Annotated in this window: 417 protein-coding genes, 16 pseudogenes, 2 riboswitches and 2 other annotated features (2 of these 437 cut by a window edge); of the genes and pseudogenes, 334 read left to right on the top strand and 99 right to left on the bottom strand. The window is 54.3% G+C overall.

Annotated elements, in window-relative coordinates:
• The 4 genes from L6439_RS15975 to L6439_RS15960 form a co-directional block, all read left to right on the top strand.
• On the top strand, positions 1–334 hold the 3' portion of the coding sequence (locus L6439_RS15975) for a 3-hydroxyacyl-CoA dehydrogenase family protein (protein ID WP_168181348.1). Its footprint begins 539 nt before the window's first position; only the last 334 of its 873 coding nucleotides appear in the window; its start codon lies beyond the left edge, outside the window; the stop codon is at positions 332–334.
• Positions 331–1,542, top strand: a complete 1,212-nt coding sequence (locus tag L6439_RS15970) for an acetate kinase (RefSeq protein ID WP_168181349.1) — start codon at positions 331–333, stop codon at positions 1,540–1,542. Before L6439_RS15975 ends, L6439_RS15970 begins: the two co-directional genes overlap by 4 nt.
• A 14-nt stretch (positions 1,543–1,556) precedes the next feature.
• Complete coding sequence (gene asnS / locus L6439_RS15965) at positions 1,557–2,852, top strand: asparagine--tRNA ligase (RefSeq protein ID WP_168181350.1); 1,296 nt, start codon at positions 1,557–1,559, stop codon at positions 2,850–2,852.
• Positions 2,853–3,053: 201 nt separating this feature from the next.
• Positions 3,054–3,755, top strand: a complete 702-nt coding sequence (locus L6439_RS15960; protein ID WP_168181351.1) for a DnaD domain-containing protein — start codon at positions 3,054–3,056, stop codon at positions 3,753–3,755.
• A gap of 103 nt (positions 3,756–3,858) precedes the next feature.
• On the opposite strand, the gene L6439_RS15955 is transcribed toward L6439_RS15960, so the two are convergent.
• Entirely contained in the window at positions 3,859–4,737 is an 879-nt protein-coding gene (locus L6439_RS15955; RefSeq protein ID WP_237096929.1) for an alpha/beta fold hydrolase, read from the bottom strand.
• Between the two features lie 2 nt (positions 4,738–4,739).
• Positions 4,740–5,552 carry a TetR/AcrR family transcriptional regulator gene (locus tag L6439_RS15950; protein ID WP_213468251.1) on the bottom strand — a complete coding sequence of 271 codons (813 nt, stop codon included), beginning with the start codon at positions 5,550–5,552 and terminating at the stop codon, positions 4,740–4,742.
• Between the two features lie 56 nt (positions 5,553–5,608).
• Here L6439_RS15950 and L6439_RS15945 point away from each other — a divergent pair, with 56 nt between their 5' ends.
• Positions 5,609–5,938 (top strand): hypothetical protein, encoded by a 330-nt coding sequence (locus tag L6439_RS15945; RefSeq protein WP_213468252.1) that lies wholly within the window; start codon positions 5,609–5,611, stop codon positions 5,936–5,938.
• On the opposite strand, the gene mtnB is transcribed toward L6439_RS15945, so the two are convergent.
• Genes mtnB through proB form a run of 6 tightly spaced genes read right to left on the bottom strand, consistent with a single transcriptional unit; the run spans position 5,933 to position 11,747 of the window.
• Positions 5,933–6,577, bottom strand: coding sequence for a methylthioribulose 1-phosphate dehydratase (mtnB, locus tag L6439_RS15940; RefSeq protein WP_213468253.1), 645 nt, complete (start codon positions 6,575–6,577; stop codon positions 5,933–5,935). The two genes, L6439_RS15945 and mtnB, sit on opposite strands and share 6 nt — an antisense overlap.
• The gene (locus L6439_RS15935) at positions 6,574–7,239 is read right to left on the bottom strand and encodes a 2-hydroxy-3-keto-5-methylthiopentenyl-1-phosphate phosphatase (protein ID WP_213468254.1); all 666 of its coding nucleotides are present in this window, start codon (positions 7,237–7,239) and stop codon (positions 6,574–6,576) included. The genes mtnB and L6439_RS15935 overlap by 4 nt, the downstream gene beginning before the upstream one ends.
• Positions 7,236–8,453: a 2,3-diketo-5-methylthiopentyl-1-phosphate enolase gene (locus L6439_RS15930; protein WP_213468255.1), complete on the bottom strand. Its 1,218-nt coding sequence runs from the start codon at positions 8,451–8,453 to the stop codon at positions 7,236–7,238. Before L6439_RS15930 ends, L6439_RS15935 begins: the two co-directional genes overlap by 4 nt.
• Positions 8,450–9,331, bottom strand: a complete 882-nt coding sequence (gene proC, locus L6439_RS15925; protein WP_213468256.1) for a pyrroline-5-carboxylate reductase — start codon at positions 9,329–9,331, stop codon at positions 8,450–8,452. Before proC ends, L6439_RS15930 begins: the two co-directional genes overlap by 4 nt.
• 44 nt (positions 9,332–9,375) lie before the next feature.
• Complete coding sequence (locus L6439_RS15920; protein ID WP_213468257.1) at positions 9,376–10,623, bottom strand: glutamate-5-semialdehyde dehydrogenase; 1,248 nt, start codon at positions 10,621–10,623, stop codon at positions 9,376–9,378.
• A 38-nt stretch (positions 10,624–10,661) separates the two neighbouring features.
• A complete protein-coding gene (proB, locus tag L6439_RS15915; protein WP_420540597.1) occupies positions 10,662–11,747 on the bottom strand; it encodes a glutamate 5-kinase in 1,086 nt (361 codons plus the stop codon).
• A 121-nt stretch (positions 11,748–11,868) separates the two neighbouring features.
• On the opposite strand from proB, the gene L6439_RS15910 reads away from it, so the two are divergent.
• Positions 11,869–12,018 carry a hypothetical protein gene (locus L6439_RS15910; protein WP_168181361.1) on the top strand — a complete coding sequence of 50 codons (150 nt, stop codon included), beginning with the start codon at positions 11,869–11,871 and terminating at the stop codon, positions 12,016–12,018.
• 246 nt (positions 12,019–12,264) lie between these two features.
• Here L6439_RS15910 and L6439_RS15905 read toward each other — a convergent pair whose 3' ends face one another.
• Positions 12,265–13,455 (bottom strand): pyridoxal phosphate-dependent aminotransferase, encoded by a 1,191-nt coding sequence (locus L6439_RS15905; protein ID WP_213468259.1) that lies wholly within the window; start codon positions 13,453–13,455, stop codon positions 12,265–12,267.
• Positions 13,456–13,573: 118 nt separating this feature from the next.
• The gene (locus tag L6439_RS15900; RefSeq protein ID WP_213468260.1) at positions 13,574–14,074 is read right to left on the bottom strand and encodes a type IV secretion system protein VirB6; all 501 of its coding nucleotides are present in this window, start codon (positions 14,072–14,074) and stop codon (positions 13,574–13,576) included.
• Positions 14,075–14,244: 170 nt separating this feature from the next.
• Between L6439_RS15900 and L6439_RS15895 the strand changes: the two genes are divergently transcribed.
• The 3 genes and pseudogenes from L6439_RS15895 to L6439_RS29355 all read left to right on the top strand — a co-directional run.
• On the top strand, positions 14,245–15,099 hold the full coding sequence (locus tag L6439_RS15895; RefSeq protein WP_213468427.1) for a carbon-nitrogen family hydrolase: 855 nt from the start codon (positions 14,245–14,247) through the stop codon (positions 15,097–15,099).
• Positions 15,096–15,992, top strand: coding sequence for a glycoside hydrolase family 3 N-terminal domain-containing protein (locus L6439_RS29360; RefSeq protein WP_269155946.1), 897 nt, complete (start codon positions 15,096–15,098; stop codon positions 15,990–15,992). The genes L6439_RS15895 and L6439_RS29360 overlap by 4 nt, the downstream gene beginning before the upstream one ends.
• Positions 15,917–16,300, top strand: a pseudogene (locus L6439_RS29355) (glycoside hydrolase family 3 N-terminal domain-containing protein); the annotation flags it as partial. The gene L6439_RS29360 and the pseudogene L6439_RS29355, both read left to right, overlap by 76 nt.
• Here L6439_RS29355 and L6439_RS29350 read toward each other — a convergent pair.
• Positions 16,195–16,563: a hypothetical protein gene (locus L6439_RS29350; protein ID WP_269155945.1), complete on the bottom strand. Its 369-nt coding sequence runs from the start codon at positions 16,561–16,563 to the stop codon at positions 16,195–16,197. The pseudogene L6439_RS29355 and the gene L6439_RS29350 overlap by 106 nt on opposite strands.
• A gap of 457 nt (positions 16,564–17,020) precedes the next feature.
• Complete coding sequence (locus tag L6439_RS15885) at positions 17,021–17,950, bottom strand: LysR family transcriptional regulator (RefSeq protein WP_168181365.1); 930 nt, start codon at positions 17,948–17,950, stop codon at positions 17,021–17,023.
• 163 nt (positions 17,951–18,113) lie between these two features.
• Between L6439_RS15885 and leuC the strand changes: the two genes are divergently transcribed.
• The 3 genes from leuC (at position 18,114) to L6439_RS15870 (ending at position 20,919) form a co-directional block, all read left to right on the top strand.
• A complete protein-coding gene (gene leuC, locus L6439_RS15880; RefSeq protein WP_213468261.1) occupies positions 18,114–19,538 on the top strand; it encodes a 3-isopropylmalate dehydratase large subunit in 1,425 nt (474 codons plus the stop codon).
• Positions 19,539–19,551: 13 nt separating this feature from the next.
• Positions 19,552–20,163 carry a 3-isopropylmalate dehydratase small subunit gene (gene leuD / locus L6439_RS15875; RefSeq protein ID WP_168181367.1) on the top strand — a complete coding sequence of 204 codons (612 nt, stop codon included), beginning with the start codon at positions 19,552–19,554 and terminating at the stop codon, positions 20,161–20,163.
• Positions 20,164–20,334: 171 nt separating this feature from the next.
• The gene (locus tag L6439_RS15870; RefSeq protein WP_168181368.1) at positions 20,335–20,919 is read left to right on the top strand and encodes a TetR/AcrR family transcriptional regulator; all 585 of its coding nucleotides are present in this window, start codon (positions 20,335–20,337) and stop codon (positions 20,917–20,919) included.
• 25 nt (positions 20,920–20,944) lie between these two features.
• Here L6439_RS15870 and L6439_RS15865 read toward each other — a convergent pair whose 3' ends face one another.
• The 3 genes from L6439_RS15865 to L6439_RS15855 form a co-directional block, all read right to left on the bottom strand.
• Entirely contained in the window at positions 20,945–21,241 is a 297-nt protein-coding gene (locus L6439_RS15865) for a DUF5316 domain-containing protein (RefSeq protein ID WP_168181369.1), read from the bottom strand.
• A gap of 133 nt (positions 21,242–21,374) precedes the next feature.
• On the bottom strand, positions 21,375–23,024 hold the full coding sequence (locus L6439_RS15860) for an MDR family MFS transporter (RefSeq protein ID WP_213468262.1): 1,650 nt from the start codon (positions 23,022–23,024) through the stop codon (positions 21,375–21,377).
• A gap of 24 nt (positions 23,025–23,048) precedes the next feature.
• A complete protein-coding gene (locus tag L6439_RS15855; protein ID WP_168181371.1) occupies positions 23,049–23,501 on the bottom strand; it encodes a MarR family winged helix-turn-helix transcriptional regulator in 453 nt (150 codons plus the stop codon).
• A 303-nt stretch (positions 23,502–23,804) separates the two neighbouring features.
• On the opposite strand from L6439_RS15855, the gene L6439_RS15850 reads away from it, so the two are divergent.
• The 13 genes from L6439_RS15850 (at position 23,805) to gyrA (ending at position 45,992) form a co-directional block, all read left to right on the top strand.
• Positions 23,805–25,280, top strand: coding sequence for an N-acetylmuramoyl-L-alanine amidase family protein (locus L6439_RS15850; protein ID WP_213468263.1), 1,476 nt, complete (start codon positions 23,805–23,807; stop codon positions 25,278–25,280).
• A gap of 64 nt (positions 25,281–25,344) precedes the next feature.
• Complete coding sequence (locus L6439_RS15845) at positions 25,345–25,950, top strand: GerMN domain-containing protein (RefSeq protein WP_168181373.1); 606 nt, start codon at positions 25,345–25,347, stop codon at positions 25,948–25,950.
• Between the two features lie 101 nt (positions 25,951–26,051).
• Positions 26,052–28,814, top strand: a complete 2,763-nt coding sequence (locus L6439_RS15840; RefSeq protein WP_213468264.1) for an S-layer homology domain-containing protein — start codon at positions 26,052–26,054, stop codon at positions 28,812–28,814.
• 128 nt (positions 28,815–28,942) lie between these two features.
• Positions 28,943–29,563 carry an endonuclease III gene (nth, locus tag L6439_RS15835; protein ID WP_237096928.1) on the top strand — a complete coding sequence of 207 codons (621 nt, stop codon included), beginning with the start codon at positions 28,943–28,945 and terminating at the stop codon, positions 29,561–29,563.
• A gap of 25 nt (positions 29,564–29,588) precedes the next feature.
• A complete protein-coding gene (locus L6439_RS15830; protein ID WP_168181376.1) occupies positions 29,589–29,846 on the top strand; it encodes an NAD/NADP transhydrogenase alpha subunit in 258 nt (85 codons plus the stop codon).
• A 96-nt stretch (positions 29,847–29,942) separates the two neighbouring features.
• Positions 29,943–33,632, top strand: a complete 3,690-nt coding sequence (locus L6439_RS15825) for a dynamin family protein (protein WP_213468265.1) — start codon at positions 29,943–29,945, stop codon at positions 33,630–33,632.
• Positions 33,633–33,984: 352 nt separating this feature from the next.
• Positions 33,985–35,757: an ABC transporter ATP-binding protein gene (locus tag L6439_RS15820; RefSeq protein ID WP_213468266.1), complete on the top strand. Its 1,773-nt coding sequence runs from the start codon at positions 33,985–33,987 to the stop codon at positions 35,755–35,757.
• Complete coding sequence (locus tag L6439_RS15815; RefSeq protein ID WP_213468267.1) at positions 35,754–37,616, top strand: ABC transporter ATP-binding protein; 1,863 nt, start codon at positions 35,754–35,756, stop codon at positions 37,614–37,616. Before L6439_RS15820 ends, L6439_RS15815 begins: the two co-directional genes overlap by 4 nt.
• A 949-nt stretch (positions 37,617–38,565) precedes the next feature.
• On the top strand, positions 38,566–39,381 hold the full coding sequence (locus L6439_RS15810) for a GDSL-type esterase/lipase family protein (RefSeq protein ID WP_168179348.1): 816 nt from the start codon (positions 38,566–38,568) through the stop codon (positions 39,379–39,381).
• 24 nt (positions 39,382–39,405) lie between these two features.
• Positions 39,406–40,371: an ABC transporter ATP-binding protein gene (locus tag L6439_RS15805; protein ID WP_168179349.1), complete on the top strand. Its 966-nt coding sequence runs from the start codon at positions 39,406–39,408 to the stop codon at positions 40,369–40,371.
• Positions 40,364–41,353 carry an ABC transporter permease gene (locus L6439_RS15800; RefSeq protein WP_213468268.1) on the top strand — a complete coding sequence of 330 codons (990 nt, stop codon included), beginning with the start codon at positions 40,364–40,366 and terminating at the stop codon, positions 41,351–41,353. The genes L6439_RS15805 and L6439_RS15800 overlap by 8 nt, the downstream gene beginning before the upstream one ends.
• A 184-nt stretch (positions 41,354–41,537) precedes the next feature.
• Positions 41,538–43,529, top strand: a complete 1,992-nt coding sequence (parE, locus tag L6439_RS15795) for a DNA topoisomerase IV subunit B (protein ID WP_168179351.1) — start codon at positions 41,538–41,540, stop codon at positions 43,527–43,529.
• Positions 43,530–43,544: 15 nt separating this feature from the next.
• A complete protein-coding gene (gyrA, locus tag L6439_RS15790; RefSeq protein WP_213468269.1) occupies positions 43,545–45,992 on the top strand; it encodes a DNA gyrase subunit A in 2,448 nt (815 codons plus the stop codon).
• On the opposite strand, the gene L6439_RS15785 is transcribed toward gyrA, so the two are convergent.
• Positions 45,989–46,159, bottom strand: coding sequence for a hypothetical protein (locus L6439_RS15785; protein WP_168179346.1), 171 nt, complete (start codon positions 46,157–46,159; stop codon positions 45,989–45,991). The genes gyrA and L6439_RS15785 overlap by 4 nt on opposite strands.
• 245 nt (positions 46,160–46,404) lie before the next feature.
• Between L6439_RS15785 and L6439_RS15780 the strand changes: the two genes are divergently transcribed.
• Positions 46,405–46,863, top strand: a complete 459-nt coding sequence (locus L6439_RS15780) for a MarR family winged helix-turn-helix transcriptional regulator (RefSeq protein ID WP_168179353.1) — start codon at positions 46,405–46,407, stop codon at positions 46,861–46,863.
• A 26-nt stretch (positions 46,864–46,889) separates the two neighbouring features.
• On the opposite strand, the gene L6439_RS15775 is transcribed toward L6439_RS15780, so the two are convergent.
• From L6439_RS15775 to L6439_RS15745, 7 genes are all read right to left on the bottom strand, one after another.
• Positions 46,890–48,206 (bottom strand): CapA family protein, encoded by a 1,317-nt coding sequence (locus tag L6439_RS15775; RefSeq protein ID WP_213468270.1) that lies wholly within the window; start codon positions 48,204–48,206, stop codon positions 46,890–46,892.
• Between the two features lie 36 nt (positions 48,207–48,242).
• Positions 48,243–48,941 carry an RluA family pseudouridine synthase gene (locus L6439_RS15770; protein ID WP_213468271.1) on the bottom strand — a complete coding sequence of 233 codons (699 nt, stop codon included), beginning with the start codon at positions 48,939–48,941 and terminating at the stop codon, positions 48,243–48,245.
• On the bottom strand, positions 48,938–49,801 hold the full coding sequence (locus L6439_RS15765; RefSeq protein ID WP_168179356.1) for a class I SAM-dependent methyltransferase: 864 nt from the start codon (positions 49,799–49,801) through the stop codon (positions 48,938–48,940). Before L6439_RS15765 ends, L6439_RS15770 begins: the two co-directional genes overlap by 4 nt.
• Before the next feature lie 134 nt (positions 49,802–49,935).
• Positions 49,936–50,637 (bottom strand): response regulator transcription factor, encoded by a 702-nt coding sequence (locus L6439_RS15760; protein ID WP_168179357.1) that lies wholly within the window; start codon positions 50,635–50,637, stop codon positions 49,936–49,938.
• A gap of 237 nt (positions 50,638–50,874) precedes the next feature.
• Positions 50,875–51,108, bottom strand: a complete 234-nt coding sequence (locus L6439_RS15755) for a 3-dehydroquinate dehydratase (RefSeq protein WP_168179358.1) — start codon at positions 51,106–51,108, stop codon at positions 50,875–50,877.
• Between the two features lie 264 nt (positions 51,109–51,372).
• Positions 51,373–51,663, bottom strand: a complete 291-nt coding sequence (locus L6439_RS15750) for a YxcD family protein (RefSeq protein WP_168179359.1) — start codon at positions 51,661–51,663, stop codon at positions 51,373–51,375.
• Positions 51,664–52,101, bottom strand: coding sequence for a hypothetical protein (locus L6439_RS15745; protein ID WP_168179360.1), 438 nt, complete (start codon positions 52,099–52,101; stop codon positions 51,664–51,666).
• A 205-nt stretch (positions 52,102–52,306) separates the two neighbouring features.
• On the opposite strand from L6439_RS15745, the gene L6439_RS15740 reads away from it, so the two are divergent.
• On the top strand, positions 52,307–52,852 hold the full coding sequence (locus L6439_RS15740; RefSeq protein ID WP_213468272.1) for a DUF309 domain-containing protein: 546 nt from the start codon (positions 52,307–52,309) through the stop codon (positions 52,850–52,852).
• Between the two features lie 46 nt (positions 52,853–52,898).
• Here the strand turns inward: L6439_RS15740 and L6439_RS15735 are convergent, their stop codons facing one another.
• Positions 52,899–53,441 carry a PadR family transcriptional regulator gene (locus L6439_RS15735; RefSeq protein ID WP_168179362.1) on the bottom strand — a complete coding sequence of 181 codons (543 nt, stop codon included), beginning with the start codon at positions 53,439–53,441 and terminating at the stop codon, positions 52,899–52,901.
• Between the two features lie 173 nt (positions 53,442–53,614).
• On the opposite strand from L6439_RS15735, the gene L6439_RS15730 reads away from it, so the two are divergent.
• Positions 53,615–54,589, top strand: coding sequence for a CobW family GTP-binding protein (locus tag L6439_RS15730; RefSeq protein WP_213468273.1), 975 nt, complete (start codon positions 53,615–53,617; stop codon positions 54,587–54,589).
• Positions 54,590–54,647: 58 nt separating this feature from the next.
• Here L6439_RS15730 and L6439_RS15725 read toward each other — a convergent pair whose 3' ends face one another.
• Positions 54,648–55,280, bottom strand: coding sequence for a beta-class carbonic anhydrase (locus L6439_RS15725; RefSeq protein WP_168179364.1), 633 nt, complete (start codon positions 55,278–55,280; stop codon positions 54,648–54,650).
• Positions 55,281–55,282: 2 nt separating this feature from the next.
• Positions 55,283–55,654, bottom strand: a complete 372-nt coding sequence (locus L6439_RS15720) for an iron-sulfur cluster biosynthesis family protein (protein ID WP_168179365.1) — start codon at positions 55,652–55,654, stop codon at positions 55,283–55,285.
• A gap of 144 nt (positions 55,655–55,798) precedes the next feature.
• Here L6439_RS15720 and L6439_RS15715 point away from each other — a divergent pair, with 144 nt between their 5' ends.
• From L6439_RS15715 to L6439_RS15690, 6 genes are all read left to right on the top strand, one after another.
• On the top strand, positions 55,799–57,316 hold the full coding sequence (locus L6439_RS15715; RefSeq protein WP_213468274.1) for a carboxypeptidase M32: 1,518 nt from the start codon (positions 55,799–55,801) through the stop codon (positions 57,314–57,316).
• A 214-nt stretch (positions 57,317–57,530) separates the two neighbouring features.
• On the top strand, positions 57,531–58,538 hold the full coding sequence (locus tag L6439_RS15710) for an ABC transporter substrate-binding protein (RefSeq protein ID WP_168179367.1): 1,008 nt from the start codon (positions 57,531–57,533) through the stop codon (positions 58,536–58,538).
• Between the two features lie 30 nt (positions 58,539–58,568).
• Positions 58,569–59,366 carry an ABC transporter ATP-binding protein gene (locus L6439_RS15705; protein WP_213468275.1) on the top strand — a complete coding sequence of 266 codons (798 nt, stop codon included), beginning with the start codon at positions 58,569–58,571 and terminating at the stop codon, positions 59,364–59,366.
• The gene (locus tag L6439_RS15700) at positions 59,350–60,189 is read left to right on the top strand and encodes an ABC transporter permease (protein WP_213468276.1); all 840 of its coding nucleotides are present in this window, start codon (positions 59,350–59,352) and stop codon (positions 60,187–60,189) included. Before L6439_RS15705 ends, L6439_RS15700 begins: the two co-directional genes overlap by 17 nt.
• Before the next feature lie 169 nt (positions 60,190–60,358).
• Complete coding sequence (locus L6439_RS15695; RefSeq protein ID WP_168179369.1) at positions 60,359–61,345, top strand: aromatic acid exporter family protein; 987 nt, start codon at positions 60,359–60,361, stop codon at positions 61,343–61,345.
• Between the two features lie 394 nt (positions 61,346–61,739).
• Entirely contained in the window at positions 61,740–62,300 is a 561-nt protein-coding gene (locus tag L6439_RS15690; protein WP_213468277.1) for an outer spore coat protein CotE, read from the top strand.
• A 164-nt stretch (positions 62,301–62,464) separates the two neighbouring features.
• Here L6439_RS15690 and L6439_RS15685 read toward each other — a convergent pair whose 3' ends face one another.
• Complete coding sequence (locus L6439_RS15685; protein ID WP_237096500.1) at positions 62,465–62,719, bottom strand: hypothetical protein; 255 nt, start codon at positions 62,717–62,719, stop codon at positions 62,465–62,467.
• Between the two features lie 117 nt (positions 62,720–62,836).
• On the opposite strand from L6439_RS15685, the gene L6439_RS15680 reads away from it, so the two are divergent.
• The 13 genes from L6439_RS15680 to glnA all read left to right on the top strand — a co-directional run bounded on the left by L6439_RS15680 (position 62,837) and on the right by glnA (position 80,310).
• On the top strand, positions 62,837–64,060 hold the full coding sequence (locus L6439_RS15680; RefSeq protein ID WP_237096499.1) for a putative amidoligase domain-containing protein: 1,224 nt from the start codon (positions 62,837–62,839) through the stop codon (positions 64,058–64,060).
• Positions 64,061–64,121: 61 nt separating this feature from the next.
• Positions 64,122–66,920, top strand: a complete 2,799-nt coding sequence (mutS, locus tag L6439_RS15675; RefSeq protein WP_213468279.1) for a DNA mismatch repair protein MutS — start codon at positions 64,122–64,124, stop codon at positions 66,918–66,920.
• A 13-nt stretch (positions 66,921–66,933) separates the two neighbouring features.
• Positions 66,934–69,096 carry a DNA mismatch repair endonuclease MutL gene (gene mutL / locus L6439_RS15670; RefSeq protein WP_213468280.1) on the top strand — a complete coding sequence of 721 codons (2,163 nt, stop codon included), beginning with the start codon at positions 66,934–66,936 and terminating at the stop codon, positions 69,094–69,096.
• A gap of 56 nt (positions 69,097–69,152) precedes the next feature.
• Positions 69,153–69,947 (top strand): class I SAM-dependent methyltransferase, encoded by a 795-nt coding sequence (locus tag L6439_RS15665; RefSeq protein WP_213468281.1) that lies wholly within the window; start codon positions 69,153–69,155, stop codon positions 69,945–69,947.
• Between the two features lie 13 nt (positions 69,948–69,960).
• Positions 69,961–70,878, top strand: a complete 918-nt coding sequence (gene miaA, locus L6439_RS15660; protein WP_213468428.1) for a tRNA (adenosine(37)-N6)-dimethylallyltransferase MiaA — start codon at positions 69,961–69,963, stop codon at positions 70,876–70,878.
• 49 nt (positions 70,879–70,927) lie between these two features.
• Positions 70,928–71,170, top strand: coding sequence for an RNA chaperone Hfq (gene hfq, locus L6439_RS15655; protein ID WP_040730128.1), 243 nt, complete (start codon positions 70,928–70,930; stop codon positions 71,168–71,170).
• 192 nt (positions 71,171–71,362) lie between these two features.
• Positions 71,363–73,972: a transglycosylase domain-containing protein gene (locus L6439_RS15650; protein ID WP_213468282.1), complete on the top strand. Its 2,610-nt coding sequence runs from the start codon at positions 71,363–71,365 to the stop codon at positions 73,970–73,972.
• A 77-nt stretch (positions 73,973–74,049) separates the two neighbouring features.
• Positions 74,050–74,685 carry a YdcF family protein gene (locus L6439_RS15645; protein WP_168181174.1) on the top strand — a complete coding sequence of 212 codons (636 nt, stop codon included), beginning with the start codon at positions 74,050–74,052 and terminating at the stop codon, positions 74,683–74,685.
• A 101-nt stretch (positions 74,686–74,786) separates the two neighbouring features.
• Positions 74,787–75,770 carry an AAA family ATPase gene (locus L6439_RS15640; RefSeq protein WP_213468283.1) on the top strand — a complete coding sequence of 328 codons (984 nt, stop codon included), beginning with the start codon at positions 74,787–74,789 and terminating at the stop codon, positions 75,768–75,770.
• A 61-nt stretch (positions 75,771–75,831) separates the two neighbouring features.
• On the top strand, positions 75,832–77,115 hold the full coding sequence (hflX, locus tag L6439_RS15635; RefSeq protein WP_213468284.1) for a GTPase HflX: 1,284 nt from the start codon (positions 75,832–75,834) through the stop codon (positions 77,113–77,115).
• A gap of 57 nt (positions 77,116–77,172) precedes the next feature.
• A complete protein-coding gene (locus L6439_RS15630; RefSeq protein WP_213468285.1) occupies positions 77,173–78,432 on the top strand; it encodes a methionine gamma-lyase family protein in 1,260 nt (419 codons plus the stop codon).
• Between the two features lie 96 nt (positions 78,433–78,528).
• Positions 78,529–78,939, top strand: a complete 411-nt coding sequence (locus tag L6439_RS15625) for a MerR family transcriptional regulator (protein ID WP_168181170.1) — start codon at positions 78,529–78,531, stop codon at positions 78,937–78,939.
• A 42-nt stretch (positions 78,940–78,981) separates the two neighbouring features.
• Positions 78,982–80,310 (top strand): type I glutamate--ammonia ligase, encoded by a 1,329-nt coding sequence (gene glnA, locus L6439_RS15620; protein WP_168181169.1) that lies wholly within the window; start codon positions 78,982–78,984, stop codon positions 80,308–80,310.
• A gap of 192 nt (positions 80,311–80,502) precedes the next feature.
• Here the strand turns inward: glnA and L6439_RS15615 are convergent, their stop codons facing one another.
• The 3 genes and pseudogenes from L6439_RS15615 to L6439_RS15605 all read right to left on the bottom strand — a co-directional run.
• Positions 80,503–80,949 (bottom strand): hypothetical protein, encoded by a 447-nt coding sequence (locus tag L6439_RS15615; RefSeq protein WP_213468286.1) that lies wholly within the window; start codon positions 80,947–80,949, stop codon positions 80,503–80,505.
• 133 nt (positions 80,950–81,082) lie between these two features.
• On the bottom strand, positions 81,083–81,721 hold the full coding sequence (locus L6439_RS15610; RefSeq protein ID WP_213468429.1) for an O-methyltransferase: 639 nt from the start codon (positions 81,719–81,721) through the stop codon (positions 81,083–81,085).
• Positions 81,681–81,917 (bottom strand): annotated as a pseudogene (locus tag L6439_RS15605) (hypothetical protein); the annotation flags it as partial. The pseudogene L6439_RS15605 and the gene L6439_RS15610, both read right to left, overlap by 41 nt.
• A gap of 261 nt (positions 81,918–82,178) precedes the next feature.
• On the opposite strand from L6439_RS15605, the gene L6439_RS15600 reads away from it, so the two are divergent.
• From L6439_RS15600 to L6439_RS15590, 5 genes are all read left to right on the top strand, one after another.
• Positions 82,179–82,385, top strand: coding sequence for a hypothetical protein (locus L6439_RS15600; protein WP_213468287.1), 207 nt, complete (start codon positions 82,179–82,181; stop codon positions 82,383–82,385).
• A complete protein-coding gene (locus L6439_RS29725; RefSeq protein WP_213468288.1) occupies positions 82,382–82,666 on the top strand; it encodes a transposase in 285 nt (94 codons plus the stop codon). The genes L6439_RS15600 and L6439_RS29725 overlap by 4 nt, the downstream gene beginning before the upstream one ends.
• A gap of 48 nt (positions 82,667–82,714) precedes the next feature.
• A complete protein-coding gene (locus tag L6439_RS29720; RefSeq protein WP_213468289.1) occupies positions 82,715–83,122 on the top strand; it encodes a transposase in 408 nt (135 codons plus the stop codon).
• Positions 83,123–83,914: 792 nt separating this feature from the next.
• The gene (locus L6439_RS15595; protein WP_234399621.1) at positions 83,915–84,019 is read left to right on the top strand and encodes a sporulation protein YjcZ; all 105 of its coding nucleotides are present in this window, start codon (positions 83,915–83,917) and stop codon (positions 84,017–84,019) included.
• 195 nt (positions 84,020–84,214) lie between these two features.
• Positions 84,215–84,502, top strand: coding sequence for a hypothetical protein (locus tag L6439_RS15590; RefSeq protein ID WP_237096497.1), 288 nt, complete (start codon positions 84,215–84,217; stop codon positions 84,500–84,502).
• Between the two features lie 49 nt (positions 84,503–84,551).
• Here L6439_RS15590 and L6439_RS15585 read toward each other — a convergent pair whose 3' ends face one another.
• Together L6439_RS15585 and lexA are read right to left on the bottom strand one after the other, a co-directional pair.
• Positions 84,552–85,424 carry an SDR family oxidoreductase gene (locus L6439_RS15585; RefSeq protein WP_213468290.1) on the bottom strand — a complete coding sequence of 291 codons (873 nt, stop codon included), beginning with the start codon at positions 85,422–85,424 and terminating at the stop codon, positions 84,552–84,554.
• Between the two features lie 174 nt (positions 85,425–85,598).
• A complete protein-coding gene (gene lexA / locus L6439_RS15580) occupies positions 85,599–86,225 on the bottom strand; it encodes a transcriptional repressor LexA (protein ID WP_168181167.1) in 627 nt (208 codons plus the stop codon).
• A 249-nt stretch (positions 86,226–86,474) separates the two neighbouring features.
• On the opposite strand from lexA, the gene L6439_RS15575 reads away from it, so the two are divergent.
• From L6439_RS15575 to L6439_RS15555, 5 genes are all read left to right on the top strand, one after another.
• Complete coding sequence (locus tag L6439_RS15575) at positions 86,475–86,855, top strand: LysM peptidoglycan-binding domain-containing protein (RefSeq protein WP_213468291.1); 381 nt, start codon at positions 86,475–86,477, stop codon at positions 86,853–86,855.
• Between the two features lie 165 nt (positions 86,856–87,020).
• Positions 87,021–87,236 carry a DUF896 domain-containing protein gene (locus tag L6439_RS15570; protein ID WP_168181165.1) on the top strand — a complete coding sequence of 72 codons (216 nt, stop codon included), beginning with the start codon at positions 87,021–87,023 and terminating at the stop codon, positions 87,234–87,236.
• A gap of 29 nt (positions 87,237–87,265) precedes the next feature.
• Positions 87,266–87,850: a methyltransferase gene (locus tag L6439_RS15565; protein ID WP_213468292.1), complete on the top strand. Its 585-nt coding sequence runs from the start codon at positions 87,266–87,268 to the stop codon at positions 87,848–87,850.
• Positions 87,851–87,881: 31 nt separating this feature from the next.
• Complete coding sequence (locus L6439_RS15560) at positions 87,882–88,691, top strand: HAD family hydrolase (RefSeq protein ID WP_168181163.1); 810 nt, start codon at positions 87,882–87,884, stop codon at positions 88,689–88,691.
• A 224-nt stretch (positions 88,692–88,915) separates the two neighbouring features.
• On the top strand, positions 88,916–89,368 hold the full coding sequence (locus L6439_RS15555; RefSeq protein WP_213468293.1) for a FixH family protein: 453 nt from the start codon (positions 88,916–88,918) through the stop codon (positions 89,366–89,368).
• Between the two features lie 50 nt (positions 89,369–89,418).
• On the opposite strand, the gene L6439_RS15550 is transcribed toward L6439_RS15555, so the two are convergent.
• Positions 89,419–89,961, bottom strand: coding sequence for a 1,2-dihydroxy-3-keto-5-methylthiopentene dioxygenase (locus L6439_RS15550; RefSeq protein ID WP_168181161.1), 543 nt, complete (start codon positions 89,959–89,961; stop codon positions 89,419–89,421).
• Positions 89,962–90,124: 163 nt separating this feature from the next.
• Between L6439_RS15550 and metH the strand changes: the two genes are divergently transcribed.
• The 21 genes from metH (at position 90,125) to chrA (ending at position 113,688) form a co-directional block, all read left to right on the top strand.
• Positions 90,125–93,562, top strand: coding sequence for a methionine synthase (gene metH / locus L6439_RS15545; protein WP_213468294.1), 3,438 nt, complete (start codon positions 90,125–90,127; stop codon positions 93,560–93,562).
• A gap of 197 nt (positions 93,563–93,759) precedes the next feature.
• Positions 93,760–94,695 carry a ribonuclease Z gene (gene rnz / locus L6439_RS15540; protein ID WP_213468295.1) on the top strand — a complete coding sequence of 312 codons (936 nt, stop codon included), beginning with the start codon at positions 93,760–93,762 and terminating at the stop codon, positions 94,693–94,695.
• Positions 94,696–94,836: 141 nt separating this feature from the next.
• Positions 94,837–96,099, top strand: coding sequence for a Gfo/Idh/MocA family protein (locus L6439_RS15535; RefSeq protein WP_306434345.1), 1,263 nt, complete (start codon positions 94,837–94,839; stop codon positions 96,097–96,099).
• A gap of 45 nt (positions 96,100–96,144) precedes the next feature.
• Positions 96,145–96,975, top strand: coding sequence for a TIGR01457 family HAD-type hydrolase (locus L6439_RS15530; RefSeq protein WP_168181158.1), 831 nt, complete (start codon positions 96,145–96,147; stop codon positions 96,973–96,975).
• 47 nt (positions 96,976–97,022) lie between these two features.
• A complete protein-coding gene (locus tag L6439_RS15525) occupies positions 97,023–97,868 on the top strand; it encodes a DNA-formamidopyrimidine glycosylase family protein (protein ID WP_213468296.1) in 846 nt (281 codons plus the stop codon).
• Positions 97,869–97,896: 28 nt separating this feature from the next.
• Complete coding sequence (locus L6439_RS15520; RefSeq protein ID WP_237096496.1) at positions 97,897–98,808, top strand: deoxyribonuclease IV; 912 nt, start codon at positions 97,897–97,899, stop codon at positions 98,806–98,808.
• Entirely contained in the window at positions 98,805–99,146 is a 342-nt protein-coding gene (locus L6439_RS15515; RefSeq protein WP_168181155.1) for a cyclic-phosphate processing receiver domain-containing protein, read from the top strand. Before L6439_RS15520 ends, L6439_RS15515 begins: the two co-directional genes overlap by 4 nt.
• Positions 99,143–99,490, top strand: a complete 348-nt coding sequence (locus L6439_RS15510) for a thioredoxin family protein (protein ID WP_172878943.1) — start codon at positions 99,143–99,145, stop codon at positions 99,488–99,490. The genes L6439_RS15515 and L6439_RS15510 overlap by 4 nt, the downstream gene beginning before the upstream one ends.
• Positions 99,487–100,251 carry an ABC transporter ATP-binding protein gene (locus L6439_RS15505; protein WP_213468298.1) on the top strand — a complete coding sequence of 255 codons (765 nt, stop codon included), beginning with the start codon at positions 99,487–99,489 and terminating at the stop codon, positions 100,249–100,251. Before L6439_RS15510 ends, L6439_RS15505 begins: the two co-directional genes overlap by 4 nt.
• 81 nt (positions 100,252–100,332) lie before the next feature.
• Positions 100,333–101,421: an SAM-dependent methyltransferase gene (locus L6439_RS15500; protein WP_213468299.1), complete on the top strand. Its 1,089-nt coding sequence runs from the start codon at positions 100,333–100,335 to the stop codon at positions 101,419–101,421.
• Between the two features lie 167 nt (positions 101,422–101,588).
• On the top strand, positions 101,589–103,163 hold the full coding sequence (locus L6439_RS15495) for a serine/threonine protein kinase (RefSeq protein ID WP_237096495.1): 1,575 nt from the start codon (positions 101,589–101,591) through the stop codon (positions 103,161–103,163).
• Positions 103,160–104,353, top strand: a complete 1,194-nt coding sequence (locus L6439_RS15490) for an SAF domain-containing protein (protein ID WP_237096494.1) — start codon at positions 103,160–103,162, stop codon at positions 104,351–104,353. The genes L6439_RS15495 and L6439_RS15490 overlap by 4 nt, the downstream gene beginning before the upstream one ends.
• 30 nt (positions 104,354–104,383) lie before the next feature.
• Positions 104,384–105,097 (top strand): carbon monoxide dehydrogenase maturation protein, encoded by a 714-nt coding sequence (locus L6439_RS15485; protein WP_213468301.1) that lies wholly within the window; start codon positions 104,384–104,386, stop codon positions 105,095–105,097.
• 7 nt (positions 105,098–105,104) lie between these two features.
• Positions 105,105–105,911, top strand: a complete 807-nt coding sequence (locus L6439_RS15480) for an ABC transporter permease (RefSeq protein WP_237096493.1) — start codon at positions 105,105–105,107, stop codon at positions 105,909–105,911.
• Between the two features lie 4 nt (positions 105,912–105,915).
• Positions 105,916–107,802 carry an ATPase, T2SS/T4P/T4SS family gene (locus L6439_RS15475; RefSeq protein ID WP_213468302.1) on the top strand — a complete coding sequence of 629 codons (1,887 nt, stop codon included), beginning with the start codon at positions 105,916–105,918 and terminating at the stop codon, positions 107,800–107,802.
• Positions 107,792–109,807 carry a GTPase SAR1 gene (locus tag L6439_RS15470; protein WP_213468303.1) on the top strand — a complete coding sequence of 672 codons (2,016 nt, stop codon included), beginning with the start codon at positions 107,792–107,794 and terminating at the stop codon, positions 109,805–109,807. The genes L6439_RS15475 and L6439_RS15470 overlap by 11 nt, the downstream gene beginning before the upstream one ends.
• 91 nt (positions 109,808–109,898) lie before the next feature.
• Positions 109,899–110,372 (top strand): ABC transporter permease, encoded by a 474-nt coding sequence (locus tag L6439_RS15465; RefSeq protein ID WP_213468304.1) that lies wholly within the window; start codon positions 109,899–109,901, stop codon positions 110,370–110,372.
• Positions 110,373–110,388: 16 nt separating this feature from the next.
• The gene (locus tag L6439_RS15460; protein WP_168181147.1) at positions 110,389–110,766 is read left to right on the top strand and encodes an enoyl-CoA hydratase; all 378 of its coding nucleotides are present in this window, start codon (positions 110,389–110,391) and stop codon (positions 110,764–110,766) included.
• A gap of 15 nt (positions 110,767–110,781) precedes the next feature.
• Entirely contained in the window at positions 110,782–111,336 is a 555-nt protein-coding gene (locus tag L6439_RS15455; protein ID WP_168181146.1) for a hypothetical protein, read from the top strand.
• Positions 111,323–112,330: a hypothetical protein gene (locus tag L6439_RS15450; protein ID WP_213468305.1), complete on the top strand. Its 1,008-nt coding sequence runs from the start codon at positions 111,323–111,325 to the stop codon at positions 112,328–112,330. Before L6439_RS15455 ends, L6439_RS15450 begins: the two co-directional genes overlap by 14 nt.
• Positions 112,331–112,488: 158 nt before the next feature.
• Complete coding sequence (gene chrA / locus L6439_RS15445) at positions 112,489–113,688, top strand: chromate efflux transporter (RefSeq protein WP_213468306.1); 1,200 nt, start codon at positions 112,489–112,491, stop codon at positions 113,686–113,688.
• 138 nt (positions 113,689–113,826) lie between these two features.
• Here the strand turns inward: chrA and L6439_RS15440 are convergent, their stop codons facing one another.
• Positions 113,827–114,489, bottom strand: coding sequence for a thiamine diphosphokinase (locus L6439_RS15440; protein WP_213468307.1), 663 nt, complete (start codon positions 114,487–114,489; stop codon positions 113,827–113,829).
• Positions 114,490–114,694: 205 nt separating this feature from the next.
• On the opposite strand from L6439_RS15440, the gene L6439_RS15435 reads away from it, so the two are divergent.
• Positions 114,695–115,192 carry a low molecular weight protein-tyrosine-phosphatase gene (locus L6439_RS15435; RefSeq protein WP_168182898.1) on the top strand — a complete coding sequence of 166 codons (498 nt, stop codon included), beginning with the start codon at positions 114,695–114,697 and terminating at the stop codon, positions 115,190–115,192.
• Positions 115,193–115,258: 66 nt separating this feature from the next.
• On the opposite strand, the gene L6439_RS15430 is transcribed toward L6439_RS15435, so the two are convergent.
• Positions 115,259–115,987 (bottom strand): alpha/beta hydrolase, encoded by a 729-nt coding sequence (locus tag L6439_RS15430; RefSeq protein ID WP_213468308.1) that lies wholly within the window; start codon positions 115,985–115,987, stop codon positions 115,259–115,261.
• A 318-nt stretch (positions 115,988–116,305) separates the two neighbouring features.
• Between L6439_RS15430 and pdhA the strand changes: the two genes are divergently transcribed.
• The 8 genes from pdhA (at position 116,306) to hutI (ending at position 126,940) form a co-directional block, all read left to right on the top strand.
• The gene (gene pdhA, locus L6439_RS15425) at positions 116,306–117,373 is read left to right on the top strand and encodes a pyruvate dehydrogenase (acetyl-transferring) E1 component subunit alpha (protein ID WP_168182900.1); all 1,068 of its coding nucleotides are present in this window, start codon (positions 116,306–116,308) and stop codon (positions 117,371–117,373) included.
• Between the two features lie 127 nt (positions 117,374–117,500).
• Positions 117,501–118,478 carry an alpha-ketoacid dehydrogenase subunit beta gene (locus L6439_RS15420; RefSeq protein WP_168182901.1) on the top strand — a complete coding sequence of 326 codons (978 nt, stop codon included), beginning with the start codon at positions 117,501–117,503 and terminating at the stop codon, positions 118,476–118,478.
• Between the two features lie 35 nt (positions 118,479–118,513).
• Positions 118,514–119,779 carry a dihydrolipoamide acetyltransferase family protein gene (locus L6439_RS15415; RefSeq protein WP_168182902.1) on the top strand — a complete coding sequence of 422 codons (1,266 nt, stop codon included), beginning with the start codon at positions 118,514–118,516 and terminating at the stop codon, positions 119,777–119,779.
• 6 nt (positions 119,780–119,785) lie between these two features.
• Positions 119,786–121,204: a dihydrolipoyl dehydrogenase gene (gene lpdA / locus L6439_RS15410; protein WP_168182903.1), complete on the top strand. Its 1,419-nt coding sequence runs from the start codon at positions 119,786–119,788 to the stop codon at positions 121,202–121,204.
• A 439-nt stretch (positions 121,205–121,643) separates the two neighbouring features.
• Positions 121,644–123,197 carry a histidine ammonia-lyase gene (gene hutH / locus L6439_RS15405; protein ID WP_213468309.1) on the top strand — a complete coding sequence of 518 codons (1,554 nt, stop codon included), beginning with the start codon at positions 121,644–121,646 and terminating at the stop codon, positions 123,195–123,197.
• 117 nt (positions 123,198–123,314) lie between these two features.
• Entirely contained in the window at positions 123,315–123,791 is a 477-nt protein-coding gene (gene hutP, locus L6439_RS15400; protein WP_374043126.1) for a histidine utilization transcription antiterminator HutP, read from the top strand.
• A gap of 155 nt (positions 123,792–123,946) precedes the next feature.
• On the top strand, positions 123,947–125,611 hold the full coding sequence (hutU, locus tag L6439_RS15395; RefSeq protein ID WP_213468310.1) for a urocanate hydratase: 1,665 nt from the start codon (positions 123,947–123,949) through the stop codon (positions 125,609–125,611).
• A 54-nt stretch (positions 125,612–125,665) separates the two neighbouring features.
• Positions 125,666–126,940, top strand: a complete 1,275-nt coding sequence (hutI, locus tag L6439_RS15390; protein ID WP_213468311.1) for an imidazolonepropionase — start codon at positions 125,666–125,668, stop codon at positions 126,938–126,940.
• Here the strand turns inward: hutI and L6439_RS15385 are convergent.
• On the bottom strand, positions 126,927–128,459 hold the full coding sequence (locus L6439_RS15385; protein ID WP_213468433.1) for an NAD(P)H-hydrate dehydratase: 1,533 nt from the start codon (positions 128,457–128,459) through the stop codon (positions 126,927–126,929). The two genes, hutI and L6439_RS15385, sit on opposite strands and share 14 nt — an antisense overlap.
• Before the next feature lie 211 nt (positions 128,460–128,670).
• On the opposite strand from L6439_RS15385, the gene thyA reads away from it, so the two are divergent.
• The 4 genes from thyA to L6439_RS15365 all read left to right on the top strand — a co-directional run bounded on the left by thyA (position 128,671) and on the right by L6439_RS15365 (position 134,138).
• A complete protein-coding gene (gene thyA, locus L6439_RS15380) occupies positions 128,671–129,465 on the top strand; it encodes a thymidylate synthase (RefSeq protein WP_168180609.1) in 795 nt (264 codons plus the stop codon).
• Positions 129,466–129,569: 104 nt separating this feature from the next.
• Positions 129,570–130,058 carry a dihydrofolate reductase gene (locus L6439_RS15375; protein ID WP_168180610.1) on the top strand — a complete coding sequence of 163 codons (489 nt, stop codon included), beginning with the start codon at positions 129,570–129,572 and terminating at the stop codon, positions 130,056–130,058.
• Positions 130,059–130,270: 212 nt separating this feature from the next.
• Complete coding sequence (locus L6439_RS15370) at positions 130,271–131,764, top strand: glutamate synthase subunit beta (RefSeq protein WP_168180611.1); 1,494 nt, start codon at positions 130,271–130,273, stop codon at positions 131,762–131,764.
• Positions 131,765–131,852: 88 nt separating this feature from the next.
• The gene (locus L6439_RS15365) at positions 131,853–134,138 is read left to right on the top strand and encodes a DNA topoisomerase 3 (RefSeq protein WP_213468312.1); all 2,286 of its coding nucleotides are present in this window, start codon (positions 131,853–131,855) and stop codon (positions 134,136–134,138) included.
• A 117-nt stretch (positions 134,139–134,255) separates the two neighbouring features.
• On the opposite strand, the gene L6439_RS15360 is transcribed toward L6439_RS15365, so the two are convergent.
• Positions 134,256–135,005 (bottom strand): HAD family hydrolase, encoded by a 750-nt coding sequence (locus L6439_RS15360; protein WP_213468313.1) that lies wholly within the window; start codon positions 135,003–135,005, stop codon positions 134,256–134,258.
• Positions 135,006–135,070: 65 nt separating this feature from the next.
• Complete coding sequence (locus L6439_RS15355) at positions 135,071–135,982, bottom strand: ArsR/SmtB family transcription factor (protein ID WP_168180614.1); 912 nt, start codon at positions 135,980–135,982, stop codon at positions 135,071–135,073.
• 204 nt (positions 135,983–136,186) lie between these two features.
• On the opposite strand from L6439_RS15355, the gene L6439_RS15350 reads away from it, so the two are divergent.
• The 11 genes from L6439_RS15350 to L6439_RS15300 all read left to right on the top strand — a co-directional run bounded on the left by L6439_RS15350 (position 136,187) and on the right by L6439_RS15300 (position 149,454).
• Positions 136,187–137,332, top strand: a complete 1,146-nt coding sequence (locus L6439_RS15350) for an MFS transporter (RefSeq protein WP_168180615.1) — start codon at positions 136,187–136,189, stop codon at positions 137,330–137,332.
• A gap of 115 nt (positions 137,333–137,447) precedes the next feature.
• Entirely contained in the window at positions 137,448–138,176 is a 729-nt protein-coding gene (locus L6439_RS15345) for a phosphonate ABC transporter ATP-binding protein (RefSeq protein WP_168180616.1), read from the top strand.
• Positions 138,177–138,268: 92 nt separating this feature from the next.
• Entirely contained in the window at positions 138,269–138,907 is a 639-nt protein-coding gene (locus L6439_RS15340; RefSeq protein ID WP_213468314.1) for a DUF3298 and DUF4163 domain-containing protein, read from the top strand.
• 127 nt (positions 138,908–139,034) lie between these two features.
• Positions 139,035–140,324: a hypothetical protein gene (locus L6439_RS15335; RefSeq protein ID WP_237096492.1), complete on the top strand. Its 1,290-nt coding sequence runs from the start codon at positions 139,035–139,037 to the stop codon at positions 140,322–140,324.
• A 19-nt stretch (positions 140,325–140,343) separates the two neighbouring features.
• Positions 140,344–141,045, top strand: coding sequence for a response regulator transcription factor (locus L6439_RS15330; RefSeq protein WP_213468315.1), 702 nt, complete (start codon positions 140,344–140,346; stop codon positions 141,043–141,045).
• 26 nt (positions 141,046–141,071) lie between these two features.
• On the top strand, positions 141,072–142,466 hold the full coding sequence (locus L6439_RS15325; RefSeq protein ID WP_237096491.1) for a sensor histidine kinase: 1,395 nt from the start codon (positions 141,072–141,074) through the stop codon (positions 142,464–142,466).
• Positions 142,467–142,716: 250 nt separating this feature from the next.
• Positions 142,717–144,576 (top strand): HAMP domain-containing sensor histidine kinase, encoded by a 1,860-nt coding sequence (locus L6439_RS15320; RefSeq protein ID WP_213468316.1) that lies wholly within the window; start codon positions 142,717–142,719, stop codon positions 144,574–144,576.
• Positions 144,577–145,088: 512 nt separating this feature from the next.
• A complete protein-coding gene (locus L6439_RS15315) occupies positions 145,089–145,868 on the top strand; it encodes a transporter substrate-binding domain-containing protein (protein ID WP_213468434.1) in 780 nt (259 codons plus the stop codon).
• Positions 145,869–145,961: 93 nt separating this feature from the next.
• Entirely contained in the window at positions 145,962–146,627 is a 666-nt protein-coding gene (locus L6439_RS15310) for an amino acid ABC transporter permease (protein ID WP_168180621.1), read from the top strand.
• On the top strand, positions 146,611–147,333 hold the full coding sequence (locus tag L6439_RS15305; protein ID WP_168180622.1) for an amino acid ABC transporter ATP-binding protein: 723 nt from the start codon (positions 146,611–146,613) through the stop codon (positions 147,331–147,333). Before L6439_RS15310 ends, L6439_RS15305 begins: the two co-directional genes overlap by 17 nt.
• 1,169 nt (positions 147,334–148,502) lie before the next feature.
• Positions 148,503–148,678: riboswitch (cyclic di-AMP (ydaO/yuaA leader) on the top strand.
• A gap of 8 nt (positions 148,679–148,686) precedes the next feature.
• Complete coding sequence (locus L6439_RS15300) at positions 148,687–149,454, top strand: 3D domain-containing protein (RefSeq protein ID WP_213468317.1); 768 nt, start codon at positions 148,687–148,689, stop codon at positions 149,452–149,454.
• Between the two features lie 65 nt (positions 149,455–149,519).
• Here the strand turns inward: L6439_RS15300 and L6439_RS15295 are convergent, their stop codons facing one another.
• Complete coding sequence (locus tag L6439_RS15295; RefSeq protein ID WP_213468318.1) at positions 149,520–150,620, bottom strand: polysaccharide deacetylase family protein; 1,101 nt, start codon at positions 150,618–150,620, stop codon at positions 149,520–149,522.
• Positions 150,621–150,765: 145 nt separating this feature from the next.
• Between L6439_RS15295 and L6439_RS15290 the strand changes: the two genes are divergently transcribed.
• From L6439_RS15290 to L6439_RS15260, 7 genes are all read left to right on the top strand, one after another.
• The gene (locus L6439_RS15290; protein WP_168180625.1) at positions 150,766–151,467 is read left to right on the top strand and encodes a dihydroorotate dehydrogenase electron transfer subunit; all 702 of its coding nucleotides are present in this window, start codon (positions 150,766–150,768) and stop codon (positions 151,465–151,467) included.
• Complete coding sequence (locus tag L6439_RS15285) at positions 151,448–152,380, top strand: dihydroorotate dehydrogenase (RefSeq protein ID WP_213468319.1); 933 nt, start codon at positions 151,448–151,450, stop codon at positions 152,378–152,380. Before L6439_RS15290 ends, L6439_RS15285 begins: the two co-directional genes overlap by 20 nt.
• Positions 152,377–152,739 carry a prenylated flavin chaperone LpdD gene (lpdD, locus tag L6439_RS15280; protein WP_237096490.1) on the top strand — a complete coding sequence of 121 codons (363 nt, stop codon included), beginning with the start codon at positions 152,377–152,379 and terminating at the stop codon, positions 152,737–152,739. Before L6439_RS15285 ends, lpdD begins: the two co-directional genes overlap by 4 nt.
• Before the next feature lie 231 nt (positions 152,740–152,970).
• Positions 152,971–153,645: a PspA/IM30 family protein gene (locus tag L6439_RS15275; RefSeq protein ID WP_168180628.1), complete on the top strand. Its 675-nt coding sequence runs from the start codon at positions 152,971–152,973 to the stop codon at positions 153,643–153,645.
• An 89-nt stretch (positions 153,646–153,734) separates the two neighbouring features.
• Complete coding sequence (locus tag L6439_RS15270) at positions 153,735–154,139, top strand: DUF350 domain-containing protein (RefSeq protein WP_213468321.1); 405 nt, start codon at positions 153,735–153,737, stop codon at positions 154,137–154,139.
• Between the two features lie 31 nt (positions 154,140–154,170).
• Complete coding sequence (locus tag L6439_RS15265; protein ID WP_172878940.1) at positions 154,171–154,677, top strand: DUF4178 domain-containing protein; 507 nt, start codon at positions 154,171–154,173, stop codon at positions 154,675–154,677.
• 11 nt (positions 154,678–154,688) lie between these two features.
• A complete protein-coding gene (locus L6439_RS15260) occupies positions 154,689–155,438 on the top strand; it encodes a DUF4247 domain-containing protein (RefSeq protein ID WP_168180630.1) in 750 nt (249 codons plus the stop codon).
• Positions 155,439–155,532: 94 nt separating this feature from the next.
• Here L6439_RS15260 and xerS read toward each other — a convergent pair whose 3' ends face one another.
• The gene (gene xerS / locus L6439_RS15255; protein WP_213468435.1) at positions 155,533–156,615 is read right to left on the bottom strand and encodes a tyrosine recombinase XerS; all 1,083 of its coding nucleotides are present in this window, start codon (positions 156,613–156,615) and stop codon (positions 155,533–155,535) included.
• Between the two features lie 194 nt (positions 156,616–156,809).
• Here xerS and L6439_RS15250 point away from each other — a divergent pair, with 194 nt between their 5' ends.
• The 10 genes from L6439_RS15250 to L6439_RS15210 all read left to right on the top strand — a co-directional run bounded on the left by L6439_RS15250 (position 156,810) and on the right by L6439_RS15210 (position 167,569).
• Positions 156,810–158,186, top strand: a complete 1,377-nt coding sequence (locus tag L6439_RS15250; RefSeq protein WP_213468322.1) for an MATE family efflux transporter — start codon at positions 156,810–156,812, stop codon at positions 158,184–158,186.
• Between the two features lie 55 nt (positions 158,187–158,241).
• On the top strand, positions 158,242–159,408 hold the full coding sequence (locus L6439_RS15245; protein WP_213468323.1) for a MalY/PatB family protein: 1,167 nt from the start codon (positions 158,242–158,244) through the stop codon (positions 159,406–159,408).
• A gap of 528 nt (positions 159,409–159,936) precedes the next feature.
• A complete protein-coding gene (gene gnd, locus L6439_RS15240; RefSeq protein ID WP_213468324.1) occupies positions 159,937–160,836 on the top strand; it encodes a phosphogluconate dehydrogenase (NAD(+)-dependent, decarboxylating) in 900 nt (299 codons plus the stop codon).
• A 118-nt stretch (positions 160,837–160,954) separates the two neighbouring features.
• Complete coding sequence (locus L6439_RS15235) at positions 160,955–161,629, top strand: GntR family transcriptional regulator (RefSeq protein ID WP_168180634.1); 675 nt, start codon at positions 160,955–160,957, stop codon at positions 161,627–161,629.
• Positions 161,630–161,739: 110 nt separating this feature from the next.
• Complete coding sequence (locus L6439_RS15230; protein WP_213468325.1) at positions 161,740–163,101, top strand: GntP family permease; 1,362 nt, start codon at positions 161,740–161,742, stop codon at positions 163,099–163,101.
• Between the two features lie 34 nt (positions 163,102–163,135).
• Complete coding sequence (gene gntK / locus L6439_RS15225; RefSeq protein ID WP_213468326.1) at positions 163,136–164,683, top strand: gluconokinase; 1,548 nt, start codon at positions 163,136–163,138, stop codon at positions 164,681–164,683.
• A gap of 1,006 nt (positions 164,684–165,689) precedes the next feature.
• The gene (locus tag L6439_RS29345; RefSeq protein WP_269155944.1) at positions 165,690–165,815 is read left to right on the top strand and encodes a hypothetical protein; all 126 of its coding nucleotides are present in this window, start codon (positions 165,690–165,692) and stop codon (positions 165,813–165,815) included.
• Between the two features lie 76 nt (positions 165,816–165,891).
• Positions 165,892–166,305 (top strand): hypothetical protein, encoded by a 414-nt coding sequence (locus tag L6439_RS15220; RefSeq protein WP_168180638.1) that lies wholly within the window; start codon positions 165,892–165,894, stop codon positions 166,303–166,305.
• A 57-nt stretch (positions 166,306–166,362) separates the two neighbouring features.
• Complete coding sequence (pgsA, locus tag L6439_RS15215) at positions 166,363–166,956, top strand: CDP-diacylglycerol--glycerol-3-phosphate 3-phosphatidyltransferase (RefSeq protein WP_168180639.1); 594 nt, start codon at positions 166,363–166,365, stop codon at positions 166,954–166,956.
• 103 nt (positions 166,957–167,059) lie between these two features.
• Positions 167,060–167,569 carry a hypothetical protein gene (locus tag L6439_RS15210; protein WP_213468327.1) on the top strand — a complete coding sequence of 170 codons (510 nt, stop codon included), beginning with the start codon at positions 167,060–167,062 and terminating at the stop codon, positions 167,567–167,569.
• Between the two features lie 92 nt (positions 167,570–167,661).
• Here L6439_RS15210 and L6439_RS15205 read toward each other — a convergent pair whose 3' ends face one another.
• Entirely contained in the window at positions 167,662–168,333 is a 672-nt protein-coding gene (locus L6439_RS15205) for a DUF4097 family beta strand repeat-containing protein (protein WP_237096489.1), read from the bottom strand.
• A 160-nt stretch (positions 168,334–168,493) separates the two neighbouring features.
• Between L6439_RS15205 and L6439_RS15200 the strand changes: the two genes are divergently transcribed.
• From L6439_RS15200 to L6439_RS15170, 7 genes are all read left to right on the top strand, one after another.
• Complete coding sequence (locus tag L6439_RS15200; RefSeq protein WP_168180641.1) at positions 168,494–169,507, top strand: S66 family peptidase; 1,014 nt, start codon at positions 168,494–168,496, stop codon at positions 169,505–169,507.
• A gap of 69 nt (positions 169,508–169,576) precedes the next feature.
• Positions 169,577–169,807, top strand: a complete 231-nt coding sequence (locus tag L6439_RS15195; protein ID WP_168180642.1) for a hypothetical protein — start codon at positions 169,577–169,579, stop codon at positions 169,805–169,807.
• On the top strand, positions 169,792–171,282 hold the full coding sequence (locus L6439_RS15190) for a sensor histidine kinase (RefSeq protein ID WP_237096488.1): 1,491 nt from the start codon (positions 169,792–169,794) through the stop codon (positions 171,280–171,282). The genes L6439_RS15195 and L6439_RS15190 overlap by 16 nt, the downstream gene beginning before the upstream one ends.
• Positions 171,269–171,904 carry a response regulator transcription factor gene (locus L6439_RS15185; RefSeq protein WP_168180643.1) on the top strand — a complete coding sequence of 212 codons (636 nt, stop codon included), beginning with the start codon at positions 171,269–171,271 and terminating at the stop codon, positions 171,902–171,904. Before L6439_RS15190 ends, L6439_RS15185 begins: the two co-directional genes overlap by 14 nt.
• Positions 171,905–172,064: 160 nt before the next feature.
• Positions 172,065–172,313, top strand: a complete 249-nt coding sequence (locus L6439_RS15180; protein ID WP_168180644.1) for a DCC1-like thiol-disulfide oxidoreductase family protein — start codon at positions 172,065–172,067, stop codon at positions 172,311–172,313.
• Complete coding sequence (locus L6439_RS15175) at positions 172,282–173,229, top strand: DoxX-like family protein (RefSeq protein ID WP_213468438.1); 948 nt, start codon at positions 172,282–172,284, stop codon at positions 173,227–173,229. The genes L6439_RS15180 and L6439_RS15175 overlap by 32 nt, the downstream gene beginning before the upstream one ends.
• Positions 173,210–173,890, top strand: a complete 681-nt coding sequence (locus tag L6439_RS15170; protein WP_213468328.1) for a DUF4166 domain-containing protein — start codon at positions 173,210–173,212, stop codon at positions 173,888–173,890. Before L6439_RS15175 ends, L6439_RS15170 begins: the two co-directional genes overlap by 20 nt.
• Before the next feature lie 178 nt (positions 173,891–174,068).
• Here L6439_RS15170 and aspS read toward each other — a convergent pair whose 3' ends face one another.
• Positions 174,069–175,382, bottom strand: coding sequence for an aspartate--tRNA(Asn) ligase (aspS, locus tag L6439_RS15165; RefSeq protein ID WP_168180646.1), 1,314 nt, complete (start codon positions 175,380–175,382; stop codon positions 174,069–174,071).
• 115 nt (positions 175,383–175,497) lie between these two features.
• Positions 175,498–175,718, bottom strand: a binding site (T-box leader).
• A gap of 329 nt (positions 175,719–176,047) precedes the next feature.
• On the opposite strand from aspS, the gene L6439_RS15160 reads away from it, so the two are divergent.
• The 4 genes from L6439_RS15160 (at position 176,048) to L6439_RS15145 (ending at position 179,646) form a co-directional block, all read left to right on the top strand.
• On the top strand, positions 176,048–177,181 hold the full coding sequence (locus L6439_RS15160) for an alpha/beta fold hydrolase (RefSeq protein ID WP_213468329.1): 1,134 nt from the start codon (positions 176,048–176,050) through the stop codon (positions 177,179–177,181).
• Positions 177,182–177,263: 82 nt separating this feature from the next.
• On the top strand, positions 177,264–178,031 hold the full coding sequence (locus L6439_RS15155) for an RNA polymerase sigma factor (RefSeq protein ID WP_168180648.1): 768 nt from the start codon (positions 177,264–177,266) through the stop codon (positions 178,029–178,031).
• A gap of 23 nt (positions 178,032–178,054) precedes the next feature.
• A complete protein-coding gene (locus L6439_RS15150) occupies positions 178,055–179,053 on the top strand; it encodes a hypothetical protein (protein WP_237096487.1) in 999 nt (332 codons plus the stop codon).
• Between the two features lie 29 nt (positions 179,054–179,082).
• Complete coding sequence (locus L6439_RS15145) at positions 179,083–179,646, top strand: GyrI-like domain-containing protein (protein ID WP_213468331.1); 564 nt, start codon at positions 179,083–179,085, stop codon at positions 179,644–179,646.
• Positions 179,647–179,853: 207 nt separating this feature from the next.
• On the opposite strand, the gene L6439_RS15140 is transcribed toward L6439_RS15145, so the two are convergent.
• Complete coding sequence (locus L6439_RS15140) at positions 179,854–180,312, bottom strand: aminoacyl-tRNA deacylase (RefSeq protein WP_168180651.1); 459 nt, start codon at positions 180,310–180,312, stop codon at positions 179,854–179,856.
• Positions 180,313–180,511: 199 nt separating this feature from the next.
• Here L6439_RS15140 and L6439_RS15135 point away from each other — a divergent pair, with 199 nt between their 5' ends.
• The 3 genes from L6439_RS15135 (at position 180,512) to L6439_RS15125 (ending at position 181,659) form a co-directional block, all read left to right on the top strand.
• Entirely contained in the window at positions 180,512–180,814 is a 303-nt protein-coding gene (locus L6439_RS15135) for a rhodanese-like domain-containing protein (RefSeq protein ID WP_168180652.1), read from the top strand.
• Positions 180,815–180,846: 32 nt separating this feature from the next.
• On the top strand, positions 180,847–181,074 hold the full coding sequence (locus L6439_RS15130) for a sulfurtransferase TusA family protein (protein ID WP_168180653.1): 228 nt from the start codon (positions 180,847–180,849) through the stop codon (positions 181,072–181,074).
• Positions 181,075–181,224: 150 nt separating this feature from the next.
• Positions 181,225–181,659, top strand: a complete 435-nt coding sequence (locus L6439_RS15125; RefSeq protein WP_237096926.1) for a DsrE/DsrF/DrsH-like family protein — start codon at positions 181,225–181,227, stop codon at positions 181,657–181,659.
• A gap of 157 nt (positions 181,660–181,816) precedes the next feature.
• Here the strand turns inward: L6439_RS15125 and L6439_RS15120 are convergent, their stop codons facing one another.
• The 3 genes from L6439_RS15120 to L6439_RS15110 are packed head-to-tail and all read right to left on the bottom strand — an operon-like array spanning position 181,817 to position 186,687.
• Positions 181,817–183,649, bottom strand: coding sequence for an ABC transporter substrate-binding protein (locus L6439_RS15120; RefSeq protein WP_213468333.1), 1,833 nt, complete (start codon positions 183,647–183,649; stop codon positions 181,817–181,819).
• Between the two features lie 34 nt (positions 183,650–183,683).
• The gene (locus tag L6439_RS15115) at positions 183,684–185,192 is read right to left on the bottom strand and encodes an ABC transporter permease (protein ID WP_213468334.1); all 1,509 of its coding nucleotides are present in this window, start codon (positions 185,190–185,192) and stop codon (positions 183,684–183,686) included.
• A gap of 52 nt (positions 185,193–185,244) precedes the next feature.
• Positions 185,245–186,687 (bottom strand): ABC transporter permease, encoded by a 1,443-nt coding sequence (locus tag L6439_RS15110; protein ID WP_213468335.1) that lies wholly within the window; start codon positions 186,685–186,687, stop codon positions 185,245–185,247.
• A 146-nt stretch (positions 186,688–186,833) separates the two neighbouring features.
• Between L6439_RS15110 and L6439_RS29340 the strand changes: the two genes are divergently transcribed.
• From L6439_RS29340 to L6439_RS15065, 8 genes are all read left to right on the top strand, one after another.
• Positions 186,834–188,579 carry an ABC transporter ATP-binding protein gene (locus L6439_RS29340; RefSeq protein WP_213468336.1) on the top strand — a complete coding sequence of 582 codons (1,746 nt, stop codon included), beginning with the start codon at positions 186,834–186,836 and terminating at the stop codon, positions 188,577–188,579.
• A 203-nt stretch (positions 188,580–188,782) separates the two neighbouring features.
• A complete protein-coding gene (locus L6439_RS15095; RefSeq protein ID WP_213468337.1) occupies positions 188,783–190,141 on the top strand; it encodes a sugar phosphate nucleotidyltransferase in 1,359 nt (452 codons plus the stop codon).
• 27 nt (positions 190,142–190,168) lie between these two features.
• Positions 190,169–192,247, top strand: a complete 2,079-nt coding sequence (locus tag L6439_RS15090) for a cyclic di-GMP-binding domain-containing protein, MshE-related (RefSeq protein ID WP_213468338.1) — start codon at positions 190,169–190,171, stop codon at positions 192,245–192,247.
• Positions 192,248–193,897 (top strand): hypothetical protein, encoded by a 1,650-nt coding sequence (locus tag L6439_RS15085; protein ID WP_213468339.1) that lies wholly within the window; start codon positions 192,248–192,250, stop codon positions 193,895–193,897. It abuts the gene before it with no gap.
• On the top strand, positions 193,894–194,871 hold the full coding sequence (locus L6439_RS15080; RefSeq protein WP_213468340.1) for a glycosyltransferase family 2 protein: 978 nt from the start codon (positions 193,894–193,896) through the stop codon (positions 194,869–194,871). The genes L6439_RS15085 and L6439_RS15080 overlap by 4 nt, the downstream gene beginning before the upstream one ends.
• Positions 194,856–195,248, top strand: a complete 393-nt coding sequence (locus L6439_RS15075; protein WP_237096486.1) for a GtrA family protein — start codon at positions 194,856–194,858, stop codon at positions 195,246–195,248. The genes L6439_RS15080 and L6439_RS15075 overlap by 16 nt, the downstream gene beginning before the upstream one ends.
• A gap of 5 nt (positions 195,249–195,253) precedes the next feature.
• Positions 195,254–195,904, top strand: coding sequence for a GGDEF domain-containing protein (locus L6439_RS15070; RefSeq protein WP_168180663.1), 651 nt, complete (start codon positions 195,254–195,256; stop codon positions 195,902–195,904).
• Positions 195,905–196,501: 597 nt separating this feature from the next.
• A complete protein-coding gene (locus L6439_RS15065; RefSeq protein WP_213468341.1) occupies positions 196,502–200,728 on the top strand; it encodes an SdrD B-like domain-containing protein in 4,227 nt (1,408 codons plus the stop codon).
• Between the two features lie 49 nt (positions 200,729–200,777).
• On the opposite strand, the gene L6439_RS15060 is transcribed toward L6439_RS15065, so the two are convergent.
• Both L6439_RS15060 and L6439_RS15055 read right to left on the bottom strand, forming a co-directional pair.
• Positions 200,778–201,857, bottom strand: coding sequence for a CAP domain-containing protein (locus L6439_RS15060; protein ID WP_237096485.1), 1,080 nt, complete (start codon positions 201,855–201,857; stop codon positions 200,778–200,780).
• 127 nt (positions 201,858–201,984) lie between these two features.
• Positions 201,985–202,074: riboswitch (cyclic di-GMP riboswitch) on the bottom strand.
• A gap of 119 nt (positions 202,075–202,193) precedes the next feature.
• The gene (locus tag L6439_RS15055) at positions 202,194–204,065 is read right to left on the bottom strand and encodes an SLC13 family permease (RefSeq protein WP_213468342.1); all 1,872 of its coding nucleotides are present in this window, start codon (positions 204,063–204,065) and stop codon (positions 202,194–202,196) included.
• A gap of 411 nt (positions 204,066–204,476) precedes the next feature.
• On the opposite strand from L6439_RS15055, the gene L6439_RS15050 reads away from it, so the two are divergent.
• The 6 genes from L6439_RS15050 to L6439_RS15025 all read left to right on the top strand — a co-directional run bounded on the left by L6439_RS15050 (position 204,477) and on the right by L6439_RS15025 (position 212,227).
• Positions 204,477–204,803 (top strand): aspartyl-phosphate phosphatase Spo0E family protein, encoded by a 327-nt coding sequence (locus L6439_RS15050; protein ID WP_213468343.1) that lies wholly within the window; start codon positions 204,477–204,479, stop codon positions 204,801–204,803.
• 161 nt (positions 204,804–204,964) lie between these two features.
• A complete protein-coding gene (locus tag L6439_RS15045; protein ID WP_213468441.1) occupies positions 204,965–205,642 on the top strand; it encodes a metallophosphoesterase family protein in 678 nt (225 codons plus the stop codon).
• A gap of 108 nt (positions 205,643–205,750) precedes the next feature.
• Positions 205,751–207,523 carry a Rieske (2Fe-2S) protein gene (locus tag L6439_RS15040; protein ID WP_213468344.1) on the top strand — a complete coding sequence of 591 codons (1,773 nt, stop codon included), beginning with the start codon at positions 205,751–205,753 and terminating at the stop codon, positions 207,521–207,523.
• A 326-nt stretch (positions 207,524–207,849) separates the two neighbouring features.
• Positions 207,850–208,260, top strand: coding sequence for a DMT family transporter (locus tag L6439_RS15035; RefSeq protein WP_213468345.1), 411 nt, complete (start codon positions 207,850–207,852; stop codon positions 208,258–208,260).
• A 367-nt stretch (positions 208,261–208,627) separates the two neighbouring features.
• Entirely contained in the window at positions 208,628–209,227 is a 600-nt protein-coding gene (locus L6439_RS15030; protein ID WP_213468346.1) for a short chain dehydrogenase, read from the top strand.
• A 201-nt stretch (positions 209,228–209,428) separates the two neighbouring features.
• Complete coding sequence (locus L6439_RS15025) at positions 209,429–212,227, top strand: S-layer homology domain-containing protein (protein ID WP_213468347.1); 2,799 nt, start codon at positions 209,429–209,431, stop codon at positions 212,225–212,227.
• 94 nt (positions 212,228–212,321) lie between these two features.
• Here the strand turns inward: L6439_RS15025 and L6439_RS15020 are convergent, their stop codons facing one another.
• On the bottom strand, positions 212,322–213,671 hold the full coding sequence (locus L6439_RS15020; RefSeq protein WP_168180673.1) for a lytic polysaccharide monooxygenase: 1,350 nt from the start codon (positions 213,669–213,671) through the stop codon (positions 212,322–212,324).
• A gap of 550 nt (positions 213,672–214,221) precedes the next feature.
• Between L6439_RS15020 and L6439_RS15015 the strand changes: the two genes are divergently transcribed.
• From L6439_RS15015 to L6439_RS14975, 9 genes and pseudogenes are all read left to right on the top strand, one after another.
• Positions 214,222–214,842 carry a hypothetical protein gene (locus L6439_RS15015; RefSeq protein WP_213468348.1) on the top strand — a complete coding sequence of 207 codons (621 nt, stop codon included), beginning with the start codon at positions 214,222–214,224 and terminating at the stop codon, positions 214,840–214,842.
• Positions 214,829–215,706: pseudogene (locus tag L6439_RS15010) on the top strand (ABC transporter substrate-binding protein); the annotation flags it as partial. The gene L6439_RS15015 and the pseudogene L6439_RS15010, both read left to right, overlap by 14 nt.
• 105 nt (positions 215,707–215,811) lie before the next feature.
• Positions 215,812–217,431 (top strand): helix-turn-helix domain-containing protein, encoded by a 1,620-nt coding sequence (locus tag L6439_RS15005; RefSeq protein ID WP_213468349.1) that lies wholly within the window; start codon positions 215,812–215,814, stop codon positions 217,429–217,431.
• A 313-nt stretch (positions 217,432–217,744) separates the two neighbouring features.
• Entirely contained in the window at positions 217,745–218,341 is a 597-nt protein-coding gene (locus L6439_RS15000; protein WP_213468350.1) for an AAA family ATPase, read from the top strand.
• Positions 218,342–218,602: 261 nt separating this feature from the next.
• The gene (locus L6439_RS14995; protein WP_213468351.1) at positions 218,603–219,766 is read left to right on the top strand and encodes an alpha-hydroxy-acid oxidizing protein; all 1,164 of its coding nucleotides are present in this window, start codon (positions 218,603–218,605) and stop codon (positions 219,764–219,766) included.
• A gap of 45 nt (positions 219,767–219,811) precedes the next feature.
• On the top strand, positions 219,812–220,402 hold the full coding sequence (locus tag L6439_RS14990; RefSeq protein WP_213468352.1) for a DUF421 domain-containing protein: 591 nt from the start codon (positions 219,812–219,814) through the stop codon (positions 220,400–220,402).
• Positions 220,403–220,747: 345 nt separating this feature from the next.
• Complete coding sequence (locus L6439_RS14985; protein WP_237096484.1) at positions 220,748–221,434, top strand: SRPBCC family protein; 687 nt, start codon at positions 220,748–220,750, stop codon at positions 221,432–221,434.
• A 445-nt stretch (positions 221,435–221,879) separates the two neighbouring features.
• Positions 221,880–222,497, top strand: coding sequence for an NUDIX domain-containing protein (locus L6439_RS14980; RefSeq protein ID WP_213468353.1), 618 nt, complete (start codon positions 221,880–221,882; stop codon positions 222,495–222,497).
• Positions 222,498–222,894: 397 nt separating this feature from the next.
• Positions 222,895–223,335, top strand: a complete 441-nt coding sequence (locus L6439_RS14975) for a hypothetical protein (protein ID WP_213468354.1) — start codon at positions 222,895–222,897, stop codon at positions 223,333–223,335.
• Positions 223,336–223,396: 61 nt separating this feature from the next.
• On the opposite strand, the gene L6439_RS14970 is transcribed toward L6439_RS14975, so the two are convergent.
• The 3 genes from L6439_RS14970 to L6439_RS14960 form a co-directional block, all read right to left on the bottom strand.
• Positions 223,397–223,873 (bottom strand): double zinc ribbon domain-containing protein, encoded by a 477-nt coding sequence (locus L6439_RS14970; RefSeq protein ID WP_213468442.1) that lies wholly within the window; start codon positions 223,871–223,873, stop codon positions 223,397–223,399.
• Positions 223,874–224,122: 249 nt separating this feature from the next.
• Complete coding sequence (locus L6439_RS14965; protein WP_168180054.1) at positions 224,123–227,215, bottom strand: efflux RND transporter permease subunit; 3,093 nt, start codon at positions 227,213–227,215, stop codon at positions 224,123–224,125.
• A gap of 1 nt (position 227,216) precedes the next feature.
• Complete coding sequence (locus L6439_RS14960) at positions 227,217–228,257, bottom strand: efflux RND transporter periplasmic adaptor subunit (protein WP_168180055.1); 1,041 nt, start codon at positions 228,255–228,257, stop codon at positions 227,217–227,219.
• 214 nt (positions 228,258–228,471) lie between these two features.
• Here L6439_RS14960 and L6439_RS14955 point away from each other — a divergent pair.
• The 7 genes and pseudogenes from L6439_RS14955 to L6439_RS14925 form a co-directional block, all read left to right on the top strand.
• Positions 228,472–229,237, top strand: a pseudogene (locus tag L6439_RS14955) (alpha-L-fucosidase); the annotation flags it as partial.
• Positions 229,238–229,415: 178 nt separating this feature from the next.
• Positions 229,416–231,377, top strand: coding sequence for an ATP-dependent DNA helicase (locus L6439_RS14950; RefSeq protein WP_213468443.1), 1,962 nt, complete (start codon positions 229,416–229,418; stop codon positions 231,375–231,377).
• A gap of 194 nt (positions 231,378–231,571) precedes the next feature.
• Entirely contained in the window at positions 231,572–232,615 is a 1,044-nt protein-coding gene (locus tag L6439_RS14945) for a YkvI family membrane protein (RefSeq protein WP_213468444.1), read from the top strand.
• A 173-nt stretch (positions 232,616–232,788) separates the two neighbouring features.
• Positions 232,789–233,355, top strand: a complete 567-nt coding sequence (locus L6439_RS14940; protein ID WP_168180057.1) for a TetR/AcrR family transcriptional regulator — start codon at positions 232,789–232,791, stop codon at positions 233,353–233,355.
• Positions 233,356–233,431: 76 nt separating this feature from the next.
• Complete coding sequence (locus tag L6439_RS14935; RefSeq protein ID WP_213468355.1) at positions 233,432–236,617, top strand: bifunctional cytochrome P450/NADPH--P450 reductase; 3,186 nt, start codon at positions 233,432–233,434, stop codon at positions 236,615–236,617.
• Positions 236,618–236,850: 233 nt separating this feature from the next.
• The gene (locus L6439_RS14930; protein WP_213468356.1) at positions 236,851–237,384 is read left to right on the top strand and encodes a dihydrofolate reductase family protein; all 534 of its coding nucleotides are present in this window, start codon (positions 236,851–236,853) and stop codon (positions 237,382–237,384) included.
• Between the two features lie 213 nt (positions 237,385–237,597).
• A complete protein-coding gene (locus tag L6439_RS14925) occupies positions 237,598–237,849 on the top strand; it encodes a hypothetical protein (protein WP_213468357.1) in 252 nt (83 codons plus the stop codon).
• A 677-nt stretch (positions 237,850–238,526) separates the two neighbouring features.
• Here L6439_RS14925 and L6439_RS14920 read toward each other — a convergent pair.
• The 3 genes and pseudogenes from L6439_RS14920 to L6439_RS14905 all read right to left on the bottom strand — a co-directional run bounded on the left by L6439_RS14920 (position 238,527) and on the right by L6439_RS14905 (position 241,745).
• Positions 238,527–240,200, bottom strand: a complete 1,674-nt coding sequence (locus tag L6439_RS14920; RefSeq protein WP_237096924.1) for an alkaline phosphatase — start codon at positions 240,198–240,200, stop codon at positions 238,527–238,529.
• A 182-nt stretch (positions 240,201–240,382) separates the two neighbouring features.
• A pseudogene (locus L6439_RS29890) lies at positions 240,383–241,461 on the bottom strand (ISNCY family transposase); the annotation flags it as partial.
• Positions 241,462–241,517: 56 nt separating this feature from the next.
• Positions 241,518–241,745: a helix-turn-helix domain-containing protein gene (locus tag L6439_RS14905; RefSeq protein WP_213468359.1), complete on the bottom strand. Its 228-nt coding sequence runs from the start codon at positions 241,743–241,745 to the stop codon at positions 241,518–241,520.
• A gap of 446 nt (positions 241,746–242,191) precedes the next feature.
• On the opposite strand from L6439_RS14905, the gene L6439_RS29715 reads away from it, so the two are divergent.
• The 11 genes and pseudogenes from L6439_RS29715 (at position 242,192) to L6439_RS14855 (ending at position 267,270) form a co-directional block, all read left to right on the top strand.
• The gene (locus L6439_RS29715) at positions 242,192–242,392 is read left to right on the top strand and encodes a hypothetical protein (protein WP_420540565.1); all 201 of its coding nucleotides are present in this window, start codon (positions 242,192–242,194) and stop codon (positions 242,390–242,392) included.
• Between the two features lie 1,282 nt (positions 242,393–243,674).
• Positions 243,675–244,817, top strand: a pseudogene (locus L6439_RS29710) (ISL3 family transposase).
• Positions 244,818–245,008: 191 nt separating this feature from the next.
• Positions 245,009–246,472, top strand: coding sequence for a class I adenylate-forming enzyme family protein (locus L6439_RS14895; protein WP_213468360.1), 1,464 nt, complete (start codon positions 245,009–245,011; stop codon positions 246,470–246,472).
• 90 nt (positions 246,473–246,562) lie between these two features.
• Positions 246,563–248,218 (top strand): HAL/PAL/TAL family ammonia-lyase, encoded by a 1,656-nt coding sequence (locus tag L6439_RS14890; protein WP_420540564.1) that lies wholly within the window; start codon positions 246,563–246,565, stop codon positions 248,216–248,218.
• Positions 248,219–248,230: 12 nt separating this feature from the next.
• Positions 248,231–248,476 carry an acyl carrier protein gene (locus L6439_RS14885; protein ID WP_168180064.1) on the top strand — a complete coding sequence of 82 codons (246 nt, stop codon included), beginning with the start codon at positions 248,231–248,233 and terminating at the stop codon, positions 248,474–248,476.
• Positions 248,477–248,510: 34 nt separating this feature from the next.
• The gene (locus L6439_RS14880; protein WP_213468362.1) at positions 248,511–249,242 is read left to right on the top strand and encodes an SDR family NAD(P)-dependent oxidoreductase; all 732 of its coding nucleotides are present in this window, start codon (positions 248,511–248,513) and stop codon (positions 249,240–249,242) included.
• A 37-nt stretch (positions 249,243–249,279) separates the two neighbouring features.
• Complete coding sequence (locus L6439_RS14875; protein WP_168180066.1) at positions 249,280–249,522, top strand: acyl carrier protein; 243 nt, start codon at positions 249,280–249,282, stop codon at positions 249,520–249,522.
• 21 nt (positions 249,523–249,543) lie between these two features.
• Positions 249,544–250,770 carry a beta-ketoacyl-[acyl-carrier-protein] synthase family protein gene (locus L6439_RS14870; protein WP_168180067.1) on the top strand — a complete coding sequence of 409 codons (1,227 nt, stop codon included), beginning with the start codon at positions 249,544–249,546 and terminating at the stop codon, positions 250,768–250,770.
• A complete protein-coding gene (locus L6439_RS14865; protein ID WP_213468363.1) occupies positions 250,757–251,923 on the top strand; it encodes a beta-ketoacyl synthase N-terminal-like domain-containing protein in 1,167 nt (388 codons plus the stop codon). Before L6439_RS14870 ends, L6439_RS14865 begins: the two co-directional genes overlap by 14 nt.
• Positions 251,924–251,937: 14 nt before the next feature.
• The gene (locus L6439_RS14860) at positions 251,938–256,398 is read left to right on the top strand and encodes a non-ribosomal peptide synthetase (RefSeq protein WP_213468364.1); all 4,461 of its coding nucleotides are present in this window, start codon (positions 251,938–251,940) and stop codon (positions 256,396–256,398) included.
• Between the two features lie 30 nt (positions 256,399–256,428).
• Entirely contained in the window at positions 256,429–267,270 is a 10,842-nt protein-coding gene (locus tag L6439_RS14855) for a non-ribosomal peptide synthetase (RefSeq protein WP_213468365.1), read from the top strand.
• Between the two features lie 299 nt (positions 267,271–267,569).
• Here L6439_RS14855 and L6439_RS29885 read toward each other — a convergent pair.
• A pseudogene (locus L6439_RS29885) lies at positions 267,570–268,052 on the bottom strand (helix-turn-helix domain-containing protein); the annotation flags it as partial.
• 139 nt (positions 268,053–268,191) lie between these two features.
• Positions 268,192–268,416: a binding site (T-box leader), on the top strand.
• A gap of 88 nt (positions 268,417–268,504) precedes the next feature.
• Between L6439_RS29885 and tyrS the strand changes: the two are divergent.
• Together tyrS and L6439_RS14840 are read left to right on the top strand one after the other, a co-directional pair.
• The gene (gene tyrS, locus L6439_RS14845; protein WP_168182590.1) at positions 268,505–269,764 is read left to right on the top strand and encodes a tyrosine--tRNA ligase; all 1,260 of its coding nucleotides are present in this window, start codon (positions 268,505–268,507) and stop codon (positions 269,762–269,764) included.
• Positions 269,765–270,302: 538 nt separating this feature from the next.
• On the top strand, positions 270,303–271,253 hold the full coding sequence (locus tag L6439_RS14840; protein WP_168182586.1) for a GNAT family N-acetyltransferase: 951 nt from the start codon (positions 270,303–270,305) through the stop codon (positions 271,251–271,253).
• Between the two features lie 91 nt (positions 271,254–271,344).
• Here L6439_RS14840 and L6439_RS14835 read toward each other — a convergent pair whose 3' ends face one another.
• The gene (locus L6439_RS14835) at positions 271,345–271,962 is read right to left on the bottom strand and encodes a histidine phosphatase family protein (protein WP_213468366.1); all 618 of its coding nucleotides are present in this window, start codon (positions 271,960–271,962) and stop codon (positions 271,345–271,347) included.
• 119 nt (positions 271,963–272,081) lie between these two features.
• Between L6439_RS14835 and L6439_RS14830 the strand changes: the two genes are divergently transcribed.
• Both L6439_RS14830 and L6439_RS14825 read left to right on the top strand, forming a co-directional pair.
• Positions 272,082–272,993, top strand: coding sequence for a LysR family transcriptional regulator (locus L6439_RS14830; protein ID WP_213468367.1), 912 nt, complete (start codon positions 272,082–272,084; stop codon positions 272,991–272,993).
• Between the two features lie 24 nt (positions 272,994–273,017).
• Positions 273,018–273,643, top strand: a pseudogene (locus tag L6439_RS14825) (LysE family translocator).
• A 5-nt stretch (positions 273,644–273,648) separates the two neighbouring features.
• Here the strand turns inward: L6439_RS14825 and L6439_RS14820 are convergent.
• A complete protein-coding gene (locus L6439_RS14820; RefSeq protein WP_420540596.1) occupies positions 273,649–274,140 on the bottom strand; it encodes a GlcG/HbpS family heme-binding protein in 492 nt (163 codons plus the stop codon).
• A 177-nt stretch (positions 274,141–274,317) separates the two neighbouring features.
• Positions 274,318–274,986, bottom strand: coding sequence for a DJ-1/PfpI family protein (locus tag L6439_RS14815; protein WP_168182582.1), 669 nt, complete (start codon positions 274,984–274,986; stop codon positions 274,318–274,320).
• 144 nt (positions 274,987–275,130) lie between these two features.
• Here L6439_RS14815 and L6439_RS14810 point away from each other — a divergent pair, with 144 nt between their 5' ends.
• From L6439_RS14810 to L6439_RS14790, 5 genes and pseudogenes are all read left to right on the top strand, one after another.
• Entirely contained in the window at positions 275,131–276,021 is an 891-nt protein-coding gene (locus L6439_RS14810; RefSeq protein ID WP_213468369.1) for a LysR family transcriptional regulator, read from the top strand.
• 462 nt (positions 276,022–276,483) lie between these two features.
• Positions 276,484–277,560, top strand: coding sequence for a bifunctional 3-deoxy-7-phosphoheptulonate synthase/chorismate mutase (locus L6439_RS14805; RefSeq protein WP_213468370.1), 1,077 nt, complete (start codon positions 276,484–276,486; stop codon positions 277,558–277,560).
• A 32-nt stretch (positions 277,561–277,592) separates the two neighbouring features.
• Positions 277,593–278,509 (top strand): annotated as a pseudogene (locus tag L6439_RS14800) (COX15/CtaA family protein).
• Between the two features lie 213 nt (positions 278,510–278,722).
• Positions 278,723–279,001: pseudogene (locus tag L6439_RS14795) on the top strand (cytochrome ubiquinol oxidase subunit II); the annotation flags it as partial.
• Positions 279,002–279,306: 305 nt separating this feature from the next.
• Positions 279,307–279,943 (top strand): annotated as a pseudogene (locus L6439_RS14790) (NAD(P)-dependent malic enzyme); the annotation flags it as partial.
• Positions 279,944–280,012: 69 nt separating this feature from the next.
• Here the strand turns inward: L6439_RS14790 and pdxR are convergent.
• Entirely contained in the window at positions 280,013–281,449 is a 1,437-nt protein-coding gene (gene pdxR, locus L6439_RS14785; protein WP_213468445.1) for a MocR-like pyridoxine biosynthesis transcription factor PdxR, read from the bottom strand.
• Positions 281,450–281,722: 273 nt separating this feature from the next.
• Here pdxR and L6439_RS14780 point away from each other — a divergent pair, with 273 nt between their 5' ends.
• From L6439_RS14780 to L6439_RS14760, 6 genes are all read left to right on the top strand, one after another.
• Positions 281,723–282,280 carry a GNAT family N-acetyltransferase gene (locus tag L6439_RS14780; protein WP_213468371.1) on the top strand — a complete coding sequence of 186 codons (558 nt, stop codon included), beginning with the start codon at positions 281,723–281,725 and terminating at the stop codon, positions 282,278–282,280.
• Complete coding sequence (locus tag L6439_RS14775; RefSeq protein ID WP_237096476.1) at positions 282,264–282,425, top strand: hypothetical protein; 162 nt, start codon at positions 282,264–282,266, stop codon at positions 282,423–282,425. The genes L6439_RS14780 and L6439_RS14775 overlap by 17 nt, the downstream gene beginning before the upstream one ends.
• A gap of 321 nt (positions 282,426–282,746) precedes the next feature.
• Complete coding sequence (locus L6439_RS29880; RefSeq protein WP_475718275.1) at positions 282,747–282,959, top strand: four-helix bundle copper-binding protein; 213 nt, start codon at positions 282,747–282,749, stop codon at positions 282,957–282,959.
• 276 nt (positions 282,960–283,235) lie between these two features.
• The gene (locus L6439_RS14770; protein WP_213468372.1) at positions 283,236–284,273 is read left to right on the top strand and encodes a UDP-N-acetylmuramate dehydrogenase; all 1,038 of its coding nucleotides are present in this window, start codon (positions 283,236–283,238) and stop codon (positions 284,271–284,273) included.
• 73 nt (positions 284,274–284,346) lie between these two features.
• Positions 284,347–285,636 (top strand): amidohydrolase, encoded by a 1,290-nt coding sequence (locus L6439_RS14765; protein ID WP_213468373.1) that lies wholly within the window; start codon positions 284,347–284,349, stop codon positions 285,634–285,636.
• Positions 285,637–285,879: 243 nt separating this feature from the next.
• Complete coding sequence (locus L6439_RS14760) at positions 285,880–286,875, top strand: helix-turn-helix transcriptional regulator (RefSeq protein WP_213468374.1); 996 nt, start codon at positions 285,880–285,882, stop codon at positions 286,873–286,875.
• A gap of 45 nt (positions 286,876–286,920) precedes the next feature.
• Here the strand turns inward: L6439_RS14760 and L6439_RS14755 are convergent, their stop codons facing one another.
• Complete coding sequence (locus L6439_RS14755) at positions 286,921–287,610, bottom strand: DUF421 domain-containing protein (RefSeq protein ID WP_168182565.1); 690 nt, start codon at positions 287,608–287,610, stop codon at positions 286,921–286,923.
• Positions 287,611–287,668: 58 nt separating this feature from the next.
• Between L6439_RS14755 and L6439_RS14750 the strand changes: the two genes are divergently transcribed.
• The 21 genes and pseudogenes from L6439_RS14750 (at position 287,669) to L6439_RS14655 (ending at position 302,815) form a co-directional block, all read left to right on the top strand.
• A complete protein-coding gene (locus L6439_RS14750) occupies positions 287,669–287,818 on the top strand; it encodes a hypothetical protein (protein ID WP_213468375.1) in 150 nt (49 codons plus the stop codon).
• 51 nt (positions 287,819–287,869) lie between these two features.
• Positions 287,870–288,235 carry a hypothetical protein gene (locus L6439_RS14745; RefSeq protein ID WP_168182566.1) on the top strand — a complete coding sequence of 122 codons (366 nt, stop codon included), beginning with the start codon at positions 287,870–287,872 and terminating at the stop codon, positions 288,233–288,235.
• Positions 288,236–288,470: 235 nt separating this feature from the next.
• Positions 288,471–288,671, top strand: a pseudogene (locus tag L6439_RS14740) (FAD-dependent thymidylate synthase); the annotation flags it as partial.
• A complete protein-coding gene (locus L6439_RS14735; protein ID WP_420540563.1) occupies positions 288,652–288,861 on the top strand; it encodes an amidohydrolase family protein in 210 nt (69 codons plus the stop codon). The pseudogene L6439_RS14740 and the gene L6439_RS14735, both read left to right, overlap by 20 nt.
• A 119-nt stretch (positions 288,862–288,980) precedes the next feature.
• Positions 288,981–289,331, top strand: coding sequence for a VOC family protein (locus tag L6439_RS14730; protein WP_213468376.1), 351 nt, complete (start codon positions 288,981–288,983; stop codon positions 289,329–289,331).
• 124 nt (positions 289,332–289,455) lie between these two features.
• On the top strand, positions 289,456–289,887 hold the full coding sequence (locus tag L6439_RS14725; protein ID WP_213468377.1) for an NUDIX hydrolase: 432 nt from the start codon (positions 289,456–289,458) through the stop codon (positions 289,885–289,887).
• A 308-nt stretch (positions 289,888–290,195) separates the two neighbouring features.
• Positions 290,196–290,732, top strand: a complete 537-nt coding sequence (locus L6439_RS14720; RefSeq protein WP_237096923.1) for a GNAT family N-acetyltransferase — start codon at positions 290,196–290,198, stop codon at positions 290,730–290,732.
• A 399-nt stretch (positions 290,733–291,131) separates the two neighbouring features.
• Positions 291,132–292,700: a catalase gene (locus L6439_RS14715; protein WP_168182576.1), complete on the top strand. Its 1,569-nt coding sequence runs from the start codon at positions 291,132–291,134 to the stop codon at positions 292,698–292,700.
• A gap of 571 nt (positions 292,701–293,271) precedes the next feature.
• The gene (locus L6439_RS14710) at positions 293,272–294,627 is read left to right on the top strand and encodes a TrkH family potassium uptake protein (RefSeq protein WP_168182570.1); all 1,356 of its coding nucleotides are present in this window, start codon (positions 293,272–293,274) and stop codon (positions 294,625–294,627) included.
• Positions 294,628–294,801: 174 nt separating this feature from the next.
• The gene (locus L6439_RS14705) at positions 294,802–295,320 is read left to right on the top strand and encodes an NUDIX hydrolase (protein WP_237096474.1); all 519 of its coding nucleotides are present in this window, start codon (positions 294,802–294,804) and stop codon (positions 295,318–295,320) included.
• A 228-nt stretch (positions 295,321–295,548) separates the two neighbouring features.
• The gene (locus L6439_RS14700) at positions 295,549–296,052 is read left to right on the top strand and encodes a MarR family transcriptional regulator (protein ID WP_168182572.1); all 504 of its coding nucleotides are present in this window, start codon (positions 295,549–295,551) and stop codon (positions 296,050–296,052) included.
• 19 nt (positions 296,053–296,071) lie between these two features.
• Entirely contained in the window at positions 296,072–296,527 is a 456-nt protein-coding gene (locus L6439_RS14695) for a CBS domain-containing protein (protein ID WP_168182573.1), read from the top strand.
• Positions 296,528–296,684: 157 nt separating this feature from the next.
• A complete protein-coding gene (locus L6439_RS14690; protein WP_168182574.1) occupies positions 296,685–297,344 on the top strand; it encodes a VOC family protein in 660 nt (219 codons plus the stop codon).
• Between the two features lie 876 nt (positions 297,345–298,220).
• Positions 298,221–298,820, top strand: coding sequence for a hypothetical protein (locus L6439_RS14685; RefSeq protein ID WP_213468378.1), 600 nt, complete (start codon positions 298,221–298,223; stop codon positions 298,818–298,820).
• Positions 298,739–299,080 carry a CPBP family intramembrane glutamic endopeptidase gene (locus L6439_RS29705; RefSeq protein ID WP_366926009.1) on the top strand — a complete coding sequence of 114 codons (342 nt, stop codon included), beginning with the start codon at positions 298,739–298,741 and terminating at the stop codon, positions 299,078–299,080. The genes L6439_RS14685 and L6439_RS29705 overlap by 82 nt, the downstream gene beginning before the upstream one ends.
• Positions 299,081–299,288: 208 nt before the next feature.
• Positions 299,289–299,741, top strand: a complete 453-nt coding sequence (locus L6439_RS14680; RefSeq protein ID WP_213468380.1) for a helix-hairpin-helix domain-containing protein — start codon at positions 299,289–299,291, stop codon at positions 299,739–299,741.
• Positions 299,742–299,747: 6 nt separating this feature from the next.
• Entirely contained in the window at positions 299,748–300,128 is a 381-nt protein-coding gene (locus tag L6439_RS14675) for a VOC family protein (protein WP_213468381.1), read from the top strand.
• 61 nt (positions 300,129–300,189) lie between these two features.
• Positions 300,190–300,678, top strand: a complete 489-nt coding sequence (locus L6439_RS14670) for a GNAT family N-acetyltransferase (RefSeq protein WP_168182879.1) — start codon at positions 300,190–300,192, stop codon at positions 300,676–300,678.
• Positions 300,679–300,680: 2 nt separating this feature from the next.
• The gene (locus L6439_RS14665) at positions 300,681–301,049 is read left to right on the top strand and encodes a hypothetical protein (protein WP_210429663.1); all 369 of its coding nucleotides are present in this window, start codon (positions 300,681–300,683) and stop codon (positions 301,047–301,049) included.
• Between the two features lie 7 nt (positions 301,050–301,056).
• On the top strand, positions 301,057–301,671 hold the full coding sequence (locus L6439_RS14660) for a dienelactone hydrolase family protein (RefSeq protein ID WP_237096473.1): 615 nt from the start codon (positions 301,057–301,059) through the stop codon (positions 301,669–301,671).
• A gap of 115 nt (positions 301,672–301,786) precedes the next feature.
• Entirely contained in the window at positions 301,787–302,815 is a 1,029-nt protein-coding gene (locus L6439_RS14655) for a Gfo/Idh/MocA family protein (protein WP_213468383.1), read from the top strand.
• A gap of 69 nt (positions 302,816–302,884) precedes the next feature.
• On the opposite strand, the gene L6439_RS14650 is transcribed toward L6439_RS14655, so the two are convergent.
• Entirely contained in the window at positions 302,885–303,466 is a 582-nt protein-coding gene (locus L6439_RS14650) for a manganese efflux pump (RefSeq protein ID WP_168182882.1), read from the bottom strand.
• 423 nt (positions 303,467–303,889) lie between these two features.
• On the opposite strand from L6439_RS14650, the gene L6439_RS14645 reads away from it, so the two are divergent.
• From L6439_RS14645 to L6439_RS14635, 3 genes are read left to right on the top strand one after another with little or no spacing between them, the layout of a single operon-like run.
• Complete coding sequence (locus L6439_RS14645) at positions 303,890–304,027, top strand: hypothetical protein (protein ID WP_168182883.1); 138 nt, start codon at positions 303,890–303,892, stop codon at positions 304,025–304,027.
• 49 nt (positions 304,028–304,076) lie between these two features.
• Complete coding sequence (locus L6439_RS14640) at positions 304,077–304,418, top strand: hypothetical protein (RefSeq protein WP_168182884.1); 342 nt, start codon at positions 304,077–304,079, stop codon at positions 304,416–304,418.
• A gap of 26 nt (positions 304,419–304,444) precedes the next feature.
• Positions 304,445–305,014, top strand: a complete 570-nt coding sequence (locus L6439_RS14635; protein WP_168182885.1) for a YdcF family protein — start codon at positions 304,445–304,447, stop codon at positions 305,012–305,014.
• A 20-nt stretch (positions 305,015–305,034) separates the two neighbouring features.
• Here L6439_RS14635 and L6439_RS14630 read toward each other — a convergent pair whose 3' ends face one another.
• A complete protein-coding gene (locus tag L6439_RS14630; protein WP_168182886.1) occupies positions 305,035–305,529 on the bottom strand; it encodes a nitroreductase in 495 nt (164 codons plus the stop codon).
• Positions 305,530–305,764: 235 nt separating this feature from the next.
• Between L6439_RS14630 and L6439_RS14625 the strand changes: the two genes are divergently transcribed.
• The 4 genes from L6439_RS14625 (at position 305,765) to L6439_RS14610 (ending at position 311,399) form a co-directional block, all read left to right on the top strand.
• Complete coding sequence (locus L6439_RS14625; RefSeq protein ID WP_168182887.1) at positions 305,765–306,379, top strand: superoxide dismutase; 615 nt, start codon at positions 305,765–305,767, stop codon at positions 306,377–306,379.
• Between the two features lie 25 nt (positions 306,380–306,404).
• Entirely contained in the window at positions 306,405–307,058 is a 654-nt protein-coding gene (locus L6439_RS14620; protein WP_168182888.1) for a helix-turn-helix transcriptional regulator, read from the top strand.
• A gap of 677 nt (positions 307,059–307,735) precedes the next feature.
• On the top strand, positions 307,736–310,807 hold the full coding sequence (locus L6439_RS14615) for an ATP-binding protein (protein ID WP_213468384.1): 3,072 nt from the start codon (positions 307,736–307,738) through the stop codon (positions 310,805–310,807).
• Positions 310,808–310,988: 181 nt separating this feature from the next.
• Positions 310,989–311,399: a DUF6508 domain-containing protein gene (locus L6439_RS14610; protein WP_213468385.1), complete on the top strand. Its 411-nt coding sequence runs from the start codon at positions 310,989–310,991 to the stop codon at positions 311,397–311,399.
• Positions 311,400–311,714: 315 nt separating this feature from the next.
• Here the strand turns inward: L6439_RS14610 and L6439_RS14605 are convergent, their stop codons facing one another.
• Complete coding sequence (locus L6439_RS14605; RefSeq protein ID WP_168182891.1) at positions 311,715–312,473, bottom strand: class I SAM-dependent methyltransferase; 759 nt, start codon at positions 312,471–312,473, stop codon at positions 311,715–311,717.
• A 732-nt stretch (positions 312,474–313,205) separates the two neighbouring features.
• A pseudogene (qoxD, locus tag L6439_RS14600) lies at positions 313,206–313,447 on the bottom strand (cytochrome aa3 quinol oxidase subunit IV).
• Between the two features lie 204 nt (positions 313,448–313,651).
• On the opposite strand from qoxD, the gene L6439_RS14595 reads away from it, so the two are divergent.
• The 5 genes from L6439_RS14595 to L6439_RS14575 all read left to right on the top strand — a co-directional run bounded on the left by L6439_RS14595 (position 313,652) and on the right by L6439_RS14575 (position 320,418).
• Positions 313,652–314,767 carry a saccharopine dehydrogenase family protein gene (locus L6439_RS14595; protein ID WP_213468387.1) on the top strand — a complete coding sequence of 372 codons (1,116 nt, stop codon included), beginning with the start codon at positions 313,652–313,654 and terminating at the stop codon, positions 314,765–314,767.
• Positions 314,764–316,191: an MFS transporter gene (locus L6439_RS14590; RefSeq protein WP_237096472.1), complete on the top strand. Its 1,428-nt coding sequence runs from the start codon at positions 314,764–314,766 to the stop codon at positions 316,189–316,191. Before L6439_RS14595 ends, L6439_RS14590 begins: the two co-directional genes overlap by 4 nt.
• 519 nt (positions 316,192–316,710) lie before the next feature.
• Complete coding sequence (locus tag L6439_RS14585) at positions 316,711–318,438, top strand: proline--tRNA ligase (RefSeq protein WP_213468388.1); 1,728 nt, start codon at positions 316,711–316,713, stop codon at positions 318,436–318,438.
• A gap of 648 nt (positions 318,439–319,086) precedes the next feature.
• Positions 319,087–319,638, top strand: coding sequence for a hypothetical protein (locus L6439_RS14580; protein WP_168182894.1), 552 nt, complete (start codon positions 319,087–319,089; stop codon positions 319,636–319,638).
• 288 nt (positions 319,639–319,926) lie between these two features.
• Entirely contained in the window at positions 319,927–320,418 is a 492-nt protein-coding gene (locus L6439_RS14575) for a GNAT family N-acetyltransferase (RefSeq protein ID WP_213468389.1), read from the top strand.
• Between the two features lie 74 nt (positions 320,419–320,492).
• Here the strand turns inward: L6439_RS14575 and L6439_RS14570 are convergent, their stop codons facing one another.
• Complete coding sequence (locus L6439_RS14570; RefSeq protein ID WP_213468390.1) at positions 320,493–321,425, bottom strand: hypothetical protein; 933 nt, start codon at positions 321,423–321,425, stop codon at positions 320,493–320,495.
• On the bottom strand, positions 321,415–321,987 hold the full coding sequence (locus L6439_RS14565) for an RNA polymerase sigma factor (protein ID WP_168181380.1): 573 nt from the start codon (positions 321,985–321,987) through the stop codon (positions 321,415–321,417). The genes L6439_RS14570 and L6439_RS14565 overlap by 11 nt, the downstream gene beginning before the upstream one ends.
• 192 nt (positions 321,988–322,179) lie before the next feature.
• Here L6439_RS14565 and L6439_RS14560 point away from each other — a divergent pair, with 192 nt between their 5' ends.
• The 14 genes and pseudogenes from L6439_RS14560 (at position 322,180) to L6439_RS14495 (ending at position 334,383) form a co-directional block, all read left to right on the top strand.
• Positions 322,180–322,689, top strand: coding sequence for a GNAT family N-acetyltransferase (locus L6439_RS14560; protein WP_168181381.1), 510 nt, complete (start codon positions 322,180–322,182; stop codon positions 322,687–322,689).
• A gap of 46 nt (positions 322,690–322,735) precedes the next feature.
• Entirely contained in the window at positions 322,736–323,098 is a 363-nt protein-coding gene (locus L6439_RS14555) for a VOC family protein (RefSeq protein ID WP_168181382.1), read from the top strand.
• Between the two features lie 24 nt (positions 323,099–323,122).
• Entirely contained in the window at positions 323,123–323,587 is a 465-nt protein-coding gene (locus L6439_RS14550; protein WP_168181383.1) for an aminoacyl-tRNA deacylase, read from the top strand.
• A 232-nt stretch (positions 323,588–323,819) separates the two neighbouring features.
• A complete protein-coding gene (locus L6439_RS14545) occupies positions 323,820–324,578 on the top strand; it encodes a YfjL-like protein (RefSeq protein WP_213468391.1) in 759 nt (252 codons plus the stop codon).
• A gap of 24 nt (positions 324,579–324,602) precedes the next feature.
• A complete protein-coding gene (locus L6439_RS14540) occupies positions 324,603–325,235 on the top strand; it encodes a GNAT family N-acetyltransferase (protein WP_213468392.1) in 633 nt (210 codons plus the stop codon).
• Between the two features lie 691 nt (positions 325,236–325,926).
• On the top strand, positions 325,927–326,460 hold the full coding sequence (locus L6439_RS14535) for an RNA polymerase sigma factor (protein ID WP_168181386.1): 534 nt from the start codon (positions 325,927–325,929) through the stop codon (positions 326,458–326,460).
• A gap of 28 nt (positions 326,461–326,488) precedes the next feature.
• Positions 326,489–326,767, top strand: a pseudogene (locus L6439_RS14530) (transposase); the annotation flags it as partial.
• Positions 326,725–327,234, top strand: coding sequence for a transposase (locus L6439_RS14525; RefSeq protein WP_237096922.1), 510 nt, complete (start codon positions 326,725–326,727; stop codon positions 327,232–327,234). The pseudogene L6439_RS14530 and the gene L6439_RS14525, both read left to right, overlap by 43 nt.
• 525 nt (positions 327,235–327,759) lie before the next feature.
• Positions 327,760–328,815, top strand: a complete 1,056-nt coding sequence (locus L6439_RS14520; protein ID WP_213468393.1) for a phosphatidylinositol-specific phospholipase C — start codon at positions 327,760–327,762, stop codon at positions 328,813–328,815.
• 182 nt (positions 328,816–328,997) lie between these two features.
• Entirely contained in the window at positions 328,998–330,329 is a 1,332-nt protein-coding gene (locus L6439_RS14515) for an efflux RND transporter periplasmic adaptor subunit (protein ID WP_213468394.1), read from the top strand.
• Positions 330,329–331,024, top strand: a complete 696-nt coding sequence (locus tag L6439_RS14510) for an ABC transporter ATP-binding protein (protein WP_213468395.1) — start codon at positions 330,329–330,331, stop codon at positions 331,022–331,024. The genes L6439_RS14515 and L6439_RS14510 overlap by 1 nt, the downstream gene beginning before the upstream one ends.
• On the top strand, positions 331,021–332,193 hold the full coding sequence (locus L6439_RS14505) for an ABC transporter permease (protein ID WP_213468396.1): 1,173 nt from the start codon (positions 331,021–331,023) through the stop codon (positions 332,191–332,193). Before L6439_RS14510 ends, L6439_RS14505 begins: the two co-directional genes overlap by 4 nt.
• A 43-nt stretch (positions 332,194–332,236) precedes the next feature.
• Positions 332,237–332,926, top strand: a complete 690-nt coding sequence (locus L6439_RS14500) for a response regulator transcription factor (protein ID WP_168181391.1) — start codon at positions 332,237–332,239, stop codon at positions 332,924–332,926.
• Positions 332,923–334,383, top strand: a complete 1,461-nt coding sequence (locus tag L6439_RS14495) for a sensor histidine kinase (protein ID WP_213468397.1) — start codon at positions 332,923–332,925, stop codon at positions 334,381–334,383. Before L6439_RS14500 ends, L6439_RS14495 begins: the two co-directional genes overlap by 4 nt.
• A 279-nt stretch (positions 334,384–334,662) precedes the next feature.
• Here L6439_RS14495 and L6439_RS14490 read toward each other — a convergent pair whose 3' ends face one another.
• Positions 334,663–335,289, bottom strand: coding sequence for a hypothetical protein (locus L6439_RS14490; protein ID WP_213468398.1), 627 nt, complete (start codon positions 335,287–335,289; stop codon positions 334,663–334,665).
• Between the two features lie 365 nt (positions 335,290–335,654).
• Between L6439_RS14490 and L6439_RS14485 the strand changes: the two genes are divergently transcribed.
• The 3 genes from L6439_RS14485 to L6439_RS14475 all read left to right on the top strand — a co-directional run bounded on the left by L6439_RS14485 (position 335,655) and on the right by L6439_RS14475 (position 337,718).
• On the top strand, positions 335,655–336,401 hold the full coding sequence (locus L6439_RS14485; protein ID WP_168182944.1) for a MerR family transcriptional regulator: 747 nt from the start codon (positions 335,655–335,657) through the stop codon (positions 336,399–336,401).
• 159 nt (positions 336,402–336,560) lie between these two features.
• A complete protein-coding gene (locus tag L6439_RS14480; protein WP_168182943.1) occupies positions 336,561–337,145 on the top strand; it encodes a nucleoside/nucleotide kinase family protein in 585 nt (194 codons plus the stop codon).
• A 96-nt stretch (positions 337,146–337,241) separates the two neighbouring features.
• A complete protein-coding gene (locus tag L6439_RS14475; protein WP_213468399.1) occupies positions 337,242–337,718 on the top strand; it encodes an SgcJ/EcaC family oxidoreductase in 477 nt (158 codons plus the stop codon).
• A gap of 357 nt (positions 337,719–338,075) precedes the next feature.
• On the opposite strand, the gene L6439_RS14470 is transcribed toward L6439_RS14475, so the two are convergent.
• Positions 338,076–339,140, bottom strand: coding sequence for a carbohydrate deacetylase (locus L6439_RS14470; protein ID WP_213468400.1), 1,065 nt, complete (start codon positions 339,138–339,140; stop codon positions 338,076–338,078).
• Positions 339,141–339,342: 202 nt separating this feature from the next.
• On the opposite strand from L6439_RS14470, the gene L6439_RS14465 reads away from it, so the two are divergent.
• From L6439_RS14465 to L6439_RS14455, 3 genes are all read left to right on the top strand, one after another.
• Positions 339,343–340,125 (top strand): alpha/beta fold hydrolase, encoded by a 783-nt coding sequence (locus tag L6439_RS14465; protein ID WP_168182940.1) that lies wholly within the window; start codon positions 339,343–339,345, stop codon positions 340,123–340,125.
• A gap of 45 nt (positions 340,126–340,170) precedes the next feature.
• Positions 340,171–340,866 carry a Crp/Fnr family transcriptional regulator gene (locus tag L6439_RS14460; protein ID WP_213468401.1) on the top strand — a complete coding sequence of 232 codons (696 nt, stop codon included), beginning with the start codon at positions 340,171–340,173 and terminating at the stop codon, positions 340,864–340,866.
• A gap of 94 nt (positions 340,867–340,960) precedes the next feature.
• The gene (locus tag L6439_RS14455; RefSeq protein ID WP_213468402.1) at positions 340,961–341,806 is read left to right on the top strand and encodes a DNA alkylation repair protein; all 846 of its coding nucleotides are present in this window, start codon (positions 340,961–340,963) and stop codon (positions 341,804–341,806) included.
• Positions 341,807–341,913: 107 nt separating this feature from the next.
• On the opposite strand, the gene L6439_RS14450 is transcribed toward L6439_RS14455, so the two are convergent.
• Complete coding sequence (locus L6439_RS14450; protein ID WP_213468403.1) at positions 341,914–342,498, bottom strand: putative ABC transporter permease; 585 nt, start codon at positions 342,496–342,498, stop codon at positions 341,914–341,916.
• A gap of 181 nt (positions 342,499–342,679) precedes the next feature.
• Here L6439_RS14450 and L6439_RS14445 point away from each other — a divergent pair, with 181 nt between their 5' ends.
• From L6439_RS14445 to L6439_RS14395, 11 genes are all read left to right on the top strand, one after another.
• Complete coding sequence (locus tag L6439_RS14445; RefSeq protein ID WP_168182938.1) at positions 342,680–343,048, top strand: YybH family protein; 369 nt, start codon at positions 342,680–342,682, stop codon at positions 343,046–343,048.
• Entirely contained in the window at positions 343,045–343,464 is a 420-nt protein-coding gene (locus L6439_RS14440; protein WP_168182937.1) for a hypothetical protein, read from the top strand. The genes L6439_RS14445 and L6439_RS14440 overlap by 4 nt, the downstream gene beginning before the upstream one ends.
• A 155-nt stretch (positions 343,465–343,619) precedes the next feature.
• Positions 343,620–345,389: a sensor histidine kinase gene (locus L6439_RS14435; RefSeq protein WP_213468404.1), complete on the top strand. Its 1,770-nt coding sequence runs from the start codon at positions 343,620–343,622 to the stop codon at positions 345,387–345,389.
• Positions 345,364–346,674, top strand: coding sequence for a response regulator transcription factor (locus L6439_RS14430; protein WP_213468405.1), 1,311 nt, complete (start codon positions 345,364–345,366; stop codon positions 346,672–346,674). Before L6439_RS14435 ends, L6439_RS14430 begins: the two co-directional genes overlap by 26 nt.
• A gap of 105 nt (positions 346,675–346,779) precedes the next feature.
• On the top strand, positions 346,780–348,459 hold the full coding sequence (locus L6439_RS14425) for an extracellular solute-binding protein (RefSeq protein WP_213468406.1): 1,680 nt from the start codon (positions 346,780–346,782) through the stop codon (positions 348,457–348,459).
• A 70-nt stretch (positions 348,460–348,529) separates the two neighbouring features.
• A complete protein-coding gene (locus L6439_RS14420; RefSeq protein ID WP_237096471.1) occupies positions 348,530–349,462 on the top strand; it encodes an ABC transporter permease in 933 nt (310 codons plus the stop codon).
• Positions 349,463–349,480: 18 nt separating this feature from the next.
• The gene (locus tag L6439_RS14415; RefSeq protein WP_168182933.1) at positions 349,481–350,365 is read left to right on the top strand and encodes a carbohydrate ABC transporter permease; all 885 of its coding nucleotides are present in this window, start codon (positions 349,481–349,483) and stop codon (positions 350,363–350,365) included.
• A 51-nt stretch (positions 350,366–350,416) separates the two neighbouring features.
• Positions 350,417–351,688 (top strand): Gfo/Idh/MocA family protein, encoded by a 1,272-nt coding sequence (locus L6439_RS14410; RefSeq protein WP_168182932.1) that lies wholly within the window; start codon positions 350,417–350,419, stop codon positions 351,686–351,688.
• 1,045 nt (positions 351,689–352,733) lie between these two features.
• On the top strand, positions 352,734–353,303 hold the full coding sequence (locus L6439_RS14405; protein WP_213468407.1) for a GNAT family N-acetyltransferase: 570 nt from the start codon (positions 352,734–352,736) through the stop codon (positions 353,301–353,303).
• 46 nt (positions 353,304–353,349) lie between these two features.
• The gene (locus L6439_RS14400) at positions 353,350–353,901 is read left to right on the top strand and encodes a cysteine peptidase family C39 domain-containing protein (protein ID WP_168182930.1); all 552 of its coding nucleotides are present in this window, start codon (positions 353,350–353,352) and stop codon (positions 353,899–353,901) included.
• Between the two features lie 677 nt (positions 353,902–354,578).
• On the top strand, positions 354,579–354,794 hold the full coding sequence (locus L6439_RS14395; protein WP_168182929.1) for a sulfurtransferase TusA family protein: 216 nt from the start codon (positions 354,579–354,581) through the stop codon (positions 354,792–354,794).
• 358 nt (positions 354,795–355,152) lie between these two features.
• Here the strand turns inward: L6439_RS14395 and L6439_RS14390 are convergent, their stop codons facing one another.
• Entirely contained in the window at positions 355,153–356,088 is a 936-nt protein-coding gene (locus L6439_RS14390; protein ID WP_168183109.1) for a tyrosine-type recombinase/integrase, read from the bottom strand.
• A gap of 135 nt (positions 356,089–356,223) precedes the next feature.
• Between L6439_RS14390 and secA the strand changes: the two genes are divergently transcribed.
• Together secA and L6439_RS14380 are read left to right on the top strand one after the other, a co-directional pair.
• On the top strand, positions 356,224–358,587 hold the full coding sequence (gene secA / locus L6439_RS14385; protein ID WP_213468408.1) for a preprotein translocase subunit SecA: 2,364 nt from the start codon (positions 356,224–356,226) through the stop codon (positions 358,585–358,587).
• A gap of 89 nt (positions 358,588–358,676) precedes the next feature.
• On the top strand, positions 358,677–359,015 hold the full coding sequence (locus L6439_RS14380) for a hypothetical protein (RefSeq protein WP_213468409.1): 339 nt from the start codon (positions 358,677–358,679) through the stop codon (positions 359,013–359,015).
• 147 nt (positions 359,016–359,162) lie between these two features.
• Here the strand turns inward: L6439_RS14380 and L6439_RS14375 are convergent, their stop codons facing one another.
• Together L6439_RS14375 and L6439_RS14370 are read right to left on the bottom strand one after the other, a co-directional pair.
• Complete coding sequence (locus tag L6439_RS14375; protein WP_213471782.1) at positions 359,163–360,515, bottom strand: transposase; 1,353 nt, start codon at positions 360,513–360,515, stop codon at positions 359,163–359,165.
• Positions 360,516–360,641: 126 nt separating this feature from the next.
• Positions 360,642–362,549, bottom strand: coding sequence for a hypothetical protein (locus tag L6439_RS14370; protein ID WP_237096877.1), 1,908 nt, complete (start codon positions 362,547–362,549; stop codon positions 360,642–360,644).
• On the opposite strand from L6439_RS14370, the gene L6439_RS14365 reads away from it, so the two are divergent.
• From L6439_RS14365 to L6439_RS14355, 3 genes are all read left to right on the top strand, one after another.
• Positions 362,541–362,816 carry a hypothetical protein gene (locus tag L6439_RS14365; RefSeq protein WP_213469291.1) on the top strand — a complete coding sequence of 92 codons (276 nt, stop codon included), beginning with the start codon at positions 362,541–362,543 and terminating at the stop codon, positions 362,814–362,816. The genes L6439_RS14370 and L6439_RS14365 overlap by 9 nt on opposite strands.
• Positions 362,817–362,900: 84 nt before the next feature.
• The gene (locus L6439_RS14360) at positions 362,901–364,295 is read left to right on the top strand and encodes an S-layer homology domain-containing protein (RefSeq protein ID WP_213469292.1); all 1,395 of its coding nucleotides are present in this window, start codon (positions 362,901–362,903) and stop codon (positions 364,293–364,295) included.
• Positions 364,296–364,443: 148 nt separating this feature from the next.
• Positions 364,444–366,147: a hypothetical protein gene (locus L6439_RS14355; protein WP_237096876.1), complete on the top strand. Its 1,704-nt coding sequence runs from the start codon at positions 364,444–364,446 to the stop codon at positions 366,145–366,147.
• A gap of 65 nt (positions 366,148–366,212) precedes the next feature.
• Here the strand turns inward: L6439_RS14355 and L6439_RS14350 are convergent, their stop codons facing one another.
• Positions 366,213–367,097 (bottom strand): LysR family transcriptional regulator, encoded by an 885-nt coding sequence (locus L6439_RS14350; RefSeq protein ID WP_168180321.1) that lies wholly within the window; start codon positions 367,095–367,097, stop codon positions 366,213–366,215.
• 170 nt (positions 367,098–367,267) lie between these two features.
• Between L6439_RS14350 and L6439_RS14345 the strand changes: the two genes are divergently transcribed.
• The 7 genes from L6439_RS14345 (at position 367,268) to L6439_RS14315 (ending at position 372,015) form a co-directional block, all read left to right on the top strand.
• Positions 367,268–367,957: a YeeE/YedE thiosulfate transporter family protein gene (locus L6439_RS14345; protein WP_237096875.1), complete on the top strand. Its 690-nt coding sequence runs from the start codon at positions 367,268–367,270 to the stop codon at positions 367,955–367,957.
• A gap of 74 nt (positions 367,958–368,031) precedes the next feature.
• A complete protein-coding gene (locus tag L6439_RS14340; protein WP_168180323.1) occupies positions 368,032–368,259 on the top strand; it encodes a sulfurtransferase TusA family protein in 228 nt (75 codons plus the stop codon).
• A gap of 34 nt (positions 368,260–368,293) precedes the next feature.
• The gene (locus tag L6439_RS14335) at positions 368,294–368,842 is read left to right on the top strand and encodes a YeeE/YedE thiosulfate transporter family protein (protein ID WP_172879143.1); all 549 of its coding nucleotides are present in this window, start codon (positions 368,294–368,296) and stop codon (positions 368,840–368,842) included.
• Positions 368,843–368,914: 72 nt separating this feature from the next.
• Positions 368,915–370,138 (top strand): FAD-dependent oxidoreductase, encoded by a 1,224-nt coding sequence (locus L6439_RS14330; RefSeq protein WP_168180324.1) that lies wholly within the window; start codon positions 368,915–368,917, stop codon positions 370,136–370,138.
• A gap of 107 nt (positions 370,139–370,245) precedes the next feature.
• Positions 370,246–371,028, top strand: coding sequence for a MerR family transcriptional regulator (locus tag L6439_RS14325; protein WP_168180325.1), 783 nt, complete (start codon positions 370,246–370,248; stop codon positions 371,026–371,028).
• Positions 371,025–371,696 (top strand): DMT family transporter, encoded by a 672-nt coding sequence (locus L6439_RS14320; RefSeq protein WP_168180326.1) that lies wholly within the window; start codon positions 371,025–371,027, stop codon positions 371,694–371,696. The genes L6439_RS14325 and L6439_RS14320 overlap by 4 nt, the downstream gene beginning before the upstream one ends.
• Before the next feature lie 4 nt (positions 371,697–371,700).
• The gene (locus L6439_RS14315) at positions 371,701–372,015 is read left to right on the top strand and encodes a DMT family transporter (RefSeq protein ID WP_168180327.1); all 315 of its coding nucleotides are present in this window, start codon (positions 371,701–371,703) and stop codon (positions 372,013–372,015) included.
• Positions 372,016–372,076: 61 nt separating this feature from the next.
• On the opposite strand, the gene erm is transcribed toward L6439_RS14315, so the two are convergent.
• On the bottom strand, positions 372,077–372,931 hold the full coding sequence (gene erm, locus L6439_RS14310) for a 23S ribosomal RNA methyltransferase Erm (protein ID WP_213469294.1): 855 nt from the start codon (positions 372,929–372,931) through the stop codon (positions 372,077–372,079).
• A gap of 753 nt (positions 372,932–373,684) precedes the next feature.
• On the opposite strand from erm, the gene L6439_RS14305 reads away from it, so the two are divergent.
• The 4 genes from L6439_RS14305 (at position 373,685) to L6439_RS14290 (ending at position 376,006) form a co-directional block, all read left to right on the top strand.
• Positions 373,685–373,831 carry a hypothetical protein gene (locus L6439_RS14305; protein WP_168180329.1) on the top strand — a complete coding sequence of 49 codons (147 nt, stop codon included), beginning with the start codon at positions 373,685–373,687 and terminating at the stop codon, positions 373,829–373,831.
• A 59-nt stretch (positions 373,832–373,890) separates the two neighbouring features.
• Positions 373,891–374,418, top strand: a complete 528-nt coding sequence (locus L6439_RS14300) for a GNAT family N-acetyltransferase (RefSeq protein ID WP_168180330.1) — start codon at positions 373,891–373,893, stop codon at positions 374,416–374,418.
• 244 nt (positions 374,419–374,662) lie between these two features.
• Positions 374,663–375,316, top strand: a complete 654-nt coding sequence (locus L6439_RS14295) for a hypothetical protein (RefSeq protein WP_213469295.1) — start codon at positions 374,663–374,665, stop codon at positions 375,314–375,316.
• Positions 375,317–375,355: 39 nt separating this feature from the next.
• On the top strand, positions 375,356–376,006 hold the full coding sequence (locus tag L6439_RS14290) for a Type 1 glutamine amidotransferase-like domain-containing protein (protein WP_213469296.1): 651 nt from the start codon (positions 375,356–375,358) through the stop codon (positions 376,004–376,006).
• Between the two features lie 63 nt (positions 376,007–376,069).
• On the opposite strand, the gene L6439_RS14285 is transcribed toward L6439_RS14290, so the two are convergent.
• The gene (locus L6439_RS14285) at positions 376,070–376,387 is read right to left on the bottom strand and encodes an AzlD domain-containing protein (protein WP_168180333.1); all 318 of its coding nucleotides are present in this window, start codon (positions 376,385–376,387) and stop codon (positions 376,070–376,072) included.
• A complete protein-coding gene (locus tag L6439_RS14280; RefSeq protein ID WP_237096874.1) occupies positions 376,384–377,052 on the bottom strand; it encodes an AzlC family ABC transporter permease in 669 nt (222 codons plus the stop codon). Before L6439_RS14280 ends, L6439_RS14285 begins: the two co-directional genes overlap by 4 nt.
• Positions 377,053–377,243: 191 nt before the next feature.
• On the opposite strand from L6439_RS14280, the gene L6439_RS14275 reads away from it, so the two are divergent.
• The 3 genes from L6439_RS14275 (at position 377,244) to L6439_RS14265 (ending at position 379,117) form a co-directional block, all read left to right on the top strand.
• A complete protein-coding gene (locus tag L6439_RS14275; RefSeq protein WP_197257548.1) occupies positions 377,244–377,822 on the top strand; it encodes a helix-turn-helix domain-containing protein in 579 nt (192 codons plus the stop codon).
• Between the two features lie 77 nt (positions 377,823–377,899).
• Positions 377,900–378,061 carry an HAD hydrolase-like protein gene (locus L6439_RS29700; protein ID WP_249723378.1) on the top strand — a complete coding sequence of 54 codons (162 nt, stop codon included), beginning with the start codon at positions 377,900–377,902 and terminating at the stop codon, positions 378,059–378,061.
• Between the two features lie 276 nt (positions 378,062–378,337).
• Positions 378,338–379,117: a class I SAM-dependent methyltransferase gene (locus L6439_RS14265; RefSeq protein ID WP_213469298.1), complete on the top strand. Its 780-nt coding sequence runs from the start codon at positions 378,338–378,340 to the stop codon at positions 379,115–379,117.
• A 73-nt stretch (positions 379,118–379,190) separates the two neighbouring features.
• On the opposite strand, the gene L6439_RS14260 is transcribed toward L6439_RS14265, so the two are convergent.
• A complete protein-coding gene (locus L6439_RS14260; RefSeq protein ID WP_168180337.1) occupies positions 379,191–379,421 on the bottom strand; it encodes a hypothetical protein in 231 nt (76 codons plus the stop codon).
• A 265-nt stretch (positions 379,422–379,686) separates the two neighbouring features.
• Between L6439_RS14260 and L6439_RS14255 the strand changes: the two genes are divergently transcribed.
• From L6439_RS14255 to L6439_RS14150, 23 genes and pseudogenes are all read left to right on the top strand, one after another.
• The gene (locus L6439_RS14255; RefSeq protein WP_213469299.1) at positions 379,687–381,147 is read left to right on the top strand and encodes a GNAT family N-acetyltransferase; all 1,461 of its coding nucleotides are present in this window, start codon (positions 379,687–379,689) and stop codon (positions 381,145–381,147) included.
• Positions 381,148–381,215: 68 nt separating this feature from the next.
• Complete coding sequence (locus L6439_RS14250) at positions 381,216–381,800, top strand: RNA polymerase sigma factor (protein WP_213469300.1); 585 nt, start codon at positions 381,216–381,218, stop codon at positions 381,798–381,800.
• Complete coding sequence (locus L6439_RS14245; RefSeq protein ID WP_168180340.1) at positions 381,758–382,813, top strand: hypothetical protein; 1,056 nt, start codon at positions 381,758–381,760, stop codon at positions 382,811–382,813. The genes L6439_RS14250 and L6439_RS14245 overlap by 43 nt, the downstream gene beginning before the upstream one ends.
• Positions 382,814–383,361: 548 nt before the next feature.
• Positions 383,362–384,162 carry a hypothetical protein gene (locus L6439_RS14240; protein ID WP_213469301.1) on the top strand — a complete coding sequence of 267 codons (801 nt, stop codon included), beginning with the start codon at positions 383,362–383,364 and terminating at the stop codon, positions 384,160–384,162.
• Between the two features lie 87 nt (positions 384,163–384,249).
• On the top strand, positions 384,250–385,653 hold the full coding sequence (locus L6439_RS14235; RefSeq protein WP_306434354.1) for an extracellular solute-binding protein: 1,404 nt from the start codon (positions 384,250–384,252) through the stop codon (positions 385,651–385,653).
• A 42-nt stretch (positions 385,654–385,695) separates the two neighbouring features.
• Positions 385,696–385,833 (top strand): hypothetical protein, encoded by a 138-nt coding sequence (locus L6439_RS14230; RefSeq protein WP_168180343.1) that lies wholly within the window; start codon positions 385,696–385,698, stop codon positions 385,831–385,833.
• A gap of 78 nt (positions 385,834–385,911) precedes the next feature.
• Positions 385,912–386,946 (top strand): hypothetical protein, encoded by a 1,035-nt coding sequence (locus L6439_RS14225; RefSeq protein ID WP_213469302.1) that lies wholly within the window; start codon positions 385,912–385,914, stop codon positions 386,944–386,946.
• A gap of 126 nt (positions 386,947–387,072) precedes the next feature.
• Positions 387,073–387,894, top strand: a complete 822-nt coding sequence (locus L6439_RS14220; protein ID WP_213469303.1) for a DUF4367 domain-containing protein — start codon at positions 387,073–387,075, stop codon at positions 387,892–387,894.
• Between the two features lie 142 nt (positions 387,895–388,036).
• A complete protein-coding gene (locus tag L6439_RS14215; protein ID WP_213469304.1) occupies positions 388,037–388,210 on the top strand; it encodes a hypothetical protein in 174 nt (57 codons plus the stop codon).
• A 293-nt stretch (positions 388,211–388,503) separates the two neighbouring features.
• A complete protein-coding gene (locus tag L6439_RS14210; protein WP_213469305.1) occupies positions 388,504–388,647 on the top strand; it encodes a hypothetical protein in 144 nt (47 codons plus the stop codon).
• A 93-nt stretch (positions 388,648–388,740) separates the two neighbouring features.
• Positions 388,741–389,004 (top strand): hypothetical protein, encoded by a 264-nt coding sequence (locus L6439_RS14205; RefSeq protein ID WP_213469306.1) that lies wholly within the window; start codon positions 388,741–388,743, stop codon positions 389,002–389,004.
• 88 nt (positions 389,005–389,092) lie between these two features.
• A complete protein-coding gene (gene murC, locus L6439_RS14200) occupies positions 389,093–390,385 on the top strand; it encodes a UDP-N-acetylmuramate--L-alanine ligase (RefSeq protein WP_213469307.1) in 1,293 nt (430 codons plus the stop codon).
• A gap of 62 nt (positions 390,386–390,447) precedes the next feature.
• The gene (locus L6439_RS14195) at positions 390,448–390,858 is read left to right on the top strand and encodes an immunity 22 family protein (RefSeq protein ID WP_213469308.1); all 411 of its coding nucleotides are present in this window, start codon (positions 390,448–390,450) and stop codon (positions 390,856–390,858) included.
• Between the two features lie 199 nt (positions 390,859–391,057).
• Positions 391,058–391,879 carry an arylamine N-acetyltransferase gene (locus L6439_RS14190; RefSeq protein ID WP_213469309.1) on the top strand — a complete coding sequence of 274 codons (822 nt, stop codon included), beginning with the start codon at positions 391,058–391,060 and terminating at the stop codon, positions 391,877–391,879.
• 34 nt (positions 391,880–391,913) lie between these two features.
• Positions 391,914–392,309 (top strand): DUF6886 family protein, encoded by a 396-nt coding sequence (locus tag L6439_RS14185; RefSeq protein ID WP_331253389.1) that lies wholly within the window; start codon positions 391,914–391,916, stop codon positions 392,307–392,309.
• A gap of 184 nt (positions 392,310–392,493) precedes the next feature.
• Positions 392,494–392,781 (top strand): DUF5316 family protein, encoded by a 288-nt coding sequence (locus tag L6439_RS14180; RefSeq protein WP_213469311.1) that lies wholly within the window; start codon positions 392,494–392,496, stop codon positions 392,779–392,781.
• A gap of 396 nt (positions 392,782–393,177) precedes the next feature.
• Entirely contained in the window at positions 393,178–393,489 is a 312-nt protein-coding gene (locus L6439_RS14175) for a hypothetical protein (RefSeq protein WP_213469312.1), read from the top strand.
• Between the two features lie 17 nt (positions 393,490–393,506).
• Positions 393,507–394,557, top strand: a pseudogene (gene hisC, locus L6439_RS14170) (histidinol-phosphate transaminase).
• A 144-nt stretch (positions 394,558–394,701) separates the two neighbouring features.
• Complete coding sequence (locus L6439_RS14165) at positions 394,702–395,169, top strand: NUDIX domain-containing protein (protein ID WP_213469313.1); 468 nt, start codon at positions 394,702–394,704, stop codon at positions 395,167–395,169.
• A gap of 197 nt (positions 395,170–395,366) precedes the next feature.
• Positions 395,367–395,492 (top strand): hypothetical protein, encoded by a 126-nt coding sequence (locus L6439_RS29335; RefSeq protein WP_269155989.1) that lies wholly within the window; start codon positions 395,367–395,369, stop codon positions 395,490–395,492.
• On the top strand, positions 395,464–396,153 hold the full coding sequence (locus L6439_RS14160) for a response regulator transcription factor (RefSeq protein WP_168180353.1): 690 nt from the start codon (positions 395,464–395,466) through the stop codon (positions 396,151–396,153). The genes L6439_RS29335 and L6439_RS14160 overlap by 29 nt, the downstream gene beginning before the upstream one ends.
• Positions 396,143–397,213 (top strand): sensor histidine kinase, encoded by a 1,071-nt coding sequence (locus L6439_RS14155; RefSeq protein WP_213469314.1) that lies wholly within the window; start codon positions 396,143–396,145, stop codon positions 397,211–397,213. The genes L6439_RS14160 and L6439_RS14155 overlap by 11 nt, the downstream gene beginning before the upstream one ends.
• A 266-nt stretch (positions 397,214–397,479) precedes the next feature.
• Entirely contained in the window at positions 397,480–398,559 is a 1,080-nt protein-coding gene (locus tag L6439_RS14150) for an undecaprenyldiphospho-muramoylpentapeptide beta-N-acetylglucosaminyltransferase (protein WP_213469315.1), read from the top strand.
• A gap of 104 nt (positions 398,560–398,663) precedes the next feature.
• Here L6439_RS14150 and L6439_RS14145 read toward each other — a convergent pair whose 3' ends face one another.
• The 3 genes from L6439_RS14145 to L6439_RS14135 form a co-directional block, all read right to left on the bottom strand.
• On the bottom strand, positions 398,664–399,176 hold the full coding sequence (locus L6439_RS14145) for a DUF1572 family protein (RefSeq protein ID WP_168180356.1): 513 nt from the start codon (positions 399,174–399,176) through the stop codon (positions 398,664–398,666).
• A gap of 107 nt (positions 399,177–399,283) precedes the next feature.
• Complete coding sequence (locus L6439_RS14140; protein WP_213469316.1) at positions 399,284–400,246, bottom strand: helix-turn-helix transcriptional regulator; 963 nt, start codon at positions 400,244–400,246, stop codon at positions 399,284–399,286.
• A gap of 206 nt (positions 400,247–400,452) precedes the next feature.
• Positions 400,453–402,528: a class I SAM-dependent methyltransferase gene (locus L6439_RS14135; RefSeq protein WP_213469317.1), complete on the bottom strand. Its 2,076-nt coding sequence runs from the start codon at positions 402,526–402,528 to the stop codon at positions 400,453–400,455.
• Between the two features lie 172 nt (positions 402,529–402,700).
• On the opposite strand from L6439_RS14135, the gene L6439_RS14130 reads away from it, so the two are divergent.
• The 6 genes from L6439_RS14130 (at position 402,701) to L6439_RS14105 (ending at position 410,366) form a co-directional block, all read left to right on the top strand.
• Complete coding sequence (locus tag L6439_RS14130; RefSeq protein ID WP_213469318.1) at positions 402,701–405,013, top strand: helix-turn-helix domain-containing protein; 2,313 nt, start codon at positions 402,701–402,703, stop codon at positions 405,011–405,013.
• 151 nt (positions 405,014–405,164) lie between these two features.
• Positions 405,165–406,205, top strand: a complete 1,041-nt coding sequence (locus L6439_RS14125; RefSeq protein WP_237096872.1) for an extracellular solute-binding protein — start codon at positions 405,165–405,167, stop codon at positions 406,203–406,205.
• 669 nt (positions 406,206–406,874) lie between these two features.
• Complete coding sequence (locus tag L6439_RS14120) at positions 406,875–407,360, top strand: tetratricopeptide repeat protein (RefSeq protein ID WP_213469319.1); 486 nt, start codon at positions 406,875–406,877, stop codon at positions 407,358–407,360.
• Between the two features lie 154 nt (positions 407,361–407,514).
• Positions 407,515–408,609, top strand: a complete 1,095-nt coding sequence (locus tag L6439_RS14115) for a serine hydrolase domain-containing protein (protein ID WP_213469320.1) — start codon at positions 407,515–407,517, stop codon at positions 408,607–408,609.
• A gap of 32 nt (positions 408,610–408,641) precedes the next feature.
• The gene (locus L6439_RS14110; protein ID WP_213469321.1) at positions 408,642–409,661 is read left to right on the top strand and encodes a Gfo/Idh/MocA family protein; all 1,020 of its coding nucleotides are present in this window, start codon (positions 408,642–408,644) and stop codon (positions 409,659–409,661) included.
• Positions 409,662–409,712: 51 nt separating this feature from the next.
• Positions 409,713–410,366 (top strand): HD domain-containing protein, encoded by a 654-nt coding sequence (locus L6439_RS14105; protein ID WP_168180362.1) that lies wholly within the window; start codon positions 409,713–409,715, stop codon positions 410,364–410,366.
• A 169-nt stretch (positions 410,367–410,535) separates the two neighbouring features.
• Here the strand turns inward: L6439_RS14105 and L6439_RS14100 are convergent, their stop codons facing one another.
• The 6 genes from L6439_RS14100 to L6439_RS14075 form a co-directional block, all read right to left on the bottom strand.
• Entirely contained in the window at positions 410,536–411,123 is a 588-nt protein-coding gene (locus tag L6439_RS14100; protein WP_213469322.1) for a uracil-DNA glycosylase, read from the bottom strand.
• Positions 411,120–411,905: a DUF72 domain-containing protein gene (locus L6439_RS14095; protein ID WP_168180364.1), complete on the bottom strand. Its 786-nt coding sequence runs from the start codon at positions 411,903–411,905 to the stop codon at positions 411,120–411,122. Before L6439_RS14095 ends, L6439_RS14100 begins: the two co-directional genes overlap by 4 nt.
• A gap of 2 nt (positions 411,906–411,907) precedes the next feature.
• Entirely contained in the window at positions 411,908–415,039 is a 3,132-nt protein-coding gene (locus L6439_RS14090; protein ID WP_213469323.1) for a DNA polymerase III subunit alpha, read from the bottom strand.
• 69 nt (positions 415,040–415,108) lie between these two features.
• The gene (locus tag L6439_RS14085; protein WP_213469324.1) at positions 415,109–415,906 is read right to left on the bottom strand and encodes a cytochrome c oxidase assembly protein; all 798 of its coding nucleotides are present in this window, start codon (positions 415,904–415,906) and stop codon (positions 415,109–415,111) included.
• A 15-nt stretch (positions 415,907–415,921) separates the two neighbouring features.
• Entirely contained in the window at positions 415,922–416,401 is a 480-nt protein-coding gene (locus L6439_RS14080) for a DUF2243 domain-containing protein (RefSeq protein ID WP_168180406.1), read from the bottom strand.
• A 245-nt stretch (positions 416,402–416,646) separates the two neighbouring features.
• Entirely contained in the window at positions 416,647–416,982 is a 336-nt protein-coding gene (locus L6439_RS14075; RefSeq protein ID WP_168180367.1) for a hypothetical protein, read from the bottom strand.
• A gap of 453 nt (positions 416,983–417,435) precedes the next feature.
• On the opposite strand from L6439_RS14075, the gene L6439_RS14070 reads away from it, so the two are divergent.
• A complete protein-coding gene (locus tag L6439_RS14070) occupies positions 417,436–418,116 on the top strand; it encodes a formyltransferase family protein (protein ID WP_168180368.1) in 681 nt (226 codons plus the stop codon).
• 412 nt (positions 418,117–418,528) lie between these two features.
• Positions 418,529–418,804 carry a phosphotransferase gene (locus L6439_RS29695; RefSeq protein WP_369009958.1) on the top strand — a complete coding sequence of 92 codons (276 nt, stop codon included), beginning with the start codon at positions 418,529–418,531 and terminating at the stop codon, positions 418,802–418,804.
• Between the two features lie 248 nt (positions 418,805–419,052).
• Here the strand turns inward: L6439_RS29695 and L6439_RS14065 are convergent, their stop codons facing one another.
• From L6439_RS14065 to L6439_RS14055, 3 genes are read right to left on the bottom strand one after another with little or no spacing between them, the layout of a single operon-like run.
• Positions 419,053–419,613: a DedA family protein gene (locus L6439_RS14065; RefSeq protein ID WP_237096921.1), complete on the bottom strand. Its 561-nt coding sequence runs from the start codon at positions 419,611–419,613 to the stop codon at positions 419,053–419,055.
• On the bottom strand, positions 419,559–419,972 hold the full coding sequence (locus L6439_RS14060; RefSeq protein ID WP_237096871.1) for a hypothetical protein: 414 nt from the start codon (positions 419,970–419,972) through the stop codon (positions 419,559–419,561). Before L6439_RS14060 ends, L6439_RS14065 begins: the two co-directional genes overlap by 55 nt.
• A complete protein-coding gene (locus L6439_RS14055) occupies positions 419,969–420,619 on the bottom strand; it encodes a phosphatase PAP2 family protein (RefSeq protein WP_168180371.1) in 651 nt (216 codons plus the stop codon). Before L6439_RS14055 ends, L6439_RS14060 begins: the two co-directional genes overlap by 4 nt.
• A gap of 328 nt (positions 420,620–420,947) precedes the next feature.
• On the opposite strand from L6439_RS14055, the gene L6439_RS14050 reads away from it, so the two are divergent.
• Complete coding sequence (locus tag L6439_RS14050) at positions 420,948–421,427, top strand: hypothetical protein (RefSeq protein WP_213469326.1); 480 nt, start codon at positions 420,948–420,950, stop codon at positions 421,425–421,427.
• Between the two features lie 78 nt (positions 421,428–421,505).
• On the opposite strand, the gene L6439_RS14045 is transcribed toward L6439_RS14050, so the two are convergent.
• Complete coding sequence (locus L6439_RS14045; RefSeq protein WP_168180373.1) at positions 421,506–422,042, bottom strand: superoxide dismutase family protein; 537 nt, start codon at positions 422,040–422,042, stop codon at positions 421,506–421,508.
• Positions 422,043–422,323: 281 nt separating this feature from the next.
• Here L6439_RS14045 and L6439_RS14040 point away from each other — a divergent pair, with 281 nt between their 5' ends.
• From L6439_RS14040 to L6439_RS13995, 10 genes are all read left to right on the top strand, one after another.
• Positions 422,324–423,307, top strand: a complete 984-nt coding sequence (locus L6439_RS14040) for a tyrosine-type recombinase/integrase (protein WP_168180374.1) — start codon at positions 422,324–422,326, stop codon at positions 423,305–423,307.
• An 81-nt stretch (positions 423,308–423,388) separates the two neighbouring features.
• Positions 423,389–425,968, top strand: a complete 2,580-nt coding sequence (locus tag L6439_RS14035; protein WP_213469327.1) for a flippase-like domain-containing protein — start codon at positions 423,389–423,391, stop codon at positions 425,966–425,968.
• A gap of 173 nt (positions 425,969–426,141) precedes the next feature.
• Positions 426,142–426,516, top strand: a complete 375-nt coding sequence (locus L6439_RS14030) for a CidA/LrgA family protein (protein WP_213469328.1) — start codon at positions 426,142–426,144, stop codon at positions 426,514–426,516.
• Positions 426,513–427,202 carry an LrgB family protein gene (locus L6439_RS14025; protein ID WP_168180377.1) on the top strand — a complete coding sequence of 230 codons (690 nt, stop codon included), beginning with the start codon at positions 426,513–426,515 and terminating at the stop codon, positions 427,200–427,202. Before L6439_RS14030 ends, L6439_RS14025 begins: the two co-directional genes overlap by 4 nt.
• A gap of 90 nt (positions 427,203–427,292) precedes the next feature.
• Positions 427,293–427,745, top strand: coding sequence for a hypothetical protein (locus tag L6439_RS14020; protein WP_213469329.1), 453 nt, complete (start codon positions 427,293–427,295; stop codon positions 427,743–427,745).
• 60 nt (positions 427,746–427,805) lie between these two features.
• Entirely contained in the window at positions 427,806–427,943 is a 138-nt protein-coding gene (locus L6439_RS14015; RefSeq protein ID WP_168180379.1) for a hypothetical protein, read from the top strand.
• Between the two features lie 613 nt (positions 427,944–428,556).
• Positions 428,557–429,696: a hypothetical protein gene (locus tag L6439_RS14010; protein ID WP_213469330.1), complete on the top strand. Its 1,140-nt coding sequence runs from the start codon at positions 428,557–428,559 to the stop codon at positions 429,694–429,696.
• A gap of 306 nt (positions 429,697–430,002) precedes the next feature.
• Positions 430,003–430,407 carry a VOC family protein gene (locus tag L6439_RS14005; RefSeq protein WP_213469331.1) on the top strand — a complete coding sequence of 135 codons (405 nt, stop codon included), beginning with the start codon at positions 430,003–430,005 and terminating at the stop codon, positions 430,405–430,407.
• A 120-nt stretch (positions 430,408–430,527) separates the two neighbouring features.
• Positions 430,528–430,728 (top strand): hypothetical protein, encoded by a 201-nt coding sequence (locus L6439_RS14000; RefSeq protein ID WP_237096870.1) that lies wholly within the window; start codon positions 430,528–430,530, stop codon positions 430,726–430,728.
• 223 nt (positions 430,729–430,951) lie between these two features.
• Positions 430,952–431,365 carry a thiol-disulfide oxidoreductase DCC family protein gene (locus L6439_RS13995; RefSeq protein ID WP_213469332.1) on the top strand — a complete coding sequence of 138 codons (414 nt, stop codon included), beginning with the start codon at positions 430,952–430,954 and terminating at the stop codon, positions 431,363–431,365.
• A 147-nt stretch (positions 431,366–431,512) separates the two neighbouring features.
• On the opposite strand, the gene L6439_RS13990 is transcribed toward L6439_RS13995, so the two are convergent.
• Positions 431,513–431,935 (bottom strand): AbrB/MazE/SpoVT family DNA-binding domain-containing protein, encoded by a 423-nt coding sequence (locus L6439_RS13990; RefSeq protein ID WP_168180384.1) that lies wholly within the window; start codon positions 431,933–431,935, stop codon positions 431,513–431,515.
• 331 nt (positions 431,936–432,266) lie between these two features.
• Between L6439_RS13990 and L6439_RS13985 the strand changes: the two genes are divergently transcribed.
• On the top strand, positions 432,267–432,611 hold the full coding sequence (locus L6439_RS13985; RefSeq protein WP_331253388.1) for a VOC family protein: 345 nt from the start codon (positions 432,267–432,269) through the stop codon (positions 432,609–432,611).
• Between the two features lie 296 nt (positions 432,612–432,907).
• Here L6439_RS13985 and L6439_RS13980 read toward each other — a convergent pair whose 3' ends face one another.
• Complete coding sequence (locus tag L6439_RS13980) at positions 432,908–434,008, bottom strand: nitric oxide synthase oxygenase (RefSeq protein ID WP_168180385.1); 1,101 nt, start codon at positions 434,006–434,008, stop codon at positions 432,908–432,910.
• A gap of 303 nt (positions 434,009–434,311) precedes the next feature.
• Here L6439_RS13980 and L6439_RS13975 point away from each other — a divergent pair, with 303 nt between their 5' ends.
• From L6439_RS13975 to L6439_RS13965, 3 genes are read left to right on the top strand one after another with little or no spacing between them, the layout of a single operon-like run.
• Positions 434,312–435,310 (top strand): helix-turn-helix transcriptional regulator, encoded by a 999-nt coding sequence (locus L6439_RS13975; protein WP_213469333.1) that lies wholly within the window; start codon positions 434,312–434,314, stop codon positions 435,308–435,310.
• Entirely contained in the window at positions 435,307–435,984 is a 678-nt protein-coding gene (locus L6439_RS13970; RefSeq protein WP_213469334.1) for an AlkZ-related protein, read from the top strand. Before L6439_RS13975 ends, L6439_RS13970 begins: the two co-directional genes overlap by 4 nt.
• A 42-nt stretch (positions 435,985–436,026) precedes the next feature.
• Positions 436,027–436,923 carry a hypothetical protein gene (locus tag L6439_RS13965; protein WP_168180388.1) on the top strand — a complete coding sequence of 299 codons (897 nt, stop codon included), beginning with the start codon at positions 436,027–436,029 and terminating at the stop codon, positions 436,921–436,923.
• Positions 436,924–436,967: 44 nt separating this feature from the next.
• On the opposite strand, the gene L6439_RS13960 is transcribed toward L6439_RS13965, so the two are convergent.
• Positions 436,968–438,716 (bottom strand): alpha-L-fucosidase, encoded by a 1,749-nt coding sequence (locus L6439_RS13960; RefSeq protein WP_213469335.1) that lies wholly within the window; start codon positions 438,714–438,716, stop codon positions 436,968–436,970.
• Between the two features lie 360 nt (positions 438,717–439,076).
• On the bottom strand, positions 439,077–439,694 hold the full coding sequence (locus L6439_RS13955; protein WP_168180408.1) for a LysE/ArgO family amino acid transporter: 618 nt from the start codon (positions 439,692–439,694) through the stop codon (positions 439,077–439,079).
• Positions 439,695–439,875: 181 nt separating this feature from the next.
• On the opposite strand from L6439_RS13955, the gene L6439_RS13950 reads away from it, so the two are divergent.
• The 5 genes from L6439_RS13950 (at position 439,876) to L6439_RS13930 (ending at position 443,882) form a co-directional block, all read left to right on the top strand.
• Positions 439,876–441,333, top strand: coding sequence for an aminotransferase-like domain-containing protein (locus L6439_RS13950; RefSeq protein ID WP_213469336.1), 1,458 nt, complete (start codon positions 439,876–439,878; stop codon positions 441,331–441,333).
• Between the two features lie 242 nt (positions 441,334–441,575).
• Entirely contained in the window at positions 441,576–441,905 is a 330-nt protein-coding gene (locus L6439_RS13945) for a YbjQ family protein (RefSeq protein ID WP_168180391.1), read from the top strand.
• Complete coding sequence (locus L6439_RS13940) at positions 441,899–442,150, top strand: hypothetical protein (RefSeq protein ID WP_168180392.1); 252 nt, start codon at positions 441,899–441,901, stop codon at positions 442,148–442,150. Before L6439_RS13945 ends, L6439_RS13940 begins: the two co-directional genes overlap by 7 nt.
• A gap of 155 nt (positions 442,151–442,305) precedes the next feature.
• Entirely contained in the window at positions 442,306–442,911 is a 606-nt protein-coding gene (locus L6439_RS13935) for a 50S ribosomal protein L25 (protein WP_168180393.1), read from the top strand.
• A 176-nt stretch (positions 442,912–443,087) separates the two neighbouring features.
• A complete protein-coding gene (locus L6439_RS13930) occupies positions 443,088–443,882 on the top strand; it encodes a M15 family metallopeptidase (protein WP_237096869.1) in 795 nt (264 codons plus the stop codon).
• Between the two features lie 120 nt (positions 443,883–444,002).
• Here L6439_RS13930 and L6439_RS13925 read toward each other — a convergent pair whose 3' ends face one another.
• Entirely contained in the window at positions 444,003–445,223 is a 1,221-nt protein-coding gene (locus L6439_RS13925) for a GNAT family N-acetyltransferase (RefSeq protein ID WP_213469337.1), read from the bottom strand.
• A 442-nt stretch (positions 445,224–445,665) separates the two neighbouring features.
• Between L6439_RS13925 and L6439_RS13920 the strand changes: the two genes are divergently transcribed.
• From L6439_RS13920 to L6439_RS29330, 6 genes are all read left to right on the top strand, one after another.
• A complete protein-coding gene (locus L6439_RS13920) occupies positions 445,666–445,956 on the top strand; it encodes a TFIIB-type zinc ribbon-containing protein (protein ID WP_168180396.1) in 291 nt (96 codons plus the stop codon).
• Between the two features lie 276 nt (positions 445,957–446,232).
• Complete coding sequence (locus tag L6439_RS13915) at positions 446,233–447,063, top strand: VanW family protein (RefSeq protein ID WP_168180397.1); 831 nt, start codon at positions 446,233–446,235, stop codon at positions 447,061–447,063.
• Positions 447,064–447,155: 92 nt separating this feature from the next.
• Complete coding sequence (locus tag L6439_RS13910; RefSeq protein ID WP_213469338.1) at positions 447,156–448,799, top strand: GAF domain-containing sensor histidine kinase; 1,644 nt, start codon at positions 447,156–447,158, stop codon at positions 448,797–448,799.
• Positions 448,796–449,449 (top strand): response regulator, encoded by a 654-nt coding sequence (locus tag L6439_RS13905; RefSeq protein ID WP_237096868.1) that lies wholly within the window; start codon positions 448,796–448,798, stop codon positions 449,447–449,449. The genes L6439_RS13910 and L6439_RS13905 overlap by 4 nt, the downstream gene beginning before the upstream one ends.
• A gap of 152 nt (positions 449,450–449,601) precedes the next feature.
• Positions 449,602–450,228 (top strand): FMN-dependent NADH-azoreductase, encoded by a 627-nt coding sequence (locus L6439_RS13900; protein ID WP_168180400.1) that lies wholly within the window; start codon positions 449,602–449,604, stop codon positions 450,226–450,228.
• 17 nt (positions 450,229–450,245) lie between these two features.
• Entirely contained in the window at positions 450,246–450,377 is a 132-nt protein-coding gene (locus tag L6439_RS29330; RefSeq protein ID WP_269155988.1) for a hypothetical protein, read from the top strand.
• Positions 450,378–450,437: 60 nt separating this feature from the next.
• Here the strand turns inward: L6439_RS29330 and L6439_RS13895 are convergent, their stop codons facing one another.
• Positions 450,438–452,036 (bottom strand): M2 family metallopeptidase, encoded by a 1,599-nt coding sequence (locus tag L6439_RS13895; protein WP_168180401.1) that lies wholly within the window; start codon positions 452,034–452,036, stop codon positions 450,438–450,440.
• Positions 452,037–452,323: 287 nt separating this feature from the next.
• Between L6439_RS13895 and L6439_RS13890 the strand changes: the two are divergent.
• The 4 genes and pseudogenes from L6439_RS13890 to L6439_RS13875 all read left to right on the top strand — a co-directional run bounded on the left by L6439_RS13890 (position 452,324) and on the right by L6439_RS13875 (position 458,684).
• Positions 452,324–452,801: pseudogene (locus tag L6439_RS13890) on the top strand (DUF6530 family protein).
• Position 452,802: 1 nt separating this feature from the next.
• Entirely contained in the window at positions 452,803–454,011 is a 1,209-nt protein-coding gene (locus L6439_RS13885; protein WP_213469339.1) for an MFS transporter, read from the top strand.
• Between the two features lie 1,104 nt (positions 454,012–455,115).
• The gene (gene uvrA / locus L6439_RS13880) at positions 455,116–457,626 is read left to right on the top strand and encodes an excinuclease ABC subunit UvrA (protein WP_213469340.1); all 2,511 of its coding nucleotides are present in this window, start codon (positions 455,116–455,118) and stop codon (positions 457,624–457,626) included.
• A gap of 230 nt (positions 457,627–457,856) precedes the next feature.
• A complete protein-coding gene (locus tag L6439_RS13875; protein ID WP_213469341.1) occupies positions 457,857–458,684 on the top strand; it encodes an aminoglycoside adenylyltransferase domain-containing protein in 828 nt (275 codons plus the stop codon).
• A gap of 122 nt (positions 458,685–458,806) precedes the next feature.
• Here the strand turns inward: L6439_RS13875 and L6439_RS13870 are convergent, their stop codons facing one another.
• The gene (locus tag L6439_RS13870) at positions 458,807–460,120 is read right to left on the bottom strand and encodes a sensor histidine kinase (protein WP_168182212.1); all 1,314 of its coding nucleotides are present in this window, start codon (positions 460,118–460,120) and stop codon (positions 458,807–458,809) included.
• Positions 460,117–460,803 carry a response regulator transcription factor gene (locus L6439_RS13865; RefSeq protein WP_168182211.1) on the bottom strand — a complete coding sequence of 229 codons (687 nt, stop codon included), beginning with the start codon at positions 460,801–460,803 and terminating at the stop codon, positions 460,117–460,119. The genes L6439_RS13870 and L6439_RS13865 overlap by 4 nt, the downstream gene beginning before the upstream one ends.
• A 485-nt stretch (positions 460,804–461,288) precedes the next feature.
• Between L6439_RS13865 and L6439_RS13860 the strand changes: the two genes are divergently transcribed.
• Positions 461,289–461,373, top strand: the start of a protein-coding gene (locus L6439_RS13860; RefSeq protein ID WP_168182210.1) for a YqaA family protein. It continues 527 nt past the right edge of the window; only the first 85 of its 612 coding nucleotides appear in the window; it begins with the start codon at positions 461,289–461,291; the stop codon falls past the right edge of the window.

Raw genomic sequence — 461,373 nt, 5'->3', positions numbered from 1 at the left:
CATGGTCTATGAATCCCCGGGATTCGTGACGACGCGCGTGAGCTGCATTCTCATCAACGAGGCTCTTCATGTGCTGCAGGAAGGGGTCGCTTCGGCGGAAGATATCGACAACGCGATGCGTATCGGATACAATTTCCAATATGGGCCTTTGGAAATGGCGGACCGCTTCGGTCTGGATTCGGTATTGGCGGCCTTGGAACGCATGTTCCGCGAGTTCGGCGATATCAAATATCGTCCGTCCGTATTGTTGAAAAAGATGGTGCGAGCCGGCCACCTTGGTGTGAAGACGGGCGTCGGATTTTTCAAGTATGATAAGGATGGGGATCGACTATGAAAATACTTGTAATCAACGCGGGAAGCTCCTCGCTTAAATACCAACTGTACGATATGACGGACGAGTCGGTGTTGGCCGCAGGCCGGGTAGAGCGCATCGGGATGGATTCTTCCATCCTCGTGCATGAGCCGCACCATACGGAAGAGATCACGGAAGTCAGCGAGATTCTGGACCATACGACGGCCATCCGCAAAGTCTTGGACAAGCTGACCGACGCCGAAGTCGGCGTTCTGAAGTCGACCGGCGAGATCGATGCGGTCGGCCATCGCGTCGTGCACGGGGGCGAATCGTTCAAAAACTCGGTATTGGTCGATTCCGAGGTCAAAGCCGAGATTCGCCGCTTGTTCGATCTGGCGCCGCTGCATAATCCCGCCCATATGATGGGGATCAAGGCCGTGGAGGCGAATATGCCGAACGTGCCGCAATCCGTTGTGTTCGATACGGCTTTCCACCAGACGATGCCTGAGAAAGCATATATGTACGCCATTCCAAAAGTGCTGTACAAAAAGCACAAAATCCGCCGCTACGGCTTCCACGGCACATCGCATGATTATGTCAGCAAGCGCGCGGCCGAACTGATGGAGCGCCCGATCGAAGAGCTGAAAATCATCACGTGCCATATCGGGAACGGGGCCAGCCTGACGGCGGTCGACGGAGGCATCTCGGTCGATACGTCGATGGGGATGACGCCGCTTGAAGGTCTGATGATGGGTACGCGCAGCGGCGACCTAGACCCTGCGGTCGTTCCGTTCACGATGATGAAGGAAGACCTGACGGTCAATGAAGTCAATTCGATGCTGAACAAGCACAGCGGGCTGCTCGCAATCTCCGGCGTATCCAGCGATATGCGCGAGATTACGGACGGAATGGAAGCTGGCGAACCGAACTCGACGCTGGCGTTCGAAATGTACACATACCGCATGCGCAAGTATATCGGGGCCTATGCGGCCGCGATGGACGGCGTCGATGCGATCGTGTTTACCGCCGGCGTAGGCGAGAACTCGGTCGTTATCCGCCAGCATGTCTGCGAGAAGCTGACGTTCCTCGGCGTAGAGCTTGATCGGGAACTGAACAAGGTGCGTTCGAAGGAACCGCGCCGCATCTCGACGCCGGCTTCGAAGGTGGACGTATTCGTCATTCCGACCAATGAAGAGCTGATGATTGCCCGCGATACGTATCGATTGGTTCAACAATCCAAACAATCGTAAGGGAGAGACGAATGATGGCGACCACATGTGTCATCCGTGAAGTCAACCGCCATGTGGGCGAAGAAGTCCGCATCGGCGGCTGGCTGCATAACAAACGTTCCAGCGGCAAGATTCAATTTCTGCAGCTGCGGGACGGCACCGGGTTCATCCAAGGTGTCGTCGTGAAGAGCGAAGTGCCGGAAGAGGTATGGGAAGCGGCCAAGAGCTTGACGCAGGAGAGCTCTTTATATTTTACAGGGATCGTACGGGAAGAGCCGCGCTCCAAATCCGGCTATGAAATGACGGTAACCGGAGTCGAGATCATCCAATTGACGCAGGACTATCCGATTACGCCGAAGGAGCATGGGGTCGACTTCCTGATGGATCACCGCCATCTGTGGCTGCGGGCGCCAAGACAGCGCGCCATCCTGACGATTCGCGCCGAGATTATTCGCGCGGTGCAGCAATTTTTCGACGAGCATGGCTTTACGCTGGTCGATCCTCCGATCCTGACGCCTTCCTCTTGCGAAGGCACGACGGAGCTGTTCCATACGAAATATTTCGAAGAAGACGCGTTCCTGACCCAGAGCGGTCAGCTCTATATGGAAGCTGCCGCGATGGCGCTGAACAAGGTGTACTCCTTCGGACCGACCTTCCGCGCCGAGAAATCGAAAACCCGGCGCCACCTGATCGAGTTCTGGATGATCGAGCCGGAGATGGCCTTCGTGGATCATGAAGAGAATCTGCGGGTGCAGGAGCAATTCGTAGCTCATATCGTGCAGTCCGTGCTGAAGAACTGCCGCGCCGAGCTCGATACGCTCGGACGTGATGTCTCGAAGCTAGAGAAGGTGACAGCTCCGTTCCCGCGCATCACGTATGACGAAGCGATTCAATTTTTGCAGGAGCAAGGCCATGACATTCCGTGGGGCGAAGACTTCGGTGCGCCGCATGAGACGGCGATCGCGGAGAAATACGAGACGCCGGTGTTCATTACTCATTACCCGACCTCGATCAAGGCGTTCTATATGAAGCCGGATCCGAACCGTCCGGAAGTCGTGCTCTGCGCCGACATGATCGCGCCGGAAGGCTATGGCGAGATTATCGGCGGCTCGCAGCGGATCGACGATCCGGAGCTCATGAAGGAGCGCTTCCGCGAGCATGAACTGTCCGATGAAGCGTATCAGTGGTATCTTGACTTGAGAAAATACGGTTCCGTGCCTCATTCCGGCTTCGGTCTAGGACTGGAGCGCACGGTGGCGTGGATTTGCGGGCTTGAGCATGTTCGGGAGACAATTCCGTTCCCGCGCCTGTTGTACCGTCTTTATCCATAGAGGCCTGAACCATGGCCAGCTCCCCGTGTGCCGGGATGCGCGGCCTGATAGCTAGCACATGATCCCGTATCGCTTCGGTGATACGGGATTACTCTTAGATAAGTTCATGAATTTTTTGGAAACATTATCAATGTAAGCCTTACCAAATGCGTTCGTTTGTGCGACAATAAGGAGAGTATGTTGGGAAGAGGAGGTACCTTGGTGAGTGTAGACGGATTCCGGACCTTCGCCAAAGGGTTGGCGCTAGGCCTGCAATCGGGCAGCATTAGCGTGCCGTATCATTTGCTGCGTTATTACAAGCAATGGAAGTTGAGCGATTCGGATGTGATGCTGCTCATTCACCTCATCGGCTTCAAGCAGCAGGAGATGAAGGAGTTCCCGACAATCGACGAACTGCAGGAACGAATGGGAGCAGCTCCTGATGCGGTTATCAAATCGCTGCAGAAGCTGATGAAAGAAGGTTTTTTGAGCATAGACGACAACATCGATCCGGCGACGGATGTTCAGTATGAGCAGTACAATTTGAGCGGATTATGGGAAAAGCTCGCCTTGGCCGCCGCGGAGGAAATACGGGCGGAGCGGCAGCGGCTGCGGGCGGCGGCACCGCTGTCGGATGCGGAGCCGCCGAATCTGTTCAATATATTCGAGAAGGAATTCGGACGGCCTCTCTCCCCGATGGAGTGCGAGACGATCGCCGGCTGGATTGACGAAGACCGCTATCCGGAAGAGCTGATACTGCTGGCGCTGAAGGAAGCGGTATTCGCCGGCAAAGTGTATTTCCGCTACATCGATCGGATTTTGCTCGAGTGGAGCCGCAACCGCGTCCGCACCATCGAAGATGCCAAGGCGTACACGCAGCGGTTCCGTTCCAGCGGGAAGGTGCGCATCCCTTCCGACAGTTGACCATGAACCGCAGCCAAGAGCAGCTTCACCCGAACCCCCGGCGCCAATGAGGAAGACTCGTTGGCGCCGGGGGTATTGATGTTGGGGAAAGCCGCAGCCCAGGCTAGCGATGGCCGATGTCAATCCGCTCCTCCAGCAGCGCGAGCGCTTCCGCGACCGCTTCAGGATGGGTCACCGGCAGCATATGGTGCGCGCCGCGCACGGTCAGGAGCGCCGAGTGCGGGATGTCGCGGTGCAAGCGCAGCGACTGCAGCTCCGGCCGGTACGGCTCCTTGTCTCCGACCGCGATGACGGTCGGAACGGTCAGGGCCGGATACCGGGAAGACAGGTCCTCGGCAGTCTGCGAAAAGGAAAAGACATCCTCGCGATTGGCGCGAATCTGTGACGGACGGCACCACAGATCGTACGCGCGTTCCATATAGGCGGCGGGAACCGGCGCAGGCGCGAAGGCTCCCTTCGCCGACAGGGCCGCGAGGGGACGGGAGAGAGGCATCAGCAGCCCGCGCATAAGGATATCGCCTATGACGAGGGAGCGGATTCCCCGGTACAGAAGCGCGTCAAGCCGGCCGGCCGGATAGGCCTTCCCGCCATAGGCTGCCGGGGCGAGAAGCACGATGCCAGCCGCTTCGCCGGGATGGTTCAAGGCATAGGCAAGCGTCATCAGACCGCTCCAGGAATGGCCTACGATGATTGGCTTCTCCGCCCGCAGCGCTGTCAGCACCTGATGAAGCCATTCCGATTGCCGTGCCGGCGTCATCGCCACGCCGGGCTCCCGTTGGCTGTAACCGTAGCCCGGGCGATCCAGCGCGATGACATCGTAACGCCCGCGCAGGAGCGGAACGACAGCGTCGTAATCATGGAGCGACAATATGCCGCCGTGAAGCAGGACGACGGGGCGGCCGCTCCCTTCCCTCCGGTAGTGCACCTGCATGCCATTTATATTCATGATGTCATAAATCGGGGCTGACCGATACACTGTCATCGTCACGCCTTTGCACCTCCCTGCGCCGTTCCTGGTCCGCCGATGCCGTGCCACAATATCCGGACCATGTCCGGTACGACTCGGTCAAAATCAATTCGCTTCGGATCGATAATCCAGGAGATCATCAGGCCGTGGATGAGTGACTGAAGAAGAATCGCGAGCTTGTCTGCCGGGGCATCGGAGGCGATGATTCCGCCCTCTTGAAGCTGCTCGATATGGGCTTGGGCCAGATCCCAGATTCGCGTATATGCGGCTTGCAGGCGCCGCTTCACTTCAGGATCTCGCGACGCGGTCAGGAATTCAAAGAACAGGTACGCGGAACCGGTGCCGCTTTCCTGGGCGGGAAAGCGGGACCGGAGCATCCGGGCAGCCGCATCCGCCGGATCGCAGGCGGTGTCCGTCAATTGCCGGGCTTCGCGCGGAAGAAGCGCTTGCATCCGTTCCAGCTCGGCTTGGAGCAAGCCGAAGAACAGATCCTGCTTGCTGCTGAAATGCCAATAGACAGCCCCCTTCGTCAAGCCTGCCTCCGCCGCGATGATGTCGAGATTCGCGTTGGCATAGCCGTGCCCGGCAAAGATGTGCCGGGCGCTGTCCAGAATCCGCTGCCGCGTCTCCGGCTTCGTCCGCTCCGCATGCCTCGTTCCAGCATCCTCCGTCAGGAGCTCCATCATCTTCCGCTTGTCGCCCAAATGTCTGCGCACCGTCGTCCAATGGACACCGGCAGCCGCGGCAATATCCGCATACGTCAGCCGCTCGGCAGATCGTTCCGCAGCCAGTTTTCGCGCTGTTCGCACGATATGATCGTAAGAGCTCATAGGGATCGCGTCCTTTCCAGAGAATATAACAACAACATACTCATGGGTATGTTAATATGATACATAATGAGAGAAGAAAAGTAAACCAGGGTAAGGAAAACGCGAGCCGAAATAAAATACGTTTACCGCATTTATCATTTTGGTCTATGCGCTATGGGCACAGGAGAGGAGGCTTTGATGAGAGGGGGATAGCAGAGCGGCAAGATGATCGCAAGATTCCGTTCACGGACCTGACCGAAGGGGAGAATGGTGCAAAGGACCATGCAACCGTCCGCCAACGCGTGATCGGCATCTCATGCGGAGATCTTCCGCAGCGGCATCCGGATAAAGAGACGATCGCTTTGAAAGAGCCGTCTTGCAAAGCGATCGCAGGTGAAGCGCTATAATCCCACTGCTTTCATTCGATACACATGCTCGAACAGAAACTCGAACGCCTCGAGATGGCGCTTCGCCTCGAAGCAGTTGGCTCCCCAGGCGTAAATGCCGTGGTTGCGCAGCACGATGCCCGGAATCGCCGGATTGAGCTTGGCCGTAATGCAGGGGACGATGCTCGGAATATGAGCGTAGTTCGGAACGACCGGGATGTCGATTCGCGCATTTTCCTCCCAGATGTTGAACGCTTTGATAAGCTCCACGCCTTGAACGGGAATATACCCTTCCTCCCCATACATCTCGGACACGATATTGTTAAAAACCGTATGAATGTGAAAAATGGCGCCTGCCCCGGTTAACCGGTAAATCTCGCAATGGATAAGCGTCTCCGCGCTTGGGCGCCGCCGGGTCGCCTCACACGGCTGTCCGGCTTCATCCACGAACAGGAAGTCCTCTGGCGTATGTACGGACTTATCCATGCCGCTGGCCGTAATCGCGAAGTGAAAACGCCCTTCCTCCATATCCCCTGTGCGGACGGACAGATTTCCGCTCGTCCCGGGAAACCAATGACGCGCGGCGAATTGCTCCTTGATGCTGCGCAGCTCGGCAAGGGCGTGCTGTTTTTCCTCCATTGTTAACCGGATATCTATCATGAAGCCGAACCTCCCAGATGCTCGATAATATCATAAAACGTCTCGAACGGCGCATAAGGAAGATGCAGCTCTTCGCATTTGCTGATAAGCTGGGCCCGCGCATAGACGAACTCGACCAGCTTCGCTGCCGCGAAGTCCGTCACGCTGTCCCCGATAACGATCCGCTCATATTGTTCCTGCGGAAAGCGGCGGACGATGGTCGCCTTGCACATTCCGCACTGGTTCCGGCATGGCTCCCGGCAAGGATGAGGCCAGGTGATCCGAATCGATTCTCCGCTGAAGTCGCTGCCGTTGCAATAAATATGACTGGAAGGAATGCCGAACGGCTCAAGGAGCGGGTAGACGAAGAAATCGATGCCGCCGCTCGTGACGTACAGCTCGATTTCGCTGTCCCGGCAGAAGCGGACGAATTCCTCGAATCCCGGCCGGATCACGGCTTGTCCGAGAGCGAACCGGATGACTTCATCCCGCATCGACGACGGCAGCAGAGCGAACATTTGCCCGACGCCTTCGGAAATGGAAATTCGCTCCTCCAACACATCCTGGACAATTGGTTCCCAGCCCGGGGGGTTGAAGTGGCGGATAATGGCGATAATGTTGTCGTTTACGGTAATCGTGCCGTCAAAATCGCAGAAAATGATCCGTCGGCGGCTCTGGTTCACTGCTTCACCCCCCAAGCTTGAATCGCGGCCCGCAGCTCTTCCTGATCAGACGCGCGGCTCTCCAGGGTGTTCCCTTGCATGACGGCGTCAATCGCTTGCATGAATGCGCGCCCTCCGGCAGCGGTCCCGAGCGGATGCCCATGGATGCCTCCGCCTGCATTGACGACCACATCGGTGCCGAAGTCGCGAATGATAAGCGGCACGATGCCTGGGTGGATGCCTGCGGACGGAACCGGGAAGCTGCGCTGAAGCGCCAAATCTTGCCGGGTGAGCGCATCGCGGATGGCGAAAGTCTCCTCGGCCGGCATCGTAACGGAGGCGTATGGCGACGGAAACAGCACCAGATCCGCTCCGGCGAGCCGCATTAGCTTGCCGAGCAGGAGTTGGGCCGCGATGCCATGATGCGGCGATGGATACATGCTGCCCGCCATCGCCGGATGGGCGGCGATCGGCACGGATATATCCGGATCCGAGCTGAGGGCGTGCAGCACATCGAAGCCATAGGCCAGTACATTGAACAGGAAGGCGTTGGCTCCGGCTTCGATGGCGCGAAGCGCCTGATCGCGCAGCTTGAACGTCGGGCCGGTCAGATTGACCGCATACAGCAGCTTCCGGCCGGTCTGCTGGCCGACGGCATCGGCCGTCTCGATGCAGGCCTTGACCCGGCGCTCGATGGGCGTGAGCGGATTTTCAAACAGGATCTCGTCGTCTTTAATAATATTGACTCCGCCCAGCGCCTGCTGCCGGAATTGTTCCGCAAGAGCGGGCAGATCATAGCCGATGACCGATTTGAAAATGCTCATAAGAAGCGGCCGATCATGCACATCGACCAGCTTCCGGATCCCGTCGAGGCCGAACTTCGGTCCGGGGAACGCGTGCTTGAACGCATCGGACCATTCGATGTCCATCAGCTTGATGCGTCCATCCATGGACAGCTTGCCGAACAGCGTCACGAGCAAGGCAGGCAGATCCCGGCTGTAATTGACGTCGGGATAGGCGATTGTAATATCCGCATACCGCTCGCCCGGAATGTCGGATTCGACCGGCACGACAGAGAGGACTTGTCCCAGATGCTTGGCCATATCGGCTTTTTGCGCTTCCGGCAGCTCGGTCCAGCTGCCGACCGTCATGCCGACGGCGATGCTTTCCGCCTTGCTGGCGAAATCGGCCCGATCGTCATAAATGCGATACGTGGCGGTGCAATGTGCTTTCAAAATGTCTCCCTCCCAATTTGTTCTCCCATCTCTTGCGCGCGGGACTCCGCGCGGTGTATGGCGGAACGAAGCGCCTGCCGGAATTGGTGCTTCTCCAGCGTCTCGATCGCTGCAGCGGTCGTCCCTCCGGGAGAGGTCACCTTGCGCCGCAGCTCAGCCGGCTCTTCTCCGGTCAGGCGGACCATCTCGGCCGCGCCCCGGACGGTCTGCACGGTCAACTCGCGCGCTTGCTCCTCGGATAGCCCGCCGTCAACGCCCGCCGCGATCATCGCTTCCATTAAATAGTATACATAGGCCGGTCCGCTTCCGGATAGCCCGGTAATGATATTCATATCATGCTCGGCCACCACGGTGGCATAGCCTATGGCCTGCAGCAGATGGAGCGCGGCTTCTTGATGTTCCGCGGACGTCTCATCCGACCAGCAGACACCGGTCGCGCCGAGACCGATCGAGCTGGATGTATTCGGCATCGTACGCACGACGGGAATCGGCCCTGCGATGCGCTGCATCGTGGCGATCGGGAGTCCGGCGACGACGGAGAGCAGGAGGGCGCCCGGCCGGAGGCAGGTCTTCAGCTCGGCGAGCGCGCCCGCGGCATCTTTTGGCTTGACGGCGAGCAGGACGATATCGGCCGCCCGCAGAATACCCGTTTTGCCCAGCGGGGAGTTATCGGCAGCGACGCCGTAGCGCCGCCGCAGCTCCTCCAGCCGATCGGTATTGCTCCGGTTCACGACCGCGATCCGGTCCGGCGCAATCAGCCGCTTCTCCGTCAGGCCGCGAATAATCGCTTCCGCCATGGAACCGGCTCCGTAAATGCCGATGCGAAGCGAGCGGAACGAGTCGGTTATTTGTGTATGTCTATTTTCCATCAGTATCATTCCTCTCTCTTCCTATCCCTATCGATTCGCAATGTTTGTCTCTTTTAAGAGCGAATTTGTCCTGTTCCGTAGATCCGGTACTTGCTAGAGGTGAGTGCCGGCAATCCCATCGGACCGCGGGCATGCAGCTTCTGGGTGCTGATGCCGATCTCGGCGCCGAAGCCGAATTCGAATCCGTCGGTGAAGCGGGTCGATGCGTTATGATAGACGGCCGCAGCGTCCACCTCCTGCAGGAATCGCTCGGCCTGCTTAGCATTTTCCGTGACGATGCACTCGGAATGCATCGTGCCGTATCGCGCAATATGCTCCAGCGCGGCATCGAGGGAATCAACGATACGCACATTGAGGATGTAATCGTTGTATTCAGTCGCATAATCCGCTTCGGCGGCTGACTTCACCGATGGATCCAGGGCTTGCGTGCGCTCGCAGCCCCGCAGCTCTACATCCCGGGCGCGCATCTGGTCCAGTAGCGCACGCAGATGGCGCTCCGCATACGCCTGATGCACGAGCAGCGTCTCCATGGCGTTGCATACGGATGGACGCTGAGCCTTCGCATTGACGGCAATCGCTTCGGCCATCTCCGTACGGGCCGACTCATCGATGTACGTATGGCAGATGCCGGCACCCGTCTCGATTACCGGCACGGTGGCATTTTGCACAACATTCTGAATCAGCGAAGCGCCCCCGCGCGGGATGACGACGTCGAGCAGTCCGTTCAATTTCAGCATCTCATCTACCGAGGATCGGTCCGGACTCTCGATCAATTGCAGCGCATCCGCCGGCAGCGCCGTCGCGGCCAGCGCCTCGTGCAGGACGGCGACGATGCGCTTGTTCGATTCCATCGCGGCCGAGCCGCCCCGCAGGACCACCGCGTTCCCGGTCTTCAGACAAAGACCGGCCGCATCGACCGTGACATTCGGTCGCGCTTCATAGATCATGCCGATGACGCCGAGCGGGACCCGTATTTTCTCAATCCGGAGGCCATTCGGACGGGTAAACGTCTCCAGCACGTCGCCCACAGGATCGGGCAGGGCGGCAATCTGGCGCAGACCTTCCGCCATCGCTTCGATCCGGTCGCTGTTCAGCGCCAGCCGATCGAGCAGGGAAGGGGAGGTGCCTTGCTGCCGGCCGTTCTCCACGTCCTTCGCATTGGCTTCGATAATGGAGCGCTCTTGCTCCCGCAGCTTATCCGCCATTTGCAGCAGCGCGGCATTTTTCTCCTCCGTGGTCAGCCGGTTCATGATCTGGGCCGCTTGCTTCGCCAGACCGGCTTTGTTACGCACTTCACTCATCGTAGTTCCTCCTTATCAAAATCAGCTTTGCCGGAACATCAGGAACGCAACGTAACCCATTCGTCGCGGTGAATGACCTCGATCCGGTGCACCTCCATGCGCTTCATCACTTCATCGCTTGACCAGCCGGCCGCCGTCCGCAGCTGATCGGAATCGTAATTGACGATGCCTCTGCCGATTAGCCGCTCATCGGGGCCGGTGACTTCGACGACGTCTCCGGAATGGAATTCGCCCTCGATTGAACGAACGCCGGCGGGCAGCAGGCTGGACCCTCTGGCCAGCAGCGCCTCCTCCGCCCCGGCATCGACGCCGATGCGGCCATGCGCCGTCGAATGGAAGCCGAGCCACTGCTTCTTCATCGGCAGCGCGTGGAAATGGGTGTCGAAATAAGTTCCCTTTCCGTCACCGTCCACCGCGCGCGGAAGATCGCCCGGTTCATTCACCTTGCCGACGAAGGCGGGGACGCCCCCGCGCATGGCGATGCGCGCCGCGTCCAGCTTGGAGCGCATGCCGCCCGTGCCAACGGAAGAGCCGGCCCCTCCGGCATACGCGTACAGATCCTCATTAATTTCCTCGACCCGGTCGAAGCGGGTCGCTCCGGGATTGGTCCGCGGGTCGGCGGTATACAAGCCGTCCGTGTCGGTGACGATGATGAGCCGGTCCGCGTGAACCAGATTGGCGACGAGCGCGGAGAGCGTGTCGTTATCGCCGAATTTGAGTTCCTCGACCGACACGGTATCATTCTCATTAATAATCGGGACAACATCCCGGGCCAGCAATTCCTGGAGCGTCATATACGCATTATGCCCCCGGCGGCGGTTCGCGAAGTCGGAACGGGTGAGCAAAATTTGTGCCGCAGGCACTCCATGCATCTGCAGCTCCTCTTGGTATGCCTGCATCAGCAGAGCTTGCCCGACCGCAGCGGCCGCCTGCTTCTCATGAAGCTGCTTGGGCCGCTCCCGGTAGCCGATATGCCGGAAGCCGGCCGCCACCGCTCCGGAGGTGACCAGCACCACCTGAGCGCCGCGTTGGCGCATGGCAATGATCTCTTGGACGTAGAAGGAGACCCGATCGCGATCGAGGCCGCCATTGTCCGACGTAAGGGAACTGCTTCCGATTTTCATTACGATGCGTTGCAATTCAATCACTTCCTGCCGTTATACTGCGTGCTTTATGCTTTTGCTGCGGAATAAAAAAAACTTCCGTCCTATAAAGGACGAAAGTCGATCTTCCGCGGTACCACCTTTGTTGAAGACGGATGTGTCTCCTGCGGCTGACAGCCAGCGCAGCCAGACGCTGCCGCTGCTCAATGGCCTTCCGCGGGATTCCTCCGCTTCCTGCTTCCTGCCGATAACGGGGCTGCCGTTCAGCTTCGCGACGCATCGCTTACGCTGACCGCTCAAGGATAGGTTCCGCAACGGTCAACGGCGGTGCTTGCAGCCGGGGCATCCGCTCTCTGGGCATGACTTGGTTACGTACTGGTCCTGTCATCGCGTTCCATGTATCCGGCGCCTGCCGTCCATGCGGCGGCGCGGTTACCCTTAGAATACCATGCGATTCCGAGACGTGTAAAGCGGGGGATAGCACCGGAATGTCACCGCCGGGCGGAGTCGTGTCCACCACATGAGTTCGGAAGCCGTCTCAGCCGCCGAACAGACCAAGCGATCCGATGCGCTCTGCCGCCTCGATCAGCCGTTCCTCCGGCGCCAGCAGGCCGAGCCGGACATAGCCTTCGCCGTGCCCGCCGAAGCCGATCCCCGGCGCTGTGACGACATTCGCCTGCTCCAGCAGCAGATCGGCGAACGATGCCGACGTAAATCCGGCAGGCACCGGGAGCCAACAGAAAAAGGAGCCGGCTGGCGGCTGCGCGATCCAGCCGATGCGGTGCAGCTCCGCGTAGAGCGCATTGCGCCGCGCTTCATAGGCAGCGCACAGTTCCCTGACGCAGTCCTGCGGTCCGGTCAGTGCGGCTGCCGCCGCGGCCTGCACCGCGCCGAACAGGCTGACGTACATATGGTCCTGCATCAGATTGATGAGCCGGATGATCTCGGCGTTGCCCACGGCGAAAGCGACGCGCCAGCCGGCCATATTGTAGGTTTTGGACATCGTATAGAATTCGACACCGACATCCTTCGCTCCCGGCACTTCCAGGAAGCTGATCGGCCGGCGGCCGCCGAAGCCGATCGCGCCATAGGCGAAATCGCTCGCCACGATAATCCCGTTCCGCTCGGCGAAGCGAATCGTCTCTTCGTAGAACGGGCGATCCGCGACAGCGGATGTCGGGTTGTTCGGGTAATTGAGGAACATCAGCTTCGCCCGTTCCAGACCGGCGGCGTCAACCCGCTCATAGTCCGGCAAATACCCGTTCTCCTCAAGCAGCGGCATCATAACCATCTCGGCGCCGGCCAAGGCTACGCCGGACCAGTAATCCGGATAGCCGGGATCCGGAACAAGACATACGTCGCCCGGGTTGAGCAGAATTTGGCTGATTTCCACGAGCCCGGTCTTGCCGCCGAACAGAACGGCGACCTCGGAATCCGGGTCCAGGTCGACGCCGTAATCGGCCAAGTACCGCTCGGCGACCGCCTCCTTGAGGAAGCGGTAGCCCTGGAACGGGGGATAGCGATGATATAACGGATTGGCGGCCGCTTCCTGCAGGGCGGCGACGATATGCGAAGCCGTCGGCAGATCGGGATTGCCTTGCCCGAGATTAATCACGTCATGACCGGCGGCGATTCTCGCTTGAGCCCGCGCTACCAGAGCGGCGAAGAACTGCTTCGGCAGACCGTTCATCCGGTCGGCCGGCACGATTGCAGGTATATTAGACTTCATCGGAATTCACTCCAGACACATATATCGCCAAGCGCGAAGATTAACGATAATTTAGCATGTTTTGCCGGAAGTGTATACCTCTTTTTGATCGAAGAACAGGAATCGGCCGTCCCGGGGGTCAATTGCTGGATGGCGTCACTTGCCGCGGGGACGCCGGGGCAAGCAGTTTCTGCATGAACGGCTTCACGTTGGCCGAGATGCGCAGCAGGAACGGCTTGCGCTGCTCGGAGAAGACAAGAAGCAGCGGGTCCTTGTCCGGGCAATAGATTAAGAAAATATCTTTCGTCTTCAGTTCAGCGGACGCAAGCTTGATCGCAACGGGCGCTTCGAGCGGGATCCGGACGATATATCCGCAGCGGCTGTCGATGGTTAACTGGGGAGCGGGCCCCGTAACCGACTGGAGCCATTCCCGGGCGGCCGCCTGATGTTCTTCCTGGTTCGGAATCGTCTTAATAATGCGTTCCTGCTGCATGTCGAACAGCTGGACTGGAGGAACCTTCGTTGACGGGGCGGTGTTCCCGGTCTCGAATTGGGCAGGAAATGCGCCGGTGACGCCGGCCCAAGCGAACGCCCCGATCAGGAGCGCGGCCGCCGCGGCTTGAAGTGCTTGTCTTATCATAAGGAAAACTCCTTTCTTTTTGATGCCATAATCGGGTAGTTCGGAAAGTCCTGTGTGAACACGAACTTATAGACCTTCTATAGTGTGTCCGGCTTGACTCCATTCCATGAAAAGGTATCATGAAGGAAAGTGTGGAAAAACAGGTCAGAGCGAAGGAGCGTGTCAATCGAATGAAGCCGGATGAATGGAGAATATGCCTCATTCAAATGGATGTCAGCATCGGAGAGCCGGAGCGCAACGCGGATCGCGTAAAGCGCCGCATCGAGCAAGTGATGAACCGTTCGGGCGGCCCGCCTGACGTCATCGTCCTCCCGGAGATGTGGAATACCGGCTATGCGTTGGAAAAGCTCGATCAATTGGCCGATCCGGGAGGGGAAGCGGCGCGGGAGCTCCTGTCGGCATTATCGGCCCGGCATGAAGTGAATATTATCGGCGGATCCGTGTCGGTGCGCGAAGGAAGCCGCTTCTATAACCGGCTGTATGTAACGGACCGCCAGGGCCGGGTTGCGGCTCACTACGACAAGACTCATCTGTTCCGCTTGATGGATGAGCATTCGTATCTGACTGCGGGAGACATGCCGGGCCGCTTTGAATTGGACGGCGTGGCGTGCGGCGCCATCATTTGCTATGATCTGCGCTTCCCCGAGCTGGCGCGCACGTTGGCTCTCGATGGCGCGGAGGTGCTGTTCGTGCCCGCCCAGTGGCCGCATCCGCGGCTTCACCATTGGCGCACGCTGCTGACGGCCCGGGCGATCGAGAATCAGATGTTCGTCGCCGCCTGCAATCGGGTGGGCGCGAGCACAGGAGCGGACGGAACCGAATCCGCCTTCTTCGGCCATTCGGTCGTGCTTGATCCTTGGGGAGAGACCATCGCGGGAGCGGGAGAAGAAGAGACGGATATTTACGCGGATATCCCGCTGTCATCCGTCCAGGATGTTCGCCGCCGCATACCGGTATTCGCGGATCGGCGTGAAGCCTTATACCGCGGAAGCGGGCAGCCCGTGTCCGCCGAGGAGCGGACATGAGCACGCCCCCGCGCTCAAGCCGGCATGGCGGGAAGCGCCAGGGCGGGGCCCGGCGGACGCTCATCATCCTGGCCTCGGCGCTGCTTGCGGCCGCCGTCGGGATCGGAGCCTGGATCGCCCTTCAGCCTCAGGCAGGAACGGCGGGAGGGCCCGATACAGGTTCCGGCGGCCCTTCGTCTCCGGGGGGGAAGGGAGGAGGGAACGATGGAGCAGCCGCCCGACAGGAGAAGGAGAGGGAGCAGGAGAAGGCATTCATTGAACAGACGCTGTCTGGCATGTCGCTCGATGAGCGGATTAGCCAAATGCTGATGGTGGATTTGGAGGCGGTCGAACGGGAAGCCGGCAGCGTCCAACTGGAGGAAGCGGTGCGGCAGCTCCGGCCTGGCGGGATCATTCTCTTCCGCCCCGATATGCCGGACATCTCCACGGTACTGGCGCTGAACCGCCGCTTGCAGCAGACGGCCGCCATCCCGCTATGGATCAGCACCGATCAGGAAGGCGGCATCGTCACGCGGCTGCCCTTCGCCTCCCCATTGAACGGGAATATGGCAATCGGCGCGACGGGGCGTGCGGAAGCGGCCGCGGAGACCGGGTCGACTCTCGGCGAGATGCTCGCCAAGCTGGACATCAATCTCGACTTCGCGCCGGTCGCCGACATCAACAGCAATCCGGACAATCCGGTCATTGGCCTCCGCTCATTCGGATCGGATCCGGAGCAGGTTGCGGACTTCGTCACCTCGTTCATCGGCGGCATGCATTCCGCCGGGCTGCCTGCGGTAGCCAAGCATTTCCCCGGCCACGAGCGACCGATTCGCATATCGGGCTGCCGAAGCTCGATTACGGTCTCTCTCGCTTCGAGTCCGTCGAATGGGTGCCGTTCCGGGCCGCGATAGCGGGAGGCGTCGATGCCATTATGAGCGCGCATATTCAAGTACCGCAGCTGGAAGCGGCGGCAGCCGTCTCGAAGCTGGATGGGAAGCCGATTACGCTTCCGGCGACTTTGTCGCCGCGCATCTTGACCGGCGTGCTCCGCGAACAGCTTGGGTTCCAGGGGGTCATCGTAACGGATGCGCTCAATATGAAGGCCATCGCCGATCACTTCGGGAGCGAGGAAGCGGCGGTCATGGCGGTAAAGGCAGGGGCGGACATGCTTCTGATGCCGCCGGAGCCGGCCGCGGCGGTGGACGCGATACACCGGGCGGTGGACGCCGGCGAGCTTGAGCCTGCCCGGATTGACGACAGCGTCCGCCGAATATTGCGAATGAAGCGGAAGTACGGCCTGCTTCCCGACACCGCCTCCCCGCCCGGCGCGCTGGAGGACGCAATCCAGGAGGCCGAGGCGTATTTCCAATCCGGCTCGGCGGAAGAGACGGCCGATCGCATCGCGTCCGAAGCGGCAACCGTGTGGGGGACGGCAGTGAAGAAGAATTTGCCGCTGCTTCGCGGAGACGGCCGCCGCATCATCCTTATCGGAGATAACCGGACGGCGCTGGAACGCGTTCAGCGCGAGATCGTAGCAGCCGCTTCCTCCATGTCAGGGGGCAGCATCCGGGTTGACGCACGGGCGCCGGCGGACGCTCCATCGCCGCGGCAATGGCCGGACGGGGCGATCGCGGTCTGGGTGGCGCAGGACCTGCATCATGATCGGGACAGCGCGGAGAAGGCAAGCAGCTGGTTCCAGGCCGCTGGGGAGCACGGCATTGCGGCCGCCGTACTGTCCGTCGGAACTCCGTACGATATGACCGAACTGCCGGATATCCCGCTCGGGATCGCCGTCTACGGGACGACGCCCAGCAATCTCCGCGCCGGCGTCCAGGCGCTGTTCTCCGCCGAACCGCCCTCAGGCAAGCTGCCGGTCGCGCTGCCACAGACAGACATACAGCCCCGAACCGTCACTAGCGGTCTCGGGGCTGTTCTTCATTTACCGCGCTTCGGAACGGCTGCCGAACCGTTCGGCCACCGCCGTCTTCAAGGTCTGCATGAAGGCCGATGCCGCATGCGACATATAGCGCCCTTCGCGATAGGCGATGACAAGGGTGCGGGCGGGACGTCCGGCCAGCGGCAGGTAGGCGGGGACGAATTCGATCCGCGGCGCCCGCGCGATGAAGGCGGGGACGAGCGCGACGCCCATTCCGGCGGCGACCAGCGATTGCACGGTCTCGATATTGCTGCTCTCGAATACGGCATTCGGCCGGAATCCGGCCTGCTCGCACAGATCCATCGTCAGCTGCCGGAAGCCCTGTCCCCGCTTCAACAGGATGAACGGCTCATCCTGCAGGGAAGCGAGCGGAACGGCGTCGGCGGGAGCTCCGCTCTTGGGCAGAAGGGGATGATCGTTCGGGACGGCAAGCAGAATCTCCTCGTCGACGAGCGGCTCGCAGGTGAGGGCCGGATCGGTCAACGGCAGCGAGAGCAGGCAAAGATCGTTTTTTCCTTGAGCCGTCATCCGCTCCAGGTTGGAGGTCGATGTATCCTCCACGAGCACGAGCTCGATATCCGGGTAGATGGAATGGAACGAAGGAAGGACGTGAGGGAGCAGGTGCGAGCCCGTAATCGGCATCGTCCCGATGACGACCTTGCCTTTTTTCGTCTGGCTGATATCGGCCATTTCGCTTTTTAATTGCTCCATCGCGTCCCATATTTTCTGAGCGCGATCGACGAAAATCTCGCCGGCATGCGTTAGCTCGACCGAATTGGTCGTGCGGCGGAACAGCAGCACGCCGATTTCCTTCTCCAGCTTGGACAGCTGCTGGCTAAGCGAGGGCTGGGCGATATGCAGCTTCTCGGCTGCCCGCGAGAAATTGCGCTCCTGGGCAATCTGAACCGCATATTGTAGTTGCCGGAATTCCATAGTGCGTCCTCCTAAGGTATGAGTATAGATCATTTGATGATGGAGAGAAGGGTTATAGGTTGAACCTATCATTATTATAGATATTATATCTTGGATCAATGAAGATGCAAATGCTATATTCATTCTAACAGTAAAGCGCAATATGCGGAGAGGTGAAGAACGAATGGCTGCTAAGAAAACGATGTATGAAAAAATTTGGGATGATCACGTTATCGTTCAAGAGGAAGGAAAACCGGGGATTTTGTACATTGATCTGCACCTCGTGCATGAAGTGACATCCCCGCAGGCGTTCGAAGGGCTGCGCCTGAGCGGCCGCAAGGTGCGCAGACCGGAATTGACGTTCGCTACGATGGATCACAATGTGCCGACGAAAGATCGCTTCAATATTACCGACCCGATCTCGAAGCAGCAGATCGATACGCTGTCCAAAAACTGCGCGGAGTTCGGGGTGACGTTGTTCGATCTGAACAGTATCGATCAAGGGGTCGTGCACGTCATGGGCCCTGAGCTCGGTCTGACCCATCCGGGGAAGACCATTGTATGCGGAGACAGCCATACGTCGACCCATGGGGCGTTCGGAGCGCTTGCCTTCGGTATCGGGACAAGCGAGGTCGAGCATGTGCTGGCTACCCAATGTCTGCAGCAAGCCAAATCGAAGACGATGGAAGTGCGCTTCGTCGGCAAGCGGAAGCCGGGCGTCACCGCCAAGGACATGATTCTCGGCTTCATCGCCCAATACGGAACGGACTTCGCGACCGGATATGTCATCGAATATACGGGCGAAGCGATTCGCGAGCTGACGATGGAAGAGCGGATGACGGTCTGCAACATGTCGATTGAAGCGGGGGCGCGTGCCGGACTCATCGCGCCGGACGAGACGACCTTCGAGTATTTGCGCGGACGCCAGTATGTTCCTCAGGGCGCGGCCTTCGAGAAGGCGATCGAACGCTGGAAGCAGCTTGCCACCGATGAAGGCGCCGCCTATGACATGATCGTGGAAGTCGATATGGACCGTCTCATTCCGCAGGTCACCTGGGGCACGAGCCCGGGCATGGGAACGGATATTACGGCCGCGGTGCCGAATCCGGCAGATTTCAAGACCGAGAATGAGCGCAAGGCCGCGGAGAAGGCGCTTGAATATATGGGGCTTGCGCCGGGAACGCCGATGACGGAGATTCACATCGATTATGTATTTATCGGATCTTGCACGAACGGACGGATTGAAGACTTGCGGGCGGCCGCGGAAGTGGCCAGAGGACATAAAGTGAGCGACAAGGTCACCGCAATCGTGGTGCCTGGATCGGGCCGCGTCAAATTGCAGGCCGAGCGCGAAGGGCTGGATGCCGTGTTCAAGGAAGCGGGCTTCGAATGGCGCGATGCCGGGTGCAGCATGTGCCTCGCGATGAATCCGGACGTCCTGCAGCCGGGACAGCGCTGCGCATCGACCTCGAACCGGAACTTCGAAGGACGCCAGGGCCGCGGTGGACGGACTCACCTCGTCTCGCCGGCGATGGCTGCGGCCGCTGCCATCAAGGGGCACTTCGTCGATGTGCGCAATTGGGAATTTAAATCGGAAGTATTGAACTAGGAGGGAACGGACGATGCAACCATTTACAACGATGACGGGATTGGTGGCGCCGGTGGATCGGGTGAACGTAGATACGGACGCCATCATTCCGAAGCAATTTTTGAAGCGTATCGAGCGCAGCGGATTCGGGCAGTTTTTGTTTTACGAATGGCGGTTTGACGAGGAAGGGAAGGAGATTCCTTCCTTCTCCCTCAATCAGCCGCAATACAGCGGAGCGTCCGTGCTGCTGTCGCGGGCCAATTTTGGCTGCGGCTCCTCGCGCGAGCACGCGCCTTGGGCGATACTTGATTATGGCTTCCGCTGTGTGATTGCGCCTTCCTTTGCGGATATTTTCTATAATAACTGCTTCAAGAACGGCATTCTGCCTATCAAGCTGTCGGAGGAGCAGGTGGAGGACCTGTTCCGGCGGACGGCGGGCCGCGAAGGCTACAAGCTTCACATTGACCTGGAGAACAAGCGGTTAACCGATGATTACGGCTTGTCCTGCTCATTCGACCTGGATGAGCACCGCCGCCAATTTTTGCTTCAGGGGCTTGATGATATCGGGTTGACTCTCCAGCATGAAGATGCGATTGCCGCTTATGAGGCGAAGCATGCGGAGCGTCTGGCGTCTTCCGCGTCCTGACAACTGAATCTCCCAAGCAATTAGACTCCCTCCTGTGAAGAATCTTCTTCGCAGAGGGAGTTTTAGCCGTTATCGCGGCTTGACTCTCCATGGAGCGTGGCATATACTCGGCATGATAATGCGCAAGATCCGAAAAAGGGCTTACCTTGTTGCTCAAGAGGGGGAAATTCCATGAGAGAGCGGCTGATGCAAGCTGCCCTGGACTTGATGTCGGTACAGGGACTCAAATTTACGATGAGCGATCTGGCCAGGGAGATGGGGATAAGCAAGCGAACCATTTATGAGCATTTCGCCTCGAAGGAAGAATTGATCGGCTCGATCGTCGACCAATCGATCGGTGAAGTTATTCTGCTTGAAAAAGGGATTTACGAGAATCCCGACTGGAGCAGTCTGGAGAAACTGAAGCGGGTGCTCTCCATCGTGCCGAGCGGGCTGAAGCTGAGCGATCAGCGGCTGCTGGCGGAGATGAAGCGGTTTGCTCCTAATGAATGGAGTAAAATCAACAATTATTTGCAGGAAGAATGCGGCTGGTCTACCGTGAGCCAGATTATTGAAGAAGGCATTGCCGCCGGGGAAATACGGCCTGTCCATGTGCCGAGCGTCGTGCAGATGATGATCGGAGCTTCGGCCGCCTTGTTCGATCCGGAATTTCTGATGCGCTCGTCCTGTACGCTGCAGCAAGCCGTAGAATTGATGGCAGAGACGATGACGCAGGGACTGGCGGCATCGGCCAGCGATGCAGAGACGCCCGCCTGAATGGCAAAATGGCGGGAAATGCCGGTTAACGATATACGAAGATGTATAGGAGAAGCGAAGCAAGCACGCTTGGCAGACCGAGCAAGAGCAGCGTAGCGCTGAAGCTTGTCTGCCGGCGCGTATCATCCTCCGAGTTCAGTGCATAATTGAATTGCCAATGTCTATGATCCCGGAACGTGCCGGACAGCAAGCCGGCGAATGCCCATAGTCCGAGCCCGACGAAGCCGTTGATGAGGAACATGTGGTACAGATTGCTCGTAACCATCGCGTAGATTCCCGTAACTCCTATGATGATCAATCCCCATAGGATGCGGATGTACATAGATAGCGCCCCCTTTACTAATTATTCCATCGGCATCTATTATACGATGATATGGCTAATAATGGAATGGATTGATTGCAAATAACCGCCTTATCCGAAAGGGTAAGGCGGTTCGTTCGTTTTGATGCGCATATCATGATTTGGAATTGACAATGACTTGCTGTCTGGCTTCTCCTGCATGGTCCCCTTGCTTCGCCTTGACATCCTTCGCCGAGCGAAGCGGGATTTCCTTCAGGAAGAAGGTCAGGACCACGGCTACGGCCGTGACGATAGCGCCAGTCAGGAAGGTGCTGGTCACGCCGTAGCTGAGCGCTTCGCGCACCATATGAACGAGATTGTCGACCATCGTCTGCAGTTCGGGCGGAAGCTGGTTCATGATGCCTTCCAGCTTCGGCTGATCGAGCAGCGTCTGCGGGTTCATCACTTCCTTGATCGATTCCGCGTATTTCGGATCGATCTGCATCTGGCCGCCGGAAGCGCCGGATGCCGCGCCGAGCTCGGTCATTTTGCTGGTCATATGCGAGCTCATGACCGTTCCCATTACGGCGATGCCGATCGTTCCGCCCAAAGAACGGAACAGCTGCGACGATGCGGTCGCGACGCCGAGCTGCTGCGGCTCAACCGCATTCTGAATCGTCAGAGAGAAGACGGGCATGCTGATCCCGAGCCCGAGGCCGACGATGCACATATAGATAACGGTAATATAAATCGCCGTCTCCGGAGTCATGAAGTGCAGCAGCACCATGCCGAAGGTCATAATGAGCAGGCCGGCGATGGCCATCTTTTTATATTTTCCGGTCTTCGAGATGAACTGGCCGATAAATGCCGTGCACAAAATCATGACCACGGACATCGGCATCGTGACATAACCCGAATAGGTCGGGGAGATGCCCTTAACCCCTTGCACAAAGAACGGAACATAAATGATGGCCCCCATCATGCCGGCATTCAATACGAATCCGGCCAGGTTCGACACGGTGACGATGCCATTGCGGAACAGCGACAACGGCAGCACCGGAGATTTGACCTTCATTTCCACCAGAATGAATATAATGAGGGAAACGATTGTTGCCGAGAACAACCCGATGATTTGCCATGAACCCCAAGGGTATTTGCCCGCGCCGTCTCCCGCCCAGGAGAAGGCGAGCAGCAGGGGCACAATCGTAGTCGTCAGGAACACAGAGCCCCAATAATCGATCTTCTCCCCTTCTTTGCGCTCCACTTTCGGGAACAGGGCGATAATCATGAAGAAGGCGATAATGCCCAGCGGAAGGAACATCCAGAAGACCCATCTCCAATCCAGGTGATCGACCAGATAACCCCCCAGCGGCGGTCCCAAAACGCTGGACAAGCCGAACACGCCGCTCATGACGCCCATCCATTTCGCCCGCTCCCGCGGAGCGTATAGATCGCCGACCGCCGTAAATGCGGTAGACATAATGATGCCGGCGCCCATCCCCTGGATGCCGCGGAAGGCAATCAATTGAAAAATGTCGGCGGAGAAGCCGCTCAGGAAGGCGCCCAGCATGAACAGCGCGATACCTGCCAGGATAAAGGGCTTGCGTCCGTAAATGTCGGACAATTTGCCGACCAGCACGGTAGCGACCGTCGAGGTCAGCAGATAGATCGTAATCGCCCATGTATAATAGTCCATCCCGCCGAGCTTTGCGATAATGCGCGGCATGGCGACCCCGATGATCGTCTGATTGATGGCCGAGAAGAACATGGCTGCCATAATCGCGATCATGATTGTTAGTTTTCGTTTTTCCGATAAATGTTCCATAAATCCACTCCTTGTCTTACTCCCTTACTCTTCCATCATTTCTAGCTCATATTTGTCCAGGTTCTCCAGCAGCTTCTCATAGGTACGGTTGAGATGCTGCAGGTCGTCTGGCGGCAAGTTATTGAACAGATAACGGATGATCTCCAGCCGCTCCCGGTGAAGCTCTCGCATCACATCCATGCCTTTGTCGGTAATCTCCAGGAAGACGACTCTGCGATCCTCCTCGTCGCGCTTCCGCTGGGCATAACCGTTCGCGATCAGCTTATCGGAAATGCTGGTGACGCCGCCCGGCGTAATGCCGATCGACTCCGCCAGGCCGGACACCTTCTGCGGTCCTTCGGTCGCCAGCTTCACGAGGATATAAGTCTGTGAATCCGACAAGCGATCGTGGAACTTCTTCTTCCGCAGGCACTGAATCTTGCGGGATACCCGCCAGAACAGCCGCTCGAACTGAATGAGATCCTCATCTCCCGCCATTATTCAACCTCCTTTAGTTGCTATAATTTATACAAATTATAATGTATACAAGTTAAATAGTTTACCAACTAAAATAAAAAGTAATTCATAGTATATTCCTCTGTTTACATAGCGTCAACCTTTTTTTAAAAGTTTTTCTTGCCATGGCCTTCCAGTTCCATTACCTTAATAAGTAAAGGCAAAATATGCCCGAAAAATGTTGAAAACACGCAACTTTTGTTCATGTTTTCCGTCTAATATATCGTCCGGTCTGAACACATAGACAAATAGGCCGGAACAATATGAAAGGATGTAGAGGTGAAGATGAAAAAAGGAAAAAAATTTGGTGTAGCTCTGATGCTCATGTGGTTGTTCATGCTGTTTCCTCAATTGGGACAAGCCGCTCCGACAGGAGCCTTGTACCTGGATGGCAATTCCATTTCATTGCCGGAAAAGATTACGTTAGTTCATTCGGTCACTATGATTCCGGTTCGCGTCGTGTCGGAACAGTTAGGGTATAAGGTCGATTGGGACCCGAAGGCGAAGACGGTAGCCATATATAATGACAGCAAACGATTGACTATGGCCGTCGATCAGAAGACGGCAACGGTAGATGACAAGGAAGTCAAGCTGGACGTAGCGCCGATGCTTCAAAAGGGCACCACACTTGTGCCGCTGAGGTTCATTGGCGAGAATATGGGATTGACGGTAGATTGGGACAAGGAGACCAAGTCTGTCTATCTGTTCACGGCTGACGAGTCCTCCGAAGCCGTCCCGCCAACGCCGGGTACCCCGAGCGGCGAGGACGCCAATGGGAGCGGATCGAATTCGGAAGACGGAAATTCCGATGGGAGCGTTGGCGGTGTAGTCGACCCTGATGCCCTAATCACAGGTTTTTCATTCATTGATAACAAGTTACATATCGCTGCTTCCAGCAATGTCCTTCCGAGCATTATGACGATGGACTCCCCGGATCGGGTCGTTATCGACTTCCCGAAGGCCGTATTTTCCGAGGAATTTTTTGAGAAATTCCGTTTCGACGCCGGCAGTCAAGGGGAAATGGAAATTACGGACTACCCTGACGTACAGCGAATCCGCTTTGCGATGTTCAGCGACAACCCGAATACGGTCCGCTTCGTCATTGACTTGGACACCCCGTACCACGGGAAGATTACCTATAATGAATCGGGACTGACGACGGTCGAGCTTGTTCCGGGCAAAGACACCTCTCAACCGAAGCCTCCGATTAAGACGGACGGCAAGTATACGGTCGTTATCGACGCCGGACACGGCGATCACGATTCCGGGGCGGTCAGCGTGAAAAAACGGTACGAAAAGGACTTCAATCTGTCGCTTGCTCTGAAGGTTGGCGAGATTTTGAGTCAAGACGACCGGTTCAACACGGTGCTGTCACGCGAGGATGACACGTTCCTGGAGTTAAGTGAACGAGCGCAGCTGGCGAACAGTATGAATGCCGATCTGTTCGTGTCGATTCATGCGAACAGCGTAGACAATATGCCTCACGTGTCGGGCACGGAGACCTATTACTGGCGGGCGGAGAGCAAGGCGTTCGCCGAGGCGATGCACAAGCAGCTGATGGAAGGAACGCAATTCAAAGACCGCGGTGTCCGCAAGGCGAATCATCATGTTACGAGAGAGACGAAAATGCCGGCCATTTTGCTTGAAATCGGGTTTTTGACCAATGCCGCCGAAGAAGCCCAGCTTTTTGACGAACAGTTCCAACAGCGCGTCGCAGAGCATATCGTCAAGGGGATTCTTGACTATTTGGGCTTGTCCTGAGGATGAAAAGCGCAACTTTTCGCTTCGCATTGCGTCAGGTACGGTGTAAAGGAGGTCATTACTGATGAAAAATAAAAAGTGGTGGGGATTAGCAGCAATCGTCCTGTCGATCTCTTTGGTTGCCGCTTGCGGCGCCAAGCCGACGACGAATGCCGGTCAGCCGGAGGTTCCTCCGTCCGAGACGAAGACGGAAAACGGGGCCGTTCAAGAGCAGACCCCCTCGGAATCGAATCAGGGCGAACCGAATAAGGAAGAGCCTGCGAACCAAGAGCCGGAGAAGCAGGAGCTGTCGATTACGGCTTATGTGTCCGATAGCGATCTGATGGAATTGAAATCGTACTCCGCCAAGATTCAATTTGCGGATGACGAAGAGAAATATAGAGAAGCGCTGAAGGCGCTCCAGACGTCTGACAACCCGGAAGACAATCCGCTATGGAAAAAAATCGAATTCAAGTCGGTGAAGCTGAGCGACGGCACATTGACCGTTGATATTCATATTCCGGAAGATGCCCGTCTCGGCGCCGGCGGCGAGTCGTTCGCTATCGAAGCGTTGACGAAGACACTGTTCCAGTTCGACGAGATCAAAGCGATTGATTTGCTCGTAGACGGCCAAGCCGAGGAGAGCATGATGGGGCATGTCACCCTGGAGCATCCGATTCGCCGGCAATAATACGAACTTTTTGGGAACAGGGGCAGGAATTGCCCCTGTTCTTGTCGAAGTGGAACTACTTATAGCATTTTTTATGGATTATTTGGGGAAGGGGATTACATATGCAATCGAATGATACACAACCAAAGCGCAAGTTCCGTACGCTTGGCAGCGCGCTGCTGGCCGTCTCGCTCACGCTCACTTCCGTGCCAATGGCCGTTATGGCGGCAGAGTCCGGGCAGGAGGCGCAGAAACCGTCTGCATCCGCGGGAGTCAGCCCGATGTTCAGCGATGTTAATCTGGGATTCTGGGCTGAGAAGCATATACATAAGCTTGCAGCCTTGGATATTTTGAAAGGCAACAACGGCAAATTCCGTCCGAATGACGACGTTACCCAGCAAGAGGCAATCACGATGGCGATCCGTTTTATGGGTCTGCAGGGAGAACTGAATTCATCCGATTCGGTTGCTTTGCCAGCCGATTTCAAGGTGGGCGAAATTTTCAAGCCGTATGTCGTGCTGGCTTTCCAGAAGGGGCTTATCGACAAGAACGAGGAGATGGCCAATCCGGATCCAAAGAATAGCTGGGGCGAGAAGAAGGCGACTCGCGAATGGATTACGAAAATCCTCGTTCGCGCCGTCGGGAAGGAAGCGGACGCCAAGCAGGCGAAAAACAAGCAGACCTCTTTCGCGGATAACAGCAAAATCACCCCGTCCGCACTCGGGTATGTCAATACGGCCGTCGATTTGAAGCTGGCAGCCGGTCTGAACGGCAACAAATTCGACCCGCAGGGCAAGGTGACGCGCGCGCAGCTTGCGACCTTTTTCAGCCGCGGGGAGAAGATAGCGGACGTCAAGCGCGCCAATGAATCGGTTGGGTATATTATGGCGCTCACGGATAAGGAAATCCGCTTGTACGGAGAGGACGGCCAGGCTTCGGCGTTCCGACTTGACGACAAGACGCTGTATTACCAGGCCGATTCGGACAAAGCGATCAAGGCATCCGATCTTGCGCTGTACACGAAGGTGCGCGTCCTTGGCAGCGGCGGGGCCGGCGCTTTCGTCGAGCTGCTGGACAATACGCCGCAGGTGGAAACCTCTCAGGCGACGCTGAAATATGCCGTCGGCTCGGAGAACAAGCTGTATGTGAAGCGTGACGGCACAGCGGATTTGAGTGAGATTTTCTATGATTCGTCGACAGTCCTGAAAGACGCAAGCGGGAATTCGATCCAGGCTTCGCAGCTGACGGAGGACAGCGTGCTGGAGATTAAACGGGAAACCTTCTCCTCCGATCGCAAAGTGATCGAGATTCAAGTGAAGTCCGGCCCTGTAAACAAATCGGATAAAGGCACAGTTGTGGCCGTTGACGCGACTAACCGCTCCATTACGATTAAGCCGGAGAGCGGAAGCGAGGAGACCTTCACCGTTGCCGAGGACGCGGTTGTGCGCTACAAGGATCAACTGATGAACGGCATCAAAGATTTGAAGCCGGATTCGACCATCTCCTATGTCGTCAAGAACAGTATCGTGCAGTCGATTGAACTGACTCAATTGACGGAGATGACGGTGACGGGCCGCCTGTACGAGAAGGGGGCCGCGAAGACGAGCTTGACGATCCGCAAGGAGAATGACAAGCTGGAAGCGAAGATGCTTGCGCCGAACGTGGAGATCATTATGGAAGGCATCAAGGTTCCGACATTCGATGATCTGGTTGCCGGAGAATTCGGCGATCGGGTAGAGCTGACGTTGAACAGCGATGATCTGGTCACGAAGATCAAAGTGCTCGATCGGAAGCTGGAGACGCTGATCGGGGTAACGGTTATCAACTATGACCGAACGAACAATCTGTTGACCGTCATGGACGCGAACAAAGTGCCTTACGCCTTGAAATTGACCAACGAGACGCGCTTCGAGCGCAACGGCGATAGCGTGTACATCGATGATATCGTAAGCGACCTGCGGGAGGGCAAGAAGAAAGCGAATATTCAGCATACCGCCAACCAAGCGCTGCTGGTTCAATTCGTCAACAGGTTCGAAGGCACGTTCATTTCAGTAAGCAGCACCGCCAAGACAGTGACTGTGAAGCTGGATAACGGCGTTCCCGTGACGCTCCCTTATAAAAGCAGCACTTTGTATGTGGAGAGATTCGATAAGTCGAGCGCGACGGTGGCCGATCTCCGCAGCGGCGATTATATCGTTGCCTACTTGACGGACGATCAGACAACCGTCAACTCTCTGGCGCTGCGCACCATCGAGCAGTTCGAGGTTGAATCCGTCGATACGTCGCGGAACCGCATCCGTCTGCGCACGTCCGGCTCGAAGGTAGAGGAGTTCAGCGTTGGCAGCACGTCCTTCTATGATCTGGAAGGCAAGAGAATCAAGCTGGCCGATATCAAGCCGAACGAATATCTCAATGTGGTGATGGACGGCCGCAACTTTGTCGAAGCCAGCAAGGTGCAAGTGACCTATGGACGCATCGAATCGATTGACGCCTCTACCGGGGTGATGCAGGTTCGTGATAATCAGGGCAGCGCATCCGTACATCAGCTCGGCAAAAATCCGGTTGTTCAAGTGGATGATTCTTCTTCCACAAGCAGCATCAATGCGCTCAAAACCGGCGATCGGGTCTTTGTGCGCAAGAACGCCGACGGCCTGACCACCATCAATCTGATCACCGGCACGAAGCGGAGCTACTGGAAAGTAAGCGGAGATCAGCTTTACGTCAAGCGTTCGCTTGCGGAGAACAACTATATCTTCAACATGGAGCCAAATGTGTATGTTCATTCCAAAGGCGACAAAATTTCACTGTCCACGATTAAGGAAGACACTGAAATTATGGTCTATCTCGTGAAAAACAAGGTTGTTGAAATCGAAAGATTGTCTTAAAATACAGTAGGGTTGTAATAGACCGTCTCATTCCCGCACAGGGATGAGACGGTTTTTACCTGAGGAATGGAGGGAGCGAATTGGCAACCAGTGCACGAGTACGCCGAATATTGGATACGATCGCCAGCATGTATCCGGATGCGCATTGCGAGTTGATCCACTCCAATCCGTTCGAATTGACGATTGCCGTCCTGTTGTCGGCCCAATGCACGGACGAGACCGTCAATAAGGTAACCGCGGACTTGTTCCGGAAGTATAAGCGCCCCGAGGATTATTTGGCGGTGCCTCTGGAGGAGCTGCAGCAGGACATCCGGCGCATCGGGCTCTACCGGAACAAGGCAAGCAATATCCAGAAGCTGTGCCGCATGCTGCTCGACAAGTATGACGGCGAGGTGCCGCGGGAGCATGCCCAATTGACCGAGCTTCCCGGCGTCGGGCGCAAGACGGCGAACGTCGTCGTCTCCAATGCGTTCGGCGTGCCCGCGATCGCGGTCGATACGCATGTGGAGCGGGTAGCCAAGCGCTTGAAGCTGGCCGATGAACAGGACAGCGTACTGGAAGTGGAGAAGAAGCTGATGCGCAAAGTTCCGCGGGACGAATGGACGCTTACGCATCATCGGCTTATATTTTTTGGACGTTATCATTGCAAAGCGCAGTCGCCCCGGTGCGAGATCTGTCCTCTCATCGATTGCTGCCGCGTGGGAAAAGCACGTATGAAAGCGACCAAACCAAGAAAGACTGGAAAATAAAAGAACGTGAATAGGAGCGGTCGCGATGAAATGCATTTCTGTCTATACGAATGATTTTGAGCAGTTTTCCGATATCTATGAGGCCATCATTCAGACTCCGCCGCAGGAGGATGAAGAGAAGGAAGTGGAAGGCGTCACGATATACGGAGCTGGCGAGGTGCCTGCGCAATATGTGGATCGCATGCGCCAGAAGCGGGGGGTCGTCGTGATGAAGGTGAAGGATTTGGGCATCACGATATTGCAGCACGGCGAGCAATTTGAAATTATCCTCCCGGAACAATAAAATATGGTAAACTAGAAACCGAGTCTAAGGCGGATGCCGCCCAGGCTCGGTTTTCATTATGTCATGCCTTATTTTCCTAGACCGGAGGACATGTAGATGCTGGACTTGAATGCAAAGCAAACGGCCGCAGCAACGACAGCAGGACTTAGCTCCATGGAAGCGTGGCTCGAACATACGGCGGAACGGTTCCGCGAGACAGGAGATTCCGCCCGGAGCCGGCAAATGCTTGATTTGCTCGGCAAATGGCGGGACGGCACTATCATTTTGGCGTTCTGCGGGCATTTTTCCGCCGGCAAATCGACGGTTATCAATCGGCTGTGCGGAGCGGAGCTGCTGCCGTCCAGTCCGATTCCGACGAGCGCGAACGTGGTGACCGTCCGCTATGGCAAGCGGCGGGCCGACATTGTGCGCAGAGACGGGGAACAATCGATCGTCGTCTCCGTGCCGGTTGAACAACTGGCGGAGGTATGCCGCGACGGAGAGAACGTGGAACGGGTCTATCTGTACAATGAAGCCGAGTGGCTGAAGCCCGGGGCGGCTCTGCTCGATACGCCCGGAGTCGATTCGGCCGATCCGGCCCATCGGGAAGCGACGGAAGCGGCCATGCACTTGGCTGATGTCGTATTCTATGTGACCGATTACAATCATGTTCAATCCGAATATAATTTTGCGTTCGCGAAGGAAGTGGCCGATGCCGGCAAGCCGCTCATCTGGATCGTGAACCAGATAGACAAGCACCGCGAGCGCGAGATCGCGTTCGACACTTACCGGGATGACGTGAAGCGGGCGTTGGATGCCTGGCAGCTCAAGCCGGCTGCCATCTTCTATGTCAGCTTGAAGGAGCCGGATCACCCGCTTAATGAATGGACGGCATTGGAGCGATACATGCTCCGCATCGTTGAAGACAAGGAGGAGTTGATCCGGTTCGGCGTGGAGCGGGCCGCGAGGGAACTGGCCGTCTCGCATATCGCGATGCGTATCAGGCCGATCGAGCAGGCGCGGCAGGCATGGATGGAAGCGCTGGGCGGCACGGAAGCGGCACAGGCGCTGAAGGAGCGCTGGGAGGCGCGGCAGGCAGCCGTGCGCGCCGCAGAGGCCGAAGCGCAATCCGTGTCTTCGGCCTTCCAGGAGGCGCTGCAGAAGCTGCTGCGCGATGCGAACATTACGCCGGCGGCGACACGCGACCTGGCTCAATCGTATTTGGAGGCGCGCATGCCCGGCTTCCGTGTCGGGCTGTTCTTCTCCGCCGCGAAGACCGAGCAGGAGCGCGAGCGGCGCCTCGCCGCCTTCGCGGACGCTTGGCGGGAAGGAATCCGCGCCAATGTGGAGGTCCATGTGCTGCGCATGATCCGGGATGCGGCTCGCGCCGCCGGCTTGGACGAGGGGAAGGCGGCCGCGGAGATGGAAGCGGCGCTGCCGGCGCTGGATGGCCCGTGGCTGGCGCAAGCGGTTCAGCCCGGGGCAGGGGCCCCGTCGGAGTATACGCTCAATTATTGCCGCGCGCTCGCCGACGATGCGCGCTCGCTGATACGCCGCGCCGTCCTGGCTCAGGCGGAGCCGTACCTCGCTGCGCAGCGGGCCCGGCTGGAGCGGGAAGCGGAGGCGGAGCGGGTGCAGGCCGGCGAGTTGAGCGCCGAGCTGGCGGAAGATATGCGGCTGGCCGGGCAGGAGCAGGCGCTCGCGGAAGAGCGCGCCGCGCTGCTCGCCTCGTGGGAGTCTGTCCGTTCCATTGAAGCGGACGACCCGCAGCGCTTGCTGCCGCCGGTGGAGCGGCTGCAGACGCGCCGTCCGCCGGCGGAGTCCTCCGCGGCGGCGGAGGCGGCGCCGCCCGCGCTGCGCAGGCCGAAGCCGGCCGCAGCGGAAGCGCCAGCGGGCGCGGCTGTGCAAGCCGCCGGGGCGCGCCGGCTGCTGCGCGATGCGGCGCATCGGCTGACCCGGGCCGCGCAGGCGCTGGAGCCGCTGCCGGCGTTGCGCCCGCTCGCGCAAGGGCTGCGCGACAAGGCCGCCCGGCTTGAGGCGAACCGGTTCACGGTCGCCTTGTTCGGGGCGTTCAGCGCCGGGAAATCGTCGTTCGCCAACGCCCTGATGGGCCAGGACGCGCTTCCGGTGTCGCCGAATCCGACGACGGCTGCGATCAATACAATCGCGGCGCCGGCCGGAGAGCATCCGCATGGCACGGCGCGCATTACGATGAAGAGCGCGGCGAAGCTGCTCGATGATGTCCGCTTCGCACTGGAGAGCATGGGGGAGCGCGAGGCTGCCGCCATGGAAATGGATGAGGCGCTCAAGGCGCTGGAACGGCATTCGCCGGAGACGCTGCATCCGACCGGGCGTCCGCATTACAGCTTCATTCAGGCGGTCAAGCGCGGATATGACGACGCGCGCCCGCATCTCGGAGCGGCGCTTGATGTCGGCTGGGAGGAATACCGCGCCTATGTCAAGGATGAATGGAAATCCGCTTTCGTCGAGCGGATCGATCTGTATCTGGACAGCCCGCTTACCCGGGAAGGGTTCGTGCTCGTCGATACGCCGGGCGCTGACTCCATCAATGCCCGTCATACCGGCGTGTCCTTCAATTATATGAAAAATGCGGATATCATCCTGTTCGTGACCTATTACAACCATGCCTTTTCCCAAGCGGATCGCCAGTTCCTGACCCAACTCGGCCGGGTGAAAGACGCTTTCGAGCTGGATAAAATGTTCTTCCTCGTCAATGCTTCGGATCTGGCTGCATCCGAGGAGGAGTTGGATGGAGTGGTAAGCTACGTCTCGGATCGGCTGACGGAATTCGGCATCCGCCGTCCGCGCTTGTTCCCGGTCTCGAGCCTGCGGGGACTGGAAGCTCGGCTCTCGGGCAATCCGGAAGAATGGCAGGCTTCCGGCCTTGCCGCTTTCGAAGAGCAGTTCCTCCGCTTCGCCTCGGATGATCTGGCCGGCCTGAGCGCGGAAGTATCCCGCCAGGAGCTGCGCAGAGTGTTGTCGCAGCTGCAGGCGATGTGGGACGCCGCGCATGCGGACGCATCGGAGCGGGCGCGCCAGGCGGAGCATATCCGGCTGGCTGCCGCCGAATGCGAGGCGCGCGTCCGCGAATGGCTGCATGCCGACGAGCGCGCCCGGCTGGAGCAGGAAGCCGACGAGCTGTTGTACCACGTTCGGCAGCGGATGCTATACCGGTTCAACGACAGCTTCGCGTACGCGTTCAATCCGGCCTCCCTGCGGCAGGACGCCCGCGGCGGCGATGCGGCGCTGGAACGGTGCTATCGCGAATGGCTGCGCCTGTTCCGTAAGGAGCTGTCCAACGAGCTGTATGCGACATCCCTCCGCTTGGAGCAGGCGGCGAAGCGAATCATACAGAATCAGCGCGCGCGTCTCACCGAGTATTGCGAGCAGCATCTTCCAGGCTTCGCCTTGGCGGCGGAACCGCTGGAATCATGGCCGACTCCGGAGGTACAGGAGCCAGCCGAGCCGGCGGATGCATCGGTCCGTTGGCTGCGCTCTTATTTCCGCAGCGCCAAAGCGTTCTTCGAAGGAGGCGGACGCGAGGAGCTGCGGCGGGCGCTTGAAGAAAAAGCATCGCAAGCGATTCAAAGGACGGTACGCGACCATCGCGACGCCTTCGCGGAGCATGCGCTGCAGCAGATGGACCAGACCGTCCGGCAGCTGCGCGGGCAATGGGAGGCTGCGCTTCGCACCCATGCCGAGCGTCTGGACGAGGCATCGCGGACAGATTATGACGCGGAGCCGCTGCGCGAAGCGATCGAAGCGGTGCGGAGCACGTTGAGCTGAGATGAGTTGAACGGGTTTCTATATCAAAAAGGCATCAATTCGAAGATAACGCTTACCACGTATGAACGGGGTAAGCGTTATTGCGTCTATTGCGGCTAGGATCGAAGGAAATCCGATGATTTAAAAGAGATCATCGGATTCGTTCTCTGAATTCTCGAAATAGGAAGTCATACCCGGAATTATGAGCGAATTGCCGTTTTGCCGTTGAATGGGGCCGATGATAAACTGCAATACATCTAATGAGTGCGCGTTCAAAATATGTGCCTTCCGGTTCGTTCCGGTGTGCCGCATCGGCGGGGACAGATCATTTGAGCAGCCACGACGAAAGACAGTTATGGGGAGGAGAAGTCCGATGAACGTCTTCAAACAGCTCGGCTCGTTCTACTGGCCCAAACGAGGCCTGCTGTTCGCATCGGTGTTTTGCTTGATTGTTGCGACGGCGCTCGGATTGGTTTATCCCAATCTGCTGCGCATCCTTATCGACGACGTGATAGCAAAAAAGCGGTTCGAATCGGTGCCTTGGCTGGCAATAACGGTCGTTGTCGTTGTCAGTATCAAAGGCACTTTGCAATTTTTGCACGGATTTTTTGGCGGACGCCTGGGAAATCATGTGGCCTATGAAATGAGGGGCGCCTGCTACCGCAAGCTGCAATTTTTATCATTCCGGTATTATGACAAAGCAAGAACAGGCGACCTGATGTCTCGCTTGACGGCTGATTTGGAAGCGATTCGCAACTTCATCGGGTTCGGGTTCGCCCAGATCCTGAACATGGTGCTCATGGTCGTATTCGGCGCCGCGATGATGTTCTCGATCGATTGGGGGTTAACGCTAACTACCCTTGTCTCCATTCCGCTGCTCGTTTTTGTCGCCTTCCGCTTCGAATCGAAGATTCATCCGGCATTTCGGGAAATGCGAATTGCGTTCAGCCAATTGACGACGGCGGTTCAGGAGAACATTACCGGCGTGCGCACCGTCAAATCATTCGCCCGGGAGAGCCATGAAGTCGACAAGTTCTCCGATCGGAACGAAGCGTACAAGGCCAACCAAATCTATGCATCGACCTTGTGGGGGCGCTATTTTCCGTTAATGGAAATGCTGGCCTGCTTCTGTATCGTCCTCCTCATCGCGGTTGGGGGAACGAAGGTCATAAACGGCTCAATGTCTCTGGGCGAACTGGTATCCTTCTTCAGCATGATCTGGTACATTATCGGGCCAATGTGGGGCGTTGGCTTCCACATCAACAACTATACGCAGTCGAAGGCGTCCGGAGAACGGGTGCTGGAGCTGCTGGACACGCCGATCGACGTTCAGAACCGGAAGGATGCGATTGTGCTCGATGACAGCCAAGTCAGAGGCCACGTCCAGTTCAACGACGTAACCTTCCGCTATGAAGGCGATGTCGACGCCATCCGCAAGGTGACAATCGATGCGGAGCCCGGCAAGGTCATCGGCCTGCTTGGCGGAACCGGCTCCGGGAAGACGACGATTATCCAACTGCTGATGCGGGCGTATGACGTGAAGCAGGGCAGCATTATGTTGGATGGACAGGACATCCGCAACCTGGATATCCAGAGTCTGCGGAGCCAGATGGCGACCGTCTTCCAGGAGACGTTCCTGTTCTCTTCTTCCATTTATAATAATATTGCTTATGGGCGTGATGACGTAACGATGGAAGATGTCATTCGGGTAGCCAAGCTGTCCAAGGCGCATGACTTCATCACGGAGCTTCCGCTTGGCTACGATACCATTGTCGGAGAGCGCGGACTCGGGCTCTCCGGAGGTCAGAAGCAGCGCATCGCGCTCGCTCGCGCATTGCTGAAGGATCCGAAGATTCTTATTCTCGATGATGCGACCAGCGCCGTAGATATGGAGACCGAGCATGAGATTCAGGCCGGCTTCCAGGAAGTAATGAAAGGGCGTACGGTCTTCATCATTGCGCACCGCATTTCGTCTCTGCGTCATGCGGATGAGATTATTGTCCTGGACAAGGGCGAGATAATTCAACGAGGCACGCATGATGAATTGATTCAGGTGCCGGGCACATATCAGGATATTTACCGGATTCAATATGCAGACCAGCTGCAGGGCGCTGCGGCAGGCATGAGAGAGCAGGTGAGAGCATGAGCGCGATGAATGATGCGGCTGCCGCCGGCCGGAAGGGGCGGGACAATTCGCCGGATCCGTCACAGACACGCTCCCGGTTCGTCTACCAGGATGACGAGATCATTGAAAAACCGTTCAACTGGGCCCAGATGCGCCGCTTGCTCGTCTATATGAAGCCCTACCGCAAGCAGCTGCTCCCTGTCCTTATCGTCATGATGGTATTGGGCACCATTACGAAGCTGGCAATCCCGTTCCTTATCAGCTATGCGATTGACCATGCGATACAGCCGGCGGTCGGGGATCCGTCGACACGGCTGCTCTATATTATCGCCGGAACGGTATTTGGCCTGTACCTTGTGCAGTGGGCGGCCAACGCGTTCCGCATCAAGTTCATGAACGTGATCGGTCAGCGGATCATTTACGATCTCCGGGCGGACCTGTTCAAGCACATTCAGAAGCTGTCTTTTCATTTCTATGACAAGCGTCCGGCGGGTTCCGTGCTTGTGCGGATTACCAACGATGTCAACTCGCTGCAGGATCTGTTCACGAACGGCGCTGTCAATACGCTCGTTGACTGCCTGCAGCTGCTCGGGATCATTATCATTTTGCTGTTCCTGAACGTGCAGTTGGCGGTAGCGGTCATGATTACCGTGCCGATTATGTTCCTGATCTCGACCAAGCTGCGCAAAAAGATCCGTTTTGCCTGGCAGGATGTGCGCATCAAGCAGTCGCGCATCAACTCTCATTTGAACGAAGCGATTCAAGGGATCCGGGTAACGCAGGCTTATGCGCAAGAGCAAGCAAACATGGAATATTTCGAGCACATGAACCAAGTCAACAAAAAATCATGGGATCGGGCGTCCGCCATGAACCAGACGTTCGGCCCGGTCATCGAGATTACGAGCGCTGCCGGGGCGTTTATCCTCTTCATGCTCGGTTCGCATCTCGTGCAGACCGAGGCGATTACGGTCGGCGTTTTGTTCGCCTTTGCGCAGTATATCGGGAACTTCTGGGAACCGATCAACCGGCTAGGCCAGATGTATTCGCAAATGCTGATTGCAATGGCTTCGTCGGAGCGCATCTTCGAATTCATGGATGAGCGCCCGACCATCGCGGAGAAGGAGCTTGCGCGCACGATGCCGGAAGTGCGCGGCGACGTGAGCTTCGAAAACATCGTGTTCGAATACGAGAAAGGCCGCCCGGCGCTGCGCAACATCTCCCTGTCCGCCCAGGCAGGGGAATCGATTGCCCTCGTCGGCCATACCGGATCCGGGAAAAGCACCATCATCAGCCTGCTCAGCCGGTTCTACGATCCGACGGAAGGCCGCGTGCTCGTTGACGGCATCGATATTCGGGATGTGACGCTGGAAAGTCTCCGCTCCCAGATTGGCATCGTGCTGCAGGATACATTTATCTTCTCGGGGACGATTCGCGACAACATCCGCTTCGGGCGGCTCGATGCGACAGATGCGGAAGTCGAGGCAGCCGCCAAGGCGGTATTCGCGCATGACTTCATCGTCCACCTGAAGGACGGGTATGATACCGAGGTGCAGGAGCGGGGCAATCTGCTCTCCATGGGACAGCGGCAATTGCTTTCGTTCGCCCGGGCGCTGCTGGCGAATCCGCGCATTCTCATTCTGGACGAGGCGACGGCGAGCATTGACACCGAGACCGAGCTGAAAATTCAGGAGGCGCTGAAAACGCTGCTGCAGGGCCGGACTTCATTCATCATTGCCCACAGGCTGTCAACCATTCGCCACTGCGATAACATCATCGTCTTGGATCATGGGGTGATTCAAGAGCAGGGCACGCATCAAGAGCTGATGGCGAAGCAAGGAACTTACTATGGCCTTGTCGCCGCCCAATACAAATATATGTAAGCGGAATGAAGATGGCTCCATTCGTTCGGGATCGACCTGAACCGCGCACTGCGGATCGGGGAGGTTCCGCGAGTGGAGCTTTTTTGGTGCGACATCGGAGAAGGGGAGCTATGAGCCGCTTACAAGCACTCTCCCCTCCATTCAGGAGGCAGGTGATTGCGTCTGTCTTACCCCCTTATACATACTCTCCCTATCGCTCAGAATGCCGGCTATCACACGGTATTTTATTCCCATGATCAATATTGCTGTCTATGATTACGCCAGTCGAGAAAAAGTAGTGGTGCAGAGTGGAAGGGTTCATAATTCTTCATTAAGACACTGAAGCATCCCAACCATGGAGATGGAGACGACTACCATGCGCTGCCTGATTAAAAGGGAGAGTACGCAAAGGACATGCAGGCGGCATATCGGGGCGTGCCTGAACAAAAGGGATAAGGCCAATAGCGGGCCGAGTAGCGTGACGCGAAGGCAGCGCGGGTCCGCGGATCAAAGAGGTAGAACGGCCTGATTAGAAGGGAGAGCGCATCAAGGAGAACAAAGTGGCCCGACTGAAGGGACAGCGCATCAAGGAGAACAAAGTGGCCTGAGCGCGCAAATGGAAGACAACCTCTCCTGACGAGACGGGAGAGGTTGCAAAAGAGAATGGACCAGTTTGACTGCGAAATGAACCTGACGGAAAGGGAGAATGATGAAAAGAGCAGTCAAAGGCTGGGAGAATGAGAATGCCGGCCGCTCACTTGCTGCGGCTTGGGAGTCAATGAACGAGCCCGCTTGTCCCAGAGGGTTTTTTTATTGCGGAGCGGGGGGGCTCGTTTGCAAAACGGTACGCGAACAGGTATTCTAATAAAATAAGTATGTATTGTCAGTCGCATGGCAGTATACGTAACGAGTCGGCCATTTGCAGAGGATGTTCCGGTTGCTCGGGCAATGATGTTGAGGGAGGATGGCTATGCATCGCAGACCGATCTCGCAATTATGGAGCTGGATTGTTATATTCGGATGTTTGTCTACGGTTCTGCTCGTCATCGGTTTTGGCTTCGGGGTAGCGGATATTTTGCGGCCGGCGTCCGTTCCGTTCACGGATAAGCCGGAGATGAAGCTGCCTCCGGTGGAGGAGACGAGCCGTTCGAAGGAGCTATTGATTGCGTCGCTCGGCGATTCGCTGACGAGAGGAACCGGTGACGGCACAGGCGAGGGCTATGTGCGCCGGACGGTGTCATTGCTGAAGGAAGATACCGATAAGCCGGTCACGCTGCTTAATAATATGGGGATCAACGGCTTGAGGGCGGAGCAGCTAGCCGAACGCGTTGAGCAGGAGAGCATCGGCTATGTGCTGAAGAAGGCGAATGTTATTCTGCTGACGATTGGAGGCAATGATTTGTTCCAGAGCGCGCAGAGCGAGCAAATGAGTCCATCCGCTTTGGATGAGCGCGCGCTGCTGGCGAAGACCGAGAAGGGGACGGCCGATCTGAAGCGCGTTTTGGAAGGCATCCGCCGTTGGAATCAGGATGCGCTGATCGTCTATGTCGGGCTCTACAATCCGTTCGCGGATCTGAAGGAAATGAAGCAGATCGGAAATACGGTCGTTCAGAAATGGAACGATGAGGCGTTCCGCATCATCAATCAGGACGGGAATATGCTGCTCGTCCCGACGTTTGACTTGTTCCAGCAAAATATCGGAAGTTATTTGTCTTCGGATCATTTTCACCCGAACGGGGAAGGCTACCAGGCGATCGCGGAGCGCATCGTCCAGAGCATCCGGTAAGGAGCGCGTGAGAGGAGGAAGCTTATGAGCATGGATTCATCCATCGTACTGTCGGTGCAGCAAGTCGTCAAGCGAATCGGCCGCAAGTCCATCATTAACGATGTCACTTTCGACGTGCGGGCAGGGGAAATCTTCGGCTTTCTCGGCCCGAACGGGTCGGGCAAGACGACGACTATCCGCATGCTGGTCGATCTCATTAAGCCGACAACCGGGCGCATTCAAGTGTGCGGATTCGATGTGAATCGCGAGCCGGAGCGGGCCTTGCGCTATGTTGGCTCGATTGTCGAGAACCCGGAGATGTATAACTTTTTGACCGGGTGGGAAAATTTAGAACATTTCGCCCGCATGATGCCGGAGCTGGGACCCGAACGAATTCAGGAGGTCGTCGACATCGTCGGCCTGTCGAACCGGATCCATGACCGGGTCAAGACTTATTCTCTCGGCATGCGGCAGCGTCTCGGCATCGCGCAGGCGCTGCTCGGGCGGCCGAAGCTGCTTATTCTGGATGAGCCGACGAACGGGCTGGATCCGCTCGGCATCAAGGAGCTTCGCGCCTTTATTCGCGAGTTGGCCGACAGCGGCATGGCGGTGTTCGTCTCCAGCCATTTGCTGAGCGAGATTCAGTTGATGTGCGATCGCGTCGCGATAATTAGCCGCGGGAGAGTGCTGGCTGTCGATGATGTCGAGCGGCTGCTGACCGGAAGAAATCAATTCGTCATCTGGCAGGCGCAGCCGGCCGCCAAGGCGAGGGAGATTCTGGAGCGCAGCGGAGCGGTCCGGTTCTACAGCCGGGAAGAGGGCGTTATCGACGCCGCGGCGCTTGTCGGGCTGCCGGAGGACGCGATATTGACGGAGACGGCTCCGGATCGGATTGCGGGGCTGAACCGAAGCTTGCTGGATGCGGGTATCGAAGTCGAAGGAATCCAACGCATCATGCCGACCCTGGAACAGCTATTTTTGGAGATAACGGAGGGGGAGCGCATTGAGTAGCCTGTTGCCTTTGGTTCAGAACGAGACGATCAAAGTGTTGAGGAAGAACCGCTTCTATGTCATCCTGCTTATCCTCCTCATCATTATTCCGGTCTTCACTTATGCGCAAATGAAAATCGCGGAAAACAACCGCGAAAAATTCCAGCAAGACTGGCGTCTTGAGCTGCAGCAGCGGATTACGGACATCCAGAACTCGCTCGGCAGCGACCGGGTGCCGGAGGAATGGAAGAAGTACCGGCGCATCGTCCTGCAGCAGCTTCAATATAATCTCGATCACAATATCAATCCGAGCGACCCGAACGGGGTTACCTTTACCCGTACCTTTTTGGACAATGCCGTCACGCTGTTCATTCCGTTGCTTGTCATGGCGATCGCGAGCGACATCGTGTCCTCCGAACGTTCGACGGGCACGATCAAGATGCTGCTCACCCGGCCGATCCGGCGCTGGAAGGTGCTGCTCAGCAAATGGATCGTGCTCATGATGTTCACCGGCATCATCGTATTGTTGACCGCGCTGCTGTCCTATCTTATCTCCGGGCTCATCTTCGGTTACGGCGGCTGGACCTATCCGATTTTCACCGGTTTTTCTTTAAGCGGAACGGATGTCAATTTCGAGGCGGTGCATACGGTGCCTTCCTGGCTCTATATGTTGATGCAGCTCGGACTGGTCTGGTTCTCGAGCATTGTCGTCGCAGCGCTCGGCTTCATGATTTCAGTGCTTGTCCGCAGCACGGCAGCCAGCATCGTGACGCTGATGGCCACCTTGATCGCCGGATCGATTCTATATAATATGGCCTCTTCCTGGCCGACAGCGAAATATTTATTCATGATTAACTTGAAGCTGACGGATTATTTGGCGGGAACCCCGGCTCCCGTGGAAGGGATGACGCTGCCTTTCTCCCTCGCCGTATTAACGGTATGGGGAGCCGCCGGATTGATTGTCGCATTCCGCGTCTTTACGAAACAGGATATATTGAATTAGAATATACAAGTACTTGTTTTCCTTGTTCGTATAGATTTTCGGACAAACTTATCAAGAATGCGAAACATCTGTTTGCATCCGGACGATATACATGGTGGGAGTGTTCTCCTGTCCTACGGATGCGACAGATTTTCTTTTGATTATGACAGATACATTTGAATGAAGGATTGAAGGAGGAGCTGGAATGGTCGAGCAAATCGATTTGTTCAAACAGCTGCCGGGCAACGAGGGAGCATCGGAGAACCGGAACGGGGACTATGGAGCGGACGATATACAGGTCCTGGAAGGGCTTGTCGCGGTTCGCAAGCGGCCGGGCATGTACATAGGCAGTACGAGTTCCTCGGGTCTGCATCATCTGGTATGGGAGATTGTGGACAATGCCGTGGACGAGCATTTGGCCAAGTTCTGTTCTCAGATCGATGTAACGATTCATAAGGACCAGTCGGTGACGGTACGCGACAACGGGCGCGGCATCCCGACAGGCATGCATAAGACGGGCGTGCCGACGCCGCAGGTCGTCTATACGGTGCTGCACGCAGGGGGCAAGTTCGGCGGCGCAGGGTATAAGAAGTCAGGCGGCTTGCACGGAGTCGGCGCTTCGGTAACGAACGCGCTCTCGGAGTGGCTCGAGGTGGAGATTTTCCGGGATGGGCATATTCATAGACAGCGCTTCGAATCGTGGACGGAGGAGAACGGGACGGAGCATGTCGGGGAGCCGGTGACCGGTCTCGAGATTATCGGCAATACGAACAAGACCGGCACGAAGGTAACCTTTAAGCCGGATGCCAAAGTGTTCCATGGGAACATTCATTTGAGCTACGACAATCTGGCCGAGCGGCTGCAGGAGATCGCCTTCCTTAACTCAGGCCTAAAGGTCACGCTGAAGGACGAGCGCACCGGCAAGGAGGATACCTTCTACTATGAAGGCGGGGCAAGCGAATTTGTCCGCTTTTTAAATGAAGGCAAAAATGTGCTGAGTGAAGTCGTTCATTTCGCGGCAGAGAAGGACGATACGGAAGTGGAGGTCGCACTTCAGTATAATGACGGCTATACGGAGACGATCGCTTCGTTCGTCAACTCGATTCCGACGCGCGGCGGGGGCACGCACGAGACGGGCTTCAAGACCGCTTACACGCGCGTGATGAATGAATATGCGCGCAAGAACAGCCTTCTCAAGGAGAAGGATAAAAATCTCGACGGCAACGACCTGCGCGAAGGCATGATGGCGGTCATCAACGTGAAAATGTCGGATGTCGAATTCGTCGGACAGACGAAGGATCAACTGGGCAGCGCGTCTGCGCGGAGCGCGGTCGATACGGTCGTGTCCGAGCATATGAGCATCTTCCTGGAGGAAAATCCGCAGGTAGCCCAGATGCTTGTCAAAAAGGCCATCCAGGCCTCCAAGGCGCGCGAGGCGGCCCGCAAGGCGAGAGAAGATGTGCGCAGCGGCAAGAAGCGGAGCGAAAGCTCGAACCTGAACGGGAAGCTGACGCCGGCCCAATCGAAGGATTATACGCGCAATGAGCTCTTCATCGTCGAAGGGGACTCGGCGGGCGGATCGGCGAAGCAGGGCAGGGATTCGCGCTTCCAGGCGATTTTGCCGCTGAAGGGCAAGCCGTTGAATCCGGAAAAAGCCAAACTGGCCGACATTTTGAAGAATGACGAGTACCGCACGATCATTCACGCGATCGGAGCGGGCATCGGCACGGAATTCGAGGCGGAAGAGAGCAACTATGCCAAGATCATCATCATGACCGATGCCGATACCGACGGCGCGCATATTCAGGTGCTGCTGCTGACGTTCTTCTACCGCTATATGAAGCCGCTGATCGATCAAGGCAAGGTGTATATAGCACAGCCGCCTTTATATAAAATTACGCATAAAAAGGGCAAGCATGTGTCGGTACGCTACGCCTGGTCCGATGAACAGCTAAGCAACTATATGAAGCAGTACGGATCGAGCGCCGAGATTCAGCGGTACAAGGGGCTCGGGGAAATGAATCCGGACCAGCTCTGGGAGACGACGATGGATCCGGAGACCCGCACGCTGCTGCAGGTTCGCATCGAGGATGCGGCCAAGGCGGAGCGCAGAGTGTCGACGCTGATGGGCGACAAGGTGGAGCCGCGCAAGCGCTGGATCGTGGAGAATGTGGATTTTGCGGAGTTCGAGGAATAGAAAGGTGAGAAACTGATGAGCGTATCGGAACAATTCAAACCAGCGTTTCTGGAAGATGTTGTCGGCGACCGGTTCGGCCGGTACTCCAAATATATTATCCAGGATCGTGCGATTCCCGATGTCAGGGACGGCCTCAAGCCGGTCCAGCGCCGCATTCTGTATGCGATGTATGAATCCGGCAATACCCCGGACAAGCCGTACCGCAAGTCGGCGAAGACCGTCGGGGACGTCATGGGGAACTACCATCCGCACGGGGATGCGTCAATTTATGACGGCATGGTGCGCATGGCCCAGCCTTGGAAGATGGGACATGTGCTCGTAGACGGGCACGGCAACTGGGGCTCGCAGGATGACGATCCGGCAGCGGCGATGCGGTATACGGAAGCGCGGCTGTCTTCGATAGCGATGGAGCTGCTGAGAGATATTGAGAAGGATACGGTCCAATTCCGTCCGAATTTCGATAATACGGATAAGGAGCCCTCCGTTCTGCCCGCACGCTTTCCGAATCTGCTTGTGAACGGGGTCAGCGGGATTTCTTCCGGCTTCGCCACCGAGATTCCTACCCACAATTTGCGCGAGATCATCGATGCTTGCACCGCGCTGATCGACAAGCCGGGGATGGAGTTGGACGATCTGATGCAGATCGTGCATGGGCCCGATTTCCCGACGGGCGGGATTATTATGGGGGAAGACGGCATTCGCGATGCGTATCGGACCGGACGGGGCCGGATTTACATTCGGGCGAAGACGGAAATCGAGGATATCCGCGGCGGCAAGCAGCAGATCGTCATTACCGAGATTCCGTATCAAGTCGTTAAAGCGCGGCTCGTCACCTCCATGGAGAACATCCGGCTGGAGAAGAAGGTGGACGGCATTGCGGAGGTTCGGGACGAGAGCGGCCGGGACGGCCTGCGTATCGTCGTCGAGCTGAAGAAGGATGCGGATGCGAACGGAATTCTGAATTATTTGCTGAAAAAGACGGATCTCCAGATCGTCTACAACTTCAATATGGTCGCGATCGTGAACAAGGCGCCGCAGCAGCTCGGCCTCAAGCCGATGCTGGAGCAGTACATCAGCCATCAGAAGGAAGTCGTTACGAATCGCACCCGTTACGATCTGAACAAACTGGAGGACCGGGCCCATGTCCTGGAAGGCTTGGTCAAAGCATTGGATATTTTGGACGATGTCATCGCGACGATCAAGGGCTCCAAGAACCGTCAGGATGCGCAAGCCAATCTGATGGACAAGTACGGCTTCACGGAGCGGCAAGCCGATGCCATCCTGACGCTGCAATTATACCGTCTGACCAATCTGGAGCTGACGGCCCTGACGAAGGAACTGGACGACATCCAGAAAAAAATTACGGAGTTCCGCGCGATACTGGACAATGAGCGCAAGCTGCTCTCCGTGATTAAGAAGGAACTGAACGAGATTCGCAATAAGTACGGCATCGACAGACGGTCGGTCATTCAGGGAGAGGTCGAGGAGATCAAGGTCAACCTGGAAGTGATCGTCAATGCCGAGGATGTCATCGTGACCTTATCGAACGAAGGCTACATCAAACGGACGAGTCTGCTCTCGTTCACCCGTTCGGGCGGGGAGTGGGAAGGCTCCGGCGTGAAGGAAGGCGACTATATCCGCCAAGTGTTCGAGGTCAATACGCTGGATCGGCTGCTGCTGTTCACGCAGCGGGGGCAATATTTCTCCCTGCCGGTTCATCTGCTGCCCGAATTCAAATGGAAGGACAACGGCACGGCGATCGTGAATGTGATTCCGATCGGGAAGGAAGATCGGATCGTGAGCGTGATTCCGGTCAAATCGTTCGCCGACGAGCACTCCTCCCTGCTGTTCGTCACCAAGCGGGGCCAGGTGAAGCGCACCTTGCTCAAGGAGTACGAGACGAACCGTTCCGGGGCGATCGCGGCCTGCAAGGTCGCCAAGTCCGATGAAGTGATGACGGTGCTGCCAAGCGACGGTTCGCACGATCTCATGCTTGTCACGAAGCTGGGGATGTCCATCCGCTTCGCCGAAGAAGAGGTAAGCCTGATGGGACGGGCCGCCGGCGGCGTGCGCGGCATTCAACTGAAGGAAGACGATGATGTCGCTGCGGCGCTTCAAGTCATGGGAGACGAAGGAGAAATTACGGTCATATCGGATCTCGGATGGGGCAAGCGTTCGCTGCTGCTCGACTATCCGACTCAAGGACGCGGCGGCAAAGGGATCGCTACCTTCGAGTTCAAAGAGGGGAAGCGGGTGAAACCGAATGGAACCCGCCTGATCGGCGCCTTCTTCAGCAAGACCGCCTATCCGATTACGTTTATTACCGATGCGGGACATGCCCATACGCTGCTGACCGAACAAGCGCCATTGATGGACCGGAAGGCGCAAGGCCGCTCCCTCGTGCCTATGGACAAAGGGGAAGAAATTACAGCGGCGGTCGTGATCGTCCCGCGGGGCGATTAATCATACGGCTTGTGCGGAGGATGCAGATCATCATGCATTCGGATTATCCATTCTAACAGGACCCGCAGGGGCACCGGTTCATCGAGCCGGTCGACCCACTGCGGGTCTTGCTGCAGGAACCCGGCCTTCACGGCCTTATGGATAAGCTCGTCATCGGTGAACTTCATCAGCATTCCTCCTCGCTATTCGGTATGGAAATCAATCGGGACATTCGCCTATGTCTTATCGTATGCGCACCAGGCCCGCGGCGTGCAAATCCGGCCCGGAGCCGAGGCGGGAGAGGGGAACAAAGTACGAGAGCGCGGCAGACATGATGACCGCGCGTGGATCATGTGGTATAATTTACTTGTTTTTGGGAATCGGATATTGGCGTAATTGAACTCGGCACGGAGAAAAGGGGGAAGCAGCGGACATGCATGCAACCGAATTTGCCAAGCTATGGTCGAAGTTGTCGAAGGATTACAAGGGGGTAATGGATGAAGCTCTGGCGCCTAGTCTGACCGAAAGCCAGCTCGTCGTTCTTGAGCTCGTGGCGGAGTACGGCAAGGTGAAGCCTTCCGATCTGCTGCCTCATCTGGCGACGACTCCGGCAGCGATTACGACATTGCTCGATCGGATGGAGAAGAACGCGCTCATTATGCGTGAACGCGACTCGGCCGATCGGCGAATCGTGTGGATTCAGGCTACCCCGTTCGGAGAACAAGAGATGCGGCGCGGCATCGAGATTCGGGAATCGTATTGGAATGATACGCTGCATCGCATCTCCACCCATAATCAGCAGCTGCTCATTCTGCTGCTGGGCAAGCTGGCGAACAAGCCGGCCGCCCCTGCGCCCGATGCAGAGGCGGTCGCGGCCGGGACGAAGCGTTAATCCTCGTGATGCCGGGGCCGTTCTCGTTAGCGGGCCGGCAGTGCCTGAAGCAGCACCGGCACTTCGGACATGGAGGCGATGTGGCTGGCCGCCCGCTGCTTCATGTTGGACATCTGCTCCCGCTGCTGCTTGGTGAACCGTGTATCCTTCTTATCCTTCAAGACCGGGGATAGAGGAATGACGCTATATTTGCGTTTTTCATGCGGCCCATGAATGTGCACCCAAGTGGGCTCCGCCGAAATATCCTTCAGCTCGATCGTCCCTTCCGGCATCTGCTTTTCGATCGTGACGCCGAAGATGACACCGACATCTGTGCCGTCTCCTCGTTGATTCGATATAAAGTTACCCAATGAATAAATAATAAGTCCATCCCGCGTCTGGCCGTCTTTCTCCTTGACGGTCAAGCGCTCATAAGGCTGCAGCACATGCGGGTGCGAGCCAAGAATGACATCCGCTCCGGCTTGGACGAGCTTGCGCGCCAGCCGGATCTGTTCCTTGTTCGGCTTCGGCTCGTACTCGGTTCCGAAATGCAGGGCGATGACCACGACATCGGCTCCCGCCGAGCGGGTCTTCCGAATATCCTCGATCATGCGCTTTTCGTCAATAAGGGAGACGAGGTAGGGCTTATCCTTGGGAAGCGGGATTCCGTTCGTCCCGTATGTATAAGCGAGAATCCCCATCGATATCCCGTTCTTCTCCAACAATGTCGGCTGTTTGGATTCCCACAGGGAAGCCGAGATGCCCTTCGTGACGAATCCGCGATCCTGCAGCACTTCTCTCGTTCGCAGCGCCCCGCGCTCGCGCCGGTCCAATGTATGATTGTTCGCGGCGGTGACGATGTTGAAGCCGGCGTCCTTCAATGCGTCGGCCAGCTCCGGCGGCGCATTGAACATCGGGTAGCCCGTATACACCTTCTCGCCCCCAAGCAAAGGGGTCTCCAGATTCGCCCAGCACCAGTCGGCTTCATGCAAAATCGGCTTCACGTTCGCGAAGAACCCGCGGAAATCATACTTGCCGGTCTTCGGATTCAAATAAGCCGGGAACTGCGGCGAATGCATCATAATATCGCCCACGGCCAGAAGCCTGCCGCTCAGCGTATACGGTTCGGCTTCAGCAGGGGGCTCTTCGGCTTCCGCTGCGGCGTCAGTCTCGTCTGTCGATGCCGGCACCGCCTCCCCGGCAGTGTCCGGGGCCGCCTGTTGCTCCTCTCCCGCCTCCAGCGCGGCTGCCTGCCCCTGATGCGCATGAGGCTTGGGGGCGAGGGATCCGCAGGCCGTCAGCAGCAGAATGACCAGCATGGCGCAAATGAATCTCTTGCCGTCTATCCATCGATACTTGTTCAACGTGTGCAACTCCCTTCCCTTGAGACGAAGGCGGCATCAGCCAAGGATGCTGTCCTTCCATATGGTCCAAGGGTATTCATGAGGCGGGGCGGAATAGAACTCCATCTCCATCTTCGTAACTGGATGGGGGAAGGTCAACCGCCGCGACCAGAGCGCAAGCTGCTGGCCCGGCCGATTCAACTCGGCCCCGTATTTCTGATCTCCGTACAGCGGGCAGCCCAATTCCTTCATCTGGACGCGAATCTGATGGGGTCTCCCGGTGTGCAGCGCAATCCGCACAAGCGACATGCCTTCGGCGCTCCCGAGCACGTCATAGTCGAGCACCGCTTCCTTGCCTCCCGCCGTTCCGGCAGGGACGACGCGGACCGTATTGGTCCGGGCATCCTTGAGCAGCGTATGCTTCAGGGTGCCGTGCGGAGAGGCGGGAACGCCATGCACGACGGCGATATATTCCTTGCCCAGCTCCCGCTTGCGGACCGTATCCGACAGCCGCGAGGCCGACTTCGAGGTCTTCGCAAACACCATCGCGCCGCCGACGGGGCGATCCAGCCGGTGAACGAGGCCAAGGTATACATTGCCCGGCTTGTTATGGCGTATCTTCAAATCCTGCTTAATCGCCGTAAGCATATCCATATCCCCCGTATCATCGGCCTGAGACAGCAGGTTCGGCGGCTTGACGGCGACGATCACATGGTTGTCTTCATGCAGGATGTCTATGTTCGGCACGGGAGTCATGCCTCCCAGCGTCCCAGGATGCCGCATGGAAGCACCAGTCCCGATTGCGTGATCGGCAGTCCGATCTCGCCGCTCGTAATTTTTCCTCCATACCGCTTCTTCATCGTCATGCTGAGCAAATTGCTCAGCACGGAGGGGGAGAGCCCGGTCGTATAGGAGTTGATAAGCAGGAACAGCGGGTTGTCCGACATGATTTTCAAGCAGGAGGCGAGGAACGGGTACAAGCTCTGCTCCAGCTTCCACGTTTCGCCGCCGGGACCTCTGCCATAGGATGGAGGGTCCATGATAATGGCGTCGTACTTATTGCCGCGGCGCTCCTCGCGCTGCACGAATTTGAACACATCATCCGTTATGAAGCGAACCGGCCGGGAACCGAGGCCGGACAACTGCACATTTTCTTTGGCCCACTGCACCATCCCTTTGGCCGCGTCCACATGGCATACTTCCGCGCCCGCATAAGCGCATGCGACGGTTGCTCCGCCCGTATAGGCGAACAGATTCAGCACTTTGATCGGGCGGTTCGCCTGCGATATTTTCTCCATCATCCAGGCCCAGTTCACCGCTTGCTCCGGAAAAAGCCCGGTATGCTTGAAGTTGGTCGGACGGATATGGAACTTCAAGTCTCGGTACTGTATCGACCAGCGTTCCGGAACCGGCTTCTTCATCTCCCAGCTGCCGCCTCCCGAAGAGCTGCGGTGGTAGTGGCCGTGAACCTGGTGCCAATGCTTCGTCTCCCGGTCGATAGGCCATATAATTTGCGGATCCGGGCGGCGCAGGATGACATCGCCCCAGCGTTCCAATTTCTCGCCGCTCCCGGTATCGATGACTTCGTAATCTTGCCAATCTTTTGCCATATACATATCGTGCACTACTTCCTTTCTGACTTCAGTCACTAAGCGTTATTGTACTATAACCGAACGGCGGGCGCCAGAAAATCCGCATGCAAACATGCCCGCATGGCATCATTGGCTTCATACGGGCAGTCGCGCCGGTCTTACTCATATTGAAACTTGTAGCCTACGCCTCGAACGGTGACGATATAACGGGGGTGGGCGGGATCGCGCTCGATTTTTTTCCTCAGATTGCTAATGTGCACCATCAGCGTGCGCGTGTCGCCGAAGCTCTCGGAATTCCATATATGCTGATACAGCTGTTCGAGCTTGAATACTTTGTTCGGGGATTTGGCGAGATAGGTCAACAGATCGAATTCCTTCGCAGACAGCGAGACGGTCCTGCCGCCGACCTTCACGTCGTGGCTGAGCAGATTGATCTCTAGTTCGCCATATTGCAAGTGGTGAGCAGATGGTGCAGGCAGGATCGAATAGGACTGCTGCGTTCTGCGCAAGTGAGCCTTGACTCTGGCCACCAGCTGGCCGGGGCTGAACGGCTTCGTGATATAATCATCGCCGCCTACAGTCAGACCCATAATAATATCCATGTCCTCGCTTTTGCAGCTGATAAACAGGATCGGGACGGAGGATGTTTTGCGTATTTCCTTGCACACTTCGTAGCCATCCAGCGACTTCAGCAAAATATCGAGAATGATGAGATCCGGATTGGTCTCCTTGACCATGTGCAAGGCAGAATATCCGTTATCCGCCACGAAGACCTGATACCCTTCACGCCTCAAATACAACGAGATAAGCTCGGTGATTTCCCATTCGTCATCAACGATTAATATCCGTACGTCCTTCATTACCGGTCATCCCCTCCGCTCTTCTTCCCATTATAGCGAATGTTGTCAGATGATGACAATCTATACCTGGGTTTTCATAGGAGGAAGTGAATGAGAGTGGCCTCTTGCACGCGCCCCAAGCAGGATAGGGGCGTTCCGACATAAAACGGCGCCTGTCCGATGTAAGGACAGACGCCGCGTTCAGGTTCAGGCGAAGTTCCCTATTCGATTCGAGGCGGAGGACATGTCCAAGCCGACTCAATACAGTGACAGCGCGAGCGAGTCCATCTCCCGCTTGGAGTGCAGGATCGCCTCCGACCCGATGATCTCGATGCTGATCAAGGATTCGAGGCAGGTCTTGATGGCTTTCTTGCCTGTACGCACCTTCGTGTTCAATGCTTCCATTAGCAGCGTGAATGTATTTTTGTGCGATATATTTGTGCAAAACACGGGAATTTTACGCTCCTGAAAATCGATATAGACAGTTTTCATAGTAACGGACCTCCTTCAACTTCTGATTATTTCCGTTATAGTCATTCTACGAAAGGAACATTAAATGAACATTAAAATCATAAGACAATGTTGTTACAAATCGAAAAAAAATGTTACGCAAGGCATGAAATGGAGGCAGAAAATAATGAAAAAAAACGGCGAAACGTGAAAAACGTATTCGTTTTTCTGTCTGCCGCCTGCATGTATGAATGTGATGCCAGGGCAGGGAAGGCAAGCTCGGGCTGCCCTCCCTGTCCGCAACAATTATAGGCTGGTATCGACTTGAGCCCAGATCTCATCATCTACTTCCAGGCGAATCTGGTGCCGGAAGGCACGCTGCCCGTATTCCTTGTAGACGTATTGCTCGATCGCTTCCAGCAGGTTCGTCTCGACCAAGTATTGATGCCGGCCGTTCACCCACACCTCGGCGGTGAATCCGTGTTCCTCATCCCAACAGAGCTCGACTTCAATATCCGTCGGTTGAACCTGTCTGCGCATCGCCAGGTGCAAGCACACGGCATTCACGATCTCATCCATGCTGATGCGAAGCTGCATTTAGTCCCACCGCCCGCTTTCCGGCCGCGGCGGCTTGCGCCGATCCTTGAATTTGCGGAAGACCATGACGACGAGCATGAACAGGGCGAAGAGCGCCATGAGATTCACCAGCAATCCCAAAATTTCTCCGAAGAAGCCCATGTTGCCGAACAATCCTCCGAACAGCATACCGGCCAATCCGCCGATCATCAGGCCCTTCATGAAGCTGCCGCCGCTGAAAAATCCTCGGTTCGCGGTCGTATTCGTGCCGGTTGTCTTGGTATTGCCGGTCGAGTCCGAACGATTCACCTGGTTGTTCGTCTCCGCCTTCTTCGGAGCGGGTTGATACTTCTTCACGCCCGAACGGAATGATCCCCCCCGCTTGGCATCCACCAGCGATGGCGTTGTCACCGCAAACACGAGCAGGAACGCCATCATCACGATAATCCATTTACGCATGAACTGCCTCCTCCAGTAGAATAGATGTATCCGATACTAATACGGGCCGTCCCGAAAGAGGTTTCAAAAAAATATTGAACTTGCTACAATGAAATTGTCTGTGCTGCAAATCATAAAAAAACGGACGGTTGAGGTGGATTTGTTACGGTTTACCATCCGCGCTTCGCGGGATTGCCGAATCCGGATAGATGAGAGGGGGAGCCGAATGGAGTATCCGACCGCGTACATCGAATATATGCTGGAATTCCACGGCACAAGGGATTGGTTCGAATGCCACGAGATTATGGAGGAACAATGGAAGGCGGAGTCATCGGCCGAACGCAAAGTCTGGTGGCTGACGCTCGTCCAGATCGCGGTCGGCTTGTACCATGAGCGCAGAGGCAATCTGGCGGGGGCCGGCAAAATGCTGCGCAGCGCGCTGGCCCACGCTCCATCGGTTGCATGGGCGGAGCTGGGGATCAATGGGAAGGAGCTTGTCTCTCAATTGACGGAGCGGGTGGAGGCATATCGTCATGGGGGTCTTCGGGACAGGACATATGCCGAGTGGAACTTCCCCCTTGCCGATCCCGGGCTGGCGGCTCTCTGCGAGGCCCGTTGTCTCGCCCGGGGCTGGCCGTGGTGCAGCACGGGCAGCGAGCAAGACGAGAGCATTCTTCACCGCCATAAGCTGAGGGACCGCGAGCCGGTCATGGAAGCGCGAAGGGAAGCCCAGCGCCTGAAGGGGCGGAACCGGAAGCAGGGGCATACGTAAGCTCCCGTTCCGCCGGGAGAGGCGCCTCAGTCCGCATCCGTTCCATTCAGGAGGTCGAGTCTTCTTCCTCCAGCATGCGGACGACCCAGCGGCACCATTCGATCTGGGCCGTCGCGAGCGAGATCGCGCGGTGCAGCAAAATGTAGCTTCCGAACTTTTTGGAGCGGACATGGCGTTCGTCCTCGGGTATGCGCTGCAGCAGCTTTTCATGGTATGCGATCTTCGTCTCCAGCTGCTTCTTGCGCGTCAAGAACAACGGGATGGCGAGTTCGCGGTCAATCATCCAGATGCACTTGGCCTTCAGGCTGAGCTCGTCGCGGGACAACTGCTCCGCCGGCGGCTCGCCCAACCAGTCCAATACCGCCTGCTTCCCCTGTTCCGTCAGCGAATAGACCTTCTTATCCGGCTTGTCCTTCTGTTCAATGCGCACATATTGCACGTAACCTTCCCGCTCCAGCTTGGCCAGCAGCGGGTAGATCTGGCTGTGCTTCGCCTGCCAGAACGGCTGGATGCGAAGCATCAGATCATAACCGGAGCAAGACTCGCTTGCAAGAAGTCCGAGTAGTCCGTAAGATAATGTATTAAGCACGGGGGTAACCTCCAATACAGGAATGGGTCTGCATCCCGCCTCCGGGCGGATTCGCACAGACCATTTCATATTCCATTATATGTAATTGATTACATAGATGCAAGCTTTATCGTCATCAACCCGCAATGCGGTTGCTGCGAGTTCAGGCAAGTGGAAATGGGGTAGAGTACGTAATGACGAACAAAATATCAGACAACAGGCCAAAAATTCCCGTCGTCATCCTGGCCGGCTTCCTCGGAAGCGGCAAGACGACGCTCCTTCAGCAATGGCTGCAGTGGAGCCTTGAGGCCGGCATGAAGCCCGCGGTCGTCATGAACGAGGTGGGCGAGGTGAATCTTGACGGGAAGCTGCTGCCCGAGGATGTGGCTATGACGGAACTGCTGAACGGATGCATCTGCTGCTCCATGCGGGGCGACTTCAGCCTCAAGCTGTACGAGCTGGTTCAGTCCGAACGTCCCGACATCATCTATGTGGAATGCACCGGCATCGCCCAGCCGATGGAGCTGGTCGACTCGATTACGGAGATATCGCTTTACTCCGGTGTCGTATTGAATCATATTGTGACCTTGGCCGATGCAGCTCATCTGGCCGCGCTCCTGGAAGGGGACACGCCGAACCGGAAGCTGATGAATCTGCTGCAGGAGCAAGTCCGGGCGGCTCAGCTTATCCTCGTGAACAAGGCCGACCGGGTGAATGAGGCGCAGCTGGAAGCGGTGCAGCGCCATCTTCGCACGTGGAATGCCGAGGCCGGCTTGCTCGTCACCGAGCGGGCAGCCATCGACCGTTCGCGTTGGCTGGACGCGATTCGGACGGGCGCTTCTCCCGCCGGGCAAGAGCGGAAGCCTGGCTGCGCTTCAGGGCCTCACGCGCACGACAAGGTTACCGTATGGACGCGCGCCATTCCGCGAGCGGTCGATAGCGAGCGGTTCGAGCGGTGGCTGCTCGGACAGCCCTCGAACGTATACCGGGCGAAGGGAATCGTCACCTTCACCGATACGACGAAGCGCTATATGTTCCAGTACGCCTACCGGGCGACCGAGTTCGTCCCTATTACGCCGCAGGGCGAAGTGGAGGATGTCATCGTCATGATCGGCGAGCAGATGGATGTCGCCGAGCTGGAGCGTTCCTTCCGCGTTATATGCCAATAACCACGAAAGCTCCTGGCGCAGAACCGAATGTTCTGTGCCAGGAGCTTTCGCCGTTAGATCAACGGGTGGCCGAAGGGGTATGCGTCTCTTTGTCCGCCAGTCCCGGATCGGATTGGAGATCCTCCAGGTAACGGTATCCGTCCGCTATCCATTCCAGCGCGCCGGTATCCGGATGTATAACCATGCCATGCACCGGGATATCGTTCGGCAGCAGCGGGTGCTTGCGCAAAATGCGCACGCTGTTCAGCACGCCTTCGTGGACGTCGTCGAAGCCGCGCAGCCAATGGTGCAGCTTGATGCCCGAATTGGTGAGCGTGTCCAGGACGACATCCTGAACTCCTCTTGCCTTCGCCTTCTCGATAATACCCTCGGAATTGAGCCCGGTCATGCCGCATCCATAATGGCCGACGACGACGACTTCGTTCGCTCCCAGCTCATAGATGGCGACGAGCACGCTGCGCACAACGCTGCCGAACGGCTGAGAAATAATGGCGCCCGCGTTTTTAATGATTTTGGCGTCTCCGTTGCGCAGATTCATCGCCCGGGGGAGCAGCTCGACGAGCCGGGTGTCCATGCAGGTGATAATGGCCATCTTTTTGTCCGGGAACTTGTTCGTCAAAAATTGCTCGTACTCCCGCTTGTCCACGAATTCCTTGTTGAATTCCAAAATGGATTCCATGTTGTTCTTCATCGTTATTCCTCCTCAGAAGCTGCCTCGGAAGCCTGGCGGCGATCCGAACAGACGACATGTGTCGAATAAATCTGCTGCGGACTGCTGAGCACGAAGGAGCCGGGAACCGCGCCGGCATCGAGCTTCATGCGCTCTTCATAAAACACGGTCTGGTGGCGGTCGATCAGCATGGGCAGGCTTGCGTTGTTCGGCAGTTCCTCGTCAAAGGCGCTCCGTTCCTTGACCAGCCATAGGGCGGGAACCCCGTTCACCGCGCACCCGCATCCGTCTGTATCATAGATGAGCTTGACATATCCTGCTTCGCCGGACGGCCCGTCCAGCTTCCGTCTCAACGCTTCGGCCGCTACCGGCGTGACTTCGATGCTGACTGACATTCTCTCAACTCCTCTCCAGAGCCTCAGCGCGACTGCCGCTTTTGAAAGTTGATTATATCCTGAACACCACGTATCATCAAGAGGTGAGCGAACACGGACATCAGGATCGCCCGAAGATTCAAGAAAAATGAGGTGAGTTCTCGTATGAGCACAAATGAACAGCCGGTATTGCAGAAATTTCGCGATATGTTGACGAAAATGAAAAGTTATGAGGAAGCGCTGGGCCTGATGCAATGGGATCTGCGGACAGGCGCCCCGCGCAAAGGGGCGGAGCAGCGGGCCCATGCCATCGGTTCGCTGTCGGCGGACCTGTTCTCGCTGTCCGTCTCTCCGGAGATGGGGCAATGTCTGGACGAATTGGAGCAGCCCGGCGTATTCGATTCGCTGAGTCAAGCGGATCGCAAAATGGTGAAGGACGCCCGCAAGGAATATAACCGCAGCCGGCTGATCCCGCCGAAGCTTCATCAAGAGTATGTCGTGCTGACCTCTCATGCCGAGACGCTGTGGGAGGACGCGAAGAAGAACGGAGATTACGAGTCGTTCAAGCCGTACTTGCGGGACATCGTGGCGAAGACGCAGCAATTCATCGATTACTGGGGCGTGCGGGATACGCGCTATGATACGCTGTTGGACGCTTATGAGCCGGACATGACCGTCGCGAAGCTCGACTCGATATTCGGGCAGCTCCGCGATCAACTCGTACCGCTCGTGCAGTCGGTCCAGGCCTCGGGCAACCAGCCGCCGGCCGAATTCCTGTACCAGGAATTCCCGATTGAAGGGCAAAAGGCAGTCAGCCAATTCCTGCTGAAGGAGATTGGCTACGATTTCGACGCCGGCCGTCTCGACGAGAGCGTTCATCCGTTCGCGATCGGGCTTAACCCGGGCGATGTGCGGATTACGACGCATTACAAGACGCATGATATGGCGGACGCCATCTTCAGCTCGCTTCACGAAGGCGGTCATGCGCTGTACGAGCAAAATATTAGCGCCAAATATGCGGGCACTCCGCTTGCGTCCGGCACCTCGATGGGGATCCATGAATCCCAGTCGCGCTTCTGGGAGAACCTGATCGGACGGAGCCGCTCCTTCTGGTCGAGATATTACGGACAGGTGCAGCAAGCCTTCCCGTCCCAGCTCGGAAAGGTGACCGGCGAGATGGTGTACCGGGCGGTGAACCGGGTGGAGCCGTCGCTGATACGCATTGAAGCGGACGAGGTCACCTATAACCTACATATCATAATCCGCTATGAAATCGAGAAGATGCTGTTCAATGAAGGCTTGTCCGTGGACGATCTTCCGGATGTATGGAACGAAAAATATGAGTCCTATCTCGGCGTCCGTCCGAAGCATGCGGGAGAAGGCGTGCTTCAGGATGTCCATTGGTCGGGCGGCGGCTTCGGCTACTTCCCGTCTTACTCGCTCGGCAATATGTATGCGGCTCAGTTCATGCATGCGCTGCGTCAGGGCATGCCGGACGTGGATAACCGTATCGCCCGCGGCGAGCTGCTGGCGATTAAGGAGTGGCTTACCGAGCGGATATATCAGCATGGCAAGCTGCTTACGCCTGCCGAAATTGTGATGCAGGTGACGGGGGAAATGCTGAACCCGCAATACTTGGTCGATTACTTGACCGCCAAAATGAAGGATGTCTACAGCCTGTAAACGCGTATAAAGATGAATCGAGGAGAAGCCGCGTCGCCCCGGAAGGGAAGGATGCGGCTTCTTCGCGCTGTGCGAATAACCATTTTTTCGCCGCCTGCATACGATGCAATATCCGTGAACATGATCTCCAGGGCCGGGCCGGCGCGGCTGGAAGGACAGCGGGAGCAGGAGCGGAGCAACGGTTTTTATTTTTCCCGCAGAGGAGGGTTATTCGATGAAGCGTAGACGGTTAGGCTTCACCGTGCTCGCCGTGCTGCTGCTGTGCTCGGCAGTGCTGGGGGCGTGCGGAGACAAAGGCGCCCAAGTGAAGGTGAAGGTCGGGGAAGTGACCCGGTCGATCTTTTATGCGCCCGAGTATGTCGCGATAGGCAAAGGGTTTTTCGAGGAAGAGGGATTGGAGGTGGAGCTCCAGACGACGTTCGGCGGGGACAAGACGATGACGGCGCTGCTCTCCGGGGCGATCGATGTCGCGCTGGTCGGCTCGGAGACGTCGGTCTATGTCGCGCAGCAGGGATCGGAGGATCCGGTCATCAACTTCGCGCAGCTTACCCAGACGGACGGCACCTTCCTGATGGCTCGCCAGTCCGACGGCGCATTCGCTTGGGATGATCTGAAGGGCAAGGTATTTCTAGGACAGCGTAAAGGCGGGATGCCGCAAATGGCCGGCGAGTTCACGCTGAAAAAGCACGGCATCGATCCGCACGGCGATCTGGAGTTGATTCAAAATATTGATTTTGCCAATGTCGCTTCCGCATTCGCTTCGGGCACGGGCGAGTACGTGCAGCTGTTCGAGCCGCAGGCGTCCATTTTCGAGAAGGAAGGCAAAGGGGCGGTCGTCGCTTCGTTCGGCGTGGAGAGCGGATTGCTCCCGTATACGGTCTTCATGGCGAAGCAAAGCTACCTGACGAAGAACAAGGAAACGGTTCAGAAGTTCACCAACGCGGTCTATAAGGCGCAAAAGTGGGTGGAGTCGGAATCGCCGGAAGCGATCGCCGATGTGCTGATGCCGTTCTTCAAGGATACGGATCGGGAGATCGTCGCCAGCTCGGTGAAGCGGTATAAGGAACAGGGCTCTTACGCATCCGATCCGGTTCTGGACGACAAGGAATGGAGCAATCTGCTCGATGTGCTGGATTCGGCCGGCGAATTGAAGGAGCGGATCGAGCACGGCCGGATCGTCAGTAATGAATTTGCGGAGGAAGCCAAGCGGCAGGTGAAGTAGGCGGCGGAAGAAATAGAAGGAGGCGGACGCGTGATCCCAGCGGTAGAAATGTCTCAAGTTACCCATGTCTATGTGACGGAACGCGAAGCGAAGCTTGCAATCGAGCGGCTGTCCGTCACGATTATGCCGGGGGAATTCGTCAGTCTGGTCGGCCCGAGCGGCTGCGGCAAGACGACGATCCTCTCCATTATCGCAGGGCTGCTGGAGCCGACGCACGGCAGCGTCCGCGTCTATGGCGATGCGGTCGCCGGGCCTTCGCCGCGGGTCGGTTATATGCTGCAGAGCGACTATTTATATCCATGGCGCACGATTTTGGAAAATGCGAGCCTCGGCCTGGAATTGACGAAGCAGTGGAACCGGGAATCCGAGGAGCGGGTGCGGGATTTGCTGAACGGGATGGGGCTGGGCGGCACGGAAGCCTTGTATCCGCATCAGCTGTCCGGCGGCATGCGGCAGCGGGTCGCGTTAGTGCGGACGCTGGCGACCTCGCCCGAGCTGCTCTTGCTGGATGAACCGTTCTCCGCGCTCGACTATCAGACGAAGCTGCAGCTGGAGGATCTGGTCGTCGATACATTGAAGGCCCGGCGGAAGACCGCCGTGCTGGTGACGCACGATCTGTCGGAGGCCATCGCGGTGAGCGATCGGGTGATCGTGCTCAACCGCGATCCCGGCACCCTGCGCAAGGCCTTCGCCATCCCGGATGCGATACGGGAGGCGCAGCCCTTCTATGCCAGAGAGCGGCCCGGCTTCAACGGGATGTTCCACGAGCTGTGGAAAGAGCTGGAGGCTTCGGACGGAAAGGAGGGCGAACATGGTGGGCCAAACTGACGCGAACAGCGGGGCGGAGGAATCCCGCCGGCTGCTGGAACAGACGTATTCGCGCTATCGGGCCTCAAGGCGGAAGAGGGCCTGGATCGTGTCGCTAACCCAAGTTGCCATCCTCATCGCTTGCGTCGGGCTGTGGGAGCTGGCCGGCCGCCTGAAATGGATCGATGTGCTGCTGTTCAGTTATCCAAGCAAAGTATGGCAGCAAATCGTGAAGGACTTTGCCGACGGATCGATCTGGCCGCATCTTGGGATGACGGTCGGGGAGACGGTGGCCGGATTTGTGCTGGGGACGCTGCTCGGCACGCTGCTGGCGGTCTTCATCTGGTGGTCGGACTTCCTGGCGCGGGTGCTGGATCCGTACATGGTCGTGTTCAACAGCATGCCGAAGGTGGCGCTCGGTCCGCTCTTCATCGTCGGCTTCGGAGCCGGCTTCGCGGCCATCGTCGCCACGACGTTATCGATCACGGTCATCATCACGACGATCGTGGTATTCAACAGCTTCCGGGAGGTCGACCCGAATTATGTTAAGGTCGTACGTGTGTTCGGCGGAGGCAAAAGCGTCATTTTCCGCAAAGTTATCCTGCCGGCCTCCTTCCCGGCGATCGTCTCGACGCTGAAGGTGAATGTCGGCTTGGCCTGGGTCGGCGTTATCGTCGGTGAATTTCTTGTCTCCAAGATCGGGCTTGGCTATTTGATTATTTATGGCTTCCAGGTGTTCAATTTCACGCTGGTCATGGCATCCCTCGTCATTATTGCGGTCGTCGCGACCTTGATGTACCAGGGAGTCGCCTATCTGGAGCGGGCATGGTTGAAGCGATCGTAAGCCGCAGGGCGGCAGGCGAGCCCGGAACACGCTGCCGCCCTCTCCGGCAGGGAACACGCTGCCGCCCTCTCCGGCAGGGAAGCCGGCTGCCGCAAAATGTTTGGTGTGCAAGGGGATTGTGGATTATAATAAAAGTCTACACAATCCCTCTACAGCAAGGAGCAATTCTATGATTTTCCGATTTGTCGGCATTCGTGTCATCAAGACGGCAATCGCTTCGATCTGCGCGATCATTGCAGCGGGGCTGCTGGGAAGTCCCAACCCGCTCGGCGCGGGCCTGTTGGCTATATTGGGGGTCGATGTCACGCGGAAGCGGAGCATCCAGACCGTCTCGGCCCGCTTTTTCGCCTCGCTCGTCGGACTGCTTATGGCGTCGCTTCTGTTCGGCCTGCTCGGCTTTCATCTTTGGGTGCTGGCTTTATACATATTGGTGGCTTTTCCGGTCATCGTGCGGCTCAATTTCAAGGAAGGCATTGTCACGAGCTCGGTCGTCACCTTCCATATTTATGGCGCCGGCGCTGTATCGCTGCAAGGGGTGCTCAATGAAGTCTTGCTGCTGCTCGTCGGCCTCGGCTCCGCTTCTCTGGTCAATCTCATTTATATGCCGAGCGAGGAGGACAAGCTCGTTCGCATCCGAAGCGATGTCGATGAGCGCTTCTCCCGCATTTTTCAGCAGATTGGCCGCTGTCTGCGCGATCCGTCTTACGCATGGGACGGACGCGAGATTATCGAGGCGAACGCTTTGGCGGATGAAGGCATCCGGCTCGCTTCCCGGGCGCTCGAAAATTTGCTGCTTCGTTCCGATGACGTGCGGGAGGATGAACGGTGGCTGGTCTATTTCTATATGCGCAAGACGCAGCTTGACCATGTTCAAAATATGCTGCAGCTTATCTCGCAAGTATATGAGCAGCTTCCGCAGTGTCTGTTGGTGGCCAAGCTGTTCGATCAGCTCAGCCGCGACGTGAAGGAGCCGCACTATACGGGCAAGACCGAGCAGCTGCTGCTGGAACTGGAGGATCTGTTCCGGGCGATGGAACTGCCGGCGACGCGGCGGGAATTCGAGGTGCGCTCCGCGGTGCTGCAGCTGATACGGGAACTGCACAGCTTCCTGAAGATCGCGAAAAAGGACAAGCAAAAAAAACAACTGGCCGTCTGAAACGGCCAGCCAGATGGCATGCGGACAGCCTCTTCCATCATAAAGATAGACTATGTATGACGGTGCGGAACGGACTCTCTCTTTCTTGTTCGCTGTGTTGCCAATAAGATGGAGTAGCGGAAGAAGTGCAGGCGCGATAGAAACAGCGGCTCCCGGAAATGCCGCATCGCTAGAATCTCTTGCGGCAACAAGGAGAAGCGCGGCGGCCGCGAGCCGCATATCACCGGCGCGGCATCATGATAAAGACCGCAGGCGCAGCGCCCGCGCCGCTTCGGAATAGAAGCCGGATTCCGAAGCATATATCTTTTTTCTCTATATTTAAATCTGTCTATTCAACATTCGCCCACGTCCTGCATACACTTTATTGAATGATTGTATGGAGGAGGTCCACACGATGGCAATTTCAGATAAACACCACTGCCGTGAGATAATCACGAAAGCAGTTTGCGGCAAAGGTCGCAAGTTCTCCGTCGTTACACATACCGTCACTCCGCCTCATCATCCGACCAGTATTTTGGGAGCCTGGATTATCAACCATCAATATGAATCGGTGAGAGCCGGAGATGGAATTGAGGTCATCGGCACGTACGACATCAACATCTGGTATTCGTACGACAACAACTCCCAGACGGATGTAGCCAAGGAGACGGTATCCTACGTCGAGCTCGTCGGATTGTCTTATATCGATCCGAAGCATCGCCGCACGACGGAAGAGGTATCGGCTGAGGCGATCCAGGAGCCGAACTGCGTCGAGGCCAGCGTCTCCTCGTCCGGGACAGGGGTTACGATTCGCGTGGAGCGTGAATTCGCGGTAGAGATGGTAGCGGAGACGAAGGTATGTGTGCGCGTCTGCCCGAACGGTTGCAACGATTTCGCAGACAAGGATTTTGATTTCGGCATCCAGGACGAAGAGTTCGACGATCTGGATCCGGATTTAACGGATGAGGAGTTGTGATTAGGTCCGCAGACCCTCACCGCCTGCGGAGATATCCCGGATAACATCCTGAAGCCCTCATCCGTTGAACTTCATACTTATGCATATGCAGCAGCAGCATCATCGAAGAGGGCGGGAGCCCTCCTTTTTTTTGAAAAATTTGCCGGATTGCCGCCAATCGGCAATCACGAGCACCACGATGAACGGGGGACAAGGCGATGCAGCGTCTGGAATTGGGCGGCGGTGTCCGCCTGTACACCGATCATGCCGCCGGATACCGTCAATGGCGGCGTTACGCCGCGCCGCAGCGTCCGGAAGCCGCCGGAGCGCAGCCTGGCGTCGATGTCCTCTGGCTGCAGGCGCCCGAGGCTGCGCGTCAGCCGGACACGGCAGCGGGGATTGGCTCCGCAGGCGGCGGGCGGATGATTTTGAACCGCCACGCCGGGCGGTGGAGCGGGCCAGCGATGCGGGAGCGGCTGCGGCTGTGGGGCCTGCCCGTGCTCGACCGGGCCGCCTGGGGCGCGGAGCCGGGGAGCGGCCCGGACGGCGCCGGCTTCGTGCGCACGGTCTGCTTCTGGGTCAGCCAGCTTGAGGCGGTCGCCGCGGCGCATTGCTTCCAGTCGCCGACGGGCGGCTATTTCTACCGTCCGCTGGAAGGCTGGACGAGGCCGCCCTATTTGCGGCTGGCCCGGCTGGCGGTGCGGGCGGTCTATGCGCTCGGCCGCGACACGGGAGCGGTCACGCTTCGCTGCCGCCGCGCGGCGGACGAGACCGACGGGCCCGCCGGCGTCCTGGAGGAGCCGCGTCCCGGCGACGCCATCGAGCGGGTGGAGCCCGTTCCGGCGCCGCTGCCGGCATGGGTGCTGGAGAGCTATGCCGCTTCCTGGGCCAAGGCGGCCGCCGAACAGCAATCCGCCCGCGCCCGGCCCGGCAAGCTCCTGATCGGGCTCGACGCGGAGCTCGTGCTGCATGACGCGCGCCGGCGCAAGCTGATTGCGGCGAGCCGCTACCTGCCCCGGGGCGGCCGGGCGGGCTGCGATGCGGTGCGCATCGGGGGCAGGGTGCGCTTCCCGCTGATGGAGCTGCGCCCCGATCCGGCCCCGGGCCCGGAGGAGCTCGTGCATCATATCGCCGCCGCGATGGAAGAGGCCCGTCTCTGTCTCGAAGCGTCGGAGGACGGCGCCGCGCTGGAGTGGCTTGCCGGCGGCTTGCCGCTGGGCCGCTTCCCGCTCGGCGGGCATATCCATCTGAGCGGGCTCCCGCTCACGTCCGAGTTCGCGCGGGTGCTGGACACGTATGTCGCCTTGCCGGTCGCGGCGCTGGAGGATCCGTCCGGCGCGCCGCGGCGACCCCGCTACGGAACGTTCGGCGACGTCCGCCTCCAAGAGTACGGCGGGGCCGGCGGCTTCGAATACCGGACGCTCCCCAGCTTCCTGTTCTCGCCCGAGCTGGCGCGGGAAGTGCTGGCCCTGTTGCACGCGGCCGCCAGGCTCCAGCATCGCTTGAAGCGGCGCGACAGTCTGCGCGATCCGGTCATCCGCGCCTATCATGCCGGCCGGCCGGCGGAGGAGCTGCTGCCGGTTGCCCGGGCGGCGGTGCAGGGACTGATGGCCGCGCTGGAATTTGAAGCCGTCTCGGCCGGAGCGCCAACGGGAAGCGGGGAGGAGCTGCGCCTTATCCGCTCCTTCGCCCGCCGCATCGATTCGGGCTGGCGCTGGAATGAGCGCGAAGATATCCGCCACGCATGGGCCATCCGGAAGGAAGGCTTGGCGAAGGCGTGAGTCCGCGCTCTTTTTTTGATATAATGAGGACGATTCAAGGTCAGGTATCGGAGGGTGTTTAATGGCGAAGATGACGCCGATGATGGAGCAATATTTGGCGATTAAGCAGCAGGCGGAGGACGCGATTTTGTTTTTCCGCCTCGGCGATTTCTATGAAATGTTCAATGACGACGCGATTGTGGCGGCCAAGGAGCTGGAGATTACGCTCACCGGACGGGGCAGCAGCGGGACGGAAGACCGGATCCCGATGTGCGGCGTTCCGTATCATTCCGCCGACAGTTACATACAGCGGCTGATCGAGAAGGGCTATCGGGTGGCCATCTGCGAGCAGATGGAAGATCCGTCGGCCGCGAAAGGGGTCGTGCGCCGCGAGATCGTCCGCATCATTACCCCGGGCACGATTATGGAAGGGAAGATGATTGACGAGAAGGCCAATCATTATTTGCTCTGTCTGACGGAGCATGAAGGCATGTACGCGCTGGCCGCCTGCGATCTGTCCACGGGCGAAGTGACGGCCACTTCCGCCCCGGCCGGCCAGTCGTGGCTGCTGGACGAGCTGAACGTGTATGCGCCGACCGAGATTATCGGCATGGAGCGGGTGCTGGACGAGGCGCGCCCGGTGACGAAGGCGTGGAGCAAGCCGGTTCTGTTCACCCCTTGGACGAAGCGGGACGAGGCGCTCGCCCAGCGGCAATTCGGCGAGGCGGCGTGGATGCGGCTCGATCCGGAACGCCGCCAGGCGCTCGCGCTGCTGATGTCGTATTTGGCCGAGACGCAGAAGCGCTCCTTGTCCCAATTGACGCAGGTGCGGACGTATGAGCCGGATCAATATCTGGTCCTCGATCCGTTCACCCGCCGCAATCTGGAGCTGACGGAGACGGTGCGCGAGCGGGCGAAGAAAGGCTCCCTGCTCTGGCTGCTCGATCGGACGCAGACGTCGATGGGAGGCCGGCTGCTGCGCCGCTGGATCGACAAGCCGCTGATGAACAGGCGGACGATCGAGGCGCGGCTCGAAGCGGTGGATACGTTGTACCATCATATGATCTGGCGCGAGGATATCCGGGAGCAGCTGCATCAGGTCTACGATCTGGAGCGTCTCGTGAGCCGGATCGCGTTCGGCACGGCGAACGGCCGCGATCTGATCGCCCTGAAGCATTCCTTGGAGCGCGTGCCCGGCTTGAAGCGGTGCTGCGCGGAGACTGATTCGGCGACGCTGCGCGAGCGGGTGTCCGGCCTGGACGACTGCCAGGATATCGTGGAATGGATCGCTCGGGCCATCGTCGACGAGCCGCCCGTGTCGGTACGCGACGGCGGCATTATCAAGGCGGGCTATGACGCGTATTTGGACAAGCTGCGGGAAGCGAGCGTGAACGGCAAGCAGTGGATCGCGGAGCTGGAACGCCGCGAGCGGGAAGAGACGGGCATCAAGTCGCTGAAGGTCGGCTACAACAAAGTGTTCGGATATTATATCGAGGTGACCCGATCGAATCTGCAGGCGCTGCCGGAGGGGCGCTACGAGCGGAAGCAGACCTTGGCGAACGCCGAGCGGTTCATTACGGCGGAGCTGAAGGAGAAGGAAGCGCTCATCCTGGAAGCGGAGGATAAAATGATCGGGCTGGAATATGAGCTGTTCAGCCAGCTCCGCCAGCGCATCGGCGAGCAGATCCGGAGGCTGCAGACGCTGGCCGAGGCGATCGCGGAGATCGACGTCTATCAATCGCTTGCGGCGGTCGCCGCGGCGCACCGCTTCGTCCGCCCGGAGGTTACCGACGGTTATGATATGCATATCGAGGGGGGCCGTCATCCGGTGGTGGAAGCGGTCATGGAGAGCGGCTCGTTCATGGCGAACGATACCGCGCTGGAGGAGCAGGCCGCTGGCATGCTTCTCATTACCGGTCCGAACATGGCCGGGAAGAGCACCTATATGCGCCAGGTCGCGCTGATGTCGATTTTGACCCAGATGGGCTCCTTCGTCCCGGCCGACCGGGCCGTCATGCCGATTGTCGATCGGATCTTCACCCGCATCGGCGCCGCGGATGATCTGATCGGCGGCCAGAGCACGTTCATGGTGGAGATGATGGATATCCAGGTGATGACCGCGAAGGCGACGCGCCGGAGTCTGGTCATTATCGACGAGCTCGGGCGGGGAACGTCGACGAGCGAAGGGATGTCGATTGCGCAAGCCGTGATCGAGTTCGTCCACGACGAGATCGGCTGCAAGGCGCTCGTATCGACCCATTTCCACGAGCTGGCCCATCTGGAGGAACGGCTCGGCGGACTGCGGAACGTCTGCATGGCGGTTCAGGAGAGCGGGAATCAGGTGACCTTCCTGCGGAAGCTGATTCCGGGAGCGGCGAGCACCAGCTACGGCATCTACTGCGCGAAGCTGGCCGGGCTGCCGGATTCGATTATCCGCCGCTCCTATGATCTGTTGAAAACCTATGAGACGGGGGCGCTGCGGGAGACTGGCGCGGAACCCGATCCGGGAGACAACGGCCGTACGGTTCCGGAGCGGCAGGAACGGCAGCGGGATCGGGTGCGGGAGCAGGCCGAGCCGGCGGCGGCAGAAGAGGAGGGCCTGGCTGAGGGGCTGGCTGCGGCGCCGGTTGCGGAAGCGGGAACGGCCGCAAGCGGGGCCGTCGAGCAGCTGTCGCTCTTCGGCTGGGAGGAATCCGCAGCTTCTGCTGCCCCAACTGCACACGCCGCTCCGCCCGCGAAGGAGGAGCAGCGGCGGAACCGGCAGGCCGACGAGCTGATCGCCGAGCTGCGGGAGGTCGACGTGCTCTCGCTCACGCCGCTGGAGGCGATGAACGCCTTGCACGCGTTCATGAAGCGGGCGCGCGGACTGAAGAACGAATAAGGGGGAATCCGAGATGGCCGTCATTCATATATTGGACGAGCATATCGCCAATCAGATCGCGGCTGGCGAGGTCGTGGAACGGCCTTCCTCCGTCGTCAAGGAATTGGTGGAAAATTCGATCGACGCCGGGAGCACCCGGATAGACGTGACCGTCGAGGAGGGCGGGCTCCAGTTGATCCGGGTCAAGGACAACGGATCCGGCATCGGGGAAGACGATATGGAGAACGCCTTCCAGCGGCACGCCACCAGCAAGATCGCTTCCGGCAAAGATCTGTTCGCGATCCGCAGCCTCGGCTTCCGCGGGGAGGCATTGCCCAGCATCGCCGCCGTGGCGCGGGTGGAGCTCACCAGCTCCGCGGATGACAGCGGCCTGGGGCGGAAGCTGACGATAGAAGGAGGCACCGTAAAAGCGTCCGAGCCGGCGCAGTCGATGCAGGGGACGGATATCGCCGTCCGCGATTTGTTCTACAATACGCCGGCCCGCTTGAAATATATGAAGACGGTGCAGACCGAGCTCGGGCATATCTCCGACTACATATACCGCCTGGCGCTCGCCTATCCGCAGATTGCGTTCACGCTGAAGCATAATGACAATCTGCTTCTGCAGACGATCGGCAACGGCGATTTGCAGCAGGTGATCGCCGCGGTCTACGGCGTGCAGACGGCGAAGAGCATGCTGCCGGTGGAGGCGGAGCAGCTGGATTACAAGCTGGAGGGATTTATCGGGAAGCCGGAGCTGACCCGCTCGAACCGCAACGCGATGTCCTGGTTCGTGAACGGGCGCTATGTGCGCAGCTTCCCCTTGAACCAGGCGGTGCTGAAGGCGTACCATACGCTGCTGCCGATCAATCGCTTCCCGATGATTGTCCTCCATGCGCGAATGCACCCGACGCTGGTCGATGTCAATGTGCATCCGGCCAAGCTGGAGGTCCGCTTCAGCAAGGAGCCGGAGCTGTCCGAATTCATCGCGTCCACGCTGCGCGAGATTCTGCTGCGGCAGGCGCTCATCCCGCAGGCGGCGCCGGAGAAGGCGAAGGTGCGCACCTATGTCGAGCAGACGGAATGGCAGTGGGCTGCCGCGTCGCTCGGCGGCGGCCGGGACGAGCCCCGGCTCAAGCCGATGGGCGCGCTCGTTCCGGCGAAGGAGCCGGATCTGGCGCCGGTGCCGCCCGAGAGCGAAGCGCCCGTCCCGGAATCGGAACCGGCCGGGGCTGAGCCAGCGCGTGCCGGCGTACAGGCTGCTGATGGCGCGCAGGGGAGCTCCGGTGCAGCGGAGGTGCCGGCGGAGGTGCCGGCGGATAGCGCTCAGGCAACCCTGCTGGAGGCGGACTATGGCCGCCGGGATGCGGCCCAAGCGAAGCGGGCGCCTGAACCGGCTGGCGGGTCAATGCGGGAGCCGGATGCGGTCCGCGAGCTCCGCGGAAGCTATGCCGGCACGAACGGCGGCTCGCGATCCGGTTCCGCCGCGCCGGCGCAACCGCCGGACCGGGCTCCGGACCGGGCTCCGGACCGGGCGACGTTCGTCTCCCGCCAGGCGGGCGTCCAGGCGGCATGGCAAGCCGGCGCAGGCCAGCCGGCAGAGGCGGAGCTGCCGCCGTTCCCGGCCGTCGAGCTTATCGGGCAGCTGCACGGAACGTATCTCATCGCATCCAATGCCGAGGGTCTGTATCTGATCGATCAGCATGCCGCCCACGAACGCATCAATTATGAATATTATTACGAACGCTTCGGACATCCCGAGGAGGCGTCGCAAGAGCTGCTGCTGCCGTTGACGCTGGAATTCACGACGGCGGAGGCCGAGCGCATCCGGGAGCGGATGCACCTGCTGGAGCAGGCCGGCATCCGGCTGGAGCCGTTCGGGGGGCAGACCTTCCTCGTCCGCTCGTATCCGCACTGGTTCCCGAACGGGGAGGAAGCCGATCTGGTGCGGGAGATGACGGATTGGGTGCTGCGCGAGAAGGTGCCGGAGATCGCCAAGCTGAGAGAGGCCTCGGCGATTATGTGCTCCTGCAAAGCTTCGATCAAGGCGAACCAGCGCTTGACCGAGGCGGAAGCGGAGGCGCTGCTGGCCCGGCTGGCCGCATGCCGCCAGCCGTATACTTGCCCGCACGGGCGTCCGATCGTCGTCAAATTCACGACCTATGATTTAGAAAAAATGTTCAAGCGGGTCATGTAATGCGGGTGCCGCATTTGTGTTTCCCTTTCTGAAGCGTATATAATGAGGAGGAGCTCATGATTGTAACTACGGGGGACAAGACCTCCCCGCACATAAGGGAACGCGCCCGGAAGATGGCCGAGATGTTCGGCCACCGGTTCGTCGAGCGACAGAAATATACGCTGCCCGCTCTTCGGAACCGGTATGGGGACGATGAATTCCTCGTCTACCGGAATAAAGATGTACGATACATGAAGCTGGGAGTCACCGAGCTGATCTATCACCCCAGCATGGCCTATGTCCGCATCAAGCGGCTGCTGGCCGGCGAAGGGGACACGATGATTACGGCCAGCCGCGCCCAACCGGGCGATGCGGTGCTGGACTGCACGGCCGGACTCGGGTCCGATGCGCTCGTCTTCTCCCATGCCGTTGGCGAAGCGGGCCGCGTGACGGCCCTGGAGAGCCAGCAGGCGCTTTTTACCCTGCTGCATGAAGGGCTTCTCTTGTATGAGAGCAGCATTGAAGCCGTCAATGAAGCGATGCGCCGCATCGAAGTGAAGCAGGCCGATCATCTGGAATGGCTGCGCGGCCTTCCTGACCGTGCAGTGGACGTCGTCTATTTCGATCCGATGTTCCGCGAACCGGTGAAGGAATCGGCATCGATCGACCCGCTGCGGGCCTTGGCCCATCCGGGAGCCGTGCTGCCGGAAGCGGTTCGCGAAGCTTGCCGCGTGGCCAGGAAGACGGTCGTCATGAAGGAATTGCGGGGCAGCGGGGAATTCGCGCGGCTCGGATTCGAACGGATCGTGCATACCGGAACGAAATTAGCATATGGAGTGATTGACATTGCCGGCAACAACGTCACCAACTAGGCCAAGGCTGCTCGTGCTCGTCGGTCCTACGGCAGTTGGCAAGACGAAGCTGAGTCTGGATGTGGCTCATGCCTTCGAGTGCGAGATTATTTCCGGCGACAGCATGCAGGTGTACCGCGGGATGGATATCGGCACCGCGAAGCTTCCGCCGGACGAGAGAAGGGGGATACCTCATCATCTGCTGGATATCCATGATCCCGATTATGCCTTCTCCGTCGCCGAGTTCCAGGAACGATGCCGCCAGCTGATTGACGCTATCAGCGCGCGGGAGCGGCTGCCGTTCATTGTCGGAGGGACCGGCTTGTATGTGGAATCGGTCTGCTACAGCTTCGAGTTCAGCGATGCCGGTTCGGACGAGGCTTTTCGCCAGGAGATGAAGGAATTTGCGCTCGCCCATGGCCCCGAGGCGCTGCACGCCAAGCTGCAGGCGGTCGACCCGGTCACGGCGAATCGGCTGCACCCGAATGATCAGCGGCGGGTCGTGCGGGCATTGGAGATTTACCATCTGACCGGGCAGACGCTATCGTCGCAGCTGGAAGGCCAACAGAAGGCATCTCCGTACGACCTGTGCTTAATCGGTTTGACAATGGACCGGCAGATGCTATATAAACGTATTGAGGATCGAATCGACGTCATGCTCCGGGATGGACTGATTGAGGAAGTGCGCCGCTTGCTGGACGCAGGCTACTCCCGTCAGCTCGTCTCCATGCAGGGGCTGGGGTATAAGGAAATCGCTGCGTATTTGGAGAATGAAATGTCGCTGGAGGCCGCCGTCGAACGGTTGAAGCGCGATACGCGCCGTTTTGCGAAGCGTCAGCTCTCCTGGTTCCGCCGGATGCAGGATATTGAATGGGTGGATGTAAGCGAACCGGAGCGTGCGGACGAACATTTCGATCGAATTTGTAAAATCATAGCAGGAAAGTTTCGGTAAGAGGTTGAATATATTTCAACACAACCTTATGATTATGGGGGTACGGACGATGAATAAATCTATTAATATCCAGGACACGTTTTTGAACCAATTGCGCAAGGAGAGCATCCCGGTGACGGTGTATTTAACGAACGGGTTCCAGATTCGCGGGGTAATCCGCGCATTTGACAACTTTACCATCGTCATAGACAGCGACGGCCGCCAGCAAATGGTGTATAAGCACGCCATTTCCACGTTCACGCCGCAGCGTAACGTATCCCTGATGCAGGATCATCAGAACGACACGCAATAAGCTTCAACGGGGGCCGAAGGGAAGCGATGCAACTTTTCGCCCCTGTTTTGCGTCTAATGGTATAGTCCGCTGCCGAACAACCCTGAAGGGTTGTTCTTTTCATTCAACGTCCCATCAGGTGCTGGATAGCATGCAAATCGTAGGAGATAGAGTAGAGAACTCATTTCTGTGAACAAAAGGGAGTCGGTTATAATGACGAGAGAGAAGCAACCTCCCCAGCGTACACGCACGCGCACACCGGTGCCGACCAAGGGGAAAGGGAAGGGGAAACCTCCCAAGAAACGCGGCAAATGGAGTTGGCGCAAAACCTTCTGGCTGTCGTTCTTTATGGCTGCGTTCGCCGCTTTTATCGCGGTGGGCGGTTATCTGTTCATCTTGCTGAACGGCGAGCGTCTGATGCGCGAGTACAAGGATGCCGACATGTTCGAGATGGCTGAAATCTCCACCGTATATGACAGCAATAATAATGTTATCGCTCATCTGGGCAAAGGAATTGAACATCGGGAGATTGCCGAGCCGGAAGATATTCCGCAGCGCGTCCGCGATGCGTTCATCGCGACGGAGGACCGGCGCTTCAATGAGCACCGAGGGGTCGATCTATGGTCCATCGGCCGCGCCATGGTGAAGGATATCGTGTCGCGAAGCTTGGCGGAGGGCGGCAGCACCATCACCCAGCAGCTGGCGAAGAACATGTTCTTGACCAGCGATAAGACCATCTTCCGCAAAGCGACCGAGGTATCCATCGCGCTGGCGTTGGAGAACCATTTTACGAAAGACGAAATTTTAACGATGTATTTGAACCGTATTTTCTTCGGAAAACGGGCCTATGGCATTATCGCCGCATCGAAAACTTACTTCGGCACGGAGGATCTGAATAAGCTTGAATTGTGGCAGATTGCCACGCTGGCTGCCATTCCGAAGGCGCCGACCCATTACAACCCGATTAATAATCCGGAACGCTCGAAGGAGCGGCGCCAGGTCGTCCTCCAATTGATGTATGAGCAGGGCTATATTACGGCGCAGGAACGGGATGAAGCGTCCGCGGTCGATTACGTGCCGGTGGAGTCCAAGGATGAAGGGGCCGCCAACAATAACAACGAAGAACCGTATTATTCTTATCTCGATTATATGGTAGAGGAGATCGTGGAACGGACCGGTCTTACCGAAGACCAGCTGTTCCGCGGCGGGTACCAAATCTATACGACATTGGACTCGAATGCGCAGCGCATTATGTACGATGCCTTCAATAATGACGAGATGTTCGAGAAGAGCAAGGACGAGACGAAGGTGCAGGGCGCGATGGTCATTACGGATCATAAGACCGGCGCGATCCTGGCGATGATGGGCGGACGGGATTATGCCCGCAAAGGACTGAACCGGGCGACCATCAAGCGGCAGCCGGGGTCGGCCTTCAAGCCGATCGTGTCCTACGCCCCGGCTCTGGAGACCGGCAAATGGTTCCCGTGGTCGAAGCTGAGCAACGAGAAGCAATGCTTCAACGGCTACTGCCCGACCAACCTGGGCGGTTATACGACCAGCGTCGATATGAAGGAAGCGGTCAGACGCTCGATCAATATTCCGGCCGTCTGGCTGCTGAACGAGATCAAATTGAAGACCGGCTTTGAATTTGCCAAGAGCCTGGGCATCCCGTTAACGAACGACGATTTGAACCTGTCGATCGCGCTGGGCGGGATGACGCACGGCGTGACGCCAATTGACATGGCCACCGCATATAACGCATTCGCCAATGGAGGCAATTATTATCCTTCTTACGCTGTGGCGAAGATTGTGGACCGCAAGGGGCATGATTATTTCACGTATCATGTGCCGAAGCCGGTGAAGGTCATGAGCGAGCAGTCCGCATATTATATGACGGAGATGCTTACGGATGTCGTGAAGAGCGGCACCGGCACCCAGGCCCAGATCAGCGGCCGCCAGGTAGCGGGCAAGACCGGCACGACGCAGCATTCGGTTCCGGGCTATGACGGGCCGGGCGACCGGGATGCGTGGTTCGTCGGCTATACGCCGGAGTGGTCGGCCGCGGTATGGATGGGTTATGACAAGACGGACCGGGATCATGTGCTGCATGAGAGCAGCCGGGTGCCTTCGCGCATGTTCAGCGAGGTGGTGGGCAAGGCGCTGAAGGATCGGAAGTCCGGTTCCTTCAACAAGCCCGACCATGTCGAGAAGCAGCCTGATCCGGTGCAAAAGGTTAGCGGCCTGACGGCTTCCTACTCGGAGACGACGAAGACGGTGTCGCTGAGCTGGCAGCCGGTGCAGGGGGATAATATCGTCTACAATCTGTACCGGAAGTCTTCGGCCGAGCAGGATTATACGAAATTGCTGGCCGGACTTAAGGTAACGAATGCGGAAGATATCGGCGTATTCGCCGGGGAGACGTATTCCTATGTGGTCACGGCGGTAAGCGGGGACGATGAATCCGCTCGTTCCAATGCCGCTACGGTCAAGATCGAGGAAGAAGAAATCCAAATACCGGAGACGCCAGAAACGCCGGAACCGCCGAACGTGGATCCTCCGGATCAGGGGGGAGATCCTGACGGATCGGTTGATCCGTTTCCTCCAGACCCGGACGGTTCCGATCCGTCCGGCGGCTGGGATGATACCGGCACGGTGCCGGGAACCGTGGTGCCGGATCAGCCGGAGCCGCCTGCTCCGCCGGACCAGAACGACAGCTTCGAAGAATCCGATACGGGGCAGGATCAGGCCGTTCCGGACAATAACGGAGAGGGCGGCGGCCATGGCTTTGGCCGCAACGGCAATAACGGCAACGGAAATGGGTAACGCATATTTACGCAGCAGAGGAAGCGCGCAATGAAGAATTGCGCGCTTTTCTTTTGAAGGGGAGGAGAAGGTGATCCATGAACCAAGGAAAAGAGCTTGGCGTACATATGAATAAGGGCAGATGGCGTGCCAAACTGCTGTCTCTTGCGGGAACGCTGCTGTTCGCAGGCCTCCTGTGGCTCGCTTATACGCAGTGGAAGATTGCGTCGGTGCCCGAAGCGGCTCCGTCTGTCCGCACGGAGATCGGCATCGTGCTGGGGGCCTCGCTCTGGGGAGACGAGCCGAGTCCGGGCTTGCGGGAACGGTTGAACAAGGCGCTCGAGCTGTACAAGGAAGGGCGATTCGATTATATTATCGTATCCGGGGGATTGGATCGTCCGGATGCGAACTTTACGGAAGCCGAAGGCATGGCCAAATACTTAATTGATCATGGAGTAAGCGAAGATCGCGTCGTGCTGGAAGGCGAATCGACGAGCACGCTGGAAAATCTCCGCTTCAGCCAGCGCATGATGAAGGAGCGGGGCTGGGCGTCGGCCACCATCGTGACGCATGATTTCCATGGCATGCGCGCATTGGAGATCGCGCAGGCGCTCCGCTATGAGCAGCCGCAGATCGTGACCGTGAGCAGCGAGGTCCTGTCTCCGCTATGGCATCGGGGCCGCGAATCGCTTGCGTATACGAAATGGAAATGGGACGAGTTGTGGATTCCGTAAACTTCTAATAACCTGTTCGACGCTAGAATATATTGAACACTATAGACGATTCTGCCTCGGGATGGCAGGATCGGGAGTTGAACGTCGAAAGGGTGACGCATATGAACGTACGACTTAAAGCGGCCGGCTCACACGCAGAAGCAAGACCTTCGCGTCAAATTAATGTCGTCATCCGTCCGGTGGACACACCGGCCGAGTCCGCGGCTCAACAGGAGCAGGCCCGGGCGGCCGGTCAGGATAAGTCCGCCATGCCGGCGGAAGGGCCTTTTGCCGATATCCGCAAGGAGCTGGACCGGCTCGTCGGTCTGGAGCATATGAAGGAAATCGCGTTTGAGCTCTATGCCATCCTGCAAATGAACCGCCGCCGCCAGGAAGCGGGCCTCACGTGCCAGCCGCATGTGTATCATATGATTTTCAAAGGAAACCCGGGGACAGGCAAGACGACGGTCGCCCGGATTATGGCGAAAATGTTCCAGCAGCTTGGATTGCTGAGCAAAGGCCATCTGCTTGAGGTGGAACGGGCGGATCTCGTCGGGGAATACATTGGGCATACCGCGCAAAAGACGCGTGATTTAATCAAGAAGGCGATAGGCGGCGTCTTATTCATTGACGAAGCGTACAGCCTGGCCCGCGGCGGGGAGAAAGATTTCGGCAAGGAAGCGGTGGATACACTAGTAAAGGCGATGGAAGATCAGAAGAACCAGTTCGTTCTGATCTTGGCAGGCTATTCGGAAGAAATGGACTGGTTGATGCAGACCAATTCCGGGCTGCCCTCCCGCTTTCCGATTCAAGTCGAGTTCCCCGATTATACGGTCGATCAGCTCCTGAAGATTGCGGAATCCATTGCCAAGGAGCAGGATTATGTGCTGATGCCTCAATCGCTTGCCCAGCTGAAGAACGTCATTCTGGACGAGAAGATAATGTCCGCCAACTTGTTCAGCAATGCGCGCTTCGTGCGGAATGTGATGGAGAAGGCGATGCGGAACCAAGCGGTGCGCTTGCTTCAGACTTATCCGGAACAGTCGCCGGGCAAGCTGGAGCTGATGACGCTGCGGCCGGAAGATTTAAAATGGGACCGCAAATGAGGTATACTGGGGTACAGAAGCGGCAGGGCGGCGACTATGACATGAAGGAGACCTTCAATGCATGCGAAGAACGTTCTATGAGACATCCACGGAGTTGCAGGACCGGGCGGTCCTCGTGACCTTAATAACGGATGATATCCGGCGGAGCCGGGTTCGTCCGGAAGATTCTTTGCAGGAATTGGTGAAGCTCGCGGAGACGGCCGGCGTTGCCGTGCTGTCGGTCATGATGCAGCAGCGGGAGAACGCCGATCCGAAGTGGTTCATCGGCAAAGGCAAGGTTGCCGAACTGAGAGCGGTCATCGCGGAGCTTGACGCGACGACCGCCATCTTCGATCAGGAACTGTCCGGCGCCCAGGTGCGCAATCTGGAAGAAGCGCTCGATGTGAAAATTATTGACCGCACTCAGCTGATTCTGGACATTTTCGCGCAGCGCGCGAAGACGAGAGAGGGGATAATTCAAGTCGAGCTTGCTCAGCTGTCTTACCTGCTGCCGCGGTTGTCGGGCCACGGGCGCAATTTGTCCCGATTAGGGGGCGGCATCGGAACGCGCGGGCCGGGGGAGACGAAGCTGGAGACCGATCGGCGCCATATCCGGCGGCGCATCTCCGATCTGAAGCGGCAGCTCGAAGAGGTGGTCCGGCACCGCGGCGTCTACCGCGAGCGCCGGAAGAAGAGCGGCGCGATTCAGGTGGCGCTCGTCGGCTATACGAACGCGGGCAAATCGACGCTGCTGCGCCAATTGACGGAAGCGGATGTCTACGTGGAGAATCAGCTGTTCGCCACGCTGGATCCGACCTCACGGCAGTGGGAGCTGCCGAACGGCAAATCGACGATTTTGACGGATACGGTCGGGTTCATTCAGCATTTGCCCCATGAACTTGTCGCTTCGTTCCGCGCGACGCTTGAGGAAGTGAATGAGGCGGACCTTATTCTGCATGTCGTCGATGCCTCTTCTCTGATGCGGGAGGAGCAGATGCGGGTCGTCGACGATATCTTGCAGCAACTGGGCGCCGGAGCGAAGCCGCAGATTGTGCTGTATAATAAGAAGGATATGTGCACCGGGGAGCAGCGCCAGATGCTGCCTTTGGGTGAGAGCCATTTCTTGATCAGCGCATACGACGAAGCCGATCTTGAGCAGGTGCGTCTTGCCGTCCAGGCGCATCTGTCGGGCCGCACGGTGACTTATCGGCTGCCGGGCGCGCGGGGGGATCTGATCGCGCTTGCCCATCGCATCGGCGAAGTGCTGGAACAGGAAGCGGACGGCGAGGATGTGCGGCTGACCGTTCGGCTGGATCGGGCGGAGGCAGAGCTCTATAGCTACAAGCTGGAGCCATTTCAATCATAAGTACAACGGGAGCTTGTTGGGAAGTGCGTTGTCGAGGACAAGGGGAATCAATGAAACATGCAGTTTACAGATGAGATGATGAAGCTGGCAGAACGGGTAGAGGAGAAAATCAAGGATCGGGTCCGGGAGATCGAGTCGATTGCGGAACAGAACCAGTGGAAGGTCATTCAGGCCTTTCAACGGCATCAGGTCAGCGACTTTCATTTTGCCGGTTCGACGGGCTACGGCTACAATGATCGGGGCAGAGAAGTGCTGGACGAGGTCTATGCCGACGTATTCGGCGCGGAGGCGGCGCTGGTGCGCCCTCATTTCGTCTCGGGGACGCATACGATCGCGACCGCTCTGTTCGCGGTGCTCCGCCCGGGCGATGAGCTGCTGTATATTACGGGAACACCTTATGATACGCTGCACAAGGTGATTGGACAGGAAGGCGATGGCAGCGGATCGCTTCGCGACTGGGGCATTCACTATGGCGAGGTGGAGCTGACGAATGAAGGCCGGGTCGATTGGGCGGAGGTCGAGCGGAGGATCTCGCCGCGCACGAAGGTAATCGGCATTCAGCGCTCGCGCGGCTACGCTTGGCGGACTTCGTTCCGCGTCGATGAGATCGCGGACATGGTTACCCGAGTCAAGCGGCTGCTGCCGGATGCGATCGTGTTCGTCGATAACTGCTACGGCGAGTTTACGGAACGGCTAGAGCCGACAGAGGCCGGAGCGGATCTGATTGCCGGCTCGCTCATCAAAAATCCGGGCGGCGGCATCGCCGAGACCGGAGGCTACATCGCCGGCAAGCGCCGCTTGGTGGAAGCTGCAGCGGCACGTCTGGCCGCCCCGGGCATCGGCGGCGAAGTCGGGGCGATGCTCGGCATGACGCGCGCCATGTATCAGGGGCTGTTCCTCGCGCCGAGCATCGTGGGACAAGCCGTGCGCGGCAGCGTCTTCGCGGCGGCCATGTTCGAAGAGCTTGGGTTCCGATCATCCCCGCACTGGTCGGCGCCGCGTACGGATCTGATCCAGGCGATCCGCTTCGATTCCGCCGAGCATCTTATCGCCTTCGTGCAAGGCATCCAAAAGGCATCCGCCGTCGACGCCCATGTCGTGCCGGTGCCATGGGATATGCCCGGCTACGAGCACCCGGTCATCATGGCGGCCGGCACCTTCATCCAGGGCGGGAGCCTGGAGCTGTCGGCGGATGCGCCGATACGGGAGCCGTATACGGCATATATGCAGGGCGGATTGACGTATGCCCATGCGAAGCTGGGAGCGATGACCGCATTGTCCGCCATGGTGGAACGGGGGCTCTTGAAGCTGTCCTGATTTTTCTGTCAGTTTTTCTGACATCTGTTGACACCTATTTGAACGGGAGCTACAATGAAGGGGAGCAAGGGATCACCAGAGGAAGGTTGATGAGCGGTGGGGGATGAAATTCGCAGAAATATGGCTTTGTTTCCAATCGGCATCGTAATGAAGCTGACGGATTTGACCGCAAGGCAGATTCGTTATTACGAGCAGCATGAATTGATTATGCCTGCACGCACGTCCGGCAACCAGCGTCTCTTTTCGTTCAATGACGTGGAGCGGCTGTTGGAGATTAAGGCGCTTATTGAGAAGGGCGTGAACATCGCCGGGATCAAGCAAGTGCTGCAACCGGTCTCCAAGGAATCCGAGGAGGCGACCGTGCTAAGCGATGATTCGGAAAGCAAATGCAAGGAACTGTCGGAGACTCAACTGCATCGAATGCTGAAGCAGCAGCTCATTTCCGGAAACAGACCAGGCCAAGTGTCATTGATTCAAGGTGAACTGTCTCGGTTCTTTACCAAGTGATCACGCCTCTATTCCAGGTTCACAAGAAGGAGATGTTACCCTGTGGGTTACACCAGAGAAGACATTGTACGCATTGCGGAAGAACAAAATGTACGATTTATCCGGCTTCAATTTACGGATTTGCTGGGGACCATCAAGAATGTGGAGATCCCGGTAAGCCAATTGAATAAGGCGCTGGACAACAAAATGATGTTTGACGGCTCTTCTATCGAAGGTTATGTGCGGATTGAAGAATCAGATATGTATCTGGTGCCTGATCTGGATACTTGGGTGGTATTCCCATGGGTAACGGAAGATCGTGTAGCTCGGTTGATTTGTGACGTATATACAACTGATGGAGTTCCGTTCGCCGGATGTCCGCGCGGCATTTTGAAGCGGGCGCTGAAGGAAGCGGAAGAAATGGGCTATACGGCGATGAATGTCGGACCGGAGCCGGAGTTCTTCCTGTTCAAGACGGATGAGAAGGGCAACCCGACGATGGAGCTGAACGACCAGGGCGGATATTTCGACCTGGCCCCGACGGATCTCGGGGAGAACTGCCGCCGCGAGATCGTTTTGAAGCTGGAGGAAATGGGCTTTGAAATCGAAGCTTCCCACCATGAAGTGGCGCCGGGACAGCATGAGATTGATTTCAAGTACGCGGACGCCATCAAGGCGGCCGACCAGATTCAGACCTTCAAGCTCGTCGTGAAGACCATCGCGCGCCAGCATGGCCTGCACGCCACTTTCATGGCGAAGCCGCTGTTCGGCGTGAACGGTTCCGGCATGCACTGCAACATCTCCCTGTTCCAAGGCAAGGAGAATGCGTTCTATGACGAGAAGGATAAGCTGGGCCTGAGCGACGATGCGCGCCGCTTCATGGCCGGGGTCCTGAAGCATGCCCGCGGCTTCGCGGCCATTACGAATCCGACGGTCAACTCCTACAAGCGGCTCGTTCCGGGATACGAGGCTCCATGCTACGTCGCTTGGTCCGCGAGCAACCGCAGCCCGATGGTCCGCATTCCGGCATCCCGCGGTCTCAGCACGCGCGTCGAGGTCCGCAACCCGGATCCGTCTGCGAACCCGTATTTGGCGTTGGCCGCCATTCTGAAAGCGGGTTTGGACGGCATCAAGAAAAAATCCGCTCTGCCTTCGCCGACCGACCGGAACATCTACGTGATGACGGACGAAGAGCGCGAAGCGGAAGGCATCCCGAGCTTGCCATCCAGCCTCAAGGAAGCGCTGGAGGCTTTGCTCCGCGACGAGACCATTTGCGATGCGCTCGGCGAGCATGCGCTGCAGCACTTCATGGAGTTGAAGGAAATCGAGTGGGATATGTATCGAACACAGGTTCATCAGTGGGAACGCGATCAATATATGACCTTGTATTAATTATTTCATCCCTAGAGCCGCAAGGCTTCTGGGGATTTTTATTGTGGGGCCTGAAGAGAATGATAGCGGCGTTAGGGTCGATGCCCACAAAACGCCCCCAAAAAATTCGCTTCATGTTCTTTATGAGATGTCAGACAATAATATACGGCGTTTGGGAAGAGAGAAGCCCCGGAGTGGTCCGGGGCTTAGCGGTTACTTCAAGGCTTCTGTTTTAAATTTGGCGCGCATTTCATCGTATCCTGCCTTGACATCTCCTTCGCCGTCAGGGGTAAATCCGAAGGCGATTTTCCCTTCCATAACCAGCACGATGATTTCTTTTTCATTCCCGTCAACGGTTCCTCGTGCCAGTACGAGTGTTCCTTTCTTTCCGGCTTCCTCGTAATCAATTGACTCCATAACTTTCGGATCTTTGTACATCTTGCTCTCGTCGGTCACATTATTTTGCCCTAATGCAAATAGAGGCTTGATGTCCGGATGAACCTTCTCTTCGACAAACTTCTTCTTGGCATCCACATCGGTTCCATTCACGAACGTGTTGAGATAGTCGAGGACCAGCCCGTCGTCTTTTGACTGTCCCCCGCCCCCGCAGCCTGCCAAGACCAACAAACACACCAAAAATAATGCACTTAATTTCTTCAAAATTCCGCCCCCTCCGACTTAATTATATGACCATATATTCATATATGCCATACCTTAAATTAGACGAAATTAAGAAAACCCCGGATTCCTCCGAGGCTCTTGTCAATATATCGCATGCAGTATGATGTATTTTTTATTTCCTTACTTTTGCGACGGTCAGTCCATCGCCTAGCGGAATGAGCAGCGAATCTAATTGAGGATGATGGGCTACGGTTTCATTGAATTTCTTCATTAATTCAGTATAACGCTTCGGAAGCGCGTCCTGATCCGCTACACTGCCGCCTGCCAGAACATTATCAGCCACGATTACAGCGCCGGGTTCAGCGAGTTGAATGCAATAGTTCAAGTAAGGATCATAATTTTCCTTGTCAGCATCAATAAAGAAAAAGTCAAACCTTTTATTCTCGGCAACTAATTTTTCAAGACTTTGCAAAGCGGGTCCGGTAAAATAGGTGACTTGATTGCCAAAGCCTGCTTTAGCAAGATTATTGCAGGCTAATTTTGCGTAACTCTCCTCTAATTCAAGAGAAGTTAATTTTCCTTCTCCATCGAAGCCTCGCGCTAGACAAATTCCGCTATAGCCGCCCAAAGCCCCTATTTCCAGCACATTTTTAGCCCCTGAAATAGAAACAAGCATCGTTAGGAGTTTTCCGGAGGAAGGAGATACCGAAATAGAAGGCATTCCGTTTTCCCGTATTGATGAAATAACTTCTTCCAAAAGATCATCTTGGCTAGAAAATACGGAATCGATATAACTGTTTATGTGTTTCATCACATTCCCGTCCTTTCTCAGCATCAGATTTAGAATCTTTGCCTGCCGGGGGAAAAGCTTCTGTTTCTCCACTGTTTATCCTGGACGCTTCCACGGCTTCACTTATGTGTATTTCAAATAATTGAATAAATTCGTTAATGACCATATCGATGGCTTTTAATTCACCGACTAGAATTGGATGAATCGACTCAAACTCCGCATTACCATATGGGGGATTGACCGCATGGATGGAGCATGGCTCTCTCCCCGTTGGTTCGGAATGCTGTTCCGAGAAAAACAAAAAGCGCCGGATACGCCGCAATGTCATTAAGATAAGGCGCGGAAAGCATAATCAAGCACAAGAGCAGGTTATCGAAAAGATAGCCCGCTCTTTTTTTTGTTTCAAAAAAAATCAAGACTTAACAGGTAGATGGATATGTGTGGCGAAGCCCCTTAAAAAAACGAGGAGGTTACGCCAATGAATGAGTACGCGAATTCGCTAAAAGAAACGCTGCCATCCCTCATACGAGAAATGGCAGCCGCACCAGCACCTTATGTCAAAAACCCTGAAAAAGATTTTACCCGAAAGAAAAAGCTTTCTTTTGAAACGGTGATACAACTCCTGATCTCCATGGGGGGCAACAGCGTCAACCGAACACGAAAGGCTATAACCTTCTGCATTTGAACGCTGCCTATGACTTGTGCAACAGACTGTACGTGGATGCCCTTGTTCAACCACGAAGGTTGTGCAACGAGGGAAGGGCGCTGGCTGCGATGGTCGACCGTTCTCCCATCAAGGGCAAAACCATTGTGATTGCCGATAGAGGTTATGAAAGTTACAACAATTTCGCGCATCTGGAGCGCAAAGGGTGGAACTATGTTATACGGGTAAAGGATTTGGATTCCAATGGTATTCTTTCGGGCTTGCGTTTGCCCTCTAGCGGAAAGTTTGATAGGGATGTTTAACTGACACTCACCAAAAAACAAACCAAAGAGGTCAAGGCTAATCCCGAGATGTACAAGTTCGTTCCTTCCACGTCAACCTTTGATTTTTTGGATTTGCATGAGAACTTGTTTTACCCGATTTCCTTTCGGGTGGTTCGTTTCGTCCTGCCTCATGGCGCTTATGAGACCGTCATTACGAATCATTCTGCCGCTGATTTCCCACCCGTTGAAATCAAGTCTATGTATAACAGGCGATGGGGCATTGAAACCTCTTTCCGGGCATTAAAGTATACTGTCCGTCTGACGAATTTTCACGCAAAGAGACGAGAGTCCATCACCCAAGAGATTTTCGCAAGAATGATCATGTACAATTTCGCTGAAATGAGGACCTCGCACGTCGTCATTTCCCAAATGGATAAACGGCACCCATACCAAGTCAACTTCACGGTTGCCGTCCACGTTTGTACGGCACGATGAACCCCCGCCCGATGTTGAAGCACTGATCCGCAAAAACATTTTGCCGATTCGACCCGTTCGCCCAGGGCAGCAGAATACGCGCAAAATACGCTGCAAATCAGTTGTTAGCTTCGTCTATAGAGTAGCATAATTCGTTTCATATGAACACTTTTTAAGCGGATCTTCCGTCCGCTTTGTTTGCTGTACGCTTTTTCCTTGCTTGTATACAAAAAAAGAAACGGCACAGGGTCTTTTCCAAGGCCGTTTCAGATTCCTATGTTTTCGGCTCTTGTCTTTGAGCTAAACTCAATGACATTGGGATACGCCGAGACTTTTTTCTTGCGGATATACACGGGGAGGTGCCCCAAAAGCAGCAAAACTGCATTTCAATCAAGACGCCGAAAGGCTGGAACAGGCCGTCAGCGGAAGGGGGATGGAGCACCAACGCTAAGGATCAACGGCGCTCCAAAAAATGAGATTACCAGAAATGTCTTCTCCGTTTTTTGCACACGACCAACACTTTCTGCCCTTCCTTAAGAATGACCGTGATTGCTTTGCGATGACGTCTCATTCAAGCCACCTCCTTTCCATACTACAATATGAGCCAATGCTTTAAATGACTGTGCTATAGCTCCAAGAAAATTAACATGAATAATTTAGGCGAGACACTTGGGTATTGGGGAGAGAGCAGGTCGCTCTTTTGGGAGCATGGTTCGTACGATCGGCCCAAATTTATGCCTATGGGTTATAGCCAAGTCAAACCGTCCGTAATTCTAATATCATGGGAGTACCAAGAGAAAGGAGGTAACTCAAATGAGTGGAGTTACTTGTGGCGTTGGAGGGCTCTGGACCTCGACAGGCGTAATTTTGGTGTTGTTTATTCTGCTTGTCATCGTTTCCCGCGCATTTATTTATTAATAGGTCCTGATGAGACAGTGCCTTGCGCATGTGCGCGCAAAGGCCCCCTTCTGTTCGAGGCCCTGCTTAGTCAGCAGGGCTGTTTTTTATGTCCGGCTTTTGAGCACAAGCTGCACGTTTCTCCTCATGTCCAGGAGCACATTCGAGCGATAGGCATATGTTAGGGGTATGACATATGAAGGGAGACGTTTTTCCGTGAGTTACCAATACCAGCCATACCCCATGAATGTTTACCCGGGGCCACACATTCATCCTTATTCTTCTTCGCAGTTCTGTCCGCATTATTATCCGGAGACGCAAAATTTGAAGATTGAAACACTGCAGATCGTTGAGCCATGGGTGATTAACGGACTAAAAGAAGCGCAAACAATATCCGTTGAGCATGCGCTCCGTGAAGCGGCAGCCGTATCATATCTGATTGGGAGAGGATATAATCCGGCTGTCGCTCATCAAATCGTCGAGTCTTGGTGGCATAAAGGTTAACGCGCGAAATCGAGTGCTTCCCTAAGTAATGGCCTAAGCTTTTAATGCGTCAGCCATTAATGATTTCGCCGCCGTTGACATGCAGGATCTGTCCGGTGACGTAAGAGGAATCCGCGCTGGCTAGATACACGTAGCTGGGAGCGAGCTCTTGAGGCTGTCCAGGTCGCTGCATCGGCGTGTCCCCGCCGAATTGACTGACCTGATTCGCATCGAATGTGGACGGAATGAGCGGCGTCCAGATCGGGCCGGGCGCCACGCCGTTCACCCGGATGCCGTCCGGTGCCAGATTCGCTGACAAGGAGCGGGTGAAGGCGACTATCGCGCCCTTGGTGGCGGAATAATCCAACAAATTTGCGCTTCCCCGATACGCGGTGACGGAGGCGGTGTTAATGATAACGCCAGTATGCCGTTTCAATTGGGACATTGCCGCCTTCGTCAGATAGAACATCGCAAATATGTTGGTCTTGAATGTACGTTGAAGCTGTGCGTCTGTAATGTCTTCTATGCGCCCCTGCGGATGCTGCTCACCGGCATTATTGACTAATATGTCCAGCTTCCCGAGCTCCTTCACAGTCTGTTCCACCGCTCGCTCGCAGAACGATTCTTCTCCGATGTCACCGTCGATAAGCAGGCAGCGGCGTCCTGTCTCCTCGACATGCCGCTTCGCTTCCTTGGCATCGTCATGCTCATTCAAATACACGATGGCGATGTCGGCGCCTTCCTTGGCGAACGCCACGGCGACCGAGCGGCCAATGCCGCTGTCGCCGCCGGTAATCAGCGCAACCTTGTTCTTCAGCTTGCCCGCAGCGGAATAGGAATGGCATTCGAATTGCGGACGCGGATTCATGTCCGTCTCGAGGCCTGGTTGGCGGTTCTGATGCTGGGCGGGCAGGGTCTGCTTCATCTGCTGATGGGATGTCATGATGCTTCACCTCTCGATTGGATTTTTCGAAGTTCGTCATGTAACGTAACTTACCACATCGTTCCCGGAATTAATCACGTTATACCGCCCTGACACGTCAAAAAGCCGCTTTCGAATACAGAAATGCCTGTACTCAAAGCGGCTTTCTCCACATTTGCACCCATGCAGCAAGGATTAATGAAAATCACGGAACAATCCAATCACTTTGCCCAGGATCGTCACATGCTTCAACCGGATCGGCTCAAAAGTTGGATTCTCCGGCTGAAGCCGGATATGATCGCGTTCCTTGTAGAAGGTCTTCACCGTTGCCTCGTTCTCCTCGGTCATGGCCACGACGATATCGCCGTTGTTCGCGGTCTGCTGCTGGCGGACGATAACATAGTCTCCGTTATGTATACCGGCTTCAATCATGCTGTCGCCGACAACGGATAGCATGAAGATGTTCTCGTCGTCTCCCACCATATGCACCGGGAGAGGAAAATAATCTTCGATGTTCTCGGTCGCCGTAATCGGCTCGCCGGCCGTTACCTTCCCGATGACGGGAACGCGTGCTACGGCATGGCTGAACTCTGAATGGCGATCCGACTGTTCGCTTAGCAGTTCGATCGCTCTTGGCTTCGTCGGGTCCCGGCGGATAAAGCCTTTCTTCTCCAGCCGATCGAGATGACCGTGCACCGTGGAACTCGATGCGAGGCCGACAGCTTCCCCGATCTCTCTTACGGAAGGAGGATAGCCCTTGGTGCGGACTTCATCGCGTATAAAATCAAGGATCGCTTGTTGTCGACTTGATATTTTAGACAAAGATATCAACTCCAATGAATGCTCTTTTGTCAAAATTATACCATAGAACCTCCGTTCGCACAAACGTAAGTTCTAAAAAATCCTTGATTTTATGCGGTTTATTCGTTTTCTTTCAACGCATGCCCCATATTCGGATTTGGGGAACAAAAAAAGAGAACGCACGTTCCTCAAAAACGGTTGACCTGAACGTATGTTCGTGTTACATTATGGACATTAAGAATAGAACAAGTGTTTGGGGAGTGAGCGGACATGAGTGAAATGGTATATAGCCCGAGACGGAGTTACGCATATCGAACGGAAGCAAGATCAACGCTGCGTCAGCCTGTAAAGCCAAAGCCTTATAATAGAAGAAAATTGATTCGGGCGGTACTGCTCTCCGGCCTGCTGTTCCTTTTGTGCGCGGGAATCGTACAAGCATGGGGGGATGACGACGCAGTATCCGGGCAGCCTTCTGTAAGTACGGAGCGAGTGCTTGTTCAGCCTGGGGATAGCCTGTGGGAAATCGCGACGGAATACAAACCGAACGGGATGGATACCCGGGAGTACATATACAAGATCATTCAGTTGAATGACTTAAGGGGACATACGCTGCAATCCGGCATCGTCCTTGTCGTGCCGATACTTTCTTGACCATAATTCGGCTGAGGCCGGGATCATTGTTCTCGCAGCACCGCTCTTCTCACCGGCTGAGGCCGAAGGAGCCGCTTCTTGTATTCCATCGCTGTCAGCTTGCTTGACAAGGCTGATGCAGCATGTCAAAGTAGAAGATATGCACCATGGTATGGAGGGTACAAGATGAATATGGATAAATTAATCGCTCGCATCAATGAACTGGCCCGCAAGCATAAGAGCGCAGGGCTGAACTCGGAGGAACTTGCAGAACGGGCCGCGCTAAGAGAGCAGTACCTTGAATTGTTCCGTCAGCAGGTCCGCAACAAGTTGGACAGCATTCGCTATGTCGAAGACGAAGAAGGCGAACAGAACAATCAATCGGGAAACATCGTTCATTAGAGTGTGTAACATATAGGAGGTCTGGATGGATGTCGCGTAGTTGGGAACGCCAAGTACGGCGCAACAGCGCTCAGTTGAACAAACAACGCAAAAAGCAGGGCAAGCCGGGGATCGCTTCCCATACGGTTGCGTTCGATGAATTCAAGGGCCGGAATTTTATTCTTCCTTTGATATTGACCGGGTTTACGATCATTTATGCGCTGCTTGGCAGTGTCGGTACGAGTCTGCCGTCCCCGACGCTGTACTGGGTAACTGTTATTTGTTATTTGGCATTGGCATTGATGCTGTTTTTGCGCCGGCCTTTTTTGCGGGTCGCGAAAGACGAACTAAGCACGACAAAATGGAATCGGCTGCGTACGCTCAAAGTGGAAGATATCAAAAAAATAACGTACCAGCCAGGCTTTATCGTTATTGAAAAGAACGGCAAAGGCTCGAACTGGGTATTCTCCCGCATGATGAACCGCTATGACATCGAAGCGATGAATGCGCGGCTGCAGCAGTTCGCCGCTCAGAACCGGATAGCGTACGAAGAGAATTCAAAAGAAGACAAGAACGGCAAGGCCAACGAGACGGATCAGTCGGACAAGGTTGTCTTCGTGAAGCCGAAGAAGTAGGTTTGCCGGAGTGGGACAAGGGGGAGTCGCAATGGCCATTCGTGCCGTATTATTCGATCTTGATGATACGCTGCTGTGGGATGAGCGGTGTGTGGAAGAAGCCTTTTCCGCCGTGTGCCAATACGCACACTCGAAAGCGGGGGTTGATGCGGAACAATTGGAGACGGAAGTGCGAAACGCGGCAAGAGCTTTATATGAAAGCTATGAAACCTACGCCTTCACGACCAACATTGGCATCAATCCGTTCGAGGCATTGTGGGGCCGCTTTACCGGGGGAGAACATGAGCAATTCCGTTACCTCCAGCAGTTGGCGCCATCTTACCGCACTGCCTCCTGGACGACCGGTCTTCGCCATTCGGGTTGCGAGGATGAGTCGTTGGGAGCAGAGCTGGCGGAGCGATTCATGAGCGAACGGCGGGCGCGTTCTTACGTTTATGAAGAGACTTACGATATTTTGCGAACGTTGAAGCCTCATTATCAGCTGCTCCTTTTGACGAACGGGGCGCCGGATTTGCAGCAGGAGAAGCTTGATGGCATCCCGGATATCATTCCGTTCTTCGATCATATCGTCATCTCCGGCGATCATCCGGAAGGGAAGCCTGCGCCAAGCCTGTTCCGCCATGCTATGTCCTTGTTGGCTATCGGCCCTCATGAAGGACTGATGGTTGGAGACAAGCTGACTACTGATATATTAGGGGCCCAGAATGTCGGGATGCATCACGCCTGGCTCAATCGCAAGGGCGTGACATTGACCGGCAAGATCAGGCCTGAACACCAAATAACCAACTTGATGGAATTGACCAACGTGATTGAAGCGATAAATCAAGCGGCGCTCAAATAAACCTGAAAATGAAGGAAAGCTTGCCTTGCAAGGCGGGCTTTCTTGCTTAATGGGAGCAAACCATCCGGCCGAGGCGCCGGCATGTCAAGTTGCTGATGTGACGAATGTCACACAACCGTCACATAACCGTTCAGAATCTAGCCCGATCGAGTCATATCTTGCGGAGTGATGTTGTTTATAATGAATACATAGAGTGGTTGGAAATAGTTAAGGAGTGAATGGGCATGATGAAGAAGGCAATGTTGGCGCTGTCGCTTTGCATGATGCTTATTTTCGCTGCAGGCTGCGGCAATGGCAGCAGCAATGGCGGCGAGCATGCGAGCCACAATGGCTCCATTGATCACAGCGGGCACGCAGAGCACGGACAAGATGGGGCGATCCCAGACCTGATTAAAGTAGACCTGCAGGTTCCTGCGGAAGTGAAAGTAAATGAGCCTGTCACGATAACCGCGCGTGTTACGCAGAACGACCAAGCGGTGGATGATGCGGATACCGTGGAGTTCGAGTATTGGCTGGAAGGGGAAGAACAGCACGAGCGCGCCGCGGGCTCCTTCACCCAGGATGGTACATATCAATTCGAGCATACGTTTGACAAAGCGGGCACTTACAATGTGATCTCCCATGTAACGGCACGCGATATGCATTCGATGCCGAAGAAGCAATTCGAAGTGAAATGATAAAATAGGAAGCCCTGTCATGGCGACAGGGCTTTCGTCTATTTTTTCCGTTACGCTTTTTTGAAAGACGGATCTGCATACGGATGGGCGATCCAGCCTTCCGTCTCGATGAATAGGCGAACAGCTACGATTTTGCGGTTGTCCATTAAGGTAAAATAGTGCGGCTTGTTCTCCGGAACGGAGATGACATCGCCGGCGGACAGAATGACATCCATGTAGCCGACGTCATCGGATCCTTTAATCACAAAGATCCCATTGCCGGCCGTAATCGCTCTCACCTCGTCTTCGGTGTGGGTGTGTACTTGCTCGAATTTTTTCAGAAGCTCCTCGATATTCGGCGTTGCGTCGGAGAGTGCGATAATATCCCATGTCCGGTACCCTCGGCGCACGGCCAGATCACGGATTTCCTCATCGAATGCATCAAGAATCGCTTGCTTCTCGTCATCCGTCAGCACAAATTTGTCTTGCAGGGAAGCGGCTAATTTGTTCGGATTCCAGTGCTCATACAGCACGCCTTGCCTCTCCAGGAAATCACGAACATTCTCTTCTCCCGTAATTTTTTCATTCGTGTTTCGAATCCGAATCTCTGCCATACGCCAATCCCTACTTTCATAATCAGAATAATTGTGATTGTATTATAGTACACAGGAAATGAATGGGCAAGAGCTTATCGAGTGAAAAGATCACAAGTCTTTCCTAAACGTTGCACTTCTGTTAAACTAAGTTCTAAACGTTTGACAGAGGGTGGGTAGAAGGATGAAGAAACCAACATTAGAAGAACGACTTCAAGAACGCATTCTCATTCTCGACGGTGCGATGGGGACGATGATTCAGCAGGCGGATTTATCGCCGGAAGATTTCGGAGGCGAACATTTGGACGGATGCAACGAAATGCTTGTACTGACTCGTCCCGACGTCATTTCACGTATACACGAACAATACCTTGAAGCCGGGGCCGACATACTGGAGACGAACACCTTCGGGGCCACCAGCATTGTGCTCGCGGAGTACGATCTCCAAGAACGGGCCAGGGAATTAAATCTCGCGGCCGCGAAGCTGGCGGTAGAGGCCGCGAAGAAGTTCAGCACGGCGGAATGGCCGCGCTATGTCGCCGGAGCGATGGGCCCTACAACAAAAACTCTGTCGGTCACCGGCGGGGTTACCTTCGATCAACTGGTTGATAGTTATTACGAACAGGCGCTGGCGCTTATTGAAGCGGGTGTCGACGCCCTGCTGCTGGAGACGTCTCAAGACACGTTGAACGTGAAGGCAGGTTCGATTGCTATTCAACGGGCGATGGAGGCGATGGGACAGAAGCTGCCGTTAATGATTTCAGGCACGATCGAGCCGATGGGAACGACCCTTGCCGGACAAAATATTGAATCCTTCTATATTTCCCTCGAGCACCTGAATCCGGTGTCGATCGGCTTGAACTGTGCGACCGGTCCGGAATTTATGCGCGATCATTTGCGTTCGCTCGCTGCGATAAGCCGGGCGGCGATCAGCTGTTACCCGAATGCGGGCCTGCCTGACGAGAACGGACATTATCATGAATCCCCGGAATCGCTTGCTCGCAAAATCGCCGCCTTCGCCGAGCGGGGCTGGTTGAATATCGCAGGCGGTTGCTGCGGGACGACGCCGGAGCATATCCGTGTGCTCAAAGAGGAATTGGATCAATACGAACCTCGGCGGCAAGCCGGAAGCCATCCGCCGGCTGTATCCGGGATCGAGACGGTATACATCGAGAATGAGAGCCGTCCGTACATGGTCGGCGAACGGACGAACGTACTCGGTTCACGCAAGTTCAAGCGCTTAATCCGGGAAGGCAAGATTGAAGAAGCGGCAGAGATAGCGCGTGCGCAAGTGAAGAACGGAGCCCATGTCATCGATGTGTGTCTACAGGACCCGGATCGGGATGAAGCGGAAGATATGCGCGCGTTTTTGCAAGAAGTGGTAAAGAAGGTCAAAGTCCCGCTCGTCATTGACACGACCGATTCGGAAGTCTTGGAGCTCGCATTAAAATATACGCAAGGCAAGGCGATTATTAACTCGGTTAACCTCGAGGACGGGCTGGAAAAATTCGAGAACGTCGTTCCCTTAGTTCATCGCTATGGGGCATCGCTCGTCGTCGGCACGATCGATGAGCGCGGGCAGGCGATTGCCCGGGAGGAGAAGCTGGCGGTCGCCAAGCGATCCTTTGACATCCTCGTCAGAGACTCCGACATTGAGCCGGAAAACATTATTTTCGATCCGCTGGTGTTCCCGGTCGGAACGGGCGATGAGCAATATATCGGCTCGGCGAAGGAAACTATCGAAGGGATCCGCCTCATCAAAGAGGCGATGCCGCGCTGCCAGACGATACTTGGCATCAGCAATATTTCGTTCGGCTTGCCGGAAGCCGGCCGGGAAGTGCTGAACTCGGTTTTCCTGTACGAGTGTACGAAGGCGGGGCTCGATTATGCGATTGTGAATACAGAAAAGCTGGAGAGATATGCCTCCATACCGGAGCATGAGCGGAAGCTGTCCGAAGCGCTCCTCTACGACACGAATGACGAGACGCTGGCCGAGTTTGTCGCCGCCTTCCGCAACCGTACGGTAGAAAAGAAGGTGAAGACAAACGATCTTCCATTGGAGGAGCGTCTTGCTTCCTATATAGTGGAAGGGACAAAGGAAGGACTCATTCCGGATCTGACGCTCGCCCTGGAAAAATATCCGCCGCTCGACATTATTAACGGGCCGCTGATGAAAGGAATGGAAGAGGTAGGACGCTTGTTCAACAATAATGAGCTTATCGTTGCCGAGGTGCTGCAGAGCGCCGAGGTGATGAAGGCATCCGTTGCGTTCCTTGAGCCGCATATGGAGAAGAACGAAACAGCGGTCAAAGGAAAAATATTGCTCGCCACCGTAAAGGGCGACGTCCATGATATTGGGAAAAACCTGGTTGAAATCATTCTGTCCAATAACGGCTATGAAATTATAAATCTTGGGATCAAGGTTCCTCCTGAACAGTTAATTGAAGCATACCGCAAAGAAAAGCCGGATGCGATCGGCTTATCCGGACTGCTCGTCAAATCGGCCCAACAGATGGTGGTGACCGCACAAGATCTGCGGAGCGCCGGGATCGATGTGCCGATCATGGTCGGGGGGGCGGCGCTGACGCGCAAATTTACGAAAACCCGGATCATTCCGGAATATGACGGGCTTGTTCTCTATGCGAAGGATGCGATGGAGGGGCTGGATCTGGCGAACAAGCTGATGAATGCCGAAGAACGGCAGCTCCTCGTAGACGAGCTGCGCGCGCATAAGGAGCGGCTCGCCAAGGAAGAGGAAGCGGAGCAGAAGCTGCCGAAGCTGACTCGTGCGGTCCGCTCGGCGATTAAGGAAGCGCCCGTCCATCTTCCGCCGGACCTGGAGCGTCACGTGCTGCGCAATATTCCTGTGCCGCAAGTCATTCCGTACGTCAATATGCAGATGCTGCTCGGGCATCATCTCGGCATGCGCGGGTCTGTCGAGCAGCGCTTGAAGGAGCGCGATCCGAAGACGTTCGAACTGAAGGAGACCGTCGACCGGATTTTGCATGAGGAAGCGGAGAGCGGCGTGCTGCAGGCGAACGCGATGTACCGTTTCTTCCCGGCCCAGTCGGAAGGGGATTCCATCCATATCTATAATCCGGAGCGGCAGGATGAAGTCCTGCATACCTTCACGTTCCCGCGGCAGCAGGTCGAGCCTTTTATGTGTCTGGCCGATTTCTTGCGCTCGAAGGAGAGCGGCGTAATGGATTACGTCGGCTTCCTGGTCGTGACGGCCGGGAAGGGAGTCCGCGAGCGATCGGATGAATTCAAGCAGCAGGGAGAGTATTTGCGTTCCCACGCGCTGCAGTCGGTGGCGCTGGAACTGGCGGAAGGTCTGGCCGAGCGGATTCATCATATGATGCGGGAAGTATGGGGCATCCCCGATCCGGCCGAGATGACGAGGAAGGAACGGTTCGGCGCCAGATACCAGGGCATTCGGGTGTCGTTCGGTTACCCGGCCTGCCCGAACCTGGAGGATCAGGAGCCGCTGTTCCGCCTCATGGAGCCCGAGGATATTGGCGTGCACTTGACCGAAGGCTTCATGATGGAGCCGGAAGCCTCTGTCACCGCGATGGTGTTCGCTCATCCGCAAGCAACATACTTCAATGTGGATAAGGCCTAACAAGGCTGTCAGCATACTTGATACCAAATAACGACTCCGCACCTCCGCGCCGCTTCCTCTATTGGCAGGTGCGGAGGTTTTCTTTTTGCAGGGCAAGGGCAGAATCGAACGAAGCGGAGTTGGGTATAGCTTACTACGAATGCACTATCAGGAACCGCAATTATTTTATATCATTAAGTAAAGGGGGAGACAGGGCTATGGATCTTTATTTTCTCGGCACCGGGGCCGGCATGCCGACTACCCGGCGCAATGTAAGCAGCCTCGTGCTGCGCTTGCAAGAAGAACGGGGAACGTTCTGGATGTTCGATTGCGGGGAAGGGACTCAGCATCAAGTTCTCCGCTCTCCATTGAGGCTTGGCAAGTGCGAGTACATCTTTATTACGCATTTGCATGGAGATCATTTGTTCGGGCTGCCGGGGCTTCTGTCCAGCAGGGCGTATCAAGGCGGGGTTGATCCGTTGACCGTGTTCGGACCGGCCGGGCTGCGCGAATTCATGGAGACCGCGTTTCGCGTAAGTGATACTCATTTGCCCTATGAGCTGCATATCCAGGAGATCGAGCCGGGCGACATCTGGTCCGATGACAGCTTCCGCGTGACCGCGCTCCCGCTGGAGCATCGTGTGCTTTCCTATGGCTATCGGATTCAGGAGCTTGACCGTCCGGGCAAACTTCGTCTCGAGGTGCTCGAGAGGATGGGCATCGAACCCGGTCCGGTCTACGGAAAGCTGAAGCGCGGGGAGGATGTCATGCTGCCGGATGGGCGGCGCATTGCTGCAGCGGCCGTAGTGGGAGAGCCAATACCGGGAAAATCGATTGCGATATTAGGCGATACGCGGCCATGCGAGAATGCGGTGAGATTGGCGGATGGGGCGGATGTTCTTGTGCATGAAGCTACGTTCATGGAGGACAAACGCAGCAATGCGCATGAGTACGGCCATAGCACCGCCGCGGATGCAGCAGCGATCGCCCTGAAAGCCGGCGCTGGCAAGCTGGTGCTCACCCACTTCAGCTCGCGCTACAAAGAGGAGGAAACGCTGGCCCGATTGCTGGCCGAGGCGAGGGCTATTTTTCCCGCAACGGTGCTAGCCGACGATCTGCTCGCAGTTCCGTTGGCGATGGAACCGGAACGATAGTCCGACAGCAGCCGGCCTATGGGAAGCTTGTTTCCCGGGCGCCAACTGGACGGCGGGAGGCGTTGAGCCGGCTGATTATTTTCCGGGAAAGCGCACAAGTTGACAAAGGAAGCGTCATCCGAGCAGGTACGAGGGAAAGGGATGGGGTTTCGACGCCAGTCGACGCAGCGTCCCGTCGAAATTGGACGGATCATTATCATATCCGGCCTTGCAAGCGGAGTTGCGGTTCTTTACAATGGATCAAAGTTGAGTATTTCCCCGCTGCTGGCTGTCGTCAGCGAAGGCAGGGAAGAAGGAAAGGTGGAATCCTCCATGCAGAAGCTTGGTTTCTCTATAGTCGGGTTCGGCACAATTGCCAAAACCCATATGATCGCACTGAGAACGCTGCCGATTGTGAAGCCGCTGCCTGTGGAGCCGGCTCTCCACGCGTTGGTGACGAGAAGGCCCGAAGAAGTAGGAGACCAGGCACGGCGAATCGGATTTGCCCATATTACAAATTCGTTGGAAGAGGCGCTTCAGATTGAGGGTTCCGATGCGGTAAGCATTTGTACGCCGAATGCGCTCCACGCGGAGCAGGTCCGAACAGCCATTGAATACCGGCAGGCTGTTTATTGCGAGAAGCCGGTAACGGATAATGCGCAGGCCACGAAAGATTTGGTGGAAGAGATACCTGCACAATACCCGCAGCAGCTCGCCTTTGTCTTTCGTTATCACCCGGCTGTCATGCGCATCCGTTCCTGGCTGGAAGCGGGACTTGTCGGCGAGGTCCTGCAGTGCAAAATCGCTTATCTCCGCTCCGGATATTTGAGCGAATCGAGGCCTTTTAGCTGGAGGCTGAGCGACTCGCTGTCCGGCGGAGGAGCTGTCACGGATATCGGCGTGCATGCGCTTGATTTAATCCGGCACTGGTTCGGCGATTTTGCGAGTGTGGATGGCCATGTACATACGTTTGTGCCGGAGCGGCCGAAGGCGGCTGGTTCGGAAGAGCGCGTCCCGGTCCTTGTTGATGATTGGGCCGTCATGACTTATAGAACAGCAAGCGGCGTCCACGGGATGGTGGAAGTGTCCCGGATTGCTTATGGCGCAGATGCGTTCCGGATCGACATCGTCGGTACGAAGGGAAGCATCACATGCGATCTGGAACGGGATAAGATGCCGGCCCTTCACTTATTGAGCGGACAACAGCCTGCGCTCCCCGAACCGGACAGCCTGTACTTGCTTCCGGACGAAAAGGCGACGATGGGCGTCTTTCAGGACAGCCACTTTGCGGCGCTTCATCACTTCATTTTGCGATTGTCCGGGGACGAACGCTGGGCGGATATCGTTCCGACCTTGGCGGACGGCAATGCGGTGGAGCAGTGGGTGGATCATATCATTCGCACCGGCCGGGAGCGGCAGGCCTAGCCGTGACGGCTTGCGGCATGAGGCAGAAAGGAATGGGGAAGCATCATGATGGACACAAAATGGCATGCTTGCATCGATCTGGATGGAACGATGTATCACGGATCGGCGATGATTGAAGGCGCGGATGCGCTGATCTCGACATTGCAGCAGCTCCGAATCCCGTATCAGTTCGTGACAAATAACTCGTCGCGCACGCCGGAAGAAGTCGCGGATATGCTGAACAGGCTCGGAATCAATGCGAAAAGTCAGGATGTGCTGACGTCGGCTCAAGCTGCTGCATCGTATATTCTGAAAAAATTTCCCGGCCGCCATGTATTTATGATCGGGGAAAGGGGACTGGAGCAAGCCTTGACGGACGCCGGTGTTCAATGGACGGCGGATGTGGAAGCGGTATGGAATGAAGAGGTCGATATCGTCGTCCAGGGAATCGACCGGAGCTTGAGCTATGCGAAGCTCGAAGCGGCCGCAGCCGCAGTCCGCAAGGGGGCGCTCTCGATTCTGACGAATCCCGATCTGATGCTTCCTTCAGACCGGGGATTCTCGCCTGGAGCCGGTTCGATCGGGGCTGCGATCCAGGCGGCCTCGGGGGTTGAACCCGTCGTGATCGGGAAGCCGAGCCGCATCATTATGGACGCTGCTCTGGAGAGGCTGGGCTGCCGCGCGGAGGAAGCCATCGTCATCGGCGACAATATGATGACGGACATGCTGGCAGGCCATCAGGCGGGCTGCCGTACGGCGCTTGTCTTGACAGGCATTACGACGGCGGCCAACCGCATGGATTATCAGAAGCGCTCGGGAGTCAATCCCGACATGATATGCGAGACGCTGGACGAATTGCGTCAATGGTTCATGGAACAAGCGCATAATAATGAATAAGCGTCATTAACGCCATTAATTTATAGACATAGGAAGGAAGATGCTCGATGCCGGGAATTCCCGAGATCGAAGGTTACCGGAAACGGCTGGATCAGGATACGGTAGGCCAGCGGATCCGCCGCTTGGATATGCAGCGCCAATCCGGGCTGAACGTGGAAATGGAACGTATTCACGATTTGACACTGGGCCGACTAATTTTATTTGTGGAGCGAAGAGGAGCCGATCTAATTTTTCATCTGGATAATGGTCAGCGGCTGGTGCTTCGGTTGGGCCAGGAGGATGAACTTCAGATTGACAGGCTCGAAGCCGGGCCGGAGGAAGAGGAACCGACCGCGGCCGCAAGCGCCGGGAAGCCGGCCTTTTCGCTTCGTGTGGACAGCGTGGCGGTAATCGTGGCCAAGTCCAGGTCGCTTCAGCTCTTGCTGCTGTCGGCGAAGGAACTGGATCAACTACAGCGGGAGCAAGGGCCTGATCCGTTGTCCCGCCACTTGACGGCAGAGCGGTTCCGCCAGCGGTTCGCGAAGCGGCGCTCCACGTTGAAGGCGGCCTTGATGAATCCGGCTCTATTGGCCGGAATTGACAGCCGGTATGCGGATAACATCGCGTTTGCTGCCGGACTTCCTCCGTCCGTGCGGGTTGATCAGCTGCAGGAAGAAGACCTTGACCGATTGTATCTATCGATGATTCATGTGCTTCAGGATGCGATCGAGCGGCAGGATGGGGACGGATCGGCAGCTGACGGCAGCGGAGCTTCATACGAATGGGGAATCGCAGGCAAGACAGGGGAGCCTTGCCCGCGCTGCGGCACGCCGATTGAAGAAATGATGATCCAGCGGAAGCCTGCGTATTACTGTCCGCAGTGCCAACCGCTGCCGCCAGCGGTTGAATCCTAACCTCCCGGGGAGGGGAGAAGGCGGCTCCGTGCTGCAATACGGTTGTCATCTGTCGCTGCGGGGCGGCTACAGTCATGCTGCGCGCGACGCCGTACGATTGCAGGAGGCGTTCGGCCTGGGCTGCTATCAATATTTCAGCAAGAACCCGAGGGGCTTGTCCGTCAAGGAAGGTTACGAGGACGAGGCGGAGGCGGCTCGGGAACTATGTGAACGGCACGGGATTCACACGGTCGTCCATACGCCGTATCCGACGAATTTGGCGGTGGATGCCGAACAGGCGCCAGAGCGTTTCCAAGCGACGGTTCAATCGCTGTTGAATGATTTGATGATCGCGGAAGCCTGCGGCTCGATTGGAGCTGTCGTCCATTTTGGCATTTTCAAGGGCAGGGACGGCGGGGAGCAGCTTTTGCTGCGTACCTACGGGAACATAATTCGCACGATCGACACGGTGCTTGCCGTCTGGAACGGGCGAGCCCTGCTGTTGCTGGAGAATCAGGCGGGCAGTCATGGCGGCCTTGGCGTGACGATGGAGGAGCTCATCCAGATCAGGCAGTTAAGCCGGTATCCTGATAAAATCGGCTATTGCTTCGATACATGCCATGCGTTCGTGAGCGGCTTATGGGACCCGTCCAAGACCGACGAATTGGTCGCGAAGGGGCATGAGCTCGGTTATTGGCGGCATATGCAGGTCATTCACCTCAACGATTCCAGAGAAGCCTATGCTTCGCGTCAGGATCGCCACGCCAATCTGGGAGACGGGCATATCGGCATTAAGGAGTTGGCCCGCTTGGCCGTGGCTGAAGGGATCCGCGGGAAACCGCTCATTCTGGAGACGCCGGGAAGCAGCCAATACGGACATATTCCCGAGTGGAACAGGCTGAAGGAGGCAGTCCGGGCCGACAACAAATTTTTTGGTGAAGGAAAAGAGGGAATGCGATGATTCATGTCTACCTGGACGACTGGCGGCGCTGCCCGGACGGATTCGTGCTGGCGAGGAATATGGCGGAATGTCTGCTGCTTCTGGAAGAGGAGCGCGTCGGTATTCTGTCGCTTGATCATGATCTGGGGCCGGATGAGCCGACGGGAACGGAGCTGGTGATGGAAATGGTGCGCCGCGGGCTCTATCCGGAGAAGGAAATCTACCTCCATACTTCCTGTCCGGAAGGGAGGCAACGGATGTACCAGCAGCTTTATAAGCATAAGCCGGACTCCGTGAAGCTCCATAACGGGCCCATGGGCTGGGATACGCTGGAGCGGGTTAGGCTGGAGACGCAGTGAAGCCGGTTCACGGTCAAGACCTCCAGGCATTTATGCCAGGCCGTCTGTCCGCGGCTGCGGAAACCCCGCGGGCCCTCTATGTGTACAGCCCCTTGTGCGGGACGTGCCGGCTTGCTGAACGTATGCTGGCTCTATTGGAGCAGTCTTATCCGCAGCTCCAGATCGCTTCGGTCAATGTGCTGGAGGCCGCCGAGCTGGTGCAGGCGCATCGCATCGAGAGCGTCCCTTGCCTTATGCTCTGGGGAGATGAGACACCGGGGCGGGACAACCGGCCCGAGAAAGTATATGCATTTCATTCGGTAACTTATATGTATGAACGATTGAAAGGCGGGGGATTGCTGTGATACAGCTAGAACACATCAGGTTCCAGAGGGAAGAACGAACCATTTTGAATGACGTCAATTGGAGCGTCAACCCGGGTGAGCACTGGGTCCTGCTCGGACGGAACGGATCCGGGAAGACGACGCTGCTTGAACTGATAACCGCCTACCAATTTCCTTCAAGCGGAACCGTCCGCGTGCTCGGTCATACATATGGTCAGTGCGACGTGAGACAAGTCAGACAGCGGATCGGCTATATCAGCCAGTCGCTCGTCGAAAAATTAACGCTGCGCGACCCGGTGTGGGAAGTCGTGGCGACCGGCGCCTTCGCTTGGCTGCGCTTTTACCAGGAGATTCCGGACGAGGTGAAGGAGAGGGCTCATCAATTGCTGGAGGAATTTCATCTCGGCCGTCTGGCTGATCAGCCGCTTGCCGTCTGCTCGCAAGGGGAGCACAAGAAAATTATGCTTGCCCGGGCGCTGATGAGCGATCCCGAGCTGCTGATTATGGACGAGCCTTGCTCGGGCCTCGATATTTATGAGCGGGAGAAGCTGCTTCAAGATATGGCGCTGCTCTCGGGGCGCGATCTCGGGATTGTCTATGTGACGCATCATTCGGAAGAAATCATTCCGCTGTTCACCCATGTCGCGCTGCTTCATGAGGGACGGATGATCGCGTCCGGATCGAAGCGCGAGGTCATGACGCCGGAGCTGCTCTCGAAGACCTTCGATATGGGCGTCCAGGTAGACTGGACGAATGATCGGCCATGGATTCGGGTCCCTTGAGCCGCGTATTTTTGATAAATTATCTACACTGAAATGTTCAATATAGCGATTGATTCGAAACAAAGCTGGAGGTTTGCCCACGTGGAATCCGTACAAGAATTGATTCTTGACTCTCATTTTACACCGTCATCTCATTGGATCGTCACCTCCAATCACGGTTATATCTCATATGCGCAGGAGGAACTGCGCAGAAGCTTCGGCCAGTTGAAGAGCCGCATGCTCGTTCCCGGCGAAATGGCCTTGATGGAGCTTCCGACCGGTTCCGCTGATGCAATCGAACGCTGGCAGCATGATCCGCCGATCTTTGGCAGGCATATTCAGCCGGTGCACCTGGCGGTTAAGCGCGGGGAGGGGCTGGCGAGCGGTCCGGCGCCACAACTGGAGGCGATGTGCGCCTCGTGCCTGGAGAAGTTGAACGCATGCTCCGGTCTCCAGGTTGACGGCGGCAAGCGAGTCGCTGTCCATGTTCGGTCCGGCGGCGCTCGCACAGAGGAAGATAAGGCGATCCGGGAGGCGTTCCTCTCCGCAATCGAACGGGTTGGAGGAGAGACGGTACTCTCCGAACCGGACGTTATCGTATCCATCGTGGTTGGCGAGGAGGCAGTGTATGCCGGAATGATGACTCCCGCGGAAGCGGGCTCCGATTGGCCGGGCGGAGCGATGCGGTTCCAGAGGGAGGAAGGGCAAATCTCCCGCGCCAAGTTCAAGCTCCTGGAAGCGGAGCGGACATTCGGCCTCGATTACTCGGCTTATCGGCATGCGCTGGACGTCGGCGCCGCGCCGGGAGGCTGGACAAGCCTCTTGCTGGAGCGGGGGGTGCATGTGACCGCGATTGACCCGGCCAATATGCATCCTAGCTTGCTGGGGCACCCTCAGTTGACGTATGTGAAGCGAAATGCTGCGGATGTTCCGGTGGAGCCGAACGAGTTCGATCTGCTCGTCTGCGATATGAGCTGGAGCCCCAAAGCGACCGCGGAGATGGTTATCCGCTTGCTGGACGGGGTGATTGCCGGAGGCACGATTCTCGTCACCGTAAAATTAATGCACAAAAAGCCCCTGCAGACGATTCGCGATGTGACGGCCATGTATGCCGAGCATGCCCAAATCATCCGTGCAAAGCAGTTGTTCCACAATCGGGATGAGATAACGCTTTATATGATGAAATATTAATGGAATGAATTATTGAGGCTCGGATTTTTTTCAAAATGAGGCTGGACAAGCCGGCGGAACTGCGATACACTAGCATCAAAACATAGCGTGCACACAGGGAAGCACCCTGATTACGAACGATGGTTCGTTTTCAGGGTGCTTTTTTGCGTTGCCATGGGGGGATTGCATTGCCGGAACATGGATATAACCTGCGGCCGGGCCAACTGCTGCACGGCAGGTACCGCATTGTCCGATTGCTTGGAAGCGGAGGGATGAGCTCCGTCTATTTGGCGGAAGACGAGCGGCTGGCCGGGAAGCCGTGGGCCATTAAGGTTTCCAAGCCCGCCGCTCGGGATATGGATCAGCTCGTGCATGAAGCGAGGCTGTTGACGGCTCTGCGCCATCCGCATCTCCCTCTCATTGTTGATTTTTATCCGCCCGACGCCTCGGGAAGGTCTTATCTCGTCATGGAATATATCGAGGGGGCGACATTGGGGGAACGAATGCGGGAGCGGCCGATTCCGTTCGCCGAGGCCATCGGGTACGCGGTGCCAATTTGCGAAGCTTTGTCTTATTTGCATAGCCGGCATCCGCCTATCGTATTCCGAGATATGAAGCCGTCGAACATTATGGTGACCCGGCAGGGCCAGGTGAAGCTGATTGATTTCGGAATCGCCCGCAGCGTCCTTGCAGACAAGGAGCACGATACGGTGAAGCTCGGCACGGTCGGGTTCGCCGCGCCGGAGCAGTACGGTGGCAAGCAGAGCGATGCGCGCACAGATCTATACGGACTGGGCGCTTTGCTGGCCCATATCCTGTCGGCGGGCCGCTGGAAGGGCGAGATTCCGCTGTCGCCGCGATGTCTGGCCGATGACGTTCCGGCCGATTTCTTTCCGATCCTCGTCAAGCTTTTGGCCGACCGTCCTGATGATCGCCATCAGACGGCGCAGGAACTGCTTGAAGTCTTGAAGCCGTTCGCCGCAGGGGACGCCAGATTTTCTATGGAGGAGTCGAACTCGCCTCAATATGCAGCCGGGAGGATAGGCGCGGGAGTAGTGATTGCTTTTTCCGGAACCTCCCCCGGAATAGGGACGACGCATGCGGCGTTGATGTGCGCGTATCATCTGCAGGCAGGGAAACTGGGCAGGACGGCCTATGTCGATGCCCATGAAGAGGGGGACGGTGCGGTCATTCGCTCCTTGGAGGCGGATTATGAAGGCGAGGAGCCGGATGCGATGGGCAACCTTCGAGTACGCGGGAAGGCGGCGGGAGATCCGGCCGCAGACGGAGGAACCCGGCTGCATGGCGTGACCTGTTACCGCTGGACGCGGAGCAATCTCCTGCCGTATTTGCTTGGCCGGTACGATTACGTCGTGCTTGATATGGGTGCGGGCCCGGCGGGAGACCGGAGTGCGGAATTCGAACGGGCCCAGATTCCGGTGCTCGTCGGCAGCGCCGCTCCCTGGCGCCGGGAAGAGCTGCGCGAGGCGGCCCGGAGGCTAGAGGCGAACCAATGCATGCACTGGTACGCAGCCATTTCGCATGCGGACGCCTATCCAGCCTGGCGGCCGCCTTGGTTGCGCGGGCAATGCAGGGGCGTCATGACTCTGCCTTACCGGCCGAATCCGTTCGAGTGGAGCGAGGACGGACGGCGATGGTCGGAAGAACTCGCAGGGGGAGTGGCATCCGGCGGGAGCTGGCTGAATCGGCTCTGGCGTTGGATGAAGGAGAAGAGACTTGCCAGAGGAGTGGTGCGAAGTTGAGACGTTGGACGCGGAGAAGCAAGCAGATGGCGTGGTCCGCGCTGTGCGGCGCGGCGGCGGCAGGCATGTTGTTCGGGGGCGGCCTATGGTGGTCCGACCGGCAATTATTTGCGCTGCGCTCGTCTGTGGAAGCGGAATATAAGCAGGAAATCGAGCGGCTGGAGCGGCTGGCTGCGGAACAGCGGAAGCGGCAGGCCGCAATATGGGTGTTCGAGCGGCCGCTCCCGGCCGGGACCCGAGTCAGTCTAGCCGATCTGAAGAGAGAGGAGACCGCAGTATCGGCTGCGCCGGTCGGCCGGGTGCAGGAGGCCAGCGACGCAATCGGGAAGGTGCTGAAAATTGACGTATCGGCAAAAACTCCTGTCCTGGCCTCGCTGCTCTATGAAGAGGCGCGGTTGGCGGATGATATGCGATGGGTGGAGACGGCGGTCATTCAACTGCCGCTGCTGCTGAGCAAGCGGGACGCGATTGATGTCCGCATCCGGTTCCCAGATGGCCAAGATTATGTCATTCTGTCCCGCAAGGCGATCCATGATCTGCAGGACCCTGTCGTCTGGCTGCAGATGGATGAGCGTGAACGATTATCGTTCTCCAGCGCCTGCGTGGACGCTTATTTGCACGGGGGGCAAATTTATGCATTGCGGTATATCGAGCCTCATCTGCAAAAGGATGCGGCAGTCAACTATCCTCCCAATGAACAGGTGCTGAAGCTGATGGAATCGAACCCGAATATCGTGAAGCAGGCCAATGCGGGGCTAATGGCTCGCCTTCGCCAACAGCTCGAAAAGGCATGGCCTGCCGGGAGGGACGAGAGCGGCGGAGGAAGAATGAGCCCTGTGGAGAAGAGTCAGGCCGCTCGTAAGCCTCTTCCCGCCCAGGCAGCCGAAGCGTCTCCGCTGACGGGGAGATCGCCGGAGGCGGTGAGGGATTCTCCGTTCGTCGGTCCCAAGGGAGGCGCGTACGCAGAACCGTTAGTCCAGGATAGGCTGCGGCCATTGCCGCATACGGTACCCGAGGGCGCGGGAACAGAGAAAGAGCCGGCTGGACGGCCTGAGGAGCCGTTGCATACGGATAGATCCGATCATTCCATCTCGGAGGACGTCTCGCAGCTAAGGACTGGCGGCCCCGGAAATGAGGCAGAAGATGCGGCAGTGCGCGAGGCTATCTTTTCCGAGCCTGACCGCCGCTAGCGGCGGAAGTGAAGAAGAGGGGGAATACGATTGACGACCGCGATATTTATCGGAAGCGTGGATAAGAGCGATCATCTCTTTGCGGTATCCACCATACTGGCCCGGCTGCAGCGCAAAGTGCTGCTGATTGACGGGACCCGGGAACAATGGAGCGCGTACCGGATTGCGGGCCCGGCCTCGTCCATGAAGCTGATGAATTGGAACGGCTTCGATGTATTGACCGGATGCTCGAATTGGATGGACGCGTTCCGGACCCTGGAACGGGAACATGAGGCGGCGCCGGGCTATGATCATGTCCTCGTTGATACGGACTCAGCGGCATTTTTTGCTCCCGCGCAATGGGCGGAAGCGGATTGCCGTTTCCTATGCCAGACTGCGGAGCGCTATCATATCGCGAAGAACAAAGAGTGGCTGGCTGCCTTTCAGCGCAAGCAGGAAGGGGAACCGCTCGCATTCATTCCGGTCCTGTTCCGTTCCGTTGAGCCGGAGTCTGAGCTGGCATTTGTAAAAGATTTATATCATTCCGAATTCGGGCAGCGCTGGTCGGAGGCAGGGGTCGTCATTCCCGAAGACGAACGGAATTGGGCGGCGAAGATGGAGCAGGAGCATGGGGGAACGCTCCGTCTTCAGGCCTATGCGCGCGGAACGAAGAGAGCATGGCGCCAGCTCCTCGAGCAGATTGCGGGACCTCTGGGGGACAGAGAATGGAGAAGATGTCTGAAGGCCAAGACGAAAGGACGGTAATGCAAAAATGCCGCTATGCAAGCATTGGATGATACGTTCGGCGGGACGGGGAATGTGCGGAGGCACCTCATTAACGGCATGCTTGGGCATGACGCTCGCCTGGCGCAGCCGGCTGCGGGTGCTCCTCATACATGCAGAGCAGCGGGGAAGGGGGCTGGAGGCGATCCTGCCGAAGCCGGAGGCGGCGTCTTCGATACGCTATCGCGCCACGCCGAACGGTTGGAGCAATCTGGTCCGCATGCTGGAGCACCAGCAAGCGGAGGATGATATGTTCGTATCCTTCACAGCGCCCGTCATGCGCAATCTCGATCTGCTGCCAGGCTTCGACGATGACCATGTACGTTCATATGGGGGACTCAAGCTGGGCCAATGGATACCAAGAATCATGGAACTGGCGGAGAAGCGGTATGACATCGTGCTGTGGGACGCGGGCGAAGATATGGGGCAGGTTGTCGGGGGGCGGGCCCATGGGACCCTGGTCGTCGCCAGCCAGCAGCGGTCTTCGCTGGAGGCCGCGTTCCGATATGAGGGATCGCCGGCCTCCGCCTTTATATTAGGCATGTATGATGGTGCAATCCGGCAAAACGATGTCCGGGTTCGCCGTCACTACAAGCCGATGGCGCCGCTGTTCCTTGTTCCGTACTCTGCCGGCTTCCGCAATGCCGCTGACGAGGGGAAGCTCCTTTCCTGGTACATTCAACAGCTCATAAGGCTGCCGCGAAATGGATTTGCCGATTATCACAGCAAGCTGGCGGATTGGCTTATGTCCGAGTCGGGCGCGATTGCGCGTTCCGGGCCAGAGAGAGCGGGGTGAGCGCGTGTTCTGGAACGGGATTCTCATCGCGGCAATTGCCGCTGGATCGCTTGCCGCATTGGGGATGCGCCTGCTCGGCAGGGGAAGAGAGGCGGTCCGTTCGGGCAAGCGTCAGGAATGGACATGGGAAAATCTAGAGACCGCCGTGAAGCAGTATTTTATATCGTGGACGTCCGATATTCTGATGGATCTGCATGCCAATGAAGAGGAATTCCGGCGCGAGACGGCGCGGAGACTGGCGCTCAAAAAGGCGCTGAAAGCATGCAACAGCGGCGAGCCTGCGGCCAAGGAATATATAAAAGAGTGGATAGCCGATATTATCGAACGGCATATCAAGCTCGCGGCGGATGAACAGGATGGGCTTATCCCATTCAATCGCCCGGATCTGCTCACGGCTCAGGACAAGTTCGACTTGCTGCTGTATGGGTACAAGCAGCTTTACGGGTATGGCGCATTGGATGAGCTGATACGGGCGTACAAGTGGGATGAATTACGAACTCCTCCGTCTGGGGAGGACGAACCCGGCTATGTCGTCACGAGCAAGGAGGTCGATGCGGCGTTCCGCGCGGAGCAATTGAAATTCTCGCGTGGCGATCGGATTCGGATTATAGCTCAGCGGCTGTATCAGCGGTATAAAGGATTCTCGGTCGTTGACGAGATGCGCGATATGCGCATTGACGGCGTCTCCGGCGGCATTAACGGAGTACCTGACGTGCTGTCCGGTTCGCCGTACGCCGAGCGGAAGCAGCCGGAATCAGGGGAGTCCGGCAAGGAGGGGATTCGCGCCTGCGACAGCGTGTGGATCTTTTATAAAGGGAAATCGATCCGGCTCGCGTTTCTTTCCTTTGGCAGCGATGCGGAGCTGCGACGAGTCTGCCACAACATTTACAAACATCAATCGCCCGGCCCCCTGACCGAAGCGGACGGCTACCGGGTCAATCATATGAAGGACGGCTCGCGGGTTGTCGTTCTTCGCCCGCCGTTTGCGGAATCCTGGTGCTTCTTCATCCGCAAATTCGATACGAGCCGGGTCGCCCTTCCGCAGCTGATTACGGACAAGAACGCGGACCTGCCCATCGCCCTGCTTACGTTTTTAATGAAAGGGGCCCGGGTGACGGCCGTTACCGGGGCGCAAGGATCGGGAAAGACGACGCTATTGATGGCGCTTGTCCAATCCATCTATCCGTTCTATCCGCTTCGCGTGCAGGAGCAGGCATTCGAGCTCCATTTGCGGCGCCTGTACCCGGAGCGGAATATTGTCTCGCTTCGGGAGACCGAGCGCATTTCCGGACAGGCCGGGCTGGACGTGCAGAAGAAAACGGACGGCACGGTGCATATACTCGGGGAAGTCGCTGCCGATCCGGTAGCGGCCTGGATGATTCAAATGGCGCAGGTCGCAAGCTTGTTTACCGTATTCACGCACCATGCGAAAACGTTCCCCGATTTGATTTTCTCGCTTCGCAATTCGCTGCTTAAATGCGGGATCTTCCATAATGAAGCGATTGCGGAGCAGCAAGTCAGCGGCGTTCTCCATTTTGATGTGCATCTTGCAAGGGACGCGGACGGCAAACGGTATATCGAACGGATAACCGAGTGCATCCCGGCGGCGGAGCCGGAGCCGTGGGACATGCCGCAGTCCATGGAGAGCGGGAGCGCAGGTGTATCCTGGGAGCGCTATATCCTGTCATCGGAGAAGCTGCACCGCCGGCTTGGCCGTGCGCGCGCATTCGAATTCCGCAATATCGTGGAATACCGGCACGGCCGGTACTGCCTCGTTCACCCGCTCTCCGATCGGCAGGCCGAAGCAATGGAGCGGGAAATGACTGCCGAGGACAAGCGCCGGTTCCGCGAATGGCTGAACCGGGAAGGAGGGATGGAGCTTGCCGGTTAGTACGGTGTTGATGGCGCTGGCCGTCTTCTCGGCGGCCGCCGGTATTCTGCTCTGGCGGGTCAGCCGGAGGCTTGAGGCCGGGCAAGCCCGAATCTTCCCTAGACAGAGCGAGTCTTGGGGCTCTCCTATCCGATCCGCATGGCATCACGGGCTGCAGCGCTTCTATGTCATCGCTGCAAGGATGCCGCTGTTGAAGGGGCGTGCCCGTGCAATCCGGCAATGCCTAAGCCCCTTCTATTCGTATGATGAATGGCTGCTTCGCCGGAAGACGGCCGCCGTGTTGCTCGGCAGCGCCGCGACGGCTGCGCTGGCGGCGATCGTATTCCTGTCGTTCGATCAGGATGCGCTGTCTTGGCTCATGCTTCTGCTCGTGTTGAGCGTCGCGGAAGGGCTGTATCGGGACGCGACCGTCCAGCGCGCGGAACGCAAGCTGCTGAAGCTTGGGGCCGGGGCCTTCGCCAGTGTGAGACAAGCCTATCATCGCCATCGCATGGTCGATGGGGCGATCGCCGAGGCGGCGGAGAGCGGGCACCCGATGGTAGAGCCTCATATGAAGCGAATGCTGGAGATGATGGAGGAGCAGGAGCCGGAAGCGGCTCTGGCTGCATATGAAGAGGCGGCTCCGAACCGTTACTTCAAGCTGTTCGCCGGCTTGTCGCGCTTCGTTGTCGAATACGGAGATCCGCCTCAGCGGCAAGGCTCCTCCTACCTTCAAGGCCTCTCGATGCTCGTGAGGGAGATGCAACTGGAATTGACGATGCGTTCCCGGCTGGAATATTTGCTGAGCGGGCTTCAGGCGATTGCGGTCGTGCCGGTGTTGTTCGCTGACCCGCTCGCCCGCTGGGCCAAGGCCTATTTCCCGTTAATGCAGCAATTTTATGAGAGCAAGCTCGGCTGGGTGCTTCAACTGGCGGTGTTCCTTACGGTTCTTATTTGCCACAAGCTGCTGCTTCAACTGCATTGGCGGGCAGACCGAACTGAACCCGAAGCCCGGCGGACATGGGAGCGCCGCCTCTGGACCCGCCCTGCCGTCAAGCGCCTCGCAGGCCGATTAATGGCCCGTACGCCGCCCGCGGCGATCCGCCGGATTCAGCGGCTCTTGAGAAAGGCGAACGACGACATGCCGGCGGATCAATTCTATGCCAGGCGCTGGGCCTTGGCTGCGCTCACGCTGTGCTGCGGCGTCTGCCTGCTGTTCCTGCTGCAGTCCACCGCGGCTTCCGGAGCGTGGAACCAACTGCATCGGCAGATGGCGGCGCTCGGGCTGGAGATGCCGCCTGTACCAGGAAGCAGCGCCGCCGGGCAGCCGTCGCGGGGAGCGCTTGAGGCATGGAAGCGACAATTCCTTGCTCCGTCTTCGTTAGGCAGCGAACGGAAATCCAAGCAGGCAGACAGCTTCTTTTCCGATTATGCCGATCGGCTGCAAGGGAGCCGCATTCAGTGGTGGGAGGTCCTGCTGGTCCTTGCCGCAAGTCTTGCCGCTTATGCCTGCCCGGTCCTCTTCCTTCATATCCGGATCCGGCTGCAGCATATCGACATGAGGACCGAGATATGTCAATTCCAGTCGCTGATCTTGCTGCTGAGAGCCTTCGACCGCATGACGGCTGAACAGATCGTGGCCTGGATGGGGCGAAGCTCGATTTACTTCAGGAAGCCGCTGCACGCATGCCTCATGAATTGGGAGAGCGGGGCCGAGGAGGCGCTGCGGCAGTTGAAGCGGGATGCTCCTTATCCGGACTTTGTCCGCTTCGTCGAAAAAATCGAATTGGCCTTCGATCTGATTCCGCTTCATCAAGCCTTCGATGACGTAGAGCAGGACTGGCTCTATGAGCAGGAGATGATTAAGCAGCATTATGAGAAGAGCATTGATGCCAAAGCGGTCTGGGGACAATGGTTCGGATTCGCGCCGATGTACGCGCTCGTGTTTTTATATCTGGTCATTCCGCTCGTCTGGATGAGCGCGGAGCAAATGCGCTCGTCTTTTGAACAAATCCGCCAGCTGTAGCGCGGGTCCCTTCAGCGGGCTTGCCGCAGCAAGGCATGTCAATCAGCACTTTCCTAACACAAGAATGGGGAAAAGGAGAAGGTGTGTTGCGATGAATAATGCTCAATCCGCGCTGAAGGTAGCGGCCGGAATCTTTTTGACCATTGCGTTGATTACGATTGTCGTATTGCTGTTCGTCAGCGCCCAGGAGGCGACAAAGACGGCGCAAAATGAGTTTTCGTCCATACAGACGGAGCTCAGCAAAGCATCATTCACGGTGTATGACAACACCACGGTAAGCGGTTCTCAGGTTGTGAATGCCATCCGTAAATTTTATAAGCAGGATCAGTTCGGCGTCCGCGTCATTACGGGGAAAAACAAATCGAATGGAAATGCGGAAGGAACCTACTACGGGTCGGATGTGCTTGACAACGGGACCTTCTCCAGCGGGAAGCGCAACGAAAATCTGGAACTCGCTACGCTGGAGTCGCTCGACAGCTACGTCAACCCGAGCGGCAAATTTAAAGCCCGCGTCATCGTGGATCAGAGCAATGTGACACGCGGCATCGTGTTCGAGCAGCAGTAGGCGGGGCGATCGCGATATGGAAAATGCCGCGCGCATGATATCCCTATCGGTGGCCTTTATTCTTTTCGCGGCCGCGCTCTCGTTCTCGCATGATGCGATAACCTCACGCAATCTGCTGCTGGACGAAGCGGATCTTGTTCTCGATGAGCGGGACCCGAATCTCGCATCCAGGCTGCTCATCCCTGAGACCTATACGGTCGGGGGAGCGGCCGTGCTGCAATCCATTTATCATGCGATCGATGTTGAGATTCATGTCGGTTCAAGAGAATATGGACGCGATATGGACAGGTCCCGTATTGATGCTTCCGGAGTCCGGCTGAACGGCTTGTATCGCATGAAGCAGGTATGGCGTCCGGACGGAAGCCTGGAGAAGGTGGTTTTCGATCCGATATAGGAAGGAGAGAGCGGTGTGGCCAAAGGGATCTTATCATTGTTCGCCGCGGTCATTGCATGTTATTTGATGATCCTGTATCCGCTTGGCGCTTCGTACCAGCAGCAGGAGCAGCTCGCTTATATGCTGGCCTATTCGTCCGTTACCGGCTTTGTCGATGCCGTGCGCGACAAAGGCTTAATTACGCCGGTCATGGTCAATGAACTGAACGGCCAATTGGCGCGAACCGGCCATGTATTCGATATCGAGATGGAGCATGGCGTCAAGAAATATAATCCCGTTTATACGGATCCGGCAGATGCCGGAACCTTCCAAGCGCGCTTCGAGGTCTATTATGATTGGCATTATACGGATGATCTGAACCGCATTCTGTTCCCGGATACCGCAGCGCCGTTAACCGATCCGGACCGGATCTACTATTTGAAGGCGGGAGATATGTTTCGCATCGTCGCCAAAAATGTGAATCAAACCAATGGGGCCCTCATCCGCGGTTTCCTTACCCGCTCGCTTCCTGATGACATGGCGCGTATCTATATCCCGTACGGGGGGATGGTGAGGAATGAAGACTATTAATTCCAGTTATTTCATCGGCCTGGCCCTTTTTTTCGCCGCCATTTTCTTTCCGGCGATACTGCTGCAGGATTGGCGGATTGCGGAGCGGGCTGGCGCAATGGAGCTGACGCGCATGTATGACGGGGCTGTTCATGCCGCGGTGCAGGACGCGGCGTTCGCGCTTCATAGGAATGAATATCAGAAATATGAAGCGGGGTATGACTCGATCAAATATTTCCGCGCCAATAAAGAACGGGCACTAGAGCAATTTTACGAGACGCTGTTCACCAATTTCGACGTATCCGCCGATCCCGTCGGGCAGCAGGCGCTGCTCGGACATATTCCCGTTATCGCCGTGGTCGATTATGACGGGTATTGGATCCATGCATACGGCGAGATTCGCACCAGCGCCGGCGAACTGGAATCCAAACCGCTGTGGCATGCCAAAAAGCCGTATGCCTATGCGGATGAGTCCGGGAACAGCGTGTCCTTCACCCTGGATGATTATGTCCATGCGTTCGACGCGGCGACAGCGCGCTGGCACGAGGGCAAGCGGGAACGGGTCAATGAAGCTGCGGGCCAGCGCATTCCTCTTCTCGCGGATGCAGACCAGTTCGAGCAGGTGCGCCGGGCGACTATCGTCCACGCGCTTCAGACCGATCTGGCCTACTACATCAACCTTCACAATACGCAGGCCCGCAAGCTGGGGGTTACCTATATGTTTACGCTTCCGTTGATCGGGCAGGAGGAGTGGAACAACACGGTCGATGACATCGGGTTCATCACATTTATTCAGGGGCTTCCGATGGGAAAACATCACTATAACAATTACGCGTTCGGAGGAGGACGCCTAGTCAAGCGCCCCGTAGTCTATGGAGCGATTCGGGACGGCATCCGTGTCTACTACCGATCGCGGTGCGGGAAACGAGATGCTATTGAAGAGACTTTCGCGAGCGAGAAGGAGGCGGCGGCGCAAGGATACTTTCCGCGGCCATGCCCGAACGGGACGCCATAAGCGCCGAGGCCCCTATGTTAAATTGTTGTAAAGCGGTTGCGCCCCATATAAGGCGCGTGGTATCAATAAGGAAATCGGACAGAGGTATGCTTAGCTGCCGTTCCATTCTCGTTATGGATCTACGGCAGCCCACCATGTCAATGATTCAGGAGGCAGCGATGTCAAGTCACGGACGGCTATGGGAAGTGTTTTGGACGGCGTTAAAATTAGGGCTCACCTCGTTCGGAGGTCCCGCCGCGCATATCGGTTATTTCCGGGATACGTATGTCGCCAAGCTGCGATGGGTTCGAGATGAGCAGTTCGCGGATATGAACGCGTTAAGCCAGCTTCTGCCCGGCCCTTCGAGCAGCCAATTGGGCATGGCCATAGGAATGAAGCGAGCCGGATGGCTGGGCGGGATTGCGGCCTGGGCGGGATTCACGCTGCCGTCGGCTTGTCTCTTGATATTATTCGCCTTCGGGATCGGCTGGCTGCCAGAGCAGGTTCCGGGCTGGCTGCAGGGGCTGAAGCTGGTGGCGATTCCCGTCATTATTCACGCCTTGCGCGGCATGGCGGCCCAGCTTGCGCCGGATCCGCTGCGCAAGACGATTGCGGCGGCCGCAGCCGTTGGCGTATTAACAGTACCCGGCACGTATAGCCAGCTCGCGATAATCGGGCTGTCCGCTGCCGCCGGCTGGCTGCTGCTGCCCAAGGCTCCCCGCCCAGAGGCGGAGCCCGCGGAAAGCGGGGCGGCGCCGGAAGCGCCGCTGCCGGTCCGCTTCTCGCTGGCGATGCTGCTCCTGTTCGGAGCCGGCTGCATCCTGCTTCCCTGGCTTGCGGCGGCGCTGCCCGGCCCGGCAACCAAGCTGGCGGACATGATGTTCCGCACCGGCTCGCTCGTGTTCGGTGGGGGTCATGTGATGCTCCCGCTGCTGGCGGAGGAATTGAGCGGGGGAGGCATTATGGGCGAGTCCGCCTTGCTGGCGGGATACGGAGCCGCGCAGGCCGTTCCCGGCCCGCTGTTCACCTTCGCGGGCTTCGTCGGCGCCTCGCTGGCGCCGGGATGGCCCGGTACGGTCTATGGCATCGTGGCGCTCGTCTTAATTTTCCTGCCCGGATATTTGCTTATCGCGGCGGCGCTGCCTTTTGCCGAGCGGCTGCGGGCCTGGAGCGGAGTAAGGGCCGCTCTTGGCGGGATCAATGCCGCCGTGGCCGGGCTCCTGCTGGCGGCGCTGTATCAGCCGGTATGGACGACTTCCGTACAGGGTCCGATCCACTTTGTCATTGTTCTGATCGGCTCCCTGCTGCTGATGGCATGGAAGCTCCCGCCCTGGTCGGTCGTGCTGGTCTCGGCTTTATGCGGCGCGGTCTGGCTATAAGCAAGTTTATAAGCGAAAAGCAAGGGACGGCAGCGGCCTGGTTTTCCAGACCCGGTACCGTCCCTATGCCGGCTTGCGGGTCATTCGGTTGTCTGCACGGGAAGAGAACCGCGCCGCCGGAAGCTGACTGGCTCGCTCCTAGTCGCGGCTGCAGATGACGAGCAGGTAACCGTCCCGAATCGTGATGGTTCCTTCCTCCTCGGCGAATTGGTTGCTTATCGCGAGCGATTGCCCGATATGCAGCGTGGCATCGGTCAGAGGATAAGCGAAGCCTTTGAGCGTAATGCCGGTGACCGTCATGCTGAGCGGGAGCAGCGATATATAAGGATAGGGCTGCCGCGGGAGAGTCAACTTGGAATTGGTGAGCCGGATAATATTATGACCATCGATAATTTGGCATGGTATGCCCTGGTCAAGTCCGACCCGCAGCAGATGGATATTGCCGAGCGTATGATCCAGTCTGGTGCCGGTTGCGCCCAGCAGCGTAATCCGGGCGGGTTTCCACGCGATTGCCGTATGGAAGGCCAGTTCGGTATCGGTATAATCTTTGTCGATTGCGTCGAAATCTAAATAATGTTTGCTGCAGCTTCGTATCCGGTTCCGTTCGTCCTCTGTGACGGAATCGAAATCTCCGATCGCCACGTCCGGACAGATTCCATGATTGGCCAAAGTCAATGCGCCCCGATCTGCGCCGATCACGACATCCGCCTCATTGCATACGGAGAGCAGGGAGGCATCGATGATTCCGCCGGCGCAAATAACGACATGCCGAGGGCGGGGAACAGGGGGAGCTATGTACATGGTTATCCTTCCTTTATAAGACCTTCCAGCGCAGAAAGTCCCGAATTAAAGATGATGTATGCGTACTAAGTATATCCGATTGTCGCCGCGAGACCAATCCCTAACCGGCCTTCCTGGAACCCGGGCTTGTTATTTGTTGTCGAGATAGGTATATTTACAGGTGAAGAGCCCTAACCCAACCGAAGCTGAAAGGAGGTGCACCGCAGTGGTGAACGTATTGTTCGTCTGTCTCGGCAACATTTGCCGTTCACCGATGGCAGAGGCGCTATTTCGACACGAGGTGAAGAGAGCGGGTCTGGAGCACGCGATTGCCGTCGATTCCGCAGGTACGGGAGATTGGCATATCGGCCAGCCGCCTCACCAAGGCACGCGAGCGATACTGGATGAGCGCCGCGTTTCATATGAAGGCATGCTGGGCAGACAAGTAAGACCTGATGATTTCAATGAGTTTACATATATTGTATGCATGGACAGAAGCAATGAACAGAATGTATTGGCTTGGGAAGGGGCCGAAGCAAGACGGGCGCAAGTGATGCGCTTTATGACGCTGCTCCCGGAGGAACAGGCTGAAGACGTGCCTGATCCGTACTATACCGGCAATTTTGATGAAGTATACCGGCTGATTCAGGCGGGCTGTGTCCGGCTGCTGGACAAGATCGTCCGGGAACAGGGTCTGGATCAGGGCCGATCAACGCAAAAGTAGTGACATACCGTTCTGTATGCCACTACTTTTTTAGGTGTCCTTTTTTGACGATACAGGTCAAGGGGACTATTGAAGGAAAAAGCGGAGCGCATCCGGGATATGCTGCTGCCAGAAGCCCCACTGATGCTGGCCGTCATGCTCGCTGTACTGGATATGGGCGCCTCTGCCCTCCAGGAGCTGCTTCGCCGACCGGTTCAAAGCGACAAAATCGAACACGCCCCGGTCCGTCTTGAAAGCGGTCTCCTGCAGTCCGACGATCATGAACAAATGCAGCCAGGACAGGTCCGGCTCTTGGGCTATCAGCTCCTGCGAATAGGGATAGTATGCACCCGACAGCGAGATGACTTGGCGGAAGCGTTCCGGATGGCGCAGCGCCAGATGCAGGGAGACCGTTCCGCCCAGCGAGTCGCCCGCCAGCACGGTCTCGGTCCAATCGGTCCGCACCGGATAATGCTGCTCGATGAAGGGAACAATCTCTTCGACGAACGCGCGGGTATATGATTCGAACCGTTCTCCGTCCGGGGAATATTCAGATGTACGTATTTTTTTGTCCACGTCTACGCCGACGATAATGAAAGGCTCCATATCCTCTTCTATACTGAGCTTGTTCGCATAGGTCGCGATGCGGCCGAAGTTGAAGAAGTCTTCGCCATCCTGGCAGTAGACGACCGGATAGCTCAGCATCTCCTGGTAGCCTGGCGGCAGATACACGCGAACATGGCGATCGGCGCTCAGCAGGCTGCTTGGAATGACATGCTTGTGGATCGTTCGTTTGAGAATGGATGAATCGGACATCACTTACACCGCCTTGTGCAAAATTTAGCTTTTATTGGTGAATAATATCTCTGATTGGCCAACAATGTCCTACTAGAAATACAGCGATCCGCTCGCTGAGGAAATAGACGTCGCGTCCCTAAGGCAAAGGACCGCCTTGTGCTTAAGTTCACAATTTTGTAACAGCCTGTTATAGTGAAAAACTAGACCTGTTATAACAACACCATAACAAAATGTTCACTTTTTTCGCGTTTTCTTTTGACCAATCGAGTAAAACAGGTGTATAATCATTCTATAACAGCTAAACAAAATCTTCAAACTTTTATTGAGGTGAAAACAATGAGCAAGTATCCATTTGAAGTTCAGACGGAAGATGTTCAGCCATTGTCCGTCTTGTCTCCAGAAGGAGAAATCGTGAACCCGGATCTCATGCCGGAGCTTACCGACGAACAATTGAAGGAAATCATGTACCGCATGGTGTTCACGCGGACATGGGACGAGCGTGCCATCAACTTGGGCCGCCAAGGCCGCCTCGGCTTCTACGCGCCGGTATCCGGTCAAGAAGCTTCCATGGTAGGCAGCGTGTACCCGCTGGAGAAGGAAGACTTCGTCGTGCCGGCGTACCGCGACATGCCGCAAATCGTATGGCATGGATTGCCATTGTACCAAGCTTTCCTGTATTCCCGCGGACATCAGCATGGCGGACAAATTCCGGAAGGCGTCAACGTATTAATGCCGCAAATCATCATCGGCGCGCAAATCCTGCACGCGATGGGGATTGCAAAAGGCTTCAAGTTGAAAAAACAACCTAACGTAGCCATTACTTATACCGGCGACGGCGGATCTTCCGAGGGCGACTTCTATGAAGGCCTTAACTTCGCTGGCGCGTACAACCTGCCGGTTATTTTCTTCGTACAGAACAACGGTTATGCAATTACGACGCCGTTCACGAAGCAGACGGCAGCGAAATCGATCGCTCACAAAGCGGTAGCGGCGGGAATTCACGGCATGCAGGTTGACGGCATGGACGTGCTCGCGGTCATCAAAGCGGTGCAAATCGCGGCAGAACGCGGACGCAAGGGAGAAGGCGCAACGCTGATCGAGTCCTTGACATACCGTTTCCGTCCTCACTCCATGGCCGACGACACCACCAAATACCGCACGAAAGACGAAGAAGCGGAATGGGCAATCAAAGATCCGATCGTGCGCTTCGGCAAATATTTGGAGAAAAAGGGTCTGTGGACAGAAGAAGATACGGCCCGCGTGAAGGACGAAGCGAAAGCGAAAGTGAACGAAGAAATCAAGCGTGCGGAAAAAACGGAAAAAATGACGGTTGCCGGTCTGATCGACAGCATGTTCGAGACGACGCCGAAATATTTGGAAGAGCAAAAAGCCGATTTTCAATAAATAGCAGAACGACATTGAACCGGGTAAGCAGACATGACATCCGGTTATCGATAGAAGTCAGTAATCGCATGACAATGCGAACCAGACCGAATCAGGCAGTGTGATAACGTAAGGAGGATACGATGCAATGGCACAAATGAATATGAAAGAAGCAATTCGCGACGCAATGCGCGTGGAATTGAAGCGGGATCCGAACGTGTTGGTATTTGGGGAAGACGTCGGCCATGTCGGCGGCGTGTTCCGCGCTACGGAAGGTCTGCAGAAAGAGTTTGGCGACGAGCGCGTCTTCGATACGCCGCTGGCTGAATCCGCAATCGGCGGGATGGCTGTCGGCCTCGGCATCCAAGGCTTCCGTCCTATCGCGGAAATTCAGTTTGTCGGCTTCATCTATGAAGCCCTTGACCAAATTTGCGTTCAAGCCGCGCGCATGCGTTACCGTTCCGGCGGACGCTACAACGCCCCAATCGTATTCCGTACGCCGTTCGGCGGCGGGGTAAAAGCGGCTGAGCTGCATACGGACTCGCTGGAAGGCTTGCTCGTGCAGACACCGGGTATTAAAGTGGTTGTTCCTTCGAATCCATATGATGCGAAAGGATTGCTGATCTCGGCGATCCGCGACAACGATCCTGTATTCTTTATGGAACACTTGAACCTGTACCATGCTTACCGCGAAGAGGTGCCTGAAGAAGACTACACGGTTCCGCTCGGCGAAGCGAAGGTTGTTCGCGAGGGCAAGGACGTTACGATCATCGCTTACGGCTTGATGGTTCATACGGCGATGAAAGCGGCGGCCGAACTGGAGAAGGAAGGCATTCAAGCGGAAATCATCGACCTGCGTACGCTGATTCCATTGGATATCGATACAATCGTGGCTTCGATCAAGAAAACGAACCGCGCCATCGTCGTTCAAGAGGCGCAAAAAACTTCCGGCGTCGCTGCGGAAGTCATTGCGCAAATCAATGAAAAGGCGATTCTTCATCTGGAAGCGCCAGTGCTGCGCGTCACCGGTCCGGACACCGTTTATCCGTTTGCCCAAATCGAGGATACTTGGCTTCCTACACCGGCCCGCATCGTAGCCGGCGTCAAAAAAGTATTGGACTTCTAAGTTAGAACCGAACAGATTTGAAGGAGGTTGTTCTTGTGGCTAAATTTGAATATCGCTTCCCAGAGCTGGGGGAAGGGCTGCATGAAGGCGAAATTATTAAAATGCACATCAAACCGGGTGACAAAGTTACCGACGACGACATCATCATGGAAGTACAGAACGATAAAGCCGTCGTTGAAGTGCCTTGTCCGGTAAACGGTACGGTGCTGGAAGTGCTGGCGAAGGATGGCCAAGTATGCCATATGGGCGAAGTCGTGGCCATCATCGACGCAGAAGGGGATATTCCGGAACAAGCGGAGCCGGCCGAAGAGGCTAAGGAAGAACCGGCAGCAGCGCCTGCGGCGGAAGCTCCAAAAGCGGAAGGCACGGCTGCGGCGCCTAACCACGAAGTGCTGGCTACGCCAAGCGTGCGCAAGCTGGCGCGCGAAATGGGCGTCAACATCGGCGAAGTGCCTCCAACCGGCAAAAACGGCAAAGTTACGCGCGAAGATGTGGAAGCATTCGCCAATGGCGGAGCGCCAGCCGCGAAGGCGGAAGCGCCTCAAGCCGCTGCCGAAGCGAAAGCGGCGCCTGCCGCTCCAGCCGCTACCGGCCGCGAAGCCGAAGAAGAGCGCGTGCCGTTCAAGGGCATCCGCAAAGCCATCTCCAATGCGATGGTCAAATCGGCTTACACGGCGCCGCATGTTACGATCATGGACGAAGTGGACGTTACGGAGCTGGTTGCATTCCGTACCCGCTTGAAGCCAATGATGGAGAAGAAAGGCACGAAAGTAACCTACCTTCCGTTCATCGTCAAAGCGCTCGTTGCGGCTTGCCGTCAGTTCCCGGCCATGAACGCGATGATCGACGAAGCGAACAACGAGATTGTGTACAAAAAGTATTACAATATCGGTATCGCTACCGACACGGACAACGGTCTGATCGTTCCGGTTATCAATGATGCGGATCGCCGCAGCATCTGGATGATCGCCGACAGCATCAAGGATCTGGCTGCCCGCGGACGCGAAGGCAAGCTCGGCCCGAACGAATTGAAAGGCAGCACGATCACGATTACGAACATCGGATCCGCAGGCGGCATGTTCTTCACTCCAATCATCAACTTCCCGGAAGTTGCGATTTTGGGTACCGGCCGGATTACGGAAAAGCCTGTCGTGAAGAACGGCGAAATCGTGGCAGCGCCAGTCATGGCCTTGTCTCTCAGCTTCGACCACCGTCTGATCGACGGCGCAACGGCTCAAAACTTTATGAACTATATCAAGCAGCTGCTTGCTAATCCAGAGCTGCTTGTCATGGAGGTGTAACCGGACATGGTAGTAGGAGACGCATCTTTGAACATTGATACTCTGGTTATTGGAGCAGGCCCGGGCGGTTATGTGGCAGCGATTCGTGCTGCCCAACTCGGCCAAAGCGTGCTTATCGTAGATAAATCGGCTGTCGGCGGCGTGTGTCTGAACCGCGGCTGCATTCCTTCCAAAGCCTTGATCAGCGCAGCGCATCAATATGAAGTCACTCAGCATGCTTCCGCCATCGGCATCACGGCTGAAAATGTAAAAGTCGACTTCAAAAAAGTGCAAGAATTCAAGGGCGGCGTCGTGAAAAAACTGACCGGCGGCGTTAGCGGCTTGCTGAAGGCGAACAAGGTGCAGGTGTTCAACGGCGAGTGCATGTTCATCAACGAAAATGAAGCGCGGGTATTCAACGACCAGGAAGCGCCGCGCTATAAGTTCAAAAACTGCATCATCGCAACGGGCTCCCGTCCAATCGAATTGAAGGCTTTCCCGTTCGGCGGACGCATTCTATCCTCGACGGAAGCTCTCGAGCTTCAAGAAATTCCGAAGTCGATGATCGTCATCGGCGGCGGATACATCGGCGCGGAGCTTGGCCAAATGTACTCCAAGTTCGGCACGAAAGTAACGATTATCGAGGGCGCGGACATGGTGCTGCCAGGCTTCGATAAAGATATGACGCAGCTTGTCGCGAAAAACATGAAGAAATCCAATGTGGAAATCTTCACGGGCGCGAAAGCGGAGAGCGCAACGCAAACGGATAAAGACGTTACCGTCAAATTCACCGTAAAAGGCGAAACCAAAGAAGTTACTGCGGAATACCTGCTTGTAACGGTTGGCCGCCGCCCGAACACCGATGGCGAGCTTGGTCTCGACATGATCGGCGTCAAAATGACCGATCGCGGCTTGGTCGAAGTCGACCACCAAGGACGCACAAGCATTCCTCACATCTTCGCAATTGGCGATATCGTTGCCGGTCCAGCTCTGGCGCATAAAGCTTCTTACGAAGGCAAGGTTGCGGCGGAAGCCATCGCGGGCATGCCTAGCGTGGTTGACTACAAGTGCATCCCAGCCGTATGCTTCACCGATCCGGAGTGCGCAAGCGTAGGCTTGTCTGAATCGGAAGCGAAGGAAAAAGGCTACAACGTCAAGGCCGGCAAATTCCCATATGCGGGGAACGGACGCGCGCTGTCCCTCGGCGGCAACGCGGAAGGCTTCGTGAAGATCGTGGCTGACGCGGATACGGGCGTCGTGCTCGGTTCCCAAATCGTCGGCGCGGAAGCATCCAACCTGATCGCGGAAATGGGCTTGGCTGTAGAAATGGCGGCAACGCTGGAAGACCTGGCGCTGACGATCCATGCTCACCCAACGCTTGGCGAAATCGTGATGGAAGCGGCGGAAGTCGTGCTTGGACATCCGATCCACACGGTAGCGAAGTAAGAGTGACGTTGTAATTTGTTCATCATGCAGTACTCCTGCTCCAGGAGCGTTCTGTATTCTTTCTGTTACGGTTCTATTCGATAAACATTTTCTTTGTGCCCTCGCAGCGTGATGCTGCGGGGGATTTTTTTAGGAGGAGCTCAAGAGATTACTTTCCCCGTACCGCAACTCGTTATTGACTAACCATCTCCAACGTTGTAAATTAAATGTAAGCTCGATATAGTCATTAGTGAATAGAATGTAGCTTTGAATGAGGGAAGAAGCGGGTTTCCTTATCGAACTGCATTCTTTTTGTTTTTAAAGGTAGTTCACATGCAGATTTGGGTCTTTAACCAGTAGGCGGAAACGAGTGTCATAACAGGATGGAGCAATGGCGTTTAGCGATTAGTCATTAGAAGCCGCTACCGTTACTACTATTTTTAGTAAAGCAGGTGCGGAAATGCAGATAGCGGAACAAAAGGAAGATCATCACGCCGTGTTCGTGGGCGGCGGGACATTAACGATCGGGGAAGTCGTTCAGGTCGCCCGCTTCCATGCCCGAGTGGAGCTGCGCGAAGAGAGCATTCGCGGCATGGCGAAGAGCAGGGCTTATGTGGAAACGCTGCTCCGGGAGAAAAAAGTGGTGTACGGCTTGACAACCGGCTTCGGGAAGTTTTGCGATACGTATATTTCCGGCGAGGATGTCACTGCGCTGCAATTGAATCTGATTCGAAGCCACGCGTGCGGGATTGGCGAGCCGTTCTCGATTGAAATCGCGCGGGCGATGATGCTGCTTCGTGTCAATGCGCTCGCGCTTGGCTACTCCGGCATCCGTCCGGAAGTAGTTCAATTGATGGTTAACATGCTGAACGAAGGGGTGACGCCGGTCATCCCGGAAAAAGGCTCGCTCGGCGCAAGCGGAGATTTGGCGCCGCTATCCCATTTGGCGCTCGTGCTCGTCGGCGAAGGCGAAGCTTATTATCAGGGCAGGCGGATGCCGGGCGGACAGGCGATGCAGCTTGCCGGGCTTGTTCCCGTCACGCTCGAGGCGAAGGAAGGGCTTGCCCTCATCAACGGGACGCAGGCGATGACGGCGGCAGGCGCGTTGGCTTGCCACGATGCCATGAATCTGGCGAACTGGGCCGACTGCGCGCTTGCATTGACTTGTGAAGCGCTCTTCGCCGTCCGGGACGCCTTCGATCCGTTGACTCACCTCATTCGCCCGCATCGAGGACAGCGGCAAACCGCCGAAAATGTTATTCGATTGACCTCCGGAAGCACCTTCATAACAAGCCAGGGGGAGCGGAGGGTGCAGGATGCCTATTCCTTGCGCTGCGCGCCGCAGGTTCACGGGGCAAGCCGGGATGCGCTGGCCTATATTGCGGGCAAGCTGGAGATTGAAATGAATTCGGCAACGGATAATCCTCTTATTTTCGTGGAGGAGGAGCGGGTGATCTCGGGCGGGAATTTCCATGGGCAGCCGATTGCCCTGGTGATGGACCACTTGTCCATCAGCGCGGCGGAACTGGCCAATATTTCCGAACGTCGTATCGAAAGGCTGGTCAACCCTCACTTGAATGAGCACCTGCCGCCTTTTCTGACGAATAAGGGGGGGCTTCAATCCGGCTTCATGATCGCGCAGTATGCAGCCGCGTCCGTCGTGTCCGAGAATAAGGCGCTTGCTCATCCGGCCAGCGTCGATTCCATACCGTCCTCGGGCAACCAAGAGGACCATGTCAGCATGGGAACCATCGCCGCCCGCAAAGCGAAGCAGATCGTTGAGAACGCTTACGCCGTGCTTGCCATTGAGCTGCTGTGCGGGGCGCAAGCGGCTGATTTCCGCGGCCCGCGGGGGCTTGGGCTCGGGACCAAATGGCTGTATGACCAATGCCGTCAGCTTGTCCCTGCCGTCGAGACGGATCGCGTGCTTGCCGATGATTTTCAGAAGGTGGCGGATTGGATGAGGGGGACGGATGCCGCCGCGAGCATTGCGGACGTAGTCAAGCTTCAATAGGAGGACATGGAATCAAGTTCATGCAGCGCTCCATTTCTTTAACTGGCCCAAGTTTGGTAGTAGATGGGCACCATTTTTTCAAAATACGGGGCTATTGATCAAGAAGGGAGGTTGGCTATGAGTAACGTGAATGAAGGAGAGCGGTTCGACTGCGGCAATTATACGATGGGCAAGCTGACCTCGCTGTTGGTCATGCTGCATAACGAAGAAGCGGGCGCCGACATTGAGCAGGAAATGAAAAAGAGAGGCTACCGCTATACGATCGGCAAGGTTGGCGCCATGGAACTGGTCAAAGTCGTGACCGCGATAGAAACGAGCGCTAAATCGAATAAGGTAATCGACCCGAACTCGTATCGGGAAGTTCATTCCTTATATCATGCCATCATCGAAGCGCTGCAGGGGATTGGAAGAGGAACGGTTCAATTCGGGGATATTTTGCGAACGGTTGGCTTAACGTTTTGCATTGCGAGAGGGACCGTCGACATTTCGGGGTATTCCGAGGAATGGTTAAGCGTCTGCGTGTACGGCACGATTGGCGCTCCGAAAAAAGGATTTGAGCACGATGTGCTCGGGTTCGGATATAACCATATATAAGGCAGCGTCATCTTGCGGCGTCACCTCGATAACATGCAGCTTGGGCGCACGCTGGGGGATAGTCAGTCAGACGCTTTTCAATCGACTACGTTTTTAAGACAGGGAAGCGGGCTTTGCTATGTTTTGTCAATCCGATTATAAAGGAGTGGCTAGTTGTGAAGCAAACGACCAAGCGTATCATCAGAGCGGAACATGGAACGGTACTGACGGCGAAAGGCTGGCAGCAGGAAGCGGTCCTGCGGATGCTTATGAACAATCTGGATCCCGACGTGGCCGAACGGCCGGACGATCTGGTCGTCTATGGCGGCATCGGCAAGGCGGCAAGGAATTGGGAATGCTTCGACAAAATCGTGGAATGTCTGACGAATCTGGAAGCGGATGAAACGCTGCTTGTGCAATCAGGCAAGCCGGTCGGCGTGTTCCGGACGCACACGCATGCGCCGCGGGTTCTCATCTCCAACTCGGTGATCGTGCCGGCCTATGCCAATTGGGATACATTCCACGAGCTGGATAAGCAGGGATTGATGATGTACGGGCAAATGACGGCCGGAAGCTGGATTTATATCGGGACGCAGGGCATTCTGCAAGGAACGTATGAGACGTTCGCCGAGGCGGCCCGCCAGCATAGAGGAGGCACGCTGAGAGGAACGCTGACCTTAACGGCCGGACTCGGCGGCATGGGAGGTGCCCAGCCGCTCGCCGTAACGATGAACGAGGGCGTCATGATTGGAGTGGAGGTCGATCCGTCCCGGATCCAGCGGAGAATCGATACGAAATATTGCGATATCATGGTTCGCGATCTGGATGAGGCGTTGAAGCTGGCGGAGGCTGCGATGGCGGAGGGAAGAGCGCTCTCGATCGGCTTGGTGGGCAATGCGGCGGAGGTGTTCCCGGAATTGGTGCGGCGGGGGATTCGACCCGATTTCGTCACCGATCAGACGTCGGCTCACGATCCGCTTAACGGCTATGTGCCGGCAGGCTATTCACTGGAAGCGGCAGCCGACCTGCGTGCGGCCGATCCGGCGCAATATGTGAAGTTGTCCAAAAAGTCGATGGCGGTTCACGTCCAGGCCATGCTCGATCTCCAGAAGATGGGCGCGATTGTCTTCGATTACGGCAATAATATCCGCCAAGCGGCCTTCGATGAAGGGGTGAAGGAAGCGTTTCAGTTCCCAGGCTTCGTTCCGGCCTATATTCGGCCGCTCTTCTGCGAGGGGAAGGGTCCGTTCCGCTGGGCGGCCTTGTCCGGCAATCCGGATGATATTTATAAGACGGATGAGCTTGTCTTGAAGCTGTTCCCGGAAAATACCCATCTGTGCAAGTGGATCAAGATGGCCAGGGAGAAGGTCGCTTTCCAGGGCTTGCCGGCCCGCATTTGCTGGCTCGGCTATGGAGAACGGGCCAAGATGGGCTTGGCCATCAACGAGATGGTGCGCAATGGAGATATTTCCGCGCCCATCGTCATCGGCCGGGATCATCTGGACTGCGGGTCCGTCGCTTCGCCGAACCGCGAGACGGAAGCGATGAAGGACGGCAGCGATGCGGTCGCCGACTGGGCGATATTGAACGCCCTGGTGAATACGGCTTCCGGCGCGAGCTGGGTATCCGTTCATCACGGCGGCGGCGTCGGCATGGGATATTCCCTGCATGCGGGCATGGTCGTCGTCGCGGACGGTTCAGCCGAAGCGGACGAGAAGCTGTCCCGCGTCTTGAATACAGACCCGGGCATGGGCATTATCCGTCATGCCGACGCCGGTTATGAGCTTGCGATTCAGACGGCGAAGAATCTTGGAGTCCGCGTGCCGATGCTGGGCATATAACGATGACGCGCAGCAAGCCCGGCCGGGCTTGCTGCTTTCGAGAGGGGGAGCAGGATGGAACGGAATGGTATCGACCTGTTGATCCATAACATTGGAACGCTCATCACCATGCAAGGAAGCCGGGGACCGCGCACGGGCCGTGACATGTCAGAAGTGGGCGCCGTGCGCGGTGGCGCTGTCGCGATCCGGGATGGCATCATCGTGGCGGCTGGACCGGAAGACGAGGTGATGGCGCATATCGCCGGCCTGCCGATCATGCGCATGCATGACGCTCAGGGGTTGCTGGTAACGCCGGGTCTTATTGACCCGCACACCCACCTCGTTCACGGCGGATCCCGCGAGCATGAGCTGGCGCTGAAGCTGAAAGGCATGTCCTATTTGGAAATATTGGCTCAGGGCGGCGGAATTTTGAGCACGGTTCGAGCCACCCGCCAGGCGACGGAAGAGGAACTGTACGCCAAGGCGAAGGCGAGCCTGGATATGATGCTGTCCTTCGGGGTGACGACGGCGGAAGCGAAGAGCGGCTACGGGCTGACGCTGGAAGACGAATTGAAGCAGCTCCGGGTCGCTGACCGGTTGAACCGGGAGCATCCCGTTGATTTGGTATCCACGTTTATGGGAGCCCATGTGGTGCCGGAAGAATATAAAGGCCGCTCCGGAGACTTTGTGAAGGTGGTTATCGAACAGATGCTGCCGGAGGTAAAGCGGCAAGGGCTGGCCGAATTTTGCGATGTGTTCTGCGAGCAAGGCGTCTTTTCCGTGGAAGAATCGGAACAAATTCTGCTTGCCGCCAAGGAACTGGGCTTCGGCCTCAAAATTCATGCGGATGAAATCGAGCCGATTGGAGGCGCGCAGTTGGCCGGCAAGCTGGGCTGCATCTCCGCCGAGCATCTGATTGCCGCCTCGGATGAAGGCTTGGAAGCGATGCGGCAGGCGGGCGTCGTGGCCGTCTGTCTGCCTGCCACTTCCTTCAACCTGCGGCTGACGCATCATGCCCGGGCCCGCGCCATGATCGAGAGGGGGCTCGCGGTAGCCCTGTCCACGGATTATAATCCGGGAAGCTCTCCTACGGAATCCATCCAGCTTGTCATGACCTTGGGCTGTCTGAACTTGGGCATGACCCCCGAGGAAGTGCTGACGGCCGTGACCATCAATGCGGCTCATGCCATCGGAAGAGCCGATACCGCAGGGAGCCTGGAAGCCGGCAAGCAGGCGGACCTCGTTATTTTCAAGGCCGATAACCTGGCCTACTTGCCGTATCATTTCGGAATCAATCATGTTCATACCGTGTTCAAACGGGGGAACGTCGTCGTGTCTACAGGAAGCTGATGATATCCCCGGCGATCAGCGAGCCGGGGAAGGAACGGCTTGCGGCGGCGCGGTCGCCGGCCAGGCCGTGAAGATAGACGCCGAGGGCCGCGGCGAGGCCGGCGTCGCAGCCTTGCGCGAGCAGGCCGGCGATCAGGCCTGCCAGCGCATCGCCCGCACCTCCGGCCGCCATTCCCGGGTTGCCGGACGCGTTCACGTACACGTCCCCGGCGGGGGTGGCGGTTACGGTGCGGGCGCCCTTCAGCACGAGCGTCACGCCGTGCTGGACGGCATAACGGCGCGCCAGGCCGATGCGGTCGCGCTGCACTTCGCGCGCGTCGAGGCCCGTCAGGCGCGCCATCTCGCCCGGATGCGGCGTCAGGATCGCGGCCCCGTCCCGCTGCGGCCATGCATCGAGGCCGCCCGCCTCCGCGATCATGTTGAGCGCATCCGCATCGGCGACGAGCGGGCATGGCGCGCCCGCCCAGATCTCGCGCAGCCAGGCGCCGTCGCCGGGGAAGCGGCCCAGGCCCGGGCCGATCGCCAGCGCCTTCTTGCCGGCGGCGAGCCGCAGCACCGCCTCGGGCGGCACGGCCGCCCAATCGCCGCGCCCGCCGTCGGGCATGCCGTGCAGCATCGCTTCCGGAAGCCGCCCGATCATCGGCTCCAGCAGCCGTTCCGGCAGCGCCCAGCTCACCAGTCCGGCTCCGGAACGGAGCGCCGCGGCGGAGGCCAGCAGTCCGGCGCCGCTATATTGCCGGGATCCGGCCGCCACCAGCACATGGCCATACGTGCCCTTATGCGTATCCGCCTTGCGATTCAGCGGGAGCGTCAGCCCGAAGCGCCGCAGGAATAACGCTTCATTGGTCCAAAAGGTCCGAATATTTTCCTTCTCCGCCAATTCTTCCGGGATGCCGATCAAGCGGACGACGACGCGTCCTGCCTGTTCCGCCCCCGGATATTGCGTCAGCCCGCGCTTGAGAAAGGCGAGGGCTACGGTCCGTTCCGCATGAATGCATGGATCATGCGCCTCTCCCGTATCCGCATCGATTCCGCTCGGAATATCGATGGCGACGATCGGAAGGCCGCTCGCGTTCGCTTCCCGGATTAACGAGGCGTACGGCTCCCGTGGAGCCCCGGCCGTTCCCGTGCCGAGGAGCGCATCGATAATCCCCGCATACTCCTCCCACCGGATGCAGTCCTTCCCATAGACGGAAGCAGCGATGCCCAGCCTGGCCGCAATATCGCGCTGCATCCCGGCGCCGGATGTCAGCTTCGCCGGATCCAGGGCATACAGCAGCTCGGCTGCCACGCCCATTTCCTTGAGATGACGCGCCGCGACGATGCCGTCGCCGCCGTTGTTGCCTTTGCCGACGAGGACCAGCCATGGCTTGTTCGTTCCCGGCTCCGATGACAGCTTGGCAACCTCCTCCGCAACGGCCCGGCCCGCATTTTCCATAAGCACCGCCGCTGGAATGCCGATGGTATGTATGGCGTACTCATCGAGAGCGCGCATTTCTGCCGAAGTTACGATATGCATGAACCTCACCTTTTCTGATTTCTTCAAAATCAATTTCTTCCATTATATCATTTCAGCGCCTGTCTTCCTTGCCTCATCCCCCCTATGGTTCTCCCTATTTTGATCAACTTCGAACCGAGTTTTGATTTCGCGAACTGGATTGCCGACGTTATGAGGGGATGGTACACTATGAAGGATACACATCAGCACGGTAGAAAGAGAGTGGTTGAAAATGAAGTCATATCTGGCGTTATTGCAGGACATTTTGGATCACGGGGTGAAAAAGGAGGATCGGACCGGAACAGGCACCTTGTCCGTGTTCGGGCGTCAGCTTCGCTTCGATCTGGCCGAAGGCTTTCCGCTTGTCACGACGAAGCGGCTGCATCTGAGATCGATCGTTCATGAATTGCTCTGGTTTTTGAGCGGAGAAACGAATATTCGTTATTTGAAGGAAAACGGGGTCCGCATCTGGGACGAATGGGCGGATGAGCATGGCGACCTGGGTCCGGTATACGGATCGCAGTGGCGCGCCTGGGAGACCAAGGACGGACGGACGATCGACCAGATTGCGAACGTGATCGAGCAGATTAAGACGAATCCGGATTCGCGCCGGCTGCTGGTCTCTGCCTGGAATGTCGGCGAGATCGATCAGATGAAGCTGCCGCCATGTCATTACTCGTTCCAATTTTATGTCGCCGGCGGCAAGCTGAGCTGCCTGCTTAACATGCGTTCGGTGGATACGTTCCTCGGACTGCCGTTCAACATTGCCAGCTATTCGCTGCTTACGCATATGGTGGCCCAGCAATGCGATCTGGAGGTTGGAGAATTCATCTGGAGCGGCGGCGACGTTCACATTTATTCGAACCATATGGAGCAGGTGAAGACCCAGTTGGAGCGGGAGCCGCTGCCGCTTCCGAAGCTGGTCATCAAGCGCAAGCCGGATACGATCTTCGATTACCGGTTCGACGATTTCGAATTCGTGGACTACCAGCATCATCCGACGATTAAGGCGACGGTTGCGGTATAGGCTTTGAACAGCAGCTCAAGACGCGAATGACGACGGGGACTATAGAAGATAGTATCGGGAGCCTTTATTATGGAATAAAAGAGACAGAAGGGAGACGCACCGCGATGCCGGTAACGATGATCTGGGCGATGGACAAGCGCCGTCTTATTGGCAAGGACAACGGGATGCCATGGCGGCTGCCGAGCGATATGGCTTATTTCAAGGCGATGACGCAGGGGAAGACGGTCGTCATGGGGCGCAAGACGTATGAGTCGCTGGGGAAGGCGCTGCCGAACCGGCGCAATATTGTGCTGACCCGCAACCCGGATTGGACCGTGCCCGATGCGGAAGTCATGCATCATATCGGGTCCGTGCTGCCGCTGGCGGCGGAGGAGGAAATGATGGTGATGGGCGGCGCCCAAATATACCGCGAGTTCCTTCCTTATGCGGACAAGCTGCTGGTGACGCGGATCGACGCCGAATTCGAGGGGGACGAATATTTTCCGGCTTATGACGAGTCGCTCTGGGAACTGGCGGGGGAGGCCGAGGGACCGGTCGACGAGAAGAACCGGTATCCGCACCGTTTTCAGACCTACGTTCGGAAGGAAGCGTGACGCGAGACCAGCTCAGCGAGCGGGCAGTGACCATTTCCATATGTATTGAAATGCAAATCATTCGTGATCGACTCCATATGTTCCGGGACAGCGTTTAAGGTACGATCATTGGCACACACATGCCGGAACGTCCGATGTCCGGACATGTCATCAATCGGCACAATTGCGAAAAAGGCTTCGCGATTGCTACGCGAACGGATGGAGGAGTCAGCATGTCAACGCCGAACGGATTTATGGAATATTCTCGACAAATACAAGCGGAACGGGACCCGGCTGAACGGGTGCTGGATTGGAAGGAATTCCATCTTCGCTTGTCCGAAGAGGAACTGCGGACCCAGGCGTCCCGCTGCATGGATTGCGGCACGCCCTACTGCCATACGGGGATGGAGCTGGCGTCCGGCACCTCCGGCTGCCCGGTGAACAATCTGATTCCGGAGTGGAATCATCTCGTGTACCGCGGGCTATGGCGGGAAGCGCTCGAACGGCTTCAGGCCACGAATAACTTCCCCGAATTTACGGGAAGGGTTTGTCCGGCGCCATGCGAAGGGTCGTGTACGGTAGGGCTCATCGGCGAGCCGGTCACGATCAAGTCCATCGAGGAAGAGATTATCGAACGCGGCTTCCGCGAAGGCTGGGTGACGGCGAAGCCTCCGCAGCGCCGGTCCGGCAAGCGGGTCGCGGTCGTCGGATCGGGACCGGCGGGATTGGCCTGCGCGGATGAGCTCAATCAGGCCGGGCATTCCGTCACGGTATACGAGCGTGACGATCGGATCGGGGGTCTGCTTACGTACGGCATTCCGACGATGAAGCTGGACAAGGAAGTGGTGGATCGGCGGGTGCGGCTGCTCGCCGAGGAAGGGATCCGCTTCGTGACGAATATCGAGATCGGAACCGATATTCCGGCCCGCGAGCTGGTCGAGCAGTATGATGCCGTCGTGCTGTGCGCCGGGGCGACGAAGCCGCGCGAGTTCGTCATCGAAGGCAGCCAACTCGAAGGCATTCACTATGCGATGGACTATTTGAACGGAACGATTAAGAGTTATCTGAACTCCGGCCTGGAGGACGGCAGCTACCTGTCGGCGGCAGGCAAGGATGTCATCGTCATCGGCGGCGGCGACACGGGGACCGACTGCGTAGCGACCGCGCTGCGCCACGGCTGCCGCAGCATTACGCAATTCGGCACGCGTCCACAGGCTCCGGCCGTGCGCGACGAGGCCGCCAATCCTTGGCCGCAGTTCCCGAATGTGTATACGCTCGATTATGCGCACCAGGAAGCGAAGGCCTTGTACGGACGCGATCCGCGCGAATTTTCCATCATGACGACGCGCTTCGTCGGCGATGGGGAAGGGCGCGTGAAGGAGCTGCACACGGTTGAGATTGAGCGGATCGTCGACGAGCAGGGACGGAAGACGTATCGGCCAATCCCGGGAACGGAGCGGGTCTATCCGGCGCAGCTCGTGATTATCGCGGTCGGCTTCGACGGACCGGAGGCGACGCTCATCGATCAGCTCGAGCTGGATACGGATCGGCATACCAATGTGAAGGCGGTCAGAGGCAAATACGGGACGAAAATCAGCAATGTCTTTGCCGCCGGAGATATGCGGCGCGGACAGAGCTTGGTCGTCTGGGCCATCCACGAGGGACGGGAAGCCGCCCGCGAAGTGAACAGGTATCTCGCGGATCACTTGTCATCCTGCCCGGAATGAGGAATAATAAAGAGAAGAGAACGCTGCAAGAAGCTGCGCTATCCATAGCGCGGCTTTCTGTCGTTCGCCAGAGAGACGGGGGGAGCAGATGAAGACGCTGATTATTGCGGAGAAGCCGGATATGGGACGGAATATCGCTGCCGCCATAGAACCGAAGGCGAGAAATCACCGTTCCTATCTGGAAGGGGACACCTATATCATTACATGGGCAATCGGGCATTTGGTCGGACTCGCCGAGCCGGAAGCTTATGATATGAAGTATAAGAAATGGAATATCAACGACCTTCCGATTATACCCGGCGACTTCAAGCTGATCGCATACCGCAAGACGAAGGATCAACTGAAGGTCATCGCAGAGCTGGCCAAGCGCAGCAATCTGCTGGTCAACGCTTGCGACGCCGGAAGGGAAGGACAATATATCTTTTCGCTCATCCAGCGTTATTTGAAATTAAAGCATCCGGTGAAGCGGCTCTGGATATCCGATCTGACCCCGGAGACGATTCGGCGGGGCTTCGCCGAGCTGAAGGACGGATCGGAGTATGATAATCTGACCAAGGCGGCAAGCGCCCGGAGCGAAGCGGATTGGCTGATAGGGATGAACGGGTCTCGCGCCTTCACGACGAAGCATAACGTTCTGCTGTCCGTAGGCCGAGTGCAGACGCCTGTGCTCGCGCTTATTTATGAGCGGCAGAAGCAGATTGAAGCCTTTACTTCGTTGAAATATTTCGAGGTCGAAGGCCATTTCTCGCAAGGGGATGGCACATACCAGGGTCTATGGCAGGGCGAGCGGATCACCGACCGGGCGCGGGCCGAGGCCTTGGCGGCGAAGGTGCAGGGGAAGACGGGACGGATCGCCTCCTACCAAGCGAAGGAGACGAAGGAATATCCTTTCCGTCTGTATGATCTGACCTTGCTGCAGCGGGAAGCGAACAGCCGCTACGGGTTCTCGGCGAAGAAAACGTTGGATATCGCCCAGTCGCTGTACGAGAAGCATAAGGTCATCTCATATCCGCGGACGAATTCGAACTATGTGACGGAACAGAATATTCCGGAGATGCACAAAGCGCTGTCCGTGCTCCAGGGGACGGCATATGACGAGTGGGCGAAGGGAGCGAACCGGGCTCTCGTTCATAAAGGGAACAAATACATATGCAATCCGGCCAAGGTCGAGGATCACCATGCGATTCTGCCGACCCAGCGGAAGGCCTCGGGTCTGTCTCCCGATGAACAGAAGCTGTACGATCTTATCGTGCGCCGCTTCCTCTCCCAGTTCTATCCGGCCGCGGAATACAAGGTCCATACGGTCATGACGGAGGTCGAACGAGAGACCTTCAAAACCTCGGTCAAAGAGCTGCTCCATATCGGCTGGAAAGCCATCTACGCCGATCTGAAGAAGGAGAAGCCCAAGTCCGGCAGAGGGAAGAGCAAGGAGGAAGAAGCGGAAGAGATCGAGGTCGAGGAGCCGTTCCGGGTCAATCCCGACGAGGCGGCTCATTGTGTCCGCGCCGTGGTCAAGGATAAGGAAACCCAGCCGCCCAAGCCCTATACGGAGGGCACGCTGCTCAAGGCGATGGAGAGCGCGGGCAAGCAGATTGAAGACGAGGAGCTGCGCGATGCGATGAAGGATTCCGGTCTGGGCACGCCGGCCACTCGGGCCGCCACGATCGAGCGTCTCAAAAAAGTGGGCTATATCGAGATGAAGGGCAAGACGATCCAGGTGACCCAAAAAGGCCGCACGGCGGTCGAGCTTATCCGGGCGGCAGGCATTGATCTGTTGACATCGCCGGAGATGACCGGGCAATGGGAGCGGCGGCTGACGGAAATTTCCCGGGGCGCGGCTTCCGATGTTCAATTTATGGAAAATGTCAAAAAATTCGCAACGATGATTGTAGACAAAGTAAGGCTGCAGGCGCGGGCGGCGAAGAACTCCTTCGAGAGCGCCGAACCGAAGCAGAAGAGCTCGCGCCGGCGCAAGAGCGCAGCCGGACAAGCGTCCGAGGCGGCGCATTCCGCGCAGGGCCGTCCGGCAGCGGCCGGGAGCCGCCCATCTTCCAAGCGGAGCGCCGCGGTCAAGACGGCGGATACGCAGCGGGGCGAGGGGCCGTCCATTGTCGGGACTTGTCCGCGCCCCGGATGCGGAGGCGTCATATTTATGGGGCGCAAAGGGTATGGCTGCTCGAATTACAAGCAGGGCTGCGGCTTCGTCATCTGGAAGGAAAGCTTCGGCCGCAAGCTTACCGATACGCAGGTGAGGGCGCTGATCGAGAAGGGCAAGACCGCGAGGATGAAGCTGGTCCTGCCGGACGGCTCCGAGACGCAAGCCCGCATCGTTCTGGCGAGCGCGGAGACCGGGAAGTTAACGGCAGAGGCATAGGCATAGCCTGGGGAGTCATGCGGCATGCGCAGGCGGGACGAGGGCGATCATGCCGAGCGATGGGAGGGTAATGCAACTATAACAGAAGGCCGGCTCTCTCGAAGCCGGCCTGTCCTCTTACCGCGGGGTCAATATCCAGTTGCGAATGACGCGAGGCACGTCAGTCAATTGCTCGATGGTCTCAAAAGCGCCGTTCGGCTCGGCATCGATATCGACAATGTTAAATGCCCATTCGTTCGCCTGCTTCAAGTAAATGGCATTCAGGCCGCTCCGCAGGGCGGGAATCACGTCGGTTCGCAGCGAATTGCCGATCATCCAGGTGCTCTCGGCCGGGAAGCCTTGTTCCCGCACGATGGAGGACAGCGCGTCCGCTGTCTTATGCCGGCGAATGAATATCCGATCTCCGAAATAGTCGGACAGCTTCATTTGCGCGATTTTGCGCTCTTGAATCACTTGTTCCCCGCCGGTATACAGGAAGAGTTCATGCCCGTCATCCCGCAGCCGATCGAGCGTCTCGATCATGCCGGGATAAGGCTCGATCTCGAATTCGTAGACGCTCATCCCCAGCTTCCAGAGCAGCTCGGACTCGTCGGCGGACGAGGCTCGTCCGGTCAACGCAGTGAAGTGATCGTAGGTCTGGATGAACGAGCGAGGGAAATGCTCGCTCTGAAAGCCGTTGTCCTGCACGCCGGCAATATCGATGCGGACCTGCACCGCGCGGATATCCTCGGCCGGCAGCTTCCACGGCGCGAACCACGTCATCATCGTATCGAGAAATTGTTGGATGACGATGTCAAAATATTTGTTGCAATGGACGAGCGTATCGTCCAGATCGAATAATATCGTCTGTCTCGGCATCACGGTCATGCCGAACCACCTCCTTGACGCTATCAGAGCCGCAACAGCGCAAGAGGCTGCAATCAGGCTTGTTGTCATGAATGTATGTAGGCCTCGAGAAAAGCGGATAAATCCGCAAGCCCTTCCGGCCGCAGCGCGATCCGCTGCACCTTGCCGTTCCAGTACGTCCGGATATAGCCCGCGGAGCGCAGGACCGCCAGATGATGCTTGAGCGCCCCCGTCGACAGCGGTATATACTCCTGGATCTCCTCGAATGTATACGGCTTCTGTCCGACCAGACGCAAGATGCGCAGCCGCTTCTCGTCAGCCAATGCTTCGGTCATGCGGCGCAGGTTGTGCGACGGAATCATCAGATCCGGTTCCGGCTTGTCCACCGGGTAGAGGACGAGAATCCGTCTTCGGAACGTACAGTTATTATTAATCGGACGATAGTGCCACATCGGGGCAAGAATCACTTCGTCAACCGACTCGTGCTCCGGAATGACGACGCCGTTCGTGGCCAGCTCGATGAGATCCTGAGGCTGTATTTTGTCCAACAACCGCCGCTTCTCTTCCGCGTCATGCAGAAGTATCGGTTCCCATTCCGGGAGCGAGCGACGGATATAGTGTTCATACCAGAATCGGAGCGCCGGAACATACAGCTCCAGGCAGCGTTCCAGCCGGAAGGAGTGCAGGCGCAGCCCATTCTCTTGTCTGACCCTGTCCCACTCGTCCGGTGTCAGCCGTTCCAGCTGCTCGAGATAGGAAGGAATATCGTTATGGTTCCGCTCCAGCGCCAGCGCGTAGAGCATGTCGAAGTCGCTTAACGAATGCTTCCGCATCTTCTCGCTGTACGCATTCCACTGCGGAGGGAGCTGCTGCTCGATGCCGCGCGCCCATTCCATTCCGTTCTCTACGTTGCGGATCCACTTCCGGTGAACGAACAACATAAAGCTTCCAATAAGTTCATATACCGATGAGTAGTCGATACGAACATGGTAGGTCATGCCTTACGGAGCCCCCTTGGATAACATTGCGTTACTCTATCATTATGAATTGTGTTGCATCCTATTGTCTACTATAATGTTGAAATGTTGGTGTCAAATGAAGCTTGCGGGGGCGGCCGGATGCCGCCGCTTCAAGCGTTCAAATCATAGTTTTGCGGAGGAAAGTCCATGTCAGCAAGGCGTTTCACTACGAGTTCTCCAAGCATGCAATTTTTCATTCTTATTATTGTGGTCACATTTACCGGATTGAGTCAAGGAATGCTGCTCCCGCTCTTAACGATCTTTCTGGAGCGGATGGGCGTCCCTTCCGATCTGAACGCGCTGAATGCGACAGCTTTGTACGTCGGCGTCTTCGCCATGATGTTCGCTGTCGAGCGAATCCTGCTCCGGGTAGGATACAAGCGGATGCTTCTCGGCGGGCTCATCGTCGTCACGGCGGCCATCGTGCTCTTCCCGCTGCTGCCCAATATCTATGTCTGGTTCGCGCTGCGGATGATTGTCGGCCTGGGGGACAGCGCCCTGCATTACGCGACCCAGCTGTGGGCGGTCTCCGTCAGCCCGGCTCACCGGCGGGGACGGAATATTTCGCTGTACGGGATGGCCTATGGGCTTGGCTTCAGCTTCGGTCCGCTCGGCATTAATCTGCTCCGGGTGCATGATTCCGCGCCGTTCCTGGTAATGGCCGCGCTGTTCCTCGTCGTCATCGGGCTCGTGATGTTCGTGCTGCCGAACCAGCCGGTGGAAGGCTTGCATGAAGGCGCCCGTCCCGAGAAGCGGTATGCCCGTTCATATCAATGGGCCTGGTTCGCGCTGCTGCCCGCCTTCTTGTACGGCTATATGGAAGCATCGATGAACAGCAACTTCCCGATCTATGCGCTGCGCATCGGCCTGGAGGAGCATTGGATCTCCTTCCTGCTGCCGTTTTTCGGCATCGGGGGCCTTATCCTTCAGCTTCCGCTCGGCATACTGAGCGACAAGTTCGACCGCAAAAAGGTATTGATGGCGTGCGGCCTGACCGGAGGAGCGGGATTCCTCCTCATCCCGTTCGCCGGAACGAGCGTCTGGGGAATTTTGATTCTATTCCTGTTGGTCGGCGGATTGGTCGGCTCCTTCTTCTCGCTAGGCTTGGCCTATGCCGCGGATATTTTGCCGAAGGCATACTTGCCTTCCGCGAATGTGATCGCATCCGTACACTTCAGCCTGGGCAGTATTATCGGGCCGAACCTGGCCGGCTTGGGGCTGCAGTACGTGTCGATGGGCAGCATGTTCTACCTGCTTGGCCTCTGGTACATCGGCTTCTCGCTGCTCGGCTTCATCTTCAAGCGGCAGGCAAAAACGCTTGCAAGTTAGGTCTCATCTTCCTACACTAATAAATATATGCTCATATGGTGCAAGCCGATTTTGGGAACAGGTCGAGAGGAAAGAGAAACGGAATGCCTTTTACGGATAGAGAGGAGTCAATGCCATGATTAAAGTAGAACGTCTGGTCAAGCGGTATCCGCCGGCCCCGCCGATATTGGATCGGCTGAGCTTCGAGCTCGAGCCTGGCGAGTTCGTCGGCGTCATCGGTCCAAGCGGCAGCGGCAAATCGACGCTGCTCAAATGCATCGCGATGCGCGAGAGCTGGACGAGCGGCAAGTATAACGTCGACGGTGTCAATATTTTCGAGAATCAGGTCAACGGCAAGCGCAAGGTGATGCGCGAGTTCGCTTATCTGGAACAGAATCCGGTCCTCAATCTGAATCGAAAAGTGCTGAAGAATGTGCTTATCGGGCGCTTCCATCAGACGCCGCTCTGGCGGATGGCTCTCGGCATCGTTCGTTCGGATGATTATATGGGCGCGATGGACACGCTTGAGATGCTCGGCTTATTGGACAAGGCGCATGAGGAGACAAGCAAGCTCAGCGGCGGGGAGCGCCAGCGTGTCGCCATCGCGAGGGCCCTCGTGCACGGGGCCAACGTCCTCTTGGCGGACGAGCCGGTCCTCGGCCTGGATCCGAAGGCCGCCGAGTCGGTGCTGGAGACGTTCCGCGGCTTGTGTCAGCGGGAGCGGAAGATCGTAATCGCCGTATTCCATCAAGCCGAGCTGGCCGAGAAGTATGCGACCCGCATCTGGGGAATGAAGGAAGGACGGATCGCGGTCGACGTGAAGGGACGCCGCCTGCTCCAATCGGAGAAGTCGCTTATCCAGTAGTGGAGTGCGGAATGCCGCTTAGGCGAATGTCACGCCGCGCCTCTCCTCGCATATATTGGGATTATGACCCAGGATGAAGCGAGGGGATAGAGATGACCACATCAACGGAAGCGGATGCCACGACGATGTATCCGCTGCCGGTCCAGGTGGATACGTATGTCATCCGCAGACCGAAGCTGACCGTCTACGTGCCTCAGATTCGGGGCCGTGACGGGGTCGAAGCGGTATCCCGCATCAATGTGGCGATTCGCCGCCAGGCGGTCCGGCTCATCCGGATGACCGGGTACGGAGAAGCGCCGGAGACGGAGGTAACGGGCTCCTATGAGACCAAGCTGAATGAACGCCATTATCTCAGCCTCACTCTCATCGTCTATGGATATACGGCTCATGCCGCGCACGGGATGACGTATCAGGCCGGAATGACGATGGATGTCCGGAACGGGCGGGAGCTGAAGCTGGCGGATCTTTTCAAGCCGGGAGCCCCTTATGTGAAGGTGCTGTCGGACCATGTAGCCGCCCAGATTAAGGCGCGCGACATTCCCGTATTGGAGCCGTTCACCGAGATTCGGCCGGATCAAGATTTTTATATGACGGACAAGGAGCTTGTCCTCTTCTTCGGCTTGTATGAGCTGGCTCCATACGCCTACGGCTTTCAATATTTCCCGATCTCCATCTATACGCTGCAGGATATCAAGGCGGAGAATGGAATGATCGACGCGCTATGGTATTAGGACGGGGTTTGTCATGGTATTGTCACCTTTCGGTGACAGTTTTTTTTTATAATGATGGAGTATGTATTCTGTTAAGATATAATCATAATCAGGATAAATCTGAACTGATGAAAGAGTGATAAGCGGAATGACAATGCGATGGATACGAAGCGTGTCGCTTCTTCTCCTCGGGTGCTTCCTGCTGACCGGGTGCGAATGGCTGCAGGATCCGAAGTCGTTAATGAGCATGCCTCGGCTTCCGGAAGATAAAGCGAAGATTATGACGATCATCGCCTCGCAGATGCCGAAGGGAGTTAACAATATCGTGCGCCCGACCAATACCGAGGATGCCAGCGCCATACGGCTCGCCGATCTGAACAATGACGGGCGGGCGGATACGGCCATCGTCTTTTACGAGACGCCGGACAAGGATGTGCGCCTGCACGGACTCGTCTTCCATAGCGACGGAGAGACGTGGAACAAGGTAGTCGAGTTCGACGGGGTAGGCGTCAGCTTGGATCGGGTGGAGCTCGTGGACTTGACCCATGACAACAAGCTGGATCTCGTCGTCGGATATGGGGGCAGCGACAAGGACTTGAACAAAGGATTGGTCGTCTACTCGTTCACGCAGGACGGCATTGTCAAAATATTCGAGCAGCCCTATTCCCAGTTCGTCATCGATGATCTGAACGGGGACGGGAAGAATCAGTTGTATATCGTCAATAACCGCCGCGACATGCCGCCGGTGCTGGCCATGTACGATTTCAAGGACGGGAAGATGTCCAAGCAGAATGAATTGACGCTGGACAAAAACGTAAGCACGTATACGAACATGATTTCAGGACATATAAGCACAAACCAAAAAGGAATCGTGCTTGACGCATTGGCTGGCGCCAATTACGGCGTGACGGACATTATCAAGTTGACACCCGATAATCAGCTCGTCTCCGTCCTGCCGGAAGAGATGGCGATCAAGCCCTACAACGTAGCCAGCGGTGACATGAACGGAGACGGCATCATCGAGATTGCGATCCCCGAGATGCCGCCGGGCTGGGATATTTATGCGTCGTACGCGATTCCGTACTTCACGAGCTACTATCAGTGGGACGAGAAGAAAGGGTTGAAGCTGGTCGAGAAGCAGTACCGCGACTATGAGGAGCGGTTCCAGCTGAAGCTGCCGAATTCGTGGTATGGCCGGGTCACGATTGATACGAAGTCGAAGAAGGATGAATATATCCGGTTTATGGACATGCATACGAATGAGACGCTGGCCGAGATTAAGTTTTTCAATCCGGAAATGTGGGAGACGTACAAAGAGAAGTGGACCTATCTCAGCTCGTATGGAGATACCATTATCGGCGTATTCAGCAAGGAGCCGCTGATGCTGAACAAAGGAACTCCGAAGCTGCCGGATATTAACCGGGAAAGCAATGAATGAACGAAGGAGACGGAAAGAGATGACGAAGATACTCATTCTGGAAGATGAAGAATCCATTCGCAGCTTTATTGTCATCAACCTGAAGCGCAACGGATTCGATGTGGTGGAGGCCGCTAACGGCAACGATGCCTACCAGATTCTAGTTAATGACACGACGATTGATATTGCCCTGCTCGACGTGATGGTTCCGGGCATTGACGGCTTTGAGGTTTGCCGCCGGGTCCGTCAGTTCAATGAACGGATGGGCATCATTTTCCTGACGGCCAAGGTTCAGGAGCAGGACAAGGTATACGCGTTGTCGGTCGGCGCCGACGATCACGTGAGCAAGCCGTTCAGCCCGACGGAGCTGGTGGCCCGCATTCAGTCTCTCCTGCGCCGGGTCAACGCTTATCAGCAGCCTGCGCAGAAAGTCGTCTATCATTCGGGGCCGTTCACGCTCGATCTGATTGCGAAGCGGTTCACGAAGCATAATCAATCGATTGATCTGACTCCGACGGAGTTCTCGCTGGTGCAGTTCTTCATGGAGAAGGAAGATATGACATTAAGCCGCGATGTGCTGCTTGATTATGTATGGGGCAAAGATTATATGGGCGATCCGAAGATTGTCGATGTCAATATCCGCCGCCTGCGGCAGAAAATCGAGGACGAGCCTTCGTCGCCTAAATATTTGGAAACAGTCTGGGGACATGGATACAAATGGAAAGGTTCCTCTTCATGCTAAAGCCGGGTATACGGCGTTCCGTGGTAATGCACTATTTTATCGTCGTGTTTTTGACGATGCTTATTTTGGAGGCGATATTTCTTATCGCTGTCCGCTCCTATTATTATGATTCGATTTCTAACCATATGTCGTCTCATTTGAGTGTCACTACATCGCTCTACCAGCAAGGCAACGCGGGGGTCAATACGGAAGACCGGAGCTGGCTCCCCGTGCTGCTGAAGCAATACAATATGAAGAAAGCGGAAGTGCAGATTCTCAACCCCCAGGGCGAGGTGCTGATATCGTCCAGCTATTTCCGGGTGGACAAGCCGGTCGCCACGGCCGACGTTCTCAGTGCCCAGAGCGGCACGATGGGGCAATGGATTGGCAAGCAGCCGGGGACGGGAGAGGCGGTGATGTCGATCGCGTCACCGATCTATGCGAAGGGAGATATCGTCTACATCGTCCGTCTGGTGACTTCGCTGGATTTGGTCAATGCCCGCATTAACAGCATTGTGCTGCTGTCTGTTGTTATTGCGATCGCGGTTCTCATCGTCGTGCTCATCATCAGCATCGGCCTGGCGAATTCCATCGTGAAGCCGATTAATGAGATTACGAGCGCTTCCGCGCAGATGGCGAAGGGGCGCTTCGATGTTCGCATCAAAGAAGAATACAAATATGAGATCGGCGAGCTGGCCCGGACGCTCAACTTCATGGCTCATGAGATCGTCCGCAGCAATCAGCTCAAGAATGACTTCGTCTCCTCGATCTCGCATGAGCTGCGAACGCCGCTGACCGGGATTAAGGGGTGGAGCGAGACGCTTCTCTCCGGGCAGTTCGAGGAAGAAGAGAGCAAGCTGGGGATGAACGTCATCCTGAAGGAGACTGATCGGCTCATCGGTCTGGTCGAGGAACTGCTTGACTTCTCGAAGCTGCAGGAGAACAAGCTGCAATTCAACTGGTCGCCGGTCTGCCTGTCGGGAATATTGGAAGACACGGTGCTGCAGGTAAAAATGAAGGCCGAGCAGAAGCAGATTCATATTGAGGTGCGTTCCCGCGGCGCGGAGCAGCCTATCTCTGGCGATGCGAACCGGTTGAAACAGGTGTTCCTCAATCTGATCGACAATGCGGTCAAGTTCTCGCCGAATGAATCGGTCATTACGGTCCATTCGACTTGGGACGAGGACAAAGTAGTCGTGCGCATCGTGGATCAGGGCATTGGCATCAGCAAAGAGCATTTGGCCAAGGTCATGGATAAGTTCTATCAGGTGAACCCGAGCCATGGGGGCACGGGCTTGGGCTTGGCCATTACGTATGAGCTGGTGAAGGCGCATCATGGCGATATGAGCATCGACAGCAAGCCGGATGTAGGCACGACGGTGATTGTGACGCTTCCGATTCATCAGCCGGCCGCTAGCGAACCGGAGGACGAGAAACAGTGACCCTATGACTTTTGTATAAAAGGACAAGGCTTTTGTATATATGAACATATACAAAAGTCTTTTTTTATGGAAAATGGAAGATATGATATCTATGTTCGACAAAACCTACTATAATGAGATCGAACTTGATCGCAGGAAATGTCGCAAACCATCGCTTCATGTCATTGGCGAAGATTGAAATCCGTTAGTATGTAGAGACTGGGCTCTGGCGAGACAGAAATGAGAGCCGCCGAGCCAAACGGAGGCTGTTATGTTACGGACGATTCACCGGCAGATGATGGTCCGCATCATCGTGACCGTTATTGCCGCACTTGCTGTCATTTCATTTTTCTCCCACCAGGCGGTACAATCAATCATTCAGCGCAACATGACAGAGAATTATTTGAATCAGGTGAAGCTGGCTGCGAACGAGGTGGATTCGGCACTCCTTCATCACAAGAAATCGGTAGAAACATTTTCCCGTTTTATTCGCGAGCTATACCGGTTGTCGGATGATGTGCAGGCCGACGTCAGGAGCGCAACGAGGCTCTTTGCGGGCAGCCCTAACAAATTCGTCAACGGCTACTGGTTCACGGCGCACTCGAATTATCGCAGCCAGGGGAAGCATTCTATCTGGTACGGCTATGACAAAAATGGGAGGCCTGTCGAAATTAAGAGCGGACAGCATATCGATGCCTCGTCGCCCGTCTATGCCAGCGATCCGCGCTTCGATTACTATCATGGAGCCGTCAAGAGCGGGGGAACACATATTACCGCCCCTTTTATCGATCCATTAACACATCAGCCGATGCTGTCCATCAGCACCCCCGTATATGACGGGGAGGATCAGCTGCTGGGCGTGGCCGGCATTGACGTCCATTATAACGATTTGCAGCAGGTCGGCTTGCGGCTCAGTTTCCATCCGGAAAGCAAGACCTTGCTCATTACGAGAGACGGGGATCTGCTGTATGACCCGGATAAGCGGCATACGATCTTCGCCAATCTGTATCGGGACTTCGACGAAGATCTCATTCCGATATTCGAGCAGGTCAAAAAAGATATTACGCAGACCGCAGAGACGACATCGATGACGACATATCAGGACACGAATATGATTGTGTTTACGGTCGGCTTGAAAGAAGCGGAGTGGATTGCGATGATTATGCTCCCGGCCGCGGTAATCGACTCCGTTCTTTACCGGGTCGCTTGGGTGACATTCGGCACCTTCACGCTGGTTGCGGTTGTCGTCGCACTGCTTCTGCATATGTGGATCCGCCGCCTCATCCATCGGCCTTTGCGGCGTCTGGTCGATGCCTCGTCCCGGCTGGCGAGAGGGGATTACAATGTGCGGGTGGAGCTGGATCAGCATAATGAATTCCGGCTGCTTGGCGAGCATATGAACCGGATGACCGATTCGCTTCACAAGCAAGTTCAGCTTGAGCAGGAGATGAAGCGGATGGGCGCCTTGAAGGTTGTGGGCGAGATGGCGGCGGCCATCAGCCATGAGATACGCAATCCGTTGACGACGGTCAAAGGATTTCTGCAGCTGCTCCGCAGCAAGCCGGAGCATGCCAAGGAGCACGTTTATTTCGAGACGATGATGGAAGAGATCGAGCGTGCGAACTCCATCATTACGGAATATTTGACGTTGGCTCAGCACAAAGTCGCGGAATTCCGCAAGCAATCATTGAACGAGGTGATAACTCATATTTATCCGCTCGTGCAGGCGGCGGCGACGACGGATTGTCAGGAGATCCGGCTGGAGCTCAATCCGGTGCCGGAATTCGAGATGGATGAAAAAGAAATTCGCCAGCTGCTGCACAATCTGATCCGCAACGGGTTGGAGGCGATGGAAGCAAATCAGACGCTGACCGTTCGGACCTGGAATGATGAGCGGGCGGTACATCTTGAGGTTGAGGATGAAGGACCCGGCTTCGATTCCGCCGTATTGCAGTCGGCGGGAACCCCTTTCCTGACCACGAAAGCGGGCGGAACCGGCTTGGGGCTGTCCATCTGCTATCGTATCGTGCATCGTCATCGGGGAAGCATGGAAATCTCCTCCGTTCCGGGCAAGACGCTCATACATATCCGGTTTCCGCTCATTCCAGAGAAGCCTGAACCTGTTCAGTGAAGGGGCGGCGGGAAGTGCGTGTTCAATGACCTGTTCTTCCCGTCGTTGTACGCGTGAAAAATATACATAATTATACATATTGGAGCGTGCTGTCGCATAATCTTCGGAATAGAAGGAATACTCCCCAAAATAGATCGAAAGCAGCAAAGGAAAGGGTTGATGCATCTAATACCCGCGAATACAGATGGCGTGCCTGTCGAAGTTGTACCAAAAATTAGTATTTTTTTGTTTTGGAAATGAATATAATAGGGAATTGCCTGTTCAGCAAGGCGGTTGGATGAAAAACTGAAAATGTGCACATTTTAGTAATAAAGCGGTTGCCTTATGACCATTGACCGGTGTTTTTTCTGCAATTGGTGAATTCTCCCGGTAACACAGCCGTTCCAGCATCTTTTTTGTTCTAAACCATTGTATATCTATACATCATCATGTATAATTGGGAACGACCGAAATCCTCCTATCATGGGAAGGAAGGATAATCAGAGAAGTGGGGATGAAGTATAGTGAGAACAATGAAGATTCTAGCGGTATGTACGCTATTAATGGCCATCCTGGTTGGCTGCGGAGCCAAAGGAGATAGTTATGACCATATTACAAGCAAAAAGACGCTCATTGTCGGCGTCAGCGCCGATTATCCTCCATTTGAGTTCCACAAGACGATAAACGGCAAAGATGAAATTGTCGGGTTCGACATCGACTTGGCGAACGAGATTGCAAAGGATCTGGGCGTTGAACTAAAAGTCGATGATATGAAGTTCGAATCCTTAATTGAAGCGCTGAACTCGGACAAGCTGGACATGGTTATCTCCGGTATGGATCCAACCCCGGAGCGGGCCAAGGCGGTAGATTTCTCCGATCCGTACTACCTGGCTGAGGCTGGCGTGATCGTGCGTGCGGCCGACAAGGACAAGTACAAGACGCCGGAAGATTTGAAAGGGATGAAGATCGGGGTTCAGAAAGGATCGACTTTTGAGAATGTCATCTCCCAGATTCCGGAAGCACAGCCTGAATTGCTGGCCAAGGTAAGCGATCTGGTCTTGGCGCTGGAGTCGAACCGGATCGAGGCGGTCATCGTCGAGAAACCGGTCGCGAAGGCCTATGCCGCGAACCGTCCTGAACTGGAGATGTCGGATGCCGTGCTGCAGCCAGCGAGCGATGGCTATGTCATCGGCTTCCGCAAAGGCAGTCCAAAGATGGTCGAAGCCGCAAACAAGACAATTGCCCGCCTGAAATCGGAAGGGAAGCTGGACGAGTTCATTACGAAAGCGACCCAGATGGCGGAAGAGCAATAAATGCCCGTTACACCCGGGGAGAAAGAGGCGGCGCAAGCCGCTCTTTTTCGTTCTATCACATGACAGGCAGAGATTGGAAAGGGGAAGAGGCTGTTGTTGGACTGGCTCTCTATGCTATGGGATTATAAATGGGACTATTTATCCGGAGCCCAGATTACGGTGCTGCTCTCGCTGGTAGCGGTGCTCGCCGGCTTCGTGCTTGGCGTTATTATTGTGCTGATGAGGATTGGGCCATTCAAGCCGCTGAATTGGTTCGCAGTCGTCTATATCGAGCTGCTTCGCGGAACTCCGCTTCTGGTGCAATTGTTTATTATTCATTTCGGACTGGCTCAGTTCGGTATCGAGTTCAGCAAATTCACTTCCGGCGCGATCGCCGTCTCCATTAACAGCTCGGCTTATTTGGCGGAGATTTTCCGTTCGGGCATCCAGGCGGTGGATCGAGGGCAGGCCGAAGCGGCACGTTCGCTTGGCATGACCAAAGGCATGACGATGCGCTATATTATTTTGCCGCAGGCATTCCGTACAGTCATTCCGGCAATTGGGAACGAGTTCGTCACCATTATCAAGGAGAGCTCGATTGTCAGCCTGATCGGAATCATGGACATTATGTTCCAGACAGATATTATCCGCAGCAAGACGTATACGGCTATGGGACCCCTCCTTGGAGCAGCTATGATGTACCTCGTGCTGACGATTCCATTGTCTAAGGCAATCGGCCTTCTGGAAAGGAAGTTGAAAAAGAATGATCGAAATTCGTGACCTGCATAAATCGTACGGAGAGCTGAGCATTTTGAATGGCTTGAACATGACGATCGAGCAAGGGGAAGTCGTCGTTGTGATCGGGCCGAGCGGCTCGGGCAAGAGCACCTTTCTCCGCTGTCTCAATTTGCTGGAGACGCCGACCGCGGGCGATATTCTGTTCGAAGGCCTAAAAATTAATGACAAAAAGCATGATATTAACGCAACGCGCACCAAAATGGGCATGGTATTTCAATCCTTCAATCTGTTCCCGCATATGTCGGTGATGGACAACATTACGCTGGCTCCCATTAAAGTGAAAGGGAAGAGCAAGGCGCAAGCAGAGGCGACCGCGATGGAGCTTTTGAAGAAGGTCGGATTGGCGGACAAGGCATCTGCTTACCCAGACCAGTTGTCCGGCGGACAGAAGCAGCGGATTGCCATTGCCCGGGCATTGGCGATGGAGCCGCATGTCATGCTCTTCGACGAGCCGACATCCGCCCTGGATCCCGAGATGGTCGGCGAAGTGCTGGAAGTAATGAAGTCGCTCGCCCGTGACGGGATGACGATGGTGATCGTAACGCATGAGATGGGGTTCGCTCGCGAGGTCGGAGATCGCATCGTGTTCATGGATGGGGGGCATATCGTCGAGCAGGGACCGCCGCAGCAATTGTTCGCTGCGCCGCAGCACCCCCGCACACAGGAATTCCTCGGACAGGTTCTTTAAATGCACGATGCACGCGAAAAGACACAACTAAAAAATCAATGGAGCCGGTTACCCATTGACCCTCCAAAACAGAGCCAGCCGGTGCTTCCGGCTGGCTTTTGCACGTGCGCCGGAAATGCAGAAAGTACGTTCCTCTCATCTGAAAATGAAGCGCCGCCCATAATCCCCTTTTTCCACAGTCAAAAAATCCCTTTCTCTTAAGAACACTATCCTGATGCCAGACAATCAGGAGATTGCGTGCTGCTCCTTACGAGAAGTATCCCCATGGAGCAGGCAGCGTAATAGTACGTGTTGGTTCCTTATGAGCAGTATCCCCATGGAGCAGGCAGTGGAATAATGCGTGTTGGTTCCTTATGGGCAATATCCCCATGGAGCAGGCAGCGTAATAGTGCTTGTTGGTTCCTTATGAGCAGTATCCCTATGGAGCAGGTAGGTAATAGTGCGTGTTGGTTCCTTATGAGCAGTATCTCCATGGAGCAGGCAGTGGATTAGTGAGTGTTGGCTCCTTACGAGCAGTATCCCCATGGAGCAGGCAGCGGAATAGTGCGTGTAGATTCCTTATGGGCAGTATCCCCATGGAGCAGGCAGTGGAATAGTGCGTGTTGGTTCCTTATAAGCAGTATCGCACCTAAGCTGGGATTGAAGTTAAAGGCGCTCTGTTTCATGCCAGCTCGGCTATTCTTCAGAAGCCGCTTCAAAATCATCGTATCTCCTGACGGGCCAGGGCAACAAAGGTTGTGAGCTACCTGACGGAATGGGAGATGATGGAATGGGAGAGTGGTCCAAAGGCAGCGAGCTGCCTCATGGAATGGGAGAGTGGTCTAAAGGTAGCCAATTACTTGACGCAACGGGAGAGTGTCCCAAAGACAGCGAGCTACCTGACGCAACGGGAGAATGTCCCTAAGGCAGCGAACTGCCGACAGAGGGGGACAGTACGAGCAAGCCGCGTGCCAACAGGAAATTAGACATCACCAATATGAGGAAGGGGCAAAACTGTTTACAAATTTGTAATCTATGATATAGTAGTAATCGCTGGTTACAATTTTGTTACATACCTGATTCCTTATGGACGGAATGAAGCGATTTCATAAGTCATTTTGGCCCAGTTCATAGGATTCTGAAGCATGTTGTGGCTTAATTTCCATTAACTGCATGCGCACAGGTTACAAAATTGTGATATGCTGCAATTCGAGCCGAACATAGTACGGGGGATGATTGACCGGTGTTCATTTCACAACGGGATGAGCGCCTTGGGGTGAATCAGAACTGGCGGGTGGCCAGCATGTAGGGTACTCCTTGACCCGAATCCGACAACTAACCTCGCAGGCTAGCTTAAGGAGGAACATACACCATATGCGGAAAAGAACGACATTAAAGCTTGCAGCGGCAGTGCTGGGATTAAATCTTGTATTTCAAATCATGCCGGCATATGCTGAGCCTTACATCGCCCAAGACGGGGACACTTTTTACTCTCTAGCGAAGAAGCATAATATTGATCTGGACGTCTTGATGAAGGCGAACCCGAACATCGATGCTCGGAATATTTATGGAGGGTTGAAGCTGGAGCTTCCGAAAAAGACCTTGCAAGGTCTTGCGGTGGAAGATCAGAACGCTGCTTTGATAGAAGCGGACATGGATGAGACCGCATCGGCAGCGGGTAAGGCTGCAGCAGCAGCGGACGAGCCGGCAGCTGCTGCGGAAAAGGCATCGGCGGTTAAGGAGCAAGTGCAGGAGAAAGCGAAGCAGGCTCCGCAAGCTGCTAAGAATAACGTACTTACCGTCTCCGGCAAGGAGATGACCTATAAAAAGAAATTGAACATGAAGGCCACGGCATATACGGCCCATGCGAGTGAAAACGGAAAATGGGGCGCAGTCGATTACTTCGGCAACCCATTGAAGCTGGGGACGGTAGCCGTGGATCCGAAGAAGATTCCATTGGGAACAAAGCTGTTCATTACCGGCTATCAGTTCAAGCATCTGCCGCAAGGCGGATTCATCGCGGAAGCTCGCGATATCGGCGGCGCCATCAATGGCAACCGGCTTGATATTTTCGTGCCTGTCAGCAAGAAGACCGGCAGCACTTTCGGCATTCAGAATGTCGAAGTATATATAATTTCATAATTCATATCAACATCATTCAACCCCTGTCCATCTTGTGGCAGGGGTTGTTTTTGCATTTCAGGGCTTCAATTGTCTTTTTTATCTTTCCGGTCCTGGAGCAGCTCGGGCACGGTGACAAAACGGTAACGCTGCTTCTTCAATTCCTTGATGATGGAGGGCAGGGCTTTGACCGTTCCTTGCAAGTAACCGTTTTGCTTGCTTCCCCCGGCATGTTGAAGGACGATTGAGCCGGGTCTGACGGCGTTGATTACGTTGTTATATACTTCTCTGGCGTTCAAGCCCCGCCAGTCGTTGGAATCGACGTCCCAATTGACGACCAGATAGCCGTGATCCCCTGCCCACTTTAACTGCTCTTCATTGATTTCCCCGAAGGGAGGGCGATAAAATCTTGGCTTGTAACCAATTATCTCTTCAATTACCCGTTCCGCATCCTTCACTTGCTGCTCGAAGGCAGGAAGTGACAGCTTGGTCATCAAGGGATGGCTGTAAGAATGATTGCCGATAATATGGCCTTCCCGGACGATTCGCCGAACCAGGTCGGGATGGGCTTTGGCCCGAGAGCCCACGAGGAAGAAGGTAGCGCGAATGTTATGCTCCCGCAAAATGTCGAGCACAAGCGGGGTTATCCGGTTATCAGGGACATCATCGAAGGTAAGGGCTACCCGGCGCAGTCCGCGCTTAGAGCCATGAAGCTTGAAAATATGCGGGTATTTCATTCGGAGTTGCGCCAGGCTCAAATGGTGCTGGCTTATTCCGGATTTAGTGTTCTGCGAAGCGGATTGAGCTGGCTCCGGGATCGGTGGCTCCTTTTGTTTCATGGCGGAATTCTGTACTGCACTCTTCCGTACCAAGGAGTCGGATTCGACTTTTTCCTTAGCGCCTTCCGTTTTGGCAGCTCCCTTCATTGTCAAGTGGAACTTGGGCAAAGGCAGGGGCTGATGCGGCAGAGGATGCGGCTTGTCCTGCAGGACGAAGGAGATCGTGCGCTGGCCTGTCTCAGCTCGTTGCGCCGCTTCCTGGCTTGGCTGTCGTGCCATCTCTGAAGGTGGCTGGTCCGTTTCCAATGAATTCAGCTTCGGATCCGGGGCCGCCTGGTGGGAACGCGGAAAGCAGCCGGCCACCACTACCAGGCATACCAGCAGGCAGCATATCTGTTTTGTCCGCAATGATCTTCCTCCTTTCCCGATTGCACCTGTCTTCTTGTTATGTCCGTTCTGGGCCCGATTTATGCCGAACGTGACCTGCGTCACAGAGGAATGGCGCCGTTACAGGCATAGTAGAATTGCTAAAGGTGAACAAAGGAGCAAACACGTGCATAAGATTCTTACCAACAATCAGATAGCTCAAGATGTTTATCTCATGACAGTAGAAGGCGCTTTTGCGGGGCGGATGGGGCAATTCTATATGCTCCGGGCATGGAACCATTATCCAGTTCTGTCACGCCCGATAAGTATTCACAATTTGGAGCCGGGCTCTATCCAATTTCTCTACAAAGCCGGCGGCGAAGGAACGGCCCGGTTCGCCAGCCTTCGCCCGGGCGATTCGATTCAGCTTGAGGGGCCGTTTGGCAACGGTTTTCCCGAAGTGGAGGGAAAGACCGCGTTACTCGGCGGAGGCATCGGCATCGCGCCCCTGCTGTACACGGCGAGACAGCTGGACAAGCCGGATATTTATCTCGGATTCCGGGGGGCTTCTTATATGACGGAAGCGTTCGTTCCCTATGCGAGCGAGCTTGTCGTCCGGGTCGATGCGAATATGCTTCTTGAAGTCGATATGAAGCAATACGACAATATTTTTGTATGCGGGCCGCTAAGAATGATGGAGGCGGCTGCCCGCATGGCGGAAGGGTTGGAGACGAAGCTGTTCGTCTCACTGGAGAAGAGAATGGCTTGCGGCATTGGAGCCTGCTACGGGTGCTCCGTGAGAACGGCAAGCGGCAACCGCAAGGTCTGCTCAGACGGACCTGTATTTCAGGCACAGGAGGTGGCGTGGCATGAGAAGCTTAGCGTGTAATGTGGCGGGAATTGAATTCAAAAACCCGCTTGTCATGGCTTCCGGCACATTCGGCTTCGGGCAGGAATATGCCCGATACTATGATATCAATCAGCTTGGCGGCATCGCCTCCAAAGGACTGACCTTACAACCGCGTCCAGGGAACGAGGGCACGCGCATCTGGGAAACCGCAAGCGGCATACTGAATAGCGTCGGGTTGGAAAATCCGGGCGTCGATGCGTTTCTTCAGGAGGAGATGAAGTTCTGGGAAAAGATAGAACCGGTCAAAATCGCTAATCTTGGCGGAAGCACGATCGAGGATTATCTGCTAGGCGCGCTGAAAATTACAAAGGATGCCGAGGACCGCCGCAAATTAAGCCGGCCTGCAGTCGACATGATCGAATTGAATATATCATGCCCCAATGTGAAGGAGGGCGGCATGGCCTTCGGAATCCGAACCGAGGTCGCCCGGGATGTGATTCGCGAAGTCCGTCAGGTCACCTCGCTGCCGCTGGCGGTGAAGCTGTCGCCGAATGCGGAGAATGTGGTCGATATGGCGGTCATGTGCGAGGAAGAGGGAGCGGAATGCGTGTCGCTCGTCAATACTTTCTCCGGCATGAAAATAGATATCCACCAGCGTCGCAGTGTGTTCCAAAATACGTATGCGGGGCTGTCGGGCCCGGCTATCAAGCCGATTGCGCTGCGCATGGTTCATCAAGTCGCGCAGGCGGTCACGATTCCCGTTATGGGAATGGGCGGCATTTCCTCTTCGGAAGATATCATTGAATTTATTATGGCGGGAGCCGAAGTGGTCCAGATCGGTACGTACAATTTCATGAATCTGCGGGCAGGCGAAGATCTGCTGAACGGTCTGACGGCCTTTATGGAAAAAGAGAATATTCATAGTTTGGATGAAATTCGGGGAATTATATGATGAGCGGGGGCTCTAAGGAAGCGGCTCTCCCTGGGGCCGATATTCGGGTACAGGCGATACGGCAAGGCCGGGATTGGCTGTTCCTCCTGACCGGGGGGGAGGCGCATATTGGCGCCGTATCGACCTCATGGAATGCGGCGGGACAGTGGAAGGCCGCCACACATGCCGTTCCCGGGCATCGTGAGGACGAGCTTGCCGCCGCCATGGCCCTCCGCGCCTCGGAAGCGCTGGGGACGACCGTAACCGTCGCCGCCGGCATTCATTACGACCAGCTGAGGAAGGAACATATCCCGCTGGTCGTGGAGCAGGCATGGCGGCAATTCACCGCCGAATTGGACCGGGTTCGCCGGGAAGTGTGATAATTATGCCGAGGCCGCCGTGACGGCCCCGGCATTTTCTTTTTGTCGGACACCTCCGGCGACCGCTATTTTTCTTCTGCTGCGCATGCTAAAATAGGAAAAGAAAAAAAAGTGAAACAACGTCGGATTCCATTCGTATGTATGGGTATAAAGACGGATTAACAACATGCCCAGGAATCCAAGGCTACCCGGATACTCTGAGGAATAAGACTGCATAGGGAGGAACTGTCCATGTCATTATTCAAACGCTTGCGTGATGTAACCATGTCCAACATTTATGCGCTGATTGAGAAAGCCGAAGATCCGATCAAGATGACCGATCAATACTTGCGCGACATGCAAGAGGATCTGGAGGAGGCAGAACGTGCAGTAGCTCAGCAGATCGCGATCGAGAAGCGCTTCAAGCAATCGTACGAGGAGCAGGCCGCGCTGGTGAAGAAGCGCGAGGAGCAGGCCCATATCGCCGTGCAGGCCGATAATCTGGATCTTGCCCGCCGGGCGCTGGAGGAGAAAAAAGCCGCCGAGGAGAAGATGAATGAATTCAAGGCGAGCTACGAGCAGAACAAGGCATCCGCCGACAATCTTCGCGCGAAGCTGGACGAGATGCGGAAGCAGTATTCCGACATGAAGAACAAGCGCGAGACGCTCGTGGCGCGCTATAACGCGGCGAAGGCCCAGACGGAAATCAACAAGGCGATGGCAGGCTTCAGCTCCGATACGGCCATGTCCGGATTGAAGCGGATGGAAGACAAAATGCTGGCGATGGAAGCTCAAGCCGAGGCCTCGAACGAGATGAACGGTTCTTCCAAATCGCTTGACGATGAGTTCGCCAAGCTGGGCAAGAACAAGGATGTCGAGGACGAACTCGCGGCCATTATGCAAAAATACAATAAGTCCGCAGAGTAAGATCAGGGACGCTTGCCGCAAGGGCAAGCGTCCTTCTTAACCAATAGGTACGGAGATCTCATCGAACGGTAAGGGGAGTGCAGGATAACATGATTCTCGACAATATTGCCGGGATCGCGATATGGACGGCAACAGGAGCCCTGCTCCTGTTCTTGCTTATGTTCGTGGATTCGCTGTTCACGGGTTACAATGATATTCAAGAAATGCGGGCAGGGAACGTTGCCGTGACAACCCGCTTCGTGATGAAGCTCTTCTCGCAAGGATTCATCCTGTCGAGTTCGATTAAGGTTGCCTATAGTCTGGGCGAGGCGCTGTTCATGTTGGCCGTCTCCTTCGTTATCCTCCTCATTTTGGAATTCATTCTCCGCCTGTTGTTCCGGAGCGTGTTCGCCATGAATTTGGAGGAAGGCACGAAGGAAGGGCGCATGTCATACGCCCTCGTGGCTGGTTCGATGCATATCGTAGGCGCGCTCATCATCGCCGCTTGTCTGTAACGGACAGAGGGCAACGGAAGGAGAGATACGGATGAGCTTGTGGAAACGAATCAAAAACATAGTGGCCAAGCCCGAAGCGCCGAAGCCGGAAAGAAAACCGTCCATGCTGGAGCCGGGAGACATTTGCGAAGTCTCTTTGATCAGCTATGAAGTCGTCGGCCGGACCGATTGGCGGATTCGCCCGGGAACCTGGGTGACCCTGCGCGACGGGGCGAATATACGGTATTTGCATGTGGAACAGCGGGAACAGCCTTATTACAGCTTATATCAGGGGATTGACGGACGGCTTGATTCGGTGGAGGAGGTTCCGACCGAGATCGATCTCGACGGAAAATGGTTCTATCTGGAGGATCAATATGACGGCAGAGTGACCTGCACCGGCCAGACGCCCTTCGGCGGAGCCGGGGAGCAGTATGTGTGGCAATACCAGTCCGACGACCGGAAGCTGCTCCGCATTGAATGGCAGGATGGGCGCTTCCAGTTGTATGAAGGCGAAGCGGTCATCGCGGCGGATGTGCGCATCATCCGCCGATCATGAGGAGCCCCGCCATGAATACAAGGGGTTGGAACGCCGTCAAATGGATCATTATCGCCAGCCTTCTCTTTCCGTTGCTGGCGGCCTGCGGCCGGATCGATCTGTCCGCATCGTATCCGTTGGAATCGGTGGCGAGGGATGGAAGCAGCACCTCCTATATCTATCGCGCCGAGAATACGCCGGTGCCGGAGGCGGCCGAGGCGATTGCGGAGCAGCGCAGGCCGGAGCAGATATCGGAGACGAGTACCGAGCGAATGTTCCTGGTCTACCGCGATCAGCTGATTCAGATTCAGCAGGATCCGGAGAAACCGGAAGACAGCCTGATCGAAGTCGATTCCAAGGAATATGTGAAGAACAATTACGATCGCAGCTTCCTGGAGATGTACCTCCAATATCGGCTGTTGGATACGCTGTTCGACTCGCTCCGGGGAGCGGGGGGCTACCGGGGATATACGGATCGCGGAGATTATAAGCCAGCTAAGCCATACCGGGCGCCGACGACCGAGGAGAAGAAGAAGATTCCTCCGCTTACCGTCGAGCGGAAGGGTTCGATCTTCCGCCGCGGCACGAGCAGCAACGACTCGACGGTCGGTAGCGGAGGGAGCATCTTCAAGCGTACGCCGTCGGACAGCAATACGCGGGGCTCGATCACCAGGAATAAAAACGAGTACGACAAGTCGTCAAAATATACCCCGCCGAGGGTGAAGAAATATAAACCGCCGAAGACGCGAAGCCGCTCGGGCAGCATCTTCCGGCGAAGATAAGCAGCGCCGCCCATCCTGTCGCTCCACGGGAGAGGCGGCGTTTGCATGCGATGAAGGGGTGTTGTGCGTTGGATGAAGCGCCACAGCCCGATGCCTAGTTCTCTCCCCGGCGCTCGATCGCTTCGGACATTGTCTTGTCCGTCAGATGGGCATAGATCTCCGTCGTCTCTGTGGAAGCATGGCCGAGCTGCTCCTTCGTCTTGTATATATCATTATGCAAATAATAGTCCGTAGCGAAGGAATGCCGCAGCTTATGAACGGTCAGAGCCGGCTTCCCGAACCCCTTCGCGTATTTGAGAATCATCTGCTGCATGGCCCGCTTCGTCATCCGCTTGCCTTCCTTCTCTCCGTTCTTGATGGCGAGGAAGAAGGCGCGTTCCTTCTTCGGGGCCGCATAGCGCTCGGATCTGAGGTCAATATAATCCTGCAGATGCTGCTTGGCGCTGTCCCGAAAATAGACCGGGGTCTTGAAGGTGTCGTCATTATGGCCTTTGCGGTAGACATTGACCAGCTTCCGGTTCATATCGACATCGTCCATATTCAAATTGACGACCTCGCTTACCCGAAGCCCTGAATTCAAGATCAGGCTGACGATTGCGGCATCGCGCACCGCATTGAGCGCATGGGCATGGGTAGCCTGCTTATTGTCGGCGACATCATGGGCGTATCCGGTACGGACATATTCGACAAATTCATCCAGTTCCTGCTCTTCCAGCAGCTTGCCCTTCAGCTTCGCTGCCGTGTCCTTGGGCTTATGTACGCGCTTGATCTCGATCTTCGCCATGACGTTCCGCTTCAACAACGGGTAAAATTGATCGTCCTCCGCAATCTGGCTTAAATAATGGAACAGCGAGCGAAGCGAGGACAGCTTCCGGGATACCGTCACTCTCGAATTGGACGCTTCTTTGTATGTGGTCAAATAAATGCGGAAGGACGTAATATGCTCCATCCGAAGCTGCTCCAGATCGGAAAGCGTCACATCCCGCGTCTGCTCCGCTTCGGTGAGGCGCTCTGCCACCAGCCACCCCAAAAAAATCTCGTAATCCCGCACATATTCCAGCAGCGATGAAGGGGACAGATCCGGCAGCTTATATTCGATAAATTGCTGGATGTACCATGGCAAGCCGGGCAGCTTCGCTTCCAGCGCCGCCCGATCCTTCGCTTTCTGAATTGTCATCATCGGTCCAGTACTCCTTTCTTTCATCTATATTGTAACCGAACCTGCGTTCCCAAGCAAAACTTTCCGTTTGATGTTACAATGGGTGAGGTGTTCTAGACGCATGCCATCTTCTCCTTGTCGACGGGGCAGAGCGGCCGGTATCGGCCTGATGCGAGCTGACACCATATGACAGATAAGGAGCAGGCAACATCATGAAGCAAACGTTTACGCTGCAACAAAAAATCGTTCAACTGCTGCATATTTTAGTGCCGATCTTCGTTACCCAGGTTGCGATGCAGTTGATGTCCTTTTTCGATACGGTCATGTCCGGGAACTACAGCGCCACCCATCTTGCCGGCGTCGCGATTGGCGGCAGCATCTGGGCTCCCGTCTATACCGGCATTAGCGGCATCTTCCTTGCCGTCACCCCGATCATCGCCCATCATATGGGAGCGGGCCGGAAGGGAGAAGTGGCGCCGAGCGTGACCCAGGCAGCTTATCTGTCTGTCATCGTCGGAGCCGCCGTCGTTCTGATTGGCTCATTCGTTCTCGATCCGATTCTGTCGGCCATGAGATTGGAGGATGAGGTTCATCGGGTGGCGAAGGATTATCTTATCGCGCTCGGCTTCGGCGTCATTCCGGCATTTCTCTATACGGTCTTCCGGGCAAGCATTGACGGACTGGGTCAGACCCGGGTTACGATGTTCATTACGCTGCTGTCCTTCCCCGTCAATGTCACCCTCAACTATCTCTTTATTTTCGGGAAATTTGGACTTCCGGAAATGGGAGGCGTCGGCGCCGGGATCGCTACCGCGATTACATATCTCATCATTGCCATTGTCGCTTTTCTGTTCCTGCGCGGCAACGCGATGATGCAATCGATGGGCATGCTTAGGCAATGGGGGGGCATTTCCTTCTCCCGCTGGAAAGAGATTCTTCGCATCGGCACGCCAATCGGGCTGTCGATCTTTTTCGAGGTCAGCATCTTTGCGGCGGTCACGCTGTTCATGAGCGAATATGACACGAATACGATCGCGGCACATCAGGCTGCATTGAATTTCTCGTCGCTCCTCTATATGCTGCCGATGAGCATCGCGATGGGGTTGACGATCGTGGTCGGCTTCGAGGCGGGAGCGAAGCGGTTCAGCGATGCGAAGCAGTATACCCGCATCGGAATTCTCTCGGCCGTAACCCTGGCTTCCTTGTTCGCCGTGCTGTTGTTCCTGTTCAACCACAAGGTCGCCGGCATGTACTCCGATGAACCGGATGTGCGCCTGCTGACCGAGTCGTTCCTCATCTATGCGATATTTTTTCAACTGTCCGATGCGGTGGCGGCCCCGGTCCAAGGCGTGCTGCGGGGATATAAGGATGTGAATGCGGTCTTTTTGATCGCTCTGATGTCTTATTGGGTTATCGGGCTTCCGGTCGGCTTCATGCTGGCCAAGTTCACCTCGCTTGCCGCCTATGGGTATTGGATCGGGCTCATCAGCGGTCTGGCGGCCGGGGCCATCTGCCTCTTCACGCGGCTGGCCATTATGGAGCGCCGGTATGCGAAGACGGGCGCAGCCGCTGCCTGGCAGAGACATTGATGCGTTGGCATCGGCCAGTGGCTTGTTAGGTTAATCACGATAAGGAGGATGAAATATGTACGATTTCGAGCAAACCATCGATCGGGGGGCATTGGACGCCCTCAAAGCAGTGCCTTCCCACCCGTCCAAGGAAGGATGCATCCCGCTGTGGGTGGCGGATATGGATTTCCCGGCGGCACCGGCGATCCAGGAGGCGCTTGTCGCCCGCATGAGCAAGCCTAGCTACGGATATACCTTATGCATGGATCGGTACTATTCCGCCGTCATCGACTGGATGAAGCGCCGCCATCAATGGGATATCGCGAAGGAATGGTTCGTGCTGACGCCGGGCGTCGTGCCTGCCATGGCGTTCGCCGTCCGGGCTATGACGGTACCGGGAGACAGGGTGATGATTCAGACCCCGGTCTATCCTCAATTCGCTAAAATGATTCAATTCAACGGGGCGACGCTCGTTACGAACCCGCTCAAGCTGGTTGATGGCCGATATGAGATCGACTTCGAGGATTTCGAACAGAAAGTGAAGGATCCGGCGCTCAAAATGTTCTTCCTCTGCAACCCTCATAATCCGGTTGGACGCGTATGGAAGCGGGACGAACTGCAGAGATTGGCTGACCTGTGCCTGCAGCATGACGTCATTATTTTCTCGGATGATATCCATCATGACTTCACCTATGGCGAGCATCAATATATTCCGATTGCGACGCTGTCCCCGGATGTGGCGGCACGGACGATTACGGCGACCTCTCCGAGCAAGACGTTCAGTATCGCGAGCTTCAAAATGGGCAATATTTTCATTGAAGAAGAAGGGCTGCGCCAGAAATTCCGGAAGGCGGTAGAAAGCGCCGGAGTCGCTGAACTCGATCTCGGCGCCATTGAGGCGACGATTGCCGGATATGCGCACGGGGAGGCATGGTTCGACGAAGCTCTGAAATACATTGAAGGGAACAGCCGTTATATTGAGCAGTTTCTCGCCGAGCGTATTCCGCAAGTAAAGACATTCGCCCAGGAAGGGACCTATTTGAAGTGGCTCGATTGGCGTAGCTTCGGCATGACGGACACCGAACTGAATGATTGGGCGTTGAAGGAAGCAAAGGTTTGGTTAAGTGAAGGCTATGCTTTCGGGAAGGAAGGCAGCGGATTTATGCGGCTCAATATGACCTCGCGCCGGGCGGTGATCGAGGAAGCGATGGAGCGTCTGGCACAGGCGGCGGAGCGGCTGTAGCCTAGCGCATTGGCCAAGGGCCATCCCCCGGCCCCGGGGCCCGCTTCTGTGGCCGCAGGTGACTGGTAGTCGGGACAAGACCAAGAAAGGCCTCTTTCTCTTACAGCGAAAGAGGCCTTATGTTATGCCGTGGCTCTTCGTGAAACCGTGACATCGTCGGCATCTTCCGTGATGCAGAGTCCTTAGGCTTTGGCCTCGCCATGCTTCGTTTTACTGATTGTGTTCCCAAGTGCGCTTGCCTTTTTCCGTGATGCGGTAATACTCTTTCCCTCCCGTCATGGGATTCGTCTCCCTAGCAGGGCATTGAAAATTCTACCTGCCTTGCCGGGCAGTATTGAGGCTTATCTTCCGGATAAGCAATGTCATTACCGCTGGCGGTATACTCGGTGGCCGATTCGGTCAAAGTATGTATATCGAAATCGCTTTCAAACTTCTTCTTTACAGATTCCAGGGAACAAGGTAAGATAGGAAATGAAAAAGTTGTATACAAGTATACTTGTAGTGTAATTCAAGGAGTGAAGAGACAGCATGAATATAGGCATGATAGGACTCGGTAAAATGGGATTCAATCTGGTCAGCAACATGCTTCGGCATGGGCACCAGGTTGCGGCATATGACGTGAATCCGGAGCCGCGGCAGAAGGCAGCGGAATTGGGAGCGATGGCGGCGGATTCGATTGAAGAGCTTGTAGCCAAGCTGCCTTCGCCGAAGATCGTGTGGATGATGGTACCGGCCGGCGGAATCGTGGATAATGTCATCGCGACGCTTATTCCGCTCCTGACCGAGGGGGATATCGTCATTGACGGAGGGAATTCACATTATAAGCAATCGGTCGCCCGCGGAGAGAAGCTGCAGCAGCATGGCATTCATTATATGGATGTAGGCACATCGGGGGGCACCGAAGGCGCTGCCCAGGGCGGATGCTTCATGATTGGCGGCAAGGAAGAGGTATTCCAGCTGCTTGAGCCATTATTCCGGGATATCGCGGTTGAAAAAGGCTATCTGTATGCAGGCAAGAGCGGCAGCGGTCATTTTCTGAAAATGGTCCACAACGGGATCGAGTACGGAATGATGCAATCGATCGCCGAAGGATTCGAGCTGTTGGAGAAGAGCGATTATGAATTCGACTATGAATCGGTTGCGCGCGTATGGTCGAACGGATCGGTTATCCGCAGTTGGCTGATGGACCTGACACAGAATGCGTTCTCGAAGGATCCTCGCCTTGAAGGCATTCGCGGCGTGATGCAGAGCTCGGGCGAAGGCAAATGGACGGTCGAGACGGCCTTGGATCTGCAGGCAAGCGCGCCGGTTATCGCGATGTCTCTCTTCATGAGATACCGTTCGCTCGAGTCGGATACGTTCCACGGCAAGGTGGTCGCTGCGCTGCGGAATGAATTTGGCGGACATCAGGTGGAGAAAAACGGCTGAACAACCCTGCGCGAGCATCAACCTAATGGAATATTCCGGTGAATGTATGATAGAATTTGAGAAGAACTGCTTTGTTCATTGGGAATACCATTTATTTCATTAGGAGAGTTGGAGCTCGATGCATTATCCACAAGAATGGCTGCAGGGCGCTTCCCTCGGGGAGTCGATTGCCTGCGAGCTGCGTCTGCACATTATAAATGGAACAGTAAAGCCCGGCGAGATCATCTCGGAGAACCGAATCGCTGCCGACTTCGGTACGAGCCGCTCGCCGGTTCGGGAAGCGTTGAAAACGTTGTCTAACGAGGGCCTTATCCGGCTGGAACGGATGGGAGCGGTCGTGCTCGGCCTCAGCATGAAGGATGTCGAGGAGCTGTATGATGTCCGGTTCCTGATCGAGAGCTTCGTACAGCTGAGGCTGGCCAGAGCGGATCAGGAGCGGCTTATCGTGAAGCTGAACCAGATCATCGATAAGATGGAACTGGCTGTGAAGTATCGCGATGTCACCGATTTCGCTTTTCAGGACCTGTCTTTTCACGAGGCGATTATCGCGGCGGCGGAGCATAACCGTATTATGCATCTGTGGACTAGCATCCGCCAGATTGTGATGACGGTCATGCTTATCACGACCGAGGAGATCTTCTCCGAAGGCGAGGACAAGCTTCGTACGGTCATCGAGAAGCACCGGACCATTGTGCAGGGCCTTGAATCCAAAGACGCGAACAAAATACAGCAGGTGGTTCAAGCTTATTTCGCGGATTCGCGCCGGACGCTTCATATTAGCTTGCCGCAATAGGGAGCAGGAAGCCGATACCGGGCTTCTTCCCGCCTTAGTTGTCGACAAGTATACAATTATTATTTGGGTATGTTAATAAGGATAGGAAGGTTAAGGGAGGGTTCTGCAACATGAGTACGCTATTCGGCTTAAGCCACAACGTAACCCTGCTTTTATGGACGCTGGTTGCGATCGTGTTTCTTATAGTGTTCATTGCCAAATTCAAATGGAATCCCTTTGTCACCCTGCTTTTGTCTGCGCTGCTCCTTGGACTGCTGACCGGCATGCAGCCGCTCGAAGTGGTCAAGGCCATCACGAGCGGCTTGGGCGGAACGCTGGGAACGATCGCGATTGTTATTGCTCTCGGGACGATGCTTGGCAAAATGATGGCGGAATCCGGGGGCGCGGAACAGATTGCGTCCACGCTGGTTGACAAGTTCGGGGAGAAGCGCGTCCATTGGGCGATGATGCTCGTCGGATTTATTGTCGGGATCCCGGTGTTCTTCGAGGTCGGGGTCATTCTGCTGATTCCGATCGTGTTCACCGTGGCACGCAAAACGAAAATGTCGCTTCTGCAAATCGGGATTCCGATTCTGGCCGGCCTGTCGACGGTGCATGGGCTTGTTCCGCCGCATCCGGCGCCGATGATCGCGATTGATGCCTATCAGGCCGATCTCGGAAAGACGATTCTGTACTCGCTGCTGATTGGATTGCCGACGGCAATCATTGCAGGCCCTGTATTCGGCAAATACATCGGTAAGCGTATCCAGGTCGAGCCGCCGGCCAAGCTGGCCGAGCAATTCGCGCTGAACAATGAGCGTCAGCTTCCCGGCTTCGGCATTACGCTCTTTACTATCCTGCTTCCGGTTATTTTGATGCTGATCGGGTCGATTGCCAATATAGTCGATCCGGAAGGGGTTAGCGGCTGGACCGTATTCTGCGAGTTCATTGGCCATGAGATTATCGCCTTGCTGATTTCGGTCGTCTTTTCGTTCTTCTCGCTTGGCTTCGCGAGAGGCTTCAAGAAAGAGGATATCTCTCGCTTCACGAGCGAATGTCTGGCGCCGACGGCGACAATTATTCTGATCATCGGCGGGGGCGGGGCCTTCAAGCAAGTCCTGATCAATAGCGGCGTCGGGGATGCAATCGCTGCCATTGCCACTCAGGCCAACATCAACATCATTTTGTTCTCCTGGTTCGTAGCCGCGCTTATCCGCGTGGCCACCGGATCGGCGACCGTCGCGATGACGACGGCGGCCGGTATCGTCGCGCCCGTGTTGGCGCTGAATCCGGGCGTGAATGTGGAGCTGGTCGTGCTGGCGACCGGGGCAGGTTCGATTGTGCTGTCCCACGTGAATGACGCCGGCTTCTGGATGGTCAAGGAGTTCTTCAACATGTCCGTTCCGCAGACGCTGAAGTCATGGACCGTGATGGAGACCGTGCTGTCAGTGGTCGGATTGATTTTTATACTCCTCCTCAGTACAGTGGTATAAGAGAAGGAGAATGACGGGAAAGAAGGTAGTACCTATGAGCAGTAAAAAGTACATGATCGGCATCGATATGGGAACGACGAGCACCAAGGCGGTCTTGTTCGAGGAGAACGGCCAAGCGGTTGCCAGGGGCAGCGAGGAATACCCGCTGTACACGCCGAATTCCACGATCGCCGAGCAGGATCCGGAGCGAATCTTCCAGGGGGTCCTTCGGTCCGTCCGCCAGGCGATGTCCGAGAGCGGAGCCGGGCCGGACGACATCCTGTTCCTCTCCTTCAGTTCGGCGATGCATAGCGTGATCGCGGTCGATGCCGAAGGCAGACCGCTTACCCCCTGCATTACGTGGGCGGATAACCGGAGCGGCAAATATGCCGCGCGGCTGAAGCGGGAGCAGGTCGGACATGACTTGTACTTGCGCACGGGAACGCCGATTCATCCGATGTCTCCGCTTACGAAGCTCATGTGGATGCGTCATGAAGAGCCGGAGCTGTTCGGCAAAACCTATAAATTTATCTCCATTAAAGAGTATGTCATCGCCAAGCTGTTCGGCGAATATGTGGTCGACTATTCGATTGCTTCGGCCACCGGCATGCTCAACCTGGAACGGCTGGACTGGGACGAAGAGGCGCTGCAGCTAGCAGGCATCTCCCCGGCAAAGCTGTCGACGCTCGTGCCGACAACCTATCCGTTGACGAACTTGAATGCGGCCTATGCGGATGCCATGGGAATTGCCGCCTCTACGCCCGGAATCGTGGGAGCGAGCGACGGCGTCCTCTCCAATTTGGGGGTCAATGCCATTGAGCCGGGCGTCGTCGCGGCGACGATCGGCACGAGCGGCGCGATTCGCACGGTCGTCGATCGTCCGGTAACCGATCCGAAGGGAAGAATTTTTTGTTACGCCTTGACGGACAAGCATTGGGTAATCGGAGGGCCGGTCAACAATGGCGGAATGCTGTTCCGCTGGGTGCGGGATGAGTTGGCCGCTTCGGAGGTCGAGGCCGCGAAGCGGCTTGGCATCGATTCCTATGATCTGCTGACGAAGATAGCGGAGCAAGTAAGACCGGGGGCGGACGGCTTGCTCTTCCACCCGTATCTTACGGGAGAGCGGGCGCCGCTCTGGAACCCGAATGCGCGCGGCTCCTTCTTCGGCTTGACGATGCATCACCGGAAGGAGCATATGATCCGGGCCGTCCTCGAAGGCGTTATTTTCAACCTGTATACCGTGCTGCTGGCGATGGAAGAGCAGATAGGGCGCCCGAGCAAAATCCATGCGACCGGCGGCTTCGCCCGCTCGGCCCTGTGGCGGCAGATGATGGCGGATATATTCGATCAGGAGGTCGTCGTGCCCGAGAGCTTCGAGAGCTCTTGTCTCGGCGCTGCCGTCCTCGGCTTATATGCGACCGGAAGGACCGATTCCTTGGGGGTGGTGTCCGGCATGGTCGGGTCCACGCACAAGCATCAGCCCATCCCTGAGAATGCCGCAATTTATCACGAATTGCTGCCGATTTATATATCTCTCTTCCGCAAGCTGGAGGAAGAATACGAGGCGATCGCCTCTCTCCAGAGAAAATGGCTTGAGGCATAACCGTTGCCTTCGTAAACAGTTGAATGATTCGGCGGAAAAAGACCCTGAATAACGAATAACCGTTGTTCAGGGTCTTCCTGCGTCTGCGGAGTGGAGTGTCTCTTCGTATGGAGGATTATTAGGGCCAGCTTGTCTTATAACGAATCTCCCCTTGGGTCAGGGAATCTTGTACGGATTGCCTCATGATTATGCCCGCCGTGTCAGTCAGGGGCCTAGCGCTTTGTGTTCCTTATAAGCAATCTCCCCGTACCTCAGGAGGCGGGTGTTTTGCAGGTTCTTTTAAACAATCTCCCCGTGAATCAGGAAATATCGGAACAGTCAAGTGCAAAATGAAGCAAATGTAGGGCTGAATCATAGAAGCGCTCTTGTTTGTTGTATTTAACAGACTTGCAAATGATGATCAAAAGGGATGATCAAGGGGCAGACTGATTTGAATGGAGAGTGTCGCAAGGAACGAGCGCACCAGAACACTCTGAGTTAATGGGAGAGTGTCGCAAAGAACAGAAGCGGAAGGTTCACTCTGAGTCGCAGGTTGTGCGGAACGGGAAGCGGATAGGAGTGCAGGCAAGGCGCTTTTTCGTTGAAATGGAAAAAGATTGGAACCAATTCGGCAGTTTGGGCGTATTTACCATTGCAGCTTGATCGCAATATGTAGCCGGAAGGAGCAGAACAGGATGGAGAGATGATGTCATGGGAAGAGCGGGCAGGATTACATTGCTTTCGTTCACACTATACGGACGGTGCAGCGCCGGCGAATGCAAATTGAACCGGTGTACTATTTTTATAATTGAGGATACATCACATCATTTCCTCCATCGATGGTGCCGCGCTATGAATGGATGCAGGCCTTCGCCGCTAGGTCGAACCGCTCCGCCCTGTAATGCGGCATCCCCGAGAGAGAAGCGGAACGACGAAGGGAATCGGCAGCATAAGCTGAAGGGCATTGAGACTCTGCGGGAAGGCCTGCAGGAATAGGCGCGGGAGTCAATGGAGAGGAGGAAGAACGATGAAAGTCGATAAGGAAATCGAAGAGTTGAAGCGCAGGCTTACCGATGTGGAAACCCAACTGAAGCGACGGCCGCGAAAAGGGGGCATTACGCACTCTGGATCATTGTCGGGATTTGTGGGTTGATGTTCCTGATTGGACTTGTGCAGTTTCTTAGCGCGGGGAACGGGTAGAATAAACAAAGTGAAGAGAGGGAAAAGCGATGAGGGCTTTAGGTTATATCGTCGGGGCCGTTCTCCTTCTGATCCAGCTATCAGGCTGCAGCGTCCAGGAGAGCGCCGTACCCTTTCATACGATCGACCAGGTCAAGAACAACATGGATGCGGAAGGATTGTCCTTGCAGCCGATTGACCTTCCCGATCCGTTGATATCGAAGGGGGCCGTCAACCAAGAGGCTTTTCGCATAGTAGACAGCGATGATGTGGTCTATCTCTTTGAGTATGAAGATGATCGGGCCGCGAACAAGGCTGCCCCGGATTTGCATAATGCGCTGAATGAGATCGAGATGATGAGTCCTCCAATGAAGATTGGCGCCAGCAATATACGCATCGTGTATATCAAAAGCGACCCTGAACAATTCGATATTGAACAAAAATTGTTGGGAGTCATCCGGTAAAGAGGATGGCATCCGCAGATTGAGCGATTCCATGCAGTGAAAGGCGAGGGGAACCCGATGAACGTGGCCAATTGGATTACGCTGGCAAGAATAGGTTTGATTCCGCTGTTTCTGCTGTTCTATCAGACTTACCCCGATTGGATCGTTGCTGAAGCCCCTATGCTCCGCTTCGCCAATGAATATGGAGCCGAGGTGGCTGTGCTGCTATTCGTGCTCGCATCGGCGACGGACAAATTGGATGGGTATGTGGCGCGGAAATACAATCAGATTACGAATCTCGGCAAGCTGCTGGATCCGCTGGCGGATAAGCTGCTCATCTCGGCCGCGCTCATTATGCTGGTTCAGCATCATCTGATTCCGTCCTGGATGGCGGTCATCATCATAGGGCGGGAGATCATGGTGACCGGGCTTCGCCTCGTCGCTTCGGCACAAGGCATTGCTCTTGCTGCGGATCGATTCGGCAAATGGAAGCTGGTGCTGCAGGTTGCCGCGATTGTTATCGTCATGGTGGACAGCCGAATGCCGTTCCCTTTCCCGTTTCACGGGGCAATCGATTATGGCGTGATGGCCGCAGCGGTTGGCATGACAGTCTATTCCGGATTCAACTATTTTCGCAGCAATTTGCATCGGCTTCACCTGGGTAACGGCTGAACTCATGGCTGCTTCCGGTGATTGCATCGCTAGCGGAAGAGCGAGAAGGTCATGAGGGACGACGAGCGCACTTAATCCGTATATATCGAGAGGAGAGGTTCCGATGGAGGATGCCTATCGCCGCTTTATTCGCATATCAGTGCATCGCATGTGCGATCATTATGCCCCGAAGCTGGATATGGCTTTGGAATCGCTAAGCTCCGAAGATGTGTGGCGTAAGGAATCCGGGCAGGCGAATTCGATCGGCGGCATCGTGCTTCATATTGGCGAGCATATCCGGCGCCATATTGATCGGTATTCGATTCACGGTCATGCTGCCGCTGGCGGGATAGAGAATTTTTTTCCGGATGAGTGCATCGAAGTAAATATACTAAGGAGCCGGACGGCGGAGACGTTCGGCGAGTGGAAACGGCTTATATCCCGGCATCTGGCGGGGGAAGTCGCTGTGGAACGGCTGGATATGGCGGACGTCTATCACTTGGTGGAGCATACCGGATACCATCTTGGGCAGATCATCGACCGCGCACAGCGAATAAGCGGATTACACTTCCAATTCATGCAGCGAGGGATTAACGAGCGCCATCTGAAAAAATTGTTGGGGGATGAGAAGTAATAGGAAAAAAACGATATAAAGAAGCCCCTCTGTGCAAGGACTCGGACAAGGAAGCCGCGAGTCATCGTATGCGCGGAAGGGCTTCGCTGCATTTATTGGACGGAAATATGGCCTGAACCCGTCTTAATGCTTATCTCATGAGCCCCGCTTCCCGCGGTTCCCTCGGTCATGCCTTTGCTCTGCCGGTGCTCAAGAAGCGGGATCGCGACAGAATGACTTCCGCTGCCCGAACGCAGCTTGAGACGGAGGTCAGGCTCCGGGGAATTCACAATCAGGCTCACATTGCCGCTCCCGGTCGATACGCTGACATTGCTGTGGAAATCCGCAAAATCAAGCGTAATGCTGCCGCTTTTACCGGCAATCCGGAGGTCCTCGGTATTCAAGCTGCTGGCGTGGACGTTGCCCGATGTTCCCTGGATGATAATTTTGCCAGCATATCCGTTCGGAATTCGGACCTTAAGCTGCGGCAGCATGCCGGGGTTGAAAATTCGAAAGAAGCTGCTCTGGAGACCGATCGACAGGCTGCGCTTGCCTTTGTTGAGGGTGATGCCCGGACCGTTGTCGTAACGAAGCAGCGACGCCTCCAGCGAATCGGTATCCGCAGACTCCAGATGCAGAGCCGTGCTCCCGTGATTAATCTCAATCACTTCGATGCCCGCGAGATCAGCGGCATGCCGATCCCCTTCTTCTCCATTTCGATGTCCGCATCCGGCTAACCCCAAGATAGCCAAGACCAGCACAATGGCGTATAATTTCTTCATCATGATCCACTCCTCTATTTTCCAATCACAGATAATGATACAAAATGACGCTGCGTCGCTTGCAAGTACGGATTCGAAACGAATGATCGTCTTTATTGCAGCCAGCCCAGCGGCGTGAACATGGCCTGATGTCTAAGGCCATTCATAGACAGGGGGAAATGAAATGATTACATATCCGTCATTGAGGGACAAAAGCACGATTGGCGTAACGGCACCTTCTTCAGGCGTGCCGGCAGCGCTGCATGAACTGCTTCATCAAGCGCAGGCCCGTATGGAGAAGCAAGGCTATCGGGTCGTATGGGGAGATACGGTATGGACCCAGGACAAAGCCAAATCGGCCCCAGCCCGGCAGCGGGCCGAGGAGTTCAACCGGATGATGAAGTACGACGAGATCGGGATCATCCTTCCGCCTTGGGGCGGCGAGCTGCTCATCGAGATTGTCGATCAGATTGATTATGACCAGGCGAAGGCCAAATGGGTGCTTGGTTACTCGGATACGAGCGTGCTGCTGCTGGCCCTGACGCTGCGAACCGGGATCGCTACGGCGCATGGCCCGAATCTGGTAGATATGCGGGGGGAATATTCCGACGACACGACCGCCATGTGGCAGTCCGTCTTATCGACGCCGGCCGGAGCCTCTGTCCGCCAGCGTTCTTCTGCTTCCTATCAGGCAAAGTGGGATCATGCCAACCCGACGCCATGCGTGTTTCATTTGACCGAGCCTACGGCTTGGAGAACCGTCTCGAACCGGGAAGAAAAAATGGAAGGCCGCTTGCTCGGCGGTTGTATTGATGTTATCCGGCATCTGATTGGCACGCCCTATGGCGATGTCCATCGCTTCAGAAATCAGTATGCGAGCGGCGATCCGGTCATGTGGTATTTGGAAAATTGCGAGTTGTCAACAGCGGATTTGCGTCGTTCTCTCGTTCAGATGAAGTTGGCCGGCTGGTTCGATCACTGTTCCGGCATCCTGTTCGGCCGAACCGCCGCCAATCACCCGGTCGAGAACTATACGGCGGAAGATGTATACCGCGAGCTGTCCGAGGAGCTTCAGATTCCGGTTGTGTATGATATCGATTGCGGACATGTTCCGCCGCAGATGACATTCATTAACGGGGCATATGCCGCGGTCGAAGCAGCAGAGGGACAAGGGACGGTCGTACAATATTTTACTTAGGCGGCGATCGGCCACTTCCGCGGCATTTATGATCGACTCATCTTCGTCAGCAAAAGCTTGGGCACCATCATGGCCGGTCAAGTGGCCGAGCGTATCAACAGTGATGCGATCCGGCACATCTATCTTACGCCGCTGGATGTTACGGTTCCGTACATCCAACGCTCCCGCGGAGCCGTCATTTATGGGACCGCGGATACGGTTCTCAGCAGCGAGATCGCGCAGGCGGTTGCCGGATTGGAGCAGATGCGGCTCTTCCGGTCCCGAACGGGAACCATGCCTTGCAAGTGGGCAGTACATTAGATTCGTTCGATGTATGGAAGGAGAGCGTGTCGATTTACAAAAGCATTTTCGGGACGGTCTTAATCATTGTCTATCGCCCGGCGCTTGTCCGGCGCATGCTCGAACAGAAGGATATGGGACGGGATGCTATGCTGTATTATTTTTTGTCGCTGCTGACGGCGGCGATCATCCTCTTAGGGACTCACCCGCGCAAGGAGACGAATCGCTGGGCCGCTCTCTTCCTGAGCAGCGCGTCCATCGGCGGGCTGGCGGAGCTGCTGGCGAAGAATGGGCTACCCGGCTGGTCGGGCCCGCTGCAGTTCCTGAATCAGACGCTCACCCCTTACGGAGTGCTCGTGTTCAGCATGGTGTACGCGGAGCGGTTCCCGCAGGCCGAGACGCGCCGGCTGATGAAATGGCTGCTTCTCCTGCCCGTCGCGGTCATGCTGGCGGTCACGCCTTTCCATCCGGTGCCGGCGCTGGACTTCCGTCTGCTGCTTGTCTGGACCGGACCTTATTATTTACTGTCCTGCTATTGGCTTGTCGCTTCTTTGTGGAATGAGACGGATCGGAGGAAAAAGCGCAGCCGCCTGATCGTGACGCTCATCGTCGTGCCGACGCTCTTGGCGGTTCTCGTATTTATCAATGGAGCGAATGCGTTCGCGCTGGAGATTGACTTTTTTCGTTATATCTCGGTGTTCATCATCTATTCGTTGGGGTTGGGGCTGCTCTGTTCCTTCCTGTATGGCGTGCTGGGCGTCAAGCTTCGCTTTGAACGGGACCCGCTGGAGAATACGATGAAGGCGGTCAGTTCGGGCGCGGCGCTGTTGAATCATACGATCAAGAATGAGATCGGAAAGATCGCCATCAGCTCGGAAAACTTGAGACGCGCGCTGCCGGAAGGGGACGAGCCGTCGCGGCAGCATCTGGAGATTATCTCCCGCGCGGCGGATCATATGCAGGCAATGGTGACGCGGATTCACAGCCAGATGAAGGATGTCGTGCTGCGGGAGGAGCCCTGCCAACTTGATCGGCTGGCTGAGGCAAGCCTGGCGCAGCATGAGCTGCTGTTCCCGAGCCGTCATATCGCAGCCGATGCGGACTATGTGTGCCGTCCCCTGGTGCTCTGCGATGCCGTTCATATGACAGAGGCGCTTGGGAACCTGCTGCGGAACGCTGTCGAGGCGATGCCGGACGGCGGAGCGATCCGCATCAAGATCGAGGACAGCCCGAAGGGAGTGCGCTTGTCGGTTCAGGATACCGGAACAGGCATGAGCCCGGAGCAGCTTGCACGCGGCTTTGAACCGTTTTACAGCACGAAGGGGCGGAGGGACAATTTCGGCCTTGGTCTGTCCTATGTATACAATGTGATGCAGAAAAGCGGGGGAGAGGTGAATATCGCGAGCAAGGAAGGCGGCGGCACTTGCGTGACGCTGCAATTTCCGCGCCGCGCAACCATCAGCAGGAATGGAGGGAACCGTCATGAATCCGATTAAGGTGCTACTGGTCGAGGATGACCCCGATTGGATTAAAGCGATGACCTCGTACCTTAATCAGGAAGAGGACATTCTCGTTATCGGGGCCGCCACAGAGGCCGAAGAGGCCATTCGGCTCGCCCGGACGCTGGCCTGCGACGTCGTGCTGATGGATATCCAGCTCGGCGACAAGCCGCTGGGGGGCGTCTACGCCGCGGTGGAGATTCATGAGGTCAGCGAGGCCAGAATTATGATGCTGACCTCTGTCGCCGATGAATCCGTCATGACGCAGTCCTTCACGGCGGGAGCGGTCAATTATATCGAGAAGAGCAATTTCGAAGCGCTCCCGCATGCGATCCGGAGCGCTCACTTCCATCCCGGGCCGATGGAAGCGCTGCTGAAGGATTACGCCCGCCTGAAGCGGGAGGAACAGCTGAAGCGGCTGACCGCGGCGGAGCGGGAAGTATTCGATCTCATCGAAGCGGGCTATACGCACCCACAGATCGAGCAAAAGCTGTACAAAGCCGAGAGCACCTTGAAGAATCAGGTCAATAAAATATTGAAGAAGCTCGGTGTGCGCAGCAGTAAAGAGGCGGTAAAAAAAGTGAAGCGGAAAGGGCTGTTCCTCGGAGACGGAGATTAGCCCGGAAATCAGGCGCAACTGCATTCCTTGCAATGGATAGGAATGGAGACTCAGGGTACTACGTAATGTGGTACCCTTTTGTCATGCCGTACTACCAGAGTTGGAACTTATCGGAGCGGCTCCTTCTCCTTACAATAAGAGGGGAAAGGGAGGGAGTCGCATGACAAGCAGAGCGAGTAATTCGACACAACCGATTCTGCTGATGGACGGAGAGTGCCTGCTCTGCCACGGCCTTGCCCGCTTCGTGTTCAAGCGGGAGGCGAAGAGACGATTCCGGTTCGCGGCGCTTCGATCCGAAGCGGGTCGGTATGCGCTGGAGCGCGCGGGCTGGTGCGGCCGCTGGATCGAGACAGCAGAGGAGGCGGCCCGCGATGCGAATGCGAAGGAAGCCGATTTACGTGAAGCTTGATATCCGCACGGACATGGATACGCTCTGGGCCTATACGCAGACGCCGGAGCTGCATGAACAGTGGGATTTGCGTTTTAGCCGGATTACGTATTTACCCTGCGAGCCAGAGGGGCAGCCGCAGCGGTTCCGCTATGAGACGCGGATCGGATTCGGCCTCGCGATCGCAGGGACGGGCTTGACGAAGGCGAGCCGCTTGGAGGACGGGGACAGGATATCCACTCTTGTCTTCGGCTCCGATCAGGCGTTGTCGCTCATTCGCAAGGGCAGGGGCTATTGGAAATATACTCTGTTCGGAGACAGGATCTCCTTCGAGACGCTGTATGATTACGAGACGCGCTGTGGCCGGCCGGGCCGATGGTTCGACCGGGCGGTATTCCGCCCGTTGTTCGGCTGGGCGACCGCGTGGAGCTTCGACGCGCTCCGAATCTGGCTGGAGCGCGGCATTCCGCCCGCCGCGAGCATCGGGCGGGCCATGGTTCATTATGCCAGCGTGCTGCTGCTGACGCTGCTCTGGTGCTGGCAGGGGCTGGTGCCGAAGCTGCTGTATCCCGAAGGCGGCGAGCTGGCGCTGCTGCAGGCTTCCGGCCTGCTCCCGGGATGGGAGAGGGAGGCGCTGGCCCTGCTCGGCTTCGCCGAAATCGGGATCGGCTTGATGACGGCCGCCTGCCATCGGAAGACATGGACGTGGCGCGGGCATACCGTCGTGGTGCTGCTGCTCGTATGGGCGGCACTCGCCGGCAGCCCGGAATCGATCCAGGCGCCCTTCAGCCCGGTGACGCTCAGCGCGGCCATGATCGGACTCGGCGTCATCGCCGCGGTCTCCGGACGGGATCTGCCGCAGGCAAGCCGCTGCGCGCGCACGCCGGGCCGGGGGGCCGCGAAGGGAGGGAAGGACAATGGCGGCGTCGATTTATGAACGGGCGCTGGGCCCCGAGTTCGCCAAGCTTCATCCGCACATTCGGGAGCGCTTCGGCTTCTCCAGCCGAGACGGGATCGCCTCGATTGGCCGAGGCGTAATGGAGCGAATATGGTATTCCCGGTGGGCCGCCGTTCCGCTCCATATCGGCACGTTCCGGCACATTATGTTTCCGCAGTCAGGCTGCCGTGTGCCGTTCACGATTGAAAACTATGCGTACCGGGATCGGTACGGACGGGAGACGGTCTCCTGGATTCGAAGCTTCCAGTTCCCGAACCGGACGCGCCGCTTCGACGCGACGATGATCTTTAGCCGTGACCGGGGCGGCGTGGTCGATTATTTGGGGAACAAGCAGCATTTGGCGGTCGATCTGGCTTTGTCCGCGGCTGCGAATGGCGGGCTGCGCATCCGTTCGGGAGATCAGCGTTTCTATGAAGGCCTGTTGCAGTTCCGCATCCCGCGCCGGTTCACTGGTACGGCTGATGTATGCGAATGGTACGACGAGGATGAGGAGTTGTACCGGATCTCGGTGGAGGTGACGAATCCGCTGATTGGCCCTGTGTTTTCCTACCGGGGAACGTTTCGGGCCCGGTTCATCGACACGCGGCATGCCGCCATTCCGGCGCATATCAAGCCGCTGCGGGAGGAAGCGCGCGAGTAGGGGGGCGTGCCGCGCGATTGCCGCCGCAATCCCCGGATAGGGAAAGCGCATGCGGTCTACCCGGCGGAAGACGGCACATCGCATCGCTTTACGCATCCTTGCAGGAGCCGCGCTGCCGTAAGAACAGACAAAGGGCTCCCATAGCGGAAACCCTTTGCCTTTGTCCCTCCTTCCGGCATCATGGGGTCAGCCGGTTGCGATCCCGCGGGAAAGCGGAAGCTTCCCGCACGTTGCCCAGGCCGAGCAGCCGCGAGGTCAGCCGCTCCAGCCCGATGGCGAAGCCGCCATGCGGCGGCATGCCGTACCGGAATAGCTCCAGGTAGCTCTGGAAGTGTTCCGGGTTCATGCCCCGGCTCCGGATCGAGGCGATGAGCTGATCCAGCTCATGAATCCGCTGGCCTCCGGTCGTAATCTCCAGACCGCCCATCAGCAGGTCGAAGGATGCCGTCAATTCCGGCTCATCCTCTGCTTGCATCGCGTACAGCGGACGGCTCTCTCTCGGGTAGCGGGTCAGGAAGACGAAGCCCGGCCGGTTGTTCTCCGCAACGTATTGGCAGAGGAGGCGTTCCCCTTCCGGATCGAGATCGCCTGTGGGCGAGAGCTTGCCGTATTTCCGTTCCAAAATGCGATGGGCCTCGGCAACGGTCATGCGCGGAATGTCCCCGGTCAGCGCAAGGGGGTCGACTTCAAGCAGGTTGAACTCGCCTTCGCACTGGCGCGCGACGGCATCGAACATATGCTTCAACAGCTCCTGCTCCAGGTCCATCAGCTCATCCTCGGACTGAATAAATCCGGCTTCGGCATCCAATGAAATATATTCGTTCAAGTGCCGGGACGTATTATGCTCCTCGGCCCGGTAGACCGGCCCTATCTCGAACACCCGCTCATACCCGGCGCCCACCATCATTTGCTTGTAGAATTGGGGAGATTGGGCGAGATAAGCGGTATGCTCGAAATAATTGATCGGGAACAGATTGGACCCGCCCTCCGTGCCGGAGGCTACGATTTTGGGCGTAAAAATCTGGGTAAAGCCGTGCCGGGTCAAGTATTCCCGGAAGGCGCCGGCAAGGGCCGATTGAATCGTAAATATCGAGTGGGCCTTTCTATGCCTCAGGGACAGCACGCGATGGTCCAGCATCGTATCCAGTCTGACCTTCAAATGCTTCTTGTTCAGATCGAACGGAAGCGGGGACGCGGCCCGATTCAGCACTTCCACCCGATCGGCATGGATTTCAATGCCGTTCGCCGCCTTCGCTGCCGCGACGGCCCGGCCATGGACGGCAACGACCGATTCCAGCGTCAAGGACAGGTCAAGCCATTCTCCCTCCAGCACACATTGAACGATGCCGCTGCGGTCGCGGACATCCATGAAGGCCACCTGCCCCAGATGACGAACGCCGTGCACCCATCCTTGGATTGTGACTTCCCGGCCTTCGCAACGGGATACCGTGGAGCAGAGCACACGGACTTCGGATTCCTTATTAATAGACATCGTAACATCCTCCTTATTCGATTGTTCCGTAAGTTGAAGATATTGTTGTTGTCATCATCATCGCCGTCGTCCATGTGATCACCCCCTTTTCCGAAATGCAAAAAACCCCGTCCCGAAAAGGGACGAGGTCGGATTCACGCGGTACCACCCTAATTATCGCATATAGCGATCACTCTTGCCCAATAACGGCGGGAGACCGTCCGCTCCTACTGGCATCTGCGTTCAGGCGGCGCTCTCTGGTGTCGTTCACGCAATTGCAGCCGCCATCCTTCCAGCCAAGGGACAGCTCTCTGTCGGCTCCAGCTTCACGCTACTGCTCCAGATCATCGCTTTGAATTTGTCACCCATCATATTACAGTGCATAAGGTGCTGTCAATAGTCTGTCTGCGGACAGATGGCTTTAGACGCGGCATAGAGAGCGGGGCAGAAGCGGCTTGTTTTTTTTCTTGTAAAAGATGGAAGGGGAAGTTATGATGTTGCCAGCTCTCGCAGCGGCGTCTCCCCTCAACAGCCTGCCGAAGGGGGAGCTATCCATTCCAGCGTCTAAATTCGAAGGTAAATATTCCCTATCACAAGAGGAATTCATCTGCCCGTCTGAAATGAGTCTTAAGGAAGACAGACGCACCTTCGATATAGAAAGTCAGGCAGGCCAAAAGGAGGCGCATATGCGGATTATATGGATCGCGATAAGTGTAATAACGGCATTGCTTGCCGGAGTGGCTGGATTCGTGGCTTGGAAGAAAAAAAGGAACGCTGACCGGATCCGAATTTCTTCCGCGGGCAAAGGCATTGATTGCAGGGAGTTCGTCACGATTGGCGGCATCCCGCAATATTTGCATCACCGCGGCGAGAGCGCGGACAATCCGGTCCTGCTGTTCCTGCATGGCGGCCCGGGATCGCCGATGCTGCCCTTCGCCCAGGAGTTCCAGCTGCCGTGGGAGAAGCGGGTGACCGTCGTCCACTGGGATCAGAGAAGCAGCGGAAAAACATACCTCAGCAACGATCCGGCCCAGGTTACGCCGACAACGACTGTGGAGCGAATGGTTGAGGATACGCGCCAAGTCGTGGCGTATTTGCAAAAAAAGTACGGTCAGTCGAAAATTATTATCATGGGCCACTCCTGGGGTTCGGTGCTGGGCAGCCAGTTCGTCCAAGCCTATCCCGAGATGGTGAAGGCCTATATCGGTGTCGGTCAGGTGGTCAATATGCTCGACAATGAACGCATCGGCTTCGACAAAGCGCTGGCAGCGGCGCAAGCGGCGGGCAACCGGACAGACGCGGAAGCGCTTCTTCGCATGGAGCCATACCCGCTGGTTGAATTCACGGATGAATGGTATAAGGCCATGATGAAGCTGCGCAAGTACCAGGCCAAATATAAGCTCGCGGCAGGCCCATCCTTCGAACTGGTCGCAAGCGCCTTATGTTCCCCGTTTTATTCGTTGCGGGATACCCGCATTTTTTTCAAAGCCAAAGCGATGGGAGAAGCGCAGCGTCACCTTTGGAAATACTTGGTTGAATCCTTTGATCTGCGCGCGCTCGGAACGGCATATCGCATTCCCGTCTTTTATATCCATGGGGAGCAGGATTGGCAGACCCCTTATCCGTTGGCCCTGGATTTTTTCTCCGCGATAGAGGCGCCGCGGAAGCAGTTCTATTCCATTCCGGAGGCAGGGCATGCCACGATGCTGGATCAGAAGACGAGATTTACCGGGGCGTTGATGGATATATTGGAGCAAGTTCAACAGCTATCGGAGGGGGAGGGGACGGCGGGATTTCGTCGTTGTGTGCCATTGAAGTGAAATGAGGAAGAAAGTCAAATTTTTTCGGAACCATGATAGACAACTCACGCGTACGGCATCAAGAATACAGGGGGGGATATAGTTGGATAAGACGGCGATTGAACGGGCGGATTCGCAGCCTCGGACGCCGGGTCAGGAGAGCCCCGATCATGTATTGGTCGAACAGGCGCGCGCCGGCGATCAGGAAGCGTTCGGCGAGCTGGTGCGGAGGAACCGGGCGAAGGCGTTGGGCTGGGCTGGACGGCTGACGGGCGATTCCCATCTCGCCGAGGATATCGTCCAGGAAGCGTTGCTTCGCGCGTTCTTGCATATGGGCACGCTCGCGAATTCAGACCGGTTCACGCCGTGGCTGCGGCGCATCGTGCGCAACCAGGCGTATATGAAGCTGCGCCGGGGCGGCCCCTTCGGCAAGGAGCAGCCGTACGCTTCGCTGGGGCCGCGGGAGAAGCAAGCTGCGGCGGCCGGATATGGACTGGAGCCGACCGACTGGGGCGATCTCGATCAGATTATGGCCCGGCTGGCCACTCGTGCCGCTGAAGAAGCTTCGAGGAGGCATCATCCGGAGGACTGCCTGATCCGCAAAGAAACGCTGGAGAGCATCCGTCTGCTGATTCACTGTTTAACCAAGCGGGAGCGGGACATATTCGAGGCCCGTTTTTTTGGAGAGCTGCCTCCGCACGAGATTGCGGCGTTATTTCAGATGACTACCGCCAATGTCTACAATCTGTTGTCGCGTTCCCGGGCGAAGCTTCATAGAGAGCGAACCCGGATTTCCATCCAGATGTATGTGCAGAGAAGAGGGGAGCTTGGCTTGCCCCGGCGCAACATTTTGACTCCGCCCCGAATCTGACTCGCAAGGAGCTGAATATGCTTATGACACTGGACAGGGACTGGAACGCGACCTGGACCTCCGCTGCCGCGGCGGTTCATGGAGCGGTAAGCTATACCGATAAGAAGCATCTGAGCTTGGTAGACGTGATGGGATATACCGGGCATGCCTTCCGCATGAACATCGATCCGGGTGCGATCAACGCGGCCGGGCCGACCTCCTTTCCCGGCGGCTACATTCTCCGCCGCAATCTGTGCAATCTCGGCTTCACGAGCTGTCTCGCCGATCCGGCAGCTCCGATTCCGCCGGAGAAGGCGGAGCGCGCGCTTGCGCTTGTACAAGACTCCATTGACCGGGGCGTGCCGGCAATATCATTCGATTTGTTCACGCCGGAATTCGGCTTGATTTACGGTTATGATGACGAAGCGCAGCTTCTATACTGCAAGGACAAGGCCAAAGACGGGACGCTGCCCTACACCCGCTTCGCCGAACCGAAAATCGATCTGCTGTTCGTGACGACGATAAGCGAGAGTCTGCCGCATTCCAAATACGAGATGCTTCGCATGGCGCTTGATATGATTATCGATCATGCCCGGGGCAGGGAGTGGACGCATGTTTTCGAGCGGCGGTTCGCTCAAGGGCTGGCCGGATACGACGCCTGGATCGCGGTCATGGAGCGTCGCTGCGCAGATGAACACGGCAACGCGTTCAATACGGCGGTCATCGCCGATGCCCGCGAGTTCGCCGCCCGCTTCCTGCTGGATCTGTCGTTCCGCTGGGACGGATCGAATATCGTGGAGCGTCAAGTTCGCCAGATGGCGGCTGAAGCCGCGCGACATTATGAGCTGGCGGCCGCCGCCTTCGCGGAGTTCCGCCTGATGTTTCCTTTTCCCGATGGCGGACAGCCGAAGGATGGGAGAACGGCCGATCGGGCCATCGAATGGCTGCGCGAAGCCAAGGAGGCGGAGGCGCAAGGAATCGCTGTGCTTGAAAAGCTGCATCTGTTCATGAAAGCGTACTATTCGGAAATATGGGTGAACTAATTTTAGTTTTGAGAGAAGGGATGAGGGATATGTCATTCAAGGACAAGAAAGTGTATGGCGAGACAAGCGGCTTCGCGAATCAGGGGCGGGTCGGCGGCAAGGGGCAGCCCTCCATTGTGACGGCACCCGGTTTCACTATCGCCGGAGTCGAGTTCGAAGCGAATCTCGAGACGATTGCCGACAAGAAGATGGGCAAGCTTGCCTGCGAGACGATGCTTGCCCGCAGGGCCGAACTGGCGGGGCGTGTTTCGGATAATATCCACCTCGTGCAGATCTATCCGATGAAGCCGGATTTCAATCCGCAGGTTGACCCGTTCACGCAGATTATCGGCTATCTTGTGCCGGAGGTTACGGCGGCGCCGGATGGAATGGCGGTGCGCGCCTTTCCGGAAAGCGACTATGTCACGATGACGCACCGCGGGCGAGAATGCGAACTGGGGCAGACCTATGATCTGCTGTACGGGCAGTGGATGCGGGAACATGGGCGCGAGCCCGCCGGATATGACTTTGAGGTGTGGGATGAGCGCTACCGGCCCGACTCGGAGGACAATGAGATCGAAGTATTCGTTGCCTTGCGGGGCAATCAGGGGTAAGACCGCAAGAATCGGAGGAGGCGCGGACCCAAAGAAAGCTTGAACGGGCAGATCCGTTTTCAAACGGCATGGACAGGCATCGAACAAGAAGCGCTCCCGGTGAACGAGCCCGGTACGGTCAGTACCAGTACCGGGCCAGCGGGCCGATTCGGCGTGCCCAAGCCCGGCCTGTACCCGCAACGCGTGAGGAACGGCATCATTCCGGCCTCACGCTCTGTCAGCCTCCAGATAAGCCACGACGTGATTGACCTTGCTCAGGTCTCTCGGGTCCAGCTTCAAGGTTGTTGCCGGTTCACCCGTTCCCCCATAGATCCATGGGTATCGATACAGCAGCTTGTCTACGAGGCAGGGCATCGCATGGCCGGCAAGCGGAATCGCCCCCGCCTCATACCCCGTCGCCTCACGCGCCTCAAGCCGTGAGGCAAGCTCCAGCTTGCCGCGCCCGAGCCTGCCAGCTAGGGCCTCCAAATCGATACGCCCCCGCGCACCCGATATAATCAGCACCACATATTCGCCGTCCGCCTTGAGCACCAACGCAGGCGCCGTCTGACCGATATCGATCCCGAGGGCCTGAGCGCCTTCCTTGGCCGTCCGAATGGGCTGCTTATGCCGGATGATGTCGAATGGAACGCGCTGCTCCTCCAATATTTTGCGCACGTTTTCCATATGCCTGCCATCCTCCTTGTCCCCGTTTATTTTTCCTCTCTCCATCCTATCAGATCGAGGATAACCGTACCAGAGCCGCTCGGGCACGACAGAGCGGGATTCCCTGTTGTCCAACGGCGCTTGACGAGCGGAAGGGAACTTATTATACTGTTTATATACCTATACAGGTATATGTATATGGAAGGCGAGGTGCGCTGGAATGTCATGGAAGGAAGTGCTTCCCGTCGAGGCGGAACAGATGTTGAACGCGAAGGAGGCCCGGTGCGTGGATGTCCGCGAGCCGGAAGAATATGCGGACGGACATATTCCCGGTGCGGTGAATGTCCCCCTGAGTGAATTGCCGGAGCGGATCGGCGAGCTCGATCCGGAGCAGGCCTGGATTGTCGTATGCCAAGCCGGCGGCAGAAGCATGCGAGCGTGCCAATATTTAGCCGCGATCGGCTATACCGGGCTGCATAATCTGTCCGGCGGGATGAATGAGTGGATGGGAGAAGTCGAGTAAGCGAAGAACATCGATTGGGGAGATGAAAAATGATGAAGGTAACGACTGTGGTGGATACGAGCGGAATGGCCTGTCCGATGCCGATCGTGCAAGCGAAGAAAGCGCTGGAGGCGCTGGAAAGCGGGGAAGTGATGGCGGTCATCTCAACCGATAAAGGTTCACTGAACGACTTCCAGGCATGGGTAAAAAAGACAAACCATGAGATGGTCGGACAGGAAGAGGAACAGGGTGTCTTCAAATTTTATGTGCGGAAAAGGTAGCCGAAAGGCGGCACAGCGGCGCCTGCCAATCGCTTCGGCTTGGCAGATGCGGCGCAGCCAAGGCCAGGGCTGCCTGGGGCGCAATCGAAAGGAGGGGAGCGAGTGAACCAATCGCCACCGAAGACGACGATTGTACTGTTCAGCGGAGAAATGGACAAGGCGATGGCCGCGTTCATCATCGCGAACGGCGCGGCCGCCTATGAGCATGAAGTGACGATCTTCTTCACGTTCTGGGGGCTGAACGCGCTGCGGCGGGATGAGGCCGTCCAGATACGGAAGGGATGGCTCGAAAGAGCGTTCGGCTTTCTCATGCCGAGAGGCGCGAACAAGCTGGGGTTGTCCAAAATGAATTATTTGGGCATGGGCCCGAAAATGATGAAGCATGTCATGAAAAAGCATCAAGCGCTGTCGCTGCCTCAGCTTATCGAGCTGGCGCAGGAGCAAGGGGTGAAGCTGGTGGCCTGCACGATGACCATGGATTTGCTGGGCCTGCGGCAGGAAGAACTCTTGGATGGCATTGAATATGGCGGGGTGGCCGCCTATCTGGGCGATGCGGCGGACGGGAGGGTGAATTTGTTTATCTGATAATCCAGAATCCGCCAGGCAGCGATCATTACGGCATACAATGGATGATAGACGGCACGAGCTTCTGCGACAGGTTTGCCTCTCGGCGGGCATGACGCGTGCCTATATGCCAGGTCCCGGGCTCTCGGATGGAGGATGCCCGGGACCTTCGTGATCGTTATTTCGCCGCGGATCTGTATTTGTCCAAATATTCCTTTACCTTGGCCGGATCGGCTTTCAGTTCGTTCCCGGTCTGCACGATCGGGCTGACCGTTGAAGCCGCTTTGAACTTATTATTATTGTAGAATTGCAAAATCTCGTCCTGGTTAATCGAGTACAGCACCGCTTTGCGCAGATCCTCGCTCTTTGCCACGTCCCGGTTTTTTGTATTGAACAGCAGGTAGGAGACGGCATTGCTCTGAATCGTCTGCAGGCTCAGCTTGCTGTCGCTCTTCACGATATCGAATTTCGTGTCCGGCACCCCGTAGTTGACGTGAACTTCGCCGCTGCGCAGTGCCGCGAGGGCGCTCTCCGTATCCTTGATGAAGCGCATCGTCACATTGGCTATGTTCGGCTCATGGCCGGTGCCCTTCATGTAGGCCGGGTTTTTCTGGAATTTGGCTTCGTAATCATTTTTGTACAGCAAAATATACGGTCCGCTTGCATACAGCGTATTGTTGTATTTGCTGCCTTCGGTTACCGTGTTTTGATCGCCGTAAGGAATATCCTTGTTGACGTCGAAGGAGGCGACATCATACGTATTGATGCTCTCGACCTGCTTTTTCGACACGATGCCCGCCGACTGATGCGCTAAATAATTGAGCACCTGAGGGAAGGGCTCCGTCGTCGTCAGCTTAATGACCTGATATTTTCCTTCCTTATTGTTGGCCTCTTTTTTATCCGCTACGAGAGCCGATATTTTCGTATCCAGCTCTTTCTCCAGCGCTTCCTTCACCGTCTCGCTGCCGCCTGACACCTTCACTTGCTCCAGGGCAGCCGCGTCCGTGACGATTTCCACATTTTTAATATGTTCATGAAGGCTGTACGTGCGGTGATCCGGCACCGAATTTTTGTCCTTGGCGCGGTTCAAGGAGAAGATGACATCGTCAGCGCCTACGCGCTCGCCGGAATCGACCGCCTTTTTGTCGCTTACTTTGGCGAAGTTGATATCGTCGCGCAGGATGAAGTAATACTCGGAATTGCCTTCGGCAATGCTGTACGCGCGGGACAGTGAACCGTCCGCCGTTATTTTGTCGTCATCGGTCAGATTGATGAGCCGGACGTACATATTTGTATTGATCATGTTGATCGAGCCGTCATTCCCTTTGATCGGATCGAGCGACGTCAAGGTCGGGTTCGTCTGCGTCAGCAGCAGCGGATCAGTGTCCCGCTTGGACGTATCGTTGAAGTCCACATCCTCCCAGGCGAAGGAGCGGGACTTGGACAGCCGCACCGACTTCTCCTTCAACACCTCTTTATTGAACGCCTGGCTCTTGACGGAAATGTAAAGCGGCGCAATATAGGCTTTATCGAATACGAGCTTCTGCTCGAATTGCTTGTAGGTGTCCGCATATTGATCCGGGGTCTCGGAAGCGGCCTTCTCGATCAGTTCGTCAATCTCCGGATCGGAGAGGATGCTGTAGTCGCCGCCCGATTTGAACAGGGAACGGACCGCATAGTCCGGATTGCCTGTCACCGTTGTCCAGCCGGCGAGCGAGATGTCGAAGTTGCCGGCCTCCTCCTGGGCCTTGAAGCTGCCGTAATCCGGCTGAAGGTTGAGCTTCACGTTGAAGCCGTTCTTCGTCAGCTGATCGCGGATGATGTTGATGTCGTCCTGCCCCGAGCTCATGCCGAGCAGTTCGATTTCGACGGCGCTCTCGGCCGCCGGCTTGCCGCCCGCATCCGGAGCCGGCTTGTTCTGGCCTTCCGTATTGGACTTGGTGTTCACCGTGCAGCCGGTCACCGCGAGGGCGATGGCAAGCATGACAATGAATAATGACCTTTTCTTCATGATGATTCCTCCTGGGTAAGAAGTATGTGTATCGTTATCCCATCTTCGGATCGAGCGCGTCCCGCAACCCGTCTCCCAAAAAGTTGAAGGACAGGACCAAGGCGATGATCGCCAGGCCGGGGTAAACCGCGAGATAGGCATGGGATTCAAGATAGGCGCTTCCCAGCTTCAAAATATTGCCCCACTCGGGGATATGCGGCTCTACGCCGAGTCCCAGATAGCTTAAGCTGCTCGTCGAGATGACGGCGCCGCCGATCGTGAGCGTCGATTTGACAATCATCGGGGCCAGCGAGTTCGGCACGATATGCTTGAATATAATCGCGGCATGGCTGGAGCCGAACGCCCGCGCCGCCTCGACGTATTCGTAGGTCGACACCTGCAGGACGTTCGCCCGCATCGTTCGCGCGTAAGTCGGAATCGACCCGATGCTGAGCGCCAGGATAAGATTGACCGTGTTGGCCCCGAATGCGGCGATGATGGCAATGGCCAGCAGGATTCCCGGAATCGCGTACAGAATGTCAAGCAGCCGCATGATGATGTTGTCGGTCCGCCGGCCGAAATATCCGGAGATGGCGCCGAGCGTTCCGCCGATGATAACCGGTATCGCCGTCGACAGGAACCCGACGATGAGCGAGATGCGGGCACCGAATATGATGCGCGAGAACAGGCACCGCCCGAAGTTATCCGTTCCGAACGGATAGGCGAGGCTTGGAGCCTGCAGAATCGCGCCGTAGTTGTTCTCGACCGCCATGCCGTAGTCGAAGGTGAAGAAGCTGCAGACGCTAATCGAGAACAGGAACACGATGAAGAACAGGCCGGACATCGCGGTCGCATTTCCGGTCAGCCGCTCCCACACTTCCTCCCATTTCACCTCGGCCGGATTGCTGTTCCGGCGTATCTTCGCGATCAGGTTCCACCCGAGCAGCAGCGCGAACAGATTCCCGGTCAGCGCGGTCAGGATGAGCGCTGCGGCAATGGCCGCCATCCAGGAAGGGGCGTAATGCCGCTTCACCTTGGCAGCCACGAGCAGGAGCGCCGCCAACTGGAAGACCGCGATTCCGATTAGGGCCAGCATCGACAGCGGGAAGGCATCGGCCACATAAGGCTTGAATATATTCAAGCCCGATATAGCGATAACATAGAACTGGGTGAGGAGCATATAGACAGCGATCGTATACTCGGAGCTCTTCTCCTTCTTGATCAGAGTGAACGCGCAAGCTGCGACGAATACGTTGCCCGTCAAGGCGCTGAGGAGCTGGATCCAGGCCAGCGCCCGCGTCCGTCCGCGAATCGATCCATGCCGGAGCAGATCGCTTCGCAGCATGGCCGTGATGATCAACTGAATGAGGCCGAAGCCCAGGCAGATGACGGCAGCGGCCAGCGTATACCGGTTGACCGTCTTGGCGGCCCAGTCATAGCTGTTCAGGAACAGAACGGCGGACAAGGCGGCCGAGACGATCCAGGCGAAGCTCGAGTGGGTATACTCCTGGGAGAGTCTCAGCTTGCGCTTTTTCTCCTGTCTGGGTTGTTGCAACTTAGTCATGGTTACACCTGCTTTTAAAGGTTCTTCAAGGGGCCGCTTTTGATCGCGCCTTTCAATATTGTCTCATCTTCGAACGGATGCGCGGATCGCAGAAGGCGTACATCACATCAATCAGCATATTGACCAGGGAAATGGTGATCGCGGTGTAGACGACCCCGCCCATAATGCTCGGAATGTCGGGAATAAATTGTTTGTCCACGATGTAGCTGCCGATCCCGCTTATATTGAACACTTTCTCCGTCACGGCGGCTCCTCCCAGCATGCCGCCGAACTGCAGCCCGATGACCGTAATGACCGGGATGAGGGCGTTCGTGACGGCGTGCCGAAGCAGCACCTGGCGCTCGCTCAGCCCTTTGGCCCGGGCGGTCAAAATATAATCCTCGTGAATGACTTCCAGCGTGGACGAGCGGGCCATCCGGGCCACGGCGGCCGTCAAGCCCGTCCCCAGCACGACGACCGGCATAATCATGGACAGCCAATTTTGCGGGTTGTAGGTCGCCGGGAGCCACTGCAGCTTGATCGAGAAGTTCAAGATGAAGATGAGCCCCTGCCAAAAGTTCGGAATGGACAAACCGATTAAGGCGATAAAAATGAACGTGTAATCAAAAAATGAGTTCGGTCTCGCCGCCGAGATGATTCCGATCGGCAAGGCGATGATTACGGCAAGCAGCAGCGAGATGACGGTCAACTGAAGCGTGATCGGGAATTTGCCTGCAATGGCTGACGTCACTTCTTCATTGCCCGCGAACGACTTGCCGAGATCGAATGTCGCGATTCCCTTCATCGTGTTCCACAGCTGCACGAGATACGGCTGGTCCAGCCCGTACAACTTATTGAAGGAAGCGATTTGCTCCGCGGTTGCGGTCTCGCCGAGAATATTGGCGGCCGGATGAATCGGCGACAGATGCAGCAGCGTAAATACAAGGACGGCAACCCCGATAATCACGAACAGGCTCATTACGAGGCGCTCGAAAATGTATTTGAGGTAAGAATTGCTGTAGAACAATAGGAGTAAATACATGGGAAAACCGAGAATTATCGAGAAGACGAAGAACAGCGGCTGGCCCAGCAGCGAAACGAAGGTGTCCGCATAGGTGATTTTCCGCCCCCCGCTCTGTCTCAAGTGCGCAGCCGTTCGCTCGGTCACCGTCTTGCAGAATTCCGCCTCGGTCCATTTCTCGATTTCCCGCGCAGCCGATGCTTTATCCGTCTGCCGTCCGAAAAAGGCCAGCTTCCGCAGCGTCTGATCCTCGATCTCGGCACGGAGCCGTTCCCTGTAGCCGGATGCGAGAAGCTCGCTCTCGATCTTCTCTCTGGCACAGGCGTATGTATCGTGCCTTCGCCGGATGAGATAGAGGATGGACACGATGAGATGCACAGGCAGGCCAAGCAGAAGAACGGCATATTTATAGGATGGATTCAATAGCATTTTATTGCATGCGTTCCCGATGCGGGTCGCTGAACCGGAATTTCTGGCTGCTTGCGTACTCTCCATAGCGACTCTTGCTGCCTCCTTTTTTAAATTGTATAATTCCGATGGATATAGTATATTTTATTTTAAGGTTTTGTCAACACGGTTATGGAAGCTCATGTTCAAATTTCTAGTAGAATCGATAACGGACGTTCAGGCGGGTGAGTGAAATGGATACGATTTTACAGGTCAACAATTTATCGGTAACTTTTCTGACGCGCGACAAGGAGATTCAGGCCGTTCGCGATGTCAGCTTCGAGCTCAATCAGGGAGAGACGCTCGGAATTGTCGGGGAGTCGGGAAGCGGCAAGAGCGTGACGGCTCGTTCGATTATGCGCTTGCTTCCTTCTTCAGTATCGTATATGAGAGAAGGCGAAGTCATATTCCTGGGAGAAAATGTGGAAAAATACACGGACAAGGAAATGGAGAGCATCCGTGGCCGGGATATGGGCATGATCTTTCAAGATCCGATGACCTCGTTGAATCCGACGATGACGATCGGAAGACAGATCGAGGAAGGTCTGATCAAGCATCGGAAGCTGTCGGCCGCCGCCGCGAAGGGGCAGGCGATCGAGATGCTGAAGCTGGTCGGCATCCGCAACAGCGATCGGCGCTACCATCAGTATCCTCATGAATTCTCCGGAGGGATGCGCCAGCGCGTCATGATTGCGATTGCGCTCGCTTGCCGGCCTGCCCTTCTCATCGCCGATGAGCCGACGACGGCGCTGGACGTGACGATTCAGGCGCAGATTTTGAATGTGATGAAGCATATGCAGCAGCAGTTGGGCACTTCCATCATCCTGATCACGCATGATCTAGGGGTCGTCGCCGGCATGTGCGATCGGGTCGCCGTCATGAAGGACGGGACTGTCGTCGAGACGGGGACGACAGAAGAGATTTTCGCCAGCCCGCAGCATCCGTATACGAACAAGCTGCTTGGCGCGCTCCCGCGTCTGGACGAGAAGAAGAAACCGAAGCCTGCAACGCTCACGGTGAAGAAGGATGCGGACGATGCGCGCCCGCTGCTGGAGGTGCGATCGCTCAAGCAATATTTCGACCTCGGCAAGGGGAACATCGTCAAGGCGGTCAATGATATCAGCTTCCATATCAGCGAAGGGGAGACGCTAGGTGTCGTCGGGGAGTCGGGCAGCGGGAAATCGACGACCGGACGCTCCATTCTGCGCCTGCATGAGCCGACAGGCGGCGATATTTTATATCAAGGAATGGCCGTGAACCGGATGTCCGCCAAGGAGATGAAGACGATGCGGCGCTATATGCAGATGATCTTTCAGGATCCGTATGCTTCGCTCAATCCAAGATTCAAAATACTGGATATTATCGGCGAGGCGCTCGATGTCCATCGGCTGGCGGGAAGCAAGCAGGAACGGAAGAGGCGGGTCGAAGAGCTGCTCGATATGGTCGGGCTCGATCCTTCCTATGCGATGCGGTATCCGCATGAATTCTCCGGCGGCCAGCGTCAGCGCATCGGAATCGCGCGCGCCCTGGCGGTCGAGCCGAAGTTCATCGTATGCGACGAGCCGCTGTCCGCGCTTGATGTCTCCATTCAGGCTCAGATCGTAAAGCTGATGGAGGAGCTCCAGCAGCGTCTCGGTCTCACCTATCTGTTCATCGCCCATGATCTGTCGATGGTCAAGCATATCAGCGATCGGGTCGCCGTGATGTATATGGGCAAGATCGTCGAGCTGGCCGAGAGCGAGGAGCTGTATGCGAATCCCCAGCACCCGTATACGAGGTCGCTGCTGGCGGCGATTCCGGTTCCCGATCCGAAGGTCGAAGCCGCCAAAAAACGGGTGCTGATGGAGGAGCAGCCCGAAGCGGACAACGATCAGCTCGACCAATCGGAGCTGGTCGAGGTGGCGAAGGGGCATTGGGTGGCGATGCCGATGAGCGGGTAACATTTTAGTCAAGCTTGATATGTGAGAGTGCGCGGTTCGCGCATGCCAAGGTCGCCTTTCGTCAAATGAAGACGGAAGGCGGCTTTTTTTTACATTCTGAAAATGTTCAGAAAGTGTGGAGGTGGATATGGTTCAATGGATCTATGTAAAAACACACAGAATTTTGTCAACTATCAATTATTTTATGAAAGTAGGAGAATTGGTTGAAGTTGATTTTGTTATCCGGCGGCAGCGGGAAGCGGTTATGGCCGCTGTCGAATGACAGTCGTTCCAAGCAGTTCATTAAAGTGAACCGTTCCATCGAGGAAGATGAGCGCATCCGGTTGTCGATGCTGCAGAGAGTCTGGCAGCAGATTGAGGGGGCAGGCCTGCAGCACTCCGCGGTTATCGCGGCAGCGGGGACGCAGGAGGAATTAATATTGAGCCAGCTTGGCGCGGCGGCGCCGCTCGTCCTGGAGCCGGAGCGGCGGGACACGTTCCCCGCCATCGCGCTCGCTTGCACGTATCTGCACAGCGAGATGGGGATGTCCGGGGATGAGGCGATCGTCGTCATGCCTGTCGATGTCGATGTGGACGACGATTACTATGAGGAGCTCAAAACGATGGCCGCTATCGCGGCGCAATCGGAAGAAGGAATCGTGCTCATGGGCATTGCCCCCACGAATCCGTCCGAGAAATACGGCTATATCATTCCCGCGCCCGGACAAGCATCCGGCGAGCATTTGCTCAAGGTACAGCATTTTATCGAGAAACCGCCCTCCTCGGAAGCGGAGATGTGGATCGGATTGGGCGCGCTATGGAATGCCGGCGTGTTCGCGTTCCGGCTGGAATACATATTGCGGATCCTGCGGCAGGGCGGATGGCCTCTTCGGTATGACGAATTGGCGAGCCAGTATCATTTGCTGCCGCAGAACAGCTTCGATTATGAGGTGGTCGAGAAAGAAGAACGGATTGCCGTCAAGCCGTTCGCGGGCCGCTGGAACGATCTGGGGACCTGGAACGACTGGACCGAGCAGATGAAGGAGCAGCTGTACGGAAAAGGCGTGGTCAGCAGCGACAGCGAAAATACGCATGTCATTAATGAACTGGATATCCCCGTCGTCGTGCTCGGGGTCTCGAACGCGGTCGTCGTCGCTTCGCCGGACGGCATTTTAATCTCCGACAAGGCGGAAAGCGCCCGCCTCAAGCAGATGGTTCAGACCGTATCCACGCGGCCGATGTACAAGGAGACGCTGTACGGCTGGTACAGCATTATTCATCTGGGCGAACCGACCCAGGACCAGCAATCCTTGACGAAGCGGGTGCATATTTACGCCGGCAAGCAGATTAGTTATCAAGTGCATTACAAGCGGAGCGAAATGTGGACCATCGTGCGAGGCAAGGCGGAAGTGACGATTGACGGGCTCAGCTTCACGGCGGGCGCCGGCGATGTGGTGCGGATTCTGCCTGGAGTAAAGCACGGCATCAAAGCAATCACGACGGTCGACTTGATTGAAATCCAGGTCGGGGATTCGATTGAAGAAGAGGATATCGTACGGTTCGAGTATACACATCAAATATAAGCGCTAGAATCGGGAGTTGTGGAGGAAATGAAACTGGAGAAGTCGTCCCCGGGAAGACTTGGAGACCTGCTGGTCAGCGAGGGCTTGATTACAGCCAGCCAGCTTCGCTCTGCGCTCGAGCATCAGCAGCAATACGGGGGCAGGTTGGGAGATAACGTAGTCGCCCTGTACGATGTCAGCCCGGAAGCGGTCGAACGATTGACGAAGCGCACCGGCGGGAAGGGGCTGCTCGGCGAGATGCTGGTGCAGTCCGGGGACATTACGCAGGAGCAATTGGATCAAGCGCTTGAATTTCAACGCAAAAGCGGCGGTATCTTGGGCGATATTTTGCTGTCGCTGCAAATGATAGAGCCCGGTCCGCTCTATCGCGCGATCGCCACTCAGCAGCAAATCGGCCGCATCGGCTCGGAATATTCCTTCGAGCAGGAGACGAAGCTGCCGGAAGCGGCGGCGCGCGCGTATGACGCCGTCATCATCAATAAGCTGGCGAACCGGTACCTGATCGCGGTCGGCTCTCCGTTGACGGACACGCAGATTGCCGAACTGGAGGCCTATATCGACGGGCCGTTCGAGCAAGTGTTGGCGACGCGGGAAGAGATGGAGTTTTTCTGGAAATCGGTCTATGAAGCGGAACTGATGCAGGCGAGCACGGACAAGCTGATGGAGGAAAACCCGGAAAATTCGGCGCATGTGACGTTTACGACGCCGCAGCTTATCTTTATATTGCTGCTCGCGGTCATGATTGTAACCGGGCTATTGTGGAATTGGTTCGCCACGCTGATCGTTTTGAATATTATTGTCCAGGTCGCTTATTTCGCGATGTCCGTGTTCAAGTTCGTCATTACGTTAAAAGGAACGAGAAGCACGGCCCAGCTTCGATTTACGGAAGAGGAACTGCTGGCGATAGACGAGAAAGAACTGCCTGTCTATACGATTCTCGTCCCCATGTACAAAGAGAGCAATGTCATTCCGCATTTGCTGGACAATCTGGAGCGGCTGGATTACCCGAAATCCAAGCTGGATGTCCGGCTGCTGATCGAAGAAGACGATGTCGAAGCGCAGGAGCTTCTGGCCAGAATGAAGCTGCCGGCCTACTATACGGTGCTTGTCGTTCCGCATAGCTTGCCGAAAACAAAACCGAAGGCATGCAATTACGGGTTGATCCGCGCCCGGGGAGACTATGTCGTCATCTATGACGCGGAGGATCGCCCGGATCCGGATCAATTGAAGAAAGTGTTTCTGGCTTTCCGCAATAGCCCATCGAATGTCGTATGTGTGCAGGCGAAATTGAATTATTTCAACAGCGATCAAAATTTGATGACGCGTTGGTTCACCCAAGAATACAGCATGTGGTTCGAACTTCTCCTGCCCGGAATTATGAAGCTGAATCTGCCTATTCCGCTCGGCGGAACCTCCAACCATTTTAAAACCTCGGTGCTGAAAGAGCTCAACGCGTGGGATCCGTATAATGTAACGGAGGACGCCGATCTGGGCATCCGCTTGTACAAGAAGGGCTACATGACGGCCATTGTGGATTCGCGAACATGGGAGGAAGCGAACAGCCGCGTAGGCAATTGGATACGGCAGCGCTCCCGGTGGATTAAGGGGTATATGCAGACCTGGCTTGTCCATATGCGCAATCCGCTCAAATTGTGGCAGGAATTGGGCCCCAGAGGTTTTTTCGGTTTTCAGGTCATGGTCTTGTCCGCCCCGCTTCTTCCGCTGCTCAATCCGATCTTCTGGGCGCTGCTCATTCTATGGTACGGCTGGGAAATGGAGTTTGTGCCGAAATTTTTCCCCGGCATCATTTACTACATCGCGGCTATCGAGTTTTTGATTGGGAACTTCTTATTCATCTTAAGCAACGCGGCCGGGGTGTACTGGGTGATTGACGAGATGGAACGGAAGAACGAACGCGTGTTTTCTTACGGCATCGTCAAATACGCCTTTTTGACCCCCATCTATTGGGTATTGATGAGCATCGCCGTTCTAAAAGCGTTGTGGCAGTTGATTACCCGGCCGTTCTATTGGGAAAAAACGACACACGGCTTGACGGAGCCGGATGTGGTTGTTCAACAAATGACTGGAAAGGATGTTGGAGTGTAAATGGAAGTCGCAGCATCCTATCGTTCGCCTGACTTATTGCCGGCTGCGGTCCAACAGCGCACGTCCCCGCTTGTGTATTGGCTCGTCTTCGCCGTTGTGTTCGTGACCGAATGGATCGCGGGATATTATGTCAGCCATCATATCGGCTATGTGCATACGGACGCGATGAGCCGGGTCGCCAACGCCTTCTACGTGCTGTATAGCGGCGATCCCCATCTCGGAGCCATCGGCTTCGTGTGGAATCCGTTGCCCAGCCTGGTGGAAATCGCCTTTTTAGCTTTTTATCCATTATTTCCGGCGCTGGCTTCCTCCGGCCTGGCAGGGGTGTTCATGTCCAGCATGTTCGCGGGATGTACGGCGGCGCTGTTGGTGCAGGCCGGGGATTCCCACGGCTTATCCCGGTGGGTAAGCGTCGCCGTAAGTCTTTTGTTTGCATTCAACCCGTTTATGTTTTTGTTCGGCATGAACGGATTGAGCGACGCGCCGTTTATCTTTTTTACGATGTACTCGGTCGTTCATCTGACTTATTGGCTGAAGGAGCGCAACGTCGGCAGCCTGCTGAAGCTGTCATTGGCCCTGGCGTTGGCGTTCTGGACGCGGTACGAAGCGGTGCCCTTCGGCATCGGTCTGGGTCTGACCGTGATACTCGCCGTGCTGTTCCGCGCCGACAAGAAGCCGGAAGCGGGGAGAACGGGATTCCGGAACAAATATGAGCAGATCGAAAGCGTCATGACGTTGGTATGGTCGCCGATTGTATATTCGGGCTTGCTCTGGATTTTGCTGAACTATCTCATTATGGGCAATCCGTTCTATTTCTTGAACTCCGAATATTCGAACGTGGAGCAGTCGGCGATGCTGGCTACCGATCAGCAATTCATGCATCTCATCGGCCACCCGCTCAACAGTTTGGTCTTCGTGCTGAAGAAGATGGCGTTCTTCTCCATTCCGCTCGTCGGCGTCGTGGTGCTTCGCATTATCAACCGCAGGGCCCATCTATGGGAGCTTGCCGGCTTGGCGGCGATGGTGTTATCCATTGTGGCCTTACAGTATTTGCTTCTTGTCAAAGGCACCTCGTTCGGATGGTTCCGGTATTTTATGTACGTATTTCCGATTACGGTCGCCTGGATTCCTTATGAGCTGAGCAAGGTGAAGAAGTCGCCGTGGAATTCGGGGATCGCGCTGGCGAGTCTGATACTGTCGGCCGCGGTGCTGACATGGGCCTGGTTCAACCCGGACATCGCGCCGGATGAGAATAAAATGCTGCATGCGCAAGAGCATGCCAATCTGCAGGAAGTGGACCGCGAGGTTGCGCGTTACTTGGACAGCGAACTGCGGCAGGACAAAATTTTAATGGATTCGTATTCCGCCTTCTATATCATTCTGAACAGCGAGAAACCGGGCCGGTACATTATTACGAGCGATTTTAATTTCCGCGATGCATTGGCGGATCCGCAAGGGCAGGGCGTCGATTATATTCTAAGCCCGAAGCCGAATATCAGCTCCGCTCTCAGCGCAGATAACCGGTTATACCCTGATTTCTACGAAAAAGGGGCGGAATGGTGCGAGCTCCACAAGGAGTTCGGCGATGAAAACGGCGGTCTGTGGCGGTTGTACAAAGTAAAGAAAAAAGCGGGTGTGAGTGAGCAATGAGACCGGATATTACGATCGTTGTCCCGGTGTATAACGAGGAAGTTCATATTGATGGAACGTTGGCCATCATTCGCGAACAGTTGGCACAGCTTGGGGAGAGCTTCGAAATGCTTATCGTCGATGACGGCTCGACGGATCGGACCTGGCTGCGGATTGAGGAGACCTGCCGGCGCTTTGCCGAATTGTCCGCGATCCGCTTAAGCCGCAATTTCGGCAAGGAGCTTGCGTTATGCGCAGGGCTGGAGCATGCGAGAGGCCGCGCCGTCATCGTGATGGATGCGGATCTCCAGCATCCGCCTTCGCTCCTGGAGGAAATGGTGCGCCTGTGGAAGGAAGAAGGCTATGAAATCGTCGAATGCGTGAAGCGAAGCCGCGGGAAGGAGCCGCTGCGCAACAAATTGGGCTCTGCGTCGTTTTATTATATATTGAACCGCTTGTCGGGCTTCGACCTGCGCGGCGCATCGGACTTCAAGCTGCTGGACGGCAAGGTTGTGGAAGCTTGGCGGAATATGCCCGAGCGCAAAACTTTCTTTCGCGGCATGACGGCCTGGCTCGGCTTCAGCAGAACCCAGATTGAGTTCGAAGTTCCGGAACGCGCCGGCAGCACGACGCGCTGGAGCTTCCTGGGACTGGTCAAGCTGGCGGTCCAAGCCGTGACCTCCTTCTCGTCGCTGCCGCTGCGCTTTGTGACGCTGGCGGGGATTCTATTTTTGATCGGGGCGGTTATTCTCGGCGTGCAGACGCTGTACCGCAAGGTCGTCGGCGAAGCGGTAACCGGCTTCACGACCGTCATTCTGCTGCAGCTCATTATCGGCAGCATCATTATGGTCAGCCTCGGCATTATCGGCGAGTATATCGCATCGATTTACAATGAAGCGAAGGGGCGGCCGCGCTATGTTATCGGGGAGCGGATCGCGGCTCGAGAAACGGAGATGCCCGCAAGCGGCGGCGAACTGTTATGGTTAAAAAAATGATGAAATACGGCGTCGTCGGCGTACTGGGCACTCTACTGCATATTGGAGTGCTTGTCTTGCTGGTAGAATGGCTTGGATTTGATCCGATTATTAGTTCCGCCATCGGCTTCCTGATTGTGCTTATCGTGTCTTACCTATTGAACTTATTGTGGACATTCGGCGAGACGCGGGGAGGGCGTTCGGCTTTTATCAAATACGCGGTCGTCTCATCGGTCGGTCTGCTGATGAATACGGGGGTGATGTACGCTGCGGTGGAATGGATGCAATGGCCGTATGTGCTGGGACAACTGCTCGTCATTTTCGTCGTTCCGCCAAGCAATTTTCTATTGAACTATTACTGGACGTTTGAATATGGAGTTACCAGAGTAAAGGGTTGATAGTGATGGGCAACAAAAGGAACGCTTATATCCGATTTGGCATGCTGACGATTTTAGCCTCGGTCTATGCCTATATCTTCTATTTGATTGGCGATGTGGATTTCGTCTTATTTGCCTCTTTACTCATCCAGGTCGTATTTATCTGGTGGTTCGGCCGCAAGTATGAGCTGGTGAAAAGGGAAGCGGAAAGAGACGCGCTGACGAAAGTATACAACCGCAGATTCATCGTGAAAAATTTCGCGAAAATAAAAGCGAAAGCGAAACGCAAATCGCAAACGATAACCATCTTTTTTATCGACATCGACAAATTCAAATACATCAATGATCATTATGGTCACGGCACCGGCGATCTCATCCTGAAAAAAACGGCCGAAATCTTAAGAAAAGGCTTCGAGAAAAAACATTACATAGCGAGATGGGGCGGTGATGAGTTTATTGTGATTATGCTCAGCGACGGTTCCTCCGGCATGAAAATTATGCAGCGTTATTTCGCCGACAAATTGGCAACTCTCTCCAAAGAACTGAACATTAACGTAACCTTCTCGGTCGGATTCGAGGTTTACTCGGATAAAAATCGCAACCTCACCGACATTCTGGATGCCGCTGATCGGAAAATGTACCGCCATAAAAACAATAAAATTCCGGCGGCGAAATAAATCGCTCCGGACAACGCTTCCATTTTTGTTGAGAAATGGTGTAGTTAGGTTTGATATGATACTTATGCCTATTACATAGGGCACTCATGGCTGGCATGAACCGTGCGCAAGAGGAGGTGAACGAATGATCCAATGCAGAATCGCGTCGACGTAAAGCTCTGGAATCCGGCCGCTCTTCTAATATTGCTCGTCAGGTTGATCTTGATCATGGTTCCAGAACATCTCCCCCCCACAACTATTTTCCTATCTCCATTGCAGCAGAATAAGATGAAGCGGACCTTTCTACGGAAGGGATCCCGGAAGGCGGCACGGTTGCCGTCGGCACAACCGATGCGGGAGCCTGTTCCGGGGGGAGCCACGGAATCTTCGTTGAAGATCGGCAAGGAGCGGTTAACCCGAAGAGGTTGGCTGGCTGGACAGACGCTCTTTTGTGGCGAGACACCGCAGCCGAACATTCGGACGCCGCTTCAATCGGCTTGATGTTGTGCGTGAGACCGGCGATGTAATGAAGCTGGAGAAGTAACAGGATGTTTTTCTCCATCAAGGCGCAAGGGAAAGAAGAATGATTGATTTCAAGGGAAGGAAGAGTCTGGAAAAATGAGAAGGTCAATACGATTTCAAGCCATGGTGTGGGCTTTCCTGCTGTTGTGCAACATCCTGCTGATGCCCATGACCGCGCTCGCGGATGACGTTCCCGGCGGCGAGGAAAATGGCGGAGACACGATCCAGATCGTGCTGAAGAGTTCCGTGCCGTCCGTGCTATCGGGGCAATTATTTACTTATGATATTGAATACAGCGTGTCAAGCACGACGGAACAGTATGACGGGGCGCAGATTGTTCTCCCGATACCGGAGGAAGTCGAATATGCCGGTGTCGTGAACAGCGGCGGAGCAACCGCGGTGCATGATCCCGCTGCGGGGACGGTTACGTTTACGTTTGCGGAGGCGCTGGAGCCGGGATCGACGGGAACGCTGCAGGTCAATGTCCGCTTCCCGAATTATGTGACGCCGAACGGGACGGAGGCAACGACGCAGGCGCTCTTCCATAGCGAACAGACGCCGGACGGCAAGCCGTCGAACGAAGTGACTGTCAAAGCGGAAGCATCGGCCGCATGGGAGCTGAAAAAGGAACAGTACCGACCCGTGGCTCATGTGAAGCCGCAGCCCGGAGGCACCGTGGAATACCGGATCCTGTTCTCCGATACGAAAAAGGACGGCTATGGCAATCTGAATCTGGATGACGTCGTGATCACCGATATGCTGCCGGCGGAAGCCGAGCTCTTGTCGACGCGCCCCGAGTATACGGCTCATGACAATGGGAAGCTTACCTGGAACATCGGCAAGCTGGGCCAAGACGGGTCCTACAAAGAAATCTTCGTGAAAGTGAAGTATCCCGAGGATATTTTGAAGGATAAGCCTGATAAAGAAGTCGTGAATCAGGCGGCAGTCTCGTTCAAGCCAGTGGGAGAGAACGAGCCTGTCACGGATGAGGCGGAAGCGAAGCACGGGTTTGTCGATGTGCCGCAGACAGGCAATCTGTGGATCTATAAATCCGTCAACGAAGGCTCCGCCAAGGAATTGATCACGGGGCAAACCATTTCCTATCGAATCGGAGATATCGCCAACCAGACGAATATGAGGCTGGAGAATGCCAAGCTGGAGGATTTGACGCCGCAGGGCCTCGAATTTGTTCAGGTTCAAACAGCGAGATTTGCGGGAATTGATGAGTATGTTATTCAGTACACCGCCAAGGAAAAGCCGGCGGAAGGCGATTGGGAGCAGTGGGAGACGATCCCCGCGAATGCCGAGCCGCGAGTATTGAAGGCCGACGGCAAGAATGTGAGAGGGATCCGCCTCGTGTTCGGCGATGTTCCGATTGATTTCCAGCAAAAAAGCGAGCTGGAAGTCCAGTACAAGAAGACAGGGGAATATCGTCAGCTTGAGGACTACGTTTTTGGGAAATTTTCCGATATACCGTACAAGGAGTATGAAGGAAACTTCCCTGAAATTGATAGATTAAATGGTCTTCCCGAGAACGAAAAAAGCCCTAAAGACCGGAAGCAGATTGTCAACTATGCGGTGATGACCTATCTATTCAATGGCAAGCCGCAGGAAAACGCCGCCAGAGTGAAGGTGCTTGCCGTTGAGGATCGCCCGCTGATTATGGTGGATAAGCAAGTGGCGTCCAGCACTGCATTGAAACCGGGCGAGACAGCCACCTATAAGATTCGGGTAACCAACCCGAACTTGATCGATGTGGATTTTCGCAATCCAATCGTGACCGACTTGCTGCCGAAAGAGCTTGCGTATGTGGACGATTCGGTGCAAGTAACGGGCAGCGAAGGAGTGAATCCGCCGCCACCCCGCTTCAAGTCGGATTCTCAAGGCCCGGAGGGAACGACTTCGCTCACATGGTATTGGGATGACAATGGTCCGCTGACGCTGAAGAAGGGACAGTGGATCGAGCTGACTTTCCAGGCGAAAGTAAGCGCAGGGGTAACGACGGGGACGATTCATAATGAAGTGGAAGTCACGTCCGATGAACATGATTACTTGAACAATTACTATAATTTTGTCCAGCAGCGTTATAAAGACGGCAAATGGTATGTATATGACGGGGCAGACATCCATGTCAACTCCGCGACGAATCTCGAATCCGTCAAATATGTGCAGGGAGATTTGGACGAAGACAATTGGACGAAATATCCGGATACCGGAACCGTTACGCCGGGCGGAAAAATCAAGTATAAGGTCGTCGTGACGAACAAAGGCACCGTTGGGGTCAAAGACGTCACGATTGTGGACGCCCTTCCTCGAATCGGCGATACCGGAGTCATTGACAAGACGCCGCGCGAAAGCAAATGGAGTCCGGTCTTGACGGAAAAAGTAACCGCGCCGAAAGCGGTGACGGTGTATTACAGCACGGATGAATCCGTCTCGCTGGAAGGCGGAAGCTGGTCCGCTGAACCGCCAGAGGATCTGACGACAGTCCGGGCGCTCAAATTCGTGCTCGATAACGACTTGGTGCTGATGCCAGGGGAGAGCAAGGAAGTCGTATGGGAAATGAGCGCGCCGGTCGGCGCTCCAAGCGGCGATAACGAGATTGCCTGGAACTCGTTCGGCTTTACGGCGAAGCGGGCAGATAACGGAAGTCCGCTGCTGCCGGCGGAGCCGAAAAAAGTCGGCGTAAAAATTAAAGATAGCCGTAAAGGCGAAATCGGCGATTACGTCTGGATCGACAAAAACGGCAATGGCATTCAGGATGATGATGAAGAAGGAAAGAACGGGGTAACGGTTGAGCTGTACGACAGCAACGGCAAGCTGCTTAACAAGACGATCACGAATGACAATTTCGACGGCAAGCCAGGGTACTATCTGTTTACGAATCTGCCTGCCGGCAAATACGTCGTGAAGTTTATTCTGCCGGACGGATATAGCTGGACGAAGCCGCATCAAGGCAATGATCCGGCCAAAGATTCCGACGTGATCAACGAGGATGGCTACACGGATGAAATCGTGCTGGGCGACGGCGAGAAGAATCACAACATCGATGCCGGGCTCGTCCCGCTGCCGGTCATGCCGGAGACGGGGGAAATCGGGGATTATGTCTGGATTGACAAGAACGGCAACGGCATCCAGGATGAAGACGAGATTGGCCTGAATGGCGTGAAGGTGGAGCTGTACGATGACAACGGCAGCTTGCTAAAACGCACCACGACGGACAACAAAAACGGCAAGCCAGGATATTATCTGTTCACGGAGCTGCCGGCCGGGAAATATGTCGTGAAGTTCATCCTGCCGAACGGCCATAAATGGACGATACCGCACCAGGGCGACGATCGCGGCAAAGATTCCGACGTCACCCGCGACGATGGCCGCACCGATGTGATTGAGCTTGCGCACGGCGAGAAGAACCAGAATATCGATGCCGGGCTTATCCCGCTGCCGGAAGCGCCAGGAACGGGTGCGCTTGGCGATTATGTCTGGATTGACAAGAATGGCAACGGCATTCAGGATGAAGACGAGGTTGGCTTGAACGGCGTGACGGTCAAACTGTACAACAGCAACCGTGAACTGTTGGCGACGACCGTGACCCAATCCGTATACAAGACGGTAACGGATACCACATACGGGGGCACGGTAACAGGGGATGTATACGGGCCATCCGTAACCGAGGCCGTGTATGATGGCTACTATTTATTCGACAACTTGTCCGCCGGAACCTACATCGTTCATTTTGAACTGCCGGATGGTTACAAGTTCACGATCAAGGGAGCCGGAAACGACCCGGCGCGCAATTCCAAAGCCAATGCCGACGGCTGGACGGATGTTATTATGCTCGGTCACGGGGAGCGGAATCTGACCATTGACGCGGGTCTGGTCAAGTCCGGCGGCAAGCCGGAGCCGGAACGCCCTGATCCGGAAAGTCCGGGTTCAGACGGTGGCGGAACGACAGATCCGGGTTCCGGCGGTACCACTCCGGGCACGAATCCGCCTGACAACAGAGAGACGGTCCCTGGCACAATCGTGGAAGGACCGGACACGGTAGTCGGCGGTGAGACCGATCCGGGTGAAAGCGAACCGGGAGAAACCGTTCCAGGCACACCGGGCACGGAAGAGGAGCCGGGAACGGAAGAGCAACCAGGCTCGAAGGAACTTCCTGCGAACCGGCCGGCAGATCGCAAGAAGCCTGATCATTCGGCTGGACCGATGCTGCCGGCAACGGGCGAGAAATCGCCGCTGGCTTCTTGGATTGGCCTGTTGTTCTGCGCTGCCGCATTGGTCATGTGGCTGTCGCGCAAAAGAATGAAACATAACGAGTAGAGCTATGCTAGCCGCCGCCTGTGCAAGAGGCGGCGGTTTTCTTGTAATCCTAGCGGCTCGGCGTGAAGAAGTTTTGTGTATAGTAAGCTTGATACGGACCGCCGAAGGAGACTCCGACGCCAAGGCGCTCGAAATCGCCTAAAATGTTTTTGCGGTGCCCGCTTGAATTCATCCAGTTCTCGTGGGCGAAGATGGCGCTTGTTTGTCCGGCGGCAATATTTTCTCCAGCCGCCTTGTAAGTGATGCCGTCTTGCTTCATCCGATCGAATGGAGACTGGCCAGCGGGATTGTCGTGCGAGAAGAAGCTGCGCTTCATCATGTCTGCGCTATGCTTTCGCGCCGTTACCGCAATCTTGTCGTTCCACTCAAGCGGTTTTTTACCTTCGCGAACCCGGACGGCATTGGTCAAATCCAGCACTTCGCGCTCAAAGCTTTCCCGCAATCGTTCGCTTGGCTTGCCGTAAAAGCCTTTGAGCGACAACTCGACGTTCTGATCGATAACCTGGATCGAGGTAACCGTATTTTTTCGGCTCAGATCGTAAAACAGTGTGGCATACGCACCGCCGACCTGATGCATGGTGTATTCTCCGCCGTTGTCCTTGAACTTATAAATCGTATTTCCTTTCTTGACACTCGCAAGCGGGGAGCCGTAAGCGGCTTCTGCTTCTTGCCTCGTCGATCCGAAGCCGATTCCGCTCGCGGACGTCCAGTCCTGGGCGTTCGTATACAGGGCAACCACTTTGCCCTGCTGCACGCCGACCTGGATATAACGTTGGTAATTCTGATTGTATATGTACCATTCGAAATTGTATTCGCTAAGATCTTTGCGCGCGGGTTCTCCGAGAATACCGAGCAACTCCGATTCATTCATCCCGATTGAGATGCCTTGAAGCTTGAATTCCGTGCCGCTCATCGCGCTGGCTCCGGCGGCTACTGGAGCGGTGCGCAGCGCCCCGTCCGCTGCCGGAATGCTGTCCGCTTCCGCAGTGGCGAGTGAAAGGGTCAGGAAGAGTCCGATAGCCATTACAGCGCAGAAGAGTGCGGATACATGCCGTCTCGCTGTTCGTGTATGTTGTCTGATTATGGCTGAGTCAGGGTTGTGTTCGGTCGTATATCGATGTGTACCCATAGCTATCTCCCCATTCTATATCGAATTGGATCTACGCTAGAATGAGATGATAGACGGGGGCGCTCATGGAAATCAAAAAAGCGCCACCCTAAAGGCGGCGCCAAAAAGACGCAACAGCTGTCGCAATTAGGGCAACCCGGCTATCATCGCATGCGTGCATGCCTTAGACCCGTGGCTTTGCGTCCCCTGCTTTCGCTAGGGTTTGCCATTTATCCATTTTTAGCGTATCTATTCTATTTTTATTCTATCATCTTTTAGATGGAACGTACATACAATTTATCCTTTTTTGCTGCTGAAAATAGAAGATTGTCGAAATGAAAGACCGTTTGCTAGATTTTAAAACGGAAAAAAGAGCGGCAGCAGCGCCACCATGGCAATGCCAAGCAGCAGCTGAAGCGGCAATCCGACCCGGATATAGTCCATGAAAGAATATTTGCCGGCCGACATGACCAACGCGTTGGGCGGGGTCGAGAACGGGACGGCGAAGCACATGCTGGCCGCAATCGCGACGGCGAACAGATACGGATGCGGGTTGACGCCCAACTGCATCGCGGCCGTCATCGCGATCGGAGCGACCAGGACAGCGCAGGCGGTATTGCTGATGAACAGCGTGAGAAGCGACGTCGTAAAATAGATGCCTGCGAGCAAGGCGAACGGTCCGATACTCCCGAGGGTCAGCACGAGCTTCTGCGACAGCAAGGCAGCCGCGCCTGTCTTCTCGATCGCGATCGACATCGGAATCATGCCGCCAATGAGGACGATGCTCTCCCAATTAATCGTCTTGTAGGCGGACTCCATACCGCGAAGACACCCCGTGGCAACCATAAGGACGGCCGCGATCATGACGGAGATGACGGCCGGAAATATCTCCAGGATGAGCAGCGCGATCATGAACAGCATGATGCCGGCCGCGAGCGGCGCTTTATGGTTCATCGGCATCTCGGCAGCCGTCTCCAGCGGCTGGCCGACGACGACGACTTCCGACTCTTCCTTTGAGAGCCGGGCGATGCTCTTCCACGTCCCTTGAACGAGCAGGGCGTCCCCGAATCGGATTTTCTCGTCTTTGAGCTGATTCAGCAAGTACTCTCCTTTGCGCTGAATCGCCAATATATTGAGCTGATATTTCTCGCGGAACCCCAACTGCTTCACCTGCTGATTGAGCAGCGGGGAATTCGGCGGCAGCAGCACCTCGGCGATGCCGATCTGATCTGAAGCGTACCGCTCGGTATTCGGCTCGGCGGCTTGATCGATCTCGGCGGTCTGACGGTCAAGCAGTTGAAGCCCGCATGCTTCGGCGAAGTCTTGCACGCGCTCGAATGGACCGTATACATACAAAATATCTCGGTCCTGAATGACGGTCGCCGGGCCGGCTATCTCTTGATTGATCGTCTTGAAGAACGGGTTCTTGTTCGATGTCCGGCGGCGAATCTCGATAATATGAACCTGATAACGGTTCGGAATATCGAGCTCCTGGAGGGAACGGGACACAATCGTCGCTTCCTCCCCGGCTTGCACGCGGTACAGATTCTGAGACAGCTGATACTGGCGGGCAAGCTCATGCAGCGATCGCCCGTTCCGCCGGCCGCGGCCTTCGCCTTCTCCCTTCGGAAGCAACCTGCTCAGAAGGAGCAAAAAACCGGTGCCAAGGAGGAGGCATACGATTCCGATTGGCGTGAAGGAGAAGAAGGACAGTTCATCGAATCCCGCTTGGGCGAGCGTCTCGCTGATGACCAGGTTGGGCGGCGTCCCGATTAAGGTCAGCATGCCGCCCATGCTGCTCGCGAACGCAATCGGCATCAACAGGCGTCCCGGGCTGATGTTGGCGCTGGCAGCCAGACTGACGACGATGGGCAGCATGACGGCGACGGTGCCGGTATTGCTGACGAAGGCGCCGATCAGCGAGGTCGCCAGGATAACGGTCATCAACAGGCGCGTCTCGCTGTGGCCTGCGAGTTGAAGCATCTTGCCGCTGGCCACTTTGGCGAGCCCCGTCTGGAATATCCCGCCTCCGACGATGAACAAGCCGATCATCATGATGACGACGGAATTGGAAAAGCCGGACAACGCTTCGTTCGGCGTCAATATTCCAAGCAGGACAAGCAGGATCAAGGAGCAGATGGCGACCAGATCCGATCGGATCTTTCCCGTCATGAAGAGAATTGCGGCCATGGCCAAGATGATAAGCGTGATGATGATGTCTGAATTCATGGGTACGGAATATAACCCCTTTCTGTCAAATCGATGGTAGCAAGGAAATCTTGTAATTGACATACTCTATAATACTTTCAAATCTCAGCATAAGGAATGAATTTTATGGAAAAATGTCATTTACAGCGGAATGAAATAATGATACTATAAAGTATAAAAAGGAAAAATGTATAAAATTGAACAAATAATGTCGCAAAATGCCGAATCATTCACTCGATTGTCAGGAGGCAGATCGCAAGTTACGACGTTTTCAAGGCAAGCAAGCTTGAAAAGGATGGCTGGGCACTTCCCTGCTGGGAAGTGTCTTTTTATGGCTCATATGAAAAGTGATGATTCGACGGCATTTTTACTTTTTTTAACTATAATTGGAATTGTCAAGTCATGTTGCTTGAGGGAGGGCAATAGTAGGCGATGGAAGACGTGAATAAGGGCGGTTCCTGCAGAATGGCGGGACGGGAAGCGATCCTTCATCGAAATGAGCTGTCGGCTCCTGGTGGAGAATGGATGGTGAGCAGGCTGGAGCCGGAAGCGGAAGAGACGGATTTACAAGATCTGATGTGCAAAATCGAACAGATCCGAACGCGAATGGTCCGTCTGGCGATGGAAAATAATGATCTGCTGAATGAAAGAACAATCCGGGAAAGCCAGCGGCTTGACAAATACATTGTGCTCGTCCAGAAGGCGAGATACCGGCACGGCAGCATGCAGCCGCAGGTCGGCGCGCTGCTTCACCAGTAAGCAGGTCGAAGACAGAGTTCTCCTTAGAAGAGCCGAGCCGTAATCCGGGACAAGCCAATGAATAAGAACGGAGATTTAGGATGCAGGCAAGGCTGGATCAGGGGCTGGATACGAAATATTCGCTCATGGTACGATGGGAAGAGAAAGAAGGGATCGATACGATGGAGCGAATGCTTGTCATTAGCGATATTCATGGAGAACTGGTGAAGTTCGAGCGGCTGCTGGAGATGGCCTGTTATGACGCGAATCGCGATCAGCTTTTGCTGCTGGGCGATTATATTGATCGTGGCCCGCATTCAAGAGAAGTGATCGCCAAGGTGCGGGAACTGCAGCAAGTGGGGGCCATCGTCTTGATGGGCAATCATGAGAAAATGATGCTTGACGCGTACCGCAATAAGGAAAAGGCGGTCGAGCGCTGGTTCCGCAACGGGGCAAAGCAGACGCTGCTGAGCTACGGCTATGCGGAGGATGAAGCAACAGGGCGGCCGGCGGCCATTCGCTGGACCGGTGAATTGCTGGATGTCATCTCATTCGTGGACAAGCTGCCCTACTATTATGAGACGGATGAGTATATATTCGTCCATGCCGGAGTGGAGCCGGGGATGCCGTTGGCGGCTTGCGATCCGCATAAGCTGCTCTGGATACGCGGGGAATTTCATAAGGGCTACAGCGGCCCGAAGACGGTCATATTCGGTCATTCCCCCGCGAAGCTGCTGCATGGTTCGGACGAGGTTTATTTTGGAGCCAATTCGATTATCGGCATTGACGGCGGCTGCGTATACGGAGGTCGGCTCAACTGCCTGGAGCTGCCATCCCGGCATATTTATTATGTCGAGTAAGGAAAGGAGGAGATAAGGCAGCGAGCGCGTTCATCGCGGCAAGCTGCCGCAAATCAAGGGCAATTTCTTAACGCTGAGAGAGTAGACTGAACAGAGGAGGGATGATTGATGACGGACTGGATACATGCGGGAACATGGGAAGAGCTTCAGGAACAGGGAGCCAAAGTCATTAAGGGCGGCATTGCGGTGTTCGTGCATGCCGATGAAGTGTATGCCGTGGACAACCGCTGCCCGCACATGGGATTTCCGCTTCATATGGGCAGTCTCTGCGAAGGCATTCTGACCTGCCACTGGCATCATGCCCGGTTCGACGTATGCAGCGGCGGCACGCTTGATCCTTGGGCTGACGATGTGCCTGTGCACCGGGTCAAGGTCGAGCAGGGAAGCGTATGGGTTGATCCGAGGCCCCAGGCCGCGAGCAGCGTGGAGAAGCAGCTTAGGCGCCTGCGGGAGGGGATGGAGCAGAACCTGTCCCTCGTGATTGCGAAGAGCGTCGTCGCGCTTGTCGAGTCGGGCGTGCCTGCGGCGGACATCGCCAGGGTGGGCGTCGAATTCGGGACGACATACCGTTCTGCCGGCTGGAGCTCGGGGCTGACCATCTTGGCGGCGATGGTGAACGTGCTGCCGAAGCTGGACAAATACGGGCGCATTCTTGCCCTGTATCACGGCCTTGCCCGGGTGGCGCGGGACTGCGCCGGACAGCCGGCGCGCTTCCTGCAGCAGCCGCTGCCGGAGACGGAGCAGCAGGCGACAGAGCATCTGTCAGCCTGGTACAGGAGATGCATTGAAGTTCGCGATATCCGCGGCGCAGAACGGGTGCTGGCTAGCGCGATTGCCAGCGGCATGGAGCCGAACGAGCTCATGTCGATGATGATGACAGCGGTTACCGATCACTTCTATATGGACGGGGGACATACGCTTGATTTCCATAACAAGGCGTTCGAAATGCTGCAGCATATCGGCAGCGATTCCACCGTGCGCGTCCTCAGCTCGCTCGTGCCGCTTCCGGCCCGGGCCACCCGCAGCGAGGAGCTGCAGCATTGGCAATCGCCGGTCAATCTCGTCGATCCGCTGCGGAAAGCCTTCCGGGAGCTGGAGGGATTGACCTGGCCCGCAGCGGAGACGCCTGCTTCGACCGGGGGCATGGCGCAGCAGGCCGAAGAAGAGGAACAGCAGCTTCTGGCCTTGCTTCTGGGCGAGCAGCCGCTGCAGACGATCGAGGCGCTTACGAATGCGCTGCTTGCCGGACGCTCTCCCGTGCGGCTGGCCCAACTCGTCGCTCTCGCAGCGGCGGAGCGGATCACCCGCTTCCATACCCAGAACGAGTTCGGGGATTGGATTACGGTGCTGCATACGTTCACGCATGCGCATGCCGTCCATGAGACGCTGCGGCGGAGCGCCAACGTCTTCACGGTGCGGGCCATCTATTACGCCGCCGTCACCGTCTACCTGGATCGCTTCCTTAACGTTCCGGCCGCCCGCCGGCCTAGCGGAGAGCACGCGGAAGCGAATCCGAATTCGACCGATCCGGGCTGGCTGCTCAAGCTGTTCGATCGGCAGCAGCAGGTGGCGGAAGCCGGCGAGTGGCTAGCCCAGTATTTGCGCCAAGACGGGGACATCGATGCCTTGTTCAACACGCTCGGCCATGCCTTGTTAAGAGAGGACGCGGAATTCCATTCGTACCAGATGTACGAGGCGGCCAGCGCGGAGTATGAACGCTGGGAGAACGAGAGCGGCCCGCTGGCTGCACAGGCCAAGCAGACGATGCTGCTTGCCTTGACGCGTTATCTGGCCGCGCATTCGCCGACGGCGCGGGAGCTGCCGCATACAGCGCGAATCGCGTGGCGTCTGTATCGGGGAGAGAAGCTGTTCGAGGAGTAACGGGAGCGGGACATGCCAGAGGACCGTGGCCGTCTGCTTCACATCGAGAAGAGGGAATAGCGCAGCGTGGAAGCGGCTGTCCGCAGACAGCAGGGGCAGCTGTTTTTCACGCTTTTTCCATTGGCGCAGAGGCTGCATGCCCTGTCGACGTTCGCCAGCGTCTGAAGGATGACATCGATTTGCAGCCAATGACGGCAACTTCCGGTTGACAGCGGGATTACCCGCATAATATACTGCCTAAATGGTACCGGAAAATATATTATAGTTCCATTATTACCGTGGAGTTCGCGAGGGCCATGGCCATGTGGAAAAAAGGAGTGAGCATCATGCATTGGGTCTATTTGTTCTTCGCCATTGCGCTTGAAGTAGCCGGCACCGTCTCGATGAAGCTGTCGCAAGGATTTACCAGGCTGTGGCCTTCCGTCTTGATGATTGTTTTTTATATCCTGGCGTTCTCGAGCTTGAACTTGTCGTTGAAGCAGGTGCCGGTCAGCGTCGCCTACGCGATCTGGTCGGGTCTTGGCACGGCCGCGATCGCGGTCATCGGCTACCTCGTGTTCCAGGAGTCGATGTCCTTGATGAAAGGCGTCTCGATTCTGCTCATTATACTGGGCGTCATCGGGCTCAATGTGGGAGGGCAGGAGAAGTCGTCCGGCAGCTCGGTTCACGAGGGCAGCCAGGCTGTGGTCCATTCCGGCTCCGCCTTCGACGGAGATCGCGCCCGCACAGGAGAATAACGGAACGCTTTAGCGTCTCATCCGGCTGCATGCGACAGCACGGGTGAGACGTTTCTTCTCCTGGCGTACCTGTGTGCAACCGCAGCCCCGGATGGCGGTTCTCAGCCTGGATTCCCTCCTGATTTCACCGCAAATTTTCCAATGAACAACATCGGCTTCCCCTGACAACATTTCTCCCCAAGTCGCCATCCTGTTAGCAGAAGATCACCATCGTGGTCATTACGTTGGCTTTCAGAACTTTTCGTATTTTGCGAACATGTTAAAGCAGGTCCAGGGGTGAGCCGGCTGCCGTGGTTCTCCGCATCCCCGGCAGGATACAATAGGAATAGACGGAGTACATATTTTTGCAAAGGAAAGGGGCAGCGACATGAAAATCTTGATTGTTGGGGCGAGCGGCACGATCGGGCGCGCTGTTGCGGCCGAACTGGAAGCCCGTCATGACATCATCCGCGCGGGGAGACGAGGGCCGGATGTGCAAGTGGATATTACCGACACGGACAGCATCCTGGCGATGTATAAGGCGACGGGCGAAGTGGATGCGGTCGTCAGCGCGGCCGGAAGCGCGTATTTCGGCCCGCTGGCGGACATGACGCCCGAACAGAACGAGTTGTCGATCGGGAGCAAGCTCAAGGGGCAGGTGAATCTGGTGCTTCTCGGTCACCCCTATGTTCGCGACCGCGGCAGCTTCACCTTGACGACGGGCATCATGATGGATGATCCGATTCTTCAAGGGGCCTCGGCCGCCCTGGCCAACGGCGGCGTCCAAGCGTTCGTCAAGGCGGCGGCTATCGAAATGCCGCGAGGCATCCGCATCAACAGCGTCAGCCCGAATGTGCTGCAGGAATCCATGGATGTCTATGGGGCGTTCTTCCCCGGCTTCGATCCCGTTCCCGCGCGGCGGGTTGCGCTGGCGTACCGGAAGAGCGCGGAGGGGGCGCAGACGGGACAAAGCTATGAGGTCTATTGACCCCGGAAAGTGATTATATTATGAAATATTTGGCGAAAGTGAAATCGAAACTCTTTTTAACCGATGAAAGGATTATGAGAAAGAATAGAAAAAAGAGAGGGAAACCAAATTGAAAAAGAAAGTCAGGCAATCGTTTTACTGTTGGGAACCCGGAAGGCAGAACATTGAGATTCAAAAGATAATTTCTAGTGGAGGGCGACAATGAAACGATTGATGGCAGCGCTGTTAAGCCTTATGTTAATCCTCACGTCTCATTCAGGTTTAGCACTAGCCAAGGGGAATGACATAAGTGCCGTTAGCGAGCAGGCATATACACGTATCGGAGAGGATTTCGACATTCTTGACGGGAATATACTTCTGGCAAAAAAAGACGGAACCGTATGGTATTGGGATATCTTCGGTTATCCTCTTCATGAATCCGATCCATTCTATAAAGCCAGGCTGATTCAAATTCCGGGCTTGCAGGATGTGAAACAGTTCTCGTTCGAGGGCAACGACGGGGAAAGTAGATTAATGACGAACTACGCTGCGCTAAAAAAAGACGGAACCGTATGGTTTTGGGATGCTAGGAACAACACCTATCTTAGAGATAGTTCCAGGACTGCTCCGAAGCCTATCAAAGATTTGAATCACGTAACTTCACTCGTCGCCGATTATTCCAGCAGATACCAAAAATTCAAGACCTTATTTGTATTAAAGTCAGACGGTTCGGTTTGGTGTTGGGTAGGCCGATTAGGAAAAGGTTCGTCGACGGCTCAATACAAGCTGCTTGATGATGTCGTATCCATAAAATCTGCGGACCGTCACGTATACGCGGTTAAAAAAGACGGTTCGGTATGGCAATGGGAGGCCTACATGTACTGGCCGCAAAACCAATTTCATTACGAAGGTCCAAAGCAGATTAAAGGGCTTGCAGATATCGTCAACATAGAGATGGGCGGTTTGACAAACTATGCCTATAAGAAAGATGGCACGGTCTGGTCTTGGCCAATGTACGAACCCGAAAGTATACCCATCCGGTTACATAAAGCAACAGGCACGCGGGGTATTGTTCAATTTAGCTCACAGCCGGCAGATTCGAATATCGATACTACTTATGCTTTGCGAAAGGACGATAAACTCTGGTCAATAGACAACGGCCGAGTGTTCCCCGGGCTTTCGAATATTGCTTCCGTACACCATAAGGACAAGGGGAGACAAAAGGGGAAATATGTATTTAAAAATTATGTATTGAAAAAGGATCAGACCTTGTGGGCCTGGGAAGACAGTGTTTCTGCCTTGCCGAAGCTTGTTGTGTTCACGACAGAATCGGCATCTGGCCATCGCTCTGGAAAAGGAAACAAATCAACTGGCGATCGTTCTGGGACAGCAAACAAACCAACTGGCGATCGTCCTGGGACAGCAGACAAACCAACTCGCGATCGTTTTGGGTCAACAGACAAACCAACTCGTGATCGTCCTGAGACAAAAGCCCAGCCTGTGATACGGCCTTTACCGGAAGTCAGCCTTTATCCGTTTCTTACGATGCTGCAGCCTGGCGGACAACAGTTCATTACCGCAAACAATGTGCTTCCCGGGACCAAAATAACGTACACCATTGACGATCCGAGCATAGGAACCTTAGCGAACGTGAATGGCATACCGGTCATAACCGCGAATAAAGCCGGACAAACCATGGTGCGGGCAACGGCAACCAGGGCCGGGTTACCGGATGAGACCACTTACTTATTGTTGTATGTCGCGGACGGCAGCATGCTGTCCGATACGTATGTCACTGCCGTCCGGTCCATTCCTGACGCAGACAAGCAGAATTCGGTTATCGTGGAAGGACTGACGCAAGCAGGAGAGCTTGTGATCACAGCCGCAAGCAGCGAAAAGCCGATTCCTGTTAACGGTCAGCTCGTCATAACACCCGAATTAATTGACCGCTTAGCAGGCAATGCGTCAAAGGCGAAGTCCGCGGTAAAGCAGGCGCTGTCAGAAAATAAGATTGTTCCTGCGAGAGAGCTGATCGTGAATGCGGAACTTCTGTCTTTGCCCACACAAAATGAATATATGTTCAAGCTGTATAAGGATGGCTTAGCCGGTCGGAACGATGTCGATTATATTACCGTTCATGCAGGGGATGCGACGATCGTGCTGAATGTTGCGACCGCGGATCGCCTGTTCCATTCGCTCCAGGTAATCGTGATTCGTCTGGTCAAAGAAAATAACGGCGGATACCGCATACAATTTGAAGATGAACAAGGGCGGGATCTTGCGAACGTGCCAAGCAACATCAAGCTGATTCTTCCTGCAAATGAGACAGACGCGACACATGCCAGCATGTTCTATACGAATGGGAAAAAAGCGCAGCCGATCGGCGGGAAGTACAATCCGTCCAAAAACGGCATGGAGGCGGAAATCAACCGTTCCGGAACGTATTTCGTGGACGAGAATTCCAGATCATTCCCGGATGTTGACGATCGGGATCCAGAGCTAAAGCAAGCGATACAGTTTCTGGCCTCCAAAGGAATCGTTAAAGGGAAGGACAAGGGCAAGTTTGAACCTGATTCTCTGCTCACCCGCGCAGAGTTCACGGCCATGCTTGTAAGAGCTTTTTACGCTTTGGATGAAACGGCGACAGAAAGTTTCTCAGACGTTCATCCGCCGCAATGGCATCATCCATACATCGCTTCATCCGAAAAAAAGCATATTGTCCAAGGTTATCCAGACGGCACGTTTAAGCCGGATCATACGATATCCCGGGAAGAAATGACCGCCATCGGCGCAAGATCCCTGCATGAAAAGAAACATTATTTTTACCCCGCGAATCCGGAGAAGTACCTGAACCAATTCGTGGACAAAGAAACGATATCCAATTGGGCCAAGCCGACGATGTCCTTGGCTGTGAAGCAGCGCTTGATCGATGTTCCCTCCGATCAACGGATTAGAGCCCGCGAGGCGGTCACGCGCGGGGAAGCTGCCCGGATGCTGTACCGGCTTTATTTGCAGCTGTGACCGCTGGCGCTGCGCAGAACATGAGAAAGATCGCCCTCCACTTGGCCAGGAAAGCCAAGCAGGGGGCGATTTACATGTTGCGGGGACTCGCGGATTATTTCAGCGTCCACAACGCGGGAACGTTCGGCGGCTCCCATCCGTTCAGCGAAGTATGCGGCTGTCTGCACTCATAGACCGACCCGTTATATGTCACTTGATCGCCGGCCGCATAGGCGGTATTCGGCGCCCAGGCGGCAATGGCCGGGCCGTCGGCAGTCTTCGCCGTTACGGCATTGCTGTCCGCGGATACATTGCCGGCAGCGTCGAACGCCCGCACGGTGAACGTATACTCCGTATTGGCGCTCAAGCCGGTCACGACATAGTCCGTCGTGCTGCCGGATACCGTCGCCACGAGCGTGCCGCCGCTGTAGATGCGGTACCCTGTCACGCCGACGTTGTCCGTGGACGGGTTCCACATCAGCGAGACGCTGGAGGATGTCGGCGTTCCCATGACATGCAGGCCCGTCGGCGCGGTCGGCGCTTCCGTATCAACAGGCACGGCCGGAGTCGTCACGCTTACGGTATTGCTTGCCGCCGATACGTTGCCCGCGGCATCCACCGCCCGAACCGAGAACGTATAGGCGGTGTTCGAGGTGAGCCCGCTCAACGTATAGCTCAATGTGGCGCCAGAGACGGAGGCAGCCAACGAACTGCCGTTATAGATGCGGTAGCCTGTCACGCCTACGTTGTCCGAAGAGGCGTTCCATGAGAGCGACACGCTCGTGGCGGTCGTTCCCGTTACGGCAAGGCCGGTCGGCGCGGCCGGCGCCTCGGTGTCGCCAGGATTGGTGCCGCTGAAGTTGACGTCGATGACGTTATAGAAGGCATTGGCCGTGTCGGCAATCTCCCAGACGGCGAGGATCACGTGGTAGCCCGTACGCTCCGGAACATTGCATGTATCCGAGTAGGTGAACGGCGGGCGCGCTCCCTTATAGTCCACGGAGCAGAATGGAGTCAGGACGAATGAATCGCGAGTAAGCGCGGCATTCGGGTTCCAGCCGGGCTTCGTGATGTAGTATTTCCAGCTGGAGGTAGCATGGGGGGCGGTCAATTTCCAGTTGAACGTATTTTGTCCGCTCGAAATGTTGACCTTGGCCCAACGGGTAGCCGATTGCTCATCAAGCTTCGGGAAAGCGCCGTTGGCGCTGGCAATCTTGCCGTCGGCCGGACCTGCATTCGGGAAGCCCTTCGGAGCTTCCAGACTTTGCGGCTCCCAGATGATCGCTCCGCAATCCTGGTTCTGGCCGGATTTGCACAAGGCGGCCCGGCTCGCCGGACCTTCGACATAGCCGTGCCCGAACGCTTTATCGGCGAAGAGCACCATACAGACGACGGCGGCCAGCATGACTCCGCAGGTAAGAAGCAGCCTGGACAGAAATGGATTCGACAGGCGCAGCTGATTCATATGATTTCCTCCTTCGATTTTGGATTGGATTTCGGCGTTTCGTCAAGAATTGAACCCCTTTAACTTTACTACGCACCCTCCTTCCTTAATAGATTGCCAGTACGTTGCAGGATCCGACGGGAGACCGGGCATCCTCTCCTTTCTATGGACTATTATTATATAAACTCTATGATAATAGAGCTTATACCGAATCATTGCGTTGCGGCAGACCGAAGAACAGCGGACAACGGAATAGGCTAAAACGGCAAACGGCGAAGCGGTGAACAGGTAAAGCGGGTCAAATGAAAGACGTCGAAACAGAAGCTCGAGCGAGGTAGAAAAATAAGGAAAATTGTATATCCCTATCATATAGGAAAAAGAAGAACGTGTGTGAATTGAATATTTTTTTACAAATTCTCAGGCTATAATTTTTATTAATTAAACCGCATTAATATTTAGCCTGATTGAGACCGGAGTGTCTTCTCGGAACCGCATTCGTACGTATACGCCGGGCAAATTGCTCCTTTGAACAATAAAAATTGCACTAATTTTCATGTATAGATAGCCAGAAATGCAGGAATTCGTTATAATAAATGAGAATGATTATCATTATAAATGCGGACCGGAGGCGCGCGGCATTCGCGTCGACGGCGAGGAATACAGCATGGTCCCGGGGATGTGCTCGCTCCGATTCATTACCCAGGCAGATTACTGCTTCGAATTCGGCGGGAAGGAACCGTTCTCGGTGATAAGCGTCGGGATTCCTGTGACCAGCTTTCATCCTTTCATGGAGGCGGCGGACGGGACAAGAAGCGTCGACTTTGCACAGATCATGGGCTGGCGCTCCTTCCGGAGCTTCCAGGAGGCGACGCTTCCCGCCGCGACGGTCATCCTGAAGCGGCTGATGGAACATGTCCGGAACGGCAGGGCGACCAATAGCGAGATCGAATGCAGTGTCTTGGAGCTGCTGGCGATGTCCTTCCGATCCTTCCTGGCGGATGGCCGGCCGGGACGCTCCAGGCTGGGGCGAACCGATATGCTGAGAATCCGGGAAGCGAGGGATATTCTGCAGGAGCGGTTGGCGGAGCCGCCGTCGCTGCTCGATCTGTCGCGGCTTATCGGGCTGAACGACTACAAACTGAAGACCGGCTTCAAGGAAATCTACGGCGCGGCCGGCGGAGAGCCAGGATAAGCCAGCCGCCGGGGCGGAGAGCGAAGCGGGCCGCATGCGAACGGTGACGGACGAATTCGGGGAGGTGAAGATTCCGGCCCATCCGCAGCGGGTGGCGGGCATCTATGTGGAGGATTATATGATGGCGCTCGGCATGAAGCCGATCGTGCAGTGGTATCATCCGAGCTGGGGGAAGCAGGATTATCTCGGGTTGGACGTGCCGCTGTTCGATATTACGGGCAGCATCGAGGCGCTGCTGGAAGCGAATCCCGATGTAATCATCGGGACGGGGGCGTCGATGCGGCCAAGTATGAGATGTATTCCAAAATCGCCCCGACTTACCGGCTGAAGGAAGAAATCTTGGCTGACCCCGCCAAAGTATTGACCACAATCGGAGATTTGCTTGGACTTCCGGACAAAGGCGAGAGCGCCGTCGCGCAGTACAAAGAAAAAATAGCCGATGCCAAGGAGAAGCTGTCCCAGGCCGCCAAAGGGGAGACGGTTGCCGTCATCCGCCTGAATGTCGGGGACAAGACGATGGCTTGATTCGGCGTCAATAACCGGTATAGCGGCACCATTTACCGGGATATGGGGCTTACCCCGCATCCGTTCGCGCGGGATATGACCGGTTATCATGCGATTCTCTCCGAGGAGAAGCTGCCGGAACTCGATGCGGATCATATTATTATCTTCCCTTCGAACGGCTCCTGGTCAACGGAGGAGAACACGGAAGCCGGGCAATTGCTGGACAGTCCCTTATGGAAGTCGCTCCCGGCCGTTCAGAAGAGACAGGTGTACAAGGCGGAGCGAACCCATTGGCAGTCCGGCGCGATAACGGCCAACATGAAGAAAATGGACGATCTTTTGCAATGGTTCGTGAAGTGAAGTGAAGTAAGCGGGTTGCTCTAATTCGTCATGGAAAGCTATTCAGCCCTCGCGCTGATTGGCTTTCTTTTTCCATCTTGTCAGATCGGTTCAGGGGGATAAGGAATGAAGGGGAATTCAGCCGAATCATCGGCTCGCCCAGCCTGGGTATATGTAATGAAGGACATTCGGTACTGCATGCTTGCCGCGAATGGCCACGCAAAGCAAGAACAACACGGTTTTTATTCGCTGTGGGTCGTCACCAGAGGCAGCGGAAAAATCGACATGGCCGGGACGGTATTCCGCCTCGAACAGGGGAAATGCTACAGCACGCCTCCCGGCGCGGCCTCCGCCGTTGTGTCCGGGGATGCCGGCTTGTGCTGTTACCGCTTGGCCTTCGACGCATTGCGGACGGATATTGCCGATGGGACGAACGAACCGCCTGGGGCGGGCGAGCCGTTCCCTTGCCGAGGGGAGGTATTATGCCATCCGTTCTCGCAGTGTATCGAGCATGTGGAAGCCATTTATCGATGGCGGCATGACAGCGATGCGATGGCGGTCTTCGACAACCATATCCGGTTCCAGCAATTGCTGAGGTTCATCCTGGGGCAGAATCAGGCGGCCGCGGGCGGGACAAGCCAGGCCGATGCCGTCCGCAAATCGATTTTGCATATCGAGCAGCATTATACGGAGCGGTTGACTGTAGAGCAGCTGGCGGAGCAGGCGGCGGTCGCGCGCTGGAAATATACCAGCTTATTTAAAAGAATGACGGGTCTTACCCCGCTTGAGTATGTGAATAAAATCCGAATCGAACGGGCGAAACACTTGCTGGTGACGACGAATGATCGGCTCTATGAGATCGGACAGCATGTCGGCTTCAATAATGAATATTATTTCAGCCGCCGATTCCGGCAGGAGGTCGGGATCTCGCCTGGGCATTACCGGCGCAATCATCGCGAGCAGCCTCGCGTCTTTGCCCCGTTCCTCGAAGATTTCGTGGTGGCTCTGGGCATGACCCCCGTCATGCAGGGCACCCATCCCGGGTGGGGACAGCAGGAGTATCTAGGGATCGGCCATGTGCCGGTCTTCGATGTCGCGGAAGGCGATATCGGGGCTCTCATCCGCTGCCAACCCGATATCATCCTGCTCGATGAAGGCTTCAGCCGGTGGATTCAAGGGGAACGGTTCGGCGGCTTGGCGCCGGTGCATTCGCTGGATCATCCCGGCGAAGACTGGCGCACGACGCTGCGCATGGCGTCGGTCCTGCTGGGGAAGACGGATCTGGTCGATAACATTATTGCGAAGTATGAGAGCAAGGCAGGAGAGGCGAGAAGCCGGCTGCAGCGCACCGTCCGGAATGGAACTGTCGCGTGTCTCCGAATCTCGGCTGCGGGCGTCAGCTTGTACGGGGGTCCTGAGCTTGGGTATACGGGCCCGGTTCTGTACCGCGACCTCGGCTTGACGCCGCATCCTCTGGTGCGTCAGTTGGCGAGCCGGACGCGGAAGGCTGCCCTGACTGTTGAATGGCTTGCGAGGCTCGATGCCGACCATCTGTTCATCACCTTCGACAAGCGCCATTCCGAAGCGCCCGGAGAGGAAAGGGATCTATTGGATTCATCGGTGTGGCGCAAGCTTCCGGCCGTGCGGAACCGGCGCGTCTATGAGGTCGACTTCTGGGCGTGGATGAATTATGGCGTCATCGCGCACAGCCGCAAAATCGACGATGTGCTTAACGCGCTGGCCTAGCCGGGCCAGCGCTTGCGGGCAGGCATCGATCTTCAATGCCGCCGAGGAAGGGAATCCCTCTTCGGCGGCTTTGCCGCGTTGCGGAACAGCCGGGATTATGTTGTGTTCTTGATGAGACGTTGACGCCCGGCCGATTGCAGTCTATATTACTGAGAGTACGATTTGGGAGGCGACGGACGCCGCGAGCATCATTCTCTACGAGAAATGGAATCTGCTCCGGACTGCCGGAATCATGCCGATCATGACTATGCGCATCTATGTATACAACGCCTGACGCACTTATGGGCTGTACAAAGACGATGGAGTGAAGCGAATGATTGTATGGTTGAACGGGGCGTTCGGCTCCGGCAAGACGACGACAGCCTTTGAGCTGCACCGGAGAATTCCGGATTCTTTTGTCTATGACCCGGAGAACGCAGGTTTTTTCATTCGGAAAAACGTGCCCAGTGAAATGACGCGAAGCGATTTTCAAGATTACCCGATGTGGCGGGAGTGCAATTACTCGATGCTTCGTCATATGAACGCCGAGTATGGCGGGGTTATCATTGTGCCGATGACGATCGTGAATGCCGATTATTTCCGCGAGATCGCAGGAAGGCTGCGGGAGGATGGCGCGATCGTGCATCATTTTGCCTTATGCGCATCCAAGGAAGTGCTCCTGAAGCGCTTGAAGACCCGCGGCGAGGGAGGGCAGTCGTGGGCGGCCCGGCAGATAGACCGATGCATCGACGGGTTGTCGCAGCCGGTGTTCCGCCAGCATCTCGACACCGATTCGATGACGTTGGAAGATGTTGTGTCCCGCATCGCTTCCGAATGCGGGCTGCCGATACTGCCGGATGAGAGAGGGCCGTTCAAGAAATCGTGGGATCGGCTCGCCACCAAAGTGAAGCATATCCGTTTTTTTGGCTGATGGAGAGTAACCGGCGGCAGGAGATGCGAAATGGGATGATGATGTCCTTCAGACGGAGTTTATTATGCCTGCCGGCCCGACGAAGAGCTTGCTATCGAGGCCGCTGCCATCCGGATTCGGCTCAGTAAGAAGAGCACCTTCTCACAATGGAACGAGAGGTGCTTTTTTCATTTCCACATCGATGGATAAGGCTGGGCGGAATGGGGAAATTTATGACGGGGACAATGGGGCATGTCATTTCAGGCTGGAGGTATCTGTATCTTGACGTTCGATAGTGAAAAACTGCAAATGAAAATCTATGAGAGCGGAGACGGGGCGGCAAAGCTGCTGCCGGTCTCTTTCGATGAGTGGGAGAGCAAGGCGAAAAGTCTGTTGGCCGCGGCTCCGTTCGGCTATGTTCATGGGGCGGCCGGAGCGGGAGACACGAACCGCAGCAATGTCGAGGCCTTCCAGAAATATCGCATCCGGCCGAGGGTATGCTGCGACATTACGAAGCGGGATATGTCCATCTCCCTGTTCGGCGCCAAGCTCCCGTTCCCCGTTCTGTTCGCGCCGATCGGGGTAAATACGATTCTGCATCCGGAGGGCGAACTGGCTCCTGCCCGTGCGGCTGCCAAGCTGGGGATTCCTTATATACTCAGCAACGTGTCCAGTATCCCGATGGAGACCGTAGCCGAAGCGATGGGGAACCATGTCCGGTGGTTCCAGCTCTATCCTCCCAAAAATCATGAGCTCACCCGGAGCTTCCTTGAACGTGCCGAAGCGGCCGGATACTCCGCTATCGTCGTAACGGTGGACTCGACGCTGCTTGGATGGAGGGAGACGGATCTGCGCAATGCGTATCTTCCGTTTTTGTCCGGACAAGGCATGGGCAATTATTTTACGGATCCCGTGTTCTGCTCAATGTTGAAGGAGCCGCCGGATCAAGATAAGGAAGCGGCTGTTAAGCTTGCGCTGGATGAAGGCAACAACACCTGCTTTACATGGAAGGAATTGGACTTCATTCGCCAACAAACGCGTTTGCCCGTTCTAATCAAAGGGATTACGCATCCGGATGACGCCGTCATGGCTCTGGAGCATGGCGTTGATGGCATCATCGTCTCGAACCACGGCGGCAGGCAGCTGGATGGCGCGGTCGCCACGCTGGATTCGCTGCCCGCGATCGGCGAAGCGGTTCAAGGCAAGGTGCCGGTGCTGCTGGATAGCGGGATCCGAAGGGGAGCCGATATTCTGAAAGCTATCGCTCTGGGAGCGGATGCCGTGCTCATCGGCCGCCCCTATGCCTATGCCCTGGCTGTCGCGGGGGAGACCGGCGTGCGGGAGGTCATGGAGCATCTTGTTGCAGAGACCGAGCTGCAGCTGGCGATATCCGGAAAGAGTTCCATCCGGGAGGTTGATGCTTCCCTCGTCGTGCAAGTGAAATAAGCAGGAGATTGGCACTATTACATCGCGTACAGGCGGGAGGATCACATGCAATTACATTTCACCGTGGAAGCATTGCTTGTCTTGTTCACCGGGTTCGTATTGCTTCGAATTCTTGGAAAAAAAACAGTAGGGGAAATGACGGGGCTCGAGATCATAACGCTGTTGGCGATGGCTTCCATGATCGGGCATGCCGTGAAGGGCCACGGTTTATGGAGAACGATCATTACGCTGTGCGTCTTTGTCTCTCTGCTGCTGGTCGTCCAATATCTTGCGCTCCGGTTCAATTGGGTCGAGAAATGGTTCATGGGGAAAGCGACTCTGATTATTAAAGATGGGCAGATTGTCACGGAAAATTTAAAGAAGCTGCGCTTATCGGTCGATCAACTGGAGGCCAAGCTGAGAGCGACGGGTATCGCTTCTATCAGTGACGTCAAGTACGCTACTCTTGAAAGTTCGGGCCATATGGGGTATGAATTAATGCGGCATGCCAAGCCGGTCACGATCGGAGAGATGGAAAAAATGCTCGCTCAGCTTGAAGGGAAGCCGCGCAAGCAGAAGCAGCAGCCAAAGGAGAATCTGTTCACCGAAGTCGTGGAACAGGAGCATCGCGAGCCCGTTCGGCCCGAGCTGGATTGACATCATGAGCTTTCCCGCGCTCTGGGCCGTCAGGCCGGCCGGGACAAGGCCCATGGCGGCGGCGCGTGGAATGTGCTAAAATGAAACCGATTACAGTGGTTTTCATATATTTGGTTAGAGGAGAACGTCACGGCGGAAAAAACCGGGGCGTTCTTCTTGTCCTGTCCGGGAATCTATTCATCTAGGAGACGGTTCGCTGTCTCTGGGGCGTTGCGCCGAATCGGGAGTGACGACAAAGAAGCAGATTCGCTTGTCCCTTGACGCATCCGAAGCGTATCCGGCAGAAATAATTCCGTTGCCGCGCAAGGCGCATCCAAGGCGCAGCATGGAAAGGAAGAGTCGATAATGTCATACGACATTGAACAAAAATTCGTCATCGCGACGGCATCCAGCGCGCTGGGCTTGATCAGAAAGGGAGGGGTAGTGATGGTCGGTTCCCAATGCAGAGAAGCGATAGCAGCCAATACCGGCCGAGCCTGGGAAGAGTGGATTCAGCAGTTGGATCGGGGAGTGGATCCGGCCTGGTCCCATGAGCGCATTGTCCGGCACATTGCCGCCGGATATGACATAACGCCGGAATGGAGCGATATGCTCGCCTTGTTGTATGAACAGAAGCTGGGCCGGGTCCCTGTCGGCCAGACGGCTTCGGCGGGGGTTCAGATTGGAGTGCGGCGGACGATGCCCGTCGCGGAGGATAAGGTATGGACCTTCCTGCTGTCCTCCGAAGGGCTGCCCTTGTGGCTCGGCACGATGCCGTCCCTGCCCCTCGAAATCCGCCATGAGTATATGACGGAGGAAGGCACCCGCAGCCAGATTCGCTCCGTCATTCCGCGGCAGAAGCTGCGCTTGACCTGGCAGCCGCAGGGATGGGAGCATCCGTCCACGCTGCAAATCTACGTTCTCTCGAAGACCGCCGGCAAGACGACGGTCTCCGTGCACCAGGAGAAGCTGGAGGACATCTATATGAGGGAAGTGATGAGACGCCGCTGGGAAGAGGCGTTGGACCGTATTCCGTCGCGTCTTATCGGATGAGAAGCCGATGAGTCCGGCGTATTGCGCGGTGCACTTCTCGGGATCTGTGCGGGCCCAGATGAACTCGTTCATCGTATGAACCTTGGAGGATGAACGGCCGGTCAGGGGACAGGTCCGGTTCCGGCACAACAAGGCTTTCCGGTACGGCAACAGATGCGGTACGGCGACGGATTGAGGTATGGCACGGACTGAGGTACGGTGGCGGATTGCGGTATGGCGACGGATTGAGGTAAGGCGAGGCGATGGAACGGACGCCTGCCGGCTGCTGGCCGAGAGCTTGAGAGGCCTCAGAGGTTTAAGCCCAAAATGCCCCCTCATGTTATACGCGATGCGTGCCTGCATACGATAATGGGCGAAGCATGCAATATGATAGCGATGCATCACGGAAGACAGCCTGCGGCACGAGCGATCCCGGGCTGGCTTGTAATCTCGGGGAGGGTGGAACATGGGAGAGATCCGCAATGCGGTGCGGGCGTTGATCGTCGTTGATGAGCGGATATTATTTATCAAGAAAGAGTTGCCGGATGCGGGGGTCTATTATGTGCTGCCGGGCGGAGCCCAGGAACCGAACGAGACGCTGGAGGAGACGCTGCGGCGCGAATGCGAGGAAGAGTTGGGAGCGGCCCTGGCGGCCCACCGGCTGCTCTGTGTGCGGGAGTATATTTCGGGGAACCATGAATATTCGCATATCACGAAGAAGGTCCATGCGGTCGAGTTCATCTATGACTGCCGGCTCCGGAGCAGGGGGACGTTCCCGGAGGAGCGCATGGCGACGAAGCCCAGATCGGGATCGAATGGCTGCCGGTCAGCGATGTCATCGCCACCGTGGAGCACAGCTACTTCTCGAAGCGGCATCGGAAATATGTATTCCCGCAAGCCCTGCATGATTTTTTGGGCGAGTATTTCGCGGCCAATCCGCTGGAGCCTGTGGCCAGTACCGTGTTTCGAGAGCACGGCTGACAACGATAGAAGAAGAGGCTGTCCCATAGGCAGCGCCCAAAGATTAGGGGCAGACGGGACAACAACGAACATAGCGGCCGGAAAAGGAGCGGAAGATGGGTGAGGGAGTGAAATCCTGCGTTAATGCAGGATTTTAGACTATTTAAGCCGCTGTTTGATGAGATTCCTGCAGTTTTCAGGCTGTTGGAAAACCCCTGTTTTTTGTGAAGGGGTGGAGAAGGTCCATTTTCCTCATCCCAACTTTGGCTCTTAGAGCGTTTTAAATCGATTTTTTTCTACCGGGAGAAGAGATCCACATCACAGGTGAAAAGTCCCATAGACTACTCAATGGCCTGATTTTACGGGATCCAAGCGACCGCGTCGGATGCTGGGGGCATCATCGCCTTCAGGAAGCACTATCGGCCTGCTGGAAGCATTATCGGCCTGCTGGAAGCATCGTTGCCTCCTGGGGCTTGGACGTGCGGAGGAAATTGCTGCTATTTTACAGGAATTTCGGCTTAATGAGTCCCCATCCCGAGGAATTGCTGCAAATCTACATTATTTTAGGCCCTTTTGCTTCAAACCGAAGCGAAACGGGGGAAATTCCTGTAATTTTGCAGGATTCCCTTTCTGGAATCGTCGTCCATATCGAATTGCTGTATTTCTGCAGGATTTCGCTTACCGAATCGGCGTCCCTGGAAAAATCGTGGAGTTTGCGGATTTCGCCTGCCGGATGGGCGTGTCTAGGGAAATGGTTCAGCTTTCAGGGTGGTAGAAATATCCATTTTCCTACTCAAAACTTCTTTCTCAACAGCCTGACAAGTGCAGCTTTTCCGCCGATTATTGCTTTCTATCTAGTGCACGGGCTGAAATTGATGCGGTTTTGCAGGAATTTGTGTAGCGGAGTAAACGTAATAAGGAAAAACTGCATTATTGCAGCTTTTCGGCAAGTTGAGCGTTGAGAATCAGGGGGCTGTCTCCCTGCAGCTCACTACTGCTTATGGTGCAGCCCCTGCCGCCTCGCTATTTCGACGGCTCGCCGCACAGAACGCAGCGCTCCGCTTCATCGTTCAGCAGCGCTCCGCACTGCGGGCAATTAACGGCGATCGGAGGATCGTCCCGTCTGGGGCGGGAAGCCGGAATAACCTCGTCCGGCTCCAGCGGCACCGCCTGCCCGCAGTGGTTGCAGAATCTGGATTCCTGCGCGATGACGGCCCCGCAGCCGCATAGTTTCTCGCCCTTGGCCTTGTACAGCTGCTTCTCCAAGGCGGCGAGGTCTCCCTCCAGCCGCTGGATAGTTTGCGAGAGGCTCTCGATGCGCGGCATCTGCTCCGTCAACTCCTGCTTGACATACGCTTCGTGCACCAGTTCGCCGAGCAGGGCGAACTGAGTTGTTTTTTCTTTCTTTTTCCCCGCAATCTGCGCGCTGATCCGCGTAATCTCCACGGTCTGCTGCGCCTTATCCTTCACTTGATTGAGGCCAAGCTTCATTTTATCCATAAAACTCAACGCCACTACCCCCAGTCGGTTATCGTCCAGCTCTTCTCGTTGAACCGATCTATCGGCTCTCCTGCGCGAATGAGGCTATCCCGGAATAAATCCCACGGCACGCGATGAACATCCTGCCGCTTCTATAATATAATGCGGAATCGGCTCTGATGTATAGGCTCGCTGCAAAAAGCCTCCGTCCTGCCGAGCGGCGGAACGGAGGCTGTCTGTCTTGTGTCTTGGCTAACTTGTTAATTCTCGTTATACGGCTGCTTCATGCGCGGCTTCTGTCTTGTTCTTTCTCGTGAACAGGCGCTTGATCCAATTCGAGAAATCATCCAAGTACGTATACATGACCGGCACCAGCAGCAGGGTAAAGATGGTCGAGCAGCAGAGGCCGAAGATGACAACGATGGCCAGCGGCGCCTGCATCTCCGCGCCTTCCCCGATGCCCAGCGCGAGTGGTATCAAGCCGAGCACTGTAGTCAATGTCGTCATGAATATCGGACGCAGCCGGCTCGGGGCTCCCTGCATAATCGCCTCATGCCGATCCAGCCCGTATCTGCGCTGGATGTTGATATAATCGACGAGAATGATCGCGTTGTTCACGACAACCCCGGCCAGCATAATGACTCCGATTAAGGCCGTCACGCTGAGCGGCGTCCCGGTAATGAACAGACCGAAAAGGACTCCGACGAACATGGTCGGCATCGAGAACATAATAATGAACGGATACAGCAGCGATTCGAACTGCACCGCCATGACGACGTAGACGAGGAAGATGGAGAAGACGAGCGCGATTGCCAGATCGGCGAATGAATTCATCATTTCTTCGGTCTCGCCGCCCATCGAGTAGGTGTATCCTTCCGGGAAGTTCATCTTCTGCAGCGCTTGTTCGATCTCGACCGATACGCTGCCCAAGTCTCTTCCGGCCAGATCGGCCGTTACGTTGATCTGCCGCTGCTGATTCTCCCGTTGAATCATAACCGGCCCCTGCAGCTGCTGGAATTGGGCGACGGCGGACAACGGCACTAACTGGCCCGTCTGCGATTGAATCGTCAGCGCATTCAAGGCGGAGATGCTGTCCCGTTCCGCTTCCGGCAGGATGACGCGCACGTCATATTCATTGCCGCCTTCGCGGTACTGGGTCGCAAGCTGACCGTTCATCGCCAGCGAGATCTCGTTCATGATCTGCTGATAGGACAAGCCGTAGGTTGCGGCCAGGCTGCGGTCGATCGAGATGTTCAGCTCCGCATTGCCCTCGGCCGCCGAAGAATCCGCATTATAGACCCCTTGTATATCGGAAATGAGCCAGACGACCTGTGCGGCGACCTCTTCCAGCACGTCCTGTTCCTGCCCATTCAGCTTGATCTGAATCGGCGAGCCCGCGCCGAGGCCGGATTCCATGGCGGAGACGGTAATCTCCGCTCCAGGGATATCGCTTACCGCATCCGTCAGCTCCTGCATCATCGCCTTCGTCGTCATATCGCGTTCGGTCGCCCGGATGAGCTGGATTGTGAAGGTAGCCGAATTGGCGCCGCCCCCGAATGGGCCGCCTCCGCCAATCGACTCCGAGGCGGTCTCGATGATGCTCTCATACGGCTTCAACAGGGCCGCCACATCGTCAGCCACCTTCTTCGTCTCCTCCAGACTCGTGCCGCTTGGCGTCTGAACGCTGATCTGAATCTGCCCCTGATCGCCGCCCGGCATGAATTCCATGCCGATGAACGGAGCAAGGAAGAAGCTGCCCACGAGCAGAAGGATCGTAGCGAACACCGTCGTCTTGCGGTGTCCCAGCGCCCACTTCAGAATGCGCTTGTATCCGGAGACGAACGAGCCGAAGAAGCGGAGATACCAGCCCTTCTTCTCGGATTGCACGATTTTCTTCTGCGACACGATTTTGGAGGACAGCGTCGGAATCAGCGTAATCGCCACGACGAGCGAAGCGATCAGCGAGAAGCAGACCGTCAGTGCAAGCGGGCGGAAAATATCCGCGGTCAAGCCCTGCACGAATACAATCGGCAGAAATACGACCAATGTCGTCGTCGTCGATGCGATAACGGCCGAGGCCAACTCGGAGGCGCCCTTGATCGCGGCGTCCTTCATCGACATCCCTTTCTGCCGGTAGGTGAAGATGTTCTCCAGGATGACGATCGAGTTGTCGACCATCATGCCGATGCCAAGGGCGAGTCCGCCCATGGAGATGATGTTCAGCGTCTGGCCTGTAAAATACATCAGCGTGAACGTCGAGATAATCGCGATCGGCATCGACAGCGCGATGACGAACGTGGAGCGGATGCTGCGCAGGAACAGAATCAGGATGAACACGGCCAGGAATCCGCCGCTCAACATATTGCTGACTACGCTGTCGATCGACTGCCGGATAAATATCGACGTGTCGGAGACCTTCTTGAGCTCGATGCCGTGCGGCAGATTCGCCTGAAGCCGGCTGACCGCCTTGTCGACGTTGTCGGCGACGGCGACGGTGTTGGCGTCCGACTGGCGCTGCACCGACAGGACGAGCGCAGGCGCTCCATCCACCAGCGTAAGCGAGCTCTGCTTCTTGAAGGTATCGTTAATATCGGCGATATCGCTGACTTGAATCTGTCCGCCGCCAGGCAGGTGAATCAGCGTCCGGCCGATATCTTCGACGGATGTATATTCTCCCTTGACCCGAATGTGCAGTTCCTGCACGCCCTTCGGCACCGAGCCGGCAACGGCGGATTTGTTCTCGGCATTAATCGCCTGGACGACCTGCGACGCCCCGATGCCGTAGCGCGCGAGATTCGCCCGGTTCAGCTCGACGAGAATCTCCCGCGTCTTGCCGCCGGCGACGGATACCGACGCGACGCCATTCTCCCGTTCCAGGAACGGAATGATATTCGTGTCCGCGATCTCCTGCAGCTTCTCCGGAGAAGCGCCCGTCAGCCCCAGGGTGATGATGGGCATCTGATTCGGGTCGAAGCGGAGCACGGACGGATCATTGGCATCCTCGGGAAGCATTCCTTTGATCTGATCGACCTTCTCCCTGACGTCGATCAAGGCATTGTCCATGTTGGTACCGGTCTTGAACTGCAGCATGACGAGCGAGGAGTTCGCCTCCGACTGCGAGGACACGGTATCAATTCCCTGGATCGTGCTTAAGGAAGCTTCGATCGGCCTGGATATGAGCTTCTCGATCTCTTCGGGCGCCGCTCCTTGATAGGAGGTCGCGACGACGGCGATCGGAAGGTCGATTTTGGGGAACAGGTCGATCGCGAGGTTGCGAAGACTGACCAGACCGAGCGCGATAATCGCAAGCACGACCATCATGACGCCGATCGGACGCTTAACGGAGACGTCAATAATTTTCACGTTAGCGCGCCCCCTCGATGAGTTTCACTTTATTGCCGTCGGATAAGGTCATTTGTCCCTTGATGACGATTTGATCGTTCGCCTGGAGATTGCCTTTCACCGCCGTCATTTTGGATTGGGATTCCAGCACTTCCACGGCTTCTTCGACGGCTCGTCCATTTTTAACGACAAACACATACGATGCGCCGTTCTTCTCCACGATCGCTTCCGTAGGAACGAGGAGGGCATCCTTCAACACTTCCTGCTCGACGATGAACTTCGCTGTCATGCCGGGCTTGATCTCGCCCTTCGCATTGTCCGCTTGCGTCTCGAGCGCGTAGAATCCGCCTTCATTGGCGACGGGGGACAGATACGTGATCCGGGCAGTGAAGGTTTTGCCCACATCCGGCACTTCGACCTTCGTCTCTTTCCGGTTCTGCAGCAACAGCATCTGATTCGCGCTGACATTGGCCGAGAACGTCACCGGATTGGTGGAAACGATCGTGAACAGCGGGGAGGTTGAGGTGACGAATTCTCCCGCTTCCGCCGCCACGCGAATAACCTGTCCGCTCATCGGGGCTTTCAAGGTCGCATCCGCCACCCTGTTGCTGGCCTGCTTGACGCGCAACTGAGCCTGTTCAATGCTGCGCTTCGCCTGATCCAGCTCAAGATCCGATGCTTGGGCGTTATGCAGTGTCTTGTACTGATCTTGCGCCTGCTCCAGGCTGAACTGCTCCAGCTTCAGCTGGACTTCTAGATCATCCGCGTCAATGATGCCGAGCGTCGCCCCCTTGGAGACGATGTCGCCCTTCTTGACATTCAAGCGTACCAGTTCGCCGTTCAGCTTCGGAATGATATCGACGGTTCTGCTCGGGTTGGCCGTCCCGATAATTTCATTGTGCTGGCTGAGAGAGCCTTTCTCTACAGCGGCCACCTGAACAGGGGTTTCCTTCTCCTGCTGAGCCCCTTGCGCGGGCTCTTCGGCCGGAGGACTGCTGCATCCCGCCAGCGCCGTTCCGAGCAATGCTGCGACGAGGCAGCCTGCAATCCATCGGTTTCTCACGTTTTGTTCCACTCCCTTGTACTAACGATGTGTCAATGACTACCTAACAATACGTGTGGATTTCATCACAGTTTCATAATGTTAACATGAAAATGAACCGTGGGTCACCTTGATTATTATACGATTTCTTGCATGTCTTTGCATCTGTTCTATGAGATAATAACGTTGGGTTTTTGCTAGAATGCCAAAGGGAGGACTTCGTGTGGTGCAAAATTGGTTCGGCGGGGATTGGGAACGAAGCGCCGAGCAGTGGAATCTGCCCGCGTTCAAGACGTATCTGAAATCGTTCAACCCTGAACTGATCGTCAACTTGCGGCTTCAAGGGCTGGCGACTACAAGACGCCGGAACAGGGACTTCCGATTACGCGGCCGGAAGGGCCGTGGGAATTCTGCACGACGATGAATCGTTCCTGGGGATATGTGCCGACAGACAATCATGATAAATCTTTGAATTAAATTATCCGCATGTTCTGCGACTGCATTACGATGGGCGGCAATATGCTGCTTGATATCGGGCCGAGAGAAGACGCACGATAGACAAGCGCCAGGAGGACATTTTGCTCGGATTGGGCGCATGGATCCGCACCCGTGAGGAAGCGGTGTACGGCACCGGCGAAGGTATCCATAGCCGCTATTACCTGGGCGGCAGCACGGTATCGAAGGACCGCAAGACATTGTATCTGTTCGTGTACGATAATCCGAAGGAGAGCGTATGCCTGAAGGGCTTATCGAACAAAATCAATAAAATAACGGTGCTTCATTCCGGCAAAGAGCTGACCCACGAGATTCACGGGGGCGTGCCGTGGTTCAACATACCGGGAACGGCCTGGATACAAATGAGGCCGGAGGATGCCCACGAGAACGTCACCGTGCTGAAGCTGGAGATCGACGGCGAGCTCGATATGTACGGCGGTTCCGGTGCGGTCGTCACGCGCAACGAAGCGCCGAGGCGGGAGTCCGCGCTGCTCTCGGCGCGTTGACTCGCGGCCAACATCGGCATTGATGGACGGGGCGAAAATCGATAAAATAAGGGATGATTCAATCACGGGAGGAGCTGGGTGCGAGGGAGAGCGCATGTCTTCGGAGATCGGGCATGCCGCGAACGCTCCATTCGGCTCCTCTTTTGAAGTCGTGAACAAGATGGAGGCTATACATACGTTGGAACGGTACCCCTTTGATTATGATCCCTCCCGCCCCTATATTCCGCAGGTAAGCGACTGGGTGGCGGACGTTTTTTATGACATCCTGCCGGAGGCCGGCTTTGAAGTGCGGGATGAGCAGATATACATGGCTTTTCAACTGGAGCGCGCTTATGCCGAGAAGCGGGCTATCCTTGCCGAGGCCGGAGTAGGGACGGGCAAGACGATGGCTTATTTGCTGTATGCGATCTGCTATGCCCGCTATATGCGGAAGCCTGCGGTCATCGCGTGCGCGGATGAGTCGCTCATCGAGCAGCTGGTGAAGCCGGAAGGCGATATCGCGAAGCTGTCGGCGCATCTGAAGCTGGACATCGATGCCAGACTCGGCAAATCGCCGGATCAATACCTCTGCCTGATGAAGCTGGATCAGGCCCGCTCGAAGTGGACGGACGAGGACGCGCCGCTCTATGATGCCATCTATGAAGGGCTGCCAAGCTTCGTCCGCCGCCCCGAATCCCGGCAAGCGTTCCATGCGTACGGGGGCCGGACCGAGTATCCCGAGCTGAACGATGCCCGGTGGGAGCGGATCAACTGGGATACGTTCCAGGATTGCTTCGTGTGCGAGAAGCGGCACCGCTGCGGGCAGACGCTGTCCCGGGAGCATTACCGCAAGGCTGCCGATCTGATTATTTGCTCGCATGATTATTATATGGAGCATCTGTGGACGGCGGAGAGCCGGAAGCGGGAAGGGCAATTGCCGCTGCTGCCGGACCATTGCGCGGTCGTCTTCGATGAAGGCCATCTGCTGGAGTCGGCGGCGCTGATGGCAGTCAGCTACAAGCTCAAGCATGATGTCTTCGAGGAGCTGCTGCTTCGCCTGTTGAACGGCGAGGTGCGGGAGAACCTGGCGCAGCTAATCGATCAGGCGATTGATCAGAGCGGATATCTGTTCCGTGCGCTGGCTGAGCGCAGTCAGGCTATCGCCGGCTCCGACCGCAGCCGGGTGATGCTCGACGAACCGCTGCTGCAGGAGCTGCGCCGCTTCCGGCGAATGATCGACGACATCGAGGAAGCGCTCGTATATGAGAGCGAGCTGTACACCCTGAACGCCTATGAGCTGCGGATCGTCGAAGAGCATCTCGACATGATTCAAAAGGCGCTCGCGCTGTTCGAACGGTTGGACAAGCCGATATGCTGGACGACCGAGCGCGGGGACGGGCTCGTCTTCTCTATTATGCCGAAGACGATCAAGGAGATCTTGGGGGAGCGGCTCTTCACGGCACGGATGCCGATCGTCTTTTCTTCGGCGACGCTGTCGGTGGACGGTTCCTTCAAGTACGTGGCGGACAGTCTCGGGATGGGAGACTACTTGTCGTTCTCCGTCCCGTCTTCCTATGATTATGAGAATGTGATGGAGGCGGCGGCGCCCCTTCCTTACGGTCAAGACAGCTTCGCGGCAAGGACCGGGATGGCGATCTCCATCCTGGAGCAGACCCGCGGCGGCGCGCTGATGCTGTTCCGGACGCGGGAGGAGCTGCAGCGCTTCAAGCAGGAGATGGAGACATCCGGCTATCCCGATGAATCCGGCACGCGCTTCCTGTATGAAGGCGATCAGGAGATCAGCCGCCTTATTGCCGCCTTCCAGGCGGATGCGGACAGCGTGCTCTGCGCCGTCAGCCTGTGGGAGGGTCTCGACGTGCCGGGGGAGGCGCTGACCAAGGTCATTATCTGGTCGCTGCCTTATCCGCCGGATGATCCCGTATTCCTGGCGAAGCGCGAGGCCGCGGCGGATCCGTTCGCCGAGGTTGACATGCCATATATGCTGCTTCGCCTGCGCCAAGGCATCGGACGGCTGATCCGCACGTCGTCTGATTATGGACGGGTCGCGATTCTGGACGGAGACGCATACCGAACCGAGGCGATCCGGGCCCAGATCCAAGCGGCGTTCCCCGCGGGGGTCGAACTGAAGGAGAAGCTCTAGACGGTTGAAGCGCATATGAACGAATGGAAGGCTCTTTTTCCCTGAAAGGGGGGAAAGAGCTTTTTATATATGGGAAAAGCAATACGGTGCTGCTTTGTGTTCATATCCGGTTAGATGTGGACATACCTCGAATATACCAGCATTTCAGACATAGAATAGATCGAATCGAGAAAACTTGTCTTGCGGGGGAGCCAATGAAAAAGAGAGTGAGCTTGATCTTAAAAATTGCCGCAACCTATATCGGAACCGTAGTCGGGGCCGGATTTGCTTCTGGCCAATCGATTATGCAATTTTTCACGGCGTATGGGGCATTCGGAGGAATAAGCATTGCCGTAACCACATTCCTGTTTATATGGCTTGGCACCAAAATGATGATTTTATCCCGCAGGATCCAGGCATTTTCCTATCAGGAATTTAACAATTTCCTGTTCGGCAATCTGTTCGGCAAAGTCGCGAACGCACTGACTTTCCTTATCTTATTTGGCGTTACCGCCGTTATGCTGTCCGGCACGGGTTCCCTTTTCGAGGAGCAGCTTGGGCTTCCTTACCAGATTGGCATTGTGGTCAGTGTTGCGCTGAGTTATCTGGTTATGAGCAAGGAACTGAACGGGATTTTAGCCGTAAACTCTCTTGTTGTGCCCATGATGCTTGTATTTATAGTGCTCATTGCCTTTCGAGCTATCGAGATGGACGGAATATGGGGGGTGACCGGATCGCACACACAGCTACGGGACAACCTGAAATGGATGCTGAGTCCGTTTATGTACGCCGCATTGAATCTTGCTTTTGCTCAAGCCGTTATGGTTCCGCTGGGACGAGAGGTAGAGGATGAAAGCGAAATAAAGTGGGGCGGCTTCTTGGGGGGAGTCGGACTCGGGATGATGCTGTTAATCAGCCATTTTGCGCTCAACTCCAGAATGCCGGAAATACTGCAGTTCCAACTTCCGATGGCCGAGATTATTCGAAGCTTGGGCCCATTCGTTCATGTGCTGTTCTTGTTGGTGATATATGGGGAAATTTTTACGACATTGATAGGCAATGTATTCGGGGTCACCAGACAGATTCAAAGTCTATATAAGCTTCCGAAAAGCGCTATCGTATTGGCTGTGCTTCTGGCTTGCTTTATTATCAGCCAAGCAGGTTTTACTTCCTTGCTCACGTACCTTTACCCGTTGTTCGGATACTTGGGAATCATCCTGCTCATCGTCTTGGCGGCAAAGCGGTTGCCTGAAAAATAAAACAGCCAGCAATAATCAGCAAGGCAACTGCACACATGTGCCGGTTTATCCCGACAGGTAATGCGTGAAGCGAGCTTTTCACAAAAATTTGAATTTTATGCCCTTGAAATATTGAAATTATTGGTATAAGATACTAAGGAATGAACGTTCATTCCGTAGGAAAGGTGAGTTTTGTGGCGACGACGAAGCGAGAAGATATTTTACAGGCAGCATTGCAATTATTTACTGACCGCGGCTTTGATGCGACTACCGTGCCGATGATAGCCGAGAGCGCCAATGTGGGAGCCGGTACCATTTACCGGTATTTCGAAAACAAGGAAGTCCTGCTGAATTCATTGTTTCAAGAATGCGCGGAGAGGTTTTTCCAGACGGTAACTCATGGTTTTCCCGCATCCGGAACCGTGCGGCAGCAATTTCATCACATTTTTGTGCAAACGATCCATTTTGCCAAAGGAAACAGAGAAGCGTTTTCGTTCATTGATTCCCACTTGAATCCCCGACTGCTGGACGAGAAAAGTCTGAAATCGTTTGAATCGGGCATGAATTTTATTCGTGACTTCTTGGTCCAAGGGCAGGAGCAAGGAATCATCTCCCCATTGCCGCCGAATGCCTTGATCTCTATTTTTTACGGCGCTCTCGTCAAACTGTTCGAAACGATCCGGGCGGAGGTATTGGAGGAAACGGACGAGCTTCTTGCCGGCGTGGAGGAATGTTGTTGGAATGCGATACGGGTCCATTGACTCGGTCGTTTTTCATACCGCAAGCGGAATGAATATTCATTCCGTATTTCCATTTTTTGTGAGGAGGCGTAGTAGCATGACGATTGCGATTCCACAGCCCAGAACGTATGGGCCGCTTGGCAACCTGCCCCAGCTCGATACGGAAATGCCGATTCAGTCGTTCATGAAGCTGGCGGAAGAGTATGGTGAATTTTTTCGTTTAAAGCTGCCGTTTGGACATTTGCACATTGTGTCGGGCTATGAATTGGTGAAGGAGCTTACCGATCCGTCCCGCTTTGACAAAATCGTCGACAAAACCGTGCTGGAAAAGGTACGCGCCATCTTGGGGGACGGGTTGTTCACTTCGGAAACCGAAGAGCCGAATTGGCGGAAGGCTCACAATATATTGCTCCCGAGCTTCGGCCGGACGGCGATGCGCGGATATTTCGACAAGATGCTGGAGATCGCAATCCAACTGGTGCAGAAGTGGTCACGCCTGAATCCGGATGAGAGCGTGGACGTGCCGGAAGATATGACGCGGCTGGCGCTGGATACGATCGGGCTATGCGGCTTCAATTACCGGTTTAACAGCTTTTACCGCGAACAATCTCATCCATTTGTCGCCAGCATGGTGCGGGCGCTCAGCGAGACGATGAGCCAAGCGCAGCGCCTCGGCATTCAAGATATGCTGATGGTGAAGTCGAGACGCCAGCTCCGGCATGATCTCGAATTCATGTTCTCCCTGGTCGACAAAATTATTGCCGAACGGAAGGCCCACGGTCAGCAAGAAGAGGATGACCTGCTGGCACACATGCTGAAAGGCCAAGATCCGGAGACGGGAGAGTCGCTGGATGACACGAATATTCGGCATCAGATTATTACGTTCCTGATTGCCGGTCATGAGACGACGAGCGGTTTATTATCCTTTGCGCTCTACTATCTGTTGAACAATCCCGACAAGATGCAAAAGGGATACGATGAGGTAGACCGCGTGTTAACGGAGCCGCTTCCCACTTACGCCCAAGTGAAGAACTTGAAATACGTCCGCATGATTCTCGATGAAGCGCTGCGCCTGTGGCCGACGGCTCCCGGATTTTCATTGCAGGCGAAGCAGGATACGGTGCTCGCGGGAAAATATGCGGTGAATCAAGGGGACCGGATGGTTGTTCTGATTCCCCAACTGCATCGGGACGTGTCCGCCTGGGGAGAGGATGCGGAGGCGTTCCGTCCGGAACGGTTCGAGGACCCGAGCCGGGTGCCGCATGATGCGTACAAGCCGTTCGGAATCGGGCAGCGGGCCTGCATCGGGCAGCAATTCGCGCTGCAAGAGGCGACGCTGGTGCTGGGAATGCTGCTCAAGCATTTCGAGTTCATCGATCATACCCGTTACGAGTTGAAGGTGAAGGAAACGCTGACGGTGAAGCCCGATGGCTTCACGATAAAAGTCCGCCCCCGCGGCAGACAAACCGGCTTTATTATCGGAGGCGGCGGGAGCGGGACGCCAGCGCTGAGGAAAAATGCGGCCGAACGGGAAGCATTGGATCCGGCGGAGCGCCATGATACCCCGTTGCTCGTGCTGTACGGCTCCGATCTGGGCACGGCCGAGGGGATTGCCCGCGAGCTGGCGGATACGGCGCGTTACCAGGGCTTCCAGAGCAAGGTCGCGCCGCTGGACGATTATGCCGGGAAGCTGCCTGCGGAGGGCGTGATCTATATCGTCACGTCGTCCTATAACGGCATGCCGCCCCATAATGCCCGCGGCTTCGTGCAGTGGCTGGGCGAGGTGAGTCCCGGCGAATTGGATGGGATTCGCTATTGCGTCTTCGGCTGCGGCGATCGCAACTGGGCCAGCACCTTTCAGAGCGTTCCGACATGGATTGACGCGCAGATGGCGGCCAAAGGGGGGCAGCGGCTTGTACCGCTGGACGGCGGCGATGTTGGCGGCGATTTCGAGACCGAGGTGGAGAATTGGCGCGATCGGCTCTGGCCTGCCGTGATGAGTTCGTTAGGTCTGAGCTTCCAAGCAATGGGGCGCCAAGCAGGTCCCGATCTGTCTATGGATGTGGTCCGGGGCATGATAGAAGCGCCGCTTGCCGAATCGCATAACGCCCATTATGCCAAGGTCGTTGCGAACCGCGAGCTTCAAAAAGCAGGAGGGGGACGCAGCACGCGCCATATTGAAATTGCGCTTCCGGAGGGGGTCGTGTATCAAGAGGGCGACCATTTGGGCGTGCTCCCTCAGAATCGGAAGGGGCTGGTCGAACGCGTCTTGAAGCGCTTCGGCTTGGATGGCAACGATCATGTCATTCTGACAACGTCCGGCTTGCGTGTGGCGCACCTGCCGCTGGATCGTCCTGTCAAGCTGTACGAGCTGCTCGGCCGCAGCGTGGAATTGCAGGAGGCCGCGACCCGGGCGCAGATACGCGAGCTTGCCGCACGGACCGCATGCCCGCCCCATAAGCGGGAGCTCGAAGCTTTGCTGGAGGAAGAGGCATACCAGTTCCATATTTTGCAGCAGCGGATATCAATGCTTGATTTGCTGGAAAAGTATACGGCGTGTGAACTGCCGTTCGAACAGTTTTTGGAGCTGCTGCCTCCGCTAAAAGCGAGATACTATTCGATCTCCAGTTCTCCGCGCGTCCAGCCGCGGCAGGCGAGCATTACGGTTAGCGTAGTGCAAGGTCCGGCCTGGAGCGGCCAAGGCGAGTACCGGGGCGTCGCATCCAATTATCTTGCCGGCTTGCAGGCGGGAGATTCCGTCATCATGTTCATCCGCACGCCAGAGTCAGGCTTCCGGCTTCCTGAAGATCCGGGAACTCCGGTGATTATGGTCGGACCGGGGGTAGGGATCGCGCCGTTCCGCGGGTTCCTTCAGGCTCGCCGCGAGCTCAAACGGGAAGGGGCCCGGCTTGGCCCGGCGCATCTCTATTTCGGCTGCCGCGATGCAGCGGATCATATCTATCGGGAAGAACTGGAGCAGTTCCAGCAAGAGGGGCTTGTTGCGGTCCACACCGCATTTTCACGGATTCCGGGACAGCCGAAAACGTATGTCCAGCATCTGATCCAGCAGCGGGAAATGGAACTCATCGGCCTGCTGGAGCGGGGAGGATACTTCTATGTCTGCGGCGACGGAAGCAGAATGGCTCCGGGGGTAGAAGCTGCCTTGCGCCAGAGCTGTCAGACGGTTCACGGCATTGGCGAAGCGGAGGCGCAAGCATGGCTCGCCCGGCTCGAGGCCGAAGGACGTTACGTCAAAGATGTATGGGCCGGCGGAAAGGCTTGATTGTGAGAAACTAAAGAAACAGCCTTAGTCCGATGCGCAAGCGGATTAAGGCTCTTTGCTTTTTCCCGAAGCTTACAAACCCGTATGTAAAATGACGATAAGATGCACACCGGATGCCGGATTTATTTTTAATATGACAAGAGATGACCTATTTACATGCTATGTTGAATCATAGAAAGCAATGAACTGCCGCTAGCATCAAACGATTCCACATGTGAAGGGAGAAAAAAGAAATGAAACGTCCTGTCGTATTATACATCGCAACTAGCCTGGACGGTTATATTGCGCGTGAAAATGGAGCGATCGATTGGCTCTATGAAGTAGAAGGAGAGGGAGACGGCGGGTACGGTGAATTTTATAACACGATTGACACCGTATTAATGGGGAACAAAACATACGAGCATACGTTTGAATTAGCCGATCATTTTCCTTATCCGGACAAGGAGTGCTATGTATTCTCGCGTTCCGGGAAAGAGCCGAGTCCGCATGTTGCCTTTGTCACTGAGGATGTGCCTGGGTTCATCGAGAAGCTGAAGAAACGAGAGGGTTCCAAAATCTGGATCGTCGGCGGAGCCGAAATTCTCGACGTACTTATGAAAAGAAAACTCGTTGATGAGTTTATCATCACGATGATGCCAACGCTGTTAGGCGAAGGAATTCCGCTGTTCAAGCCGGGCAACCCGGAATTGAAGCTTGTTTTGGCTGACACCAAGCGTTTTGGACAAATGGTTCAACTCCATTATACCGTGAAAAACGATAATTCCTGAAGACTGGCATGCATGATTTCGGGGGCTGAGAGTTTTAAAGCCGTTTTTTGGTCCAATTCATTTTCGAAGGCTTGGAGTCTTCCCATTGGTTCGTTCGTGAGCAGCTAAATGGTGAAGTTTTCCTTTTGAGAGCAGGAATGAGGTACTCGATGGGCTTGTTGAAGAAAGATGCATTTACGTACATCCAACATGCCACAACGATCGAGATCCCGCATGGATGGTTGGCTGAACCTAAATGCTGAAATGAAGAAAGCAGGGATGGATAAAAAAGCGAAAAATATTTTAGTGAACACCTTCTGGATCGACCAGGGCTGGAAAGAGCGTCCCAGCCATTATTCAGGAGAGAATTTTGAAGATGGGAAAAGCAAGGGGCTGATGTTCGATCTAGTGACGATTGGCCGCGACGAGTGGGTACGAAAGATCGTCGTGATGAACGCTACACTTGATGGCGGACCAGACTTTTGATGATGAACGCTACTCTTGACGGTGGACCAGACTCTTGATGATGAACGCTACTCTTGATGGTGGATGTGGATCAAAGCTGCAAAAGTGCAGGATTTTTGGCCGTTTCCGGTGCTTTAAGAGGAAAATGCTGCAGGGCTGCAGCATTTTCGTGAAATGACGGGCGGAATGAGCATTAACGAGGAAAAATCATGTAATTTTGCAGGATTCGAATCGAGTCCGCTTGCCCGCAGGATCAATCCTGCATTTATGCAGGATTCGCGGTGGGCGAGACCAGCCAGCTGCTGTTCATCCCGGACGGTGGGGGAGACCAGCCAGATGCTGTTCATCCCGGACGGTGAGGCGAGACCAGCCAGCTGCTGTTCATCCCGGACGGTGAGGCGAGACCAGCCAGCTGCCGCTCATCCCGCGTGCGGTGAGGCGGGGCCAGTCGGGAAGGCGCGGATGGCCCATCATTGACTAGAGGAGCGGGTTCCGTTACTTTGAAATGGAATAATATGTAAATCACTGCTTGCTAGAAGGCGCAGTTGCGGCCAGCCTTTCTGGAAGGCGCTGGACAGCCGTCCATGCTAGAGGGTGCTGGACCGTCCAGCCGGGATAAGAAGGGCCGGACAAGCCGCTTCACAGGCCGGCCCCATTAAAAAAGGGCAGGATGATAAGCATCATCCCGCCCGTCATCATCATTTCAGTATGATGCGTTCGGACAAGGCATCCCACTTCAAAGGTTGCCCTGTCAACTGGCTGAACGCCTCCAGATTCAGATAGAGAACATTGCCATCAAGCCCGGCCGGAAGCGCGCTGGCTTTGCCGTTCATGGTCACTTTGCTTCCGTTCAGCACTTTCAAGGTCACATCGCCTTTCGTAAATGTCGTGACCTTCGCGTCCTTGTTGTCCGTAACTTTGATTTGCAGCGCTTTTGCAAGCTTGACCGCCGGGAATAGAACGGTGCCGTCCCCGTTTACTTTATATTTCGGGTACAGGTGCTTGGCCACGAGATCTTCTGTTGCTTTTTCCAAATCTAGCCCGGCGACTTGCGCGATGCTGGTTGCGATTGCGGTGTTGTCAATCTGTCCTTGGACATGCTTCACGATCGGACCGTAAGCCCACACGCCGACGTCGACGGCCGAGTGTCCATGTCCGGACCAGCCGATCAAGTAGCGCTTGGCCATCACTTGATTGAAGGCGCCTTCCTGCTTATATGAGGTGCCGTCCCCCTCCATAATATATTGCGCTTCTTCTTCCGTGATATCTGCAAATCCGGTATGCTTCTTGATCAGCTCCTTGATTTCCGCTGTCGACGTTGCCTGCGCAAGCTGTGGCGCGAGAAGCTCGGAAGAGATGTTTTGCGCGTCCCAGGCGTCTACATTCAGCTCATAAATGTTGTCGCGCGACAGCGAGAGGCCGCCCGTCTCGTGGTCGGCGGTAATGACAACGGATGTGTTGCCGTCCTTCTTCGCGAACTCAAGCGCCACCTTCACGGCGGCGTCGAAATCAAGCGTCTCCTGGATCATGGCGCCGAAATCATTCGCGTGGGCGGCATGGTCAATCCGCCCGCCCTCCACCATTATCGTGAACCCCTTTGGATTTGTGGACAGAGCCTCGAGCGCCCTGGCCGTCATGTCGGCAAGACTCGGGGTCTCCGGCTTGCGATCCAGCACATAATCGACGTGTGAGTCATGGAACAAGCCGAGAATTTTTTGATTTTTGGACGTTAACGCGGCCAAGCCTTTTTTATCGTATACGACTTTGTAGCCTTTTTTCTCGAAATCGGGAATGATTGTCTTGTCGTCACGCTTGCCTTTCTCCTTCTTGCTGACGAAATGGCGCTTGCCGCCGCCGAGCAGCACATCGACGCCGGACTCCAAATATTGAGAGGCGATCGCGTTTTCGTTGTCGCGGTTGCGGACATGTGCGGCGTATACGGCCGGAGTAGCATGCGTGATGCGTGCCGTCGTAACCAGACCCGTCGACTTGCCGGCCGCTTTGGATGCTTCCATGACGGAAGCGAATGGCTTGGAAATATCCTCGTTCGAGACGCTGATGGCCGCATTGTAGGTTTTATGTCCGGTCGCGAAGGCCGTTCCCGCGGAAGCGGAATCCGTCACTTCGCCGGACACCACGGTGTCTCCGTCTTCGCCTTTGTCGGCGAAGGTCGCAGCTTGACCGACGTACATGCTGTCCAGGTTCAAATACGGCTTCTTCAGCTTGTTTTTGGAGTAGATTCGTGCTGCGGTTACCTGCGCAGGGCCCATGCCATCGCCGATGAGCACAATGATGTTTTTGGATTCCGGCTGCCGCTGTCCCGCTCCCGCGGCCAGCGCCGCATCGGATTGCCATGCGCCGCATGGAAGCATCAGCAGGGCTAGGGCAACAACCAGCGATTTGCGTACAAATGATTTCAATTGATATCCCTCCAACCAAATATGTACTCAACCTCCTTCATTATGGAAGGGAATTGTTAATGGAATGGTAACGAGGTGTAATCGGAACGTGAAGTAGATATAAATGTTTTGTAAAAGGAGCGAGAGCTAGAATGTTTTTTGAGTGCCCAGGGCTGACCTTGGTGCCACAAGAGTACATCCCCTGTTAACCTCTCCCGCACTTCAACCGTCGTTTTTGCATCAGACGAAGGGAAGCAGGCTGGGCAAGGGTATACTTTCCGTTGTACGAAAGGGTTTTTCCGGTCCCGAGTTGCCGATAATTGCGAAGCGTGAACACATGATTTAAATCGATAGACGGATCAAGCTTCAGGTAAGCCGAATCGGTCATTTTAGGCTCTATGCCAAATTTGTGATTGTGCTTCTCCAATAAGCCGGACAAAGCCGCGTTCGCCTCTTCCAGCGTCTGAATGCCAAGAAGCCGCAGTTCGATCACCAAGCAGTCCTGAAACGTTTGCCAGAGACGTTCTACACGTCCCTTGGCTTGCCGTGTAATCGCCTTAATGTGCTCAATATGCAAGTCAGCCATCGCTTTGCCGAAGTGGGAGAGCGGCTTGGTCTATCCAGTGAGCTCTTGCTCGAGCGTCAGCTTTTCGTTATGCGACCGGAAAATCGTATGCCGATCACGGTAAAGCCCAAGGGGAACCTCGTATTTTTCTATCCCTTGCTTCATGACAAGAGAGTAGGCCTCCCGGCATTCGTTCGGACGAAAGACGGCACCGACAACCGTACCTGTTGCATCGTCAATCGCAGCATGCAGCGTAAAGGACGGAGCCCGATCCTCCAACCATGGATAAGGAGTTGCGTCAATCTGCCACAGCATGCCGGCTTGCGGTTTGCGTTCCCGTGGCGGATGGGCTTTACTGCGACGCCGTTGCTTCACCTGCTTAAGCCCGCTAGCGAGAAGGATGCGTCTTACGCTGGAAGCACTCAGTGTCAGCGATTCATGCTTCTGCAGAAGCTCAGCGAAGTGACAGCAATTGCTCCCGTAATACTTGGCTGTGTACAGCTCAACGATACGTTCGTTCACTTCGGTGGGAAGGGCGTGATGAGGTTGTTTCCGCCGATTCTTGTGTATAAGTTCTTGTGCTCCTTTTCCGGATTGGTATTTCTTCTTCAGTCGAATGACTTGGCGCTCTGATAAACCAAGCGCTGCCGCTCCCTCCCTATTGGTCATCCGCCCATCTATGATTTTCTCCACAAAAGTAGCTTCTTCATTTCTGGGTGACTTTATCACAAAAGAACTACCCGGATATTCAACACCTGTTGAATTTTTTTGGGCCGCTGATAAAGCGTATTAATATGAATATCAAGTACTGCTGCGGTATTAATAGCAATCATGCCCTCGGAAATGTAAGCATGTAAAGTTTGTTCCAATTGGCTGTTATGATCCGGTGCGCTTTGCAGTGGGGCTAGGATGTTCAGTACGAACTGGTTGATCTCGGAGACATCCTGGCCCAAGAATAAACGGTTCCTATGTCTTTATATTGTATACACCCGGATTGATGTTTGCTGAGCATATAATGCAGTGTTTTTTGAGCTTCTGAATTACTTTTGGGAATGTTCATTATGCCTTTATAAGGGGTGCCTATTCCTGCATTCACCACATACTTCGCTGAACTGATCATGCGTTCCATAGAATGTTTGATCAGCTCGATATCTGCAAGCTTGGGGGAGGAAGGTCAGCATAATATCCTGATTACGAAGACCAAACGCCATGTGCGGGGTGTAATGAAAGGTCTCGTTCAACTTGACTACAAGCCGTTGGATGTTGATCTCTGTCTGATATAGCTCGAATTGACCGGAAATCTCCAGAATAACGACTGAGATATAATCGGAGAAATTTAGCCAAACTCAGCGCCTTTGGCCTTCAGCGCTTTATCAGCCTCATATATTATCAAAGGTTTGTGGATCTTGCACCATTCCGCTCCTTAGTTTTTGAAATTGAGCAAAGCTTAAATAGAATATTTGGACCGCTAGGCATTACTGTTTCGAAGTTATATGGTAGGTTAACTGCAAATGTTACAGACTTTGAACTGATAAATGAATCACAAGTCGTTATTGCCACACCTGAAAAGGCAAAAGCACTTATTCGTTGCGGATCATGACTTGAAAAAGAAATCTAGTTAATTGTTGTTGATACTTGTTAGGGGCTGAAGAAAAGATACATCAAAAATGAAATGTTCCTTACGCATATTAAGGAGTTTGCTTTAAAAAATCAAATAAGAATGTTACTTTTATCTGCTGTATTGCCGAATGCAGACGATTTAGCCCACTGGATCACAAGCGATTCGGAGTTGGCAGCAAGTCAGATGGGATACCCGCTTTGGAGCGGTTGGGCTTACTACTTTGGGATGGCAATCGCGTTAGGTTAGAGTGGAAAAGTGAAGGTGAACCATTTAAACCCAATTTTATCCAAAAAGGCCCTTTGGGATTTAGACGCAAATCACCTTTAGGTGAAGTCTTCAGTGGGGAGGGGGAAAGACCATTCACAACGCCTCCCAGTTTCTATCAAACACGGGAAATTTCCATATTTTAACATTCTGATTTACTATTGACCCGGCCACTTGCCTCAATACTATGGGCTTTCGAAATTTGGGATTATGTTAGTTATACATTCTAATGAATTAAGAGAAACAATTAACACAATTTTTTTAAAAAACTTGTAAAAATGTGTATATCATATATAATAAGAGTGCACAGAAAAATATGTTTTTATATATCAGTAAAGTAAATAATGGGTTTGCTCGGATAAATGATTTTGCATTGTACCGGGAATCATTATATCTAATTCTGTTGCTGCACTCGGTGGATTTTGGTTAGCATCCGCGATTTCGGGAACCTTCATAACCGACCTTATTATTTTCTATAATGATGATTGATTCTTTTATTATGACCTACTTATACATTCCAATGGACTACTGTTTTTCTCATCCCCTTCTTTGATGTGGATATAACAAAGGTTTTACCTGAACAAATTGTTGAAAATATTACATAGATTTACGCATTTGATAAAGTCGATTGAGGTGTATTACATCAGAGTATTTTTTATATTTAAGGACATCCTGTGAGATTATGATAAGAGCGAAGCACAATCGATTGAGCTTCTTTTGGTTGTTTTCATTCCTACATGTCTCCTCGCTTGTTCTGTATCTTGAATGGATGGTAATCTTCGATCGATGCAATCCGTATTGAGGTTTAAAACTCTGAGTACGAATTAACTTCCGTTTTTGGACACATCTACCCCTAACTGCTCCCAATAATATGAGTTAAGTAAAACAGCAGAAACTGAGGCTATAATTTGAAGTCGGAAAACTGGCTCAAAACCAAAATCAGTTCTTGACGAACTGAGCTAAGGCGAAAAAATGGAAATACATCTGCTAATCCTGTATTGATGTAAGTCCTACCAAACAACAAAAGGAACAAAGGCTCAACTTGCCAGAGCTAAAGATAAACCAAATTCTGTCCATCGATGCCGATGACTTTCACATAGAAGCTGTACCGCTAGGCGACAAACAATGCTGCCCCTGCTGTGGATCGGATTAACCTGTCATTCGCAAGGGAAGCAATAACATGCGGCTCGTCTGTCCGTGTTTGAGAAGAAAACCTAATTGCACGTACCGTCCGCTCGGCTGTTATGTACGCGCTGCAAAGCTGGGTTTGTATGGTGTACGACGCTACAGGAGCTTTTTCGCTCCCATACCGTTGGACTAGCATTCGGTTCTACAGCAGCGCATAACGCGCGTATGCAGCAGGCGCCAGTCAGCACCGTACAACGCATTCATAACGAGGCGGTCCCGCCCTTGAGCACGAGCGGATCTGTAAGCAAGTGTGGGAAGAAGCCAAAGAAACGGCTGACCTGGTTTTAGGCGTCGCTGACTGTGCAAACAAGAAGGGTCATGCGTATAATACCGGTATTCATAACCTTAAAGGCGAGACGATGCTAGACCTGCTGCCAGGTCGAAAGCTGGAAGGACTGCAGTTGTATGCCCAAGGATCAGCGAGTGTTTTCCGAATGCGATTCGCATCGCGGACCGTTTTGACGTTCACGGTTATGTGATTGAAAGTGTACAGGAAGTTCGCAGAACGGTCCAAAACACCCTATCATCACGGGCTAAGGCGAATCTGAAAGCCAATCATCGTTTGTTGAACCCGCCAGCCGAGTCGCTAAGCGAAGAAAATAAGAAACGGTTGGAATCGCTCCTGACCTACTTTCTCCCCTCTGCTTCGTAGCGTGTGAGAGTGGAAAGAAGCCTTCACGATCCGGTATAACTGCATATCGGACTTTACCATTACCAGAAGGGGACTTGAACATTGGTGCGAGCAGGGCGATCGAATCGACCATGTCACGGTCTGATGCGCTCTCGAGACGTTGCGCAATCGGAAAGAGAAGATCGTGAACTAGCATCAATGCCGCTGGACAAACGTAGAAGGTTGACACAATCGTATAAAACCTTTCCAGCCCCGCCCACACGAAGTCGCTCTAAAGCAGGCATTCTTATCGAATGTAATCGCTATCGGATGTTGGTTTAGCAGTCAAGCACTGATTTTGAGGTTGATCCGGGAAACTATGAACATTATTTTTTGTAATCTCTTTTCTGGTCTTACTCATCAAGATCATAGGCTCCCCCCTTTCCCTACATACGCATAAATCCATGAAAAATGTATTTCTTTTACTTCCCAAGGTAATGAAATAAATAACTATTAAAGGGGGCTTAATTTTTATGCTGTATAATCGTTTGAAAATAATTTCAGAGACAAAACCCAATTCGATAGCATTGGTAATTGATCATGAGCGAATTACGTATCGAGATTTTTTAGCTGAAGTAAATAAGCTTGTTGCTGGTTTCAAAAAACTTGGTTTGTCCCCAGGCACATCACTTTCCATTATGCTAGAGAAAAATGAAGTGATTTGGGCAGCGGTAATTGCTGCAAGCTACTTAGGTGTATCGGTCATGTTAGTAGATCCAAATTTAAAAGAACAAGAGAAGAAACAAATCTTGGAAATGTATCGGACCACCTATGAATTACAGGCTGTTAATTGTTTATCATCATCGGAATCTTGTGGTGATGCAGTTCTAACTTTTAGTTGTTTTAATGATAACTTTTCATTGCTTAATAGAGGTAAGGCTGCAGAATGTTGGAGTGAATACTCTATTGAATCATCAAATCATAGTTACATCGTTCTCCTTACCTCTGGGTCTACTAAAGTGCCGTCTACGGTAGTTAAAACTGTGGAAAGTGTCGTTGGGGATGGGGAACGTATCGGACGCTCACTTGGGATTGGTCCGTCTGATCAAGTGATTTGCGTAGCGCCTGTTTATCATGCATTTGGCTTAATATGTGGATGTTTTGCAAGTTTTATGAGTGGGGCTGCTGTGTCGTTTGTAGGGCCGTATACTCTACCGTCTGCATTGGAAAGCAGGGTGCGTGATATATCTGCAACAATCCTCATGGCTCTTCCGGTTCATTATAAATTGTTAGTTCAACATGTTGAACAACCTTTCTATCATATCCGGTTTGCTTTATCATCAACAGCTCCTTTGCCAAAGGAGCTATTACAAGCGTGTAAGGATAAACTTAATTTGTCTATACATAATATCTACGGTTCCTCTGAAGCGGGAGGAATATCTATTAAGAGGAATGATATAGTTGATGGTTTAACTAGTAATGTCGGTCAACCTATAGAAGGGGTTCAGATAAAGTTTGATATGTCAAACAGTGTAGAGGTGGATGGGAAAATAGTAGGTGAATTACTAATTAACAGTCCATCACTTGCCAAAGGGTATTTAAAATCACATCTAGATATGGATTCGTTTTTTTTGGAAGATGGATGGTGGAGAACGGGAGATCTAGCTTATTTAAATGAACGGGATGAGTTGAACATAGCGGGCAGGGTAAATATTACAATCAATGTCAACGGAAAGAAAGTTAATCCATATGAGATTGAGGAAATCCTCAGCAAGCACCCTGCCGTTGCAGAGACTGTCGTAGTGGGGCGACCTGATGAAAAGAGAGGCGAGATACCAGTTGCTTTCGTTGTGTTAAAGGAGCACATATCTGAACAGGAAATTCTCAAATTCTGTTATCAAAAACTTTCTCATTATAAAGTGCCTAGAAGAATTGAGTTTCGAGAAGAACTGCCCAAAACTTCAGCAGGAAAGGTTCGCCGCAGAGAAGTGAACTAACCGTAATTATTACCTCAATCTTTCCGCTCAGATCAAGCTGCCAAAGTTGTTTTAGTTAAATAAACCTAGACTTGAAAGGATATGAATATTTTGACGAAAGTAGCACTTGAAGGAAGGCTTCAGAGTCAAGAGGAATTACCGCAACTCCTAGTGTTAAACGGCAATGATCTTACCATCGAAGATGTTGTAAAGGTTGCGAGGTGTGAGCAGATACCATACACCTTTAAAATTTCAGATGAAGCAATAAAACGGATTGTAGAAAGTAACGATTTGAAGCATGAAATCATAAATCGGCACCAGCCGATTTATGGAGTGACAACCGGATTCGGTGATAGTGTAAATAGACAAATTTCACCTGAGAAAACAATCGATTTACAGCGTAATTTAATTAACTTCCTCTCTTGTGGAGTCATGCCTATGGCAAAGGATAGTGTGGCAAAGGCGACCATGTTGGTTCGAGTGAATTGCTTAGTTAAAGGGAATTCAGCAGTAAGAATGCAAGTGATTCAACAACTGCTTACCTTTTTGGAAAGAGGGATTATACCCGTTATCCCTGAAAGAGGTTCTGTAGGGGCAAGCGGTGACTTGGTTCCATTAAGCTATCTTTCCTCAATTCTTACAGGGCAAGGAAAAGCAAGATATCTGGGTAAAGTAGTCGATATAGGTGAAATCTTGGAAGCCGAGGGGCTAAGACCGATCACCTTGGAAGCAAAAGAAGGGCTTGCTCTTGTAAATGGAACTTCTTTTATGTCGGCATTTGCGTGCCTAGCATACGCAGATGCTTTGGATATTGCCCATCTGGCTGATATTTGTACGGCTATGGCATCAGAAGCTTTGCTAGGTAATCGCGGGCATTTTTGTTCATTTATCCATAAACAAAAGCCGCATCCTGGACAAATGAAGAGTGCTAACCATATATATAAGCTGCTAGAAGGCTCACAATTATCTAAAGAATATTCTCAAATTCTAAAAACGAATGAAAAAATTAGCAGCAAATCATTCGTGGAGCTCACGCAGAGTATTCAAGATCGATACTCCATTCGGTGTGCTCCTCACGTAACAGGCGTTCTATACGATACACTATCTTGGGTAAAGCAATGGTTAGAGATCGAGATAAATTCGACCAACGATAATCCTATTTTTGATGTTGATACTCGCGAAGTTTACAATGGTGGCAATTTTTACGGCGGCCACATTGCGCAAGCGATGGACGCGTTGAAAATTGCGATGGCCAACGTCGCTGATCTATTGGATCGTCAATTACAGCTCGTTGTGGATGAGAAGTTTAACAAAGGTTTAACCCCTAATCTAATTCAAAAGTATGACCTAGAAGACTATGAGCTCGGTTTACATCATGGATTCAAAGGAATGCAAATCGCTTGCTCGGCACTAACAGCAGAAATTTTAAAAACGAGCAACCCTGTTAGTGTGTTTTCCCGCTCTACAGAGGCGCACAATCAGGATAAGGTGAGTATGGGAACAATAGCGGCAAGGGATGCAAAAACGATTGTCGAACTCACGCAACATGTTATAGCAATTCATCTTATTGCACTTTGCCAGGCATTGGATTTACGAGGAAACAATAAGATGTCTCCCAAAACGGCAGAAGTCTACAATATGATTCGAGAAGTGACTTCATTCGTAAACTATGACCGTCCTTTGGACAGCGATATTCAAAGAGTTGTCCAGCTAATTCGCTCCGGGCAATTAAAGAAAGTTAATTTATTGCACGAAAATGAACGTTAGGAGTTTAAAAAGATGATGGATCAAGAAAAAAAAGAGAAGATAAGACGCATCGTCATGGAAGTGACTGAAATTGAAGATTACGCGGACGATGAAGCTTTCCTAGATCGAGTAGGCGTGGATTCTTTGTCAATGATTGAAATTATCTCACGAGTAGAAAAGGTCTTTAATATTTCCGTGCCGGAAAAGTATGTTTCCCGATTTACAAATCTGAATCAATCATCTCTTGCTGTCCAAGACATCATAGATCAAACAAATTAAACTTATACTTTACTATGGGAAGAGGAAGATGTAAGTGTTGAGAGATAAAACATTTTTGGTTACAGGCGGAACACGAGGAATTGGAAAAGCGACAGTAGAGGCGCTTGTCGCATTGGGGTCGAATGTAGCCTTCACCTATAAAAGCAATAAAGAACTTGCCGAAGAAATTTGCCGTGAACTGGGAAACGAGCAGAAAATTTTAGCGATTCAAGCTGATGTTCAGGATTTCTCTCAAGCGAAAGAAACGGTTGAAACAGTAAAAAGATACTTCAAGGGTTTGGACGGATTAGTTATAAATGCGGGAATTGCGAACTTTAAACCATTATACATAATGAGTGAAGATGACTGGGATTTAACGATGCAAACAAATTTGAAAGGAACATATAACTATACACGAGCTGTTATTTATGATTTTATTAAACAAAAACACGGCAACATCGTGTGCGTCAGTTCAGTAAGTGCGTTCCGCGGATATGAAGCCCAGACCAATTATTCTACCACAAAAGCCGGGCAAATCGGCTTTGTCAAAGCGTTAGCTAAGGAAGTATCAAAGTATGGTGTTCTGGTAAACGCAGTTGCTCCTGGGGTAATAGACACCCCAATGTGGGATCCGGCATCTGAAAGTCGTAAGGAGAAAATAATTAAAGAAATTCCTTTAGGCAGAGCCGGCCAACCATCGGAGGTAGCAGATGCTATTTGTTTTTTACTAAGGTCTAGTTATATTACGGGAACGGTTATAACAGTTGATGGCGGAATGACAATTTAAACTATATTAAAGATAAATGATATCTGGAGGTATTGATATGACAACTCAAAATATAAAAGAAATCGTAAAAAATATTGTATCTGAAATTGCAGAAGTTAATCATTTTGGAGATGATACTAATTTTGTGGATGAATTACATATCGATTCGGTTATGATCATTGAAGTTATATTCCGTTTAGAAAAGGAATTAAAAATAACGATTCCAGAAAGCCATGTTCATCGGTTTTTAGACTTAAATTCTGCAGTTCTCACTGTACAAGAAATAATGGAGGGTAATTAACGATTATAAAGGAGATTCGCAATGAAAAAACGAATAGCAGTTACGGGTCTTGGTGTTCTTTCTCCTATCGGATCGGGAACGGATAAATTCTGGAATGCTTTAATTTCTGGAAATGTGGGTACGAAGGAGATTCATGCCTTTGATACATCATTATTTAGTGTAAATATTGGAGGGGAAGTAACAGATATTGAACCGACTTCTTTTATCCATAAATCACATCCTGAAATGCTGGGAAGAGCATCACATTTAGCTGTGGCGGCATCTCGTATGGCTTGGAATGATGCCGGGATTTCAACTAGCAGTTACCCAAGTTACCGTGTTGGTGTATGTATGGGTAGTACAATAGGCAATATCTCTATATTAGAAAATATTCATGATATGGGTTTAAGCGAGCAAAATGATGTTCATCCAAATTATGTTTTGAATTATTCTTTGGCTTCAATAGCCGGTTCCGTGTCTGCAGAATTAGGACTTGAAGGTCCCAGCTTAACGATTTCTACTGCGTGCGCATCCGGTAATAATGCTATTAGCCGTGGAATGGATTTAATTCAGCAAGGAATGGCTGACGCTGTAGTTGTAGGCGGCGCAGATTGCATGTCAAGGACATGTTATACCGTGTTTTATAGATTAGGTGCAATCGCACCGGAAGCTTCTCGACCTTTTACTAAAGATAGAAAAGGTATGATCGTTAGCGAGGGAGCAGGCAGCCTAGTGTTGGAGGATATGGAGAAGGCAATGGAACGCGGCGCCAGAATTTACGCCGAACTTGCTGGATATGGTCTTTCTTGCGATGCATACCATCTTACGGCGCCTCATCCTGAAGGGATGGGAGCGGTGCTTGCAATGGATAGAGCAATGCAAGACGCCAACGTAGCTAAAAAGGATATTTCATATATCAGCGCTCATGGTACCGGAACGAAAGCTAATGATAGCAGCGAATCCAAAGCCATTTATTCGATTTTCGGTGAACAAACGGATTCGATTCCGATAAGTTCTATTAAATCCATGTTAGGTCATACCATGGGAGCGGCCAGTGCGATTGAAGCAGTTGCCTGCACGTTAGCCATATATCATTCTGTAATTCCTCCAACAATGAATGTAACCGAACTTGATCCAGAATGCGTGAAAAATGTAGTACCTAATCGAGCTGTGTATCAACCAGTTAATGTTGCAATGAGTAATTCTTTTGCTTTTGGAGGGAATATTTCCACCATCATTCTGAAAGGAGTAAATCATGACCCTCAATGAAGATCGTATTGTAATTACCGGTATGGGAACTGTCTCTGCCTATGGTGTTGATGATAATGCTTTATGGTCAGCTATTAAAGATGGAGTTATTCCTCAAGCACGATTAAATCCTAAAGAGGTACCCAAGGTTGTTAGAGTCAATCAATTTCACGCTGCTGATTTTTTGGGAAAAAAAGGGTTATTATTTATGAAACCGTGTTCATTATTTTTGTCAGTAGCTTCCGAAATGGCTTTAAAAAATGCCTTTAAAGATAAATCAGTGATTGATCCGGATCGATTGGGTATTTTTGTGAGTACTAATTATAGCGGGTTTAAAATGAGCGCTGAATTTGATAAAACAACGATTACTAAAGGTCCAAGGTTTGTTAGTCCCATGGAAACACCTAATACAGTCGATAATTCACCGGCATCTTATTTAGCTATACGAATTCAATCTAGAGCCTTTAATGCTACAATAGCGTCTGGATTTTGCGCAGGATTGGATGCTTTAGGTTATGCAATCAGTATGCTGAGACAGAAAAATGCGGATATTGTAGTTGTTGGAGGCACGGAAGAGTGGAACGATGAGGTAAATTGGTATTATAAGCACGCTGGGTTATTGCCCAAAGAATATGAAGAGAATTCAGGTAGGGCATTTCATCCCGAAAGTAACGGAATTATGCCAGGAGAAGGCTCCGCTGCTGTTGTGTTGGAGAGATATGAAGATGCCATTAAACGCAAAGCAACCATCTTAGGAGAACTCGTTAATTGGAATGCTTGTTTTGCTCCTGTTGAGGATGAAGAGAAAAGAGTGCAAGGATTTATTAGATGCATTAATACAACGATCCATGCAGATGCTGCTCGAGATGAAAATATTGATTTGATCATATCAGGAGCAAACGGACTTCCGTGCCATGATCGTATTGAATCAACTGCTTTTATGACTAAATTCCCCAATAAGCCGATTTTAGCTATCAAAAATACCATTGGAGAAACTAGCGGTGCGGCAGGTTTGTTTCAGTTAGTCGCATCCTTACATGCGATAAGAAACAAGACGAACTTTTGTAATAAAACGAACAAACAATTGGAAGGGATTGAAACTGTGTTGTTAACTGCAATTGATTTGTTTGGAGGAATGAGTTCAGTCCTTGTCAGAAAAGTTAATGTCTCATAATAAAGGTGATAAATATGAATGTAGCGGAAGTTCAACTGAATCCATTAACTGATGCGCAGCGAAGAATATGGAATACGGAACTACTTTATCCAAATACAGCACTATGTCTTCTAGCAGGAACCATAAAGATAAAAGGCAAAATAGACATACATATACTGGAAAAATCAGTTAATTTAGTTATTCAAAATAATGATGCCTTACGCATTAGATTAATTCAACATAATAATGAGATTAATCAATATGTGGAGAAATATACATATCAAAAATTTCAATTTCTAGATTTTAGTGAATCGCAAGACATGAACCACATATACGATACCTTACATGGGTATAATAAAACTTCAATGGAACTGCTAAATTCAAATTTATTTCAATTTATTATTTTCAAAGCGAATAACAATGAATACGGATATACGATAAAAATTCATCATATTATCTCAGATGGTGTATCGATTGAGATGATGTTGCGGCAAATTCATGAGAATTATTCACTATTGCTTCAGAGTAAAGTGGATCCAAATCGACGAATGCCGTCCTATATAGATTATATCTATGCCGAGCATGATTATAAAAGCTCAGAGCGGTACCAGATAGACAGAAATTATTGGTTAAGTGAGTTTCAAACAATACCAGATAATTATGAATTGAAACCATACAATCCTATAATAACGAGTACAATAGGAAATAGGAAAAATCTTGTAATAAAAGGGGCGCTCTATCAGCGATTACAACAATTTTGTCAACAAAATAGAATAAATATGCTTGCGTTTTTTCAAGCAATTATTTTTATATATTTGTATAAAGCAACAAATAATCATGATATTGTCATAGGTACAAATTATTCGAACAGAACTACCAAAAAAGAAAAAGACACCATGGGTATGTTTACGAGCACAGTTGCATTACGGCTGCATGTAGATCCTCAAGAGGAAATTATTTCATTTATCCAGCGACTCTTTATGAAAAATTCTAAAAATCTTAGACATCAAAAGTATCCATATAATGAATTAATTAAAGAGTTAAGAAAAATCCACAATATAAATCATTTACATCGACTTTTTGGGATTGCAGTGGAGTATAGGACGTTTAATTTTATAGAGCTAAACAGAATGGAAACTGAATATGAATATCAATTCTGCGGCGATGAGGCGAATGATTTAGTCGTTCATATCATTGAAAAATTAAAAGAATCAAACATAACGATTCATTTTGACTATCGTACGTTCGTATTTGATGATCGACAAATGGATAAATTGATTAATCATTTTCTTAAGATTGCAGACTATATGTTGGAACATAGCAGAGAGAAGGTAGGAAGCGTTTTTTTGATTTCGGAAGAAGAGCTAACCCAAATAAACGATGTATTTAACAATACGAAAGCGGAATATCCGAAAGACAAGACGATCCATGAGTTATTCGAAGAACAAGCAGAGCGAGTTCCCGATCAAATTGCGGTCGTATACGAAGGGAAGACATTGTCATATAAAGAGTTGAACCAGCGATCTAATCGCTTGGCTCGCAGACTGCGCGCAGAAGGGGTTGCGGTTGACCAACGCATAGGGATTATGGTAGAGCGTTCACTTGAGATGATCGTCGGAATCCTTGGCATCCTCAAAGCCGGGGGGGCGTATGTGCCGATTGATGCGGAATACCCGGCGGATCGTATTTGTTATATGCTGGATGATTCCGGAGCGAATTTGTTATTGACCCAAAGTCATTTGCAAGGACGTATAGCATTTGAAGGAACGATACTTTGTTTAGATGAATCCTGTAGTTACGATGAAGATGGATCCAATCTTGAACCTGCCGCGGGATCGAATGATTTAGCATATGTGATATACACATCGGGAACAACCGGAAAGCCCAAAGGGGTTATGGTGGAGCATCGAGGGTTGTGTAATTTAAAAGTAATGTTTGAGGAAACATTGCAAATCACGGAGAAGGATCGAATAGTACAGTTTGCAAGCCTGTCATTTGACGCCGCGTGTTGGGAAATTTATAAGGCATTGTTACTAGGCGCCACGTTATATATACCGACTGCTGCAACGATCCGGGACTATTCATTATTTGAAGCATTCATGGATAAGCATAAGATCACCGCATCCATCATGCCACCGAATTATGTAAACTATTTGAATCCGGAACATATGCCAAGTTTGACCAAGTTGATCACAGGGGGCTCCGCTTCATCTGTGGAATTGGTAGAAGCCTGGAAAGACCACGTAAAGTATTTTAACGCTTATGGACCGACGGAAGCGTCCATCGTTACGGCATTATGGTCAAGTACGGAGGAGGGAACAGGCCTTAAATCCGTTCCAATCGGCAGACCGATACCAAATCACCAAATTTATATACTAGATGGAAATGGGGATGCAGCTCCGATTGGTATGGTCGGAGAGTTGTGTATCGGAGGAGTCGGATTGGCAAGAGGCTACTTAAATCGTCCGGAACTGACCGCAGAGAAGTTTGTGAGTAATCGATTTGCTCCAGGAGAGCGGATGTATCGAACGGGTGATTTGGGGCGTTGGTTACCTGATGGAAACATAGAATATCTGGGACGCCTCGATGATCAAGTAAAAATCCGCGGCTACCGGATTGAAATCGGGGAAGTTGAGTCGGCATTGTTAAGCGTGGGCGATGTGAAGGAAGCGACTGTCGTGGCGCACCAAGATGAGAAGGGCGAGAAAACACTCTGTGCCTACTTTGTAGCGAATCAGTCATATTCAGTAAGTGAGATAAAAGGAGTATTATCGGAAAAATTGCCTCAGTTCATGATTCCGTCTTACTTTGTACAGCTCGAACAAATGCCAATCACAGCAAATGGGAAAATAGATCGCAAGGCATTACCTGTACCCGATGGAAAGTTGCAGACAGGGACAGAATATGTGGCTCCACGGAATACTATGGAAGCTACACTTACGGAAATCTGGCAGGAAGTGCTCGGTTTAAAAAAGGTTGGAGTAAAGGACAACTTCTTTGATTTAGGCGGTAATTCTCTTAAAGCCATGAATTTAGTTGCGAACCTTTCTAAGGGGATAAATGTAAATACAATGTTAAGGGATGTATTCAGTTATCCGACGATTGAACAAATGGCATTTTTTATTTTAGAAAAAGAGCAGGAACTTTATATCCCTATTCCTGTTGCGGCAAAGAGGGACTATTATCCTTTGTCATCTGCTCAGAAAAGAATGTATATACTAAGCCAAATGGAAGGCACTGATGTTGCTTACAACATACCGTTCATATTGGAAATAGAAGGACCGCTAAAGCGAGAAAAAGTGAATTCTGCCTTGAAGCAATTGATTGAACGTCATGAGTCGCTTCGCACTAGTTTCGAAATTTTGAATGGTGAACCGATGCAACGCGTTCACGACAATGTCAATTTTGGTGTTACAACTATAGAATTGGAGCGTGAGGATGTAGAGAATTATCTAAGAGAGTTTATACGACCCTTTCAGTTGACGCAGGCGCCTTTGTTAAGAGTGAGTCTATTACAGTTGGGTAAAGAGCATTATATTATGATCATTGATATGCATCATATCATCTCAGATGCCGTGACAATTGATATTTTTGTGAATGAATTCTTCAAGCTATATGAAGGTGAACAGTTGCCCGAGCTTCGAATTCAGTACAAGGATTATGTATACTGGCACCTGGAACAACAGCATCGCGGCAATTTGAAGAAACAGGAAGGATACTGGTTGAACGTATTTGAGGGAGAAATCCCAGTACTCGATATGCCTGCGGACTTTGAACGACCTCTTAAACTAAGCTATGAAGGAGCTTTGCATAATTTTAATATTGACGAAGAAGTATATAAAGGTTTGAAGAAAATTGTTGAACAGACAGGAAGTACCTTGTACATGGTACTGTTGGCTGCATACACGATATTATTATCGAAATATACAGGACAAAAAGATATTATCGTGGGAACACCAATTGCTGGACGAAATCATGCCGATTTAAAAGGGATTGTAGGTTTTTTTGTAAATACCTTGGTGATTCGCAGCTATCCCCTTGGCGAGAAGACATTTTTAGAATATGTGTACGAAGTTAAAGATACAATGTTAAATGCTTATGAAAATCAAGATTATCCATTTGAACAATTGGTCGAAAAGGTCAATTTTAAGAAAGCGGCAAATCGTAATCCTTTATTCGATACGATGTTTGCTGTTCAAAATTTAGATCAACTGGAGTTTAAGAGGAAGGACCTAGACGTGAAACCCTTAGCTCTAGAGCATAGGGTTGCTAAATTTGATTTAACTTTGTTTTTCAATGTAGGTCAAACGAATTTATCAGGATCTTTTGAGTATTGTACAAAATTGTTTAAGAGAAATACGATAAAATTAATCTCCAATCATTTAATGGATATTTTATCCACCGTTGTTGGGAAGTCAAATATTAAGTTGTCTGAAATCAAATTAAATGATCACGAAGATGTTAAATCAATTGAATTATTTGAATTGAATTTATAATACCCGGCATATATCAGGGAGGTGGATGATATGACAATATTTAATAAACAAGAGCTTTTTTGGAATAGTGTATTCGATGTTGATGATCAAATTACTTATTTACCATATTTAAAACCGGCTTCAAAGGAAGCGGATTTTAATAATACGTATTCTTCACTTGAAGCTTCGTTATCAGCCGAATGTTCTGAAAGAGTAATTACGATCGCCAATCAGTCACAAATGGCTATATATATGATTTTATTAGCTGGGGTAAATTGTTTATTGCATAAATACACGGGAAAAGAAAGCATCATTTTTGGGATGCCTTCCCTGAAATCCACAATCCATGATCAAACCGTACTAAGTGATATATTAATTATTAAAAATAAGGTAGACCGTTCCAGTTCATTTAGAACAGTGTTTAAACAACTCAATGTGTTTATAAAGGAAGCTATTGAACATCAACACATTCCATTTCGGAAGATGACTGGAAACTTAAATCTGCTGTACGATCATAATAACTTGCCGAAAGTGAATATAATCATTTCTTTGGATGGGTTGCATCATTGTTCTTACATAGAAGCTGTAGCTTCGGATGTAAGATTTGAATTTTATATTACGAATCATCGCATTCATTATAAGTTAGTTTTTGATGAGTCTCTTTATGATAAAGAATTTATAATTCAGATTGCAGAACATTTGGATCGAATCTTCTCTATTATTTTATTTGAACCTGACCTTGATTTTGGCCAACTCAAATTATTAACAATTAGGGAAGAAAGCGAAATTTTTACTGTATTTAATAATACAACAGAGTATGACCAGTGGGACAAGACGGTTCATTCGATATTTGAAGAGCAAGTTGAGATTGCTCCAGATCGAATTGCAGTTGTTTATGAAGGGCAAAAATTAACATACAAGCAATTAAATGAACGAGCAAATCAATTAGCTCATGCATTGCTAAAAGAGGGAATTAAGACCGAACAACTGGTAGGAATACTGGTAGAGCGTTCTCTTGAGATGGTCATTGGGATCCTTGGCATACTTAAAGCTGGCGGAGCGTATGTACCGATTGATCCGGAGTATCCGGAAGCACGGATTCAATATATAATCAAGGACTCAGATATCAAGCAGTTGCTAACCCAACGCCATCTTCAAAATCGATTTAATTTTGCAGGGAATGTAATGTTTTTAGATGAAGAAAATGATAGCCTTCAAGATATCTCAAATCCAGGGAACTTTGCCGGCCCTAATCATTTGGCATACGTGATCTACACATCAGGCACTACGGGCAATCCCAAGGGTGTAATGGTAGAACATCAATCCATAGTCAATACTTTAACACAATTAGAAAAAAACTATCCGCTAAAAACAGAAGATTCTATTTTGTTAAAAACAAATTATACATTCGATGTATCCGTAACGGAGCTGTTTGGATGGTTTTTTGGGTCAGGAAGATTAGTTATTTTGAAGCCTAATTTAGAGAAAAACCCAGAAGCGTTATTGAACATCATACTAGAAGAAAAAATAACCCACATTAATTTTGTCCCCTCAATGTTGCAAATGTTGCTTCACTCAATAAAGCCGACTGATGCGAAAACCCTGAAATCATTGCAGTATGTATTTGCAGCGGGTGAGGCACTGCCAATAAGAACAATAGAGGAATTTTATGCTTGCGGATTACGAGCACGACTAATAAATGTCTACGGACCAACAGAGACCACAATATATGCCTCAGAATATACAACGAGTGAATCTACGCTTGAATTCATTAATACACCGATTGGTAAGCCCTTTGGGAATATGCAAGCGTATATTTTAAATTCTGAAAATCACCCGCAACCGATAGGTGTAACAGGAGAATTATGTTTAAGTGGAGTAGGGCTGGCGCGAGGGTATTGGAATCGTCCTGATCTAACTGCGGAGAGGTTTGTACCAAACGTTTTGGATTCAAGTAAACGCATGTATCGTACGGGAGACTTGGCCCGTTGGTTGCCCGATGGTAATATCGAGTATCTAGGCCGCATTGATGACCAAGTAAAAATACGAGGTTATCGTATCGAAATTGGAGAAATAGAAACGGCGTTGCTTAAAGTGGAAACTGTCAAAAGTGTGGTCGTTACAGCACTCGAGAACGAGAACGGAAATAAAGCATTATGCGCTTATATAGTAGCTGAGAGGGATTATGCGGTAAGTGAATTAAAGGAGATTCTATCTAAACAATTACCAAGCTACATGATTCCGTCTTATTTTGTACAAATCGAGCAAATTCCTTTAACACCAAACGGAAAAATAGATCGGAAAGCACTGCCAGTTCCAAAAGGAAACATGAAGAGCGAAACGCACTATGTTGCCCCAAGGACAACCATCGAGCAAGCTCTGGTAGAGGTTTGGCAAAATGTATTGGGCGTGAGACCGATTGGTGTTTTTGACAATTTTTATAATTTAGGCGGAGATTCGATAAAATCTATACAAGTATCGTCTAGAATGTATCAAGCCGGTTATGGGGTAGAAATGAGACACCTATTAAAATACCCTACTATTGCTGAGTTAAGTATGTATGTTCAACCCACGACAGTCGTATCAGATCAAGGGGAAATCGTAGGAGCAGTTCCGCTAACACCAATTCAATCGTGGTTTTTTGAATCAAATTTTGAAGATCAATATTTTAATCAAGCGATGATGCTTTATAAAGAAGGACGTTTTGATATTGCGCTTTTAAGGAATGTGATGACACATATCAGTAAGCATCACGATGCTCTTCGTTCAGTGTTTGCAGAACGTAATAATAAAGTTGAAATGAACATACGCGGGAGCGAAGAAGGCACTTTATATACACTTGATGTATTTGATTTTCAAAATGAAGAAGATCTTGCAAACACAATCGAAATCACAGCAAATACGATTCAAAGCAGCATGAACATAGGCGAAGGTCCAATGATGAAATTGGGACTGTTCCGTTGTGCACATGGTGATCATTTATTGATTGTGATTCATCATTTGGTTATTGATATGGTTTCTTGGCGCATCCTGCTAGAGGACTTCGCGACGTTGTATGGGCAAATTGAGAATGGGAATGCGATTCAAGTTCCACAAAAAAGCGACTCTTATAAATTGTGGTCGAAGCGACTATCTGAATATGCAGAGGGTTCTGAAATAAAGAAAGAGCTTATGTATTGGGAGCATATTGAGCAGACCGTTCAGCACAAATTGCCAAAAGATTACGAAAATAACGTCGTATTTTATGACAGCAGCGATGTCATAGCCATACAATGGTCAGAGCAAGAAACTGCCAGCCTGTTAAAAAATTCCAATCAAGCTTATAATACGGAAATTAATGATTTGTTATTGACAGCTCTTGCTATTGCGGTTCACAAATGGACAGGGATTGAAGAAATTTTGTTGAGTTTGGAAGGGCATGGTCGAGAAACGATTATGCCCGATCTAGATGTTACACGTACAATAGGATGGTTTACGAGTCAATACCCTGTTTTGCTGCCATTGAAACCAAATCATGATTTGTCTAGTCACATAAAGACGGTAAAAGAAGTATTGCGTGCGATCCCTAATAAAGGGATTGGATATGGTATTTTGCGTTATATATCCAATTGTTGGGATAGACATGAGTATTTGAAGCCAGAGATCAGATTTAATTATTTGGGTCAATTCGATCAGGATTTTGAATTAAGCGGATTAAAAGTATCAGAATATTCAATCGGTTCCGTAGTCAGCGGAAAAACAATTAGAATGAATATGTTGGATATCACGGGGCTGGTACAAAACGGAAGGTTAACTTTTAAGATTGACTACAGCCTAAAACAATACCGTAACGAGACAATTCACCAATTTGCTAATTGGATTAAAGAAAGCTTGCAAGATATTATTCATCATTGTGCAAGTAAAGAAACAGTCGAATTGACTCCAAGCGACCTGACATTAAAAGGGATGACAACAGAAGAACTGACACAAGTCATTGAACAAACTTCTTATATCGGCGAAATTGAGGATTTGTACGAATTAACTCCGCTGCAAAAAGGAATGCTTTTCCACAGTATGAAGGATTCACATGCAGGTGCGTTTTTCGAACAATTATCCTTTGATCTACATGTACAGTTGAATGTAAAAGCATGGGTGAAAAGCTACGAAGCATTAATGAAAACACATTCAATCTTACGTTCGAATGTGTACCAAGGGTGGAAAGACACACCGCTGCAAATTATCTACAAGCAAAAAGCATGTGAATGGTTATTCGAGGATTTACGTTCATTAAGTTTTGAAGAGCGCGAAAAGCATCTAGCATCGTACATGATAACTAATAAAGCTAGAGGGTTTAAGCTTGAAAAGGATACGCTCTCACGTATTGCTATCATGCAAACGGACAATCATACGTACCGGGTTATTTGGAGTTTCCATCATATTATAATGGATGGTTGGTGTATGCCTCTCGTAATAAAAGAATGGATTTACAATTATGAAGTATTGATCGGGGAAAAAGCAGCTAAGAATACATTAATTACACCGTACAGTCGATATATTGAGTGGCTTGCGGAACAAGATGGCCTTGCAGCAGCTAACTATTGGAAAGAGTATTTAGCCAACTACCAGGAGCATACCGTGATTCCATATTTTAAATCAAACCACGCGGAAGCATTCTCAACAGAGACTCTAGCCTGTGAATTGGATATGACGCTAACCGATAGACTGCACCAGATAGCTAACCGTAATCAAGTGACGATGAGTACGTTAATGCAAACCATGTGGGGGATTTTGCTTCAAAAATACAATAATAGCGAGGACGTTGTATTTGGTACTGTAGTTTCAGGAAGACCGGAAGTAATTCCAGGTATCGAAAGTATGATTGGCTTGTTCATAAATACCATTCCAGTTCGTGTCAGAAGCGAGAAGTGGATGACTGCTGCCCAGTTGATGCAACACATCCAAAGATCGATGATTGCTACTAAACCATATGAAGCGTACCCGCTGTTTGAAATACATGCAAAAACGGAGCAGAAACAAGATTTGATTAACCATATTTTGGTGTTTGAAAATTATCCTCTTGAGCAGGATTGGGTTAATGAAAAAATTAATAATACAAAGTTAAAGATTACCAGCCTCAAAGTAGAGGAGCAGACCAATTATAATTTTAATGTTTTAGTGATACCGGGACATAAGATGGAGGTCCGCTTTCAATATAATGCGAACGTATATGATCGTATAAACGTTGAAAAAATCGGTAGGCATTTTGTTCACCTTCTCCGGCAAATATCACAAAATCCAGATGTACTAATAAAGAATCTGAGTGTGATTACAGATGCAGAGAAAACAGAAATTTTTGAGATATTTAACAATACAAAAACGTTGTATCCGAGAGATAAAACAATATATGAGTTGTTTGAGGAGCAGGCTGAACGCGTACCCGACCAAATAGCGGTAGTATACGAAGGACAACAACTTACATATAGAGAGTTGAATCAACGAGCGAATCAGTTAGCGCGCACACTTCGAGAAATAGGGATAGGGTTAGACCAAAGAATAGGAATCATGGTAGAACGTTCTCTCGAAATGATTGTCGGAATCATTGCTATACTTAAATCTGGAGGGGCATATGTGCCTATTGATCCAGATTATCCTGAAGAACGAATTCGTTATATGTTGGACGATTCAGAAGCGAAATTGTTATTGACACAAAGTCATTTAAAGATTCCTGAGGTTTTTTCCGGTATATCTTTGAATATCGACAAAGAACATAGTTATCATGTTGATCGGACGAATTTAGAGTTGTTAAGCAGTTCATCGAATCTTGCATACGTCATTTATACTTCGGGAACTACTGGAAAACCAAAAGGTAATTTAACTGTACATCGAAACATCATACGGGTTGTAAAAAATACAAATTATATAGAGATTAATCAATCCGACAAAGTGTTGCAGTTTTCCAATTATGCCTTTGATGGTTCAACATTTGATATTTTTGGTGCATTGTTAAACGGGGCTCAATTGGTTATGGCTCCAAAAGAGACGATGTTAAATGTGCGGCAATTAGCTGCCTTGATAGAGGAAAAACGTATTTCTGTTATGTTTATGACCACAGCATTTTTTAATGTACTCGTTGATATTGATGTAAATTGTTTAAAGCATGTTCAAAAAATCTTGTTCGGCGGAGAGCAAGTATCAGTTAAACATGTACGCAAAGCACTTCAATTTCTCGGTCCTAATAAATTAAAACACGTTTATGGTCCAACGGAGAGTACAGTATTTGCTACATGTTACGACATTAATGAAGTACCAATTGATGCAGTTAACATTCCAATTGGACAACCGATAAGCAATACGGAAATATATATTGTTGATTCCGCAAATCAATTGCAACCGGTAGGAATCATAGGAGAACTGTGTATTGGAGGAGATGGCTTAGCACGCGGATATTTGAATCATCCGGAACTAACAGCAGATAAGTTCCAGGAGAACCCGTTTATGTTAGGAGAGAAAATGTATCGAACGGGTGATTTGGCTCGTTGGTTGTTGGATGGTAACATTGAATTTCTAGGACGAACCGACTATCAAGTGAAAATCCGCGGCTATCGAATTGAAATTGGAGAAGTGGAAACAGCGTTATTAAGCGTTGAAGGTGTAAAAGAAGCCGTCGTTACAGTCCATGAAGATCAGAAAGGCGACAAATCTTTATGTGCTTACTTCGTTGCAAATCAGATTTATCAACCAAATGAAATGGAAGAAAGACTATTAACCCGACTGCCGAATTACATGATTCCTTCTTACTTTGCCCAAATCGAGCAGATGCCGCTGACTTCGCATGGAAAAGTCGACCGTAAGGCGTTGCCTATAATAGACATAAAGAATCAGGCAGGAAGTGATTATGTTGCTCCACGAAATACCCTCGAAAAAGAACTAGCCGAAATTTGGCGCGAAGTGCTCGGAATAAAACAGATGGGCATCAAAGATAACTTCTTTAATCTTGGAGGGCATTCATTAAGAGCAACAACCTTAGTCGCAAAGATTCATAAAAGAATGAATATTAATATAGCACTAAGGGAAGTGTTTAACAGCCCGACGATAGAGCAGTTAGCGAAAGCTATCCAAAATCTTGATCAACTGAATTTTGTATCAATTCCAAGGGCAGAACATAGAGAATTTTATCCCGTATCTTCTTCGCAAAAACGGATGTATATTCTGACACAACTCGAAGGTGCGAATATTAGTTACAACATACCTAGCATGTTGAGGATAAAGGGAGCTATAGATCTGGAGAAATTAAATTCTGTATTCAAGCAGCTGATTGACCGCCATGAATCACTGCGTACAAGCTTTGAAATTATACAAGGTGAACTTGTTCAACGGATTCACGATGTAGTTGACTTTACATTAAACCTGCGGAAGGTTACACAAGGCCAATTAAACGAATATACTCGGCAATTTATTCGTCCGTTTAGTTTAAAAGAAGCTCCCCTCTTAAGAGTTGAGCTATTGGAGATTGAACCACTGGAGCACCTTTTATTCATCGATATGCATCACATTATTTCAGACGGTGTTTCAATGAATGTGTTCATTCGCGAGTTATTCCAATTGTATGAAGGAAGAGAACTGCCGGCGATAAACAATCAGTATAAGGATTTCGCAGTGTGGCAGCAAGATGAAAAACAACAGGAGCATAAAAGGCAACAGGAAGAATATTGGGTGGAATTACTAAAAGGAGATCTTCCTGTTTTGCAATTACCAACCGATTTTGTAAGACCAGCAATACAAAGCTTCGAAGGAGCCACACATAAATTTATTATTGATAAGCAAAGAAGTGATGCGTTAAAACAATTGGCAGAAGAAACAGAATCAACGATGTACATGGTTATGTTGGCTTTATTTACAACGATTTTAGCAAAATACAGCGGTCAAGATGACATCATCGTCGGTAGTCCTATTGCAGGCAGAATTCATGCGGATTTAGAGCATGTTATCGGGATGTTTGTTAATACATTGCCGATGCGTAACTATCCGACAAGGGAGAAGACGTTTGCTGAGTATCTCGGGCAAGTGAAGGAAAATGCATTAAAGGCATATGAAAACAAAGATTATCCATTTGAAGAATTGGTAGAGAAACTGGATGTTTCGAGGGATTTAAGTCGTAATCCAATCTTTGATGTAATGTTTTCATTCCAAAATCTAGAGCAAAATGTTGAAGGCATTCATGGATTGGAAATAGAACCGTATGAGTTTAATAATAGTATCTCGAAATTTGATTTAACGTTGGTTGCATTTGAAAAGGAAGACCAATTTCATTGTATGCTTGAGTATGCCACATCTTTGTTTAAAGAACAGAGTATGATTATCTTTGAAAGACATTTTATGCAATTGATCGAGTCAATAATTGGTAATCCACATAAGAAGCTTTCAGAGGTATCCATTATTACACAGTCAGAGAAAGCGGACATTCTTGATGTATTTAACAATACGAAAGCGGAATATCCGGAAGACAAGACGATCCATGAGTTATTCGAAGAACAAGCAGAGCGAGTTCCCGATCAAATTGCGGTCGTATACGAAGGGAAGACATTGTCATATAAAGAGTTGAACCAGCGATCTAATCGCTTGGCTCGCAGACTGCGCGCAGAAGGGGTTGCGGTTGACCAACGCATAGGGATCATGGTAGAGCGTTCACTTGAGATGATCGTCGGAATCCTTGGCGTCCTCAAAGCCGGGGGGGCGTATGTGCCGATTGATGCGGAATACCCGGCGGATCGTATTTGTTATATGCTGGATGATTCCGGAGCGAATTTGTTATTGACCCAAAGTCATTTGCAAGGACGTATAGCATTTGAAGGAACGATACTTTGTTTAGATGAATCCTGTAGTTACGATGAAGATGGATCCAATCTTGAACCTGCCGCGGGATCGAATGATTTAGCATATGTGATATACACATCGGGAACAACCGGAAAGCCCAAAGGGGTTATGGTGGAGCATCGAGGGTTGTGTAATTTAAATGTAATGTTTGAGGAAACATTGCAAATCACGGAGAAGGATCGAATAGTACAGTTTGCAAGCCTGTCATTTGACGCCGCGTGTTGGGAAATTTATAAGGCATTGTTACTAGGCGCCACGTTATATATACCGACTGCTGCAACGATCCGGGACTATTCATTATTTGAAGCATTCATGGATAAGCATAAGATCACCGCATCCATCATGCCACCGAATTATGTAAACTATTTGAATCCGGAACATATGCCAAGTTTGACCAAGTTGATCACAGGGGGCTCCGCTTCATCTGTGGAATTGGTAGAAGCCTGGAAAGACCACGTAAAGTATTTTAACGCTTATGGACCGACGGAAGCGTCCATCGTTACGGCATTATGGTCAAGTACGGAGGAGGGAACAGGCCTTAAATCCGTTCCAATCGGCAGACCGATACAAAATCACCAAATTTATATACTAGATGGAAATGGGGATGCAGCTCCGATTGGTATGGTCGGAGAGTTGTGTATCGGAGGAGTCGGATTGGCAAGAGGCTACTTAAATCGTCCGGAACTGACCGCAGAGAAGTTTGTGAGTAATCGATTTGCTCCAGGAGAGCGGATGTATCGAACGGGTGATTTGGGGCGTTGGTTACCTGATGGAAACATAGAATATCTGGGACGCCTCGATGATCAAGTAAAAATCCGCGGCTACCGGATTGAAATCGGGGAAGTTGAGTCGGCATTGTTAAGCGTGGGCGATGTGAAGGAAGCGACTGTCGTGGCGCACCAAGATGAGAAGGGCGAGAAAACACTCTGTGCCTACTTTGTAGCGAATCAGTCATATTCAGTAAGTGAGATAAAAGGAGTATTATCGGAAAAGTTGCCTCAGTTCATGATTCCGTCTTACTTTGTACAGCTCGAACAAATGCCAATCACAGCAAATGGGAAAATAGATCGCAAGGCATTACCTGTACCCGATGGAAAGTTGCAGACAGGGACAGAATATGTGGCTCCACGGAATACTATGGAAGCTACACTTACGGAAATCTGGCAGGAAGTGCTCGGTTTAAAAAAGGTTGGAGTAAAGGACAACTTCTTTGATTTAGGCGGTAATTCTCTTAAAATATTATCATTAGTTCAATGTCTAACCAAAAAAATGGGCGTTAGTATAGATTTCCAAACTGTTTTCTATGCTCCGACGGTTGAATTAATGGCAATGCAATTACAATTAATAAGAAGCAATTTGACGAACGTAAAAAAGAAAAACACATTCATCCAATTAAATAAATATGGAAAAATTAATATATTCTGTTTTCCGCCTCCTCCAGGGATTGGGTTAGTTTATATGGAGATGGCTAAATTGCTAGAATCAGAGTGTGTAGTAAATGTTACAGACTTTATTGATCATTTTGAAAATTATGAAGCAATGCTATACGAATATGTAAAGGAAATCTCAAGCATACAGAATGAGGGGCCATATGTGCTATGCGGATATTCCGGAGGAGGTAATTTAGCATTTGAAGTAGCAAAAACGATGGAGCAGAGTGGAATGAGCGTCTCGGATATTATCATGATAGATACAACACCTTGGAACAAAGAAGTTCATATGATATCAACTCAACTAATGCATGATATAGCAAAGGAAAATGATTTAAAATACAATAAAAGAAAATATTTAGATTATATGGATCAACTAACCAACCTGGGTAAAGTGTCAGCTAATCTTCATAACATAGTTGTTGAAACAGTGACAACAAGGTATAAGAAAAAATGGAGAGATTATACTTGGAAAGTATACAAGGAGTATAATGGATATGGGAAGCATGATGAGCTATTACATCCTGTATATGTTAAAGAAAACATAAAAATTATCAAAAGGATAGTGGATGAAATCGTTAATAGTAAGATGGAATCAGACGTGTATTGAACGAGCTTGAAGAGGGGAAAGAGCTTGAAGTTGGTCTCGGAGAAAGCTGTGGGAGGCCCTTTTTAGGAATTAATTTTGTTTCAGGGGAACTTAAAGTCGCATTGAAGCCGAGCAGACCTAGAATTATTTTCTGATCTTTGCTCGGCTTTTTCTCATGTCTTTTTCTCTTAGGGTAAACGCTGTTTTCTCAAGCTCATTTTATGCGTATTTATGCATATTCGGAGAACGCTGGCCGTCACCCCGATGGGGCCGAAGCGGAGCGGAGGAGGCCGCTTGCGGCTAATGGACTTCAGGTTAAACATGACAAGGGAAAAGGCTTTTCTGCATTCGTTCGGACGAAAGACGGCACCAACAACTGTACCTGTGTTGCATCGTCAATAGCAGCATGCAGCGTAAAGGACGATGCCCGATCCTCCAACCATGGATAAGGAGTTGCGTCAATCTGCCATAGCATGCCCGCTTGCGGTTTGCGTTCACGTGGCTGATGGGCTTTACTGCGACGCCGTTGCTTCAGCGAAGTGACAGCAATTGCTTCCGTAATACTTGGCTGTGAACAGCTCAACGATTCGTTCCTTCACTTCATTGGGGAGGGCGTGACAAGGCTTTTTTCCTCGATTCTTGTGTATAAGTTCTTGGGCTCCTTCTCCGGATTGGTATTTTTTCTTCATTCGAATGACTTGGCGCTCTGATAAACCAAGCGCTGCCGCTCCCTCCCTGTTCGTCATCCGCCCATCTATGATTTTCTCCACAACGAGTACCTTCTTCATTTCTGCTTTCGTCAATGTCATTATCTCCTGTCCCATAGTGACATTATCTCAGAACAGTTATAGGGTGACATTATCACAGACGAATAACAAATTTAGCTCTCCTATATTTGACAACCGGTTCATAATTCACTATAATGGCTTGTAATCTTATACGGAATATACGTTGAAAGAGCGCAGTAGCAGGCAGTCACTGTTCACAGAAAGCCAGGGGTTGATGGGACCTGGCAGCATACTGTTTCTTGCGAATTACACTCTGGAGTATCTTGGGTAATGCCAAGCGGGGTAGCTCACGATAATGGGCTGAGAGCGGTATGATGATCCGGTTGTTCCGGTCATTGTACAAGTTGGGTGGTAACGCGGTTCTTCAATCGTCCCTGGATCTGCTGGTGCAGATGAGGGGCGATTTTTTATTTTCGCGTATATTCGGGCATATAAGACCAAGACACAAGGACAGGGAGCTGAGAATGTTGAATATTATTGATGAACTGGAATGGCGCGAGGCGATTAATCAACAGACGGATGCCGAAGGGCTGCGCAAGCTGGTGGAGGAGCAGTCGATTTCGTTGTACTGCGGGGTGGACCCGACCGGAGACAGCATGCATATCGGGCATCTCATTCCGTTCATGATGCTCAAGCGGTTCCAGTTGGCCGGGCACAAGCCCGTCATTCTGATCGGCGGCGCGACCGGAACGATCGGCGACCCGAGCGGACGGCAATCCGAGCGGTCGCTGCAGACGATGGAGCAGGTGCAGGCGAATGTGGAGGCGCTGACCGCGCAGATGAAAAAGCTGTTCCTGACCGACGGAGACAATCAACTGCGCATGGTGAACAACTATGACTGGACGCATCAGTTGAATGTGATTGACTTTTTGCGCGACTACGGGAAAAATTTCAGCATTAATACGATGCTGGCCAAAGATATTGTGTCAAGCCGCCTGGAGAGCGGGATCTCCTACACGGAATTCTCCTACCAGATCCTGCAATCTATGGACTTCCTGCATCTGTACCGGGAAGAGGGCGTGCAATTGCAAATCGGCGGTTCCGATCAGTGGGGAAATATTACGAGCGGACTGGACTTGATTCGCAAAAAGGAAGGCCCTGAGGCCAAGGCGTTCGGCCTGACGATTCCGCTGATGCTGAAAGCGGACGGCACGAAGTTCGGCAAAACGGCCGGCGGCGCGATCTGGCTCGATCCGAAGAAGACGACGCCGTATGAGTTCTACCAGTTCTGGGCGAACACCGACGACCGCGATGTCGTTAAATATTTGAAATACTTCACCTTCCTCGATAAAGAGGCGATTGAAGCGCTGGCCGAGAAAGTGCGCACCGAGCCGCATAAGCGCGAAGCGCAAATTACGCTGGCCGAAGAAATGACGAGATTCGTTCACGGCGAAGAGATGCTGGCGCAGGCGAAACGAATTACGGCCGCGCTGTTCAGCGGCGATATCCGGTCATTGACGGCGGATGAAATTGAGCAAGGCTTCAAGGAAATGCCGACGTTTGAGGCTTCCAAGGAATCCAAGAATATCGTCGAGTGGCTCGTCGATACAGGCATTGAGCCGTCGAAGCGCCAGGCGCGCGAGGATATTGCCAATGGCGCCATTTCGTTGAACGGCGAGCGGGTGAGCGAGCTGGAATTCGTCGTCGGCGCCGAGCACGCGATTGAAGGACGCTTCATCATTATCCGCAAAGGAAAGAAGAAATATCATTTGGTGAAATTGGTGTAAAGGCAAGGACAAAATGAGATGAAAGCAACAAGAGGCGCCGGGCGATGCTGAAATCGCTGCTGCGCCTCTTCTTTTATTGCGGAAAAGTGATGCGGCTGCGGCCGGCAGATAGCCGTTCATTGCGGAGCAGTCATCACCCTGGGCCGGGCTTGCAATTGTCTATATTTCAAAGTACAATTGACATAATTATCTGATTTGTACGGGAAGAATGTCTGTTAGATACTTGAATTGTACCATCATTCGCACATTCGCGCTTATAACGAGGAGACGGCAAAGGAGGAGTATTGGTATGAAGAAGAGAGCTTTGAAGTCTTTGTCTGCAGGTACCGGGCACTCCACTGCTGTTTTCTTTGATGCTTCACAATCACGGGAGAAGTGTGTCCAAAATTGGATAGAAGCGGCTATTCCTGCAGCATTGCGTTCCTAGAAGACAGCGGATAAAATGCCACAGGCCGCTTTCCTGTGGTTACATAGCTTGAGATAAGCGCCACAGGGTTCCTGTGGCGTTTTTTAATTTTTGCCAAAGGAGAAGAGAACTATGAAATTGATCGGAAGTAAAGTGTACGTCAGACCAGTCGAGGAGTCGGATGCGGATAGGCTGCTCGCTCTCGAAGTCAAGAACAGGGATTTCTTTCAACCGTTCACGGGGTTGCGGGAAGCGTCTTTTTATACGCTCCAAGGCCAGGCGGAGCGAATTAAAGAGGCGGTGGAACAAAGCAAAGAAGACAAAGCATACTTTTTTGTCATTTGCTTGCGGGATTGCGGCCAGGTTATTGGCGAAATGATGTTGACCGAAGTCGTCAGATACAACCTGCAAAGCTGTTGGCTTGGGTACTTTCTGGATCAGGATCACAATGGGAAAGGCTATATGACCGAAGCGGTTCAGCTTGTTGTCCGGTATGCTTTTGACGAACTGGATTTTCATCGCATCGAAGCGGGCGTCATGCCGCATAACATAGGTTCTATCAAAGTGCTGCTCAAGGCCGGGTTCCATAAGGAAGGGCTTGCCAAGCAAAATGTGAAAATTAACGGACGCTGGGAAGATCATCAGACATTAGCCATCGTAAACGACGACGATGCTGAGGAAGGGAAAGAGGCCAAAAAGGTTCGGCGCAGCAATCCGAATACGGTTGCCTCTCCCGTCGGCCCTTATACACATCTTGCCGTTGTCCCAAGAGGGGCGGAGTTGTTAGTTCTGTCCGGACAAATCGGGACCGACATGAACGGAGACCTGCCCTCGGATATGAACGAGCAGCTGTATAATACGCTGCAAAATATTCTGCGCATTTTGGAAGGGGAATCGGTATGTGCGGATAATATTATTAAAATCAAAATTTTGGCTACCGAAGAAATGGACTGGGACTGCTTCAATGAAGTGTGGGAGAAGTTCCATGGGGGGACCGCTCCTTCGATGACGATGTCCTATGTGCCGGCTCTGGCGCTTCCTTCTCTCAAAGTCGAAATCGAAGCATGGGCCGCCAGATGGTAATGCCAAATCGTTGTGCCAGTTAACATAATAAATCTTACCGCCCCTCCTCGCAGGCGGGGCGGTTTGTTATCGCCGGCAAGACCTGCGCTCCCTATTGATAATGAGATGTATCCCCGTACATTTCAATGGTTGGAACACGGTTCTCTATCGATATTTTGCTGAGGCTGGCGGATTGGATATCCGGCAGGCTTCCAAGCTCCTGCAATGTTTTATTTCCGTAGTAACCCAGAATTGTCTTCAGGGTAATGCGATGAGTCACAATCAGCACCGTCTCGCCCTGGTGTCTGGAGATGATGCTGTCGATAGCGGGGATCACCCTGCTTATCAATTGCTCATAAGTTTCTCCTAAGCCTGTTGGCTGATACAAATCCGGGCGGTTGAAAAAATGAAAATACTGCTGCGCAAACTGATTCTCGATAAATTCGATATGCTGCCCTTCCCACAGCCCCATATTGATTTCCATGAATTCATCCATCGGCCTGATGCCGACCTGCTGCTTGCCTGCGGCGATCCGGGCCGTTCTCCATGCCCGCATACTGGAGCTTGAATAGACCGCATCCAACCGCACCGACTGCAGTCTCTGCTGCAGCCATTCCGCTTGCAGCACCCCCAAGCTTGTAAGAGGCGAATCTTTGTGTCCCTGCATTCTCTCTTCCACATTCCATTCCGTCTGTCCATGTCTCGTCAAGTATAACGTCGTCTTTGCCAAGGCGCAGCCCTCCATCTTTACCTACCATTCTCGTCTCGAGTATACTATTGAAAAATATAGAATAATAATATATTTTGAATGATATTCATAATGAAAATATATAATAGGGAGCGCCAAGCATGAATTTGCATGCCCTCAAAATATGTTATACCGTTGCCCTGACAGGGAGCGTAACGAAAGCGGCGGAGAAGCTGAAAATAAGCCAGCCGGCCATTACGGCCCAGATCAAGAAATTCGAGAAGGAACTGGATGTCCCCCTGTTCGAGCCGAAAGGAAGGGGAGTCGCGCTGACGTCCATAGGACAAAAAATAATGAATCCGGCAAAGCGTCTCTTCGCGCTGGAAGGTCAAATCGAAGCGATGGCGGAAGAATACCGCACCCATCGCGGCGGCAAATTGCGTATCGCCGGTACCTACTTGGCAACGAGCTGCCTCATTCCAAGATGGGCTGCCCAATTCAAATGCAATCACCCGGAAATTGAGGTGCAGATCACAACGGCGAACACGCAGGATGCGCTGGAACAGCTCATCCATTATGCTGCGGATATCGCGATCTGCGGAGGAGAGTCAGAGAGTCATTCCGGGGAGGTGGAGCGGGAGGAGCTCTATCGGGATGAAGTGTGGTTCGTCGTCGCCCCCGGCCACAAATATGCGAACCGGCATATCTCCTTCCGTCTAATGATGACAGAGCCCTTCATTATGAGGGAGGAAGGGAGCGCCATTCGCGAGAGGCTGTTCGCCCTCTGCAAGACGTACATGGCAAGCCCTCCCGAAATCGCGCTCCAGTTCAGCGGTCTGAACGAGACGATTCATGCCGTCGCTTCCGGGTATGGAGCCAGCTTCATCTCTTCTCTGGCAGCCAGTCCGTACGTCAATCGGGGAGAGCTGGCCCGTGTTCATGTGGACGGGCTGCTCCCCGTCAATTCGATTGCCTTATGTACGCGCAAGCACGGAACATACGAACCATACGTTAAGGAATTTATATCGATGGCACGAAGAAATCCGCATGGCTTCGGGAAGGGAAGCCCTTAATAAGAAACGAGGGGAGCTGATCGGATGGACGTCATGTCCGTATTATCCTTTTTGGGAGTAGCGGTGCTTCTTACGCTGATGCCTGGCCCTGACAATGTATTTGTCCTTGCGCAGAGGAGCATATCCCAGGGCAAAAAAGCAGGCATAGCAACGGCACTTGGCCTATGTACAGGCTTGCTCGTGCACGTGGCCGCCGCGACATTCGGGATTTCAGCGATTATTTATCCATCCGCGCTCGCATTTACGGTCGTGAAGTATGCCGGAACCGCCTATTTATTGTATTTGGCCTGGAAGTCGTTTCGTGAAAAGGGATCGGTTCTCGCCTGGAATGAGGAGACAGCGGTAAACTATGACGCGTTATACAAAAAAGGAATTTGATGAATCTTCTCGATCCGAAAGTATCCTTGTTTTTCTTGGCTTTATTGCCTCTGTTCGTCGATCAGGCCGCCGGTCATGTCCCGGCGCAAATGCTTGTGTTGGAAGCTGTGTTCATACTCCAGGCCATCATACTGTTTAGCGTGATCAGCTTTTTTGCGGAAAAGCTCCGTCCCCTTTTAGTAAAGAGCCCGTCGATTTCTCGAAAAATGAGCTGCATTCAAGGGTCTTTGCTGGGGCTTATCGCCGCGCACATTGCCTTCAGCGAAAAGTGACTTGCTCATTCACGAATGAAGTAAGGCGAGGGATGCGTTGAATTGCTCGTGCCGATTCGTACAGTTGCGATTGGCGAGCCCCCACGCTCATGGATGCTCTCGAACGCTTGCACGGCGGCATTGGCCACTTCAATGTCCTGCGCGCTTGTGCCGCCGCTTACGCCGACTCCCCCTACGATGATCCCTTTCTTGACAAGCGGGATCCCTCCGCCCAAAATCACGATTCTTCCTTGATTCGTCGTGTTGATTCCGAAGGACGGTCCGCCGGGAAGCGCCGCTTCCGACAGATTGGATGTCGGCATTTTCATCGCTGCACTCGTCCATGCTTTGTTGATGGCGATATCGATAGCGGCGATCCGGGCATTATCCATCCGGTGCAGCGCAAGAAGGTTCGCCCCTTCGTCCACGATAGCGATCACTTCCGACAGAGCGAGCTCCCGAGCTTTCCGTTCCGCGGCGGCGAGGAGCATTTTCGCGGCTTCCAATGTCAGTTTCATCAAGTTCATTCACTCCCAGATGTTCATCTGGTGTATTGTATGGTCATTCACCCAGATTCGTGATTGGGGTGAGCTTAAGGTGGAATTGCCAACCGCTCCCCGGTTCGAACCAGGGAGCGGTTGCTGTTGATGTCAACGGTCAGCCCGCGAAGGATATCGGATGGCCGGGCAGCTATTTTATTTTCCGGCCGGAGTGTAATATTCAATATCCTCTTTATACATGCTGTATGCTTCGGCATATTCCATCACGCGGGCCACATCCGAGATGAAGGCTTCGTCATACCCGGCCCGCCGCAACAGATGGAAGCCCATTTCCATGCCGGAGGCGATGCCTGCCCCGGTGATGATTCGGCCGGCATCGACAATGCGCGCCCGGCTGATCGTGCAAGCCGGCGCGAGCTCGGCAAGCCGATCGATGGGCACCTTGCCCATGGCGGAAGCTTCCAGCCGATCCGGTGCTTTGCGGCTGGTCGCCGGCAGCCCGTCCAGCAGCCCCATGTTCCCATAGATCCAGGAGCCGGTGCAGACGCTGGTCAGCAAGGTCGTCTCGGGCAGCGAGCGTATAAAGTGGTGCAGCCGCTTGTTGTAGGTCTCCTGCCGGGTTCCGAACCCGCCGGGGATGAGAAAGGCATCCATATCCGGCATGTCGTTGAAGCTGTAGTTGGGGTGGACCGTAAGGCCGGCTTGGGTCTGGACGGGTCTTAGTGCATCGGCGACCAGAAAGGCGTCCAGCCCGGGATCCAGTCTGCGCGCTACCGAAAACACGCCATAAGGCGCGGCATAATCGACGACCTCGGCATCCTTGAAAATATAGACACCCAATCGGAAGCCTTGTTTTTTACTCATGGTTCATCCTCTCGCTTTCCTATCGAATTTTGAAATCGATTTATGATATTGTTGCGAGATTTATGATATCATGGAATCAGCTATCGCAGTCATGAGGATATACGATATGACGTATTTCATTTTTCGATATCAGGAGGGGGAGCTATGATCGAATTGCTGGAAGGGAGAGTCATGAAGACCTTTATTGCCGTGATGGAGGAAAAAAGCTTCAGCCGCGCGGCGGATCGGCTCGGCTATGTTCAATCGACGGTAACCACCCATATTCAGTCCCTGGAGCAGGCGTGCAAGCAGAAATTGTTCCATCGCTTGCCGCGCGGGGTGAAGCCGACGCCCGCCGGCGAAAAATTGATGAAATACGCCTATCAATTTGTTCATCTCGGATCTTCAATCGAAGAAGCGATGAATGAGCTGGAGCAGCCGAAGGGAACGGTTTATCTTCGCATGCAGGAATCTTTTTTTCTGACGCGCTTTTCTTCCTTTATGCCGTATTTTGTGACTAAGTACCCCGGGGTGAAATTGCGGATTGAAGCGGGATTTTATCAGGATATTCTCGATCATGTGCTGGAGCACGCGATTGATTTCGGTATGGTCCCGCGCGATCCGCAGCGGCATGACGTCGTCTTTTATCCGTTGGCGGAAGAGAAATTGATCTTTATTGCTTCCCGGGCGCTGATGAGCGCGGTGGAGACGGAAGGGCCTCAGCGGTTAAGCCAGGAGGTCTTGATCAGCTTCGGAACCGACTGCCTGTATCATACGCAGGCGAGCCAGGCCCTGCAGAAGGCGGGCATTGCCGTGAAGGAGGCGCTGGAGCTGCCAAGCCTTGACATGATTAAGCAATCCGTGAAATGGGGATCAGGCTTTGCCCTGCTTCCGGAAATTGCGGTGCAGGCCGAGCTTGAGGCAGGTGAATTCGACGCGCTTCCCATCGGTTCGGACATCCGCTCAACGCATGGAATGATCGTTCATAAAAGCAGAGAATTAAGCTTCCCGGCCCGATTGCTGCTGTCGGAATGGACAGAATACTCCAGTGGATGAACAAGGAACAGCCTCCGGAACCGGAACGGTGGGGAGGCTTGTTGGCGTTCGATGCTATGTTCCCGCGTGCTTTGGGATGATCCGGGTTCCCTATGTCTCCAAATCCGGTGGGCGCAGGCAAGTGGATGGTGCAGAAATCGTCAGATTGGATGGTTACGGGTTGAGGCATTTCCGTTATATTCAAGGCGCATGGAAGGGGGGGCTCCTGGCGGCCCTCGATCTTTCCGTAGGTGTCCCCGAAGCCGCTTTGATTGCGATGTGACGGGAATTACAGCCGTCCTGACGTCTTTCAATTGATCGCGAACGATAAAAAACAAGAAGTCGTACGAACTGCAGGCATGTCATAATAAAAGGGAGGCAGTTCCGCTTCGATGCGGATCCTCCCTTGGCCGCCTCGGGCGGATTAAGCCAGACACGACCTTGGGTCGTGTTTTTTGCAGACAGAGAAAAGGAGAGAACGCCATGTCACAACGAAATGTAGATGAATTGCGGGAGCAATTGGACGCGATTAACGCGCAGCTGCTGGAGCTGCTGTCGGAACGGGCCCGCATTACCCAGGAGATCGGGAATGAGAAAGGGAAGCAGGGCGTACCCAAGTTCGACCCGGTGCGGGAAAAAGCAATGCTCGACAGGCTGGTCGCCAGTAATAAAGGACCGTTTGATGACAAAACGATTCGCCACCTGTTCAAGCAAATTTTTCAAGCGTCGCTGAACCTGCAGCAAGAGGAGCAGAAGAAGCATCTGTTGGTCAGCCGCAAAAATCAGCAGGAAGATACTATCGTCACGTTGGATTCGATAGCGGTCGGAGGAGGAGCGCCCGTCATGATCGCCGGGCCGTGCTCGGTCGAGAGCTATGAGCAGGTCCGCCAAGTCGCGGCGGCGCTGAAGGAAGCCGGCATTACGGTCATGCGCGGGGGGGCCTTCAAGCCAAGAACCTCCCCTTACGATTTCCAGGGTCTCGGGGTAGAAGGCCTGAAGATTTTGAAGGAAGTCGGCACCGAATTCGGGTTGAAGACGATAAGCGAGATCGTGGACCCGTCCCATATCGAGATGGCCTGCGAGTATATCGACGTGATCCAGATCGGCGCCAGAAATATGCAAAATTTCGAGCTGCTGAAGGCGGCCGGAGAGGTACGCACGCCGATCCTGTTGAAGCGCGGGCTGGCAGCCACGATCGATGAATTCCTCCATGCCGCGGAATACATCGTATCGCGGGGAAATGCCCAAGTGATGCTGATCGAGCGCGGCATTCGAACTTATGAGAAGGCGACCCGGAACACGCTCGATATCTCCGCCGTGCCGATTCTGAAGCAGGAGTGCCATCTTCCGGTGCTTGTCGATGTCACGCATTCCACCGGAAGGAAGGATATTATGGCTCCATGCGCCAAGGCAGCGCTGGCCGCGGGGGCAGACGGCATCATGGTCGAGGTTCACCCGGATCCCGCCACGGCGTTATCCGACGCGGCGCAGCAGATGAATATCGAGGAGTTCAAGCAGTTCTTCACGGAAGTCCGGCAGTCCGGCTTACTGCGGCCGTAGAATAATACAGCACAGAGAAGAGGTCATGTCTTTTGTTATCGTTTCGTTATCGCTTGTTGGCATGGTCTTCCTTCGTCGGCATGTTTCTTGTCTTGCTGGCGGGAGCTCTCGTGACCAAGACCGGTTCCGGGCGGGCTGCGGGGACGATTGGCCCCTGTGCAACGGGAAGTTCGTTCCGGCCTACACGGTGGAGTCCTTCATCGAGTATTCTCATCGCTTCGTTACCGGCATCGTAGGCATCATTGTCGTGCTAACGTTCTGGTATACTTGGCGGTATCTGAGACAGCACCGCGAGGCGGCCGCGTATGCCGGCGGAACGCTGCTGTTCACGATCGTCCAGGCCTTGATGGGCGCGGCGGCGGTCAAATGGCCGCAACAGCCGGCCGTGATGGCGCTTCACTTCGGGATATCGCTGCTTGCGGTAGCCAGCAGCATGCTGCTTGTTGCATGGTGTTATCGGGCGGATAACAAGACAGAGCCGCATTTCTCCCGTCAATTTCCGAAGTCGGTTTATATCGCGGCATGGGGAATCTGGGTCTGCTGTTATGGCGTCGTTTATTTGGGCGCCTACATTCGTCATACCGGGACCGAAGGGGCCTGCATGGGCTGGCCGCTATGCAACGGGCAGCTGATCCCCTACCTGTCCGGGGCGTCGGGGATTGTATTCGCGCATCGCGCCGCAGCGGCGGTCCTGCTTCTTCTGCTGGCCGGATTGCATATCCTTGTTCGCCGCGCCTTCCGGAACCGGCGAGCCGATTCGAGCTCCGGCACCGTTACGGCCCTCGCGCTTGCGATCGCACAGATTATGAGCGGCGCACTGCTTACGGCGACGATCGCCGACGAGAATGCTTATTTATTTGCCAGCCTGCTGCATAATGTGTTGGCCACGCTGCTGTTCGGCGTGCTGACGGACATCGCCATCCGTTCCTGGAAGCATCGCATGCACTAAGGCAGGACTGACCTCAAAACGAATTTCACAAAGACGTCTTCAACCTCGCTGTCATGGCGGGGCTGAAGGCGTCTTTTGCTTATTGCGCCAATTGTTTCCGTTTGTTGAACATGGCCGGTATTTTCAGTTAACGAGTGGATGGTGACACCTGCACCGTTCCCTTTTAAAGTAAGGCGTGATATAAATCACACCATTCGATAGGGAGATGAAAAAATGAAGAGATCCAACACCTTCCGCTGGCTGGCGTTCCTATCCATGATCGCGCCGCTGCTCGTGCTGACGACCGGATGCGCCGAGCATATGATCGTGCTCGATCCGAAAGGGCCGATTGCCGAACAACAGCGGGATCTCATGGTGATCTCCACCGTGTTGGCATCTATCGTCATCGTGCCGGTTCTGATTCTGGCGGCGATCATTGTGTGGCGCTACCGGGACAAGGAAGGCCGGACAGCGAAGTATGCGCCGGAGTGGGAGCACAACACCAAGCTGGAGCGAGATCAAAACCTTCTTGCTCGATTCCTTCAAGACAGCCATTGCCAAGGATGAGTCCTCGGATCAAGTCATTCATGGGACTTCGTTTTTCTTGGTCGACCCGTCCGGCACGGTCGTGGCCAAGTACGACGGGATGATCGATACGCCCTACGACAAAATCATTAATGACGTAAAAGCATTGCAGCATTAACGATATGCTGAGTTAATTATCTGATAAGGGGGAAGCAACGCATGCACAACGCGTTGGAAATGAGCACCAGCGTTATTTTGCGGTTGGAGTATGAGTCCGCGGCCTTTGGAGCGATCTGGTCGTATGCGGCCTGGGGGCGGCGGGGATGGCCTGCGCCAAAATATTGCTGGCCTCCGGGGTTGCCGATCTGATCGGCGTAGATCGGCAAGGAGCCCTCGTAAGCGGACATGCTTATTCGGATCCGCTCTGGAACGGGTTCGCTGGCCGGACGAATCCGCGAAAGGTGGAAGGCGGCCTCTCCGAAGCGCTTGAGGGAGCTGACGTATTCATCGGTCTGTCCGGTCCGAATGTGTTGAAGGCGGAGGATGTGGAGCGGATGGCGGCAGACCCGATCGTGTTTGCGATGGCGAATCCGCTCCCCGAGATTATGCCGGAGGAGGCGGAGCCGCATGCGCGCGTCATTGCGACCGGGCGTTCGGATTACCCGAACCAGTCAGATCAATAACGTATTATGCTTTCCCGGCATGTTCCGCGGCGTGCTGGATTGCCGGGCTTCCCGGATAACGGAATCGATGAAGCTTGCCGCGGCCCAAGCGATCGCTTCGGTTATTACCGATGAAGAACGGAATGAGCAGTATATTATTCCAAGCGTCTTCCATCCCCAGGTGGCGGACAAAGTGAGCCAGGCGGTTATCGCGGCAGCCTATGAATCCGGGGTGGCCCGGCGAAGCCGGGAGGCTCGCGGTAGCTAATTGAAAAAGGTGAATGAATTGACGTGTATAGGACAGCTATACAGCGCAATCATTCACCTTTTTGGCTTATTAACCAAGAACGGAGCGAAGAGAGGCCGCGAACGCGGCTAGGCCCGGGGCGATCTCTTCCGCCTTCGGCCTTGCATAGGTGAAGCGCACATAGCCGGAACCGGAGCCGTATACGCTGCCGGGCGCGAAGATGACTCCGTTGCGGATCCCTTCCTCCAGCAGCTTGCCGTCATTGACCTCGGGCAAGATTTTACACCATAGGTGCAAGCCCCCCTGCGGCACCGGGAAGCTGACCAGCCCCGGAAGCTCGCGCTGCAGCGCTTCGATTGCCGCATCCCGCTTGTAGAGCAGATTCATGCGCAGCCGGTCCAGATGCGGCCGGGTATAGGCGGACTTCAGGAATTGGGCAGCCACCTTTTGCGGAACGACGCTCAGCCCGAAGTCCATCTGCTGTCTGGCATCGGCCAGCCGTTCGACGACGGAATGCGGCGCGACCATCCATCCGACACGCAGCCCGGAGGCGGCGATTTTGGAGAACGAGCCGATATAGAGGACCGAGCCCAGCGAATCCATGGACTTGAGGGACCGCGGCGGGTTGCCGTCATAGGCCGTCAGGCTGAACGGATCATCCTCGACAATCGGCAGCCCCAACTCGCTCGTTACATGGAACAGTTCCGCCCTCCGTTCGGCGTCGAGGACGGCGCCTGTCGGGTTCTGGTAATTCGGATTCAGGAAGACCATCTTGATTCGATGCTTTTTATAGAGTGTGCGCACATCCTCGGGCCGGACTCCATGCCGACCGACGGGAAGGCGGAACAAGCGAAGACCTGCCGATTGGAACATGGGCAGCGAGTAGCAGTAAGAAGGATCTTCGATCGCAACCGCATCGCCGGGGGCCAGCAGACATTGGGTAATTAAATATAACGATTGCTGGGATCCGGATGTGATGAGGATGGACGACTCTGTCGTCTGAATGCCCCGATATTGGCTCAAAAAAGAGATGAGCGCTTCCCGAAGGGGCAAAAATCCTTGCGGATTGTCATACCCGAGATACCCGGTATAGTGATTTTCATCGATCAGCGCATTGATTTCTTCCACGGGAGAGAGGTCCGCACCCAGCTCGCCGCTCGCAAAATCGATTAATGCGCTGTCCTGCTGCAGCGCTTCCCGGATACGGCGCAGACAAGCGACGTTCGGCAGAAAGCTTCCGCCCTCGCAATACCGGTGCCAGTTGGGGGTATGCTTCGGCGTCGCTCCCCATTTATACTTGCTAACCCGGGTTCCGCTTCCCGAGCGGCTCTCGATGATTCCCAACGCGCGAAGCTCCGCGTAAGCCAGAATCACGGTGCTGCGGTTCACGCCCAGTTGCGCGGCTAGTTTGCGTTCGGAGGGCAGCAGACTGCCTGGCGGGAACTCGCCATAGGCGATTCTGCGTTCAATGTCATCCGCTATCTGTTGATAGAGAGGCTGGCTGCTGCGGCGATCAGGCATCCGCATCATGTTCACCTCCTGCCTGCTGTAGTAAGATCGAGGTTCTCGCAGAATTCTTTAATCATACCATTTGGCTTGCGCCAATGCTCCGCTCATCTTTGGCGAAAAAATAGCAATATGTTGAACATGGATGGGGATCCGGGGGATGGATTGGATGGTCTGCAGGCATGTCATCATCATGAGATTTCGAATTACGAAAATCAGCCAAGATGTGGTATAGTAGCGACGTGCGCAGGAGAGCTGCAAAACAAACCGTCGTACTTCCTTCGGAGGTGTAAAATGATATATTTAGAAACATCGAGACTGCAATTGCGCGATTGGGCAGACACAGACTTGGAGCCATTTCAGCGGCTCAATGCGGATGAACAGGTTATGCGGTATTTTCCTAAAACCTTATCCTCCGAAGAAACCAGGGAGTTCTATCATGCGATTTTAGCCGAGTTTACAGAGCGCGGATATGGGCTATATGCCGTGGAAGTAAAGGAAAATAAAGAGTTTATCGGTTTGACAGGATTTCATAGGGCGACATTCGAGGCTGATTTCACGCCGTGCATAGAAATTGGATGGCGGTTGAAAAAAGAGGCTTGGGGAAAAGGATATGCGACCGAGGGGGCGGCCGCCTGTTTGCAATATGGATTTAATGAATTAGGTTTTCGCGATGTGTACAGTTTTACAGCCAAGATAAATAAGCCTTCGCAAAACGTAATGCAAAAAATCGGCATGAGTTTTATTAAATCGTTCAACCACCCGAAAGTCGAGGCAGGAAGTCCACTGAAGGAACATGTTTTATTTCATATAAAGGCTTCACAGGAGGAGAAAGATGACAAACAGCCCTAAGCTTGTTCACAGCACACCCGAAGAATCCAAGCATGTCCTGCACAAATTGATTGAGTTCAATGCCAAATGCGTGCCCAACGCCGAGCTCGAAGAGGTTAATTTATGTTTGAAGGATGTTAGCGGAGAGATTGTTGCCGGTCTGTAGGCAAAATCCTGCATAAATACAGCAATTCGGTAGGGACGACTTCATCAGAAAGGGAATCCTGTAAAACTGCAGCAAATTCACCCGTTTCTCCTCGACTTAGCTCAAAAGGGCCTAAAATGATGTAGCCGTGCAGCAATTCCTCGAAATGTGGGCTCATTGAGCCGAAAATCCTGTAAAATAGCAGCAATTCCCTCCACACGTTAAAACCCCAGGAGATTACGATGTCTCCAGAAGGCGATGACGCTCTGAATGCCAAGTTTCGATTAGGTACTCACCCCTCCGAAAAAAAGGGTTTTCCAACAGCCTGAAGGCTGCTTGAATATGTGCGAGCATATGGTGACCGCTATGCTCGGCACACCCGACATTCATGCCAGAAGAAGGCAGATCCTTCTGCTGCGGGATTGCGCGACGATCTGTGCGACGATGGCATGTTATTTGGCGAGAGATGTGCAGCAGGATCTGTCTGAATTGCGCCCAGGAGTGCAGGGCATTTGCCTCGATGCAAGGATAAGTTCAGGTGAACGGCGAAAATAAATAAAAACAGTCGCCTGTTCGTTTTTTATGAGCAATCGGCTGTTTTTATGCGGCAGCCAAACTTGGGGGCGAATTTGAATCGAACATGGAAGGAGAAAAGAGAAAAGGAGAATGATTCTCGTTCTGATTAGCTCGAAAAGGAGAATGCCCGATGCAGCAGCACCCCAGTGGCTGAAAGAGGGCTTGCGAACGATTTGCAATATTGTAATGTATAATGAAAAAGACCTGCATTGGTAAATCTAACGCGTCTCGTTCGAAAGGGGTTATTTCACAGCGATGAATGATCGCCATCAGCTTTTTCATACATTGTGCAAACGTCAAGTGCGGTTAGCGGAGCATTCTTCTTATGGAATCGGAGGGGAGGCGGATTATTTTGCGATGCCGGAAACGGCGGAGCAGTTTATGGCCATCTTGGAAGGGTGCAAAACGTACGGGATGGAGTATTTCGTGTTCGGCATGGGGACGAACATTCTGTTTCCGGAGCGGCCGCGGAAGGGAACCGTCTATATTTCATTGAAGAACTTTGCCGAGATCAGACAGATTGACGGCTCCGCTTGGTTTATTTCTTCCGGATTGCCTCTGTCGATGCTGTCTGTCGCAGGTTTGATCTGGGGAACATCCGGGCTTCATTTTACATATTTGCTGCCGGGCTGCGTGGGCGCCGGTATTTATATGAATGCGAAGTATCACGATGATCAGATGGGAGACAAGATAGAGAAGGTTTATTATGTGGATGTTACCGACCCGGGGCTGTCTCTGCAAGTCATCCGTGCCGAAGATTGCCAGTTCTCCTATAAACAATCGATTTTTCAGCAGAAACCATGGATTATCGTCGGTGCGGAGATTCGGGTTCCCGAGCTTGATGAACCGGCAGAGAGCGAACTTGGAGGCATCCTGGAGAGATATAAGGAAGGGAGCGGCCAGCTGTCGTCGCTGTCTCAATTTTATTCTTTCTTTTCCAATGAAGTGAAGGGGCTTGAGCTTAGACATCACGCCTTACCTGGGCAACTGTCGGACATCGATAAGTACCGGACGGGGAACCGGCATTTTACTTCCCGATCTTGCGGTTCTTTTTTTAAAAATAACTACGCGGCAGGCGCCTCGATCGGCGCTCTCGTCGATAGGCTGAACTTAAAAGGACTCGCTCATGGCGGGGCGATGATTTCGCCGTATCATGGCAATATGATTTTGAACCATCGCGATGCGACGGCATCCGACATCCTTTATTTGAAGGATATCATCTCTGAGGGGATTTACCGGCATTTCGGTTTTATTCCCGAGCCCGAAGTGGTTATCGTTCCGGAAGATAAATAAGACGACCGGATTGACCTTTACGTTACGTCATAGTCTATCCTCAAGTTATCTTGCATGTGGAGGAGGACTGCCGATGAATACGCTCATCAAAAATGTGATCATCGTGACGATGAAAGAGGGGGACGCCCCGTTCCATGGTGATATCCATCTCGCAGGGGATACGATTCAACAAATCGGGCCTGCCCTGGATGTGGATGCCGACGAAGTGTGGGATGGCCAAGGAATGGCGGCAATGCCTGGCTTAATTAATGCGCACCAACACACTCCGATGAGCTTGCTGCGGGGCTTCTCGGATGACCTCAAGCTAATGGATTGGCTGGAACGCAAAATGCTGCCCGCCGAAGCGAACATGACGCCTGAAGATATTTATTGGGGCGCCAAGCTGTCGATGGCGGAAATGATCAAATCGGGCACGACCGCTTTTGCAGATATGTACATTCATATGGATGAAATCGCCGCTGCGGTGGACGAAGTGGGCATGCGGGCCTCTTTGTCCAGAGGAATGGTATTTCTGCAGGACGACGGGGGCCAGCGATTGACGGAAGCGCTTGGACTCATCGAGCGATGGAACGGAAAGGCGGACGGCAGAATTACGACGATGCTTGCTCCCCATGCGCCATATACTTGTCCGCCCGAACCGCTGAAGCGCATCGTCAGGCTTGCCGAAGAGATGCGCCTTCCGATCCATATCCACCTGGCTGAGACGATAGAAGAAGTGATGTCCATCCGCGAAAAATATAACGTGACGCCCGCCGAATACTTATACAATATCGGCCTGTTCGACAAGGCACATGTTCTCTTGGCGCATGGCGTGCATATGACGCGGGGAGACATCGGGCTGTTGAGAGACATGCGCGGCGGCGTGGCGCATAATCCGGTCAGCAACTTGAAGCTGGGCTGCGGGATTGCGCCGGTCTTGGACATGATGAACCAAGGGATTGTGGTTGGCTTGGGAACCGACGGCGCCGGCAGCGCCGCCACGGTGGACATGTTCGAGGAGATCAAGGCGGCGGCCTGGCTGCAAAAGCTGGACTGCGGCGATCCGACGATGCTGTCTGCCGGCCAGGCGCTGCGCATGGCTACCCGGGAGAGCGCCAAGCTATTGAATATCGATCGCGAAGCAGGGACGCTCGAAGCCGGCAAGCGCGCCGACCTGATCCTCGTGGATGTGAACAAGCCGCATTTGCAGCCCGTCCATCAGCTCGAGTCGCTGCTCGCATACAGCGCGAACGGAGCGGATGTCGACACGACCATCGTGAACGGGAAGGTTCTGATGAGGCATCGGCAGCTGGTAACAATCGACGAGGATGAAGTACTGCGTCAGGCTTCCACCCGGGCCAGACGCATCGTAGCGGGAATATAAATAATGCAGGATCGCCTTCTGCTCCGCATTGACGGCTGGGCAGAAGGCGATTTTTTGTTCGGAGAGGCATGATCATATTTGACATTGAGAATCATTATCAAGTAAGCTGTAATATATGGGATTGAGAGGTCGTGTTTTCCTTGAGCAAAAAAAATGTAAGCATACAATATATGGTTGGTATGTTTAGTGTAAACTCCTTATGGAGAGCCTCCTAATTGTGATGCGAGGAAGAGAGGGGAAAAGTTGAAGCTGCAACTAAATGCACGAAATTTAGACGGTGTCTTTGCGCAGTTAAGCGATATATCACCGTCGACGGATCCGCAAGAACAATATCGGTACACTGTTCCGATTCTGGGCGGCACGGGGCGTGTCCAGCGGATTGTGCTGCGGCGTGGAATGGAACTCAATTGGTTCGAAGCGAGTCTGTCCGAGCCGGTGACGATGGATGTCGGGATCCAATATCCTCATCTGGAGATTACGTATACATTTTCGGGCCAAGGATGCTGGGATGCCGGGGGCCGGGCTTCAAGCTACGGGCTGGCTCCCGGCGTGTCCAATTTTATCTTCATCCGGGATTCGAAGGTGCATGCGGAGCTGTATCCGCAGGAACGGTTATGGCATATGGAGCTCCGGCTGGATGTGCGCCAGTTCCACGAACTGCATCCTGATGTGGCCCGGCTGACGGATGACTCCACGTACTGCAGACAGACGGCGGGTTCTCCCCACATTGCTCCTATCGTGGAACAAATGGCGCAATGCCCTTATCAAGGAAGCCTCCGGAAGTTGTATCTGGAAGGGAAAGCGAATGAACTGCTGGTCCATCACCTGGACGGGGCGCAAAAGGAGGAACGGGTCCGAACGGAGCTGTCCAAGCTGAACGCCGAGGATATCCGGTGTCTTCACGAAGCGCGAGAAATATTGACCCATTGCTGGAGGAAGCCTCCGAGCTTGCTTGAGCTTGCCAGATTGGCGGGCTTGAATGATTATAAGCTCAAGCTTGGCTTCAAGGAATTGTTCGGCACGACCGTATTCGGTTATGTGCGAGCGCTGCGAATGAATGAAGCACGGAAAATTTTGGAGCAAGGAGAAGGCAATGTGAGCGAAGCGGCCCTCATGGTCGGCTACCATAATATAAGCCATTTCGCCGCTCTATTCCGCAAAACCTATGGCTATAATCCGAGCGAACTCGGGAAGGCGAACGCGGCAGCGCAAGCCTGTCATCTTAAGAAGGTCCGTTGAACGCTAACGATACAAAAACAGCGTTTCGGGGCTGAGCGGGTAAGTTCAGCGTACGTTGTCGCTTCTTTTGTCAATATGAAGCGTGCCGTCGCTTTGGAGTTCCGCATAGAAAATTTGTTGAATATGAGCGAGTGAACTTCCGGCTTTGTGCAGCGCTTTCTCCAGCCACTCATGTGACAAATTCAGATCACGAAGATTTTTTGTCACCACGGATCCATCGACAATAATCTCAGTCGGCATATATTGCAGAGGTTCAGTCTGCAGTTTTAAATCCTCTCTGGTGGCAGCTTGTTTCTCCTTTTTTTTGAGAACGCTGATCCTGCCATGCGGTTCTAGGACCGCATATTCAACATCTTTGATTGAGAAGATGTCTTTCTCCCGAAGCAGCATGCTCAAGTCATCCATGTTTAAATGGGTTTCGGCCATCGTTTTTTCTAGAATTTTTCCTTTTTTAATGACGATGGTTGGCTCCCCGTCGAGCAGCACACGGATGCGCGGGAACTTTAAGGAGAGCTTGCTGACGCCTATCGTTAAAATACTCCATACCGCTAAACTGATAATACCCTCATGAATGGAAATAAATTTGTCTACCGCCATCGCAGCTGCAATAGATCCGAATGTTATGCCGGTAATGTAATTAAAAAGCGTGATATGGCTCATTTGCTTTTTGCCCAGCAGGCGGCTGAATAGAAGTAAGGATATAAATGCGAATAGAGTCCGGCCCATGATTTCCATTAGAAAACACCTCCTAATGATGGGATTTTCCCCATAGAGAAGAAGAAATATTCGCTGAGTGTCTATTTTCAATGAAGGGAAAGACGTGAGCTTCAACACGAGATTCTATATTTCGGCCGGAGAAGTCGATTATGCTTGGCAGAAGGTGTACTATTACAAACGGGATGTCTTGAAGGACAATGAACGACTCGCAGATTGGGTGAAGTAAGGATCATCTTCGGGATATGAATATCTGAAATGTTACGTTGGGAGAATAGGGATGCAGCATAACAAATTCTGGTTTTTTTGCGAAAGAGAACTGCATGACATTGCAAGAGAGCTTCAAATGGCACTGAACTTGCCTCGTTATGAGCGGGACTATGAGGATACGTGGGAGTGGTGTGAAAGTGATTCCGAAGAGCAAGATGAAACAGGACCTTATTTCAATATTTCGAGGGAACATAATTGGGAGCAGGGCTTATATGAATGCCCGATTATCTTGATCATACAAAATATGAATCTGCCCATCGAGGAGATTGGCAGCATCATTTCCAGAGAGTTCCGAGTCCAGGTCTATTATGGCCATGTATCGTATGAACGAGATGGCAGCTATACATATATTGTAAGTAAAGAATGGAATAGATAAACCGCTACAAGGAGCAGCTGCATCACGCTAGCTCCTTTTGGATTCGGGCATTCGAATCATGAGTTGCTTTATCCTCTCCATGTTGACAGGATTTTCAACTGAGAACCGAGAATAAACTATGGAGCGAATTCGTGCAGCGTGTCATGAACCTTGAACGGATGGCATCCGTCCTATCAGATGTTCAAACGTTACTACAAAAAAATTTCTTGAAACAAGACAAAGGAGAGAAACCGGGATGACGATGAAGCAGGTGCTGGATAAAGGTTATGTGAGGTTAGTCGATCACATGGGATCCGATCTGACCGTGGTGAATGCCGCAAGGGTGTCCTATGCGAAAGAATCGAAGGAACTGAATGAAAAAGATCTTAGACTGATCCAATTTTTAGCCCGGGAAGGGCATACTTCGCCTTTCCGGCATGCCATCATTGCAATTGACGGTCGAGCTCGGAATCCCGTTAACCGATGCGGTGCAAATGGCGGCTACAACCCCTGCCGATATCCTCGGGACTCATCATACAGGCCGAATCGCTCCCGGTTGTCAGGCCGATCTCGTCCTCTTGGACGATAACTTCGATGTGCAATGGACGATGATTATGGGGAGAAGGATAGATTTTGCAAGGAAATAAAGAAATAATAGAAAAAAACATTAAAATGACAGGGAGAAGCTATGTCTCTGTTTTTCATTGATTCATGCGATGGAGCTGATATAGAAAATGTTTGAATATAGTTCAAGGGAGAACCGGGAATGAAAGTAAGACGAATTGTCGCCAATATTGGCGCGCAGGATATCGCGGAAGCGGAACGCTTCTACCGTGGCGTGCTTGGGCTCGATCTATTGATGGATCATGGCTGGATTGTTACCTACGGATCGGCAGAGAAAATGAGCGTTCAGCTCAGCGTTGCCGCGGAGGGAGGCTCGAAGACGCCTGTGCCGGATCTGTCGATCGAAGTTGACGATGTCGATGCCGCGCTGGAGCGAATGAGGAACGCCGGGTTCCCGATTGAATACGGGCCGGCTGATGAGCCGTGGGGCGTTCGGCGTTTCTATGTCCGCGACCCGTTCGGCAAGCTCGTCAATATCGTTGCTCATACCTAGTCCAACGAACAATGAATTTCTTAAAGAGAACAAGACATTCCGGACCGAAAGAGAGCGATTGCTGAACAGATTAACGGATGAGGTGAAGAAATACAACTACCGTTCATAAGGGAAGAGGGGAAGTATGACGAGATACACTCACCTTGGCGTGTATGGGGTCATTATCAAGAACAATGAACTGCTTCTCATTCAAAAAGCAAGAGGCCCTCATACCGGAAAATGGGATCTTCCCGGCGGAACCATTGAGTTCGGAGAGAAGCCGTATGAAGCTCTCCAAAGAGAAATAGAAGAGGAGACCGGCATTACCGGTATCGCAGGAAAGATTAGATCAGCGCTCTCATATACGCTTATTTACCCATATACCGCAAATCAATTGGAAGAGCTACATCATATCGGCATCATCTATGATGTAGAATTGCTTGATAACCGCTATGAATTAAGAACGAGCGGGGACGGACAGGATTCGTTAGGAGCCCGCTGGATCGCCCTAGATGAATTACCGGAACTTGATGTCACGCCATTTGTGGAGGAGCTGTTCCCGATGGATAAATCGTAGTCCCGCAATGAATACAGATGCATCCGAATCTTTATCGAGGAGAAGTCGGGAATACTGATAACTTGAGAATCATGTTCCGATCGAATGGATGCAAGGATCCCGAATTGAACTTATTCGCTCTTATGCCGGCATGGGAGGATGTGGTAACATATAAACATGCGCCGCGAGTGCTGCGCCGGGGAATGCGGTCAAAAGGCTGAACGCCGACAGTTTGGCAAGGGATAGGCGAAGGCGTACGATGCGCAGATTCAGGCAATGCCCGTTCGCAATTTGAGATATTCTATTTTGGGGTGAATCATTTGGATAAGATGTTGATAATACAGCATCAACTATTGGATGATTATACGATTCAACGGGCAGAGCGGAAGCACTTTGATGAGTTGCTTAACCTGTTTCTTGAAGCCGCGGCTTGGCTCCGCCGCAATGGCATCCGGCAATGGGGACATTTTCTGGATGGATACGGGCGGGATGATGTCATGATCAGTATCAACAGCGGATCTGCGTTTGTCATCGAAAAGGAAGGCAATGTGATCGGAACCGTATCCGTTCTATTGGAGCCGGAAGCTTGGGATCGGCATATTTGGCAAACCGAGCGTCTGGATGATTCGATTTTTATTCATAGATTGGCGTTGTCGAGATCTCATGCAGGCCGGAATCTGGGCAAGGAGATTTTGCGCTGGATTGAACAAGGATTGCAAATTCCGGATCATATGAAATACATAAAGCTGGATTGTGTAGGCGACAATGAGAAGCTCAATCATTATTACAGAGCGAATGGCTTTCAGTACGCAGGCAGCACGGATGGACACAGCAAGTATGTAAAGGAACTCCAGGGCAAGCATTGATATTGGCGCTTGACAAGGAGATCGCCCCGGGAAGCATCGTATCCGGGTCGTTCTGGCTCAGCGCCAAGTTGGTGGACGAGCCGAACGTTATAATATGTTCATAGAATGACAGGGGGCGAGAGCCCTTTTTTTCATGAGCCGATGAAGCTCTCTGATATCTGCCTCCATGGACATTCCCCCCGTGTAGCTCATCATGATAATATCTTTCTTCGTTTGAACACGTCCCGGTCTGAATAATCCATCGTGTAATATCACAATAATAGATTAAATACCTGAAATTACTAATTGCACTAAAGGAGAGCGAAGATGGATAAGAACAACATGAACACCAGCGGGAAAAAAGATGCGAAGGAGCATGGAACTTCTGTCACGGGCTCAGGGGATGCGCTCGATACGCGGATGGCGGACGGAGAGGATGCTTCCACGCTGACGACCCGTCAGGGGCACCCTGTTCGGAATAACCAGAATATCCGGACGGTAGGGAACCGGGGACCGGCCACGCTCGAAAATTACCAATTCATCGAGAAAATCACGCACTTTGATCGCGAGCGCGTTCCGGAGCGGGTGGTGCATGCACGCGGAGCGGGAGCACATGGATATTTTGAAGCGTACGGGAAAGTCGGAGATGAGCCGATTTCCAAATATACGCGCGCGAAATTGTTTCAAGAGGCGGGGAAGAGAACGCCCGTGTTCGTACGCTTCTCTACGGTTATTCATGGCGGACATTCCCCGGAGACGCTTCGCGATCCGCGAGGCTTTGCCGTCAAATTTTATACGGAGGACGGGAACTGGGATCTCGTCGGTAACAATCTGAAAATCTTTTTCATTCGCGATGCGATCAAATTCCCGGATATGATTCACGCCTTCAAGCCGGATCCGGTAACGAACATTCAAGACGGCGAACGCTTCTTCGATTTCTGCTGCAATTCGCCGGAGACGCTGCACATGGTCACGTTCGTATATTCCCCTTGGGGAATCCCGGCCAACTACCGTCAAATGCAGGGGTCCGGCGTCAATACATACAAGTGGGTCAACCAAGAAGGAGAAGCGGTTCTTGTCAAATATCATTGGGAACCGAAGCAGGGAATCAAAAACTTGACTCAGGCGGAAGCCGAGGCGATCCAGGCCAAAAATTTCAACCACGCCACGCAGGATCTGTATGAGGCGATTGAACGCGGAGATTACCCGGAGTGGGAGCTGTTTGTGCAAATATTGAGCGACGATGAGCATCCCGAGCTGGACTTCGATCCGTTGGATGATACCAAAATATGGCCGAAGGAGCAAATTCCGTGGCTTCCGGTCGGGCGGATGGTGCTGAATAAAAACCCGGAGAACTATTTTGCCGAGGTGGAGCAAGCCGCCTTTGGGACCGGAGTGCTCGTCGACGGGATGGATTTCTCGGATGACAAAATGCTGCAGGGACGGACCCTTTCTTATTCCGACACGCAGCGTTACCGCATTGGGGCGAACTACTTGCAGCTTCCCATCAATGCGCCGAAAAAGCGGGTAGGCACCAATCAGCGCGACGGTCAAATGGCCTATTATGTGGATCTTGCTCCCGGCCAAAACCCGCATATCAACTATGAGCCGTCCTCGTTGAACGGCCTGAAGGAAGCGCCCCGGACGAATAAGGAGTATATGCCGCATGTCGAAGGGAAGCTGATGCGGGCCAGCATCGACCGTACGAATGATTTCAAGCAAGCAGGCGAGACGTATCGGGCATTTGATGAGTTCGAGCGCGATGATCTCATCTTGAATCTGGTCAATACGTTAAAGACCTGCAATACTCATATTCAGGAGCGAATGATCGAGCTGTTCACGAAATGTGATGAGGACTACGGGCGCCGCGTCGCGGAAGGATTGCGGAACAGCATGAATTCATCCGATCATGGTCCGATCGGCTCCACGCACACGGGTGAAGCAGTGAAGGAAGCCGAACGCAAAGGACATGAGACGGATTCGTATTAAAAGAACAGGAGAAGTCGAAGGGGGGCTCATTCGTAGCATAATTTCGGCTGCGACGAGGCAGCCCCCTGCTGCGTTCCAAAGCTCAGCTTGCTGAAAATGCTTTATAAAATCCAGTTTTCCATTATGAGATCCGCTGAGTTAGGGGGAATCGTGCAAAACAGCAGCAATTCAACCACACACGTTAAGCTCCAGGAGGTTATGATGCCTCCAGAAGACGATGACGCTCTGAGTCCCCAGTTTCGATGAGGAAAGTGGACGTCTTCACCCCTCCAAAGAAAACGGGTGTTTCCCAACAGCCTGATTATCGCAGGACTGCACCGCCTCATCAAGCTTCCGCCGTCTGCAGTACAGTGCGGGCATGTGTACCGGCTGTCCGTCCGGGATTCGGACTCGGATGCCTTCACCCGTTCGTGGCTGTCGGACGAGCTTGCCGCTCATGCTCAGCGTTCAGTTTTTTCCCCGCCGGTTTCCTTTTGTCCAAAATTTCGCTAGAATAAAAGTTGCATGAAGCCGATACATCGTTGCTCTAAGGGCAAGCGCGAATTCCATCAAAATGGAAGGCAGGGAAAACATGCAGAAATTGGAGCACGGAAAAAATCAAAATACCCGATACACATCGCCGCGAATTATTATGATTGGTTTTGCGGGAATTATTTTTATTGGCGCTATCTTGTTGGCGCTGCCTGTATCCGCCTCTAGCGGGATAAGCATCGGCTTTCTCGACGCGCTGTTTACTTCTACATCGGCAGTGTGCGTAACCGGGCTGGCGGTCCTCGATACCGGTACGGATTTTTCGTTGTTCGGACAGATCGTCCTTATGGCTCTGATTCAAATCGGAGGGCTGGGCTTCATGACGTTCGGGGTTCTCGTTGCTATTTTGCTCGGCAAAAAAATCAGTCTTAAAGAAAGATTGCTGATCCAACAATCCACCAATTCGATCTCGATGCAAGGGGTCGTGCGATTATCTCTTGGCATCTTTACGACGGCATTTATTATCGAAGCATGCGCCGCCACTCTGCTTGCTGCCCGGTGGTCTAGCGAGATGGGGCTGAAGCGCGCCATCTACTATGGGATTTTCCACTCCATTTCGTCTTTTAATAATGCGGGGTTTGCCTTATGGTCTGACAGTCTCTCCCGATATGTCGGCGATCCGCTTGTCAATATTGTGATTACACTGCTTTTTATTCTTGGCGGAATCGGTTTCGTGGTTATCATGGACATTTGGAATAAGCGCAGATGGAGAACGCTGTCCTTGAATACCAAAGTGGTCTTGATTACGACGGGGCTTCTTTCCTTGGCGGGGTTTCTGTTCGTATTCGTTATTGAATGCTTCAATCCACGAACATTCGGAGACTTATCGTGGAGCGAACGGTTATGGGCAGGATACTTCCAGGGGGTCGTTCCCCGAACGGCCGGCTTCAATACGATCGATATCGGAGGAATGATGACCGCCTCACAATTGTTCATCATTTTTTTGATGTTTATCGGCGCATCGTCCGGTTCGACCGGAGGAGGCATCAAAACAAGCACATTCGCGGTTCTTTATCTGAGTGTGGCCATGATCGTGAAGGGAAAGGGAGATTTGAATATTTTGAAGAGAAGGTTGCCGCACGAGCTCATATTGCGGGCCCTCGCTGTCATCGTCGTCTCTTTGAGCATCGTCCTTACGTCGACGTTCCTGCTTACTCTGACCGAACACAGTCTGCAGAAGGATTTCATGGAGGTTCTATTCGAAGCGACTTCGGCTTTCGGAACCGTAGGGCTTTCCATGGGGCTGACTTCCGAGTTGTCTCCGCTTGGCAAAACCATCATTATTATGACCATGTACATAGGAAGGCTGGGACCGTTGACATTATTCTTTGCGATATCGCAGCGATCTTCAAAAGGGAAATTCCGATACCCGGAGGAAAGGCTGCTTATCGGATAGCTGTCGGGTCACACCGAAAGTTGCGATTCCACACGCTTCGAACCCAGCAGCGCCCGGCGAAGCGGATTCGGGCAGAAGTGTCCGGAATAGACGGAGCCAGGCCAAGACAGACAATAGCGAGGAGAAAGTATGCTGAAGTACACGTTATGCTTAATCAGGCAAGGAAGCAGAATATTGCTGCTGAATCGAGAAAATCCGGCATGGATGGGCTGCTGGAATGGAGTTGGCGGCAAGATCGAGAAGAATGAACAACCAAGGTCTTCCATGCTGCGGGAAATCAAGGAAGAAACAGGGCTTGAAGATCTGGACATTGCTTTTAAGGGCGTAATTACATGGACAACCGGGGAGAAAAGGGATTTTGGCGGGCTTTATTTGTATTTGGCCGATATTCCGCAAGAACATACATATCCGACACCCGTAAAAACAGCGGAAGGAATACTGGATTGGAAAGAAATCCGGTGGATTATGCATCCCGCCAACGCCGGAGTGGCCTCCAATATTCGGAGTTGTCTCGATCAGGTGCTGCATGAGGAGCAATGCTATAATCACCATTGCATTTTTGTCGGGGATTCGTTGATCGAGCAAATAACAACCCCGATTGATCCGAATATCGAATACGATGAAGCGGCAAGGATAGAGTACCTCGTGAAGTATACGAGCAGTATGCGGGAAGCTGCGGCAACGGCAAGGTAAAAGGAGTGTTTTCCGGGTCGGCGATATGACAGGGCTCTTTGTTTTCTTTAGGATAGCAAAGAGCCTTTTTTCTCATATGATATTGATAATCATTATCAAGTTAGTTATAATAAGTTCGTTTGCAGCATGGTCCCAATTTTTTTACTGCAAACCCATATTGTTACCTAGGTAAATAAAATGACTTCGTCCTTGATAAAGAAGAATAGAGAGAAAAGGGGGACTGCAGAAATGGAGCATTCCAAGCAAGCAAAAAAGCAAATTTATGATCTCCGTTGGAAGATGATGCACTTGATTGAGCAAGAAGAAAGCTGGGAAATCGCAACTTTTCGCAGGAAAGCAATGGAAGAAGGACTAAGCGAAGGGACTTACAACTTCACCATGGTTCATGTCATCGACTGCATCGGCCGTTATGAGCCAATCAATACGACTTCAATCGCAGAGAAAATGGAGCTGTCGAAGGCAAGCATTACGAAGATGACAGCGAAGCTGTTCGATGAAGGATTCGTCAAGCGCACCCAGCTCAAAGACAACAAAAAAGAAGTCTATTTTCGCCTGACTCCCAAAGGCAGGCGGCTCTTCGACCTCCACGAGCATTTGCATGAGGCGGAGGAGAATCGCTTTCTCCGGTTTCTTGATCGATATTCGCCAGAACAGCTAGATTGCATCAAGCGGTTTTCGCGGGACCTGGTGGAATATTATGAACAGAAACTGATAGAAGGCACAGACGTGTAGAAGGGAGCAGGAGCTGGCGATGTTAGCTTCCGATATTATGGTTCGGCGGGTCATCAAAGTAAAGGAAACCGATACGGTCGAGCAAGCGATCGAGCGATTTGCCGCTTATCGGGTCAGCGCGCTGCCTGTTGTCAACGAGCGCAACGAGATCTCCGGGTTAATCAGTCAGCGGGACGTTATTGAATATATCCGAAATTTTGACATTAATTTTTGGATGTTCCAAATGTATATGCCACTGCCGGTCTATATCGATGAGGAAGGGATCGGCTCGAAATGGCAGCGCTTGGCTGGACGCAATGTGATGGAAATTGCCGCTCGCGATGTGGCAACGGTGCCCGTTGACTCTAAAATTGAAGAGGTGGCCACGTTATTTGGCAATAAGCGGGTGCAAAAAGTCATCGTGGAAAGAAACGGGGTATTGGCGGGAATGATTAGCCGCGGCGACCTTATTCGGTATTTGGCGGAGTGCAGGTAAATCGCGTGAGCAAGAATGGGAACCATTTTGAGTTCTGGTCTTGCTCTTTTTGTTACTATTTTAAGCTATATCCATTTGGTATCATATGATGAGGATACATACCCGTTTCGACCGTCAGAATTCAGAACAACTTTTTGGATAAAAGGAGGGAAAGGGAATGATTATGGAGCGCGTCATCCTATTGACGGAAAATCCGTTGGAAACGAAATCGTTCTATCGCGATGTGCTGGAGCTTGAGCTTGTCGAGGAGCGGGACGATTCCTTCGCCGTACAAGCGGGGGCGACCCGGGTAACGTTTCAGACGACGACGGCGTTTTCCCGCCCATTTTATCATTTTGCCATGAACATCCCAGAGAATAAGTTCCGCGAAGCCAAAAGCTGGCTTCAATCCCGAGTGAGTTTGATCCAGGAGGACGGGGAGGACGAAGTGTTTTTTACCTCTTGGAATGCCCACTCCGTCTATTTTGAAGATCCTTCCGGCAATATTGTCGAATTGATCGCCCGGCACAATTTGTCCAATGCGGTCTCGCATCCGTTCGGGAGCGGCGATATCAAGGGCGTCAGTGAAATCGGCATTGTGGCCAATGAGGTCATTCCCTTCGTCCGGGCCTTGAATGAAATCGGGGTGCCGAACTGGAGACCGGATGATGAAGGCCTGACTCCGGCGGGAGATGAGCACGGGCTGTTCATTGTCGTCAAGACAGGCCGGGAATGGTTTTTCTCGAATCAGAAGCGAGCGCGAAGCTATCCGGTGAAAGTATTGGCAAGAGGGATCGGATGGATAACATTCGGAGAAGCTTCACGGATCGATGACTAGAAGAGGCGGGAGATTGTATTTTTGTCCTTGGCAGAGACGAACTCATTTAACGATGAAGACATGCCTGCCACAGTGGATCTCGTATTCACTATGTCCGGTAGACGACGAGACGACCCGGCGGGATAATTGGTGGCAGCATGACAGCGGGAGGAAGCGAGTGGAAGCGAGTGGAAGCGAGTGGAAGCGGAAGCCAGAAAGATCATCGAGTACGTTAAAGCGGGCGTCATTCAGGATTCGGAAATTTGAACAAATGGGATACGTTGATAACGAAGTTGCATCAAACCGGGGGGCCTGTCACATCAAAGAAGAAAGCGAATGAAGCCTCTCGCAGCACGCAGTTTTCAGGCTGTTGAGAAGGAAGTTTTGAACAGGAAAATGGATATTTCTACCGGACTTAAAACTGCACCATTTCCCTAGACACGCCCATCCGGCAGGCGAAATCCGCAAAACTCCACGATTTCTCGAGACACGCCTGTTCAGAAAGCGAAATCCTGCATAAATACAGCAATTTGATATGGACGACTTTACCAGAAAGGGAATCCTGCAAAATTACAGGAATTTCCACCGTTTAACTTCGGCTTGAAGCAAAAGGGCCTAAAATGATGTAGATTTGCAGCAATTCCTCGGGATGTGGACTCATTAAGCCTAAATTCCTGTAAAATAGCAGCAATTTCCTTCGCACGTCCAAGCCCCAGGAGGCAACGATGCTTCCAGCAGGCCGATAATGCTTCCTGAAGGCGATGATGCCCCAGCATCCGACCCGGTCGCTTGGATCCCGTAAAACCAGGCCATTGAGCAGTCTATGGGACTTTTCACCTGTGATGGATCTCTTCTCCCGGTAGAAAAATCGATTTAAAACGCTCTGAGAGCCAAAGTTTGGATGAGGAAAATGGAGCATCTCCACCCCTTCACAAAAAACAGGGGTTTTCCAACAGCCTGAGATTTGGAGGAAAATGCATGACATCTCTTTTTAGAAATGTATATTTCTATGTCCTGGCAGCGCTGTTTTTCGGCTCTGCCTGGGCACTGGAAGCGTTTTATCAGACAGCAGCCTTGTCCAACAGCGTGGCGATGGCTCTTTTTATCGCGGCCATGATCGGCTGCATGACCTTGTTTACGTGGAGGGCGAAGAGTCCGCCTGCCGTTGTCCGACAGCCGAAGCGGGAAGCGCTGCTGTTTCTTGTTTATTTTGCCGTCTGGCTGGTCCTTAATGTGGGACTTTGGGACATTTTCTTCAGCAGGCATATCCTCTTTTCGAATGGAATCAGTTTTTGGCTAGGTCTCGTCGTTATTCCCTGGCTTCTGCTAAGGAGACGAGGCTATAAACTATCTGATGTCGGTCTCGCGACAAGCGCGCTTCTCGGCAATTTGAGAGCCGCTCTTCTGTCAGGAGCATGCTTCGGAGGAATGATGCTGATAACGACGCCCGGCGGCAAATACTTGCTGGGATTGGAACCCGAATTTCCCAGGCGCTGAACTCGAGACTAAGCGGCTGGATGATTACGGCCTTATTATTTGCCCTCTACCACCTGCCATTCCGGCTCTTTGACACCGGCTTTGCGGGAGATGTCCTGCATGCGTTTGCGGTCTGTTTTACCGAAGGATTATTCGGCGGGTTGATCCTGGGTTTCCTGTGGTTGAGAACGAATAACCTGATTGCTCCCGTCTTCGTTCATTCCGTCATTGATGCGATAAGCGGATATGAATCGATCCTTGCCAAGTATCATTTTTGGTGAAAATCCGTCCATACCGGACCTTAACAGAAAATCAATAACTTATCATTTCCGGTCATTAGAGGCAGCGGTATATTAAATTTACGCGTTTTACTTTCCAATGGAAGCCTAGAAAGGAACTCGCCCATCCTTTGCGAAAATAAAATGAGGGAATTGAATCGAAAAAGGATGGAGTAAGCTTTGGTCACTTGAGAGAAAGCGGGTGATGCAAATGAACGGCAAAAAAACGCCCAAGCTTGAGCTGACGGCGGAGGAGCGGGCGGCGTTCAAGCGGCAAAAGATAAAAATCGCCGATCTCGCGGATTATTCCGTGGAGGAGCTCTGTTCGCGCTTGCGTTTGTCGCAGCCAAGAGCCAGGGAACTGCGAGCCTTGGCCGAATTTCAACGAATTCCATCCATCGGTCCGCAATTCGCCCGCGATATGGTAGAGTTAGGATACCATTCGCTGGAAGAGCTGAAGCAGCTGGATGGGGCGCAGTTATTTGACGCCCTGGAGCAACGGTACGGCTTCGAGATCGACCCATGCGTGGAGGATCAATGCCGGCTGATCGTTGATTTTGCCCGGCATCGCGATAGTTCGAGGCAATGGTGGGATTTCACCGCTGAACGGAAGCAATACCGAGATAAATATGGATATCCGCCGAATCGGCCGAAAAAGGAGTAGTTGACTATGAGCAGAGGCTTCTCGCATTGCCTGCAAATTTTTCCGACGCCGGATATGGCGAAGACAGCGGCATTTTACGAGCTTGCCGGCTTCAGGGCGGTGCATTATCTTGAATCGTCAGAGCCGCATGTATGCTTGTATAGAGACGGTATCGAGATCGTGTTGACGCGATCGATACATGACGCTGTCATCCCTAATCGAATCGTTCACGGATACGGATATGACGCCTATTTCATCGCCTATGACCAACTGGAATTGGAACGCGAGCTGGCTGGCAAAGGAATTAAAATCGTGCGTCCATTGACAACGACGGACTACAACAATCATGAATTCGTATTCGAGGATGTGGATGGCCGCTGGATCGCGGTGGGGAACAAAGCAGGATAAACATGACACGAGAAGAAGTTGGGGATTTGATATACAGCATGCATTCGAAAGGATGGCAACCATGTTATCGTTTGAAATAACATCGGCGAAGCGAGTCGATATCGAAGAAGCTATTATTAATTCCAATCCTTTATTTAATCTGGTATCCAGAAATAAAGAGATCATACCAAGAGAAGAAGTGCTGGCAGATATCCAGCAGGCCCATCGCATCGGCGCCAAGCGGATGCTGGTCAAGGAGAATGAGGACTATATCGGCATCCTCGAATATTTGCCGCTGAATCCGGCCGATCAATGCGCTTGGCTGGGGCTCCTCGTGATCAGCGGCGATCGGCAATCGCAGGGATACGGCGCGCAGGCCGTGCAATTATTTGAAGAGCTGATGGAAAGTCAGGGCATAAGCAAGTACAGAATCGGAGTCGTGACGAAAAATACGCGGGCCCACCTTTTCTGGATGCGGCATGGCTTCAAAAGGATCGACTCGAAAACGAACGGAAATAACAAAGAAATATTAATTTATGAGAAAAGAATATATCAGCGAACAGAGGGATGAGAATGGTGAGACTGATGCCGCTGCGCATACCTCAAGGTTTTGCGGTAGGATATAACAAATTTTATGATGCCGATCCGGAAATGGCGGAGGATAGCGATATGCTCGGCAACTGGACGTACTTCACCGAGGATCTGCTTCAGATTGACAAAATGGCGCTTCATCAGGGCCGTTGGGAGATTCCAAGCGAGGATAAATGCATCATCGATTTGGGCTGGTACCCCGATTCGAGCCGAGAAGGACAGTACCGGCTGGTTATTGCCAATGAAGAATGGGAGATTTATAAACAGTTTTCCTCCCGAGACAGACATGATATCCGGGATACATTGGAAGCGTGGCTGATGGAATTGAGCGAACAAGGCTTCCCAAAATGAGGTCGAGATGATGGAACAGCTGACGGGAAAAACGCTTATCATTCTGCTTCACGAAATTTACGGGGTGAACGATCATATTGCTTATTACCGCCAACGTTTTGAAGAGCAAGGCCATGAGGTGTTGACGCCGAATCTATTGGGCAGAGCGCCATTTGCCTATGGGGAGGAAGCGGCCGCGTATTCCTATTTTATCAATGAAGTCGGATTCGACGCCTCCGCCCGAGAAGTGAGAGGCCTGATTGAAGCGAACCGCCAACAATATAATGCCATTTTGCTGGCCGGCTTCAGTGTTGGAGCCACCGTTGCCTGGATGTGCAGCGGCAGCGGCGGCCTTGACGGAATTATCGGCTTCTACGGCTCAAGAATCCGCAATTACGCGGACATCAAGCCTTGTTGTCCTGCCTTGCTGTACTTCGCAAGCGAGGAGCCATTTGATGTGCCCGGATTAGCGCGGCAGTTGAGAGAGACGGAGCGGACACGCGTTGAGGTCATTGCGGCCGGACATGGGTTTATGAATCCTTTTCACCCGAGCTATCTACCGGAGCAGGCGGAAGCGTGCATGACAGGATGCAGCGAATTTCTGCGCCAGGAGAAGCGAACGCTTCCAAGGGCAGCAAAATAGTTCAGGTAATACCGATATCATTCATGGGCAGGTCCGCCATCGCGAGATATGATAGAGATGAATCATCTGGTTGCAGCGTTCAGTCGAATGCGATACAAGGATGGAGGGACGATTCATGACAAAAAAACGTGTTGGCATCGTGGGTTGCGGCAATATTTTTCCGATGCATGCCAAGTCTGTGGAGTTAAATGAACATGCTGAACTCGTGGCTGTATGCGATATCAAAGAGGAGCGGGCGCAAAAAGCCGCGAAGCAGTATAACTGCGTTTCTTATTTGGACTATAAGCAAATGATCGATGAAGCCGGTCTGGACGTTGTTCATGTGTGCACGCCGCACCATATGCATGCGCCTGTCGTGATCTATGCGGCAGAAAAAGGCAAGCATGTCATCACGGAGAAGCCGATGAGCATTACCGTGGAAGATGCGGAAGCGATGATTGAAGCATGCTGCCGGAACAACGTTACCTTTGGCGTCATCTTCCAGAACCGGTACAATCCGGGCTCGGTGCTGATTAAGGAAGCGCTTGAGAGCGGCAAGCTGGGCCGCGTTCTGGGAGCCCGCTGCTCGGTTACATGGAAGCGAACGGACGAATACTACAGCTTAAGCGACTGGAAGGGCACCTGGGACAAGGAAGGCGGCGGGGTCATCATTGACCAGGCGATTCATACGCTGGATTTGATGAGATGGTTCATTGGCGACGATATTGCGGCGATTGCCGCTCATATCGAGAACCGAACGCACGAGAAGATTGACGTCGAAGACGTGGCTGACGGGGTGATCCAATTCAAAAACGGGGTCATGGCCTCCTTCTACGCCATGAACTATCACAGCTATGACGCTCCTGTCGAGATTGAGCTGCATTGCGAGAAGGGGAGAGCGTATATCCGGGCCGAGAAAGGCAGCATTTGCTATGAAGACGGCACGGAAATCAGCCGCGATTCGGATCGCACCAACCTGATCGATTACGGCGAAGGGGTCAAATCGTATTGGGGCATCAGCCATATTCATCAAATCGGCAATTTCTACGATGCGGTCGTTAACGGCGCTCCGCTGCATATTACCGGGGAAGAGGCATTGAAGACGCAGAAAATGGTCGCGGCGATATACCAATCCGGAAAAACGGGGAAAAAGGTTCAATTGTAAGGCTGAACCCATCTGGGCCAAAGGCTTTGGTTACGCAAAGCCTTTGGCTGTTTTATTGAAGCGGGAATGCTAGTCTAGGAACGCGCCACAGGCCACAAGCAATAAGAGCATCCCGCTAATCAAGGTCCCGAATTGCCCGACGGTAAATTTGCCGATGCGGACATGCGTCAGTCTGATGCCGAAAGCCACTCCGGCCCATACGGTGACAAAGCTTCCGGCCGCCGCCAATATCGAGATCAGCAGCGGGGAAAAACCGAGCAGGCCGGCCCCGACGCCATTCGTCAATGCATTGGCGGACAGGGCAACGCCGAGCACCGCGGATTCAACGAAGCCAATGCTCTTGGGACTCGCCGCCTCGGGGCTGCTGTTTGGCTGTTGATTTTTGCGCGGAACGGCCATCAGGATAATGCGCAGACCGATCACCACGAGCAGGAAGGCGCCCAGCACGACGGGGAGGATTCCGGGGAGCACGGTGGCAATGAACATCCCGAAATAGATTCCGCACATGCTAAAGAGAAAACAGATCACTGCGATAAATAGATTCGAGAGCATACTGATGCGAATATTCCGCACGCCATAGGACAAACCGACTCCCAAATTATCGATGCTCGACGAAAAGGTCAACGCCGCAATCATAAGCCATGATGTCATTTTTTTGTTAGCTCCTTTTTTCATGTAGTCATCTTAAAGCAAAGCTTGGTTTACATTCTCGTCCCACCACACCCTTCCTGTATCGGCCGGCACTGGCTTTTACTTTATGCTCCTCAACCCCCCCAATCGTTTCCATCCAGTTATGAGCATTATAATTCACCTTTGTTGCAAAAAGTGCTTGCCTGCTCAAAATTTTGTTGAAGAAAATGAAACAGATGCCGCCTTTCCTTCATGGCCAGCCTGGGCGGGCTCAAGCACAGCTTCCTCTTCTGTTGCGATTTCCTCAACGGACTGATGATTGGATTGCACCTTTTCTCAACAGTTGAATAAGGTGAAGAACACAGCAAAGGCATGGGGAAAGGCCGGAAGAAAAACCGTGAACAGAGATTCCGGTTGGTGCCGTGCGAAAAGGAGATGGAGCAGATGATGAAGGTGTTGAAGTGGCTCGGTTATGGTGTAATGGGGATCGGGGTGATCCCGTTTTTGTTCATTCAAAGTGTCGTAGAAGAAATGGAAATGAAGTATGATAAAACCAAGCGATGCCGGGAACAACACAAATAATCCAAGGAGGATACGCATCCGTATCCCGATGAAGCGAGTGATGAATAAGATGAACAAGATGAGTATTGCCAAGGTGCAAAGGATAGGCTATGGAGCATGCGCGCTTTCTATCATTCTATGGGTGCTATTAATAGGGGTGGATCCATATTTTGCGGGGATGGATCAAGTCAGTGCGGGAATCAGCTTGGCCATGCTGGCCCTTCCGGCCGTTCTCTGCGTGGCAGGCTTGATGCGGCTCCGGAGCTCGCTGCTGCTAATCGCATTCGTCTGGAGTCTCCCGTATAGCATGTATATGGTGCTGAATCCGGGTGTTTTTTCGTTGTTCGGCGCAACCAATCTGATGTACTTGCTGTGCCTCTGTGCCTTCCGTGCTCATGGCGTCAAATATTGAAATGACCGTACAGGAGGTGACGCTGGTTGACCTATCCGTTTGATTGTCTCACCGAGCTTGTCTTCGTTCCGGAAGAAGAGCCCCAGCCTGCCGACATCATACTGGTTCCGGGCGGCAGTCATACGCAGCCGATGGCCATCGCCGCGCAATTGTATCACGAGGGATATGCACCTTACGTGCTGCCATCCGGAGGTTATAACCGGAAGCTGGATCGGACGGAATGGGAGCATTTGCAGCAGATTGGCGTCTCGCTGGGGATTCCCGCTCATGCTATCCTGCGGGAAGACAAAGCGAAAAACACATTCGACAACGCGAGGAATTCCTGGAGCGTGATTCAGGAGCGCAAGCTGGAGGTGAACCGGGCCATCCTCGTCTGCAAAGCGTATTTCTCGAGAAGAGCGCTTATGACGTATCAGGCCGTCTTTCCGCCACACGTCCGCTTTTGCGTCCAACAAGACAGCACCCGCGTGAACAGGGCGGACTGGTACGCGGAAGAGGCTGGGATCAAGCTGGTTCTGACCGAGGCGCGAAAAATTGCAACCTACTTTGAACCGCATATTCCGAAATGGGTAGAGCGGCAGGCCTCATCACCATAACCTGCCGCTCCTTGACTTGCCTACAAATACGTTATGGCCACTCGCACCCCCGCAAGCAGCAGACAAAAAACCGCAGACATGACCGCTCCCTTCAGGAAGCCGATGAGATGGAAACGGTAATCTTTATAGCCTGACGCCCCCCGCGTTCCCGGTATGACAATGAAGTTCGGTGTAATGCCGCAAAAAACAAGCCAGTCGAGAATAATCAAGTCAGCCAAGCTGACAATGATGAAGACAAGGTACAGATGAAGAAAAGCGCCCCAAAACGTAACCTCGTCTCCATAGGCATAAATCGAACTGACAAACGGAACGAAAATGAGCAGCATGACGATGGTTCCGACTGCCGTCAACTGCTTTTTCTCCGTCGGGGTGCGAGGCGGGGCCGCCCGTTGAATATCTGGCGGATAATCCTGAAGCCATATCCGCGGGTTGTAGGCCAGCGAGAGAAGCAGGACCGCTAAAAAGACGGCAGATAATAAAGCCCCTTCGATCAGAATGCGCGGCAAATCCAGCATAGATCCAACTCCTTTTCCCAATTCGTCGTAAATATAGTTCATCATAATTAAAAAGTGTTTCCTTGACAACAAAATTTTTCATTAGGACAAAATAAAGGCGGCTTCTCCTGGTTGACAGAAAGGCTCTTTCTCATTAAGTTGCATCGGGTAAAAATATTTAGATATGTACAAAATATTTCCTGTGCTATATAATTCAGAGGTGAATTCTGTTAATTAGGGAAGGGAGACGAAGCGAATGGAACAATTCACTCTGCCGGAACTGTCCTATGGATATGATGAACTGGAGCCTTACCTGGACGCCAGAACCATGGAAATTCACCATAAGAAGCATCATGCGGCGTATGTCGCCAACTTGAATCAGGCGCTGAGCCAATCCCCTCAGTTCAAAAACGCGACGGTTGAAGATTTGATCAGTCACCTGGACGATCTGCCGGAAGATATACGCACTGCGGTCCGCAATCATGGAGGAGGGCATTACGGGCACAGTCTGTATTGGTCCATCATGAGCCCGACGGGCGGCGGAGAGCCTAAGGGGGATATCGCCAAGGGGATCGAGAAGCACTTCGGATGCTTTGAGCAGCTGAAGGAAGATTTGACCAAAGCCGCGATAAGCCGCTTCGGTTCGGGGTGGGGCTGGCTCGTCGTCAATGGAGACAAGCTGGAAGTCATGAGCACGCCGAACCAGGATACGCCGTTGGCGGAGAACAAGACCCCGATTCTGGTCGTCGATGTATGGGAGCATGCCTATTATTTGCAGTATCAGAACAGACGGCCCGACTTCGTGTCTTCCTGGTGGAATGTCGTTAACTGGGAGGAAGTGAACCGCCGCTATAACGAAGCTGCTCGCTAATTCCGCCTGCAGAAGGGAGAGACCGATGCGACAACATCAAGCTCCTGAACGGGAACAGAAGACGAGACGGAAAATATTGCTGCTGTTGAAGAAGCATGGCTCGATCCGTGTCCAGGACATCTCGCAGCGTCTCGGGTTAACGGAGATGGCGATTCGTAAGCATCTCTATGCGCTGCAGGAGGAGCGGTTCATTGAGGCTGCCGTGCAGCGCCAGCCGATCGGCAGGCCGATTCACGTATACCGGCTTACGCTCTCCGCCGAAGCGCTGTTCCCGAATCAATATGATGCGCTGGCCGCCGATTTGCTTGGCGAGATGAGCGAGATGTTCGGGGAATCCGTCATCGGCGAGCTATTCGAACGAAGGCAGGAGAAGCTGGAGCAGAAGCATCGCGCCGCGATGACCGGGGGCAGCCTGGAGGAACGGGTTGCCCGCCTGGCCGCCATTCAGAACCGGGAAGGCTATATGGTCACGGTCGACAAGCTGGATGACGGTTCGTTCCTATTCGAGGAAGCGAATTGCCCCATTGCCCGTATAGCGTGCCGTTACCGCCAAGCCTGCCATTGCGAGCTGAGCTTGTTCCGCGAACTGCTGGACGCTCGGGTGGAGCGGCTGGAATGCATGGCGGACGGGGATGTCAAATGCTGTTACCGGATTGCGGCAAAGCCAACAGATGCATAAAGAGTGAAAGCGCCGCAGTTACAGGCCCGGCTTGATGCCGGGTCTGTTTTTTGCGCTTGGGCCGTTGTATCCGCATCTGCCATACCGGGGAAGTACCCGTATTGCTTTTTTTGTCATGAGCTGGTTCATCATGTCGGCAAAATGCTGTCATGGCCGAGAATCTCCTGTCAATTTCTGCGGTTGCCGGGGAAATAATAACAAGGAAATAAGTCCATTTCCCGCCAACAATTCATCTGAATTTCACATTGCGATCGTATAATGGGAGCGATACGGCGGCGCGCAGCGGATATCCGGCTTATCGCCGCCGCCAATGCAGAAAGAAGGTACACACATCACATTCTTTTGCCGAGGCTCGGGTCAACAATCTGGAGCAGCAATTGGATGGCACGCTCCCTTCCTATGAGAAAGTCGAAGGCATCCAGGGAGGAATGCCGGGCCGGGGCCGCATGAGAGAGCAAGACGATGCGTCAGCGATGGGCCTTGGGGATTGTTTAGTTTTGGTATAGTCGGCAATGGTAATCTTATGTTCGTTCAATGATTTTCTTTTCCCCGGCATCTCACCCCCGAACCCGCACAAATTTTTCCCGCGCAATCGTCTGGCAAGCGCATTTTGACCGCATGAACGGCAATCAACAGCGAAGGAAGCTTCGCAATATAATACAAGGAAGATGCATCAAATGATGTCACTGCGCAAACTAATTATCATTATCGTGCTTGTCGTGCTGTCGCTATCCGGCATTCGCCTTGGTTTTATCTCGTTGGTGCCGAATGCTTCCGGCTTGAGACCGGTTCAGGGCCTGCTCGATCTGCGGGGACAGGATCTGGATTCGATACGCACAATTCCGTTGAATGGGGAGTGGGAGTTCATTCCGGGGGTACTGCTGATGGATGAGTTTCGCGGTGATGCTTCATCCGGCCGCGGGCCAAGCTATGTTCAAGTTCCCGGAAGCTGGAAGACGGTGACGGGATCCGCGATCGGGTATGGCTCATACCGGCTGCGCATCTTATTAAGTCCCGGACAGGAACGGTCTTTTGCCCTTCGCGTACAAGGAGCGGTAAGCTCTTCCGCGCTGTATGTCAATGGCAAGCTGCTTGCGAATGCCGGCTGGCCTGCCCCGAACGAGGCGGAGACCGTATCCCGTGATCTGCCTTATTCCGGTTATTTCGTGTCCGGCGGCGGAGAGATAGAAATTATCATTCAGGCGGCGAATTATTTTGACGGCGTGGATGGAGGGATATGGCGCCCCCTTTATTTCGGCTCTGCGGAGGGCGTGAATCAGGCATCATCAATAAGCATCGGTTCGCAGCTTGTCGTCTGCATCGTGCTCATCATGCACTTTATCTATGCTATTGTCTTGTTTGGCTTCGGAGTTCGGGACAAGAGCTTGTTTTATTTCTCGATGCTCATACTTAGCGCTATCTTTGCGACGCTAACCGATGACGACAAGATGCTGCTGGATTGGCTGCAGCTGGATTATGCTTGGAATATCCGGCTGCTGAACATTTCCATGCTCCTGGTGGCAGGCTTCATGCTTCAATTCGTCAGGTGTATCTTCCCGAAAGGCGCCGGAGCCAAATGGTTCAGGAGTTATACGGTGCTGAACGCCGCATCTGTCGCCATCATATCGCTCGCTCCGCCTCAGTTTACGCTTGATGTCATGCCGGTATTTGATATTGTGATGTTTATACCTTTTTTGGTCATGCCGGTTCTGATTATATGGGTTGTGCGGAGGAAGGAAGGCGATAGTGTCTATCTGCTGATTGCAGCCACCGCTATAACCGGAAATACGATATGGGGCTATGTCAAAAACACGGTGTGGAAGGAACTGGGGTATTATCCGATCGACTTCCTTGTCACGTTTCTCGCCTTTGCCGCCTTCTGGTTCAAGCAGTTCTACCGGACTTCGGCCCGGATGGCGGATGTGAATATGCAGCTCATCAAGGCGGATAAGGTGAAGGATGATTTCCTGGCGAATACTTCGCATGAATTGCGCACGCCGCTGCACGGCATTATTAATATGGCCCAGAGCGTGCTGGAGAATCAGCGTTCGTTGAAAGAGGCGAACCGCAAAAACTTGAAGCTGATCGTCTCCGTCGGGCGACGGATGTCGCATCTGCTGAATGATTTGCTCGATGTCTCCCAGTTGAAGCAAGAGAAGCTCCGGCTTCAATTCGATCGGATACCCGTTCATCCGGTGGCGAACAGCGTCGTGGAGATGCTCTCCTTCCTGACGGAAGGCAAGCCGATTCGGGTGGCGATCCATATTCCGAAGGAGCTTCCTCCGGTCCTTGCCGACGAGGATCGGCTCACCCAAATCTTGTTCAACTTGCTTCACAACGCGATCAAATACACCGACGAAGGCATCGTCATGATTGACGCCTATGTCCGCAAGGGATATGCGCATATTCGCGTCTCCGATACCGGCCGCGGCATGGATGAAGCGACGATGCGGAAGGCGTTCCAGGCCTATGAGCAGGGGGAAGCGAGCGCGAGTGTCGGGGGCATCGGCCTCGGGTTGAGCATTACGAAGCAACTGGTCGAGCTGCATGGCGGAACGTTGAAGGCGGATTCGCAGGAAGGGGCCGGATCGGTCTTCACCTTCACACTCCCGCTGGCCCCGCCGCCCAGCGCGGCCGGGAAACGGGATGATCTGGAGCCCCCCCTGCTTGAAAGCGAAGGCATAGAGCCTGCAGACAACCGCGAACGGCCTGCCCTGTCCGTTGACGACAGCTCGGCCGAAGTCGCTGCATCGGCAGATAGAATAAAAATATTGGCTGTCGATGATGATCCGGTGAATCTGAACGTACTGTCCAACCTGCTGCTCGCCGAAGGGTACAGCGTGACGACGGCCATAAGCGGCCGGGAAGCCGCGGTTCTGGTGGCCAAAGAGCGATGGGACCTCGTAATCGCCGATATCATGACGCCGCATATGTCCGGCTACGAGCTGACCCGCGCCATTCGCGAGCGCTTCTCCATGTCGGAGCTTCCGATCCTGCTCCTCACGGCTCGAAGCCGGGCCGAAGATATCTATTCCGGCTTCCGGGCCGGAGCGAACGACTATGTGACGAAGCCGGTCGATGCCTTGGAACTGAAATCACGGGTGCGGGCGTTAACCGATCTGAGACGCTCGATCGCGGATCTGCTGCGTATGGAAGCGGCCTATCTGCAGGCGCAGATTAAGCCGCATTTCCTGTTCAATACCTTGAATTCCATTGTGGCCCTGAGCAAGCTCGATACGGTTAAAATGCGTACGCTCATTGAATCGTTCAGCAGATACTTGCGGCTGAGCTTCGATCAGTGGAACGCGGAGCATCTGGTTCCGCTTGAGCATGAGCTGGATCTCGTGCGCGCCTATCTGACAATCGAGAAGACGCGGTTCGGCGACAGGCTGGATGTCATCTGGGACGTGACGAACGCCCTTCATGCGCAGCTTCCGCCGCTCACGATTCAGCCGCTTGTCGAGAATGCGCTCCGCCACGGTATCTTAAGCCGCTCCGAAGGCGGCATGATTCATATTCGAGTCGCGGCGGAGGCGGACGGCACGCATATCATCGTAGCGGACAACGGGGTCGGCATGGATCCGGCGGCAGCGGAGCAAGTCCTGCATCGTGAACAGCCCCCGCACGGGGGCATCGGACTGTTCAATACGGACAAGCGCTTGCGGAAGCAGTATGGACATGGGTTGATCATTCAAAGTGTGAAGGGGGAGGGAACGACAGTGTCCTTCTTCATTCCCGGAAGACTCTAACCGGCAGCGTTCCGCGCAGACTCAATTGAATCATTGCAAATACCTCTTCTATCGCAACCGTTTCCCCGAAAAGCCGCTGCCGGGAAGCGGTTGTTTTTTCGTTGTCGGTTTAAAGGGGACCGGCCATTTCAAAATTGAGGTATACTGTGCATAGAGAAGTGAAGGGAGAGCGAGGCTGAACATGGATCTGAACCAGATGATAAATGGAAAATCCGCCCGAGCTCGATTGCTGTCCTTCGGCGAATATTTCCGCACCACGGATCAGCCGTATGTTGAAATCACGTCATCGCATTCATATAAATATGCCGATGCGGTCAACGAATTTCTTGATGTTCTATACGAGGCTGAATTTCTGATTGCCGGTCTCGATTGGAAAACCTGGATCATAGAAAATCAGCTCCAGAGCGTCGATAACCATGACCGCTTCATTGAGCGCGCCGATATCGAGGATCTGCGGAAGCTGATGACGGCTTATGTGCGGCAGGAACGTTTCTGGGAAGGCTTCCTGGGAGATGTCATGAAGAGAGGATGGGTGGGCAAGGTGCTCGACCGGTTACAGGCTTTGACGGCGGAGGGAAAAGCGGCGGAATGACGGGTTGCGACGAGGCCGTGATGCGGAGTTGGTGAGATGAAAATCCTGCGTGAATGCAGGATTTTTCGCTACTTGTGGCCATATTTGATTAAACTCCTGTAAAAATGCATTATTTTCTCCGATTTTTGCCTTCTATCTATAGTACAGCCTGAGATTCCTGCAGTTTTGCAGGAATCTCTCAAATGGGCGACACCTCATAAGGGAAAAGCTGTATTTTTGCATGATTTCGGCAATCCGAGCTTGGATAATGAGGGGGCTGTCCCATCACCGCAGCTCCATACTGCGGGTGGGACAGCCCCCGATGAATTTTGAACTTTATTTTCGAACCGCTTCAAAAGTAAATATTTGATTGCCTTCCGCCGGCTGCTTTCCATGCGTATAATCGCTCGAGACTACGATGTCTGAGAACCCAATGTTTTCTAATACGAGCTTGAATTCCTCATTGCCGTACCAGCGAAGCGCAAAACGTTGAAGCTCGGATTGAATTAGCGATCCTTCGCGCCACTTTTCGTATTTTAAATAGGAAACGGAGTATTGATCAATCATACTAAATTCCACCAGTTTATCTTCCACGGTAATGACATCCCCTGATGGAAAAGGGAAGGTTGATGTAGAAGTCGTCCCTACCTCCATACGATCGGGCAAAATAAGGTCTATAATTATCCGTCCTCCAGGAGTGAGATGCTCGTAAAAACATTTAAGGGCGTTAATGGATTCTTGACGATTATCAAGCAAACAGAAAGATCCGGTTGGAATAATGATGGCATCGTATTTATGCGGCAAGGCTAAATTTTGCAGTTCTCCCTCGTACAACATCGGCCGTAAATTCCGCTCCTCGCAACGCTTGCGGCAGGAAGCCAACATCGCAGGGGAATAATCAATCCCGTCCACTAACAGTCCGGCTTCAAGAAGCGGGATGAGCATGCGTCCTGAGCCTACGGCCGCTTCTAGAATTCGGCCGCTGCATGATCGGAGTCTGTCGAGATAATACTCGATATCGCCTCCGACGGAATGCCCGACAGGTTTGGTAAGATCGTATACTTCCGTGCATAGATTACTGTAATAACTAAACATTCATTTTGTCCTCCGTTTCATATGATACGGAAGATTGGGTCAGGTAACCGAAATTATGCCTTCCGTATCTCTGTTTTTGTAGTTGGGGTTAAGTTATAAGAGCTGACTGTCATCGTACTCGCCTCTTTCTTTTGAGATAACCCGGATTCTACCATGGAAAGGTGCTTGATGCAATGATAGTTTGGAAGAATTCTCTTTGAGAGTCGATAGTTTGGAGGCTAGAGCCCAAGCGGCGTGGCTGTGGCTCTTCTTTTATGCCATTTTCTCTTTTTACCATGTTATGGACTTAGCTATCCGCTCCACCAATACTGCAAAAATGCAGCAATTTCATTGGTACGAGTATGCGAACATAGGATTACTGCGAAAATACAGCAATAATCCCGCGGCAAGGCGCAGATAGCGTTCAAAATCGCGAAATAATGCAGTTTTACAGGATTTTCCCGGAAATTAACCACTTGAGGCTAAAAATGCTGCGCCTGTGCAGCAATGTCCTGCCGTACCCGCTTGTTACAACAGAGGCGAGCTTCCTTCGTGCGCGTACCGCTTCACCCGCAGACCATCTTGCTCCATGCGCGTACCCGCTTGCCCTGAACTAACGGTCCTCCCTTCCCCGTCCCCGCCCCGCCTAAGAAAAAGACTGTCGACAGGACTTTGCCGACAGTCTGAAACGAGCCTGCTCTCATGCTAGGAGCAGGCTTAGTTGCAAGTGAATATTTGGCTTTATTGATAACCCTAGATCATCGTGAACAGCGTACCGAATACGGTGACCAGACCGACGAACAGCGCATAGACGAGGTTCGTCATGTTGGACGGCTTCATTGTCTTCCGTGGCGTGCATGAACAAGAACAGCTGCACCGATGCCTGGATAGCTGCACAGACGAGCAGGATGGTCAGTCCCATGGAGAACGACATATCCCAGAAGATGACGGCCAGCGCGACGACAGAAAGGATGAGAGAGAAGAACATATCCCATCACAAGACGAATCGGGAACAATTGTTTCCCCCCATGACAGCGCGAAACTGTACGCGGGCATGCAAGGCAATACCGGATGCCGCCGAGGCGATGATTCGGGCTTCATGATTCCGCTGCAATCCCTGAAATATGGGATGGTAAAATTATCCTGATCCTGTATAATTGAGAATGTTTCTTAATAACTCAATTCTACAGGATATGGTGATGGAGATGCATGCAAAAGAGGAGATTGTTGTCATCGGCGGTTACGGGCATGTGGGAAGGAACATTTGCAGGATACTGGGGGATCGTTACCCTGGCATGGTCTTCGCGGCCGGACGGAGCCGCGAGCGGGCCGAGCGCTTCTGCCAGTCCGCCGGAGGCAAAATCAGGCCGCTGGAGATCGATATCCGGAATCCGAAGCCGCCTGCGATGTTTGACGGCGTGAAGCTCGTTATCATGTGCCTGGATCAGGCCGACACGGGCTTCGTCCGCGAGTGTTTGCGCGCGGGCACGCACTACATCGATATCTCGGCGAACGGCACTTTTCTCCGCCAAGTGGAGCAATGCCGGGAAGTGGCTGAGGCTTACGGGGCGACCGCGCTGTTGAGCGTCGGGCTGGCTCCCGGCCTGACCAATCTGCTGGCGCTGGAGGCGCACCGGATGTTAGGCGAGACGGATGAGATCGATCTCGCGATTATGCTTGGGCTTGGTGATGCCCATGGGGAGGCGGCTATCGAATGGATGGCAGACAATCTCGGCGCCCGCTTCGACATCACGCGGAACGGGAAGCAGGTGGAGGCGCAGAGCTTCGCGGACGGCAAAACATTCGATTTCGGCGCGGACATCGGCAGCCGTCAGGCCTACCGCTTTCCATTCTCCGATCAGCAGTCCCTTCCGCGAACACTGAACGTATCTTCGGTCGCGACGCGCTTCTGCCTCGATTCCCCTATCGTCACCAGACTGTTGGCCGGGGCGCGAAGGACGTGGGCCGTCCGCCTGCTGCAAAGGGGCTGGCTCCGCAAGCGGTTGATCCGCAGCCTCGGAGCGCTTCGCTTCGGCGGAGACCGGTTCGCCGTCAAGGCGGAAGCTTGGGGGAGAAGCAGAGAGGGGAAGCCCGCCTTGGCGGAATGCTTCCTCCAAGGCCGGGATCAATCCGCCGCGACGGCGCGAGTCGCGGCTGCGGCCGCCGCGATGCTGGTTGATTCGCCCAGCCCGGCCGGGGTCTATCATATCGATCAGTTGACCGGTATGGCAAGCATGCTGAAGGAGCCGGGGCCGGACATCGAATACGATCTTCGTCTATCCGAGCTTGCGCCGGAAGGGAGGGAAGCCTGTTGAGCGCTTCCGCACACGGCAAGCCCGGAATGGCCGGCAACCAACGGGCATGGATGATGATGGCCATCTGCCTCAGCGCATTTTTGTCTCACTTCACTGCCGGGGTCGTGAACGTATCGCTTCCCCGGTTCATCACCGTGTTCCACTCGGATATCGGGACCGTGCAGTGGATGACGACGGGGTATCTGCTCGCCATTACGTCGCTACTTCCCTTGATGGGCAGGTTAGGCGACCGTTGGGGGCATCGCCCCATCCATAACTGCGGCATTGCCCTGTTCACGATCAGCTCTGTCCTGGTCGCGCTCTCGCCGAATCTCCCTGTCCTCCTCTCGATGCGTATTCTGCAAGCGGCGGGCGCTGCGATGTTCCAGGCGACGAATATGGCGCTCATCACGTTTCATATGCCGGGGGCGCATAGAGGGCGGGCTCTCGGATTCGTGAGCACAGCCGTTGCCCTGGGCGGGATGTCGGGACCGGTTGCCGGCAGCTTCACCGCGGCCTGGCTGAGCTGGCAGTGGGCGTTCCTGATTCATGTGCCCGTGGCGGTAGCGGCCACGGCGCTGGCTGTACGTTATATTCCCGCGGACCAGAAGGAGGAGACGAAGGAGTCCCCGCTGGATCTGGTCGGAGCCATCCTGTTCATGGGCGGCATTGGCACGGGAATCTACGCCATTGTGAACGGAGGCGACTTAGGGTGGGGTTCCCCAAGCATGCTTGTGCTGTACGTTGTCTTGCTCATCATCTGGCCGCTGAGCTGGATGTGGCAGTCCCGCCAGGAAGAGCCTTTTCTGCCGTTGGCGGCCTTCCGCATTCCGGCCGTGGCCTGCGGCCTGATGATTAGCTGCGCATCGTTCCTGCTGGCCAATATTGCGTTAGTCCTGATGCCGTTCTATATCTTCGAGACCACTGCGGTATCGGCGGCGGATGCAGGTTATGTCATGCTCGCGTATCCGCTTCTCTTGGCCGTGATCGGTCCCGTCGCGGGGCATCTGTCCGACCGGTTAGGCTCGCGGCGCTTGATGTGTCTTGGGCTGTGCGCCATGGCAGGCGGGTTCATGCTGTTCTCCGGATCATTCGGCGAGCTGCCGCTGTGGGGAATCATTTGCACGCTGGCATTAATCGGTTCGGGAATGGGATTGATCGCCTCGCCGAACAACAGCTTTATTATGAGCTATGCCGTGAAGGGAGACGCAGGCTCGATCGGCAGCATGATAGCGTTGACGCGCAACGTGGGCTTGGTGCTCGGGGCCGCGCTGGGATTGGGGCTGATGGACGACGGCGATCCCGCCAAGCCGCTGGAGGCTTATCTGCATATCTTCCGTCTGGGCGCTTGGATCGGAGCCGCCGGCCTGCTGCCGCTGGGATACAGCTGGTATGCGGGGAGAAGGGCGTTGAAGCGGGGGGCTGGCGTCCGCGCACAGAAATGACGGCAGGCCCTGGTCAGGCCCCTGTCTTGCGCCGCTTCGCACACTCTTGACTTCCGCGGGAAATCGCGGTATGGTCAGGATAAATCCAATGCAGAAGACATGAAAAGCAGGAACAGCGAAGACCAAAGACATGAGCGCCACGGAACGCATGCACAGAGAGGGGGCCCACGGGCTGGAAGGCTCCTCTTGCGGGTGGCTGCTTCCTTCTTTGCAGCTGCGGACTCCGGCAAGCCGCCGGCGGCCGCCGGGTTACGCCGTTATCCGTAGCAGAGGAACGCCCGCTTCGGCTGGCGTTCGAATGAGGGTGGTACCACGGCGCATTCGTCCCTTCGGGGGCGGATGCGTTTTTTGCGTCTTCCCGGCCTGTCATCGGAACGATGACTCGCTTCCCGCGATCGTTCAGCGTTTCGATCCCCCGGGAGGGGTCAGGCACAGCAAGAGCGGACCAGGGCGTTTTTTTCGTGCTGCGGCGAGGATGCAGGACATGCTTTTTTTGTCGAAAAGGGAGGTTATGGCATTATGCGTCAAACTCAATTATTGTCTCCAACGCTGCGGCAGGCTCCGGCGGATGCCGAGGCGGCAAGTCACCAGCTGCTTGTGCGGGCAGGGTACATCCGGCCGTTGGCGTCAGGCGTCTATTCGTACCTGCCGCTGGGCTGGAGGGTGATGCGGCAGCTGGAGCGCATCATTCGGGAAGAGATGGACCGGGCCGGGGCCCAGGAGGTTCATCTTCCCGCGCTGCTTCCTGCCGAGCTGTGGAAGCAGTCGGGACGGTACAGCGTGTACGGGCCGGAGCTGATCCGCCTCCAGGATCGCCATGGGCGGGAATTCGCGCTCGGCCCGACGCATGAAGAAGCCGTTACGGCGCTTATCCGGGACGAAGTAAAATCCTACAAGCGCGTGCCGCTTACGGTGTACCAGATTCAGACGAAATACCGCGATGAGCGGCGTCCGCGCTTCGGCCTGCTGCGCGGCCGCGAGTTCCTGATGAAGGATGCCTATTCATTCGCTATCGATACGGACGGATTGGACGCCAGTTACCGCGCCATGTTCGACGCCTATCACCGGATTATGCGGCGCTTGGGCCTCCGTTACCGCGCTATCGAGGCGGACGCGGGAGCCATCGGCGGGGATGGGGCCACGCACGAGTTCACGGTGCTGGCCGATGTCGGCGAAGATACGGTCGTCTCCTGCACGGCATGCGAGTATGCGGCCAATCTGGAGCGGGCGGAGAGCGGAAGCGCAGCAGGGAATGGAGCCGGCGGGCGAGAAGGCAGCCGGGAGGGCAATTATCCTGCGCCGGAACGCTTCCCGACGCCGGGGATGCGGACGATCGATGAACTGGCTTCCGGTCTGGGGCTGAAGCCGTCCGCTGTGATCAAGACGCTGATCTATACGGTTGACGGTGCGCCGGTCGCGGTGCTCGTGCGGGGCGACCATGAGGTGAACGAGATCAAGGTGAAGAACTGCCTTGACGCGGCTGCGGTTGAATTGGCGGACGAGGAGACGGTCGCCGCCGTGTCGGGCGCGCCGATCGGCTTCGCCGGACCGATCGGGCTTCGGCCGGATGTGCGTGTGCTCGTCGACCGGGACGTGGCTTCGATGAGCGAAGGCATCGCAGGCGCCAATGCCGAGGACACTCACGTGAAGCATGTCGTCCCCGGCCGCGATATCCCTCTCGAGACGGTCGGCGATTACCGCAACGTCATGGAAGGGGAAGCCTGTCCGCATTGCGGGGAAGGCCGCCTGCAGTTCCACCGCGGCATCGAGGTCGGCCACGTGTTCAAGCTCGGCACGAAGTACAGTGCCGCGCTCGGCGCCACCGTGCTCGACCCGAACGGCCGCGAGCAGCCGCTGCTCATGGGCTGCTACGGCATCGGGGTCTCGCGCCTGCTGGCGGCGATTGTCGAGCAGCACCATGATGAGCGCGGCATCATCTGGCCGCGGGCCATCGCGCCGTTCCAGGTCCACCTCATTCCGGTGGCATGGAAGGATGAGGCACAGCGGCAGGCAGCCGAGCGGCTGTATGCGGAGCTTCAGCAGGCCGGCATCTCCGTGCTGCTCGACGACCGCGAGGAACGGATCGGCGTGAAGCTGGCCGATGCGGATCTGTTCGGCATGCCGCTGCGTCTCGTCATTGGCAGGTCGATTGCCGAAGGCATGGTGGAATGGAAGGAACGGGCGGGTACAGGAGCCGAGACGGTTCGGATTGAGCATTGTATAGATAATGTGCTGGAATGGGTGTAAAATAGGCCAAAAGACCGCTGACCCTTCAGGCCCGGGAACCTATACTAAATACTAATTCCCGATTTTTTATATGGCGGTGACAAGCTGCTCGAAGAACGCCTCCTGCGGCGGATTAGGTCCTATGATGCAAGCCCGCTTCTCGATTTCCGCTGTACCGTTGCCGGCAAGTTCGTTGCGGGCGGCGAGACGTTGGACGTGACGGGCTGTAGACTCTATTCAGGAGCACAAAAGATTATCGCTGCCGCAGCGGATCGGCGATTACATCCCCGAGAAGGGAAGCAGGCATCTATCCGACGGATCGGCTGGAGAGTCCTGTCCAATCATCTGGTCGATCCCGGGGGCCGATACTTGGCACGCTTGCTTTCGATGCCTCGCAGGATGCACGCGGCAGAGGTTGGGAGCGTCGTCGCTTCGAGGCCATATTGCTTGATAGATGCCGCCGTGACACGGATGTGTTGGACAGGGAAGTGGGACGGGCCCAAGCATGTTACATCGGCGCAATAGAATGGGCCTGATTGAAGGATTCCTTTCCGGATTCATCGTCCATATTATGGATTTGGCGCGTGCGCCTTTCTTGCAGCTGGCCCGCCAGTATACGGAAGGGAATGAATCGGTTTTTGCAATCCAATGTGTAGAGGAGGTGTTGCGTTGAATTTTGTGGCATGGGCAATCGTAGCCAGCGAAATCGGCTTCTGGGTCGTTATCCTGCTCGGCCTTTTCGCGCGTTATGTGCTCAAGAGACAGAAGCTGGGACTGATTCTGCTCGCCCTCACGCCGGTCATCGATCTGATCCTGTTAGTTGCGACAAGCATCGATTTATACGGCGGAGCCACGGCGACAACGGCGCATGCCCTCGCTGCGGTATATATCGGGGTCTCGATCGCCTTCGGCAAGCCGATGGTTACGTGGGCGGATGAACGATTCCGGTACTATGTCGCCAAGCAAGGAGCGAAGCCGCTGAAGCGGTATGGGATCGAGTATGCGAAGCATTACCTGAAGAGCTGGATCAGGCATGTGCTGGCCTATCTGATTGGCGCCGGGCTGTTGGTCGGGCTCATCTATTTCATCAATGACGCCGCCCGGACCGAAGCATTGAGTGGGGTGCTGCGGCTGTGGACGGCCGTATTGGGCATTGATCTGATTATTACGGCTTCCTATTTTATTTGGCCCAAGAAAGAAAAGGCGCTGGAATCACGATAAAAGCCGCCGATGGTCCCGATGATGGAATGCGTGGAAAGCCGGGAAAGGCACGTTCGGGCAGCTGCCCGGATCGAAAAGAAGCAGAAGAGAACGAAAACCGGTTGTGTTTACCGGTTTTTTGTTTTTTCCGCTTTTGCAGAGCGGAAGCAATTATCATTGCATCGGTTCTATTTGTATGCTTTGATCAAGAGAACTGCGATTTTTATCAGGAGCTATGCGAGAGAGGAAGTCGTCACGATAAAATCTCCGGGATGTGTCCCGTCAGTAATCAGAATGGTGGGGTAAAGGATGAAAACAGATCAGAAGTTACAGTTTCAATCTATTCTGGAAGAAGATGTGGCCCGTCTGACAGAAATCATGACCCGCGCTTTTGACACGGATACGAAGCAATTTCTTGGGCGGGAAAAGGGCGGGCCTGATGGATATGACACAGGCGAATTTATGACGCGATGGGCGATAAATTCATCGGCTCAGTCTTATAAAGTATTGTTGGATGAACAGCTGATAGGAGCTGTCATTGTGTGGATCAATGAAAACAACGAAAATGTTTTAGGTTGCTTGTTTGTCGATCCATCCGTGGAGAATCGCGGAATCGGACTTGCCATATGGAGATACATCGAGAAGAAGTACCCCGGCACGAAAAAGTGGATAACGGAAACCCCTGGATACTCCAAAAGAAATCATCACTTTTATGTCAATAAATGCGGATTCAAAATCGTAAAAATAAAAAATCCGATGAGCAGGGATGACGAGTTCTACGTTCTGGAAAAAGAAATGTAGTTCGATTGCGAAGGGGAATGCAGTGAAGCGCCACTTCACTGGCATTCCCTCAGATCGGAAGAGGCTGGCTTCAATCAATGGGCTTCTTCACCGGTTAGAACTTCTTGTGCAAATTCAACGAGCCGTTCTTTCGCAGCAGCACCGGAAATACGGTATTCCATGAAGCCTCCTTCGCTCTTTTCCACCCAGTTAAGGGCGTGATCATAATAGTAGGCTTCTGTGCCATTTATATTTACAATGTGCTCTTCTGAGGGCTGGGCATCAAAAAACTTCGATTGCTCAACCCCTTTTAGGAAATTGATCCGGTAACTGATTGCCTGGTCGCCAGCTTTATATTGCAACGCCACAGACTGGATTCCGCTTCCGGGCTTCCTCACCGCATAGGCATATTCCTTGCCTTCCAACGTCTTGCCATACGTTAGAACGCTCTCATCCTGGCCTTGAGGCTGATAGTCCTTGTATAGATAGCCAGCTTCGAATTGGTAACCGTCAGGAACATGAATGGAAAGGCGGCTGTTCGCCAATGGTCCTTTGATTGCACTCTTCCATTCGTCTTGAGTTGTATATTCAATTGGTGAAGTCGTCCACAATATTTGGTCCGTATTCTTCTTGGCGATTTCTTCTTTGCTTCCAAAATAGACGACGGCTGACTCGCCTGGCTCGATTCTCGTCTCTACCTCTTTCAGTATTTTGGTTTGCCAATCCGGAATTTTCGAATCTGTCTTTCTGATCTCCATGACCGTATTTCCGGCTTTGTCCCGCAACTGCAACCACTCGCGGGCCGCATAAGAAAAGCCGCTCAAAAGGATGATACTGCAAACGGCGACGGCCAGTCTTTTGATCGTCAAGACAGGGGCTTTCCGCGAAGCAGGCATTCTTCTTTCCAGGTGCGCGATCCGCTTCATCACGCGATCGGAAAAATCTTTTTCCGGAAGATTTGTCATCTCCATAACATCCTTGATATTGCGGATCATGCCAGCTTCCGCAGATACATCGTTATGTTTCATTGGCTAGTCCCTCCACTTGTTGAGACCAAAGCGGTCTCAGTCTTTTTTTAATCCGCTCATATTTTTTGCGTGCGGTGGCTGGTTTGCAGCTCATGATTTCACCGATTTCCTCGTAGCTTCGTTCATCAATCACCCGTAACAGAAGCAGATTTCTCTCTTCTGAAGAGAGCTGGCTCAGCATCTCCCCGACGAGATCGCTATAATCCCGTTCGCATCCGGCATTGAGTTGCTGCCATCGGTAGAAGCCGAACGCCTTGTACCGGGTGTTACGCTTTTTCATTGCATTGATGCAGTGATTGTAGGCGATCTTGTATAACCACGAGGTAAACGAGCTGGTCTTGGTGTAACGGGCGATATGTTGATAACACTTGATAAAAATATCCTGCACCGCGTCCTCGGCTTCTTCCCGATGACCTAACATATGCCAGCAATAGACGTGAATCCGGCGTTGATAGTGTTTGACCAACAGCCGAAACGGCTCCTGTCGGCCATCTTTGACCTGCATGACGATCTGTTCAATGTCCGCATCGGATAATGGTGCGTCTGCTTGATCTTGTTTCATAAGCACTCCTTTCGCGGGGCCCCTCTTACACTCGTAATAACACAACAATAAGCTGTTTTGTGACAGGTTGACCGATTTTTTTTCAGGCCTGCCTTATGACCCCCAGAACATGCCAAATGTGGTATAGTGGGTGTATGCGTTTGCGGCAGCTTAGGGAGGCATCGATATCGCTTTGGCAAAGGAGTTCTCGTGATGAGCCTGCGGATCGTGGAAATTTATCCGGATCGGAAAGAAACCTTTTTGAACTTGTACAATCTCTATCTATACGAGCTATCCGCCTATACCGGCGAAGATATTCAGGCAGACGGGACATTCGAATGGAATGATACGCACCTGTATTTTGAACGGAATGAACTGCATCCTTATTTCATCACATACGATGATAGACTTGCCGGTTTTATTTTGGTGTGTTCGCCGCCCTTTGTGCCGAAGGGCATCGATTACACGATTCAAGAATTATTTGTGTTGAAAAAATATCGGGGAAAAAATCTGGCATCCGAAGCGGTAATTGAGGTGTTGAACCGGTTCCCGGGAAGCTACAGCGTGGAGCAGCTAAAAAATAATATAGCCGCCGTTCGATTCTGGAAGAAATTCTATAAGGAACAGAAGATTGACTTCCTGGAAAGGGAGGACAGCATCGAATTGGAAGGCTTGCCCGGAACCTATGAATTGTTGTCCCAGACCTTCGTTATTTCAAAATGATAAGAACCTTGGGTAACTCAAGCTCGAATTCGAGGGGGGAATAACAATGATTACCCGCTTCCATCATGCTCAGATCACGATACCGCGAGGCCAGGAAGAGCAGGCCAAAGCCTTCTATTGCGGCGTGCTGCAGTTGAAGGAAATCGCCAAGCCCGACTCTTTAGCCGGAAGAGGAGGATTCTGGATTCAAGTCGGCACGCAGGAGCTGCATATCGGGGTCGAAGTTGGCGTCGATCGTTCGCTGACCAAAGCCCACCTGGCGTACCAGGTCCAGGACATCGAGGCGATGAGAGAGCGATTAAGAAGCAATGGGATTACAATTCTGGAATCGGTTCCGATTCCGGGGTATGAACGGTTCGAATTCCGTGATCCATTCGGCAACCGAGTGGAGTTGATTCAACCTGACTAAATCAGAAAGTGGAGAGAGATAGAAATGAATGCGTATGAAATGAAAATAAAAGAGTATATGACTCTGCATCATATCCAAGCCGAGCATCTCGTCCTGGAGCAATCCTGTCACTCCGTTCCGGAGGCGGCCATTGCCGTTGGGGGCTCGGCCGATCAATTCGTCAAGAACATTTGCATGATCGACGAACAGGACCGGTTCATCGTCGCGATTGTCAAAGGCGAAGACAGAGCAAGCACGACGAGAGTCGGGAAAGCGTTGGACATCGCCAAGCCGCGGCTCGCGAATGAGAGAGAAGTGCTGGAGAGGACAGGGTTCCCGGCCGGCGGGGTGCCGTCGTTCGGATTCGATGCGTTGTTCCTGATCGATCCGAAGGTTGCCGAGCAGGACGCAGTATACACGGGCGGCGGATCTCCTCATTCCCTAATCAAACTAGCTGTAACCGAATTGCTGCGCGCAAGCGGAGGGGGAGTGGCGAGAGTACGGAAATAGACATGGTAAAGCGGCTCTTCGACTTCCCTCCGGCAAGTCCATCCCAGGAGTGTGGAGAGAATCGTTCGAGCCGCTTCATTTCTATAAAGAAAGAGATCGTAAGTGTTAATTCATTAGTTCTGGACCATGCAGCCGCTACGGGAATCCGTTTCTGCCCATTTTTCGGTTACCGTTTTCCCGTTGTCATTAGCTGCGGAAGAAGATGTATTGGAGTTCAGAGGAGGAAGGGTTCGTGAACAAGAAGACTCTCCAGATCCTGTCAAGCGTGATGCTCGGTCTCACGGGGTGGTGCGCTTTTTACACATATGCCGAGTTCAATGGATATCCGTGGAAGCATGCGCAAGTAAAGAAGGAAGCGCCCGCCTATATGAAGACCAAGTACAATATGGACGTCGAGGTTGCCGGGAGCTCTTACGGCTTTAAATTCCGTGAATATACCGCGAAGGTGTTCAACATTCACGATCCCGAAAAGCGGTTGATTGATGTGAAAATGTATACGCAGTATGATGAAGCGATCCGAGGCAAGGTAGAGACATGGGAAGATAACTATAGTATGGTCTACTGGGAGCAACGAATCGATGAAGAGCTTCGCAAGCGGTATCCGAGGCTCTATGGGCAGGAAGACATCGAGTCCATCGGGGTTACGGCTACCTACTCCATGATGCCGATAGACAGCGGCACTAACCCTGCCGCAGATGGCCATGGCGCCGCCATCCCTCTGCAGCCGAAGCATGAATATACGCTGGACATGCGTCTGAGGACAGATTCGATCTCCGGAGCGCTGTGGCAGGAATTATATGCCGTCGTGCCGGATCTTGCGGCAGCGCCTTGGGAGGTGGAGATTTATATCCGGGGCAGAGAAAGGGACCAGCTGACAGGAGACGCTGGAATCGAAGGGGCGGCAAAGACGATAGTGCTGTCTCTGCCTCGCGATAAGCTTGAGCATATCGCGAGCATTGAGGATATGAAGAAGGAAGTCAGGGAGTATTAACCAGCGTAAGGAGGGGGGGCATGGATGGATAGAGAAGTTTTTGCATTTCAGGAAGTTCCCCGCTTGCTGACGGAACGGTTGCTCTTACGGGCAATGGAGGAACGGGATTGCCGAGATCTCTTCGATCTCTACTCGCTGGAGGAAGTAGTTCGGTATACGCCGCTGGAACCGTTTCGATCGATGCAGGATGTCATTCGGGAATGGAATTGGCATCAAGAAATATTTGCGGAACAGAGCGGACTGCGCTGGGTTATTGAAGATAAATCTTCCGCCAAAGTAATCGGAACATGCGGTTTTCTTCAATATGAAAAGACGCATCGCCGAATCGAGCTCGGCTATGACCTGGCGCCTCCATATTGGGGGCGTGGAGTCATGACGGAGGCAGCGCGGCGCGTCCTGTCGTTCGGTTTTCGAGATATGGGCGTGAATCGTATCGAAGCGAAAATCGATCCGGAAAACATCGCTTCCGAGCGGTTGCTTCTCCGGCTCGGTTTTCAAAAGGAAGGCGTGATGAGACAACATGAGTTCGAAAAGGGAAGATATGTCGATATCGCTGTTTTCTCGCTGCTGAGAAGCGAATATGGAGCGCAGCGCCAAGCGCTTGCAGCCGATGCTTGGCACGATGGTGACAAAGACAGTGAACGGTTGAGAGATTGACCGTCCAAGCGAACATTGACCGCTTCTGCATTGAATTGCAGGACTTGGGTGGCTTCGCATGCCTCTCGAGACGGCGCTTCCGGCCTTACGATCCGATTGCCATCAAGGCCCAATTGGAAAAAGTGGCCGTGGTGCTCGTCGAGAGATCCTTATCCTGGTAGTGGTATCTGGCTCATGAATGGGAAATTGGCTTACGGAGAGGGAGGCTGCGGAAATGGCGCAGCCCCCCTTCATTTTTTTCATTGAAAGGTTAGTTCCTCGGAACTAGCTTTTTATTCATCTCACGGAGAAAATGATGATTCATGAGGCGCAATACGGGTTAATAACCTTTTGTTTGCAGCGAAGAGCAGCTTACAAATTGAAGTCCCTTCCAGGGGAAGGGCTTTTCGCATATTTCCGAAATGCCGTCAATGGAGCGACATCTGTTATAATCTTGTGGGGGAGCAGCGTTTTTTAGTTCATGATCGTCTCGCTTTTCGTAAAATCCGATGCGTTATACCCGGCGAATGCGGAGAAAGGATAGATCCATCCTGGGTTATCCATCCAAGGAGAACTTCCGCTTTCGAATTCCATATCGCATGATTATAGGAGATGGCAGGGAGGTGAATTGGGGCGGTTATTTCACGGAATCGTTGATGACTAGTGAACAGCAATCTGCGTTCTCTATTAAATGATAGCGGGAGGCTCAGTAATGTCCTCGGAAGCACTGATGCAAGAAAATCAACGCTCGATGTTCGAAATGTTCTATGAGCGCGTCTATACTACAGCGTATATGATTATTAAAGATCGCCATTTGGCTCAAGATATCGCACAAGAAACGTTTATGAAAGCCTTTGCGCAAATCCATACACTGCATGATGAGAGCAAGCTCGGCCCATGGCTACAATCTATCGCGGCAAGAACCTCGTTCGATTATTTGCGCAAGCGCAGCCGGTGGAATGACATCGCGTCTGAAGACACGGTTCTCGATATCGAGCTGGCCAAAGATTTCGACAGTCAGCTGTCGGTGGAACAAAAGGTAGAGCTGAAGATCATTGTCGACGAGATCTATACTTATCTGAAAAAGTTGAAGCCGGAATACCAAAAGGTGATCATTCTCAAATATATCCATCATATGAAAAATGCCGAGATTGCCGCCGTAACCAATGCGAACGAGAGTACGGTCAAAACGCGCTTGAAGCGGGCCAAAGCGATTTTGCGGCAAAGCATGGGCAACCTGCCGTGAAGACGAGACCGAGCGGTAAAAAGACCACATGAAAAATGGACAGCTCAAGCCTGGTTATAATGTACAAATTGGCACCGAAAATCAGTTTGTGGTCGGATACCGTTTGCATCGGCGGCCTACGGACACCCGTTGCATGAAACCTCATTTAGAGAAAGTGAAGAACGCGCCGGGCAAGCTGCCGGGAACGATTATAGCAGACGCGGGTTATGGAAGCGAAGAGAACTACGCCTATTTGGAGGAAGAAAACGTAGAGGCTATCGTGAAATACAGCACGTATCATCAAGAAAATCAAAGAAATGGAAACAAGATGTCAGCAAAATCGATAATTGGGAATACAATGAACAAACGGATACATGGACGTGTCCGGGCGGACAAGTTCTTGGCTTCCGGTATGAGAGCAAGCAAAAAAAAGAGAGTGGTTATGAAATCAAACTTAGGCATTACCGAAGTCAGGATTGCTCGAATTGCCCCCTCAAAGCAGCCTGCACCAAGGCCAAAGGGAATCGAGAAATCCGAGTAAGCATGAAGTATCTCCGCTCTAAGCAACAAGCGAGGGAGAAGCTGCGGAGCGAAGAAGGATATGCCCTGTCGGTTCGACGAATGGTCGAACCGGAAAGTGTATTTGGACAAATGAAAAACAACAGAGGATTCAGACGCTTTCTGCTTCGAGGCCTGTCAAAAGTAAGCCTCGAGGTCGGGTGGCTATCCCTTGCCCCTAATTTGCTCAAGTGGGCAGTGATGAAGCAAAAAGGTCGAGTAGGGGAAGCAGTGTAACCCCTAACTCGACCTTTTTTTCGAATTTTACGGCCATCCTACAGGGAGTAAAAACTACTTATGAGACAGCCCCTTTATACGAAGGATTTAACGGCCGCAATTACCGCTGCAATTACCGCTGCAATTGCGGCTGCTATAATGGTTGTGGTGTTGAATCTGCCCCGTTCAATTTTTTCTCAAACTCATCCTTTGTAACCAAAGTCTCCAATTTAGAGCTAATTCCCTGGAGCCCTCCATTCCAAGACCTAATTGATCAACCGCCTGTTTAACCTCTTGTACAGAGTATTCAAGACGGTGCATAAAATCCTGTTCATACGGATAGTGCGGTCAAGCTCGTCATAACAATGCGGCCAATCAGGGCTGGGGTTGAGGTTCAAGTTCTTCACATGATTGAGACACATTATAACTATCCTTATTTCAAGAAATGCCTACATCCATACTATAATTAGTTTGCTGAGGGAGCATCGGGAAGTCCGAAAGGTGAAAGCTCTTTTATACCACGAGAAGAGAGGACAGGGACAGGGAATGAACAAGATTATTCGGTATTCAATGATTCTAGCTTTGTTGCTGGGAGTTCATGCACAACCTGCGGCGGCGCATTGGCATCCTGGATATTCTCATGACGCCACAATAGGATATCAAAATCCAAACTGGATGAGCTTGATTCGGGATGATGCCAGATTAAGTGATTTATCCATCCCAGGCACGCATGACAGCATGGCTTACCAAACTCATCAGCCCGCAACCGACCATGTGTATACACAGTCGATGACGCTCAATACACAATTAAATTCCGGAATTCGCTTTTTGGACATTCGCTGCCGGTATGTTGACGGTTCGTTCGCGGTTCATCATGGCCCCTACTATTTAGATGCCATGTTCGGGGACGTATTGAATGAGGTTGCTGAGTTTTTGAAGCGCAATCCGAGCGAAACGGTTCTGATGCGCATCAAACAAGAACATAGTTCTGTTCCCGATCGCGTCTTCAATGATACCCTTCAGAGATATATCAATAGCTATCCCGGTTTTTTTTGGGACAGTAAAAACGGATCGGCAACAAACCCGACACTAGGAGAAATGAGAGGAAAAATCGTCATCCTCCGCAACGTTGCGGGTTCGAGTATCGGTATCGATTATGCTCATCAATTCGATATCCAAGATAATTATAACGTCTCGACGAATTGGGATTTATACCAAAAATGGATGGATGTCAAAAAACAATTGCAGAAGGCCAATGAAAGCCGTCTAAGTGGCTCTCAAACCAAATTCATCAATTATTTAAGCGGCGGCAATATCGCGTATCCCTATTTTGTCGCAAGCGGGCACAGCAGCCCGGGAACATCGGCTCCCCGGCTGGCTACGGGATTAACTACTCCCGGCTGGTCGGATTCCTATCCGGATTTCCCAAGAACGGATTGCTTCATCGGGATCTGCACCATTGCATTTGAAGGAACGAATGTGCTGACAACCGATTATATAGCAACTCACAATGTGGAGTATACCGGCATTATTGCCGCGGATTTTCCGGGAAAAGGATTGATTGAAAATATTATACGCGCGAATAAAAGGCTGTATAAATAAGCCTGTTGCCTCCCATGCGCGAACATCACTTGTACAGGTCTCCCGGCATCGGGGGGCTTTTTGGCGTTCATAGGTTGTTCATAGTTTTTTGCTACACTAATACGGCAATGAGATTTGCGGCAAAATCGGAACGCGGCGGAAGCGCGCCGCACGCATGTGAAGGGAGACAGGAGAGGGGAACTATGCGATCCAAATGGAAGCTGCTGCTGACAGCCGTCGTTGTCATCACGCTATGTATGGCGGGATATTATTGGTTGTACAAGCAGCCGAAGACCGAACAAACCGCCTCTCTGCCGTCAATGGCGAGAGTGGCGAAGGGAGATCTGGAGGTGACCGTAAGCGGCTCGGGTACGGTTTCGCCCCGCTATACCGCGGAGGTGAGGTCGGGAGAGACGGGCAAGATTGATAAAATATTGTACGATGTCGGCGACCGGGTCGAGAAAGGAGCGGTGCTGGCCACATTCGAAAAAGAAGATCTGACGAATGAGATCGAGAAGCAGGAGATTCAGCTTCAGAAGAAGGAGCTGGAGTTCGAAAATCTGAAAACGAAGTATAAAGAAGCGGATGAGGAAGCCAGACCGTCCATCGCGGTCGAAATTGAGAATATGAAGCTGGATCTTGCCCTGGCGCAAAAGGAATTGGAACAAAAACGGGCCGATCAGGCCAAAGACAAGGCCATCAAGGCTCCGATCAGCGGCACATTGACGGCGCTGAACCTCAGTGAAGGCTCGCAATTGAACCAAAGCGGATCGATAGGCACGATCGTGGATTATACGCAGCTTCAGGCCGTGATCCAAGTCGATGAAATGGATATCCCGAGCATCAAGCTGAAGCAAAAGGCCACATTGACGTTCGACGCGCTGGCGGACAAGACGATCGAAGGAACAATAAGCGCTATTGCGGACGAAGGAACGGCTTCAGGCGGGGTATCCGTATTCGATGTCACGATTCACTTGTCGTCTAGCCAAGGCGTCAAAAGCGGGATGTCGGTCCAGGCCCAGATCGACGTGAACAGCAAATCGGATGTGCTGCTGGTGCCAATTGAAGCGGTTACCCAACGCAACGGAAAGTCTTATGTTACGGTCTGGGCGGATCAAGGCGGCGCTGAAGGCAAGAGCGCGCCGCAGCAGGCCCTGCCGGAACGGCAGGACGGCCCGGGAGCGGGGCAGAATCAAGCCGGCGGAACGGAGAGCGCCACCAGAGGGGCACGTCCTGACGGAGAAGCCGCCGCTTGGGCAGGCCGGGGACAGACTGGTGTTCCGAGTGCAGGCGCCGGCAAGTTAACCGAGGTGGAGACAGGGATCAATAATGAGTCCTATTTTGAAATCGTGAGCGGCCTGAAGGAAGGGGATATGGTCGTCTTGCCTACGGTCCGCGCATCCGCGAACAGCAGCCAGCAATCCTCGTTCGGGGGAATGGGCGGCTTCGGCGGCAACGGCGGAAGAAACGGAAGCTCCCCGGGGAACGCCGGATTCCCTGGAGGCAACATCCGCATGCCTGGAGGAGGCGGATGATGAGCAGGCAGGCTGTAATACATATCGAGAACATGTCCAAGGCTTATCGGATGGGCGGGGAAGAGATGTTGTCTCTGAACGAGGTGAATCTGACCGTCTATGCAGGCGAGATGCTGGCCATTATCGGCCCGTCCGGATCCGGCAAATCGACGCTCATGAATATGATGGGCTGCCTCGATACGCCGACGAGCGGCTCCTACTGGCTGGACGGACAGGAGGTAAGCAAGCTATCCGGCAATCAACTGGCGGAGATTCGCAACCGGAAGATTGGTTTTATTTTTCAGAGTTTTTACTTGCTGCCTGCGCTTACCGCGCAGGAAAATGTGGAGCTTCCGCTCATCTATCGCGGCATGCCGGCCAAAAAAAGGCATGAGCCGGCGGTGCAGGCGCTAGCCCAGGTCGGGCTGGAGAGCAAGCTGAATTATTTACCGCGCCAGTTGTCCGGCGGCCAGCAGCAGCGGGTCGCGATCGCGAGAGCGCTGGTCGGTGAACCGCCGGTTATCCTCGCGGACGAGCCGACCGGGGCATTGGATACGAAGACGGGACTTGAAGTGCTCGCCATCATGAAGGACCTGAACCGCAAAGGCCACACCATCGTCTTGATTACCCACGATCCGGATGTGGCCGAGGAAGCGGGGAGCGTCGTGCGCATACAGGACGGGCGAATTCAGGTTGTAAGGAGGTTCGCTCCGTGACATGGATGCAAGCATGGAAAATGGCCTGGCGCAGCATACTGGCCAATAAGATGCGCACGCTGCTGACAATGCTTGGCATCGTCATCGGCGTGGCCGCCGTCATTATCATGGTCTCGGTGGGAGAAGGCTCAGCCAAGCAAGTGCAATCCCAGGTGGCAAGTCTTGGCTCCAATCTGATCTCGGTCACGATAACGGGAAGGGGCGCGGTATCGTCGCTCACGCTGGAGGAGGCGATCGCTTTCGAGGATATTGACGGCGTCGAGGCGGTCTCTCCGTTCATCAACGGCAGCGTCCAGGCGAAGGCGGGAACGAAGAACGCGAATCTGCAAGTGGAGGGCATTACCCCGGAATATGAAGCGGTCCGCGACTATCACGTGCAGAGCGGGCGCTTCATCCTCCCGATCGATGTCGAGCTCTATCAACGGGTGGCCATCATCGGCCTGGATGCGGCGGAGACCCTGTTCCCGCAAAGGAATCCGGTCGGCCAGCAAGTGTCGCTGAACGGAATCTCCTTCCGGATCGTTGGGGTGATGGCATCAAAGGGAAGCTCGCTGGGCGGGGCGAATGACAATAAGATCTGGGTTCCGTTAACGAGAGGCGAGCGGCTGCTGCAGTCGAAAGGAATTCGAACGGTCTATGTCAAATTCGCGGGCACGGAACAGGCCGGTTCGATTATGGCGGAGCTGGAATCCCGGTTATCCAAAAAATTCCGCGGGTCCGACAACAGCTACAACGTCTATAACCAGGCGGATATGATCGAAGCGCTCGGAAGCGTAACCCAGACGATGACGCTCCTGCTGGCGGGAATCGCCTCGATCTCCCTGCTCGTCGGCGGCATCGGCATCATGAATATTATGCTCGTGTCGGTGACGGAGCGGACGCGCGAGATCGGCATCCGCAAGTCTCTCGGCGCGAAGAAGCGCGATATCATGCAGCAATTCCTGCTGGAAGCGGTCACGATCAGCAGCATCAGCGGCTTGCTGGGCATCGCGGCCGGACTGGGCGGCGCGTATGCGGGAAGCCGGGCGATGAGCATTCCGTTCGCGGCCGCGCCCGTCATGATGTGGCTGTCGTTCGCGTTCTCGGCGGCGATCGGGATCGTGTTCGGCCTGTTCCCGGCGAACAAAGCCGCGAATTTGAAACCGGTGGATGCTCTACGTTACGATTAATAGGAAGAACGGCCGTTCAGGCCCGGGCAGATTCGGAGGAGGAATGGCAGTGCACAAGTCACCGCATATTTTAATCGTCGAGGATGATGCGTATATTTCGGAATTGATTGCCCTATATTTGGACAAGCACGGTTATACGCATTCGATTGCGGAGGATGGAGCGGCGGCCCTGGCGCTGCTGGATGCGGCGAACCCTGATCTGGTGCTGCTCGATATTATGCTTCCGGAGCTGGACGGCTGGCAGGTGTGCGAAGAAATCCGCGCCGAAGGGGATATTCCGATCATTATGGTTACCGGGAACGGCGAGAGCTACGACAAGCTCAAGGGATTTTCCTGCGGAGCGGACGACTATATTGTGAAGCCTTTCGATCCGAAGGAGCTTATCGCGCGTGTGCAAGCGGTATTGAGACGGGCCCACCCGGCCCTGTTCAAGACTTCGCTTCAGTATCCGGAGCTGTGCATCGCCCCGCAGGATCAGAAGGTGTCCGTCCGCGATCAGGAAGTGGCGCTGGCCCCCAAGGAACTGGAGCTCCTTCAAGTGTTGGCCGGACATCCGAACAAGGTATTCACGCGCGAACAACTGCTGCGGCAGATCTGGGGCGCCGATTATGAAGGCGATGTCCGCACGGTGGACGTGCATATCAAGCGGCTCCGGGAGAAGCTGGGCGAATCCGCCTATTGGAGCATCATGACGGTCTGGGGCATCGGCTACAAATTCGAGGCAGGCTCATGAGGCGGGGCGGATGGCGGCATGCGAACGGCTTGTTCGTCAAGATCTTCGTGCTGCTTCTTATTTTGCTCGTGGTATCCTACGGTTTGTTCGGCTTCATTACCGGGTTGTTCTTCAAAGGCGATCTGATGAAAAGACAGCGCCTGGATGACCGCATGCAGTTGGACCGAATCGGACATTTCCTGACCGAAGCGAAGCAGAACGGCTGGAACGACGAGATGGTGATGGCGGGATTGGAGCTGACCGTGCCGCGATATGTTCGCTCCTTATACATCATTCACCAGACGACCGGGAACGTCCGCTACAAGCTGGAAGACGAGAAAGGTCCCTATCGTCTGCATGAAGCCCGCATACAAGAGGTTCTTGGCGGTATAGAAGACGGGCGTTATTTCGCCGAGGAGACATTTGACCGGGGCAAGACGGTGCTCGTCGGGCAGACGCTGCGCGTTCCCGGAGAAGGGGACTTCGTTCTGCTCACGGCCTCCAACCTGTTCCAGCGGGATGTCCGCATATGGAACGAGCCGCTCTGGATCGGGATTGGCATTATGCTCTCGTGCGGAGCATTATTCGCATTCATGCTCTCCAACCATCTGTCGCGAAGGGTGAAGAAGCTCGAAGCCGCCTCGCGCGCCATCGCCAAGGGGCAGTTCCAGATCGAGATTCCGATTCATTCCCGGGACGAGCTCGGGCGGTTGGCGCGCTCCCTTGAACAGATGGCGCGAGACCTCGGGAGCCTGGATCGGATGCGCAAAGAATTCGTCGCCAATGTATCCCATGATATGCGATCTCCGTTAACATCCATGAACGGGTATTTGGAAGCGGTGCTGGACGGCACAATACCGCCCGATCGGGTGGCGAAATATATCCGAATCGTGCAGGAGCAAAACAAGCGGCTCATCCGCCTCGTTAATGATCTGCTGGATATTGCCAAAATTGAGGCGGGACAGTTCCAGATCATCCCGGTTGCCTTCAATATGACCGAGAAGGTTCGCCAGGTGCTGGCCCGAATGGATCCGCAGCTGAGCCGGCATGAAGTGGTATTTGACCAAGCGGATGCCGATCATGATTTGTGGGTCCGTGCCGACCCCGATCGGATCGAGCAGGTCGTGGTGAATCTGCTGCAAAATGCAATTGAGTACTCCCGGCCGGGTACCCGGATAACGGTCAAGATTTCCAAGGCGGACGTCAGGCATGCGGTTGTCGGAATCTCCGATCAGGGCATCGGCATGGTGTCGGAAGATATCGCACGCATCTGGGAGCGATTTTACAAGACAGATAAGGCCAGGACGAGGAAGAACGGCGCCGGCATCGGCCTGTCCATCGTCAAAGCGATCCTAGATCAGCACCGGGCGCCAATCGAGGTGTACAGTATTCCGCAGCAAGGAACGACCTTCCTGTTCACGCTTCCGCTGGCAGGGCCTCCCCCCGAGCAGACGAAGGAGCGGCAGCGCTCCGAATGAACGAGGGGCGGTCCCATAAGCGGTATCCATACTGCCGTGACTGCCCCGGCCTGTGAACAAACCGTACCGTTTTTGCATGAGAAGTCCAATTGTTCACTATTTCGCTGACTCGATATGACGGTTGGTTCGTTTTGTTTGTTCCGCATGTCTGACGCTTTTTGCTTCTTCCCATGCTTTATACCGCCCGACCTGCCAAAAAAGCTGCGGAAATGCAGTTTTCCCTAATGACGCGCACTCCGTTACAGGCATTCCTGCAAAACTGCAGGAATTTCAGCCATGTCAATGGTTTGACACTAATATTCGGAGAGATTCATGCGCTTTTGCAGGATTTTCATAAATAGCGGCACAAATACCGAAAAATCCTGCGTTCACCAGGCTGTTGAGAAAGAAGTTTTGAGTAGGAAAATGGATATTTCCACCATCCTGAAAACTGCGCCATTTCCCTTGACACGCCCATCCGGCAGGCGAAAACCGCAAACTCCACGATTTTTCCAGGCACGCCGATTCGGTAAGCGAAATCCTGCAGAAATACAGCAATTCGATATGGACGGCTATTCCAGAAAGGGAATCCTGCAAAATGACAGGAATTTCCCCCGTTTCGCTTCGGTTTGAAGCAAAAGGGCCTAAAATGATGTAAATTTGCAGCAATTCCTCGGGATGGGGACTCATTAAGCCGAAATTCCTGTAAAATAGCAGCAATTTCCTTCGCACGTCCAAGCCCCAGGAGGCAACGATGCTTCCAGCAGGCCGGATAATGCTTCCAGCAGGCCGATAGTGCTTCCAGCAGGCTGATAATGCTTCCAGCAGGCCGATAGTGCTTCCGGCAGGCCGATAATGCTTCCAGCAGGCCGATAGTGCTTCCAGCAGGCTGATAATGCTTCCTGAAGGCGATGATGCCCCCAGCATCCGACGCGGTCGGTTGGATCCCGTAAAATCAGGCCATTGAGTAGTCTATGGGACTTTTCACCTGTGATGTGGATCTCTTCTCCCGGTAGAAAAAAATCGATTTAAAACGCTCTAAGAGCCAAAGTTTGGATGAGGAAAATGGACCATCTCCACCCCTTCACAAAAAACAGGGGTTTTCCAACAGCCTGGTTCACGCAGGATTTTTACCGTTTCCCACGAACCGGACTCATCCTATGTCCTCCCGCAAGGAAAGAGTCAACCAGAAATTGCGCATGCCTCCATCCCCCGTTGCCGGCTTTGCGGGAAGGACTTGACTCTCCTCTTAGGGGAGCCTGTAGCCTGAACTCAGAAAGGAGCGAGGACACATGCTATACACGGTGAAGGAAGTATCGTCATTGACCAATGTCACCATCAAGGCGCTTCATCATTATCACAAGATCGGCCTCCTTGAGCCGCGGAAAATCAGCGAAGCCGGGTACCGCTTGTATGGAACGGCGGAGCTGGAACGGCTGCAGCACATTCTTTTCTACAAGGAATTGGATTTCCCCCTGGAAACGATTAAAGTCCTGCTCGAGACGGATGCCGATCGATGGACGATATTGAATCGGCAGGAGGAGCTCTTGCTTGCCCGCAAGCGCCGGCTGGACCAGATCATTCAGACGCTCCAAGCCTCTAAGGACAGCTTGGCCGGAGGAGAACCGCAGAGTCCGGGGGAGATGTTCACGGGATTTGCCAGCGAGGAAGAATGGGAGCAAGCGCTGAGCGAGCAGCGGGAGCATGTGCAGGCGGCCTATGGCTTCGATATATTGGAGGGCCGGTCCATCGATGTGCCGAGGATGAATGAACAGGCGCAGGAAGCGGCGGCATTTATGGAAGAGATGGCCGCTGCGCTGCGCAGCGGAGCGAAGCATGATGGCGAGGATGTGCAGCGCGTAATCCGGACGCATCTCGACTATTTGAACGGGCATGGGCATCCGGTGTCCGCGGCCGAGTTTGCCGAGCAGACCCGATTTTTCCTGCAGGACGAATTCCATCTCCGCATGCTCGAAGGGCAGCAGACCGGACTGGCTTATTATCTTGCCGCCGCCGCAGCCTCCTGCGCCGGGGAGTAACGACGGCAGTGCGAACGGCGGGGCGCTTGCCTCCCCGCCTTATTTCGCTCTTCCGCCGCCGTTAGGAGTTGGCCTTTTTTGTCAGGAAGGGTTAGGAAGGGAGATAGAGAATAGTATAAAATGGCTTCCGGCCAACTGAATTGACTGGGGGGTTCTGCTGTGCACACAAATTCTATTCCGCGCGTCATCGCCATTGCCGCGGTCTCCGGTGGAGGCAAAACGACGGTTACCCGAAGATTGGCGGAAACATTGCCTCATGCCGCCGCGCTTTATTTTGATGATTATACGTTCGAGGAATGCCCGGAGGATATCTGCGAATGGGTGGAGAACGGAGCAGATTATGACGAGTGGAATCTGGCGCCGCTTGCCCGGGATCTTCAGTCCCTGCTTCAGAGCCAACCGCCGCCTTCCGTGGTTCTCCTCGATTACCCGTTCGCTTATTTGAATCGTGTCATGCGCGGGTATATTGATTTGGCCATTTTCATTGACACGCCGCTGGATATTGCCTTGGCGCGACGCATCTTAAGGGATTTCTCCGCTGGGTCCATCGACGAAGTGCGGGAAGATGTCGCGGGCTACCTCGAGGCGGGGAGAATGGCTTACGCCGAGATGCTGACCGCGGTGAAGCCGAACTCAGACCTTATCATTGACGGCTCGCTGCCGGCGGTTGACATCGTGGAGCGAATCTTGAACGAGATAGAGGCGAGATTCAAGATTCGGGCGTTGCATGACAAGGAGCGGTAGAGCCGATAATGAGATCAATGACAGGCAGGGATGAGTCAGCAAGGCCGACGAAGTGGAATTGCAGGCAAGCTGCCGACGGAAAAAGGAGGAAGCGTCATGCAAGCGCAAGAAACCAAAGAGGTAGAAAATTTGTATCATCAATTGATAGAAGCATGGAATAGCCGCCATGCTGGCGGGATGGCGGAGCTGTTCACAGCGGACGGCGAGTTGATCGGGTTCGACGGCAGTCTGGCGAGCGGGCCGAATGACATACTCGGGCATCTTCAGTCTATCTTCGAACAGCATCCGACAGCTCCTTTTACGACCAAGGTGAAACATGTCCGCTTGCTTGATTCGAATACCGCGTTATTGCGGGCGGTCGCCGGCATGGTGCCGCCCGGACAATCGGAGCTGAACCCGGACGTGAATACCCATCACACGCTGATCGCGGTTCGCGCGGGAGGACAATGGCGGATTGAGTTATTCCAGAATACGCCGGCTCAGTTCCATGGGCGGCCGGAGCTTGTCCGGCAAATGACGGAAGAATTGGCGGGAGTGCTCATCGAAAATAAAACAAAGCATAACGGAGGCTGAGTCGCGCGGGCCCTAGCGTGAACTCTTTGCTTCGTTACTGCTCCTGCTTCAGCAGTTCGGCAATTCGCCGTCTGCCATCCCCCTCGTACCGTCCGCCATGAACGCAATTGACCTGTTGAATGCCATAATCCAGCAATGAGGCGAGAGAGTGCCGCGCCCGCGCCATCTCGTAGCCGATGCAATATTGCGGATCAGGCCCATACAGTTGACGGCAGGAACAACGATTATCAGGTTCTATCCTAAAAACGATAACGAAGTTGCGGATACAGAGTACTGTAAAAAACATTGTGAATAAGAACGCTCAAGAAGGAACAAGGAAATGAAGAAGAGCCGTTGGGCAACCCGCGGCTCTTTATATTATGACAGGGACCATCTTCTACGATTGCCCATGCGCTTCCCTCGCACACGTCTCCTGACTCGGGAACGGGCAGTTCCTAGCAGCTTTTTGTAAGTCCGTCTCTTTTTCATCTGCTTTCTTTTTACTCTATTTTGCCGTGCCCATATGGAACGGCAGCGCTTTTGCAGGGGATGAATGACCGCATCAGGCATCGGAGAACGAGAGGGCTCTGACGTTGGCGCCGATGGAGTATCCGCTGCCGCATGGAGTTGAGAGGCGGAGTCGGCCGTTGTGCGCAAGCGGGAAGCATCCTTTTCATTATTTAGGATGGATCGGATGGCAGGGAACTGGCCGTAATGAATGACTTGAAGTAATCCGCGGGCTTGAAGATCCGCAATGCATGCGATAACCTGTGGATCAGTGAATACGGTCAATTCTTCTTCCCTGGCCGTCGTCCAAGCGGACAGCCGGCGGACATCATCGTCTACATAGCCTGGGTGACATAAAAGCTCCGTTATTCCTTCTGGGATGTTGCGCAGCAGGCTCAAGAGGTGGGGAACGCCTGTCTGCCTATCATACGTATACATCAGTAGTTCATCTGCTATCCACGGAAGTTCAGGGTCTGGACGGCTGGAGGGCAGGCGCACAGGAAGCTGTTCGCGCAGAACGAGCTTTTTGACGATATTATACACGTCTGGGCTCTCCAAATGAATATGCTGGTGGGAATCGACATGAGTAGGGCGGATTCCATGTTCCAGCATGCGACGATACTGGTTCTCAAGCTCAAGCGCGATATCATGAGGATTCCATTCCGCGAGGTTCCCGTGAAAGGAACCTTCATCCCGAACGAGGGAGGGAACAAGGAGAGGGTTTGTCGCGGGTATTCCATATGTTAAGTTGAAATGCAATCCCACTCCTAAGGACGGAGCGGCTCTCGCCAATGAAACGGCGTCCAGGAAGCCGGGGGTATTGACCATTAAAGAAGCGCTGCTTACTGTTCCGAGTCGATGCGCTTCCATCACACCGCGATTAATGCTGCACGACAGGCCGAAATCATCCGCGTTAATCATTACATACCGAGGCAATTCAATCCCGCCTTCCCGTATCTGCTAAGATTAGTAAATGCTAACTCGGGAGCAAGGGTTAGGGTGTTTATCCCAGCCTTTTGGCGGGGATTATGTACCGTGGAATGGCGGTGTTTTCAGAGAGAAGATGATACGGCGAGAGGTAAAACGGGAAGGGGATTTATGCTCCATCCGTGAACTTGAACAGAAATGAGGTGAGCGCATGAATTCGATTCGGATCCACGGCAACGCCCCTTATTCGGTGGCATTGGCGCATGGCGGACCTGGGGCAGCGGGAGAGATGGCTCCCGTAGCCGCGGCGTTGTCACGGCATGCCGGAATATTGGAGCTGCATCAGACCAAGTACAGCATCGATGAACTGGTCGCGGAAATGAAGGATCAGCTTGTGGCATCAGGCCATCCGCCCGTGACCGTCATCGGGCATTCCTGGGGCGCGTGGCTCGGCTTCCTCTTCGCCGCCCGCCATCCCGGGCTGGTGCGCAAGCTTATTCTCGTAGGCAGCGGGCCGTTCGAGGAAGCTTATGCCCAGGAGATCATGAGCACAAGAATGACACGCTTGTCTGCCGAGGAACGGGCCGAATGGAATAGCATAATGTCGAAGCTCGGCGCAGGGGAAGCCCTGCCGGATCTGACGCGGCTGGATGAGCTCATGAGCAAGGCCGATACATACGAGCCGCTGGAAGATGCGCCGAAGGCGGAGCCGATTGCCGTCAATGCGGAGCAGCATGGGCGCATCTGGGCCGAAGCGAGCGCGCTGCGGAGGTCCGGGCAACTGCTGGAGCACGGAAAGCGCATCGCCTGCCCGGTCGTCGCCATCCATGGCGAGCATGACCCGCATCCGTATCAGGGCGTATTCGCGCCGCTGACAGAGGTGCTCAACGGCGTAACCTGCATCCTGCTGCCGCGTTGCGGACATACTCCGTGGAAGGAACGGCACGCTTCGCACGCATTCTATGACATTCTCGGCGGCGAAATAAACGCTTGAGGCCAGCCACGGAAAGGCCAGAACAGGATCGGAGGATACCGGGGAATGACGCCGAATCAGGGGAAAATCCAATACTTATCGCAATTTAATCTTTTGCATTCGCTGTCCGAGGAAGACTTGCTTGAGATGGAACGGCTAACCTCGATTACGACCCTTCGAACAAACACGTTTATCCAGACGCCGGATTCGAGCCCGCAAGGCCTGTATTTCATAAAAAGGGGAACGATCCGGCTGTTCAAGCTGACGGCCGAGGGCAGGCAGTTCACGCTCGATATTTTACGCGAAGGCAATGTGTTCGGGGAAGTGGATCTCATCTCGTTCGGAACGAGATATCTGTATATCGAGACGTTGGAGGAAAGCGACCTCTGCTTGATGGATAAAAATCGGTTCGAATCGTTCATTATCCATCGGCCCCGATTCATGCTGAGTCTTATCAAGGTGATGAGCGAGCGTATCATCGGGATGAGTGATCTGGCGCAGCATCTGGCTCTGGGCAATTTGCAGGACAAAATTATTTACGCCTTGCTGAAGCTGGCGGATCAATTCGGTCTGATCGAGGATCATGAATATTACCGGATCGGCTATTCGATCTCGCATCAGGAGATCGCGCATCTTGTCGGCGCCAGCCGGGAAGCCGTAACGGCATCGCTGCAGGAGCTCGCGGCAGCGGGGATCATCAAGACGGGATTCAAGACGATCTTCATTCATCGTGAGAAGCTTCGGGAGCGACAACGGGGGTAAGCGGAAGTTGTAAGCTGGATTACATCTTTTAGGACGGAGAACACGTATCGTAAAAGCCGGGATAGCGATTGATACGATATGGAGGATGAACCCGATGAAGCAAGAACAGAATGGACCTGTAGACGGGGAGATTATCCAGCGGACCGGGGCCCGCCGGGCGGAGGACATTCCGCCCGAGGTGCTCGGGCTGCTGCACTGCGGCGAGTTGGAGACCGTCAATTTGACGGAATGGCTTGCGGTCGATCATGAGAAGCTGCTCGGGCGGATCATTCGTGATCTTGGACTGGAGCTTGAGTTGGAGACGATCACGTCTCCTCTGGCCCGCCTGGGCGACAGGAAAATAATGCGCGTGATCCCGGCCGTTGCGGCTGGCTGGCTCGATCTGATGGAGCGTGTCTCTGCCGAGGACAGAGAGGGAATCTTCGCCGAACTGGCCGGACACCGCTCCGACAGCGTCCGCTGCTGGGCCGCTTATGTGATCGGCTTGGATGAGGGGCTTCGCCTGGAAGACAAGCTGACGGGCATCCGCCCGTTCGCCGCGGATTCCCATTTCGGCGTGCGGGAGATCGCATGGATGGCTGTGCGGGAATCCATTGCTGGTGAATTGCCGGCAGCCATTGGCCTGCTGGGCGATTGGGCGCGGGACGGGGATGCGAACATCCGCCGGTTCGCCATGGAAGCGACGCGTCCCCGCGGGGTGTGGGCGAAGCATATTGCCGCCTTGAAGGAGGACCCCGCCATGGCGCTGCCGCTGCTCGAAGCCGTGAAGTCCGACCCGGTCAAGTATGTTCAGGATTCGGCCGGGAACTGGCTGAATGACGCTGCCAAGACGAATCCGGAATGGGTGCTTCGACTGTGCGCGGACTGGCTCGCGGCTTCAGATACGAAGGCGACACGGCGGATTGCAGGGAAGGCGACCAGAAGTATCAGGAAGGGATGAAGCTGTGTGCTTTTGCCCTCTTCCGGCCCTACCGCGCGTGCGCCTCGCTCAAGCCCGTAGAGACCCGCGCATGGAAGCGAGCCGCGGCCGAGCGCGTGCGGGACTGGCTACGGGGCCGGGCTCGGCTGCTGCTCCTCAGCAGACCCGCCTTGCGGCGAATGGCGCCGGATCGCGAACAGCAGATCCATGGCGAAATATACGATTGCAGCAGGGAACAGCCACTGCCAGTACGGCTCCACCCCCCGATAGACGGAAACCAGGATGGGGTGGATCCACCGCAGGCACAGGTAGGAGAGGAAAACCCAGCATACGGAATAGGACAGGCAAATATGACCGTGAAGCTGCAGCGGCAGGTTCGAGTAGTCCCACCACTGGCGCCGGAAAAAGGCCTGCAGCAGCCAGCCGCTCACATATTCCACTGCGGTGGGCACGAGGAAGCAGAGCAAGAGAACCATAGCCCAGCGCGTGTCCGGCCCGCAGAAATAGACGAGAAGCAGCGGAGCAAAGCCGTACATCGGCTTGAACGGCCCCCAGAGAAACCCATCCTTAAAAAAGACGCGCGTCGTCGCTAGACTATACATATTTTCCAACAACCAGCCCAACAACGAGTAGACAGTAAAAAAGAACCCAACGGCCGCCGCTTCATTCAGGAACGAGGTCTGCGGAACCAGGTCCCCAGCAGGATGAAACATATCGAGAAACCACCTCTCATCATCGTTTGCTCTTCTATGCAGTAGATTTCTCTCCATATGCTGGAATTATTCATGGATCGGCATATTCCCGACTTTTTATTAAAAAGCAGCGGCAGGGCGGAGACAGGCGGATGGGAAATGTTGTATACTAGGGGCATTATACAAGGAAGGGAAGACGTTCATGGGCTATAAAAATGCGCTGGACCGATACATTGAAGCAACCAACAGTCATGATTTCGCGAACGTCAGGACATGGGTCGACAGCAACGCGGTATACTGGTTCTCGGATAAAACATGCGCGACGCCGGAAGAGATACAGCGTTATTTCGAGAACGCATGGGAGATGGTGAAGGAGGAAAAATATTCGGTTACGGGTGTGGTCTGGATCGCGGAAGACGAGAACTCGGCCGCTTGCATTTATACGTATCATTGGGAAGGATACATCGATGGCAAGCTTGCTTCCGGTCAGGGACGCGGGACGAACGTCTTGGTGAAGCGCAGCGACGGGTGGAAAATCGTCCACGAGCATTTAAGCGGGCGAACAGCATGAACGCATGGCGATTCTTGAAGCTGATGCTCATCGGGACGGTCTTGCTTGCAGCTGGATGCGTGGCCAACGGGGAGCAGCCTGATCAGGCCCCTTTTCTATTCTCCTATGAATTTAATTCCATCGAACCGGAGCATGAGGAACTGATCAAGGATTGGCTGGCCGAAGCCAGGGCGGAACCTGACACGAGGATTCATTCCTATGAGATGGAGGAGTATTCGTACAGCTTTGTGCGCGGATACAAGGACGTGAACATTTCCTTCATCTACGAGAATGGGGAAGGAAGACTGAGGCAGCGGTTCATCAAAGGATCGGATGAGGATGAAGTGTTCGTCAAAATCAAATTCAATCCTTCGCTCTGCTGCAACGGTTCTATCTATGAGACGGATGATGCGGAGCCGCAGGCAGCTGGAAAATAAGGGCAAGGATTCTATAGCTATCGAAGGAAGCCACACTGAACAATAGGGTGCAGTGCGGCTTCTTTGCGTTGTTCCGACTGGAGGAGACACCGATCTCCGGCTTGCGGAATTGGTATATAATGCGGGTAACGCTAGCTGCCCGGGAGGTTCGATACGTGAAAAAAGTGAAGTTGCAGGTGTACCAGAAAGTGATTATCGTATTCGCGGCATTGGTTATTCCGATGACGGCCATCACGATCGCCGTCAATATGAACGCGGTGGCATATCTGAAGGACAAGCTTCTGGAATCGACCCGAGACAAGGTCAACTATTACCGCGACCAGTTGAACAACCAGATTACGTTCATCCGCAACCAGCATCTCGCCTTCTTGACGGACGCCAATCTGGAGGAGCTTAGCTTCAAGGCGGACGCCCTCGCCAAGTACGAGGAGCTGCTTCTGATCCGGCGGATACAGGACCGCTTGCAGACGATTGCCAATTCAAGCGAATTCGTACAGGATGCCGCGGTCTGCATCGAGTCCATCGGGCGTGTCGTCTCGCTGGGCGACGGGATTCGGCCATTCACTCCCGGCAGTAAATGGGACGCCATCAGACAGATGGCGTTGGCCCGGAAGCAGCCGTTTTATTTGCATAATGGCCGCGTGTATTTTGTCGAGACATCGAAAAACGGGACGATTACGACCTATATCGAGATTCCCCAGGACCGCATGCTCGCGTTATCCGAGAATATGATACCGAAGCAGGGCGACAACGGATTTTTCCTGGCCGATGACCGCTTCCGATCAGTGATCAGCTCCTCGCGCCGCTACGATATCGAGAGCGGGATTGCGAAGCGCATGATGGGGCAAAAAGACGGCAGGTGGCAGGAAGGAAGCTTCCCGATCGCATCTAACAACGTGAAGTACTTAATCATTTATGACCGTGTCAATGCATTGGGGTGTACGCTGTACACTTATATCGACGAGAGAGAGATTACAGGCGTCATCAGCAAATATAATTGGCTTATCGGGGCGGCCGCCGCAGCCGCGCTGATCATCATTGTCATTTTTGCCATGTCGGTCAATCAGATGATTCACAAGCCGCTGCGCCATCTCATTCGCGCATTCCGCAAGATTGAAATGGATCCGCAGCAGTTGACAGCGGCCTCCACATTCCCCAACAATGAGTTTACCTACTTGAATCACAGCTTCGACCGGATGCGGAGCGAATTGAGCGCTTCGATTCAGCTCAATTATGAGCATAAGCTGCTGCTTCAACAATCGGAGCTGCGCCAGCTGCAGTCCCAGATCAATCCGCATTTTCTGTACAACGGGTTCTATAATGTGTACCGGATGTGCCGGGCGGAGGATATGGAAGGGGCAGCCGAGTTGTCGCTGAAGCTGGCCACTTATTATGAATTCATCACCCGGAGCGGAAGCGACGAGGTGCCGCTGGAGCGGGAATATGAGCATGCCGAGGTCTATTGCGACATTCAGCGCATACGCTTCGCGCACTCCGTCCATATCGCCATCGAGCCGCTGCCGGAAGCCATAGCGAAGCTTCCCGTTCCGCGGCTCATCATTCAACCGGTTGTCGAGAATGCGTTCAAGCATGCGTTCGAGCGGGAGAGGAAGCGGGAGACATGCCTGCTGGCGGTGAAGCACGGAGCGGAAGAGTTGGCGATCCGGGTGGAAGACAGCGGCAAAGCGTTGACCGATGAGACGATCGAGGCATTGAACAAGCAGTTCGAGAACCCGGCTGCCGCAACCGAGAAGACGGGACTCATTAATGTTTGCAACCGCTTGCAGCTCCGGTATGGAGGCAAGAGCCGCATGAAGGCGAGCCGGAGCCGGCTGGGCGGACTATGCATTGAATTGATATTGCCTATAATGCCTGCACATCCAGAGGGAGGGTCTGAAAATGTACCGAATCTTGATCGTCGATGACGACGCCATCGTAGTGGATGGATTATCTCAGCTGCTTGCCGCGCATTATCAAGAGGAGCTCGATATTTGCAAGGCGTACGGAGCCGAGGAAGCTTCGGCCATAATCAAAAGGACGAAGCTGGATGTCGTCATCAGCGACATCGACATGCCGTGGAAGTCAGGGCTTGACATGGCGGATGACATTATGCGCTATTGGCCGAAATGCCGCATTATTTTTTTGACCGGCTACAGCGACTTCAATTACATTTACAGCGCGATGAAGAAGAGAGCCTCGCATTTTATCCTGAAGACCGAGAATGACGATCATCTGCTTAGCGTGATTCAAAGTGTGCTCGATGAGATGGATGCAGAGCGGAAGAAGCAGGATGTGCTGCGGCGTGCGCGTTCGGAGCTGGAATACTTGCGGCCGCTGCTTACGAGAGAGTGGCTACAAGCGCTGCTGGAGCAGCCGCAGGCGGGACAGGCCCTGATCGCCAAGAGCGGCGGAGAATGGGCGATTCAGGCAGGGAGCCCCTTTCTGGTGTTGGTCGGCAGCGCCCGGTGGAAAGAGGCCATCTCTTGGGAGACCAAGATGAAGTGCTATGGCAATGTGCTGAATGTGTTCAAGGCACTGCTTCCCCCGCTGCTTGCGGCGAACGGCTTCGTGATGACTGACTCTTTGTTCGTCTGGCTGATTCAGCCGCGGAAGGAGGATGCGTCGTTCCGGAACCCTGACGGCAGCGTCGTGTGGGATCAGGTAGCCGATTATTTGAGAGGGGCTCTGGAGAATATCCAGAATGAGTTCCTCTCTCTTCTGGATTTGGAGGTATCCTTCTTCTTCCATCGCCAGCCGCTTGGATGGGACACATGGGAGCGTGAGCTCGATTCCTTGCGGCAGAAGGTGCAGCGCCGCGTATCGGGGACGGCTCATCTGACGATTGCGGACGATGGGCGGCTGCAGCAGGAAGACGATACGGAACGCTGGGTGCGGGAGGTGCATGAGTTTATTGCCAGCCATCTGAGCGATGATCTGTCCCTCGTCCGGATTGCCGAGAAGGTTCATATGAATCCGAGCTATCTATCCCGGTACTACAAGCAGGTGACCGGCCGCAATCTGTCTGAGTCTATTTCCGATGCCCGGCTGAAGGCCGCGAAGAGATGGATAGTCGAGGAGCGTTTGAAATTTCATGAGATCGCCTTCCGGCTCGGCTTCAACTCCCCGTCTTATTTTACGACCTTCTTCAAAAAACTGACCGGTCAGACCCCGCAGGAATACCGGGAAGCTCATCTTAAGGAAATGAGGTAAATAAATCGAAAGCAATGTCAATAAAGTGAAATTGAAAGCGCATACAGAGAGGGTTACGCTTAATGGTGTAGACATTGCGCACGATTTTCGAAGAGGGGGATTCGCATGAGAACACGCTCGCGCAACACCATATTTATCTGGACGCTGCTGCTGTCGCTGGTCTTCGTCTCCACACTGGCCGGCTGCGGAAGCAAGCAGGGTGCCTCTCCGCCAGGGGGCGAGACGCCGGCCGCGGCAGAAGAAAACGAGATTTCGGCCGATCCGCTCTGGAAGTACCCGGAGCCGGTCAAGGTTACGCAGGTTATCGGCTATGGCGCGCCGGAGGATCCGAAGACGCCGAAGGGGACGACGCCGGCGACGAATGCGTACCTGAAGAAGCTGAAAGAGATGCTGAACATCGAGGTCGAGTTCCTCTGGCAGGTGCCGAGCGATCAGGCGCAGCAGAAGTTCTCGCTAGCCATCGCGTCAGGTGACCTGCCGGACGTATTCGAGATCGGGATTACGGATTATGAGAAATTCAAGGAAGACGACATGCTGGAGGACTTGACGGAAGCGTACGAGAAGTATGCTTCCCCGGAACTGAAGGCCTATGTGGAAGCGGATGGCGGCAAGACGCTGGAGATGTACAAGATCGACGGGAAAATATTGGCGCTGCCGAATTTCGAGGACCCGTTCATGTCGGCCCAGATTTTGTGGCTGCGCAAGGATTGGCTCGACAAGCTGAAGCTCGGCGTACCGCAGACCATGGACGAGCTGGAGCGGGTCGCCGAAGCGTTCGTCAATCAGGACCCGGACGGCAATGGCAAGAAGGATACGTACGGGATCGCGTTCAACAAAGATCTGATATCCTGGGGCTTCGATGCCCGCGGCTTCTTCTATTCGATGGGGGCTTATCCGAAGGCCTGGATCAAAAATGCGGAAGGCGCCCTCGTGCCGGGCGAAATCCAGCCCGAGACGAAGGCCGCGCTGGAGCGAATGAATCAATGGTATAGCAAAGGCCTGATTGACAAGGAATTCGCGTTCAAGGACATAGACAAGGTCGTCGAGGATGTCGTCGCGGGAAAGGTGGGAATCTCGTTCGGGGAATGGTGGTATCCGAATTGGCCCCTCAACATGAACCGCGATCAGAATCCGGAAGCCGAGTGGATTGCGGTGCCGATTCCATCCTATGACGGCAAGCCGGGACAGACGCTGATTCCCAGCCAGCGGCTGAGCCGCATCTACGCCGTGCGCAAAGGGTATGAGCATCCCGAAGCGATCATCAAGATGGCCAATTTCTATCTGGAGCTGGAAAAGCCGAAATACAAGGATGAGGTCAAAGCCGAAAACGGCTATGTGTATAACTGGTATCAGCCTCGCTTCTACAATCCGTTCGATTTCGAGACCGCTTACACGGAAGTGAATGAAGCGTTGAAGAACAAGCAGGAGCAGATTGCTTTGGATAATCCGACCTCAGTGGAAGTGTTCGAGGCGGCCACGAAGTATTTGCAAGGCGACCAATCGATGTGGGGCATGTACACAAGCCGCGCCGCGGAGGACGGGGGCTGGGGAATTACGCGCCAACTGCGGGATAAGCCGTATGTCGTCAATGAGTTCTACGGCACCGCCACGCCTACGATGACGGAAAAGAGCGCCTCCCTCAACAAAATGACGGATGAGATGTTCACGAAGATGATTATGGGCTCCGCCCCCATCATTGAATTCGATAAGTATGCAGAGAGCTGGAAGAAGCTTGGGGGGCAGGACATTATAGACGAAGTGAACGAATGGCACGCCAATAAGTAAGCTTGGCGACAACCCGAGGGAGAGGGTGCGACGCGCGCTCTCCCTCGCCGTCACGGGGAGGAAACTGCGAATGTTGAATGCGACGAAAGCTCAGATTGCCGTTACGCCGCGTCCGAAGCGGCGCATCCGGACCTTGCCGCTCCACCTCATGCTGCTTCCCGGCGTGATGATCACGCTGATTTTCGCTTACGGTCCGATGTTCGGCATCGTCATGGCTTTTCAGAAATATACGCCGTCGAAGGGTTTTTTCGGCTCCAAGTGGGTCGGGCTCAAAAACTTCGAGTACATCTTCAATATGCCTGACTTCTATCAGGTGCTGTGGAATACGATCATCATCGCGGTGCTGAAAATTATATTTTCGCTGCTTGTGCCGCTGCTGCTGGCCTTGCTTCTTCAAGAAATCAGGAGAAGCTGGATCGTCCGCACGGTGCAGACGAGCGTCTTTCTGCCGTTCTTCCTGTCCTGGACGATATTGGCGGGCGTTATCTTCGAGATTTTTTCGCTGCACGGTCCGCTTAACTCGATACTCGCCTACTTCGGCGTGGAGCCGATTATGTTCATGGGGGATAAAAGCTGGTTCCGCGGCATCCTGATCGGTTCGGACGTGTGGAAAGGAATGGGCTACAACATGATCATCTACCTGGCGGCGATTCTCGGCATCAATCCGAATCTGTATGAAGCCGCGGAGATTGACGGAGCGGGCAGATGGAAGCAGGCGCTCCATATTACGCTGCCGGGCATCGTGCCGATCATTGCGCTGCTCGCCACGCTGAGCCTGGGGTCCGTGCTGAATGCCGGCTTCGAGCAGATTCTGCTGCTGTATAATCCGCTCGTGTATGAGAGCGCGGATGTCATTGATACGCTAGTGTACCGGATGGGGCTGATTGATCAGCAATTTTCGCCGGCGGCGGCGTTCGGGTTGTTCAAGTCGGTCATCTCGGTCATCCTCGTATCCATTTCTTATTACTTGGCCTATCGCTTCACGAATTACCGCATATTCTAGCGAGAGGAGACGTCATGCATGCATTACAAGCCATCGCCTTCCAGAGCGGCATTTCAAATCGTTAACGGCATCGTGCTGGCTTCCATTACCCTGCTCGGCATCATTCCGTTCATCCATCTGCTGGCCGTCTCGTTCAGCTCGAACTCGGCCGCCGTGGCCGGTCAAGTCCGGCTGTGGCCTGTGGAGTTCACCTGGGATGCCTATGTCTATCTCGGGCAAAAGGCGGAATTTTTCCAATCGCTCTGGGTCTCCGTGCAGCGCGTCGTGCTCGGGACGGCCATCAGCATGCTGCTGTGCGTGCTATCCGCCTATCCGCTATCCAGGGAAACGAGCGATTTCAAGTCCCGCACCGCTTATGTATGGTTTTTTGTCATCACGATGTTTTTCGGCGGCGGGTTGATTCCGACGTACATGGCGGTCAAGAACGCCGGCTTGCTGAATACGATCTGGGCCCTCATCATCCCCGGGGCGCTGAGCGTCTGGAATATGGTCATGCTGCTGAACTTTTTCCGCAACATTCCGAAGGATCTGGATGAAGCGGCGATTATGGACGGCGCCGGGCACGGGTCGCTCCTGTTCCGGATTTATTTGCCGGTCTCTCTGCCCGCGATCGCCACCATTCTGCTGTTCACGATTATCGGTCATTGGAATTCCTGGTTCGACGGCATTATTTACATGAATTCACCGGACAATTATCCGCTGCAGACGTATTTGTCCACGCTGATCACTTCTTCGAACAAGGAGAGCATATCCGTCGATGAGCTGGCGACGATGCAGAGCTATGGCGAGAAGACCCTGCGGACCGCGCAAATCTTCCTCGGAGCGCTGCCGATTATGGCGGTCTATCCCTTTTTGCAGAAGTATTTTGTCAAAGGCATCACAGTGGGCAGCGTCAAAGGCTGATGCAGGTTGATGCCGACTGCGCTCAGATCGGAACATGGAGGAGAGAGTAGGATGAAGAAAGTAAAGCTGGCCTTGATCGGGGCGGGACTTCGAGGAGTCAACTACACGAATTATGCCCTTGAACATCCCGACGAGGCCGAAGTCGTCGCGGTGGCCGAGCCTGTGGAGGAGAGACGAATGAGCTTCCAGCAGGCGCACCGGCTACCGGATGAGATGTGCTTCGCGGATTGGCGCGAGATGATGAATCGGCCGAAGCTGGCGGATGCCGTCCTTATCTGCACGCAGGACTATATGCATTATGGGCCGACAATGAGGGCTCTGGAGTGCGGTTATCATGTTCTCCTGGAGAAGCCGATGTCCCCGAAGCCGCTGGAATGCATCCGGATGGGCGAGCGGGCGAGACAAGCGGGGCTCGTATTCTCGATTTGCCACGTGCTGCGCTATACCCGGTTTTTCGGCACCATCAAGCAGATGCTGGAGGAAGGCCGCATCGGACGGCTGATGTCCATTCAGCATAACGAGAATGTCGGGTACTGGCATCAGGCGCACAGCTTCGTGCGCGGCAATTGGCGGAATGCGGACGAGACGAGTCCGATGATTCTGGCGAAGTCGTGCCACGATATGGATATTTTGCTATGGCTGGCCGGAGAGTCCTGCACCAATGTCGCTTCCTTTGGCCGCTTGAGCCATTTCAAGGCCGAGAATGCGCCGGCCGGCGCCCCGAAGCGGTGTCTTGACGGCTGTCCGGCCGCGGAGGACTGCCTATATTATGCGCCGAAGACGTATTTGACGGACGAGGACAACTGGATGAAGCTCGCCATCAGCGACGATCAGAGCTATGAGGGCCGGCTGAAGGCGATCCAGGAGGGGCCGTACGGGCGCTGTGTCTATCACTGCGACAACAATGTCGTCGACCATCAGGTGGTGAGCATGGACTTCCGCAATGAAGTAACGGCCGTATTCACGATGTCCGCCTTCACGAAGGAATGCTCGCGGACGATCAAGCTGATGGGGACGGAGGGCGAGATTCGCGGAGCGATGGAAAAGAATGAAATCGAGCTGATCCGTTTTGACCGGAACGAGCCGGAGCCGATCTTCCTGGGGGCGCCCGGCGGCCATGCCGGACATGGGGGAGGCGACGAAGGCTTGATCCGGGACTTCATTCGCCTTGTGGCGAACGGCGGCGCGCTCCAGGGTCTGACGTCCGCGGAGAATTCCGTCCAGAGCCACATGATGGCCTTTGCGGCGGAGGAGGCGAGAGTCACCGGCAAGGTCGTTCATCTGCCGGAGTACCTGGAGCGATTCGCCTCCGCCACAATCTAATATTGAGCCGCTATATCCGCTTGTACAGCCACAGCCCGTCTCGCCGATTGCGAACGGGCTTCTTTTCTTATGAAATGAGTCATTCTGGCAAGCGAACGGAACCATGTCTATGTTCAAAGCTTGTTATAACATTCTCTCCAAGGCTCAGAAGTAGCGGATATTGGGTAGAGTTCCTTACGAGTAATCTCCCCAAGGCTCAGAATGAGGTAAAGGTATGGAGTTCCTTACGAACACTCTCCCCAACGCTCAGAATGAGGTAAAGGTATGGAGTTCCTTACGGACACTCTCCCCATCGCTCAGAATGAGGTAAAGGTATGGAGTTCCTTACGGACACTCTCCCCATCGCTCAGAATGAGGTAAAGGTATGGAGTTCCTTACGGAGTAATCTCCCCAACGCTCAGAATGATGTAATGTATGGAGCTCCTTACAAGCAATCTCCCCAACGCTCAGAATGATGTATGGAGCTCCTTACGAGTAATTTCCCCAAGGCTTAGAATGATGTATGTATGGAGCTCCACACAAGTAATCTCCCCAACCTCAGAAAGGTGTAATGTATGGAGTTCTTATGAGTAATTTAGCCATGGCGAAGAATAACGTAACAAATGGATGGTTTCTGGAAATTGGGAAAATGGTACAGAATGATATCCGAATATCTGACCAGTCGGGATAGTGGCACAAAGCCAATCGGGGCTGCTGACCGAAGGGGATAATGCCGCAAAGAGCGGAGGGAGGTTGGGCTGGATTGGCTAGCGACGATGCGCAATTGTGAAAAGTTTCTGACTCGTTGGGATATGGCGGGGGGATTTGACCAGTCGGGATAATGGCACAAAGCCAATCGGGGCTGCTGACCGAGCGGTATATCAACACTGCAAAGCGCAAAGGCAGGGGTTCTGAGCGGCGGGCAGGGCGATTAGGGAGTGGCGGAGGTTGTGTGAGCCTCAAGAGGAATATATTACAAAGAATCCTCTTTCTTGGTACAATATCGGAAGCAGCGGGCTGAATCACTTTTATACGAAAGTAAATTGAATGATAGGAAGAGAACGCCATGAAATTGCAAGGCGAAAGAATCGAGTTAACCTTGATTACGGAAGAAGACATGGACTTTCTGTGCCAAATGGAATGTGATAAAGATTTATGGCATTTTGAAGAATCGGTTCCGAGTCTGGAAGAGGCAAAGGAGAATTTTCAGGAGAAAATCACCGAAAGTGAAGACGAGGAAGGGGCAAGCTATGATTTCGTCGTCAGGCTTGCATCGGAGCAGGCAGCCGCCCCGATCGGGATGGCACAGATATGGAGCTATGTCGATGGGCGTAAAAGCTGGGAAATCGGGTTTGCGATCTTGCCGGAATACGGCGGACGCGGATACGGACGCGAAGCGGCGGAGCTGCTCCTGGCGTTAGCGTTCAATAAGCTGGGGGCCCACAAGGTCGTCGGCATGTGCAATGCTCTTAATTATCGTTCTTCCGCGCTGATGGAGCATATCGGGATGAGAAGGGAAGGGGTGTTCAAGGAAGAGTTGTACTGGAATGAGCGTTGGACGGATCAGTTCTTCTATTCGATCCTGGATTCGGAGTATGCCGCACGTGGTAAAGCTCGTCAGAGTGCGCAGGAGTAAGAAAATAGAGGGACGGGCTAAAATATTTCGAGAGAGGATCAATGCGATGTATTATTCATTTTTTGTAAGTCAGCATGATCAAGATTACCATCCTGAGGTGGCTTGCGGGGTGGCGAGTCTTTCGATGCTGCTGCGTTATCATCGACTCGGGGATGGACTGAAGTTTGTAGATTTGGCGCAACAGCTGAGGTTGACCGCTCCTCCAGCCATCAAGGGCTATCTAGCAAACGATCCTCCGATAGGCGTATTCCCGGAAGACGTATACCGATTTTTATTTGAACGGAAGATCCTGTTTCGGGTGTCTTTTTTCAAGCATGAGTGGGAAGCCTGTCTGCTGGGCGCGCCGATCATGGTACTGATGAGAGACGATGGGGAGGAGTTCGGACCGGACGGGCACTGGGTTGTCGTTGTAGACAAGGAGGGGCCAACCTTCACTTATTTGGATCCTTGGTATAAGGAAGACAGTGGGGAATATGTGAGAAAGATCGAGGAATCCGTATTTTTCGATTGCTTCACGGGCTGCGCATGTCAAATTATTCAGCAGGGTACTGGCTTCACGAAGTTCATTCCCGCAGATGAAGAAGACGGTAAGCTATGATCGCTGCAAGGAGACAAGAGCGGATCACGCTCAAGTGTACGACGTGCACCGGAAGGCTTTGACGGGAAGGAAGAGGTGCCGAAGCCGGTGAGCAAATCCGCACCATTATCGAATAGAACCGGAGAACAGCTCTATCCTCCGGCCTGTCCACGGAGTTAGGATAGAGCGAAGCAGGGCATCCGGAGCCGTTCGATCAGCGGCTCTCCTGTTGCTCCGTGGCTGTATCGGGATCGGACTCCGGATGAACCCATGACGCTTTCGACGCATCTTGGAGGACACGAACGAGAAAGCGTAATTCATCAGTTTCGTACTTCTGCAGGAACCGGACGACTCCAATTTCCAGCTGCTGATGCAGAGCTTGATGAAGCTGATAAAGCTCGCTCCCCAGCGATGTCGTGCGGAATAGAATTTCTTTTTTATTGTCGTGGAGGAACTCCTTTTGAATCAGATTTTTGGCAGCCAGTCTTCGCGTAATTTTCGATACGGTGCCTTTGAAAATTGGAAGGCTTCTTGGTCCGGTTCGGCGGAAGAGCCTGCGTGCGGAGTCGAAAATGTAGCGTCATCGCGCCGCAGTGTATAGAGGACGCCGCCTGACGGGCCTCTTGAGATTCACCATCAGCCGGCGTATACTCGATAGCGGAGCGTAGAGTTCATCAATTTGGACGGGGGCGGTGTCTGTGATCGAGATCGATTGCTTGGGGGAAGTCTGTCCGGTGCCTGTGATGATGCTGAAGAAGCATCAGGAAGCGATACGCGGCGGAGAGAAGGTGCTGCTCGTCACCGATCATAGCTGCGCCAAAGTATCGATAGGCGATTACTGCCGCAGCAATAACTTGATTTGCTCGGTTCACGAAGTCATCAATGGCGTGTGGGAGATTACGATAGAGGCGTAAGAGATGTCTGAATTGAATGCAAGCTGAGCGTAAAATTGGAGTTGTATTTGTTACAACTCTTTTTTTGTTGAGTAAGGGAGCTGAAACGGCGGGCGGAAAATAATAAGGCCTGCGCAAAAAAATTACGCAGGCTTGTATTGAAATTTTCAATGTTATTGTCGAAAAAAATAAAAATGGGTAATTCATCTTATGCAGGAAATAAAACACTAGTGTGGTTCTATGACGCGCAAGGTAAACTAACTTCGTACAATATGTGTTGTTCGACATAGTTTGCTAATATATTAGTCAATTCTACATTCAGGTCCCAAAAATTAGTATAGATAAAATGAACCATTTGATCAACCCCTTAGAACTAAATTCATTTCATCGCAATCGAATCGGCAACAAAATCGGGGGCGGCCTTCTTCATTTGCTGCACCGTATGCAGATACCGCTGCGTCGTATTGATATGCGTATGCCCAAGAGACTCTTGTACTTGCTGTAAGGAAGCGCCGCGGAGCAGAGCCAGCGTCGCATTGGTGTGTCGAAGCCAGTGCGGCGTTACTTTTTTCTGCAAGCCGCTTTGTTCGCGCGCTTTCTGGATGATTTTCTCAACGAGTCTTACGGATATAGGGAAAATCCGCTGCCCGGTCATATCTTTATTTTGTTCCCGATATTCGCATAACAATCGCCATAATAGTTGCGGAACCTTCACTTCACGAGGCTTATCGCCTTTGCCGGATACCGTCACCCACATCGATATCTCTTCCGGATCCGTATGGAAGTCATCCCACTCCAATGCAATTAATTCCGATACCCTCACCCCAAGCAGCACAAGTGTCATTCCGATCACATAGTCGCGGAATCCTTGGATTTTTAATTGTTCGAGCAAGAGGCGGACTTCACGTACTGTCAAATAATGATTTTTGCTGTTCACCGCGATCTTCGGCACACGAACGCAAGTCGTTGGATTCGTGGGAAAGAAGCCTCTATTTTCGTCATTTCCCCAATTGTACAGCGAGCGCAAGGGCGCGATATGGGCAGCGATCGTGGCGGGCGCCATCGTTTTTTTGTTGGGGCTTAAAAAGCCTTGAGCCAAGCTGATTTTATAGACCTCAATTTCTCTCCAAGTCACATCCTTCAACGATTTATTCCCAATAAACAGGCGGAATTTGTTAATCGCGTTCCGATAGTTGCGAATTGTATATGGAGAACGGCTGCTGGACGACAAAAACATATTGATAATTTGTTCGTCGGAGCAAGGTTCGATCGTTCCGGAATCGTTGGGCAGTAACCGTAAGACTGTCTGAAGCATCGTTTGAATTCCTCCTTATTGTTTCTGCGAACAACACATATTGTACGAAGTTAAATTGTAATGGAAAAATCAGAGAAAGCAAAGCCTGGAAATGGTTATTATGCCAAATGAGTGGCTTGCAAAGGAGGTCAAGCATTGCTGTCCCGACTTACGAAGCGGATATTTGACCGCCAATCAGCACCGTTGCGAAAATTGCGGCGCATCGTCCATCACATTGACCGCCACTATCGCCAGTTATCCGGTTATTCGGATGATCAACTGCAGTCGCTATCCCAGCAATTGCGCCTCCTGGCGGGGAAGGACAGGGATTCGCCTCATGCGAAATTCCAAGCGTTCGCGCTGGCCAAAGAAGCGGTTCGCCGAATATCAGGGAAGACGCTTCATGATGTGCAGTTGATGGGCGGCTGGGCGATGACCGAGCGCAATATTGCCGAGATGGCGACAGGCGAGGGCAAAACCGTAACTTCCATACTCCCCATATATTGGTTCGCGCTTCAGGGAGACGGGGTGCATCTCATTACGGCGAACGAGTATTTGGCCGCACGAGATTATGCGGAGATGAAGCCGATTTTCGACTTTCTCGGGATTAGTGTCGGAATAAATCTCGCAGGCATGAGTATCAAGGCGAAGCAAGCGGCTTATCAGAAAGATGTGACTTACGGGGTATGCAGCGAATTCGGTTTTGATTATTTACGGGATCATCTGGCCCGGGAGCCGGAGGAGAGGGTTCAACGGACTCTGGCATATGCGCTGATTGATGAGATTGACAGCATCTTAATCGATGAAGCGCGCACTCCGCTAATTATAGCTGGAAAAACGAAGGCATCCCCCGATCTGTACTACGTATGCGCCCGGTTTGTCGACCGGCTGCAGGAGAATCGAGATTATGAAGTGGATCGCGAGCTGAATCAGGTTACGTTTACGGACAGAGGTATTCAAACGATTGAAACGGTCTTCATGATTGATAATTTATACGATTTGGAGAATACGAATGTCTACCATTATCTGTTGCAAAGCCTGCGCGCCAAAGCATTGATGAAGCGTGATGTCGATTACATTGTCAAGGATGGGAAGGTAGGCATTATCGATGCTTTTACCGGGCGGATTTTGCAGGGGCGGCAATATAATGACGGCCTTCAGCAAGCGATCGAAGCGAAAGAGGATGTACCGCTAAGCCCGGAAAACGTGACGCATGCGGTCATTACGATACAAAAGTTTTTTGGGTTGTATACATATCTGACCGGGATGACCGGAACCATCCGGAACGAAGCCGAAGAAATCCGCCATCTGTTCGGATTGGATATCGTCGCCATTCCAACGCATAAGCCTGTCCAGCGCATCGATGAAGAAGATGTATTTTTTAGGACCAGAGAAGAAAAGTATCGAGAAATCATGCGTGAAGTAAAAAAGCGGCATTCGATTGGACAACCGGTACTAATCGGAACGACGTCGATCGAACAATCGGAGGAGATTGCCTCTCGTCTGCAAGCATTCGGCCTGCCTTATCAATTGCTCAATGCCAAAGAGGAGGAAAAAGAAGCCGCTATTATAGCTGCTGCCGGATGGAAAGGGGCGATAACGATCGCGACCAATATGGCGGGCAGAGGAACGGACATCGTGCTGGGACCGGGCGTAGCCGAGCTTGGGGGGCTCCATGTCATCGGGACGGAGCGGCACGAGAGCCGCAGAATTGACAATCAATTAAGAGGCCGATCAGGCAGACAGGGAGATCCGGGATCATCCTGCTTTTATATTTCGATGGAAGATGAACTGATTGAGAGGTTTGCTTCCGAAGAAGCTGCGCAATGGCGCGGGAAAATCCAATGGAAAGAGCGCGGGACAAGGGAACCGGCGTTAACGCGCTGGATTGAACGAGTTCAAAAGAGGATAGAGCAGCAAAATTATGAAATCCGGACCTTCGTCTATGTGCTTGATTCGATTATGCACGAACAAAGAGCAAGCTTCTACGAGCATCGAAGAGATGTGGTAGACGGGCAGGATATCAAGTATTTTCTGCGCGGGCATCTTGTACGTTATGTCCAGAGATGGATGGAAACGCATGCTCCTCGTGAACCATCACCTGATGAACGGGATATTTCCGCATTGTCTCGCGTGGCTGGATTGCGTCCCAATTTCCTTGCTGCGGAAGAGAAGGCTGCCAATCGGTTGGAGTTCGCGCAAATCATCACCTCCTATTTTGATGCGAGGCTGGAGGACTTGTTCTCATTAGAGAATCGAAGCCAATGCTGCCAAAAGTGGCGATGCGCCTATTTGCAAATTCTCGACAAAGCATGGATGCGTCATTTGGAGCAGTTGGAGCTGCTAAAGCTGGGAATTCAGTTTCGCAAATATGGCAAGCAAGATCCGGTCCAGGCCTTTAAGGAAGATGCTTGGAAGCTTTATGGGCAGATGGAAGAAACGGTGCGGAAGAAAATATACGATGCCGTGTTGAAGGAGAGGATTCGTGAAGGGCGGCAGGTCGACGGAAAGGTAGGGTAGCTAGATTTGGAATGAAGCAAACATATCATTTTCTTTCTCTTATTCGCCAAAAGCTATTTAAGAGAGATGCCGTTCCTGAGGAAGACACCTTGATCGAGCAGCCGGAGCAGCCTCAGGAAAATGAAACGGTACAGGGGAAGGAAGTCATTGGGTTAAACGAACAGCTTCGCATCATCACGCTGGTCAACCAATACGCGGAGGAATTTCTATATCCGCATATCAAGGTTGATCCTGCTTGGTCCAAGGGGTTTGCCTTACTTAATGAAGTGTTCGTCACGCAAGGCGAAGATCCGGTCTACCGCTGCAATATGGAAGTGTTCTATCAACATCAAGCAGGCGAAAAGAAAGCGGTGTATCTTGTCAGTCTGGTACGGTTCGCCGGGGATTCGTGGCGCGTATTCCAGGTAAAAGAGGTGATGCCATGTTAATAGAGTAGAATCCATCAACCAAAAAAGGAATAGGGAAGGAGAAAAATATTTCAATGACACAAAAAAGAGAAGAACGTGAATCAATTTCATAATGCATAATTACAAAACTGTAGATTAACCGAATTAAAGTATTTCCTTTTTTGAAAATTATGCAGCTTGCTCTTGGAATTGACGATTTAAACGATCACATGCTAATTTTATACAATTGTAAACCAAAGTAACCAAGTTAAAATGAACCTTAGCTTTTTGACCCGTTCGGTGTCTCACATTGTTCAATTGGAAGAATTCCTTCAAGTAAGCATTCACTCTTTCGACTGCAGAACGTCTCTTAGCGATTTCTTTCCAATGCTTTGAGCCTCTGGCCGGGGCGGTATATTTTCTAAGATCAGTTGTTATCTTCATTTTATAGACTTTCTGGCAAAGTGAATCATGCGCCAATGGACAGCTTTCGCATTCTTTCGGTCGAACATATTTGAGTGTTCCATATTTTGAATCGTAGCTGTCATAACGATAAGAATGCTCCCTTACACAGGTTGGGGCGAAGTGTTCGTCAAATCCGTCGTGTTCTGGTTCTCGGCGACGGTTATACGCAATTACAGCATGTGCCTCTGCTTCTCGAACTTGCTTGTATATAGGTTCATAATCGTATCCAGCATCCATGGTTGCGTACTTGAAACTGAAATTCGGATGCTGTGAAGCAACCCCTTTTAGGAGTGGAATGGCCGCTTTACCGTCATTCAAGCTTCCGGAAGAGAGCAAGGCTCCGAGGATATACTGACTCTGCGTTCCAATGGCAAGATGACCTTTATAGCCATACCAAAAGACATTTTTTCCATCACTATTTTTCTTGACTCCCCACTGCGGATCAAGAGGCATTTGATCTCGCAAAACATGGAATGATTCATTTAATTGAGCGGCAATTTCTTTTTCGAAGATTGGTTTTTGTTCCTCTTCTTCTTGCTTTTGTTTGAGCCAAGCTTCACGTTCGGCTTTTGTTTTTCGCCCACGCTTTTTTGGCTCAGGTTTTTCCTTTTCTTGCTTCGCAGGTGCCTGATCCCGAGCTTCGATATGGGTCGCATCGATTGCAACCGTATCGTCTGTAATGAATCCTTCTGCCATGGCTTGTTCGAGTAACTGCTCTTGCATGTCCTCCAGTGCATGGCTTTGGCTCATCTTGCGCACCAACCGGGAATAGGAAGAGGCCGAAGGAATCGCTTCTGAAAGCATAAAGCCACAATCCATGCGGAATAAGATGTCATGTTGAAGTCTCTTTATTAAATCTTTAATCGTAGGAATACGTTCAACGATTCTAACAATCAAGGAATAGACCATCGCCCTATAATTCACTTCAATGGGGGCACCATAAAAAGATGTTTTCCTGACCAAACGCAAGATCGGAGTGATGTCGATTGTAGAAAAAATCTCACGAAAACGATCTTTTTGTTCCATCTCATAAAGCTCTTGCAGGGTAAATAAGCTCTCATGTCGAATATAGGGCATAGGGAGTTCGCCTCATCTCTTTGGGTATTGTGTGGATACTTTACTTATTCGAGATTTGGGGAGGTACTCCTTTTTCTGTACCTTAAAAACCCAGTCATAGCAAGACTTTCGATTTATGAAATTGATTCACGTAACGAAGAAATGAAAGAGTTGAGTGTCCCGGGAAGCCGAAAGACAACAGCCACTGTGCTGGCTGCGGCTAAAGTGTTGGCTGCCGCGACGATGGCTGTCGCCCCGGTTGTTGCTGTCGTGCCCGGCACGGTATCTGCGGAGGGATTCGACGAAGAAGAGATTCCTGTCGGGGAAAGTGAAGAAGGCACAGACCAGGATAGCGGAGTAGAACCAGGGGAAGAGCACCCAGGTGGTGAAGCAGACCCGATTGAGGACGGAGACGCTGATGCGGATGCGGACGCTGATGCGGATGCAGACGCCGACGCAGATGCGGATGCCGACGCAGATGCTGACGCGGATGCAGATGCGGATGCCGACGCTGATGCAGACGCCGATGCAGATGCCGACGCGGATGCAGATGCCGACGCGGATGCGGATGCGGATGCAGACGCCGACGCCGATGCGGATGCCGATGCAGACGCCGATGCGGATGCCGATGCAGACGCTGACGCTGACGCAGATGCGGACGCCGATGCAGACGCCGATGCTGATGCAGACGCCGATGCGGATGCCGACGCGGATGCTGATGCGGATGCAGACGCCGACGCCGATGCGGATGCCGACGCAGACGCCGATGCAGACGCAGATGCGGATGCCGACGCTGATGCAGATGCCGACGCAGATGCGGACGCCGATGCGGATGCCGACGCTGACGCCGATGCGGATGCAGACGCAGATGCGGATGCCGATGCTGACGCTGATGCGGACGCAGATGCGGATGCCGACGCTGACGCTGATGCGGACGCAGATGCTGACGCAGATGCTGACGCTGATGCAGACGCAGATGCGGATGCCGATGCGGATGCTGACGCCGATGCCGACGCTGATGCAGATGCCGATGCGGATGCCGACGCTGACGCCGATGCGGATGCGGATGCTGACGCCGATGCGGATGCCGACGCGGATGCGGATGCCGATGCTGACGCGGATGCAGACGCCGACGCCGATGCGGACGCCGATGCTGACGCCGATGCGGACGCCGACGCGGATGCCGACGCTGACGCGGATGCCGACGCAGACGCGGATGCCGACGCTGATGCAGATGCCGATGCGGATGCCGACGCTGACGCCGATGCGGATGCGGATGCTGACGCCGATGCGGATGCCGACGCGGATGCGGATGCCGATGCTGACGCGGATGCAGACGCCGACGCCGATGCGGACGCCGATGCGGACGCCGATGCGGACGCCGACGCGGATGCCGACGCTGACGCGGATGCCGACGCAGACGCGGATGCCGACGCCGATGCTGACGCGGATGCAGATGCCGACGCGGATGCCGATGCGGATGCGGATGCCGACGCCGATGCGGATGCCGATGCGGACGCTGATGCGGACGCCGATGCGGATGCCGACGCTGACGCTGATGCGGACGCAGATGCTGACGCTGATGCAGACGCCGATGCGGATGCCGATGCGGATGCTGACGCCGATGCCGACGCTGATGCAGATGCCGATGCGGATGCCGACGCTGACGCCGATGCGGATGCGGATGCTGACGCCGATGCGGATGCCGACGCGGATGCGGATGCCGATGCTGACGCGGATGCAGACGCCGACGCCGATGCGGACGCCGATGCTGACGCCGATGCGGACGCCGACGCGGATGCCGACGCTGACGCGGATGCCGACGCAGACGCGGATGCCGACGCCGACGCCGATGCGGATGCCGACGCTGATGCGGATGCGGATGCGGATGCGGACGCCGATGCTGACGCAGATGCCGACGCCGACGCTGACGCCGATGCGGATGCAGACGCTGATGCCGATGCCGACGCCGATGCGGATGCCGACGCCGATGCAGACGCTGACGCGGATGCGGACGGAGATAAGGATTACGTCATAGAGAACGGAATGTTCCATCAGGATGGCGGCATAACCGCTTCCGTCGATGTCGCTCCGCAAGGAGAAGGACAAAATGTCGTCGTCGTGTTCCAGTTAGTTAAGGATGATATGACGCCGGTTAGCATTGTAGCCTTAGAAAGAAACATTTCCGAGCTTGAAAAAGTAACCGCTCATTTTAATGTGGACGGCTCAGGCTATTCCGTTAAGGTGTTCGTCTTTGACGAGTTTACCAGCGATCCGGAGAAAGCTCCAACCTCGTTGGCGAAGCCAGTCATTTTAAAATAACGTCCTTATAGAATGATATCATGATCATAATCGAATCCGGAGCGTTCCGGATTCGATTATACTTGAAAGCGAGGTAAGCAGTTCGTGATTAAAGGAATCCTGAGAAACATAACGATTATGGCGGTATTATTGACCATTTTCCCGTTGTCCGCATTTGCTGCGGAATCAATCACTTTGGAGCAGATAGCGAATAAAAAGCCCGGGGAAGCGGTTGAGCTCAAGGGAACATCAACATTAAAAGAAGTGAGCGTTAAAGTCCTTCGTCCGAACAAGACGATTCTTTATGTAGATGTGGCCGACACTGGTGCAGAAGGGGCATTTGCGGTCACCTTCCATCTTCCTTCCGACGCTGATCTCGGCGAGTATACGGCGATAGCAGGCCAAGGCACGGAAACGGATTCCCGAACATTCAATGTGACGGCCAAAGAGGATAACGGCGGCACGCCTGGCGGAACCCCGGGAAGCGGCGGATCCGGCGGCGGTGGAGGGGGCGGAGGAGGCGGAACTTCTTCGTCTTCATCGACAACGCCATCCAATACTCGAACGATCAATGCAAGCAGCGCTTCCTTTACATTGAACGGAGTCAAGTTCGATATCCCTGCGGGCGCGGCAGCAAAAACGCTGCAGCTCAAAGTGGAAAAAGTCAGCGGCACTGCCGGACTGAATATCCCGGCTCATCTGCAATTGGCGAGCGAGGTGTTCGACATCACGGTCAGCCCGAAAGAGAAGCTTGCGAAAAACATGACGATCACCCTGCCATTCGACAGCTCCAAGTTCCATCCGGATAAATACGAGCTGGCGGTATATCGGTTGGACGCAGATAAAAAAGAATGGATTGCATTGGAGAATAACGCCATCAATGCATCCGATAAGACCGTAAGCGGAGATGTAGACCAATTCACGAAGTTTGCGGTCTTGGCCAAAGCCAAAGAAACAAAGAAAGAAGAACCGAAAACTCCGCAAATCCTGTTGCAGGACATTAATGGACATTGGGCAGAGCAGAACATTCTTGCCTTGGTTCAAAGAGGCGCTATTACCGGGTATCAAGACAACACGTTTAAGCCAAAAAATAAAATCACGAGAGCTGAATTCGCTACGATTCTCGTTAAAGCGCTCGAGCTGAAGGGAGCCGAGGGCAAAGTATTCAAGGACACGGAGAAACATTGGGCGAAAGAGAATATCGCGATCGCGAGCGCACATGGCATTGTGAACGGCTATGATTCAACGACCTTCGGACCTAACGATCCGATTACAAGAGAACAGATGGCCGCCATGGTTGTCAAAGCGTTCGATTTGAAACATGAAAAACCGAATACAAAATTTAAAGACCAAGACAAAGTATCGAAGTGGGCTGTGAAATCTGTAGAAACGGCAATTGGTCAAGGGATTATGAGCGGCTATAACAACAGCATTAACCCGCAAGCGAACGCCAACAGAGCAGAAGCAGTGACCGTCGTTGCGAAGGCTTTAGGTCTCTAAACACATGCAAAGCGCTTCATCATAATTTGATGAAGTGCTTTCCTTATCATTTGTTCTATAAGGAGGCTTCAATTTGAACCCATCAGCAACCGGACTGGAGTCTTTTGATTCGAAAATAGTCATCTTGAAAGAGAAGTTACGCTCGCATGTGAATGCGCAGTTGACTGAGAACATGAGAAGTTTCTTTGGAAGAAAACCGAAGTTCGTATGTTTTCTCTCCATTTGTGATATGAAAACCCGGGCACGGGTGTTCCAGGGGACAGGGAATAATATCGATACCTGTTGGAAAAACGCGGTCGATAAATGCAAAAAATTTATTAAAGCATACCGGTTCGATGTCTGCTGGATAAAGGCTGATCTGATAAGAGAAATTAGGAAATACTCAATAGATCAATTTATTCGCTATTCGACGAAGGCGAGGAATTTTTATCTGCGGGACGGGATAGCTTTTGATCCGATGTTCAATCTCGCCTTTTTGGAACAGGAAGTCAATGCTAACGTATTTATCAAAAAAGGAAAGGATAAAGAACAAGACAGCATCCATATCGATAACGTTAACTTTTATTTGAAAACCTATCGGGATATCCGCTTTCCTGTTCGACTATCGAATATACAGAACGTTTATTTATTTTCTACCTGCAGCTATTTTTTTGATTCGCAGTGTTATCCATTATGCACAGAAGGCTTGAACAGCGGCCGGCGGCAAATAGATGAATTGAGTAAAGAGCTATTGTTCCGCTTAATCAATGCATCATCGACGTATTTAGCGAATCAGGTCGACGATACGGGGAAATTTGTGTATGGTTATTTTCCCTGCTTCAATAAGGAAATTGAATGGTATAACATGCTAAGGCATGCCAGTACAACCTACTCTATGATTGAAGCCTATGAAATAACACAAAGCGATGAGTTAAAAATAGGAATTCAAAGAGCCGTTGACTATCTTATCAATGAGGGAATCAAGCGGCTGTGCGACGAACAGGGAAGACAGCTGGCATTCGTCGTTGAGCGCAACGATGAGATTAAGCTGGGTGCGAATGCGGCGGCGATTTTGGCGCTGACCAAATATATCGAAGTGTTTGATGATCGCAGCCACCTGGCTTTGACGAACGCTCTAGCTGAAGGGATCGAATCAATGCAAGACAACGAATCCGGAGCATTCGTTCATGTGCTGGATTATCCGCAGTTAACGGTCAAAGAGCGATTCCGGATTATTTATTATGACGGGGAAGCGGCTTTCGCGTTAATGCGGCTGTACGGAATCGACCGCGACGCCAGATGGCTCCGCATGGTCGAAAAAGCATTCTCCCATTTCATCAAGGAAGACTATTGGAAGCATCACGACCATTGGCTCAGTTACTGCACCAGCGAGCTGACGAAGTACAAGCCATTGCCGGAATACGTGGAATTTGGTCTGAAAAACGTTTCCGGAAAGCTGAATTTTATTTTGAACCGGGAAACGACATATCCAACTTTTTTGGAATTGCTGATGGCCACGGTCAATATGATCGATCGAATCCAGTCCGATTCCAGATTCGGCGCGCTGCTGGACGCATTCGACCGCGCGAAGCTGATGGAAGCGATAGAGCATCGTGCCCGTCATCAATTGAACGGGTTTTTCTTCCCGGAAGCGGCCATGTATTTTAAATCCCCGGAAACGATACTCGGATCATTCTATATTCGTCATCACTCCTTCCGGGTTAGAATCGATGATGTCGAACATAATATTTCCGGATATTGCAATTACTACAGAACGTTTGCAGCTGGCAATGCGTGCGATAGTCGTCTGCCTACTGCAAATGCGGAGAATGAGAAAGGCGAGCCGGTGCATTCAGGAGCGAACGATGGATGATCGGCCCCATCCTTACAAGCGGCCGGCCCGGATGGCCGGCGCGCCTGTTCTTCATTGCCAACCCCTCAACAAACCGTATCGACCAGTCTCTTCTCGATATAGCGTATCAATTGCCGGATTTCCTTGTCGCAGCGCCGGCTCTGTTTCTTGATCATGTGAATCTCGTTGCATACTTGAAAATGTTCAATATGAATAATCCGGAGCTGTTTGCCGTACAGCTCTTTTTTGATGGACATATAGGGGAGAAAGGCGGCCCCGTGACCTTTGAGGGCGGCAAGCTTGACGGCTTCGATTGAGTCCAGATTATAGAGAATGTTCAAGCTCGGCTTGTCCTCTGACATCGCATTCAAGGCCTGTTGCACGCAGGAGAGCTGGGCGGACCAGATCAGCGGGAACCGGGGCAGTTCGCTTAACTCGATCGTGTCGGGACGCAAGGCGCTGCTGCTGGCAACGAGCATGACTTTGTCCGAGAATACTTTGCAGGAACTCAGCTCGGGATTGGTCGAAGGCCCCGAAATAAATCCGATATTGCCTTCCTCAAGCAGAATATGCTTCTCGATTTCCGATGAAAAGCCTTCATTCAAGGTGATCAAAAAGTCGGGAAAATGCTTCTTCACTTCATACAGCGTGCAGGGAAGGGCATAATTGCACACTTCCGGAACGGCGTAAATGGACAACTGGTGCGGACCGTGCTCCAGATGCTTCATTTCCATCAGCATCTCGTCGTACAGCTTGCAAATTTGAACCGCATATTTTTGGGCGATCAGTCCCGCTTCGGTGAGCTGGGCACCTTTGTTGCTTCGTTGAAGAAGCTCGGCTCCCAACAACGTTTCCCATGATTTGACCTGCTGGCTGAGCGCCGACTGCGTAATGTGAGCCTTATGCGCCGCCTTCGAGATGCTCTTGAGCGCCGCGATGTCCAGGAACAATTTAAGCGTTTCCACATTCATGCGTGACTCCTCCTGTTTACCCGCTTAGAACTTGTTGAAAGCCCTTCTGTTTGTCTGTCGTGTCATTAGCAAAACTTATACAGTATAAACAAAGCATATAACCACGGTACCGATAAGTATGTTAATATTTTCACAAAGTTAAATAATCTTATTGCTGGAGGTGCTGCAAGATGGGACAAACTCCGAGTCCCGCGACGAAATCGACCCGAACCCGGGCGCCGAGAAAGCCAAAAAAGAGCCAGTTGCCTTATGCTCTATTGGCAACCGCTCTCGTCATTGCCTTCGGATTCTACTTGAATCATTACAATGACAACATGGTCGTCTATCTGCTGTTCGGTCTTTCGTTTGGCGTTATTTTGCAAAGATCGCGATTCTGCTTCACCGCTTCGATGAGGGACCCGTGCATTACGGGAAGCACCTCAGTCACGAGGGCGGTACTCATTGCCTGCTCGTTGGCCACGATTGGATTCACGGCTATCAAATATTCGGCCTTCATGCAAGGGAATCCGATTCCCGGCATGGACAATGTGGGGCAGATCAGCTTCGCCCTCGTCATCGGGGCCGTCTTGTTCGGCATCGGAATGGTCATCGCCGGCGGCTGTGCCTCGGGAACGCTGATGCGCGTAGGGGAAGGCTTCACGATGCAGATGCTGTCGCTGTTTTTCTTCGTGCTCGGCTCTCTCTGGGGAGCGCATGACATGGGCTGGTGGCGGACTCACGTCATCAAGGATGCGCCCTCGGTGTTCCTGCCGGATGTATTTGGATGGCTAGGCGCCTTGATCGTCCAGTTCCTCATTATATTGCTGCTCTATATCGCCTCGGTCAAATGGCAGGAGAAGAAGATGGGCAGCGCCGATTAATGCGGGACTAAGTGTTTTTGTTCACAAAGTTTTTCTTTTCATAAAAAAATAATGAGATAAAGGTGGTTATCAAGATGGCTGAATTTACACTTGATTGCATGGGAGAAGCTTGTCCGGTACCTCTGATGAGAACAGAGAAAAAAATGGCCGAACTAAATGTCGGCGATGTCCTGATTGTCTCAATCGACCATAGCTGCGCGATGAAGAATGTCCCGGAATGGGCGAGAAAGCAAGGGCATAACGTGGAAATCGAAGAGATCGAAGACGGGGAATGGGAAGTCGTCATCGAGAAGACCAACTAGCCTTTGCTGAGGAAGAAAGGATGGGGTGTAAGCGGTGAACGCATTTTGGTTGAAAATCACATCGAACCGCTTTTACAAACGTCTGCTGAAAGAGCCGTTTACGTATGTGACCGGGGCCGTGCTGCTTGCGATTTTCGCCATCGCCCATTTGGCCGTTTTCTCCAAAGGATGGGGCGTCACGAGCGCGTTTGCGGACTGGGGAGCGTGGTTGTATCAACTCGTAGGCGGCAATGTTGACGATTGGGCTTATTTCGGCTCGGAAAAGGCGCAAAAAACCTTATCCGGCGGATTTATGAACGACGGCGGCTCGGTACGCAATCTTGGCATTATTTTGGGTGCGCTGCTGGCTACGCTGTTCGCATCCGAATTCAAATTCAAGAAAATCAAATCCAAAAAGCAAATCTTTGCTGCGGCATTGGGCGGCCTGCTGATGGGTTATGGCGCGAGATTGGCGAACGGGTGCAATATCGGCGCGCTGTTCACCTCCATTTCTTCGCTGTCGCTGTCCGGCTGGATTTTCTGGCTGTTCTTGTTAGCCGGAGCCTTTGTAGGCAGCAAGCTATTGGCCAAATATTTTATGTAGGGGAAAGAGGGCTGACGGAAGTCAGCCTCTTTTCATAAATGCTTAACGCGAAATACAGGAGGACCGAAGACGATGGAAAAGAAAACGGAACAATATGACGTTGTTATTATTGGCGGAGGGGCCGCGGGCTTGACCGCGGGAATCTACTGCGGGCGCGCGCGCTTGAAGACCCTTATTCTGGAGAAATCGCTCGTAGGCGGACTCGCCACCTACACGAATGAGATAGAGAACTATCCTGGCTTCCCGGAAGGCGCCACCGGAACGGAACTGATGGGGTTGTTCCACAAGCAGGCGAAGAAGTTCGGCGTCGAGTTTAAAATGACCGACGTCAAATCGGTATCCGTCGACGGCGAAGTCAAAATCGTCGAGACGTTCCGAATCCGGTACGAATGTAAAGCGATCATTATTGCCGGCGGCGGCAAGCCAAGGCTGACCGGAGCCCGGAACGAGGATCAATATTTGTATGATAAAGGCATTTCCTTCTGCGCGACCTGCGACGCCGCTTCGAATACGGGCAAAACGGTCATGGTGGTCGGAAGCGGCGATGCAGCCATTGAGGAAGGCATGTTCCTGACCAAGTTCGCGGACCGGGTCATCGTGTCGGTCATGCATGAGCACGGCAAAATGGACTGCAACGAAATCGCCAAAACGGAGGCGCTCGAAAACCCGAAAATGGAGTTCATCTGGAACACGGTCGTCGATTCCTTCGAAGGCGAGGAGCGGCTGAATGCCGTCGTGCTGAGGAACCTGAAGACGAATGAGCTGCGCAAGGTGGCGGTGGATTCCTGCTTCCTGTTCATCGGCTATGTGCCGAACACGGAGATTTTTGCCGGCTTGATCGAGATGAACCGGAACGGCTATATCCGCATCAACGACAGAATGGAGACGAACGTGCCCGGCGTCTTCGCTGCGGGCGACGTATGCGACAAATTCCTGAAGCAGGTAGCGACGGCCGTCGGCGACGGAGCGATAGCCGGATATGGGGCGGAGAAATATTTATCGGAATGTGAGGTATATGAGAATCAAATCCTGAATCATGGCAAACCTTCGGTTGTCTACCTGTGGAACGCGACGGATGCGGCGTGCCGGGAGCTGCTGCCGCTCATGGAGGCATTCGAGCAGGCGCATGCATCGGACTTCAGAATGACCAAGGTCGATGTCTACAAATCGCCTGGTCTTGCGGCCAGACTAGGGATCGATGCCGTCCCGGCCGTAGCCTATGTAACGGAAGGGAAGATTCGACAGGTGATTACCGGAAATATCAATGAATCATCGTTGGCGGGTCTTTTATCATAACCGTCTGTAAAAGCAGGGGCTGAGCGCCACTGCTTTTTATTTCTCTTGTGAACTCTTGACCTTCACGTATACGTTATCCTTTACAATGAACGGAGGAGGGGATGAAGGTGTACAGTATTGGGGATGTAACCAAGATGTCGAATATCAGCAGACGGACGCTGCATTATTACAATGAGATCGGCCTGCTGCATCCCGCGAAGGTCGAAGGCAATTCATACCGCTATTATGATGACGCCGCGTTGATGAAACTGCAGAAGATTATATTGTTGAAATCCCTCGGCTTCACGCTGGAGCAGATTAAGCAGGTGTTCCGGGATACCGGGCAAGCGGACAAAGAAAATGAAGGCTGGATCCAGGCGCTGGAAGAGCAGATCGAATGGATACAGCGGGAGAAGGAGCTACTGGCTTGGAAGGAATATTTGCTGCAAACGACGATCCACGCGATTCGAATCAGCGGGAAGATCGAGGCCTCCGAGATCGTCACCCTGCTGCAGGCGCTGCAAGCAAGAGAACTGGAGGACGGCCGCATTCGTCCGGTCTTCCCTGCCCAGGAATATACGGGTGAGGAACTCGCGATACTGTCCCGGCTGCCTGATCTGGGAAGCGCCGATCCGCGCGCGGAACAATATATTCGGTTGATGGGCGCCATCCGGGAACAGATGGATGCACCGCCGGATTCGCCTCAGGCCCAGCGCCTGGCCAAGCAATTGTATGAGATGGCATTGAGCTTGTTCCAGGGGAATGCCGCGCTGCTGGATAAATATTGGAGCCGGCTCGTTCCCGAAGAGGGGCAGATGTCGGCGGTATACGGTCATGATCGGGAACTGATGGCTTATGTGGATGCGATGATCGGCTGCTATCTCCAGACTTCAGGGGTGGAAGAGCCATGAAGAGAAGCTTGGCCATTCATATCGCATGGTTTGCGGCTGCTCATGCCGCAGCCTATGTTATCATACATTCGGATATGGCCTTGCCGCCATGGCTCCTGTCGTTCAAGGAAGCGGCAGTCAGCGGGAAGATCGGTCTGTATCATGAACCTGCCGGCATTTATATTAACGGGCTGTGGCTGCTGATCCTGATCATCGATGCCTGTTATTCCTTCTCAGGCTCGAAGCCGAAGGAACAGGCGTTTACGGTTCCGGCGCAGCGTTCCTCCGGCCCGCCGCCGGCCCGGCCGCCGATTGAACCGCTCGAACCGCAAGCGAGCCCTGTCTGCGGGAAGCCGGGCCCGCGCAGCCGCCCATGGTTCTATCTGCTATTAGGCGGGATGCTCGAGATTGTGTGGGCGTTATTATTGAAGCTGAATATGCTGGGCGGCCCGCTCCTGGTCATTTTTTATTTCAGCTTCTATTGTCTGGCCAAGGCAGCCAAGTCACTCCCAGTCAGCACGGTTGCCGCCGCGTTCGCCGGCATCGGGGCGGGGGGCACGGTCACGATGGATATGCTGTTGTTCGACTCCGGGGTAAACTGGGTTCGGCTCGGTCTCGCAGCTCTGCTCGTCTGCTTCATACTCCTGTTGAAGCTCGGAGGCGAGCCAAAGGCTAAGGCGGGAGGATAAGCGGATGGAATGGGTATATGTCATTATCGCGGGCTGCTTTGAAGTTATCGGCTTTATCTTCGTGAAGCGGATGTCGATACGGGATACGTGGACGAACAATTTGCTGCTGCTGGGGGCATTTGGCGTAAGCCTCTGCCTGTTATCCTCTGCGCTGGAGTCGATCCCGTTGGGGGTCGCCTATTCGGTATGGACCGGGATAGGGACAATCGGCACGGCGTTGGTCGGCATGTTCTTTTTCAAGGAACGCGCGACTCCGCTGCGACTCGTCTGTATCGCCGGCATCGTCGGCACCGTCATCGGCTTGCGGTTAACGGTATAAGTCAAAGGTCAAGCGGCAGCCTGAATCATTCCGGTTCAGGCTGCCGCTCCTTGATTAGAGCCTATTTTTGCCGCTTCCGCCGGGGCCAGCGGTACGCTTCGACCCGCTCCAGCATCGTCTGGAACACGATGCCCCATTGGCGCTCATTCAGCGCGCAGGCCGGGATGTCGCGGCTTACGCCGAGGCGTCTGACCAGATGCTTCATCTGCGGCGGCGTAAATACTCCTTGCAAGGCCGAGCCCAACGGAAGATCGGGGCGCTTCAGGGCGTACTCGGCGAAGGCCGCGAACGTATGGCTGTGCTTGGGGGCGACGAGAGGCTGCGCCTTCCGCCGAATCAGGACCATCGCAGTATCCACGCTCGGCGGAGGGGCAAAGTGATGCCTCGGGATCACTTTAACCAGTTCAATGTCGAACCCCATGCGCCACGTCAGCAGGCGAGGGCGCCGAATGAGCCGGGCGGTCAACCCCTTGGCTGCGCCGTAATCCAGAATGAGCGCCGCTCGCTGGAAGGAGCTCGCGGGCGCATCCATCAGCATTTTGAGAATCGGCGTCGTGATGGAGAACGGAATGTTGGCTACCACGCAAAAGGGCTGCTTCGGCAGATACGCCTTCCGGATATCCCTTTCCACGACCGTAATATTGTCATGCCTTTTCGACTTGCGCCGCAGCATATCCGCAAATTCCGGATCATTCTCAACGGCAATCACGCTGCCTGCCTTCTCGGCCAGGACGAAGGTGAACGCCCCGGTTCCGGCTCCGAGATCGACCACGGTGTCCGCCGGACGAATCTTGGTCTTATCCATCATTTCACGAACGATCCGCTCGTTCAGAAGCAGGTGCTGCCCGCGGTAGTCGGCATCGGGTCCTGTACCCCGTCTGCCGGCATGGCGTTTGTCTTGTCTATTTCTTGTCATCGATGTCCCTCCGTTACCCGCAATAATCAATCGATCGGCTGCTGCCGTATGCGTGCAATCGGATGGGACTCGGCTTGGGCGGGCAAGGGGACAAGACGCCTTGCCGACAATAGGCATGCCGCAGGACCGCTTGATCCGGGATAAATCCATCCGGATAAGCGGATCGGAACGCTTCGCAACACGGAAGCGTATCGCGAAAAATGGGCAGACCAGTCCTGAGTCCTCTGCACGCCGGCAGAGCCTTTGGCAAAAATCGGTATGTGCGCAAAGGTTGAACTCAGTTGGACTGATCTACCACACGTAATCCTCCTTCCCTCATCATGGCGGGCCATGGCATGGCTCGCTGAACACAAAAAAACACAGGCGGGACATCTGCCTGTGTTGCTATTGCGGAAGAGGACAAGGGAACAAACCGTAAGGAAGCGGTGCCTCCTTGCCGATTGGTGCGCAGTCTACTCATCGGATCCGCATGGATCGACGATGCCTCATGGCAGGGAGCTTATAGCTCGCCTGTCATATCAACGCTCCGGTTCATCCTGTATAAGCTTACGATTTGGGTTACCATGAAAAAGGGCAGACCAATCCCGAGTCCTCCGCCGCCGGCAGAGTCTTTGCATATCCAATTAGATGCAAACTCGGTTGTTATCTACCACACGTAACCCTCCATTCTTGAAATTACTCCCAACTTAACATATAAATTTGGTTTTGGCAATTCTTTTTGGCGCTGTTCTCTCGGCAGGGGTCCGTGGTAAGATGAAGAAGTCCGTTCCAATATCAGCCAATCGTGCGAAAATCGAAGAACGGGCGGAACTTGCTCGTCCTGATTATGAAAAGCTGCAACGTGGAATACGTTACCGCCGCTATGAGTTCGCGAAGGAGTTGGTTTGCATTCTGCACTGAACAAGAGGATGGCTCCTGTTCATGAAGAGAAGCGAGAAGAATAATGGAGGATGGAAATCATGATTAGCATCAGAGAGATGAAGCTTGAGGAATATCGCAAAATCAAGGAGATTGACCGTTCGGAGCAGATCAACTTGATTTATGTCAATCAGGGAGATTCGATCGTGGAACAACCGGCGGGCCATGAATGTCCGACATGGAATCCGGCTGAATTGAAGGAGCTGGAGGAGAGATTCCAGTATGAGCTGAAGCATGGCGGCTTGGCGATTGGCGCATTTGACGGGGACAAGCTGGCCGGATTCGGCGTATTGGCTCATCGGTTACGGGGGCCGGATCGCGATCGGATTCAGGTCGATCTGATGTACGTGTCCAGGCCATACCGCCGCCAGGGCATCGGGACCCGGATCATTCAGCTGTTGTCAGAAGAGGCGAAGCGCCGCGGGGCCAAATATTTATATATCTCCTCGACGGAGACCCAGTCTGCCGTTCAGTTCTATCAATCCTGCGGCAGCGAGCTCACTTGGGACAAGGACCCCGAGCTGTTCGAGAAAGAGCCTCATGATATTCATATGATGATTGCGCTCTAACCCGGCTTGTTGGACACGAGGCATGGCGGATGAAGGCGGAGCCGATCGCGGCCGTGAACGAGCGCTGCTTGTGATCTTCGCGGCCGTTGGCTTCCCGCTGACGATGGTGCATTTATGCGCTGTCAACGTCCGCCGATCTGCCCCGTGGAGCGATAAAGATGTTGAACGAGAGCCTTCTAATAGGCTCTTTTTTCTGATATGGTAAAGAAAGACAATGGATGCAGACGAGGGGAAGGAGAGACATATGGGGAGAAGCGTCAAGCTGTTTATTACGATGCTTGCCTTCTCGATGCTGTTCCTAAGCTGCCGTTCCGCGCAGCCGGAGTCGGGAAGCGTCATCATCGCGGAGGTGAAGAAGGAGGAGGATTCTGCCTATACCCGTACCTTTGAGGAGCTAAGTCTCGGTCATCTGTTCAACTTCGACCTTACTCTGCCGCAGGCCGATCGAAGTTGGGTGACGTTATGGGTGGAAGGATACCGCAGGGGGCAGCCAATGCTGACTGGGCAGCAGCCGCTGGCCGAGTTATCCTTCGGAATCTTTCCTGGCGAACGGGAACAAGGGCCACTTGGTTTTGCCATGATCGAGGCGAAGGAAGGGGAGACGAAGCGCAGCTGTCTGTTCCTCTATGCACCCGGCGTGCGTACCGGCAATGTCACCATTGATTTGCCGGAGAGCAGGGCCGATACGGTCATGGCTGCGATGCGGGAGTATACGTTAGGCGATGAGCCGATGCGGCTGCGATCCGGCGAGACTCGGTTATTAGCATTGTACAGACTCGTCGAATCCCGTGTCATCTCGACAATGGATACAACCAATGAAGAAGAGATTGGGCAAGCGATTAAATCGGATGCCGCCATTTTGCTGTTGAAAATCAAGGTGGAGCGGAAAGAGCCATAACATTGTAATTATCTCGCGTACGGGAAAGGAGTAGATGGGATGAAGGATCGTCATCTGTTTCTATTTGGCGGAGGACCGCCATTCGGGGAAGAGCTGGGGAGGAAATTCGCGGCAATCGCTTCGGCCAGGACCGGCAAGACAGCGATATTATTCATCGAGAGAGACGGATGGCCAGAATACATGCCGACCTACACAGGAGTACTGGAGCGGAACGGGTTGACCGAATTTATGTATTTGGCGCTAACTCCCCAACCTTCGCGCACCGCGATTGAGCAGCTGCTCGGCTGCAACGGAATCGTCATCTGCGGCGGAGATACCGAGCGGTACAGGAGTCATATCGTCGATACGGTGCTGGGGAGCGTGATCCAGGACATGTACGGCAAGGGCGTCCCGGTGGCCGGCTTCTCCGCCGGCGCCTTGATCAGCCCTGCCGATTGCGTCATCCCGGCGGTTGATAATGCCAGCAATACGAATCTGTTCCTCCGAGGATTGGGCTTGCTTCGCGACGCCGTTGTAAGCGTTCACTTCACGGAATGGAAAGAGGAAGAGAACCTGAAGGCGGCGATTGCGAGGACCGGGGTATCCATTGGGTACGGGCTTGATGACGGCACGGGCGTGCATTTCCTGAACGAAGAGCCCGTGCACACGGAAGGCGGGGGGCTGTACCGCTTCGCTAGACAGGAGCTGTAGCCGGATGAACAGCAAGAGCGCATTCCTGCTGGAATGCGCTTGAATCGGAGCCCGGCCGCTGAGCTATAGCAGACGCAGCAGCGCGATGACGAGCACGCCGGCGATCATGGCCCACAGCGGGCTTTTGCTTAGCCAGGCGGTCAGGCTGGTCACGACGACCGCTGCATAATACATCCATTCGATCCGGCCGTCGACGGTTGGATGATAGAAGATGGCCGGGGCGACCAGGGCGGCGAAGACGCCGATCGGCACATAGCGGAAGCCGCGCTCGATGCGGGGCGACATCTTGATGTACCGGGCAAGCGCCATGCTCGGGTAGCGGGTCAGGTAGGTCGCCGCCGCGGCTACGCAAATGACGATAAGGATCGGCAGCGAGATCATTTGGCATACACTCCTACGGCAAAAGCGGCCGCGGCTCCGGCGAATACTGCTCCGGATGTGCCGAACCAAGGATAGGCAAGCACGGAGGCGGCAATCGCGAGTCCGGCCGCCGCGGCGTGGCTGCGCCGCTTCAGCATGACGACCAGCAGCCCGAGGAAGGCTGCTGTGAAGGCGAAGTCCAGGCCGTACCGGGCAGGATCCTGGATGAATTCCCCGATCTGGTACCCCACAGCCGAGCTCAGCAGCCATGACAGGAAGACAGTGCAGCCAGCGCCTGCGACGTAGCCGACGCTGAGCTTGCCGTGCTGCGCCTCCATCATGGACACGCTGTAGCTCTCGTCCGTAATGACATGGGACAGCCAGAGCGGCTGCCCCCGGCGGCAAGCTTCAAGCTCGCGGCCCACGGACAACGTATAGATGATATAACGGGCATTGATAAGAAAAGTGCTAAGCGCGATCGTCCACAGGGCCGCATCCTGCTGGATTAAGGACAGGATCGTGAATTGCCCAGCGCCGGACAAGACAAAAAAGGACATCGCAACCGTCTCCAGCCATGTGAAATGGTTGGCGTTGTTGGCCAGTGCGCCGAACGCGAGACCGTACGTGAACACGCTCACCGCAAGCGGAAATACATCGAAAACGGCTTTCGTAAACCCTTTCCGCATCGGTATATCCTTTGTTATTCTGGATGATACATAGCCCGCCATTCCGGTATGCTCCTCTAATATGTTATCGTAATTCCCGAGATATAATATAACATACCGGACGGCGGAATCAACTACTTTTCTGTCTAATTTTTGTCATGTACTTGCAAAAATGTTTAATTTCGAACATCTTTGCACCTTGGGAGGAAGCTATGGAAAAAGATTTAATCTCAGACCGGATCGGCAAGCGTCTTCGTCACTACCGGCAGCAGCTGAACCTGACGCTGGATGATCTCGCGGAGCTTACGGGCGTAAGCAAGCCGATGCTTGGCCAGATTGAGCGGGGCAGCTCGAACCCGACGGTAGCTACGCTGTGGAAGATCGCTTCCGGCTTGCAGGTGCCGTTGACGGCGTTCATATTCGAGAATCCGTCCCTGAAGGTGCTGCGGGCGGAGGAACAGCCCCAGTTCAGAGAAGACAACAAGCGCTTCGAGGCGTACAACACGTATGCGGCGCCCGGGGTCTCGCTGGAGACATTCCGGGCCCGGCTTCATCCGGGCTGCTCCTATCAGTCCGAGCCGCACGGACTGGGAGTGATCGAATCGATCACCGTGTTCGAGGGGACGCTGACGATCGAGATCGGTCCGGAGACGAGCACGTTAAGCAAGGGCGACGCCATCTCCTTCTCGGCGGAGACCGGACATATTTATAAAAACAACACCGATGAAATCTGCGAGATCGCCGTGTCGATTTTATATTCGAATGTCTCCAGCCCCAAGACGTCAATATAGGGCTGATTGCGAGGGGAAGCCGCTATCGAGGAGTTCGAGGAGCAATTCCGGGCGTACGGCTTCGATCAAGCCTACAGTTGCCGCATAGCTCCGAGGCGGGCTGCGACTGCAGGAAGCCGAGCATCGGCCTGCTCCTTCGTGCCGCCGCGGAGCATGGGCTCGATCTGGCGAGATGCGCCGTCATTGGAGATGTTGGCGACACCGACATTGATGACGGCCCATCAAGTCGAGGCGCTTAAAATTATGGTTCGAACCGGCTGGGGGGAGGGATCGCTGACCGCCTTCAAGCACCGGTAGCCGGATGCAGAACCGGATTATATCGCCGCTGATCTATGGAAGGCGGCGCAGTATCTGATTGATCGATAGGCAGGAATAACGAAGCAACGTCTCCATTCACGCAGATATCCTATATGTTACCGTAATGTTATCCAATTCAGAGGAACGGGGTGATTCCATTGTTCAATTCTGTCTCCGCAACCGCATAAAATCGAACGGAATAGGTTGGAGGATGTCGAATGGAGACGACACAAGGCAATCAAGCATCATGGAATGCCCATGCGTATCAAGCATGGCTCAACCGCTTCGGCAAGCCGGAAGAAGCGGCGGCCCGGATCAAAAAGGACCCGGCGAAGCGAATCGGAGAATTATATAAATATGCAGGGGATGTACGGCAGAAGAGGATCATCAATCTTCTTGGTTCAAACGGCAGCAAAGCGGTAGCCCTCGCCTTGCTGGGGGCGGAGGTCACAATCGCGGATTTCTCCGCGGATAACGAGCGCTATGCGAGAGAACTGGCTGCGGAAGCGGACGTCCGCATTCAATACATCGTGGCCGACGTGCTGAAGCTGCCCGCATGCGAGTTAACGCAATCATACGACATTGTGCTGATGGAGCAGGGGATTCTGCATTATTTTCAGGATCTGCGTCCTCTCTTCGACGTGGTCTCCCGCCTGTTGGCCGAGGGAGGCAGGCTGATTCTGCATCCCGTATCGACGAAGCTGATCTCTTCCCGGGGAACGACCGCGAATATCCGGAAGCATAAAGTGACGGGAGACTACTTCGATACGTCGTTGATCGAAAAAGAAGTGGCCTATTCAAAATATTTGGACAGAAATGCTCTTCCGGACGCCGCCCGCAAAGTGCGGCTTCGGAACTGGACATTGGGGGAAATCGTGACCTCGATTGCGGGGGCTGGACTTTATGTGAAGTCGTTGGAGGAACTTCCGAACCAGTCTTGCGCCGCTTTCGATAAAGGAATTCCCAAATCTTATATTATTATGGCAGTTAAGCTCTAACGGCGGAACCTCACGCAACCTGCCTCATCACGGGGCAAGCAACCGGCCCGGCATGCTGCCGGGCCTTGTCTCTTTACAGCAATGCGATGGCTAGCAGGGTAAATAAGCTGAGCGTAATGATTTCGTTGTTGTAATAGTAAGGGTAGAACGCGGAGGTCTTGACCTTGCCGCCTCTCGCTTCAGGCCGTAAATAGACATTCTCTCTATCCACATTGACTATCGTCCCGACATATTCTTTGCGGTCTATTGTCAGAATGCGGACTTTTTTGTTCATGCAATATAAGCAATTATAATAAGCTTCCATTGGTTGTTCCCCTCCTTTATTCATTACACTATGATGCGTGTGCCGGGGAGGCACGGCGAATTTACACCCGGCTCTAAGGGATATTGCCAGGGCTTGGCTGCGCTTGGCGCGCTGGGAACGGGAGCGACGGGTCAACTCGAGGTTGCCTGAACTGCGGCGGAATAAGTAGTTAATGACACTAATTATTAATTATATTAAATAAAATGGAGAATGATTCTGCTGCTGGAGTAGCAGTGCATTCCACAATCAGGAGGTTCGGTGCGCTATGAGAATCAGAACCGCTTCCGCAGATGATGCGGCAGCTATCGCCCGGGTCCATGTGAATAGCTGGCAGACGACCTACTCGGGCTTGGTGTCGGAAGAATATCTCCAATCCTTGCGCGTAGAGCCCCGGAAGTTGATGTGGGACACCATACTGGCGCAATTGTCCCCCGATCAGATGCTCATCGTCGCCGAATCGGAGGAGGAGGGGATCGTTGGCTTCCTCCATGCCGGGAACAGCCGGGAGCCGGAGATGGGGTATGATTATGAAATCTACGCCGTCTATTTATTGGCGGAGGTTCAGGGAAGAGGCTTGGGCAGGAAGCTGTTCGGCCGGATGGCGGGCGAGATGAGAGCACGGGGGCGCGCATCACTGCATTTATGGGTGCTCGGAGGGAATCCGGCCATTGCCTTTTACGAGAAGATGGGCGGCAGGGCGCGGCATACGAAAGAGATACAGATTGGAGAAGAGCGGCATACGGAGATTGCGATGATATGGGATCAGGTGGATCGGATAGGAGATGAAGCAGCGATCGCTTCTTCCGCGGCCGAAGGCGCCCGCGCGTTCCCGGACAAGCGCACGCTTGCTTCGTTCATCGCAGGCTTGAATCGGGATCCAGAGCATCATATCGGTTATTGCGGGCAGGATCCGGATGAATTGGAGCATACGCTGGAGCATGAATTCTCCGCTCTGGATGCATCATTCGCCGTACTGACGGAACGAGGCGAACTGATTGGAGCGCTTGGGTTCGATATCGATGCGGGCGGACGGTCAGCGGAAATATGGGGGCCGTTCCTGAACTGTCCGGAGGATGAATGGCAGCAGCGCGCGATGGAGCTATGGAACCGAATGAAGTATGGACTGGCGTATCAGGTAGATACGTTTTACGGTTTTTATCATGAGATGAACCGGAATGCCCAACAATGGATGCTGCAGCTTGGGGCGGAGTTGAAGAGCACGGAGGTGGTGTTCAAGGCAGCGCGGCCGCTCCTTCTCGGCCATGCGCACCCCTCCGTGCGGGAACTATCGCCGCTTCGCTCAGGCGACTTCCTTCGGCTGCATGAGGCCGCATTCCCTGGAACCTACCGGAGCGGCCCGGAGATACTGGAACGAATGAACGAGGATTATCGCGTCTTCATGTATGAGGACGAGGATGGCCTTCAAGGTTATATTTACGTGGAGCGGGAGCCGGAGTTCGGCGATGGCCGGATTGAGTTCGTAACCGTCGCTCCTTCGGCGCGGGGGAGAGGAATCGGGCAGGCGCTGCTCCAGCGAGGGCTTGGTTACTTGTTCGAAGACCCTCGGATCGAAAATATTACGCTGTGCGTTCGGGCAGACAACGAGCAGGCGCTGCGATTGTATCGCAAAGCCGGATTCCAGGAGTTGCACCGGCTTCGCTTTTATAAGATGGGTTCCGGGCTTTCTCCAGCGTTAATTTCTTACCGAATGAAGCCGGGAAAATAATTTCCAGGATATGTCCCTATTTCCTTCGCTCACGTGTTATAGCAAGGTAGAGAGGAGGGTCTATTTTTGTGGACGGCATCGAAGAGAAGGTCATTCAGGTTCAGGCCGGGGACGTGCATGAATATGCCTGCATTGTAGAGAGGTTCCAGCAGCCGCTCTACCTGTATTGCACCCGTTTGCTCGGGAACCGTCAGGAAGCGGAGGATGCGGTGCAGGAGGCGCTGGTCAAGGCCTATGAGAAAATCCATCTGTACCGGCCGGTGGTCGGTTTCTCTTCATGGCTCTATAAAATCGCCTATCATCATTGTCTCAATCTGCTGCGCCGCCGCCAGCTTCAGCGCAAGATCACGTCCCTCTTCCGTCAGGAAGGCTTGGCGCCAAGCGCGGAACAGGCGATAACGGAAGAACTGTTTGACGAACCGCTGGCATCGGCCTGGCTATCCTTGTCGGGCGAGGAACGCAGTCTGGTCGTGCTGCGCGTATTCGAGGAGAAGTCGTTCGAAGAGATCGGAATCATCATGAACAAGAATAGGGAAGCCGTAAAAAAACGATATGGCCGGATCAGACAGAAATTAAAGAGCGTTATCGGTGAAAGCGAGGTGAGAGAGACATGCGTCAATTCCGCGGCGGCCATGAAGATGAGAAGAAGATAGCAAGCTGCGTCAAGCCGGATCCGGCCGCATCTTCCTTCGATGTGCGCGATCAGGTGATGGAACGCGTCTGCCGGATACATAAGGAGCGCCATGCCAAGAGAATCGGAGGCCGCCGCCGCATGACTCGCAGGTCTTTCCTTGCTATGGCGGGCATTATCGTGGCATTGAGCTCTCTTACCGGATTCGCCGCATCCCGATATTTTCAGATCACCAATGAAAAAGGAAAAGTCATGATTAAGACCATGTCATATGAAGCGGAGGAAAAGCGGAACCGCAAATATCAGTACTACCAAAATAAACTGTCCCGGCAACTGGAGAAGTACGAGGCGCAAATTCAAAAATTGAAGGAGCAGCTGCGTCCGGGGGAAATCATCGCTTATTATATTGACGATGACATTATCAATACACTGGACACGTTGGACAAAGCCAAATTTACATATAAGCCGCTGAAATATACAGATTACGGCCAATATATCTCGCGCGTAACCGAGGAAAAGAAAACGCGGCCGGTTATTCCGGAGCGGCTGACGGATAGCCTTGTCTTTGAAGAAGGAATTCTGAACCCCGATTTCATGTTTGGCAAGGATGTTCACGAGAACTTCGCGGATCGGATGAAGTTGGCCGAGGAGTTCGAGCAGGAAGCCAAAAAAGCCAAAGGCGATCAGAAAATTTTTACGAAGAAGATGCCTTGGATCGTGGGGGAAGAGGGAACTCTCAGCGTGTTATATAGCGACGGCAAAAGCACTCTGCGGCTTGGCATCAGCAAATTATCTGGCAATGGTACGGTGCAGACGTACATGACGGCTCAAACAAAAGCAGAGAAAATCAAAATGAACGGCCGCGAAGTAATCCTCCATGATGAATCCAAATCAGAAAAAAAACACCTGGATTATATGGCGGTCTGGTATGACGAAAAGAACAAGTACTCCTATTCCCTTTTGGGAATGAACGGAAACGGACTGTCCAAAAAAGACTTCCTGCAGGCGCTGGAAACACTAGTGGCCAAGCCTTAAATCCGGCATCACAAGACGGGGAAATGCAGTTGCTCACAGGGGGATTTTTACGGCATGATTTCGAATAAAATGCCGTATTTTTTTGAATGTATTTGAAGTTGAATACATTGCATAAATAATGTTCGCCCTATGCTTTTTGATTTCCTAGGCATTGGTTGCTGTGTAAGCTATGCTTTTCCCTGTGAGCTCTGCGTATTATTTCCTAAAATGCTGCTTCCGCCTTTTATGAGAATGCCATTGGAAGACAGGATAACAACTATTCTCAACCTCTCCGTATCCTCCGAAATCGGGCTATCTTTCTCCATAATAAAGTTCCTTTTTTTCAAAAATAAGGATATTATGATGCGTGCTAATTTATTCCGCGTTGAATCGTGGCTCTAAGAAAATTGTTTTATATATGTGCAGGTTATTTTGCCAATTTAACTGAATGACCATTATCCCATGCATGTCACCGGGCTTTTTTCCTTTTTATGTCCCTTTTGCGGGCCCAGCTTGGTTATACTCAATGACCAAATATGAAAGGGCAATGCCCGAAAGGAGAAAAGCGAATGAAGACCAAGAAAACCATTGCTCTCGCACTCGCAAGTCTGATGCTGTTAAGCGCGTTCTCGACCGGAATGGCTTACGCGGCTCCCGCGGCGGCCGAGACGAACAAGACAAGGAAAGCTTCCGCCGAGAAGAAAGCGAGATGGAAAACACAGTCTGAAGCGCTCGAATGGATGTATAAGAACAAAAAGGACGAGGAATTGATGGCGCTCTATGATCCTTCCGACGGACTGGTCATGTTTTATGAAGGCATGTTCAAGCTGAAAACGTACAAAGAATTTACGAAGAAGCAAGCTCAATACAAGGGCCCGGCTATCCCGGAACCAGGCGGGCTGCCGGACGGCTACCGGTTCAAGTTCGGGACGGTATACTCTCAATATCCTCGGTATATGGTTAGCAAGGAGTATCAACAGATTCAGCAACAACTTAAAGCGGAGGCGGCAGAGAAGGAAGAACGGTATTACTTCAAGAAGTTGGATTGGGATAAGTCCAACCGCTCTGAATTGACTTACGAAAAGGATAAAAACTATCTAAAGATTATTGCGGAATATATGGAAGAGCTGCCCGAAGGGGTTACCCTATTGCCTGAAAAAGGAGTAACTCGGGAAAAGCTCGAAATCGGCGGAACCGAAGCGGCATATGTGACATATACGGATAAGAAAAAGGGAGCCGATCGTCTGGAGTGGAACAGCGGCGACGGTACCGTCAAGTTCCGGATCACTTCGTTCGGAAGCGGTTCCGTCAGCAAAGAAGAGATGATTGCGGTCGCAGAAACGATTATTGCCGCAAAGGCGAAAAAATAGGCAGCTTCATCTTTAATGGAAAAGAATAACGATAAATACAGAAAACACAAATGATTTCGAAACTCGAAATAAAGAGGATGACGGTTGATGAGACGCGGAAAGCTGGCCATCGTGATGCTTATTCTTATACCTCTGCTGGGCGGTTGTCTGGGGCAGAAGCCTGTACTGGAGGAGTTGGGCAAAGACGGCAGCGGGAAAATAAAAATAATGTACGGCAGCGAAGAAGCCTTTTATAACGATTACGGGAATCAATTTCTTGTAAAGTACCCCAATATCAAATTCGAAGTCGTAAGTACCGGTGAAATAGACGAAGAGCAGAAGGCCAAGGGCATTTCCTATCAGGAAGCACTGCTTCATTTTGTCAAGAAACATATGCCGGATGTCATTATTGCCAATCCCTTCACCCATGAAACATTGGTGCAGGAAGGCAAGCTCTATAATATGGAGGCGATTATCTCCCAAGAGAAATTCGAATTGGAAGGCTATATGCCGGGCCTTTTGGATATGCTGCGGGATCTCGGGGGCGGCTCGCTATACGGGTTGGCCCCTTACTTTTATCCCTCCATCATTTTCTATAACGCCGATCTGTTCCGGGAGCATGGCATAGAGCTTCCGCGCAATAGGATGACCTGGAAAGAAACATTTGAATTGGCCGAACGCTTTGCGGGGATTGGATCCGGTGAAAATCAAATCTATGGGTTTACCGAAGCGATAGGTTCCGGTCACAATCTGCTTTTTAAAATCGCAGAGACCCTGTCCCAACGCGTACTTGATTCCAGAGGGGAGAAGGTCACCTTCGACACGAAGGGTTGGAAGGAAGCGCTGGATCTGACCGCTCACGCTATCCGAAGCAAGGCGGCTTATACGATGCCGCTGGAACCTGAAGAAGGGGGGCTCACTTATCCAGAGAATGGCGAATTGTTTTTCAGCGGGAAGGCCGCAATGGTTATGGCCTCCTTTTGGTTCGAGCCCTCTTTCCGCTATCGGTTCGCCAATGATAAGGAATCGTCGGCATTCGATTGGGGGATGGTCACGGTGCCTATCGATCCGTCTTTTCCCGAAGAGACTCCGCATACAAGCATGCCAGAAATTTTCGGAATCACGGCAGATTCCCCGAACAAGCGGGCAGCGTGGGAATTCGTCAAATACGTTAATGGCCCTGAAATGGCAAGGGCAGCATCTCGTACGCCAGACGGCAAACTGTCAACCCGGGTTAACTTCATAAAAGAAATTGACGGGAAGAGCGTGGAGCCTTTGTACATGCTCAAGCCGAAGGTAACCAGCAGATCGGTCTGGGGAGGAGAGAAGGGCGGGTTCCCTTATCCCTTCTACGCCGCCATGACGAACTTGATAACGAGGGAATTGAAGGCGATGGTTGAGAATGGCAAGTCTGCCGAGGAAGCGGCGGCGGCTATTCAGCGAGAGGGCGAAGCGGCCCTCAAGCAAGCCCGGGAGGCAGAGAAGGCGAAGCGGGAAGCCGAGAAGAAGTGAGCGCTCTTTCGCCAGGAAGATCGGACGCCGAGCGCGGAACAGATGTTGACAGACGAATTGTTCGACGAACCGCTCTCTCTGGGCTGGCTGTCCTTGTCGGGCGAAGAGCGCAATCTGGTTGTGCTGCGCGTATTCGAGGAGAGAACATTCGATGAAATCGCTGTTATTATGAAAAAATAAGGAAGCCGTGAATAAAAGATACGGACGTGTCAGACAGAAACTGAAGAAGGCAATAGGTGAGAGCGAGGTGAGCGGGATATGCGACAATGCCGCGGCGGCCATGAAGCTGAAAAGAAAATAGCCGAATGCTTCAAGCCGGATCCGGCCGCTTCTTCCTTCGATGTGCGCGATCAGGTGATGAAGCGGGTATACCGGATTCATAGAGATCGGCACGCGAAGGGAAGCCGGAACCGCCGGATGACCCGCAGGACGTTCCTGCTCGTGACGGGCATTATCGTGGCGTTGACCTCCCTTACCGGCTTTGCCGCAACCCGCTATTTTCAGATCGTCAATGAAAAAGGGAGAGCAGTAATTAAAACATTGTTATATCCCAAGAAAGAAGAGGAAAACCGGAAAAATGAATCCCTAGAAGAATATTATCGGAGGATGAAGGAGTATTGGCGGCAGATCGAGAATCTCGCCCGACCGGGAGAAATTCTCGCTTATTATATTGATGATGATGTGATTAACAAAAATAATACATTGGACAAAGTAAAAATCATTACGGAGCCGCTACGGTTCAAAAGCTACAATCATTTTCTTCGGCAGGTGCCGGAGAAAATGCGAGCGCGGATCGTGCTTCCGGAACGTCTGACGGACAGCATTCGTTTTGTGGAGGGACTTGTGCACGCCGATCAACATTTTGGCGAAAAGCCCGTAGACGCTTTCGAAATACTAGCTGAACTTGCCGAGCAATTCGAACTGGAAGCGAAAAAAAACAAGGACGGCCGGAAAATATTCACGAAGCCGCTGCCCTGGTTCCCGGGTACCGCTGTCACCATCATCTATAGCGACGGGCAAAGCAAGCTAGACTTGCATGCCGCCAAATTAACGGGGATCAATCGGGTTGAAACCCCCGTCACTTCTGATATGAAGGTAGAGAAAATCAAGGTGAACGGCCGCGAAGTCATCTTCCGGGATGCCGCGGCTTCTGACGAAATAGGCATTAAGTATGACGCGCAGTGGTATGACGAAAAGAACAAGTACTACTATTCGCTAGGGGTCGATAAAGAGAGCAAGCTGTCCAAACAAGACTTCATGGAAGCGCTGGAGGCGAGCGTGACCAAGCCCTAAGCCGCTTGAACTCGTTCGGGACAGCAGGTTTTATCCTGTATTATGTCCCTTTTGCCAGGCCAGAAGGGTTATATCGGGTGAAGTTCAAAATATGAAACGGGCAGAGGCCCGAAAGGAGAAGGTACGATGTTAGCTAAGAAAACCGTGGCTGCCGCCATGGCTAGCATGCTGTTGTTAAGCGCTGTGACAACCGGAACGGCAGGGGCGGCAACCGCCGTGCAGTCCAAGTCCGCCAAGACCGAAAAGAAGAAGGAGGCGGCCGCCGCGAAGCCGCCGAAATTCAAAAAGCTGGGGGACGTTCACGACTGGGTGTACAAGCATAAAAAACCGGAGGAATTGTATGTCTTGTATGATGCCACTGACGGTCTTCTAACCTATTTCATGGGGACCCATGAGGCGAAGACCTATAAAGAATTCACACAGAAGCAATCCAAATATAAAGGGCCGGCCATTCCGGAGCCGGGGGCCCTGCCGGAGGGCTATCGGTTTAAACGGGGTGAGGTTAGCAAGGTAAGCCCTATGCTGTTTGGCCAGGAGTATAAGGAGATCGTGGAGCAGCTGAAGGCCGAGGCGGAGAAGCAAGGGCTAACCTACTATTTGAAGAAGATGGATTGGGACACGGCCAACCACTCCTTTGTGGGCTACAGCAAAGGAAAAAACACGATTGGGATCTACGCGCAGTATCACGAGGAGATGCCCAAAGGCATGACCCGGATGAAGGGAAAGGGAACAAGCGAGGAGAAAATCGAAATCGACGGAATTCAGGCGCTTTATGTGACCTATTCCGACACAAAGAACGGAGGCGATGATCGCCTGGAGTGGCTGAGCGCCGACGGCAAAGTCGACTTCAAGATCATGGTAACCAAAGGGAGCGGCATCGGGAAGGAACAACTGATCGAGATCGCGAAATCACTGATTTCAGCCTCCTCAAGCAGCTCAGAGAAGTAAAATAGAGTAACGAATTACTGCGGGCACCGGCATTATGCCGGTGCTCAGACTGTCGACAAAGTCCTGTCGACAGTCTTTTTTCTTAAGAAGGGCGGGGCGGGGGAAGGCAGAACAGGTTAGGTTAGGGCAAGCTGGTCCGCGCATGAAGGAAGGTAGTCTGCGCGTGAAGCAAGGTGGTCTGCGCGTGAAGCAAGGTAGTCTGCGCATGAAGCAAGCTGGTCCCCGCATGAAATTGCTGCATAGGCGCAGCATTTTTAACCTCAAGTGGCTAAATTCCGAGAAAATCCTGCAAAATTACATTATTTCGCCATTTTGAACGCTATTTATGCCTCGCCGCACGGTAATTGCTGTATTTTTGCAGTAATCGTATTTTCGCAACCTCGTGTCCATAAAATTGCTGCATTCTTGCAGCTTTGGTGGAGCAGATGACTAGAGTGGCGGGAGATACGGCAGCTTTGGTGGAGCAGATGACTAGAGTGGCGGGAGATACGGCAGTATTGGTGTAGCAGATAACTAGAGTGCTGGGATATACTGGGAATTTAGTGGTGTGGATGACCGGAACTGCAGACGTTCTAGCCGGGAACGATAGAAGATGATATGGAGATGTATTTGAGAACCAATCAGACCTTGAAGGGCGTTTCGGAGCGGCTGCGCGCCATGGCGGATCATCACCATCCGCTCGCCGCGGCTGAATTTTTTGCGTTCTGCCGCAGCAATCCGGGTTTGCCGGACTTCATACCGTTTCATTTCTAACCGCATGACCCTATTGAGGAGGTGCTTCACGCCGAACTGGCCGCTCCGATGGGGCTCCCGTTGCATCGGGACCGCCAAATAGTGGAGGAGTTCGTGGGAACTCTTCCGAATCCGGATGATTTGCGGGACATGCTTGCGCAGGTGATGAGGCTGCTGGACGGGCAAGGGCTGTCTGACAAGGAATTGGTTCTCACGGAATGGCCTATCAGGGAGCTGAAGAATGACACCGTGGATAAGGCGGCCTATCTCGCCAAAACCATTGCGACAGTCTTGCACTGGCATTATGCCGGTGCTTTTTTTGCATATAAGTGGCAAATGAAGGGAATACATTGGAAACGGGGGCGCAATTACGTATAATGTCTGTATGCGCACACGTAGGCAAGCGCATATTTTGTATAAATACATATACTGTACAACAGCGTGTAATCGTTATAGGGAGGTCACAATGGGCAGCTATCATTTTATTGGGATAAAAGGAAGCGGAATGAGTGCGTTGGCACAAGTGCTGCATGATCTCGGACATCGGGTTCAAGGGGAAGATGTCGAGGAGGCGATCTTTACACAGACCCCTTTGGAAGCAAGGAATATCCCAATATACGCTTTCGGTGAGGCGCCGCTCGCGAACGATATGATCGTCATTGCATCGAATGCCTTCGATGATGGGCATTCGAGCTTGGAGCAATGCCGGAGACTGGGATTGGCCATCCAGCGGTACCATCATTTCCTGGGGGCTTGGATGAAGGACTATACGAGCATCGCGATTACCGGATCTCACGGCAAGACAACCACGACGGGGATGCTGGTGCATGCGCTCGGCTCCTCCTGGCCGACCTGCAGCCTGATCGGAGACGGGACCGGGTCCGGCACGGCCGACGCCAGATTTTTTGTCTTCGAGAGCTGTGAATATAAGCGGCATTTTCTGGCCTATAAGCCGGATATTGCGATAATAACGAATATTGATTTTGATCACCCGGATTATTTCCGGGGGGTAGACGATGTGAGACAGGCCTTCGAGGAGATGACCTCTACCGTCGGCAAACAGATCGTCGCGTGCGGAGATGACGAGCAGGTGCGCTTGCTTCAGTCCGCGAAGCCCATTCTCTATTATGGCATCGGAGATCATAATGATTTGAGGGCTGATTCCATCTCCGTGCATGCCGAAGGCGTCAGCTTCGATGTTATCTGGCAGGGGGCCAAGCTGGAACGGTTCACGATCCCGGTCTATGGGCGCCATAACGTGCTGAATACGCTCGCTGTCATTGGCGCCAGTCTCGTGCTCGGGCTGGATATAGGCGAGATCCGGCATCGCCTTCTTTCCTTTGGAGGGGTGAAGCGGCGCTTCACGGAATCGGGGTGGAGAAGCAATATCGTCATCGACGATTACGCGCACCATCCGTCCGAGATTCGGGCGACGCTGGATGCGGCCCGCAGCAAATATCCGGATCGCCGCATCGTCAGCGTGTTCCAGCCGCATACCTTCACCCGCCTGGAACGGTTGATCGATGACTTCGCCGCTTCGCTGATCGCCGCGGACGATGTCTTCCTCTGCCCGATATTCGGCTCGGCGCGCGAGCGGGCAGGAACCGTATCGATTGAACATCTGCGCGATCGGATTCCGCATGCGCAGCTTCTGTCCGAGACCTCCATCGGCCAACTGGGTTCTTATGAGGATTCGGTGCTGGTCTTCATGGGCGCGGGCGATATCCAGAAGTACCAGAGACGGCTTGTGGAGCTGTGAGAAAGGCAGGGCGGACAGGGAGCTCCGCCCTGGTTCGCTAGGGGAAGAGAAGGAGAAGAGGCATGAACGAAGAGGGTGGCTGGGAGCAGCCCGGCATCGTATCCCTCTGCGCGGGACGGTGCAACTCGGAACAAGAGCTGGATCGTTATCTAACGTATACATACACGGAGGAAAGGGACGGCATCGAGCCCCCGTCTGCCGTTGATTTTCGCCTCTTTTATTTCGACGATGATTTCCGGGAAGCGTATCTCGTGGATTGGCCCAGCGTCGTGCTGGCAGACCTGCTGGCAGGCTGTTCCTATGAGGAGGAAGTGATTTCGCAGTTCATGCGGCTTCATCCCGAAGCGTTTCCGGACGAGCGGAATGCGGTGATTCTACTGTATAACTTCGCGTATCACAGTCTAGTGCGGCATGCCGCAAACGAACGGTTGTCCTTTGATTATATTGGCTCGGTCCGGTATGAACTGAGCTAGCTGGTAACCAGACTCTTTTATCCCTCTAAGGGAGAGAAGAGTCTTTTTTTGCCAGGAGGGCGAAAATGGGATATTGTATAGGAGAAGTGAGGAATAGGGATATCGCCTGTTCATTGGAGGTTCGGATGGACGATTATTGTAAACTCGAAGCGCCGATCATAGCCGTGATCGACGATCGAAAATGGAAGGGGGAGCAAACATGGAGGCGGCAGCGCTCGTTGAGCGGTTTTTGGCTTATGTGGAGGTGCCGCGGGGCGAGGCGGATTTGACTCTGCTGAACCAGCTGATCGATCGGTTCCAGCGGAAGGTGCGATGGGAGAATTTGACCAAGATCATAGATTACGAGACAGGCGCCGCGAGGAAGCAGTTCATTCCTCCTATCGATGTCTATGTCAATCGCATGGTGACGCAGGGGTATGGCGGCACCTGCTGGACGATCGCGATCGGCTTCCACTGGCTGCTGCGGCAGTTGGGCTACCGCGTTCATTATCTGTATATGGATCCGGGACATCTCTGCTTGCGCGTGGATCTGGATCAGCCGTACTATGTCGATCTCGGCTATTGCGCGCCTCTGTTTCAAGCCTATCCGCTGCATCAGTCATTCGTTGCCGCGGATGACAGGGAGACGTTCACCTATACCGTGGCAGCGGACGGGATCACGATCGTTCGGAAGCCGGGCCCGACGAAAACATTACAACCCGAGCCCGTCAAGCTGGAGGATATGGTTCCGTTCATCAACCGTTCGAATGATTGGAATACGTCGCCGATGCTGCGGGAACTGCTCATATTCGGTTATATCGGAGGCATTCCGACATCATTAACGAACGGAACGGTGAAGCAGCATTTCCCGGACCGGAAGATCGAGCGGGAGCTCGGTCCGGATGAGCTGAAGCATTGGATTACAGACAAGTTCGGAATGGATTTTGCTTTGTACGAGCAGGCCAGCGGCATCTTTCGGCGCAGACGGGCCCAACTGGACGGAGGCGCGCACCGAGACGGATCGGCAAAGAGCGAGGAGTGACGCAATGCTGTACCATTTCAGCGAATAAGCGGACATTAAGCGGTTCGTCCCAAGGGAGAACCCGAATCGCGAAGGCTTTCCTCCGGTCGTATGGGCGATTGATGAGGAACATCAATTTACGTATTTTTTTCCGAGGAACTGTCCCCGGAGTGTCGTCAGGGCTGCACCGGACATGAGCGAGGAAGCCCGGGAACGGTTTTTCGGTCAGTCGTTGGCCGATACGCTAATTACGATCGAGAGCCGATGGTACGCCCGCGTCAGGGACTGTACAATATACCGCTATGCATTCGAGGAAGACCTGTTCGAGCCTATGATGCGACGGCGGGGTATTATATTTCCTCCCGGACTAACATTCCCGTGGCGGTTAATCCTTCGTTCCTCCTTCCAGAGCTTCGGGATTCACCGCTTCCATCAGGCCGTCAAGCCGTGACTTGACTTCTTTTCGGCATGAATCTGATAATCTTGCAAGGTAATGGCGAAGCGATTTGCTTGTCCTGACCTGGCTGCTCTATAAATATAGGTCGAACCGAATCCGCTCTGTTGCGTATTAACTAGAAAGGATGAATTTTGCCGGACTTACAGGCTGCGGCAATAGGCAGAGGAGCGATGCGGGAATGAAATATTTCGGATTGGCGTGTATTATCAGTCTGGTAATTACGGGACTTGCGTATACGAAGGGCGGTTGGGAGCTGGCTGCGGAAGCGAATGCGTGGCCTGGGGGAATCCTGCTCATTCTCGCGGCAATCCTATCCGGGGTGCTTATAAGCGGGGACCGTTCGCGAGCCAACTTTCACTCCAGCTCGAGGGAAGAGGTGCGCGCCCGCACTCGATGGTCCGGGATCGCTTTCGTATGCTCGATTCCGTTTTTGGTGGTCACCGTTGTCTATTTCATAACAAAATAGGTAGTTCGCTATTAGGCCTTCATTCACGGGAATGGAGGCTTTTTGGCGTTATGAGCAGAGAATGATAGGGATTCTTTCATAAAAGAGCAAAATCGGAAGCAGCAGAATAACGAAGGAATGAACACCAATTCGGGAAACCTGCTCTGGGTTTGCGACTTTGGTCCGATATCAGGAAGGGGCGAGATAAGCCAGAGGGCATCAAGCTCTCTGGCTTTGTTTTCCTATTTGCTCCGTTCGACCTGCTGCTAATGTCGCATAATCCGGGATTGCGGACCGGCGTCTACTATTCTATGATGAAGACAGGGAAAAAGTGGGGAAGGGAGAGAACATGCTCGAACGGCATTTTTTGAGATGCGGCCGATCTCGAATCAAAATGCGGATCCGGGAGGGATAACGTTGTATTACAAAATATTCCGCTACTACATCGATGCGTCGCGGACGCAAGCCTATCATCAGCTAATGGCGCGTGCCGATGCAATATACCGGCAGCATATCGATTATGCGCTGCATTATGCTCCCAGCTCCGATGAGCCAGGCCTGTGGATAGAGATTCAGATCTTCCCAAGCGAACAAGCCTATCGGGATGCGGCCGGGGATTTGTATCGGGATCCGGAACTGGACGCGCTCTATGAACAGTTCCTCACATTGCTGGATCCGTTCCGTTCGTCTATTGAGGAAGAGACGTATGGAAAGAAGGTAGGGAGGTAAAGGAGAGGGAACAGAGCATGAGCAAATATTGGAGCGAACTGGCCAAGAGGCTTGTCCCTTATGTGCCTGGGGAGCAGCATAAGGATAAAACCTATATCAAACTGAATACAAATGAAAATCCGTATCCTCCATCTCCCCGGGTGCTGGCTGCCATCCGGCACGCGGTTCAGGAGAATCTGCGCCTGTATCCCGATCCGGCAGGCCAGGAGCTGAGGCAGGCCGCGGCGAGACGGTTCGGGCTAAGCGAGCGGCAAGTGTTCATCGGGAATGGCTCTGATGAAATACTCGCTTTCTCCTTCGCCGCGTTTTTTACGCCGGGGGCTCCGGTTCTGTTCCCGGATGTTACATACAGCTTCTACAAAGTATATGCGAATTTATATCATTTGCCGTATGAGACGGTTGCCCTGGATGATGATTTTCATGTGCCGCTGGATGCATTTCATCTGGAATGCGCGGGAGTCGTCGTCCCGAATCCGAACGCGCCGACAGGGAAATACGTTCCGGTCGATGCCTTCCGCCCGCTGCTGGAGAAGCATGCGGATCACGTCGTCATTCTCGATGAAGCTTACATTGACTTTGGCGGGGAATCGGCCGTGAAGCTCATCGATGACTATCCGAACCTGCTTGTCATCCAGACGCTGTCCAAGTCGCGATCGCTCGCCGGGCTTCGTATAGGCATGGCTCTCGGGCAGGAGGAGTTGACAGAAGGCTTGGAGCGCGTCAAAAATTCGTTCAACTCCTATACGCTGGATCGGCTGGCGCGACGGCGGCGCTGGAAGATGAGGACTACTTCCAGGAGACTTGCCGGAACGTCATCTGGACGCGGGAATGGACGGTCAGGCAGCTCGAAGAGCTGGGGTGCTCCGCAATCGAATCGAAGGCGAACTTCGTCATGATGACCCATCCCGTCCGGCGAAGCGGCTGTTCGAGGAACTGCGCGAGCATGGCATATTAGTCCGGTACTTCGCTCAACCCAGAATCGACAACTACTTGAGAGTATCAATCGGAACGGATGAAGAAATGAAGCAATTTATCGACGCGGTGCGGAAAATAGGCGGTGTGATATAATTAATGATATTAATCATAAATGTGATTAATTAATATTTCTATGAGCGGCTTGATGCCGGCAGGGTACAACGCTTGCGGCGTCCTTCGCAGCGGCGCCGGATGGCTCCGCAACGCCAAAATATAAAAAGATAAAGGGTGGAAAATGTGACAAAAAGCAAAATCATCGTGACCGCGGGAGCGATCATCCGCGATCGTGCCGGCAGAGTGCTGCTGCAGAAACGATCGGATTACGGCAACTGGGGGCTGCCTGGAGGCGGCATGGAGCCGGGAGAAGCGATCGAGGACACCATGATTCGGGAAGTATATGAAGAGACCGGGCTTGTCGTCGAGCAGTATGAGCTGTACTCGATCTATAGCGGAGAACGGATGCATTATACATACCCGGACGGCAATGAAGTCGTGTTCGTCATGTTCCTGTTCAACGCGGCGGTGAATCTGGAAGGGATGCTGGAGGAAGACGGCAAGACGCTGCGCTTTCGGGACGAGGCGGGGGAATCGGCGGCGCTGGAATTCAAGCGTCTGGATCAGATCGACACCTCGCAGATCAGTACCGTTCAGCGGCCTGTCTTCGAGGACTTGCTGCTGAAGAAGAGCATACTGCTTCGAAAATGAACGGTTGGCCATCCAAGCAAGCGCTGGATGGCTTTTTTGATCCGGCAAGGCAATTTCCCGGGCCGGAACCCCTAAGAACGCAGTTCCTTCTAACAGGCATCTTTAGAATTTCTTTAGTTTTTCCGCGGGGAGAACTTCAATTTTTTGCGATAAGATAAGGGGGAAAGGATAGTGGGGGAGTGAGGATAAGGATAAGCATGGCACTCGATCTGTCCTATGGGCTGGAGGTTGTCTGGATCGTATTCGTATTGGGAAGCGTGATGTTCATCATGAAGCATAAGGATGGGGGAAGGCATGACGGCGACGATATTAGTCGTGGATGATGATTCGGAGATTCGGGATGTCATCCATGTATATTTGCGGAATGAAGGTTATCAAGTTCGTGAAGCTTCCGACGGCGCGGAAGCGCTGGAACGCTTGAAAAGCGAACCGATTAACGTCGTTATTCTGGATGTGATGATGCCGAATATGGACGGGATTCGGACCTGTATGAAAATAAGGGAAGCTTCAAGTGTTCCGATCATCATGCTGTCCGCCAAGGTAGAGGATATCGACAAAATCAACGGACTAACGACCGGAGCCGATGATTATGTGGCGAAGCCATTCAATCCTCTGGAGTTGATGGCCCGGGTGAAAGCCCAGCTGCGCCGCCAGAAGTACGCAAAATCCCAGGCGCCGAACGAGGAGATTATCCGTATCGGCGATCTCGTCATCGATCGGGTTCATCACGAGGTTACGGTGCGGGAGCGCGCGGTCAGCTTGACACCGATTGAATTCTCGATCCTGGAGCTGCTGGCGAAGCATCGCGGCCAAGTGTTCCATGCCGATCGCATCTATGAGCGCGTATGGAAGGAGCCTGCGGGGTATTCGGACAACACGGTCATGGTGCATATCCGCAATCTGCGGGAGAAGCTCGAACTGAACCCGCGGAGCCCGCAATATATTAAGACCGTCTGGGGAGTAGGTTATAAAATTGATAAATAAACTCGTGACTCTCTTCCATATCCGCAAAAGTATCCGGGGCGCGATATTGTGGCGGTTCGTGCTCAGCTTATTGTTGACCGTGCTGATTATGATTTTATTTAACCACATTAAGAATCATTACCCGATCGCGCCGTATCTTGCCGTGTTTGACATCTTTATATTTGCCGGCCTCTTCACGGCGCTGTTTTTCTACTTCACCCGGCCGATTGTTCAATATGTGATGAAGCTGGCCGAGGGGCTCCATGTCATCTCTCGGGGCGATCTGACTTACCGGGTGCCCGCGGAGCGCGAGGATGAGCTGGGCAGAGTAGCGGACAGCATTAATGCGATGGCGGAGGCCCTTATGCTGCAGCAAGCCAATGAACGCCAGCAGGAGCAAGCGAAGATGGCGCTGATTACGGGAATTTCCCATGATCTGCGGACGCCGCTTACGAGCATTATCGGGTACCTGGATCTGCTGACGAGCAAATCGTATCAAGACACGGAGGAGCAGGAGCGGTTCATTCACAATACGTACAAGAAGGCCATTCACCTGAAATATTTAATCGACGATTTGTTCGAGTATACGCGCCTGATTTCAACCGATGTGAAGCTCCAGAAGGAACAGATCGATTTGCGCGAGCTGCTGGAACAGATGCTCGTGGAATTCGAGCCGATTGCCCACGAGTATGGGGTGCGAATGCATTGGCGGCTCGGAGCGGCCACTGCCCTGGTTCAGGTGGACAGCGAGAAGATCATCCGGGCCCTCGACAATCTGCTGCTGAACGCCTTGAAATTTTCGATCAAGCCGGGCGATATCCATGTTTCGTTCCAATCCGGGAACGGCCGCTTGAGCGTAGCCATCGAGAACGAAGGGAAGCCGATTACCGCGGAGCAGGAGAAGCATCTGTTTGAACGTTTCTACAAGGCGGATGATTCCCGGACGGCGAATGAGATTCAATCGGGCTCGGGTCTGGGGCTGTCCATCGCGAAAAACATCGTCGAGCTGCATGGGGGAACGATTTCGCTTCGGCATGAGCATGGGCACTTTACCTTCACGGTGCGGCTGCCGGAGAAGTAGTCTGTTTTATTTGCCTTTGCGGGGAGCGGCAGTTTACAATGAGGCGAACAACAAGTATGTTAAACCGCGTTACCTCCTCATTAAATGCGAAATGATCCCTAGAGATCAGGATTGTGGTTATCATAATTATTATTATGTTAACTGATATATCCGCAGCAGCTCCAGACATTTGAACCGATTCAAGCGTTCGGAAGAAGCTCGCATGTCTGAAGCGAGTCAGCAACGCAGCTATGCAAGGATGACGGAGCGCGGGATGGGGGAAGCCGATGAAAAATAATAAGATCGTCCTTACCGGAGGAGGCTCGGCAGGGCACGTAAGCGTCAATGCCGCCTTGATTCCGAAGCTGCTGGAGCGGAATTGGGATATTCACTATATCGGGTCGCATGAAGGAATCGAGCGGGAGATTATGTCCGCCTTCTCCGGAGTGACCTATCACGGCATATCGACCGGAAAGCTAAGGCGGTATGCGGATTGGAACAATGTGAAGGATCCGTTCAAGGTCTTAAAAGGCTGTGGCCAAGCCTATGCGTTATTGAGGCGCATTGGGCCCCGGATCATTTTCTCCAAGGGAGGATTCGTGTCGGTGCCGGTCGTAGCGGCGGGATGGATGCGGCGCGTTCCGGCCGTCATCCACGAGTCGGATATGACGCCGGGCTTGGCGAACCGTATCGCCACTCCGTTCGCTACCCGGATCTGCGCGACATTCCCGGAGACGCTTCAGCATATCCACAGCGGCAAAGCGGAATACGTCGGCGCAATCGTCCGCGAGGAGCTTCGGCAGGGCGATGCCGCTGTCGGGCGGCGGCATTGCGGATTCCCGGCGGGCAAGAAGGTCCTGCTCGTCATGGGCGGCAGCTTGGGCGCCAGGAGCATCAACGAGGCGATCCGGGCCAACCTGCGTGCTTTGCTCGCCACCTTCCGGATCGTGCATATTTGCGGCGCGGGCCAGGTGGACGAAGCTCTGCAGCTGCCGGGCTATAAGCAATTCGAATTCGTCCATGAGGAGCTGCCTCATCTGATGGCGATGTCCGATATCGTCATCTCCAGGGCCGGATCGAACGCGATTTTTGAATTCCTGTCGCTCCGCAAGCCGATGCTGCTGATTCCGCTGCCGAAGGGTTCGAGCCGCGGGGATCAAATCCTGAACGCCCGATCGTTCGCGGACCGAGGCTTTGCCGAGGTGCTGGACGATGCGGACGTGCCGTCGGACGCCTTCCTGCGCATGATTCATATGCTCGCGGAAAAGCGGGAGGAGTACGTGCGGCGGATGGAGTCGCACTCCGGCGATGCGATCGGCACGACATGGAAGCTGGCGGACATGATCGAACGATATGCCAAGCGGTAGATGGGGGGGCCAGGGAAATGGAGGCCAGAAGGCGGTCGACGCCGGGATTCGGTCCGGAACGAAGGGCCGGTCTGCTGCTGACAGGCCTGCCCCGTGCCGGAATCTTATTTTTTGCGGGGAATCGATAAGGTAGTCCATTCCTCGGAGCGAATCTGCTTCGCCACATAGACGATCTGGCCGACATGATACGAATAATGCGACATCTGGCGCTCGATCGCTTCGAGAACGGAATGGGGCTCGTTCCGGATCGTGACCGTCGCCAACAGATCATCCGCAGTCAGGGAGCGGAGCGCATGAAGAAATACATCCCAGCCCTGCTTCCATACCCGCAGCAGATCTTCTGTGGAACGAATCGAATCGATGAATTCATCGTCGCGGTTGCGATCCGGCTTCTCGCCGTCGCTCGTCAGGAAATCGGTCCAGCGGGATATCATATTGCCGCTCATATGCTGGACGATAACGGCGACGCAGTTCGAGTCCTCGTTCATCGCCCAATGGATATCCTGCTCCCGAAGCTGAGTCATTGCCCGCTCGGCGTCCGCTTTCAGGCTCGTGAATTTGTCGATGACGACCCGCAAATAATGCTGAGCCACGCTCTCCTTCGAATCTTGCGGCATAATGCATGCACCTCCGGCATTGGAATTGCTTTCAGTATACCTGTAAAATAACACGGCCCCTATACAATGTAAGAAAAAAGGGACAGGCTGCGCTCGAAAAATCGGCCTTAGGCCTGCTTCTCGCCGTATTGCGCCAGCAGCGCCTTCGCTTCCGCAATGACCGCGGCGCGCAACTCGGCCGGCTCAATCGCCTCCATCCGCGGACCGAAGCGGAGAATCGTCTCGGCGGCGGATTCCAGCGTATGGAATTCGACCTTGGCCTCGGACCATCCGCCGCCTGCCGCCCGGATCGGGCCAACCCGCACGTACCGGTCCTGGGACAAGCGCGCCAGGATGTCATCGCGCACCCGAATGCGCGCCGGGTAACGCGGCAGGCTCGCGGTGAACTGGGCCGTCGATTGCGCCCAGTAGGACGCGAGGTCGAAGCGGGCGGGGCGCGCGAAGGTCTCCTTCAGCAGCTCGGCATGCTTCAGCCGCGACAAGCGGTACGTGCGCAGCGCGGCGTCGGCGGTCTCGGCGACGACATACCACACATTGCGCTTCGCCACGAGCCCGAGCGGGTGAAGCGTCCGGGTCACGACGCCATCCTCGCGCTCATATTCCACGCGAACCGCCCGCTCTTCCCATACAGCTTCCTGCAGCAGAGGCAGAAAGGGCGACGAGTCCGTCGTCGACTCATGCCAACCGGCCCCGTCGATATGGAGGCGCTCCCGGGCAATGTCCGCATCCCGCCGCTGCTCGGCGGACGTGGAGGCAAGCAGCTTCCGCAGGGCGCTGTCACCCTCTTCCCGCAGGCCGAGATCATCGAGCAGGGAGGAGGGGATCAGCAGCAGCGACACAAGCTCCGTCGCCTTCATCCCCGTTAATGTCGTGCGGTATCCTTCCGCCAGCATCCAGCCGCCATTCGATCCGCGATCCGCGTACACCGGAATGCCTGCGGCGCTGAGGGCATCCATGTCGCGCATAATCGTCCGCTCGGATACCTCCAGCCGCCGGGCCAGCTCCTTGGATGTCAATTTGCCGTGAGTCTGCAGCAGCAGCACGATGGATAACAGCCGATCCGCCCGCATCCTATCAACCTCTTTCCCGTGGAATCTCTTTTTGTCTAAGTTCATTTGCAGCGTGCTCATCAAATCCTCATCATATCATACCAATATGACAATAGATGTCATATAGGGAGGGCATCGGGTAGCGGCCCGGACAGTCCCCTCGACTCAAGACAGGCCGAACCCTTCCCGGCCAGGAGAAGGATATCGGCCTGCCCGCTATTTCCGCGCTACTTCTTCTCTATCACGATCAAGCAGGTGCTGTCCGGCAGGCGGACAGGCTCCCCGCGTTCATTGAACAAGCTGATTTTCGGCGCCAGCGCCTCGGTGTATCCGTCCTGTAAATAATGATCGCAGCGGAGAATCGCCGCGCGTTCGCCAAGGGTGCGCTGAATGAACTCCGCATACTGCGTCGGCGTGAAATAGCCGAACTGCTCCTGCACCTCGTGTACGTACGCTTCAGGACCCCAGGTGTAGGTGTACAGAAATTCCATCGCATCATTAATCGGCAGCTTCGCCTCGAACGGGGACAGGCGCTCGAACGAGATGCGCCGCCCGGCAAAGTCCTTGGCATACCGCTCCAGCCACGGCATGCCGTCCGCGTTCCGGAAGCGAATCATCCGCATCTCGTCTTCCGGCTCGCTCATAATGCCGTCGCGAATGATGATGCGCCCGCCCGGGGCGAGCACATCGAACGCGCTGCGCAGGGCGGCGGCGACCGTCCTTGGGTTGAACCGCTCTCCTTCGTATTCAATATAAGAATACATCTCATGCAGAATCGAAGAGAAAATAACCGTATTGATGCTCTGCGGAGCCACGTACCGCTTCAGATCGAGGGCATCGCCCTTCATGACGTGCCAGCGCCGGTTCTCCAACTGCTTTTTCCGTTCCAGCGATTCAACGACATTTTGGGAAATATCGATGCCGATAGCTTCCGCTTCCGGCATCCGCTCTTCAAGCAGGTCGAGCATGACGCCGCCGCCGGGACCGATATCGATGACGCGCGAACCCGTTACATAGTCGAGAATGATTTGCTTGTAATCGGCCGACCCGTTCATATCCGACAGATACGCCTCCTCGTTATGGAAGCGGTCATAGGCGTCGCGCCGCAGCTCGAACAGATCGTACAGCATCAGAATGGCCCGCTCGTAGAGGGGCGTCTTCTCGGCCTCGATGCAGAACTCAATCAGCTTCTCCGCGGCAGGGGAGAAGACGAAATTCACGCAGACGCTGTCGGTCATTCCGCCGGCCCGCTCGATGCGCAATTCCAGATGCGGGCTGTCCGGCTTCGCTCCGTTCGCGATGCCGTCGTAAGTCAAGGAGCGAAGCGCCTGCTCGATCATCCGCTTTTTATAGACGTTCAATCGCTTCCGGCCCCGGAAATCATAATACATGCCATTCATTAGGCGCTCGAAGCTGATATGCCGGATGTGGGCGCCCATCTCCGGAGCGGCCAGCGTTAATAAGAAAATCTTCACGAATTCCTCGAACGTGCATTCATGGAGCGCGGCTTCCACATACCAGAGCGTCTTCGTCTCCAACGTCTGGAGCGAATCGAGCGCCAGCGGCTGTTCCGTTAGCTTCCTCAGCTCCGCTTCCGTGTTCTCGCCGCGCCGATCGGACATCGCCCGCAGCCGGCGTATGCGATTCGGAAGGGCGAATCCATCCGCGAAGCGCCCGCTTACGATCTGGTCGATGACCAGCTCGGTATCGGCCTTCAGCGCATGCCACAGCTCCGGGGATACCGCCCCGATAACGCACTGGTTCAATGGCAGGAGCAGATCCCGCATTTCCTGCGCGGAGACGATGCCCCGCTCGATGAGATGATAGAGCGGGGCATTCTCCGCCAGCGGAACTTCGCCGCGCAAATATTGGCCGATCAGACCATGCGTAAAAATGAGCGTGTGGGTAAGCAGCACGCGTTCCTGCCGCTGATTCCGGGTATGCTGCCCGTAGAGCTGCGCCGAGCCGACATTATGGGCGAACAAGGAAATCCCCTGTTCCTGCCAGGCGATGCGTTGGCGGACGCTTCCTCCCTTGGCCGTTTCCGACCATTTCAGCACCTCTTCGATGGTCTCCTTAATCCAGAACGACAGCGGCAGCTCATCCAGCACCTTCAAGGTGCGCTCCACGTAATCCAGCACCGGATTGGAGTTCGCCAGCTGCTGCAGCGACTGGATCCGCTCCAGATTGACGATGCGCTCCTCGGCCGTAACGATATATTGCAGCCAGCGATTGTCCGCGAGCAGCCCCGGCTCGTCGTGTCCTTCCCTGTACACGCGGATTTGTTCTAATGATGTCAGCATGGCCTTCACTCATTTCCTTGGATTGATGCGATAAGTACCTGTTATTTTACCATATTGAAAATGGCGCATCTTCTTCTCATTGATTATAGTTAAGCCATCGTATTTTTTGAAGAATAGGAAAGGGGGAACAGGGATGAAGGCTCGCTGGAGTATCCGCGTCTGGAGGGGGAGCATGACGAGGAGGAGCGTTTTTTGGACCCTCCTGCTCTCTTACCTGCTTGTCTTGCTGCTGCCGGTGACGGTGGCCGGCCTTTTTTACTGCCGCATGGAGGAGATGATGATCAATCACGCGATCCGAACGAACACCGGGCTGCTCAAGCAGTTGAATCAGATTACGGATTCGAGATTGAAGGAAGTGGAACAGTTGACGGCCCAGGTGGCGTTCAATCCCAAGGTTAGATGGCTGCTGAACAATGCCGGCAGCGAAGGGCTGGAGAAGCAGTTGAAGGTCATTGACGCCTTGAAGGAGCTGAGTAAATACAAAAACATCAGCAGCTTCATCCATGATTTTGCGGTCTATTTCCAAGGGAGCGATATGATTCTGACCCCCGAGATGAAGACGGATGCCTCTCTCTATTTTTCGCGCATCGCCATTTACACCGCCCGCAGCGCCGAATGGGTCCGCCATCAACTGCTGACGGGACTCCATCCGAAGCGGTATTTGCCTTCCGAACCCGTCAGGCGGGAAAATGTCCAGTCCAACATGATCACCTTCGTGCAATCACTTCCTTACGAGTATGTATCGGATATAAAGGGGCAATTGCTCGTCCAGATAGACGAGCAGCAGCTTAAAGCGTTGTTAACGCAGATTGAAGGCGTCAATGACGGCTCGCTCCTGATCCTGAACGAAAAGCGGGAGGTGCTGATGTCAACGGTTATCGGCGATAAGGCCTCCGCCATTCGACGTCATCTGCAGCAGTTCAACGGAAATAACGAGATGCGGATCGACGGGGAGCCGATGGTTCTGTCGCGCGTCAAGGGAAGCAACGGCTGGGAATACGTCTCGGTCATTCCGAAGAAGGTGGTTCTGCAGGAGGTGCTTGTCATCAAGCGCTGGGCCCTCATCCTCCTGACGGCCTGCCTGGCGGCGGGAATCGGCGGCTCCTATGCGATGGCCTATCGCTACTATCGGCCGATCAAGAGCGTGGCGAAGGTGTTGACGCAGCGGGAGCGGCCATCTTCAGAGATGTATCGGGACGAATTCGATCTGATTAAGCAGTCGGTCATCCGGACCTTGGAGGAAGAGGAAAAGCTGCGGCATACCTTGTCCGAGCAAGCGCCCGTGCTGCGGGCGAATTTCCTGTCGCGCCTCATTCGCGGCCATGTCGACCTGTCTTACGGGATGAACGAGACCCTCGATTTCATGGACATCCGGCTCGATCATGATTTCTTCGGCATCATTCTGATCGATATCGCCGATTGCTCGCAATTCATCCAGGGGGACACCGAACGCGAATGGGGTCTGGTCCGGTTCGTGCTGACGAATCTGGGTCATGAGCTGCTGCAGAGGCGGGGCTATATCGTTGAGCTGGAGCGCGATCGGCTTGCCGTGCTGCTGAATGTTCCGGAATCGTCGGCCTCCGTCAGCGCGATCCGGGACGATCTGCTGCTGCCGCTGAAGGAGACGGCGCAGCTTCGCTTCAAGCTGTCCATCGCCTGCGGCGTCAGCTCGATTCACCGCGGGATCGATCGGATCGCGGCCGCCTACAGCGAGGCGCTGATGGCGCTCGATTACCGGATCGTGCACGGGACGGAATCGACGATGATGTATGAACAGATTGACGCGGCCCAATCTCCGCATTATCACTATCCGATCGAGACGGAAATTCAGCTGATGAACGTCGTCAAGAGCGGCGACGCGGAACAGACGGCGAAGCTGCTGCAGCATATTTTCGAGCTGAATTGGCAGCGGGAGCAGGTGACTCCGGATCGGATCCGCTGCTTGACGATCGAGTTATTAACGACATTAATGAAAATCACGAACAGCATTCAAGTCGATGATCGGGAGGTGTTCGGCTCGCCGATCGACCCGGTGGGACTGACCGCGCGGCCCGTGGCCGGAGAGGAGATGCAGGAGCGGATTATGCGGCAGTATAATACGCTCTGCCAGTACATATGGAGAGGACGCAGCGATTATCATGAACGGCTGCTCCGCAAAATGACGGCCTATATCGAGGCGAATTACCGGGACCCGAACTTCAGCCTGAACGTCATGGCGGACGAGTTCGAGATGACCTCGCCTTACATCTCCGCTTGCTTCAAAAAATACGGCGGACGCAACATCACCGAATATATCGCCAAGCTGCGGGTCGAGGAGGCGAAGCAATTGCTCGCGGACAGCAGGCTGACGATCTCGGACATCGCGCAGCGGGTCGGCTATGCGAGCGATGTCGGCTTCCTGCGTTTCTTCAAAAAGCACGAGGGCGTCACGCCCGGCAAATACCGCGAGATGCTGGCCGGACAAGACGATCGGAAGAACGGTTAACCGATCTTAACAACGGTATACCCGGAATCGTACCATCCGCTAACCAATATTGAAAACGTTTACTTACCGTCCGCTGAACGGATCGCTATAGTGGAAGCAGGCTTTCGCCAATCACCGAAATGGAATACCACATTCGATGGGAGGTCTTGTCATGCAACAATTATTATGGCGACGTACGATTCTGACGCTGCTGTCTCTCGTGATGCTGACGGGGATGCTGGCCGCATGCAGCGGGAAGACGGAGCAGGCGGCGGAGCCAGGGGCCGATACGCCGGCGGGTGAAGTGCCGTATCCCGCATCCTTGACGTACTGGGCCCCGATCGGGAATGCCGGCACCGTCATGAAGAGCTTCAGCGAGATGGGGGCGTATCAGGAGCTGGAGAAGCGGACCGGAACGAAGGTCACGTTCCAGCACCCGCCCGCCGGGCAGGAAGCCGATCAATTCAATCTGATGCTCGCTTCCGGCAAGCTGCCGGATGTCATCGAGTACACATGGGGAGGCGTCGCGAAGGGGCCGGATCAAGCGATTAAGGAGAAGCGCATTCTCCGCTTGAATGAGCTGATCGACCAGCATGCCCCGAATCTGAAGGCGGTGCTGGAGGCGCGGCCCGATCTGAAAAAGCCGGTCACGACCGATGAAGGAAATATTTACGTCTTTCCGTTCCTGCGCCCGGATGAAGAGCTGCTGACGTTCATGGGGCCGACGATTCGGAAGGATTGGCTCGACAAGCTCGGCCTGCCGGTGCCGGCGACAATCGAGGAGTGGGAGAAGATGCTCGTCGCCTTCCGGGACGGCGATCCGAACGGCAACGGGAAGAAGGATGAAATCCCGTTCCTGCTGCGGGATATTAATGTCGCGTTCGTGGGCGCGTTCGGCATTACCGACGGCTTCTACCGGGAAGGCGACGAGATCCGGTACGGGCCGATTCAGCCGGAATACAAGGATTACTTGACGATGCTGAACCGCTGGTATAAGGAAGGATTGCTGGATAAAGATTACGCCACGACCGACGGCAAGCTGCAGGATGCGAAGATGACGAGCAATGTGCTGGGCTCGCTCGTCACGTATAATGGTTCGGGGGTCGGACGGTACACGAATCTGATGAAGGGCTCCCATCCGGAGTTCGAGCTAGTCGGCGCGCCTTATCCTGCAAAAATACTTCGTCAAGGGCGTCATGATCGGCGCCATTAAGGAATAGGGCAAAGCCGCTTCCGCTTGAACACGGCTTGACTTGGCCCGGCTTGACTGTCAGCCTGATGCATGCTTGTGCATCGGGCTTTTTTCGCTGCCTGGGAGTACATATAGGTTAGGGGTAGTGCTCCTTACCTGCACTCTCCCCTTCGGTCAGGAACGGAAATATGCAGAACTCCTTTACACCATTCTCCCACTTGGTCAGGAACGGTAACATGCAAAGTCTTTTAACCATTCTCCTATCTAGTCAGGAACCCGTATATGCACAACACTCTCCCATTCGGTCAGGGAGCAGAGAACATGTCCATGCGAAGCTACTTGGCATCATTCTTTCTGCGGCTCAGTATCTTTATCTTGGTCTTGCCGCCCGTGACGAGAGCGGATTGAGTGAATGGCCGAGTTAGAGGGGAAAGGGACACTGCCTAGTGAAAGGATCGCGGTAGATTAGAACGAACTGACGGAAGGGTATATCAGCCCAAAGAGACGGAGGGTGGTAACGCTTCTGACGGAAGGGGATATTGGCCCAAAGAAACGGAGGACGGAGACGCTTCTGACTCGAAGGGATAGTGAAGCAAAGGGGAGAAGAACAGCCTGACTGGGGTGGAAGAAGGTGGTATAATGTATGAGCGCGCGACGATGTGCGATATAGGATGAAAGGACGAACGACCGATGAATGACGCGCTGAAGCGTGCTATCGATTTGAGAGCGGCCGGTCGGGCGGAAGAAGCGATTCCGCTGTTGGCGGGATTGCTGGAGCAAGACCCGAACAGTGGGGAAATTCTATGCCAGCTCGCTTGGGCGCATGACAATCTTGGCCGGGAACGGGAGGCCGTCCCGTATTATGAACAGGCGCTGCGCTGTCCGCTCAACGATGAATACCGCGCCGCAGCCCTGCTTGGCTTGGGCAGCACTTACCGCACGCTGGGGCGGTACGCCGAGGCGAAGGAGACGCTCGGACAGGGCATGCGCGAATATCCTGAGCGCAAGGAATTTGGCGTATTTTACGCGATGGCCCTGCATAACCTTGGCGAGCATGCGGAGGCGATGCAACTGCTGTTGACCGCGCTGGCGGAGACTTCGGAAGATGAAGGCATTCGCGCCTATAGCCGGGCGATTGCCTTTTATGCCGACAAGCTGGGGCAGGTCTGGAAGTAAAGCCGCCGCATATCGTCAGTTTCAAGGCAATGGGCGGCTATGGCGGAACGCTTGCCTCGGGAAGGCACAGTTCATCCCTGCGAAGGCATAGCGAGGCGGTCATTCGCCAGGAGGCGCGACGCATTGCATTCCGAGATGAATGGGAGCTGAGTTCATGAAGCGCATCATCGACAGGGACGACAATGGGATTGAGGCACTGAGGAGACAGCACCGGGTGCCGGGCGCGAGCATCGCCCTAATCTGTAACGGGCGGTTGGAGTGGAGCGGCGGCTGCGGGGAGCTGGAAGCCGGTTCGGGGCGCAAGGTGACGGCGAACAGCTTGTTCCATGCCTGTTCCATGAGCAAAATGGTTACGGCGGTTGGCGTTCTTCGCCTCGTGCAGGCGGGGGTCCTGGAACTGGACACGGAAGCGAACCGTTATTTGCGGACGTGGCGGCTTCCGGACAGTCCCTATACGGCAAACGTGAACGTCACGCTGCGTCATCTGCTCGCGCATCAGTCCGGGATCGTGGATCCGCCGGGAAGCTTCGGCATTTACCGGACGACGGATCCGTTGCCTGCCGTGAGGGAGATATTGGCGGGCGCTACCCCGTATCATTCCGAGCCTGTACATATCCAGAAGGTGCCGGGGACCCGATACGCTTATTCGGACGCCGGTTACTGCGTCATCGAGCAGCTTATCGAGGATGTGACCGGAGAGACTTTTGCCGTTGCGATGGAGCGGCTCGTCATGGCGCCGTTAGGCTTGAAGCGAACCTTTTACTGGAATTATTATGATTCGAAAATCGGACGCGCGGAAGAAATCAAGGCGAAAGCAAGCGCCTCGTCCGGACATCACCAAGATGGCCGAGTGGTAGACCGTTCACGGGCGTATTACCCGTGCCTGGCCGCCGCCGGCCTGTGGTCGACGCCAACGGAGCTCGCTCTGCTGGCTCTGGAGGTGATGGCCGCCTGGAACGGGGACGCGGCCTCGATTCTGCGGCCGGAGATGGCCCGGCAGATGATGGCGGGCAGCGGCTGCGCCGAAGAGGCTGGGCTGGGGGTATTCGTTCCGTCTGCCGAAGGAGAACCGCTTGTCGTCTCCCAAGGCTGGGGAATCGGCTTCCAGTGCAAGCTGCTGGCTTACCCGCGCTTGCGTAGCGGAATCGTCGTCATGACCAATTCCGATCCGGGCAAGCCGCAGGACAAGGCGCTGACAGGCGACTTGATTCGCCATATCGGGAAGCCATATGGCTGGCCGGGTTTATAGATAAGTGCGCAGTGCAATAGGGAGAGAGAACAATGAACAGCAACAAAATCAGAATGGCGGTCTTCGGACTGGGCCATATGGGACAATATATGCTTCGTCTGGCGGCTCAGCCGGAATTCGCGCAAGCGATAGAGGTTGCGGCCATCTGCGAAGCGAACGGGCACGCCCGCGATCAATTCCAAAATACTTATCGAGACAGCTTCCCGCATGCGGCATGGTACTCGGACTACGCGGCGCTGCTAGAGGAGACGAAGCTCGATCTGGCGTATATCTCCGTGCCTCCCGCGTTCCACTATGATATTGCCATGGAAGCGCTTCGCAGGAAGATACATGTTTTCTGCGAGAAGCCGCTGGCGAACAGCGTGAACGAAGCGAAGGAGCTCCTGCGGCAAGCACGCGAGGCGCAGGTCTTGCACGCCATTCATTTCTCGATGCCGCATGAAGCGCCGGTGGAGCGGGTAAGGCACATGTTGGCGGAAAACGCGATCGGCGAGATCCGGAAGCTCGATCTGCTTCTGCAGTTTCCGCAATGGCCGCGGGCATGGCAGCATAACTCATGGATTGGGACACGGCAGCAGGGCGGCTTCGTGCTGGAGGTTGGCGTCCACTGGATTCATGTCATTCAGAAGCTGTTTGGCCGCATTACGCATGTGCAGAGCGAGCTGGAGCTGCCGGCCGAGAGCGGGAACTGCGAGACGGGAATCCGTGCAGGGCTGCGCCTGGACAGCGGAATTCCGGTTCACGTGAGCGGAATTGCCGGGTTCGCGGGGGAAGAACGGGTCTCTCTCATCCTGTACGGGACAGAGGGAACAATTGCGTTGGAGAACTGGGATCAGCTGTATGCGGGTGCGGTGGGTCAACCGCTGGAGCTGATTCAGGTCGGAGATTCGACCGATACGCTGCCGGTGCTAAGACAGGTGATCCATGCGATCCAGGGCAAGCAGGCTCATTATTTTTCATTCCAGGACGGATATGATGCTCAGGTCGTGCTGGAAGCGCTTCGTCATCCGGCCTCAGCCGGGTGGATGGATATTCGGACGCAGTATAGCTAGCCGCTGCCGATGTGTAGAGACATCGGTCCAATTTGCAGGGAGGGATAGCGATTGAATGCGCGTCAGGAACTGATCGCGCGCGCTGAAGCGTATGTGCGCGAGCAGGTGGAGTCCGACAGCAGCGGCCACGATTGGTGGCATATTCATCGCGTCCGGCGATTGGCGGTCCGGATTGCGAAGGAAGAAGGGGCGGATGCCGGGGTATGCGAGCTGGCCGCGTTGCTCCATGATGTGGCGGACGCCAAGTTCAATCCGACGAAGGAGGCCGGCTGCGCTAAGGTGAAGGAATGGCTTGTGGCGAATGGCGCCGACGCGGCTGCGGTATCCCATGTCATGGATATCGTATCGAACCTGTCTTACAGCGGCGGGCATCAATCGCCGATGAAGACGTTGGAGGGACGGATCGTACAGGACGCCGATCGGCTCGACGCGATGGGAGCGATCGGGATTGCGCGCGCGTTCGCCTATGCCGGCTGGGCCGGCCATCGGATTCATGAGCCGGAGGAGCCTCCGGCGTCATTCCGGTCGGAAGAGGAATACCGGAGCCACAGGGGCACCGCGATCAATCATTTCCATGAGAAGCTATTGAGATTAAAAGACCTTATGAATACAGACAGCGGCAAAGCTCTTGCCATGGAGCGGCATCGCGTGATGGTCGAATATTTGGAGCAATTCCATAAAGAATGGGAAGCGGAGGATGGCTGATAAGCAAAAAAGCCCCGGGATGTGAAAGCTCGTTATCTACATCTGCGAACTCTGCCATGAGATGTTATATGTCGAAGGCGTAGAAAAGAAGAAGCCCTCCTAGCGGGGAAGGTGATCCGAATTAAAAGTCGCAAGAAGATCGCAAGGAGCCATAAAAGACTGCTAACGGTCATGGCTCCAGCTTTTTCAAGGCATCTGCGGCGGAGAAGATATCCTGCTTCAGAAGCTCTCTTTTCTGTTCGTCGCGAAATACGGCGGACGGATGGTAGGTGGGCATAATCCGAATACCGTCCTTTTCTACCCACGTTCCGCGTATTTCCGTAATTTTCGCTTTGCGGTCGACAAGCGCCTGTACGGCTATGCTTCCCAGACATACGATGATGGCCGGACCGATCAATTCGATTTGCCGCAGCAAGATCGGCAGCGCTTCGGTAACCTCCGATATTTTCGGCTTCCGGTTGCCGGGCGGCCTTACTTTGATGACGTTTGTCACATAGACGTTCTCGCGGAGAATATCCGCCTTCTGCAAATATTTATTCAGCAGTCTTCCCGAGTTGCCGACAAATGGCCGGCCGCTCTCGGCTTCCTTGGCACCGGGGGCCTCTCCAAGCAGGAAGAGACGGGCATGCTCCGGTCCTTCGCCGAATACAAGCCGCTCTCCGGGCTCCGGCACAAACACGCGCTCACAGATGGCATGCAACGCATCCAGATTCCCGATCGCTTGCAGTTCTTCCGGCAAGACGCTTCCAGAGATCATGTGGGAACGACCTCCTCCTTCAGCATGTCGCGCAGCATCCGTCCGTTGATGACCGCCTGCGCCCGGTAATGGTTGTTCATGCTGACGAATGTCTTTTCCGTTCGCTCGGCAAGCTTGCGAATATTCGGAACCCAATCCGCAAGCTCATTCTCGTTATACAAATAGTCATACCGTTCATGCGTCTCTTTGTGATGCCACCATTTTTTATAATTCCGACCGTGGAACCGGATATAACCGATTGGGCCGGTGGCCCTGATGATCGGCGGAACGAGCGTTTTGAACTGCGGCTCGTCCACGCAGACATAACCCAATTGCTCTTCCTCCAGCAGATCGAAAATCCGTTCGTCGATCCATTCCTCATGCCGAAACTCGACCACGACCGGAATGTCGCCCATCAATTCCTTGAATTCCTTCAAATAATCCCGGTTCTCATCCCGGTTCCGGAAGCTGGTAGGGAACTGGGCAAGAACGCATCCCAGCTTGCCAACCTCGATTAACGGCTTCAGCGCTTCCTTAAAGTCGTGAAAATGTTGTTCGTTATCCTCCCGTTTATGTGTCATTCCGCGGTATGCCTTGATAACGAACTGGAAGTGATCGGGCGTTTTCTCCCGCATATGGTAGAGCATAAACCGGTTGGGCATTGCGTAAAACGATGAGTTCACCTCGGTAAACGGAAACTCCCGGGCGTAAAAAGAGAGCCGTTCCTTTTTATCCAGGCCTTCCGGGTAATAGACCCCGTTCCAATCCTCATAGCTGTAGCCAGCCGTTCCGATGAGCAGCATAATTATCCTCCAAGCGCCTTGATTTTGTCCGCTACGACGCGCGCCTGTCCGTTTTGCTTCCGGACATCGCCTTCCAATAATATGCCCTTCGGATTCAATTCGTATAAAAAAGACTCGTACGTTGAAGGATACAGCACGACCTCGATCATATCCGTGTCATCCTGGAGGACGAGCATAAGCACGTATTCGCCGGATTGGGTCGGATACCGACGGCTGTGGATGACAGTTCCGCAGATGCGGACACGCGCGTTATCGCCGTATTCGGATAGCGCCCGGATCGGAACAATATTGAAGCGCTGCACAAACTCATTCCATTTTCTCGATGCAGATGGCCGCAAGGAAAAGCCAAGCAGCGCTTTTTCCATCTTTCTTTTTTCCGCCTCGGTAAAATCGGGAATCTCTGCGGCCGCAGCATTGATGCCTGAAGCATGCGGCAATTCGTGCACATCGCAGATCATCTCCCTGCGGGGAAGGCTAAAACAATCGCAGGCGCCTGCGGCGATCCAGGCTTCGAGCACCGGTCTCCTGATCCGGCTTGCTGTCATCCGCTCCACCCATTCGGGAAAGGTGCGAAATACCCCGCTTCGGCGGCGTGAACGAAGCAGCGCGATCACCGATTCCGGCCCTGATCCGTGAACGGCATCCAGCCCGCAGCGTATTCCATCCTCTTCCGCATGGAACCCGAGTCCGCTCCGGTTAATATCGGGCCCAAGCAGGGAAAGGCCCATTTTGGAGATCTCGCGAAGATATACTTTTTTGTCGTAATACCCGCCCTCCATGCTCAATAAAGAGGCCATATAGTCTTTCGGAAAATGCGTTTTTAAATAAACAGTCCAGTAGGCCAGATAAGCATAGGATACGCTATGGGCTTTATTGAAGCTGTACCCGGAAAACCGAACCAAAAAGTCGAAGATGTCCACAGCTTCCTTTTCTGTCACGCCTCGTACCGCCGCTCCATGAAGGAAGCGCCGCTGATGGCGGGACAGCGCTTCGACTGATTTCGCGGAAAGAGCGCGCCGGAGAGAGTCGGCTTCTCCCATGGAGCAGCCCGTTACCGTTTGCGCAATGGCCATCACTTGCTCTTGATATAAGATCAGGCCGTATGTTTGCGCAAGGACGGGCTCCAATTCAGGCAGCGGAAGCTTGTACGTTTCTTCCCCCCGGTGCCTGCGTAAATACGTGTCAACGATTCCCTCATTCCATGCGCCAGGCCGATACAATGCGAGCAGATCGGCTAAATGGCCGATGCTGTTCGGCTGCATGCGGCGCAGTAAGCGGCGGATTCCCATGCTTTCAAGCTGAAAACAGCCCAATGTATTGCCGCTTCCGATAGTCTCGAACGTATCCGGATCGTCGAGCGGGATAACGCTCAAATCGATCTGTTCGCCTGTTCGTTCATGAATGGAAGCGAGCGTATCTTGAATAAGCGTCAGGTTGCGCAGACCAAGGAGATCGATTTTTAATAAGCCCAGCGCTTTGATATCTTCCTTCGTAAAAGGCGTCATCGGTTCTCCGTTCGGCCGCCGCTGCAGAGGAATGATCCGGGCCAATGGTTCATCCCCGAGTATGATTCCCGACGGGTGAGCGGAATGCTGGTGAGGCAATCCTTCCAGCCGTTCGGCAAGCTGGAACAGCGATTGGAACGGCTCTTTGCCGGCCGGAAGCTTGCCCAGTTCCGGCAGGGTGTCCAGACTGTGGCGGATGCCGCCTCTCCCGGTAAAAGAGGGGAGCAGCTTGGCCAGCACATCGACTTGTTTTTTGGGCATGCCCAAATAAGTCCCGGCTTCGCGAACCGCTCCGCGCGCGCCGAACGTATTCAAAACCCCGAGATGCGCAATCCGTTCTTCTCCATATTTGCCCTTCATATACTGCAGCAGCTCGTGCCGCCTTCTCTGACAGACATCGATATCGATATCCGGCAAGTCTTCCCGATCCGGACTCAAAAATCGTTCAAAGGATAGGCCGTGCAGAAGCGGATTTACCTCGGTGACGCCAAGCAAATACGCCACCAGGCTTCCCGCGGCCGAGCCTCTTCCCGGGCCTATCGGAATATTCCGGCTCCGCGCATACTTCACGATATCCCATACGATCAGGAAATAGTCGGAGAGCCCCCGCGCCGTAATAATCTTCAGCTCTTGATTCATTCGCTCAAGCTCAGGCATATGAGCACCAACCGGGAGAGCGCGCAACGGATCAGATGAACCGAACCGTTTCCGCATTCCTTGCAGGCATAACAGGCGCAGCGCTTCATCCGAATCCGAGCTTAGCGGAGGCTTCCCGGATTCGTTCTCTTCCGCACCGGATCGAGCGCATGAAGGATTTTCCGGGCTCTGCATTTGCGGCACGCGGAAGGCTGGAAGCCGGTTCGTTCCGCGGCCTGGCTGGAACCGGCACTTCTCCGCGATTCGCGCCGTATTGGCTATAGCATCCGGCAGATGGCTGAATTTCGCCTTCATTTCCATGGGGGAAGGAAGGTAAAACGGTCCGGCGGCATCAGGGGCAGCCGGATCCGGTCGTTTTTTTCGCTGCCGGATCATCTTGAGCAAAGGGGCGTCTTCAGGTTCAAGGTAATGCACGTCATGGGTGGCCGCTAACGGAATCTTCATTTCCCGGGCCAGATGAACGGTCCGCGCAAGCGCCGCATCGTCGTCCGCCAGGCCGTGATGCTGTGCCTCAAGATAGAAATTTCCGCTGCCAAACCATTGTATATATTGAAGGGCTTGCTTGGCAGCTTCATCCGCCCGTCCGCTAGCAAGCAGGCGGTGGATGCTTCCGGTTGTGCCGCCGCTCAACGCGATGATATCGCCATGGAAGGCTGGGGGATGGAATGGAGCGCCGTTCAATTGCTCGACAATGTGCTCGTAACCGCGATGGGTGGCGGCCAATAAAATGAGCGTGTCATCCGAGTCGCCGACCTGCATTTCACAGCCGACAATCGGATGAATGCCGTATTCCGCCGCCAGCCGGCTAAACGGAATCATCCCGTTGATTCCGCCTTTATCGGTGATGGCCAGCGCATTCATCTCCCACGCCGCCGCCCGCTGCAGCAAATCTTCCAGGCGGCAAGTTGCTTCCATGAGGCTGTATTCCGTATGAACGTGAAGGTGTACGAAGCTTGTCCCCCGCTTTTCCATGACAGCACTCCTTTTACGGGAACATTTGTTTCTATCATACGGTTAGAAGCGGTCATTGTCCATTGGAGGTTATTTCCGGTATAAGATCGGTTCGGTGCGCAGCGTCCGGGGACGGGATGCCTTGAACCATTGCCAGCAAAATAATGACACGAGCATAATCTCGATCACGTCGCCGCCGTAGTACATGAGCATGCTGCCTGCCTCGGCTTGCGCTGCGGGCACGCCAGCAGGCGGACGGGCATATATATATTTGGACAAGACGGCATGTCCGCCCATCGCGGTCACCAGTACAATCGCGCGGTACAGGAAGCTTGTCCGGTAAGGCATCGGATCGATATAGATGATGGACACGGTGAAAAGATACCCGGCAAGAAAAAGATGCAGGTGAACGAACGCATGCACGCTGACATGATGCTGCATCCATGAGTAGATGTCTGTCGTATAGAGCGCCCACAATCCTCCTACATTGAGCGCGGCTGCAATCGCCGGATCATGCAACAGTCGTATGAGGCGGCTTTTCAGAATAGCGGCAATTCGGCGCGAGTAGGCAACAGGCAGCGTTCTCAGGAGCAGCCGCATCGGGGAGGCGAGCGCGATCAGGAGCGGGGCCAGCATGCCCAGCAGCAAATGGCCGATCATATGCGCCGTGAAATCGTCATGGGCGCGTTCGGCGATCGGTCCGGCGACCGCGGCAGCGGCGCAGGCGAGTCCTGCATGCCAGCATAGATGCCGATACAGCGGCCAGGGCTTATGCTTGCGGCCGGATAGGGCCGCAGCCGCGCTGTATAGCGCCGCCAGCAGCGCCCACAAGCAGGACGTCCACAGTTCAAGCGTCCAACCATTATCAAGATGATGATGAGAAGGCAATCGAGACCATCCTTCCTATTCCGATGTCCGGCGCGCTCGCTTAAGGAGAAGGATGCCGGCGATAATCATGGCTGCCGCGATGATATTCCAGATCCAATCGTAGATGTACACATTGTCTACGTACCGGATCTGGTGAAGACGCATCAGCTTGTGTTGGATGATTCCGTCGTATAGCTGGAATGCGCCTCCGCCCAGCAGCACGCCGCCCCACCACAGGCCTGCGTTCCAAGCTTTTTGCCGGTGCAGAGCGGCCATCATGAACGAGCTCCCGATCGTAGCGAACCAACTGAAGGCATGGAACAGGCCATCCGACACTAACCCGATGTCGGTCGTGGACTTGTCATAGAAATGGTGCCAATGCAATAATTGGTGAAAGATCGTTTCATCCAAAAAACCGACCAGCCCGAGACCGAACAGGATGCCTGTCCAGACATTTCGTCGCGGAGCAGAGGAGATAGGTTGGGATGAATCCGATCTGATTTGTTCCGCTTCCATATTGTCTCCTTTATTATTTTGCATGATCTTGTCTTCACTATTTCCATTTTGCTGCCGGTATAACCGAAGCGGCGCATTCCCTATCAGGAGGCGGGCATTCCCTATGAGTATGGATTCCCGGATCGGACGGATTGCCGGCCGCTATGCGCTGGGGGATTAGACGGGGGGCGAGCCGTTAGCGCAAGGTACGGCCTCGGATGCCAAGCTCGTCACGATGGATACGGGCCGATATGATATTGCGCCGGTTAAGAGATCCGGAGCAGGGACGAACCGAATATGAAATTGCCCGGCGGCTCTGGCGCTCGAGATCGCTCCCGAAGTGGCGGACGGGCAGGTATATTTGGACAAGACGGCATGCTCGCGCACATCTCGGTCACCTGCACGATCGCACGGTACATGAAGCTTGTCCGGTAGCGCATCGGATCGATATAAATGATGGACACGGTGAACAGATTACCCGGCAAGAGCATGCCCAGCAGCAAACGGCCGATCATATGCGCGGTGAAATCGTCATGGGCGCGCGTTCGGCGATCGGTCCGGCGACCGCGGCAGCGGCACAGGAGAGTCCAGAATGCCAGCATAGGTGACGATACAGCAGCCGCGCTTTACAGCGCCGCCAAGAGAGGCCAAAACTAGCTAAGCAGGAGGAAGTACCGAAATAAAATTTTTTTAGACCAGCTTGATAGAATTTTATGCTATGTTAAGCAAAGAAAACTCCAGTACGTTATATTGTGATTATCTACAAGTTCATGCTACATTTTAGGTAGAGCCTCATTAATCTGAGGATTAACGCTTTCAATTTTTTTTATAGTTTTGGAGTATTCTTTAATATGAGCACATTTCCTGTAATAGAGATAATAAACGAAGAGTTGCTTTCGAATGGATCAAAAAGTTGAACGAATCCTTGATATTTTAGATTTTCTAATGGATAATCAATACATCCTAACAACCAAATGAAACATAGAACATATGAAGATGGCCTAAATGTTTAAAAAAAGTAATTAACGATAAATGTTATAGGGAGAATAAGAAAAATGATATCTAAGAGTGTGGTTTTATTATGCAAAGAGAATATTTGGAGTTCTCACGCAATTGATTTAGCGAAATGTTTCTTTGGAGAATCTTTAACAGTTTTTCGTGGTAATTTTGGTGATGACTTCCCGATTGATTTAAGGACTAATCATCATAATATTATAATTTCTTTTCTGTCGCCCTGGATTATACCTGAAGATATATTAGAGAAAAGTGAAATCGCCATAAATTTCCATCCAGGCACTCGAAATTATCCTGGTTATGGTTGTTATAATTTTGCTCTTTACGAAGAATCGAGAATTTACGGATGCGTTTGTCATCATATGGGTAAGAAAGTCGATACAGGGAAAATAATCTTTGAAGAAACTTTTAAATTAAATGAGAATGAGACAGTTGAATCTTTAAAATTGAGGACAATGGTGACAATGTTATCATTATTTCATCGAACCATTTCGATGATAGCGGAAGAGAGACCACTTCCAATAGCAGATATAAATTGGAGCCGCAGGCCATTTACTCGAAAGGAATTACTAGAACTATGTGAAATTAATATGGATATGGAGCTCGATGAGATTAAAAAAAGGATTCGAGCGGTAACATATCCGGGTTATCCTGGAGCTGAGTTAAAGATAGGCGGGATAAAGTTTGTGTCAGAGGTTCCCGATAGAAAACCTTTGGCATGATAGAGAGTTAATAAGGGAAGTATAATATTAAATAACAAACAGAAGAATGCCAAAAAGAATGATCTCCTCCCATTTTTACGACATTGAAAAAGCCCCTAGTATACAAGCTGGCGCCGGTATTCCCCCGGAGTCAGCTTGATCACCTTTCGTTGATTCTCGCATGAAAATAAAATGCATAAACCTGCTTCACGGTACGGATGCTCGAACTGATTTTCCATTTTACGGTACCCATACGTTCCGTTCTTTGTCAACAGATCGCCTAATTCGCCCTTTCGTCACACGGAAAATCGCGTTCACCACTGCGGATATCGCGTTTCAAAGATTGTCCTTATGAATTTCCTCCGGACGTACAACAAATCCTTGTAGCTTTCTCCATGCTCACCGGCACTCACACGTTTTAGGCTGGTGTTCGATTCCGGGGAGGCTATCATACGGCTGCTGGAGGACTCGGTGGAGTGCTGTCTTCGCTACCGGTTATATCCATGGCGATCTGGGGGCGTGGAACCTGCTTCGGCGAAAGGGACGAATCTATATCATCGATTTCGGCGAGGCGCGGCTGGGCGACCGCCACTTCGATGCGGCCGCGGCGCTTGTGTCGACGGCTTCGGACAATGCGAGCGTAGAGGAGACGGTCACCCGGTTGGAAAACTTCCGCCGAGGATATGAAGGGAACGCCCAAACCGAATGATTCGGTTCGTTTGCGGGAACAGATTCACTTTTGCCTTGTTCGCAAAACCGCATCCGTCATCCGTTATCATGGCGCAAACGTACGGACAAGCCGCTATTGCCGCCGCAGCATGGAGACGATGGAGCATTTCGACAAGGCCATCAACCAGTCCCTCAATCGGTCCCTTGGCCTCTGATTACAGCCGCCAGCCGAGACGCGCTATTCAGTGCAGTCCGAAAGCCCTCTCCGGCGGCTCCTCTCATTAGACATTAACCGCCCGGCTCACTTAACCTTTTGTTCCGGGCATGCCTTATCACCCTATACGCCCCCCCTGCAATGATGATCAAGGCCGCGGCATAGAGGCCGTACCGGTACAGCAGTTCTCCGACGGCTTCCACCCGGCTCCCCAATGCCCGCCCCATGCTGAAGAACAGCAAGGTCCATACGAAGCCGGCCGAATAGGCATACAGGGCGTAACGCCTGAATGTCATCTTGTTCACGCCGGCCAGGTACGGGACGACATGCCGGACGACGGGCAGAAAATAACTGAGGCAGATCGCGAGGCTGCCGTATTTCCGAATCAAGCTTTCGGATGCCTCAAGATAACGATCCATCCGGCTTCTGCGCCGGAGCCGATCCAGAATCGGGACGCCGATGCCTCTCCCGATCATGAACCCCACCGACAAGCCGGACACGACGCCGAGATAGGTCAGGACGAAGGCCGGCAGCGGGAGCAAAATATTCATTCCCGAGACGGCTCCGCCCGTCATGACGATTACTTCGTCGGGAACCGGCATCCCGACGATGCCGAGCCATAGGGCGAAGAACAAGGCGGCATAGCCGAATTGCCCGATCCAATCCAGCAGCAGCGCGAAGATAGCTGCTTTTTCATCTGAAGCGAATATTGAAAGGCGATGAACCATCCTCCTGGCGCAAGCGAGGCTTCGATCTGGCCAAGAATCTGATCGCGCTCGAATAAAAACACTTTCGCCGAAGGAGCCGCAACCTGCTGGATACGATCCGTAATGGCGCCCGTCCCGGCCCCCAACTCCGCCGCAGACCGCACCTGGTCCCACGGAACGGCATCGGTCATGGTGCGGGCGAGCAGCATTGAGCTAGGAATAATGCTGCCGATTTGTTTTGGCTGATGAATGAATTTTTGCAAAAATAACTGTTTTTCGTGTATCATGATTGCTCTTGTCTCCTTTTTTTGAGTAATTCCCGGTAATTCGCCGCCGAAGCGAGGATGATCCCCGCCATCCAGTAGGTGAAAACGGCGACGAACCAGCCGGCGAACAGATCGGCGATCACATGCTGCTTCACAAAAAGCGTGGACAAAATAATGACCACGGCGGTGAAGCGGACAAAATAACGCGTCCTCGGCCGGAACACAAATGAGCTTCGGTACATAAGACAGCTCGTCAGGACATGGATGCTGGGGAAGCAGTTGTATGGCCTATCCGTCCAATAGATGATTTTGACCATCGTATCGAGCAATCCTGTGCCTTCAATGGCCGGACGCGCTACCACGGTCTGGAAGAAATAGTAGGTTAAATAGCAAAGGACAAGGCCAAGACAGAGCGCCAGCAGCGTTCGATAATAGACCGAGGGCCGTCGGCGGAACAGGAAAAATAGCGTCAGCACGATAAAGGGATACCAGCTGATATAGGGAATGATGAATGCCGGCACGAAAGGAATGCGGTCATCCCAGCCGATAGACAGCGAGTACGTGCGAGGCCCGGGCCGGTTCTGTATTCCATAGAAAATGTTCAACACGGGGATGGCCAGCATCCAGAGCAATGGCTTGTATCGGACCCAAGACGACTTCAGTATCATAACAATCCCTTCCTAACCTGTATGATGTATCCTAAGGTTCCCCGAACCAGCGCGGTTCATCCAAGCAATCCCTGTTGAAGGAGAGGAAAGCGAGCCCGGCCGCACTCTGCCGCCTCTTTGTGATGCTCTTATCGTATCCTACGGAATTAAGATCCCTCTGAAGAAATTCTGAATGATTTCTAAAGATGAGAGCAGCGCCGAACGGCAGCCCGAATTATCGTGAGCCGGAATGATGGTTCATCAATGTCCCGCTTGCGTTCGTTGAATTGTTATCACTGTAGGTAGGGGATATTACTGGAATAGGATTCGACATACGGAGGGGATGTCAATGAGAGGATTCGCAAACATGCGGCATGCCGTTCGCCCGGAGCAGCCGCGGCAAAAAGAATGGGCGAAAGTGTATTCCGGTCTTGTTCAACCCGGAGATGCATTCGTGTTCTATGACGGGGAGACAACCTTGACGCGGGACGGGTGGATCGAATTTGCCTATTATCCGATTACATGCAATTCATGGGAGAAGCTGTGGAGGGAGCTTGCTTCTTATCCATTCGCCTTTTCGATAAAGTCGCGGCTTTGTCCGAACGATTGCCGGCTTCTCTATGCCGAAATAATTCCGTGGTTCCCCGCGCCCCACTCCGCGCCGTACCTCAAGGTGCTGCGAGAGATGAAGGCGGAAGCGAAGGGGCGGCAGTTCTATGCACGGCGACTGGAAGCAAGAACTGCTGGCAAGGTCGTATGCCACCTGAAGAAGAACAGAGATTCCGTGAGGATCAGTGTGGATCTGCGAGGTTGCAGGCAGAGGCTCTAAACCGCGGCTGATATAAAGGCAGCACGAAGGCGCATCATTGAGGATGCGCCTTCGTAGTCTGTCTGATAAGCGGGTTCGTTAATTAATCGCTCCGCAGGCGATGCGATCGCCTGAATTGCCGGCAGGATCGGTAACATAATCATCCGCTTTCTCATGGATGATCAGGGATGTGCCGCCGGGACGGATAAGCGAGTTGGGCTTGCCTTGCACAAGCGTAACAGCCGTCGTCGACATCGTCACTTGAACCTTGCCGTCCGCGCCGACCTCGATGTTCGGCAGGTCGCCGGCGTGGTATCCTTTCGGGTTATTGAAGCCATGCTGCTTGTGCGTAGGGTTGAAATGAGCTCCCGCGGTCTTGAAATCCGGCCCTTCGCATCGGCCCGTCTCATGGAAATGGAAGCCATGGGGCCCTGGAGGCAGACGGTGGGCCTGGAGCGTAATCTGCACCTTGTCTCCAATCTGGACTAGCTTGGCCGTACCGATTTGCTCGCCTTTGCCGTTAATTATGTTGACAGCGGCCGATGGCGCCTTTTCTTCGGCGGATGCCGCTTGGGAGCCGCATGCGCTGATGAGCAGAGCGCTTGCCAGCATACATACAAACGCAAGTTTTTTCATTGTGACCTCCTTGTTAGTAACCGGCGTTATATAGTAGTGTGTCACAATAATTAGAAAAAGATAACATTCGCCTGCGCATCGGCAGTGCTATTTAGTTAAATGTTGAAATTCGGCAAAACTATATGTTTTTCAGAAAAAAGGAAAAAAAGAGCGTCGGAAGTTCATGATCCTTTGTCTTAGCCTGCCGAAGTTTGCGCTTCTGAACAGAAACTGCGTATAATAATCATTATACGCAGTTATTTGAAGGCTGCGGAATGACGATAAAGGAGTATAGATCAGCAATGAATCTGACCCGTCATGAACTGAACGCGCTGTATGAGGAGCCGCTGGAAGGGTTCCGTTTATGGATGGCGAACGCAGGGTACACCGAATATACGCAGCGCAATTACATAGGCGATGTGAGACAGTTCCTGCGCACGCTGAACGGCAAGCCCGTCGAGGAAGTGACGAAGATGCAGGTGCTGGCCTTTTTCGCGCAAGTCAAGGCTTCCGGCGTCAGCGATGCGACCCGGAACCGCAAGCATTGCGCGCTGACCAGCTTCTACCGGGCGCTGAACGAGCTGGAATGGACAAGCGTCAACCCCGCGCTGGGCGTGAAGAAGTCGAAGACGGAGATGAACCGGGCCCCCGTCTATTTGGAGCCGGAGCAGCTGCAGACGGTGCTGACGCACGCAAGGGGCAAATATTATAACCGGAATCTCGCGATTTTAATGCTGATGGCCTATGCCGGCCTCCGGGTAGGGGAGGTGCATCGGCTGAATGTGGCGGATTACCATCCGGAGCGGCAGACGCTGGAGGTGCTCGGAAAAGGTCGCAAATGGCGGACCGTTCCGCTTCCGGCTGCGGTCGCGGAGCAGCTCCGACTCGCCCTGTTAGAACGGTTGACGCCGTGGCGAGCGGGCGAGGATGCGCTGTTCATCTCGCAAAAAGGCCGCCGGTTGTCCATACGGAACATTCAATATATCGCGGAGCAGGCGTTCGAAGGACTGGCAGCGGAAGAGGGCGTCATAACACCAGGGCGGGGGCGTTCCTACTCCTGTCACAAGCTGCGCCACTCGTTCGCGACCCTGCTGCTCCGAAGCGGCGCGGATATCCGCACCGTGCAGGATATGCTTGGACATGCCTCCATTCAGACGACAACGGTCTATACGCATGTCTCCGACAAGCAGAAGCAGGAAGCGGTCGAGCGATTGCTTCCTTATATAAGAATGAAGGGAGCGGAATTCGAGCATGATGGAAATAACGGAAAAGGAACAGAGCGATGAATACTCCGCGCCGGATTCGATCTCGTCCAAATAATAACATAATATATATTATGTAAACTATTATCCGGGAGGGGGAACACGATGAATTCGATCAAGCTGCGCGCTCAAGCCTTGCTGCGGAACAAAAGGCTGATGCATATTCTAAAAATTGTGTTCCCGATCACCGTTATTGTTTTTGTCATTTTCCAGGGCCAGAAGGAATTGGCTCATTTCTCGATCAAAAAGTCGCTGCATGCGATCCGTTTGTTGTCCGGGGATTATTTTACGGGGTTAATTGTTGCCGGCGGCCTGGCCGTATCCTGCATGTATTTCTATGATGTCCTGCTGCTTCGTTCCATCCGGGTGCCGTTCCGCTGGGGGAAAGTATTCCGCGTCTCCTGGATCGCCAACACGTTCAACGGGATTTTCGGCTTCGGCGGCATTGCCGGAGTCGGCGTGCGGACGATTCTCTATCGCGAGTCGGCAGGAGAAGTGGGTCGCCTGCTGCTGGCGATCGCCTGGATGGCTCCGTCGATGATTAGCGGATTGTCGATTCTTGGCATTCTGGTGATGTTCGGCGTCTTTCCCGCATTCAATCTGCTCGCCGTCAAAGGATGGCTCTGGATCACGTTAATCGGGGTGGCGCTGTTCTTCCCGGCGTATATTCTGTTCTCCCAATGGAAGGGGCGGCGGCACGCCAATGCGAAGATTACATTGGGTTATACGATTGTCTCCTTCGCCGAGTGGCTGGCGGCGGGATCTGTCGCCTATCTGATCCTGTATCTGCTGGGCAGCGACGTCACGTACCCCGAGGTGATCGGCGTGTTCACCGTCAGCGCGATCGCCGGGCTGATCAGCATGGTTCCCGGCGGCTTCGGGACGTTCGATATTACATATCTCATCGGGCTGCAGGCGATTGGCGTGGCCGACAGCACTGTCTTCACGGCCTTGCTGCTGTACCGGATTGTTTATTATTTCATCCCGTTTGCCTTGGGACTTATCTTCGCCGCCTTCGAGTTCGGGGGAGTCGCCGTGAAGCGATTCGAGGATCATCCGACGATCGGCTCCTACATAGAGACCGGAAGCATCATTTGGTTCATTCAGCGCTCGCTGTGGAATTCGCTGTCCTCCTGGTCGGTCGTTATTTTGATGTTCATGACCTCTTTATTCCTGTCCCTCTACACGCTGACCGTGCCGGAATGGGAGCGGAGCGCGTTCCTGCTGCCGCTCATCTACGGCGATCACGGCGATTTCTACCCGCTGGTGAACGGAATCGTGCTGGGAGCGAGCATTTTGATGATGCTTATGCTCAAGGGGCTGTTCGAACGGACAATCCGGGCTTATTTCGTGACTTTGCTGTCGCTCGGCCTATGCACGGTCCTGACGTTCCTGCTCGGGACGACGATTCGCCATACGCTGTGGCTGGCCGGGATGATCCTTGTTCTCGTGATGCTGCGCTCGCAGTTCAATCGTTACCGCTACCCGCTCACGAAGGGGACCATCATCGTCACCGGCATTCTGATGACCCTGTTCCTGCTCAGCTACGCGCTGGTAGGTTATCTGCTCGGCGAGATCCATCTCGAGCCGGCGTATGCAAGCGTGACTTTGAGCTACGCTCAATTTACGACGACGCTGTTGACGGGGCTGGTGACCGCACTGCTCCTGTATTCGATCTCTTACGTCGCCTTCGAGCGCCATCTGCGGGAACCGCTCGGCCGAGCCTGGATTCCGGAGGATGATGCGCTCCTTCAGGGGCCCAATGGGTGGCTGTACCGCCGCTTGCCCGGGAAGCGGGTCTTCCATGCCATCACCGGGAAGCTGCCGCTTCCGTTCCTCGTCCGGAACCGGAGAGCGATTCTGTTCGGATGTCCGCCGTCCCGGCGCCATCCGGAAGCGATGCAGCTCTCGCTGACCGAACTGTACGAGCAGGCGGATCGCTACGGCCTGGATATCGTGTTCCTGCAGGCCGGCGTGGAGGAGATGCCGATGCTGCATGATTTTGGCAATGATTTTTTCAAAATGGGGGAGAGCGCGCGCCTCGATATTCCTGCCGGCCGCATCAGCCTGCCCCATGCGCAGCATGAGCTGCTGCCGCTGCCGCTTGATGCGCAGCGCCTCCGGGAGCTGACGCATGTCGTCCAGCATCAGTACCAGGCGGTGCCCCATGGGTATCTGGCCTCGCTTCGCCGCCTGCTGTCGACCGAGGATCCGGATTTGCGGCTGCTCCTGCTGCACGGAGAACCGGATCGCTGCATCGGATACGCTGTCTACCGCATTCATCCTGCCGGGAAGGCGATGATCGTGGAGGATATCCGTATCCGATTCAGTCTAGCGCGGCCCGAGCATGAGGAGCCGCTCGCCCAACTCCGCGAGCTGCTGCTGCGGCAGGGACAGCGCCATCACTGCGACCGGCTCGTATCCGGCCTCGTGCCGCTGTCCCATGTGGAGACGAACCGGGCTCCGCGCCTCTGGTCCGAGCGGGCCGCGACCGCGATATTCCGCCGCGTTCGCGATCTGTACCCGTTGTCTCAGCAGCGCTCCTTATGGGAAGCGTTCGGGCCGGTCGTATGGGATCCGCAATATATCGCTTTCCTGAAGCAGCGGCAGATGAACTGGACGATATGGCGCCTCGCACGATCGTTGAGCCAGGTGCGCAAGGGAACGCGCGGCGGCAGGACATGAAAACTTTATGAAAATCACTCAAAAGGACTGGGAGCGCCTCCCGGTCTCTTTTTATGGAGAAAATCGCTTACAACGCCGCTTTCCGCCTGCATCCAGCTCTGGGCGGCACCGGGCCGCTTTGCTACAATGGTAAGGAAAAGACATCATCGGTGAACTTTAAAGGGTGGTTTTGTATGCTTGGATTTGCGATTTTGCTTGGTTTTCATCTTGTGGGGACCGGATTGCATGCGCTGCTTCATCTGCCGCTTCCGGGGAACGTCATTGGTCTCATCTTATTTTTGATCTCGCTCGGCTTCGGCTGGGTGAAGCTCGAATGGGTGGAGCAGTCGGCCCAGTTCCTGCTTGATCATATGCTCTTATTCTTCATACCTTACGTCGTGGGCGTCATCGCTTTCCTTCCGGTGCTCGAATCGCATGGATGGAGCATTGCCGCAGGGATCGTCGGCAGCACGCTGCTCGTCCTGTGGGTGACCGGCTTCACCGCCGCGAAGCTGCAGAAGCCCGCCCGCCAGGACGTTCGAGCGAACGGGAAGGGGGAGACGGCATGACCGATATCATCTGGTCGCATCAACCGTTGTTCGGCATTGCCGCCACCATCGTCGTCTATGCGCTGGCCCGGCTGGTCCAATCCCGGGTATCCTGGGTGCATCCGATTCTGTTCTGTTCCGTCGTCCTGATCGGCTTCCTCTGGATTGGCGGCATTCCGCTGACGGATTATCAGATGGGCGCCGATATGCTGTCGCTTCTTCTCGGGCCGGCCACGGTAGCGCTGGGGGTTCCGATCTATAAGCATCGGCATATCGTGAAGCGGCAGTTCAAGGCCATCGTTCTCTCGATTACATGCGGCTCACTCGTCGGCGTCGTTAGCGTGGCGGCGCTGATGGTCAGTCTCGATGGGGCGCGCGATGTCGTGCTGAGCATGCTGCCGAAGTCGGTAAGCTCTCCGATCGCCGTGGAGATCTCGCGCACGCTCGGCGGGATGCCCGAGCTCTCTGCCGTCTTCACCGTCTTCACGGGCGTCATCGGAAGCATGTTCGGGATGCTGTTCCTCCGGCGGACGGGAATCAAGGACAATGTCTCGCTTGGCTTGGCGATGGGAACGGCCGCGCATGGCTTCGGAACCTCGCGCAGCCTCGCCGAATCGGAGATGCAGGGCACGTTCAGCGGCCTGGCGATGGGCCTCGCCGGTCTCATTACATCGGTGCTGTTCATTCCGCTCTATTTATTTTTGTAATTCCGCCCTCGTCTTGTCGGCAGCTTGATTTGGCAGGGCATTGACTTATAATAGGATGCAGCTTGCGGAAAAAGGAGACGAGGAAGAACGTTGGAAAAAGGGAGAATAGAGCAGATCGCGGGTCGGCTGCTTGAACGTTCCGGCCTGCCGGTTACGATCTCGATTGAGCGGCGGTTCCCGGGGCATCGTCTTGTCGGCGGCAAGTACAGCCTGAATTCCCGTACGATTACGATGTATTCTGAAGCCGTCGCGGCGCAGTGCGTCCAGTTATTCGGCTCGCCGGACCGGGTCGAGGATTATTTCGCCGTCGTCGTGGCCCACGAGCTGGGCCATGCCGCGGACGCGGAGCTGGAGAGGCTGTCCGCAGCGATGGAAAAGGGCGGCAGCGCGTCGGATATCCGGCGGATCGCGCTCCGGATCGAAGAGAATGCTTGGGCATATGCGGTAGCTTTGCTTCCGGAGATCGAGGGGGCCTTCATCCAGGCCATTATCGAAGAATCGTTACAGGCGTACCGGGAACAGGATGAAGGGCGAACCGCTTAGCATGGGTACCGGGGAACCGAGTGAAGCGCGAACCGCTTAGCATGGGTACCGGGGAACCGAGTGAAGCGCGAACCGCTTAGCATGGGTACCGAGAACCGGGTGAAGCGCGAACCGCTTAGCATGGGTACCGAGAACCGGGTGAAGCGCGATCCGTTTAGCAAGGGTACGGGGAACCCGGATGAAGGGCGAACCGCTTAGCATGGCGGAAATCGTGGGAGGGAGCTTTGTCGCATCATTGAGGCTGTCCCGCAGGCAGTGCGCAAGGAGGCAAGGCGGGATATGCAGTATTGGCAGGAAGACGGCGGAAGGAAAAGCGGCGGAATTGGGACAGGTTGAGACGAGGCGGTGTGACGGAGCAGGTGAAATGAAAATCCTGCGTGAATGCAGGATTTTACGCTGTTTGTTGCCATATTTGAGTAAATTGCTGTAAAAGTGCATTATTCTCGCCGATTTTTCTTTTCTATCTATGGCAAAGCCTGAAATTCCTGCACTTTTGCAGGAATCCATCTCGCGGGCGACGCCTCATTACGGAAAGCTGTATTTTTGCATCATTTCTGCAAGCCGAGCTTGGAGAACGAGGGGGTTGTCTCATCACTGCAGCGACACACTGCTGATGGGACAGCCCCTATTTTTATGGGCTAGGGGGGCTGGCGCCTGCATGAATGTGAAGAAGCTTGGATTATTCTCGGGCGTATGTTTCTGCCGCGGCCGTACCGGGTAAATAGTAGGTGGCGTGTCATCATTTTTCTGAAAGATCAGAAACGGATTGGAGGGTGGCGCGTATTATTTTACATAAAGGAGCTGAAGATGAATGAAAGCAACGTTATGGGCATGGGGGATTCTGCTTGGGTTAAGCCTCCCTACGATTGCCGGGGCAGCCGGCAACTATTCTGCGGAAGAGGCGTTCCGGGATCCGAATACCGGAGCGATCTATTATAACGTAACACGGACAGACGACAAAGGCTTCGATCAGCGCGTCGTCGTCAAGACGACGGACGGGCAATGGAAGCAATGGGACGAGAAGATTCGCCGCATAGTTACGGGAGCGGAACAGAACGAGCCCCTGCTGGACACTACATATCAGGACAGTGTGCTAGGCGGCATGCAGTATGCGTTCGACCCGAATGATCAGGAAGTGGTAAAAGGCAAATGGTTCGAGCCTTCGCCGAACAGAGAATGGGGCCTGCATCAGCGCCGATATACCGTTACCGGAGAGCAGGGCGGAAGAAAAGCGGTATACAGCTATCTGTTGAAAAATAATAAAACCGGCGCGACGAAGGAGTGGCTGCGGACGAATCAATATGCGCAGGCCACCTGGCTGCATGATAACCGCATCGTATACAGCCATATCAGCGAGAAAGCGAAGCAGGAAGAAATTCTTGTCTATAATCCGGCGAACGGCAAGACGGAAAGAGTGGTGCTCGGCAATCTGAAGGGGATTCATCCGGAATCCGGCCTGATCGTCTACTCGGAGAACAAGCCGGAGCGTCCGCTGTTCCTGTACGACTTGAATAAGGGCGTAGCGAAGCCGATCAAGGATTGGGCGGAAGCGGAGACGTATTTGCCGAAGCCCGCGGCAGCGAGAGACGCGACGGCCGATCTGCCCGAGGATTTCGACCTGGATGCGATTCCGGTCGAGAAGCTCCCGGTGAAGGTCCGCGCGGCTTACACGGTGGTCCTGGACGAGGCGAAGGTCGGCGTGCCTGTCGCGTTCGAGGAGCAGGGGCAGATGCGCATTCCGCTGAAGCCGCTCGCGGAGAGCCTCGGCTGGAGCATAGCGAAGCTGCCGGCGAAGGCTCCCGATTACCGGTTCAAGGTTACGAACGGAAGCAAGTCGGCCGTGCTGAACAGCGGCAACAGCCTGCTGCAAGAAGGATCGCTGTATATTACGCCGGAAATAATCGGCAAGCTCGGTTACAAGTCGGTTCAGGTCCAGGAATTCAAATCCTGAAGCGGCATACAGCAGGATCAGAGCGTCCCGACGCGGTTGGGGCGCTTTGTGGCATGCGCGATCGGGCATACGTCTTCAGCTTCGCCTGTCGCGATGGAGAGATCAAAAGCTTGTTGATCCGCTCACCTGAGCCTGATGCTTTGCCGCGCAGCAGGGCATAATTTTACGGGCGGGGCCAATTGACGGTATGATAAAAGCGCAGAACGATGGCTGGGCCGACTTGATAACCGCGCCGAAATAGCTTGCCGTTGTGGCGTGACCTCCGTTTGCAATATCAATCCGAATCCGAAATGGAGATGACTTGGGATGCAAAAAATTACGACTTTTCTTATGTTCGAGGGACAAGCTGAAGAGGCAATGAATTTCTACACCTCGTTGTTTTCAGATGGAGAGATTGTAAGTCTCGTTCGCCAAGACGGCAACGGGGGAGGCCAGGAAGGGAAAGTGCTGCACGCGGTCTTTGCGCTGAACGGGCAGACGTTCATGTGCATTGACAGCAGCCTGAAGCATGAGTTCACCTTTACGCCATCGATGTCGCTGTTCGTGAACTGCGAGAGCGAAGAGGAAGTCGATGAGCTGTATGCCAAGCTGTCGGAAGGCGGGCAAGAGCTGATGAAGTTGGGTCCTTCCCCGTTCAGCAAGAAATTCGGTTGGGTAAATGACAAATTCGGCGTCTCCTGGCAGTTTAACTTGGCCAACAACAGTAAATGATTCGCGGTATCGGATATAGCGGGACTGCGCTGTTCTCTATTTTCATCACATTGTGATATATTTCACATATTATAATCCAAATTCATGTTATAGTAGAACCATAAAGAAGAGGGAGTGAGAATGATGAGAACCTTCAAAACCTTCGACGTTCAGAAGCACGCCGACAACGTAACCCGCAACTACCTCCAATTGTGCTATATGTGCGACGACAATCACCGCTGTACGACTGAGAACGAGTGCAAGCGATGCTGGGAGGAGAACGGCGCCGTAGCGGAGCAGCAAGACGACACTCGGGATTTGCTGCAAGCTTACTATGCTTAATCGAGGCTGGATCAAAAATGAGAGCTTTGTATACCCAACTATGTGAAAAGAATAACTTTCCAATTGCGATTCACCCCTTTATAAAGGCCAACCTTTGCGCTTCCGCCAGAGGATTGGCCTTTTTCATGTCCTTGGAGCCGGAAAAGGGGAGCCGCTGCGGCGTGTCGCACGGTTAAAATCGTGATACAATAGAAGAAGATGAGCAACGAAAGGAAGGATCCCGATGCCCCAACGGAAGCAGCTTGAAGTATACTACGATGAATGGTGTCCGCTGTGCGCCGGAATCCGGCGCCGCCTCGAACGATGGGATTGGCTTCATGCGCTCCGGTTCCGTTCGATCCGCGATGGCGAGGCCATATCTGATATGGCAGCGAGGGGAATCTTGCCGGATGCGTTGGAAGCGCGGATGCATGTCCGACGCACCGGAACCGGGGAGATTGATTCGGGAATCGCCGCCGTGCTCCGGCTGTGCTCCCGGGTGCCGCTGCTAATGGGATTATGTCCTGCGGTCTGGCTGACCATCAAGCTTGGCTTCGGCGAGCGAGTGTACGATTGGATCGCGTCCCGGAGGATGATCGTGCCTGCGGGCGGGTGCCTGGAGGACGGCTGTAATTGGGAGAGAGGGTCATCCTCCTGATATCCTGCCGCCCGGCGGGAGACGAATGAGGAGAAGGAAGATAAGACTGCGGCTCCAGACGGACTCCTCGCGAGAAGCAAAGAGGACGCATGGAGCCGCGGGAAGGCAAGACTAGACTTGAAGATAACGCTTTCTTTTCGCTGCAACTTACATTTCCTTTTTTAATTGGCTGATTCTCCCTTGGCTTACGCCGAGGATTTTGGCGAGTTCCTTCTGGCTTGCTCCAGGATACTCTTCGAATGCTTCCCGGAGACGCTGGATCAGTTCGGACGTTTTGGCTCGCTTCTTGGCCTGGGGCTGAGGGGCAATAGGTGCCATGTCTTGGGCTCCGGCGAGTTCCTTCAGGCAGGAAGAGCAAATGAATTGATCCTTGTAGTAAGTCACACTTTCCATACTCCGGCAGAAAGTGCATTCCGTCGAAGTATATTTCCGCAGCACAAGAATATGATCATCCAGCACAAAAAACTCCACTGCATCTCCAATCTCAATGTTGCGGGCATTGCGAATTTCAACCGGAATAACAATGCGGCCAAGGCTATCTAAGCTACGAATCATACCCGTGTCCTTCATCAGGCACCCCTCTCGCTTCTGGCTATCATTTTTTAATAGTATAACAAATAAATGATGGTAAAAAAAGGCTTATTATCCTGTCAAAAAATGCTATTTATCGACAAAAATACATAGTTCTTTATTCATCGGTCTGGTTCAAGGCGCGGAAGATGACGGAAAGGAACGATGGGCAGGGGCATGAGAAAGGAACTGTTCGGACAAATTAATCCTATTCAAAAGAGAGGGCGGATGTGCATGAAAACAAAGTTTACTTCTTATCTCATGTTCCGAGGCGAGGCGGAAGAAGCGATGAACTATTACATAGACGCGTTCAGCGTTCGGTTCCGGCCAGATCGTCACGATTAGCCGCTATGGCGACGTCAGGAACAATGTCGAGTCGAGCATCGCGGAGGAGGACTGCGATAAGCTCATTCACGGGGAATTTATCGTCGGCGGCCAGACGCTCTATTGTGCCGACAGTGCGGGAGACGGGCAGCTTGAGGAGAAGCATCGCGTCCAACTGACGATTGCTTGCGGCAGCGAGGAGGAAATGAACCGGCTCTACGAGAGGTTGTCCGCAGGAGGGCGTATTCTGATGCCATTGCAGATGACGTTCTGGCAATCGAAGTTTGCGGTGGTCGCGGATCGATTCGGCATTTGCTGGCAGCTGGACTTGCCGCAGTCTGCTTCCTCTTGAAGAAGAAGCTGGGGCTGAACGGGGAATAGGGGCATCTGTCCGGTCATATGGGGCAATCAAGTTTACATAATATAAATTATGTTATATCAATAAACGACTGAATAAGGCTGGGCAGCCGGAGCTTGCCGGGCCAATTCACCGCCTCTCCAGATCCGGGCCAGGAGAACGCCATGAATGAGAAGGCTTGAGTGCAAGAGAGGGCGATAATCCCATTGACATTGCCAGAATACACTGGAACGAGAAAAGGCCCGAAGAACGGCTCTCCGGGCTTGTACACAATTCCTTCTTGGAAGGCTTCAATAGGGCGCCGTCTGATAGTCGAAGAGGGGAGATATTTGTTCGTTGCTGTAGGTTTGGTGGAAAATATGCGTTGCCGCAGGCGACATCGGCGGTATCAGCCATGACCAATCGCCGGTCAGGGGACGGTCCGCTTCCGCCTCCTGCTGCTCGAAGCGCTTGAACTGCTGAGCCGCAGTATGATGATCGACGATGCTGACGCCGGCTTCCTTGAAAGAGTGCAGGACGGCCGCGTTCAGCTCGACCAAGGCCCGATCTTTCCACAGGGTCGCATTGGAAGCGGTGTTCAGTCCCATGCGCGCCGCGATGACAGGCAGTTGTTGATAGCGCTGCTCATCCGCCAGATTGCGGGCGCCGATCTCCGTGCCCATGTACCAGCCGTTGAACGGAGCCGCTTTGTAGTCAATTCCCCCGATCTCGAGCCGCATATCCGCAATGATCGGGACCGCATACCAGCGGAGACCGAGCTCTGCGAACCAGCCGTATTCCGGATGCGTCAGCGGGACCTCCAGCACTTCCTCCGGCGCCAGCTCCACCCATTGCGGCGGCTCGCTGCCGGCCTGAACGACCAGGGGCAGAATGTCGAACGGGGTCCCCGCGCCCTGCCAGCCCAGCGATTCGCAGATGCGGGTGAAGCGGAGCGAATGCGGATCGCCCCAGCGGCGGCCGTCTTTGTCATAGCCTGCATAGCGGATCAGCTGGTGGTTCCAGATCCGAATCGGCTCGCTGCCGGGCTCGTCCGCCCGGAAGACTGTCACCGTCGGCCGGATCTTGCCGCCATTGGTCGCGAAGGCGATATGCCTGCGCAGCGCTTGCAGCACTTCAGCGGCCGTGGACGCTTCCCGTTCGTCGATGACCTGCAGGGACGGCCAGAATAAGCGGCCGATGCAGCGGTTGCTGTTGCGCCACGCCATTTTGGCGCCATGCTCCAATTCCTCGAAGGTATGCGCATAGGTGCCCCGGGAGGCGACCTCCCGCTCAATCTCGCTCATTCGCCGCTTCGCCGCGGCCGCATCCTTGCCGAGCTCGTGGTAGCAGCGCGCGATGAAGCTGGCCGCCGCCTCGATAAGTTTCTCTTCCCTTGTTCGCGTTTCCGTCATATCTATTGCTGTCCTTCCTTCAATCTGTCGTCAATACCTTCAGCATATCATACCGGCCGCCTCATTCCCGTGTCCGTTTCCGACATTTTCTTTACGGCTTCCGCAGCCGCGAATGGCTGCCCGAGTCCAGGGCGCGGGTTCAAGGGGAGCAAGCGCCGCAAGCGGGGCATCGTGGCACCGGTTCGCATTTCCCCCGAATTCAGATATTGGTGACATGCAAGCTGTCACCAATGCCGTGATATAATGCATACAGCAGGAGCGAAAAGATTACAGCGCGAATCGGAAGGAGGAATGGAATCCGCCATGAAACGTTCGGACCGTCTGGCCGCCATTGTGATGGCGCTGCTAACGGGGACGGAGACCGCCCAGTCGCTGGCTGACAAGTTCGAGGTATCCAAGCGAACGATATTGCGGGACATGCAGGCTCTGAGCGAGATGGGGGTTCCCTTCTACGCCGCGACCGGCCCTGTCGGCGGATACCGGCTCATGGACGGCTATAAGCTTCCGCCCTTGCAGTTCAGTCCGTTGGAGGCGATGACGGTCTTGTGCGCGCTTCAGGGCATGACCCAGCTTGCCGATACGCCGTTCAACGCCGAACGGTGGAGCGCCTTGAGCAAAATCAAACAGGCGCTCCCCGATCAGGTGAGGAGCGAAATCGAGCCGCTCCTGGACAAGCTGATCTTGTCGATGCCGAAGCGGAATTACCGGGTTCCGGTGCTGAACCGGCTGATGGACTGCGCGGCTGAAGGCATCTGGATTCGGGCCCGTTACCGATCGGCGAGCCAGACGCGCTGGCTGCGGCTCCGGCCGCTGCGCATCGTGTCCGCGCACGGCTACTGGTATTGCGAAGCCTTCTCCCACGATCATGAGGAAGAACGAACCTTCCGGGTCGATCGGTTCCAGGAGATCGAGCGCATCGAAGCTCCGGCGGAGCTGGAAGCGTCCCGGCTCAAGCGCAGCCGCGTCAAGGAGGCGCCGGATGCCGGCGGCGGCGAGATACCGATCCGCGCCCGCCTGACGTACCGCGGCGCGCTTCTGGCCGAGCAGGACGAGCATATTGGCGATCGGGTGCTCCAGATTGGGGAAGAGGAGTGGGAGGTCGAATTTGAGTGTCCGCGGAGCGAATGGGAATGGGCGGCAGGTTTCTTCTACGGTCTGGGGCCCGACGCAGAGGTGCTCGAGCCGCCGGCCCTCCGCCGGGCAATCCGTGATCGGGCCGTACGCATGTGCGAACGGTATGCGGCGGATGAGCCGGCCGGGGAGCCCCGGGTTCAACAGATTTCGAAGGAGGAAGAAAGATGAGGCAGCCAATGATTGATACATATGAAGAAGCAATCGAGGCCGTACGCGCCTGCGGCATCCTGCCGCTTGCTCCCTTAATTCCGGATCATCCCTCCCTATCCGGGATTACGCTGCCCGAGCGGTGGCATTCCGATACGGAACTCGATCCTTGGCGCTGGCGCGTCCGGTTCCCGGGCGACGGCATCGCGGCGTATGGGAAGTTCATGAAGAAGAAGGCGATCTTGGTCGCCAGCGATCTGGTTCCTTCCGTGAGGAGCCTTCTCGGAAGCAGCCGCAGCATCGCGCAGCGGTACGGCGACGGCCTCATATCGAAGGCCGCCAAGGAGGTATATGCGATAATCGAGGAGGAGCAGGGGATCGAGACGCGGGCGCTCCGTGCCTCGGCCGGCATGAAGGCCAAGGAGAGCAAGAAGGAATTCGATCAGGCATTGGCGGAGCTCCAATCCGGATTCGACATCGTCATCTCCGGCGTCAGGGCGCCGCGGAACGAGGCCGGCGAGGTGAACGGCTGGAACAGCACTTGCTTCGAGACGGTGGAGCATTGGATGGAGGGCGCGGGGATTCCGTTGGCGCCGATGTCGGCGCACGAGGCAAGAAGCCGCCTGCAAGCGCGTCTGGGGGAGCACAGCAGTCCGCAGGCGATGGCGTACTTCGCGAAGGTATTCGGCTTTTGAATATATGATTAATCATGTTAAATATTAAGGAGGTTTAATAGAATGGGGAAACCACCTGGATTGGAAGCCGCAGCCTCTTTTCTTTATGACAACGCCCGGCTGCTGGATCGGCGCCGCTTCGAGTATCACTTTGCGGGCGGCCGCGCCGAGGATGTGCTCGCAGCGCTGCGGGCTTATCAGAATGAGGACGGCGGGTTCGGCCATGCGCTGGAGCCCGATATCCGCTGTCCGCACAGCCAGCCGGTGCCGACGGAGATGGCGCTGGCGCTTATGGATGAGATCGGCGTCTTCGATGCGGACATCATGGAGGGCATCGTGCGGTACTTGCGCAGCATCTCCGTTCCGGGCACCGGCGGCTTCCCGCTGGCGTTCCGGACGGTGAATGATTATCCGCACGCCCCGTGGTGGACGATCGAGGATGACAGCCGCGCCTCGCTGAACCCGACCGGACGGATCATCGGGCTGATGATGAAGCAGCCCGGGCTGGAGGAGGTCCAGGAAGCAGACTGGTTCCGTCATGCGGCCGAGTTCGTATGGAGCCGCATCGGGCAGCCCGATCTCCACGGCTTCCATGATCTGATTCAATGCGTTACGTTTCTGGAGCATGTCCCGGATCGGGACAGGGCGGAACCGCTGCTGGAGCAATTGGATCGCGTCCTGCGGCAGCCAGGGGTCATTGAGCTGGATCCGCATGCGGAAGGCTATGTGCACAAGGCGCTGGACTGGGCTCCGGCGCCGGAGAGTTACTGCGCGCGGTTCATCGGCCCGGAGGACCTTCGCCGGCATCTGGACGCGTTGGAGGAGGGGCAGCAGGAGGACGGCGGCTGGACGATTAGCTGGCCGGCGGTCAGCGCGGCCTGCGAACTCGAATGGCGCGGCAGCGTCACGGTCGATCGTTTGCTGACGCTTCGCAGCTTCGGCAGACTGCCCCGAACCTAATCATAACGGCGTCCCCTGCTGAGCGGGCAGGGGACGTGCGATGACTATCGATGCTGCGAAGGGATCCGTTCCAGCATGACGGAACGCAGCTTGACTTTGTCCGCCTGCCAGATCTCGTTGAACTTCGAATGGCGATCCTTGATGAAGCGGGAGGTCAGCGTCAGCTCATACGTGCCGGGGGCAGGAATGAAGACCTTCCCCAGCCGGGAATGGACCTCCTTGTAAGGATACTGGCATGACTGGGATTCAGCGATGACCGAATCTTCCTGCGGAACCGTCTCGATCGTCTCACCGGCGAACGTGAGCCGAATGCCATCGCCATAGGAATCGGGGAGCGACGCGTCCGCGCGCTTGAAGCTGATGAGCGAGAGCGCATAGGCGCCAGGCTCCGTCACCGCGATGTTCCAATCCGCCCGCCGCACCGCCGCGGTCCCGTCGCCGAGGCCGCCCGCCTCTGTCACCGCGCCTGACGTGATGTCGACCTTCAGCAGGCCGGACGGGAGCACCGTGAATCCGGTATCGAGATCGTGCACGTCTTCGACTTCGAGCGCGATGACGGATACCGCCCGATCCGGGGCCGTGTCCGGAAGGGACACGGACAGCGTATGACGTTCCGTGCCGCCATGGTAGGTGTGGGTGAGAGGAAGCTCTCTTCTCAACGGGTCTGCAAGCAGGTATGCCTTGATTACGCGGCTGCGCATCCCTTGCAGCTTCAACGGGCCGCGCGGCCACCTGTCATTGAATACGTGCAGGTAGAGGCGTCCCGGCTTCGCAGTCACGGCACCCCAATCGAATTCATAAGGGAAAGGACTCGCGGAGGCGCCGTAAACCGCTTCCGCATTCCGTTCCGTCCACTCCCCGATCTCGCGAAGCCGTTCTGCCGCCGGCTCCGGTATCGTTCCTTTCGGCGAAGGACCGACATTCAACAGCAAGTTCCCCCCCTTGCCGACTATGGTGACCAGCTGGCGAATAAGGGAATCGGCCGTCTTCCAGGCTTGATCTTTCGGACAGTATCCCCATGTCTCATTCATGGTCATCGGCGTCTCCCAAGGCCGGGATTCCTCGCCGAACATCGGCGTCTCGTTGTCGCCCTTGGATTGATAATCGCCCATTCCCCGGTATTGGCTCACCCGGCTGTTAATGAGACAATCCGGCTGAAGGCGGCGCACATGGGCCACGATATCCTCGCTGTCTTTCTTCGACAGCTCGCCCGCCGTATCGAACCAGAGGAGGCCGATCGGGCCATATTCGGTAAGCAGCTCCTTGATTTGCGGCTTCACAAGCTCATTCCAATACGTATCGAATTGCTTCTCTTCCATTTTGTAATCCCATATGTTGTTGGCGAACTGATGCACCGAGTGCGGATGGTGCCAATCGATGACATGCGAATAATAGAAGCAGAGGCGGATGCCTTCCTCCTGGCAGGCCTGCGCCAGCTCCTTCATCGGATCGCGCTGGAACGGCGTCGCATCGACGATATTGAACGGTTCGGCCTGGGAGCCGTACATCGCGAATCCGTCGTGATGCTTGGCGGTAATCACGATATACTTCATGCCCGCCTGCGCGGCCAGCCGGACCCATTCCTTCGCGTTGAAGCGCTCGGGATTGAATTGCTCTGCCAGCGATTCATATTCGGCGACCGGTATTTTCGATCCGTACATATGCCATTCGCCTTCTCCGGGAAGGGCATACAGTCCCCAATGGATGAACATGCCGAACTTCGCTTCCGTCCACCAGCTCATCCGCTCTGCCTGCTCGCGATTCGACGGTTGAATCGCCCCTGCCACATTCATTCCACCGCCTCCTTGACATGGATTAGGCACCGTTCGGGCATGAATGCCGATTGAGATGCCCTCTTTCCCTCATACCTATTCGCTCTCCGGCGGTCTCATCACTGCTGCGTCGCCATGCCCGGCCCAATTGGGTTCGATGGCCCGCCCGAACGGCAAGGATAGGGAGGCAATAGGGAGGCAGCCTTCATCGTGCCGAGTTCCCTCATCCCGGGAAAATGACGGCGTCTCTGCATGGCGCGGCCTCGGGGAATGGGGCTTGACAAGCCCAAGCGTCAAGAGCAACTCTTGCGGAACAAAGTCGCCCCAGGGCGGACGTTTATTTCCGGAACGTGTCTGTGACGAAGGGGCATCCGCCGCAACTTATGACCCCTTCAGCATCGTCAGCAGCATGTAACCGGCCATTCCCCAGATCAGGACGGCCGATCCTTTGTTCAGCCACGCCAGGCGCCGGCCCGTCGTATCCAGCTTGCGCAGCACCCTGCCGGCGATCGCCAGGGAGATGAACCACAACCACGATACTAGCACGGCGGCGGCGGCAAAAATGCCTCGGTCCGTTCCCGCATACTTCAAGGAGCTCGTGCCGATGACTCCGATCGTATCCATAATCGCGTGCGGGTTCAACAGCGAGACCGAAGCGGTAAAGACCATTTGCCGCTTGATCGAATCGGCCCGACGCTGCGGCTGCACGCCGTCTCCGGCCGTCTTCCACAGACTATATCCAATATAGAGGAGAAACAGAAATCCGGCGGCGAACAGCACATTTTTCAGCCAGATCCATTGGAGCAGCAGCAGCGACACGCCTTGCACGGCCAGCACGATGAGCAGCGTGTCGCATAAGGAGGCGGTAATGACGGCAGGCGCCGCCTTCCATAGCCGGGTATGAAGCGCCCCTTGATTGAAGATGAACACGTTCTGAACGCCTAACGGCAGTATGAGTCCGAATGCCAACAATACGCCATGTACAAAAGGTTCCCACATCTGTTCCATTCTCTTCCTTCCCGTTGCTTGTTGCGTCTTGCGCAGGACAAGGTCAAGCATACCTGGCCGGCTTCGGGTTGTCACCGACCATTTGGTTGTGTCCGAGCCCAACCAAAAGCTATAATGGAGCTGCGATGCGCAGGCTTCCGGCCTGCGGAGTGAACAGGGAAGGAGAGCGGCGATGCCGAATGCGTACAAGGCGGACTGGAAGCCGGATCCACGGCTTCCGCTGCCCATCTACAGACAGATCGAGCAATATGTCCAGGGGAGGATTCGCAGCGGCGAATGGAGCATCGGGATGAAGCTTCCCCCGCAGCGGAAGCTGGCCGCAGCCTTCGGCGTCAATCGAAGCACGGTCGTTACCGCGATGGAGGCGCTGATGGCGGAAGGGTGGATTGAAGGCCGGGGCCGGGGAGGAACCCGGGTCATCGGAATTCCCGACGAACGTGCCCGCCGGCCGATGAACCTTCCGGATTGGAATTCTTACGTTGAAGAAGGGGCGCATTACCCGAATCTGCCGATGATCCAGACCATCAACCGGCTGGAATTCGATCCGGATATCATCCGGCTCGGCACCGGGGAATTGTCGCCCGAGCTTCTGCCGCAGGAGCAGATCCGCGAGCTGTTCGCTTCCTTGGCGAAGCGGCCCGTCTCCCTCGGCTACGAGCAGCCGCAAGGGGATGAGGAGCTGAGGCGGCTGCTGAGCCGGGAGTTATCCCGTCAAGGAATCCAGGCGTCGCCGTCGTCCATTCTCATCGTCTCCGGAGCGCTCCAGGCGCTGCAGCTCATCTCGGCCGGGCTGCTGGAGCGCCAGTCGGCAATCCTGCTGGAGAAGCCGTCTTACTTATATTCGATCCATGCCTTCCAATCCGCCGGCATGAAGCTGATAGGCCTGCCGATGGACGAGGCCGGGCTGCGGCTGTCCGAGCTGGAGCGGTGCTGGCGGACCTATCGGGCCTCGATGCTGTATACGATTCCGACCTTCCACAATCCGACCGGAACGGTGATGAGCGAGGCCCGCCGCCGGCAGCTCCTGACGTTATGCGGGACGATCGGGCTGCCGGTGCTGGAAGACGGCGCTTATCAGGAATTATGGCTTGATCGGGAGCCTCCGGCGCCGTTGAAAGCGCGCGACGATCATGGGATCGTCCTGCATGTGGGCACGATGTCGAAAGCGGTTAGTCCCGGCTTGCGGATCGGATGGGTGGTCGGTCCGGAGCCGGTCATCGAGCGGTTGGCGGACATCAAAATGCAAACCGACTACGGCTCGAGCTCCTTGTCGCAGCAGGCGGCCAAAATGTGGTTCGCGTCCGGCATGCATGGGCCGCATCTGGACCATATACGCACGCGGCTGCGGGAGCGGCGCGACGCCATGCTGGCGCTGCTGGAGGCCCATTGGTCGGATATCGCCGACTGGTCGAGGCCGGAGGGGGGCTTCTATGTCTGGGTTCGCCTGACATCGCCGATTCCGGTGCAGCGGCTGTTCAACCAGGCTTTGAAGCAGGGCATCTTATTGAACCCCGGGGTGCTGTATGACCGATCCGCCGTCCGGCGGCTTCGCTTGTCCTATGCCTATGCGTCGCTGCCTGAGCTGGAGCATGCGCTCAAGCTGCTTCCAGAGCTGATTCGCGGCCGCTAAACGGCACGGTTGCCAAAAGAACATAATAAATATTATGTAAACTTAATGATGTTAATGGATGTGCGATGTGAACAGGTATCGATATTGGTCACCACTCAATACCTCCATGCAGCATCCGGCGAATTTTCAACTAATTAATGAGGTTAATGTTTTTTTGCTCTTTTGCTCTGTTGAATTGAACGATCCATCCGGCTCTTTCGTATCACATATAACTGAAAGGAAGAGAAGGAGAGAGCGAACCCATGATCATCGTCACTACTGAACGTCCCGCGAACCGGAAAGTGAGAGAAGCGATTGGTCCCGTCTTCGGGCTGACGGTCCGTTCGCGCGGCATAGGCAAAGATATCGCGGCAACCCTCAAAGGCCTGGTCGGCGGGGAAATTCATCAATATACCGAGATGCTGGAAGACGCGCGCAAGCAGGCGCTGGATCGGATGGTGGCCAACGCCCGGACGATGGGCGCCAACGGCATCGTGATGGTGCGCTTCGATTCGGGGGAGGCGGGGAACCGGATGAGCGAGATCGTCGCTTATGGCACAGCGGTGATTCTGGAAGAGGAGACGCCATGCTGAAGTGGATCCTGGCCTATTTCGGCTTCCAGTTCTTGCTGTTCCTTATTCTGCTGCTGATCGCCAGGAAGAAGGATCGCAGGCTGAAGCTGGAGCAGGCGGAGGAATTGCCGGACGGCTGCATCCCGACACGGGAAATTTTCCGCGATCCGTCGACCGGGCAGATTGTTGCGGTGTACTATCATCCCGCGACAGGGAAGCGGTATTACTTGCAGGAGGCCGCGGAATCGAAGCGGCGATGGCGGTAACCCATTAATAAAAATAACGGAAGGATCAAATATTTAGAAAATTTAGAAATAAGCTGTTTCACTCCCCTCCGCAATGGGTAAGTTGATCTATAACCCTATTTATACTTCACATCTTCCTGTGAGCAATAGGGAACATTGAAGGAGGTTGTTATGTCATGAGTGCACACGGCAATACTTCTCAACTCACCGCTGAACGGAGAACGGATTTCAAGCGTTCCTCCACCCGGTGCCTGCGCGAGAGCGGGCGGATTCCGGCCGTTGTCTACGGGCCGTCCATGGAGGGAGTTCCCATACATCTGGATGCGAAGGAAGTCTATAAGTTCGCGCGTACGAGCCGTTCCGAATTGTTCCACTTGAAGGTCGAAGGCAAGACGATTCCTGCCGTTATCAAGGAAGTGCAAGAGCGCTGGGGCAACTGGATCCATCTCGACATCCAGCAGGTGTCCGAGAACAAGCCGCTGCGCGTCAAGATCGCGCTGGATTATCAAGGGGTGGCGGCCGGAACGAAGGTGGGCGGCGTCCTGCAGACCCAGGAAGTGGAGCTGGAAGTCGAGGGTCTTCCTTCCAACCTGCCGACATCGATTCCCGTCGATATTTCGCATCTCAATGTCGGGGACAAGCTGACAGCAGGCGAAGTGAAGCTGCCGGAAGGCATCCAGCTGGCGGGAACGGGCAGTGAACTGCTGGCCTCCGTTATCCTGCCGCGCGGAGCCGGGGCGGCGGAGACGGAGCCGGAGACCGCCGAGAGCGCGGCGAAATAGCTTGGCGTATTGGCCTTTATCCATAAAATAAGAAGAGGAGCGTCTGACAGATACAGGTCAGGCGCTTTTCTTTTGTCACGGAGATTTCATGGTTCTGGAAAAATGGTGCACACTACGTAATGACATCATGATTATCGCATAGGCGTGCAGTGCCAATGCAGGAAGGAGCCTTGAATATGTCTGGAAGAGCCGTGCTATGCATTCTCTGCTGCAGTCTGCTCTGCACCTTGTGCTTCGGCTGCAAGGCTCCCTCGGCCTCTACGCAAGCCGCGGATCCGCAAGCGGCCGGCCAAGCCGGCCTTCAAGCAAGACAGGCATCTCCGGCGGCAGACCCGCCATCCGCTTCCGATCGGGGCGAGCAAGCCGGCAAGCAGGCGAGCCGCCCGATTCCGGATGCGGACAGTCCAGGCGTTCTCGTCAATAAGCGGCATGGGCTCCCCCCGGGGTATGCGCCGGCCGATCTGGTCTTACCGAAGGTGCGGACGCTTACGGGAATGGAGTCGAAGCGGTATTGGCTGCGCCGTGAAGCCGCCCAGGCGCTGGAGCGGTTGTTCGCCGCGGCCGAGCGGGACCATATCTATCTGGCCAGCGTCTCGGCTTACCGCTCGTCTGCCGCGCAGACCGCCGTATACCGCCAATATGTCGATACGGAAGGCTCCCGGCGGGCAAGCGTCTACAGCGCCGCCCCGGGCCACAGCGAGCATGAGACCGGCTTGGCCGTCGATCTGTCCGGCAGCGACGGCCGGTGCGCGGTGCAGGATTGCTTCGCGGCTACGAAGGAAGCGAAGTGGCTGGCGGCGCATTCGCACCGCTTCGGTTATGTTATCCGTTATCCGCGAGGAAAAGAGGAGATAACCGGTTATCAGTATGAACCGTGGCATCTCCGCTATGTCGGCCGCGATCTGGCTGCGCGGTTGACGGCAGGGGGAATGACGCTGGAAGAGTATTATGGGGCCGATAGCCGCGAATAAGGATGGCTGCCGTCCCGCTTGCCGTTCTGTCCGGGCGGCGACACTGGCCTACAAGCATCATCCGGTTGCGTAAAAGGCCCGTCCCTCGGTGGGGATGGGGCCAATTCGGCACCGCGGCGCTCAAAAATAATCCGAGAAATAAGGCGTCTGGCGGTCGATCAGCTTCTCCAGCTGCTCGATCGTCGCCCGCTGCGCCTGGAAGCGTCCCGCCCGCGCCAGATAGGCCGGACGCTTGTAGCCCATCAGCATGGTCGTCAATGTCTGAATGTCGAAGGCCGCCGCCGGGCTGCCTCCGCCCTCCGTCAATTGGCCCCGGCCCCGCTCATCCACCTGCAGCGTGAACTTGCCCTGATTCCATTCCAGCATCGGGTCGTGAAGCGTGAAGGTCATCTGGCTTTCCGCCGCCTGGGGCAGGAACGGATATTGCTGCACGAAGCGTTGAATATCGACGATTCGCGCCATATAGTACGGGGAGATCGTCTCCTTGATATCGCTGTCCTCGAGCAGAAAGGCAAGCGGCTCCGTCGTGTAAATATGGCCTTTGACCCGCGTAATCATCGAGAAATGGGCGCTGATGAAGTTCCAGAGCCCCGCGCGGGCCTCGCTGTCGATGAAGACCATTTCCTTCATGTGGAACACTTCTTCCGCAATCCAATAGAGCAGGTAGCCCTGCGGCTTCTGATCCGCGTCATAATAGACCGCCACGGTAAGATCGTCCAGATCCCAGCGCAAATATTCTTCCCATGCGAGATCGCTTCGCAGCATCGCGCCGTGATGGGCCAGGGCGAAGCGGCGGTACACGTCGCGAATATCCGGGTGTTCGATCGAGAGACGCTCCACGCTGCCCGGCACCGTCTTGAGCTTCGGAAGCTGCGTATCCTTGACCTCGAACGAGATTTTGTCGGAAATGATCTCCCAGCCCTTGCGGCGGTAGAACGGTATCGAATACGGATACAGATACGATATCGATTGCTGTCGATCGCGCATATTCGCGAGCGCCTGGCGCATCAATTGGTTCATTAAGCCGAGATTGGCGTACTCCGGGTAGGTGCCTACGCCGGTCAAGCCGCCCATGTCATAGATTTCTCCGAAAATATTCACCTGAAACGGATAAACGGCCAACTGGGAGATCAGCTTGTCGCCGTCGAACCAGCCCAGCACATCGGCCTCCTTCAGCACGGGAAGCTTCGCCTGCGCGATCTCCCGGTTCTCCCAGCCGAATGTCTGCAGATCATGATTCGTGACTTGAAATACATAGCGGAGCAGCGCATTGAATTGCTCTCCGTGTTTGGGTTCGACCTTTTTCATTATGAGTCGGTCTTGCAGCTTCTGGCGGCTCATCGCATTCCCTCCAAATATTGTCCTTCTTGTTAGTATGCGGCGCATCCCGGCGATCTTATAAGTGCGCATCCGGAATTGGACATAACCCACGGCGCGGTGGTTGACATGCCTGCCCGGGTACAGATATAATCGGAGTAATCGAATCGCGCTTTCTTTATTGAAGGGGAGTAGCTACTACAGTAAAGTCGTCATTTCGGGCCTGTCGCGCCCCGGCTTTATTGGCAACGCCAGCGTTGTAAGCAAGACCTTTACCGCATAAGCAGGGTAGAGGTCTTTTTTGATCCATCGAGGCCTTTACCGTCTAACGGTAGAGGCCTTTTTTCGTTGTAGATTCTGTCGGGGGGTGATACGCGGAGCTCACGGTTATGGTTTTCGGCTTGATGAACGTCAACTTAGAAGATACACGGGAATAGGAGCAAAAATTTTGTTGGAGGGATGACCCATGAATTGTCCAATCTGCAATGATGTCCGGATGCGCGAGGTGGAGAAGGAGGGCGTCGCGATCGATGTATGCCCGAGCTGCAAGGGAGTCTGGCTGGATCGGGGAGAGCTGGAGAAGCTGATGTCCGACGTGCGAAGAGAGAGGAAGGAATATCAGGAATGGTACGACGAGCGCGATCATCGTCCGCGCAAGAGCGATTACGGCCATTACGATTCGGAGCACCGCCCGCCACACTACAAGCCGCACAAGAAAAAAACGGTGCTCGACCGGTTGGGCGATCTGTTCGACTGATCGTCTTCACAGATCCGGGAACGGTCCCGGAACGACAAAACACAGGCCTTTGGCCTGTGTTTTTGTGCCGTTCAGGCATCCTTGCAAGGGCATACTCTCAAAATAAATGAGGAGCGAGTGTTCCATCGGACTATTTTTTGAAAAGATGTGCTCATTCGCAAGCTTTTGCCTTCCACAAAATGTATGAGCGTCACTCATATGTTAAAATGTTGGTGCCAACTCTGAATTATACCTATCGCGAATATCGCGAAGCAAGCTGAAGCAGGAGGGGAAGCGATGATAACCCGGCCGAAACCGAGATCAAAGCTGCGAATCACGTTGGGAATGATGTATTTCCGGGGCAAAAGGCATCTGAAATGGATATTCGGCAGGACCCGTTATGCCGGTCAGCAGCAGACGGAGCTGCTGCCGTACGAGATCTTCCGCCATGAGACGCCCGTATACCGGAATTTGCCCCGGGTGGACCGATGGCTGCAGGACAATAAGAAAATCAATCTGCAGATCGCGCTAAAAAAGCTGAACGGCATCGTGATTCACCCCGGCGAGACTTTCTCCTACTGGAAGCTCATCGGGAAGCCGACCCGCAGAAAAGGGTATGTGGACGGGATGGTCCTGTTCTATGGCGGGTTCAAGACCGGCATAGGCGGCGGTCTGTGCCAGTTATCCAACCTCATTTACTGGACCGCGCTGCATACGCCGCTTCAGGTGACGGAGAGGCATCGGCACAGCTATGATGTGTTTCCCGATTCGAACCGGACACAGCCGTTCGGAAGCGGCGCGACCTGTGTCTATAATTATTTGGACCTGCAAATCTATAATCCGACTGAAGAGCCGTATCAGCTTCAGCTTGCGCTGGAGAAGGACAAGCTTATTGGAAGGTGGAGAAGCGCGGCGCCTCAAAAGTACCGGTATGAGATTGTGGAGAAGGGGCACCGCATTACCCAGGAGCATTGGGGCGGTTATGTCCGGCATAATCAGATTTTTCGGCGCCAGTTCAACGGACACGGGGAAAAAATCTCGGAGCAATTGGCGGCCGAGAACCATGCGCTGATGATGTACGCTCCCTTGCTGGCCGAGGCCGAGACGCGCGGCGGCCATAGCGGGTGACGCGTGCCCGGGGCTTCCCGCCGGACGGATTCATGTTATGATATGGGCGATGAATATGGATAACGCAGACACAACCAAGGGAGGCGCTGAACGTGAGCAACCCGATTCACGTGGATGAGCGGCATGCGTTTCAAGTCATTGCCGAGACCATCAACCGCTCGACCGACCTGCCGAAGCTGCTGAACAATGTGCTGCGCACGCTGGTGGAGATAACCGGGCTCCAGACCGGCTGGATTTTCCTGTTGGAAGATATGCCGGATTATGCCCTGGCGGCCGATTACCGGCTTCCGCCCGCACTGCATGCCGAGGAGAAGCGGCGCTTGAAGCGGGGAAGCTGCTGGTGTATCGAATGGTACCGCCAAGGGGCCAAATTCCGCGCCGAGAACACGATGCATTGCAAGCGGCTGGAGGATGCCGTGAAGTATGCGTGGGGCGATACGGCCGGCATTACGCATCATGCGACGATTCCGCTGCATGCGGGGGATCGGCTGTATGGCGTGCTGAACGTCGCGGCGCCCGGCAAGACGCATTACGCCCCGGACGAGCTGACGCTGCTTCAATCGGTCGCTTATCAGATTGGCACCGCAATCGAACGGACGCTGCTGTACCAATCCCGCCTCAAGCAGGCCGAGCTCCTGCAGCGGATGGGAGAATTGTCCGGCGAACTGGCGGGTGTTGCCGATTGCCGGGACATTCCCGGGCGGATTGCCCGCGCCGCAGGCGAGCTGCTGAACTGCCGCAGCGCGGCGGTGCATATGGCGGAGAGCGGAGAGCTGGCCTGCATCGCTTTTTGGGAGGAGGGCCGGCTCTCGCGCAAGGCCATGCGGACGAACGCCCTCACGCGGCAGCGGCTAAGGAGCGTCTTCGCGGAGAAGGCGGCTCAGCGCTGGAATCCCGCCGCCGCCGTTCCAGGCAAGGGGCGGAACCGCGCCGGCCGGGCGGAGCGAATCGCGGCGGCCGCGGCCGTTCCGATTCTGCTGCGGGACCGGGCCATCGGCGTCCTCTATGCGGACAGCGCGGAGGCGAAGCATTTTGACCCGGTCGTGATGGACATGCTGCATCGCGCAGCCGAGCTGGTGTCGCGGGGGCATGAGGCGGCGCAGTTCCGTGAGCAGCAGTTGAAGCTGGCGATGTGGCAGGAGCGTAACCGGCTGGCGCGGGACCTGCATGATTCGGTCTCGCAGAAGCTGTTCGCGCTGCAGCTGACCGCGCATGGCATGGAGAGCTTGCTGGCCTCCTCCCGGACAGCGGACGCGCTCGCCGCTCTGTCCGAGATGCGGGAGCTGACGAAGGATGCGGTCTGCGAGATGAAATCGCTCATCTGGCAGCTCCGTCCGGCCGGCCTCGAGGAGGGCCTGCTGACGGGCCTCGTCCGCTACGGCATAACTCAAGGGATATCCGTGGAGACGCGGGCGGACAGCCTGTTGGAGCTGCCCCGCCACATGGAGGAGACGCTGTTCCGCATCGGACAGGAGGCGATCAACAATGTCCGCAAGCATGCGAAGACCGATGCCGTCCGTATCCGGCTGGCCAAGGAAGAAGCGTGCGTACGGATGGAGATAACCGATGACGGCATCGGCATGGCGAAGCTGAGGAACAATGCCGGCCTGGGCATAACCGGAATGCGGGAGCGGGCAGGGACTTGCGGCGGCACGTTCCAGCTGGAGAGCGTGCCTCGCAAGGGTACCGTCATTCGCGTTGAACTGCCCTGCCGGAAGGGAGGAGAGGAAGCATGAAGATCAAGGTGCTGCTCGTGGATGACCATGCGGTCGTGCTGCGCGGGCTTCACTTTTTTTTGAAGATGCAGCCGGATATTGACATCGTCGGCGAAGCCATGACCGGCACTGACGCGCTCCGGATGGCAGAGGCGCTGCGCCCCGACGTGGTGCTCATGGATCTGATGCTGCCGCAGTTGAACGGCATCGAAGCGACCCGGCATATCCGCCGGCATCATCCGGACACGAAGGTGCTCGTCCTCACGTCCTTCGCGGACAAGGATTACGTCGTGCCTGCCATCCAGGCCGGCGCGAACGGCTACGTCATGAAGGATATTATGCCGAATGAGCTGGTTCAAGCCATCATCGACGTTCATCGGGGACAGGCCAAGCTTCATCCGATTGTGACGGAGCAGCTGATGTCGCATCTCTCCGCACAGCAGGACGATGCGCCGGAGGATGGGGTTCCGCCGCTGGAGCGGCTGACAAGCCGCGAGGTGGAGGTGCTGCGGCAGATTGCCCGGGGCCGAAGCAACAAGGAGATTGCGGCCGCTTTCAACATTAAGGAGAAGACCGTGAAGACACACGTCAGCAATCTGTTGAACAAGCTCGGAATGAATGCCCGGACGCAGGCAGCGGTATACGCGGTCAAGCAGGGATTGGCAGAGTGACAACTACATCCAAAGTCGCAGAAAAGCCCGATCATTGATCGGGCTTTTTGAGTAGGCTTGTCCCCGGCTTCCTCCCGACGCGCTTCGACCGGGGTCTTGTTATGCTGATGATGAAAGCCCAAGTACAGAGATGCGCAAAAGGAGAATGTCAAATGAATCAAGTCTTATTCGTCAAAGCTAACTGCCGTTCCCTCGAACAATCGGCAAGCGTAAAGCTATATCATGCGTTTTTGGATACTTACCGGAAAGCCAATCCGTCCGATCGGGTGATTGAGGTTGATTTGTACCGGGAGAAGCTGCCTTATTACAACGATGTGATGCTGGACGGCATGGCCAAGCGGCGTAAAGGAGCAGCGTTGTCGCCGGCGGAAAGGGAAGCGGTCGGCGGCATTATGCGTTTGCTGGACCCGTTCGTGGCAGCGGACAAGATCGTGTTTGCTTTTCCGATGTGGAATCTGACGGTTCCCGCCGTTCTGCATACGTATATCGATTACGTGAGCCAGCCGGGCATCGCGTATCGTTACACGCCCGAAGGTCCTGTCGGCATGCTTGGCAACAAAAAAGTCGCGCTGCTGAATGCCCGCGGGGGAGTCTATTCCAGGGGTCCGGCGGCGGAGCAGGAAATGGCCGTGAACTGGATGAGGCACAATCTGGAGCTGTTGGGGATACAAGACATCGTCACCGTTATCGTGGAAGGGCATGATCAATATCCGGAGCATCGGGAGCGCATGATTGACCAAGGCATAGCGGCCGCGATGAAGACGGCGGCCGCCTTCTAGGAGGAGTGAGTAGAGAGATGATGGCCTACCTGGACGATTCGCTGCTCTGGCTTCTGCTGAAGCTAAGCAGGGAAGATGAACCGGTGCCCGCCAACCTGCTGGCAGCAAGAGATGTCGCGCAGATGGGAATCTGCCAACGCATGTATTAGCCTCAAACTATGGGCAGAGCCTTCATGATCCGTCATGAAGGCTCTGTCTCGGTTAAGGCGTCACGCGCCTGAATGGCGGACGAACTGCTCGACGAAATAACGCGGCTGGAGCGGCTCTCCCGTCGCCTCCCGCAGCTTGTCGTTCCAGGACAGCGCCGCGCCGGAGGAGAAGAAGCGCTCTTTCAAATAAGCGCCGGTCTCCGGGGAATACATAGGCCGCGATATATTGGCCTCGATATAATGCTGCAATTGAGAGGCGGCCAGCTCTCCCAAGATGTAATTCTGATAGCTGACCGGGGCGAGCGAGAAGTGCATCTTCGCCGCCCAGTCCGGATAATGGGTATGCTCGGGCGGCTGGAGATGCTGAATTCGCTGGACAAGCTGCCACCAGCGCTCATTCAGCTCTTTCCCGCTTCCGGAATGCTCGTACAGCTCGCGCTCGAACAGGGTGAACACGAGGTACCAGCGCATGCTGACCAGCATATCCCGGCGCAGCGCCTGCTCGATCGAGGCTTCCTCCCGCATGAAGGCGGCATGCGGGCGATTCTCGAAAATGTACCGTTTAATCCACTCGGACTGCTTCGTCATTCTGCCGAACAGCATCGCGATCCCTTCGGTCGTCAGCGTATGGGCGGGCTTGCGCAGCAGGAACGGCAGCGACGGATCGATATATTTGTCATACGCCGCATGCCCGAACTCGTGCAGCATCGCGCTCAGCCAGAACTCGCTCGCATCGATGCTCATCATGATGCGGGGCTTGCCTTCCCGGCCCATGCTCGTGCAATAGCCGAACGGGTATTTATTGTCGCGCGGATACAGATCGCTGGCGTCCATAATATCGCCGATCTCCAACCCCATATCGCGGAACGTGTTCAGGACGATATCCTCTAACCGCCGTCCCCGCAGTTCATCGTTCATGCTCCATTGGCCTTGGGGCGGGGCGCACTGGAAAAAAGGATCCGTATAATGCCACGGCCGAAGCTCGCCGCCGCGCATGCCGAACCGGCGGCAGGTATCTTCGTCAATCTCCCGCTTCACGGACTTGTACGGCTCCTCGCTTAACGCCAGCAGTTCGGCAAAAATCGCGAATGATTCCTCCACATCCAGCTCCTGCAGCGCATAGCTCATCTGATAGTAATTGTCGTACCCAAGGGAGCGCGCTTCCCGATTGCGCTGCTCCACGAGCGCAAGAAGCTGGTCCTCGACCCGGGCCGCTATCTGCTTGGTGGCCAGCCAGGCTCGCTTGCGCAGTTCCGTATCCGCGCTGTTCTCCAGTATCGAACGCAGATCATTGTTCGAGACCTGTTTGCCGTCCAGCGCGGGTCGGTAGTTGTTGAATGCATCGACGAGTTTTTTGGTCATTTCGGCCGATTGGGCGGCAAGCTCCGGATGGAGCTGGTGTTTGCCGAACATGGCGAGCAGCTCATCGAGCTGGCGGCGCTGGAGCGGGGACAGGTTCGGCAGCGCTTGGTACTTCTTGGCTTCCTGGAATTGCTTCGTGTCCGCGCAATAACGGCTCCATTCGTTCTGCGCTTGCTCCAGCCGGTCATTCCATTCCTGCTCGCCGGTAGAGGTGACCTTCCAGCCCATTTCGTTAATCTTGGCCACCCGCTCCTTCACCGCTTCGTTCTGTTGTCTTAAAAAAGCTTCGACTTCCATCTATGGACCTCCATTCAAGCGATAAGTAGGATGGCGCCTCTCGTCGTCCCGCGCTTCCGCTGCGAGACCTTCATCCCGCTCCGGATTTGATCGGAACGCCAATATTTTCCTTTATACCATACGAAGGACGAGGGCCGCGGGCCGAAATATGACTTTTGTGTGAAAGCGGCTGCCAACGTTTTTAGGCAAAAAACAGATTGACGAGCCATGATAAGCACGTTAGAATGAATCGGTAGTTTAGTAAATTAGTAAATAAGTAATTGAGTAAATGAAGAGAGGGAACCAAAATGAAAATTTCAACTTCTTTTAAACACAAGTCTGTTGTCGTGTCAGAAAACGATGAGCATCTTGACGGACGACTCGCCCGAAACACGGATGTAAAAGGCCTCTCCTTAGGTTTGGCTCAATGGAACCGAACGGGGAGAGCCGGCATTTCTGCCAAGGTACGGAGAAGCACGGGAGACAAAGGGGCACGGCCATCGGAGGAACTGCCTCTCCATCGCGTTCTTGATATGTCCATTCTGATTTGCCGGTCCCTGGCCCATTTTCGCGAAGCATAAATAGGAGCATGTATATGACCCGCAGGAGCCCGTCATCGACCGGGTTGGCCTGCAAGGGGATGTCATGACCGTCGCGATATGCACTGACAATGAGGGGATCAATGAAGATCTTAAGCTGTTCAGCCAAGCTCTGAGCGACGACGATGAGCTGATAGGCGAACGTCTGCGCACGTTATCAAAATTAGTAAAGGATATGGGGTATTAACATGTTTTCCAATCGTTATGTGCGAACAATTATCTTTTCCCGGGCGCTGCTGCAGTTGGGAATTTGGATCCGGAATTATGCGGTCCTTCTGTATGTTACCGAATTGACGAACAATAATCCGGTATATGTCTCCCTGATTTCGGTTGCGGAATTTTCGCCGATCTTTCTCTTCGCCCTTATCGGAGGTACCTTTGCCGACCGGTGGCGGCCGAAGCGGACCATGGTATGGAGCGATCTGCTGTCCGCCTTGTCCGTGGTGGCTGTGCTGCTTGCCCTTATGGGCGGCGGATGGACTGCGCTTCTCATCGGCTCATTTATTTCGGCCAGCCTGTCCCAATTTTCTCAGCCTTCGGGCATGAAATTGTACAAACGGCATGTACCCGTTGAACAACTCCAGGGCGTGATGGCGATGTCCCAAACGCTTGTCGCTGTTTTTACGGTCTTGGGTCCGCTCATCGGCACGTTTATTTTTATACAGTTCGGCATTAAAGCGTCTCTGATCCTGACGGCCGCGCTGTTCCTGGGGTCTTCCCTTGTATTAGCGACGCTTCCCCGTGACGCGGAGGAACCGAAGTCTGGGGAGACCGGCGGATTCATGAAAGAGATGACGGCCGGGCTGCGCTATATCGGGTCCAGTCCATCCTTAAGGACCCTTTGCTTGACTTTTTCGGTAGTCGGATTTGGATCAGGACTGACTCAGCCGCTTCAAATCTTTCTTGTCATTGAAAAATTGGGACAGGAGAAACCATTTCTGCAGTGGCTGGTGATGACCAATGGGGCAGCCATGCTGGCAGGCGGAATTGCCGTCATGAGCATTGCCAAAAAGGTGAAGCCACATCTGATGATTACGTTCGGCTTGCTGGTCACCGCCGTCTGTACGATGGGAATAGGCGCGTCCACGATGATCTGGCTGACCATTGTTCTCTTGGTAATCAGCGGATTGGTTTACCCTTGCATTCACAGCGGAATCCAGACGCTTATTGTACGGAGCACGGAAGGGGCATATATTGGCCGGGTATCCGGGGCGATCATGCCTGTATTTATGGGGATGATGGTGATTGGCATGTTCCTGTCCGGCTATCTGAAGGATGCGTTTTCCCTGCTGGCGGTGTATGTGATAAGCGGCGGGCTGATTATTGCCGGAGTGGTATTGCTGCTTCCTCTCCTTTTTGAGGAGAGAAGAAAGGTGGACAACGGTTCAGGGTTATGAGGCGCAACGTGCAGGATAGGGATATCCTAAGCATTTCTCGTTGCTCGGCGTCTTGCCTGGAGCGGCATGTTGGTCCTCCCCGGTGCCTTGCCCAAGGGAGGAGGCGGAAATCCTGCGTAAACCAGGCTGTTGAGAAAGAAGTTTTGAGTAGGGAAATGGATATTTCCACCATTCTGAAAACTGCACCATTTCCCTGGACACGCCCATCCGGCAGTCGAAATCCGCAAAACTCCACGATTTCTCCAGACGCTCCTATTCAGTAAGCGAAATCCTGCATAAATACAGCAATTCGATATGGACGACTAGTCCAGAAAGGGAATCCTGCAAAATTACAGGAATTTTCCCCGTTTCGTTTCGGCTTGAAGCAAAAGGGCCTAAAATGATGCAGATTTGCAGCAATTCCTCGGGATGTGGACTCATTAAGCCGAAATTCCTGTAAAATAGCAGCAATTTCCTCCGCACGTCCAAGCCCCGGGAGGCAACGATGCTTCCAGCAGGCCGATAGTGCTTCCAGCAGGCTGATAATGCTTCCTGAAGGCGATGATGCCCCCAGCATCCGACGCGGTCGCTTGGATCCCGTAAAATCAGGCCAATGAGTAGTCTATGGGGCTTTTTACTTGTGATTGATCTCTTCTCCCGGTAGAGAAAATCGATTTAAAACGCTCTAAGAGCCAAAGTTTGGATGAGGAAAATGGACCATCTCCACCCCTTTACAAAAAACAGGGGTTTTCCAACAGCCTGGTAAACGCAGGGTTTTTCTCTATTTGAGCTACTAGTTGATGGGTTTCCTGCAAAAATACATCATTTTAGCCCATTTTTCCTTTCAACTCATTGGCATGCCTGGAATTCATGCAGTTTTGCAGTTATCGGCAGCTCGATCCATGGCAGCAGGGTTGAATGGCCGAGGCAGCTTCTCTTGTTGCCTGGATTCCTTCTCCCCAACATTATGGCAAAAGCTTAAACTTGCGTTGACAGCCTTAGGTCATATAAACCGCGGCATGGCAGGCCTCGATTTCATTCAACTTTAGGACTTGCATGAACGTTGTACAATAGAGTCGCAAGTCTGGAATGGAGAATGAAATCGATGCGCAAGGAGGAATAAGGTTGCAAGGGAAGATGAAAATCAAAGGTGCCAGGGAGAACAACCTGAACAACATTTCGGTGGAGATTCCGAAGTTCAAGCTTGTGGTCGTGACCGGGCCGTCGGGTTCCGGCAAGTCCACTTTGGCGATGGATACGCTGCAGCGGGAATGTCAGCGCCAGTATATGGAGTCGATGGGGATGGTGTCCGATTCGATCAGCAAGCCGAAGGTGGATTCCATTGAAGGCCTCTCTCCATCGATCAGCGTCGGGCAGCATGTGACGAACCGCAACCCCCGGTCTACCATCGGGACGGTAACGGATATTTATACGCTGCTTCGCATTCTGTTCGCCAAGGCGGGCGAGCGGCCGTGTCCATCCTGCGGGGCGGCCGTATCCCCTTCCTATGCCGAAGAGGAGCGGGGAGCCGACATACAGGACGAGGAGGTCTACGGATCGCAGACGGCGCTTGCTTGCCGTCATTGCGGACATTCCGTGGCCGCATTGACGATGTCGCATTTCTCGTTCAACAAGCCGGAAGGCGCGTGCGAGGTCTGCGACGGGCTGGGCCATACGATGACGCTCGACATGGAGGCCGTGTTCGATGAGGAACGGAGCTTGCGCGGCGGCGGGGTAAAGTTCTGGCATGATTTTCTGGTCGATTACAACATGAGCATTCTGAAGGCGTGCGCCTCTCATTATGGATTCGTCTTCGACGAACATCTGCCCCTCAAGGATTATAGCGAGGTCCAGAAGGATTTGCTCTATCACGGGGTGGAGAGCGAAGCCTTCTCCCGACATTTCCCGGGCGTGAAGCCGCCCAAGACGGTCCGGGAGGGCAAGTTCGAAGGCGTCGTCACGGGAATATGGCGGCGGTACCGGGATAAAGGCGGCAACGGCGCCGAATTCTTTCATGAGCAGATGTGCCCCGGCTGTGAAGGCGCCCGACTGAAGAAGGAGAGCCGCCTAGTCCTGGCCGGCGGCGCTTCGATTACCGACGTGACTTCTTGGCCCCTGGCCGAGGCGATGGCATGGATGAACGCGCTTCGCGATCGGCTCTCCCCGGATCAGCTGCTCGTCGTCGATGACATCATTCATGACATGGCCGTGCGCGTGAAGCGAATTATCGATGTCGGCCTCGGCTATATGACGCTCAACCGGCAGGTCGTCACGATGTCCGGCGGCGAAGCGCAGAGGCTGAGGCTGGCGTCGGCGCTTGGATCGGGACTGACCGGCGTCCTCTATATTCTGGACGAGCCTACTGCCGGCCTCCATCCCCGGGATACGAGCGGATTGATTCAGGTGCTGAAGCAGCTGCGGGATATGGGGAATACCGTACTGGTCATCGAGCATGACGAGGAGGTGATGCGGGCGGCCGATCATATTATCGATATGGGGCCGGGAGCCGGCCGCTTCGGGGGACAAGTGATCGGCCAGGGAACGCTGGAGGAATTGATGCAGAATCCCGATTCCGTCACTGGCGCTTATTTCCGCGAGGAGGGGGCCCGCCGCGCTCCATTCAGGCGCAGACCGGGCAATGGCAAGGTTCTGACGGTCCGCGACGCTCATTTGCGCAACCTGAAACAGATTACGGCATCATTCCCGCTCGGTTCGCTTATCTCGGTAACGGGGGTGTCGGGCTCCGGGAAATCAACGCTGTTGTTCGAGCTGTTAGCCGCTTCGGGACCGGAGAACATGCAGCCCTCCGGCTGCGGCGGCATCACCGGCTGGGAGGCGATCGGCCAGCTGGTAACGGTCGATCAGTCCCCGCTTGGCCGCATGCAGCGTTCCAACGTCGCCACCTATACCGATGTCTACACGCACTTGCGGAATTGGTATGCCGGATTGCCGGAAGCGAAGGGCCGCAAGCTGACGGCCAAGCATTTCTCCTTCAACACGGCGGGCGGGCGCTGTGAAGCGTGCCAAGGGCTCGGGGTCGTGCCGGTGCACATGCATTTTCTGCCGGAGCTGGAAGTGCGGTGCCCCTCCTGCCGCGGGACGCGATTCAAAGCAGAGATTTTGCAAGTCACCTACAAAGGGCATTCGATCTCCGATTTGCTCGATATGACCATTCAAGAAAGCCTGGAGCTGCTTGGCGATCTTCCGAAAATCACCGCAGCCACGAAGCTGCTCTGCGATGTCGGGCTCGGGTATTTGAAGTGGGGGCAGTCCGTCCGCACGCTATCCGGCGGCGAGGCGCAGCGCCTCAAGCTGGCGGCCCAGCTCAGCCGTCCGGCGAAGCGTCATACGCTGTATGTGCTGGATGAGCCCTCCACAGGCTTGCACCCCCAGGATGTGCGGCAGCTGGAGGTGCTTCTGCACCGGCTCGTCGATGCCGGCAACACCGTCATCATCGTGGAGCATAACCTCGATCTGATATGGGGTTCCGATTGGGTCATTGATATCGGGCCGGGCGGAGGAGAGGCTGGCGGCACCATCGTAGCCGCGGGAACGCCGGAGGACATCGCGTCATGCCCGGAATCGCATACGGGGCAGTTTTTAAGGACGCTGCAGCGCGGTGTATCGCCGGAATGACCGGCGGGCGGACCGGATAGGCCCTGGCAAGGAGGACGTGCCGCCGGCATCGGGAGATGCTGGCGGTTATCCCTTGTGCAGCGATGAGGACAAGCGGTGCTTACTCTAAAAAAGTGAAGCGGGCAAGGGAGGAAGTCGAGCGGCGGCATTGAAGTAAGAAGTAAAATGATTAGAAGGGGGAGAGACTCCCAGTCCATCTCCCCCTGCTTTTGCAGAGAGGAGCGGATCGCATGGTACGCCCGCAAGTCTGGCCCCATTGTGACGACGATATCAAGACATTCGTCCTAACGCTAATGGAGCGGCTGCAAGGGGAGCTCGGAGCTAGGCTCATGGGGATCTATTTGCACGGGTCGCTGGCGATGGGCAGTTATTACCGCCCCAAGAGCGATATCGATCTCATTGCCGTCGTAGAGGATCGATTGGAAGCCGCCAAGGCGCAGGCGGTCGGTCTCGCCATCGCCGAAGAGGGAGCCAAGAGCCCGCTCATCGGCAAGCCGGAGCTTAGCGTCATTACGGCGCGGACGGCCCGGGAGATTCCGGTGCCCGTTCCCTATGAAGTGCATTACAGCGCGCAGTGGCATGACAAGATTGTGAATCGAGAAGTGAACTATGATGAAGAACGGACCGACAGCGACCTGCTGTCGCATCTCACCTATGTCACGCAGCGCGGCATTTGTCTATATGGCCTGCCGATATCCGGCGTGTTCGGCAACGTAGCGTGGGCGAATTTTATGGAAGCGGTCCGGGATGACCTCCACTGGATACTTGAGGCGGAGCACATCGCAGAGACGCCGTATTATGGGGTCTTGAATGTCTGCCGCGTCTTCCAGCTGTACGCGGAAGACAGCCGAACCGTGCACAGCAAGGATGAAGGCGGGGAATGGGGGCTGAAGCATTTGCCGCCGGACTATCACTCATTGATTCAACAAGCGCTTGACGTCTATCGTTCGGCAGAGCCGGTGACCGAAGAGCGGCGAAGAACGGGCGGAAAGATGCGGGATCGCGCCAAGCTGCTGGCATTCCGGGATTATGCCCGCGCCGCGCTCCAGGATGGGTAAATGCGCGGCGTGACAAAACACGGCCCCATCAGAGATAATGTTCGCACGAACGGCCGACCGCTCCCTGGAAGTTATCAGGGAGCGGTTGCTATGTCCGGGCTGGCGGAAGGGGAGCGGAGCCGCTACAGCGGGAGGGTGAAATAGATTCCCAGCCCTCCCAGCGGATTGCGGTACGCATGAATTCGGCCGCCGTGCGCTTCGATCATGCTCTTGCATGTGGCCAGACCCAGTCCGCTGCCGCCGCCGGCGCGGGAGCGGGATGGATCGACCCGGTACAGCTTGTCGAAGATCCGTTCCAGCTCCTCGTCCGGCACGCCTTCGCCATTGTCCTCGAACGCGATGCGCAGGCTGCCGTCCTCAATCTCGCAGCACAGCCGGAGATAGACCGGGGGACTGACGTAAATCAGTGCGTTATGCACGATGTTCGCGAACACCCGTCTTATTTTTTTCATATCCAATTCCACATGGACATCCTCAGGCACTTGACAGGTCCACTCCAGCCGCGCTTGATGCGCTTGCAGCTCTTCCTCGTACTCCGTGCAGATGCTCTGGATGAAGCTTCGCACATGGACCCGCTCTGTCGCGATTTTGAGCGTGTCATGCTCCATGTCGCTGAAGGCGGAGAAATCCTCGACCAGCTTCTCGATATCTTTCGCTTTCCGGTGAATAATCCGGTAATAGTCCTGTTTTTTGGCCTCGGTCAGCGTCTTGCTTCCGGACAGCCGTTCCACATAGCCGATAATGGAGGTGAGCGGCGTCTTGATGTCATGCGAGACGGCCGCGATCATATCGACCTGCTCGTTGTGGGACGTTTCCAATCGTTGTCCCATTTCCGCGAAATCCTTCATCAGCTCGCCGATCTCGTCCTGCCGCCGTTCCAGCTTGGGCAGCTTCATATTTTTGAAATGGAATGTCTTCATATAAGTATGAAGCATGGTCAACGGCTTGACGATGTGACTCTGCAAATAAAAAATGAGCCCGATTACCGAGATGACAAGGACGGCGATGACCAGCAGGAGCAGGCTCTTCATCGGCTTCACCTGCTCGTACCAATCCGGGTACTGGAAGTCGATCAGATAGACGGCTTCCCCTTGAATTCGTACGATTTCCTTGGTTTGGAAGAGGGCGCTGCCTTCCCGGTGTTCCTCCGCAGCCGCGATGTCGCGGCCATCGAGATCGGTCATCGTCATCTGGATGCCTTGCTTCTCGGCTTCCGTCCGGATCAAGGCGGCGATGGCTCTCTCGTCGGGGTACAGCGCCACAACTTTCTCGATCAGCTGCTGCCGGTAGTGCGCATTCTCCTTGCCGATGATCTGCGTGCTCTCCATAAATTTGTCGGCCAAGTAGAATTGATAATAGCCAAAGGCGAAAGCGCCATTAAGCAGGGCGACGATGAAAAAGGCGAGGACGATTTTGGTTTTGATGCTGAATGTCAAGGAGCCAATCCTCCCGTAAATTTATAGCCTACACCCCAGACCGTAACAATGAGCCGGTTCTCCGGGTCGATTTTGTTGCGGATATTTTTGATGTGGACGGTGACGGTATTCATATCGCCCAATTCGCTCTGCCCCCATACGGCGTCATAGATTTGCTCCCGGGACAGCACTTTATTGTGATGATCCGCAAGATAAGACAGGATTTGGAATTCTTTGGTCGACAGATCGATCTTGACCCCGTCCTTAATCACCTCATAGGTGTCTTTGTCGATGAGAAGATTTCCATAAATCCGCTCCTGCCGCCGCGCCTGGCTGCGGCAATCTCTTCGGATATGGGCCTTCACCCGGGCGACCAGTTCATCTATGCTGAACGGCTTCGTAATATAGTCGTCCGCGCCGATCTCGAAGCCGACGACCTTATCCAGATCGCGGCTCTTGGCCGTGATGAATACGATCGGAGCCGTTACGCGGTCCCGAATGGTGCGGCATATCTCGATCCCGCTCCCGTTCGGCATCATGATGTCGAGCAGCAGCAGCGCATAGGAGCGGTCCTTCGTCAGCTCCAATACATCCTGTCCGGAATAGGCCTTGACGGTTGCAAAGCCTTCGTCCTCCAGACTGTCCGCAATCAAATCTACGATTTCCTTATCATCATCGGCAATTAATACGCATGGCTTGGTCATTTGTTCTTCCTCACTTTGCAGCTATCCTTTCCAATACTACTGTAAGCGAAAAAACTATAAAAAGAATAAAGCGATAATGAAGAATTGTGAAGCGGGCGGGCCTTCATAATTTTTCACATTTCTTTTATTCGGGCTTCAGAAAAAGTTGCTATTGTAGGTATTGTACCTTAACGGACAGGAGATAGCGACTGCCCTGCGGCGCGTGACCATTTCTGATAAAAACGGTTCTCTTCTGTTTGAGATAATGTTATTTTAAATAGAGCCGGCATGCCGGCCAGGTGACGATGGGATCTGCGGCAAAAGTCATAGTCATGATGAAGGGTGAAGGGGAGCCGTTTTCCTGATTCGTCTATTCATTCGATCGCCCCGGATTCGCGTCAGGTTACATTTGTTCCCTTTTCCATCCAAATAGATCCAATAGAGAGGAAGGAAAGGGCGGGGAAGAAGCAAGCATAAATAAGTGGATTTCCGGATAGGAGCAAAGTATGTTTCAGCAAATCATGGATTTCTTTATGAATTATGGAGCCTGGGGATTGTTCATCCACGCGTTCGCCGATGCGGTTATTTTTC

Origin of the sequence: Paenibacillus dendritiformis (assembly GCF_021654795.1) — a bacterium.
Classification (GTDB): domain Bacteria; phylum Bacillota; class Bacilli; order Paenibacillales; family Paenibacillaceae; genus Paenibacillus_B.
This window is presented reverse-complemented; position numbering and strand designations above follow the sequence as displayed.

What these genes read in the sequence shown, in the direction of transcription:
- L6439_RS14595 (WP_213468387.1), top strand. Translation starts at nt 313,652, where the DNA reads ATGGAGATGCATGCAAAAGAGGAGATTGTTGTCATCGGCGGTTACGGG.
- L6439_RS14365 (WP_213469291.1), top strand. Translation starts at nt 362,541, where the DNA reads ATGTTCCATCAGGATGGCGGCATAACCGCTTCCGTCGATGTCGCTCCG.
- L6439_RS14135 (WP_213469317.1), bottom strand. Translation starts at nt 402,528, where the DNA reads ATGCTGACATCATTAGAACAAATCCGCGTGTACAGGGAAGGACACGAC.
- L6439_RS15820 (WP_213468266.1), top strand. Translation starts at nt 33,985, where the DNA reads ATGAACGTCTTCAAACAGCTCGGCTCGTTCTACTGGCCCAAACGAGGC.
- L6439_RS14010 (WP_213469330.1), top strand. Translation starts at nt 428,557, where the DNA reads ATGAAAGCAACGTTATGGGCATGGGGGATTCTGCTTGGGTTAAGCCTC.
- L6439_RS14345 (WP_237096875.1), top strand. Translation starts at nt 367,268, where the DNA reads ATGGGACAAACTCCGAGTCCCGCGACGAAATCGACCCGAACCCGGGCG.
- L6439_RS15270 (WP_213468321.1), top strand. Translation starts at nt 153,735, where the DNA reads ATGATTCTCGACAATATTGCCGGGATCGCGATATGGACGGCAACAGGA.
- L6439_RS14730 (WP_213468376.1), top strand. Translation starts at nt 288,981, where the DNA reads ATGAAAGTAAGACGAATTGTCGCCAATATTGGCGCGCAGGATATCGCG.
- L6439_RS14720 (WP_237096923.1), top strand. Translation starts at nt 290,196, where the DNA reads ATGTTGATAATACAGCATCAACTATTGGATGATTATACGATTCAACGG.
- L6439_RS14240 (WP_213469301.1), top strand. Translation starts at nt 383,362, where the DNA reads ATGAAGACCAAGAAAACCATTGCTCTCGCACTCGCAAGTCTGATGCTG.
- L6439_RS14035 (WP_213469327.1), top strand. Translation starts at nt 423,389, where the DNA reads ATGAATTCGATCAAGCTGCGCGCTCAAGCCTTGCTGCGGAACAAAAGG.
- L6439_RS15970 (WP_168181349.1), top strand. Translation starts at nt 331, where the DNA reads ATGAAAATACTTGTAATCAACGCGGGAAGCTCCTCGCTTAAATACCAA.
- L6439_RS14655 (WP_213468383.1), top strand. Translation starts at nt 301,787, where the DNA reads ATGACAAAAAAACGTGTTGGCATCGTGGGTTGCGGCAATATTTTTCCG.
- L6439_RS14370 (WP_237096877.1), bottom strand. Translation starts at nt 362,549, where the DNA reads ATGGAACATTCCGTTCTCTATGACGTAATCCTTATCTCCGTCCGCATC.
- L6439_RS15090 (WP_213468338.1), top strand. Translation starts at nt 190,169, where the DNA reads ATGAAACTGGAGAAGTCGTCCCCGGGAAGACTTGGAGACCTGCTGGTC.
- gyrA (WP_213468269.1), top strand. Translation starts at nt 43,545, where the DNA reads ATGAGCGTATCGGAACAATTCAAACCAGCGTTTCTGGAAGATGTTGTC.
- pgsA (WP_168180639.1), top strand. Translation starts at nt 166,363, where the DNA reads ATGAACGTGGCCAATTGGATTACGCTGGCAAGAATAGGTTTGATTCCG.
- L6439_RS15035 (WP_213468345.1), top strand. Translation starts at nt 207,850, where the DNA reads ATGCATTGGGTCTATTTGTTCTTCGCCATTGCGCTTGAAGTAGCCGGC.
- L6439_RS15600 (WP_213468287.1), top strand. Translation starts at nt 82,179, where the DNA reads ATGAATGAGTACGCGAATTCGCTAAAAGAAACGCTGCCATCCCTCATA.
- L6439_RS15850 (WP_213468263.1), top strand. Translation starts at nt 23,805, where the DNA reads ATGAAAAAAGGAAAAAAATTTGGTGTAGCTCTGATGCTCATGTGGTTG.
- L6439_RS14100 (WP_213469322.1), bottom strand. Translation starts at nt 411,123, where the DNA reads ATGATCTCTGGAAGCGTCTTGCCGGAAGAACTGCAAGCGATCGGGAAT.
- L6439_RS13915 (WP_168180397.1), top strand. Translation starts at nt 446,233, where the DNA reads ATGATAACCCGGCCGAAACCGAGATCAAAGCTGCGAATCACGTTGGGA.
- L6439_RS15145 (WP_213468331.1), top strand. Translation starts at nt 179,083, where the DNA reads ATGTCATTCAAGGACAAGAAAGTGTATGGCGAGACAAGCGGCTTCGCG.
- L6439_RS15170 (WP_213468328.1), top strand. Translation starts at nt 173,210, where the DNA reads ATGGCGGCGTCGATTTATGAACGGGCGCTGGGCCCCGAGTTCGCCAAG.
- L6439_RS13935 (WP_168180393.1), top strand. Translation starts at nt 442,306, where the DNA reads ATGAGTGCACACGGCAATACTTCTCAACTCACCGCTGAACGGAGAACG.
- L6439_RS14350 (WP_168180321.1), bottom strand. Translation starts at nt 367,097, where the DNA reads ATGAATGTGGAAACGCTTAAATTGTTCCTGGACATCGCGGCGCTCAAG.
- L6439_RS14735 (WP_420540563.1), top strand. Translation starts at nt 288,652, where the DNA reads ATGCCATCATTGCAATTGACGGTCGAGCTCGGAATCCCGTTAACCGAT.
- L6439_RS15465 (WP_213468304.1), top strand. Translation starts at nt 109,899, where the DNA reads ATGAATAATGCTCAATCCGCGCTGAAGGTAGCGGCCGGAATCTTTTTG.
- L6439_RS15745 (WP_168179360.1), bottom strand. Translation starts at nt 52,101, where the DNA reads ATGCGTAAATGGATTATCGTGATGATGGCGTTCCTGCTCGTGTTTGCG.
- leuC (WP_213468261.1), top strand. Translation starts at nt 18,114, where the DNA reads ATGGCTGCTAAGAAAACGATGTATGAAAAAATTTGGGATGATCACGTT.
- L6439_RS15285 (WP_213468319.1), top strand. Translation starts at nt 151,448, where the DNA reads ATGAGAAGCTTAGCGTGTAATGTGGCGGGAATTGAATTCAAAAACCCG.
- L6439_RS15020 (WP_168180673.1), bottom strand. Translation starts at nt 213,671, where the DNA reads ATGAATCAGCTGCGCCTGTCGAATCCATTTCTGTCCAGGCTGCTTCTT.
- L6439_RS14485 (WP_168182944.1), top strand. Translation starts at nt 335,655, where the DNA reads ATGCTATACACGGTGAAGGAAGTATCGTCATTGACCAATGTCACCATC.
- L6439_RS14630 (WP_168182886.1), bottom strand. Translation starts at nt 305,529, where the DNA reads ATGCTGGATTTGCCGCGCATTCTGATCGAAGGGGCTTTATTATCTGCC.
- L6439_RS13875 (WP_213469341.1), top strand. Translation starts at nt 457,857, where the DNA reads ATGGTACGCCCGCAAGTCTGGCCCCATTGTGACGACGATATCAAGACA.
- L6439_RS15140 (WP_168180651.1), bottom strand. Translation starts at nt 180,312, where the DNA reads ATGGAAAACGTGCGCAAAATATTGGAGGAGCAGCGCGTTCCATTCGAC.
- L6439_RS15830 (WP_168181376.1), top strand. Translation starts at nt 29,589, where the DNA reads ATGAAATGCATTTCTGTCTATACGAATGATTTTGAGCAGTTTTCCGAT.
- L6439_RS15740 (WP_213468272.1), top strand. Translation starts at nt 52,307, where the DNA reads ATGGAGTATCCGACCGCGTACATCGAATATATGCTGGAATTCCACGGC.
- L6439_RS14830 (WP_213468367.1), top strand. Translation starts at nt 272,082, where the DNA reads ATGAATTTGCATGCCCTCAAAATATGTTATACCGTTGCCCTGACAGGG.
- hutH (WP_213468309.1), top strand. Translation starts at nt 121,644, where the DNA reads ATGCAGATAGCGGAACAAAAGGAAGATCATCACGCCGTGTTCGTGGGC.
- L6439_RS14375 (WP_213471782.1), bottom strand. Translation starts at nt 360,515, where the DNA reads ATGCCCTATATTCGACATGAGAGCTTATTTACCCTGCAAGAGCTTTAT.
- L6439_RS15630 (WP_213468285.1), top strand. Translation starts at nt 77,173, where the DNA reads ATGCAGTTTACAGATGAGATGATGAAGCTGGCAGAACGGGTAGAGGAG.
- L6439_RS13980 (WP_168180385.1), bottom strand. Translation starts at nt 434,008, where the DNA reads ATGACGGAAACGCGAACAAGGGAAGAGAAACTTATCGAGGCGGCGGCC.
- L6439_RS15610 (WP_213468429.1), bottom strand. Translation starts at nt 81,721, where the DNA reads ATGAAACACATAAACAGTTATATCGATTCCGTATTTTCTAGCCAAGAT.
- L6439_RS15560 (WP_168181163.1), top strand. Translation starts at nt 87,882, where the DNA reads ATGGCCATTCGTGCCGTATTATTCGATCTTGATGATACGCTGCTGTGG.
- L6439_RS15870 (WP_168181368.1), top strand. Translation starts at nt 20,335, where the DNA reads ATGAGAGAGCGGCTGATGCAAGCTGCCCTGGACTTGATGTCGGTACAG.
- L6439_RS14945 (WP_213468444.1), top strand. Translation starts at nt 231,572, where the DNA reads ATGAAAAAGAGAGTGAGCTTGATCTTAAAAATTGCCGCAACCTATATC.
- L6439_RS14130 (WP_213469318.1), top strand. Translation starts at nt 402,701, where the DNA reads ATGACGAGGAGGAGCGTTTTTTGGACCCTCCTGCTCTCTTACCTGCTT.
- L6439_RS15250 (WP_213468322.1), top strand. Translation starts at nt 156,810, where the DNA reads ATGAAGCAAACGTTTACGCTGCAACAAAAAATCGTTCAACTGCTGCAT.
- L6439_RS15595 (WP_234399621.1), top strand. Translation starts at nt 83,915, where the DNA reads ATGAGTGGAGTTACTTGTGGCGTTGGAGGGCTCTGGACCTCGACAGGC.
- L6439_RS15895 (WP_213468427.1), top strand. Translation starts at nt 14,245, where the DNA reads ATGAAGCCGGATGAATGGAGAATATGCCTCATTCAAATGGATGTCAGC.
- L6439_RS14225 (WP_213469302.1), top strand. Translation starts at nt 385,912, where the DNA reads ATGCGACAATGCCGCGGCGGCCATGAAGCTGAAAAGAAAATAGCCGAA.
- L6439_RS15135 (WP_168180652.1), top strand. Translation starts at nt 180,512, where the DNA reads ATGTCATGGAAGGAAGTGCTTCCCGTCGAGGCGGAACAGATGTTGAAC.
- L6439_RS15260 (WP_168180630.1), top strand. Translation starts at nt 154,689, where the DNA reads ATGAATACAAGGGGTTGGAACGCCGTCAAATGGATCATTATCGCCAGC.
- L6439_RS15665 (WP_213468281.1), top strand. Translation starts at nt 69,153, where the DNA reads ATGATTGTAACTACGGGGGACAAGACCTCCCCGCACATAAGGGAACGC.
- L6439_RS13970 (WP_213469334.1), top strand. Translation starts at nt 435,307, where the DNA reads ATGAGGCAGCCAATGATTGATACATATGAAGAAGCAATCGAGGCCGTA.
- L6439_RS15065 (WP_213468341.1), top strand. Translation starts at nt 196,502, where the DNA reads ATGAGAAGGTCAATACGATTTCAAGCCATGGTGTGGGCTTTCCTGCTG.
- L6439_RS15175 (WP_213468438.1), top strand. Translation starts at nt 172,282, where the DNA reads ATGCGAAGGAAGCCGATTTACGTGAAGCTTGATATCCGCACGGACATG.
- L6439_RS14570 (WP_213468390.1), bottom strand. Translation starts at nt 321,425, where the DNA reads ATGAAACATAACGATGTATCTGCGGAAGCTGGCATGATCCGCAATATC.
- L6439_RS14475 (WP_213468399.1), top strand. Translation starts at nt 337,242, where the DNA reads ATGCAAGCGCAAGAAACCAAAGAGGTAGAAAATTTGTATCATCAATTG.
- L6439_RS14560 (WP_168181381.1), top strand. Translation starts at nt 322,180, where the DNA reads ATGAGCCTGCGGATCGTGGAAATTTATCCGGATCGGAAAGAAACCTTT.
- L6439_RS14460 (WP_213468401.1), top strand. Translation starts at nt 340,171, where the DNA reads ATGACGCCGAATCAGGGGAAAATCCAATACTTATCGCAATTTAATCTT.
- L6439_RS14775 (WP_237096476.1), top strand. Translation starts at nt 282,264, where the DNA reads ATGACAAACAGCCCTAAGCTTGTTCACAGCACACCCGAAGAATCCAAG.
- L6439_RS14980 (WP_213468353.1), top strand. Translation starts at nt 221,880, where the DNA reads ATGGGAGAGATCCGCAATGCGGTGCGGGCGTTGATCGTCGTTGATGAG.
- L6439_RS14780 (WP_213468371.1), top strand. Translation starts at nt 281,723, where the DNA reads ATGATATATTTAGAAACATCGAGACTGCAATTGCGCGATTGGGCAGAC.
- L6439_RS14415 (WP_168182933.1), top strand. Translation starts at nt 349,481, where the DNA reads ATGCATTACAAGCCATCGCCTTCCAGAGCGGCATTTCAAATCGTTAAC.
- L6439_RS15805 (WP_168179349.1), top strand. Translation starts at nt 39,406, where the DNA reads ATGAGCATGGATTCATCCATCGTACTGTCGGTGCAGCAAGTCGTCAAG.
- L6439_RS14660 (WP_237096473.1), top strand. Translation starts at nt 301,057, where the DNA reads ATGATGGAACAGCTGACGGGAAAAACGCTTATCATTCTGCTTCACGAA.
- L6439_RS29335 (WP_269155989.1), top strand. Translation starts at nt 395,367, where the DNA reads ATGGCACTCGATCTGTCCTATGGGCTGGAGGTTGTCTGGATCGTATTC.
- L6439_RS15160 (WP_213468329.1), top strand. Translation starts at nt 176,048, where the DNA reads ATGCGGATTATATGGATCGCGATAAGTGTAATAACGGCATTGCTTGCC.
- L6439_RS15300 (WP_213468317.1), top strand. Translation starts at nt 148,687, where the DNA reads ATGCGGAAAAGAACGACATTAAAGCTTGCAGCGGCAGTGCTGGGATTA.
- L6439_RS15700 (WP_213468276.1), top strand. Translation starts at nt 59,350, where the DNA reads ATGGTGGGCCAAACTGACGCGAACAGCGGGGCGGAGGAATCCCGCCGG.
- L6439_RS14390 (WP_168183109.1), bottom strand. Translation starts at nt 356,088, where the DNA reads ATGCTTCAGACAGTCTTACGGTTACTGCCCAACGATTCCGGAACGATC.
- L6439_RS13865 (WP_168182211.1), bottom strand. Translation starts at nt 460,803, where the DNA reads ATGACCAAGCCATGCGTATTAATTGCCGATGATGATAAGGAAATCGTA.
- L6439_RS15720 (WP_168179365.1), bottom strand. Translation starts at nt 55,654, where the DNA reads ATGTCAGTCAGCATCGAAGTCACGCCGGTAGCGGCCGAAGCGTTGAGA.
- L6439_RS14645 (WP_168182883.1), top strand. Translation starts at nt 303,890, where the DNA reads ATGATGAAGGTGTTGAAGTGGCTCGGTTATGGTGTAATGGGGATCGGG.
- L6439_RS14260 (WP_168180337.1), bottom strand. Translation starts at nt 379,421, where the DNA reads ATGGAAGCTTATTATAATTGCTTATATTGCATGAACAAAAAAGTCCGC.
- L6439_RS14920 (WP_237096924.1), bottom strand. Translation starts at nt 240,200, where the DNA reads ATGCTTCCATGCGGCGCATGGCAATCCGATGCGGCGCTGGCCGCGGGA.
- L6439_RS15375 (WP_168180610.1), top strand. Translation starts at nt 129,570, where the DNA reads ATGCCGGTAACGATGATCTGGGCGATGGACAAGCGCCGTCTTATTGGC.
- L6439_RS14080 (WP_168180406.1), bottom strand. Translation starts at nt 416,401, where the DNA reads ATGGAAGCGGAACAAATCAGATCGGATTCATCCCAACCTATCTCCTCT.
- L6439_RS15755 (WP_168179358.1), bottom strand. Translation starts at nt 51,108, where the DNA reads ATGAAAACTGTCTATATCGATTTTCAGGAGCGTAAAATTCCCGTGTTT.
- L6439_RS15050 (WP_213468343.1), top strand. Translation starts at nt 204,477, where the DNA reads ATGGAAGACGTGAATAAGGGCGGTTCCTGCAGAATGGCGGGACGGGAA.
- L6439_RS13965 (WP_168180388.1), top strand. Translation starts at nt 436,027, where the DNA reads ATGGGGAAACCACCTGGATTGGAAGCCGCAGCCTCTTTTCTTTATGAC.
- L6439_RS14935 (WP_213468355.1), top strand. Translation starts at nt 233,432, where the DNA reads ATGACGATTGCGATTCCACAGCCCAGAACGTATGGGCCGCTTGGCAAC.
- L6439_RS15460 (WP_168181147.1), top strand. Translation starts at nt 110,389, where the DNA reads ATGGAAAATGCCGCGCGCATGATATCCCTATCGGTGGCCTTTATTCTT.
- L6439_RS14870 (WP_168180067.1), top strand. Translation starts at nt 249,544, where the DNA reads ATGAAAAAACGAATAGCAGTTACGGGTCTTGGTGTTCTTTCTCCTATC.
- L6439_RS15180 (WP_168180644.1), top strand. Translation starts at nt 172,065, where the DNA reads ATGACAAGCAGAGCGAGTAATTCGACACAACCGATTCTGCTGATGGAC.
- L6439_RS15420 (WP_168182901.1), top strand. Translation starts at nt 117,501, where the DNA reads ATGGCACAAATGAATATGAAAGAAGCAATTCGCGACGCAATGCGCGTG.
- L6439_RS14885 (WP_168180064.1), top strand. Translation starts at nt 248,231, where the DNA reads ATGATGGATCAAGAAAAAAAAGAGAAGATAAGACGCATCGTCATGGAA.
- rnz (WP_213468295.1), top strand. Translation starts at nt 93,760, where the DNA reads ATGGATCTTTATTTTCTCGGCACCGGGGCCGGCATGCCGACTACCCGG.
- L6439_RS15430 (WP_213468308.1), bottom strand. Translation starts at nt 115,987, where the DNA reads ATGTCCGATTCATCCATTCTCAAACGAACGATCCACAAGCATGTCATT.
- L6439_RS14425 (WP_213468406.1), top strand. Translation starts at nt 346,780, where the DNA reads ATGAGAACACGCTCGCGCAACACCATATTTATCTGGACGCTGCTGCTG.
- L6439_RS14520 (WP_213468393.1), top strand. Translation starts at nt 327,760, where the DNA reads ATGAACAAGATTATTCGGTATTCAATGATTCTAGCTTTGTTGCTGGGA.
- L6439_RS14120 (WP_213469319.1), top strand. Translation starts at nt 406,875, where the DNA reads ATGAATGACGCGCTGAAGCGTGCTATCGATTTGAGAGCGGCCGGTCGG.
- L6439_RS15055 (WP_213468342.1), bottom strand. Translation starts at nt 204,065, where the DNA reads ATGAATTCAGACATCATCATCACGCTTATCATCTTGGCCATGGCCGCA.
- L6439_RS15570 (WP_168181165.1), top strand. Translation starts at nt 87,021, where the DNA reads ATGAATATGGATAAATTAATCGCTCGCATCAATGAACTGGCCCGCAAG.
- hutI (WP_213468311.1), top strand. Translation starts at nt 125,666, where the DNA reads ATGGAACGGAATGGTATCGACCTGTTGATCCATAACATTGGAACGCTC.
- L6439_RS14755 (WP_168182565.1), bottom strand. Translation starts at nt 287,610, where the DNA reads ATGGAAATCATGGGCCGGACTCTATTCGCATTTATATCCTTACTTCTA.
- L6439_RS15730 (WP_213468273.1), top strand. Translation starts at nt 53,615, where the DNA reads ATGACGAACAAAATATCAGACAACAGGCCAAAAATTCCCGTCGTCATC.
- L6439_RS15650 (WP_213468282.1), top strand. Translation starts at nt 71,363, where the DNA reads ATGACGAGAGAGAAGCAACCTCCCCAGCGTACACGCACGCGCACACCG.
- xerS (WP_213468435.1), bottom strand. Translation starts at nt 156,615, where the DNA reads ATGACAATTCAGAAAGCGAAGGATCGGGCGGCGCTGGAAGCGAAGCTG.
- L6439_RS14680 (WP_213468380.1), top strand. Translation starts at nt 299,289, where the DNA reads ATGAACGGCAAAAAAACGCCCAAGCTTGAGCTGACGGCGGAGGAGCGG.
- L6439_RS14840 (WP_168182586.1), top strand. Translation starts at nt 270,303, where the DNA reads ATGAAATTGATCGGAAGTAAAGTGTACGTCAGACCAGTCGAGGAGTCG.
- L6439_RS15515 (WP_168181155.1), top strand. Translation starts at nt 98,805, where the DNA reads ATGATTCATGTCTACCTGGACGACTGGCGGCGCTGCCCGGACGGATTC.
- L6439_RS14400 (WP_168182930.1), top strand. Translation starts at nt 353,350, where the DNA reads ATGTATTATTCATTTTTTGTAAGTCAGCATGATCAAGATTACCATCCT.
- L6439_RS15565 (WP_213468292.1), top strand. Translation starts at nt 87,266, where the DNA reads ATGTCGCGTAGTTGGGAACGCCAAGTACGGCGCAACAGCGCTCAGTTG.
- L6439_RS15725 (WP_168179364.1), bottom strand. Translation starts at nt 55,280, where the DNA reads ATGAAGAACAACATGGAATCCATTTTGGAATTCAACAAGGAATTCGTG.
- L6439_RS15905 (WP_213468259.1), bottom strand. Translation starts at nt 13,455, where the DNA reads ATGAAGTCTAATATACCTGCAATCGTGCCGGCCGACCGGATGAACGGT.
- L6439_RS15075 (WP_237096486.1), top strand. Translation starts at nt 194,856, where the DNA reads ATGGTTAAAAAAATGATGAAATACGGCGTCGTCGGCGTACTGGGCACT.
- mutL (WP_213468280.1), top strand. Translation starts at nt 66,934, where the DNA reads ATGGCCGTCATTCATATATTGGACGAGCATATCGCCAATCAGATCGCG.
- L6439_RS15220 (WP_168180638.1), top strand. Translation starts at nt 165,892, where the DNA reads ATGAGGGCTTTAGGTTATATCGTCGGGGCCGTTCTCCTTCTGATCCAG.
- L6439_RS15585 (WP_213468290.1), bottom strand. Translation starts at nt 85,424, where the DNA reads ATGACATCCCATCAGCAGATGAAGCAGACCCTGCCCGCCCAGCATCAG.
- L6439_RS14555 (WP_168181382.1), top strand. Translation starts at nt 322,736, where the DNA reads ATGATTACCCGCTTCCATCATGCTCAGATCACGATACCGCGAGGCCAG.
- L6439_RS15005 (WP_213468349.1), top strand. Translation starts at nt 215,812, where the DNA reads ATGAAGGGGAATTCAGCCGAATCATCGGCTCGCCCAGCCTGGGTATAT.
- L6439_RS15760 (WP_168179357.1), bottom strand. Translation starts at nt 50,637, where the DNA reads ATGAAGGACGTACGGATATTAATCGTTGATGACGAATGGGAAATCACC.
- L6439_RS14490 (WP_213468398.1), bottom strand. Translation starts at nt 335,289, where the DNA reads ATGCTGGGGGCATCATCGCCTTCAGGAAGCATTATCAGCCTGCTGGAA.
- hfq (WP_040730128.1), top strand. Translation starts at nt 70,928, where the DNA reads ATGAATAAATCTATTAATATCCAGGACACGTTTTTGAACCAATTGCGC.
- L6439_RS15235 (WP_168180634.1), top strand. Translation starts at nt 160,955, where the DNA reads ATGCATTATCCACAAGAATGGCTGCAGGGCGCTTCCCTCGGGGAGTCG.
- L6439_RS14695 (WP_168182573.1), top strand. Translation starts at nt 296,072, where the DNA reads ATGTTAGCTTCCGATATTATGGTTCGGCGGGTCATCAAAGTAAAGGAA.
- L6439_RS14700 (WP_168182572.1), top strand. Translation starts at nt 295,549, where the DNA reads ATGGAGCATTCCAAGCAAGCAAAAAAGCAAATTTATGATCTCCGTTGG.
- L6439_RS14125 (WP_237096872.1), top strand. Translation starts at nt 405,165, where the DNA reads ATGCAACAATTATTATGGCGACGTACGATTCTGACGCTGCTGTCTCTC.
- L6439_RS14895 (WP_213468360.1), top strand. Translation starts at nt 245,009, where the DNA reads ATGCTGTATAATCGTTTGAAAATAATTTCAGAGACAAAACCCAATTCG.
- L6439_RS15715 (WP_213468274.1), top strand. Translation starts at nt 55,799, where the DNA reads ATGAGCACAAATGAACAGCCGGTATTGCAGAAATTTCGCGATATGTTG.
- L6439_RS15085 (WP_213468339.1), top strand. Translation starts at nt 192,248, where the DNA reads ATGGAAGTCGCAGCATCCTATCGTTCGCCTGACTTATTGCCGGCTGCG.
- L6439_RS15530 (WP_168181158.1), top strand. Translation starts at nt 96,145, where the DNA reads ATGATGGACACAAAATGGCATGCTTGCATCGATCTGGATGGAACGATG.
- L6439_RS15040 (WP_213468344.1), top strand. Translation starts at nt 205,751, where the DNA reads ATGACGGACTGGATACATGCGGGAACATGGGAAGAGCTTCAGGAACAG.
- L6439_RS14875 (WP_168180066.1), top strand. Translation starts at nt 249,280, where the DNA reads ATGACAACTCAAAATATAAAAGAAATCGTAAAAAATATTGTATCTGAA.
- L6439_RS29880 (WP_475718275.1), top strand. Translation starts at nt 282,747, where the DNA reads ATGTGCGAGCATATGGTGACCGCTATGCTCGGCACACCCGACATTCAT.
- L6439_RS15865 (WP_168181369.1), bottom strand. Translation starts at nt 21,241, where the DNA reads ATGTACATCCGCATCCTATGGGGATTGATCATCATAGGAGTTACGGGA.
- L6439_RS15130 (WP_168180653.1), top strand. Translation starts at nt 180,847, where the DNA reads ATGAAGGTAACGACTGTGGTGGATACGAGCGGAATGGCCTGTCCGATG.
- L6439_RS14975 (WP_213468354.1), top strand. Translation starts at nt 222,895, where the DNA reads ATGAGTCCCCATCCCGAGGAATTGCTGCAAATCTACATTATTTTAGGC.
- L6439_RS15640 (WP_213468283.1), top strand. Translation starts at nt 74,787, where the DNA reads ATGAACGTACGACTTAAAGCGGCCGGCTCACACGCAGAAGCAAGACCT.
- L6439_RS14275 (WP_197257548.1), top strand. Translation starts at nt 377,244, where the DNA reads ATGGAAAAAGATTTAATCTCAGACCGGATCGGCAAGCGTCTTCGTCAC.
- L6439_RS15210 (WP_213468327.1), top strand. Translation starts at nt 167,060, where the DNA reads ATGGAGGATGCCTATCGCCGCTTTATTCGCATATCAGTGCATCGCATG.
- L6439_RS29340 (WP_213468336.1), top strand. Translation starts at nt 186,834, where the DNA reads ATGGATACGATTTTACAGGTCAACAATTTATCGGTAACTTTTCTGACG.
- L6439_RS14465 (WP_168182940.1), top strand. Translation starts at nt 339,343, where the DNA reads ATGAATTCGATTCGGATCCACGGCAACGCCCCTTATTCGGTGGCATTG.
- L6439_RS14605 (WP_168182891.1), bottom strand. Translation starts at nt 312,473, where the DNA reads ATGTTTAGTTATTACAGTAATCTATGCACGGAAGTATACGATCTTACC.
- L6439_RS14180 (WP_213469311.1), top strand. Translation starts at nt 392,494, where the DNA reads ATGAAATATTTCGGATTGGCGTGTATTATCAGTCTGGTAATTACGGGA.
- L6439_RS15780 (WP_168179353.1), top strand. Translation starts at nt 46,405, where the DNA reads ATGCATGCAACCGAATTTGCCAAGCTATGGTCGAAGTTGTCGAAGGAT.
- L6439_RS14055 (WP_168180371.1), bottom strand. Translation starts at nt 420,619, where the DNA reads ATGATACTGAAGTCGTCTTGGGTCCGATACAAGCCATTGCTCTGGATG.
- L6439_RS15025 (WP_213468347.1), top strand. Translation starts at nt 209,429, where the DNA reads ATGAAACGATTGATGGCAGCGCTGTTAAGCCTTATGTTAATCCTCACG.
- L6439_RS15125 (WP_237096926.1), top strand. Translation starts at nt 181,225, where the DNA reads ATGGACAAGGCGATGGCCGCGTTCATCATCGCGAACGGCGCGGCCGCC.
- L6439_RS13955 (WP_168180408.1), bottom strand. Translation starts at nt 439,694, where the DNA reads ATGTGGGAACCTTTTGTACATGGCGTATTGTTGGCATTCGGACTCATA.
- L6439_RS14650 (WP_168182882.1), bottom strand. Translation starts at nt 303,466, where the DNA reads ATGACATCATGGCTTATGATTGCGGCGTTGACCTTTTCGTCGAGCATC.
- L6439_RS14725 (WP_213468377.1), top strand. Translation starts at nt 289,456, where the DNA reads ATGACGAGATACACTCACCTTGGCGTGTATGGGGTCATTATCAAGAAC.
- L6439_RS15440 (WP_213468307.1), bottom strand. Translation starts at nt 114,489, where the DNA reads ATGTACATAGCTCCCCCTGTTCCCCGCCCTCGGCATGTCGTTATTTGC.
- L6439_RS14030 (WP_213469328.1), top strand. Translation starts at nt 426,142, where the DNA reads ATGCTTGGATTTGCGATTTTGCTTGGTTTTCATCTTGTGGGGACCGGA.
- L6439_RS13950 (WP_213469336.1), top strand. Translation starts at nt 439,876, where the DNA reads ATGCCGAATGCGTACAAGGCGGACTGGAAGCCGGATCCACGGCTTCCG.
- L6439_RS14000 (WP_237096870.1), top strand. Translation starts at nt 430,528, where the DNA reads ATGATGAGAACCTTCAAAACCTTCGACGTTCAGAAGCACGCCGACAAC.
- L6439_RS14110 (WP_213469321.1), top strand. Translation starts at nt 408,642, where the DNA reads ATGAACAGCAACAAAATCAGAATGGCGGTCTTCGGACTGGGCCATATG.
- hutP (WP_374043126.1), top strand. Translation starts at nt 123,315, where the DNA reads ATGAGTAACGTGAATGAAGGAGAGCGGTTCGACTGCGGCAATTATACG.
- metH (WP_213468294.1), top strand. Translation starts at nt 90,125, where the DNA reads ATGAAGAAACCAACATTAGAAGAACGACTTCAAGAACGCATTCTCATT.
- L6439_RS15575 (WP_213468291.1), top strand. Translation starts at nt 86,475, where the DNA reads ATGAGTGAAATGGTATATAGCCCGAGACGGAGTTACGCATATCGAACG.
- L6439_RS14445 (WP_168182938.1), top strand. Translation starts at nt 342,680, where the DNA reads ATGGGCTATAAAAATGCGCTGGACCGATACATTGAAGCAACCAACAGT.
- L6439_RS14585 (WP_213468388.1), top strand. Translation starts at nt 316,711, where the DNA reads ATGCGTCAAACTCAATTATTGTCTCCAACGCTGCGGCAGGCTCCGGCG.
- gntK (WP_213468326.1), top strand. Translation starts at nt 163,136, where the DNA reads ATGAGCAGTAAAAAGTACATGATCGGCATCGATATGGGAACGACGAGC.
- erm (WP_213469294.1), bottom strand. Translation starts at nt 372,931, where the DNA reads ATGACAAGAAATAGACAAGACAAACGCCATGCCGGCAGACGGGGTACA.
- L6439_RS15710 (WP_168179367.1), top strand. Translation starts at nt 57,531, where the DNA reads ATGAAGCGTAGACGGTTAGGCTTCACCGTGCTCGCCGTGCTGCTGCTG.
- L6439_RS13930 (WP_237096869.1), top strand. Translation starts at nt 443,088, where the DNA reads ATGTCTGGAAGAGCCGTGCTATGCATTCTCTGCTGCAGTCTGCTCTGC.
- L6439_RS14815 (WP_168182582.1), bottom strand. Translation starts at nt 274,986, where the DNA reads ATGAGTAAAAAACAAGGCTTCCGATTGGGTGTCTATATTTTCAAGGAT.
- L6439_RS13925 (WP_213469337.1), bottom strand. Translation starts at nt 445,223, where the DNA reads ATGAGCCGCCAGAAGCTGCAAGACCGACTCATAATGAAAAAGGTCGAA.
- L6439_RS14500 (WP_168181391.1), top strand. Translation starts at nt 332,237, where the DNA reads ATGGCAGTGCACAAGTCACCGCATATTTTAATCGTCGAGGATGATGCG.
- L6439_RS14990 (WP_213468352.1), top strand. Translation starts at nt 219,812, where the DNA reads ATGCAATTACATTTCACCGTGGAAGCATTGCTTGTCTTGTTCACCGGG.
- chrA (WP_213468306.1), top strand. Translation starts at nt 112,489, where the DNA reads ATGTCAAGTCACGGACGGCTATGGGAAGTGTTTTGGACGGCGTTAAAA.
- L6439_RS14810 (WP_213468369.1), top strand. Translation starts at nt 275,131, where the DNA reads ATGATCGAATTGCTGGAAGGGAGAGTCATGAAGACCTTTATTGCCGTG.
- nth (WP_237096928.1), top strand. Translation starts at nt 28,943, where the DNA reads ATGTATCCGGATGCGCATTGCGAGTTGATCCACTCCAATCCGTTCGAA.
- L6439_RS14150 (WP_213469315.1), top strand. Translation starts at nt 397,480, where the DNA reads ATGAAAAATAATAAGATCGTCCTTACCGGAGGAGGCTCGGCAGGGCAC.
- L6439_RS14745 (WP_168182566.1), top strand. Translation starts at nt 287,870, where the DNA reads ATGCAGCATAACAAATTCTGGTTTTTTTGCGAAAGAGAACTGCATGAC.
- asnS (WP_168181350.1), top strand. Translation starts at nt 1,557, where the DNA reads ATGGCGACCACATGTGTCATCCGTGAAGTCAACCGCCATGTGGGCGAA.
- L6439_RS14765 (WP_213468373.1), top strand. Translation starts at nt 284,347, where the DNA reads ATGAATACGCTCATCAAAAATGTGATCATCGTGACGATGAAAGAGGGG.
- L6439_RS14115 (WP_213469320.1), top strand. Translation starts at nt 407,515, where the DNA reads ATGAAGCGCATCATCGACAGGGACGACAATGGGATTGAGGCACTGAGG.
- L6439_RS29330 (WP_269155988.1), top strand. Translation starts at nt 450,246, where the DNA reads ATGATGGCCTACCTGGACGATTCGCTGCTCTGGCTTCTGCTGAAGCTA.
- L6439_RS14230 (WP_168180343.1), top strand. Translation starts at nt 385,696, where the DNA reads ATGTTGACAGACGAATTGTTCGACGAACCGCTCTCTCTGGGCTGGCTG.
- L6439_RS14565 (WP_168181380.1), bottom strand. Translation starts at nt 321,987, where the DNA reads ATGAAACAAGATCAAGCAGACGCACCATTATCCGATGCGGACATTGAA.
- L6439_RS15080 (WP_213468340.1), top strand. Translation starts at nt 193,894, where the DNA reads ATGAGACCGGATATTACGATCGTTGTCCCGGTGTATAACGAGGAAGTT.
- L6439_RS13990 (WP_168180384.1), bottom strand. Translation starts at nt 431,935, where the DNA reads ATGAAGGACACGGGTATGATTCGTAGCTTAGATAGCCTTGGCCGCATT.
- L6439_RS15345 (WP_168180616.1), top strand. Translation starts at nt 137,448, where the DNA reads ATGATTAAAGTAGAACGTCTGGTCAAGCGGTATCCGCCGGCCCCGCCG.
- L6439_RS15955 (WP_237096929.1), bottom strand. Translation starts at nt 4,737, where the DNA reads ATGACAGTGTATCGGTCAGCCCCGATTTATGACATCATGAATATAAAT.
- L6439_RS14665 (WP_210429663.1), top strand. Translation starts at nt 300,681, where the DNA reads ATGGTGAGACTGATGCCGCTGCGCATACCTCAAGGTTTTGCGGTAGGA.
- L6439_RS14090 (WP_213469323.1), bottom strand. Translation starts at nt 415,039, where the DNA reads ATGGAAAAGCGGGGGACAAGCTTCGTACACCTTCACGTTCATACGGAA.
- L6439_RS15195 (WP_168180642.1), top strand. Translation starts at nt 169,577, where the DNA reads ATGGCCGGTCAAGTGGCCGAGCGTATCAACAGTGATGCGATCCGGCAC.
- L6439_RS14610 (WP_213468385.1), top strand. Translation starts at nt 310,989, where the DNA reads ATGGATCTGAACCAGATGATAAATGGAAAATCCGCCCGAGCTCGATTG.
- L6439_RS29350 (WP_269155945.1), bottom strand. Translation starts at nt 16,563, where the DNA reads ATGATGCGGCGGCCGTCTCCGCGAAGCAGCGGCAAATTCTTCTTCACT.
- L6439_RS13960 (WP_213469335.1), bottom strand. Translation starts at nt 438,716, where the DNA reads ATGAATGTGGCAGGGGCGATTCAACCGTCGAATCGCGAGCAGGCAGAG.
- L6439_RS15535 (WP_306434345.1), top strand. Translation starts at nt 94,837, where the DNA reads ATGGGGTTTCGACGCCAGTCGACGCAGCGTCCCGTCGAAATTGGACGG.
- L6439_RS14855 (WP_213468365.1), top strand. Translation starts at nt 256,429, where the DNA reads ATGACAATATTTAATAAACAAGAGCTTTTTTGGAATAGTGTATTCGAT.
- L6439_RS15070 (WP_168180663.1), top strand. Translation starts at nt 195,254, where the DNA reads ATGGGCAACAAAAGGAACGCTTATATCCGATTTGGCATGCTGACGATT.
- L6439_RS13920 (WP_168180396.1), top strand. Translation starts at nt 445,666, where the DNA reads ATGAATTGTCCAATCTGCAATGATGTCCGGATGCGCGAGGTGGAGAAG.
- L6439_RS14515 (WP_213468394.1), top strand. Translation starts at nt 328,998, where the DNA reads ATGCGATCCAAATGGAAGCTGCTGCTGACAGCCGTCGTTGTCATCACG.
- L6439_RS29720 (WP_213468289.1), top strand. Translation starts at nt 82,715, where the DNA reads ATGTACAAGTTCGTTCCTTCCACGTCAACCTTTGATTTTTTGGATTTG.
- L6439_RS14410 (WP_168182932.1), top strand. Translation starts at nt 350,417, where the DNA reads ATGAAGAAAGTAAAGCTGGCCTTGATCGGGGCGGGACTTCGAGGAGTC.
- L6439_RS14450 (WP_213468403.1), bottom strand. Translation starts at nt 342,498, where the DNA reads ATGTTTCATCCTGCTGGGGACCTGGTTCCGCAGACCTCGTTCCTGAAT.
- thyA (WP_168180609.1), top strand. Translation starts at nt 128,671, where the DNA reads ATGAAGTCATATCTGGCGTTATTGCAGGACATTTTGGATCACGGGGTG.
- L6439_RS14005 (WP_213469331.1), top strand. Translation starts at nt 430,003, where the DNA reads ATGCAAAAAATTACGACTTTTCTTATGTTCGAGGGACAAGCTGAAGAG.
- L6439_RS15045 (WP_213468441.1), top strand. Translation starts at nt 204,965, where the DNA reads ATGGAGCGAATGCTTGTCATTAGCGATATTCATGGAGAACTGGTGAAG.
- L6439_RS15785 (WP_168179346.1), bottom strand. Translation starts at nt 46,159, where the DNA reads ATGAAGTTCACCGATGACGAGCTTATCCATAAGGCCGTGAAGGCCGGG.
- L6439_RS15185 (WP_168180643.1), top strand. Translation starts at nt 171,269, where the DNA reads ATGAATCCGATTAAGGTGCTACTGGTCGAGGATGACCCCGATTGGATT.
- L6439_RS14770 (WP_213468372.1), top strand. Translation starts at nt 283,236, where the DNA reads ATGAATGATCGCCATCAGCTTTTTCATACATTGTGCAAACGTCAAGTG.
- aspS (WP_168180646.1), bottom strand. Translation starts at nt 175,382, where the DNA reads ATGTCTATTAATAAGGAATCCGAAGTCCGTGTGCTCTGCTCCACGGTA.
- L6439_RS14140 (WP_213469316.1), bottom strand. Translation starts at nt 400,246, where the DNA reads ATGCGGGCGGATCGGCTGTTATCCATCGTGCTGCTGCTGCAGACTCAC.
- L6439_RS14930 (WP_213468356.1), top strand. Translation starts at nt 236,851, where the DNA reads ATGAAACGTCCTGTCGTATTATACATCGCAACTAGCCTGGACGGTTAT.
- lpdA (WP_168182903.1), top strand. Translation starts at nt 119,786, where the DNA reads ATGGTAGTAGGAGACGCATCTTTGAACATTGATACTCTGGTTATTGGA.
- L6439_RS15200 (WP_168180641.1), top strand. Translation starts at nt 168,494, where the DNA reads ATGATTACATATCCGTCATTGAGGGACAAAAGCACGATTGGCGTAACG.
- L6439_RS29345 (WP_269155944.1), top strand. Translation starts at nt 165,690, where the DNA reads ATGAAAGTCGATAAGGAAATCGAAGAGTTGAAGCGCAGGCTTACCGAT.
- L6439_RS14715 (WP_168182576.1), top strand. Translation starts at nt 291,132, where the DNA reads ATGGCGGACGGAGAGGATGCTTCCACGCTGACGACCCGTCAGGGGCAC.
- L6439_RS15690 (WP_213468277.1), top strand. Translation starts at nt 61,740, where the DNA reads ATGGCAATTTCAGATAAACACCACTGCCGTGAGATAATCACGAAAGCA.
- L6439_RS14710 (WP_168182570.1), top strand. Translation starts at nt 293,272, where the DNA reads ATGCAGAAATTGGAGCACGGAAAAAATCAAAATACCCGATACACATCG.
- L6439_RS13905 (WP_237096868.1), top strand. Translation starts at nt 448,796, where the DNA reads ATGAAGATCAAGGTGCTGCTCGTGGATGACCATGCGGTCGTGCTGCGC.
- L6439_RS14670 (WP_168182879.1), top strand. Translation starts at nt 300,190, where the DNA reads ATGTTATCGTTTGAAATAACATCGGCGAAGCGAGTCGATATCGAAGAA.
- L6439_RS29360 (WP_269155946.1), top strand. Translation starts at nt 15,096, where the DNA reads ATGAGCACGCCCCCGCGCTCAAGCCGGCATGGCGGGAAGCGCCAGGGC.
- L6439_RS15765 (WP_168179356.1), bottom strand. Translation starts at nt 49,801, where the DNA reads ATGTATATGGCAAAAGATTGGCAAGATTACGAAGTCATCGATACCGGG.
- L6439_RS15920 (WP_213468257.1), bottom strand. Translation starts at nt 10,623, where the DNA reads ATGAGTGAAGTGCGTAACAAAGCCGGTCTGGCGAAGCAAGCGGCCCAG.
- L6439_RS14320 (WP_168180326.1), top strand. Translation starts at nt 371,025, where the DNA reads ATGAAGAGAAGCTTGGCCATTCATATCGCATGGTTTGCGGCTGCTCAT.
- L6439_RS15695 (WP_168179369.1), top strand. Translation starts at nt 60,359, where the DNA reads ATGATTTTCCGATTTGTCGGCATTCGTGTCATCAAGACGGCAATCGCT.
- pdxR (WP_213468445.1), bottom strand. Translation starts at nt 281,449, where the DNA reads ATGCGGATGCCTGATCGCCGCAGCAGCCAGCCTCTCTATCAACAGATA.
- L6439_RS15275 (WP_168180628.1), top strand. Translation starts at nt 152,971, where the DNA reads ATGTCATTATTCAAACGCTTGCGTGATGTAACCATGTCCAACATTTAT.
- L6439_RS15320 (WP_213468316.1), top strand. Translation starts at nt 142,717, where the DNA reads ATGTTACGGACGATTCACCGGCAGATGATGGTCCGCATCATCGTGACC.
- L6439_RS15000 (WP_213468350.1), top strand. Translation starts at nt 217,745, where the DNA reads ATGATTGTATGGTTGAACGGGGCGTTCGGCTCCGGCAAGACGACGACA.
- L6439_RS15030 (WP_213468346.1), top strand. Translation starts at nt 208,628, where the DNA reads ATGAAAATCTTGATTGTTGGGGCGAGCGGCACGATCGGGCGCGCTGTT.
- L6439_RS14220 (WP_213469303.1), top strand. Translation starts at nt 387,073, where the DNA reads ATGTTAGCTAAGAAAACCGTGGCTGCCGCCATGGCTAGCATGCTGTTG.
- L6439_RS14025 (WP_168180377.1), top strand. Translation starts at nt 426,513, where the DNA reads ATGACCGATATCATCTGGTCGCATCAACCGTTGTTCGGCATTGCCGCC.
- L6439_RS15825 (WP_213468265.1), top strand. Translation starts at nt 29,943, where the DNA reads ATGCTGGACTTGAATGCAAAGCAAACGGCCGCAGCAACGACAGCAGGA.
- L6439_RS14865 (WP_213468363.1), top strand. Translation starts at nt 250,757, where the DNA reads ATGACCCTCAATGAAGATCGTATTGTAATTACCGGTATGGGAACTGTC.
- L6439_RS14070 (WP_168180368.1), top strand. Translation starts at nt 417,436, where the DNA reads ATGATATCTAAGAGTGTGGTTTTATTATGCAAAGAGAATATTTGGAGT.
- L6439_RS14925 (WP_213468357.1), top strand. Translation starts at nt 237,598, where the DNA reads ATGGATGGTTGGCTGAACCTAAATGCTGAAATGAAGAAAGCAGGGATG.
- L6439_RS15945 (WP_213468252.1), top strand. Translation starts at nt 5,609, where the DNA reads ATGATACATAATGAGAGAAGAAAAGTAAACCAGGGTAAGGAAAACGCG.
- L6439_RS14290 (WP_213469296.1), top strand. Translation starts at nt 375,356, where the DNA reads ATGAAGGATCGTCATCTGTTTCTATTTGGCGGAGGACCGCCATTCGGG.
- parE (WP_168179351.1), top strand. Translation starts at nt 41,538, where the DNA reads ATGGTCGAGCAAATCGATTTGTTCAAACAGCTGCCGGGCAACGAGGGA.
- L6439_RS15230 (WP_213468325.1), top strand. Translation starts at nt 161,740, where the DNA reads ATGAGTACGCTATTCGGCTTAAGCCACAACGTAACCCTGCTTTTATGG.
- L6439_RS15150 (WP_237096487.1), top strand. Translation starts at nt 178,055, where the DNA reads ATGACACTGGACAGGGACTGGAACGCGACCTGGACCTCCGCTGCCGCG.
- L6439_RS14535 (WP_168181386.1), top strand. Translation starts at nt 325,927, where the DNA reads ATGTCCTCGGAAGCACTGATGCAAGAAAATCAACGCTCGATGTTCGAA.
- L6439_RS15360 (WP_213468313.1), bottom strand. Translation starts at nt 135,005, where the DNA reads ATGACCGTGATGCCGAGACAGACGATATTATTCGATCTGGACGATACG.
- L6439_RS15555 (WP_213468293.1), top strand. Translation starts at nt 88,916, where the DNA reads ATGATGAAGAAGGCAATGTTGGCGCTGTCGCTTTGCATGATGCTTATT.
- L6439_RS14255 (WP_213469299.1), top strand. Translation starts at nt 379,687, where the DNA reads ATGAGAATCAGAACCGCTTCCGCAGATGATGCGGCAGCTATCGCCCGG.
- L6439_RS13900 (WP_168180400.1), top strand. Translation starts at nt 449,602, where the DNA reads ATGAATCAAGTCTTATTCGTCAAAGCTAACTGCCGTTCCCTCGAACAA.
- L6439_RS14295 (WP_213469295.1), top strand. Translation starts at nt 374,663, where the DNA reads ATGGGGAGAAGCGTCAAGCTGTTTATTACGATGCTTGCCTTCTCGATG.
- L6439_RS15245 (WP_213468323.1), top strand. Translation starts at nt 158,242, where the DNA reads ATGTACGATTTCGAGCAAACCATCGATCGGGGGGCATTGGACGCCCTC.
- L6439_RS14405 (WP_213468407.1), top strand. Translation starts at nt 352,734, where the DNA reads ATGAAATTGCAAGGCGAAAGAATCGAGTTAACCTTGATTACGGAAGAA.
- mutS (WP_213468279.1), top strand. Translation starts at nt 64,122, where the DNA reads ATGGCGAAGATGACGCCGATGATGGAGCAATATTTGGCGATTAAGCAG.
- L6439_RS14820 (WP_420540596.1), bottom strand. Translation starts at nt 274,140, where the DNA reads ATGAAACTGACATTGGAAGCCGCGAAAATGCTCCTCGCCGCCGCGGAA.
- L6439_RS15315 (WP_213468434.1), top strand. Translation starts at nt 145,089, where the DNA reads ATGAAGATTCTAGCGGTATGTACGCTATTAATGGCCATCCTGGTTGGC.
- L6439_RS14510 (WP_213468395.1), top strand. Translation starts at nt 330,329, where the DNA reads ATGAGCAGGCAGGCTGTAATACATATCGAGAACATGTCCAAGGCTTAT.
- L6439_RS15810 (WP_168179348.1), top strand. Translation starts at nt 38,566, where the DNA reads ATGCATCGCAGACCGATCTCGCAATTATGGAGCTGGATTGTTATATTC.
- L6439_RS15330 (WP_213468315.1), top strand. Translation starts at nt 140,344, where the DNA reads ATGACGAAGATACTCATTCTGGAAGATGAAGAATCCATTCGCAGCTTT.
- L6439_RS15840 (WP_213468264.1), top strand. Translation starts at nt 26,052, where the DNA reads ATGCAATCGAATGATACACAACCAAAGCGCAAGTTCCGTACGCTTGGC.
- L6439_RS14245 (WP_168180340.1), top strand. Translation starts at nt 381,758, where the DNA reads ATGCGTCAATTCCGCGGCGGCCATGAAGATGAGAAGAAGATAGCAAGC.
- L6439_RS14160 (WP_168180353.1), top strand. Translation starts at nt 395,464, where the DNA reads ATGACGGCGACGATATTAGTCGTGGATGATGATTCGGAGATTCGGGAT.
- L6439_RS14550 (WP_168181383.1), top strand. Translation starts at nt 323,123, where the DNA reads ATGAATGCGTATGAAATGAAAATAAAAGAGTATATGACTCTGCATCAT.
- L6439_RS13945 (WP_168180391.1), top strand. Translation starts at nt 441,576, where the DNA reads ATGATCATCGTCACTACTGAACGTCCCGCGAACCGGAAAGTGAGAGAA.
- L6439_RS15120 (WP_213468333.1), bottom strand. Translation starts at nt 183,649, where the DNA reads ATGAAGAAAAGGTCATTATTCATTGTCATGCTTGCCATCGCCCTCGCG.
- L6439_RS14625 (WP_168182887.1), top strand. Translation starts at nt 305,765, where the DNA reads ATGGAACAATTCACTCTGCCGGAACTGTCCTATGGATATGATGAACTG.
- mtnB (WP_213468253.1), bottom strand. Translation starts at nt 6,577, where the DNA reads ATGATAGATATCCGGTTAACAATGGAGGAAAAACAGCACGCCCTTGCC.
- L6439_RS15645 (WP_168181174.1), top strand. Translation starts at nt 74,050, where the DNA reads ATGAACCAAGGAAAAGAGCTTGGCGTACATATGAATAAGGGCAGATGG.
- murC (WP_213469307.1), top strand. Translation starts at nt 389,093, where the DNA reads ATGGGCAGCTATCATTTTATTGGGATAAAAGGAAGCGGAATGAGTGCG.
- L6439_RS14675 (WP_213468381.1), top strand. Translation starts at nt 299,748, where the DNA reads ATGAGCAGAGGCTTCTCGCATTGCCTGCAAATTTTTCCGACGCCGGAT.
- L6439_RS15205 (WP_237096489.1), bottom strand. Translation starts at nt 168,333, where the DNA reads ATGATGAAGAAATTATACGCCATTGTGCTGGTCTTGGCTATCTTGGGG.
- L6439_RS14690 (WP_168182574.1), top strand. Translation starts at nt 296,685, where the DNA reads ATGATTATGGAGCGCGTCATCCTATTGACGGAAAATCCGTTGGAAACG.
- gnd (WP_213468324.1), top strand. Translation starts at nt 159,937, where the DNA reads ATGAATATAGGCATGATAGGACTCGGTAAAATGGGATTCAATCTGGTC.
- L6439_RS15845 (WP_168181373.1), top strand. Translation starts at nt 25,345, where the DNA reads ATGAAAAATAAAAAGTGGTGGGGATTAGCAGCAATCGTCCTGTCGATC.
- L6439_RS14495 (WP_213468397.1), top strand. Translation starts at nt 332,923, where the DNA reads ATGAGGCGGGGCGGATGGCGGCATGCGAACGGCTTGTTCGTCAAGATC.
- L6439_RS14280 (WP_237096874.1), bottom strand. Translation starts at nt 377,052, where the DNA reads ATGCGGAAAGGGTTTACGAAAGCCGTTTTCGATGTATTTCCGCTTGCG.
- L6439_RS14300 (WP_168180330.1), top strand. Translation starts at nt 373,891, where the DNA reads ATGATTAGCATCAGAGAGATGAAGCTTGAGGAATATCGCAAAATCAAG.
- L6439_RS15015 (WP_213468348.1), top strand. Translation starts at nt 214,222, where the DNA reads ATGCAGGAATTCGTTATAATAAATGAGAATGATTATCATTATAAATGC.
- L6439_RS15815 (WP_213468267.1), top strand. Translation starts at nt 35,754, where the DNA reads ATGAGCGCGATGAATGATGCGGCTGCCGCCGGCCGGAAGGGGCGGGAC.
- L6439_RS15450 (WP_213468305.1), top strand. Translation starts at nt 111,323, where the DNA reads ATGAAGACTATTAATTCCAGTTATTTCATCGGCCTGGCCCTTTTTTTC.
- L6439_RS15340 (WP_213468314.1), top strand. Translation starts at nt 138,269, where the DNA reads ATGACCACATCAACGGAAGCGGATGCCACGACGATGTATCCGCTGCCG.
- L6439_RS14420 (WP_237096471.1), top strand. Translation starts at nt 348,530, where the DNA reads ATGTTGAATGCGACGAAAGCTCAGATTGCCGTTACGCCGCGTCCGAAG.
- hflX (WP_213468284.1), top strand. Translation starts at nt 75,832, where the DNA reads ATGCGAAGAACGTTCTATGAGACATCCACGGAGTTGCAGGACCGGGCG.
- L6439_RS15550 (WP_168181161.1), bottom strand. Translation starts at nt 89,961, where the DNA reads ATGGCAGAGATTCGGATTCGAAACACGAATGAAAAAATTACGGGAGAA.
- L6439_RS15325 (WP_237096491.1), top strand. Translation starts at nt 141,072, where the DNA reads ATGCACTATTTTATCGTCGTGTTTTTGACGATGCTTATTTTGGAGGCG.
- L6439_RS15860 (WP_213468262.1), bottom strand. Translation starts at nt 23,024, where the DNA reads ATGGAACATTTATCGGAAAAACGAAAACTAACAATCATGATCGCGATT.
- leuD (WP_168181367.1), top strand. Translation starts at nt 19,552, where the DNA reads ATGCAACCATTTACAACGATGACGGGATTGGTGGCGCCGGTGGATCGG.
- lpdD (WP_237096490.1), top strand. Translation starts at nt 152,377, where the DNA reads ATGATGAGCGGGGGCTCTAAGGAAGCGGCTCTCCCTGGGGCCGATATT.
- L6439_RS14215 (WP_213469304.1), top strand. Translation starts at nt 388,037, where the DNA reads ATGAAGGAAGGTAGTCTGCGCGTGAAGCAAGGTGGTCTGCGCGTGAAG.
- L6439_RS15355 (WP_168180614.1), bottom strand. Translation starts at nt 135,982, where the DNA reads ATGACCTACCATGTTCGTATCGACTACTCATCGGTATATGAACTTATT.
- L6439_RS13940 (WP_168180392.1), top strand. Translation starts at nt 441,899, where the DNA reads ATGCTGAAGTGGATCCTGGCCTATTTCGGCTTCCAGTTCTTGCTGTTC.
- L6439_RS14305 (WP_168180329.1), top strand. Translation starts at nt 373,685, where the DNA reads ATGAAGAAGTCCGTTCCAATATCAGCCAATCGTGCGAAAATCGAAGAA.
- L6439_RS15365 (WP_213468312.1), top strand. Translation starts at nt 131,853, where the DNA reads ATGAAGACGCTGATTATTGCGGAGAAGCCGGATATGGGACGGAATATC.
- L6439_RS15370 (WP_168180611.1), top strand. Translation starts at nt 130,271, where the DNA reads ATGTCAACGCCGAACGGATTTATGGAATATTCTCGACAAATACAAGCG.
- L6439_RS15770 (WP_213468271.1), bottom strand. Translation starts at nt 48,941, where the DNA reads ATGACTCCCGTGCCGAACATAGACATCCTGCATGAAGACAACCATGTG.
- L6439_RS14985 (WP_237096484.1), top strand. Translation starts at nt 220,748, where the DNA reads ATGTCATACGACATTGAACAAAAATTCGTCATCGCGACGGCATCCAGC.
- L6439_RS14455 (WP_213468402.1), top strand. Translation starts at nt 340,961, where the DNA reads ATGAAGCAAGAACAGAATGGACCTGTAGACGGGGAGATTATCCAGCGG.
- L6439_RS14145 (WP_168180356.1), bottom strand. Translation starts at nt 399,176, where the DNA reads ATGCCGCAAGATTCGAAGGAGAGCGTGGCTCAGCATTATTTGCGGGTC.
- proC (WP_213468256.1), bottom strand. Translation starts at nt 9,331, where the DNA reads ATGATACTGATGGAAAATAGACATACACAAATAACCGACTCGTTCCGC.
- L6439_RS15350 (WP_168180615.1), top strand. Translation starts at nt 136,187, where the DNA reads ATGCAATTTTTCATTCTTATTATTGTGGTCACATTTACCGGATTGAGT.
- L6439_RS14440 (WP_168182937.1), top strand. Translation starts at nt 343,045, where the DNA reads ATGAACGCATGGCGATTCTTGAAGCTGATGCTCATCGGGACGGTCTTG.
- L6439_RS13995 (WP_213469332.1), top strand. Translation starts at nt 430,952, where the DNA reads ATGCCCCAACGGAAGCAGCTTGAAGTATACTACGATGAATGGTGTCCG.
- pdhA (WP_168182900.1), top strand. Translation starts at nt 116,306, where the DNA reads ATGAGCAAGTATCCATTTGAAGTTCAGACGGAAGATGTTCAGCCATTG.
- L6439_RS15480 (WP_237096493.1), top strand. Translation starts at nt 105,105, where the DNA reads ATGCCGCTATGCAAGCATTGGATGATACGTTCGGCGGGACGGGGAATG.
- L6439_RS13895 (WP_168180401.1), bottom strand. Translation starts at nt 452,036, where the DNA reads ATGGAAGTCGAAGCTTTTTTAAGACAACAGAACGAAGCGGTGAAGGAG.
- L6439_RS14340 (WP_168180323.1), top strand. Translation starts at nt 368,032, where the DNA reads ATGGCTGAATTTACACTTGATTGCATGGGAGAAGCTTGTCCGGTACCT.
- L6439_RS14315 (WP_168180327.1), top strand. Translation starts at nt 371,701, where the DNA reads ATGGAATGGGTATATGTCATTATCGCGGGCTGCTTTGAAGTTATCGGC.
- proB (WP_420540597.1), bottom strand. Translation starts at nt 11,747, where the DNA reads ATGAAAATCGGAAGCAGTTCCCTTACGTCGGACAATGGCGGCCTCGAT.
- L6439_RS14060 (WP_237096871.1), bottom strand. Translation starts at nt 419,972, where the DNA reads ATGATACACGAAAAACAGTTATTTTTGCAAAAATTCATTCATCAGCCA.
- L6439_RS14235 (WP_306434354.1), top strand. Translation starts at nt 384,250, where the DNA reads ATGAGACGCGGAAAGCTGGCCATCGTGATGCTTATTCTTATACCTCTG.
- L6439_RS14195 (WP_213469308.1), top strand. Translation starts at nt 390,448, where the DNA reads ATGAACGAAGAGGGTGGCTGGGAGCAGCCCGGCATCGTATCCCTCTGC.
- L6439_RS13975 (WP_213469333.1), top strand. Translation starts at nt 434,312, where the DNA reads ATGAAACGTTCGGACCGTCTGGCCGCCATTGTGATGGCGCTGCTAACG.
- L6439_RS14540 (WP_213468392.1), top strand. Translation starts at nt 324,603, where the DNA reads ATGGATAGAGAAGTTTTTGCATTTCAGGAAGTTCCCCGCTTGCTGACG.
- L6439_RS14615 (WP_213468384.1), top strand. Translation starts at nt 307,736, where the DNA reads ATGATGTCACTGCGCAAACTAATTATCATTATCGTGCTTGTCGTGCTG.
- L6439_RS14045 (WP_168180373.1), bottom strand. Translation starts at nt 422,042, where the DNA reads ATGAAAAAACTTGCGTTTGTATGTATGCTGGCAAGCGCTCTGCTCATC.
- L6439_RS15900 (WP_213468260.1), bottom strand. Translation starts at nt 14,074, where the DNA reads ATGATAAGACAAGCACTTCAAGCCGCGGCGGCCGCGCTCCTGATCGGG.
- L6439_RS14430 (WP_213468405.1), top strand. Translation starts at nt 345,364, where the DNA reads ATGTACCGAATCTTGATCGTCGATGACGACGCCATCGTAGTGGATGGA.
- L6439_RS13885 (WP_213469339.1), top strand. Translation starts at nt 452,803, where the DNA reads ATGTTTTCCAATCGTTATGTGCGAACAATTATCTTTTCCCGGGCGCTG.
- L6439_RS15265 (WP_172878940.1), top strand. Translation starts at nt 154,171, where the DNA reads ATGAGCTTGTGGAAACGAATCAAAAACATAGTGGCCAAGCCCGAAGCG.
- L6439_RS15060 (WP_237096485.1), bottom strand. Translation starts at nt 201,857, where the DNA reads ATGGGTACACATCGATATACGACCGAACACAACCCTGACTCAGCCATA.
- L6439_RS14265 (WP_213469298.1), top strand. Translation starts at nt 378,338, where the DNA reads ATGGAGACGACACAAGGCAATCAAGCATCATGGAATGCCCATGCGTAT.
- L6439_RS15110 (WP_213468335.1), bottom strand. Translation starts at nt 186,687, where the DNA reads ATGGAGAGTACGCAAGCAGCCAGAAATTCCGGTTCAGCGACCCGCATC.
- L6439_RS15855 (WP_168181371.1), bottom strand. Translation starts at nt 23,501, where the DNA reads ATGGCGGGAGATGAGGATCTCATTCAGTTCGAGCGGCTGTTCTGGCGG.
- L6439_RS15525 (WP_213468296.1), top strand. Translation starts at nt 97,023, where the DNA reads ATGCCGGGAATTCCCGAGATCGAAGGTTACCGGAAACGGCTGGATCAG.
- L6439_RS14285 (WP_168180333.1), bottom strand. Translation starts at nt 376,387, where the DNA reads ATGATCTCGCTGCCGATCCTTATCGTCATTTGCGTAGCCGCGGCGGCG.
- L6439_RS14640 (WP_168182884.1), top strand. Translation starts at nt 304,077, where the DNA reads ATGAACAAGATGAGTATTGCCAAGGTGCAAAGGATAGGCTATGGAGCA.
- L6439_RS14970 (WP_213468442.1), bottom strand. Translation starts at nt 223,873, where the DNA reads ATGGATAAAATGAAGCTTGGCCTCAATCAAGTGAAGGATAAGGCGCAG.
- L6439_RS15385 (WP_213468433.1), bottom strand. Translation starts at nt 128,459, where the DNA reads ATGCATATCGTAACTTCGGCAGAAATGCGCGCTCTCGATGAGTACGCC.
- L6439_RS15335 (WP_237096492.1), top strand. Translation starts at nt 139,035, where the DNA reads ATGACAATGCGATGGATACGAAGCGTGTCGCTTCTTCTCCTCGGGTGC.
- L6439_RS15950 (WP_213468251.1), bottom strand. Translation starts at nt 5,552, where the DNA reads ATGAGCTCTTACGATCATATCGTGCGAACAGCGCGAAAACTGGCTGCG.
- L6439_RS14075 (WP_168180367.1), bottom strand. Translation starts at nt 416,982, where the DNA reads ATGCTGGCATTCTGGACTCTCCTGTGCCGCTGCCGCGGTCGCCGGACC.
- L6439_RS15885 (WP_168181365.1), bottom strand. Translation starts at nt 17,950, where the DNA reads ATGGAATTCCGGCAACTACAATATGCGGTTCAGATTGCCCAGGAGCGC.
- L6439_RS15750 (WP_168179359.1), bottom strand. Translation starts at nt 51,663, where the DNA reads ATGCAGCTTCGCATCAGCATGGATGAGATCGTGAATGCCGTGTGCTTG.
- L6439_RS14095 (WP_168180364.1), bottom strand. Translation starts at nt 411,905, where the DNA reads ATGCTGCTCATCGGAACGGCTGGCTACAGCTATGAGGATTGGAACGGG.
- L6439_RS14050 (WP_213469326.1), top strand. Translation starts at nt 420,948, where the DNA reads ATGAGAGGATTCGCAAACATGCGGCATGCCGTTCGCCCGGAGCAGCCG.
- L6439_RS15305 (WP_168180622.1), top strand. Translation starts at nt 146,611, where the DNA reads ATGATCGAAATTCGTGACCTGCATAAATCGTACGGAGAGCTGAGCATT.
- L6439_RS15115 (WP_213468334.1), bottom strand. Translation starts at nt 185,192, where the DNA reads ATGACTAAGTTGCAACAACCCAGACAGGAGAAAAAGCGCAAGCTGAGA.
- L6439_RS14040 (WP_168180374.1), top strand. Translation starts at nt 422,324, where the DNA reads ATGAATCTGACCCGTCATGAACTGAACGCGCTGTATGAGGAGCCGCTG.
- L6439_RS14190 (WP_213469309.1), top strand. Translation starts at nt 391,058, where the DNA reads ATGGAGGCGGCAGCGCTCGTTGAGCGGTTTTTGGCTTATGTGGAGGTG.
- L6439_RS29705 (WP_366926009.1), top strand. Translation starts at nt 298,739, where the DNA reads ATGCTTCGGAGGAATGATGCTGATAACGACGCCCGGCGGCAAATACTT.
- L6439_RS14620 (WP_168182888.1), top strand. Translation starts at nt 306,405, where the DNA reads ATGCGACAACATCAAGCTCCTGAACGGGAACAGAAGACGAGACGGAAA.
- L6439_RS14330 (WP_168180324.1), top strand. Translation starts at nt 368,915, where the DNA reads ATGGAAAAGAAAACGGAACAATATGACGTTGTTATTATTGGCGGAGGG.
- L6439_RS14805 (WP_213468370.1), top strand. Translation starts at nt 276,484, where the DNA reads ATGTCACAACGAAATGTAGATGAATTGCGGGAGCAATTGGACGCGATT.
- L6439_RS14860 (WP_213468364.1), top strand. Translation starts at nt 251,938, where the DNA reads ATGAATGTAGCGGAAGTTCAACTGAATCCATTAACTGATGCGCAGCGA.
- L6439_RS14575 (WP_213468389.1), top strand. Translation starts at nt 319,927, where the DNA reads ATGAAAACAGATCAGAAGTTACAGTTTCAATCTATTCTGGAAGAAGAT.